The 353,740-nt window shown below is 71.9% G+C and carries 282 protein-coding genes, 2 tRNA genes and 16 pseudogenes (1 of these 300 running past the window's edge); 139 read left to right on the top strand and 161 right to left on the bottom strand.

Annotated elements, in window-relative coordinates; all coding sequences use genetic code 11:
• The 16 genes from ACH4F2_RS06670 to ACH4F2_RS06595 all read right to left on the bottom strand — a co-directional run.
• On the bottom strand, positions 1-302 hold a 302-nt coding region (locus ACH4F2_RS06670), incomplete at its 3' end, for a flavodoxin-dependent (E)-4-hydroxy-3-methylbut-2-enyl-diphosphate synthase (protein ID WP_398131576.1).
• A 4-nt stretch (positions 303-306) separates the two neighbouring features.
• Entirely contained in the window at positions 307-1,329 is a 1,023-nt protein-coding gene (hpnH, locus tag ACH4F2_RS06665; RefSeq protein WP_398131575.1) for an adenosyl-hopene transferase HpnH, read from the bottom strand.
• Positions 1,330-1,334: 5 nt separating this feature from the next.
• Positions 1,335-1,976, bottom strand: coding sequence for a 1-hydroxy-2-methyl-2-butenyl 4-diphosphate reductase (locus ACH4F2_RS06660; RefSeq protein WP_398131574.1), 642 nt, complete (start codon positions 1,974-1,976; stop codon positions 1,335-1,337).
• On the bottom strand, positions 1,976-4,039 hold the full coding sequence (shc, locus tag ACH4F2_RS06655) for a squalene--hopene cyclase (protein ID WP_398131573.1): 2,064 nt from the start codon (positions 4,037-4,039) through the stop codon (positions 1,976-1,978). Before shc ends, ACH4F2_RS06660 begins: the two co-directional genes overlap by 1 nt.
• A 118-nt stretch (positions 4,040-4,157) precedes the next feature.
• Positions 4,158-5,222: a polyprenyl synthetase family protein gene (locus ACH4F2_RS06650; RefSeq protein ID WP_398131597.1), complete on the bottom strand. Its 1,065-nt coding sequence runs from the start codon at positions 5,220-5,222 to the stop codon at positions 4,158-4,160.
• A gap of 68 nt (positions 5,223-5,290) precedes the next feature.
• Positions 5,291-6,727 carry a hydroxysqualene dehydroxylase HpnE gene (hpnE, locus tag ACH4F2_RS06645; RefSeq protein WP_398131572.1) on the bottom strand — a complete coding sequence of 479 codons (1,437 nt, stop codon included), beginning with the start codon at positions 6,725-6,727 and terminating at the stop codon, positions 5,291-5,293.
• The gene (locus ACH4F2_RS06640) at positions 6,724-6,882 is read right to left on the bottom strand and encodes a DUF6380 family protein (protein WP_351395450.1); all 159 of its coding nucleotides are present in this window, start codon (positions 6,880-6,882) and stop codon (positions 6,724-6,726) included. Before ACH4F2_RS06640 ends, hpnE begins: the two co-directional genes overlap by 4 nt.
• Positions 6,882-7,832, bottom strand: coding sequence for a presqualene diphosphate synthase HpnD (hpnD, locus tag ACH4F2_RS06635; protein ID WP_398131571.1), 951 nt, complete (start codon positions 7,830-7,832; stop codon positions 6,882-6,884). The genes ACH4F2_RS06640 and hpnD overlap by 1 nt, the downstream gene beginning before the upstream one ends.
• Complete coding sequence (gene hpnC, locus ACH4F2_RS06630) at positions 7,829-8,731, bottom strand: squalene synthase HpnC (protein ID WP_398131570.1); 903 nt, start codon at positions 8,729-8,731, stop codon at positions 7,829-7,831. The genes hpnD and hpnC overlap by 4 nt, the downstream gene beginning before the upstream one ends.
• A 359-nt stretch (positions 8,732-9,090) precedes the next feature.
• Positions 9,091-9,870: an ABC transporter ATP-binding protein gene (locus ACH4F2_RS06625; RefSeq protein ID WP_398131569.1), complete on the bottom strand. Its 780-nt coding sequence runs from the start codon at positions 9,868-9,870 to the stop codon at positions 9,091-9,093.
• Positions 9,863-10,792 carry an ABC transporter permease gene (locus tag ACH4F2_RS06620; protein WP_398131568.1) on the bottom strand — a complete coding sequence of 310 codons (930 nt, stop codon included), beginning with the start codon at positions 10,790-10,792 and terminating at the stop codon, positions 9,863-9,865. Before ACH4F2_RS06620 ends, ACH4F2_RS06625 begins: the two co-directional genes overlap by 8 nt.
• A gap of 97 nt (positions 10,793-10,889) precedes the next feature.
• Complete coding sequence (locus ACH4F2_RS06615; protein WP_398131567.1) at positions 10,890-11,762, bottom strand: glycosyltransferase family 2 protein; 873 nt, start codon at positions 11,760-11,762, stop codon at positions 10,890-10,892.
• 8 nt (positions 11,763-11,770) lie between these two features.
• Positions 11,771-12,550, bottom strand: a complete 780-nt coding sequence (locus ACH4F2_RS06610) for a CDP-alcohol phosphatidyltransferase family protein (protein WP_398131566.1) — start codon at positions 12,548-12,550, stop codon at positions 11,771-11,773.
• Positions 12,528-13,589, bottom strand: coding sequence for an iron-containing alcohol dehydrogenase family protein (locus tag ACH4F2_RS06605; protein WP_398131565.1), 1,062 nt, complete (start codon positions 13,587-13,589; stop codon positions 12,528-12,530). The genes ACH4F2_RS06610 and ACH4F2_RS06605 overlap by 23 nt, the downstream gene beginning before the upstream one ends.
• Positions 13,577-14,329 (bottom strand): sugar phosphate nucleotidyltransferase, encoded by a 753-nt coding sequence (locus tag ACH4F2_RS06600; RefSeq protein WP_398131564.1) that lies wholly within the window; start codon positions 14,327-14,329, stop codon positions 13,577-13,579. Before ACH4F2_RS06600 ends, ACH4F2_RS06605 begins: the two co-directional genes overlap by 13 nt.
• Positions 14,326-16,191, bottom strand: a complete 1,866-nt coding sequence (locus tag ACH4F2_RS06595) for a DUF5941 domain-containing protein (RefSeq protein WP_398131563.1) — start codon at positions 16,189-16,191, stop codon at positions 14,326-14,328. Before ACH4F2_RS06595 ends, ACH4F2_RS06600 begins: the two co-directional genes overlap by 4 nt.
• A gap of 466 nt (positions 16,192-16,657) precedes the next feature.
• Here ACH4F2_RS06595 and ACH4F2_RS06590 point away from each other — a divergent pair, with 466 nt between their 5' ends.
• The gene (locus tag ACH4F2_RS06590; protein ID WP_398131562.1) at positions 16,658-17,596 is read left to right on the top strand and encodes a cation diffusion facilitator family transporter; all 939 of its coding nucleotides are present in this window, start codon (positions 16,658-16,660) and stop codon (positions 17,594-17,596) included.
• A 301-nt stretch (positions 17,597-17,897) separates the two neighbouring features.
• Positions 17,898-18,491 carry an isopentenyl-diphosphate Delta-isomerase gene (idi, locus tag ACH4F2_RS06585; RefSeq protein WP_398131561.1) on the top strand — a complete coding sequence of 198 codons (594 nt, stop codon included), beginning with the start codon at positions 17,898-17,900 and terminating at the stop codon, positions 18,489-18,491.
• 31 nt (positions 18,492-18,522) lie between these two features.
• Here the strand turns inward: idi and ACH4F2_RS06580 are convergent, their stop codons facing one another.
• A complete protein-coding gene (locus ACH4F2_RS06580; protein ID WP_398131596.1) occupies positions 18,523-18,975 on the bottom strand; it encodes an ATP-binding protein in 453 nt (150 codons plus the stop codon).
• Positions 18,976-19,179: 204 nt separating this feature from the next.
• Here ACH4F2_RS06580 and ACH4F2_RS06575 point away from each other — a divergent pair, with 204 nt between their 5' ends.
• Positions 19,180-19,947 (top strand): enoyl-CoA hydratase/isomerase family protein, encoded by a 768-nt coding sequence (locus ACH4F2_RS06575; RefSeq protein ID WP_398131560.1) that lies wholly within the window; start codon positions 19,180-19,182, stop codon positions 19,945-19,947.
• Here ACH4F2_RS06575 and ACH4F2_RS06570 read toward each other — a convergent pair.
• The gene (locus ACH4F2_RS06570; protein WP_398131559.1) at positions 19,934-20,569 is read right to left on the bottom strand and encodes a DJ-1/PfpI family protein; all 636 of its coding nucleotides are present in this window, start codon (positions 20,567-20,569) and stop codon (positions 19,934-19,936) included. The two genes, ACH4F2_RS06575 and ACH4F2_RS06570, sit on opposite strands and share 14 nt — an antisense overlap.
• Positions 20,570-20,608: 39 nt before the next feature.
• Complete coding sequence (locus ACH4F2_RS06565; RefSeq protein WP_398131558.1) at positions 20,609-21,568, bottom strand: GlxA family transcriptional regulator; 960 nt, start codon at positions 21,566-21,568, stop codon at positions 20,609-20,611.
• Positions 21,569-21,717: 149 nt separating this feature from the next.
• Between ACH4F2_RS06565 and ACH4F2_RS06560 the strand changes: the two genes are divergently transcribed.
• The 3 genes from ACH4F2_RS06560 to ACH4F2_RS06550 all read left to right on the top strand — a co-directional run bounded on the left by ACH4F2_RS06560 (position 21,718) and on the right by ACH4F2_RS06550 (position 25,323).
• Complete coding sequence (locus tag ACH4F2_RS06560; RefSeq protein WP_398131557.1) at positions 21,718-22,587, top strand: hypothetical protein; 870 nt, start codon at positions 21,718-21,720, stop codon at positions 22,585-22,587.
• 95 nt (positions 22,588-22,682) lie between these two features.
• Positions 22,683-22,814, top strand: a complete 132-nt coding sequence (locus tag ACH4F2_RS06555) for an LPFR motif small protein (RefSeq protein WP_398131556.1) — start codon at positions 22,683-22,685, stop codon at positions 22,812-22,814.
• Positions 22,815-22,929: 115 nt separating this feature from the next.
• A complete protein-coding gene (locus ACH4F2_RS06550; RefSeq protein ID WP_398131555.1) occupies positions 22,930-25,323 on the top strand; it encodes a Tex family protein in 2,394 nt (797 codons plus the stop codon).
• 194 nt (positions 25,324-25,517) lie between these two features.
• Here the strand turns inward: ACH4F2_RS06550 and ACH4F2_RS06545 are convergent, their stop codons facing one another.
• Together ACH4F2_RS06545 and ACH4F2_RS06540 are read right to left on the bottom strand one after the other, a co-directional pair.
• Positions 25,518-27,164 (bottom strand): ABC-F family ATP-binding cassette domain-containing protein, encoded by a 1,647-nt coding sequence (locus ACH4F2_RS06545; RefSeq protein ID WP_398131554.1) that lies wholly within the window; start codon positions 27,162-27,164, stop codon positions 25,518-25,520.
• Between the two features lie 35 nt (positions 27,165-27,199).
• The gene (locus ACH4F2_RS06540; protein WP_398131553.1) at positions 27,200-28,231 is read right to left on the bottom strand and encodes an oxidoreductase; all 1,032 of its coding nucleotides are present in this window, start codon (positions 28,229-28,231) and stop codon (positions 27,200-27,202) included.
• A 65-nt stretch (positions 28,232-28,296) separates the two neighbouring features.
• On the opposite strand from ACH4F2_RS06540, the gene ACH4F2_RS06535 reads away from it, so the two are divergent.
• The gene (locus ACH4F2_RS06535; protein WP_398131552.1) at positions 28,297-29,250 is read left to right on the top strand and encodes an FAD-dependent oxidoreductase; all 954 of its coding nucleotides are present in this window, start codon (positions 28,297-28,299) and stop codon (positions 29,248-29,250) included.
• 96 nt (positions 29,251-29,346) lie between these two features.
• On the opposite strand, the gene ACH4F2_RS06530 is transcribed toward ACH4F2_RS06535, so the two are convergent.
• The 3 genes from ACH4F2_RS06530 to ACH4F2_RS06520 all read right to left on the bottom strand — a co-directional run bounded on the left by ACH4F2_RS06530 (position 29,347) and on the right by ACH4F2_RS06520 (position 34,396).
• The gene (locus ACH4F2_RS06530; RefSeq protein WP_398131551.1) at positions 29,347-31,077 is read right to left on the bottom strand and encodes a BCCT family transporter; all 1,731 of its coding nucleotides are present in this window, start codon (positions 31,075-31,077) and stop codon (positions 29,347-29,349) included.
• A gap of 80 nt (positions 31,078-31,157) precedes the next feature.
• Complete coding sequence (locus ACH4F2_RS06525) at positions 31,158-32,441, bottom strand: M14 family metallocarboxypeptidase (protein WP_398131550.1); 1,284 nt, start codon at positions 32,439-32,441, stop codon at positions 31,158-31,160.
• Positions 32,438-34,396 (bottom strand): Xaa-Pro dipeptidyl-peptidase, encoded by a 1,959-nt coding sequence (locus ACH4F2_RS06520; RefSeq protein ID WP_398131549.1) that lies wholly within the window; start codon positions 34,394-34,396, stop codon positions 32,438-32,440. Before ACH4F2_RS06520 ends, ACH4F2_RS06525 begins: the two co-directional genes overlap by 4 nt.
• Positions 34,397-34,575: 179 nt before the next feature.
• Here ACH4F2_RS06520 and ACH4F2_RS06515 point away from each other — a divergent pair, with 179 nt between their 5' ends.
• Complete coding sequence (locus ACH4F2_RS06515) at positions 34,576-36,075, top strand: M1 family metallopeptidase (protein ID WP_398131548.1); 1,500 nt, start codon at positions 34,576-34,578, stop codon at positions 36,073-36,075.
• Positions 36,076-36,134: 59 nt separating this feature from the next.
• Here the strand turns inward: ACH4F2_RS06515 and ACH4F2_RS06510 are convergent, their stop codons facing one another.
• Both ACH4F2_RS06510 and ACH4F2_RS06505 read right to left on the bottom strand, forming a co-directional pair.
• Entirely contained in the window at positions 36,135-36,620 is a 486-nt protein-coding gene (locus ACH4F2_RS06510) for a macro domain-containing protein (RefSeq protein WP_398131547.1), read from the bottom strand.
• Between the two features lie 53 nt (positions 36,621-36,673).
• Positions 36,674-38,143: an amino acid permease gene (locus ACH4F2_RS06505; RefSeq protein WP_398131546.1), complete on the bottom strand. Its 1,470-nt coding sequence runs from the start codon at positions 38,141-38,143 to the stop codon at positions 36,674-36,676.
• Positions 38,144-38,378: 235 nt separating this feature from the next.
• Here ACH4F2_RS06505 and ACH4F2_RS06500 point away from each other — a divergent pair, with 235 nt between their 5' ends.
• A complete protein-coding gene (locus tag ACH4F2_RS06500) occupies positions 38,379-39,122 on the top strand; it encodes a MerR family transcriptional regulator (protein WP_398131545.1) in 744 nt (247 codons plus the stop codon).
• A 9-nt stretch (positions 39,123-39,131) separates the two neighbouring features.
• Here ACH4F2_RS06500 and ACH4F2_RS06495 read toward each other — a convergent pair whose 3' ends face one another.
• From ACH4F2_RS06495 to ACH4F2_RS06485, 3 genes are read right to left on the bottom strand one after another with little or no spacing between them, the layout of a single operon-like run.
• Entirely contained in the window at positions 39,132-41,312 is a 2,181-nt protein-coding gene (locus ACH4F2_RS06495; RefSeq protein ID WP_398131544.1) for a 3-hydroxyacyl-CoA dehydrogenase NAD-binding domain-containing protein, read from the bottom strand.
• Positions 41,313-41,365: 53 nt separating this feature from the next.
• Positions 41,366-42,580, bottom strand: a complete 1,215-nt coding sequence (locus ACH4F2_RS06490; RefSeq protein WP_398131543.1) for an acetyl-CoA C-acetyltransferase — start codon at positions 42,578-42,580, stop codon at positions 41,366-41,368.
• A gap of 11 nt (positions 42,581-42,591) precedes the next feature.
• Entirely contained in the window at positions 42,592-43,770 is a 1,179-nt protein-coding gene (locus tag ACH4F2_RS06485) for a CaiB/BaiF CoA transferase family protein (protein WP_398131542.1), read from the bottom strand.
• 206 nt (positions 43,771-43,976) lie between these two features.
• On the opposite strand from ACH4F2_RS06485, the gene ACH4F2_RS06480 reads away from it, so the two are divergent.
• Positions 43,977-45,155 carry a saccharopine dehydrogenase family protein gene (locus ACH4F2_RS06480; protein ID WP_398131541.1) on the top strand — a complete coding sequence of 393 codons (1,179 nt, stop codon included), beginning with the start codon at positions 43,977-43,979 and terminating at the stop codon, positions 45,153-45,155.
• A 196-nt stretch (positions 45,156-45,351) separates the two neighbouring features.
• Here the strand turns inward: ACH4F2_RS06480 and mmpA are convergent, their stop codons facing one another.
• A complete protein-coding gene (gene mmpA / locus ACH4F2_RS06475; protein ID WP_398131540.1) occupies positions 45,352-45,501 on the bottom strand; it encodes a morphogenic membrane protein MmpA in 150 nt (49 codons plus the stop codon).
• 181 nt (positions 45,502-45,682) lie between these two features.
• Here mmpA and ACH4F2_RS06470 point away from each other — a divergent pair, with 181 nt between their 5' ends.
• Positions 45,683-45,877 (top strand): hypothetical protein, encoded by a 195-nt coding sequence (locus ACH4F2_RS06470; RefSeq protein ID WP_398131539.1) that lies wholly within the window; start codon positions 45,683-45,685, stop codon positions 45,875-45,877.
• Here ACH4F2_RS06470 and ACH4F2_RS06465 read toward each other — a convergent pair.
• Positions 45,874-46,569 carry an endonuclease V gene (locus ACH4F2_RS06465; RefSeq protein WP_398131538.1) on the bottom strand — a complete coding sequence of 232 codons (696 nt, stop codon included), beginning with the start codon at positions 46,567-46,569 and terminating at the stop codon, positions 45,874-45,876. The genes ACH4F2_RS06470 and ACH4F2_RS06465 overlap by 4 nt on opposite strands.
• 43 nt (positions 46,570-46,612) lie before the next feature.
• On the opposite strand from ACH4F2_RS06465, the gene ACH4F2_RS06460 reads away from it, so the two are divergent.
• Positions 46,613-46,909, top strand: a complete 297-nt coding sequence (locus ACH4F2_RS06460) for a YciI family protein (RefSeq protein WP_398131537.1) — start codon at positions 46,613-46,615, stop codon at positions 46,907-46,909.
• 12 nt (positions 46,910-46,921) lie between these two features.
• Here the strand turns inward: ACH4F2_RS06460 and ACH4F2_RS06455 are convergent, their stop codons facing one another.
• Complete coding sequence (locus ACH4F2_RS06455; protein WP_398131536.1) at positions 46,922-47,251, bottom strand: plasmid stabilization protein; 330 nt, start codon at positions 47,249-47,251, stop codon at positions 46,922-46,924.
• A gap of 72 nt (positions 47,252-47,323) precedes the next feature.
• Positions 47,324-48,161: pseudogene (locus ACH4F2_RS06450) on the bottom strand (WD40/YVTN/BNR-like repeat-containing protein); the annotation flags it as partial.
• Between the two features lie 229 nt (positions 48,162-48,390).
• Between ACH4F2_RS06450 and ACH4F2_RS06445 the strand changes: the two are divergent.
• Positions 48,391-48,807, top strand: a complete 417-nt coding sequence (locus ACH4F2_RS06445; RefSeq protein WP_398131535.1) for an SsgA family sporulation/cell division regulator — start codon at positions 48,391-48,393, stop codon at positions 48,805-48,807.
• A 144-nt stretch (positions 48,808-48,951) separates the two neighbouring features.
• Here the strand turns inward: ACH4F2_RS06445 and ACH4F2_RS06440 are convergent, their stop codons facing one another.
• Positions 48,952-49,638, bottom strand: coding sequence for a GPP34 family phosphoprotein (locus ACH4F2_RS06440; protein WP_398131534.1), 687 nt, complete (start codon positions 49,636-49,638; stop codon positions 48,952-48,954).
• Between the two features lie 327 nt (positions 49,639-49,965).
• Between ACH4F2_RS06440 and ACH4F2_RS06435 the strand changes: the two genes are divergently transcribed.
• The 4 genes and pseudogenes from ACH4F2_RS06435 to ACH4F2_RS06420 all read left to right on the top strand — a co-directional run bounded on the left by ACH4F2_RS06435 (position 49,966) and on the right by ACH4F2_RS06420 (position 55,546).
• Positions 49,966-51,591, top strand: coding sequence for an ABC-F family ATP-binding cassette domain-containing protein (locus tag ACH4F2_RS06435; protein ID WP_398131533.1), 1,626 nt, complete (start codon positions 49,966-49,968; stop codon positions 51,589-51,591).
• Between the two features lie 10 nt (positions 51,592-51,601).
• Positions 51,602-53,860, top strand: a complete 2,259-nt coding sequence (locus ACH4F2_RS06430) for an ATP-binding cassette domain-containing protein (RefSeq protein WP_398131532.1) — start codon at positions 51,602-51,604, stop codon at positions 53,858-53,860.
• A gap of 197 nt (positions 53,861-54,057) precedes the next feature.
• A pseudogene (locus tag ACH4F2_RS06425) lies at positions 54,058-54,351 on the top strand (N(G),N(G)-dimethylarginine dimethylaminohydrolase); the annotation flags it as partial.
• Positions 54,352-54,571: 220 nt separating this feature from the next.
• Positions 54,572-55,546, top strand: coding sequence for an acyl-ACP desaturase (locus tag ACH4F2_RS06420; RefSeq protein WP_398131531.1), 975 nt, complete (start codon positions 54,572-54,574; stop codon positions 55,544-55,546).
• A gap of 89 nt (positions 55,547-55,635) precedes the next feature.
• Here ACH4F2_RS06420 and ACH4F2_RS06415 read toward each other — a convergent pair whose 3' ends face one another.
• Entirely contained in the window at positions 55,636-58,995 is a 3,360-nt protein-coding gene (locus ACH4F2_RS06415) for a hypothetical protein (protein ID WP_398131530.1), read from the bottom strand.
• Positions 58,996-59,079: 84 nt separating this feature from the next.
• Positions 59,080-59,325 (bottom strand): WhiB family transcriptional regulator, encoded by a 246-nt coding sequence (locus ACH4F2_RS06410; protein WP_398131529.1) that lies wholly within the window; start codon positions 59,323-59,325, stop codon positions 59,080-59,082.
• Positions 59,326-59,515: 190 nt separating this feature from the next.
• Here ACH4F2_RS06410 and ACH4F2_RS06405 point away from each other — a divergent pair, with 190 nt between their 5' ends.
• Positions 59,516-60,304, top strand: coding sequence for a VOC family protein (locus ACH4F2_RS06405; protein WP_398131595.1), 789 nt, complete (start codon positions 59,516-59,518; stop codon positions 60,302-60,304).
• 37 nt (positions 60,305-60,341) lie between these two features.
• Here ACH4F2_RS06405 and ACH4F2_RS06400 read toward each other — a convergent pair whose 3' ends face one another.
• Positions 60,342-61,382: a LacI family DNA-binding transcriptional regulator gene (locus ACH4F2_RS06400; RefSeq protein WP_398131528.1), complete on the bottom strand. Its 1,041-nt coding sequence runs from the start codon at positions 61,380-61,382 to the stop codon at positions 60,342-60,344.
• Positions 61,383-61,794: 412 nt separating this feature from the next.
• Complete coding sequence (locus ACH4F2_RS06395; RefSeq protein WP_398131527.1) at positions 61,795-62,796, bottom strand: multicopper oxidase domain-containing protein; 1,002 nt, start codon at positions 62,794-62,796, stop codon at positions 61,795-61,797.
• A 206-nt stretch (positions 62,797-63,002) separates the two neighbouring features.
• Between ACH4F2_RS06395 and ACH4F2_RS06390 the strand changes: the two genes are divergently transcribed.
• Positions 63,003-65,480, top strand: coding sequence for a ThuA domain-containing protein (locus ACH4F2_RS06390; protein WP_398131526.1), 2,478 nt, complete (start codon positions 63,003-63,005; stop codon positions 65,478-65,480).
• Positions 65,481-65,494: 14 nt separating this feature from the next.
• Entirely contained in the window at positions 65,495-67,681 is a 2,187-nt protein-coding gene (locus ACH4F2_RS06385) for an OmpL47-type beta-barrel domain-containing protein (RefSeq protein ID WP_398131594.1), read from the top strand.
• A gap of 1 nt (position 67,682) precedes the next feature.
• On the opposite strand, the gene ligD (ACH4F2_RS06380) is transcribed toward ACH4F2_RS06385, so the two are convergent.
• Positions 67,683-68,708 carry a non-homologous end-joining DNA ligase gene (ligD, locus tag ACH4F2_RS06380; RefSeq protein WP_398131525.1) on the bottom strand — a complete coding sequence of 342 codons (1,026 nt, stop codon included), beginning with the start codon at positions 68,706-68,708 and terminating at the stop codon, positions 67,683-67,685.
• A gap of 177 nt (positions 68,709-68,885) precedes the next feature.
• Positions 68,886-70,586 carry a TlrC/CarA/OleB/SrmB family ABC-F type ribosomal protection protein gene (locus ACH4F2_RS06375; protein WP_398131524.1) on the bottom strand — a complete coding sequence of 567 codons (1,701 nt, stop codon included), beginning with the start codon at positions 70,584-70,586 and terminating at the stop codon, positions 68,886-68,888.
• A 260-nt stretch (positions 70,587-70,846) separates the two neighbouring features.
• Between ACH4F2_RS06375 and ACH4F2_RS06370 the strand changes: the two genes are divergently transcribed.
• Positions 70,847-71,914, top strand: a complete 1,068-nt coding sequence (locus tag ACH4F2_RS06370) for an ATP-dependent DNA ligase (protein ID WP_398131523.1) — start codon at positions 70,847-70,849, stop codon at positions 71,912-71,914.
• A gap of 15 nt (positions 71,915-71,929) precedes the next feature.
• On the opposite strand, the gene ACH4F2_RS06365 is transcribed toward ACH4F2_RS06370, so the two are convergent.
• Complete coding sequence (locus tag ACH4F2_RS06365; RefSeq protein ID WP_398131522.1) at positions 71,930-73,120, bottom strand: zinc-dependent alcohol dehydrogenase; 1,191 nt, start codon at positions 73,118-73,120, stop codon at positions 71,930-71,932.
• A gap of 209 nt (positions 73,121-73,329) precedes the next feature.
• Here ACH4F2_RS06365 and ACH4F2_RS06360 point away from each other — a divergent pair, with 209 nt between their 5' ends.
• Complete coding sequence (locus tag ACH4F2_RS06360; protein ID WP_398131521.1) at positions 73,330-74,334, top strand: DUF3048 domain-containing protein; 1,005 nt, start codon at positions 73,330-73,332, stop codon at positions 74,332-74,334.
• Here ACH4F2_RS06360 and ACH4F2_RS06355 read toward each other — a convergent pair whose 3' ends face one another.
• Positions 74,335-74,802, bottom strand: coding sequence for a MarR family winged helix-turn-helix transcriptional regulator (locus ACH4F2_RS06355; protein ID WP_398131520.1), 468 nt, complete (start codon positions 74,800-74,802; stop codon positions 74,335-74,337).
• A 224-nt stretch (positions 74,803-75,026) separates the two neighbouring features.
• Between ACH4F2_RS06355 and ACH4F2_RS06350 the strand changes: the two genes are divergently transcribed.
• From ACH4F2_RS06350 to pcaD, 7 genes are read left to right on the top strand one after another with little or no spacing between them, the layout of a single operon-like run.
• Positions 75,027-75,782, top strand: a complete 756-nt coding sequence (locus ACH4F2_RS06350; RefSeq protein WP_398131519.1) for a CoA transferase subunit A — start codon at positions 75,027-75,029, stop codon at positions 75,780-75,782.
• Positions 75,782-76,426, top strand: a complete 645-nt coding sequence (locus tag ACH4F2_RS06345; protein WP_398131518.1) for a CoA transferase subunit B — start codon at positions 75,782-75,784, stop codon at positions 76,424-76,426. Before ACH4F2_RS06350 ends, ACH4F2_RS06345 begins: the two co-directional genes overlap by 1 nt.
• Complete coding sequence (locus tag ACH4F2_RS06340; RefSeq protein ID WP_398131517.1) at positions 76,423-77,628, top strand: thiolase family protein; 1,206 nt, start codon at positions 76,423-76,425, stop codon at positions 77,626-77,628. The genes ACH4F2_RS06345 and ACH4F2_RS06340 overlap by 4 nt, the downstream gene beginning before the upstream one ends.
• 23 nt (positions 77,629-77,651) lie before the next feature.
• Positions 77,652-78,425 (top strand): protocatechuate 3,4-dioxygenase subunit beta, encoded by a 774-nt coding sequence (pcaH, locus tag ACH4F2_RS06335; protein ID WP_398131516.1) that lies wholly within the window; start codon positions 77,652-77,654, stop codon positions 78,423-78,425.
• A 6-nt stretch (positions 78,426-78,431) separates the two neighbouring features.
• The gene (gene pcaG / locus ACH4F2_RS06330) at positions 78,432-79,037 is read left to right on the top strand and encodes a protocatechuate 3,4-dioxygenase subunit alpha (RefSeq protein ID WP_398131515.1); all 606 of its coding nucleotides are present in this window, start codon (positions 78,432-78,434) and stop codon (positions 79,035-79,037) included.
• Positions 79,034-80,362 carry a 3-carboxy-cis,cis-muconate cycloisomerase gene (gene pcaB / locus ACH4F2_RS06325; protein ID WP_398131514.1) on the top strand — a complete coding sequence of 443 codons (1,329 nt, stop codon included), beginning with the start codon at positions 79,034-79,036 and terminating at the stop codon, positions 80,360-80,362. Before pcaG ends, pcaB begins: the two co-directional genes overlap by 4 nt.
• A 2-nt stretch (positions 80,363-80,364) precedes the next feature.
• On the top strand, positions 80,365-81,480 hold the full coding sequence (pcaD, locus tag ACH4F2_RS06320) for a 3-oxoadipate enol-lactonase (protein ID WP_398131593.1): 1,116 nt from the start codon (positions 80,365-80,367) through the stop codon (positions 81,478-81,480).
• 35 nt (positions 81,481-81,515) lie between these two features.
• On the opposite strand, the pseudogene ACH4F2_RS06315 reads toward pcaD, so the two are convergent.
• Positions 81,516-84,193, bottom strand: a pseudogene (locus ACH4F2_RS06315) (ATP-binding protein).
• 278 nt (positions 84,194-84,471) lie between these two features.
• On the opposite strand from ACH4F2_RS06315, the gene ACH4F2_RS06310 reads away from it, so the two are divergent.
• Positions 84,472-85,500, top strand: coding sequence for a DUF2510 domain-containing protein (locus ACH4F2_RS06310; protein WP_398131513.1), 1,029 nt, complete (start codon positions 84,472-84,474; stop codon positions 85,498-85,500).
• Between the two features lie 196 nt (positions 85,501-85,696).
• Here the strand turns inward: ACH4F2_RS06310 and ACH4F2_RS06305 are convergent, their stop codons facing one another.
• Complete coding sequence (locus ACH4F2_RS06305; RefSeq protein WP_398131512.1) at positions 85,697-86,311, bottom strand: TetR/AcrR family transcriptional regulator; 615 nt, start codon at positions 86,309-86,311, stop codon at positions 85,697-85,699.
• 212 nt (positions 86,312-86,523) lie between these two features.
• On the opposite strand from ACH4F2_RS06305, the gene ACH4F2_RS06300 reads away from it, so the two are divergent.
• The 3 genes from ACH4F2_RS06300 to ACH4F2_RS06290 all read left to right on the top strand — a co-directional run bounded on the left by ACH4F2_RS06300 (position 86,524) and on the right by ACH4F2_RS06290 (position 88,639).
• The gene (locus ACH4F2_RS06300; RefSeq protein WP_398131511.1) at positions 86,524-87,330 is read left to right on the top strand and encodes a phosphatase PAP2 family protein; all 807 of its coding nucleotides are present in this window, start codon (positions 86,524-86,526) and stop codon (positions 87,328-87,330) included.
• The gene (locus ACH4F2_RS06295; RefSeq protein WP_398131510.1) at positions 87,327-88,379 is read left to right on the top strand and encodes a hypothetical protein; all 1,053 of its coding nucleotides are present in this window, start codon (positions 87,327-87,329) and stop codon (positions 88,377-88,379) included. Before ACH4F2_RS06300 ends, ACH4F2_RS06295 begins: the two co-directional genes overlap by 4 nt.
• 141 nt (positions 88,380-88,520) lie before the next feature.
• Positions 88,521-88,639, top strand: a tRNA-Arg gene (locus ACH4F2_RS06290).
• Positions 88,640-88,865: 226 nt separating this feature from the next.
• Here the strand turns inward: ACH4F2_RS06290 and ACH4F2_RS06285 are convergent.
• Positions 88,866-93,902 carry a DNA-binding protein gene (locus tag ACH4F2_RS06285; protein ID WP_398131509.1) on the bottom strand — a complete coding sequence of 1,679 codons (5,037 nt, stop codon included), beginning with the start codon at positions 93,900-93,902 and terminating at the stop codon, positions 88,866-88,868.
• Between the two features lie 38 nt (positions 93,903-93,940).
• Positions 93,941-94,822, bottom strand: coding sequence for a DUF4132 domain-containing protein (locus ACH4F2_RS06280; protein WP_398131508.1), 882 nt, complete (start codon positions 94,820-94,822; stop codon positions 93,941-93,943).
• Between the two features lie 210 nt (positions 94,823-95,032).
• Between ACH4F2_RS06280 and ACH4F2_RS06275 the strand changes: the two genes are divergently transcribed.
• The 3 genes from ACH4F2_RS06275 to ACH4F2_RS06265 are packed head-to-tail and all read left to right on the top strand — an operon-like array spanning position 95,033 to position 97,241.
• On the top strand, positions 95,033-96,106 hold the full coding sequence (locus tag ACH4F2_RS06275; protein WP_398131507.1) for a Rieske 2Fe-2S domain-containing protein: 1,074 nt from the start codon (positions 95,033-95,035) through the stop codon (positions 96,104-96,106).
• Positions 96,103-96,306 (top strand): hypothetical protein, encoded by a 204-nt coding sequence (locus tag ACH4F2_RS06270; protein ID WP_398131506.1) that lies wholly within the window; start codon positions 96,103-96,105, stop codon positions 96,304-96,306. Before ACH4F2_RS06275 ends, ACH4F2_RS06270 begins: the two co-directional genes overlap by 4 nt.
• Positions 96,303-97,241, top strand: coding sequence for a PDR/VanB family oxidoreductase (locus tag ACH4F2_RS06265; RefSeq protein ID WP_398131505.1), 939 nt, complete (start codon positions 96,303-96,305; stop codon positions 97,239-97,241). The genes ACH4F2_RS06270 and ACH4F2_RS06265 overlap by 4 nt, the downstream gene beginning before the upstream one ends.
• On the opposite strand, the pseudogene ACH4F2_RS06260 reads toward ACH4F2_RS06265, so the two are convergent.
• A pseudogene (locus ACH4F2_RS06260) lies at positions 97,192-98,021 on the bottom strand (IclR family transcriptional regulator C-terminal domain-containing protein). The gene ACH4F2_RS06265 and the pseudogene ACH4F2_RS06260 overlap by 50 nt on opposite strands.
• Before the next feature lie 265 nt (positions 98,022-98,286).
• Here ACH4F2_RS06260 and ACH4F2_RS06255 point away from each other — a divergent pair.
• Genes ACH4F2_RS06255 through ACH4F2_RS06240 form a run of 4 tightly spaced genes read left to right on the top strand, consistent with a single transcriptional unit; the run spans position 98,287 to position 101,628 of the window.
• A complete protein-coding gene (locus ACH4F2_RS06255) occupies positions 98,287-99,255 on the top strand; it encodes an ABC transporter substrate-binding protein (protein ID WP_398131504.1) in 969 nt (322 codons plus the stop codon).
• Positions 99,252-100,025 carry an ABC transporter permease gene (locus tag ACH4F2_RS06250; protein ID WP_398131503.1) on the top strand — a complete coding sequence of 258 codons (774 nt, stop codon included), beginning with the start codon at positions 99,252-99,254 and terminating at the stop codon, positions 100,023-100,025. The genes ACH4F2_RS06255 and ACH4F2_RS06250 overlap by 4 nt, the downstream gene beginning before the upstream one ends.
• Positions 100,022-100,810, top strand: a complete 789-nt coding sequence (locus ACH4F2_RS06245; protein ID WP_398131502.1) for an ABC transporter permease — start codon at positions 100,022-100,024, stop codon at positions 100,808-100,810. Before ACH4F2_RS06250 ends, ACH4F2_RS06245 begins: the two co-directional genes overlap by 4 nt.
• A gap of 11 nt (positions 100,811-100,821) precedes the next feature.
• A complete protein-coding gene (locus ACH4F2_RS06240; protein WP_398131501.1) occupies positions 100,822-101,628 on the top strand; it encodes an ABC transporter ATP-binding protein in 807 nt (268 codons plus the stop codon).
• An 85-nt stretch (positions 101,629-101,713) separates the two neighbouring features.
• Here the strand turns inward: ACH4F2_RS06240 and ACH4F2_RS06235 are convergent, their stop codons facing one another.
• Entirely contained in the window at positions 101,714-102,373 is a 660-nt protein-coding gene (locus ACH4F2_RS06235) for a hypothetical protein (protein WP_398131500.1), read from the bottom strand.
• Between the two features lie 230 nt (positions 102,374-102,603).
• Here ACH4F2_RS06235 and ACH4F2_RS06230 point away from each other — a divergent pair, with 230 nt between their 5' ends.
• The 3 genes from ACH4F2_RS06230 to ACH4F2_RS06220 all read left to right on the top strand — a co-directional run bounded on the left by ACH4F2_RS06230 (position 102,604) and on the right by ACH4F2_RS06220 (position 104,214).
• Positions 102,604-103,260, top strand: a complete 657-nt coding sequence (locus ACH4F2_RS06230; protein ID WP_398131592.1) for a helix-turn-helix domain-containing protein — start codon at positions 102,604-102,606, stop codon at positions 103,258-103,260.
• Between the two features lie 32 nt (positions 103,261-103,292).
• The gene (locus tag ACH4F2_RS06225) at positions 103,293-103,832 is read left to right on the top strand and encodes a toxin-antitoxin system, toxin component (RefSeq protein ID WP_398131591.1); all 540 of its coding nucleotides are present in this window, start codon (positions 103,293-103,295) and stop codon (positions 103,830-103,832) included.
• Positions 103,833-103,968: 136 nt separating this feature from the next.
• On the top strand, positions 103,969-104,214 hold the full coding sequence (locus ACH4F2_RS06220) for a hypothetical protein (RefSeq protein ID WP_398131499.1): 246 nt from the start codon (positions 103,969-103,971) through the stop codon (positions 104,212-104,214).
• A gap of 145 nt (positions 104,215-104,359) precedes the next feature.
• Here the strand turns inward: ACH4F2_RS06220 and ACH4F2_RS06215 are convergent, their stop codons facing one another.
• From ACH4F2_RS06215 to ACH4F2_RS06205, 3 genes are all read right to left on the bottom strand, one after another.
• On the bottom strand, positions 104,360-105,040 hold the full coding sequence (locus tag ACH4F2_RS06215) for a 4'-phosphopantetheinyl transferase (RefSeq protein ID WP_398131498.1): 681 nt from the start codon (positions 105,038-105,040) through the stop codon (positions 104,360-104,362).
• Positions 105,037-105,906, bottom strand: coding sequence for a metallophosphoesterase family protein (locus ACH4F2_RS06210; RefSeq protein WP_398131497.1), 870 nt, complete (start codon positions 105,904-105,906; stop codon positions 105,037-105,039). The genes ACH4F2_RS06215 and ACH4F2_RS06210 overlap by 4 nt, the downstream gene beginning before the upstream one ends.
• Positions 105,907-106,189: 283 nt before the next feature.
• The gene (locus ACH4F2_RS06205; protein ID WP_398131496.1) at positions 106,190-107,527 is read right to left on the bottom strand and encodes a 6-phospho-beta-glucosidase; all 1,338 of its coding nucleotides are present in this window, start codon (positions 107,525-107,527) and stop codon (positions 106,190-106,192) included.
• A 306-nt stretch (positions 107,528-107,833) separates the two neighbouring features.
• Between ACH4F2_RS06205 and ACH4F2_RS06200 the strand changes: the two genes are divergently transcribed.
• Positions 107,834-108,739: an IclR family transcriptional regulator C-terminal domain-containing protein gene (locus ACH4F2_RS06200; RefSeq protein WP_398131495.1), complete on the top strand. Its 906-nt coding sequence runs from the start codon at positions 107,834-107,836 to the stop codon at positions 108,737-108,739.
• Positions 108,736-109,092: a carbohydrate-binding protein gene (locus ACH4F2_RS06195; RefSeq protein WP_398131494.1), complete on the top strand. Its 357-nt coding sequence runs from the start codon at positions 108,736-108,738 to the stop codon at positions 109,090-109,092. Before ACH4F2_RS06200 ends, ACH4F2_RS06195 begins: the two co-directional genes overlap by 4 nt.
• Positions 109,093-109,103: 11 nt before the next feature.
• Here ACH4F2_RS06195 and ACH4F2_RS06190 read toward each other — a convergent pair whose 3' ends face one another.
• Positions 109,104-112,160, bottom strand: a complete 3,057-nt coding sequence (locus tag ACH4F2_RS06190) for an NACHT domain-containing protein (protein ID WP_398131493.1) — start codon at positions 112,158-112,160, stop codon at positions 109,104-109,106.
• A 53-nt stretch (positions 112,161-112,213) separates the two neighbouring features.
• A complete protein-coding gene (locus ACH4F2_RS06185) occupies positions 112,214-113,152 on the bottom strand; it encodes an AraC family transcriptional regulator (protein WP_398131492.1) in 939 nt (312 codons plus the stop codon).
• 157 nt (positions 113,153-113,309) lie between these two features.
• Here ACH4F2_RS06185 and tkt point away from each other — a divergent pair, with 157 nt between their 5' ends.
• From tkt to ACH4F2_RS06150, 7 genes are read left to right on the top strand one after another with little or no spacing between them, the layout of a single operon-like run.
• Complete coding sequence (gene tkt, locus ACH4F2_RS06180; protein ID WP_398131491.1) at positions 113,310-115,394, top strand: transketolase; 2,085 nt, start codon at positions 113,310-113,312, stop codon at positions 115,392-115,394.
• A gap of 46 nt (positions 115,395-115,440) precedes the next feature.
• Positions 115,441-116,610 (top strand): transaldolase, encoded by a 1,170-nt coding sequence (gene tal / locus ACH4F2_RS06175; RefSeq protein ID WP_398131490.1) that lies wholly within the window; start codon positions 115,441-115,443, stop codon positions 116,608-116,610.
• Positions 116,607-118,385, top strand: a complete 1,779-nt coding sequence (gene zwf, locus ACH4F2_RS06170; RefSeq protein WP_398131489.1) for a glucose-6-phosphate dehydrogenase — start codon at positions 116,607-116,609, stop codon at positions 118,383-118,385. Before tal ends, zwf begins: the two co-directional genes overlap by 4 nt.
• Positions 118,382-119,317, top strand: a complete 936-nt coding sequence (opcA, locus tag ACH4F2_RS06165) for a glucose-6-phosphate dehydrogenase assembly protein OpcA (protein ID WP_398131488.1) — start codon at positions 118,382-118,384, stop codon at positions 119,315-119,317. The genes zwf and opcA overlap by 4 nt, the downstream gene beginning before the upstream one ends.
• Entirely contained in the window at positions 119,310-120,998 is a 1,689-nt protein-coding gene (gene pgi / locus ACH4F2_RS06160) for a glucose-6-phosphate isomerase (protein ID WP_398131487.1), read from the top strand. Before opcA ends, pgi begins: the two co-directional genes overlap by 8 nt.
• Position 120,999: 1 nt before the next feature.
• Entirely contained in the window at positions 121,000-121,881 is an 882-nt protein-coding gene (gnd, locus tag ACH4F2_RS06155) for a phosphogluconate dehydrogenase (NAD(+)-dependent, decarboxylating) (RefSeq protein ID WP_398131486.1), read from the top strand.
• A gap of 56 nt (positions 121,882-121,937) precedes the next feature.
• A complete protein-coding gene (locus tag ACH4F2_RS06150; RefSeq protein ID WP_398131485.1) occupies positions 121,938-123,398 on the top strand; it encodes a membrane-associated oxidoreductase in 1,461 nt (486 codons plus the stop codon).
• A 39-nt stretch (positions 123,399-123,437) separates the two neighbouring features.
• Here the strand turns inward: ACH4F2_RS06150 and ACH4F2_RS06145 are convergent, their stop codons facing one another.
• Positions 123,438-125,228 carry a bifunctional sugar phosphate isomerase/epimerase/4-hydroxyphenylpyruvate dioxygenase family protein gene (locus ACH4F2_RS06145; protein ID WP_398131484.1) on the bottom strand — a complete coding sequence of 597 codons (1,791 nt, stop codon included), beginning with the start codon at positions 125,226-125,228 and terminating at the stop codon, positions 123,438-123,440.
• A gap of 5 nt (positions 125,229-125,233) precedes the next feature.
• Positions 125,234-126,124: a shikimate dehydrogenase gene (locus ACH4F2_RS06140; RefSeq protein ID WP_398131483.1), complete on the bottom strand. Its 891-nt coding sequence runs from the start codon at positions 126,122-126,124 to the stop codon at positions 125,234-125,236.
• Positions 126,125-126,288: 164 nt separating this feature from the next.
• On the opposite strand from ACH4F2_RS06140, the gene ACH4F2_RS06135 reads away from it, so the two are divergent.
• From ACH4F2_RS06135 to ACH4F2_RS06125, 3 genes are all read left to right on the top strand, one after another.
• Positions 126,289-126,954 (top strand): TetR/AcrR family transcriptional regulator, encoded by a 666-nt coding sequence (locus ACH4F2_RS06135; protein WP_398131482.1) that lies wholly within the window; start codon positions 126,289-126,291, stop codon positions 126,952-126,954.
• A gap of 159 nt (positions 126,955-127,113) precedes the next feature.
• Positions 127,114-128,484, top strand: coding sequence for an MFS transporter (locus ACH4F2_RS06130; protein WP_398131481.1), 1,371 nt, complete (start codon positions 127,114-127,116; stop codon positions 128,482-128,484).
• 133 nt (positions 128,485-128,617) lie between these two features.
• Entirely contained in the window at positions 128,618-129,847 is a 1,230-nt protein-coding gene (locus ACH4F2_RS06125; protein ID WP_398131590.1) for a serine hydrolase domain-containing protein, read from the top strand.
• A gap of 25 nt (positions 129,848-129,872) precedes the next feature.
• Here the strand turns inward: ACH4F2_RS06125 and ribA are convergent, their stop codons facing one another.
• Positions 129,873-130,535, bottom strand: a complete 663-nt coding sequence (gene ribA, locus ACH4F2_RS06120; RefSeq protein ID WP_398131480.1) for a GTP cyclohydrolase II — start codon at positions 130,533-130,535, stop codon at positions 129,873-129,875.
• A gap of 113 nt (positions 130,536-130,648) precedes the next feature.
• On the opposite strand from ribA, the gene ACH4F2_RS06115 reads away from it, so the two are divergent.
• Positions 130,649-131,407, top strand: a complete 759-nt coding sequence (locus tag ACH4F2_RS06115) for a creatininase family protein (RefSeq protein WP_398131479.1) — start codon at positions 130,649-130,651, stop codon at positions 131,405-131,407.
• 134 nt (positions 131,408-131,541) lie between these two features.
• On the opposite strand, the pseudogene ACH4F2_RS06110 reads toward ACH4F2_RS06115, so the two are convergent.
• The 5 genes and pseudogenes from ACH4F2_RS06110 to ACH4F2_RS06090 form a co-directional block, all read right to left on the bottom strand.
• Positions 131,542-132,315, bottom strand: a pseudogene (locus tag ACH4F2_RS06110) (YbhN family protein); the annotation flags it as partial.
• A 143-nt stretch (positions 132,316-132,458) separates the two neighbouring features.
• Positions 132,459-133,478: an SAM-dependent methyltransferase gene (locus ACH4F2_RS06105; protein WP_398131478.1), complete on the bottom strand. Its 1,020-nt coding sequence runs from the start codon at positions 133,476-133,478 to the stop codon at positions 132,459-132,461.
• Positions 133,475-134,638 carry a glycosyltransferase family 4 protein gene (locus tag ACH4F2_RS06100; RefSeq protein WP_398131589.1) on the bottom strand — a complete coding sequence of 388 codons (1,164 nt, stop codon included), beginning with the start codon at positions 134,636-134,638 and terminating at the stop codon, positions 133,475-133,477. The genes ACH4F2_RS06105 and ACH4F2_RS06100 overlap by 4 nt, the downstream gene beginning before the upstream one ends.
• A gap of 110 nt (positions 134,639-134,748) precedes the next feature.
• The gene (locus tag ACH4F2_RS06095) at positions 134,749-135,147 is read right to left on the bottom strand and encodes a 6-pyruvoyl trahydropterin synthase family protein (protein ID WP_398131477.1); all 399 of its coding nucleotides are present in this window, start codon (positions 135,145-135,147) and stop codon (positions 134,749-134,751) included.
• A 150-nt stretch (positions 135,148-135,297) separates the two neighbouring features.
• On the bottom strand, positions 135,298-136,290 hold the full coding sequence (locus ACH4F2_RS06090; protein WP_398131476.1) for a zinc-binding alcohol dehydrogenase: 993 nt from the start codon (positions 136,288-136,290) through the stop codon (positions 135,298-135,300).
• 109 nt (positions 136,291-136,399) lie between these two features.
• Here ACH4F2_RS06090 and ACH4F2_RS06085 point away from each other — a divergent pair, with 109 nt between their 5' ends.
• Positions 136,400-137,164: a CDP-alcohol phosphatidyltransferase family protein gene (locus ACH4F2_RS06085; RefSeq protein ID WP_398131475.1), complete on the top strand. Its 765-nt coding sequence runs from the start codon at positions 136,400-136,402 to the stop codon at positions 137,162-137,164.
• Between the two features lie 213 nt (positions 137,165-137,377).
• Here the strand turns inward: ACH4F2_RS06085 and ACH4F2_RS06080 are convergent, their stop codons facing one another.
• The 8 genes from ACH4F2_RS06080 to ACH4F2_RS06045 all read right to left on the bottom strand — a co-directional run bounded on the left by ACH4F2_RS06080 (position 137,378) and on the right by ACH4F2_RS06045 (position 152,537).
• Positions 137,378-138,610, bottom strand: coding sequence for an MDR family MFS transporter (locus ACH4F2_RS06080; protein WP_398131474.1), 1,233 nt, complete (start codon positions 138,608-138,610; stop codon positions 137,378-137,380).
• On the bottom strand, positions 138,607-140,394 hold the full coding sequence (locus ACH4F2_RS06075) for an ABC transporter permease subunit (RefSeq protein ID WP_398131473.1): 1,788 nt from the start codon (positions 140,392-140,394) through the stop codon (positions 138,607-138,609). Before ACH4F2_RS06075 ends, ACH4F2_RS06080 begins: the two co-directional genes overlap by 4 nt.
• 3 nt (positions 140,395-140,397) lie before the next feature.
• Complete coding sequence (locus ACH4F2_RS06070; RefSeq protein ID WP_398131588.1) at positions 140,398-141,906, bottom strand: ABC transporter substrate-binding protein; 1,509 nt, start codon at positions 141,904-141,906, stop codon at positions 140,398-140,400.
• A 90-nt stretch (positions 141,907-141,996) separates the two neighbouring features.
• Positions 141,997-142,563, bottom strand: coding sequence for a GNAT family N-acetyltransferase (locus tag ACH4F2_RS06065; protein WP_398131472.1), 567 nt, complete (start codon positions 142,561-142,563; stop codon positions 141,997-141,999).
• A 68-nt stretch (positions 142,564-142,631) separates the two neighbouring features.
• On the bottom strand, positions 142,632-143,717 hold the full coding sequence (locus ACH4F2_RS06060; RefSeq protein WP_398131471.1) for a DNA helicase: 1,086 nt from the start codon (positions 143,715-143,717) through the stop codon (positions 142,632-142,634).
• Complete coding sequence (gene drmB / locus ACH4F2_RS06055; protein WP_398131470.1) at positions 143,714-145,576, bottom strand: DrmB family protein; 1,863 nt, start codon at positions 145,574-145,576, stop codon at positions 143,714-143,716. Before drmB ends, ACH4F2_RS06060 begins: the two co-directional genes overlap by 4 nt.
• Positions 145,573-148,737, bottom strand: a complete 3,165-nt coding sequence (locus tag ACH4F2_RS06050; RefSeq protein WP_398131587.1) for a helicase-related protein — start codon at positions 148,735-148,737, stop codon at positions 145,573-145,575. The genes drmB and ACH4F2_RS06050 overlap by 4 nt, the downstream gene beginning before the upstream one ends.
• 65 nt (positions 148,738-148,802) lie before the next feature.
• Positions 148,803-152,537 (bottom strand): sigma-70 family RNA polymerase sigma factor, encoded by a 3,735-nt coding sequence (locus ACH4F2_RS06045; protein WP_398131469.1) that lies wholly within the window; start codon positions 152,535-152,537, stop codon positions 148,803-148,805.
• A gap of 222 nt (positions 152,538-152,759) precedes the next feature.
• Here ACH4F2_RS06045 and ACH4F2_RS06040 point away from each other — a divergent pair.
• The 3 genes and pseudogenes from ACH4F2_RS06040 to ACH4F2_RS06030 form a co-directional block, all read left to right on the top strand.
• Positions 152,760-154,391, top strand: a pseudogene (locus tag ACH4F2_RS06040) (protein kinase); the annotation flags it as partial.
• Between the two features lie 8 nt (positions 154,392-154,399).
• Positions 154,400-154,591, top strand: a pseudogene (locus ACH4F2_RS06035) (hypothetical protein); the annotation flags it as partial.
• Positions 154,592-154,730: 139 nt separating this feature from the next.
• Positions 154,731-155,981, top strand: coding sequence for a hypothetical protein (locus tag ACH4F2_RS06030; protein ID WP_398131468.1), 1,251 nt, complete (start codon positions 154,731-154,733; stop codon positions 155,979-155,981).
• A gap of 66 nt (positions 155,982-156,047) precedes the next feature.
• Here ACH4F2_RS06030 and ACH4F2_RS06025 read toward each other — a convergent pair whose 3' ends face one another.
• The 3 genes and pseudogenes from ACH4F2_RS06025 to ACH4F2_RS06015 form a co-directional block, all read right to left on the bottom strand.
• Complete coding sequence (locus ACH4F2_RS06025; protein ID WP_398131467.1) at positions 156,048-156,236, bottom strand: DUF397 domain-containing protein; 189 nt, start codon at positions 156,234-156,236, stop codon at positions 156,048-156,050.
• Positions 156,233-157,092 (bottom strand): annotated as a pseudogene (locus ACH4F2_RS06020) (helix-turn-helix domain-containing protein). The gene ACH4F2_RS06025 and the pseudogene ACH4F2_RS06020 overlap by 4 nt, the downstream one beginning before the upstream one ends.
• A gap of 147 nt (positions 157,093-157,239) precedes the next feature.
• A complete protein-coding gene (locus ACH4F2_RS06015; protein ID WP_398131466.1) occupies positions 157,240-157,500 on the bottom strand; it encodes a hypothetical protein in 261 nt (86 codons plus the stop codon).
• 191 nt (positions 157,501-157,691) lie between these two features.
• On the opposite strand from ACH4F2_RS06015, the pseudogene ACH4F2_RS06010 reads away from it, so the two are divergent.
• From ACH4F2_RS06010 to ACH4F2_RS05960, 11 genes and pseudogenes are all read left to right on the top strand, one after another.
• A pseudogene (locus tag ACH4F2_RS06010) lies at positions 157,692-157,934 on the top strand (UvrD-helicase domain-containing protein); the annotation flags it as partial.
• Positions 157,935-158,640: 706 nt separating this feature from the next.
• Positions 158,641-159,006, top strand: coding sequence for a hypothetical protein (locus ACH4F2_RS06005; RefSeq protein ID WP_398131598.1), 366 nt, complete (start codon positions 158,641-158,643; stop codon positions 159,004-159,006).
• A 207-nt stretch (positions 159,007-159,213) separates the two neighbouring features.
• On the top strand, positions 159,214-160,302 hold the full coding sequence (locus tag ACH4F2_RS06000) for a PASTA domain-containing protein (protein WP_398131465.1): 1,089 nt from the start codon (positions 159,214-159,216) through the stop codon (positions 160,300-160,302).
• Between the two features lie 262 nt (positions 160,303-160,564).
• Positions 160,565-161,284 carry a DUF4839 domain-containing protein gene (locus ACH4F2_RS05995; protein WP_398131464.1) on the top strand — a complete coding sequence of 240 codons (720 nt, stop codon included), beginning with the start codon at positions 160,565-160,567 and terminating at the stop codon, positions 161,282-161,284.
• Between the two features lie 467 nt (positions 161,285-161,751).
• Positions 161,752-162,366 carry a hypothetical protein gene (locus ACH4F2_RS05990; protein WP_398131463.1) on the top strand — a complete coding sequence of 205 codons (615 nt, stop codon included), beginning with the start codon at positions 161,752-161,754 and terminating at the stop codon, positions 162,364-162,366.
• A gap of 409 nt (positions 162,367-162,775) precedes the next feature.
• A complete protein-coding gene (locus tag ACH4F2_RS05985) occupies positions 162,776-163,201 on the top strand; it encodes a hypothetical protein (protein WP_398131462.1) in 426 nt (141 codons plus the stop codon).
• Position 163,202: 1 nt separating this feature from the next.
• Positions 163,203-163,634 (top strand): hypothetical protein, encoded by a 432-nt coding sequence (locus ACH4F2_RS05980; protein ID WP_398131461.1) that lies wholly within the window; start codon positions 163,203-163,205, stop codon positions 163,632-163,634.
• A 513-nt stretch (positions 163,635-164,147) separates the two neighbouring features.
• Positions 164,148-164,357, top strand: a complete 210-nt coding sequence (locus tag ACH4F2_RS05975; protein WP_398131460.1) for a hypothetical protein — start codon at positions 164,148-164,150, stop codon at positions 164,355-164,357.
• A gap of 695 nt (positions 164,358-165,052) precedes the next feature.
• Positions 165,053-165,964: a PrsW family glutamic-type intramembrane protease gene (locus ACH4F2_RS05970; RefSeq protein ID WP_398131459.1), complete on the top strand. Its 912-nt coding sequence runs from the start codon at positions 165,053-165,055 to the stop codon at positions 165,962-165,964.
• A gap of 45 nt (positions 165,965-166,009) precedes the next feature.
• Positions 166,010-166,675 carry a contact-dependent growth inhibition system immunity protein gene (locus tag ACH4F2_RS05965; protein WP_398131458.1) on the top strand — a complete coding sequence of 222 codons (666 nt, stop codon included), beginning with the start codon at positions 166,010-166,012 and terminating at the stop codon, positions 166,673-166,675.
• Positions 166,676-166,783: 108 nt separating this feature from the next.
• Positions 166,784-167,286: pseudogene (locus ACH4F2_RS05960) on the top strand (ATP-binding protein).
• Positions 167,287-167,455: 169 nt separating this feature from the next.
• Here ACH4F2_RS05960 and ACH4F2_RS05955 read toward each other — a convergent pair.
• Positions 167,456-167,854, bottom strand: a complete 399-nt coding sequence (locus ACH4F2_RS05955) for a hypothetical protein (RefSeq protein ID WP_398131457.1) — start codon at positions 167,852-167,854, stop codon at positions 167,456-167,458.
• Between the two features lie 558 nt (positions 167,855-168,412).
• On the opposite strand from ACH4F2_RS05955, the gene ACH4F2_RS05950 reads away from it, so the two are divergent.
• The 4 genes from ACH4F2_RS05950 to ACH4F2_RS05935 all read left to right on the top strand — a co-directional run bounded on the left by ACH4F2_RS05950 (position 168,413) and on the right by ACH4F2_RS05935 (position 175,406).
• Positions 168,413-170,050, top strand: coding sequence for a hypothetical protein (locus ACH4F2_RS05950; protein WP_398131456.1), 1,638 nt, complete (start codon positions 168,413-168,415; stop codon positions 170,048-170,050).
• A gap of 80 nt (positions 170,051-170,130) precedes the next feature.
• Positions 170,131-171,927: a DUF4357 domain-containing protein gene (locus ACH4F2_RS05945; protein WP_398131455.1), complete on the top strand. Its 1,797-nt coding sequence runs from the start codon at positions 170,131-170,133 to the stop codon at positions 171,925-171,927.
• Entirely contained in the window at positions 171,924-173,189 is a 1,266-nt protein-coding gene (locus ACH4F2_RS05940) for an McrC family protein (RefSeq protein WP_398131454.1), read from the top strand. Before ACH4F2_RS05945 ends, ACH4F2_RS05940 begins: the two co-directional genes overlap by 4 nt.
• 81 nt (positions 173,190-173,270) lie before the next feature.
• Positions 173,271-175,406, top strand: a complete 2,136-nt coding sequence (locus ACH4F2_RS05935; RefSeq protein ID WP_398131453.1) for a UvrD-helicase domain-containing protein — start codon at positions 173,271-173,273, stop codon at positions 175,404-175,406.
• 16 nt (positions 175,407-175,422) lie between these two features.
• On the opposite strand, the gene ACH4F2_RS05930 is transcribed toward ACH4F2_RS05935, so the two are convergent.
• Positions 175,423-177,084 (bottom strand): N-6 DNA methylase, encoded by a 1,662-nt coding sequence (locus ACH4F2_RS05930; RefSeq protein ID WP_398131452.1) that lies wholly within the window; start codon positions 177,082-177,084, stop codon positions 175,423-175,425.
• 182 nt (positions 177,085-177,266) lie between these two features.
• Here ACH4F2_RS05930 and ACH4F2_RS05925 point away from each other — a divergent pair, with 182 nt between their 5' ends.
• From ACH4F2_RS05925 to ACH4F2_RS05905, 5 genes and pseudogenes are all read left to right on the top strand, one after another.
• A complete protein-coding gene (locus ACH4F2_RS05925; protein ID WP_398131451.1) occupies positions 177,267-178,049 on the top strand; it encodes a transposase family protein in 783 nt (260 codons plus the stop codon).
• Positions 178,050-178,056: 7 nt separating this feature from the next.
• Positions 178,057-178,813: pseudogene (locus ACH4F2_RS05920) on the top strand (IS5 family transposase).
• Positions 178,814-178,885: 72 nt separating this feature from the next.
• Positions 178,886-179,100: pseudogene (locus tag ACH4F2_RS05915) on the top strand (hypothetical protein); the annotation flags it as partial.
• 397 nt (positions 179,101-179,497) lie between these two features.
• Positions 179,498-180,538, top strand: coding sequence for a hypothetical protein (locus tag ACH4F2_RS05910; protein ID WP_398131450.1), 1,041 nt, complete (start codon positions 179,498-179,500; stop codon positions 180,536-180,538).
• 620 nt (positions 180,539-181,158) lie between these two features.
• Entirely contained in the window at positions 181,159-183,930 is a 2,772-nt protein-coding gene (locus ACH4F2_RS05905) for a glycosyl hydrolase (protein ID WP_398131449.1), read from the top strand.
• A 198-nt stretch (positions 183,931-184,128) separates the two neighbouring features.
• On the opposite strand, the gene ACH4F2_RS05900 is transcribed toward ACH4F2_RS05905, so the two are convergent.
• From ACH4F2_RS05900 to ACH4F2_RS05885, 4 genes are all read right to left on the bottom strand, one after another.
• Positions 184,129-184,629, bottom strand: coding sequence for a hypothetical protein (locus ACH4F2_RS05900; RefSeq protein WP_398131448.1), 501 nt, complete (start codon positions 184,627-184,629; stop codon positions 184,129-184,131).
• Positions 184,630-184,727: 98 nt separating this feature from the next.
• Positions 184,728-185,153: a VOC family protein gene (locus ACH4F2_RS05895; RefSeq protein ID WP_398131447.1), complete on the bottom strand. Its 426-nt coding sequence runs from the start codon at positions 185,151-185,153 to the stop codon at positions 184,728-184,730.
• Between the two features lie 73 nt (positions 185,154-185,226).
• Positions 185,227-185,799, bottom strand: a complete 573-nt coding sequence (locus ACH4F2_RS05890) for a dihydrofolate reductase family protein (protein ID WP_398131446.1) — start codon at positions 185,797-185,799, stop codon at positions 185,227-185,229.
• Between the two features lie 211 nt (positions 185,800-186,010).
• Complete coding sequence (locus ACH4F2_RS05885) at positions 186,011-186,751, bottom strand: metallophosphoesterase (protein ID WP_398131445.1); 741 nt, start codon at positions 186,749-186,751, stop codon at positions 186,011-186,013.
• 172 nt (positions 186,752-186,923) lie between these two features.
• On the opposite strand from ACH4F2_RS05885, the gene ACH4F2_RS05880 reads away from it, so the two are divergent.
• On the top strand, positions 186,924-187,538 hold the full coding sequence (locus ACH4F2_RS05880) for a CGNR zinc finger domain-containing protein (RefSeq protein ID WP_398131444.1): 615 nt from the start codon (positions 186,924-186,926) through the stop codon (positions 187,536-187,538).
• 24 nt (positions 187,539-187,562) lie between these two features.
• On the opposite strand, the gene ACH4F2_RS05875 is transcribed toward ACH4F2_RS05880, so the two are convergent.
• The 4 genes from ACH4F2_RS05875 to fusA all read right to left on the bottom strand — a co-directional run bounded on the left by ACH4F2_RS05875 (position 187,563) and on the right by fusA (position 193,727).
• Entirely contained in the window at positions 187,563-188,585 is a 1,023-nt protein-coding gene (locus ACH4F2_RS05875; RefSeq protein ID WP_398131443.1) for an alpha/beta hydrolase, read from the bottom strand.
• Positions 188,586-188,652: 67 nt separating this feature from the next.
• Entirely contained in the window at positions 188,653-190,275 is a 1,623-nt protein-coding gene (locus ACH4F2_RS05870; protein ID WP_398131442.1) for a phosphodiester glycosidase family protein, read from the bottom strand.
• A gap of 785 nt (positions 190,276-191,060) precedes the next feature.
• Complete coding sequence (locus ACH4F2_RS05865) at positions 191,061-191,225, bottom strand: hypothetical protein (RefSeq protein WP_398131441.1); 165 nt, start codon at positions 191,223-191,225, stop codon at positions 191,061-191,063.
• 432 nt (positions 191,226-191,657) lie between these two features.
• Entirely contained in the window at positions 191,658-193,727 is a 2,070-nt protein-coding gene (gene fusA, locus ACH4F2_RS05860; RefSeq protein WP_398131440.1) for an elongation factor G, read from the bottom strand.
• 477 nt (positions 193,728-194,204) lie between these two features.
• On the opposite strand from fusA, the gene ACH4F2_RS05855 reads away from it, so the two are divergent.
• The 3 genes from ACH4F2_RS05855 to fxsT all read left to right on the top strand — a co-directional run bounded on the left by ACH4F2_RS05855 (position 194,205) and on the right by fxsT (position 200,200).
• Positions 194,205-194,513, top strand: a complete 309-nt coding sequence (locus ACH4F2_RS05855) for a trypco2 family protein (RefSeq protein WP_398131439.1) — start codon at positions 194,205-194,207, stop codon at positions 194,511-194,513.
• A gap of 141 nt (positions 194,514-194,654) precedes the next feature.
• Positions 194,655-196,103 carry a hypothetical protein gene (locus ACH4F2_RS05850; RefSeq protein WP_398131438.1) on the top strand — a complete coding sequence of 483 codons (1,449 nt, stop codon included), beginning with the start codon at positions 194,655-194,657 and terminating at the stop codon, positions 196,101-196,103.
• Between the two features lie 200 nt (positions 196,104-196,303).
• The gene (gene fxsT / locus ACH4F2_RS05845; RefSeq protein WP_398131586.1) at positions 196,304-200,200 is read left to right on the top strand and encodes an FxSxx-COOH system tetratricopeptide repeat protein; all 3,897 of its coding nucleotides are present in this window, start codon (positions 196,304-196,306) and stop codon (positions 200,198-200,200) included.
• A gap of 82 nt (positions 200,201-200,282) precedes the next feature.
• Here the strand turns inward: fxsT and ACH4F2_RS05840 are convergent, their stop codons facing one another.
• From ACH4F2_RS05840 to ACH4F2_RS05825, 4 genes are all read right to left on the bottom strand, one after another.
• Positions 200,283-202,157: an HEXXH motif domain-containing protein gene (locus ACH4F2_RS05840; RefSeq protein ID WP_398131437.1), complete on the bottom strand. Its 1,875-nt coding sequence runs from the start codon at positions 202,155-202,157 to the stop codon at positions 200,283-200,285.
• 21 nt (positions 202,158-202,178) lie between these two features.
• The gene (locus tag ACH4F2_RS05835; RefSeq protein ID WP_398131436.1) at positions 202,179-202,385 is read right to left on the bottom strand and encodes a hypothetical protein; all 207 of its coding nucleotides are present in this window, start codon (positions 202,383-202,385) and stop codon (positions 202,179-202,181) included.
• A 102-nt stretch (positions 202,386-202,487) separates the two neighbouring features.
• Positions 202,488-203,588 (bottom strand): trypsin-like peptidase domain-containing protein, encoded by a 1,101-nt coding sequence (locus ACH4F2_RS05830; RefSeq protein ID WP_398131435.1) that lies wholly within the window; start codon positions 203,586-203,588, stop codon positions 202,488-202,490.
• A gap of 249 nt (positions 203,589-203,837) precedes the next feature.
• A tRNA-Leu gene (locus ACH4F2_RS05825) sits at positions 203,838-203,922 on the bottom strand.
• A gap of 152 nt (positions 203,923-204,074) precedes the next feature.
• Between ACH4F2_RS05825 and ACH4F2_RS05820 the strand changes: the two genes are divergently transcribed.
• The gene (locus ACH4F2_RS05820; RefSeq protein WP_398131434.1) at positions 204,075-205,406 is read left to right on the top strand and encodes a DUF2254 domain-containing protein; all 1,332 of its coding nucleotides are present in this window, start codon (positions 204,075-204,077) and stop codon (positions 205,404-205,406) included.
• A 46-nt stretch (positions 205,407-205,452) separates the two neighbouring features.
• On the opposite strand, the gene ACH4F2_RS05815 is transcribed toward ACH4F2_RS05820, so the two are convergent.
• From ACH4F2_RS05815 to sucC, 3 genes are read right to left on the bottom strand one after another with little or no spacing between them, the layout of a single operon-like run.
• Positions 205,453-207,012, bottom strand: coding sequence for an aldehyde dehydrogenase family protein (locus ACH4F2_RS05815; RefSeq protein ID WP_398131433.1), 1,560 nt, complete (start codon positions 207,010-207,012; stop codon positions 205,453-205,455).
• Complete coding sequence (gene sucD, locus ACH4F2_RS05810; RefSeq protein WP_398131432.1) at positions 207,009-207,911, bottom strand: succinate--CoA ligase subunit alpha; 903 nt, start codon at positions 207,909-207,911, stop codon at positions 207,009-207,011. The genes ACH4F2_RS05815 and sucD overlap by 4 nt, the downstream gene beginning before the upstream one ends.
• 14 nt (positions 207,912-207,925) lie before the next feature.
• Positions 207,926-209,056, bottom strand: a complete 1,131-nt coding sequence (gene sucC / locus ACH4F2_RS05805; protein WP_398131431.1) for an ADP-forming succinate--CoA ligase subunit beta — start codon at positions 209,054-209,056, stop codon at positions 207,926-207,928.
• Positions 209,057-209,199: 143 nt separating this feature from the next.
• On the opposite strand from sucC, the gene ACH4F2_RS05800 reads away from it, so the two are divergent.
• The 4 genes from ACH4F2_RS05800 (at position 209,200) to ACH4F2_RS05785 (ending at position 215,831) form a co-directional block, all read left to right on the top strand.
• Complete coding sequence (locus ACH4F2_RS05800; RefSeq protein WP_398131430.1) at positions 209,200-210,882, top strand: thiamine pyrophosphate-binding protein; 1,683 nt, start codon at positions 209,200-209,202, stop codon at positions 210,880-210,882.
• A gap of 11 nt (positions 210,883-210,893) precedes the next feature.
• A complete protein-coding gene (frc, locus tag ACH4F2_RS05795; protein WP_398131429.1) occupies positions 210,894-212,126 on the top strand; it encodes a formyl-CoA transferase in 1,233 nt (410 codons plus the stop codon).
• Positions 212,127-212,130: 4 nt separating this feature from the next.
• The gene (locus ACH4F2_RS05790; RefSeq protein ID WP_398131428.1) at positions 212,131-214,329 is read left to right on the top strand and encodes an acetate--CoA ligase family protein; all 2,199 of its coding nucleotides are present in this window, start codon (positions 212,131-212,133) and stop codon (positions 214,327-214,329) included.
• A 122-nt stretch (positions 214,330-214,451) separates the two neighbouring features.
• A complete protein-coding gene (locus ACH4F2_RS05785) occupies positions 214,452-215,831 on the top strand; it encodes an OFA family MFS transporter (RefSeq protein ID WP_398131427.1) in 1,380 nt (459 codons plus the stop codon).
• Between the two features lie 78 nt (positions 215,832-215,909).
• Here the strand turns inward: ACH4F2_RS05785 and ACH4F2_RS05780 are convergent, their stop codons facing one another.
• From ACH4F2_RS05780 to ACH4F2_RS05690, 19 genes are all read right to left on the bottom strand, one after another.
• Positions 215,910-217,127 (bottom strand): sugar phosphate isomerase/epimerase family protein, encoded by a 1,218-nt coding sequence (locus ACH4F2_RS05780; protein WP_398131426.1) that lies wholly within the window; start codon positions 217,125-217,127, stop codon positions 215,910-215,912.
• Positions 217,128-217,242: 115 nt separating this feature from the next.
• On the bottom strand, positions 217,243-218,694 hold the full coding sequence (locus ACH4F2_RS05775; protein WP_398131425.1) for a nucleotide pyrophosphatase/phosphodiesterase family protein: 1,452 nt from the start codon (positions 218,692-218,694) through the stop codon (positions 217,243-217,245).
• Positions 218,691-219,881, bottom strand: coding sequence for a metabolite traffic protein EboE (gene eboE / locus ACH4F2_RS05770; RefSeq protein ID WP_398131424.1), 1,191 nt, complete (start codon positions 219,879-219,881; stop codon positions 218,691-218,693). The genes ACH4F2_RS05775 and eboE overlap by 4 nt, the downstream gene beginning before the upstream one ends.
• A gap of 3 nt (positions 219,882-219,884) precedes the next feature.
• Positions 219,885-220,733, bottom strand: a complete 849-nt coding sequence (locus tag ACH4F2_RS05765; RefSeq protein ID WP_398131423.1) for a TatD family hydrolase — start codon at positions 220,731-220,733, stop codon at positions 219,885-219,887.
• Positions 220,733-221,464 carry an EboA domain-containing protein gene (locus ACH4F2_RS05760; protein ID WP_398131422.1) on the bottom strand — a complete coding sequence of 244 codons (732 nt, stop codon included), beginning with the start codon at positions 221,462-221,464 and terminating at the stop codon, positions 220,733-220,735. Before ACH4F2_RS05760 ends, ACH4F2_RS05765 begins: the two co-directional genes overlap by 1 nt.
• Positions 221,465-221,478: 14 nt before the next feature.
• Positions 221,479-222,393, bottom strand: a complete 915-nt coding sequence (locus tag ACH4F2_RS05755) for a sugar phosphate isomerase/epimerase family protein (RefSeq protein WP_398131421.1) — start codon at positions 222,391-222,393, stop codon at positions 221,479-221,481.
• Positions 222,390-223,448, bottom strand: coding sequence for an SCO3242 family prenyltransferase (locus ACH4F2_RS05750; protein WP_398131585.1), 1,059 nt, complete (start codon positions 223,446-223,448; stop codon positions 222,390-222,392). Before ACH4F2_RS05750 ends, ACH4F2_RS05755 begins: the two co-directional genes overlap by 4 nt.
• 5 nt (positions 223,449-223,453) lie before the next feature.
• On the bottom strand, positions 223,454-224,656 hold the full coding sequence (locus ACH4F2_RS05745; RefSeq protein ID WP_398131420.1) for an inositol-3-phosphate synthase: 1,203 nt from the start codon (positions 224,654-224,656) through the stop codon (positions 223,454-223,456).
• 130 nt (positions 224,657-224,786) lie between these two features.
• Positions 224,787-228,491, bottom strand: coding sequence for a ThuA domain-containing protein (locus tag ACH4F2_RS05740; protein WP_398131419.1), 3,705 nt, complete (start codon positions 228,489-228,491; stop codon positions 224,787-224,789).
• A gap of 263 nt (positions 228,492-228,754) precedes the next feature.
• Entirely contained in the window at positions 228,755-229,753 is a 999-nt protein-coding gene (locus ACH4F2_RS05735; RefSeq protein WP_398131418.1) for a sugar phosphate isomerase/epimerase family protein, read from the bottom strand.
• A gap of 16 nt (positions 229,754-229,769) precedes the next feature.
• Positions 229,770-231,041, bottom strand: a complete 1,272-nt coding sequence (locus tag ACH4F2_RS05730) for a Gfo/Idh/MocA family protein (RefSeq protein WP_398131417.1) — start codon at positions 231,039-231,041, stop codon at positions 229,770-229,772.
• Between the two features lie 88 nt (positions 231,042-231,129).
• The gene (locus ACH4F2_RS05725; RefSeq protein WP_398131416.1) at positions 231,130-232,176 is read right to left on the bottom strand and encodes a substrate-binding domain-containing protein; all 1,047 of its coding nucleotides are present in this window, start codon (positions 232,174-232,176) and stop codon (positions 231,130-231,132) included.
• A gap of 17 nt (positions 232,177-232,193) precedes the next feature.
• Positions 232,194-233,213: an ABC transporter permease gene (locus ACH4F2_RS05720; RefSeq protein ID WP_398131415.1), complete on the bottom strand. Its 1,020-nt coding sequence runs from the start codon at positions 233,211-233,213 to the stop codon at positions 232,194-232,196.
• Complete coding sequence (locus ACH4F2_RS05715; RefSeq protein ID WP_398131414.1) at positions 233,210-234,727, bottom strand: sugar ABC transporter ATP-binding protein; 1,518 nt, start codon at positions 234,725-234,727, stop codon at positions 233,210-233,212. Before ACH4F2_RS05715 ends, ACH4F2_RS05720 begins: the two co-directional genes overlap by 4 nt.
• Before the next feature lie 145 nt (positions 234,728-234,872).
• Positions 234,873-236,054: an ROK family protein gene (locus ACH4F2_RS05710; protein ID WP_398131413.1), complete on the bottom strand. Its 1,182-nt coding sequence runs from the start codon at positions 236,052-236,054 to the stop codon at positions 234,873-234,875.
• 285 nt (positions 236,055-236,339) lie between these two features.
• Positions 236,340-237,017 carry a GntR family transcriptional regulator gene (locus ACH4F2_RS05705; RefSeq protein WP_398131412.1) on the bottom strand — a complete coding sequence of 226 codons (678 nt, stop codon included), beginning with the start codon at positions 237,015-237,017 and terminating at the stop codon, positions 236,340-236,342.
• Positions 237,018-237,146: 129 nt separating this feature from the next.
• A complete protein-coding gene (locus tag ACH4F2_RS05700) occupies positions 237,147-238,094 on the bottom strand; it encodes a beta-ketoacyl-ACP synthase III (RefSeq protein WP_398131411.1) in 948 nt (315 codons plus the stop codon).
• Positions 238,095-238,253: 159 nt separating this feature from the next.
• A complete protein-coding gene (locus ACH4F2_RS05695; protein ID WP_398131410.1) occupies positions 238,254-238,397 on the bottom strand; it encodes a hypothetical protein in 144 nt (47 codons plus the stop codon).
• Positions 238,366-239,706: an OFA family MFS transporter gene (locus ACH4F2_RS05690; protein ID WP_398131409.1), complete on the bottom strand. Its 1,341-nt coding sequence runs from the start codon at positions 239,704-239,706 to the stop codon at positions 238,366-238,368. Before ACH4F2_RS05690 ends, ACH4F2_RS05695 begins: the two co-directional genes overlap by 32 nt.
• Positions 239,707-239,909: 203 nt before the next feature.
• Between ACH4F2_RS05690 and ACH4F2_RS05685 the strand changes: the two genes are divergently transcribed.
• From ACH4F2_RS05685 to ACH4F2_RS05660, 6 genes are all read left to right on the top strand, one after another.
• A complete protein-coding gene (locus ACH4F2_RS05685; RefSeq protein WP_398131408.1) occupies positions 239,910-240,881 on the top strand; it encodes a 2-dehydropantoate 2-reductase in 972 nt (323 codons plus the stop codon).
• Positions 240,878-242,851 carry a molybdopterin oxidoreductase family protein gene (locus tag ACH4F2_RS05680; RefSeq protein ID WP_398131407.1) on the top strand — a complete coding sequence of 658 codons (1,974 nt, stop codon included), beginning with the start codon at positions 240,878-240,880 and terminating at the stop codon, positions 242,849-242,851. The genes ACH4F2_RS05685 and ACH4F2_RS05680 overlap by 4 nt, the downstream gene beginning before the upstream one ends.
• On the top strand, positions 242,832-244,766 hold the full coding sequence (locus tag ACH4F2_RS05675) for an NAD(P)H-dependent oxidoreductase subunit E (RefSeq protein WP_398131406.1): 1,935 nt from the start codon (positions 242,832-242,834) through the stop codon (positions 244,764-244,766). Before ACH4F2_RS05680 ends, ACH4F2_RS05675 begins: the two co-directional genes overlap by 20 nt.
• Positions 244,763-245,623 carry a 2Fe-2S iron-sulfur cluster-binding protein gene (locus tag ACH4F2_RS05670; protein WP_398131405.1) on the top strand — a complete coding sequence of 287 codons (861 nt, stop codon included), beginning with the start codon at positions 244,763-244,765 and terminating at the stop codon, positions 245,621-245,623. The genes ACH4F2_RS05675 and ACH4F2_RS05670 overlap by 4 nt, the downstream gene beginning before the upstream one ends.
• A 42-nt stretch (positions 245,624-245,665) precedes the next feature.
• Positions 245,666-246,514 (top strand): formate dehydrogenase accessory sulfurtransferase FdhD, encoded by an 849-nt coding sequence (gene fdhD, locus ACH4F2_RS05665; protein ID WP_398131404.1) that lies wholly within the window; start codon positions 245,666-245,668, stop codon positions 246,512-246,514.
• Between the two features lie 255 nt (positions 246,515-246,769).
• Complete coding sequence (locus tag ACH4F2_RS05660) at positions 246,770-248,644, top strand: exo-alpha-sialidase (protein ID WP_398131403.1); 1,875 nt, start codon at positions 246,770-246,772, stop codon at positions 248,642-248,644.
• A gap of 20 nt (positions 248,645-248,664) precedes the next feature.
• Here ACH4F2_RS05660 and ACH4F2_RS05655 read toward each other — a convergent pair whose 3' ends face one another.
• On the bottom strand, positions 248,665-249,747 hold the full coding sequence (locus ACH4F2_RS05655) for a bile acid:sodium symporter family protein (RefSeq protein WP_398131402.1): 1,083 nt from the start codon (positions 249,745-249,747) through the stop codon (positions 248,665-248,667).
• 182 nt (positions 249,748-249,929) lie between these two features.
• On the opposite strand from ACH4F2_RS05655, the gene ACH4F2_RS05650 reads away from it, so the two are divergent.
• The 3 genes from ACH4F2_RS05650 (at position 249,930) to ACH4F2_RS05640 (ending at position 253,805) form a co-directional block, all read left to right on the top strand.
• A complete protein-coding gene (locus ACH4F2_RS05650) occupies positions 249,930-250,811 on the top strand; it encodes a LysR substrate-binding domain-containing protein (RefSeq protein WP_398131401.1) in 882 nt (293 codons plus the stop codon).
• Between the two features lie 247 nt (positions 250,812-251,058).
• The gene (locus ACH4F2_RS05645; protein ID WP_398131400.1) at positions 251,059-252,885 is read left to right on the top strand and encodes an AMP-dependent synthetase/ligase; all 1,827 of its coding nucleotides are present in this window, start codon (positions 251,059-251,061) and stop codon (positions 252,883-252,885) included.
• Between the two features lie 83 nt (positions 252,886-252,968).
• Entirely contained in the window at positions 252,969-253,805 is an 837-nt protein-coding gene (locus tag ACH4F2_RS05640) for an aldo/keto reductase (protein ID WP_398131399.1), read from the top strand.
• 156 nt (positions 253,806-253,961) lie between these two features.
• Here ACH4F2_RS05640 and ACH4F2_RS05635 read toward each other — a convergent pair whose 3' ends face one another.
• Entirely contained in the window at positions 253,962-254,879 is a 918-nt protein-coding gene (locus tag ACH4F2_RS05635; protein ID WP_398131398.1) for a class I SAM-dependent methyltransferase, read from the bottom strand.
• A 147-nt stretch (positions 254,880-255,026) separates the two neighbouring features.
• On the bottom strand, positions 255,027-256,754 hold the full coding sequence (locus ACH4F2_RS05630) for a glycoside hydrolase family 6 protein (protein WP_398131397.1): 1,728 nt from the start codon (positions 256,752-256,754) through the stop codon (positions 255,027-255,029).
• A gap of 513 nt (positions 256,755-257,267) precedes the next feature.
• On the opposite strand from ACH4F2_RS05630, the gene ACH4F2_RS05625 reads away from it, so the two are divergent.
• The 3 genes from ACH4F2_RS05625 to ACH4F2_RS05615 all read left to right on the top strand — a co-directional run bounded on the left by ACH4F2_RS05625 (position 257,268) and on the right by ACH4F2_RS05615 (position 263,495).
• Positions 257,268-260,189, top strand: coding sequence for a glycoside hydrolase family 48 protein (locus tag ACH4F2_RS05625; protein WP_398131396.1), 2,922 nt, complete (start codon positions 257,268-257,270; stop codon positions 260,187-260,189).
• Positions 260,190-260,460: 271 nt separating this feature from the next.
• Positions 260,461-263,112 carry a cellulose binding domain-containing protein gene (locus tag ACH4F2_RS05620; RefSeq protein WP_398131395.1) on the top strand — a complete coding sequence of 884 codons (2,652 nt, stop codon included), beginning with the start codon at positions 260,461-260,463 and terminating at the stop codon, positions 263,110-263,112.
• A 137-nt stretch (positions 263,113-263,249) separates the two neighbouring features.
• Positions 263,250-263,495 carry a hypothetical protein gene (locus tag ACH4F2_RS05615; protein WP_398131394.1) on the top strand — a complete coding sequence of 82 codons (246 nt, stop codon included), beginning with the start codon at positions 263,250-263,252 and terminating at the stop codon, positions 263,493-263,495.
• Positions 263,496-263,510: 15 nt separating this feature from the next.
• Here the strand turns inward: ACH4F2_RS05615 and ACH4F2_RS05610 are convergent, their stop codons facing one another.
• The 3 genes from ACH4F2_RS05610 to ACH4F2_RS05600 all read right to left on the bottom strand — a co-directional run bounded on the left by ACH4F2_RS05610 (position 263,511) and on the right by ACH4F2_RS05600 (position 266,513).
• A complete protein-coding gene (locus tag ACH4F2_RS05610; RefSeq protein WP_398131393.1) occupies positions 263,511-265,385 on the bottom strand; it encodes a rhamnogalacturonan lyase in 1,875 nt (624 codons plus the stop codon).
• Positions 265,386-265,461: 76 nt separating this feature from the next.
• A complete protein-coding gene (locus ACH4F2_RS05605; protein WP_398131392.1) occupies positions 265,462-266,202 on the bottom strand; it encodes a class I SAM-dependent methyltransferase in 741 nt (246 codons plus the stop codon).
• Between the two features lie 5 nt (positions 266,203-266,207).
• Positions 266,208-266,513 (bottom strand): 4a-hydroxytetrahydrobiopterin dehydratase, encoded by a 306-nt coding sequence (locus ACH4F2_RS05600; protein ID WP_398131391.1) that lies wholly within the window; start codon positions 266,511-266,513, stop codon positions 266,208-266,210.
• Between the two features lie 132 nt (positions 266,514-266,645).
• Here ACH4F2_RS05600 and ACH4F2_RS05595 point away from each other — a divergent pair, with 132 nt between their 5' ends.
• Positions 266,646-267,461, top strand: a complete 816-nt coding sequence (locus ACH4F2_RS05595) for a helix-turn-helix domain-containing protein (RefSeq protein WP_398131390.1) — start codon at positions 266,646-266,648, stop codon at positions 267,459-267,461.
• Here the strand turns inward: ACH4F2_RS05595 and ACH4F2_RS05590 are convergent.
• A complete protein-coding gene (locus ACH4F2_RS05590; RefSeq protein WP_398131389.1) occupies positions 267,443-267,868 on the bottom strand; it encodes a hypothetical protein in 426 nt (141 codons plus the stop codon). The two genes, ACH4F2_RS05595 and ACH4F2_RS05590, sit on opposite strands and share 19 nt — an antisense overlap.
• A gap of 216 nt (positions 267,869-268,084) precedes the next feature.
• Between ACH4F2_RS05590 and ACH4F2_RS05585 the strand changes: the two genes are divergently transcribed.
• The 6 genes from ACH4F2_RS05585 (at position 268,085) to narI (ending at position 276,486) form a co-directional block, all read left to right on the top strand.
• Positions 268,085-268,948 (top strand): helix-turn-helix domain-containing protein, encoded by an 864-nt coding sequence (locus ACH4F2_RS05585; protein WP_398131388.1) that lies wholly within the window; start codon positions 268,085-268,087, stop codon positions 268,946-268,948.
• A gap of 103 nt (positions 268,949-269,051) precedes the next feature.
• Positions 269,052-269,867 (top strand): SAM-dependent methyltransferase, encoded by an 816-nt coding sequence (locus ACH4F2_RS05580; RefSeq protein ID WP_398131387.1) that lies wholly within the window; start codon positions 269,052-269,054, stop codon positions 269,865-269,867.
• A gap of 110 nt (positions 269,868-269,977) precedes the next feature.
• Positions 269,978-273,673, top strand: a complete 3,696-nt coding sequence (locus tag ACH4F2_RS05575) for a nitrate reductase subunit alpha (RefSeq protein ID WP_398131386.1) — start codon at positions 269,978-269,980, stop codon at positions 273,671-273,673.
• A complete protein-coding gene (gene narH / locus ACH4F2_RS05570) occupies positions 273,673-275,268 on the top strand; it encodes a nitrate reductase subunit beta (protein ID WP_398131385.1) in 1,596 nt (531 codons plus the stop codon). The genes ACH4F2_RS05575 and narH overlap by 1 nt, the downstream gene beginning before the upstream one ends.
• Before the next feature lie 4 nt (positions 275,269-275,272).
• Positions 275,273-275,767, top strand: coding sequence for a nitrate reductase molybdenum cofactor assembly chaperone (gene narJ, locus ACH4F2_RS05565; RefSeq protein WP_398131384.1), 495 nt, complete (start codon positions 275,273-275,275; stop codon positions 275,765-275,767).
• Positions 275,764-276,486 (top strand): respiratory nitrate reductase subunit gamma, encoded by a 723-nt coding sequence (gene narI, locus ACH4F2_RS05560; RefSeq protein WP_398131383.1) that lies wholly within the window; start codon positions 275,764-275,766, stop codon positions 276,484-276,486. Before narJ ends, narI begins: the two co-directional genes overlap by 4 nt.
• Positions 276,487-276,492: 6 nt before the next feature.
• Here narI and ACH4F2_RS05555 read toward each other — a convergent pair whose 3' ends face one another.
• The 5 genes and pseudogenes from ACH4F2_RS05555 to ACH4F2_RS05535 all read right to left on the bottom strand — a co-directional run bounded on the left by ACH4F2_RS05555 (position 276,493) and on the right by ACH4F2_RS05535 (position 281,545).
• Positions 276,493-276,918, bottom strand: a complete 426-nt coding sequence (locus tag ACH4F2_RS05555) for an OsmC family protein (RefSeq protein WP_043377849.1) — start codon at positions 276,916-276,918, stop codon at positions 276,493-276,495.
• A gap of 87 nt (positions 276,919-277,005) precedes the next feature.
• A pseudogene (locus ACH4F2_RS05550) lies at positions 277,006-277,295 on the bottom strand (hypothetical protein); the annotation flags it as partial.
• 101 nt (positions 277,296-277,396) lie between these two features.
• On the bottom strand, positions 277,397-278,809 hold the full coding sequence (locus ACH4F2_RS05545) for an amino acid permease (RefSeq protein ID WP_398131382.1): 1,413 nt from the start codon (positions 278,807-278,809) through the stop codon (positions 277,397-277,399).
• 84 nt (positions 278,810-278,893) lie between these two features.
• Complete coding sequence (locus ACH4F2_RS05540) at positions 278,894-281,038, bottom strand: phage holin family protein (RefSeq protein ID WP_398131381.1); 2,145 nt, start codon at positions 281,036-281,038, stop codon at positions 278,894-278,896.
• Positions 281,039-281,143: 105 nt separating this feature from the next.
• Positions 281,144-281,545 carry a hypothetical protein gene (locus ACH4F2_RS05535; RefSeq protein WP_398131380.1) on the bottom strand — a complete coding sequence of 134 codons (402 nt, stop codon included), beginning with the start codon at positions 281,543-281,545 and terminating at the stop codon, positions 281,144-281,146.
• A gap of 83 nt (positions 281,546-281,628) precedes the next feature.
• Between ACH4F2_RS05535 and ACH4F2_RS05530 the strand changes: the two genes are divergently transcribed.
• Positions 281,629-282,402 carry an MBL fold metallo-hydrolase gene (locus tag ACH4F2_RS05530; protein WP_398131379.1) on the top strand — a complete coding sequence of 258 codons (774 nt, stop codon included), beginning with the start codon at positions 281,629-281,631 and terminating at the stop codon, positions 282,400-282,402.
• Positions 282,399-283,025: a DedA family protein gene (locus ACH4F2_RS05525; RefSeq protein WP_398131378.1), complete on the top strand. Its 627-nt coding sequence runs from the start codon at positions 282,399-282,401 to the stop codon at positions 283,023-283,025. The genes ACH4F2_RS05530 and ACH4F2_RS05525 overlap by 4 nt, the downstream gene beginning before the upstream one ends.
• 256 nt (positions 283,026-283,281) lie before the next feature.
• Here the strand turns inward: ACH4F2_RS05525 and ACH4F2_RS05520 are convergent, their stop codons facing one another.
• The 8 genes from ACH4F2_RS05520 to ACH4F2_RS05485 form a co-directional block, all read right to left on the bottom strand.
• The gene (locus ACH4F2_RS05520) at positions 283,282-284,379 is read right to left on the bottom strand and encodes an MBL fold metallo-hydrolase (protein ID WP_398131377.1); all 1,098 of its coding nucleotides are present in this window, start codon (positions 284,377-284,379) and stop codon (positions 283,282-283,284) included.
• Positions 284,376-285,692 (bottom strand): aminotransferase class I/II-fold pyridoxal phosphate-dependent enzyme, encoded by a 1,317-nt coding sequence (locus ACH4F2_RS05515; RefSeq protein WP_398131376.1) that lies wholly within the window; start codon positions 285,690-285,692, stop codon positions 284,376-284,378. Before ACH4F2_RS05515 ends, ACH4F2_RS05520 begins: the two co-directional genes overlap by 4 nt.
• 142 nt (positions 285,693-285,834) lie before the next feature.
• Entirely contained in the window at positions 285,835-286,626 is a 792-nt protein-coding gene (locus tag ACH4F2_RS05510; protein ID WP_398131375.1) for a hypothetical protein, read from the bottom strand.
• Positions 286,627-286,822: 196 nt separating this feature from the next.
• On the bottom strand, positions 286,823-287,617 hold the full coding sequence (locus ACH4F2_RS05505; RefSeq protein ID WP_398131374.1) for an RNA polymerase sigma factor SigF: 795 nt from the start codon (positions 287,615-287,617) through the stop codon (positions 286,823-286,825).
• A 463-nt stretch (positions 287,618-288,080) separates the two neighbouring features.
• Positions 288,081-288,497, bottom strand: a complete 417-nt coding sequence (locus ACH4F2_RS05500) for a VOC family protein (RefSeq protein WP_398131373.1) — start codon at positions 288,495-288,497, stop codon at positions 288,081-288,083.
• A 5-nt stretch (positions 288,498-288,502) separates the two neighbouring features.
• Positions 288,503-288,931, bottom strand: coding sequence for a helix-turn-helix domain-containing protein (locus ACH4F2_RS05495; protein WP_398131372.1), 429 nt, complete (start codon positions 288,929-288,931; stop codon positions 288,503-288,505).
• 60 nt (positions 288,932-288,991) lie between these two features.
• On the bottom strand, positions 288,992-291,385 hold the full coding sequence (locus ACH4F2_RS05490; protein WP_398131371.1) for an ATP-binding cassette domain-containing protein: 2,394 nt from the start codon (positions 291,383-291,385) through the stop codon (positions 288,992-288,994).
• Between the two features lie 69 nt (positions 291,386-291,454).
• On the bottom strand, positions 291,455-291,619 hold the full coding sequence (locus ACH4F2_RS05485; protein WP_398131370.1) for a hypothetical protein: 165 nt from the start codon (positions 291,617-291,619) through the stop codon (positions 291,455-291,457).
• A gap of 201 nt (positions 291,620-291,820) precedes the next feature.
• Between ACH4F2_RS05485 and ACH4F2_RS05480 the strand changes: the two genes are divergently transcribed.
• The 3 genes from ACH4F2_RS05480 (at position 291,821) to ACH4F2_RS05470 (ending at position 293,322) form a co-directional block, all read left to right on the top strand.
• Positions 291,821-292,228, top strand: a complete 408-nt coding sequence (locus ACH4F2_RS05480; RefSeq protein WP_398131369.1) for a DUF2795 domain-containing protein — start codon at positions 291,821-291,823, stop codon at positions 292,226-292,228.
• A 20-nt stretch (positions 292,229-292,248) separates the two neighbouring features.
• Positions 292,249-292,692, top strand: a complete 444-nt coding sequence (locus ACH4F2_RS05475; protein WP_398131368.1) for a CBS domain-containing protein — start codon at positions 292,249-292,251, stop codon at positions 292,690-292,692.
• Positions 292,693-292,779: 87 nt separating this feature from the next.
• Positions 292,780-293,322: a type 1 glutamine amidotransferase domain-containing protein gene (locus ACH4F2_RS05470; protein ID WP_398131367.1), complete on the top strand. Its 543-nt coding sequence runs from the start codon at positions 292,780-292,782 to the stop codon at positions 293,320-293,322.
• Positions 293,323-293,466: 144 nt separating this feature from the next.
• Here ACH4F2_RS05470 and ACH4F2_RS05465 read toward each other — a convergent pair whose 3' ends face one another.
• On the bottom strand, positions 293,467-293,745 hold the full coding sequence (locus ACH4F2_RS05465; RefSeq protein WP_398131366.1) for a DUF6158 family protein: 279 nt from the start codon (positions 293,743-293,745) through the stop codon (positions 293,467-293,469).
• 60 nt (positions 293,746-293,805) lie between these two features.
• On the opposite strand from ACH4F2_RS05465, the gene ACH4F2_RS05460 reads away from it, so the two are divergent.
• Positions 293,806-294,927 (top strand): Vms1/Ankzf1 family peptidyl-tRNA hydrolase, encoded by a 1,122-nt coding sequence (locus ACH4F2_RS05460; protein ID WP_398131365.1) that lies wholly within the window; start codon positions 293,806-293,808, stop codon positions 294,925-294,927.
• An 18-nt stretch (positions 294,928-294,945) separates the two neighbouring features.
• On the opposite strand, the gene ACH4F2_RS05455 is transcribed toward ACH4F2_RS05460, so the two are convergent.
• Positions 294,946-296,565, bottom strand: coding sequence for an ATP-binding cassette domain-containing protein (locus ACH4F2_RS05455; protein ID WP_398131364.1), 1,620 nt, complete (start codon positions 296,563-296,565; stop codon positions 294,946-294,948).
• A 124-nt stretch (positions 296,566-296,689) separates the two neighbouring features.
• On the opposite strand from ACH4F2_RS05455, the gene ACH4F2_RS05450 reads away from it, so the two are divergent.
• The 3 genes from ACH4F2_RS05450 to ACH4F2_RS05440 all read left to right on the top strand — a co-directional run bounded on the left by ACH4F2_RS05450 (position 296,690) and on the right by ACH4F2_RS05440 (position 299,363).
• On the top strand, positions 296,690-298,204 hold the full coding sequence (locus ACH4F2_RS05450) for a bifunctional phosphatase PAP2/diacylglycerol kinase family protein (RefSeq protein ID WP_398131363.1): 1,515 nt from the start codon (positions 296,690-296,692) through the stop codon (positions 298,202-298,204).
• 112 nt (positions 298,205-298,316) lie between these two features.
• Positions 298,317-299,138: a class I SAM-dependent methyltransferase gene (locus ACH4F2_RS05445; RefSeq protein WP_398131362.1), complete on the top strand. Its 822-nt coding sequence runs from the start codon at positions 298,317-298,319 to the stop codon at positions 299,136-299,138.
• Positions 299,139-299,192: 54 nt separating this feature from the next.
• Positions 299,193-299,363, top strand: a complete 171-nt coding sequence (locus ACH4F2_RS05440) for a hydrophobic protein (RefSeq protein ID WP_398131361.1) — start codon at positions 299,193-299,195, stop codon at positions 299,361-299,363.
• Positions 299,364-299,424: 61 nt separating this feature from the next.
• Here the strand turns inward: ACH4F2_RS05440 and ACH4F2_RS05435 are convergent, their stop codons facing one another.
• From ACH4F2_RS05435 to ACH4F2_RS05375, 13 genes are all read right to left on the bottom strand, one after another.
• Positions 299,425-299,745: a gas vesicle protein K gene (locus ACH4F2_RS05435; RefSeq protein ID WP_398131360.1), complete on the bottom strand. Its 321-nt coding sequence runs from the start codon at positions 299,743-299,745 to the stop codon at positions 299,425-299,427.
• Positions 299,720-299,902 carry a gas vesicle protein gene (locus ACH4F2_RS05430; protein WP_003972471.1) on the bottom strand — a complete coding sequence of 61 codons (183 nt, stop codon included), beginning with the start codon at positions 299,900-299,902 and terminating at the stop codon, positions 299,720-299,722. The genes ACH4F2_RS05435 and ACH4F2_RS05430 overlap by 26 nt, the downstream gene beginning before the upstream one ends.
• A complete protein-coding gene (locus ACH4F2_RS05425) occupies positions 299,899-300,696 on the bottom strand; it encodes a GvpL/GvpF family gas vesicle protein (RefSeq protein WP_398131359.1) in 798 nt (265 codons plus the stop codon). Before ACH4F2_RS05425 ends, ACH4F2_RS05430 begins: the two co-directional genes overlap by 4 nt.
• Complete coding sequence (locus tag ACH4F2_RS05420) at positions 300,693-301,019, bottom strand: gas vesicle protein (protein WP_398131358.1); 327 nt, start codon at positions 301,017-301,019, stop codon at positions 300,693-300,695. Before ACH4F2_RS05420 ends, ACH4F2_RS05425 begins: the two co-directional genes overlap by 4 nt.
• Positions 301,016-302,191: an SRPBCC family protein gene (locus ACH4F2_RS05415; protein WP_398131357.1), complete on the bottom strand. Its 1,176-nt coding sequence runs from the start codon at positions 302,189-302,191 to the stop codon at positions 301,016-301,018. Before ACH4F2_RS05415 ends, ACH4F2_RS05420 begins: the two co-directional genes overlap by 4 nt.
• Positions 302,188-302,886 (bottom strand): DNA primase, encoded by a 699-nt coding sequence (locus ACH4F2_RS05410; protein ID WP_398131356.1) that lies wholly within the window; start codon positions 302,884-302,886, stop codon positions 302,188-302,190. The genes ACH4F2_RS05415 and ACH4F2_RS05410 overlap by 4 nt, the downstream gene beginning before the upstream one ends.
• Positions 302,883-303,146: a gas vesicle protein GvpG gene (locus tag ACH4F2_RS05405; protein WP_398131355.1), complete on the bottom strand. Its 264-nt coding sequence runs from the start codon at positions 303,144-303,146 to the stop codon at positions 302,883-302,885. The genes ACH4F2_RS05410 and ACH4F2_RS05405 overlap by 4 nt, the downstream gene beginning before the upstream one ends.
• 4 nt (positions 303,147-303,150) lie before the next feature.
• Positions 303,151-303,924: a GvpL/GvpF family gas vesicle protein gene (locus ACH4F2_RS05400; protein ID WP_398131354.1), complete on the bottom strand. Its 774-nt coding sequence runs from the start codon at positions 303,922-303,924 to the stop codon at positions 303,151-303,153.
• The gene (locus ACH4F2_RS05395; protein WP_398131353.1) at positions 303,921-304,358 is read right to left on the bottom strand and encodes a gas vesicle structural protein GvpA; all 438 of its coding nucleotides are present in this window, start codon (positions 304,356-304,358) and stop codon (positions 303,921-303,923) included. The genes ACH4F2_RS05400 and ACH4F2_RS05395 overlap by 4 nt, the downstream gene beginning before the upstream one ends.
• Before the next feature lie 121 nt (positions 304,359-304,479).
• The gene (locus tag ACH4F2_RS05390) at positions 304,480-304,854 is read right to left on the bottom strand and encodes a gas vesicle protein (protein ID WP_398131352.1); all 375 of its coding nucleotides are present in this window, start codon (positions 304,852-304,854) and stop codon (positions 304,480-304,482) included.
• Between the two features lie 100 nt (positions 304,855-304,954).
• Positions 304,955-305,896: a non-homologous end-joining DNA ligase gene (gene ligD / locus ACH4F2_RS05385; protein WP_398131351.1), complete on the bottom strand. Its 942-nt coding sequence runs from the start codon at positions 305,894-305,896 to the stop codon at positions 304,955-304,957.
• The gene (locus ACH4F2_RS05380) at positions 305,893-307,740 is read right to left on the bottom strand and encodes a transketolase (RefSeq protein WP_398131350.1); all 1,848 of its coding nucleotides are present in this window, start codon (positions 307,738-307,740) and stop codon (positions 305,893-305,895) included. Before ACH4F2_RS05380 ends, ligD (ACH4F2_RS05385) begins: the two co-directional genes overlap by 4 nt.
• A complete protein-coding gene (locus tag ACH4F2_RS05375; protein WP_398131349.1) occupies positions 307,737-309,608 on the bottom strand; it encodes an FAD-dependent oxidoreductase in 1,872 nt (623 codons plus the stop codon). The genes ACH4F2_RS05380 and ACH4F2_RS05375 overlap by 4 nt, the downstream gene beginning before the upstream one ends.
• 236 nt (positions 309,609-309,844) lie before the next feature.
• Here ACH4F2_RS05375 and ACH4F2_RS05370 point away from each other — a divergent pair, with 236 nt between their 5' ends.
• Positions 309,845-310,807, top strand: a complete 963-nt coding sequence (locus ACH4F2_RS05370; protein WP_398131348.1) for an LLM class F420-dependent oxidoreductase — start codon at positions 309,845-309,847, stop codon at positions 310,805-310,807.
• 71 nt (positions 310,808-310,878) lie between these two features.
• On the opposite strand, the gene ACH4F2_RS05365 is transcribed toward ACH4F2_RS05370, so the two are convergent.
• A complete protein-coding gene (locus tag ACH4F2_RS05365; protein ID WP_398131347.1) occupies positions 310,879-311,397 on the bottom strand; it encodes a phage holin family protein in 519 nt (172 codons plus the stop codon).
• 80 nt (positions 311,398-311,477) lie between these two features.
• Between ACH4F2_RS05365 and ACH4F2_RS05360 the strand changes: the two genes are divergently transcribed.
• Complete coding sequence (locus tag ACH4F2_RS05360; RefSeq protein WP_398131346.1) at positions 311,478-311,825, top strand: VOC family protein; 348 nt, start codon at positions 311,478-311,480, stop codon at positions 311,823-311,825.
• A 17-nt stretch (positions 311,826-311,842) separates the two neighbouring features.
• Here the strand turns inward: ACH4F2_RS05360 and ACH4F2_RS05355 are convergent, their stop codons facing one another.
• Positions 311,843-313,822 carry a DUF5107 domain-containing protein gene (locus ACH4F2_RS05355; protein ID WP_398131345.1) on the bottom strand — a complete coding sequence of 660 codons (1,980 nt, stop codon included), beginning with the start codon at positions 313,820-313,822 and terminating at the stop codon, positions 311,843-311,845.
• Between the two features lie 475 nt (positions 313,823-314,297).
• A complete protein-coding gene (locus tag ACH4F2_RS05350; protein ID WP_398131344.1) occupies positions 314,298-314,780 on the bottom strand; it encodes a YjfA family protein in 483 nt (160 codons plus the stop codon).
• A gap of 71 nt (positions 314,781-314,851) precedes the next feature.
• Between ACH4F2_RS05350 and ACH4F2_RS05345 the strand changes: the two genes are divergently transcribed.
• The 4 genes and pseudogenes from ACH4F2_RS05345 to ACH4F2_RS05330 form a co-directional block, all read left to right on the top strand.
• Positions 314,852-315,019, top strand: coding sequence for a hypothetical protein (locus ACH4F2_RS05345; protein ID WP_398131343.1), 168 nt, complete (start codon positions 314,852-314,854; stop codon positions 315,017-315,019).
• A complete protein-coding gene (locus ACH4F2_RS05340) occupies positions 315,013-315,216 on the top strand; it encodes a hypothetical protein (protein WP_398131342.1) in 204 nt (67 codons plus the stop codon). The genes ACH4F2_RS05345 and ACH4F2_RS05340 overlap by 7 nt, the downstream gene beginning before the upstream one ends.
• A 113-nt stretch (positions 315,217-315,329) precedes the next feature.
• Positions 315,330-316,082, top strand: coding sequence for a hypothetical protein (locus ACH4F2_RS05335; protein WP_398131341.1), 753 nt, complete (start codon positions 315,330-315,332; stop codon positions 316,080-316,082).
• A 147-nt stretch (positions 316,083-316,229) separates the two neighbouring features.
• Positions 316,230-316,349 (top strand): annotated as a pseudogene (locus ACH4F2_RS05330) (DUF6204 family protein); the annotation flags it as partial.
• On the opposite strand, the gene ACH4F2_RS05325 reads toward ACH4F2_RS05330, so the two are convergent.
• The 8 genes and pseudogenes from ACH4F2_RS05325 to ACH4F2_RS05290 all read right to left on the bottom strand — a co-directional run bounded on the left by ACH4F2_RS05325 (position 316,321) and on the right by ACH4F2_RS05290 (position 325,656).
• On the bottom strand, positions 316,321-316,932 hold the full coding sequence (locus ACH4F2_RS05325) for a GNAT family N-acetyltransferase (RefSeq protein ID WP_398131340.1): 612 nt from the start codon (positions 316,930-316,932) through the stop codon (positions 316,321-316,323). The pseudogene ACH4F2_RS05330 and the gene ACH4F2_RS05325 sit on opposite strands and share 29 nt — an antisense overlap.
• Before the next feature lie 47 nt (positions 316,933-316,979).
• Positions 316,980-317,906 (bottom strand): LD-carboxypeptidase, encoded by a 927-nt coding sequence (locus tag ACH4F2_RS05320; RefSeq protein WP_398131584.1) that lies wholly within the window; start codon positions 317,904-317,906, stop codon positions 316,980-316,982.
• Between the two features lie 11 nt (positions 317,907-317,917).
• Complete coding sequence (locus tag ACH4F2_RS05315; RefSeq protein WP_398131339.1) at positions 317,918-319,885, bottom strand: prolyl oligopeptidase family serine peptidase; 1,968 nt, start codon at positions 319,883-319,885, stop codon at positions 317,918-317,920.
• Between the two features lie 47 nt (positions 319,886-319,932).
• Entirely contained in the window at positions 319,933-321,255 is a 1,323-nt protein-coding gene (locus ACH4F2_RS05310; protein WP_398131338.1) for a M20/M25/M40 family metallo-hydrolase, read from the bottom strand.
• Positions 321,248-322,081 carry a M55 family metallopeptidase gene (locus tag ACH4F2_RS05305; RefSeq protein ID WP_398131337.1) on the bottom strand — a complete coding sequence of 278 codons (834 nt, stop codon included), beginning with the start codon at positions 322,079-322,081 and terminating at the stop codon, positions 321,248-321,250. Before ACH4F2_RS05305 ends, ACH4F2_RS05310 begins: the two co-directional genes overlap by 8 nt.
• Before the next feature lie 106 nt (positions 322,082-322,187).
• Positions 322,188-322,379: pseudogene (locus ACH4F2_RS05300) on the bottom strand (SAM-dependent methyltransferase); the annotation flags it as partial.
• A gap of 273 nt (positions 322,380-322,652) precedes the next feature.
• On the bottom strand, positions 322,653-325,052 hold the full coding sequence (locus ACH4F2_RS05295; RefSeq protein WP_398131336.1) for an MFS transporter: 2,400 nt from the start codon (positions 325,050-325,052) through the stop codon (positions 322,653-322,655).
• 160 nt (positions 325,053-325,212) lie between these two features.
• Positions 325,213-325,656, bottom strand: a complete 444-nt coding sequence (locus ACH4F2_RS05290; protein WP_398131335.1) for an SRPBCC family protein — start codon at positions 325,654-325,656, stop codon at positions 325,213-325,215.
• A 160-nt stretch (positions 325,657-325,816) separates the two neighbouring features.
• On the opposite strand from ACH4F2_RS05290, the gene ACH4F2_RS05285 reads away from it, so the two are divergent.
• From ACH4F2_RS05285 to ACH4F2_RS05270, 4 genes and pseudogenes are all read left to right on the top strand, one after another.
• Positions 325,817-326,863, top strand: coding sequence for an Rv2578c family radical SAM protein (locus ACH4F2_RS05285; protein ID WP_398131334.1), 1,047 nt, complete (start codon positions 325,817-325,819; stop codon positions 326,861-326,863).
• 195 nt (positions 326,864-327,058) lie between these two features.
• Positions 327,059-328,642 (top strand): alpha/beta hydrolase, encoded by a 1,584-nt coding sequence (locus ACH4F2_RS05280; RefSeq protein WP_398131333.1) that lies wholly within the window; start codon positions 327,059-327,061, stop codon positions 328,640-328,642.
• A gap of 84 nt (positions 328,643-328,726) precedes the next feature.
• The gene (locus ACH4F2_RS05275) at positions 328,727-329,125 is read left to right on the top strand and encodes a RidA family protein (RefSeq protein WP_398131332.1); all 399 of its coding nucleotides are present in this window, start codon (positions 328,727-328,729) and stop codon (positions 329,123-329,125) included.
• Positions 329,126-329,157: 32 nt separating this feature from the next.
• Positions 329,158-329,660, top strand: a pseudogene (locus ACH4F2_RS05270) (GNAT family N-acetyltransferase).
• Between the two features lie 5 nt (positions 329,661-329,665).
• Here the strand turns inward: ACH4F2_RS05270 and ACH4F2_RS05265 are convergent.
• Positions 329,666-330,253, bottom strand: a complete 588-nt coding sequence (locus tag ACH4F2_RS05265) for an adenylosuccinate lyase (RefSeq protein ID WP_398131331.1) — start codon at positions 330,251-330,253, stop codon at positions 329,666-329,668.
• A gap of 383 nt (positions 330,254-330,636) precedes the next feature.
• Here ACH4F2_RS05265 and ACH4F2_RS05260 point away from each other — a divergent pair, with 383 nt between their 5' ends.
• From ACH4F2_RS05260 to pssA, 9 genes are all read left to right on the top strand, one after another.
• Positions 330,637-332,442 carry a 3-hydroxyacyl-CoA dehydrogenase family protein gene (locus ACH4F2_RS05260; protein WP_398131330.1) on the top strand — a complete coding sequence of 602 codons (1,806 nt, stop codon included), beginning with the start codon at positions 330,637-330,639 and terminating at the stop codon, positions 332,440-332,442.
• A gap of 163 nt (positions 332,443-332,605) precedes the next feature.
• Entirely contained in the window at positions 332,606-333,421 is an 816-nt protein-coding gene (locus ACH4F2_RS05255) for a TetR/AcrR family transcriptional regulator (RefSeq protein ID WP_398131329.1), read from the top strand.
• Between the two features lie 326 nt (positions 333,422-333,747).
• On the top strand, positions 333,748-335,091 hold the full coding sequence (ccrA, locus tag ACH4F2_RS05250; RefSeq protein ID WP_398131328.1) for a crotonyl-CoA carboxylase/reductase: 1,344 nt from the start codon (positions 333,748-333,750) through the stop codon (positions 335,089-335,091).
• Between the two features lie 10 nt (positions 335,092-335,101).
• A complete protein-coding gene (locus tag ACH4F2_RS05245; RefSeq protein WP_398131327.1) occupies positions 335,102-337,129 on the top strand; it encodes a protein meaA in 2,028 nt (675 codons plus the stop codon).
• Positions 337,126-338,142, top strand: a complete 1,017-nt coding sequence (locus ACH4F2_RS05240) for an HpcH/HpaI aldolase/citrate lyase family protein (RefSeq protein ID WP_398131326.1) — start codon at positions 337,126-337,128, stop codon at positions 338,140-338,142. Before ACH4F2_RS05245 ends, ACH4F2_RS05240 begins: the two co-directional genes overlap by 4 nt.
• Positions 338,143-338,147: 5 nt before the next feature.
• Entirely contained in the window at positions 338,148-338,693 is a 546-nt protein-coding gene (locus ACH4F2_RS05235) for a MaoC family dehydratase (RefSeq protein WP_398131325.1), read from the top strand.
• Positions 338,694-339,899 carry an acyl-CoA dehydrogenase family protein gene (locus ACH4F2_RS05230; RefSeq protein WP_398131324.1) on the top strand — a complete coding sequence of 402 codons (1,206 nt, stop codon included), beginning with the start codon at positions 338,694-338,696 and terminating at the stop codon, positions 339,897-339,899.
• A 170-nt stretch (positions 339,900-340,069) separates the two neighbouring features.
• Positions 340,070-340,726 (top strand): phosphatidylserine decarboxylase, encoded by a 657-nt coding sequence (locus ACH4F2_RS05225; RefSeq protein ID WP_398131583.1) that lies wholly within the window; start codon positions 340,070-340,072, stop codon positions 340,724-340,726.
• Positions 340,727-340,748: 22 nt separating this feature from the next.
• Positions 340,749-341,567: a CDP-diacylglycerol--serine O-phosphatidyltransferase gene (gene pssA / locus ACH4F2_RS05220; protein WP_398131582.1), complete on the top strand. Its 819-nt coding sequence runs from the start codon at positions 340,749-340,751 to the stop codon at positions 341,565-341,567.
• A 312-nt stretch (positions 341,568-341,879) separates the two neighbouring features.
• On the opposite strand, the gene ACH4F2_RS05215 is transcribed toward pssA, so the two are convergent.
• On the bottom strand, positions 341,880-343,022 hold the full coding sequence (locus tag ACH4F2_RS05215; protein WP_398131581.1) for a glycerate kinase: 1,143 nt from the start codon (positions 343,020-343,022) through the stop codon (positions 341,880-341,882).
• A gap of 165 nt (positions 343,023-343,187) precedes the next feature.
• On the opposite strand from ACH4F2_RS05215, the gene ACH4F2_RS05210 reads away from it, so the two are divergent.
• Positions 343,188-343,682, top strand: coding sequence for an NUDIX domain-containing protein (locus tag ACH4F2_RS05210; protein WP_398131323.1), 495 nt, complete (start codon positions 343,188-343,190; stop codon positions 343,680-343,682).
• A 40-nt stretch (positions 343,683-343,722) separates the two neighbouring features.
• Positions 343,723-344,448 carry an SIR2 family NAD-dependent protein deacylase gene (locus tag ACH4F2_RS05205; protein WP_398131322.1) on the top strand — a complete coding sequence of 242 codons (726 nt, stop codon included), beginning with the start codon at positions 343,723-343,725 and terminating at the stop codon, positions 344,446-344,448.
• A gap of 103 nt (positions 344,449-344,551) precedes the next feature.
• Here the strand turns inward: ACH4F2_RS05205 and ACH4F2_RS05200 are convergent, their stop codons facing one another.
• The 3 genes from ACH4F2_RS05200 to ACH4F2_RS05190 form a co-directional block, all read right to left on the bottom strand.
• Positions 344,552-345,058 (bottom strand): methylated-DNA--[protein]-cysteine S-methyltransferase, encoded by a 507-nt coding sequence (locus ACH4F2_RS05200; RefSeq protein ID WP_398131580.1) that lies wholly within the window; start codon positions 345,056-345,058, stop codon positions 344,552-344,554.
• A 19-nt stretch (positions 345,059-345,077) separates the two neighbouring features.
• On the bottom strand, positions 345,078-346,550 hold the full coding sequence (locus ACH4F2_RS05195) for an AlkA N-terminal domain-containing protein (protein ID WP_398131579.1): 1,473 nt from the start codon (positions 346,548-346,550) through the stop codon (positions 345,078-345,080).
• A gap of 118 nt (positions 346,551-346,668) precedes the next feature.
• The gene (locus ACH4F2_RS05190) at positions 346,669-348,579 is read right to left on the bottom strand and encodes a heavy metal translocating P-type ATPase (protein ID WP_398131321.1); all 1,911 of its coding nucleotides are present in this window, start codon (positions 348,577-348,579) and stop codon (positions 346,669-346,671) included.
• A gap of 56 nt (positions 348,580-348,635) precedes the next feature.
• Between ACH4F2_RS05190 and ACH4F2_RS05185 the strand changes: the two genes are divergently transcribed.
• Positions 348,636-348,998 carry an ArsR/SmtB family transcription factor gene (locus tag ACH4F2_RS05185; RefSeq protein WP_398131320.1) on the top strand — a complete coding sequence of 121 codons (363 nt, stop codon included), beginning with the start codon at positions 348,636-348,638 and terminating at the stop codon, positions 348,996-348,998.
• 51 nt (positions 348,999-349,049) lie between these two features.
• Here the strand turns inward: ACH4F2_RS05185 and ACH4F2_RS05180 are convergent, their stop codons facing one another.
• Together ACH4F2_RS05180 and ACH4F2_RS05175 are read right to left on the bottom strand one after the other, a co-directional pair.
• On the bottom strand, positions 349,050-352,967 hold the full coding sequence (locus ACH4F2_RS05180) for a glycoside hydrolase family 2 TIM barrel-domain containing protein (RefSeq protein ID WP_398131319.1): 3,918 nt from the start codon (positions 352,965-352,967) through the stop codon (positions 349,050-349,052).
• A 258-nt stretch (positions 352,968-353,225) separates the two neighbouring features.
• Positions 353,226-353,740: the 3' portion of an alkaline phosphatase D family protein gene (locus tag ACH4F2_RS05175; protein WP_398131318.1), read on the bottom strand. Its footprint extends 1,078 nt past the window's final position; the window shows 515 of its 1,593 coding nt (coding positions 1,079-1,593); the start codon falls outside the window, past its right edge — the gene reads right to left on this strand; its stop codon occupies positions 353,226-353,228.

Here is a 353,740-nt window from a genome sequence, read left to right as displayed (position 1 = left end):
GGCTGGAAGTGGATGTCGGCGATCACCGGGATCTGCGACTTCTTCGCGATCACGGCCAGCGCGTCCGCGTCGTCCTGCGTGGGACAGGCCACCCGCACGATCTGGCAGCCCGAGGCCGTCAGCTCGGCGATCTGCTGGAGCGTCGCGCCGACGTCCGACGTACGGGTCGTCGTCATCGACTGCACCGACACCGGGGCCCCGCCCCCGACGGCCACCGGCCCGACCTGGATCCGCCGCGACACGCGCCGCTCGGCGATGGGCCGGACCGGTACCTCGGGGACGCCCAGGGAGATGGCGGTCATGCCGTCAGTCCCGGTTCCCGGAGACCGTCTCCCGCATGGCACGCAGGGACTCCTTCAGCGAGCCCATGGTGGCCAGGACGGCGGTGGGCTCGTAGCCGCAGTGCGCCATGCAGTTGGCGCAACGCGGGTCCTTGCCACGGCCGTACTTGTCCCAGTCGGTGTCCTCGATGAGCTCCCGGTACGTCGGGACGTATCCGTCGCTCATCAGGTAGCAGGGGCGCTGCCAGCCGAAGAGGGAGTAGTTCGGGATCGCCCACGCGGTGCACGGGAAGTCGACCTTGCCCTCGAGGAAGTCGAGGAACAGCGGGGAGTGGTTGAGCCGCCAGCGGGCCCGGTTGCCGCCCGAGAAGGCCTTCTTGAACAGCTCGCGGGTCTGCTCCACGCCCAGGAAGTGCTCCTGGTCGGGTGCCTTCTCGTAGGCGTAGGCGGGCGAGATCATCATCTCGTCGACCTTGAGGTCGTCGTTGAGGAAGTTGAGGACCTCGACGATGGTCTGCGGGGTGTCGGTGTTGAAGAAGGTGGAGTTGGTGGTCACTCGGAAGCCGCGCCGCTTGGCCTCCTTGATGGCCTCCACGGCCTCGTCGAACACGCCCTCCTTCGCCACGGACTCGTCGTGCCGCTCGCGCAGTCCGTCGATGTGCACGGCGAACGCGAAGTACGGCGAGGGTGTGAACTTGTCCATCTTCTTGCGCATGAGCAGCGCGTTGGTGCACAGGAAGACGTACTTCCGCTTGGCCACCAGCTGCCGGGCGATCTCGTCGATCTGCGGATGCATCAGCGGCTCGCCGCCGGCGATGGAGACCATCGGCGCCCCCGATTCGAGCACCGCCCCCACCGCCTGCGCGACCGGCATGCGCTGCTTGAGCACCCCGGCCGGGTGCTGGATCTTGCCGCACCCCTCGCACTTCAGGTTGCAGGCGAAGAGCGGCTCCAGCTCCACGATGAGCGGGAACTTGTCCCGCCGGCGGATCTTCTGTTCGGCCAGGTATGTAGCGACCTTGATGGACTGGCGCAGCGGCATGGCCATCTGGCTCACCTCCGGGGGAGCAGCAAGGAACGGTGCCATTCGAAGAATGCGGGAAGAATGGATCGAAGGACGCGGAAAGCCGATATTCCACCGCGCACCGTGCCGATCCGGACGAGCTCGTGCTCTGGAGCGTCCACGACCACCCGCACGGCCGCAACCGGGCGCGCGCCCGTCAGGACGGCGCTCAGGAGCGTGGCCGCGGACTCCATGTCGACGGCGATCGCGCCGGTCGCGAGCAGGGAGGCGCGTTCGGGACCGCGGACGACGTGGTCCGAGCCGGTCAGCGGCCCGGTGTGGACGGTGCGCCCGGGCACGGCGCGCGCGAGTTCCTTGACCAGCCGGTCCGTGCCGACGCCGGCGACGGTCCCGCGCGGGTCGCGGGTCTCCTCGGCGACGACCAGGTCACCGGGGTGCATGCCGGGGGCGAGCCCGGCGCAGAAGCCCGTGGCCAGCACTGCGGCCTCGCCGAGCGCCGGGTCGGCCAGGACCCGGGTGACCGAGCGCTCGGCCGCCTTCGGGCCCATGCCCGTGCGCAGGACGGTGACCGGCCCGCCCGCGCCGCCGCGGTCACCGGTGCGCAGGGCGAGGTGTTCGATGCCGAGCGCGCAGGCGATCAGCAGCGGGGACGGGCCGGGCTGTCGGTTCATCAGCTGCCCTTCGCCTCGGCGGCGGACGTCTCGGTGGAGGGCTGCTCGACGAGGGCGGGGGCCTGTGCCGCGCGCGGCCTCTTGGCGAAGGGATCCCCGTGTACGTACCGGCCGAGGGCGGTGAGCGGGAACACCTGACGGTAGAGGTGGTAGTTGATGGAGAAGTCCCAGGGGAAGCCGGTGCCGGTGAAGTACGGCTCGTCCCAGGAGCCGTCCTCCCGCTGGGTGGCGGCGAGCCACTCGATGCCACGTTCGACGGCCTTGGACTCCCGCTCCCCCGCCGCCAGCAGGGCCATCAGCGCCCAGGCCGTCTGCGAGGCGGTCGAGGCACCCCGGCCGCTCCACTCCCTGACGTGACGGTAGGAGCGCAGGTCCTCTCCCCAGCCGCCGTCGTCGTTCTGGACGGACTCCAGCCAGGTCACCGCGCGGCGGATCGCGGGGTGCGAGGCGGGGAGTCCGGCGGCGGTCAGGGCGGGGACGACGGAGCCGGTGCCGTAGACGTAGTTGACGCCCCAGCGGCCGAACCACGAGCCGTTCGCCTCCTGTTCGGCGAGCAGCCATTGGATGCCGCGCCGGGTGCGGGGGTCGTGGGTGAGTCCCTCGACGGCGAGCATCTCGACGACGTGCGCGGTGACGTCCGCCGACGGCGGGTCGATGACCTCGCCGAAGTCGCAGAACGGCAGCCGGTTGGGGAAGGGGCTGGTGTTGTCGACGTCGAACGCGCCCCAGGCCCCGTTCCTCGACTGCATGCCGAGGTTCCAGCGCACGCCGCGGCCGACGGCCTTCTCGACCCGCTCCGGGTCGTGGTGGCTGACCCGGCGCAGGGCGAGGACCACCTCGGCGGTGTCGTCGATGTCGGGGTAGTTGTCGTTGTGGAACTCGAACGCCCAGCCGCCCGGAGGGAGTCCGGGCCTCTTCACCGACCAGTCGCCGGGGCGCACGACCTGCTCACCGAGCATCCAGTCCGCGGCCTTCACCAGTTGCGGGTGGTCGGCGGGCACCCCGGCGTCGGCCAGCGCGATGGTGGCCAGGCAGGTGTCCCACACCGGGGACTGGCAGGCCTCGATCATCCGGGCGCCGTCCTCGCGCCACACGGCGAACCGGTCCAGCGACTCCAGTCCCGCGCGCATCACGGGGTGTTCGAGGTCGTAGCCGAGCAGGTACAGCGCGATGACCGAGTACACGGCGGGCGGCTGGATGCCGCCCCAGCAGCCGTCGTTCTCCTGCCGCTCGATGATCCAGCGGGCGGCGGTGTTCATCGCGGCCCGGCGAAGCCGGCGCGGGGCGACCTTGCGGTAGACGTGCAGTGCCTTGTCCAGGCGCTGGAAGACACCGTCCCAGCTGGTCGCCGGAGCCGGGGGTCTCGGCGGGTCGGGGAGGGCGGCGTCGGTGTGCAGTTCGTCGAGCGGGAAGGGCGCGGGACGCACCGGCCGTTTCGCGGATACGATGGTCAGCGGCACGATGGTCTGCCGGGCCCAGCAGCCGAAGTCGTAGATGTTGAGCGGTACCCAGGTGGGGAAATAGATGAGCTCCGGCGGGAGTTCGGGCAGGTCGTCCCACTTCCACCAGCCGAACAGGGCGAGCCAGATCCGGGTGAAGACACGGGAGGCCGCGATGCCGCCCCGGCCCCTGATCCATTCCGACGCCCTGGCCATGTGCGGGGCGTCGGGCGCGTCGCCGGCCAGGCGGAGGGCGACGTAGGCCTCGATGGTGGCGGACAGGTCGCCGGGGCCGCCGTAGAACGTGGCCCAGGTGCCGTCCTCGCGCTGCTCGCCGCGGATGAACAGGGCGGCCGCTCGTGTGGTCTCGTCGTCGCCGATGCCCAGGAACTGACGGAGGAGCAGGTCCTCGGCATCCATCGTGACGTTCGTCTCGAGGTCGCCCTTCCACCACCCTTCGGCGTCCTGCCGGGAGAGCAGGAAGTCCGTGGCGCGCCGGGTGGCGCGGGCGGCGGCTTCTGGTACCCCGGCCGCCGCGGCGGGGATCGTGATGTCGGTGTCGCTGGCCGCGGCTGCGAGGGGCTTCAGGGTGGCCCCGGTGCTTCCGTCGGTCGTCGCTGTCATGGCTTCCCCTTCGTGCAGTGTGCAAGTGGTGCTTCTGCTGTGGGTCCGCCGTCGGCCGGTGCTCGTCTTCCCGCGACACCGGCCGGCGACTACGCGAGGGCTATTCGACCGATAGTGATCATCTCTTTCGTACGACGACGAAGTCCGCGAGCGCCGTGAAACGGTCCCGCACCCGGTCGGGCATGTCGACGGCGTCGAGGGCTTCGATGGCGATGGTGTGCTGACGGCGCGCCTCGTCGGCGGTCCATTCCCGGCCGCCCGCCTCCTCGATGAGGGCGGCACGGGCCGCGAACTCCTCCTCGGAGAAGTTCGCGAAGTCGCTGGTCTTGGCATCGGCGGCGAGGATCTCGCCGAGCCGCTCGGAGGCGGGACCACCCGCCGCGAGGGCGGCCACGACCGGGAGGGACTTCTTGCGCTGGCGCAGGTCGCTCCAGGTCTGCTTGCCGGTGGAGTCCGGGTCGCCCCAGATGCCGAGGAGGTCGTCGACGGCCTGGAAGGCCAGCCCGAGGTGGTAGCCGTACTTCTCCAGGGTGTCGGCGGTGTACTCGTCGGCGCCGCCGAGCACCGCGCCGATGGAGCTGGCGGTGGCGATCAGGGCGCCGGTCTTGTTGCCCTCCATCTCCAGGCACTCCTCGACGCTGACCCGGTCGCGGTGCTCGTAGGAGATGTCCTGTGCCTGACCGTCGATCAGCGACCGGCTGGCCCTGGTCAGCCGACGGGTGGCGCGGCCGGCCTCGACGGTGCCGAGCTCCAGCAGCACTTCGTTGGCCAGGGCGAACAGGGCGTCGCCGACCAGGATGGCCTGGGCGGGACCGTGCACCTTCCAGACGGTGTCGCGGTGGCGGCGCTGTTCGTCGCCGTCCATCAGGTCGTCGTGCAGGAGGGAGAAGTTGTGGACCAGTTCCACGGCCACCGCGCCGGGTACGCCGACCTCGGGCGCGGCACCGGTGACCTCGGCGGAGAGCACCGCGAGCGCGGGACGGACGGCCTTGCCGCCGTCACCGTCCGCGGGGTTGCCCAGGGCGTCGATCCAGCCGAAGTGGTAGGCGGCGACGGTGTCCATGGGAGGTGCCAGGCGGTCGACGGACGCCCGCAGGACCGGCGTGGCCAGGGTCCGGCCGCGCTCCAGAAGCGCGGTCACGTCCACCGTGGTCCTCGGAGCGGCCTTCGGGGCCGGGGGCACAGTGGGCACAGTCATTCCTCCAGTTGCGGTGCCGGGAGTGCGGGCGTCGGTCCCGCGCGGACCGGTCTTCATGCCGCCTCCTCCAGGAAGTCCGGGAGGAGGCCGCGGGACCGGCCCAGGGTGCCGAGGGCGGCGCCCGCCGCTGAGACACCGCTGCGAACCGCACTCTCCATGGTCGCGGGCCACCCGGTGGCGGTCCACGCTCCGGCCAGATAGAGGCCGGGTGCCTTGGTGCGGGCGCCGGGCCGGAGCCGTCCGACGCCGGGGGCGGGAGCGAACGTCGCGGTGCGCTCCCTGGTCACGAAGAAGTCCTTCACCTCGGCGCCCCGGGCGCGGGGCAGCAGCCGTTCCAGTTCGGGCAGGTACCGCTCGCGCAACGCGGCCACGGGCTCGTCGATCTCGTTCTGCGCGGTCGACTGGGACAGCGCCAGGTACTGGCCCTTCTCCAGCCCGGAGGCCTCGGTACGGTCGAACACCCACTGCACCGGAGTGCCGAGAGCCGTCAGGAACGGCGTGGCGAGCACCTTGCGGTCGTAGATCACGTGCACGTTGAGGATCGGCGCGGTGCCGATCTCCAGGAGGTTTCCGGGGGCGTCGAGGGCTCCCGCGGGCAGCAGGTCGTGCGCCTCGCGCTGCGGTACGGCGAGGACGACCGCGTCCGCCTGCAGCGTCTCGTCGGGCACCTGAACGCTCCAGCCGCCGTTCTCGTTCGCACGGACGGAGGTGACGCGTGTACGGACCTCGGTACGGACGCCCGCGGAGTCGAGCTCCTTGCGGGCCAGCCGGTCGTGCAGTTCGCCCAGCGGGACGCGGGCCCAGCCGATGTCGGCCGCGCCCGGGTCGGACAGCAGCCCGGTCTTGAACACCATCGCGGCGAGCCCCAGGGAGGCGTCGCCCGCGACCGCGTTGAGGGTGGCGACCCCGACCAGGTCCCACAGGGCCTCGACGGCGCGCGCCGACTGACCGTGCGCGGTCAGCCAGCTGCCGAAGTCCTGGGCGTCCAGGGCCGGATCGGCGAGGTCGAGCCCCTTGAGCGCGAGCGCGGCACGTCCGACCCTGGCCCGCTCGGCGAGCGACAGGTGCGGGTACGTCGCCAGGCTGCGCCCCAGGTGCAGGGGTACGGGCAGCGCGTCGCGCCGCAGTCTGCCGAGCCGCCGCCCCTCGGGCCGGGCCAGGTCGAGCACGGGCACGTCGAGGCGGTCCTGCACGGGAGCGAGCGCGGTCCCGCCGATACGGTCGAGGAACCAGCGGTAGGCGGTGCAGCAGCGCAGGTACACGTGCTGGCCGTTGTCGACGGTGAGGTCGCCGCGCTGGAAGGAGAAGGCGAGTCCGCCCAGGCGCGGCCGCCCTTCGAGCAGGGTGACGCGCACCCCGGCGTCGGCGAGCGCGAGGGCGGCGGTGACACCGGCGAGGCCGCCGCCGACCACGACGGCGTGTCCGCCGGGGCGGAGAGCGGAGACGTCCGCGAGCTGCCCGCCGTCACGCGTGCCGTTGCCGTCCGTCATGGTGCGCCTTTCCCTGTCCGGTCGCCGCGGTGCTTGAACGGCGTACGGCCGACCGTCTCAGTCAGGGACGCCGACCGCCACCGGAGGGTTGCCCGCCGTTCGTGGCCACAGGCCTCGCCTGGTGCCGGAGTGTCGAGTGTGCCGGGTGTGTCCATCAGGCGCGCCTCCTGACGGCCCGCCGGGTGACGTGCCGGGCGTCCAGCCCGGACAGGCCGCGCACGGCGACGTACGCCTTCTCGCGTCCGGGGAGCGAGACGCGGCCACGCAGCACGGCCTCGGGATCGCGCTCGATACGGTCCAGCAGGCGGCGGTAGATGCCGGCCATGGCGGCCACGCAGGCGCCACTGCGCCGGTCGAGCATGGGCAGCAGCCGGTAGCCCTCGGCGAAGAGGGCGCGGGCCCGTCGTACCTCGAAGTGAACGAGGCCCACGAAGTCGGAGCCCTCGGGCGGCCTCGGCCCGCTGAACCCGGCCGAGCAGCCGAACTTGGCGAGGTCGTCGGCGGGCAGGTAGGTCCGACCGCCCTCGGCGTCCTCGCGGACGTCCCGCAGGATGTTGGTGAGCTGGAGCGCGAGCCCGAGCGTGTCGGCGTACTCGGGCGCGCGCTCGGCGCCGCGCGCCCTCGGTTCCGTGCCGAAGACGCCGAGCGAGAGACGTCCGATGGCGCCCGCCACGCAGCGGCAGTAGACCTTGAGGTCGTCCCAGGTCTCGTAGGTCGCGCCGCGCAGGTCCATCTGGACGCCGTCGATCAGTTCGTCGAGGCCGCCGAGCGGGATCGGGAACTGCCGGGCTGCGTGGGCGAGGGCGACGGCGACCGGGTCGGTGTCGTCCTCGTCGACCTCGCCCTCGTGGATGCGGGCGAGCACGGCCCGGGTCTCCTCGAGCCGGGTGACCTTGACGTCGTCCGCCAGCGCCCCGTCGCCGATGTCGTCGACGCGGCGTGAGAACGCGTACAGCGCCGACATCGCCCGGCGCTTGGGCGCCGGCAGAAGCCGGATGCCGTAGGCGAAGTTGCGGGCCTGCTGTCCGGTGACGGCCTCGCAGTAACTGTAGGCGGCGAGCACCGGTGCCGACGCGTGCTCTGACGACTCCACGGCCTGGATCACCCCTCTCCTCGCAGGGTCACGCCCACCTCGCGCAGCAACTGGACCTTGCCGGGCTTGGGCGGGCCGGGAAGTACGTCGTGACCGGCGGCGGCGATCGCCCGGACGGCCGCCCGCCCACCCGCCACGAACCCCGCGAGCAGCAGACGCAGCCTGCCTTGGACGCTACCCACCAAGGGGGCACCCTCATTCAGCAGGTCGCGGGCGCGCTGGGCCTCGTAGGCGACCAGGGCGCGCACCGAAGCGCTCGCGGTGGGCGCTGCGAGATCCGACTCCTGGACGTGGAAACGTTTCATGTCCTCGGCGGGCAGGTAGATGCGGTCCCGGCTCAGGTCCTCGGCGACGTCCTGGAGGTGCTCGACGATCTGCAGGGCGGTGCAGATCGCGTCGGAGCGGCGGATCCGCTCGGGCGTCGAGGTGCCCGTGACGGCGAGGACGAGGTGACCGACCGGGTTGGCGGACAGCTCGCAGTATGCGAGGAGGTCGTCGTAGGTCTCGTACCGCGCGACCAGCTGGTCCTGGCGGTTGGCGGCGATCAGGCCGAGGAAGGGCCCGGGGGTCAGCGAGCGGCGGCGCACGGTCGGCTGGAGGCGGCGCAGCAGCGGATGGCGGGGAGTGCCGTCGAAGACCCTGCGCAGGTCTTCCTCGAAGGCGTCCAGCATCAGCAGCCGGTCGTCGGCGCGGCCCTCGGGTACGCCGAGGAGGCGGGCGTCGGCGCCGCCGGGGGCCAGATCGCCGTCGCCGATGTCGTCGACGAGGCGGGCGAAGCCGTACACGGCCATCAGGTCGGCGCGCCAGTCGCGGGGCAGGAAGAAGGGCGCCACGGGGAAGTTCTCGTGCGCGGCCTTGGCGAGGGTGCCACGCTCCGGGTCGACGGCCTGTGCCGTGCCGGTCACCGTCATCGCGGGCTGCCCTGGGCGGGGACGGCACACGCTTCGCGGAGGTGGGGAGTTTCCCTAGCCATTGCCGTCACATCTCCCGTTCTACACTGCTGACCCAACACGCACTATTTCGGACACGCCGCCCGACCGCCCTCACGGCAGGCCCGCCTGAGGGTGTCGGGCATTATCGCCCCATGTGCCGCGTTTCGGGACCGGTCCAGCTTACGTTGTACAACTCATGGAGGTTCGCCGGGGTCCTCCGCACATCACAACAACACACCGATTGACCACAAGATTCCTGAGAATCCCCGGAGTTGACGCTTCCTTTGCGGACGCGAGGCCGCACCGGAACGGTTCCGGCACGGCCCCGGCGTGTCGGGCTACTTGGCCGTGAACTTCTCGTACTCCTTGAGCACCTCGTCGGTCGGGCCGTCCATGCGCAGCTCGCCCCGTTCCAGCCACAGCACGCGGTTGCAGGTGTCGCGGATGGACTTGTTGTTGTGGCTGACCAGGAAGACGGTGCCGGCCTCCTTGCGGAGCTCCCGGATGCGCTCCTCGGAGCGTGTCTGGAACTTGCGGTCACCGGTCGCCAGGGCCTCGTCGATCATCAGGACGTCGTGGTCCTTCGCGGCGGCGATGGAGAACCGCAGGCGGGCGGCCATGCCGGAGGAGTAGGTGCGCATCGGCAGGGTGATGAAGTCGCCCTTCTCGTTGATCCCGGAGAAGTCGACGATGTCCTGGTAGCGCGCCTTGATCTGTTCGCGGGACATGCCCATGGCCAGCCCGCCCAGGATGATGTTCCGCTCGCCGGTCAGGTCGTTCATCAGGGCCGCGTTCACTCCGAGCAGGGACGGCTGGCCGTCGGTGTAGACCTTGCCCCGCTCGGCGGGCAGCAGGCCGGCGATGGCCCGCAGCAGGGTCGACTTGCCGGACCCGTTGGAACCGATCAGGCCGATGGCCTCGCCCCGGTAGGCGGTGAAGGAGACGCCGCGCACGGCGTGCACCTTGCGCACGCCCCGCTCCTCACCCCGCTTGATCATCCGGCTCAGGGCCGCGGTCGCGCTGCCCTTGCCGGTCCTGGCGCCGTTGACGCGGTAGACGATGTGCAGTTCGTCCGCGATGACCGTCGGCACCCGCTCGCCCTGCTGCTGCTCAGCCACGGCCGTACCTCTCCTCCGCCTTCCAGAAGTACACGAAACCGCCCACGGCGAGGAGCACGGACCAGCCGAGCGCGACCGCCCACACATGCGGCGGCAGGTTCTCGGAGCCGTAGCCGTCGATCAGCGCGAAGCGGATCAGGTCCATGTAGACGGCGGCCGGGTTCCACTGGAGCACGTCGGCGAGCCAGGCCGGCTTGTCCTCCAGCATGATCGGGATGGAGAACATGACGCCCGACGCGTACATCCAGGTCCGCATGATGAACGGCATCAGCTGGGCCAGGTCCGGTGTCTTCGCCCCCATCCGCGCCACGATGAGCGCCAGGCCCATGTTGAAGAGGAACTGCAGGGCCAGCGCCGGGACGACCAGCAGCCAGGAGAGGGAGGGGTAGCTGCCGAAGCCCACCACCACCGCGAACAGGACGATCATCGAGGCCAGCAGCTGCTGGAGCTGCTGCAGCGCGAACGAGATCGGCAGCGAGGCGCGCGGGAAGTGCAGCGCCCGCACCAGGCCGAGGTTGCCGGCGATGGCGCGCACGCCCGCCATCGCCGAGGACTGGGTGAAGGTGAAGACGAAGACACCCGTCACCAGGAACGGAATGTAGACGTCCTTCTCCATCCCGCGGCCCGCGTTGAGGATCAGGCCGAAGATCAGGAAGTAGACGAGCGCGTTCAGCAGCGGTGTGGCCACCTGCCACAGCTGGCCCAGCTTGGCCTGGCTGTACTGGGCGGTCAGCTTCGCCTGGGAGAAGGCGAGGATGAAGTGCCGTCGCCCCCAGAGCTGACGGACGTACTCCATGAGGGACGGCCGGGCACCGCTCACGGACAGCCCGTACTTGGCGGCGAGCCGGGCCGGTGTGAGGCCCTCGTCGGGCGACACGGGCTTGGTCATGGCGACCGTGCCGTCGTGCGTTGTCTCACTCACTGGTGGGAAACTTTCGTCTTCGGAATGCTCGGCCGCACGGGCCTGGCATGGACCTGTTGACCCGGGACGGGCCGGGACGCTCTCGGACACGAGCTTGTCAGATCACGGGAGGCCGGCCCAGCCGGGTCAGCCGCCACACCGTACGCCACCTCATGGGCCGGCGAGGACCACAGGGGGTGGCCCAGCCCTCGCGGAAGCCGCCGAACCAGGCCTTCAGGGCCGACCGCGAGGGGCGGCGCAGCAGTGTGAGCAGCATCCACACCCCGAGATAGACCGGGACGAGGAGCGCGGGGAGGTTGCGGCGGGCCAGCCAGACCCGGTTGCGCGCGACCATGCGGTGGTAGACCGCGTGCCGCGAGGGCGCGGTCGTGGGGTGGTTCAGCACCATGTCGGACCGGTAGTCGATCATCCAGCCGGCGTCCAGGGCCCGCCAGGCCAGGTCGGTTTCCTCGTGGGCGTAGAAGAACGCGTCCGGCAGGCCGCCGACCTGTGCGAGGACACGGGTACGGACGGCGTTGGCGCCGCCGAGGAAGGTGGTCACCCGGGAGGAGCGCATCGGGTCCGAGGCGCGCAGCCGCGGGACGTGCCGGCGCTGGGTCTCGCCGGTGTCCGGGTCGGCGATGCGGAAGCTGATGATGCCGAGATCGTCGTCGGCCTCGAACGCCCGGCGGCACAGCTCGGCGGTGTCCGTGCGGGCGAGCAGGCCGTCGTCGTCGAGGAAGAGCAGGATGTCGACGTCGCTGCCGCCCGGGCCGAAGGCCTCGATGCCGACGTTGCGGCCGCCGGGGATGCCCAGGTTCTCGGGCAGCTCGACGGTGCGGACGCCGTCGGGCACCTCCGGGACCGGCGAGCCGTTGCCGACCACGACCACCTCGACCGGGTCGCCGTCCTGCTTGGCCACCGAGTCGAGCAGGGCGCGCAGTTCCTCGGGGCGGTTGCCCATCGTGATGACGACGGCGCCGACCTTCATGGCGCCACTCACTTGAGCCTGCTGGAGGCGAGGATGGACACCAGGTGGAGCAGGGTCTGCAGCAGCGCGATGCCCGCGAGTACGGCGGTGCCGAGGCGGGTGAAGAACAGGTCTCCCCGGCTCGCGTCGACGATCGCGAGGACGAGGATGAGCAGGGACGCCTCGATGCCGAGGATCAGCCGGTGGAACTTGAGCGCCCCGGCGGCCCGGCGGGCCAGCGCCATGCCGGAGGAGCGCGGCTCGGACGCGGACTCCTTGACCGGCTCCTTCCCGGTCTGGTGCCGGGCGACGCCCACCAGGTCGGTCTCGGCCTTGATCAGGATGGCACCGAGCGCGGCCAGGGTGCCGAGGAAGGCCCACAGCCAGTCGATGCGTCCGGTGCCCCAGATGTCGGCGGCCCGCAGGCCGAGGCCGACCAGGACCGCGGCGTCGGTCAGGTAGGCACCGACCCGGTCCAGGTAGACACCGCCGAGCGAGTACTGCTTCTTCCAGCGCGCGACCTCGCCGTCGACGCAGTCCAGCAGCAGGTACAGCTGGACCGCCACGACGCCGAGCACGGCGCCCGTGATCCCCGGCACCAGCAGGGCAGGGGCCGCGAGCACGCCGCAGACGGTCATCAGGTACGTGAGCTGGTTGGGCGTGACCCTGGTGTTCACCAGGTAGCGGTCGATCCGCAGCGAGACCTCACGCATGTAGAGGCGTCCCGCCCAGTGCTCACCGCTGCGCCGGTCCTTGACCCCTGCGGGATGGACGACCGGACGTAGTTCAGCTACCGATGGCCTTGACATAGTCGGCGTACATGTCCTTGATCTGGTCGGTTTCGAGGTCGAGGTGTTCGAGGATCGTGTAGCGGCCGGGCCGGGTCTGCGGCGCGAACTCCACGGCCCGGACGAACTCGTCCGGGGTGAAGCCGATCTCCTCCGGCAGCACGGGCAGCCCGTGCCGGCGCAGTACTCCGGCCATGTGGGCGGATTCCTCATGGGCCCCGCGCAGATGCATCGCGAAGGCCGCACCCAGGCCGCACTGCTCGCCGTGGGCGGCGGCGCGGGTGGGGAAGAGCAGGTCGAGCGCGTGGTTGATCTCGTGGCAGGCACCTGAGGCGGGCCGCGAGTCGCCGGAGACCGACATGGCGATGCCGGTCAGGACCAGGCCTTCGGCGAGTACCTGGAGGAAGTCGTTGTCACCGACGCCGCCCGGGTGCCGGAGCACGGCCTCGCCCGCCTGGCGGGCCATCGCGGCGGCCAGGCCGTCGATCCGCTCGCCCTTGACCCGGTTGGCCAGCTCCCAGTCCGCGATCGCGGAGACGTTGGAGACGGCGTCGCCGATGCCGGCGCGCACGTACCGCACCGGGGCCTCGCGGATGACGTCCAGGTCGATGACGACGGCGATGGGGTTCGGGACTCCGTAGGAGCCGCGGCCCGCGTCGTTGTCGAGGGTGGCGACCGGTGAGCAGAGCCCGTCGTGCGCGAGGTTCGTGGGTACGGCGACCAGCGGGAGGCCGATGCGTGCCGCGGCAAACTTGGCACAGTCGATGATCTTGCCGCCGCCGAGGCCGACGACCGCGTCGTAGTGGCCGCCCTTCATGGCGCCGGCCAGCTTGATCGCGTCGTCCAGGGTGCCGCCGCCGACCTCGAACCAGTCGGCGCCGGGCAGGGACGGGGCGACGCGCTCGCGCAGCCGGGCGCCCGAGCCGCCGCTGACGGCGACGGCGAGCTTGCCCGAGTGGGAGATGCGCTCGTCGGCGAGCACACACCCCAGGTCGTCGAGGGCACCCGCGCGGATGTCCACGACGACCGGCGACGGGATGAGCCGCGTCAGTACTGGCACGCGATCTCCCTGCCCTTGGCGAGGTCGTCGTGGTTGTCGATCTCGACCCACTTGACGTCGCCGATCGGCGCCACGTCGACCTTGAAGCCGCGGTCGACCAGCTCCTGGTAGCCGTCCTCGTAGTACAGCTGCGGGTCGCGCTCGAAGGTGGTCTTCAGCGCGTCGGCCAGCTCCACGGCGGCCTCGCCCTCGATGAGGGTGACGCCGATGTACTCGCCGGTCGCCTCGGCCGGGTCCATCAGCTTGGTGATGCGCTGGACGCCCTTGTCGGGGTCGACGACGACCTTCATCTCCTCGTCGGCGAGGTTCTTCACCGTGTCGAGGGCGAGGATGATCTTCTTTCCGTCGCCGCGGGCGGCGAGCAGGGTCTTCTCGACGGAGACCGGGTGCACGGTGTCGCCGTTGGCGAGGATCACGCCGTCCTTGAGGGCGTCACGGCCGCACCACAGGGAGTAGGCGTTGTTCCACTCCTCGGCCTTGTCGTTGTCGATGAGGGTGAGCTTGACGCCGTACTTCCGCTCCAGCTCCTCCTTGCGGTCGTACACGGCTTCCTTGCGGTAGCCGACGATGATCCCGACCTCGGTCAGGCCGACCTCGGCGAAGTTGGCCAGCGTCAGGTCCAGCACCGTGATGCTGTCCTCCGCACCCTCCGGGCCGACCGGGACCAGTGCCTTGGGCAGGGTGTCGGTGTAGGGGCGCAGACGGCGTCCGGCGCCGGCCGCCAGCACGAGGCCGATCATGCGGGTTCTCCTTCGTCGTGTACGGCGGGTGCGCCGCCCTTGTGGGCGGCGACCCAGAAGCGGATGCTCTCCACGAGCACCACGAGAGCCACGGCCACGGCGAGGACCGTGAGCGCGAGCTTGAACTGTGTGGCGGTGAGCAGCACGGCCAGCACGGTGATCACCAGCGTGCGGCCCTCGTGCCCACCGATCGTCCGCACCAGCCACTGCGGCGGCGCGCCCGCACCGCCGCGGATGCGGTAGACCGTGTCGTAGTGATGGTAGGCGACCGCGGCCACCAGCCCGAAAGCCGCCGGAAGCGCCCCGTTCACGTCCGCTTTCGCCGCCAGTACCAGGACGGTGCCGTACTCGGCGGCGCGCAGGAGCGGCGGGACCAGCCAGTCGAGGGCGCCCTTGAGGGGGCGGGCGACGGCGAGGGCGGACGTCAGTACGTAGACGATCGCGGCGACGGCCGCCCAGGGGCCGCCGAAGCCGGTGAGCGCGGCCGTCAGGGCGACGGCGAGGCCGCCGAGGAGGGCGACGGCGGGGGCGGTGAAGCCGGGCAGCCGGCGGGCGGTCCGCCCGAGCCCCTTGGCGGCGGCCTCGGCGAGCGGGCCAAAGTCCGCGAGGTCGGCCAGCGCCTTCGCCGCCCGGTCGGTCCGCGCGGCCTTGCGGGTCAGCGAGCGCAGGACGCGGCCCGCGGTGGTGTACGTCGCGGAGAACGCGCAGCCGATCAGCAGCGCGTAGAAGGTGATCCGGGGCGTGGTGACGGCGGTCAGGACGGCGATCATGGCCCAGCGTTCGCCGATGGGCAGGACGATCATGCGTCGGACCCAGACCGTCCAGCCGACGCTGTCGAGCCTGTCGGAGAGGGCGGCGGTGGGGCTGGCCAGCGACGATTTACCGAGCGCGGCGGCGTCGTGGTTGGCCTCGTTGAAGGAGAAGTCCACCACGTGCCGGCAGGTCTGGAGGACCATCGCGCCGAGGGCCAGGGCCCATACGTCGTCGCCGCCGCGGGCGGCTCCGAGGGCGAGGCCCGCGTAGTAGGCGTACTCCTTGGCGCGGTCGAAGGTGGCGTCCAGCCAGGCGCCGAGCGTGGAGTACTGCAGGGAGTAGCGGGCGAGCTGCCCGTCGGTGCAGTCGAGGACGAAGGAGGCGATGAGCAGGACGCCGGCGGCGACGAAGCCGCCGCGGGTGCCGGTGGCCGCGCAGCCCGCCGCTATGAGCGCGGTGATGAGCGAGGCGGTGGTGACCTGGTTGGGGGTCAGTCCGCGTCGCGCGCACCAGCGGGCGATGTAGCGGGAGTAGGGGCTGATGAAGAAGGTGGTGACGAAGCCGTCGCGGGCCTTGACCGCCGACTTCAGGCGTACGGCCTCGTCGTCGACACCGGCGACGGCCTGCCGTGCCTCGTTGCGGGCCTGCGGGTCGGCGGGGACGGCGGCGACCAGACTGCCGAGCTCCGGCCGGTGCACGTCGGCGCCGTCGGCGTCGAGGGCGGCGGTCATCCGGTCGGCGAGGCTGTCGGCCTCCCCCACGCCCGGCTCCGCCCGCGCGGGGCAGCTCCCGTCCGCGCCGCCGCCCGCGGAGTTCTCGCGGGCCATCGCGCGGGTCAGGGCCTGGCGGGCTTCCGGCTGCGCGGTCACGGCACCCGGGATCGCGGCGAGCGGAAAGCGGGGGTCGGTGAGGCCGAGGCGCAGGGCGTGCAGGTGACCGACGAAGCGGGCGTCGACCACGGCGACCCGCTCACCGCCTGGCACCCGGGCCAGCAGCGTCTCGGTGTCGGCGGCGCCGGAGGCGAGACGCACGTCGAAACCGAGGGACCGCAGTTCGCTCTCGATCGACGAACCGGGGACCGGCTGACCGGTGAGGATGGCGGTCGACAACCGAACTCACTCCCTGGGTGCGACGCCTGGGCGCCGGGCCTGTGCATGGTGGGGCGCCCGTGCCTGCGGCACCCGGGCGGCATGTCGGCAGAGGCTATCGGATGCCTGGAACGCCGTGTTCACCGCCCGTTTCACGGTCGGTCGGCGCCGCGTGCACCCGCCTTTGCCGCGATCATCATCGTGGATTCGGGGCCCGCCCCACAAACCGCGCCCCCAGACCGGGCATCGCGGACATCGCACAGTGTCGGCGGGCGTTCGCGGACGGTCAGGGCCGTTCTCCTTCCGGCCGTTCGCCGTCCTTGCCGGAGCCGGCCGCCCCGGGCCCTCGCGGCGCTCTGACCTGCGTAACGTTTTCGCAGGTCAGGGCACATGACAACGGTGTTCAGTGCCGCGTTGCCGGATACCCCCTACCCGTAGTTCACTGTGTTCCGAACGCGGACGCCGACGCACAGAGAGGCTGCTTCCCATGGGGGCTGGGCACGATCACGGGCATGCGCACGGGGCGCACGCCGGCGGGACGGCGACGGCCGCGTACCGCGGCAGGCTGCGGGTCGCGCTGGCGATCACGCTCATCGTCATGGTCGTGGAGATCATCGGCGGCGTGCTCGCCGACTCGCTGGCGCTGATCGCCGACGCCGCGCACATGGCGACGGACGCCCTGGGGCTCGGCATGGCGCTGCTGGCCGTTCACTTCGCGAGCCGGCCGCCGAGCGACCGGCGCACGTTCGGATTCGCCCGCGCCGAGATCCTCGCCGCCCTCGCCAACTGTCTGCTGCTGCTCGGGGTCGGCGGTTACGTCCTGTACGAGGCGATCGAGCGGTTCGTCACACCCGCCGGCACCGCGGGCGGACTGACCGTCGTCTTCGGCGCGATCGGCCTGGTGGCGAACATGGTGTCGCTGACGCTGTTGATGCGGGGCCAGAAGGAGAGCCTGAACGTACGGGGCGCCTTCCTGGAGGTGGCGGCGGACGCCCTGGGCTCCCTGGCGGTGATCGTCTCGGCGCTGGTGATCCTGGCCACCGGCTGGCAGCCGGCCGACCCCATCGCGTCACTGGTCATCGGTCTGATGATCGTGCCGCGCACCTGGCGGCTGCTGCGCGAGACCCTGGACGTACTGCTGGAGGCGGCGCCCAAGGGCGTGGACATCGCCGAGGTGCGCGCCCACATCCTCGCTCTGGACGGGGTCGAGGACGTCCACGACCTGCACGCCTGGACGATCACCTCGGGTATGCCGGTGCTGTCGGCGCACGTGGTGGTGAGCGGCGAGGCGCTGAGCACGATCGGCCACGAGAAGATGCTGCACGAGCTGCAGGGCTGCCTCGGCGACCACTTCGACGTGGAGCACTGCACCTTCCAGCTGGAGCCCGGCGGCCACGCGGAGCACGAGGCGCGGTTGTGCCACTGAGGCGCGGTGTCACCGGAGAGTCCCGGCACAGGCGCGTACGTAGCGGGAGCGCGCCGCGGAGTGCGAGCCGTCCGCCGCGCGACCGCATCCGTCCCCCGCGGCACTTCTTCCGGTCACGCCGCGGACGGTTCCCGGTCCTCGGCGCCGGGCACGATGATCATTTGGACCCCTCCTCGGCGTCCGACCGGTGACGACCGCCGTCCCCGCCCGCGTGCGGGACATGCGCGCGCGCCGGGGAGTGCCGAGAGTGCCTGATTCGTACGGCACACTTGGGGCGCGAGGACCGATGCGAAGGATGGGTATGCCGATCACTCCTGCCACCGCGACGCACAGTTCGTCGAACGGCGCCGCAGACGCGATTTTGCTGGAACTGGTCGACGAGAACGGCGTGACGCTCGGCACCGCGGAGAAGCTCGCCGCGCACCAGCCTCCGGGGCAGCTGCACCGCGCCTTCTCCGTGTTCCTCTTCGACGAGCGGGGCCGGCTGCTGCTCCAGCAGCGGGCGCTGGGCAAGTACCACTCCCCCGGCGTGTGGTCCAACACCTGCTGCGGTCACCCCTACCCGGGCGAGGCCCCCTTCGCGGCCGCGGCCCGGCGGACGTACGAGGAGCTGGGCGTCTCCCCGTCGCTGCTCGCCGAGGCGGGCACGGTGCGCTACAACCACCCGGACCCGGCCTCCGGGCTGGTCGAGCAGGAGTACAACCACCTGTTCGTCGGCCTGGTGCAGGCAGCGCCGCGGCCCGACCCGGAGGAAGTGGCCGAGACGGCCTTCGTGTCCCCGGCCGAGCTGACCGAACGGCACGGCAAGGACACCTTCTCGGCGTGGTTCATGACGGTGCTGGACGCGGCCCGGCCCGCCGTCCGCGAGTTGACCGGCCCGTCCGCCGGATGGTGAGCGGTCCTGCCGCAGGGCGTGCTCGTACGTCCTACCGCGAGGCGTGCTTGAGCGGCAGGGCGACCCAGATCACCTTGCCGCCGCTCGCCGTGTGAGCCACGTCGCAGGACCCGCCCGCCTCCCGGGTGATCTCCCGGACCAGGAGCAGCCCGCGCCCGCCCGTCCGTCCGTGGTCCGCCTCCAGGGCGGTCGGGCGGTAGGGGTGGCTGTCCTCCACGGAGACCCGCACCCACTCGGGCCCGACGGCGACCTCCACGGCGAGCACCGGCGACAGCACCGCCGCGTGCCGGACGGCGTTCGTGACCAGCTCCGAAACGATCAGGAGCAGGCCCTCGGTCACGTCGTCGGAGACCGGCACGCCCTGGCGCACCAGCAGGTCCCGCACGGCGTGCCGCGCCTGCGGGACCGACGCGTCCACGGCGGGGGCGGTGAACCGCCAGACGCCCTCGTACGGAAGCGGCTGCGCGGGCCCGGTCTCGTCCATCGTCCGGTCGCCACCCTCGGGCTCGATTGTCACCACACCCTGAGTGTTGGTAACGCGTCGCTCCACCTTGGAGAACTGAACACAAGTCGGCAGATATCGAACGGTTCTGATCGTTGGCGTATGACGCGGTCAGTTGTGGGACCGTTCCTGTCCCCCCGGCGCCGTCCGCGCGAACCCGATGGGTCGGTGGATAACATCCGGCGCATGGAGCCGCAACTGCTGCACCGGGTCGCCGACTCGGTCGCCACCGTCGTCGTCCACCACCCGGCCAAGCGCAACGCCATGACGACCGCGATGTGGCGGGCGCTGCCCGAGCTGCTCGACGCCCTGGCGGCGGATCCGACGGTGCGGGCGCTGGTGCTCACCGGTGAGGGAGCCACGTTCTGCGCCGGGGCCGACATCTCGACCCTGCGAGGGTCGGCTCAGGAGGCGCAGGAACTCGCCGTACGCGCCGAGGAGGCGCTCGCGGCCTTCCCCAAGCCGACGCTGGCGGCGATCCGCGGTCACTGCGTCGGCGGCGGGGCTCAGTTGGCGGCTGCCTGCGACCTGCGGTTCGCCGAGGAGTCGGCACTGTTCGGGGTGACCCCGGCCAAGCTGGGGGTCGTGTATCCGGCGTCCTCGACCCGGCGGCTGGTGGCGCTGACGGGACCCGCCACGGCGAAGTACCTGCTGTTCAGCGGGGAGTTGATCGACGCCGAACGGGCGCTGCGCACCGGCCTGGTCGACGAGGTGCTGCCCGGGGGCGGACTCGGCGAGCGGGTAGCGGAGTTCACCCGGGTACTGGCCTCCCGCTCGCAGCTGACGCAGGCCGCGGCGAAGGAGTTCGCGAACGGGCACGCGGACCGGGACGCGTACTGGACCGCGCAGGCACGCGGCAGCGGCGACACCGCGGAGGGGGTCGCCGCCTTCCTGGAGCGCAGGCAGCCGCGTTTCGGCTGGAGCGTGCCGGGGAGCGCGCCTACCTCGGGATGAACCGGTTCCTGTCGCGGAACTCCTGGACCAGATGTGCGGGTGCCTTCTGCGGGGAACCGGCGTCGTAGGGCGGCTGCGGGTCGTACTCCAGCAGCAGCTGGACCGCCTGGGCGTGCTCGTCGCCGGCGATCCGGCCGACCAGGGTGAGGCCCATGTCGAGGCCGGAGGAGACGCCGGCCGCGGTGACGTACTTGCCGTCGGTCACCACCCGCTGACCGGTCGGCTCGACGCCGAACCGCTTCAGAAGTTCCAGGGCCAGCCAGTGCGAGGTCGCACGGCGGCCGTCCAGCAGCCCCGCGGCGGCGAGCAGCAGGGAGCCGGAGCAGACCGACGTGGTCCAGGTGCTGGTCGCGTCGGCGGCGCGCAGCCAGTCCAGCAGCTTCTCGTTGTCCATCTGGGCGTCCTGGCCGGGCCCGCCCGGCACGACGACGACATCCGGGCTCGGTACGTCCGCCAGGGTCCGGTCGGCGGTCAGCGCCAGGCTCCCCGTGTCGTTGCGGACAGGGCCGGTCCGCTCGGCGACGAAAACGGTCTCCGCGTCCGGGATGCGGCTCAGGGTCTCGTACGGGCCCACTGCGTCCAGGGAGGTGAAGCGGTCGAAGAGGACGATGGCTGTCTGCACGTTCTTCCTTTCGGGGTGCTCGGCGAGCGGGGACGCGCCTCAGTGGACGGGCGCGGGACGGAAACGGCGGCGGTACTCGGCCGGTGAGGTTCCGAGGGCCTTGGCGAAGGCGCGGCGCATGGCCTCCGGGGTGCCGTAGCCGCTGGCGCGGGAGACCTCCTCGACGCCGTCGCCGGTCTCCTCCAGCAGCCGGCGGGCGTGTTCCAGACGCACCCGGTCGACATATCGGCCCGGTGTCGTGCCGGTCTCGGCCTGGAAGGCCCGGGCGAAGTGGCGCGGCGAGAAGCCGACGCGGGCGGCCAGGGACTCGACACTCAGATCGGCGCCCGGGTGCTCGGTGACCCACTGCTGGAGCTCACGCAGTGGCTCCCGCCGTGCGGTCTGGGCGGCGAGCTGGACGCTGAACTGTGCCTGGTTCCCGGGCCGGCGCAGGAACACCACCAGGTTGCGGGCGACGGTCAGGGCGGCGTCCCGGTCCAGGTCCTCCTCCACCAGGGCGAGGGCGAGATCGATGCCGGAGGTGACGCCGGCGGACGTGGCGACGTGGCCGTCGCGGATGTAGATCGGGTCGGGATCGACGTCGACGGCCGGGTGGTCGCGGGCGAGCCGGTCGCAGTAGGCCCAGTGGGTAGTGGCGCGGCGGCCGTCCAGCAGTCCCGCCCTGGCGAGCAGGATCGCCCCCGTGCAGACGGACACCAGGCGCCGGGCACGCGGCCCGTGCCCGCGCAGCCACTCGACGAGGCGCGGGTCGGGATTCCGGGTGCCCGTCCCGCCGGGCACGATCAGGGTGTCCGGGCCGGACACGTCGGTGAGCGCCTGGTCCGGTACGACGGTCAGACCGCTGGACGTGCGCACGGGTGCTCCGTCCAGCGAGGCCGTACGGACGCGGTACGTCCCCGGCGTGTGCTTCTCGGCGCCCGTGAAGACCTCCACGGGACCGGTGACATCGAGGCTCTGAACGTCGTCGAAGAGGACGACGAGGACGGTTCGCTGGGCCATGCCCTCGATTCTTCGCCCCACCCCCGATGGCCGCAATGACACGTTCCCCACCTTTCCTGCCACGCACCGTGTGCGCCCGCCCGGCGGCCGCCGGAAGGAGGTCCGGTGACATCTGGAGGACGTACTGAGCGGTTGGTAACGTGCGGGGCATGACCACTGCCGCCATCGACGCCCGCGCCGGCCGCCGCTGCCACAACGCGCTCAACTCGCTGCACTCGACGCACTACTTCTCGCCCGACCTGGGCCGGGAACTGGGCCGCCTCGGGGTCACCGACCCCCGGGCCGTCAACTTCGCGGTGCGCGCCGCCGCGCTGGGACCGGTCGGTGCCGGCGCCGTCACGGCGACGTTCTACAACTACAAGCACGACCTGGTCGCCCGGCACGTGCCCGCGGTGTGGGAGACCGCCGCTCCGGAACAGGTCCTGGCGGCACGCGCGCGTGCCGTCGACGCGACGCTGCGCCGCCTGCTCGGCGAGCAGACCCTGACGTCCGCGGAGATGTCGGAGGCGGCCGGGCTGGCGCTGCGCGCCGCCGAGGGCTGTTCCCGCGGCGCCCGCCCGCTGTACTCCGCCCACGCGGACCTGCCCGTGCCCGACGCCCCGCACATGGCGTTCTGGCACGCGGCGACCCTGCTGCGCGAGCACCGGGGGGACGGCCACCTCACCGCCCTGACGGCCGCGGGCCTCGACGGTCTTCAGGCACTGGTCACGCACACCGCGACCGGCAAGGGCATGACCCCGAAGTGGATCTTCACCACGCGGGGCTGGAACCGGGAGGAGTGGGACGCCGCGTCGTGCCGGCTGCGCGACCGTGGGCTGATCGACGACGCCGGAGAGCTGACCGAGCGGGGCGTGGCGCTGCGCGACGGGATCGAACGGGAGACGGACCGGCTGGACGCGGCCCCCTACGCGCACCTGGGGCCGGACGGCGTGGCCCGTCTGACGGAACTCGCAACGGCCTTCGCACGCACGGCACTCGGCGCGGGGGCCTTCCCCGCGGACCTTCTCGGCAAGCGCTGAGCGGGTTTTGGCCCGCCGGCGAGGCATGTCCGGCCGATCCGGAGGTACCCGTAGGTCTCCCGGCCGCAGCGGCCGGGAGAGGAAAGGGGCTCTTCGTGTTCCGTGCCATCGCAGACGTACTGCGCCAGATCGGTGGCGCCATCGCCACCGTGGTGACGCTTCCCTTCCGGGCACTGGCCCGGCTCTTCGGCGGTGCCTCGTCCTCCGCCCGCGGCCGCAGGGTCTGAGCCCGGCTCCGGTACCGGCCGGTCCCGACGGGCCCGGGTGGCGCCCTGATCCCCGATTGTCGGCGCCACCTGCCACAATTGCCGCGCAACCTCTGTGAGAAGGCGGTACCGGATCGTGACGACACCCGGGTCCAGCGCGTCCATCGACGTGAGGTCCATCGAAGGCAGGATCGCCGAGGAACTCGGCGTACGGGAGCGGCAGGTGAAGGCCGCGGTGGAGCTGCTCGACGGCGGCTCGACGGTGCCCTTCATCGCCCGCTACCGCAAGGAAGCGACCGAGATGCTCGACGACGCGCAGCTGCGCACGCTCGAGGAGCGGCTGCGCTATCTGCGGGAGCTGGAGGAGCGGCGTACGGCGATCCTCGAATCGGTCCGCGAGCAGGGCAAGCTCACCGAGGAGCTCGAGGCGCGCATCCGCGCGGCCGGGACCAAGGCGCGCCTGGAGGACATCTACCTGCCGTTCAAGCCCAAGCGGCGTACGAAGGCGCAGATCGCACGGGAGGCCGGCCTCGAACCGCTGGCCGACGGGCTGCTCGCCGACGCGTCCGTGGAGCCGCTCGCCGCGGCCGCCGCGTTCGTCGACGCGGGCAAGGGCGTGGCGGACCCCCAGGCCGCCCTCGACGGGGCGCGGTCGATCCTCACGGAGAAGTTCTCGGAGGACGCCGACCTGATCGGCGAGCTGCGCGAGCGGATGTGGGGACGCGGGCGGCTCGCCGCCAAGGTGAAGGACGGCAAGGAGGAGGCCGGGGCCAAGTTCGCCGACTACTTCGACTTCGCCGAGCCGTTCACCGACCTGCCCTCGCACCGGATTCTCGCGATGCTGCGCGGCGAGAAGGAGGATGTCCTCGACCTCGTCCTGGAGCCCGAGGAGGCCACCGACGGGCCGTCGTCGTACGAGGGGATCGTCGCGAGCCGCTTCGGGATCGCCGACCGCGGCCGGCCTGCGGACAAGTGGCTGACGGACACGGTCCGCTGGGCCTGGCGCACCCGCATCCTGGTGCACCTCGGCATCGACATGAGGCTGCGGCTGCGCACGGCCGCCGAGGACGAGGCGGTGAACGTCTTCGCCGCCAACCTGCGCGACCTGCTGCTGGCCGCCCCCGCGGGCACGCGGGCGACGCTCGGTCTGGACCCGGGCTTCCGTACGGGCGTGAAGGTCGCCGTGGTCGACGCGACCGGCAAGGTCGTGGCCACGGACGTGATCCACCCGCACGTCCCGGCCAACCGGTGGGACGAGGCGATCGCCAAGCTGGCGCGGCTGGCCAAGGAGCACGCGGTCGAACTGATCGCCATCGGCAACGGCACGGCGTCCCGCGAGACCGACAGACTCGCCGGGGATCTCATCACCCGGCACCCGGAGCTGAACCTCACCAAGGTGATGGTGTCCGAGGCGGGTGCCTCCGTGTACTCGGCCTCCGCCTTCGCCTCCCAGGAACTGCCGGACATGGACGTCTCGCTGCGCGGCGCGGTGTCGATCGCACGGCGGTTGCAGGACCCGCTGGCCGAGCTGGTGAAGATCGACCCCAAGTCGATCGGTGTCGGCCAGTACCAGCACGACCTGTCCGAGGTGAAGCTGTCGCGCTCGCTGGACGCGGTGGTCGAAGACTGTGTCAACGGCGTGGGCGTGGACGTCAACACGGCGTCCGCGCCGCTGCTCGCCCGCGTGTCCGGCATCACCTCCGGGCTCGCCGAGAACATCGTCGCCCACCGGGACTCGAACGGGCCGTTCACCTCGCGGACCGAGCTGAAGAAGGTGTCACGGCTCGGGCCCAAGGCGTACGAGCAGTGCGCGGGCTTCCTGCGGATCCGCGGCGGCACCGACCCGCTGGACGCGTCCAGCGTGCACCCCGAGGCGTACCCGGTGGTGCGCCGGATGGTGAAGGCCGTCGGGCAGGAGGTGGCCGGCCTCATCGGCAACACCTCCGTGCTGCGGTCGCTGCGGCCGGCGGAGTTCGTGAACGAGACGTTCGGTCTGCCGACGGTCACCGACATCCTGAGGGAGCTCGAGAAGCCCGGTCGCGACCCGCGGCCCGCGTTCAGGACGGCCACCTTCAAGGAGGGCGTCGAGAAGATCTCCGACCTGTCCTCCGGGATGGTGCTGGAGGGTGTCGTGACGAATGTCGCGGCCTTCGGGGCGTTCGTGGACGTCGGTGTGCACCAGGACGGGCTGGTGCATGTGTCGGCCATGTCCAAGACGTTCGTGAAGGATCCGCGGGACGTGGTGAAGCCCGGGGACATCGTGAAGGTGAAGGTGATGGAAGTCGACATTCCGCGGAAGCGGATCTCGTTGACGTTGCGGCTGGACGACGAGGCCGCTCCGCAGGGTACGCAGGGGGAGCAGAAGCGAGAGCGTGGAGGGAAGCCGCCGAGGCAGCGGCAGCAGCGGCAGGCCTCCGGCGGTGGTGCCGGTGGCGGTGGCGGTGGCGGTGGCGGCAAGGGGCGGTCGTCGGCGCCTGCTCCGTCCAACGGGGCGATGGCCGACGCGTTGCGGCGGGCCGGGCTGGCGTAGCCGCCCGGCGGAGGCGGAGGGGGGCGGGTGCGCGGACCGGCTGGTGCCGGATGCCTCACCCCCCACTCTCGGCTTCGCTCGAACGGGAGGCGCCCCCACCGCCCACCCGTGCCGCCCAGGGGGTACCCCCCAGGCCGTTCAGGCATGGGGGAGGCACGACTCCCGCAGCTGTGGGGGCACGCAGCTGTCCGCGGCTAAGCCGTCGTTTCCGTCACCTTGCCGTCCGTTACCTCCAGGCGGCGGGTCACGTGCACCGCGTCCAGCATTCGCCTGTCGTGGGTGATCAGCAGGAGTGTGCCCTCGTAGGAGTCCAGAGCCGATTCCAGTTGTTCGATGGCCGGCAGGTCGAGGTGGTTGGTCGGCTCGTCCAGGACCAGGAGGTTGACGCCCGATCCCTGGAGGAGGGCCAGGGCCGCCCTCGTTCGTTCGCCCGGGGAGAGGGTCGACGCCGGGCGCACCACGTGCTCCGCCTTGAGTCCGAACTTGGCCAGGAGGGTGCGGACATCGGCCGGTTCGGTGTCGGGGGTCGCCGTACGGAAGGCGTCGAGCAGGGACTCGGGGCCGTAGAACAGCTTGCGGGCCTGGTCGACCTCGCCGAGCAGGACGCCGGAGCCGAGCGCCGCGTGTCCGGCGTCGAGCGGGACACGGCCCAGGAGCGCGGCGAGCAGCGTGGACTTGCCCGCGCCGTTCGCTCCCGTCACCGCCACCCGGTCCGCCCAGTCGATCTGCAGGGAGACCGGGCCGAGGACGAAGTCGCCGCGTCGGACCTCGGCGTCGCGCAGGGTGGCGACCACCGCGCCGGAACGGGGCGCCGAGGCGATCTCCATGCGCAGGTCCCACTCCTTGCGGGGTTCCTCGACGACGTCCAGGCGTTCGATCATGCGCTGGGTCTGGCGGGCCTTGGCGGCCTGCTTCTCGCTGGCCTCGCTGCGGAACTTGCGGCCGACCTTGTCGTTGTCGTTGCCCGCCTTGCGCCGGGCGTTCTTGACGCCCTTGTCCATCCAGGAGCGCTGCATCTGGGCCCGGTCCTGGAGGGATGCCCGCTTGTCGGCGTACTCCTCGTACTCGTCGCGGGCGTGCCGGCGGGCCACCTCACGTTCTTCCAGGTAGGCCTCGTAGCCGCCGCCGTAGAGGTTGATCTGCCGCTGGGCGAGGTCGAGTTCGAGGACCTTGGTGACGGTGCGGGTGAGGAACTCGCGGTCGTGGCTGACGACGACGGTGCCGGCGCGCAGGCCGGTGACGAAGCGTTCGAGGCGTTCCAGGCCGTCCAGGTCCAGGTCGTTGGTCGGCTCGTCGAGCAGGAAGACGTCGTAGCGGGAGAGGAGGAAGGAGGCGAGGCCGGCCCGTGCGGCCTGGCCGCCGGACAGGGACGTCATCGGCTGGTCGAGGTCGACGGTCAGGCCGAGCGCGTCGGCGGTCTCCGCCGCGCGGTCGTCGAGGTCGGCGCCGCCGAGGGCCAGCCAGCGCTCCAGGCTGGTCGCGTAGGCGTCGTCGGCGCCAGGGGTGCCGTCGACCAGTGCCTGGGTGGCGTCGTCCATGGCCCGCTGGGCCTCGGTGACGCCGGTGCGGCGGGCCAGGAACGCCCTGACGGTCTCGCCGGGGCGGCGCTCCGGCTCCTGCGGGAGGTGGCCGACGGCGGCGGTGGGCGGGGACAGGCGCAGTTCGCCCTGTTCCGGGGTGGTCAGTCCGGCGAGCAGCCGCAGGAGGGTGGACTTGCCCGCGCCGTTGGCTCCGACGAGTCCGATCACGTCGCCGGGCGCGACGACGAGGTCGAGCCCGGTGAACAGGGAGCGGTCGCCGTGGCCGGCGGCGAGGTTCTTGGCGACGAGGGTGGCAGTCATCAGACCGTCGATCCTAACGGCGGCCGGCGGCCCGCTCAGCCGGGTTTCCCGTGCGCCACCGCGGCCACCAGCACGCTTTGGGGGGTCCGCGCCACCACGAAGGACTCCCCCTTCACCGCCCTGGCGTCCAGGTCGACGCGGTGGGCGCCCGGTCCGAGTACGCCGTCGAAGACCTCATGGGTGTGGGTGCGGTGCAGGCGGTCCAGGCGGTAGACGGTGAGCCGTACCCGGCAGGGTGAGGTGACCTCGACGTCCGCGGCGGCGCCGGTCGCCGTCAGACGGGTCAGCCGGCGCCGCTCGGCCGGGCCGCGGTCCAGGGCGTGCTCGATCTGGGCGACGAGCAGCGGGACGATCGGGGCGAGGCCGTCGACTTGGGCCACGTCCACCCCGGCGTCCGCGAAGGCACGGCGTGCGGCCGTCCGCGCCTCCTCGGGGACCGCGCGGCCGAAGGCGACGGCGCCGTAGGCCCGCAGTTCGGCGGCCGGCACGTCACCGGCGTCATGGGTGATGTCGGCGCCGATCCCGATGGTGCGCAGCGCGGCGGCGAGCTTGGCCAGCAGGGCGACACGGGCGCCGATCAGCAGGACCCGGCGGCGGATGTGCGCGGAGCCGTCGAGGAGGGCGGCGAGGGCCGCGCGGTACTCGGCGCCGGGGAAGCGGTACGGGCCGATGCCGTGGTAGCCGTTGAACTCGAGGTCGGCGTGGTCGCCGGTCTGCCAGGCGAAATCCCGCCAGACGAAGTCGTCACCGTCCCGCAGGATCACGGCGGTCACCGCGCCGCAGGCCAGGTCCTCGCACTCGGGGCAGCCGTAGATGACGTACCGGCCGCCGGGCAGGGGCGCGTCGCTCTCCAGGAGCAGGCTGCGGACCTGCGCGGTGAAGATCGCGGGCGGCACGTCGGAGGCGAGCGGGGAGACGGCGTCCAGATCGGAGAGACGGAACAGCAGGGGACGTCCGTCGACGATGAAGTCCACGAAGTCGCGGTGGACCTGGTAGTCACCGTCGGCGAGGACACCCCCGGCGCGCATCGCCGGGGCCAGACCGAAGGTCGCGTACTCGGCAGCCATGGGGGGAGTATTCCCGGGGCGGGACGCTTCGAGCACGGCATGGGGCATTCCGCTAACGTCCCGGTGTGGAAACCGAACTGGATGACGAAGTCGTCGTGGTCGGCGGCGGGGTGGTCGGGCTGACGACGGCCGTCGTTCTCGCCGAGCGGGGCAGGCGGGTGCGGCTGTGGACGCGGGAGCCCGTCGAACGGACCACCTCGGCGGTCGCGGGTGCGCTGTGGTGGCCGTACCGCATCGAGCCGGTCGCGCTGGTGCGTGCGTGGGCGCTGCGCTCCCTGGACGTGTACGAGGAACTGGCGGCGCGGCCCGGGGAGAACGGCGTACGCATGGCCGAAGGGGTGCTGGGCGAGACCGGTCTGGACGAGGTGGACACGTGGGCGGCCGCCCGGCTGCCGGGGCTGCGTACGGCGACCGCGGAGGAGTACGGCGGGTCGGGACTGTGGGCACGGCTGCCGCTCATCGACATGTCGACCCATCTGCCCTGGCTGCGGGAGCGGCTGGTGGCCGCGGGCGGCGTGGTGGAGACGCGCGCGGTGGCCACTCTGGCCGAGGCCGATGCGCCGGTCGTGGTCAACTGCACCGGGCTGGGCGCCCGGCAGCTGGTCCCGGACACGTCCGTGCGTCCGGTGCGCGGGCAACTGGTCGTCGTGGAGAACCCCGGCATCCGGACCTGGATGGTCTCCACCGATCCCGGCTCCGGGGAGATGGCGTACTTCTTCCCGCAGCCCGGCCGGCTGGTCCTGGGCGGCACGGCCGAGGACGACGCCTGGTCGGCCGAGCCGGACCCGGCGGTCGCGGAGGCGATAGTACGGCGGTGCGCGGCGCTGCGGCCCGAGATCGCCGGGGCGAGGGTGCTCGGGCACCTGGTGGGCCTGCGGCCGGCCCGGCACGCGGTACGGCTGGAGCGCGAACCGCTGCCGGACGGGCGGCTGCTGGTGCACAACTACGGCCACGGCGGCGCGGGCGTCACCGTGGCCTGGGGCTGCGCTCGGGAGGCTGCCGACCTCGCCTCCCGCTGACCACGGCCCGCGCGGACCCGCGAAGGGGGAGGGGCCGGCCCGCGGGTGCGTGCCGGCCCCTTCCGCTCCCCCGCCCACCGGCATGCCCGGTTTCGGTCAGTGGTGCTTGCCGATCGGATCGCCCTCGACGTCCGTGCCGGGGCCGGGGCCGATGCGGATCTCGAAGTCGCCCTCGTACTGCTTGTGGCCTTCGATGACGGCCATCTCGACGGCTTCGGCGGCCATCTCACCGCGCACCATGAGGGGGTCGCGTCGCAGGTCGCGCATGAGGGCGACGCACATGAAGATCATCACGATGACGAAGGGCGCCGCCGCGAGGATCGTCAGGTTCTGCAGACCCGTGAGCGCGTCTCCCTCGCCGCTGCCGACGAGGAGCATGATGGCGGCGACCGCTCCGGTCACCACACCCCAGAAGATCACCACCCAGCGGCTGGGTTCGAGCGCGCCCCTCTGCGAGAGGGTGCCCATCACGATGGAGGCCGCGTCGGCCCCCGAGACGAAGAAGATACCGACGAGGATCATCACGAGAAGGCTGGTGACGGTGGCGATCGGGAACTCCTGGAGCACGGCGAAGAGCCGCCCCTCGGGAGTCGTCTCGTCACCGAGCCGGTTCTGCTCCTGGAGCCTCATCGCCGAGCCGCCGAAGATCGCGAACCAGATCAGGCTGACCGTGCTGGGGACGAGGATGACGCCGCCGATGAACTGGCGGATGGTCCGGCCCCGGCTGATGCGGGCGATGAACATACCGACGAAGGGCGTCCAGGAGATCCACCACGCCCAGTAGAAGACGGTCCAGCTGCCCAGCCAGTCAGCGACGCCCTCGCCGCCGCTGATCTCGGTGCGGCCGGCCATCTGGGGCAGGTCGCCGAGGTAGGTGAAGAGCGAGGTCGGCAGCAGGTCGAGAACGAGGATGGTCGGGCCCGCGACGAACACGAACACGACGAGGAGCAGGGCCAGCACCATGTTGGTGTTGGACAGCCACTGGATGCCCTTCTCGACGCCGGAGATGGCGGAGGCCACGAACGCCACGGTCAGCACCGCGATGATGCCGACCAGCAGTCCGGTGCTGACCTTGTCCATCCAGTCGAGCTTCTCGACTCCGGAGCCGATCTGCAGGGCGCCGAGGCCGAGCGAGGCCGCGGAGCCGAAGACCGTCGCGATGATGGCCAGGATGTCGATGACCCGGCCGCTGACACCGTTGGCGTGCTTCTCGCCGATGAGGGGGGTGAACACGGCGCTGATGGTCTGACGGCGGCGCCTGCGGAAGGTGCTGTAGGCGATGCCGAGACCGACCACCGCGTAGATCGCCCACGGATGGAGCGTCCAGTGGAACAGGGTGGTGGCCATGGCCGTCGCCATGCGGTCGCCGGTGTCGGCGGGGCTGGTGCCCGGCGGGGCGGTGTCGAAGTGCGCCAGGGGCTCGCTCACGCCCCAGAACATCAGACCGATGCCCATGCCCGCGCTGAACATCATGGCGACCCAGGACACCGTGCGGAACTCGGGCTTCTCGCCCTCGGCGCCGAGGTGGATGCGGCCGTAGCGGCTGGCCGCGAGCCAGAGGGCGAAGACGACGAACCCGGAGGCGGCCAGCACGAACGCCCAGCCGCCGTTGTGCATCAGGCCGCTGAGCATGGTGCCGGAGGCGTCCTCCAGCGAGTCGGTGCCGGCGGCGCCCCAGATGACGAAGGCCAGGGTCAGGGCGGCCGTGACGCCGAAGACGACGCGGTCGGTCCGGGGTGTGTGCTCCTGCCCCGGCAGGCCCGCTTCCGAACCGGGCAGCGTGCCTCTTTCGTGGTGTTCCTTGTCGCTTGGTCGGTCCTGCGTCACAGGCGGCACCTTTCAAGTCGGTGAGGCTGAAAACAATCCTCCGTTACGCCCTTACCACGTGCGACGCAGAACTCACCTCATCAGCAGCGGGTGTCGGGTTCACCCACCGTCAAGTGGTACGTCGCCCGCTCGTCCAGGAGCAGTGGCACGAGGGCGCGCAGCGGCTGGCGCAGCGGAACGTAGGCGCCCTTCTCCCCGTCCGGACGCGCGTGTACACCGTGCAGGGCCAGTTCGTCCTTCAGGTCCGTGTACTGGGCGGGGGTGAGCCGGTAGCCGCAGGGCGGGTCCCCGATCACCTCGGTGGGCTCGGCCGGGTCGTTGTCCGCACCGCCGAGGTAGACGGGCCCGGAGTCGGCCAGGCCGGACCGGCGGGCGGCCGCGGTGGCCGCCTCGACGCGTCCGCGCCGCTGGTCGGCGTAGCGGAACATGCCGTCCAGAGCCGCGAGCTGGGAGTCCACCCGGCGCCGGTTGTTGAGGGCCTCGTCCTCGCGCTCGGCGTCGGTGAGCGCGTCGACGCGGCTCTCGATGAGCAGGCCGACCGAGTGTTTCACGCCGGACATGTTCCGCAGGATGCGTTCCTGGCCGTCGCCCGCGGTCTGCTTGACCGGGTCGCCGGTGACCGGGTCGGTCCAGATGCCGTAGGTGCCGGCCGAGTAGCCGGCCTGCCCGGCGGCGGGGCGGACGTACGCGCCGGACAGGGCGCGGGCCTCGTCGTGGACCCCGGCGTGGGTGTTGAGGTTGCGGGGCCAGAGGTCGAAGAGGTCCTTGTCGTAGTACGGGGGTGTCGCGCCGTACTCGTGCAGGTCGTAGAGGACGTCGGGGCGCTGGTCCCGGACGACGGCGGCCAGGGCGCGGGCCTCGGCCGTCTTCAGGGCGAGGTGGTCGCGGTTGACGTCCACTCCGTCGCTGTTGCCGCGGGTGTCGGCGGCCCGGCCGTCGGGGTTGGCGGTGGGCACGACCAGCACGGTGGTGCGTTCCAGGAACCGCCGGGTCCCCCGGTCCGTGGCGTACGCCAGGTCGCGGACGGTGGACAGGCAGGCCTCGCGGCCGGAGGGCTCGTCGCCGTGCTGGCTGCACACGAGGAGCACCTTGTTCGGGGCGGAGGGCCTGCCGATCGTCACGAGCTGGAGCGGGCGGTTCTGCTTCGTGGTGCCGACGCGGTCGACGGTGACGCGGGCGCTCGCCCGGTCGGCGGCGGCCAGAAGAGCCAGCTCCTCCGGCTGGGTGGTCCAGCGGGCACCGTTCGTCTTCTCGAAGCCGGTGCGGGGCGGTGGGTGTGCGGTGTCGGCGGCGTGGGCCGGCGCGGTGAGGAGACAGGCGGCGAGGGCCACGGTGGTCACGGTGAGGGTGCGCGGGCGGTTCATCGGCCTCCCTCCGGGACGCGGTGGGTCGTGTGCGGCGCGGTCACGCCGTCGAGGGTCGTGGGCACGGGAGCGGCGGTCGCCGTACCGGCGGTGGCCTCGGCGAACGCGGCGGTGCCGCCGACGAACGGTACGCGTGCCGACGTGCGGGAGAGGTCCACGGTGAGTGTCGGCGTGTCGGCGGGTGGGTCGATGAGGTCCTTGTCGGTGCCGGCGACGATCAGCGCGAGGCGGTGGCCGGCCGGGACGACGTGGTCGGTGGCCGCGAGGTCCAGGGTGATGGTGTACGCCTTGCCCGAAGTGAGCGGGCGGCCCCGCCACTTGGACGCGTGGTTGCCGAGGTCGGCCCAGCCGCGGCTGACGACCGTGTAGTCCACGTCGGTGGTCTTCGCCGTCGTCTCCCGGTAGCAGGAGCTGTCGCCCGGGGTGCTCGGGCCCCAGCAGGTGCGGTCGGTGAGGGTGGTGATGCCCTCGCCGCCGTCGGCGTAGTCGCGGATGGTGTCGGGGCCGAGGTCGACGAGGACGGCGGAGAGGTGGGCCGTCGGGGCGCTGGACCGCGCGGTGACGGTGACCTCGGAGGCACCGGACAGGCGCAGGTCGCGGGTGAGCGGTCCGGTGACGAACCCGGCCTTGCCCGGGGTGGGCTCGTCGATGTGCGCGGCCCAGTCCGTCTCGTTCAGGGCGGGGTCGTCGGTGAAGGTCTCGGTGCCGTAATCCCGGCGCAGGCCGAGCGTGCCGACGCCCGGTCGCGCGCCGTCGGCGGGGCGCAGGGTCGTGGTGGCCGTGGAGCGCGGCGGCCAGGTCCGCGACGTCTCCCACTGGTCGGGCCGGCGTTCGATGTCGGCCATGGGCTCGCGGTCGATGCCGTTGTCGTAGCCGAGGAGTTCGTGGTCGAACCAGCGGTGCAGGGTGTCGACCCACTCGGCGCGGCGGAAGTCGAAGGGGTCCACATGGCCGGTCTGGGAGAGCCAGATCTTGCGGTCGACGCCGTTCTTCGCGAGGGCGTTCCACCACGGGCCGACGTGCTGCATGCGGACGTTGAGGTCCTGCATGCCGTGGACGAGGAAGACGCTCGCCTTCACCTTGCTCGCGGCCTTCACGTAGTCGCGCTCGGTCCACAGCTTCGTCCAGTCACCGGTGCGCGGGGCACCGTCGACCAGCTTTTGCTGGACGGCGTCGCACTTGGCGCGCGCGTCGGGGCTGTTGACGTAGTCGGAGAGCCATTCCGGGCCGGAGCCGTACAGCGGGGCGCCCTGGCTGAAGTAGTAGTCGTACCAGGAGGAGATGGCGGCGATCGGGACGATTGTCTCCAGGCCCTCGACACCGGTGGCGGCCACGCCGCCCGCGACGGTGCCGTCCCAGCTCTTGCCGATCATGCCCGTTTTGCCGTTGGTCCAGCTCGCCTCGGCACGCTCGCCGCCGGTGCGGGTGGTGTACGCCTTCGCGCGGCCGTTCAGCCAGTCGACGACGGCCTTCGCGGACTGGACGTCGGAGCGCCCGCCGACGTCGACACAGCCGTCGGAGCGGTTGGTGCCGGCCAGGTCGACGCCGACGAAGGCGTAGCCGCGCGGCACGAAGTAGTTGTCGTAGTACAGCGGCATCCCGACGACGTTCCCGTCGGCGTCGTACGTCTTCTTCTGGCTCTCGTTGCCGCGCCCGCAGCAGGAGTAGTACGGGCTGGCGTCCATGATGACGGGGACCTTGCGGCCCTGTGCGGCGGGTTCTCGGGGGCGGACGATGTCGACGGCGACGCGGTCGTCCTCGCCGTCGCCGTCCCCGTCGTGGCCGGTGTCCACCCAGACGGCCTCGCGGATGGCGTCGTCGTAGGAGTGGACGGGTTGGCTCTGGCGCGGTGCCGGGTGCGCCGTCGCGGCGGGTGTGAGGAAGGTTGCCATGAGAGCGGCCGTGGCCGCCGTCGCGAGCGGTCTCCAGATCGTGAAGCGCGTGCGTATCGGCATGCGCGGACGGTACATCGGTCGACTTCCGCGCAGAAGAGGGCGTCGGGTGTCTCCTGACGCCGGGTGTCGCATGACAGCCGAATGGCAAACGTGTGACAGGGCGGCCGTGCACACGACCGCGCGCACAAGGGACGAATAGGCTCCGAACAGTCCTCGTGCCCCAACGACTTGGAGCTTTCGTGCACCGCAGAATCCTCGTGCCGGGCGCGCTGGGCGCCGCTTCCCTCATGCTGGTGTTCCCGGCGTCGGCGGCAGCCCCCTCCCCCGGCGCTCCGGGCGCCGGCGACCCCTACTACCCGGCGTACGGCAACGGCGGATACGACGTCTCGCACTACGACCTGCGCCTGAGGTACCGGCCCGCCACGGACCGGCTGGAGGGGACGGCGACGATCCTGGCCCGCACCACCCAGGACCTGTCGCGGTTCAATCTGGACTTCCTGCTCGACGTCGGCGAGGTGCGCGTGAACGACGCCGAGGCGTCCTTCGCGACCTCGGGGGAGCACGAGCTGGAGATCACCCCGAAGAGCCCGCTGCCCAAGGGCACACCCGTCACCGTCGTCGTCCGCTACAGCGGCGTGCCGTCGTCCGAGGAGGCCTACGGCTTCACCGGCTGGCACCGCACCCCGGACGGTGGCGTCGGCGCGAGCGAGCCCGAGGCGGCGTGGTGGTGGTTCCCCAGCAACGACCACCCGCTCGACAAGGCCACCTTCGACGTGTCGGTGCAGGTGCCGGACGGCACCCAGGCCATCTCCAACGGCACGCTCCGGTCGACGAGCTCACGGCTGGGCTGGACCCGGTTCAACTGGCGTTCCGACAAACCGCAGGCCACGTACCTGGCCACACTGGCGGTCGGCCGGTTCGACCTCACCACCGGGACCACCGAGAGCGGCATCCCCGTCGTCAACGCCTACAGCAAGGACCTGGGCGCGAACGACGGCGCGGCACGGGCGAGTGTGGAGCGGACCGGGGAGGTCGCCGACTGGCTGACCGGGTACTTCGGGCCCTACCCGTTCAACGCGCTCGGCGGATACGTGCCGAACACGGACACCGGGTACGCGCTGGAGACGCAGACCCGGCCGTTCTACAGCCCCCGGCAGTTCGCGATCGGGTCGAACGTGTCCGTCGTCGTGCACGAGCTGGCCCATCAGTGGTACGGCGACCTGGTCTCCGTGCGCGGATGGAAGGACATCTGGGTCAACGAGGGCTTCGCGCGGTACGCCCAGTGGCTGTGGTCCGAGCACGAGGGCGAGGGCACGGCGCAGGAGCTGGCCGACTACACGTACGCCTCCCGCCCGGCCGACGACCCGTTCTGGACGGTGAGGCCCGGTGATCCGGGGCCGGACGACCAGTTCGACCTCGCGGTCTACGACCGGGGCGCGCTGGCCGTGCACGCGCTGCGCAACGAGGTCGGGGACGAGGACTTCTTCGCGATCCTCAAGGGCTGGCCGGCGAGGTACGCCCACGGCAACGCGTCCGTCGCCGACTTCCAGCGGTATGCCGAGGAGGTCTCCGGCAAGCCGCTGGCCGCGCTGTTCGACACCTGGCTGTTCCAGCCGTCGAAGCCCGACGCGCCGGCGGCGCGCGCGGCGTCCCTCGCGATGACGTCACAGGCGCCCGTGCGCCCCCGGTCGTGGCAGAAGATCGCCGCGACGAACGACGTGCACGAGCACGAGCACTGAGCACTGAGCACCGGCTACTGAGCGCCGGGCACTGAGGCCGGGCACTGAGCCGGCAGGTCTCAGGCGGCGTCCCCGTGGTCGTAGACCGTCACGGGGACGCCTCGCCGGGCGAGGCGCTCGGTGACGAGCGGTTCGACGCGGGACCACTTGCCGCCGGCCAGGCCGCAGCCTATGCGGGGCATGTGCACCGACGCGTCCAGCTCGGCCGCCTTGTCGGCGACGCGGCCGAGGGCCGTGTCGATCGCCTCGTAGCGCACGGGAACGCCCTTGCTGCCGGTCCTCGTGCCGCGCTGGCCGATCATGTTGGCCACCCACACGTACGGCCCGACCTGGACGAACTGGACCGCGCCCAGCCCGAAGTCGTTGGAGGCGCGGTCGCGGTGCCAGGCGCGGTAGGCCGCCTCCGGCTCCGGCCAGCGGCGCGACAGGGCCAGAACGAAGCCCTTGCCCCAGCCCCCGAGGTCGTTGCAGACATGGGCGATCACCTTGACGCCCTTGACCGACGGAACGGTGGCGTCACCCCGGACATACCTGATCTGCGACATGACGCCACGGTAGAGGCCACCACTGACAGTGGTCTCGGCCCCGGACCTCGGTGCTACTTGGTGAGGCTGCCCAGCTCCTGGTCGGCGTTCCGCGCCACCCGGCGGCGGACGCCGAACCAGCCGGCGACCAGCATGACGGCGAGCACGGGGATGAGCAGCAGGGTCTTGCGGCCGACCTCGTGGTCGTTCCACATCATGCCGAGGCAGGCCAGCAGGAAGACGATCGTGGCGATCTCCGTGACCGGACTGCCGGGCAGACGGAAGTGCGGCCGGGCGACCAGGCCCGCGCGCGCCCGGCGCACGAAGACGAGGTGGCAGACCATGATGATCACCCAGGTGCTGATGATGCCCAGGGAGGCGACGTTCAGCACGATCTCGAAGGCCTTGCTCGGCACCAGGTAGTTCAGGCCGACGCCGAGGACGCAGATGCCGCAGGTCAGCAGGATGCCGCCGTAGGGAACCTGGCTGCGGCTCATCACGCTGGTGAACTTGGGTGCCGAGCCCGCCATCGCCATGGAACGCAGGATGCGGCCGGTGGAGTACAGGCCGGAGTTCAGGGACGACATCGCGGCCGTGAGGACCACGAGGTTCATCACGTCACCGGCCGCCGGGACACCGATCTTCGACAGGACGGTGACGAAGGGGCTCTCGTCGCCGGAGTAGAGCGAGCCGGGCAGCAGCAGGGCCAGCAGGACGACCGAGCCGACGTAGAACAGGGCGACGCGCCACATGATCGAGTTCACCGCGCGCGGCACGACCTTCTCCGGCTCGGCGGTCTCGCCCGCGGCGACACCCACCAGCTCCAGGGCCGCGTACGCGAAGATCACGCCCTGCATCACCAGGACGACGGGCATCACGCCGTGCGGGAAGACGCCGCCGTTGTCCGTGATGACGCTGACGCCCGGGGTCTGGCCGCCCACGTCGTGCTGGGTGGCCAGCAGGAAGATGCCGATCAGCATGAAGCCGACGAGGGTGGCGACCTTGATGATCGCGAACCAGAACTCCATCTCGCCGAAGATCTTCACCGAGATGAGGTTGACGGCCAGGACCACCGCGAGGGCGATCAGGGCGAGCACCCATTGCGGGATGCTCGTGAACATACTCCAGTAGTGCGTGTACAGCGCGATCGCGGTGATGTCGGCGATACCGGTCGTCGACCAGTTCAGGAAGTACATCCAGCCGGCGACGTAGGCGCCCTTCTCGCCGAGGAACTCGCGCGCGTACGACACGAAGGATCCGGAGGAGGGCCGGTAGAGCACGAGCTCACCGAGCGCCCTGACGACGAAGAAGGCGAAGACGCCGCAGACGAGGTAGGCGATCGCGAGCGCCGGGCCCGCGTCGCGCAGGCGCCCGCCCGCGCCGAGGAAGAGGCCGGTGCCGATGGCGCCGCCGATGGCGATCATGTTGACGTGGCGGGCCTTGAGGTCCTTGCTGTAACCGGCGTCGCCCGCGTCCGCGGGGATGGTCCCGGCCGCCTGGGGGTGGGCGGCGGCCTGTGCCGTGTCGACGGCGTCCTTGCTCACGGGTGGTTCCACTTTCTGGGTGCCTCGGGCGGGGTGCGCCCGAGTCGTCCGTACCTGTGTCTCGGGCCCGCACCACCCATTGACGGCACAGACCAAGACAGCACCTTCCCACGACTCTGCGTGGGCATGCGGTGGCTCATGTCACACAGCGTGACTTGTCACAGGATCCGTCAGCCGCCTCCACATGGTGCACAAGAGGTGTCACAGCACTGGTGGGACAGCGATACTGCTGCACATGACGACGACCGACACCGAGGACCCGACCCTCACGATCGACGAACTGGCTGCGCGGGCCGGCGTCACGGTGCGCACGGTCCGCTTCTACGGCACCAAGGGGCTGCTGCCCCCGCCGGCGATCGGCCCGCGCCGGGTGGGGCACTACGGCGGGGAGCACCTGGCCCGGCTGGCGCTGATCGAGGAGCTGCAGCACCAGGGCATGACGCTGGCCGCGATCGAGCGGTATCTGAAGCAGCTGCCGCCGGACCTGAGCGCCCACGACCTCGCGCTGCACCGCGCGGTGGTGGCCTCCTGGGCGCCGGAGACGGTGGAGAGCGTCACGCGTGAGGAGCTGGGCCGGCGGGCGGGCCGGCCGCTGACGGACGACGAGGTGGACCGGCTCACCGCGATGGACATCGTCGTGCGGGACGGTGACGCCTACCGGCTCGACGCCGGGCTGCTCCGGCTCGGCGTCGAACTGCTCGACGTCCCCTTCTCCCCCGAGACGGTCCTCGCCGCCCGTACGGCCCTCCTCGCACACTCCCGCGCCGCCGCGCGCGACCTGTCGCGGCTGCTGCGCGACGCGGTCGCCGAACGCGACGCGCGGGACGTGCGGTCCCTGTCCGCCCACATGCACCCGCTCGTCGTGCAGGCGCTGCTGACCACGTTCCAGAGGTCGCTGCGGGCACAGCTGCGGGAGTGGCTCGACAAGGACACCGGCGACGGCGCCGACGCTGACGCGGGCGAAGACGCCGGCGGGTGACGCGGCGGCTCAGCGGCCGTCGGTGAAGACCTCCCCCTTGTCCGCCTTCTCCACCAGCAGCGCGGGCGGCGTGAAGCGCTCGCCGTAGCGCTCGGCGAGCTCACGGGCGCGTGCCACGAAGCCGGGCAGGCCGCCCTCGTATCCGTTGATGTACTGGAGGACGCCGCCGGTCCAGCCGGGGAAGCCGATACCGAAGACCGAGCCGATGTTGGCGTCGGCCACGGAGGTCAGCACGCCCTCTTCCAGGAGCTTGACCGTGTCGAGCGCCTCCGAGAAGAGCATGCGCTCCCGCATGTCCTCGAAAGGGATCTCGTACCCGGGCTTCGTGAAGTGCTCCCGCAGGCCCGGCCAAAGACCGACTCGTTTGCCGTCGTCCCCGTACTCGTAGAAGCCGGCGCCGCCGCTGCGACCGGGACGCTCGAACTCGTCCACCATGCGGTCGATGACGGCCTCGGCGGGGTGCGCGGTCCAGGTGCCGCCCGCCTCCTCCACGGCCCGCCTGGTCTCCGCGCGGATCTTCCGGGGCAGCGTGAGCGTCAGTTCGTCCATCAGGTTGAGCACCTTGGCCGGGCAGCCCGCCTGGGCCGCGGCCTGCTCGACGGAGGCGGGCTCGATGCCCTCGCCGACCATCGCCACGCCCTCGTCGATGAAGCGGCCGATGACCCGGGAGGTGAAGAAGCCACGCGAGTCGTTGACCACGATCGGCGTCTTCTTGATCTGCCGCACGAGGTCGAACGCCCGGGCCAGCGCCTCGTCGCCCGTCCGCTCGCCCTTGATGATCTCCACCAGCGGCATCTTGTCGACGGGCGAGAAGAAGTGCAGCCCGATGAAGTCGGCCTGGCGCTCGACGCCCTCGGCCAGCGCCGTGACGGGCAGCGTGGAGGTGTTGGAACACAGCAGCGCGTCGGGGGCGACGACGTCCTGGATCTCCTGGAACACCTTGTGCTTGAGCGAGGTGTCCTCGAAGACGGCCTCGATGACCGCGTCACAGCCCGCGAGGTCGGCCGCCTCGGCGGTCGGAATGATGCGGGCCAGCAGCGCGTCGGCCTTCTCCCGGGTCGTACGGCCCTTGGCCACCGCCTTGGCGCACAGCTTCTCGGAGTAGCCCTTGCCCTTGAGGGCCGACTCCAGGGCGACGTCCTTCAACACCACCTCGATACCCGCGCGGGCGCACGAGTAGGCGATGCCGGCACCCATCATCCCCGCGCCGAGGACGGCGACCCTGCGGACCTGGCGCGGCTCGACGCCCTTGGGGCGGTTGGCGCCCGAGTTGACGGCCTGGAGGTCGAAGAAGAACGCCTGGATCATGTTCTTCGAGGTCTGACCGGCGGCCAGCTCGACGAAGTAGCGGGCCTCGATGACCTGGGCGGTCTCGAAGTCGACCTGGGAGCCCTCGACGGCGGCGGCCATGATGTTGCGCGGCGCCGGGTAGGGGGCGCCGTTCGTCTGCTTGCGCAGGTTGGCGGGGAAGGCCGGCAGGTTGGCCGCGAACTTGGGGTGGGACGGGGTCCCGCCGGGGATGCGGTAGCCGGGCCTGTCCCAGGGCTGGGCGGACTCCGGGTTGGCGTCGATGAAGGCGCGGGCCTTGGCGAGCATGTCCTCGCGACTGTCGGCGACCTCGTCGACCAGGCCGTTCTCCCGGGCGCGGCTCGGGCTGTACTGGGTGCCCTGGAGGAGCACCTTCAGCAGCGCGTCGGTGATGCCGAGCATCCGGACGGTCCGGACGATGCCGCCGCCTCCGGGGAGCAGGCCGAGGGTGACCTCGGGGCAGCCGATCTTGGAGCCGGGGGCGTCGAGGGCGACGCGGTGGTGGCAGGCGAGGGCGATCTCGTAGCCGCCGCCGAGCGCGGCGCCGTTCATGGCGGCGACGACGGGCTTGCCGAGGGTCTCGATGCGTCGCAGGTTCCGTTTGATGGCCATGCCGCCGTCGAAGAGGTCCTGGGCGGTCTCGGGAGTGACGCGGATCAGGTCGCGCAGGTCGCCGCCGGCGAAGAAGGTCTTCTTGGCGGAGGTGACGATGACGCCGCGGATCGAGTCCTTCTCGGCCTCCAGGCGGTCGGTGATCACGGCCAGGGACTCGCGGAACGCCTGGTTCATGGTGTTCGCGGACTGGTCGGGGTCGTCGAGGACGAGGGTGACGACGCCGGTGTCGTCCTGTTCCCAGCGGATGGTGGTGCTCTCGGTCGTCATGACAAGGGTCTCCAGTGGGGTCTTTTGTGGCCGCGGTGCCGCTTCCGCAGGGATCAGATGCGCTCGACGATCGTGGCGATGCCCATGCCGCCGCCCACGCACAGGGTGGCGAGGCCGTAGCGCTTGTCCTGGCGCTCCAGTTCGTCGACGAGCGTGCCGAGGATCATCGCGCCGGTGGCGCCGAGGGGGTGGCCGAGCGCGATGGCTCCGCCGTTGACGTTGACCTTGTCCAGGGACAGGCCCATGTCCTTGACGAAGCGCAGGACGACCGCGGCGAACGCCTCGTTGATCTCGACGAGGTCGATGTCGTCGATGGTCAGCCCGGCCTTGCCGAGCGCCTTGCGGGTGGCGGGGGCGGGGCCGGTCAGCATGATGGTGGGCTCGGAGCCCGAGACGGCGGCGGAGACGATCCGCGCGCGCGGGGTGAGCCCGTAGCGCTCGCCGACCTCCTTGGAGCCGATGGCGACCAGGGAGGCGCCGTCGACGATGCCGGAGGAGTTGCCCGCGTGGTGGACGTGGTCGATCCTCTCGACCCAGTGGTACTTCTGCAGCGCCACCGCGTCGAAGCCGCCGAGTTCGCCGATGTCGGCGAAGGACGGCTTGAGCTTCGCGAGGGAGTCGGCGGTCGTGCCGGGGCGCAGGTGCTCGTCGTGGTCGAGGACGGTGAGGCCGGCGCGGTCCTTCACCGGCACCACGGACCGCTCGAAGCGGTTCTCCTTCCAGGCGGTTGCCGCGCGCTCCTGGGAGAGGGCCGCGTACTCGTCGACGTCACGGCGTGTGAAGCCCTCGATGGTGGCGATCAGGTCGGCGCCGATGCCCTGCGGGACGAAGTTGGTGGCGAGGTTGGTCATCGGGTCGTTGAACCAGGCGCCGCCGTCCGAGGCCATCGGCACCCGGGACATCGACTCGACGCCGCCCGCGAGGACCAGGTCCTCCCAGCCGGAGCGGACCTTGGCGGCGGCCAGGTTGACGGCCTCCAGACCCGAGGCACAGAAGCGGTTCTCCTGGACGCCCGCCACGGTGTCCGGCAGTCCGGCAGCGATGGCGGCGATGCGGGCGATGTCGGAGCCCTGGTCGCCGACCGGGCCGACGACGCCGAGCACGATGTCGTCGACGGCTGCCGGGTCCAGGTCCGGGAAGCGGGCGCGGATCTCGTGGATGAGGCCGACGACCAGGTCGACGGGCTTCGTGCCGTGCAGGGCGCCGTTCGCCTTGCCGCGTCCGCGCGGGGTGCGGATCGCGTCGTACACGTACGCTTCGGTGGTCACTGGCAGGCCTTTCACTGAGGGTTTCGGGCTGGGGTCCGAGGGTTTCGGGATGAGGTCGCAGGCCGGGGGACGTCCCAGTCGCGGGCCACGGCATCGGTGTCGGCGCCCGGGCGGGCGGGTCCGGTGCGGACGGCGGTGGGGGTCGCGGAGAAGCGGGGCGCGGGGGCGGGCTGGGTGATGCCGCCGTGGTCGGTGAAGGTGGAGCGGGCGGCCAGGTGCGGGTGGTGCGGGGCCTCGCGGAGCGACAGTACGGGGGCCACGCAGGCGTCGGAGTCCCCGAAGACGGCCGTCCACTCGTCCCGGGTACGGGTCCTGAACCGGGCGGCGATGGCTTCGCGCAGCTCGGCCCAGCGGGCCATGTCGTCGCGGGCGGGCGCCAGGTCGGGGATGCCGAGGAGCTCCATGAACTCGGCGTAGAACCGCTGTTCCAGGGCGCCGACCGCCATGTACCGGCCGTCGGCGGTCTCGTAGGTGCCGTAGAACGGGCCGCCGCCGTCGAGGAGGTTGGCGCCGCGCCGGTCCTGCCAGCCGCCGGCGGCGAGCATGCCGTGGATCATCGAGGAGAGGTGGGCGGTGCCGTCGACGATGGCGGCGTCGACGACCTGTCCGGTGCCGGTCGCCCGCGCGTGGTGCAGCGCGGCGAGGATGCCGACCACCAGGTAGAGGGAGCCGCCCGCGTAGTCGCCGAGGAGGTTGGCGGGGACGGCCGGAGGCGCGTCGGGGGCGCCGATCATGCCGAGGGCGCCGGTGAGCGCGATGTACCCGATGTCGTGACCGGCGCGCTGCGCGAGGGGGCCGTCCTGGCCCCAGCCGGTCATGCGGCCGTAGACGAGGCGGGGGTTGCGGGCGTGGCAGTGTCCGGGGCCGACGCCGAGCCGTTCGGCGACGCCGGGGCGGTAGCCCTCGATCAGCACGTCGGCGCGTTCGGCGAGGTCGAGGACCCGGGCCGGGCCGTCCGGTGACTTCAGGTCGACGATCACCGAACGCTTGTTGCGGTTGGTGATGTCGTGGGCGGGGTCGATCGCGAGGCCGGGCCCGCCGGGACGGTCGACGCGGACGACGTCGGCGCCCAGGTCGGCCAGGAGCATGGCGGCGAAGGGCCCGGGGCCGATACCTGCCAGCTCGACCACACGCACGCCCGTGAGCGGGCCGTCCGGCGGCGTCCGTGCCGCCGTTCGCGCTTCCGACATCGAGCCCCCAGCTCCGTGACACAACTGATGTAACACCAGTGATGCTAGAAACGTGTTCCACCGGGCACAAGACCCGGGCGAGCAAGCGCTTAGCCAATTATGGGGCAGGCTTCTCTCCGGTCCCGCAGTCCACACGCTAGCCTCAGCCACCGGCAACGGCGCGTGCTGCGGAACCAGGGGTTACCGGCGGGTGACGAAGGGATGTCATGAGCAGGCTGAAGAGGGCCGACCGGCCGTACGACATCGTGCTCTTCGGAGCGACCGGCTTCGTCGGCGAGCTCACCGCGGAGTATCTCGCCGCGCACGCGCCCGACGGGCTGCGCTGGGCGATCGCCGGCCGCGGTGAGGAGAAGCTGCGGCGGCTGCGGGAGCGGCTGCCCGGCTCGGCGGACGTGGGCGTGCTGCGCGCGGACGTCTCCGATCCGGCCTCGCTGCGTGAACTCGCCGAGCAGGCGCGCGTGGTGGCCACGACGGTGGGCCCGTACGTCCGGTACGGCGACGCGCTGGTCGCCGCCTGCGCGGAGAGCGGGGCCGACTACCTCGACCTCACCGGTGAGCCCGAGTTCGTGGACCTGACGTACGTCCGCCACGACGCACGCGCGCGGGAGACCGGCGCGCGGCTGGTGCACGCCTGCGGCTTCGACTCCGTCCCGCACGACCTCGGCGTGTACTTCACGGTGCGGCAGCTGCCCGAGGGCGTGCCGCTGGCCGTGGACGGCTTCGTGACCGCCGACGCCACCTTCTCGGGCGGTACGTTCGCCTCCGCGCTGGGTCAGTTCTCGCGCGGCCGGCAGCTTCGGGACGCCGCGCGCGAACGCCGGCGGCACGAGCCCCGGCTGGTGGGGCGCCGGGCGGTGACGCCGGCGGGCGCGCCGCGGTTCGCCGGGGAGGTGGGCGCCTGGGCGCTGCCCCTGCCGACCATCGACGCGCAGATCGTGCGGCGCTCCGCGAAGGCGCTGGACCGGTACGGCCCCGACTTCCGCTACCGCCACTACGCGGCCGTCCGGCGTCTGCCCGTCGCGGTGGGCGGAGTGGCGGCCGTGAGCGCGCTGGTGGCGGCGGCTCAGGTACCGCCCGCGCGGCGCTGGCTGTCCGGCCGGCTCAAGCCCGGTGACGGGCCGAGCGCCGAGAAGCGGGCGAAAAGCTGGTTCACGGTCCGCTTCGTGGGCGAGGGCGGCGGCCGGAAGGTGTTCACCGAGGTCGCGGGCGGTGACCCCGGGTACGACGAGACGGCGAAGATGTTCGCCGAGGCGGCGCTCGCCCTCGCCCTCGACGACCTGCCGCCGACGGCCGGGCAGGTCACGACGGCCGTGGCGATGGGGGACGCGCTGATCGAGCGGCTGCGGGCGGCGGACATCCGCTTCCGGGTGGCCGCGACCCGCTGACGGTCCGCCCCAGTGCCTGCCCGGTGGACGAGCCACGCCGAGGGCCCGCGCGATGGACGGCACATTCCAGGGGCTGCCCCGGGCTGCCCGATCGGACGGCCCGCCCCAGGAGCCTGTCGGGCGGGGCTCCGGCGGACGGCACACCCCGAAGGCCCGCCCCACAGTCGCCCCCCAGGGGCTGTACGGCGGACAGTCCTTACCCCGACCACCCGGCGAGCGTGTAGATCATCCCGCCGATCCAGGCCAGCCCCGCCGCCCCGGCGAGCACCAGCCCCGCGACCACGGTCCGTTCGACGGGCCGGCCGGGCCGGTGGGCGGACCGCTCGGGTGCTCGGTGCGTCGTCATGCGGTCCAGCCTGCCGCGGCCGCCGGCGTGGGCACATCCGTACGGATACTCAGCCGGTGATGAGCACCGGCGCATGCCGGCGGTCACCGTGATTTGAGCCTTCCCTCCCCCATGAGCCGTCCCCGCCTGCGACCCAGCGCGGCAAAGTACCAACAAGGAGTTCAATGAAACCCTTGAAGGTATGAAGTTCCTTCTCGAAATCACCATGGACGAGGGCGCGCTCGCCGAGGACCCCACGGGCGAGTTGCAGCGGATCCTGCGGTACTGGGGCGGCAACCTGCATCACTACGCGCTGCGGCCCGGCGACGGGTCGGTGGTCTACGACTCCGCGTACCAGGAGGTGGGCCGCTGGAGCGTCGAGGGTCAGGCCGACTAGGCGGTGGCCGCCCGCAGGGCCGCCCGGCACAGGGCGTCCGCCCTGCGGGTGGTCTCGGGCAAACGGTAGGCGGGGGCCAGTGCCAGGGTGTGCGCGCAGGCGTTGTCGAGGCTCACACGGTGCCCGACGGAGACGAAGACCGGCTTGACGCCGGCGCGGGTACGGACGGCCCGCCCGACCTCCTCGGCGCCGGCGAGCAGCGGGGACGTACCGCCGCGGGACGCGTCCGGGTCGTCGTACGTGAAGGTGAACGGGTTCTTGGCCACGCCGATCGTGGGCAGTCCGGTGAGCACACCGAGGTGGCTGGCGAGGCCGAAGCGGCGCGGGTGTGCCAGGCCGTAGCCGTCGCAGACGACCAGCCCGGGCGGGCCGGGCAGCGCGTCCAGCGCGGCGAGGACGGTCGGGATCTCGCGGAACGCGAGCAGGCCCGGCACGTAGGGGAAGGAGATCCGGCCGACGGCCGTGGCCTCGGCGACAACGGCGAGGGTCGCGGCGTCCAGCACGACGGCCGCCGCCGCGACGACGTCCCGTTCGTCGTCGTAGGCGACGTCCACTCCGGTCACCCGGCCGGTGCCGGGCGGCGGGCCCGGCTCGTCGCGCACCACGCGGGCCCGCAGTTCGTCCTGCACCGCGCGGGCCCGCTCTTCGGTCGCGGGCCAGTCGGCGGGTATCTGCACGGTCACGGTCGTCATGGTGGCCGCAAGCCTACGGGACCTGCCCAGTAGGCTCACGCTCATGTTCGTACTGGAACTGTCCTACACCGCCCCGCTCGACGCCGTCGACGCCGTGCTGGAGGACCATGTGGCATGGCTCGACGAGCTGTACGGGCAGGGCGTGGTCCTGGCGTCCGGGCGCAAGGAGCCCCGCGACGGCGGAGTGATCATCGCCGTCGCGGAGGACCGTGCGCGGATCGAGGAGATCACCGCGGGCGATCCCTTCGTCAGGGCCGGCGTGTGCGCGTACCGCGTCACCGAGTTCGTCGCCACCAAGACGGCGCCGGCACTGGAGCGGTACCGACAGACCCTCGGCTAGGGGCCGTACGGCTCACTTGCCCAGGGCACGCTGCAGCTCACCCTTGTTCATGTTCGAACGACCGCTGATGTCGCGGCGCTTGGCCTCCTGGTACAGCTGGTCGTAGGTGGCCCCCTGCGGGCCCTGCCGGTTCCCGGACCGCCGGCCGCCGCGCTCACTGGGCGACTTGTCCCGCGTGGACGTGCGGCTGGCCGTCTTCGACTCGCCGGACTGGGCGCGCTCCTTGTTCACCGTCCGGGCGGCGATCTCCTTGGCGCGGCCGGTGCTCTCGCCACGATCCTCGGCACTGTCCTTGATGTGCTCGTACTGCCGCTCCCGTTTGGAGCTCGAACCGCGTGGCATGTCCGCTCACTTCCTCTCACGTTCAGCGAACGGTTACCCACGTTACGGACAAACACCCGGCACCGCGCGGCGTCAGCGCTCCAGCCGGGCGACCCGTCCCTGCTCGCCGGCGGCCCAACAGCCCAGGTCGGCAGTGCAGTCCACGGTGTCGTAGGAGCCGGTGTCGACCGTGCGCCAGGTGCGGCCGCCGTCCGTGGTGAGGTCCGTGCCGGTGGGACCGACCGCGAGGGCGGCCGTGCGGCTGTGCGGGGGCCAGGCGACGCCCGATCGGTAGGCCGGTGCCGGCCGGTCGGCGGGCCGCCAGGTACGGCCGCCGTCGCCGGTACGCGCCGCTGCCCTCGCAGAGGCCTGGCCGGGGCGGAAGTCACCGCCGGCCGCGAGGCCGTGGGCGCGGTCGCGGAAGGCGAGGGCGAAGACGTCCCGGGCCGGGTCGCCCGCCGGGGCCGGGGCGTCGGAGGCCGTCCAGGTGAGCCCTCGGTCGGCGGAGTGCGGCACGCGCGCGTGCCGCGCCGCCGGTGGCCGGCCACACGTCCTTCGGTCCGGACGCGACCAGGCACTGGCCACTGGCCGCGAACCCGGCCTCGCCCTCCTGCGCGGCCGGCATGCCCTTGCTCGGCAGCACCTTCCGCGAGCGCCCGCCGTCGCTGGTCGACAGGATCCGGAACTTCCCGTCCACCGGGTCGCTCATGGCGAGGCCGTGGCGGCGGTCGAAGAAGGTGCGGCAGTCGTAGAAGGCCCGCGCGTCGGTGTTGCGGAAGGGCTCGGTCCAGGTCTCCCCGCCGTCGTCGGTGCGGTATGTGCGGGACGCCCCGCCCTCGCCGATGGCCAGGACCACGGCCCGTCGGGCGTCGAATGCCTCGACGTCCCGGAACTGCAGGTCGCCGGCGTCCGGCGGGGAGACGTTCCGCCCACCGGCCCGCCGCCGTCCAGAGGACCGTGTGCGGCACGCCGGTGCGGGCACGAGTGCCACAAGTGCCTTACGGGGCACGGGAGGAGCGGCGTGTCACTCCCGCGCATGAACGCGGTGACAGAGGTCACTCGGTCATCGTGTGCACGGATTGGCTGATTCCGTCGTCTCTTCCAGTGCCCGGCCCGTACCACCCCGGAAGCCCGTCCAGCCGTCACGAGGGAGCAAGGCGTTGTCCACCGTCATCGAGCAGCCCGTCGAGGCGCGTCTTGTCGCCGCCGCGCCGCGTATGCCGAGCTTTCCCGCCACGCTGCACTACGACCGCAGCGACCCGTTCGCCGTCCGTATGACCTTTCCGGCTCCGGCCACTCTCGAAGGCGTGGAGGTCTGCTGGACCTTCTCCCGCGAGCTGCTCATCTCGGGGATGCGGGAGCCGGACGGCCACGGTGACGTGCGGGTCCGCCCGTACGGATACGACCGCACGGTCCTGGAGTTCCACGCGCCCGAGGGCACCGCCGTGATCCACGTGCGCTCGGGTGAGCTGCGCCGGTTCCTGCAGGCCACCGGCGAGCTGGTGCCGGTCGGCCTGGAACACCTCCAGCTGGACCTGGACCACGACCTGGCAGAGCTGATGCGCGGGACCTGCTGACGCAGCTCCGACACAGCCCTGACGCAGCTCCGACCCGGCGCGCACGCCGGCCGCGGGGCCCGCTGACGCCACCCTGACGCCCCTGACACCGCCGCGCGCCGGCCGCGGGGCCCGCTGACGCCCGACGCCGCCGCGCGCGCCGGGTCAGCCGCCCGCCGACGCCGCGGCCCGCGCAGTCTCCGCGCTCACCGCTCCCCACACCTCGTCCACGATCTTCCGCAGCCCGGGGGCCGCCGCGCCGCCGCGCCCGGTCAGCTCGGCGATGCGGTCGTCCCGGCGCGCGCCGGGCCCGGCGGATGCGAACGCGCTGAACCCGAGGGTGCGCAGTTCCGCGGCGGCCGCCAGCGCGGCCACGGCCGCGTCCCGTTCCGGGACCTGCCCGGCCGGGACCGGCCCCTGAAGGACGTACCGCGTCTCCTCGCGGAGCGCCCGCGCCGCCGCGACCCGCGCCAGGGCGTACTCCACGGACGGGAACACGCCGAGGACGCGCTTCTTCTCGGCGCGCAGATGCCCCTCGGCCACCAACTGCTCCCGGACCGCGTCGAAGGTGACCCGCGCGTGCAGCCTCACCCACGTCCGCCACCGGTGCGGCATCGACTCGCGAACGAGGTCCAGCAGCCCGTCGAGGACGGCGTCCCCGGTGCGGGAGTCCAGGTCGACTGGGGTGGCGATGCCCTCGTCGTCGGTGAGCAGACCGCGCTGGGCCAGTTCGGTGAGCGCGCCGGCGCGCACCAGATGGTGGAGCCGGGCGGTGTCGGCGGCGCTGGACCGCTCCGGGTCCCAGGCCAGCAGGCAGAGCCGGGCCGGCAGTGAGAGCGAGCCGTTGGGCACAGGGGCCTCCTTGGGGCCGTGGAATCGATCCGCGGTAAGGCGTTGACAGCCCACCCGGTCTCTCGTACGGTGTACAGCGCTTCTGTTGCCGCCGATTGGAGAAGGACGTTGCTCGTCTGAGGTCCTGAGACACCGCGTCACACATGCCGTGCATGTGTGTATGCCGCGTGCGACCTCGGCGCTCGAGCCGTTCTTGCGGAGCAGGGCATTTTTCATGCCCGGACACTCCCCTGGGCTCCTCCTTCCCTCGCCCGACGGCGTCGCCGCCTCCCGGTGTCTCGATACGCGTTTGCCCCTGACCGCTTCGAGCAACCGCGGAGACCCCGTATGTCTGCTTCCATCACCTGTACGTCCCTCTCCTTCGCCTGGCCCGACGGCACGCCCGTGTTCGAGGGACTGGACACCTCCTTCGGCCCCGGCAGGACCGGGCTCGTCGGTGTCAACGGGTCGGGCAAGTCCACCCTGTTGAAGCTGGTCGCCGGGGAGCTCGCCCCGGCCGACGGCACGGCCCGGGTGGCCGGCGAGGTCGGTTACCTGCCGCAGAACGTCACGCTCGACACCGCGCTGCGGGTCGACGAGGTGCTCGGCATCGCCGCGCGGCGGGCCGCGCTGCACGCCATCGAGGCGGGCGACGTGGCCGAGGAGCACTTCGAGACCGTCGGCGACGACTGGGACGTCGAGGAGCGCGCCCTCGCCACGCTCGGCGAACTCGGTCTCGGGCACGTCGGGCTCGACCGCACGGTCGGCGAGGTCTCGGGCGGCGAGTCGGTGCTGCTGCGCCTGGCCTCGCTGCTGCTGCGCCGGCCCGACGTCCTGCTCCTGGACGAACCCACCAACAACCTCGACCTGTACGCACGGGGGCGGCTGTACACGGCCGTCGCCTCCTGGCCGGGGGTCATGGTCGTGGTCAGCCACGACCGCGAGCTGCTGGACCTCGTGGACCAGATCGCCGACCTGCGCTCTGGGGAGATCACCTGGTACGGCGGCAACTTCTCGGCGTACGAGGAGGCACTGGCCGTGGAGCAGGAGGCGGCCGAGCGGATGGTGCGCGTCGCCGAGTCGGACCTGCGCAAGCAGAAGCGCGAACTGGCCGACGCCCAGGTCAAGCTGGCCCGCCGCAAGCGGTACGGCCAGAAGATGTTCGAACAGAAGCGTGAGCCGAAGATCGTCATGGGCGCCCGCAAGCGCGCGGCGCAGGAGTCCGCGGGCAAGCACCGGATCATGCACGAGGAGAAACTCGCCGAGGCCAGGGAGCGGCTCGACGACGCGGTGGAGGCGGTGCGGGACGACGACGAGATCCGTGTCGACCTGCCGTACACCGCCGTGCCACCGGGGCGCTCGGTACTGACGCTCCGGGACCTGCGGCTGGTCCACGGCGCGCGCGTGGAGGGCGGTCTCGACCTGCACGGCCCGGAGCGGATCGCACTGATCGGCCGCAACGGCGCGGGCAAGACCACGCTGCTGCGCACGGTCGCCGGGGAGCTGGAGCCGGTGGCGGGCGAGGCGACGGCGTACGTCCCGATGCGGTTCCTGCCACAGCGCCTGGACGTCCTCGACGGCGAGCTGAGCGTCGCCGAGAACGTGGCCCGGTTCGCGCCGGGCGCCACCAACAACCGGATCCGCGCGCAGCTGGCCCGCTTCCTGTTCCGGGGCGCCCGCGCCGACCAGAAGGCGGCGACGCTGTCCGGCGGCGAACGCTTTAGGGCAGCCCTGGCCGCGCTGATGCTGGCCGAGCCCGCACCGCAGCTGCTGATGCTGGACGAGCCGACGAACAACCTGGACATGGCGAGCGTGCGGCAGCTCACCACCGCGCTGGAGTCGTACGAGGGGGCGCTGATCGTTGCCAGCCACGACATGCCGTTCCTGGAGTCGGTCGGCATCACCCGATGGCTGCTGATGGAGGAGGGAGAACTGAAGGAAACCACGCCAGAAGCTGTCGGGTATCCCGCCTAGCGTCGCTCGCATGAGCGAGTTCATCTGCATCACCGGAGCCAGGGAGAACAACCTCCAGGACGTCACGCTCCGCATCCCGAAGGGCCGGCTGACCGTGTTCACCGGCGTTTCGGGATCGGGGAAGTCGTCGGTCGTGTTCGACACGATCGCCGTCGAGTCACAGCGCCAGCTGAACGAGACGTTCACCTGGTTCGTACGCAACCGGCTGCCCAAGTACGAGCGGCCGCACGCGGACACCCTGGAGGACCTCTCCCCCGCCATCGTCGTCGACCAGCGTCCGGTCGGCGGCCACTCCCGTTCCACGGTCGGCACGATGACCGACATCCACTCGGTGCTGAGGGTGCTGTTCTCCCGGCACGGCACCCCCAGCGCCGGGGCGGCGACGGCGTACTCGTTCAACGACCCGTCGGGCATGTGCCCCGGCTGCGACGGCCTGGGCCGCAAGGTGCGGCCCGACTGGGACCGCGTCCTCGACCCGGCCAGGTCCCTGGCCGGCGGGGCGGTCCGCTTCCCGCCCTTCGCGGCGGGGACCTGGCAGGGGCAGGCGTACACCAACACCGGCGAACTGGACCCGGACAAGCCGGTCGGCGACTTCACGGACGCCGAGCGCGCGTTCCTGATGCGCGGGCGGCCCGGCAGCAAGGTCACCGTCAACGGCACGGGCGGCACCTGGACCACGGAGTACGAGGGCCTCGCCGACCGCTTCGAGCGGCTGTACCTGAAGCGGGACCTGTCGGCGATGAGCGCGAAGACCCGGGACCTGGTGCGGCGGTTCCTGGTCGAGGACCGCTGCCCCGACTGCGGCGGCGCCCGGCTGAACGCGGCGGCGCTCGCGACCCGGATCGACGGGCACTCCATCGCCGACTGGTCCGGTATGCAGGTCACCGACCTGATCGCCGTACTGAGAAGGATCGGCGACCCGGTGGCGCGGCCGATCGCCGGTGCCGCGATCGCCGCGCTGGAGCGCATCGCGGCGATCGGGCTGGGCTATCTCAGCCTCGACCGGGAGACCTCCACCCTGTCCGGTGGCGAGGGGCAGCGGCTGAAGACCGTGCGGCACCTCGGGTCCAGCCTGACCGGAATGACGTACATCTTCGACGAACCCAGCGTCGGGCTGCACCCGCGCGACGTCGGACGCCTCGGCGACCTGCTGCTGCGGCTGCGCGACAAGGGCAACACCGTGCTGGTCGTCGAGCACGACCCGGACGTCATCGCGCTCGCGGACCACGTCGTCGACATGGGTCCGCGGGCCGGCGCGGGCGGCGGCCGGGTGGTCTTCGAGGGGACGCCGGGTCAGCTGGCCGCGGCGGACACGCTCACCGGACGGTTCCTCGGACGCCGTACGGCGGTGAAGGACGAGCCGCGGACGCCGGCCGGGGAGCTGTGGGTGAAGGGCGCCGGCCGGCACAACCTGCGGGACGTGACGGTGGCCTTCCCCACCGGGGTGCTGACCGCGGTCACCGGCGTCGCCGGGTCGGGCAAGAGCACACTGGTCGCGGAGCTGATCGCCGCCCACGCGGACGCGGTGGCCGTCGACCAGTCCGCGATCGGCGTCTCGGCACGGTCGACCCCGGCCACGTACCTCGGGATCATGGACACGGTACGGAAGGTCTTCGCGCGGGAGACGGGCGCCGAGCCGGGGCTCTTCAGCTTCAACTCGGCGGGGGCGTGCGGCACCTGCGAGGGACGCGGAGTCATCCACACCGACCTCGCCTTCATGGACCCGGTGACGACCGCCTGCCACGACTGCGAGGGGCGGCGCTTCCGGGAGGAGGTGCTGCGGCTGACGATCGACGGCAGCTCCATCGCCGACGTGCTGGCGATGACCGCCGACCAGGCACTGGACTTCTTCGCCGACACGGGCGTACGGCGGCGGCTGCGCGCCCTGCGGGACGTCGGCCTCACGTACCTCACACTCGGGCAGCCGCTGTCCACGCTCTCCGGCGGTGAGCGGCAGCGCATCAAGCTGGCCACCCGGCTGCACCGCACCGGCGCCGTGTACGTCCTGGACGAACCGACCACCGGACTGCACATGTCGGACGTCGAGGGGCTGCTCGGCCTGCTGGACCGGCTGGTCGGCACCGGCAACACGGTCGTGGTCGTCGAGCACAACCTGGACGTGGTGGCGCACGCCGACTGGGTGATCGACCTCGGCCCGGACGGCGGCCGGGACGGTGGCCGGGTGCTCTTCGAGGGCACCCCGCGCGAACTGCTCACGGCCCGCGGGTCCAGCACGGCGGAGCATCTCAGGAGGGCCACGGGACACTGACGGGGGACACGTCGGCGCGGGCCGGCGCCGCATGACGGCCAACCGGCGCCGCGACACGGGCGCCGGAAGCCGGCGCCGGTACGGAGACCCTCGTCCCGGCGCGAAGGCCCTCGCCCGCCGCCCCGGCCCCCGACTCGCGGGACGACACGATCCCGCGTCGGACGCGGCCGGGGTACCTCCCACGCCCTTCAGTCAGTGGGAGGAGCACCGACGCGGCCGGCGTCCAGCGGCTGCGGGCGGCCTTCGAGCCGCTGGGCGCCCGGGTCGTCGCCGTGCCCGTGAGCGAGGTGCCGTACCTGAAGTCGGCGGTCACCGCGCTGCCGGACGGGACGGTGATCGGACACCTCCCGAGTGTGGACGTGCCGTCGCTGTTCCCCCGTGCCGAAGACCGCGGTCCCGCTCGCCGGCCTCGGCCGCGAGCCGGTGGTCGTGGACGTCGGCGAGTCCGAGAAGCTCGAGGGCTTGTGACGTGCCTCTCGGTACATCTGCGGAGCTGTACGCCTGAGCACCGCGGATCTCACCCGTTCGGCCTTGGACCTGCGTGTCCCGGGATTTTCCCGTACCCCGGTGGACTGCGGGTGATCAGGGACCTTTACAGTGCGTTTAACCTACGGTCTCGTAACCTACGGTTTCGTAGCCTACGATCCCGTAGGTTCCCGGCACCGCTCGCCGGCCGCATTCCGCTCTGTCGCACGTCCCCTGGAGTTCTCCGTGACGATCGTCTCCCCGCACCTCGGCAATTCCGCCGAATGGACCGACGCCCGGCTGCTGTACGCGCTGGAGGAAGTGGTCGAGACCGAACTCAACCGGCATCTGACGGTCGCCAAGGACTGGATGCCGCACGAGTACGTGCCGTGGAGTGACGGCCGGAACTTCCCGGGGATCTTCGAGGACGGCGAGGCCTGGGAGAAGGGCCAGTCCAAGGTCACCGAGATCGGGCGGATCGCCCTGGTGGTGAACCTGCTGACGGAGGACAACCTCCCCAGCTACCACCACGAGATCGCGAGCCTCTTCGGCCGGGACGGCGCCTGGGGCACCTGGGTGCACCGCTGGACCGCGGAGGAGGGCCGGCACGGCATCGTGATGCGCGACTACCTGCTCGCCTCGCGCGCGGTCGACCCGGACAAGCTGGAGCAGTTCCGCATGGCCCACATGAGTGAGGGCTTCGAGTCGGACAACCGGCACTCGATGCTGCACTCGGTGGCCTACGTCGCCTTCCAGGAGCTGGCCACCCGCATCTCGCACCGCAACACGGGCCACCAGTCCGGCGACCCGGTCTGCGACCGGATGCTGGCCCGCATCGCGACCGACGAGAACCTGCACATGGTCTTCTACCGCAACCTGCTCAAGGCGGCCTTCGAGCTCGCGCCCGACCTGACGATGCAGGCGGTGCGGGACGTGGTCGTGAACTTCCGGATGCCCGGTCACGGCATGCCCGGCTTCGAGCGGGCCGCCGCGCAGATGGCGATCGGCGAGGTCTACAACCTCCGCATCCACCACGACGACGTGATCCAGCCCGTGCTGCGCTTCCTGAAGATCATGGAGATCGACGGCCTCGGCCCCGACGGGCAGGCGGCCCAGGAGGAGCTGGGGCTGTACATGGGCGGACTGGACGCCGAGGCCGCCAAGTTCGACGAGAAGCTGGCGGCGCGCAAGGCGCGGATGGCTGCCCGGGCGGCGGGCTGACCGCACCCGCCCCGACCGCCTCGGCCGCACCCGGCCGCCGTCACCCGTAGGCCGCACCCGTAGGCCGTGGTCACACTTGCGGGCCGCCGTCACTCGTGGGCCGTGGTCTCCTCCAGCGCCGCGTCGCGCACGTCGGGGACCGGGTGGCGGCGCAGCGCCCGCAGCAGCTCGCGCCAGGGTGCGGGCCACTGCTCGCGGCTGCCGAGCGCGGCGGTCACGGCGACGGCCAGCAGCCCCTCGGCGTGGCCGCCGTGCTCGGCCAGCGCGACGGCCTCGACGCGCAGCGCCTCGGGGTCGCCCGGCTGCTCCCAGCGCTCCAGGCGCCCGCGCACTTCCCCGGCGACGCGCGCGGCGAGTGCCGGACGGTCGGCTCCGGCCAGGGCGGTCACCCGGTCCAGGCACGGCGGTACGGCGGTCAGGTCGAGGTGGGTCGCCGCCAGGACGGCGGCCTGCGCCGCGTAGGCCTCGTACTCCGCCAGCAGCTCTGCGGCGGCGAGGCCGGCCGGACGGACGGCCGCCTCGGAACGGGAGGAAGCCGCCCCGAGTCGGGCGACGAGGAACTCGACGCGCCGGCGCGCCGGCCGGTCGCGGCGCGCCTCGGCGTCGCTGTCGTCGTCGGACGCCGTGCCGGCGAGCGTGCGCAGCGCGTCCAGGAGCCCGGCCAGGCCGTGCGGAGTGCCCGGCGCCGCGCTGATCAGGGCGTTGGCCGCGGAATGCCAGGTCCCCCTGTTCGCCAGGTCGGTGACGGCACCGGCCAGCACCGCGGGCGCCTCGGCCGACCAGGGTGTCCAGCGGGCCAGCGCGTCGAAGGCGAGGGCCGCCGTGGCGGGGTCGTCGGTGACGGCGGTCTCGCGTACCAGGCGGGCGTACCGCGCGCGGTACGCCTCGGGCAGGTCCAGCGGCGCGGCCCGCAGCACCGCGGCCCGCAGCACCGGCGCGCCGCCGGCGGCGTCGCGCAGGAGTTCCCAGATCTCGTCGCGCGCGAGCAGGCCGCCGGCGAACGCGGCACAGGCGGCGCGTACGTCGGGGTGCGTGCCCGGCCGGGTGTAGACCTCGGTGACCAGGGACGCCGCGTCCGGGACGGGAAGCCGGGCCGCGGCGAGCCGGACCGCCTCCTTGCGGCTGGTCACCTTGGCGTCCGGCGCCCGCAGTACGTCCCTCAGATGGGCGGCGAGGCGCGACGGGCGTACCTGCCGTGATGCCCGGGTGACCGCGTACACGGCGACGCGGGCCCGGTCCCCGCCGGCGTGCGCCAGCAGCTCGGGCAGCGCCTCGGCGGCCCGGTCGGTGCGGGCCAGGGCGGCGAGCGCGGCCTCGGCCATCTCGACCTCCGGTGACGCCGACCAGCGGCGCGCGAGGTCGGCGCCGCCGTCGGGCACGGCCGCGGCCTCGGTGACGGCTTCGGCGCGCTCGTGCTGCGAAAGCGCCGAATCGGCGGCCCGTGCCGACAGCCGTCGCAACAGCTCCGCCCGCTGTCGCGGCACCCAGCGGCGCGCGTCCCGGGCCTCCACCCACACGGACAGCTGCCTTCCCTCGGGCCGGAAGCGGCCGTGCGGCGGCTCGTCGGTGAGCACCAGGTCGAGGAGGTCGGTGCGGCGCCGGACCAGCTGCGACCAGACCACGGGCAGGTCGACCGCCGACGGGTCGTGGGTGAGGAGGCGGGCCACCCGTTCGTCGCGCGTACCGGCCGGCTCCAGCCAGAGGAGCAGCGCTCCGCTCGCGGCCGTGACATCCCCGTCCCGGAACACCAGCCACAGCAGGTCCTGCAGACCCGTCATCCCGGCGGCGCGCCGGCCCGCGGACCGGGCGAGGGCGAGAACCAGCCGGTGATCGCCCTTTTCGGCAGCCGCCTCCATCTGCGGCCGCAGTGCCTCGTACACCTGGTGCTCCTGGCCGCGCCGGAGGATGCGGTCGAGGCGACCGAGGTCGACGGTGCCCGTGCTGCCCGATATCCGTACCAGGGTGCGCAGCGCCCAGTCCGCCAACGCGCGCGGTCCGCCCTCCGGGTGCTCGCGCAGCAGGGCGAGGGCGAGGGCGACGAGCACCCGCCGGGTGCCGGGCGAGGAGTCGCGGGCCTCGACGGCGTCGATGGCGATGCGCTCCAGGTGCTCGGCGGCGTCCTCGGCGAACAGGGCGGGCCGGATCGCGCACGTCGCCCGCAGCGCGGCGGACCGCACGGGGTCCTGTTCGTTGCGCAGCCGCGCCATGTCCCTGAGGACGGCGGTGACGGCGGCCGGGTCGCCGGAGCGGTCGGCGTTGCGGATCAGCAGGGGCCAGGCCAGGGCGCGGTCGTCGGCGTCCGGGCGCCCGGTGGCGGCCAGCAGCCGGTCGCGGACCTCGGCGACGGGCAGGAAGGACTCGGCGCTGAGGACCTTGTTCTCGGTGGCACCGGCCGCACGCGCGCGGGCGGCCGTCTTGCGGGCCTCCTGCTCGGCGTGGCGGCGCGTCAGCACCTTCAGCAGCGCTTCGTCGACGCCGGCCGCGCCGGGGCCCCGTCCCTCGCGGACGGCCGCGTACAAGGCGTGGCGCCGGGCGGGCGGGAGCGCCTTGAGCAGCCGCGGGAGACCGCCGTAGGGCAGCAGGGTGCGGCCGTAGGCGACGAGTTCGGGCGAGTCGGTCCGGGTCAGCCGGTGCAGGACCGTGCGTCCGAGCCGGTGCACGTTCACGAGGGGTGCCCAGGCTGGCGTGGGCAGGAGTCTCAGCACCCGCCGCGGGTCCACGGCGGCGAAGGCGGAGAGGTGGCCGCGCAGTTCGTGCGGCAGGCGGCTCGGCCCCCGCCGGTCCAGCAGTGCCAGCACGCGCGCGGGCTCGGCGGGCGCGAGGGTCGCCATCGCGTGTGCGTACCGGTTCCACCAGCTGTCGCGCATCGCCTCGGGCAGCGCGGTCAGGTCCTCCTCCAACACGTCGAGCAGTGCGGCGGGGTGCCGCTTGGCGAGGGGCGTCCACGCGCGGACGGCGTGGAGCAGACCGGGCAGCAGCCGGGTGACCGTCGGCGCGGTGCAGCCCGGCAGCAGACGGGCCGCCTCGGCGTCGCCCCAGTCGCGTCGCAGCCCGTCGACGAGCCGGTCGGCGAGGGCGGAGCGCCCGCCGGCCACGACGGCGCGCAGCAGGTCGCGGCGTGCCGCCTCGGGCGCGTCGGCGAGCGCCGCCTCGAACGCGGCGTCCGGCACGCCCAGGCTGCCGGCGACACGCAGGGCATGACCGCGCACATACGGGTCGGCGTCGGCGATCCGGTCCGCGATCCACTCGGTGTCGCCCGCGGCGGACGCGGCGACGACGGCGAGCCCGCGCCCGTAGGCACCGTGCCGTTCGAGTTCGGCCAGTACGGGCCGCGGTGCGGCCGACTCCCTCGCGCGCACGACGAGTTCCCGCATCCGCTGTGGGTGGGCGAGCGGATCGATGGCGTGCAGCAGGCTCTCGGCCTCGTGCTGTGCGGCGGTTGGCGACATGCGGGGATTCTGCCTGCCGGGGCGCGCGCGGCCCAGCGAATTACCGGCGCGGACGGTGCGCCGCGCGATGTGCCGGGGCCTGGCTCAGCGCGGGACGCGCCGCAGTGACATCCGCTCCTTCTCCGACAGTCCGCCCCAGACGCCGAAGCGCTCGTCGTTGCTCAGCGCGTACTCCAGGCAGGCCGAACGGATCGGGCACAGGGCGCAGATCCGCTTGGCGTCCCGTACGGAACTGCCCGGCTCGGGGAAGAAGAAGTCTCCCCCTGTCTGTGCGCACAACGCCTCCTCCTGCCAGGCGAGGTCGGGCGTCGCGGTCGTCTCGATGTGCATGCTCCAGAGCGTGCACGGCCGGGAAAAACGTTCGATCAACGTCGGATCAACGCCCGGCGGCCGGGGCTCGGGCCGACCCGATGGTCCCCCGCCCCGCGGGAGGGCGCACGGCGGCGCGCGGAAGCGATTGTCAGTGGTGGGTGCAAGACTCGGCAGTGCAGGCAACGGGACCCTTTTGAGGAGGGCGATGATGCTCACCACCCGTTTCGTCACCGGCGCCCCGAACTGGATCGACGTCGGCGCGCCCGACATCGACGGCGCCACTTCCTTCTACGGCGGCCTCCTCGGCTGGCGGTTCCGGTCGGCGGGGCCAAAGGCCGGGGGCTACGGATTCTTCGAGCTGGACGGCCGGATCGTGGCGGGCGGTATGCGGACCGCGCCGGAGCAGGGCCCGCCGTCCTGGACGGTGTACTTCCAGGCCCCGGACGCCCAGGCCGCGGCCAAGGCCTCCGAGCAGGCCCGGGGCGGTGTGCTCATGCGGCCGACGGACGTGCTGGGCCAGGGCACCGTGGCGATCCTCACCGACCGGGCCGGGGTGCCGTTCGGCGTCCGGCAGCCCGAGCGGCTGGGCGGCCTGACCGTGGCCGGCGAGACCGGTGCGCTGTGCTGGGTCGAGCTGTACACGGCGGACATCGCGGCCGCCGCCGCGTACTACGACGCGGTGCTGGGGCTGGAGACCTCCGCCGTCCCCTTCCCCGGGGCCGGGACGTACACGTGTGTGAACCCGTCCGGGGAGGGCGAGGAGAGCATGTTCGGCGGTGTCGTCCCGCTCGCCGACGACCCGGTGGAGACGGACGCCCACTGGCTGCCGTACTTCGCGGTCGACGACACCGACGCCGTGGTCGCCCGGGCCTCGGAGCTGGGCGGCACGGTGCGGATGCCCGCGACGGACGTCGAGGGCGTCGGGCGCCTCGCCCGTCTCGCCGACCCGTACGGCGCCCGGTTCGCGGTGCTCAGGCCGATGCCCCGGGAGGCGTAGGGCGGGTCCGGCCGGCCGTGGTCTCCCGTGCTCCGTCTCAGGCGGTCGCGCGGCGGACCAGGGTCGTCGGCAGGACGACGCCGGCCGGCGCGGCAGGCGCGGGGTCCTCCGCTCCGGCGCCGCCGTCCAGGCCGCGCAGCAGCAGGCGGGCCATGAGCCGGCCCATCTCCTCGATGTCCTGGCGGATCGTGGTCAGCGGCGGGTCGGTCTGCTCGGCGACGGACAGCATGTCGTCGAAGCCGACCACGGCCACGTCGTCCGGCACCCGCCGTCCGCGCTCGCGCAGCACGCGCAGGGCGCCCGCCGCGGTGAGGTCGTTGGCCGCGAACACGGCGTCCAGGTCCGGGCACCGGTCGAGCAGTTCCCGCATCGCCCGCTCTCCGCCACCCGAGGTGAAGTCGCCGCGCTCGATCAGCCCCGGGTCGGCGTCGGTCCGGACGTCGCAGAAGCCGGCGAGCCGGTCGGCCGCGGACGTCTGGTCGAGCGGGCCGGAGATGTGCGCGATGCGGGTCCGGCCGAGGCCGGCCAGGTGGAGCACCGCCTCACGGGCGCCGCCGCGGTTGTCGCTGTCCACGTAGACCACGTCGTCCCGGCCGTCGTCCCAGCCGGGGCGCCCGCCGAACACGGTCGGCACACCGGCGCTGCGGACCAGGCCGGGCAGCGGGTCGTCGAGGTGCAGGGAGAAGACGAGCGCCCCGTCGACGTGGCCGCCGGCCAGGTAGCGGCCGACGCGGGCATGGTCCTCGCGGCCCTCGGTGAGCAGCAGCACGAGCTGGTTGTCGCGGGCCGTCAGTTCCTTGCTGATGCCGCGGAGTTGCTGGGCGAAGTAGGGGTCGGCGAAGACCCGGGCCTCCGGTTCGGCGGCGACGACGGCGACGGCGTCGTGGCGTCTGGTCACCAGGCTGCGGGCGGCCCGGTTGGGCACGTACCCGAGCTCCTCCACCGCGCGCCGGACCCGCTCGGCCAGCGCGTCCCGCACCCCGTGCGCCCCGTTCACCACCCGGGACACGGTGGCCCGCGAGACCCCGGCGCGCTCGGCCACGGCCTCCAGCGTGGGGCGCGGCGCTGTCTCGCTCACTTCAGGGCTCCTCGTCGGCGGCTGCGGTCAGGATAGCGGCAGCCGCCGAACCGGAGAGAGCGCTCTCGGCGTCCGTGAACCCCTGCCCCGGGGGGCCGCGCGCCGTGATGATCAGGGCATGTACACGAGAAAGGCTCATGACGCCTGACCGACTCGTTCCTGTACGCCCGGCTCCCCCCGCGCGCGAAGAACCGGGCCGGACGGGGCCGTACGAAGCCCCGGTCGTCACGGTGCCCGTGGGCCGCGCTGCGTGTGCGGGTCTTCGACCCGCCTCTCATCGAGCCCGTCACCGACGGCCGCCCCGTCCGCTCCGAAGGCGGGGAACCTGGCCGAGGACGTCGCAGCCGCCTTGGCGTACTGGTGGAACCCGGTACCGAGTGGCGCCTGTTCGGCATCGGCCGACCGCGTCGCCTCAGTGCTCGTGCGCCGGGGCCTCCCCGGTCCTGGTCTCCTGCCCGTGCGCGTGCGGGTCGTACCCGGGAATCGTGCCGTCCGGCTTCTTCACCAGGAACAGGCCCACCATCCCCATGTCGGAGTGGCTCTGTACGTGGCAGTGGTACATCCACGCCCCGGCGCCCACCCCCTCCCCCGCGATGATCTGGAAGCCGAAGGAGTCCGCCGGCCCGGTGATCTTGTTGTCGACGACCCGGCTCGGGTCGTCGGGGCCGGTGAGCATGCCGGTGCGGTTGTCCGCCCAGCGGTGACCGTGCATGTGGAAGGTGTGGTAGTACTCGCCGTGCGTGATCATGACGATCTCGACGCGATCGCCCACCGTGGCCTCGAAGTCGGGCCCGGTGTGGGGCGCCCGGTTGTTGATGAGCATGTCGTTGAAGACGATCGTGTGCGTGGCGCCCGGCAGCACGTCGCCCTTGCGGCGCACGATCACCGGGCCGTACAGGCCCTTGCGGATGCCGCCGGTGCCGTGTTCCGTGCCGACGACGTGGTCGTGGTAGTGCCAGTAGCCCGCGCTGCCCGCCCGCCAGGTGCCGTCCTCCCGACGGCCGGGCTTGTGGGTGCGCCAGGTGTAGGTGCGGGTGCCGCCGGGCTCGACGTCGCTCCTGTTCATTTTCGTGCCGTCGCTGGAGATCTCGTAGTCCAGGCCGTGGACGTGCAGACTCGCCCGCACGTCCATCGTGTTCTCGAACTCGATGTGCAGCGTGTCGCCCTCGTTGAGCTCGATCAGCGGGCCGGGGACGGACGCCTTCCCCTTCTCGAAGCCGTAGCCCATCCGGCCGTCGGGCAGCTTCTCGGCGTACATCCTGATGTGTCTCACCTCGCCACCGGCCGGTGCCGTCTTCGCCGGCGTCGCCTTCGCCGGGTCCGCCGCGCCCGCGACCTCCGGAGCGATGGACAACGATGTCGCGACGGCCGCGCCGCCCAGCAGCACCCGCCGGTTGAAGCCGCGTCTGTCCATGCCGAACTCCCCACACTGGGATGGAATTTGCGGAGACGTAGCCATGACTGTCCGTGATGAGTGATGGACCTGTGGGACGGTATCGGCTGCGACCGCGTTTATCCACACTCAGGACAAAGTTCGTTCCATCCCGGTCATACCTATTGGCGGACCACGCAAAGAGGTCTAACTTCCTTGGCGCTGCTGCCGTGACCGAGGAGGTGCCCATGCACTTACGAGGGTTGAGCGCGAGAAGAAGGGGCTGGGCGGCGTTCGCGACCGCCGGTTTCGTCGCCGCGGGACTGCTGGCGGGTCCCACCGCCAGCGCGCGCCCGGCGCCGGACCCGTCCCTGACAACGATGTCGATCAAGTCGCCGCCTGGCGGCGTGAACGTACGGGTGCTGATCTTCTACGGATCCGCCGCGGCCGGGGACGAGTCACCGGTCGTGAACGCCGGGATCGCGGCCATCGAGCGGATCGGACTGTCCGGCCCGGCGAAGGAGCGCTTCACGGTCGAGGCCACGGACAACGCCTCGGTCTTCACCAACGAGAAGCGGCTCGGCCGCTTCAACGCCGTCGTGTTCCTCACCGGCGGCGGTGACGTCCTCGATCCGGCGCAGGAGGCGGGCCTGGAGGCCTACATGGAGGCCGGCGGCGGTTTCGTCGGCATCCACGACGCGGCCCGCGCGGAGCCGTACTCGGACTGGTTCACCGGTCTGGTCGGGGCCCGCCCGGCCGCGTCCAGCCCCACCGCGGTCCAGCGGGCCACCGTCGAGGTCGGTGACCGGCGCCATCCGGCCACCAAGGACCTGCCGGCGCAGTGGAAGCGGCCCGACGAGTGGATGAACTGGGTGGAGAACCCGTCCGGCGACGTGCACACCGTGGCCCGGGTGCGCGAGTCGACGTACCAGCCCGGGGCGAGCGCCAACGGCTGGGACCACCCGGTCAGCTGGTGCCGGGACTACGACGGCGGCCGGTCCTTCTACACCGGCATGGGCGGCACGGTGTCGTCCTACGACGAGACCGACTTCCGCGCCCATCTGCGCGGCGCCCTCATGTGGACGACGCGCCTGGCGCGTGCCGACTGCAAGGCGACCATCGACGGCAACTACACGGCCGAGCGGCTCACCGCGCCCAACCAGCCCGGCCACAACGACCAGATCGGGGAGCCGCACGGCCTGGTCACCGCGCCCGACGGCCGCGTGTTCTACATCGGCCGCGGCGGCACGGACTCGTCCCGGCCCGTGATCACCGACTGGAACGACCCGGACGTCGGCAAGGGCACCGGCCAGATCCACGTCTACGACCCGCGGACGAAGCGGGTCACGCTCGCCGGTGAACTGACCGTCTTCGGCAACAAGGGCGGTGGCGGCGAGCTGTCCAAGGTCGAGGAGGGCCTGCTCGGCATCGAGCTGGACCCGGGGTTCGCGGAGAACGGCTGGGTGTATCTGCACTACACGCCGCACTCCGGGATCAACCGCGACACGCACATGGCCGAGCGGCGGGTCTCCCGCTTCACGCTCGACCGGGCGACCGACAAGCTGGACCCGGGCAGCGAGAAGGTACTGCTGAAGTGGCCGGTGCAGATCCACAGCTGCTGCCACGCGGGCGGCGGGATGGCCTGGGACTCCAAGGGCAACCTCTACATCGCCACCGGTGACAACAACTCCAGCGGCTTCAGCGGCGGTTACTCGGGCAACAACCCGGAGCCCAACTTCAAGGGCGTGTCCTTCGCCGACGCGCGCCGCACCTCCGGCAACACCAACAACCTCAACGGCAAGATCCTGCGCATCCACCCCGAGCCGGACGGGACCTACACGCTCCCCGAGGGCAATCTCTTCACCGGGAAGGAGACCGCCGAGGGCGGCGGCAAGACGCGCGGCGAGATCTACGTGATGGGTGTGCGCAACCCGGCGCGCATCTCCGTCGACAAGGCGACCGACACGCTCTATGCGGGCTGGGTCGGCCCGGACGCCGGCGCCCCGTCGCCGACGTGGGGTCCGGCCAAGTACGACACGTTCGCCGCGATCACCGAGGCGGGCAACCGGGGCTGGCCGTACTGCATGGGCAACAAGCAGCCGTACCGGGACCGGAACCTGCCGGACCCGTCGAAGCCGCTGGGCTGGTACGACTGCGACGCCCCGAAGAACGAGTCGCCGAACAACGACGGCCTGGTCAACCTGCCGCCGGTGACCGGGAACAACATCTGGTACTCGCCGCAGGGCGGCGGCCCCGACTTTCCGCGCGACGGGAACGGCATCCCGTCGTACGAGGAGGGCGAGGCCACCTACAGGCTGCCCTGGCTCGACGGCGGCAGCCAGGCCGCGATGAACGGCCCGGTCTACCGCTACGACGCCGGCAGCACCAGCGAGACCAAGTGGCCCGCGTACTGGGACGGCAAGTGGTTCGTCGGTGACTTCTACGACGGCGCCCAGCCGCGCAACGCGGTGCTGATGGACCCGAAGACGCAGGGCGAGGGCGGTCTGCCGGTGCATGCGGAGTCGCTGAAGAGGATCGTGCCGGCCGGCGACGACGGCATCCGGAACCTGATGGACTGGAAGTTCGGTCCGGACGGCGCGCTGTACCTCCTGGAGTACGGCCGCGGCTTCTTCACCTCGGACTCCAGGTCGGCCCTGTGGCGGGTCACCTACAAGGGCGGTGGGCCGACGCCGGCCGCCTCAGAGCTGGCGAGGGGGACCGAGTGATGCGCGGACGAAGAATGTGGGCCGCTGTCCTGGCCGGCCTGTTGATGCTGCTCGGTCTGCAGGCGGCGCCGGCTTCCGGGCGGCCCCGGGCGGAGACCGGGGCCGCCGCGGACCAGGTCCTCACCTGGACGGCCGGCGACGACATCACCAAGTACACGTCCGCTCCGCAGACGGCGGTGGCCGGTCCCGCCACGATCGTCTTCGAGAACAGCGAGGCGACCGGCAACACCACCGGTATGCCGCACACGCTGACGTTCATGACCAGCGACCCGGAGTACAACAGCGACGTCCAGCTGAACATCCTGGCCAACCCGGGCGACGACCAGGGCGGCAAGCACACCGCCGAGGTCACCCTCGCCCCCGGCCGCTACCTCTACTACTGCACGCTCCCCGGCCATTTGGAGATGAGGGGCGTGCTCGTGGTGACCGAGGGCGGCGGGGGCGAGGACACGACGGCTCCCGCCACGTCGGCGGACGTGGGCGGCACGCAGAACGCCGACGGCCACTACGTCGGTGCCGCGAGCGTGACGATCGGCGCCAGTGACGAGGGCGGCTCCGGCGTCGAGCGGATCGAGTACGCGATCGGCGCCGACGGTGCCTGGCAGCCGTACACCACGCCGGTCGTCGTCGACCAGGTCGGCGACCACACGGTCCGCTACCGCGCCTTCGACAAGGCGGGCAACGCCGCCGCCGAGAAGAGCGTCACGTTCACCGTGGCCCCCGCGCCGACGGACGACAAGACCGCCCCGGAGACCTCGGCGACGGTCAGCGGCGAGCGGAACGCGGACGGCGCGTACGTCGACATGGCGACGGTGACCGTCACCGCCTCCGACACCGGTTCCGGGGTCAACACCATCGAGTACGCGGTCGGTGACGGCGCCTGGCAGGCGTACACCGCCCCCGTGATGGTGCACGAGGTCGGCGAGCACACCGTGCGCTACCGCGCCACCGACAAGGCGGGCAACAGCGCGGCGGTCAAGAGCGTCGCCTTCACCGTCGTCGCCGCTCCCCCGCGGGACACCACCCCGCCGGTGACCGGCGCGACCGTGGAGGGGACGAAGAACTCCGACGGCGCGTACGTCGGCAGCGCGAAGGTGACCGTGGGCGCCACGGACGAGGGCGGCTCCGGCGTGGCCGGTGTGGAGTACTCGCTCGACGCCGGGCCCTACCTGGCGTACGCGGCGCCCGTGGCCGTCGACCGTGTGGGCCGGCACACCGTGGCGTACCGGGCGAGCGACAAGGCGGGCAACACCTCCGAGCCGCTGACCGTGAGCTTCACGGTGGTGTCGGGCCAGGTGCCGCCGCCGCCCTGCCCGGAGTACGACGAACGCGAGACGGTGATCGTCGGCACCGTCGACACGGGTGTGCCGAACCGGGTCACGAACAACCGGTGCCGGATCAACGAGCTGATCGAGGACGAGAAGGAGTGGACGTCCCAGGCGCTGTTCCTGAAGCATGTACGGGAGGTCATGGACGCCCTCCTGGACGAGGGGGTCGTCGATCGTCGGGAGTACCGGGCGGTCAACAAGGCCGCCCGGCAGTCGGGGATCGCCACGCCCGGCCAGACCGAGGGCTACCGCACGATCCTCGACGGGACCCAGGAGTCCTTCGCGAAGTGGGAGCAGGTGGGCGGTGGTTCGTTCGGGCTGAACCCGGACGGGACCATCACCTCCGGCACCACGAAGCCCGGCCTCGGCATGCTGTGGTTCCCGGAGCGCACGTACGGCGACTTCTCGCTGAAGCTCCAGTGGCGTGACGACGCCCCGGGCACCGGAAACGCCAACTCCGGTGTGTTCGTGCGCTTCCCGCAGGTCCACGACCACCCGGAGGAGTCACGGCCGGAGTGGGTCGCCATCAAGTACGGGCACGAGATCCAGGAGTTCGACAGCCCCAGTGGCGACATGTACAAGACCGGCTCGGTCTACGGCTTCGACCGGGTGGGTCTCGCCGGGGCCGGCGTGACGGAGAAGGGCACCTGGAACGACTACGAGATCCGCGTGGTCGACCAGCACTACTCCGTCTACCGCAACGGCGTACTGATCAACGAGTTCGACAACATCGGCGGCCAGGACTTCCACCCCGCGCGCTCGGACGACCCGGGCACGGACGGGCGGCGGTTCGCCTCCGGCTACATCGGACTCCAGGTGCACGGCACGACGGACGTGGTCTCGTACCGGGACGTCCGGATCAAGGAGCTGTAGCTCAGCTCTCCTGAGGGCGCGGCTTCTTCGCGCGGCTCGGCTGTACCCGGCTGGGTTCCCCCGGCATCTTCGGATACTCGGGCGGGTACGGCAGATCACCGAGCCCGTGGTCGTGCTCGTCCTTCGTCGCCAGTTCCAGCAGGGCGTCGAGGGAGTAGGCGTGATCGTCCATGTCCGCGTGCACGTCGCCGAGTTCGGCGAAGCGCGCGGGCATGGTCGTGATGTCGAAGTCCTGCGGGTGCGCGACGCCCACCTCCTCCCAGCGCAGCGGCGCGGAGACGGGGGCGTGCGGGCGGGGGCGTACGGAGTAGGCGGAGGCGATGGTGCGGTCCCGCGCGGTCTGGTTGTAGTCGATGAAGATGCGCTCGCCGCGTTCCTCCTTCCACCACTTGATGGTGACCTGCTCGGGCATCCGCCGTTCCATCTCGCGGCCGACGGCGATGGCCGCGCGCCTGACCTGGGTGAAGGTCCAGCGCGGCTCGATCGGCACGAAGACGTGGAGGCCCCGTCCGCCGGAGGTCTTGGGCCAGCCGCGCAGTGAGCCGAACTCCTCCAGAACGGCGCGCAGTTCGTGGGCGGCGCGGGCGGCGTCGTCGTAGTCGGTGCCGGGCTGCGGGTCGAGGTCGATGCGCAGTTCGTCGGGGTGGTCGACGTCGTCGCGGCGCACCGGCCAGGGGTGGAAGGTGAGGGTGCCGTACTGGGCGGCCCACAGGACCGCCGCCTCCTCGGTGGGGCACATCTCGTCGGCGCTGCGTCCGCTCGGGAAGGTGATGTGCGCGGTCGGGATCCAGTCGGGCATGCCCTTGGGTGCGCGCTTCTGGTAGAACCACTCGCCGGTGACGCCGTCCGGGTAGCGCTGGAGTGTGGTCGGCCTCTCGCGCAGGGCGCGCAGGATGCCGGGCGCGACCGCCTGGTAGTACCGGGCCACGTCGAGCTTGGTGTAGCCGTGCTCCGGGAAGAAGACCTTGCCCGGGCTGGACAGCCGCACGGTCCGTCCGCCCGCTTCCAGTTCCACCGCTTCCGCCATGCGAGCCACGGTAGGCGCACCACGGGGACCTCGCACATCAGACGACGGCCCCCACCCGGGCCCGGGGTGCGGGGCGGCAGGCCCCGCACCCCGGGCCCGCCGTCGCCGCCGCCCCGCGGGGATCCTCGGGACGAGCACTCCCCCGCTCCTGCTCACGGCTCCGTCACGCGGTCCTCTCTACTCGGCCAGGCTCCCGTTGCTCATCCGGACCCGGCGGCCGGTGAACCGCCGGGCGACCATGCGGTCGTGCGAGACCACCACCAGTGCGCCGCGGTAGTGGTGCAGGGCCTCCTCGAAGTCCTCCACCAGCGCGGGCGAGAGGTGGTTCGTCGGCTCGTCCAGCAGCAGCAGGTCCACCGGGTCGCGCAGCAGACGGGCCAGCGCCAGTCGGCGCAGCTGCCCCGTGGACAGGTCACCGACCGCCGTCGTCAGGTCGGACGGCCGGAACAGACCGAAGCCGAGGAGGGAGCCGTGATGTTCCTCGGGGTCGCCGGGCAGTCCGGCGGCGAACGCGGCCAGCAGGGTGCGCCGCGGATCCGTGATCGCGGTCTCCTGGGGCAGCCAGCCGACGCGGTCGGGGCGCGCGCACGTGCCTCGGTCGGGGGTCAGGTCGCCGGCGAGGACCCGCAGCAGCGTGCTCTTGCCGGCGCCGTTCGCCCCGGTGACCAGGACGCGTTCGCCCGGTTCGACGGTGAAGCCGTGGACGTCGAGCCGGTCGCCCACGGCGACCCGGTGGAGATCGGCGACCGCCCCCTTGTGGCCGGCATCGCCGCCCGCGACCCGGGCACCGAAGCGCAGGGGCGCCGGCGGCCGCGGCACCGGGTTCTCCTCCAGTCGCCGCACCCGCTCCTTCGCCTGCCGGACGCGCGCGGAGATCTGCTTCTCCACGCTGCGCTGGTGACGCTGGTTGTCGCGGTCGGCGTTGGTCCTGCGCCGGGGCCCGGCGGTCATGGTGTCGGCGGCGCGGCGGGCCAGGGCGCGCTGCTCCGCCAACTCCTGTTGCCAGTCGGCGTACTCCTGCTCCCAGCGGCGCCGGGCGCCCGCCTTGGCCCGGAGGTATCCCGCGTAGCCGCCGCCGTGCCGGTGGACGGTGCGGCGTTCGCCGTCCACCTCCCACAGGGCGGTGGCGACGCGTTCCAGGAAGACACGGTCGTGGGAGACCGCCAGCACGCTGCCGCGGTGGGAGCGCAGGTACTCCTCCAGCCACTGAACGGCCGGGACGTCGAGGTGGTTGGTGGGCTCGTCGAGCAGCAGCAGCTGCGGTGCGGCCGCCAGCAGACAGGCCAGGTTGAGACGGGCCTGCTCGCCGCCGGAAAGGCTGCCCAGCCGCCGGTCGGGCGTGATGCGCTGGAGGCCCAGTCCGTGCATGGCGGCTTCGACGCGGGCGTCGGCCGCGTAGCCGTCCCGCGCCTCGAACGCCTCCAGCAGTTCCCCGTACGAGGCGAGCAGGGCGTCGAGTTCGTCGGGTCCGGATTTCGCGAGCGCCTGCTCGGCCCGGCGCAGCGCGTGCTCCAGGGCGCGCAGGTCGGCCAGGGCGTGGTCGACGGCGTCCTGGACGGTGTCTTCCGGGGGGAGGTCGGGGGTCTGCGGCAGGTATCCGGCGCCGCCCGGAGCGTGGACGCGGATCCGGCCCGCGTCCGGGCGGTCGAGGCCGGCCAGCAGGCGCAGCAGGGTCGACTTGCCGGTGCCGTTCTCGCCGATGACGCCGATGCGCTCGCCGAACGCCACGGACTGGTGCACGCCGTCCAGCAAGGGCCGGCCTCCGGGCGCGCGGACGACGTCGTCCAGGACGACCTGGAACGCACCGGAGCCGGATTCCGAGCCGGTACCGGACGGGGTGGATGGGCAGGTGGAGGTGCCGGAAATGGGCTGAGACATGCGTGGTCCGCCATATCGGAAGGCGTGGACAGGTGACCGATACGGAGGGAGGGGTCATCGGCGCGCGACGGAGCGGCGTGAGTGAAGGCCGCGCAACAGCCGAACCCGGGGACCCTGACGGGCGGCCGGAATCACACCGCGTACGCGCGGTGGCATCGGCGCCCGGTCTCCCGGGGCGGTATCAGATGTACGGGTAGAAGAGCCTGATCACCCCACAAGCCTAACAGGCGAGGACCACGGACCGCTCATACAGTCGGACCATGGATCTGCCCGTCATGCCGCCCGTGAAGCCGATGCTCGCCAAGTCCGTGGCGAAGATCCCGCCGGGCATGCACTACGAGGCGAAGTGGGACGGGTTCCGGTCGATCGTGTTCCGCGACGGCGCCGAGGTCGAGCTCGGCAGCCGTACGGGTAAGCCGTTGACCAGGTACTTTCCGGAGCTGGTGGAGGCGGTGCGGGAGCGGTTGCCCGAGCGGTGCGTGGTGGACGGGGAGATCGTGATCGCCCGGGAGGGGCATCTGGACTTCGACGCGCTCACCGAGCGGATCCATCCGGCGGACTCCCGGGTGCGCACGCTGGCCGAGCGGACACCGGCCTCGCTGGTGGCCTTCGACCTGCTGGCACTGGACGACGAGTCCCTGCTCGACGTGCCCCTGACCGACCGGCGGGCACTGCTGGTCCGGACGCTGTCCGGGGTGACACCGCCCGTACACGTGGCACCGGCGACGGACGACATCGAGGTGGCGCGGAGGTGGTTCGAGCAGTACGAGGGGGCGGGGCTCGACGGCGTCGTCGCCAAGCCGCTCGACCTCCGCTACCGCCAGGACGAGCGGGCGATGTTCAAGATCAAGCACGAGCGCACGGCGGACGTCGTGGTCGCCGGTTACCGCCTCCACAAGAGCGGCCCCGTCGTCGGCTCGCTCCTGCTCGGCCTCTACGACGACCGGGGCGTCCTCCAGCACGTGGGCGTGAGCGCGGCCTTCACCATGAAGCGGCGCGCGGAGCTGGTGGAGGAGCTGGAACCGCTGCGCATGGACGACGTCCGGGGCCATCCGTGGGCCGCCTGGGCCGAGGAATCGGCGCACGAGTCGGCCCGGCTGCCGGGCGCCCCCAGCCGCTGGTCGGGCAAGAAGGACCTGTCGTGGGTGCCGCTGCGGCCGGAGCTGGTCGTCGAGGTGGCGTACGACCACATGGAGAACGGGGCGCGCTTCAGGCACACGGCCCGCTTCCGCAGATGGCGCCCGGACCGGACGCCGGAGAGCTGCACCTACGCCCAGCTGGAGGAGCCGGTCCGCTACGACCTGGCGGAGATCCTCGGCGCCAGCTGAGGGCGCCCCGGGGCCTTACGGCTTCAACAGCACCTTGACCGCGCCGTCCTGCTTCTTCTGGAACATCTCGTACGCGTGCGGCGCCTCCGTCAGCGGCACGCGGTGGGTGGCGAAGTCGTCGACACCGAGCGGGTCCTCGTCCGTCAGATAGGGGATGATCTCGTCGCTCCAGCGGCGTACGTTGGCCTGCCCCATCCGCAGCTGGATCTGCTTGTCGAACAGGGTGAGCATCGGCATCGGGTCGGCCATGCCGCCGTACACGCCGGACAGCGAGATCGTGCCGCCGCGGCGCACCAGTTCGATGGCGGTGTACAGGGCGGCGAGCCGGTCGACGCTGAAGCGCTCCGCCAGCGGGCCGCCCACGGCCCGGGGCATCACCGCGGCGGTCGACTGGACCAGCTTGGCGACGACGCCGCCGTGCGCCTCGGTGCCGACGGCGTCGATCACGGCGTCGGGACCGCGGCCTCCGGTCTCGTCCTGGATCGCCGCGACCAGTTCCTTCTCGCTGTCGAAGGAGCGCAGGTCGTACGTCTCCACGCCCCGTTCGCGGGCTCGCCGCAGCCGCTCCGGCACGAGGTCGACGCCGAACACCCGCCCGACTCCCTCGGCCCGGGCGATCCGGCAGGCCATGTCGCCGATCGGGCCGAGGCCGAGCACGGCGACGCTGCCGCCCTGCGGTACGGCGGCGTACCGGACCGCCTGCCAGGCGGTGGGGAGGACGTCCGAGAGGTAGACGAAGCGGTCGTCGGCCGGACCCTGGGGAACCTTGATCGGGCCGTACTGGGCCTGCGGCACCCGCAGGTACTCGGCCTGGCCGCCGGGGACGGCACCGTACAGGCGGGTGTAGCCGAACAGCGGGGCGCCCATGCCCTCGCCGGTGACCTGGGTGGTCTCGCACTGGGTCGGCAGTCCGGTGCCGCACATGAAGCAGTGCCCGCACGCGATCTGGAACGGCACCACGACCCGGTCGCCGGGCCGCAGTCCGGTCACCTCGGGGCCGACCTCCTCCACGATGCCCATGGGCTCGTGGCCCAGGATGTCGCCCGGAGTCATGAACGGCGTCAGCACCTCGTACAAGTGCAGGTCGGAGCCGCACAGCCCGGAGGACGTGACGCGGATGACCGCGTCCGTCGGCTCCTGGATCTTCGGGTCGGGCACGTCCTCCACCCGCACGTCCCTCTTGCCCTGCCACGTCACTGCCTTCATCGCCTCGCGCTCCCTCCGTCGCCGTGCGCTTCGGTTCTGCGTGGCGGCCGGGTACCCGAGGCGCCCTCCACCGAACCGTCGCCGGTTTCGTCCGAACAGCGGATTATGTGCCGCGTTCCGCATGCCGTATCAGATCCGGTCAGGTATGGAGCTAAATGCTTCAAAAACTGCACAATAAGTGACACAGAATGGGTGGACAGGTGGTCGGGATGCGACGAAGGACGCGCGGGCGGCGCGGCGGGGCCCTGCTGACCGCGGCGGTGGCGGTCTCGCTGGCGGCGGGCTGCGAGGCCGGGCCGGGGGCCGCCGAGGAGGACGGACAGGCACCGCGTCCGAGGCGCCCGCACAGCTCGGCGAGCAGCCCGGCCGGCCCGGTCGGCCCGGTGCTCGCAGTGAAGGTCGACAACGTACCGGCGGCCCGTCCGCAGAGGGGCCTGGACGCCGCGGACGTGGTCTATGCGGAACCGGTGGAGGGCGGACTGAGCCGCCTGATGGCGATCTACGCGACCGAGCTGCCCGAGTCGGTCGGACCGGTGCGCAGCGCCCGCGAATCCGACCTGGAACTGCTGCGCCAGTTCGACCGGCCGACGCTGGCGTTCTCCGGTGCGCAGCGCAAGCTGCTGCCGCTCATCGACAAGGCGCCGGTGCGCGCGGAGCCGCCGAGGCCGGGCGAGGAGTCGGACGCCTACGTCCGCGACGACGGCCGGCCGGCCCCGCACAATCTCTATCTGCGGCCCGGCCGGCTGCAGCCGTCACCCGCGGGCGCCGACGCCCTGACCACGGGTTTCCACTACGGAGCGGCCCCCGAGGGTGGCGAAGCCGAGTCCTCGCGCACGGTGCGCTACCCGTCGGCGTCCTTCACCTTCTCCTGGTCCGACCGGCGTGACCGCTGGCTGGTCTCCATGGACGGCGCCCCGGCCAGGTCGGCGGACGGCGGGCGTCTGTCGCCGGCGACGGTCGTCGTGCAGCACGTGAACGTACGTGAGTCGGACTTCCACGACTTCCGGGGCAGCGTCTCGCCGTACGTCGAGTCGGTGGGCTCCGGACAGGCGGAGGTGCTGCGCGACGGTCGCGCGTACCGGGCGGCCTGGAAACGCGAGGCGGCCGCGGACGGAACATCCTTCACCGCCGAGGACGGCTCCCCGCTGAACTTCGCCGAAGGCCAGGTGTGGGTGGTGTTCGCCGATACGGCGCATACGACGAAGCGGTCGTGATCAGCCCGGGACCGCCGCGGGCTCGGCCGGGTTGCGGAGCCCTTCGGCGGCGTCCGCGACCCGCCGGATGAGGTCGAAGAACACGGCCTGCTCGTCGGCGGAGAGCGGGGCTAGGAAGACCTGGTTCATCCGGGCCGTACGCACCGCCAGCTTGCGGTGGACGCGCAGGCCGTCGTCGGTCAGGCGCAGCAGGAAGCGGCGGCCGTCCTGCGGGTCGCGGACCTTGTCCAGCAGTCCGCGGCGGCCGAGCCGGCTGATCACCTCGGCGATGGTGGACCTGTCCAGGCCCACCCTTTCCCCCACGGTTCGCTGGTCCAGACGGTTCGGCTCGCTGACGAGCGCGTTGAGGACCGCGAACTGCGGCGAGGTGATCTCCTCCGAGACCATCGTGTTCCACAGCAGGTAGTGCGCCTGCTGCAGCCGCCGGGCCAGGTGCCCGGGATGGGTGGTCAGGTCGACCGCGGCCATGTGCGCTCCTGTGGTCATTTTCGTCGGTGCACTGACGATACCTCGGAACGAGTGAGAACAGCCCGATGCCACACCGGGCGATCCACCACGTGTTTTGCGAGGTCTTGACGCCTCGGCCGTCCGGTGGCAGCGTGTGGGGAACCTCGCTGAAATACTCAGTGCCCTGACTAATTCGCACGATCAGTCCGCGATCCGGGGTGCTTGGAAGAGATGGGGCTTCTCGGATGGACAAGGTGGTGGCCACAGCCGCCGAGGCAGTGGCCGACGTGCCGGAGGGCGCATCGCTCGCGGTGGGCGGCTTCGGGCTGAGCGGTGTGCCGAACGTGCTGATCCAGGCGCTGTACGAGCGTGGGACCGGCGGGTTGTCGGTGGTATCCAACAACTGCGGGGCGATGGACTCGGGGCTGGCGGTGCTGCTGGCCGCGGGGCGGATCGCCCGGGTGACCGGGTCCTACATCGGGGCGAACAAGGAGTTCGCGCGGCAGTACCTGGGCGGGGAGCTGGAGGTGGAGCTGATCCCGCAGGGCACGCTGGCCGAGCGGCTGCGGGCCGGCGGAGCCGGGATTCCCGCCTTCTACACCCCGGCGGGGGTGGGCACTCAGGTCGCTGACGGCGGGCTGCCGTGGCGCTACGACGGCTCCGGCGGGGTCGCGCTGGCCTCGCCGCCGAAGGAGGTCCGCGAGTTCGACGGGACGGAGTACGTGCTGGAGCGCGGGATCCGCACCGACTTCGCGCTGGTACGGGCGGCGAAGGGCGACCGGCACGGAAACCTGGTGTTCGCCAAGTCGTCCCGGAACTTCAACCCGCTGGCGGCGACGGCCGGGCGGGTGACGGTCGCCGAGGTGGAGCAGCTGGTCGAGCCCGGTGAGATCGACCCGGACGCGGTGCATCTGCCGGGGATCTTCGTACAGCGGGTGGTGGCGCTCACGGCCGAACAGGCCGCGGACAAGAGGATCGAGCGGCGGACGGTGAGTTCCTGATGGCCTGGACGCGTGAACAGATGGCCGCGCGAGCGGCCCGGGAACTGCGGGACGGACAGTACGTCAACCTCGGCATCGGCCTGCCGACGCTGATCCCGAACTACCTCCCGGAAGGTGTGGAGGTGACCCTGGAGTCCGAGAACGGCATCCTGGGCACCGGCCGGTATCCGACCGAGGCGGAGGTGGACCCGGACCTGATCAACGCGGGCAAGGAGACGGTGACGGTCCTGCCGGGCGCCTCCTTCTTCGACTCGGCGCTGTCCTTCGGCATGATCCGGGGCGGGCACATCGACGTCGCCGTACTGGGGGCCATGCAGGTCTCGGCCGCCGGCGATCTGGCGAACTGGGCCGTTCCGGGCAAGATGGTCACTGGGATCGGCGGCGCGATGGACCTCGTCCACGGTGCCCGCACGGTGATCGTGGTGATGACCCACACCGCCAAGGACGGCTCGCCCAAGATCATGCAGGAGTGCGCGCTGCCGCTCACGGGCAAAGCGTGTGTGAACCGGGTCATCACCGACCTCGGCGTCCTCGACGTCACGGGGGACGGCCTGCTCCTGGTCGAGACCGCACCGGGCGTGGGCGTCGACGAGGTCGTCGCCAAGACCGACGCCGAGCTCGTCATCGCGGAGGACCTGAAGTGAAGGACGTCTACATCGTCGACGCGGTGCGCACACCGTTCGGCAAGTACAACGGTTCTCTGGCGGGCGTGCGCCCGGACGACCTGGCCGCGCACGCCATCCGTGAACTCCTCGCCCGCACCCCGGACCTGGACCCCTCCCGGATCGAGGACGTGTACCTCGGCAACGCCAACGGCGCCGGCGAGGAGAACCGCAACGTCGCCCGCATGGCGGGACTGCTGGCCGGCCTGCCCACCACCGTCCCCGGCGTGACCGTGAACCGGCTGTGCGCCTCCGGCCTCGAAGCGGTGATCCAGGCCGCCCGTGCCGTCGCCGTCGGCGACGCCCACATCGCCCTGGCGGGCGGTGTGGAGTCGATGACCCGGGCGCCGTACGTGCTGCCCAAGTCGGACCGGCCCTTTCCCGCCGGGCACACCGAGCTGTACTCCACCACCCTGGGCTGGCGCATGGTCAACCCGAGGATGGACCCGCAGTGGACCATCCCCCTCGGGGAGTCCGCGGAGCTGATCGCCGACAAGCACGGGATCTCCCGCGAGCAGCAGGACGAGTACGCCCTCGCCTCCCACCACAAGGCCGCTCGCGCCCAGGCCGACGGCCTCTTCGACGGCGAGCTCGCGCCGGTTCCGGTGCCGCGGCGCAAGGGCGACCCGGTGGACTTCGCCGCCGACGAGTGCGTACGCCCGACCGCTTCGCTGGAGGCGATGGCGAAGCTCAAGCCGTCGTTCCGGAAGACCGCCGACGGCACGGTCACCGCCGGGAACGCCTCGCCGCTCAACGACGGCGCGGCGGCCCTCCTCCTCGTCGACGAGGAGGGCCTCAAAGCCACCGGCCGCGAGCCGCTCGCCCGCGTCCGGGCCACCGGTGTCTCGGCGACCGACCCGCACTACTTCGGCCTCGCCCCCGTCGAGGCCGTGGGCCGGGCTCTCGCCAAGGCCGGCCGGACCTTCGCCGACCTGGACGTCCTCGAACTCAACGAGGCCTTCGCCGCCCAGGTGCTGGGCTGTGTCGCCGAGTGGCCCGAGTTCGACCACGCGATCCTCAATCCCCAGGGCGGTGCCATCGCGCTGGGCCACCCGCTGGGCGCCTCCGGTGCCCGCCTCGCCGGCACCGTCGCCCACCAGCTCGCCCGCAAGGGCTCCGGCACCGGCGTCGCCACCCTCTGCATCGGCGTCGGCCAGGGCCTCGCCCTCGTCCTCGACCGCTAGCCACGTCACCCACGGGAAACCCCATGACTCTCACCCAGCACGACATCGACGCGGAGATCGCGGCCGAGCACGCCGCGTACGAGAAGCGGGTCGCCGACGGCGGGCCCGTCGAGCACCACCCGCGCCGCGACTACGCCCCGTACCGCTCCTCGGTGCTGCGCCACCCGAAGCAGCCGCCGATCGCGATCGACGTCACCAAGGACCCCGAGCTGGTGGAGCTGGCCTCCCCCGCCTTCGGAGAGCGCGACATCACCGGGATCGACAACGACCTGACCCGGCAGCACTCCGGGGAGCCGGTCGGCGAGCGCATCACCGTCTCCGGACGCCTCCTCGACCGGAACGGCAGGCCCGTGCGCGGCCAGCTCGTCGAGATTTGGCAGGCGAACTCGGCCGGCCGCTACGCCCACCAGCGCGAGCAGCACGACGCCCCGCTGGACCCGAACTTCACCGGCGTCGGCCGCACCCTCTCCGACGACGACGGCTTCTACCGCTTCACCACCGTCCAGCCGGGCCCGTACCCGTGGCGCAACCACGTCAACGCCTGGCGCCCCGCCCACATCCACTTCTCGGTGTTCGGCTCGGCGTTCACGCAGCGGCTCGTGACGCAGATGTACTTCCCGAACGACCCGCTCTTCCCGTACGACCCGATCCTGCAGTCCGTGACGGACGACGCCGCCCGGCAGCGGCTGATAGCGACGTACGACCACAGCCTGTCCGTGCCCGAGTTCTCGCTCGGCTACCACTGGGACATCGTGCTCGACGGCCCGAACGCCACCTGGATCGAAGAAGGACGCTGACCCGCCATGACGAAGATCGACACCAGCAGCCCGGAGAACGCGCTGCCCACGCCGTCGCACACGGTGGGCCCGTTCTACGGGTACGCGCTGCCCTTCCGCGGCGGCGAGGACATCGCGCCCGCCGGGCACCCGGACACGGTCACCGTCCACGGATACGTGTACGACGGCGCGGGCGACCCGCTGCCGGACGCGCTCCTGGAGGTGTGGGGTCCGGACCCGGACGGCAACCTGCCGACGGCCGACGGCTCGATGCGGCGCGACCCCGCCTCCGGCGGGTTCCTCGGCCGCAACGGCGTGGAGTTCACCGGCTTCGGGCGCATCCAGACCGACGCGAACGGCCACTGGTACGCGCGCACGCTGCGGCCCGGGGCGCGCGGGCGGAACGCGCCGTACGTCGGCGTGTGCGTGTTCGCGCGCGGGCTGCTCGTGCACCTTTTCACCCGGATCTACCTGCCGGGCGACGAGGCGGCACTCGCCGCGGACCCGCTGCTGTCCCGGGTGGACTCCGAGCGCCGCGACACGCTGATCGCCGCGGACGAGGGCAACGGGACGTACCGTTTCGACATCCGCCTTCAGGGCGAAGGCGAGACGGTCTTCCTGGAGTTCCAGTGACATCAGCTCCCGACACGGGCCTGCTCGCCCCCGGGTGGGCGGGCTCACCGGCCGCCGACGCCACCGACGACCACGCCTGGCTGCGCGCGCTGCTCGACGCGGAGACGGCGCTGACCCGTGCTCAGGCCGGGCTGGGCCTCGCCCCCGCCGAGGCGGCGACCGCGGTGGCCGACGCGGCCGACCCGGCCCGTTACGACCTGCGCTCCCTGGCCGGGCGCGCCCGCGGCGGCGGGAACCCGGTGATCCCGCTGGTGGCCGACCTGACGGAGGCGGTCGGCGAGGAGTACGGCCCGTACGTGCACCGGGGTGCGACCAGCCAGGACATCCTGGACACGGCGACGATGCTGGTCGCCGCCCGCACCCTGGACCTGCTCCTGGCCGACCTCGCCCGTACGGAGCGGGCGCTGGCCCGGCTGGCCGCCGAGCACCGGGACACGGCGATGCCCGGCCGGACGCTCACCCAGCACGCCGTGCCGACGACCTTCGGACTGAAGGCGGCCGGCTGGCGCACGCTGGTGCTCGACGCGCGGGACCGGGTCGGTGCCGTACGTGACGCGCTGCCCGCCCAACTCGGCGGCGCGGCGGGCACCCTGGCCGCCTTCGGAGCGTACGGCGCGCCGGACCCGACCGCGCTGCCGGCAGCGTACGCGCGTGAACTCGGGCTCCGGGCCCCTCTGTTGCCCTGGCACACCCTGCGCACCCCGGTCGCCGACCTGGCCGGTTGCCTGGCCTTCGCCGCCGGGGCGCTCGGGAAGATCGCCGCGGACGTGCTCGCCCTCTCCCGTACCGAGACGTCCGAGGTCGCCGAGGGCAGCGGCGGCGGCTCGTCGGCGATGCCGCACAAGGCCAATCCCGTACGGTCCACGCTGATCGCTGCGGCGGCCCGGCGCGCGCCACAGCTCGCGGCCACGCTGTACGGCTCACTGTCCGCCGAGGACGAGCGGCCGGCCGGAGCCTGGCACGCCGAGTGGGAGCCGCTGCGTGACCTGCTGCGGCTGACCGGCGGCGCGGCCCGTGACGCCGCGGAGCTGGCCGAGGGGCTCCAGGTCCGCCCGGACGCGATGCGTGCGCACCTCGGCCTCACCCACGGGCTGATCGTGTCGGAGCGGCTCTCCGCCGAACTGGCGCCGGTGCTCGGACGGGCCCGCGCCAAGGCGCTGCTCACCGAGCTGGCCCGGCGGACGTACACCGATGACCGCGATCTGGGCGAACTGCTGGCCGACGTCCCGGAGTTGTCCGGCCTCGATCTCGAAACCCTGTCCGACCCCGCCCGTTACACCGGCTCCGCCGGAGCCCTGACCGACCGTGCTCTGGAGCGACGTTGACCATGCTCAACCACCTGTCCGAAGGCCCGCTCTCCGCTCCCCCGCTGCTGCTCGGGCCCTCGCTGGGCACCTCGTACGCGCTGTGGGACAAGGTGGCGCCCGAGCTGTCCATCGGGCACCGGGTGATCCGCTGGGACCTGCCGGGGCACGGGGGTTCGGCGGCGGAGCTCATCGGGCCGGGCGCCAGCGTCGGTGACCTCGCCGGCCTGGTGCTCGCGCTCGCCGACTCGCTCGAGGTCGAGCGGTTCGCCTACGCCGGGGTGTCGCTGGGCGGCGCGGTGGGTCTGCATCTGGCCGTGCATCATCCGGAGCGGGTGTCGTCGCTGGCCGTGGTCTGCTCGTCGGCGCACTTCAACGGCGCGAAGGCGTGGGAGGAGCGGGCCGCGACGGTGCGCGCGGAAGGGCTGGCGAAGCTCGCGCAGAGCGCGGACGACCGGTGGTTCACGCCGGGGTTCACCGTGCCGGCGCTGGTGCGGGACCACCGGGACGCCGATCCGGGGGCGTACGCCGCCTGCTGCGACGCGCTGGCCGCGTTCGACCTGCGGGACCGGCTCGGCGAGATCACCGCGCCGACGCTGCTGATCGCGGGCCGCCAGGACCCGGCGACGCCGCCCGCGCATCTGCGGGAGATCGCCGACGCGGTGCCGGACGCGACGCTGACCGAGCTGCCGGGGGCCTCGCACCTGGCGCCGGCGGAGCGCCCCGAGGCGGTGCTGACCGCGCTGCGGGCGCACTTCGACGGCGGCGCCGGGCGGGGCATGGCGGTGCGGCGCGAGGTGCTCGGCGACGCGCACGTGGACCGGGCGCAGGGGCGGCAGACCCCGTTCACCGCCCGGTTCCAGGACTTCATCTCGCGCTACGCCTGGGGCGAGATCTGGACCGACGAGACCCTCTCGCGCCGCGAGCGCAGCATGGTCACGATGACGGCGCTGGTCGCGCACGGCCACTACGAGGAGCTGGCCATGCACGTACGGGCGGCGCGGCGCAACGGGCTGACGCCGGACGAGATCGGCGCGGTGCTGCTGCAGACGGCGGTGTACTGCGGGGTGCCCGCCGCGAACTCGGCGTTCGCGGCGGCCCAGCGGGTGCTGGCCGAGGAGGAGGGCGCCGGCGGCTGAGCAGCCGGGCTTCACCTCGTGGTCCGACTCCGCCCTCAGCTCACGGGGCCCGCCGCCAGTGCCTCGCGGGCTCTCGCCACCACCCCGTCCGCCCGCACGAGTCCGCCAGCGCCAGGCCGCGGTGCAGCTCGGCCGCCGAGCGGGCGGCGATGCCGTACTCCACGCGGGCGGCGGCGTGCTCGTACTGGCAGGGCGAGGCCTCGAGATAGGTGACGGCCTGGGCGGCGAGCCGGACCGCGCGCTGGCCGGTCTCCAGCGCGGCGGCGCAGCGCAGGGCCTCGCCTATGGCGGTGTCCGTGCCGAAGCGCTCGGCCTGGCGGCGGGCGTCGGAGGCCAGTCGGGCTGCGCGGGCGGGGTCCTCCGTGGCGAGGGCCCGGGCGAGCTCGGTCGCCCAGGGGGACACCACCGGGTTGTGCCGGCCCCGAGCGGTCGCCGCCTTCTCGGCGGCCTCCAGTTCGTTGATGCCTTCCTTGGTGCGGCCCGTGGCGAGCAGCAGCCGCCCGCGTACGGAACGGGGCTCGGGCAGCACGATCGTGGACGGGTACGGCGGGTCGAAGCCGTACGTGTCGGCGACGGACCGGGCCTGTTCGACATGGCCGCGGGCGAGCAGTGTGTCGATCAGGTTGCAGACCGCGGACCAGTACAGCGGCAGGCCACGGCCGACGCGCTCCGCGATGCGAAGTGATTCGCGCAGCGTCGCCTCGGCTTCCCTGAGACGGCCCCGCCTGCGATGGCCGAGCCCGACGTAGGTGTACGCGAGGGCGAGGTGGCCGCCGCTCCAGCCGGCGGTCTCGTAGGCGCGCAGGGCCTCGGTGAACAGTGCCTCGGCGCGGTCGAGCCGGTCGGTGTAGGCGTAGCAGTTGGCCAGCATCATCGGCAGTTCCAGGCCCCACTCGTTGTCGATCCAGCCCAGCCCGGGAGCGAGGCGGCCGTTGACGAGGGTGCGGTCGCACAGCTCGACGACCTCCTCGGCGTTCTCGCCGTGGGTCATCGCGTCGAATCCGCGCAGGATGAGCAGGGCGCGCTCGGTGTCGTCGCGGCCGGTGCAGGTCCGGGCGAGTTCGGCGAGGTGCGCGGAACGGCCGGGTGAGGATGTCTCGCCGGGGTGGATGCCCTCCCACATGTACTGGACGGCCCGCATCCGCAGCCGGGCGGACGGGTCCGGGTTCCGGGCGGCCTCCGCCTCGACGGTGCGGACGGCCTCCTCCAGCTGGTTGTTGTGGAGCAGGGCCTCGGAGAGCCGGAACACGGCGTTGACGCGTTGGTCGCCGTCGAGGCCGGGCATGGCGAGGGCGGTGCGCAGGTGGCCGATGGTGGTGGCGGGCGCGGTGAGGAGGGTGGCGCAGCCCAGTTCGTAGAGCACGCGGGCGTGGATGTCGGGCAACGGCGGTTCCAGCAGCGCGCGTTCGAGGCAGTGGCGGGCTGCGTCGGGCGCGCCGACTGCGAGGTGCTCGCGGGCGGCGTCACGCAACTGGGCGACGACTTCCGGGTCGTCGTCGGGATGCACCCGGAGCAGGTGGCGGGAGGCGGCCGCGGCCCCGAGCCGGGAGTCGGTGACCAGTTGGGCCGCTATGCCGTGCATCGCCGTGCGCAGCGCGTCGGGGATGGAGTTGTAGACGGCGGTGGCGATCAGCGGGTGGACGAACTCCAGGTCTCCCGCGTCCGGTTGCCCGGCGGCGGGGTCGGCTCCGGCGAGGATGCGCGCGCCGCGCAGCAGTTCGGCGCAGCGGGCGGCCTCGTCGCGGTCGAGGGTGGCGAGCCGCGCCACCATGTCGACGGTGATGCCGCTGCCGAGGATGGCGGCGGCCCAGGCGAACCGGGTCGAGTCGACGCCGAGTTGCTCCAGGCGGGCGACGAGACCGCCACCCCGGGCGGAGCGGTTCAGGGCGCGCAGTTCGGCGGCCTCCGCCTCGACCGGTTCGAGTTCGCTGTCCTGGACCTTGGCGAGGAGCTCCACGGTCTCGTAGGGGTTGCCTCCGGTGACGGCCCACACCTCGCGGCAGAACGCGGCGTCGGCGTGGTCGCCCAGCGTGGAGCGGGTGAGGCCGGCCGTCGCGTCGGGGGTGAGGGCGTTCAGCGGGGCGAGGGGGCGGCCGGCGGCGGCGGCCGCGTCCAGGTGGCGGGCGCTGTCGCCGCTGACGTCGCCGGGGCGGCGGGCGATCACGACCAGCACGGAGATCTCGTCGAGCCGTTCGGCGAACGCGGCGAGCCAGCGCAGGGTCTCCTGATCGGCCCAGTGGGCGTCGTCGATCAACAGGACCAGCGGCCACTCCCGGCGGGCGAGCCGGCGTACGGCGGCGACCAGGCCGTCGCACACGCCCTGCGGGTCGGCCTGCCGCTCGCCGGGGTCCGCGATGCCGAGGGCGGGGCCCGCGAGGTCGTACCACTCGCCGAGGTACTCGCGGGCCTCCTCCGGGAGCATGGAAACGAGCGCGGGCTGGAGCAGTTGGCGTACGACGTTGAAGGGGACGGACCTGAGGGTCTCGCCGGCGCGCGCCGACCAGACGGTGCAGCCCCGGGCCTCCGCGATCCGGCGGGTCTCGGCGAGCAGCGCGGTCTTGCCGAGTCCGGCCTCGCCCCGGGCCTCCAGGAGGCTGCCGGGGGACGAGCGGTCCGCGCACAGTATGTCGACCGCCCGTGTGAGGGTGGCGACTTCCTCGTCGCGCTCCCAAAGGGAGGCCGAGGCGGCGGCCCTCCGCCGTACCTCCGTCATCCCGCTACCTCCCCGAGTCGCCCGAATGACGTACAGACATTGAGCCTAGCCGTCCGATCGCGCGAGTGGTGGGGTGTCGGGACGGTAGTTGCCGTGACGGGTGACATGCGGTAAAGCGCGGACGACGCGCCGAGGCCGCCATCAGCGGCGGTACCGGGCGACGTGCGTCAACTCGCCGTGCGCGGCGCCGGAGGGGCGGTCGGTTCCGGCGCGCTGTTCCGGTGGACCGGCGCGGGGTCTCTCATCCCGCTTTCACCGACGCCTCATACGGTGGGCACATGACGCAGGTGACTCCTCCCGGGTGGTACCCGGACCCCGGACAGAAGAATGACGGTCCCGCCACCGAGCGCTGGTGGGACGGCAAGGCGTGGACGGACCAGGTCCGCCCCGCGGGGCCGGCCGTCGCGTGGGAACCTCCTGCGCAGCCGCCCGCACAGCCTCCGGCGCACGGTGCCGTGCCCTCGCACCATGCCGTGCCCGCGCCCTACCCCGTGCACCCGGGCTATCCGGGCCTGCCCGTTCAGCCGCCGTCCGCGCGGCGGCGCCGGCTGCGTACCGGCATAGCCGTCGCCGCCGCCGTGGCCGTGCTGGCCGGGATCGGTGTCGGCGTGTACGTCCTGACCGACGACGGTTCGGGCGGCGACAGCGTGTCCTCGCAGGCGGACCGGCGCGGCCCCGGCGGCCAGAACGGCCCCTTCGGCGACTCGGGCGGCGGCGAGGGCGGCGAGTCGCCCGCGCCCGGCTCCCCCGACGGGTCCGAACCGCCCACCATCGACAGCGGATCGGTGACGGACCCGGTCAGCGGGATCAGCCTGCCCATTCCGGACGGCTGGTCCGGCCAGCAGCTGTCGGTCGGCGCGACGGTGACGTCCGAGGACAGCTACAAGTGCCCGGGCGACACATCCGCCACCTGTACCAAGGGAGGCGCCTACTCGGCTCCCGCGGTGGTGCTGGGCACGAAGGGCGGCACCGCCGAGGAGGTCGCGAAGGCCGACATCGAGGCGAACGCCGAGGAGTCCTACGGCGGTGAGTCCTACGGCGGGATCACCTCGCACGAGGAACTGGCCTCCAAGGCGGTCACGGTCGCCGGGCAGAAGGGCTATCTGGTCCGCTGGAAGGCGGTCACCGGCAAGGGCGCCGACGGCTACGTCGAATCGCTCGCCTTCCCGGCGCCCGCCGACCCCGAGCGCATCGTCGTCGTCCGGTTCGGCGTCGACGTCGGGGAGAACCAGTCGGTCATCGACGAGATCACCAAGGGCATCGAGGTCGACTCCTCCGGAGGCGGCGGCAACGGGCAGGACGTCTGACCGGCCGCCGGACAGCAGTCGGGCGGGGGGGGGGGGCCGGCGGGCCCCAGGGGGCCCCCCCCCCCCGGGGGGGGGGGCCCCCCCCCCCCCCCCCCCCCCCCCCCCCCCCCCCCCCGGGGGTGCGCGCCGCCCCCGTCCCCACGGTGCGGCGCGGGCAGGCCACCGTCCAGTCATCCCATGGACGGCGGCCTGAGTCTCAGGGCAGGCCGAGGGCAGGCAGCACGACGGCCTCCACGAACCGGACGAGGTACTCCGCATCGGCCTCCTCGCCCTCGACCAGGGGCCGCATCCGCAGCATGCCGAACATCTGCGCGGGCACGTACTCCAGTGCCGGATGGCCGGCCGGGACCTCTCCCCGCGCGACGCCGCGGTCGAGGATCCCCCTCAGCGCCGCGATCTCCGGCTCGACGAGCGCCTCGCGCAGCGCGCACTGGAGTTCCGGGTCCTGCATGACCGCGTGGCCGAGCGCCTGGAGCAGCCCGGTGTCCCTGCCCGCTCCCCCGCCGGCGGCGCGGGCCGCCTGGCGCAGGTCCTCGGCGAGCGACCCGGTGTCGATGCCGACGAAGCGCACCCGGCGGTGGGAGCGCAGCGCCGCGGCCACGAACTGCGGCTTCCCCTTCCACTGCCGGTAGAGCGTGGACTTGCTGCACCGGGTGCTGGCGGCGATGCCGTCCATGGTGACGGCGTCGTAGCCGCAGGACCGGATCTGTTCGAGCACGGCGTCGAAGAACTCCTGCTCACGCTCCGGCGTGATCTTGGAGCGGCGCGAGGCGCCGGCCGTGTCCGGTCGGTCCGCGGCCTGCGACGTCATCGGCCCTGCTCCTCACTCGGTTCCAGCGGCGGTACAGCGGCGCTCGAGCGGCCTGTACTCCAGTGTGTCGTACGTCTATCGATACGTCAGTGTACCGGTACACCAGCGTATCGGTACACTGGCGTATCGGAACGAGGTCGTATCGATGAGAACCGTCACACGCCCCCGCGCCTGTGAGTCACACGCACCACCGTCAGCGAAGGGGCCGGGGGATGAACGCCCGCAGCGAGCCTGCAGAAACGGCACCGGACGCACACCCGCGCCCGCCGATCGTCCGTGAGGTCCTGCTCGTGGCCGGTCTCTTCCTCGTGTACAAGTTCGGCCGGCAGCTGGCGACCGGCCACACCGCCGAGGCCTTCCGCAACGCCCACCACGTGCGGGACTGGGAACGCGCGCTCCGGCTGCCCGACGAGGGCACGGTGCAGTCCCTGCTCCTGCACGGCGACGCCCTGATACACGCGGCGAACACCTACTACGCCACCGTCCACTTCCCTGCCACCGCGGCCTTCCTGATCTGGCTGTACCTGCGGCGGCCCGCCCACTACGTGTGGGCCCGCCGGGTGCTGGCCGCGCTGACCGGCGCCGCGCTGGTGCTGCACCTCCTCTTTCCGCTCGCCCCGCCGCGCATGCTCGGCGCCGCCGATCTGATCGACACGGCCCGGGTGTTCGGGCCCTCGGTGTACGGCCCGCCGAGCACCGACCAGTTGTCGAACCAGTTCGCGGCGATGCCCTCGCTGCACTTCGGCTGGGCCCTGATGCTGGCGGTCGGTCTGATCGTCGCGACGCGGTCGCGCCTGCGGTGGCTGTGGCTGCTGCATCCACTGGTGACTCTGCTGGTGATCGTGGGCACCGCGAACCACTACTGGCTCGACGTGCTCGTGGCCGCGGCCCTGCTCGGCCTCGCGCTCGCGGGGATCCGCCTGCGGCACCGGCCGCGGTGCACCGTGCCGCACCGCCGGCCGGAGTTCCGGCCCCGGACGACGGCGGAACGGCACGACCTCGTGGGGGCGGGCCGATGAGCGCCGCCACGATCGCCGTCCTGCTGTCCCTGGTCTCCGCCTGCGCCTACGCCGCCGCGGCCGTCGCCCAGGAACGACTGGCCTCCCGCAGCGCCAACGCGGGCGCGCTGCGGATGCTGGCCACCGGCGCCTGGTGGTGGTCGGTCGCGCTCAACGCGTCGGCCGCGCTGCTGCACGTCGTCGCCCTCAAGTACGGGCCCCTCACCGTGGTCCAGCCGCTCGGTGCGCTCACCCTGGTCGCGGCGGTGCCCCTGGGGGCGCGGCTGGCGGGCCGGCGAGTGAGCGCGGTCGAGTGGAGGGGCACCGGGCTGACGCTGCTGGGGCTGGGCGCGCTGCTGCTCACCGCGTCCGGGCCCGCGCCCGACGACGTGCTGAGCGTGCCCGAGGCGCTGGTGCTCTCCGGCGCGACGGCGGCGCTGATCGGCATGCTGTCGTGGCCCGGCACCCGGCCGGGGCTGCGGCACGCGACGGCGTCCGGCATCGCCTCCGGAGTCGCCTCGGCGCTCACCCAGACCGTCACGGTCGCCGTCACGGACCGCTCGGGCACGCTGCTCAGCGCACAGGTGATCGGGGTGGCCCTGCTGGTGGCGGCCTTCGCGGCGGGCGGGCTGCTGCTGTCGCAGACGGCGTACCGGGGTGGGCTCGGCGCCCCGCTGGCGGTGGTGACGCTCGCCAACCCGGTGGCCGCCGCGGTGATCGGGCTTTCCCTGCTCGGTGAGCGGCTGCGGGGCGGCGCGGGCGGTGTGCTGCTCGCGCTGACCGGTGCGGCGCTGGCCGCCTGGGGCGTGGTCCAGCTGAGCCGGGCGACGCCCGGGCGGCCCGATGACGCCGGACCGATGGCTGCCCTACCCGCTCTGGAGCCGGATCCGGCGAGGCAGGAACGTGCTGGACGACGGGCGGCTACGGGACCGGCAGCGGCGGAGAAGGAGCCGGCGGGCATGGCAGCGCTGGAACAGACGGCGCTGCAACAGGCGACAGTGGGGCCGAGTCAGGTGGGGCCGGTGCTGGTGCCCCGGCAGGCGGAGCCCGGGCACCTGACTCGGCTGTAGGGCCGGCCCGGCGGAACGTGCCACGGACGCGGGGCCCGCGGTACGCGGGGGTGACCCGCGGGCGGAGAGAAAACACCTCGCCCGGACGGGACGGCGTCCCTACGCTGACCGGAGCGGGAGCGCGCGGTGCCCGCAGGCTGCGGGGCCGTGGCAGAGCGGCCCATCGCGATCGACGTGGGCGAGGCCCCGCACACGTCGACTGACGGGAACCGGGCGGGCCCTGCCCCTCCTGTCCGCGGGTTCGAATCCCGCCGGCCCCGCCGCCGACTCGTCCGCTCATCCGCGCCGGCTCCCGTCGCGCAGGGCCGCCTCGGCTCCTGCCAGGTAGACGGCGGCTGTGGCGCCGTACGCCGATCAGGTACGGCCGGGTGCGGGCCGCCGGCGCGGCCACCTGGGCGGCCGCCTCTTCTCCTGCGTCATGGGTCCACGTGAGTGGTTCGGCGGGGGGACGGCCGCGCGCGGCGACCGTCCCTCCGGTGGCGGAACTCAGCGGCGGCGCTTGCGCGGTCGCGGTACCTCCAGTTCCTCCAGTCGCGGCCCGTCCCCGTCCTGGACCCGCTGCCAGGCCTCGCGGTACAGACCGGCGACGGGCCGGGTGGGCACGACGACGCCCAGTACCGGGCTTTCGGCGTCGAGCAGGTCGTACATCGGCAGCTTCCACCGCTCCAGCGGCAGGTGCGGATTGCCGGGCTGGGTCCAGCCGCCGGGCAGGAACAGCGAACGTCCGGCCTTGGAGCGGTTGCCCTCGAGTACGAGGTCGGTGGCCGCGAGTTCGGCGCGGGCGGCGCGGAGCCGGGCCGTTCCCCCTCGTTGCCTGCCCCAGCCGGTCCAGCGCGCGGTGTTGCGGTCGGTGGGGTCCGGCATGGCGAGCAGCATCAGGTAGAGGACGGCGGCGTCCTCGCCGATGCCGTGCAGCCTGGCGACCTCGCCGACCAGGTCGGGCACGGACCGGGCGGGGTCCTGCGGCCACCACAGCCCGTCCGCGTCGCGCTCGCCCGCCACCGGGTTGCCGGGGTCGGCGAGCAGTTCGGCGAAGCGCCGGTCGTGGACCATGCTCAGCGCGGTCTCCTGGGCGTTCGGTCGTTCACCCGTGAACAGCGCCGTCAGGTGGGGGTCGTTGCCGGCCGCGTCCAGCAGCGCGGGCCGGATGGCGGGGACGGGTTCGGGCCCCCCGGTGCCCAGTACGACAGCGCCGTAGCGCACGAAGTCCTCGCCGGTCTCCGTGGGATCTCCGGCGGCCCGTTGGAACGCCTCCCAGTCGATCTTCCGGTCCAGGGCGATCAGCAGGCCGGGGTGGGCCAGCCGGTCGCGCAGCGCGCTCAGTACGCCGGGCAGGGTGGCACGGACCGGGTCGCCGGACGGGAGCCGGTGGGCGAGCCACGCGGCGAGGGCCACCGAACCCTTGAGGACGTTGTTGTCGAAGCCGGGCGTCTTCTCGGTGGATTTGAGGTAGTAGGGACCGAACTGCCAGGTCAGGTCCCGCGTCAGGCGGGGCTCGGTGGTCATGTCGACGAAGCCGTGCAGGGCTGCGGGCGGTGCCCATCCCGGGGACACCACGGTACGGGCCGCGTCGTGCAGCACCTCCTCGCAGACGGGGGTGCGCCGGCCCAGCCGCTCGTTCCAGACCTCGGCCGCGCGGGCGGCGTCGGGGCCGTCCGTCCACAGCCGCGTCGGCTCGGTGGGCAGGAGCGCCGCCACGACGGCCTGCCGGGCGCCCGCGCCCAGGGAGCGCAGCTCGTCCTTGGCCACGCGCGCGTCGGCCGACTTCACTCCGATCGCCTTCAGCGTCGCGGAGGGCACCGCCTCGCGCTTGTCGTCGATCATGGGCATGCCCGCCACCACGAGCCGTGCCATGGTCGGGGTGACGCCGGTGAGTCGCGCGAACTCGTCGGCAGCCGCCGGGAACCAGGGTGCCGAGCCGTGCTCGGCGAGCTCGGCGCGGAACGCCGCCGCCCAGCCGGGAGCTCGCGTCTGCTCCGGCACGAACGGCCCCGCGGCGACCAGCGTGTACGGCGCGGGTACCTCGAAACGGCCGGACGGATCGTGGAAGACCGCTCCGTAGCGATGGCCCGTGGTGTCGTCCTCGGAGTCCCATTCGCCGAGGAAGTCGAACGCGCGGTAGGGAAAGAGCAGGAACGCACCGCCGCCGAGGTCCAGCACGGTCTCGTCCGTGTTGCCCTGCACCGCGTGGGGCCCCTCGAACAGGCTCCTGTCCAGCCGCAGCCGGACGCGGCGCCAGTGGCCCGGGTCCAGGTCCGTGAGTTCCTGCGCGTCGAATTCCGCGAGGTACGCGTCCAGTGCCTGCCGGTGCTCCTCCACGGTGGGCGCCGAACCGGCTCGCAGGGCGAGTATCGCGGGCAGCTCGGGCAGAGCCAAGGCGTCGATCTTCTCCAGCGACTTCTGCCCGGCCAGCTGCCGGTGGATCCGGCCCGGAGGCGCCGGCTCGGCCGGGCCCCGCATGGACCTGCCCAGCAGGTGCGGCAGGTCGTAGAGATGGTGTTCGCTGGCCCAGTAATGAGGGCGCCAGCCCCGGCCGGTCAGGCCGACGCCGTTGACCGCCGCCTCGAGCAGCTCGTCTCCCACCTTGGGCCGCGGCTCCTGCGGGACGACTCCGGCGATCGCGGAGTCGAGCCGGGCCAGCGCCGCGTCCAGGGTGCGCTGCTGCTCGGCGGCGAACCGCACCACCCCGGTGACGCCCGCGCGCAGCGCCTCGTGGCCGACCTCCGGCAGGAGCGTGCGGACCAGGCCGGACACCACGTCCGGGCCGTCCGTCTCCGCCTGTTCCTTCCCCCGTTCGTCGTCCTTCTCAGCGCCCAGCGCGGCCACGGCCCCTGTCAGAAGCGCCGCCGCGGTGTCCTCGCCGACCTGGCGGAGCGCAGCGGACCCCTGCGGGTCGCGGGGCTGGAGGTGGTGCCAGTAGCGCAGGTGCGGGAGCAGGGCCGTACCCGCGTGGAAGGGGCCGGCCCTGTAGCCGTACCCGCTCTCGGCGACCAGCGTGCCGTCGGTGTCGAGCAGTTGGACCGTGCGGGACTTGTGGATCACGGTCAAGGGCCGGTCGGCGCCGGGGAAGACCAGCGCGTGTTCCGGGTCCGCGCCCGCTGCGGGCGGCACGACGACCGAGCGGCCGGCCAGGTCCTCGCCCCGCCGCGAACCGTCGGGGAGGGTCACCACACGCCAGCCGAGCACGCCGTCCACCGGGGCGCACACCGGGCCCGGTACGGCGGAGGGGGCGGGCAGCAGCCAGGCGTTCGAGAGGGCGCTTCCCTCCGGAGCGGTGTGCAGTGCCCCGTCGATCCACTCCGGTGCTCCGGGTTCGCCCACCGTGTCGCCGACCGGGTCGTACGCGCGCCAGGTGTACTTCTCCTTCTCCCCGTCCTCCCGGGCCCACACCCAGTACGACGTGCCGTCACTGATCACCCGCCGCGTCTGCGGTATGAAGGCGTCCCCTCGGCGCAGCACCCCGCGACCGGTGACCCGGCCGCCCTCGGGGAGGGGCGGCGTCGCGGGGGCCATGCCCTCGTTGACTCCGCCGCTCCCGTCCACCTCGCAGGGCCACCAGGTGTGGGGGTCGCCCCCGACCGTCACGTGCGGCGAGTTGGTGGTGTCGTGCCAGTATCCCTGCCAGGTGTAGTCGGTACGCTCACACCACCAGACGAACAGCCCGCCGTCGACGTACTGGCAGGTGAACGACCAGGGCCGGCCCGGACCGTCCGGGAGGTTCGGCTCGTATGCGAGAACCGTGCCCTCCGCCCCGATCACCCGGACCTCTTCGCCGGACATGACGATGAGGTACGGCCAGCCGTCGATGACGTTGATCCCCTGGTTCTTCTCCCGCGAGGCGGCGGATCGCAGGGCTTCCTCCCAGGCGGGCCAGCCCAACTCGTCGAGGACGCCGGTGCGCAGGGTGCGGGCCAGCGCGGGTGCGACGCCGGTGCCCAGGGCTTCCCGCACCTCGTCGGCAGCGACGGCCAGCACCTCTCCCGGCAGCCAGGACAGCGTGCGCAGCGGGCTGAAGTAGCCGAGAAACTCGGCCAGTTCGCTGGTGAGGTACTTGCGGGCGGCCTCCGCCACCCATGGGGCGAGCATCGGTCGCCCGCCGGGGGACGCGGCCAGGTTGACGACGGTCTCCTCGTAGTTGCCCCACTGCCCGTCGGGACAGCCTCGCCGGAACGCCGGATGGAAACGGGCGTCGGCTGCCAGCGCCAGGAGATCCCGCCGGTACTCGGACGCCGCCCAGGTATGCAGCGCGAGCCTGTGGCCGTCGCCTGGATCCGCCACCGGTATGTCCAGGGACAGAAGCTGGTCGAGCAGGTTCACATCGCCGACCGGAGGCTCGAAGGTGTCTCCCTGGTCCCGGAGTTCGGCGCGCAGCGCACCCGCCATGCGGTCGACGAGCGGATACAGCTCCGGCGGCGCGGCCTGATGGCCGTCTGCACCGCACAGTGCGACGACCCTGCGCATCCATCCGACCGCGCCGTCGGGGGAACGGACTTCGGCGGGCAGCGTGGTGTCGCACAGCCCGGCGGTGGCCCCGGAGTCCTCCAGAAGGTCCAGCCACTGGGGCAGCTCGTCCCGCTCCCACTCGGTCGGCAGCAACCCGAGCAGTGTGCCGCGGACGGCGGGCTCCCGCCGGGCCAGTTCCAGCAGGGCGGCCCGGTGGGCCTTCCACCAGCCGGGGGGCGCCTTGACCGTGCCGGGCAGCGGCAGTATCTCGCGGAGGTAGGCCATCTCCTCGGCGAGCGCGTTCCTGCCCGCGACCGCCTTGGCCAGTCTGCGCAGGTCGGCCGCGCCCGGACTCGACGGCGGCACGCCGTGCGCGGCGAGCCGGACGAAGAGCCCGCGCAGGTGCCGGAAGGCCGTCGCGGCCGGTACGCGGGACGTCAGCCCCTTGGCGTAGCTGGAGAGGATCTTCGTCGGCACGGCGTCGGCCAAGGCGAACTCGAGGAACACCGCGTCCATGCGCGCCTCGTCGAACGGCAGCGCGTGCGCCGTCTCGGCCTTGCGTGCGTTGACGAACATCTGGGACGCGTAGGCCGTCTGGTCGGCCCCCAGGAACACCCGGCCGGCCTGCTCGTAGAAGGTCGGCAGGAAGTGCGGTACGGAACCCGCGAGCCGTTCACCGATCGACTCGTAGGTGGCGCGGGCCTTCTTCGCCCGGGATCTCACCGTCCGCGCGACCTTGTCCATCTCCTCGACCAGGGACATCGCCAGGTGGCCGTCCGAGGGGTGACGGACCAGCACCCACTCGGGGAAGCCCATGGCCCGGTGCTGCCCGACACCGACCTCCACCGGTTCGCCCTCGGGCTCGAGTCCGAGGAAGCCCGTGTCCGGGTCCCCGGTGCCGTCCTCGGTGATCAGGCGTACCACGGTCCGGCCGTCCAGACCCGGATGCCGGTAGGCCCGGGCGAACACGGGCACGGCCCGGTCGCCTCCTCCGGTGGTGCCCGGCGGCAGTACCGCGCCGGCGCGCAGCAGCTCCTCAACCTCTGCCGTCGCCCCGTCCCGTGACGTACCGTCGCTCATGCTCACGTGCCTTTCGTGGATGTACGTACCGCTGCCGTTCACTCGGCGCCGTCCGTGGTCACGGTGCGGCCGGCGTGCAGCGCCGCGGCCATGCGCATGCCCTCGGACCAGGCCACGGGGCCGACCTCGGTCAGCGGGAGGCGCCGGTGCCCGTCCGCGTCGCTCCAGGTCAGGCTGCCGGTCCAGGCCTTCTCCTCGGTGTAGGGATCGCTCATGCCGACCGTGGCGGTGAAGACGCGTCCGGCGTCCCGGATCCTGTCGACGATGGCGCTGCCGGAGATCTTGTAGCCGAGGGACGTGGCACGGGAGGAGAGGTGGAACCACGAGCGGTACTCGGCGTCGGCGAACTCGGTGATCCGGTCGGCCCCGCCGTGGGTCCCGGTGGGTTTGCTCCAGGTGGCGCGGTGGATCTGTTCGACGCCCTGGGTCATCCCCGACTCCGCCGCGAAGGCGCGGAGTTCCTCGAGGCCGGGGAGGAGGACCGGATGGGGCATGGTCACCGTCGGAGCCGCCAGGCGGACGGTCTCGCCGTCCAGGTTCACCACCCGCAGTTCGCCCGAGTCGTCCGCGTCGCGCAGGAAGCCGACCTCTTGGGGGGTGGCACCGACGATAACGATGTCGCGGAGCGCCGCCCGCCATGCCTCGTCGGGCCAGACCCGGGCCAGCAGGCCGGTCGGCACCGGCAGGGAGGACACCATCCAGTCGGTGACCTGTGCCGCGCACTCGGCCGCGTGCCGGTCCAGCCACTCGGCGAAGCGCTGGAGTTCGACGACTTCGGGGCGGTCCCGGATCTCCGCCGGCAGACTTCGCTGCTGCTCGCCCTCCTGCCCGGCCGGCGTCGTTCCCGACGCGAGCCGGGCCGCCACCCGTCCCTCCACGAGCGCGACTTCGTAGGTGCCGCCCGCTGCCAGCCAACCCATAGGTTCTTCGCCTCTCCCACCACTCGGAACACGACACAGCGCCCGAGGCGGCCCCAATCGGCCCGCCCCGCTGTGACGTTGGCGAAAGACTAGGGGCACCCACCGACAGTCCCCCGGTGGAGCCCCCTTCCGTGAGGCGGAAGAAGCGTTGCCCGCCCGCGACGTCCTCCCCGACGATGCCACCACCCACGACGGACGGGAGCCGCAACGATGCCGCACATGACCGCCTTCGCCAGGAACCAGTGGTACGTCGCCGCCTACAGCCACGAGGTCGGCCGTGAGCTGCTGGGACGCACGATCCTCGGTGAGCCGCTCGTCCTCTACCGCACCGAAGGGGACGGGACGCCGGTCGTCCTGCACGACCGCTGCGTGCACCGCCGCTACCCGCTGTCCGAGGCGCCGACCCGGCTGGACGGCGACCGGATCGTGTGCGGATACCACGGGTTCACGTACGACACGACCGGCACCTGCGTGTACGTGCCGGGCCAGAAACGCGTCCCGCGCACCGCCCGCGTCGCCTCCTACCCGGTGGTGGAGCGGGACTCCCTGGTGTGGGTGTGGATCGGCGACCCGGCACCGGCCGACGCCGGGGCCGTGCCCCGGGCCCGGCACCTGGACTCCCCCGGCTGGGTCACGGTCCGGGGCATGGAGCCGATCGACGCCGACTACGGGCTGCTGGTCGACAACCTCCTCGACCTCTCCCACGAGACGTATCTGCACGGCGGTCACATCGGCACGCCCGAGGTCGCCGAGACTCCGATCACCACGGAGGTCGACGAGGGCGCCGGCATCGTCCGGGTGAGCCGGCGCATGGGCGACGCCGAGTGCCCGCCGTTCTACGCCGAGTCCACCGGCATCAGGGGGCGCATCGACCGGTGGCAGGACATCGAGTACCACGCGCCCTGTCTGTACGTCCTGCACAGCCGCATCGCCCCGACCGGTGTGGCGCCCGAGGCGGACGGCAGCGATCCGAACGGCTTCCACACCGAGATCACGTACGCCATCACACCGTCCGGCGACGGCAGGGTGTACGACTTCTGGGCGGTCTCGCGGGACTGGGCGACGGACAACGCCGAGATCACCGAGTTCCTGCGGGAGAACAACCGCACGGTCGTCATGCAGGACGTCGACGCGCTCAACCTGCTCCAGCGCACGCTCGGCACCGAGCGCACCGGTTACCAGGAGCTGAGCATCAACATCGACACCGGCGGCCTGGCCGCCCGCCGCATCCTCGCCCGGCTGGCCGAGGAGGGCGACAAGCCCGTGGAACGGACGGCTCGATGAACGGGCGCACCGGCGAGGTCTACCGCATCGACTGGCTTCCGGGCACCGACGTCCTGCACGGCACCTGCCATTGCGGCGCCGAGCACACCGCCGATGACCCCGTGGCAATGTGGGACTGGATGCTCGCCCACCCGCAAGGACACCCGCAAGGAACCCCACAGGGACATCCGCAGGGAAAGCACCGGGGAAACGACTCATGACCCTGTACGAAGCCGAACTCGTCGTCGACCGCCGGGACACCGCGGCCGACGGCGTGCTCACCCTCGTCCTGCGCCACCCGCTGGGCGAACCGCTGCCCGCCTGGGAGCCGGGCGCCCACATCGACGTCGTCCTCGCGCCGGGCCTGGAGCGGCAGTACTCCCTGTGCGGCGACCCGGCCGACCGCGCGGTGTGGCGGATCGCCGTGCTCCGCGAGGCGGCGGGGCGGGGAGGATCGGCGTACGTCCATGGCGGGCTGAGGACCGGCGACAAGGTCCGCGTACGAGGACCGCGCAACCACTTCCGGCTGGAGACGGCTCCCCTGTACCGCTTCGTCGCGGGCGGCATCGGCATCACCCCGATCCTGCCCATGCTGGCCGCCGCCGAGGAGGCGGACGCCGAGTGGAGCCTGCTGTACGGCGGGCGGACGCGGAACTCCATGGCGTTCACCGGGGAGTTGGAGCGGTACGGCGACCGGGTCACGATCGTCCCCGAGGACGAGTCGGGACTGCTGGACCTCGCCTCCCTGCTCGACGAGGTACCCGAGGGCACCCTCGTCTACTGCTGTGGGCCCGCGCCGCTGCTGGACGCCGTCGAGGCGCGCTGCCCGGCCGGGATCCTGCGCCTGGAGCGGTTCCGCCCGAAGGAGGCGGGGGCGAGGAGCCCGGACACGGAGTTCGAGGTCGTCCTCGCGCGCGGCGGGCGCACGGTCGTCGTCCCGCCCGGCGTCTCCGTCCTGGACGCCGTCCGCTCAGCAGGCGTCGAGGTGCTCCACTCCTGCGCGGAGGGCACCTGCGGCACCTGCGAGACCGACGTCGTCGAGGGCGAGCCGGACCACCGGGACTCGGTGCTCACCGACGAGGAACGGGCCGCCGGACAGACCATGCTCATCTGCGTGTCCCGCTGTCGTGGCCGGCGGCTCGTGCTGGACCTGTGATGCCCAGACCGGTGATCCTGAGGCCCGCGTCGATCCGGGTGACGGTGGCGAGGAGGTGCGGCAGCAGGTCCCGGCGCACGGACTCCAGGTCGTTGCGGCCGGCATGCACCGCGATGTTCAGGGCCGGCGACCACCTCGCCGTCACGGTCCCGCACCGGCGCGGCGACGGATCGGAGGCCGTCCTCCAGTTCCAGGTCGACGAGCGCGTAGCCCTGGCGCCGCACCCGGCGCAGTTCCGCGCGCAGGGCGTCCGCCGAGGTGAGTGTGCGGGCGGTGTGCGGGCACAGGTCGGCCCGGGCGAGCCGGGACTCGATCTCGGCGTCCGGCAGGCCGGCGAGGATGACCCGGCCCACGGAGGTGAGGTGCGCCGGGAAGCGGGTGCCGACGGTGATCGACGCGGATGATGCGACTGGTCGGGACGCGGGCGACGTACACGACGTCCTCGCCGTCCAGGACGCACAGCGAGGACGACTCCCTCACCTGCGCCACGAGTTGTTCCAGATGCGGTTCGGCGATCTGCGGCAGCGTGAAGCCGGCCAGGTAGGAGTAGCCGAGTTCCAGCACGCGCGGGGTGAGGCGGAAGAGCCGGCCGTCGGTGTGGACGTAGCCGAGGTCGGCCAGGGTGAGCAGGAAGCGGCGGGCCGCGGCGCGGGTCAGCTCGCAGGCGCGGGCGACCTCGCCCAGGGTCAGCGCCGGGTGGTCGGCGTCGAAGGCCCGGATGACGGCGAGGCCCCGTTCGAAGGACCTCACGAAGTGCGGTGCGCGGGCTGCATCGGGCATCTGGCCTCCGGCAAAGGCCTCACGGCAGGACGTGCGGCACGAACGACCGTACGCGGTGCGGGCGCTACGAGTGCGTGTCCCGCACTGTCAACGACTCCGGGCCGGAGCCTCAACGACCCGTATTCGCACGGGCATTGACCCGGCATCGGCGCGGGCTCTACGTTCCCGTGAGCACGTTCCCGCTGAACACGTTCCCGCTGAACACACTCGTACTGTCTGCGCACAGCCTGTCGGAGTACCTGGTCCGGTCCCACAGGGGGAGTTCATGCGTCGTCTGTTCGTCGGCCTCACGGCCGTGTCCGTTCTGGCCGCCGCGACGGCGTGCGGCTCGTCCGATTCCGGGGGGCCGGACGATGCCGGTTCGTCCGGCGGCACCACCGCGGTCAAGGTGGGCCTCATCCCCATCGTCGACGTCGCCCCCCTGTATCTGGGGCAGAAGAAGGGCTTCTTCGACGAGCGCGGACTGAAACTGTCCTTCTCCGGCGCGCAGGGCGGCGCGGCGATCGTGCCCGGAGTGGTCAGCGGCCAGTTCGAGTTCGGTTTCAGCAACATGACCTCCCTCATGATCGCCCAGTCCAGCAAGGTGCCCGTCAAGGCGGTGGCCAACGGCATCGCCTCGACCGGCGTACGCGGCAAGGACTTCGAGGCCCTCACCGTCAAGGGCGACAGCCCGATCAAGTCGGCGAAGGAGCTGGAGGGCAAGAAGGTCGCCATCAACACACTGAAGAACATCAACGAGACGGCGGTACGGGCCTCCGTCGGCGCCGCGGGCGGCGACCCCGACAAGGTGGACTTCGTCGAGCTGGCCTTCGACCAGATGCCGGCCGCGCTCGACGGCGGGCGGATCGACGCGGCCATGGTGGTGGAACCGGCACTGGCCACGGTCAAGAACCAGGGCGGCCGGGAGATCGCCTCCCCCATGGTCGACATCCATCCGAATCTGACGGTCGCCATGTACTTCACCTCCACGCGGTACGCGCAGGAGAACCCGGATGTGGTGAAGAAGTTCCAGGAGGCCACCGCCGAGTCTCTCGCGTACGCCGACACCCACCCCGACGAGGTCCGCGAGATCATCACCACGTACACCAAGATCCCGGCTGACGTGCTGGCGAAGGTGACCCTGCCGAAGTGGCCGGCCGAACCGGACCGCTCCTCCCTCCACGCGCTGGGCAAACTCGGTTACGCGGACGGCCTGTTCAAGCGGTTCCCCGACCTGGACGCCCTGCTGCCGTGAAGGGGGAGAACGCCGCGCTGGGCGCGGCCGGGCTCGCGGCCTTCCTCGCCCTGGGCGAGGCGGTGCCGCGCCTCGGGCTGGTCAAGGAGGAGTACTTCCCGCCGGCCAGCCGCATCGCCGACGCGCTCGGCACGGAGGCCGCGGACGGCGCCTTCTGGACCGCGCTCGGCGACACCCTCACCGGCTGGGCGCTGGGCCTGGCGCTCGCGGTCGTCGCGGGCATCGCCGTAGGCGTGCTCCTCGCGGTGGTGCCGTACCTGCGCGAGGCGACGGCGTCCACGATCGAGTTCCTGCGCCCGATCCCGTCGGTCGCGCTGATCCCGCTGGCCGTGCTGCTGTACGGCACCGAGCTGCGGTCGGTACTGCTCCTGGTCGTGTACGCCTCCTTCTGGCAGGTGCTGATCCAGGTCCTGTACGGCGTCCAGGACGTCGACCCGGTCGCCGAGGAGACGGCGCGGTCGTACGGTCTGGGCACCTGGGCGCGCATCCGGCACGTGCTGTGGCCGACCGCGCTGCCGTACGTCATGACCGGGGTGCGCCTCGCGGCGGCCGTCGCGCTGATCCTCGCCATCACCGCCGAACTCGTCATCGGGGCGCCGGGGCTGGGTGCTCGGATCGCCGTCGCGCAGACCTCGCAGGCCGTGCCCGAGATGTACGCGCTGATCGTCGTCGCCGGTCTGCTGGGGCTGCTGATCAACGTCGGAGCGCGTTCGGTGGAGCGGCGGGCACTGGCCTGGCACCAGTCGGTGCGCGGGGAGGTGGCGGTGTGAGGCGCGTACTGCTTCGGCCGGCGTTCGCGTTCGCGCTGCCCGCCGTGCTGGTGGCCGTCTGGTGGGCGGCGTCGGCGGACAGCAAGGACGTGTACTGGCCGCCGCTGCGCACGATCCTGCAGAGCTTCCCGGACGTGTGGACCGGCGAACGGTGGCGCGGTGACGTGCTGCCCAGCGTGCTCAGACTCGCGGCGGGCTACGCGCTCGCGGCCGTGGCCGGCGTCGCGCTCGGCACGCTCATCGGCTCCTACCGGCGGGTGCGGGCGGTGTGCGAGCCGGTACTGGAGTTCCTGCGGGCGGTGCCGCCGCCGGTGCTCGTGCCGGTGATCATGCTCTTCGCGGGCATCGGCGACACGATGAGGATCGTCGTCATCGCCACCGGCTGTATGTGGCCGGTACTGCTCAACACGGTCGAGGGGGTGCGGGCGGTCGACGCGGTGACGGCCGAGACGGCCCGCTCCTACGGCATCACGGGTGTCGCGCGGCTGCGGCACGTGGTGCTGCGCTCGGCGAGCCCGCAGATCTTCGCGGGTCTGCGCCAGGCGCTGTCGATCGGCATCATCCTGATGGTGATCAGCGAGATGTTCGCCGCCGGCAACGGGCTCGGTTTCACCATCGTGCAGTTCCAGCGCTCCTTCGCCATCCCCGACATGTGGACCGGCATCCTCCTGCTCGGTCTGCTCGGCTTCGTGCTCTCGGTCCTCTTCCAGCTGGTCGAGCGCCGGGCGCTCGCCTGGTACCACGGCCTGCGCGCCGCCGCCCGGCGGCCCGGTCGAAGCTCCTGAAAGGGCGGTCCATGCTCGAGGTACGCGGCCTGAAGAAGGTGTACGAGGGATCGGGGCGACGCGTCGAGGCGGTGCGCGACCTGACCTTCACCGTGGCGGCCGGGGAACTGGTCTGCCTGGTCGGCCCGTCCGGCTGCGGCAAGACGACGCTGCTGAGGTGCGTGGGCGGACTCCTCGCCCCGACGGCCGGCGAGGTGTTCCTGGCCGGCCGGAAGGTGCACGGCCCGCCGCCCGGGACGGCGTTCGTCTTCCAGGAGTACGGGCGGAGCCTGTTCCCCTGGATGCGGGTCGGCGAGAACGTCGGACTGCCCCTGAGACGCAAGGACCTGAGCAAGGCGCGGCGACGGGGGCTGGTCGCCGATGCCCTCGCCTCGGTCGGCCTGGCGGACGTCGCCGGGGCGTACCCGTGGCAGCTGTCCGGCGGCATGCAGCAGCGGGTGGCGATCGCGCGGGCGCTGGCGTACGAGCCCGAAGTGCTGTTGATGGACGAGCCGTTCGCGGCGGTCGACGCGCAGACCCGTGCCGACCTGGAGGACCTGGTACGGCGGCTGTGGCGGGAGCGCGGGATCACCGTCCTGTTCGTCACCCATGACATCGACGAGGCCGTCTACCTCGGCGAACGCGTGGTCGTGCTGTCCGCTTCCCCCACCGTCGTACGGGAGCAGCTCGAGGTCGACCTGCCGGCCGAACGGGACCAGGTGCACACGCGGGTGGCCCCGCGCTTCGCCGAGCTGCGCACCCGTGTGTACGAGCAGATCCAGGCGGCGAAACGCCGGGTGCCCCAGCCGGTCAAGACGGACGTGCCGCCACCTCACTGACCGGCGACCACGTCGCGTACGCCGACGACGCCCGCCCCGCGCCTCCACCGGGGCGGGTACACGGGCCGTGGGAGGCCGGGCGTCGTCACTCGGGGGCGGGGACCACTCTCAGGTGGGCGGCCGTGCGGCGGGGGCGCACGGGGCGTGGCGGGGTGCGGCGCGGCTCGCGCAGGACCAGCGTCAGCCGGGTGTAGCCCAGCTCCTCCAGCGCCCGGGTGGTTTCGACCACGACCCGGCACTCGGTGTCGCCCCAGCGCGGGTCGGGGTGGTGCAGCGGCCGCACGGCGCCGTCGTGTTCGACGGCCTCCGCGCCGACGGCCCGGACCCAGTGCGGCAGGCCCTGGCGGTAGGCGGCCTCCATGATCGGGTCCTGGGCGATGTCACGCCGGACGGCCTGCAGGCCGGGGTCGTGGCCGTGCCGCTCCAGGGCGGCGGCGAAGTGCGCCAGCATCGGCAGGCACCAGCTCGACTCGTGCTCCCCGAGGACCGCGGACGCCTCCGGGTGGAAGAGGACGAACCTGAGGAAGTTGTCCCCCGGCATGGCCGTCGGATGCTGCCCGGCCCCCCGGAAGAGTGTCCGGAAGGCGCCGTTGGTGATCACCACGTCCCAGCGGTGGTCGACGACCAGGGACGGAAAGGGGACGCCCTCCAGGAGCGCGGTGTAGTCCTGGAGATACGCCTGGGCCCCGGGGGTCGCGGGGGCGGGCCGCGGCGCCGGCCGCTGCCCTCCTGCCTGAAATGCCATCGGGAGGTCACCCCTCTTGCCTATGCGGCCTTCTCGCGGCGTCCCGATCCTGATGCCCCGACGGAGGCGTGTCAACTATCGTGGCATTTCGTGCCTGTTGACGGCTGAAATTGGCCACAGTTGTGGCGAGACCTGGATGTGAGTTCGAGTGGCAGGCTACTCTCCCGGAGTTCACGGCAACCGCTTGTGAGAAGCCTGTGAGGCCTGTGAAAGACGTAGAAGAGCTGTCGGTGGCGGGTGGCTTCGAGGGTCCGGGCGCCGTGCCGACAACCGCGCTGCCCTCCGTCGTCGCCCGCGTCACCGCACTCGCGGACCGGCTCGGCGTGCCGCACGCCGAGGTCTTCGAAGTCGGCCGCCTGTCCGCCGCCTCCGGTGTCCCCGGGCCCGTGGTGGGCGCCCTGCTGGCCGGCCGCCCGGCGGGTGAACCCGATGTGCAGGCCCGGTTCGTGCAGCGTCTGGACCTGCTGCGCCGCACCCGGGTGAAGCCGAACGGCCGCAAGTACACCCAGCAGGAGATCGCCGACGGCGCCGGCATGTCCCGGCAGCAGGCGGGCGCCCTCATCAACGGCGACCGGCGGCCCACCATGGAGCACTGCGACGCCATCCAGCGTTTCTTCCGGGTGCACGCCGGGTTCCTCACCGCCGAGGACCCCGAGGCGCTCGCGGGCGCCCTGCGCCACACCGAGCAGGAGCTGTTGCAGCAGCTCGCCGACCGGGAGCGGAAGGCGGCGGCCGCCGACGGTGACCCGCTGGAGCGGCTGCTGCAGGACCACGGCGTGCGCGGCATCGCCTGGCGGGCCGCTCAACTGCCCACCGACCAGCACCGTGACAAGGTCGCCGAGTGGCTGGACATGCTCCTGGAGAACGTCAAGCGGCCCGAGTCGTGAGCCTGGGGAGAGACGTGGGCATCGGTAAGGAGATGCGCCGCCTGTGCGGCGAGTTGGTCGAGGAGCTGACGCTTTCCGCCCCGGCGCGGCCCACCGAGCTGTACGCCGCGCTGTGCGAGGGGATGAGCAGACGGAGGGGCCGTCCGGTGCTGTTCCGCATGGCTGCCTTTCCCCCCGGGACCGCCAGCGGCCTGTGGCTGGACATGACCGACCAGGACCTGGTCGTCGTCGAGGAACGCACCGCGCCCGATCACCAGTTGGTGATCCTGGGTCACGAGCTGTGGCACATGAAGGCCGGGCACTGCGGCCACCACGTCGAGGGCGCCGCGGTCGCGGCCCGGCTCCTCGACGGGGACGGCCCGGACCGGGACGAGGAGGCTCTGCGCGCGACCGTGCGCACCGTAGCCGCGCGTTCCCGCTTCGACCTCGCCGACGAGAAGGAGGCGGAGGCCTTCGGGCTGCTGCTGGCCAGTAAGTGCCGGACCTGGCTGGCCGGTTCGTCACTGCGCGGACCGGTGCAGCGGGATCACCTGGCCGGGCGGATCGGGGCGTCGCTGGGCTACCTGGGCTGATGGCTCGATCGGCTCATGCCGGGCGGCGGGCGGGCGCGGCTCGGTGGGATTGTCAGTGGCGGGCGGCAAGCTGGGAGTGTGCCGCCGCCGTGCGGGGGCGCGTGACCACTGACGTCGTTGTGGGGAGAGCCGACCGATGACCACCGCCGTACTGACCGACCACGAGCGCACCGCTGTTCAGGCCTACCTGCGGCTTCTGCACACCGTGCGGGCGGGTCTCGACGGTCTCGACACCGCGCCGGGGCCGGCCGACGCCGCTCGTCCGCCCGTCGTCCCGCCCTCCGTCCTGGCCGAGGCGGAACAGGCGCTCGATGCCGCGGGGCTGGCGGGGAACGAGGAGGAGTTCTTCCGGCTGCTGCGGAGCTGGTGCCCCCGGCCGTGACGCGGTGCCCGGCGGACGGTCCACGCGCCGCACGCGGGCCGGGCAGGCAGGGAGGGAGGGAGGGCGGAGGGGCCGCAGGGCGCGCGGGGGAGCTCGGTCGTGCGGTCCCGTCCGCCGGACGAGGCGGGCCGCGGCGCCCGACGGCTCAGGTGTGCGGGACCGTGACCGCCGTGGCGACCAGGCCCTGCCGGGCGGTCCAACGACCGTGGAAGTGGGTCAGGCGCCGGCCGCCCACGGTCGGTCCCGGCACCAGGAGGGCGGCGCTCAGGGTGCCGCGGCGCGGGTCGACGGGGTCCACGGAGATCTCGATGTCGGCCTCCATGAAGTCCAGCCACTGCCCGGTGAGGGGGAACCACGCCTTGTAGACGGACTCCTTGGCGCTGAACAGCAACCGGTCCCAGTGGACGCCCGGACACTCCTCGGCCAGTCGGCGCAGTCGCTGTGCCTCCACGGGCAGGGACACGGTGGGCAGGACGCCGTCCGGGAGCGGCCCGTCGGGTTCGGCGTCGATGCCGAGGGAGGCCAGGTCGGTGACGCGGACCAGGGCGGCGGCGCAGTAGCCGTCGCAGTGGGTCATGCTGCCGGTCAAGCCGTCCGGCCAGCACGGCGCCCCGCGTTCGCCGGTCAGTACGGGCTGCGCGGGCACACCGAGCTTCTCCATGGCCCGGCGGGCACAGGACCGGACGACGGTGAACTCCCGGCGGCGCTTGGCGACCGCCCGCGCCACGATCGCCTCCTCCTCGGGGTAGAGGGGCAGGTGTCCGGTGTCGTCGTGGCCGTGGGCCTCCACGGTGACGACCGTGTCGGGCAGCAGCTCCTCGATCACCGGGCCACCTCCTCACGCGACGCCGACGGCAGGATGCGGCGCAGCCGTCCCGGCGGCCCCGTCCGCTTGCGCCATTCGCGGGGGTAGCCCACCGACACCTCCTCGAAGCGGACGCCCTCGTGCCAGGTGGTCCGCGGGATGTGCAGATGCCCGTAGACCATGGTGTCGACCCGGAATCTGCGGTGCCAGTCGGCGGTCAGGCGGGTGCCGCACCACATGGCGAACTCGGGGTGCCACAGGACGTCCATGGGGTGCCGGTCCAGCGGGTAGTGGTTGACGAGGACCGTCGGCAGCCCGGCGGGGAGCTCGGCGAGCCTGCGTTCGGTCTCGGCGACCCGCGCCCGGCACCATGCCTCGCGGCTGGGATACGGGTCGGGGTGCAGCAGGAACTCGTCGCTGCACACGATGCCGGTGCCGTGGGCGTACGCCAGTCCCTCGGCCTTGGTCGCACATCCGGCGGGCAGGAACGAGTAGTCGTAGAGCAGGAACAGCGGTGCGACGACCGCCGGACCGCCGACCCCCTCCCACACGGGGTACGGGTCCTCGGGTGTCGTCACGCCCAGTTCGCGGCACATCTCGACGAGGTGCTCGTAGCGGGCGACCCCTCGGAGGGTGACGGGGTCGCCCGGGTGGGTCCACAGTTCGTGGTTGCCGGGGGCCCAGACGACCCGGCGGAAGCGGGCCGCGAGGGTACCGAGGGCCCAGCGGATGTCGGCGACCGTCTCCGCCACGTCGCCGGCCACCAGGAGCCAGTCGTCGTCGGAGCCGGGACGCATCTCCTCGACCAGGGCGCGGTTCTCCGCGTAGCCGATGTGCAAGTCGCTGATGGCCCACAGCTGCCCCGGGCCGCCGACCGTCGACGTCATCCCGCACCCCTTCCAGACACGCGTTCGCCGCCACGAGATCACATCCCGGCCCCCGGTCACAAGGGCGGCTCGCCCCGCCGGACCAGGTCCTCCCCGCAGCACCTCACGGGGCCGCGCTCCGAACGCGCGGGGACGCACAGCCGCAACGGCGTCGCTCGGACCGCAGGACGCCCGGCCGGATGGATCGGCGCACGTGGCCCTGTGACGCCCGCCCGGTTCCCGGCGCGGCCCCGCGCGGGGCCGCGCCGGCCGCCCGCGACCGACGGCTCCCTTCCCGCCGGCCCTACCTCAGGTACCCCAGGCCGGCGTGGGCCGCCGTGTAGCCGTCGACCAGGCGGTGGGCGACGTTGACCGAGTCGACGAGGGGGTGCAGGGCGAAGGCGCGTACCGCTGCCGTACGGGAGCCCGAGTCGGCCGCCGACAGGACCTCGCGCTCGACCGCCTTGACCGCGCAGACCAGGCCGGTGGCGTGGCCCGGCAGTGGATCCACGGCCACGGGGTGGGCGCCGTTCGCGTCGACCAGGCACGGCACCTCGATCACGGCGTCGGGGTCGAGGGCCGACAGCGTGCCGCGGTTGCGGACGTTGAGGATCAGGGTGGTGCGCTCGTCGCGGGCGACGGCCCTCATCAGTGCCAGGGCCACCTTCTCGTAGCCGCCGGACAGGTCGTCGGCCTCGCGTTCGCCCGCGCCCGCCGTCTCCCGGTTCTCGGCCATGTAGGTGGCCTCGCGTTCGGCACGGGTGCGGTCCCAGGTGGCCAGCGCCGGGGCGTCGGGGTGCCGCATCCGGTCGTAGAAGCGGGCCTGCTGGTCGCGCAGGAAGGCGCCGCGGGTGCGGTCCGCCTCCTGGTAGGCGCGGACGGTTTCCCGGTTGAAGTAGTAGTAGTGCAGGTATTCGTTGGGGATCGCGCCCAGGGAGCGCAGCCATTCGGGGCCGAAGAGCCGGCCCTCCTCGAAGGAGCCCAGCAGCGCCGGGTCGGCGAGCAGCCGCGGGAGTTCGTCGCGGCCGGCGACACGCAGGCCGCGGACCCAGCCGAGGTGGTTGAGACCGACGTAGTCGATCCAGGCCCGGTCCGGGTCGGCGCCCAGCACGCGGGCGATGCGCCGGCCGAGGCCGACCGGAGAGTCGCAGATGCCGATGACCCGGTCGCCGAGGTGCCGGGACATGGCCTCGGTGACCAGACCGGCCGGGTTGGTGAAGTTGATGACCCAGGCGTCCGGCGCCAGCCGGGCCACGCGGCGCGCGATGTCGACGGCGACCGGAACGGTCCGCAGTCCGTACGCGATGCCGCCCGCGCCGACCGTCTCCTGCCCGAGGACGCCCTCGGCGAGCGCCACCCGTTCGTCGTCGGCCCTGCCTTCCAGGCCGCCGACGCGGATCGCGGAGAACACGAAGTCGGCGCCCCGCAGGGCCTCGTCCAGGTCGGTGGTGGCGGTCACCTCCGGCGCGTCGGGCATCCCGGCGGCCTGCTCGGCCAGTACCCGGGTGACCGCGGACAGCCGGGCCGCCTCCAGGTCGTGCAGCACGACATGTGTCACGCGTCCCTCGCCCCGGTCCGCGAGGAGCGCCCCGTACACGAGCGGCACCCGGAATCCGCCGCCGCCCAGAATCGTCAGCCTCACGCCCGCACCCTTCCGTCACCCGGCCCGTCTTCCGTCTGGCGCCGATCATGGCACGCTCCGGAGGCCGCATCGCCGCCTCCGGCAACGGACCGGTCGGCCACAGGGGCAGGGGCCGCACCGCGATCACCGCCCTCGGGACACGCTCCCGGGCGGTCCGGGCCGCCCGCCGGACCTCTGTGCCGGGCCCGGCGGGCGCCGTACGCTCGGCCCGACGACCCCCGCCTCGGCCCGACGATCCCCGCCCCGCCTCGCCCCGCCCCGCCTCGCCTCGCCTCGCCTCGCCTCGCCATGAGGAGGATGCCTGCCATGACCGCCCTCCCCCACTCTCGGCTCCGCCCGCGCGGGGGTGCCCCCACCGCCCCCGACCGGCTGCTGTCCGTGCTCGCCGTGTTCGACCACGCGCACCCGGCGCTGTGCCTGACGGACATCAGCCGCCGGGCCGGGCTGAGCCTGACCACCGCGCACCGGCTGGTGGGCGCACTCACCGAGTGGGGCGCGCTGGAGCGGGACGAGTCGGGGGTCTACCACGTCGGACTGCGGCTGTGGGAGGTCGCCGCGCTCGCCCCGCGCGGTCTCGCGCTGCGTCAGGTCGCGCTGCCGTACCTGGAGGACCTGTACGAGGCGACGCACGAGAACGTGCAGCTGGCGGTGCGCGACGGTGGCGAGGTCGTCTACACCGAGTGGCTGGCAGGGCGGTCGTCGGTCGGCGTGCACATCCGCGTCGGCGCCCGCTGGCCGCTGCACGCCACCGGTGTCGGCCTCGCCCTGCTCGCGCACGGCGAACCGGAGTTCCAGGAGGCGTACCGCGCGGGCCCGCTCGACGCCTTCACCCCGTACACGATCACCGACCCGGGACGGCTGCGCCGCGTCCTGGCCGAGGTGCGGCGCACCGGTGCGGCGGTGAGCGACCGTCAGGTCACGGACGACGCCCTGTCGGTGGCCGCTGCGGTGCGGGGTCCCGACGGCACGGTGACCGCCGCCGTGTCGGTCGTCGTACCGCACGCGGACGCACAGGTGCCCGCCCTGGTCCCCCGGACGCCTTCGGCGGCGGCCCGGACGCCGGCACCCAGCCCGGCCACTCCATGCTCGTGGACTACGTCCAGGTGCTGTCGGCCGATGGGAGCGGTACCACGCCTCCGCCGACCGGCGGCGACCGCGACGCGTACGCCGCCGTCGAGGCCGAGTCGTACGACACCCAGTCCGGCACGATGACCGAGGGCACCTCGGACTCGGGCGGTGGCCGCAGCCTCGGCGCGCTCGCGAACGGCGACTGGGCGCAGTACAAGGGCGTGAACTTCGGTTCGAGCCCGGCGACGCAGTTCAGGGCCCGGGTGGCGAGCGGTGCGCCGGCCGGGGTCAGCGGTCTGGTGGAGGTGCGCCTGGACAGCCGCACCAGTACGCCGATCGGCAGCTTCGCGGTGGGCAACACCGGCGGCTGGCAGTCCTGGCGGACGATCCCGGCGAACATCGGCGCGGTGACGGGCACGCACGACGTGTACCTGACCTTCACCAGCGGCCAGCCCGCCGACTTCGTGAACGTGAACTGGTTCGGCTTCGGCCGCTGACCGCTCGCCGCTCACACCCACAAGCGCCGCAGCAAGCCGGTCCGGGGCCGTCTGTCGGCCCCGGGCCGGCCCTCGTGGCGCACGACCACCCGGTCGGTCGGCAACGCCTCCAGACCGTGCACCTTGTCGGCGTCCACGAGGGTGACGTCGATCTTTCCCCTCGGCACGTTGCGCAGCGGGGACAGGTCGACGGCGGCCTGATAGCTCTGGCAGGTCAGTCGCAGGGTCAGCGAGGTGAGCGCGGGGTGCACCGCTGCGAACTCCGGTACTCCCGCGTCCGTCAGGACCCCGTCGACGGTGAGGCTGGTGACCTGGGGCAGCGGCACCGTGGGGAGCGGGACGCCGTGCGTCGAGGACAGGGTGAGGGATCTCAGTTGTCCGGCTCCGGTCAGGAAACCCAGGTCCACCCCGCTCGGCAGCCGGTGCAGGGTGAGCTCCTCCGCCGGACTCTCGGCCAGGACGGTCAGCTCCGCGACGACGTCGCAGGACTCGACGACGAGCCGGCGCAGTCCGTCGAGTGGTGCCAGGGAGGGCAGGGCGAACGACACGGCGCTGGACAGCGCCACCGACAGGGAGTGGACCCGCAGGGGGACCAGGGACTCGACGAGGTCGGAGGTCAGCAACTGGCCCCGCACGGACAGGTGGGGCACCCGGTCGAGCACCTCGAGGCAGGCGACCTGCTCCGGGACGGTCAGAGGCAGCGTCAGGTCGTCCATCGGCAGGCCCGCCAGCACGTCCTCGGCGAAGGACCGTGCGTCGAAGTACGGCCAGGAGTCCGCCACCTCCTGGCGAACGATGCGGTCGGGCACGCTCCGGAACCGGGCCATCTGATCCAGCGCCACCTCACCGCCGATCCGGGCGATGGTCATCACCGTGGCCCGCGCCTGCTCCGGTCGCAGGCCCTCGGGGCGCGGCAGCAGGTCGAGGACGATGTCACCGGCGGTGGCGAGCTGTTCGGCGTCCGCCGCAGAGCCGGGGGGAATCAGCTCACCGGCCCGCAGGAGCACTGCGGCGCGGACGGCCGGGTCGAGGGTGGTGGCGTGCTCGAGGCATGCGGCGGCGAGCAGGTGATAGCGGCGGCGCAGCTTCGGGTCGGCGCTCTGGTCTCCCAGCGCGACCAGCTTGCGCAGCAGGTAGGCGCGTTCGCCGTCACGGGCGTGGCCGACGGCGAGCCGGACGACGTCGTCCCACTGGTCGTCACGGCCGGACTCCGCGAGGAGGTCGAGATCCTCGGCCTCGACGGCGGCCTTGGCCCCGAGGTAGTCCTGGAACGTGCGGTGGATGAAGTCGACCATGCCCGCCGAGGGTTCGCGCAGCAGTCCGCTGCGCAGCAGCAGGTAGCGGAAGACGTCCTGGGCCCGGTCGGGTGTCGCCAGGTGCGGCATGGCGGGCAGCTTCTCCCGGATGATGCGGACGGCGGTGGCCTGGGCCGCCTCGGAACGCCCGTTGCGGATCAGCCAGTAGGCGACCCGCTGGAGCAGCTGGACCTGTGCCTCCTCCGTGGGCGCCAGGCCGCGGGGCGCCGGGATCTCACGCTCCTTGTCGCGGCGCACCAGCAGCATGGTGAGCGCGGCGGCGTACAACTCCATGCGACGCTCGGGGAGGTGGGTCAGCCGGTCGCGGTGCAGAGCGCAGATGAGCGCGCACATCAGGGGATTGGTGGCCAGCCGGTACAGGTCGTACTTCTGCCGCAGGCTGGCCCGCAGGGCTTCGCGGCAGCGTTCGACCGCCTGCCGTTCCTCGGGTTCGCCGACGGTGGTGAGGACGGCGTCGTGCCAGCGGTGGACGAACCGGTCGACGTCCTGGCGGGTCATCGGGAGCAGGTTGAACTCGGCGAAGTCGACCTCTTCCAGCCAGTGGGTGTCCACGGCGGAGGGACGGGAGGTGACGAGGAAGAAGTTCCTGGGGTAGAGCTCGATGAGGTCGAGCAGCCACCGGCGCACGACGGGGCGTTCACTCTCGGAGACCTCGTCCACGCCGTCGACGAGCACCATGCCGCGACCGCTGTGCAGGACCCGGTCGGCCCAGTGTTCGGGCTGGAGTCCGTGCAGCATGTTGCCCACAGCGCGGAGGAACCGCTCGGGGCCCGGCATCCGTGGAGCCTGGGCCAGCGCGCGAAGCGGCAGCACGAACGGCACCCGGCCGCGCAACTCCGCCAGTTCGTCGGGGAAGGAGTCCCGCGCCGCCGAGACGGCCAGCCACTGCAGCAGCGTGGTCTTGCCCGATCCGGCCATGCCCCGCAGCATCGCCCGGTTGCAGCCGGTGAACGCCTCTTCGACTCGTCGGCGGTTGGCCGACGGCGAACCGCCGTCACGCTGCGAAGCCAGTTCCAGGTTGAGGTAGGCGGTGTCCAGGGGCCAGTTGGCCTGACCCGGATCGCTCAGGTCGAGGCCGAAGATGTTGAGCTTGCCGTACTTGCGTTCCAGGTGAGCGAGATAGCGTGTTTCGAACTCCTGGTCCGCGCTGCCGGGGCGGGGGATGCGGTCCACCAGCGCGTCCAGCAGGCGCAGCGTCTCGTCGAGCATGCGGGTCTGGGCCACCTGGGCATGGGCCACGAAGGTCGAGCGCTGGGTGAAGAAGTGCAGGATGTGCAGACAGCTCAGGTCGAGCAGGCTGTCGTACAGAGCGGTGGCGTCGGCGGACAGGTTCCGGGTGGCGTCTTTGCGGGCGGCCGTCAGACGTCGCGCCAGCTCCGCCCGGCCGAGCCGGACCGCCTGTACGTCGTCCATCTCCAGCTCGCCGAGGGCACTGAGGGTCGCGGCGAGGGCGTCGGCGAGGGCTTCGCGTTCGTCGGACTTCACCGGGGGCTCGTGCGGGTTGGCGTCGATGGCCGCTTTCACCAGCTCCCGCGCGATCTTCCACATGTCCAGGTTGCTCAGTCCGCGCTTCTCCCCGCCCCACCCGATGAGCCGCGAAACGCGTACCGGCTTGTCCACGAGGCCCGCGCCCGGCCCCTCCTGGACGAAGAGTCTGGCGATGATCGGCCGCGCCACCGCCGAGGCGATGCGCGCGGTCGTACCGATGCTGGCCGGATCCATCAGACCCCCGAACCGACGTCCCAGTGACAAGCGCTCCTCGATCATAGGGAGTCGGGAGGGCCGACGGCAGGTGTCCGAGGATCTCAGCGCAGCTCCGCCCGGAACGCCGCCGGTGTCTGTTCCGTGTGCTGCTGGAAGAACTTGGAGAAGTTCGCCGCGTCCTGGAAGCCGACCGCCGCACCGACCCGGCCGATCGGCATGTCGGTGTGGGCGAGGAGGCGCTTGGCCTCCAGTACGACGCGTTTGTCGATGAACCCCTTGGGCGTCTCGCCGGTGGCGGCGCGCACCGCGCGGACGAGGGTGCGGCGGGAGTAGCCGAGCGCGTCGGCGTAGGCGCTCACGCTGTGGTTGGTGGCGAAGCCCCGTTCGACCGCGTCCCGGAAGAGGGTGAAGGTGGTGTCCCCCGGCGTGTCCGCCCGCCCCTGGCGCGCCGCCTCGGCGGAGCTGACCGCGAGATGCGCCAGGCGCAGCAGGAACGCCGACAGCGTGTGGCGCAGGACGGCGGTGTGCAGGCTCAGGGGCAGGGTGGTGGCGTCCTCGTACTCGCGCCGGAGCTGGTCGAGGGAGGCCGTCAGCCCGGCGAGCCGCGCCTCGTCGGGACGGAGCAGGGGCGGCAGGTCGTAGCGGTAGAGGCCGGTGGCCTCCACGGTGGAGCGGGGCAGGAAGCCGGGCTGCATGGTCAGCACCGTTCCGCGGTACTCGCTGTCCGGCGAGAAGCGGTGGACCTGTCCGGGCCGGATCCACAGCAGATCGCCGGCCGTCGCCTCGTACTCGGCGAAGTCGATCATGTGGCGGACCGGGCCGCCGGTGAAGAGCATGACGACGTGGAAGTCGATGCGGTGCACGCGGTGCAGCGGGGCCTGCGCGTGCCAGGTGCGGCCGGCACCCATGGGGCCGACCTGCATACCGACGCCGAGGAGGCTGAGATCGACCGGGAAGGGAAAGGTTCTGATCCCGTCGCCGAGCCGGCCGCCGTCGCCACCGACGCCTTCGCCGACGTTTCGATTGTTTTCGTCCGCCATGTCCTTCTCGTGCCGTTCCGCCCGTACGCCCCGGCGCCGGGGCGTGTCCCAGTTTCACCACAGGCTGGCACACCACGACCTTCACTCTCAAAAGTCAGACTTTTAAGTTTGAACACGTCAGACCGGCTTCTACGCTCCGATCGAGGATTTCTTGAAGATGAGCACGCACACAGTGGACAGCGCGGACCGCTTCGAATGGACCGAACTCGACCGGCGTGCCGTCGACACCGCCCGGGTTCTCGCGGCCGATGCCGTGCAGCGGGTCGGCAACGGCCACCCCGGCACGGCGATGGCCCTCGCCCCGGCGGCCTACACGATCTTTCAGAAGCTGATGCGGCACGACCCCGCCGATCCGGAGTGGACCGGCCGTGACCGCTTCGTCCTCTCCCCCGGTCACACCTCGCTGACCCTCTACACCCAGCTCTACCTCGCCGGGTACGAGCTGGAGCTGGACGACCTGAAGGCCTTCCGCACACACGGCTCCAAGACGCCCGGCCACCCCGAGTACGGGCACACCGCCGGCGTGGAGACCACCACCGGCCCGCTCGGCCAGGGCGTCGCCAACGCGGTCGGCATGGCGATGGCGGCCCGCTACGAGCGCGGCCTGTTCGACCCTCAGGCGCCGGCGGGCGAGTCCCCCTTCGACCACACCGTCTGGGCGATCGTCTCCGACGGCGACCTCCAGGAGGGTGTCTCCGCCGAGGCGTCGTCGATGGCCGGCCACCAGAAGCTCGGCAACCTCGTCCTCCTCTACGACGACAACCACATCTCCATCGAGGGCGACACCGCGACCGCGTTCTCCGAGGACGTACTGAAGCGCTACGAGGCCTACGGCTGGCACGTGCAGCGTGTCGAGCCCGCCGAGAACGGCGACGTCGACGTGCACGCGCTGTACGCGGCCCTGACGGCGGCGAAGGCCGAGCCCGGCCGCCCCTCCATCATCGCCATGCGCACGATCATCGCCTGGCCCGCGCCGAACGCCCGGAACACCGAGGCCTCCCACGGCTCCGCCCTCGGCGAGGACGAGGTCGCCGCCACCAAGCGCGTCCTCGGCTTCGACCCCGAACGGTCCTTCGAGGTCGCGGACGAGGTCCTCGCCCACACCCGCGAGGCACTGGACCGGGGTGCCGAGGCGCACGCCGCGTGGGCCAAGCGGATAGCCACGTGGCGCGGCGACCAGCCGGAGCGCGCCGGGCTGTACGACCGCGTGGTCGCCGGCCGGCTGCCCGAGGGCTGGGAGGACACCCTGCCGGTGTTCGAGACCGGCAAGGCCGTCGCCACCCGAGCCGCCTCCGGGAAGGTCCTCCAGGCCCTCGGCCCCGTGCTGCCCGAGCTGTGGGGCGGCTCCGCCGACCTGGCCGGCTCGAACAACACGACCATCGACAAGACGTCCTCCTTCCTCCCGGCGGGCAACCCGCTGCCGGAGGCCGACCCGTACGGCCGCACCGTGCACTTCGGCATCCGCGAGTTCTCGATGGCCGCGGAGATGAACGGCATCGCCCTGCACGGCAACACCCGCATCTACGGCGGCACGTTCCTCGTCTTCTCCGACTACATGCGCAACGCGGTGCGCATGTCGGCGCTGATGCAGCTGCCGGTGACGTACGTGTGGACCCACGACTCCATCGGCCTCGGTGAGGACGGTCCGACCCACCAGCCCGTCGAGCACCTCGCCGCCCTGCGCGCCGTCCCCGGCCTCAACGTCGTCCGCCCGGCCGACGCCAACGAGACCGCCACCGCCTGGGCCGAGATCCTCAGGCGCCACTCGACCAGCCCGGCCCCGCACGGCCTCGTCCTCACCCGTCAGGGCGTACCGACCTACGAGCCGAACCCGGACGCGGCACGCGGCGGCTACGTCCTCGCCGACGCCTCCACCGGCGCACCGGACGTCGTCCTGATCGCCACCGGCTCCGAGGTGCAGCTCGCCGTGGCCGCGCGGGAGGCGCTGGAGGCGGAGGGCACGCCCACGCGCGTGGTGTCGATGCCGTCCGTGGAGTGGTTCGAGGAGCAGCCGCGCGAGTACCGCGAGAGCGTGCTGCCGCCGTCCGTGCGGGCCCGGGTGGCCGTGGAGGCCGGCATCGGCCTGACCTGGCACCGGTTCACCGGGGATGCGGGCCGCATCGTCTCCCTGGAGCACTTCGGCGCCTCCGCCGACGCCAAGACCCTGTTCACCGAGTTCGGCTTCACCGCCGAGCACGTCGCCGCCGCCGCCAGGGAATCCCTGGCCGCCGTCCGCGGCTGATCCGACCGGATCTGCCGCGGACGGAACCGACCGCAGGAAAGAGAAGATGATCACTGTGACCGAAGCAACCGCGACCGCGGGAGCACTGCGACGCCTGTCCGAGGCGGGCGTCTCCATCTGGCTGGACGACCTGTCGCGGCGGCGGATCGAGTCCGGCAACCTCGCCGAACTGATCGAGACGAAGAACGTCGTCGGCGTCACCACCAACCCGTCGATCTTCCAGGCCGCCATCGGCTCCGGCGAGGGGTACGAGGAGCAGCTCGCGGACCTGGCGACCCGGGGCGTCACCGTCGACGAGGCGGTCCGCATGATGACCACCGCCGACGTCCGCGCCGCCGCCGACGTGCTGCGCCCCGTGTACGACGCCACCGGCGGCCGGGACGGCCGGGTCTCCATCGAGGTCGACCCGCGGCTCGCCCACGACACGCGGGCCACGATCGCCGAGGCACGTCAGCTGGCCTGGCTGGTCGACCGCCCCAACGTGATGATCAAGATTCCGGCGACGAAGGCCGGACTCCCGGCGATCACCGAGGTCGTCGGCGCCGGCATCAGCGTCAACGTCACGCTGATCTTCTCCCTGGAGCGCTACCGCGAGGTCATGGACGCCTACCTCGCCGGCCTGGAGACGGCGCGGGCGGCCGGGTTCGACCTGGCGGGCATCCACTCCGTCGCCTCCTTCTTCGTCTCCCGCGTCGACAGCGAGATCGACAAGCGCCTGACGCTGCTGGGCACGGACGAGGCTCTCGCCCTGAAGGGGAAGGCGGCGCTGGCCAACGCGCGACTGGCCTACGAGGCGTACGAAGGCGTGTTCGGCTCGGCCGGCGGTTCGACGCGGCCGGGTGACCGGTTCACCGCCCTGGCAGGCGCCCGCGCCAACGCCCAGCGTCCCCTGTGGGCATCCACCGGGGTGAAGGACCCGGCATTCCGGGACACCCTGTACGTGGAGGAGCTGGTCGCTCCCGGCACCGTGAACACGATGCCGGAGGCCACCCTGGACGCCGCCGCCGATCACGGCGACGTACGGGGCGACACGGTCACCGGTGGTTACGCCCAGGCCCGGGCCGACCTCGCGGCCGTGGAGCGGCTCGGCATCTCGTACGACGAGGTGGTGCAGCAGCTGGAGCAGGAAGGCGTGGCCAAGTTCGAGGTGGCCTGGCAGGACCTGCTCGACGCCGTGACGAAGTCCCTCGACAGCAAGGGAGTTGACGGGGAATGAGCGAGGACCTTCCCGCTACGACGGTCCACGAGACCAAGGCGACGAAGGAGGCCAAGGAGGCGCTGACGGCCCAGGAGGCCGCGGGACCGCCGCGCGCCGAGGAGGCCGGGGAGTCCCGTACCGCCGGGACGCCGAAGGCGCCGAAGGGGGCCGGGGCCGCCCGGACCGCCAGGAAGCCCCGCGCGGCCGGCGCCGCCAAGACTGCGAAGGGGGCGGACGCGGACGGGAAGGCCGTCGCGCCCGTCGCGCCGCTCGACTGGAGCAACCCCCTGCGCGATCCCCAGGACCGCCGCCTCCCCCGCATCGCGGGCCCGTCCGGACTGGTCATCTTCGGTGTGACCGGTGACCTGTCCCGCCGCAAGCTGATGCCGGCCGTCTACGACCTGGCCAACCGCGGCCTGCTCCCGCCGGGCTTCTCCCTGGTCGGCTTCGCCCGCCGGGACTGGGAGAACCAGGACTTCGCCGAGGTCGTGCACGACGCCGTCAAGGAGCACGCGCGCACGCCGTTCCGCGAGGAAGTGTGGCAGCAGCTCGCGGAGGGCATGCGCTTCATCCCCGGCGACTTCGACGACGACGACGCGTTCGACCAGCTGCGCATGGCCGTCGAGGAGCTGGACGCCTCCCGCGGGACCAGCGGCAACTACGCCTTCTACCTCTCGGTGCCGCCGAAGTTCTTCCCGAAGGTCGTGCAGCAGCTGAAGAAGCACGGGCTGACCGACGCCCCGGACGGCTCCTGGCGCCGCGCGGTGATCGAGAAGCCGTTCGGACACGACCTGGGCAGCGCCCGCGACCTGAACGCGCTGGTGCACGAGGTCTTCGACCCGGAGCAGGTCTTCCGCATCGACCACTACCTGGGCAAGGAGACCGTCCAGAACATCCTGGCCCTGCGCTTCGCCAACCAGATGTACGAGCCGATCTGGAACCGTTCCTACGTCGACCACGTGCAGATCACCATGGCCGAGGACATCGGCATCGGCGGCCGGGCCGGCTACTACGACGGCATCGGTGCCGCCCGTGACGTCATCCAGAACCACCTGCTCCAGCTGATGGCCCTCACCGCCATGGAGGAGCCCGCCTCCTTCGACGCCGCGTCGCTGCTCACCGAGAAGCTCAAGGTGCTGCGGGCGGTGCGGCTGCCGGACGAACTCGGCGAGCACACCGTGCGCGGACAGTACGCGGGCGGCTGGCAGGGCGGCGCGCAGGTCCCCGGCTACCTGGAGGAGGAGGGCATCGACCCGGCCTCCACGACCGACACCTACGCGGCGATCAAGCTGGGCATCGACAACCGCCGCTGGGCGGGCGTCCCCTTCTACCTGCGCACCGGCAAGCGCCTGGGCCGCCGGGTCACCGAGATCGCGGTCGTCTTCCAGCGGGCCCCGCACTCCCCGTTCGACTCCACCGCGACGGAGGAGCTGGGCGAGAACGCCATCGTCATCCGCGTCCAGCCCGACGAGGGCATGACGGTGCGGTTCGGCTCCAAGGTGCCGGGCACGTCGATGGAGATCCGGGACGTGTCCATGGACTTCGCGTACGGCGAGTCCTTCACGGAGTCCAGCCCGGAGGCGTACGAACGGCTGATCCTGGACGTCCTGCTGGGCGACGCCAACCTGTTCCCCCGCCACCAGGAAGTGGAGGAGTCCTGGCGGATCCTCGACCCGATCGAGGAGTACTGGGCCACGCACGAGCGGCCCGCGCAGTACGCCTCGGGCAGCTGGGGACCGCGGGAAGCCGAAGAGATGCTCGCACGAGACGGACGGAGCTGGCGCAGGCCATGAGGATCGACCTGACCGACACCACGGCAAGCAAGATCAACAAGGCGCTGGTGCAGGGCCGCCGGGCCATCGGCACCCCGGCCGTGGGCATGGTCCTGACGATGGTGATCGTCACGGACGAGGAGAACGCCTACGACGCGATCAAGGCCGCCGAGGAGGCCTCGCACGAGCACCCCTCGCGCACCCTGGTCGTCATCAAGCGGCACGCCCGCAACCTGCGCGACCGCACCCGCTCGCACCTCGACGCCGAGGTACGGGTGGGCTCCGAGGCCGGCACCGGCGAGACGGTCGTCCTGCGCATGTACGGCGAGGTGTCCGAGCACGCCGACTCGGTCGTGCTGCCGCTGCTGCTGCCGGACGCCCCGGTCGTGGTCTGGTGGCCGGTGGAGGCGCCCGACAACCCGGCGCGGGACCCGCTGGGCATGCTGGCGCAGCGCCGCATCACCGACCTGTACGCGGTCGAGCGGCCCATGGAGGTCCTGGAGCGGCGGGTCCGCTCCTACGCGCCCGGCGACACCGACCTCGCCTGGACCCGTCTGACCCTGTGGCGCTCCATGCTGGCCGCCGCGCTCGACCAGGCCCGGGTGCCGGTGACCTCGGCGACCGTCGAGGCCGAGGCCGACAACCCGGCCGCCGAACTGCTGGCCCGCTGGCTGGAGGCCCGGCTGCACGTCCGGGTCGACCGGGTGATCACCGACGGGCCGGTCGTCACGGCCGTGCGCCTGGGCACCGCGAACGGCGAGATCGTCATCGACCGGCCGGAGGGCCCGCTCGCCACGATGACCCTGCCCGACCAGCCCCCGCGCTCCCTCGCACTGAAGGTGCGCCCCACCTCCGAACTCATCGCCGAGGAGCTCAGGCGCCTCGACGCGGACGAGATGTACGCCGTCGCCCTGCGCGGCGAGGCCGGCAAGGAGACCCCTGCCCATGTCTGACACCCCGAAGCTCGACCGGCGGCCGGAGTGGACCGCGCTGGCGGACCACCGCAAGGACGCGCTGCCGCGACCGGACCTGCGCGAACTGTTCGCCGCGGACCCCGGGCGGGCCGAGCGGTACGTCGTGCGCGTCGGCGACCTGCGCATCGACTACTCCAAGAACCTGGTCACCGACGACACGCTGGCCCTGCTGCGGGACCTGGCCTCGGCCACCGGCGTGTCCGACCTGCGCGACGCCATGTTCCGCGGCGAGCGGATCAACATCACCGAGGACCGGGCGGTGCTGCACACCGCGCTGCGCGCCCCGCGGGACGCGGTGATCGAGGTCGACGGCGAGAACGTCGTGCCGAAGGTGCACGCCGTGCTCGACAAGATGACCGCCTTCGCGGACCGGGTCCGTTCCGGCGAGTGGACCGGGTACACCGGCAAGCGCATCCGCAACGTCGTCAACATCGGCATCGGCGGCTCGGACCTCGGTCCGGCGATGGCGTACGAGGCGCTGCGCGCCTTCACCGACCGCTCGCTCACCTTCCGGTTCGTGTCGAACGTGGACGGCGCCGACCTGCACGAGGCGGTCCGGGACCTGGACCCCGCCGAGACGCTGTTCATCGTGGCGTCCAAGACGTTCACCACGATCGAGACGATCACGAACGCCACGTCGGCACGCTCCTGGCTGCTGGCGGGGCTGGACGATGGGGGCCCCACCCGCTCGAGCGAAGCCGAGAGCGGGGGAGAGAAGGCGGTCGCCCGGCACTTCGTCGCGCTGTCGACGAACGCCGAGAAGGTCGCCGGCTTCGGCATCGACACGGCCAACATGTTCGAGTTCTGGGACTGGGTCGGCGGCCGGTACTCGTTCGACTCGGCGATCGGCCTCTCCCTGATGATCGCCATCGGCCCGGACCGCTTCCGGGAGATGCTCGACGGCTTCCGCATCGTCGACGAGCACTTCCAGAACGCCGAGGCCCCGGCCAACGCCCCGCTGATCCTGGGCCTGCTGGGCGTCTGGTACGGCAACTTCTTCGGCGCCCAGTCGCACGCGGTCCTGCCGTACAGCCACTACCTGTCGAAGTTCACGGCGTACCTCCAGCAGCTCGACATGGAGTCCAACGGCAAGTCCGTCGACCGCGACGGGCATCCGGTGGAGTGGGAGACCGGCCCGGTGGTCTGGGGCACGCCCGGCACCAACGGGCAGCACGCCTACTACCAGCTGATCCACCAGGGCACCAAGCTGATCCCGGCCGACCTGATCGGCTTCGCCCGGCCCGTCGCCGAGCTGAGCGACGAGCTGAAGGCCCAGCACGACCTGCTGATGGCCAACCTGTTCGCCCAGGGACAGGCGCTGGCCTTCGGCAAGAGCGCCGACGAGGTCCGGGCGGAGGGCGTGCCCGAGGAGCAGGTGCCGCACCGCACCTTCCGGGGCAACCACCCGACGACCACCGTCCTGGCGGGTGAGCTGACTCCCTCCGTCCTCGGCCAGCTGATCGCGCTGTACGAGCACAAGGTGTTCGTACAGGGCGCGGTCTGGAACATCGACTCCTTCGACCAGTGGGGCGTCGAGCTCGGCAAGGTGCTGGCCAAGCGTGTCGAACCCGCCCTCACCGAGGGCGCTGACGTGCCCGGTCTCGATCCGTCCACGGCCGCGCTGGTGGCCGCCTACCGTGAACTGAAGGAAGTGCACTGACATGCAGATCGGTCTCGTTGGTCTCGGCAAGATGGGCGGCAACATGCGCGAGCGTCTGCGCAACGCCGGCCACACCGTCGTCGGATACGACACCAATCCGGAGAAGGCCGACGTCAACAGCCTCGTCGACCTCGTCGACCAGCTGGAGCGGCCGCGCGCGGTCTGGGTGATGGTCCCGGCCGGCGACGCCACCCAGCACGTCATCGACCAGCTGGCGACGCTGCTCAAGCCCGGCGACACCGTCATCGACGGCGGCAACTCCCGCTGGACGGACGACGAGAAGCACGCGGAGGAGCTCGGCAAGCGCGGCATCAACTTCGTCGACGCGGGCGTCTCCGGCGGGGTGTGGGGCCTGAAGAACGGCTACGCCCTGATGGTCGGCGGCGAGAAGGAACACGTCGACGACCTCAAGCCGATCTTCGACGCGCTGAAGCCCGAGGGCCCCTACGGCTACGTCCACGCCGGCAAGGTCGGTGCCGGGCACTTCTCCAAGATGGTCCACAACGGCATCGAGTACGCCATGATGCAGGCGTACGCCGAGGGCTGGGAGCTGCTGGAGAAGGTCGACTCCGTGGACAACGTCCGCGAGGTCTTCCGTTCCTGGCAGGAGGGCACCGTCATCCGCTCCTGGCTCCTCGACCTGGCCGTCAACGCCCTCGACGAAGACCACCACCTGGACAATCTGCGCGGTTACGCGGAGGACTCCGGCGAGGGCCGCTGGACCGTCGAGGCGGCCATCGACAACGCCGTGCCGCTGCCCGCGATCACGGCTTCCCTCTTCGCGCGGTTCGCGTCCCGGCAGGACGACTCGCCGCAGATGAAGATGATCGCCGCGCTGCGCAACCAGTTCGGCGGCCACGCCGTGGAGTCCGTCAAGAAGTAGGCTGCGGTGACAGCCCGTTGACGTGATCGGCCGGTTCGGGTCAGAGTCCCTCACTGATGGAGATCAACGACCTGACACCGGCCGAGGCGCGCGTCTGGCGGGCCTTCGCCACGGGAACCGCCGTGGACTTCCGCGCCGCGGACGACGAGGACCCGGCCGACGGCGGCACCTGGGGTCCCGAACGGAGCGTACGGGGGAGCGTGCTGAGGGCGCTGCTCCTGGACGGCCCTCGGGAGGACGGCGAGGTGGCCGCGCTCAGTCTGGCGGGGGCGCGCGTCACCGGCCCGCTGGAGTTGCAGTACGCGACGGTGGACCACCCCGTGCGGCTGCGGCACTGCCACTTCGACGAGGTGCCGAGGCTGTACGCGGGGCGGCTGCGCGAGGTGAACCTGAGCGAGTCCGTGCTGCCCGGGCTGATCGCGCACGCGGTCCGGGTGGAGGGCGTGCTGCGGCTGACCCGCGCGCGGTTCGGCGGGATGGTGCGGCTCGGCGGGGCGGAGGTCACCGGGAGCCTCTACCTGGAGAGCACGCAGATCCACGCTCCGGACACCGAGGGGCCGGTGCTCCAGCTGAACCAGGCGGTCCTCGGTGCCGACCTGTGGGCGCCGGGGCTGCGCGCCCGGGGCGAGGTGCGGCTCACCGGCGCACGGGTGGCCGGGGCGGTCAACCTCACCGACTCGGTGCTGGACCGTCCCGGCGGCACCGCCCTGCAGGCCGAGACGCTCGCGGCCGAGGCCGACGTGGTGATGCGGCACGCCGAGGTGCGGGGCCGTCTGGAGCTGCGCGGCGCGCGCATACCCGGCCGGCTCGACCTCTCGCACGCGCGCCTGGCCAACCCCGAGGGGACCGCGTTGCGCGCGAGCAGCTCCGTGATCGGTGAACTGTGGCTGCGCCAGGGACCGAGGGTGGAGGGCGCCCTGAACCTGCGCCGCGCCCAGGTGGACGTGCTGTTCGTCGAACCGGAGGCGGTGCCGGAACGGGTCCAGCTGAACGACCTCACCTACACGTCGCTCGTCCCGCACGAGCCCGCCGCAAGACGGCTGCCGATGCTGGAGAAGGGCGACAGCTACCTGCCCTTCACCTACGAGCAGCTGACCGCCGCCTACCGCCGGATCGGCGACGACGACGCGGCCCGGCTGGTCCAGCTCGCCAAGCAGCGGCGGCGCCGGCGCACTCTTCCCTGGTACGGCCGGCTGTGGGGGCATCTCCAGGACGTCACGGTCGGGTACGGCTTCCGGCCGCTGCGCGCGGGCGGCTGGCTGCTGTCGCTGCTCGCGGTCGGCTCGGTCGCGTACGGGCTGGACCACCCGCCGCCGCTCAAGCCCGCCGAGTCCCCCGACTTCAACCCGGTCTTCTACACGCTGGACCTGCTGCTGCCGGTGATCTCCTTCGGCCAGGAGAGCGCCTTCGGCCCCGAGGGCTGGTACCAGACGTTCTCCTACGTACTGATCATCACGGGCTGGATCCTGGCCACCACGGTGATCACCGGCTTGACCCGCACCGTCAGCCGCCATTGAATCCTCCCCGGCGTGAACGCCGGAGCGTCCTCGCAAGAATCAGGTGAACTCCCGCACCGCGTGCTGCGCGGCCAGCCGGACCGGGGCGTTGGCCGCGCCGTAGCCGCGGTAGCCGCCGTCGCGCTGGACGAGTTCGAAGAAGACCCGGCCGACGGTGTGCGTGTAGCAGTGCCGGAAGGTGCCGTGCGCGTCGCGGTCGTACAGGATGCCTAGCTCCCGGTACGTCTCCAGCTCGCCGTCGGCGAACTCGAAGCGGGCGGCGAGGTCGTCGTAGTAGTTGCCGGGGATCGGCAGCAGCTGGCCGCCCGCGGTTCGGTAGCGGCGGGCGGCGGCGACCACGTCGTCGGTGGCGAGGGCGATGTGCTGGGCGTGCGCGGTGTCGTCGGTGGGTGCCGCGCCGACGGTCAGGGCGATGCGGACCCCGCCGTCCTCGGTGCTGACGACGCGGCTGCGCAGCAGGCCGTAGGGGTCGGCGACGTCCACGCTCTCCTGCGGGCGCAGCCCGAGCACCCCGCGGTGGAAGAGCGCCGCCTCGTCGAACTGGTGCCAGGGCTGGGTGAGGGAGAGGTGGTCGACGCGCCAGCCCGGGCCGGGCTCGGCCGCGGTCCCGGTGTCCGCGAAGTCCGCCCGCCAGTCGGGCAGTCCGGGGCGGCGGGTGGCGCAGAAGAACAGCTCCGTGCCGTCGGGCGCGGCGACCGCCTCCAGCGGGGCGTCCCCGGGGGCGCGGCGGCGCGGCAGCACCGGTGCCAGCAGCGCCTCGGCGCGGCGGGCCGCCCCGGCGGGGTCGGGCGACTCCAGGCCGACGGCCGCCAGCCGGGTGCCGTCGCGGCGTTCGGCCGGTCCGGTGTTGACCAGGACGCGGGCGTCGCCCCGCTGCCACAGCTCCACGGGTTTCCCCCGGTGCCGTGCGGTCCGGGCGAAGCCCAGCGCGCCGAGCACGGCGGAGACGGGTGCGGCGTCGGGCGTGACCAGCTCGGCGAAGGCGACGCCGGTGGGCGGGACGGGGGCGGGCGGCGCGGCCAGGCCGACCGTCTCCTGGAGCATCAGCAGGGAACGCTGGGCGTCCACCGCCGTGGGGCCGGCCTCGGACTGCCGGAAGACGTCGTTGAAGACCTCGAGGGACAGCGGGCCGTCGTACCCGGCGCGCAGGACGTGCCGCAGCAGCCCCGCGACGTCGAAGCCGCCCTGGCCGGGGAAGCAGCGGTAGTGGCGGCTCCACTGGAGGACGTCCATCGCGAGCAGCGGGGCGTCGGCGAGCTGGAGGAAGAAGATCTTCTCGCCGGGGATGGCCTCGATGCCCTGGGGATCGCTGCCGCGCGAGAGGATGTGGAAGCTGTCCAGGCAGGTGCCGAGCGCGGGGTGCCCGGCGCTCTCGACGACGCGCCAGGCGTGGTCGTAGGTGTTGACGTGCCGGCCCCAGGCGAGCGCCTCGTAGGCGACGCGGACGCCGTGGTCTTGGGCCAGGTCGGCGAGCCGGCTCAGCTGCTCGGCGGCGAGGTCGTCGTCGTCCACGGCGTACGGGGAGACGCTGGAGCAGACCAGGACGGTGTCCGCGCCGAGCCTGCCCATCAGCTCGAACTTGTGCCGGGCGCGGCGCAGCGCGCGGGCGAACTCCTCCTCGGGCAGCGCCTCCATGTCCCGCATGGGCTGGTAGAGGTCGATGCCGAGTCCCAGGTCGGCGCAGCGGGCGCGGATCTCCTCGGGGGCCAGGGGGCCGGCCAGCAGGTCGTTCTCGAAGATCTCCACGCCGTCGAAGCCGGCCGAGGAGGCGGCCGACAGCTTCTCGGTGAGCGATCCGCTGAGGGAGACGGTGGCGATGGACGTACGCACGTGGGTTACCTCTTTCCTGCCGCGGGGCTCCGGGAGGCGCCCGCCAGGTCGGTGATGTCGGCGAGCATCGCCGCGGCGTCGGGTTCCCGCCCGGTGAACAGCCGGAACGCGTCCACGGCCTGGAAGACGGCCATGCCGCCGCCGTCGAGGGTGGCGCAGCCCAGCGTGCGGGCGGCGCGCAGCAGCTCGGTCTCCAGCGGGCGGTAGACGACTTCGGCGACCCACAGCCCGGGGTGGAGCAGCTCGGCGGGCAGCGGCAGCCCGGGGTGGGCGGCCATGCCGGTGGGAGTGGCGTGCACGATGCCGTCGGCCGTGGTCAGCAGCCCGGGCAGCCGGTCCGAAGTGGCGTGGACGGCGCGGCCGTCACCGAAGTGCCGGTTCAGCTGGGCGGCGAGGGCGGCGGCCCGCTCGGGCAGCGCGTCGACGACGGTGATCCGTCCGGCGCCCAGGGTGAGCGTGGCATGAGCGACGGCCGCGCCCGCGCCTCCGGCGCCGAGCTGCACGATCCGCTCCAGCGGCGCGTCGGGCAGTCCGCGGGCGAAGGAGGCCGCGAATCCGGTGACGTCGGTGTTGTGTCCGGTGGCCCGGCCGGCCGTGTCGAAGACGACGGTGTTGACCGCGCCGAGCGCCTCCGCCTGCGGGGCGAGGGCGTCCAGGTGCTCGATGACGAGCTGCTTGCACGGGTGTGTGATGTTCAGCCCGTCGAAGCCCAGGTCCCGGGCCGCGCGCAGCAGGTCGCCCACCGCCTCGGGCGGGACATGGAGGGTGTCGATGTCGATCAGCCGGTACAGGTAGCGCAGACCCTGACGGCCGGCCTCCCGCTCGTGCAGTGCCGGGCTGAGCGACGGGCCGATGCCGGAACCGATCAGTCCGACGAGATACGAGTCCTTGGCCACCGGGGACGACCTCCTGAGCGGCTCGGGCTTTCCCACCCGAGCGACCAATGTACGAACCAGTACGTTAGTCATAGCAGCAGGGCGGGGGATGTGGGAAGGCGGAGGCTTCTAGAATCACCGGCACGCCCCATCCCGCAGCACCGCCCCGCAGCCGAAGGAACCCGATGACCAGCGTCGACGAACCGGCACGATCCGGCACGCGCACCCGCGACGCCGCCCGCACCCGGGCGGAGATCCTCGACGTGGCGACGCGGGAGTTCGCCCGGGCCGGCTACGACGGGGCCCGCGTCGACGAGATCGCCGCGCGCACCCGCACCACGAAGCGGATGATCTATTACTACTTCGGCGGCAAGGAACAGCTGTTCACGGCCGTCCTGGAGCGGGCGTACGGCGTGATCCGGGAGGCCGAGCAGCAGCTCGACGTCGAGCACCTGGACCCGGTGGCGGCCATCAGGCGCCTCGCGGAGGTGACCTTCGACCACCACGAGCGGCACCCCGACTTCATCCGCCTGGTCAGCATCGAGAACATCCACGACGCCGAGCACATCGCGTCCTCCGAGATGCTGGCCAGCATCGGCTCCCCGGCGCTCGACGTGATCCGCCGGATCCTGGAGGACGGGCAGCGGTCCGGCCTGTTCACGGCCGGCGTCGACGCCGTCGACCTGCACGCGATGATCAGCTCCTTCTGCTTCTTCCGGGTCGCCAACCGGCACACCTTCGGCGCCCTGTTCGGCCGCGACCTGGTCGCCCCCGACCAGCGCGAGCACTACCGGACCATGCTCGGCGACATGGTGATCGCCTACCTGACGGCGGAGCGCGCGGCGGACTGACCACGACGGCGGGGTCGCCGGGACCTCTTGACACACGGGAAACGTGCGCGCAACATCCCTTCCCAACCGCGACTAACTACCCAGTGGGTTAATTAGCCGATCGGCACTTCTCCCCGCCGCTCACTCCGCCTACCGTGGAGCCCCCCGAAGGAGCACGCCGTGTCCGTCCCCGCACCCGCGTCCCGTGAAGCCGCCCCGCCCGGCCAGCCGAAGAAGGCCGCGACCGCCGCCTGGATCGGCAGCGCTCTGGAGTACTACGACTTCTTCATCTACGGCAGCGCCGCCGCGCTGATCTTCCCCGATGTCTTCTTCGACGAGTCCGACCCGGCCACCGCGACCCTGCTGTCGCTGGCCACGTTCGGTGTCGCGTACGCCGCCCGCCCGGTCGGCGCGTTCTTCCTCGGCCACATCGGCGACCGCATGGGCCGCAAGAAGATCATGGTCTTCACGCTGATGCTCATGGGCGTGTCGACGTTCCTCATCGGCTGTCTGCCCACGCGCGACCAGGTCGGTACCCTCGCCCCCGTCCTGCTGGTCCTCTGCCGCGTCCTGCAGGGCATATCGGCGGCCGGCGAACAGGCCAGCGCCAACTCCATGACGCTGGAACACGCGCCGGCCCACAAACGCGGCTTCTTCACCAGTTTCACCCTCAGCGGCACCCAGGGCGGGCAGCTGCTCGCCACCCTGGTCTTCCTCCCCATCGCCGCGCTGCCCGAGGAACACCTGCTGTCCTGGGGCTGGCGCGTGCCGTTCTGGCTGAGCGTCGTGGTCGCCGTCGTCGGCTACGTCATCCGCCGCAAGCTGGACGAGACGCCGGCCTTCACGCAGCAGACCGCCACGGAGGGCGTCGTGAAGATGCCGCTGGCCGTGCTGGCGCGCGACCACTGGGCGGACGTACTGCGGGTGGTCGCGGGCGCGCTCATCGCCTCGGTCAGCACGATCTTCACGGTCTGGGCGCTGTCGTACGCCACCAGCGACTCGGTCGGCATGTCCCGTACCGCCATGCTGTGGGTGGGCGCCCTCGCCAACGTCGTCGCGCTCGCCGCGATCCCGCTGTGGGCGACGCTGTCCGACCGCATCGGCCGGCGTCCGGTGTTCCTGGTCGGCGCGGTGGGCAGCGCGGTCACGATGTTCCTGTACCTGTGGGCGATCTCGGCCGGCTCCTACCCGTTGACGTTCCTCACGGGCATCGTCGCCTTCGGCGTCGTCTACAGCGCCGCGAACGGCGTGTGGCCCGCCTTCTACGGCGAGATGTTCTCCACCCGGGTCCGGCTGTCCGGGGTGGCGATCGGTACCCAGATCGGCTTCGCGGTGGCCGGGTTCGCGGTGACCTTCGCCGCGCAGATCGCCGGCCCGGACGGCGACGACTGGTCGGCGGTGGCGCTGTTCACGGCGGCGCTGTGCGTCCCGCCGGTGATCGCCGCGCTCTCGGCCCGCGAGACCCACCGGGTCCCGACGGAGGAACTCGGCGAGCGGACCCGACGGGAGGCGGCACAGCCCGAGACGGAGACGGTGCGCACCGGTGCGTAGTACCGGCGCGCACGGCGGTCATGACGCCTGAAACCGGGTACGCGGGGAAGGCCGGACACACCTCGACGGACGACCAGGGCGGCCACGGACGACCACGGGCCGCCAGGACGGACGACCAAGGAGGGCGATGGGGATGGCACCGCTGCGGCAGGAGGCCGACGCGGGTGCGGCCGGGCTGGATCCGCGGGCGCTGGACCGGCTCGACCTGCACTTCGCCCAGCAGGTCGACGAGGGGCGGCTGCCCGGGTTCCTGGTGGCCGTCGCCCGTGAGGGGCGCGTCGCTCATCTGACCGTGCGCGGCCGGCGGGACGTCGCGGCCGGGCTGCCCGTGGCGGCGGACACGCTGTGGCGCATCTACTCCATGACCAAGCCGGTCACGTCCGTGGCCGTGCTGATGCTGGCGGAGGAGGGACGGCTGTCGCTCGACGCCCCGGTGGACCGGTACCTCCCGGTCTTCGCCGAACCGCGGGTGTACGTCGAAGGGTTCGCCGACGACGTCATCACCCGGCCGGCCTCCGAACCGGTTCTCGTCCGGCAGCTGATGACCCACACCGCCGGGCTGACGTTCGGCTTCTACCACGCCCACCCCGTCGACGAGCTGTACCGCGCGGCCGGTCTGCAGTCGTCGGTGCGGCCGGGGGCAGGTCTGGCCGAGACCGTCGACCTCTACGCGAGCCTGCCGTTGCAGTTCGAGCCGGGCACGCAGTGGAACTACTCGGTGGCCAGCAACGTTCTGGGGCGGCTCGTGGAGGTGGTGTCCGGGCAGCCGCTCGACGTGTTCTGTGCGGAGCGGATCTTCGGCCCGCTCGGCATGACGGACACCGGATTCCACGTCACCGACGATCAGGCCGGCCGGCTGGCCGAGCTGTACGGCGAGACGGAGCAGGGTGGCATCGAACCGGTCCCCGGGCTGCCGCTGCGCGGCCGGCCGCGGTTCCTGTCGGGCAGTGGCGGTCTGGTCTCCTCCGCGTACGACGTGCACCGGTTCGCGGAACTGCTGCGGCGCCGGGGTGAACTGGACGGCGTCCGCCTGCTCCGCCCCGCGACGGTGGACCTCATGACCCGCAACCACCTGCCCGGCGGCGCCGACCTGCGTTCCTTCGGCAGCCGCCCGGCACACGACGAGCCCGGCAACGACGGGGTCGGCTTCGGCCTCGGGGTCTCCGTGGTGACCGACCCGAGCCGCACCCAGGCGCCATCGGGGCTCGGCACGTACGGCTGGAGCGGGGCGGCGACGACCACCTTCTGGGTCGATCCGGGCCGCGACCTGACGGTGCAGTTCATGACCCAGGTGCGGCCGAAGTCGTCGCACACGGTCCACCGGGACCTCAAGCGACTCGTGCACGAGGCCGTGACGGACTGACCCGGCCCCTCCCGGACCCATGGAGTCAGGACGACACGTGCGCCACCGCGTCCAGGTGGGGAAGGTGGTGGTCGAGCCGCTCCCGCTTGGTCCGCAGATAGGTGATGTTGCTCTCGCACGGCGGTATCAGCAGCGGCACCTGCTCGGCAACCTGGATGCCGTGCCGCACCAACGCCTCCCGCTTGCGCGGGTTGTTGGACATCAGCCGCACGGACCGCACCCCGAGGTCCTCCAGGATGCGGGCGGCGACCCCGTAGTCCCGGGCGTCCACCGGCAGGCCCAGGGCGAGGTTCGCCTCCACCGTGTCCAGGCCCTCCGCCTGCAGCGCCATCGCGCGCAGCTTGCCGAGCAGCCCGATGCCGCGCCCCTCGTGGCCGCGCAGGTACACGACGACGCCGCTGCCCGCGACGGCCACCGCCCGCAGCGCGGAGGCCAGTTGGTCGCCGCACTCGCAGTGCCGGGAACCGAAGGCGTCGCCCGTGAGGCACTCCGAGTGCAGCCGGGTGAGCACACCGTCGGTGCCGAGGTCGCCGTGGACGAGCGCCATCTGCTCGTCACCGCGCTCGTGGTCGGCATAGCCGAACGCACGGAATGTGCCGTACACGGTGGGCAGGGGCGTCACCACGACGCGTTCCACGTCCGTACGCCGCGATGCTTTCTTGCCGAATACACCGACTTTTTCTGTCATGATTCTCGCGTTCCTCAAGATTGCTCCAACAGATCTCTCGACGGAGATCTCTCAACGGATTGCTCAACAGATCGCTCAACTGATCGCCGACAGAGACGAAAGGCCGGGCGGACATGGATGTTTCACTTGTGCCGACGGACACCACGGAGGACGTGCGCGAGCGGGGCTCCGGGGTTGCACGGCAGGTGGCGGTGGTGCCGGTGGGGAGTTTCGAGCAGCACGGCCCGTATCTGCCGCTGGCGACCGACACGCTGGTCGCCTGCGCCATCGCGCGGGAGATCGCCGCCGCGTACCCGGTCCACCTGCTCCCGCCGGTGACGATCGGCTGCTCGCACGAGCACGCGGACTGGCCGGGGACCGTCAGCATCTCCTCGGTGACGCTCCACGCGGTGATACGGGACATAGCGGGCTCGCTGCGCCGCTCGGGCGTCGACGCCCTGGTGGTGGTCAACGGGCACGGCGGAAACTACGTACTGGGCAACGTCGTTCAGGAAGCCTCCGCCCGCGGCGAGCGGATGGCGCTGTTCCCCGCCGCGGAGGACTGGGAGGCGGCGCGGGAGCGTGCGGGCGTGTCCACTTCGCTGCTCACCGACATGCACGCCGGAGAAATCGAGACCTCCATTCTTCTGCACACGCACCCCGAATACGTCCGGCCCGGTTACGAGGCCGCCGATTTCGTCGCGGACGACCGGCGTCATCTGCTCTCCCTCGGTATGTCCGGCTATACCGAATCCGGTGTCATCGGGCGCCCTTCACTGGGCTCGGCGGAAAAGGGGAAGGAACTGCTGGCCGGCCTCGCGGATTCCTTCGGGATGTGTTTCGCACTGTTGACGGCGGTGACGGTCACGGTGCCGGACCAAGAGCGCGGGTAGTGCCCGCCGGGCACGTCGAGCGGCTCGGCGCGGGCCCGCGTCCCCCCGTACCAGCGGACGACGAGCACGACGGCGCCGGGCAGGCTCGCCACCAGGCCGAGCACTCCGTAGACCACGGCCACGCCCAGCCCGGTGCCCGCGCCCAGCCCGGCCGCGCCGAACGCCCAGGCGGTGACGCCCTCCCGGGGCCCCCAGCCGCCGACGTTCAACGGCAGCGCCATGGCGAGCAGCGCCAGCACGGCCAGCGGCGTCAGTACGGCGACGGAGGCACCGCTGCCTGCCACCCGGGCGGCCAGGACGAACATCGCGAGGTGCCCGGCCAGTACGACGACGGACGACACGGCGACCCCCGGCAGGTTGCGCCGGGACAGCAGCCCCTCGCGCGCCTCGTGGAGCGTCCTCCGCAGGGCCCCGGCCCCGCGGACCGGGTCTGGGCGTGCGGACGTCCGGTTCATGCGCAGGGCGAGGACGACGGCGAGCGCGCCGAGTACGGCCGTCCCGGCGAGCGGCGCGATGTGCCGGGCCTCGGCCAGCACGGGAGACGGCATCGTGAGCAGCACCGCGACCGCGACGCAGCCCAACGCCAGCTGCCCGGCAGCGCGTTCGAGGACGACGGCCCGCACGCCGCGTCCCGGGTCGCCGGCGCGCTGTCCGTGCCGTACCGCGCGGTGCACGTCGCCGAGGACACCGCCGGGGAGGGCGGCGTTGAGGAACAGGGCGCGGTAGTAGTCGGCGACGGCCGGTCCGAGGGGCAGCCGGAGGCGCAGTCCCCGGGCCACCAGGGCCCAGCGCCAGGCACTGAACACCGTGGTGGCCAGCCCGATCCCGAGCGCGGCCAGCAGCGCGGGGCCGTCGATCCGGCGCAGCCCGTCCAGGAGGGCACCGGTCCCCGTCCGCCACAGGAGCACGGCGAGGATGGCGGCGCCGGCGAGGCTGCCCAGGCGAGCGCGCAGAGCGCGGCGGCGGGGAGGGCCGGCGGGGCGTTCGCCGCCGGCTGGGATGCCCTGGCGTGGGGCTTCCGGCAAGGCCCTCGCCGGTACCGTCGGTGCGCTCACGGGACCCCGCCCGTCGGCCGGCACAGCGCCAGCAGGTCGGTGTGGTGGACGACGACGCGCAACTCCCCCGCGGCGTGGTCCGCGAGTCGCTCGTCCAGGTAGCGGCCGGCCCGTTCGCGCAGCTCCGGGCGTTGTTCGACGGCCGCGCCGACCCACCCCCGCAGCCACTGGGCGGTGAGCGCGGCCTCGCCGGGGCCCAGCCGCCAGGGGCTGGGATGCGCCCGTACCGTGGCGCCGTGCTCGGCGAAGACCTCCGCCGCCACGGTGACCGCGTCCGGACCGAGCATGCCGGTACGCCGCTGGTGGTCGTTGAACGCCTCGGTGATCTCGGCGTCCAGGGGGTGAGCGGGGGTGAGGTCGACGCGCCCGGCGACGGAGAGGGTGAGCAGGGCCGGACAGCCGGCCGAGGCACAGGCGGCGGCGAGCGTGCCGACCTCGTCGGCGGTGAGGACGTCGAGCAGCGCGGACGCCGTCACCAGCGCGGCGCCGGCCAGCGCGTCCGGAGTGATGCGGGCGATGTCGCCGCGCCGCGTCTCGACGGTGACACGGCTGCCGTCGGCGGCCGAGCGCGGGGCGGCGACGGCGGCGAGGTGCAGGAGGTACGGGTCGCGGTCGTGCAGCACCCAGTGCTGGGCGCCGTCGAGCAGCGGCGCGAGCCAGCGTCCCATCGAACCGGTGCCGCAGCCCACGTCGTGCACGACCAGCCCGTCCGCCCGCCCCCGCAGGTCGGCGAGGCGGATCCGCAGCGGGCCGAGCAGGTCGTGCGCCCGCGCGTCGGCATCGGCGGGCTCACGGAGCCGCAGCCACTGGGGCGCGTAGCGCGGAGGTTCGTCGGGGTCTTCCGGGGCATCGCGGAGGCGGAGGGTGGCGCGCTCCGCGGAGGGCTGCCCGGCGCGGTCGGTGAGCGGCTCGGCCGGACCCGCCCCGGGGATCACGCCGTTCGCCGGCTCGGGGGCGTCCTGCGGGCCCGGCCGGGCCGGGACCACTCCCCGGGCCGGTGCCGTGGTCTTCCTCATGCCGCCCTCCGGGGCTCGCCCGGCAGCCGGTGCAGTACTCCGGCCAGGCTCCGGGCCGTGGCCGCCCAGCCGTTCAGGGCGGCGCGGCGACCGCGTGCCGCGGCCTTCAGCCGGCGCCGTACGTCCGCTTCCCCGAACCAGCCGCGCAGTTCGGCGGCGAGGGCGGCGGAGTCCTCCGGCGGGACGAGGATGCCGGGTACCCCACCGTCGGGAGCGCGCCCGACCGCCTCCGGAAGGCCGCCGACGTCCGTGGCCAGCACGGGGATGCCGCGCGCGAGGGCCTCCGTCACCACCATGCCGTACGTCTCGGCGTACGAGGTGAGGACCATCAGGTCGGCGGTGGAGTAGGTGGCGTCCAGTTCGACGCCGGCCCGCGGCCCCGCCAGTACCAGCCGGTCCTTGAGCCCGTGCCGCGCGATCAGCTCCCGCAGCCGGCCGACGTACTCCGGGTCATGGCCGAGCCCGCCGACGCACACGCAGCTCCACGGCAGGTCGGTGACCGTCGCGAGGGCCTCGACCAGCCGGTGCTGGCCCTTGCGGGGCGTCACGGCGGCGACGCACAGCAGCCGGGAGACGCCGTCGGTGCCGGGCGCGAGGGGCGCGATGTCGGCGCCGGGGGCGGCGACGTGGACACGGCCCGGGTCGAGTCCGTGGTGGGAGACGAGGCGACGGACCGCCCAGTCGCTGGTGGCGACGACAGCCGGGACGGCGCGCAGTACCGCGCGTTCACGGGCGTCCAGTCCGGCGGCGACGGCGGGGTCGAGGCCGGTCTCGTCGCCGAGCGGGAGGTGGACGAGGACGGCCATGCGCAACCTCCCCGCCTCCGGAACGACCACGTCCGGGACCCCGCAGGCGACCAGCCCGTCGAGGAGGACGACGGCGCCGTCCGGCAACCGGCGCAGCACGCGGGCGAGTTCCGCGCGGGCGACGCCGTCCGGCCGGGGCCAGTCGCCGGCCACGGGCAGTCCCCGCACCCGCCAGCCGAAGCCGGGCAGGTCGAGCCGCACACGCCGGTCGTAGGCGTTGCCACCGCTCGGCGCGGCCGGGTCGTCGACTCCGCCCGGCATGACGAAGTACGCGGAGCGCAGGGACATGGGGACGATCCCCTCGTTCCTCGGGGGCGAAGTCTGTGCGAAAGTCTGAGCGAATGCCTGCGCGATCGTCGGCGTATACGCCTGCGCGTATGCCTGATCGGCCGCCGGGACGGACGTCTGCGCGGGGACGTGGGCGGGCCGGGGCCGTCCGGCCGCCGTCTCGACGAAGGTGCCGGTCACAGCGCACGCTCGTAACTCGCCCAGGCGACGTGCGACTCGTGCAGGGTGACGGTGAGGCCGGCCAGACCCCTGGCCGCTTCCCCGAGCCCGCCCTTGTGCACGCGTTCGGCGAGCCGGTCGGCGACGACCTTCGCCAGGAACTCGGTGGAGGTGTTGACGCCGGCGAAGTCGGGTTCGTTGTCGAGGTTGCGGTAGTTCAACTCGCTGACGACGGAGCCCAGTTCCCGGGCGGCCAGGCCGATGTCGACCACGATGTCGTCCTCGTCCAGCTGCTCGCGCCGGAAGGTGGCGTCCACCAGGAACGTCGCTCCGTGCAGGCGCTGCGCGGGCCCGAAGACGTCGCCGCGGAAGCTGTGGGCGATCATGATGTGATCGCGGACGGTGATGCTGAACAACGGACGACCCTCCAGGTGTGGCACGTCTGGTCCCCCGCCGGTCGCTGCGCGGGGTGCCGTCTATTACGGCTCGGTGCCTTCCCTCGTTCAGCGGCCCGTACGTCTTTTCGCAAGGTCAGGCACCGCTGTCGTCCGGGGTCGGGCGAACGGTCAGTCGCCGTGGTCCTCGTCGGCGTACCGGATCCGGTGGCACAGGGCGGGGATCTCACCGGAGGCCAGCCCCGGCAGCACGTCCGGCAGTTCGGTGAACGCGGACTCGCCGGTGACGAGCGCGTCGAGCGCCGGGTCGGCGAGCAGGTCGAGGGCGAGGGCGAGCCGGTCGGCGTACGTGCGGGTGCCGCCGCGCGCCGGGGAGACGGTGCCGACCTGGCTGCTGCGCAGGGTCAGGCGCCGCGAGTGGAAGGCCTCACCGAGCGGGAGGGCGACGCGCCGGTCGCCGTACCAGCTCAGTTCGATGACGGTGCCCTCGGGTCGCAGGAGCTCCAGTGACCGGGCGAGGCCCGCCTCCGTCGCACTGGCGTGGATGACGAGGTCGAGGTCACCGGCGGCGTCGGCGGGGGACGCGAAGCCGACGCCGAGTGCCTCGGCGACCTTGCGCCGGGCCGGGTCGGCGTCGACCAGCTGGACGCGGACGCCGGGGAAGCGGGCCAGGAGGGCGGCCACCGAGCAGCCGACCATGCCGCCGCCGACCACGGCGATCCGGTCGCCGACCAGGGGCGCCGCGTCCCACAGGGCGTTGACGGCGGTCTCGACGGTGCCGGCGAGCACGGCCCGCTCGGCGGGGACGCGTGCGGGCACGGGCGTGACGGCGGCGGCCGGGACGACGTACCGGGTCTGGTGCGGATAGAGGCAGAAGACGGTACGTCCGACGAGGTCCCTGGGCCCCTCCTCCACCACTCCGACATTGAGGTAGCCGTACTTCACCGGCCCCGGGAAGTCACCCTCCTGGAACGGCGCGCGCATGGCCGCGTACTGGTTCTCGGGCACCCCGCCGCGGAAGACGAGCGTCTCCGTGCCCCGGCTCACGCCGCTGCAGAGCGTACGCACGAGCACTTCGTCCGCCCCCGGCTCGGGCAGCCGCACCTCGCGGATCACGCCCCGGCCGGGCGAGTCGAGCCAGAACGCGCGTGCGGTGCCTGTCATCGGATGTCCTCCTGAACGATCGGATGGCCGCCCACGTACCGAGGGATGCACGAGCCGCGCACAAGGTAGCGGCGTTGATCGACTCTGTCACTCGGCCGGAGGGTGTTCGGTGGCCCTGAACAACACGTACGACGCGAGGCCCGTTCAGCAGGAGACCGCGGTGGGGGCGGGCGCGCAGGTCCTGCTGCTGTCGCTGCTCGCTTCGGCGATCGGCATGGGCACGGCGGGCCGGCTGACCGGCCTGGCGTTCGCGTTCGCGACCTGGGCGATGCTCTCCCGCGCCCTGCGCCGCTCCCGGCTGCCGTCGTTCGGCCCGGCCAACCGGGTCACCCTCGGCCGGGCCACCCTGGTCGGCGGGGTCACTGCCCTGGTCGCGGACTCCTTCCGCAGCGCGCCGCCCGTCTCCCTCCTCGTCGGTCTGACGGCCGTGGCCCTGATCCTGGACGGCGTGGACGGCAGGGTCGCCCGCCTCACGGGCACGTCGTCGCCGCTGGGCGCCCGCTTCGACATGGAGGTCGACGCGTTCCTGATCCTGGTGCTCAGCGTGTACGTCGCGTCGGACCTGGGCCCGTGGGTGCTGCTGATCGGCGGCATGCGCTACGTGTTCGTCGCCGCCGCCCGGGTGTGGCCGTGGCTGACCGCTCCGCTGCCGCCGAGCACGGCCCGCAAGACGGTGGCCGCGCTGCAGGGCGTGCTGCTGCTGCTGGCGGGCGCGGACCTGCTGACCCGGACGGCGAACGCCGGGGTGGTGCTGCTGGCGCTGGTGCTGCTGGTGTGGTCGTTCGGGCGGGATGTCCGGTGGCTGTGGCGGCGGACGTCGCGGGTGGGGGAAGCCCCGGCAGCGGTGGCGCGGCGCCTCGTCCCTCAGCGGTGAAGTCGGGCAGTCGGCGCCGGCGCCCGCGGACCGACGCCGCACGTCCGGTCGCACACGTGGCCCGTCGAAGCGGCACCACCACGGCCGCCCGTCGACGCGGCACCACCACGGCCGCCCGTCGACGCGGCACCACCACAGGGCGGCTGCGCGTCGCCGTCTGCGGGCCGCGTCGGCACGGCGCGGCCCGCCAGAGCCGGGCGAACAGCGAAGGCCTCAGTGCCGCCGGGGCAGCAACCCCACCGCCGCCAGCGGTACGGCGGCCAGGACCAGCCACGGCACGGCGGCCGGCAGCCCGCTGTCCAGCAGCAGGCCGGTCGCGGAACTGCCGGCCAGCACGATGAGCCCGGAGACCGAGGACAGGGCCCCCGTGTACAGCCCGAGCCGCCCCTCCTCGGCGAGGTCCGGCACCCAGGCCCGGGCGACGGGCGCGACGAGCATCTGCCCGAGGGTGAGCAGCACGACGAACCCGGCGGCGGGCACCAGCCCGCCCGTCCCCGTCCATCCGGCGGGCCGGGCGAGCGCGACGCCGGCGAAGCCGGCCGCGATCAGCGCCAGCCCGGCCACCATCGACCGGCGCGGCTCCAGCCGCTCCCCCGCCCACCGGGTCACCGGCAGCTGCGCGGTCACCACCAGCAGCGAGGACAGCGCGAACATCCAGGCCAGCGGCGCCTGTGAACCGGCGGCCCGCTCCACCTCGGCGGGAAGCGCCAGGTAGAGCTGGTTGTAGGCGAGCAGGTAGGCACCGTACGCGCAGCACAGCGCGAGGAACCGCCGGTTGCGCAGCAGCAGCCGCACCCCGCCTCTGACCCGTACCTGGGCAGGCCCTGGTATGCGCTGCGGCAGCAGCCACGCGTGCCCGGCGAGGACGAGCACGAAGACACCGGCCCCGGCGAGGCACGCGGTACGGAAGTCGACGGCCAGCAGCAGCGCGCCGAGCAGCGGCCCGACGAACGCCCCCGCCTGCCCGGCGACGGTGAACAGCGCGAGCACCCTGGTCCGGTCCCCGCCGCCCTCCTCCTCCCGGAGGACGGCCTGCCGGGCGACCTCGGACTCGACGGCCGGGGAGAAGAGCGCGGCGGCGAACCCGATCAGCAGCACCGCCCCGACGACCGCCCAGGTCCGCTCGGCGAACCCGAGCCACGCGAACCCGGCGATCCGCAGCACGCACCCGGCGAGCACGACGGGCCGGATGCCGTACCGGTCGGCCAGCGCCCCGCCGACCACGAACAGGCCCTGCTGGCTGAAGGTCCGCAGCCCGAGCACGAACCCGACCAGCCACCCCGCCATCCCGATGGCCCCGCCCAGGTGCTCGGAGAGGAAGGGCAGGACCGCGAAGAAGCCGATGTTGAAGGCGAGCTGGGTGAGGATGAGCAGCCGGAGCAGCGGGGAGAGCGGGGCGCCGCGGCCGGACCTCTTCACCAGCCGGCCGGGGGACAGCGAGGTCATCGGGCTCCGACCGGTTCCTTCTCTTCGACGGCCTTTTGACTGACGACCCGCGGCGTACGGCGCGAGCGCCGCGGCCGGCGCACTCCGCCCGCCGCGGTGACGGCCAGCGCGCCGAGCAGGGCGAGGACGGCGGCGGGAGCGAGGACGGCCCAGGGGGCGCGCTCGGCGTAGGGCTGGTTCTCGGCGAGGAGCAGACCCCACTCGGGGGACGGCGGCTGGGCGCCCAGGCCGAGAAAGCCGAGCGAGGCGAGCGCGAGGGCGATACCGGGCAGCCGCAGCAGGGCGTGGCGCAGGACGGGCGGCAGCACGGCCGGCAGCAGTTCGCGGCGCAGCAGGTACCACCGGCCCGCGCCCAGGCCCCGGGTGGCCGTGATGTGCAGGGTGGCGCGTTCCTGGCGCAGCAGCGCCGACGTGTGGGCGGCGAGCGGCGCCCACGCCACGGCACCCACGGCGAGCGCGGGCGTCGCCGCCCCGCCGCCCGCGACGGCGGTGACGAGGAGGGCCGCGAGTACGGGCGGTACGGCGTTGACGGTGTCGACGAGCGGCGCGGACACCCGGGGCACGAGCCCCAGCAGTACGCCCGCGAGCAGCGCGGCGGCACTGATGGCCAAGGCGAGGAGCAGCGTGTCCAGAGCCCCGTGACCGACCCGGGCCAGCAGGTCGCGTCCGAGGGCGTCGGTGCCGAAGGGATGGTCGAGGGAGGGCGCCCGCAGCCGCTCCCCCGTGTCGAGGGCGAGCGGATCACGGGTCAGCCCGAGCCCGACGACGGCGAGCAGGACGGCCCCGTAGAGGAGGGGCAGCGGCCCGCCGGCGGGCGGGGCGGGCCGGTGCAGGGAGGACAGGGCGCCGTCGCGCAGTGCGGGTCCGGTGAGCAGGTGGGCGGCGACACGGGTCGCACCGGTCGCGAGAGCGGCGAGCAGGACGAGGGCGAGGACGCCGGCCTGGAGGACGGGCAGGTCCTGGGCGAGGGCGGCCTGGAGGGTGGTGCGGCCCAGGCCGGGGATGTCGAAGACCTGCTCGACCGCGACGGCACCGCCGGTGAGGCCCACGACGAACAGCCCGAGGTTGGGCAGCAGCGCGGGCACGCACCGCCGCAGCGCCTGCCGTGCGACGCGCCGCCCGGTCAGCCCCCGGGCGGCGGCGGCCAGGGCCCAGGGTTCACCGAACGCGCCGGGCAGCAGGTCGTCGAGCAGCCGCCCCAGCACGGCCCCGGCGGGCAGGCCGAGGGCGAGCGCGGGCAGGATCGTCCACTGGAGCCCGTACCACCCCAGCGCGGGCAGCCACCCCAGCTGCACCCCGACGACGGTGGCGAGTACAGAGGCGACGAGGAACTCGGGCAGCGAGGCGATCACGGCGGACGCGGTACCGCCACGCCGCCGCCCGCCGAGCCGCCGCCGGGCGCCCAGCCGCAGTGTGCGGGCGCAGATGAGCCCGGCGGTGACGGCGGCGACGACGAGCGCGGCGGTCATGAGCAGCAGGGAGGCCCCGAGCGCCTGGAGCACGTCGGGCAGGACGTCGCCCCCGGAGATCCACGACTGCCCGGCGTCACCGCGCACGAGCCCGCCGAGCCACCGCGTGAGCACGTGCAGCGGGCCCCCGTCGAGTCCCAGCTGCTCCCGGATGTCCGCGAGCACCTCGGGCGTGGGCGCTCGCTCGGCCGACCGCGCCTTGAGGACGGTGTACGCCGGATCGGTCCGCGTGAGCCACGGCAGCAGCCCGATCCCGCACACGAGCCCCGCCGCGAGAGCGACCCGCCACACCGCGGTGGCCACCTGCTGCCGCACGGCTCAGCGCCGCGTGCCGGTGCCGACGAGGGTGCGCTCGTACGGGTCGAGGATCACGCCCTGTACGGAGTCGGCGGCGCCGGTGATGACCCGCTGGTGCACGAGCGGCACGACGGCGTCGCTGCCGAGGATGCGTGCCTCGGCGGCCATGGCGGCGTCCTGCCGCTTCGCGGTGTCGGCGATCTTCTCCGCCTCGGCGACGGCGCGGTCGACGTCCTTGTCGCACAGCTGGGCGATGTTGAAGCCGCCGTCGCAGGTGTAGTCGCCGGCGAGGACGGCGACGGGGTCACCGGTGTCGAGGAGGGTGTTGCGGGCGAGTACGAAGGCGTCGAACTTCCCCTCCAGCGCGTCGCTCTCCAGCCGCGAGTACTCGCGGACGGTGAGCTTCACCTTGAACCCGGCCTTCTCCAGCTGCTGCTTGACCACCTGGGCGACCTCGGGCAGCTCGGGCCGGTTGTCGTAGGTGGCGAGGTTGATGGTGGCACCGCCGGGCTTCGCGGCCGGCGCGCGTCCGACGGGCGCGGTCCGCTTCCCCTCCGCCCAGGTCACGGCGGGCCCGTAGATGCCGGCGCCGGGGTCGGCGTACCCCTCGTACACGTCCTTGGCGAACACGGAGGTGTCGACGGCGCCGCGGGCGGCGGCCCGCAGCCCGGCGTCCTGGAAGGGCCCGGACGAGGCGTTGAACAGCAGGCTGGTCGTGCGCGTGGTGGCGGTGTCGCGCCGGGTGTCCTCGTCGAGGGTCGCCGCCTGGGAGACGGGGACGGCCTCGGCGATGTCGAGCTCGCCGGTCCGCAGGGCGTTGGCGCGGGCGGTGCCGTCGGCGATGAAGCGGGCGTCGACGCCGGAGGCCTGGGCGCGGCCGCCCCAGTAGTCGTCGAACCGGTCGAGGGAGGCGGAGGTGGCGCCGTTGACCTTGGTCAGCTCGAAGGGGCCGGTGGCGGTGCCGACGGGGTCGACCCGGTCCTTGTCGTCGTAGGCCTTGGCGGACAGCACGGCGAGGCTGGGGCTGGAGAGCCGCAGGGGCAGTACGGGATCGGGTTCGGAGGTCGTGATCCGCACCGCCCGCTCCCCTTCGGCCTCGGCGGTGAGGGTGACGCCGGCCAGGGCGGCGGGGGCGGGCCTGGCGCCGGTGGCGTGGGTGAGGGAGTCGGCGACGGCGGCCGGGGTGACGTCGGTGCCGTCCTGGAAGGTGGCGTCGCGGAGGGTGAACTCCCAGGCCTTCTCGCCGTCCCGCCGCCAGGACTCGGCGAGTGCGGGGGCGGCGGAGCCGTTGGCGTCCAGCGCGGTGAGGCCTTCGGTGACGCCGAGGCGGCTGAGGAGGGTGGCGTCGGCGCCGTACGGGGAGAGGTTCTCGGCGGGCGGGAAGGCGAGGGCCACGCGCAGGCGGGAGCCGTCGGCGTTGTCGTCGGAGCCGGAGCCGGAGTCGTCGCTGCCGCCCGAGGCAAAGCAACTGGATATCAGCGGTATGAGCAGGAGCGGGGCGAGCAGCCGGGAGCGGCGGTGGGAGCGCATGGTCCTCGGATCGATCGGGTGTGTGCGAGCGGGCGGGGCGGGCAGGGCGAAGGCGGCAGCGAGCAGGAGCCTACCTGGCAACCGTTTCCATTACCCTGCCGCCCCGAGTTCCGTCGCCCCTCGCTCCATCGGCACGTCGAAGTGCACGATGCCCTGCCCGCCGCCCGCGTCCTCCCGCTCGTCGTGGACGACCTTGGCGAGCGACCGCCAGAACGGCTCGGCACCGGTGACGGCCGGGTCGGTGTGCAGGTACACGGCCCGGTATCCGCCGTCCGCGGCGGCGAACGCGAGCAGCTCGTCGACGAGCCGCCGCGCCAGCCCGCGCCGCCGGTGCTCGGGCCGCACGTACACGCGGCGCAGCTGCGCGGTCACGCCGGAGGGGTAGCGCTCGGCGACGTGGCGCGGGTTCGGCGGGTGCGCGGGACCGCGGGAGTCGAGAGCACCGGTGGCGACGACCTCACCGGTCCCGTCGACCGCGACGAGGAGGGTGTGCCGGTCCGGGGTCAGGTACGCGCCGGCCGGGTCGACGATGTCACCGTGCCAGCGCGGGACGTACCCGGTGCCGAAGTCGCGGTAGACGGTGTCGAGCATGACGGAGCGGGCACCGTCGAGGTCGGCGGGGGTTGCTGTCCTGAGGCTGTAGTCACTGTCGCGCACTTGCACATCGTACGCATTAACCGGAATCCGGCGATCGACATACCCCTTGCCGGCACCCACCGCCCCGGTCAGCCCCGCATCAGGTCGCCTTTCCCCACCTGGGCCAGCAGCGGGGGTTCCGATTCGCCTTCGTAGCCGAGGTGGAGTTCGCGCCGGGCACGGGTCGCGAGGACGTAGTAGGTCATGCGCAGGGCCGCCGAGGTGGGGTCGATGGCCGCGTCCGTGTGGGTGTCCGGAACGACCACCGTGTCGAAGCCGAGCCCCTTGGCGCTGGCCCGGTGGACGATGACGACGCCGGGGCGGCGGAGGTCGAGGTTGCGGTACCGGCCTCCTTTGGCGTCCGAGGTGTACAGCTGGGGCTTCAGCCGTGGTGCCCGGTGCGACAGACTGCCCAGCACGGAGAACTGGGTGTGCCTGGAGTTGACGATCACGCCGATGGTCTCGCCGGGGTGCCGCTCCGCGAGCACCGTCACCAGGTCGGCGGCGCCCCGCTCGGGGAAGCGGTGGAGCCGTGGCGGTGGGCCCTGCCGTTCGGGCAGGACCGGCGTGCCGGGCCCCGTGCGGAAGTGGGCGGCGAAGGACGCGATCTGTTCGGTGTTGCGGTGGTTCCCGTCGAGTTCGTGACGGGCGCAGCGGCCGAGGTTCCTGGGGATCTCGGCGAGGGTGGAGTGCGTGTCGGTGAGCCGCTGGCACTCGTCGGCGAAGACCGTCGTCCGGGCCCCGAGCAGGCGGCACAGCAGGTAGAACTCGGGCGGCAGGTCCTGGCCCTCGTCGACGACCAGGGTGAGGCCCGGGACCGGGCCGGTGTCGGCTGCCCGGTCGAACAGCGCGTGCCAGTCGTACCAGCCGTCCGCGCCGCTCGGAGCCGTGCCGCCGTACCACTGGGCGAGCCAGGCGTGTGCGGTCGAGACGCGCACGCCGCGGTCGGCGGGGGCCAGGGGGTGGACCGTCGCGGCCAGCGACTGCCGCAGCAGGTTGGAGCGGGTGAGCAGGGCGACCGGGGTGCCGGTGAGGGCGAGCATGACGGCACGCTGGGCCGCCAGGAGGCTCTTGCCGCTGCCCGGCGGGCCGCTGACCAGGTGGTTGCCGTCGAAGGGGAGGTCGTCGAGGCTGGTCCGCTGCTCGGGGGTGAGGTCGAGGTAGGTGAGGGTCATGACGCCTCCAGAGCGTCGGCGGCGGCGGCCCGTGCGGCGGTGACGATCGACTCCAGGTAGCCGGGTACGTGCTCGCCGCCGACGACGAGGGCCCGGTCCAGGAGGGTGTTCCCCGTCTCGCAGCTGGTCTCGGGCAGCAGCGCGCAGGCGTGACAGGCGGCACGGTTGAGGTTGCCGAAGCCCTGGCCCGTGTGTTCGGCGCAGAGCGGGTCGGCCGAGCACCAGGCGGCGGCTTCCGTCATCCGCAGCAGTGTCTCCGCGAGCCGCGGGGGCTCGCCCTGCCGGACGAGTCCGCCGAGGGTGCCCTCGGCGTCTCCTGCGGCGGTGTAGACGAGGACGCCGTACTGGTCCTGCTCGGGGCGGGCGTAGACACGCTCGCGCAGGCTCGCGGTGGTGTATCCGGACTCGAATGAGAGCTGGCGGATCAGCAGGTGCGCGAGCGTGTGGAGGAGGACGAAGCGGGGGGCGAGTTCCGGACCGGTGAGGGCCTTGAGGCGGTCCCTCTGGAAGGAGCGGTCCAGATCGGCCCGCATACCGTTGACGCGCTCGCGTACGTCGCCGTCCGCCTCCCAGCTCGCGAGTTCGGCCCGATCCAGGGTGAGGAAGACGCCCTCGCCGAACACCTCCACGGCCGGCAGCCACTTGAGACGGCGTGCGGTGTCGGCCGGTACGACGGTGGCGTCCGGGGAGACCCGGGTGAAGCCGGACAGGGCGCGGACCTCGCGAAGCCGGTCGGCCAGGACGACCCTGCCGAAACGGCGGCCGAGCCCGGCCCACGGGTCGGCGCTCTCCCCGGCCAGGCCGAGGGTGGTCTCCCGCAACGCGAAGTCCCGGGTGGCGGGCGCAGTGGGCGCGGTGAAGGCGGCCCACTCCTCACGGCTGAGGTCCGGGCGGGCGGGCCCCGCCTGCGCGTCGGGCGCCGGTGTACCCGGGGAGGGGTGGTCCTGCCCGGTCTCCTCGGCGATCAGCGCGTCTAGGAGGGCGTCGTCCGCACCGGTGTCCTCCTGGATCATTGTCCGGAACACCGTGGCGCGCGGGGTGGCGGCCACCCGGCACAGGGACACCCACAGGTCGTGTTCGCGCACCTGGGCGGCAAGCGCCTCGTCTTCGTGGGCGGCCGGTGCGTCGGTCTCGGGGATGTCGAGTGCCGAGTGGACGATCGGGTAGTACAGGTTGCCGGCCGTGCGCTGCACGATCTGCACGGGCCGGGGGCACTCCACCCGCTCGTTCGCCCGCTGCCACGGGTTGCGTCCCGAACAGCGCATGCCGTGGGTGCCGAGGATGTCGAGCAGGTTCCGGGACGCGCCACAGCCCTTGGCAGTGCAGGCGACGGAGAGCGCCTCGAGGCCGGAGGCCCGCTCGGAGACCAGGAAGCGCAGCCTGTCGCGGTCCTCGCAGCGCCGTCGTTCACCGGCGTCGCGCCGCGAGTGCGCCCAGAACCACCAGTCGACGTCGCTGAGGTGCCCGGCGTGGCAGATCTGCACGAACCGCATCGGCGCCAGGGTCCGCGCCGGTGAACACGACGGACAGCGCGGCGGCTGCCCGGGTTTCTCGTCGGCGATCCGCCAGCGCTTCATCCGGCGGCAGGAACCGCAGAACAGCCAGGACGGGAAGCGGATGTACGGCGCTCCGGGCGCGTCGGGGACGTCGAAGCGGTCGTTCGCGGTCGCCGGGGCGGCGTAGAAGCCGGTGACGTCGAGCCGGGAGGCGAGACGGGCGGACTCGACCCGCTGCCTGCCCCTGGCCGGCCAGTCTCCGACGCCCGTGGCGACGAAGGACTCGCCCTGGATGTCGAAGACGGCTCCTACGCCGAACGGCAGCACCGTCTGCGACTGGCGTACCCGCAGTGTGCGGCTCACAGGTCGGCTCCCTTCACCGTCACCTGGCATTCCCGGTCCACGTTGCGCATGGAGTTCGGTGTCTCCCACAGGCCGTACTTCTGCTCGAAGCTCTTGATCAGGTTGGACTGGCCCTTGCCCTGGCTGCGGTAGTACAGCTCGCGGCCGTCCTTGCGGGCCTCGCGCGCCGCGTCCTCCCAGTCGGCGATCAGTCCCGCGATCTCCTTGCGGACCTCGTCGCCGACGCCGGGTTCGGCGGTCTCGGCACGCGCGGCCAGTGCCTCGGCGACCGCCTCCACCTCGGGGAGGCGGTCCAGCACGTGCCCGGCCTGATTCTCGGCGGCGAGAGCGAGCCGGTGCCGTACGAGGACGACGAGCGCGGCGTGCAGGGCGCGCCGCCGGGACGGCACGGACCAGGGGGTGACGCTGGTGGGTTCGACGTGCCGGTACAGGGACCGGTGGTACACGTCGAAGGTCTCGTAGTGCGAACGGTCCCTGGGACGCGTGGCGTTGAAGAAGGTCACGACGAGACCGGGGACGGTGTGCCGGCCGACCCGGCTGGTGGCCTGGATGTACTCGGCGGTCGTCTTGGGCTGCCCCTGCATCAGCATCAGCGCGAGCCGCTTGACGTCGACCCCCACGGACAGCATGTTCGTGCAGGGCAGGAAGGACACCGACTGCGGGTCGGCCCAGCCCTTCTCCAACCGGTCGAGCAGTACGGGCTGTTCGGCACGCGGCAGGTTGCTGGTCAGTTCCTGCACCTGGTGGTCCGCCAGGGTCCGTACGCCGCTGCCCGCGTCGAGCCCGGCGAGCTGGGCGGGGATGTCGTCGGCCGCGGCCGTGACCGTACGGCCGAGCTCGCGCAGGCTGTGGTGGTAGCCGACCAGCGTCCAGTAGGCGTCCCGGTGTTCCTCGGGCAGTTCCCACGCTCCCTGGAGCAGGGCGGCGGCAGTGGCAACGGCAGCGCGGCCCGCCGTATGGCCCTGGGCCATGACTCCGAGGTAGCGGCGGCCGGGCTTGGAGGTGTCGGGTTCCGCGAAGTAGGAGTGGCGGGCGTCGAGTCCGGCCGGCGGGAAGAGCTGGACGCCTCCGCCGTACAGCGCGCGGACCTGCTCCCCGGAGCGGCGGATGGTCGCCGTGGACGCCACCACCTTCGGTCCGGTGCCGTCGGGGCCGGCGCACAGGCCGAGGACGGCGGACTCGTACAGGCCGACGGTGGTGCCGAGCGGGCCGGTGAGCAGGTGCAGCTCGTCCTGGATGACGAGCGACGGCGGCCGGTTGCCCGCGCCGCCGACGGCCTCCGCCCCGCCCGCGCCTGCCGCGCTCCCCGCGCCGAACAGGCGGCCCGCGCGCGGCTCCCAGGCGAGCCGGGCGAACTTGTCCGCGGTCCCGAGGACGAACGTCGGCGGCCGGTCGTAGAGGTGTTCGTCCACGACGGCGACGGGCAGTTCGTCGTGGAAGACGCACTCCTGCCCGGGGCAGAAGAAGGCGAAGGAGTCGGCCGTGGCACGCACGCCGTAGTCACCGATGTCGGGGGACTTGTGGGCGGGCAGGATGCGCGTGCCGCACCAGGGGCAGCGGTCGAGGATGAAGACGTCCTCGGGCTGGGCGGCCTGGCGGGCGTTCTCGAAGGCCGTGCGGGCCTTGTCGTACGTGTTCGGGGTGGTGGTCTCGCCGACCCACAGGCCGATGGAGAACGGCTCGGTGCCGTACACCGCCGGGTCGGCGCGGCGCAGCGCCTCCAGGGCGCAGACGGTGGTGGCGGCGCGCTGGAACTGCTGGGTGGTGAGCAGGCTGAGGGTGTACCGGCTCAGTACGGCCGTGCCGCCGCCGTCCGGTTCCCGCCGCCGCAGCACCATGGCGAAGGCGGCCAGCAGCAGATACGCCTCGGTCTTGCCACCGCCGGTCGGGAACCAGATCAGGTCCGTCACTTCCCGGTCCGCGTGCCGCGGGTCGGCCGTACCGTCCACGGCGAGCAGGAAGAACGCCAGCTGGAAGGGGCGCCAGGTGGCTCCCGGGTACGGCTCCGGATCGAGCGGTGCGGCCTCCCCGCGGGAACGCCGGGTGCCGGCCAGGTCGGGCGCGGAGTGGCGCATCTGCAGGGCCATCGCACGGTTGGCGGCGCGGAAGGCGTGCAGCAGCTCGGGTCGGTCCGGGTCGCAGAGCGTGCGTACACCGCACTCGATGCGGGTGACGGCGGTGCCGATGCGGCCGAGGACGCGTTCGGCGGCTTCGCGCCCCCATGCGGGAACCACCTGGTTCAGCTGCCCGACGTACCACGCCCGGTAGTCCGCGGCGAACTCCGCCAGCTCTTCCCGCAGTTGCTCGACCGATACGTCCGGGTCGGCAAGGTGGAGGAGGTTGAGTACCGGTGAGCCACTGAGCCCCGCGGCCCGTACGCCGGTGACCTCGGCCTCCGGCATGACGGCGGCGCTCAGCTCGGTCACCTGTTCACCGGCGTCGTCGTACCGTTCCGCGACGGCGCATCCGTGGCCGACGGCGTGTGTGCGGATGTGCCGGTACTGAAGGCGGAGTTCCTGCTCCTCAGGGTCGCGGCTGGCCAGGCGGACGCTCGGGTACTGGAGCACCCTGCCGTCCACGGGCCGGGCGCGCAGCTCCACCTGGAACAGCATCCGGTCCCAGTGGGCGGTCCGGCCGAGTTCGGGCTCGTGGCGGGCGGCGTTGACCAGAGCGACGGTGACGAGCCGTCCGGTGCCGAAGACGCGTCGGCGGACGCGGAGTTCGGCACGGCCATCGAGGACCGTGACCTGATCGCGCTCCGGATCGAGCCGGTGTGTCTCGGCGGGCAGGGGAATCCGCTGCCAGCTCCGGCCTCTCTCACTCGTGCCGGCGCGGGTTTCGTAGCGGGCGGCGGAGCAGCCGATCTCCACGGTGTCCGCGTCGGTGTAGAAGCTGAACCCGAGGGAGGAGGGCAGCCAGGAGTTGGACTCGGGAACCGGGTCGGTGGCGGGCGCGGTGTCCTCGGCACGCCCCTCGGTGCCGGCGCCCTCCAGCTCCTCGGCGGCCGCGTCCAACTGGCGCTGGAGGTCGGCCTCCTGCGGGTACAGGGTGCCCATGAGGTACTGCCGGTCGGGCGGGGCGTCGAGCGTTTCGTGTTCGCCTTCGACCGGGCCGACGAGCTGCCGTCGGAGGTAGGCGACGAGTTCCTGCCGGGGATCCATGGTGTTCCTGGTGGTCGGGGCCGTGACGTGCTCGGACGGACTGGCGGGTTCGGCGGACGCGTGACTCATGAGCGGCGCCAGCGGTCCCGGAGCGAGGTGCGGCTCTGTGCGGCTGCCGCTTCCTGCGCGGCGGCCAGTTCCGCCTGGACGGCGCTGAGCCGCGTCTGCAGATCGGTGATGCGTAGCCAGGCGTCGTGCTCGCTCTGCGCGATGCGCTGTGCCGCCTGCTGCTCGGTCTCCTCGGCGCTTCGGCGGGCCGCCTCGACGAACAGGTCCCGCTGGGCGACGGCGGCCTCGGTCTCCCGCAGCCGTGCCTCCATCTCGGCGACCCGCACCCGCACACCCTGGCGGTGTTCCTCCCGGGCCGACGCCGCGGCCCGCTCCCGCTCGGCGGCGGCTTCCTCCGCCGTGCGCAACCTGGCCTCCAGCTCGGCGACGCGCTCATCGGCGGCACTTTCGCGGTCGGCGGCAGCCGCCTGAGCCGCCCTCAGCCGTGACTCGAGCTCTCGGATGCGGGCCTCGGAGCCCTCACGGTACTCGTGCAGCCTCTGCTCCAGCTCGTGTGCCCGCTCCTCGGCGCCGGTCGTCTGCCGGCCGGCCTCCTCGGCGTGTTCGGCCCTGCGCAGCAAGGCCGCGTACGCCTCGCGGTGCTGTTCCTTCAGGTGCGCGAGGTGCTCCTCGGCCTGGTGCCGGACATGCCTCTCGCGCCGGTCCAGGGCCCGGTCCGTACGGTGCAGCAGCTCCGCTTCGAGCGCGTCGAGCCGGCGCTCGGCCTCCGCCCGGACGGCCGCGACCCGCTCGTCGGCGGCGCCGCGCACCTCGGACAGCCGACGCTCGTGTTCTCTTTCCCGCAGGGCGAGTTCGGCTTCGTGTCGAGCCCGTGCCGCGGCGAGCAGTTCCTCGGCGTCGGCCGGCGGCTGCTCGACCGGAGCGGTTTCCACGATGGCCGGCGCGGAGCGCTCGTCCCCCGCGACGGCAGCCGGCTCCCCGGCCGTGCTCGTCCCGTCCCCACCGTTCCCGGAAGCGGGCACCGCTCGCGCCGGGCGTGCCGCTACGAACTCCCGCAAGGCGTCACGGACGGCGAGTCGCGACGCGGCACCCACCAGCGGCCTCGTTGCCAGGTACGCCCGGGGGGTCGCCCCGGTCAGCGCCCCGGCGGGCCTTTCGAAGAAGTGCTCGGGCCGCAGCCCCGCGGCCCTGACGGCGTCGAGAACCCTCTTGAGGACTTCGAGTGCCTCGACCACGGGCCGGTCCAGCATCCCTCGCTGCCGTGCCGCCCGCACCACCGCGTCCGTGACGGACGATCCGAGCAGCACCGACAGTTGCGGGTGCCCCAGGGCCAGCAGCGCGTACTCGGCGAGCCAGGCCACTCCTCCGCCCATCGGCGGCTGCGTCAGCGCCCGGGCCCTGTCCCAGTCGGCGGTGGTCTGCGGTGTTCCGTCCGACGCTTCCGACTCCCGCTCCACTGTCCGGTCCTCGGCCCGCCCCTCGGCCTGCTGCTCCGCCTCCCGGTCTTCCGACAAGGGCTCAGGCTCCGCACCCGCAGTCGCGGCGGCGAGGAACTCCCGCAACGCATCGCGCACGGCCAGTCGCGACTCGCCGTTCACCAAAGGGCTGTCCCCGAGGTACGCGCGGGGTGTCGCCCCACGCAGTGCCTCGGCGGGGCGGTCCAAGAAGTCCTCCGGCCGCTGCTCGACCACCGCTACGGTGTCGAAGACGCGACGCAGCACCTCCAGTGCCGTCAGCACCGGCCGCGGAAGGAGCGCGCCGTCCCCGGCGTACCGCGCCACCGCATCCGCAGCCGGCTGCCCCAGCAGCGCGGCAAGAGCGGTGTCCCCGACTGCTGTCCGTATGTATCGCGCGAGCCACGAGACCTGGTCAACGGGCGCTCGCGCCAGCCGACAGGCGTGCTCCCAGTCGGCGGCGACCACGCTCGAAGCCCCGGTGCCGACAGCCTCGCCGACGTCCGCGACCGCCTCGTCCGGGGCGCTCTCCCCAGAGACGTCCACCCTCGCGGGCTCCGGCTCCGGCTCCGGAGCCGGAGCCGGAGCCGCCACGGCGTCGGCGATCGGCGCGTGGCCGTCCTCCTCCCTCTCCCCCGCCACTGGGTTCCGCACCGATGCCGCAGCCACCTGCCCGTTCTCCTGCTCCTGCTCCTGCTCCCGGGTGGCCCGGGCGAGGCGCTCGGCCCTGGCCTTGCGGAGTGCGAGTCGGGCCCGGGCGGTCCGGGCCGCGTGGGTGGCGCGGGCGAACCGCTCCGCCCTCTTGGCCTCGGCCGCCTGCTCCGCCGCACGCTCGGCCTTCTCGCACGCGGCGTCCAGACCGACGAGGCCCGCCGTGCGCACCCGCTCCCGCAACGCGGGCCGCACCTTGCCCTCGATCTGCCGGATGCGCTCCCGCGTGACGCCGAACTCGCGTCCGAGATCGTCCAGCGTCGAGGGCGGGTCACCGTCCAGCCCGAGCCGCCGCACGAGGATCCGCGCCTCCCGCTCGGTGAACGTGTCCACCACGGCCAGGACTTCCGCGATGTGCAGGGCACCGATCACCTGCGTGTCGACCGACGGCAGCAGATGTGTCTCGGCCACGAAGTCCGCCAGGGTCGCACCGTCACCGATGACACGGTCCAGGGAGTCGGTACGGCGGGTGAGACGCCGGACCTCCTCCACCTTTCCCAGGGTCATGTCGCACGCCACCGCCACGTCGGCAGCGCTCGCCGGACGGCCCTGACTCATCAGGGTCCGTTCCGCCCTGGCCACCTTGCGCATCTGCTCGTGCATGTGGACCGGGATCCGGATCAGGGCGCCCTCGTCGGCGATGGCCCGGGTGATGGACTGCCGGATCCACCAGGTGGCGTAGGTGGAGAACTTGAACCCCTTGGTGGGGTCGAACTTCCGGGCGGCCCTCAGCAGACCGAGCAAGCCGTGCTGGAGCAGGTCGTCGTAGTCGAGGCCCTGTTCCAGGTACGGCCGGACCAAAGAGTGCACCAGCCGCTGATTGTGCACGACAAGGCAGTCACGGGCTCGGATCCTGAGGTCGTCCGGTGGCAACACCTTCAGTTCTTCATCGTCCGGTTCGCGCGCGATCGCCTCCGCCCCGCCCCGCACCATGACGGCCAGCCCCACCTCGGCCTGCGCACTCAGCAGTCGGCTGCCCGGGCGTCGCTCGCGCCGGTCGACCTCGAGTACGGCGTGGGCGGCGGCCAGCGCTTCGGCGAGGTCGGCGGGCGCCGCGTCCACAGCAAGGCCGTCTCCCGACTCCTGCGGGTCCTGCGGGCCCAGCTCGCCCGGATCGCCGGAAGCGGCCGCGTCCGGCGGCGTGCCGGACGGTACGGACTCTCCCGGTTCGTCCTCGCTGGACGGCGCCCCCTCCGGGCCCCGCACCAGCACCCCTTCGCGCAGCTGCGCGGCCTCGCGCGCGTCGAGCCCGGCAAGCCGGGCCACACCGTCCAGGGCACGGGAGGTGACATGACCGTCGGCGTCCGCGTACCGGGCAAGCAGGTTCCGCACCGGGCGCAGCCGAGGCATCACATTCTCTCCACGATTCCGTGCAACCTTTTCACGGTCACGGCTGTCGCCTTCTGTGTGCACGTGCAAGTCCCGCACGGGCAGCCCCAGCCGGGCCAGCTCGTGACGCAACCGCTCCCGCTCGCCGTCCCCCAGCGCGAGCGTCCGTACGTTCTCGTCGAAGACGAGCTCCGGGACGACTCCGTCCACCGCCGCGTGCCGGAGCCGCACGAGCAGCTCCGCGACGGCCGCGCGCAGGCCGGACGACCCGTTTCCGGCGGCAACCGGCTGAGTCATTGCGTACACCCCCCAACCTTTCACAGGGAACGCTAGACTCAATGCGTTGATGATGTCAACAGAGGAACTCCTGTCGCACGCGGGGCAGTTCGTGTACGGTGGGCACTGGCGCACTCGGCTCTCTGCCACAGTGAACGGGGGCGTCGCCAGATATTGGGGCGTTCCAGTGGATCCGCGCGATCATGCGGCGCGGGAACGCGGGCGAGGGGCGAAGGAGCGGCAGTGACCCACGGGCTGGTCGACGGCAGATTCCGCGTCGGACGCGTCATCGGCAGAGGCAACATGGGGGAGGTCCACCAGGCGGAGGACCTGCACGCCCCGGAGGGGTCGTCGGAGCGCACAGTCGCCGTCAAGACGATCCTGCGACGCCGCACCGGCACGCAGATCGACACCGGCGGCGACGCGAAGGCCGTGCAGCGGTTCAACCGCGAGGTCCGGATCATGCGCCGGCTGCTGCATCCCAACCTCACCCGGCTCGTGGCCGGTGGCATCGACGAGGACCCCGGCACCTCCGGGAGCCTGCCCTACCTGGCCATGGAGTTCCTGGACGGCGAGACCCTGCGCGACCTCGTCGAGGAGGAGGCGCAGTTGCCGGTCTCCTGGGCCGCGGCCATCGGCGCCCAGGTCGCCGCCGGGCTCGCCACCGCGCACGCCGCGGGCATCGTGCACCGCGACTTGAAGCCCGCCAACGTGATGCTCACGCAGGGCGGCACGGTCAAGGTCCTGGACTTCGGCATGGGCATCATCGTCGACGACCCGGACCAGACCCGGCTGACCAGCACCGGCGTCAGCGTGGGCACCGCCCGCTACATGGCGCCGGAGCAGTGCCTGGCCAAGCAGGTGACGCAGGCCGCCGACCTCTACGCCCTGGGCTGCGTGCTGTACGAGATGCTGGTCGGTGTTCCGCCGTTCGCCAACGAATCCGCGTACGAGCTGGCCGACCGGCACGTCAACCAGCAGCCCGCTCCCGTCCGGGTGATCCGCGCCGAGATCCCCGTGGAACTCGCCCGGCTCGTGGAGCGCCTCCTGGCCAAGGACCCCGCCGACCGCCCCGCCGACGCGGTGACCGTGCGGGACGCCCTGCTGCCCCTCGCCGTGTCCGAAGCCGAGGGCCTGCTGCCGCACTGGGGCGCGCTCGACCCGACGGCGCCCCTGCGCGAGGCCGCGCCGGCCCCGGCGTCCGTGGCCCCGGCCGACCCGGAGGAGGCCACCGCGCAGCCGGCGTCCCCCGGCGCGGTCATGGACGTCTTCGGCGTCCACAAGGCACTCATCAAGGACTACCGCTCCTTCACCGAGGGCGGCACCGTCATCCGTGACGACCGCATCGCCGGTTTCGTGGAGAAGGACCTCGACGGCAAGTCGCAGTGGCCCGACCCCTGGCTGTCGCTCAACCCGTTCTTCCAGGGCGGCGGCACCGTGGTCGAACTCGCCCAGGAGAAGGTGCTGCACGCCGAGTGCGCCCGCATCTTCCAGGCGAAGAAGACCGAGGGAGGCACCGTCTGCGACGGACGCCCCCTCACCCTCCACCGCCACCAGCGCGACGCCATCGACGCGGCCGCCTCGGGAGCCTCGTACGTCCTGACGACCGGCACCGGCTCGGGCAAGTCGCTCTCCTACATCGTCCCGATCGTCGACAAGGTGCTGCGCGAGCTGGAGAAGTACCTGCGCGACGGGTACGGCGCCGGCAGGGAGCCGGTCACCTTCGCCCGCTACACGGGCCAGGAGGACGACGAGAAGCGCCGGGAGATCCGCGACAACCCGCCGGACATCCTGCTCACCAACTACGTGATGTTGGAGCTGATGCTCACCCGCCCCGCCGACCGGGCGAGCCTGATCCGGATGGCACGGGGCCTTCCAGTCGGAGTCGGGCGGGCGGCCTGAAGAACAACGAGATCGCCAAGTACGGCGAGTACCGCACCAAGCGGTTTGTCCTCACCGAGTACAACCGCATGGCACGGGTCGGCCTCACCCTTGAGAACCCCCTCGTCGACGGCGAGACCTACACATCCCCTCTCACCCCGCACCCGGGCCACGGCCCTCGCCATTTCACCTGACCGGACCCCTCTCCCGGGGCGCCGATGCCGCATCTTCATAAGACACTCACAAGGCCCAGACGGCGGTCACCAGACGGCCTGATGACCGCCGCGCGCCCCGACTACTTCTAACTGCGATAAGCCACTCCAGGAGCATGCGATGGACAACGAGATCCAGCTGATCAGCGATGGTGATGGACTGGCAGTCATCGGGAATGCGGCGGATGTCGACCGTTTCCTCGTCTCGGAGGGACTGCCGTCGAGGGACCTCGGGCTGCAACGGCTCAAGTCCGTCTTCTGTACCGGCGCCGGGGTCGCGCAGGCGGGTTCGGATATTGCCGCCAACTCCGGCCGCTGGCTGAAGCTGACCCAGGAGTCCGCGGAGCGCGTCAAGAAGTTCGGGCTGATGGAAGGCAAGACGCCAGGCGTCACCCACGCGATGCTGGGGAAGCCTGGCTCAATCAAGTCATGGCTGCAGGTCGATAAGGGAGCTGGCTCGTTCCTGACCAACCCTGCACGTCTGTCTGGTGCAGCGGGGATCATGGCACAGCTGGCAATGCAGCAGTCCATGGAGGAGATCACTGACTATCTCGCCGCGATCGACGAGAAGGTCGACGACATCCTGCGCGCGCAGAAGGACGCTGTGTACGCCCGCATGATCGGGGTGGGCTTCGTCATCGAGGAATCCATGACGATTCGAGAAAGCAGGGGCAGGGTCGACGAGGTCACGTGGTCGAAGGTGCAGAACACACCGACGACGGTCGGAGAGACCCAGGCTTACGCGCTGCGTCAACTGGAGGACCTCGCCGAGAAGATGGAACGCAAGTCCAAGATCGGCGATCTCACCATGGTGATCAGGGAGACTGAACCCAAGGTTCGGGAGTGGCTCGCGGTCCTGGCTCGCTGCTTCCAACTGCAGGACGCGATCGCTGTACTCGAACTCGACCGGGTGCTGGACTCTTCTCCGGAGGAGCTGGACGGGCATCGTCTCGGGCTGAAGGCTGCCAGGCAGGACCGGCTGAGCCACATCTCCCGGTGCACCGAACGTCTGTTGGCCCGGATGAACGCGGCCGCGGATACGGCCAACGAGAAGGTGCTGCTGCACCCCTCCAAGTCACCGGCTCTGGTCCAGTCGAGTAACCACGTCACAACCAGCGTTCACGACTTCCACAGGCGGCTCGGGATGGAGCCCGGAGGCCAGTCGTCGGAGGCGAGGCGATGGGTGGAGGCGGCTACGGAAGCGAAGGACAAGGCTCTCGAGACCGGAGCGAAGGGCGTCGGCGCCGCCAGAAACCTCCGCAATGAGACCCTCAACCGGGCCGGCTCCGTCAAGGAGAAGCTCTCCAGCGGGATCGCCGAGCGAGCGCGCCGCTTGCGCGGGGATGAGAAGGAACGCAACGAGACAGGCTGAGTGAAGCCCCGGCCTGCCGCACTGCGGGGGCGGGCCGTCGACCGCCCGCCCCACGCCGGACCTCCGTCAGCCCCGCGCCGCCACGAAGACCACGAAGTACGCCCAGCTCTCACGCGTCATGGTGAATGGCGGGCGCGACACATCCTTGGAGTCCCGCACGTGGATGGTCTGCTCGGTGATGGCCACCTCGATGCAGCTGTCACCCTGTGCACTGCTGTAGCTGGATTTGTACCAGTCGAGTTCAGACGTGCTCATAGCGCTCCTCGCATCCGCTCCAGCAGGCCCCTGGAGTCCTTCGGGGTGAGGGCCTGCGAGCGCAGTCTCGCATAGCGCATGTGGAGCTTGCTGACCTGTTTCGGGTCGGCGATCAGGCGGCCGTTCTCCTGGCCTTCCGCATAGGCGCGCCAGATAGCATCCGGGGTTTCCAACAGTTGGATCGGCCCAGCCATGCAAGCGTGATACTCACTGTCCACCGGCATGACCTGTAGCGTGACGTTCCTGGGCGCAACGAGCTCCAGCACGTAGTCGATCAGCTCACGCGTCACCTCGATACCGCCAAAACGCCGCAGGAACACGGACTCTTCCACGATGAAATCGAACGTCGTGTTGGGCCGTTCCTTGAGTAGGTGTTGGCGTTCCAAGCGCGCTTGGACCGTGGCCTCCAAGTCATCGTCGGCCATGGGCGGGATGTCGTTCTCGCAAAGAGCCCGCATGTAGCCCTCCGACTGCAACAGCCCGGGAACCAACCGGCACTCATACGTGCACAAGCTCACCGCCAGCCGCTCCAGCTTCGCCCACTGCCGGAACCAAGCCGCCAACCCCGCCTTCTCCGCGTAAGAAACCGCGCAGAGTGCCGCAGCGCCCCCGTGTTGCCCAGCGCCTCCTCCGCCCGCTCCACGAAGGACGCGTCCGGCATCCGCCGCTCCAACTCCACCGACTCCACGGTGTGCTTGGAGTACCGGACCAGCTCCCCGAACTGCACCCGGCTCAGCCCCGCATGCTCCCGCAAGGCCTGCACGACGGCCCCGAACGTCCGCAGACTGTCTGACGGATCCGGCTCCCGCTCGCACTCCCCGCCCGGCACCGCCGATTCCACATGGTCGGTCGTCATTCGCGGCCCACCTCCAGGTGCTCACACGCCAGGTCCCTCTCCCGGTGAACGCCAGCGTGGCCAGAACGAATTCGCACAGTCCACCGAGCGTGTCCGTACGCTGACTCAGCGTATGGACCGAGCGGGTCCGGTCCCGGGAGGGCCTTCTCAGCTCGGTAGCCGCCAGCAGGGGCCGTCCGGATCGCCCAGCCAGACGACCTGATCCCACTCGGTGACGGTCATGCCGAACACGGTCTGGCCGGGCGAGCCCGCCTCCTGCCACGTGTCGAGCGCGTCCTCGACCTGGTCCCACAGACGCAGGGGCCCGTCCTGGTGCACCGTCCAGCCCTCGCCGTCGGGCTCGGTCCAGTCCTGCGAGCCGGTCGCCGCGTCGACGAGGGCGAGACCGGTCTCCGGAAGAGCTGGCACCGTCTGGAGTCCTGGGGCGATCACCCCAGGGGCCGTCGCGAGGGCGTGACCCTGGACGACTTCCGTTTCGCGTACGCGGACCGGTACGGGGCACGCGTCACAGGCCCCGAGCTCAGACCCGGCAGACTGCCGCGCAGGCTTCACCGGACCAGGAAGCGGTCGGGCGTCTGACCGCCTGGGCGGGCCGCACCATGAGGGAGCTGTGGGAGGCCGGGTATCTCTCCGGTGACCAGCTGCGGGACATGGCGCTGTCCCTGCTGACCAGGAGTGAACGTGGCGAACGCATCGCCAGGGTCCTGAGCACGCGGTTCGCGGAGATCGTCATCGACGAGGCGCAGGACTGCTCCTCGGAGGACCTCCGGCTCGTGGACCTGATCCGCGAGGCGGGCGTTCCCTTGCTGCTGGTCGGAGATCCCGATCAGAGCATCTACGGGTTTCGCGACAGCCGCCGGCTCGACAGCCGTGATCGTCCTTCGACGCCCTTCGACGGCGCGCCGGCCCATCGTCTGCGTCACAACTGGCGCAGTACGCAGGTCATCTGCGACCTGTCCCACACCCTGCGCACCTCCGACGCGGCCCCGGACACCGCCACGGGCCCCTGCCGTGCCGAGACCACTCCGGTCCTGCTCATTCCCACCGCTCACCGCAGGGAGGCCGCGTGGATCGGTGAGTTCGGCCGGGAGGCGGAGCGTCTCGGCATCCCCGCGCGGAACCGGATGGTCCTGGCCCACGCCAACTCCGTACTGCCGAAGAAGATGACCGGAACCAGGACCGTACCGACGGCCAAGCTCGACCGGCTCGTCTGGGCGACAGCCGTGCTGCGGTCGCCGGGCGCGTCCATACGACAGCAGGAACTCGCGGGAAGGTGGCTGCGCGAGACGGTCCTTGACCACTGGCACGGGGCACCGCCCGATGAGCCGGAACCGGTCGGGCTCGCCCGGCACAACCTCACCGACCTCGAACTGCAGATCGTCCAGCGATCCCTGGTCAGGAAGTTCCCGCCGCTGAGTGTTCCGCCCCGCGACTGGAGCCGCTCAGCGTGCGAGCTGATACGGGAGGAGGCCGCCCTGCTCGGCATCGCACCGAAGACCACCCGCGTCTTCCCGTGCGGGCGGTTCCAAAGAGGCGGCTTGGCAGCTCGTGGGATTCGGCGACCCCGAGTCCCCACAGGTCGCCCTCGGCCGGGCCGGCACGATCCACGGGGTGAAGGGGCAGGAGGACGACGCCGTCCTGATCGTCGTCCCGCCTCTTGGCAAGGACAAGGAGGACGACCGCTCGGACCGCCTGATCGAGGCGTGGACGACAGGTGCCACGGCAGGGTGCGCCCCTGGAACACCAGAGGCACTGCGCGTCCTCTACGTCGGCGTCACGCGAGCCCGGCGACTCGTTGCGCTCGCGCTGAGCGACGGACATCTGGCCGCGGTGAAGTCCCTTCTCACAGCACGTGGAATCCCCCACCGCATCCCGCAGGAGGCCGGGGGCGAACAGATCACGCTGCCACTGTGAAACACCGTCATCCGGCGGCTGGAGCGTACGGCCGTGCGGCCCCGCCGAGACGGGCCAGGTGGCACATCACTGCCACCCCTCTGCCAGGACCGTAAGCGCATCGCTTCGGCTCGCGTAACGGCGGCGAAGCAGCGGCTGTTGAACGTCTTGCCCACTTCACACGAGGTCCGGGACCAGCCCGACCCACACAGAGAACAAGAGCAGCCCGTGAACCCGTACAACATCACTCCGCCCCCGTCCCGGCCCTGGTGGAGGACCACCCCCGCTCTGCTCGGCCTCCTGGCCCTGGTCGCCCTGCTCAGTGCGCTCAGCCTCGGGCTCGGCTTTCTCGTGATGGTCGCCGCCATGGTGGCGGTGTGGGTCCTGCCCGCATGGCGCTGGTACGCCAGGCTCGGCGCCACGGTCGGCGCCTTCTTCCTCATGCTGATCAGCGCGGGCATGAGCGGCCAACTCGACGAGACCGGTGCGGACAAACCCGAGGCACAGCACGCGAACGGCGCCGACGCTGAACAGTCACCGTCCCCTGCCGCCGCCAAAGCTCCCGAGATCGCCGACTACACGGGCATGCCACTGGACAAGGCCGAGAAGGAGGCACGTTCGGCGGGACTCACCCCCGGTCGTCATGACGCCGCCGAGGAGGACCGTACGATCATCATGCGGTCCGGATGGACGGTGTGCTTCCAGAAGGCCGACACCGCGGCGAAGACCGTCGACCTCGCCGCGGTCAAGACCGGCGAGCCCTGCCCGGAGAAGGACGGCGGCCCACTCCCGTGGCCGGTGATGCCGGACCTCGTCGGCGATACCTACAACACCGCGGTCGAGGAGCTGGACCAGGCCGGCATCGGCCTCGACCGCGTCACCCTCGACGACGTGTACCTCGACACCGACACCCCCACGGCCGAAGAGGCCGCCGAGGAAGGCGACGAGTGGCGGGTGTGCTTCCAGACCCCCGACGAAGACACCAAGGTCACCTCCTCGGCCACCGTCCGCCTCGACCTGGGCCAGTGGACCGACGCCGACCTCGTCCAGAAGTGCCCGCCGGCGAAGGGCACGACGTACAGGATTCCCGCCAACGACCCCGCCCACGACGACAGTGCCGACAACGGCACCACCGGGGTCGGCGGCTCGGCGGACGACAACTCCTCGTCGTCCGACGGCTCCACCGGCGGCAGCGATGCCGGCGTCGTGCACCCGGGCTCGTACTGCTCCCCGCCCGGGGCGACCGGAGTCACCAAGAAGGGAACGCCCATGGTCTGCGGCCCCGGCTCGGACGGCCGCGACCGCTGGCACTCCTGACCACTTCCCCAGCCGTGCGCCGGCCGGCCCCCAGCTCCTGCCGGGCGCACACCCCATGGCCGCGTGGTGATACCCGCGCGTCGATCTCCGGCTGGCTCAGCGTTCCACCTGGCGAGCCGACTCGCCTCCGGCCGAGTGCTCTTCGGTCCGAATCGCGAGCTCGGGGCCGCGGGTGACATCGGTGATGCCGAGTTCCTGGCGGAGTCCCATATGCTCGCGCGACAGTTGAAATGAACATTCTATTGAGGGGGCTCGGAGCCTCATGGCCGACGAGATCAAGTACGAGTACAAGACGGTGCAGACGGTTCGCGGCACCGACGGCTTGGTGATCTCGAAGATGCAGAAGAATGGCTGGGAGCTCGTGGAACGGGCCCAGGGCGCGCTTCGCTCCACCCTCGACTTCCGCCGGCCGAAGAAGCCGCAGCCCTGGCTTCTGATCGGCTCGGCAGCCGCCGTCCTCGTGATCCTGGCCATCGTCATCGGCGTCGGCTCTGCGCTCGGCGACGGAGGTGAGGAGAAGGACGAGTCGGGCAGGCCGATGGCCGCTGCGAGCGACAAGCCTTCCGCTACGCCGACTCCGACCGCGGTCGAGTCGACTGCCGCTGAAGTGATCACGCGTGAGAACAACCCGGAGTTCGCGGCGCTGCTGCTCACAGAGGACACGTGCGACGAAGCGAACCTGGCCTTCGCGACCAGGTATCAGGGTCGGACGGTCGCGTTCAACGGCTCGATCCGGCACATGGCGCGCTACTCCACCGGCTACGGCATCCTCCTGGGCACAGGCGACGAGGGACCGCAGACGACGGTCGGCCCCGCCTTCAAGTTCGACGACGTCAACATCTCCGACCTGAATCTGACCGGTAAGGAGATCCCCGCCACCGTCGGCGAAGGCGACAAGTTCCGCTTCGTCGCCGAGGTCGGCGCATTCAACGCGAAGCAGTGCCTCTTCTTCCTCACCCCCGTCTCGACGGAGATCCGGTAGTCATGACGCGCAGCCGCGTCATCCATCGGCACCACACGGCGTGCCGAAGAAGGGCCGTACCGTCCGCGGATTCCCCTCGTACGCTGACGCTGCGTACGCGGCGTGCTCCCGCAACTCGGCCACGTCCGCCCGTCACCGTGGACCCGTGAACGCGACCACGCCCCAGCTCCGGCCGACGTACGGATGTTCACCCATCAGTTCTCGTCCACCCGCCGGGGCGCTCGCCCCGCTCGACTCCTCGCGTACGGGCAGCTGCACACCTGGCGGACGCCACTTGACGTCACCGACCGCACGGAGCGGATCGTCACGGAGCTCGCCAGCAACGCCGCGCTGCACGGCCGTGTCCAGAGCCGCGGCTTCCGGCTGGGATCGCGGCGCGGCACTCCGGCGAACCGTTCCGGCTACAGCCCCGCGCATGAACCCGGTGAGCCATCGACGAAGGGACGACGGGCCCTCATCATGTGGTCGTGACCATCGAAGAAAACGTCGCCAAGCTCGCGGCCCATGTGGAAGCCGCCCTCGGGAACGGTCCCTTCCTGCCCGCCGGTGGTTGGCACCATATGGGTGCGGTGATCTGTGACGCGATCCTCCAGCAGGCCAGGCACTACGAACGATGGGGACGGCCGCGCGTCGAAGAGCTACGGAAGAGCTGGCCCGACGCGGACACGGTGACCCGGTTCCGTGCGCGCGTGACCGAAGGTGAGCTCGGTGCAGTCCTTCGGACAACCCACCAGAGGAAGCTTGCCGCCATTGCTGCAATCGCTGATCTCCTCGCCGCGAGCAGGGTGGAGACGCGCCAAGACCTGAGGTTCTGGCTGAAGGAGGATGCCCATCGCTCCCTGCTTCTCGCCATCCACGGCGTGGGGCCCAAGACGGTCGACTATCTGGGCGCCCTGGTCGGAGGATCCCATGTGGCGGTGGACGTGCATCTGCGCGCCTTCGCCCAGCAGGCCGGCGTGGGGACAACCACCTATCAAGGGCTTCGCCGGGTGTACGAGGAGACCGCCGACCGTCTGGGCCACGATCGCGGAGGGTTGGAGCACGCGGTGTGGAAATACATGTCCAGTGGCCCGAAACCTTGAGTCCACGGGCACGGGGATCCACGGGGAGGCATCGGCGTATCCCGGTTGCGGTCCAGTGAAGTGGTGTACGGGCTCACCCTGGTCCGGGGGGGGTCCGCTCCGGCAGCAAGATGGTGCCCGCGCGGATGAACGGCCACCGGCTGATCTTCGGGACGCCCTCGGCGGAGGAGAGCACATCTGGGAAAGGAGGGTGTCCGCATGCGGGCCCGGCCCGACGAGTTCGTCCGGCACGCACGGAGACCCGAATGCTCGACATTCGGGAACTCGTTGACAGGATTAACAGAGCGCGGTCATGCTTGAAGTGCCAACATGACGTAGCAGCATGCGTGGCCCCTTCCGTCGCACCCGGCAGAGGGACGCGGCCCTTGCCTTCCTAGGAGGTGGGGCGCTCGCGTCGGGCGGTGGCGGGATGGCCCTGGGAGCCACGGCGCTCAACTTCGTCACCATCGGTCCCGCGCTGCTCGTCGGTGGACTCGTCGTCAAGGGCCGAGGCCAGAAGGCGATCACCCAGGCAAGGGAGTTCGAGGCGAAGGTCGCCGTGGCCGTCGCTGAACTCGACGAGACGGACACCCGCCTGAAGGGCGTCGACGCGCGCGTTGAGGAGCTGCACGAGTTGCTCGCTGACCTCACCTTCCGAGGACTCGAGGCGCTGGACTCCCTGGAGTCCGAGCCGTTCGACCCGTTGAGTCACGCCGAACGCTTTCAGCGGGCCATGACACTGGTCATGGCGGTCCGTGACGTGGCGACGGCTCGGATCGTCGACGCCGAAGGAGAGTTGGACGAGCGCAGCTCCAACCTCACCATCAAGTACAGACCTTTGACAGAGGAGAATTGACGTGCCGGACCAGACCAAGGTGCATGTCGGCAAGGTCTTCAAGGCGGCCAAGGGATCCGTCCAGGCGGTGGACGGCTTCGCTGCGCTGAACCAGATTGTCGAAGCCGCCCGTGAGTGCGTCCACATCCATGAGGTCGAGAGCACCAAGAGAGCCCGGCTGGAGGCCTACGAGGCCACAGAGGTTGCTCGGATCCGGGCCGCTGAAGCCATCCTCAAGGACTACTTCACACAGGCGTTCGCGGAACGGCGCAACCTCTTCGAGGAAATGTTCGCCAGGCTGGACAGAGCGCTCGACGAGGGCAACGGCGAAGTGCTTCACAGTGTCGTCCGAGGCATCGTCGACATCGCCAAAAGCTCGCCGCTCGCGGACATCGGAGACCTTTCCCAGGTCCGGGCGGCACTGGACGACCCGGACCAAGTGTGGGAACTCTGACCGCACCGCGTCGGGAGATGGCCCCGCCGACGAGTCGCTCACCTCAGGACGAGATGCCGCCCGGGAGGAGAATGCGTAGGAGCGGTGTCGGGGCCGGTTGCCGACTGCCCGTGATTCAGCCCCCGTTTCGCCCTCCCACCGGAAGCCCGGAAGGAGTTCCTGGCATACGCTTCCGCGCTCGGGTCCGCTGCCAGAAGGTGCTCAGGGCGCGGGCCGTCTCGGTAGGGCGTTCCACGTTGGGGATGAAGCCGGGCACGAGCAGCACGGTGCCAACGTGTGGGACGTCAGGGGGAGTGCCCCGTCCTGACCGCCCGTCACCCTAGGGTCATTTCCAAGTGCACACGGGCCAACTCCCCCACCGGGAGCCCAGATGGCCCACTCTGATTCGTACGGTCCTCCGACCGGGGAGGACTCCTGGGCGCGCATCGATGCCTGGCTCTCGGAACACGCCCCGCTGAGCCGGGGCAGGGCTGCGGCCGCCCGCTTGCCGAAGACAGCACAACGGACCTGCGGTTGCGCAGGATCGCGGCCGAAGCCGAAGCCGCAGCGGCCCGGCCGGCACTGGAACCGTCCTGGCGGCGAGAGCGTGAGGCGCCCAAACTTCCTGTCGCCCGGGAGGACTTCCAGGCCTGGCAGCTACTCGTCGCCGCAGCGACCATCCTGCACCACAGGCTCATCGAGAACTGGCGCAGCGAACTGACCGGGGATCTGGCGGCGCAGTGACCTCTTGAACGGAGTGATCGCCGCAGCCGCTCCGTGGTGGGGTGCGTCGGCGGACGAGCGCGCGGTCCGCCATCGAAACGTGACGCACGCACCACACACGGAACGGCCCACCCTTACACGCCACGTCCCGCCGCCACTGATGCGCACCCGAGGTGACATCCGACCCGCATACGATGCACGCAGAGTGCCCGTACCCTGACTGTCGTACGGACCGATCTCCTGGAAGGTGGCACTGCGCGCGCCCATCACCCTGGTCCCATGAGCACAATCATGCCCCAGCCTTCCCTCGCCGTGCGGACGTTCACACAGCTTGTCCAGGCGTCGCGGCGCCCGGCTCACCCGCCTGCTCACCCGTGAGCAGTTGCATACCTGGCAGACGTCATCCGACGTAACCGACCGCGCCGAACAGAATCGTCGTGGCACTCGCCACCAACGCGGTGCCGCATGGCCATACCCAGGGCCCCCACTTCTGCGTCGGCCTCATCCGTACCTCGACCGCCGACATGCTCCGCATCGCGGTCACGGACGTCCGTGGCGACCGGCTCCCCGCCCCCTGGCGGGCTTCCGCCACTCGTTTCCTAATAGGAACTGAGCTCCGCATCAGGTTCCTAAAGCATCTTGCTTTAAGGCATGTTGACTACCTAGCGTGTCTTTGCTCCACGAAATAGTGTGGCAGCAGGGGAGGCGGCGGGGGCATGGTGCTGGTGATGGCGGCTGCGGCCGTCTGGGGTGTGCTGCAGTTGTTCGCCGTGTCGTGGCCGACGCGTTCGGTCCGCCTGTCGACCGTACTGCTGGCGATCGCGGTGGGTGCATACGGATGCGGTGTGGCTACGGCCGTGCTGCAGCTGACCTACACGCGTCTTTACGCGGACCACTCCGGCTTGTCGCTGGTGGAGGTGGTCAACAGCACCAGCTATACGGTGGCTCCCTGGGTCGAGGAACTGGTCAAGATCTCGCCTCTGCTGCTGGCGGGGCTGAGCCTCAAGGTCCGAAGTCAGTGGGGACTGACTGACTTCGTGGTGCTGGGCGCCGCGTTGGGCGGGGGTTTCGGGCTACTGGAAGCAGTGCTGCGCTTCGGCCTGGACGCGGACCGGGCGATCACGCGGAACGGCGGCTGGGTCATCCCGGACAGCATCTTCCCGCCCTACGTACCCGGACCGGGTCAAGTGATCACTTCTTGGCTCCCGGCCCCCTTCGGGCAGACGGCTTCGAGCGGCCCGTTGGGGACTGAGACGTTCACGCATCTGGTGGGGACGGCCGTCGCGGGTCTGGGAGTCGGTCTGCTGTGGCAGACTCGGGGCTGGAGGCGTCTGTTCGCGGCACTTCCTCTTCTGATGGCTTCCGCACATCACATGCTCAACAATTACGTTGCCCAGGAGCATGGTGAGCAAGCCCGGGAGTGGCTCGAGACGCTGGACGCGAAGGCGTGGGCAGCGCCTCTGGTATGTCTCGGTGTGGCCATGGCAGTCGACGCGCGCCGACTGCACCACGGCAAGCGCACCGTGCCGGGCGTACTGCTGGCCTCCGAGCGCCACGACGGTGACACCCTGGGCTCCCTGCTGCGCTACGCCGCCTGGTGCTTGCCCCCTCAGGCTTTCGGATCCTGACCTCGTACCCCGCTCCTTGAGTCATGACCACGATGGAGCAGCCGCATGACACTCTCCCCCGGCCCCGGATTCCGGTTCTACGAGGTCCAGGAGCTGCTGGAGGCGTACGCAGCGCACGACTACACGTTCACTGACACTCCCGAGGCTCCTGGGCCCGCGCTGTCCGCGTACCTGAGGATCGTCTCCACGGACCCGCAGAGGGCGATCACCGCGGTACATCAACTCGATGGCATTCTCCGGGCCGGCCTGTTCTCCCCTGAGATCGCGGACGACATCGAACTGTTCCCAAAGATCGAGCCGCCGTCGGGGCATGGGGTCGAAGATTGTCTGCGCATTATCCGCGAACATCTGGTCCGCCACCTCGGAAGCCCCGCACCGCAGTCCCGGACCTTGCCGCAGAACAAATGGGAGTGCAGGGAACGCTTCCCCGAATTGAACCAGTTCCTTGGTGCGCACTTCCATCAGGACTTCTCCGATGAGTACACGTCTCACGCTGAGGCTATCGACGACTACTTGTCGGGGGCGTCGGGCACAGACCTGGACCAGCTTGGGCGAGACATCTCGGGACTGCTCGCCATGGCTGCCACGGACAAGGACCTGAAGCGGGCCGTCTCACTGCTGGGCATGGACGTGTCACCCCCCTCGGGGCTCGGTGTCCGACGGTGGCTCGAGGAAGTGGCCGGGACTGTCGCCGACCGCCTCCAGCGGTAGGCCTCTCGACTGAGGTTGGGACGCCCGCCGCCACATCTACGCTCCACCTGCGGATGGTACGGACCCGTCCCCTGGAGCGCGCCATCACGCGCCCGTCACCGTGGTCCCATGAGTACGACCACGCCCCAGTCTCCCGCCGCCGTGCGAACGTTCACACAGCAGTTCTCGTCCACGCGTCGCGGCGCCCGCCTTGCGCGGCTGCTCGCCTACGAGCAGCCGCGCACCTGGCAGGCCCCTGCCGACGTCACCGTTCGCACGGAGCAGATCGTGGCGGAGCTGCGGCCAACGCGGCGCTGCACGGCCGTGTTCAGGGACGCGACTTATGTCTCCTCCTCACACACGACCCGGCCGCCGACGTCCTCCGGATCGCCGTGACAGAGTCCCGCGAGGACCGCCTCCCATCCCCTCTGACGGGCTTCCCGACGCCGCTGCACAGCGAGTCGGGTCGCGGCCTGCTGATCGTCACCGCGCTCGCCGACCGCCGGGGCACTGAACCCTATCCGTCAGGCGGCAAGACCGTATGGGTCGAACGGTCACACCAGTCGGCGAGCACCGTGCCGTCTGTCGTAACCGATCACGACGACTCGGCCATGAGGACGGCCGTCTCATAGCCGGAGACCAGCCGTCCGCGTCGGCCTTGAAGACCGTCAGGGCACTTACAGGATTGCTCGAGCGCAGCAGGGTTGGGGGTGTGTAGCCACCGCCTCGGGCGACACCTCCAACACATTCCGCAGCTCGAGACGGCAAGCCGTGCGCTGTCGCAGTGCCGGCGCTACGTACTCACAGTCCCGCCCGTGCCAGCAGCAGTGGCAGCGCATCCGGCTTCACCTTCTGCACCGATCTCACCTGGCCGAGGCGCAGGTCCTCCCGCAGCACCGGATTGCCGAACAGCGCCTGCGTCGGCTTGGACAGCAGAGTCACGTCGACGCGGTAGCCGAACTCCGGGCCTTCGGGGTCCTCATAGGGAACGTCGTCAACACCGGCCACGGCGGCGACCGCCGACACGGGGTGAGTGAAGAAGAACCACAGGCGGTCGCCCTTGTTCATGCGGTTGCGCCGACTCAGCCAGAGGTCGAGCTCGGGTTCCTCCCGGGCGAGGCGGCGAATGGTCTCGCTGGTGGAAGGCTCCCCGTCCAGGGTGTCCTTGTGCGGGTTGAGGATATAGATCCAGTCCTCCACCGTTCCCCCTCCTCAGCCACGGCGTCCGACAGCCTGAGCACGCATACGGGGTGCCATCGTGCCAGTCAGGAGAGCCGTGCGCACCAAGGTTCACGAGCCGGTACCCAGAAGCAGACACTCGAGTTTCGTTCACAAACTCGAATAGCAGGAACTCACGCAGCACGTTGACGTCGCTAACAGGTTCCAGGCATGCTCGTAGCGCCAACATGACATCTATCTGTCGATGCTGGTTGACGCAGCCATGCCCCAAGGAAGCAGAACGTGCCCGAGCAGCCGCACACTTCGCCCGATCCCGGCTTCACGTCAGCGACCGAGGCCTCCCACTCGCTGCGCAGCCTCCTGCTCACACGCCACGCCGGCGCCGGGCCATCTGGGCGGCGCTCAGTGCCACACGCCACCACCGCGCCTACGACCTGCACCTGCCTCCGAGCCCGGCGGAAATCCACGCCCGGCTGCACGAGGTCGACGCCCTCCTGGTGGCCCTGCGCCCGCAGGGCAGCTGAGCCCAGACACCAATGAGCGCACACACCCGAACGGCCCCGGAACGGAGAATTCGCATTGGACAACCGCCGCTACCGCATGGTCGTCGCCAGCGGTCTGGACTACGTCAACACGGGCGCGAAGGTCGACGGCCAGCTGCGCCTGTGGCTCAAGGAGCCCCCGAAGGCCTACGACGTCGCGGCGTTCGCCGAGGGTCGCAACGAGATAGCCCGCGGCGTCACCCTCGACCACGACTCCGCCACCGGCACCTCCGGGGCGTACGGGCGATGGCGACTGCGCGAGACGCTGCCCGGCGGAACCTGGCAGACCACTGTGCTGATCCGTCAGGAGGGCGGCGGTCCCACCCGGGTCCAGCTGGATGTCGAACACCTTCCGGACGATCCCGAGGTGGTGCCCGTACCGGCCAAAACTCCCCGGCTCGCACGCAGTCTTCTCGGTGTCATCCGTGCGCGCGACGGCATCGCCGACGTCACGGCCCAACCCCAGGTGGTCGAGGCGGAGGACGTGGACGCCGTCATCGATGAGCTGTGCGACGAGACCCGGCGGATGCCGATCGTCGTGGCGAGCACGCCGTACGGTGTCGACTTCGACACCTGGCTGGAAGACACGGTAGACCCCTTGGTCCGGCCCCTGGCCGGTCTCGCCATCCTCTACCTTCTGTCCCCGGAAGCGGAACTCCGTTTCAACCGCGCTCTGGAGTACCACCAGGTGTACGGCGGCGGAGTACGCACCTACCTTCCCTGGGTCGATCCGGCCTGGCCCGCGGACGGGCAGCGGCACCGGGTGATGTCCCGTCGGCTGATAACCGAGCGGCCCTCCCAAGCCCGCAGGATCATCGCCCAACTGCCCCAGCGGCTGGCCGCCCGAGCGCCGCTGCCCGCCGAACTCGACTCGGTGCCGGTCATGCGGACCCGCACGCTGGGCGACTCCGCCGCACCCGAGCTGGAACGACTGCGTGTGGAGAACGAGGTCCTGCACGAGATTCTGGAGGAGGCGGGGCGGGAACAGCGCGTGCGGGCCGACGAGATCCGCGATCTCAAACACGAGCTGCGCAAGGCCGAGGACAACGAGACCCTGCTGATCGCCGAGTACGACGAGCAGTACCGGGAACTGCACACCGCCCGAGCGCGGCTGCAGGTTCTGCGGAAGCAGATGGTGGACTTGGGCGCCGGCGCCGCCGCCTACGCCTACTTCTCCGCGCCGGACGACGAACCGCAGTCCTTCGAGGAGCTCCTTGGCCGCATCGCCGACCTGCCCGGGCTGCATTTCACCGGCTCCCGCAAGGTGACTCTCGAACTCGACGCACAGGCGCACGGGTCGTCATGGGTTCGCATGACCTGGGACGCGCTGCTGGCCCTGCGGGACTTCGCCGAAGCGGCCGCCTCCGGTCGTGCCGGTCGCGACTTCAAGCAGTGGTGCGCCGACGCTCCCGGCGGTGCCCGCACGATCTCCCCGCGGAAGATAGTGCGTGACGAGTCCAAGTCCGTGAAGGCCAACTCGAGCTGGCGTCGTCAGCGCACGTTCCCGGTGCCGGAACACATCGACTCCATACGGAAAGTGTTCATGGGCGCACACGTCCGCGTCGGCGGCGGCAACACGATCGCACCGCGCCTGCACTACTTCGACGGGGCCTGCGTCGAACACGGCATTTACGTGGGATACATCGGGCCTCACCTGTCCAACACACTGACATGACCGACCAGAGGCGGGCGGAACCCGCTGTCGGTGACTGCCAGTACGCTGCCAGAAGGATCAGACCAGCAGGTGGGGGGCTCATGGCCGACGAATACCCGGAGTTCCGGCTGCGGCTGCCGAACGGTGGACCGTACGCGCGCGGGCGGGTGCTGCCCTCGAAGGGGATGAACGGCAGCCCGCAGTTCCTGGTGCTGGCCGGTTCGCCGGTGCGGCGGGAAACCCTGCCGGGTGCGGGTCCGTACGCGGCGGCGCAGCGGGAGGCGTTGATCGAGGAGGGCGCCCTCCGGGAGTCGGAGCAGTGGCCCGGCTACTTGGAGGCAGCTCGGGACGTCGAATGCAACTCGCCGTCGGCCGCCGCCTCGATCGTGTCCGGGCGCGGTTCGGACGCCCTGACCGAGTGGCGTACGGAGAAGAACTTCCCACTGGTGGACTATCTCGGCCGCTCCTGGCGCGCGCCTCGCAAGGCCTGGCTGGTCCGCGGGTCGAACGTGGCGGGTCGCGACCTGGTGCGGCGGCTGTGGCTGCCCGACGGGCTGGTCACGCTCGCGGCGACGCACCTGCCACCGGTCGAAGCGGACGACCCCACCAAGAGTGCCCTGCGCCGGTATGTCCAGGACGGCTACGACGCCAGCGCCTCCTACAGCCAGAAGCGGGTGATAGTCGACGAACTGCACTGCTTCCTCACGCAGATGCGCACCGGCGACACCGTCTGCACCATCTCCGGCGGACGCCTCCACGTCGGACTCGTCGACAGCGCGGCTGAGCAGGTCGAATCCGAGGACGGGCTCACCAACCTGCGCCGGAAGGTGGCCTGGCAGCGGGACGTGCCCTACGACGAGTTGCCGGAGGCACTGCAGCAGAAGCTGTCCGTGCAGCACGACGTCGTGGATCTCACCTCCGTACTCCCGCTCGTCGATGGGCTCGGGCGAAGCGACGAGGAACTGGCCGAGGAGGCCGAGGCGGAGGACCGGGACCCCACCACCGAGGTGCCGGCGATCGTCGCCCGCCGCGACCCCGAGTTGCCCGAGCCCACGGCCGAGCTGGCCGGCGAGCTGCTCGTGCACGACGCGGCGTGGCTGCGCGAGGTGCGTGACCTGCTGGCCGACGACCGGCAGCTGGTCCTCTACGGTCCTCCCGGCACCGGCAAGACCTTCCTGGCGCTGAAGCTCGCCGAGTTCCTGGGCGGCGGTCCTGAGCAGGTCAAGCTGGTGCAGTTCCATCCGTCGTACGCCTACGAGGACTTCTTCGAGGGGTTCCGGCCGCAGGAGGACGCGGAGACCCGACAGGTGGCCTTCCGGCTCACCGCCGGCCCGCTGCGCGAACTCGCCGACCTCGCCTCTCGTGAGGGCAACCGGCACATCCCGCACTTCCTGATCATCGACGAGATCAACCGGGCAAACCTGGCCAAGGTCTTCGGCGAGCTGTACTTCCTGCTGGAGTACCGCAACAAGTCGGTACGCCTGACGTACTCCGGTGACGACTTCGCGCTGCCGCCCAACCTGTTCATCATCGGCACGATGAACACCGCGGACCGGTCGATCGCCCTCGTCGACGCGGCCATGCGGCGGCGGTTCGCGTTCGTGGAGCTGTCGCCGCGTACCGAGCCGACGAGCGGGCTGCTGCGCAGGTGGCTGGAACGGGAGAGCAGGGAGCGCGAGCCCGCCGACCTGCTCGACGCGCTCAACTCCCGTATCGACGATCCGGACTTCCGTATCGGGCCGTCGTATCTGATGAAGAAGGGCGTCTTCCGGGAGGGCGGCCTGGAGCGGACCTGGCGGACGAAGATCCTGCCGCTGCTGGAGGAGCACCACTACGGCGAGGGTGTGGACATCGAGGCGCGGTACGGGCTGGCCGCGCTGCGCGAGTCACTGGGATGACGTCCGCCGGAGACGGTGCCGACCCGGGGCCCGCGACAGCGGAGGTGGCGGCGGCGACGGTCCTGACCGGCATCGAACTGGCCGAGTACGCGGCCGCCACCGGCCTCGCCCTGCCCGCCGGCGTGGGGCGTGCGCTGGCCGCCACAGACGTCGTCGACGCGGCACCCGACCCGTACACGCCCGGCCGCTGGACGGTGCGGGCCGGCAGCAAGGTCGGGGCGATGAGCATCGCCGTACCGGGCGTGCGGGAACCGTTCACCGTACGGGTGAGCCCCAAGGTGCCCATCGCCCGGCTCTTCTTCCTGCTCGGCTACAGCCTCGACCCCAAGGGCGGCTGGCGGGACAGGGAGGTGGACGTGGCCGGACACCGGAACGTGGTGCCCGCCCTCGCCCATGCCGTGGAGCGGCAGATCGACCGCGCGCTGCGCCACGGGCTGCTGCAGGGCTACCGAGCGGCGGAGGAGAGCTCCCTGGTCATCCGCGGCCGGATCACGGAGGCCGAGCAGATCCGGCGGCGGTTCGGCGCGATGCTGCCGGTGGAGGTGGTGTACGACGAGTTCACCATCGACATCGCCGAGAACCGGGTCCTGCGCACGGCCGTCGAGCGTCTGCTGCGGCTGCCCGGCGTACCGCGCGACGTCCGGCGGGGACTGCTGCACCAGCGTGCCCGGCTCGCCGACGTCACGCCCGTCGTACGGGGACAGCGGATGCCCCGCTGGCAGCCGACCCGTCTCAACGCCCGGTACCAGAGCGCCCTGCGGCTCGCCGAGGTCCTCCTCGGCGGTGGCTCGGTCGAGCACGCTCCCGGCGGGCTCCGCATCGACGGGTTCCTGTTCGACATGAACCAGCTCTTCGAGGACTTCGTGACCGTCGCCCTGCGCGAGGCCCTGAACGGTTCGGGCCTGGTGGCCCGGCTCCAGGACAGTCATCACCTCGATGAGGCTTCGGCGATCCGCATGCGTCCGGACTTCGTGCTGTACGGACCGGACGGCGCCCCGTGCGCGGTGGCGGACGCCAAGTACAAGGCGGAGAAGCGGGGCGGCTATCCGGACGCCGACCTGTACCAGATGCTCGCGTACTGCACCGCCCTCGGCCTGCCGGAAGGGCACCTGGTCTACGCGAAGGGCAACGGCTCGCACACCGCCCACCGGGTCCGTCACGCCGGCATCCTGATCCATCAGCACGCGCTCGACCTGGACCAGGGGCCGGCGGGTCTGCTCGCCGACGTCGCTCAGGTCGCGCGGCGGATGGGGCGCGGCTGACGCGACGGCGCCGGGTCGGCGCCGGTACCGCGCCCGTATGATCGGCCGGGCAGTGACAGTCCGGGGTGGGGAGTACGCGTCGTGCCGCAGCTTGCGTTTGCCAACAGCTTCTGGGAGAGCTACGACGCTCTCGAGAAGCCGGTCAGGAACGGCGTTCGCAAGGCGATGCAGAAGTTCCAGCAACTCACCGTGCCGGAGCTGCAGCAGGACAAGGGGCTGCATCTGGAATCGGTCGAGAAGGCCGCCGACCGCCGCATGCGTACCATCCGCATCAACGACTTCTGGCGGGGCGTCGTACTCGCACCGGACGACGGCAGTGATGTGTTCCTGCTGGTCAACGTGGTGGCGCATGACGACGCCTACACCTGGGCCGCCAAGCGGCTGTACACCACGAACTCCGCGACGCGCGCCCTGGAGGTCCGCAACGTACGGGCGATCGAGCAGCTGACCCCGCAGCTGGAGAAGGCGGCCGCCGCGGCCGAATCGCTGCTGTTCACCTCGTACTCGAACACCGTGCTCCGTGAGCTGGGCATCGACGACCAGGTACTGCGCGCGGTGCGGACGATCATCGACAAGGCTCAGCTCGAGGCCTTCGGGACGCTGTTGCCGGAGGACCAGTTCGAGGCGTTGCAGTACCTCGCCGAGGGGTTCCCGCCCGAGGATGTGTACCGGGACGTGGTCGCCGTACGCCGTCCCGTCGACGCCGGTCCCGACCCGGACGAGACCCTCGCCACCGCCATCGCCAACACCACCAGCCGGATCACGCTCGTCAGCGGGCCGGACGAACTCGCCGACATCCTGGAGAAGCCGTTCTCGGCCTGGCGGGTCTTCCTGCACCCCTCGCAGCGCCGGGTCGCCTACCGGGTGTCGTACGGCGGTCCGGTGCAGGTCACCGGCGGCCCCGGGACCGGCAAGACGGTCGCCGCCCTGCACCGGGTCAAGCACCTGCTGACCCGGTCGCCTGAAGCGCGGGTCCTCCTCACCACGTACACGAACGCGCTGGCCGCCTCGCTGCGCGAGAGCCTCGGCCTCCTCCTGGACGGTGACGCGGCGCTGCTCGACCGGGTCGAGGTGACCACCGTCAACGCGTACGCGCACGGTGTCGTGACCCGTATCGACGGCAAGGTGCCCTCCCTCATCGGCGACCGGGAGGAGCGGCAGGTGTGGCAGCGGGTCGTCAAGAAGCTCGGGCTGCCGTGGACGGAGCAGTTCCTGGCGCAGGAGTATCGGCACGTCGTCCTCGCCCAGGACCTGCGCACCCTGGACGCGTACCGTGCCGCGTCCCGGCGCGGGCGTGGCAGCGCGCTGTCACCGGCCCGGCGGGAGCTACTGTGGCCCGCCGTCGAGCTGTTCGAGTCGATGCTGCGCGAGCAGCGGTCGACCACGCATCTGAAGGTGTGCGCTCGGGCCGCCGAGCTCCTGGCCGCGTCTGCGCCGACGCACGACCATGTCGTGGTCGACGAGGCGCAGGACCTACATCCCGCCCAGTGGCGGGTACTGCGCGGCGCGGTGGCGCCCGGCAGTGACGACCTGTTCCTCACGGGGGATCCGCACCAGCGGATCTACGACTCGAAGGTCTCGCTCGGCTCCCTCGGTATCGCGGTGGCCGGACGCACCCACCGGCTGCGTATCAACTACCGCAGCACGGAGGAGATCCTCGCCTGGTCGACGGGCATCCTCAGCCCGGTGTCCGTCGACGACCTGGGTGGTGAGGGCAGCGACACCCTCGCCGGGTACCGTTCGCTGCTGCACGGGCGCAGGCCGCAGGTGGAGGGGCACGGTTCGGAGCACGCGGAGGTCGCCGCGCTCGTCGAGCGGGTCCAGGGGTGGATCGCGCAGGGCATCAGCCCTTCCGAGGTCGGCGTGTGCGCCCGGTTCAACGTGCTGCTGGACAAGGCGTACGACAGGCTGAGCGGGGCCGGGGTGCCGGTGGCGCGGGTCAGGGACAATCCGGGGCCCGGTGTAGACGGTGTGCGTCTGGCCACGATGCACGCCATGAAGGGGCTGGAGTTCCGCTGCGTCGCCGTGCTCGGAGTGACGGCCGGGGCGGTGCCGTTCACCCGCGAGGTGACTCCGGCTGCCGTGGACGCGTTGCAGCACGACTCCGACCTGTTGCGGGAACGCTGCCTCTTGTTCGTCGCCTGCACCAGGGCGCGCGAGGCTCTGGCCGTTTCCTGGAGCGGGGCGGGCAGTCAATTCATACCGGATGCCGCGTGACGGTCGTGGTGGTGAGTCATTCCCGCGGCCGTAGCGCCCCGTTTCCGATGCCGTCGCGGGCCAGCTCGGTCGCCTGCCTGGTCAGCTCGGCGATCCGGCGCGCACGTTCCTCGAACTCCCGCAGCCTGCGGTAAGCGGTGCCATAGCGGCGCTGCTCGGCGATGTCCATCTGCGGGATGCGGGCTCCCTTGCCATCCAGCCGGAAGGTGCCGCTGGCGCTCGTGGAGCGACGGGTGTTGGACGCGCTGCGCAGGAAGCCCCGCAGGAAGTCCGTGTCGAGCTGGTCACTGGTCGAGACGGGTTCCGTGTCCGCGTACTCGACCAGCCCGGCGCGTGCGAGGTCGGCCACGCTCACCGACGAACCGTCCAGGGCACCGGGGCCCTCGCCCGCGACCAGTTCCGGCAGCAACTCGGCCAGCCTGCCCACCTGTTCAACCAGCTCCTTGCGAATGGCCCGGTACTCGGTCGCATAGTCGCGGTGCGACTCCTCGACGTGACGACCGGGCGTGAGGTCGACCGTGTCGTCGAGGAGGTCGATGAGGGGGACGTCCGCGATCTGCTCGGGTGCGGGCCGCAGCTCTCCGTCCGGGTCGTTCGCCGTCAGGTCGATCATGCGGACGCTCGTCGCGGCGTCGCCCACGGAAGACGGGCGGCGCAGGTGCCATAGGTGCACGGGAAGGGCGTGCGAGGCGGCACTGCCGGCCGGCAGGGCGATGACCTGGGTGAGGATGCCGCGCCGTACCAGCTCGGCGCGGATGCGCCGGCCGGCCTTGCGGTAGGCGACCGAGGCCGACATGACCATGACGACCCGGCCGCCGGGGAGGGTGTGCGCGTAGGCGTGCTGGAGCCAGGCGAGCTCTCCTTCGGCGCGCGAGGGTGTGCCCAGTTCCCAGCGGGAGTCGAGAAGCAGCTCCTCCCGTCCCCAGTCCGCGTCTCCCACCGGGGGGTCGCAGACCACGAGGTCCGCCTTGAGGCTCGGCCACTTGTCCTCCCGCAGGGAGTCTGCGGCGACAATCTCCACACCGGCGCGCCCCGTCAGGTCCGCGCGCAGTTGGGCGAACCGGGCGCTGCGGATATCGGTCTCCTGACCGCGCCGTCTCGGCCCGCGGTCCGGGCCGAGGGCGAGCAGCAGGGTGCCGATGCCGCATGCCGGATCGAAGACCGTGGCTTCGGGCGTCACCGGGCCCGCGAAGTACCGCAATGCGCGGACGATGCGGGGCGAGGTGACCTGGTCCGATCCCGCCCTGCGCACGGAATCCGTGAACCTCTCCGCAAGGGCCTCCACCACCTCTCCGGCCGATCCGCTCTCGGCGAGTACACGCGCCAGGCGGACGGCCTCTTCCGGCATCGCGTGATCGTCCGGCACACCGTCGTCGGCGGCGAGGGCCTGCGCGACCGCCGCGAGCCCCCGGACCATGTCATCGCCGTACACGCCCCGCAACGCCTGCCAGAGCTGCACCTCCTGCGAGAGGTCCTGGCCCTTCCGCTGCTTGTTCAACCACGCCTGTACGTCGGCCAGAGCGAAGAGAGGGCTGTTCACACTGCCACCGACGGGCGCGGGAAAGTCGTCATACCGTCGTCTCCAGTTGGAGACAGCGGCTCGCGTGACGCCCGCCAGCCGGGCAATCTCGGAGCCGGTGACCATGGTGCCGGCCGGGGTCGCGGGAGTCTCTGCCATAGTACTCAACCGTACACAGCACCTGCCGGCGGTTCAACGATTGCCTTGTTGACCGCGCTAACGGCAGACTGGTCCGATACCCAGGTAAACCAAATGTCAGGCGTGTGCTCTGTTCGAGCCGACCAGGGCCGTACGCCGCTAAAGGGTGTTGCAGAAGGCCGTGAGCAGAGCATCTCCCTTGTATGGCTGGGGTGTTGAGGGCAGAGCGGGTGTGGGTTGAGACGTTCACGGGGCTGCGGGCGGACCAGTTCGGTCGGCTGCTGAGGGCGGTGCGGGAACGTGGTGGCGGGGGCTGTGGCTGGGGGCGCCCGTGGCGGCTTCCGTTGGCTGAGCGGGTGCTGCTGGTGGCTGTGTACTACCGCACGAACCTCACCATGCGGCAGCTCGCCCCGCTGTTCGCTGTCTCACCGACGACGGTGTGCCGGGTGATCCAAAGGCTCGGTCCGCTGCTCGCGCTCGAGCCGGCCCGGGCCCCCGCCGATGCCACCGACCGGTTGTGGATCGTCGACGGCGCCCTCGTCCCGGTCCGCGACCGCAAGGTCGGAGCGTTCTCCCGTAACTATCGGTTCTCGGCGAATGTGCAGGTCATTGTGGACGCCGAGTCCCGCCTGGTGGTGGCCGCGGCCCGGCCGGTGCCCGGCAACACGGCGGACGCGAAAGCCTGGCGGGACTCCGGCCTGGCTGGGCACTGCCAGGGCGTGACGGTCCTCGGCGACGGCGCCTACATCAACACGGGCCTGATCGTCCCGCACCGCAAACGCCCCGGACGGCCACTGTTGAAGGGCGAGGAAGAGGACAACGCGCAGCATCGCAAGGTCCGTGCCCGCGTCGAGCACACCTTCTCCCGCATGAAGAACTACAAGATCCTCCGCGACTGCCGACAGCGCGGCGACGGCCTCCACCACGCCGTCCAGGTAGGCCGTGTTTTGAAAGTGGGTTCCGTTCCTCGTTTCGCACCTGGCTGATCTAGGTGTGGGGCGAGGGGATCTTTCAGACGAGCAGTGGGCGGTCCTGGATCCGTTGTTGCCGGTGGTGGTGCTGGGCAGACCTTCGGTGGGCCGGCGGAAGCTGATCGACGGGATCCGCTGGCGAGTGCGGACCGGTGCTCCGTGGCGGGATCTGCCCCGGGAGTACGGGCCGTGGCAGACGGTCTACGGGCTTTCCGCCGCTGGCAGCGTGACGGCACCTGGCCCGCGCCGCTGCCCCGGCTACAAGCCCGCGCGGATGTGGCAGGGCTGATCACGTGGGAGGTCAACGTCGACTCCACGATCTGCCGGGCCCATCAGCACGCCGCAGGCACCGTCGCGACGGACAGGCCCAGAAGGAACCGCCGGGCGGAACCCGCACCGCGCCGGAAGGCCACGGTCTTGGCCGGTCCCGCGGCGGCGTCACCACCAAGATCCATCTGGCCTGCGAACAAGGTCAGCTCGCGCCGACTTTCGCTTCCCATTAGGCGTACTTCCCCCGCGCCAACCGGGCCTACCTCCGGCAGCGGGGAATCCGCTGCACCGTCCCAGAGCCAGCTGACCAGGCCGCCAACCGCAAAGGGCGCGGGAAGGCCGGCGGGCGGCCTCCGGCCTTCGACCGCGAGGACTACAAGGTCCGGCACGCGGTCGAGTGCGGGATCAACCGGCTCAAGCGCAACCGGGCGGTGGCCACCCGCTTCGACAAACTCGCCCTCCGCTTCGACGCCACCGTCCTGATCGCCGCGATCGGCGAATGGCTGTGACGGGCCCGGGCCGCCGGTTCCACATGCCATGCTGACCGCGGCCAGGGCGAACAAGGCGAGGGGGAAACGACGATGGCCGCTCAGTACTACGGCGCCGACAGCGAGAACGGCGACCGCATCGACCACCCCTCCGAGGACACGCGCTGATCATGATTGTCAGCGACCTCAACGGCTCCGACAACACCTTCGTCGTTGTCCAGCCCGACGAGGACGACCCCCTGTGGTTCGCCTCAGTGGCCGTCCTGGACGAAGGCGGCTACGAGATCATCCGCCGCGACACCACCCGCACCGGGGGACGAGCGCCCGCCCTCCCCGGATACCGCACCCGCCTGCATGGACGCCCCCGCGTGGACTTCCTCGGCCGTGAGATCAGGAGTCTGCCGTGGGCAGTTCGGTGCCCTCCGGGCCGTCGAGGGGCGGGCCGCAGTCCGTACCGCGAGGTCTGCCCGTTCGGACCGATTCCCTGACCTTGCGCACCTGGCGGCAGCCGATCGCCCGAGCTATCAAAAAGTTGCCGTACCGCGAACCCGCCCAGGAAGGGCTTGCATGCACGCCCACGACGACGCAAGTACCAAAGGGCGTCGGGCCCCCCGCACACCGGTCAGGGCGGATCGCGGCACGGCATCGTCCGGCTCTGTCCCCGCGGCACTCGACCCACGCTCCAGGGGGGCGGTGAGCCCGGGCATGGTGGCCGCGATCCAGCGCACAGCGGGGAACACGGTGGCCACGCGGATGATCCAGCGGGCGTCGGCCGAGGACGGGCAGCACAGCGCGACGCAGTCGCACCAAACGTACGAGCAGACCGTGGCCGAGTACACGGAGAGCGGCGGCCCGGCCAAGCTGTACCGGGCGATCCGGATCTCCTCGCAGATCAAGCGCAACGAGAACGGCTCCGACGTCGTGGCCAAGGCCGACGGCGACCTGGGCGCGGGGCTCTCGTCCTCAGCGGAGGTGACGAAGCTCTATCAGACCCTCAAGCAGTGGCCCGAGGCGAAGAACATCGAGCCCGTCAACGCCAACGCGACGTTCACCGTGGCCCACCATGTGGGCGGGGACAACTACGGCACGCAGTACATCTCGTTCAGCCCTGACCAGGCCCGGACCGTCAACTACGCCAGGTACGACTTCAAGAGCGGCCCTGCCGAGAACCTGGACCACGCCCCGAAGCCATTCAACGTGAAGCGCTGGGCGCCGGTGATCGAGATCGACGTGACCAAACTCGGTTCCAGTGTCCGGTTGGTGAACCTCGCCAACCCCGCCGTCTTCGGTCAGACGAACCTACCGGAACATCCGGACATCGGCTCCATGGCCAAGAACGACAGCGAGGTGCTCATCAAGGGGACGATCCCGGCGGGCGCGGTCACGAAGGTGTTCGGCGTCGAGGACGCCATCAAGGAGATGGACCTCGCGGCACGCAAGGACCTCATCGAGAAGGAGTTCCAGCACGGCCCGCGGCCGCAGTACGGGGAGGAGCAGCAGGATTGGGACCGCAGATTCAAGCGCACCGTCCCCGAGCACCTCCAGCAGCACTTCGGGCACCTCATCGAGGAGCCCGAAGAGGCCGAGTACGTACCGTTCGCGTCCGCCTCCGGAGGCAAAAAGCGCCGGGCCGCGGGACACACCCCGCCCGAACCGGAGTCCTCCGAGCCGGTCGTGAAGAGGCCGGCCAAGAAGAGAAAGAAGCCGAGCGCCGCTCTACTGAGCTTCGCCATGGACGAGGACTAGGGCCTTGCCTGGCGGGCCGGGCCTCGGTCGGGGGCGGCCCGGGGGTCAGGCCCCGCCCGGATCCGACGCTTCGCCCTGGACCGTCCCGCGCCAGGCGGCTGCGGCCGGAGGCGAGACCGTCGCGGACCCACTCGGCCATTCCCGCTCCCTCCCTCTCGCCGGCGGACGCCACCGCATTCGCCATGCCCTTCAGTTCCGCCCCGCGATGCGCCCGTCCGGCCCGGCTGTTCGTATCGCACTGTCTGGGCTCCTGGGGCCACCCCTACGACAGCGACGTCAACGAGACGCTGCCCCTGCCCTGGCCGACGACCAGGGCGTCGCCGACCGCCGTCACGGCTCGGGCAGGACGGTGTGGGCGCTGGTGACCACCGCGGCGAGCGGCCGCCCCGGCGCCCTTCGTCAGGCGCCGACCGGGCCGTGCACACGACGGCGCTCTCGAACCTCTGCTCGATGGAAGTCCCGTACCCTCGCGCCGCCAGAGCGCGTGAAGACGAACGGGTTTCAGGCCCGGCCACCATCCGCCGCGTTCAATGCATTGACACGTGCATTACAGAACCTTTACGTTCCGGCCATCTGAGAGCGCTCTCAGACTCTCCTCCTGTCACGACTTGAGGTGCCGCATGCCAACCCCCCGCACCAGACCGGCAGTAGTTCTGCTGCTGGCCTCAGCCCTCGCCGTCGTCGGCCTGGGTCCGGCCGCCGCTCCGGCGTCCGCCGCCACCGTCCCCGTAGGCTCCGGCAGTTACTCCGACACCCGGCCGCCCGGAACCTCGGGCCCCACGACCAACACGGGAACGCCGGTCACCCCCAAGGTGACCGCAGCCGCCCGGAACCGGCCCGTGCCCACCAACGACTGGTGGTCCTCCCTCGCCTTCCAGCGCTACGGCGACAACCCGTACTCGACCCCCATGTACGGACACCCCCTCACCTACCAGGCCACGGCCGGCGGGCTCGACGTCGGCTACCCGACGACCCCCGCGGTCGTCGGCGACGGACGCCAGTACGAGTACGCACACAAACGCGACCTCACCATCGGACTGACCGGCCTCAACTCCCCCGACACCAAGGCCGACGACTGGTCCGACTGGACGGTCACCCCCTACTGGTCCGACGGCGCCCGCACCCTGCGCACCACCATCGGCCACGGCTCCCCGTTCGTGTACGCCAAGGGCTCCGGCGGCAACGCCCAGATCACCACCGCCGGCGCGCCCACCGTCTTCGCCGACCAGGGCAACGTCCTCGGCATCACCGTCGCCGGGCATCACTACGCCCTCTTCGCGCCGACGGGCAGCGACTGGAACGTCGCCGGGTCCACCGTCACCGCGGGTCTCGGTTCCAAGGACTACTTCTCCGTCGCCGTGCTGCCCTCCACTGGTGCACTGGCCACGTTCAAGAAGTACGCCTACAGCTTCGTCACCGGCTCCAAGGTGACGTGGAGCTACACCGGGGGCAGCGTCGGAGCCACTTACACGCTCGCCACCGAGGCGAAGGAGGGCACCGAGCGGGGCACGCTCCAGGCCCTCTACCGTCACCAGTGGCTGCACACCACGGACCCCCTCACCTCCTACACCTACGTCTCACCGCGCGGCACCATGAAGGTCCGCGAGTCGGCCTCCTTCACGACGAGCCAGAAGGCCTCGGCGGTGTTGCCGACACTGCCCCGGTCGAACGGGGTGGACGCCGCCAGACTGCGCGGTTACCTGAACGAGGTCGTGAACGCCGCCGACCCCTTCTCCGGAGCCTTGGACACCTACTGGACCGGCAAGGCCCTCGGCCGCCTCGCCCAACTCGTCCCGCTGGCCGACCAGATCGGTGAGACCGCCGTCCGTGACCGGCTGCTCGGCCTGATGAAGGGCAAGCTCCAGGACTGGTTCACGGCGGGAGGCACGAACGAGTTCAGCTACGACCGGGACTGGAAGACCCTCACCGGCTACCCCGCCTCCTACGGCAGCGACACCGAGCTGAACGACCACCACTTCCACTACAGCTACTACGTCTACGCGGCGGCGATCGTCGCCCAGTACGACCAGGGATGGGCCGCCGACTCCGCCTGGGGCGGCATGGTCGAGACACTCGTACGGGACGCCGCCAACCCCAGCCGCACCGACACCGCCTTCCCCTTCCTGCGCGGCTTCGACGTCTACGCCGGCCACAGCTGGGCCTCCGGCCACCAGGGCTTCGCGGCCGGCAACAACCAGGAGTCCTCCTCCGAGTCCACCAACCTCAGCGCCGCCCTCGTCCTGTGGGGCTCCGCCACCGGAGACACCGCGCTGCGCGACCTCGGCACGTACCTGCTGACCACCGAGTCGGAGTCGATCGCCCAGTACTGGTTCGACGCCGACGAGCAGGTCTTCCCGTCCTCGTTCGGTCACGACACGGCCGGCATGGTGTGGGGCAGTGGCGCCGCCTACGCCACCTGGTGGACCGCCAATCCCGAGGAGATCCACGGCATCAACGTCCTGCCCGTGACCGGCGGATCGCTCCACCTCGGCGGCGAGAAGGCCGCGATCCGACGCAACATCGCCGAGATGGAAAGGGAGAACGGCGGTCCGGCCGTCGAATGGCGCGACATTCTCTGGGAGTTCCAGTCCTTCGCCGACCCGGGTACAGCCAAAGCGAAATGGAACGCGGGCCACGCCGACTACACCCCGGAGCAGGGGGAGTCGAAGGCGCACACCTACCACTGGGTCAACACCCTCGACACCCTCGGCGCCCCGGACGCCACCGTGACCGGTGACATCCCCACCTCCGCCGTCTTCACCAAGGGCACGACCCGGACCTACGCGGCCCACAACCACGGGCCCACGGCCCGCACCGTCACCTTCTCCGACGGCAAGACCCTCTCCGTGCCGGCCCGTTCCACCGCGAGCGGCACCGGAACCGGTTCAGGAGACCCCGACCCGGAACCACCGACCGGCAACACCTTCCAGCTGCGCAGCGGTGGCGCCCTGAGCACGGCGACCGGCGGCACGGCGGGCAGCGACACGATCGCCTCTGGCGGCGGCGCCAATCACGACGGCACCCCGTACCAGCCCCTCGTCTACGAGGTACGCGGCGTCGACGGCAAGCTCACCCCGGGTGCGCAGACCGCCTTCCGGCTCCAGGTGGACGCGGGCAGCACGGTCGGGCTGGGCCAGCAGGCCCGGATCAGCTACGACCTCACCGGCGACGGCAGCTTCGACCGGACCGAGACGTACCACTACTTCGCGACCGACCCGGTCACCGGATGGGAGGAGTACACGCAGGCACGCGGTCTCAAGGCGTCCACGGGCGCACGGGGTGACCTGGACGGCGGCACCATACGTCTCGAGGTGTGGAGTGCCATCGGCAACGGCACCTCGAAGCTCCAGACCGGCACCGACAAGTCCGTGCTGGTGATCCCTTACGGCTGAGCTGAGCCATGATGCCCCGCTCGCGGTCGATACGTGTCGACCGCGAGCGGCAGCCGCCCTTCGCACCTATCCGACAGGTTCCCCATGCCCGGCCGTCCCTGGAACTCGTCATGCGGCGGCTGCGCGAGGCCGCCGAGCGGACGTCGTCGTGTGCGACCGCGACGAGGACGGCGCGTCGCGGCCCTGTCGCCGGTCGTGTCAGTCGTCCTCCACATGAATCAACAAGACGAAGCGGTCACCGTCGCTGCCTGTGACGAGCGTGTCCATGGTGGCCCCGGTGACACCGCTCACGCCGAAGTCGTCCCGGTTGGACCACCAGCACGCATCGGGGCCGAGGGCGGTCACCACACGCCGGGCGACCGCATCAGCCTCGCCACGGTCCATGTACGCGTACGACGGCCACAGCAGACTCACCGAGGCGAGTTCTCCCATCAGCCCGGCGGCGTCCGGGGCGTCCCACGGCACGAGTGACGCCTCGACCTGCTCGACAGGCACCGGGTCCGAGCCGTACCGCTGCCAGTCCTCCTCGTGCAGCCGGCGCGCGAGGGCGTACACCTCGACGGCGACGGCGGAGACGAGAGGCCGTGGCTCGTCCGGAGCGGGGCCGGCGGCGGGAAGCCGCCCAGCACTCACGTACACGCTCATCTGACGCGCGAGCCGCCCCATGAGCTCTGCCGTCTCGTCCCTGCCATGTGTCACTGGTTTCGTCCCCCTGGCTTGTTGTCGCTTCCCCGGGGTCACGGCCGCTGGATGGCGTCGTATGCGGGGTCCGCGCGGGCTCGGCGGACATCCCGTACTCAGTCGAGGCAGAACTCGTTGCCCTCGACGTCCTGCATCACGATGCAGGAATCGTGGTCGTCAGCCAGTAGTCGCACGCGTACTGCGCCGAGCGGGAGCAGCCGGGCGCATTCGGCCTCGAGCGCGGCCAGGCGCTCCTCACCGACGAGCCCGGTGCCCACCCGCACGTCGAGATGCACCCGGTTCTTGACGACCTTGCCTTCGGGAACGCGCTGGAAGAACAGGCGCGGGCCCGCGCCTGAGGGATCGCTGCACGCGAACCACGAACCCTGGTCCTCAGGCGGTCGCGAGCGGTCGAAATCGTCCCAAGTAGCGAATCCCTTCGGCGGCGATACGACATACCCCAGCACCTCGCACCAGAAACGAGCGACTCGCTCGGGTTCCGCGCAGTCGAAGGTGACTTGGAACTCTCTGATCGATGACATCGGCGCACCATAGCAGGGGCCCTGTTGTCACCTCCCGACAAGAACTCAGCGAGGAATGAGGCAGGGGGCCTTGTCAGCGGACCACGTCGAAGACGTTCTTCTGCAGGCCGTTGGCGTAGGCCTCGTGCTCGACGAGCTTCAGCTTCTGCGTGTCCTTGTCGGTGACGCTGAAGAGACGCTTGCCCGCACCGAGCAGCAGCGGGAAGACGATCAGGTGGTAACGGTCGATCAGGCCGGCGTCCGAGAGTGCCTGGTTCAGGGAGGCGCTGCCGTGGACGATGATCGGGCCGCCCTCGGTCTCCTTCAGCGCGGCGACGTCGTCGAGCGAGCGCAGGATCGTCGTCTCGCCCCAGTTCGACACCAGGTCGTCGTCGGTGAGGGTGGTGGAGACGACGTACTTCGGCATCACCTTGTAGTCGGCGAAGTCCTCCATGTCGGGCCACACCGGGCTGAACGCCTCGTAGCTGGTCCGGCCCATGAGCACGGCGGTGGCGGTCTTCTGCTCCTCGCCCTTGATGGCGAACGCCTCGGGGAGGAACTCGACGTCTTTGAAGGTCCACCCCGAGTTCCGGTAACCCGGCTCGCCGCCAGGCGCCTCCACGACGCCGTCGAGCGAGATGAAGGCAGTGCTGATCAGGGTACGCATGTGAAGGTCCTCGATGTCTGGTGTTCGGTTCTCAGCGGGTTCGGTCGGTGCACGCTTCGTCCGCGCTCGCGGCCTCGGCGCACCAACCACGATCCATGACCGCGGATCAGGGAGAAACTCATCGGTCGTCGCCCATCTTCTTCCAGCGGCCTCGAACCCTGCGGCGGCGGAGGGGCGGACCGCTGAGCCTGCGGACCGTGCGGGCGGAGGGTCAGAGCACGACGCGGTAGTGGGTGGTCAGGCGCCGGTCGTCGTCCAGGATGTGGAAGGCGAGGCCGGGCGGCTGGTCGCGGTCTGCGGCCTGATCGCCCTCCCAGGGCATGCGCAGGGTCCAGGTGATGGCCGGTCCGACGATGAGCGGACGCGCGGCGAAGGTCGAGGCGGCCGCGGTGTGGGCGTGGCCGGTGAGGACGGCGGCGACCTGAGGGTGCGCGTCGAGCAGGCCGGCCAGTCGTCCGGGCTCTTCGAGCGAGCAGGAGTCCGGGAGCGGATGGTGGAGTTCGACCGGCGGCTGGTGGAAGGCGATCAGTGCCGGGGTGTCCTGGGGCAGCGCCGTGAGGGTGGTGTCGATCCACGCGAGTGTCTGTGTGTCGAGGCGTCCCTCGTCGCGGCCCGGGATGGTGGAGTCGCACATCAGGATGGCGGTGCCGGTGATGTGGTGGACCTGGTTGACGGGGCCAGGGTCCGGCGCCTGCGAGAGCAGGGCCTTGCGGTAGGCCGGTCGCGAGTCGTGGTTCCCGGGGCAGGTGAGCACGGGGAAGGGGGCGGTCAGGATCTGAGCCGCTTCCTCGTACTCGGCCTCCTCGCCGTGGTCGGCGATGTCCCCGGTGACCAGGAGCGCGTCGACCGGGTGGGGCAGGGCTCGCAAGTAGTCCATGACGCGGGTGGCGCGTCGGGTCGCCCTCTCGCTGCCGTCCAGGTGCAGGTCGCTGATGTGCGCGAGCAGCGTCATTCCGCAGTTTCCCCCAATGGCCGGCCAAGCCGCCGTGCTGTGCCGGGGCAGGTGCTTCCACCCACTCCGGTCCCTAACGGAAGTTTTTTGTTTTCCGTTAGGGACTCTAGGGTGTGCGCAGCGATCTGATCAAGAGGTCGACGACGGGCACCGAGAGGGAAAGGGATGCCTTGTGGAGCGCTGGCCGGCCTTGGAACTCGCGAGCACGATTCGCCACGACGGAGACGGCGGTGTCACCGATGACCTCGCCACGGTCCAGGGAACGGCGCACTGGATCCAGGAGCAGGGGATTTTGCCGACCGGCCTCCCAGCCGGAGAACTCGCGGCGGACGAGAACCTCAGGCTCGGGATCATCGAGCTCCGGCAGGCGGTCCGGGCCCTGTTCGCCCGCGCGGTCAGTCCCGCTCCGCCCAGCCCGGCGGACGCCCATCGTCTGATGACCGCCGACCAGGCACTGGCCCACCTCAACAGGGCTGCCGCGCGGGAACCGGTCGTCCCGCAGATGGACTGGCCCGTCGAAGGAGTCCCTACCGCCCGGCTGCTGTCGGCGGAGATCGATCCGCACGTCCGGCTCGTCGCGGCCCTGGCCCGGGCCGCCATCGACTTCCTCAGCGGCCCGCAGCGCACGCGGTTGCGGTCCTGCACCGCGCCCCGCTGCGTGCGCTACTTCGTCCAGAGCCACGGGCGGCAGGAGTGGTGCAAGCCGTCATGCGGAAACCGCGCCCGAGCAGCTCGCCACTACAGGCGTCAGCGCACGGCGGCCGACGACGGCTCCGCCCCGTCCTGATCATCGAAGGGCGACCCCCTCGGTTCAGGCAGCGCCCTCGCCCTTCAGCGCCCCCAGCAGCATCGGCAGCGACGCGTGCAGCTCGCGCTCCCAGTACGCCCAGCCGTGGGTCCCCGGTCCGTAGAAGTTGGTGGTCAGGTGCCGGGCGCCCACGCGTCGCAGCTCCGCGGCCAGCGCGTGGTTCTGTCGGTTGAAGTCGGCTTCCAGGGCGCTCGTGCCGCCGGGCGGGTCGAGGGGGCCGGTGGTGCCGTCGCCGCAGGACAGGTAGACCGGGATCGCCCTGAGTCGCTTCGCGAGGTGGAAGGGGTCGTGGGACCGCCAGATCCGGCGCTGGGCGACCGGGTCGCCCCAGACGCGGAGCGGGTCGTTGTCCTGGCCGGCGAAGAAGCCCATGATGCGGTCGACCGACTCGTCGTTCAGGAGGGGGTGGGCGGAGCCGGAGTAGGCAGCCGTCGCCTTGAACATGCCGGGACGGCGGGCGGCGTACAGCAGGGCGCCCTGGCCTCCCATCGACAGGCCGGCGACTACGCGGTCCCTGCCGGCGCCCCAGTCACGCTCCAGGAGGCGACGCAGTTCCACGGTGTGGAAGGTCTCCCAGGCGGGGTCACCGCCCTGGCCGTGGTTCCACCAGTCGCTGTACCAGCCGTTCCAGCCTGCCTCGGGCATGACGACGAGGACGTCGCGCAGGCTCTCGGTCTCCGCGACGTCGGTCATCGCGGTCCACGAGGTGTAGTCGCCGCAGCAGCCGTGCAGCAGCCAGAGGGTGGGCCAGTGCTGCCGGCGCCGGTCGTCCGGGTTCCAGCCGTCCGGGGTGAGGAGGCGGACGTTGACCGTCCGGCCGCCCAGGGCGGGCGACCGTACCGTCAGGTCGACCTGCCGGTCGGCGACCTGGGTCACGGCGACGACTTCGGCGCCGGGCGGTGGAGCGCCCGCTCTCCCCGCGGCCAGCGCCGGGGCGGTCGGTGTGAGGGTGGCCAGCAGTACGGCCAGGACCAGGAGGACCCTGGCTCTGAGGGCTATCGGAACGGTGGACACGTTCGCGAACACGGCGGCTCCCTGAGGTGGGTTGCTGGTCGTCGCGCTGTGGTGCGGCTCTTCGTGCGGAACCCGAGGATCAGTTTCCGTGCCTGCGGGGCAGGATCAGCAGGGCGTCGCCGACGGGGCGTTCGCCTGCGGCGTCCGACGGGGCGTTGATCACGTCGCCGTTCGTCACCATCGTCGTCGAGCCACCGCCGTCGAGGTTGACCGCGTCGCGCAGGCCGAGTGACCTGGCCACCTCGGCGCTCTCGGTGATGCTGAGTCCGAGGGAGCCTGCGCTGCGTCCGTCGGCGGTGACGAGGACGGTGCGGCCGGCGGCGTCCACTCCGGCCAGCGTGCGTGGATTGCGCTTGTGGACCCAGCCGTAGTACCAACTCGGGTCGCCGGGGCGCACCATGCCGTCGGTGGCGGGCGTGACGTGGAGCCGTCCGTCGCGGACGAGTTCGGGGCCGGCGTTCAGGATGTCGGTCCGCGGCGAGGGTGTCACCCGGTGGCCGCGCTCGTCGAGCAGGGTCGTGCTGACGCGGAGACGGTGGCCGACGTGGGCGAGGGCGGTCAGGCCGGCGACGCGGCCGCCGGTCGCCTGGAGGGAGCTTCCGCCCGGCGGGAGTGCTCCGCCTCGTGGTGAGCGCAGCTCCACGACCCGGTCGTGGGCGTCCAGTACGGCCTCCAGTCCCTCGCCACCAGGCGTGTGCCGACCGTAGTCCGGTGTGAAGGCGACCAGTTCGTCGGGGTTGGTGCACGTGACGTCGTGGAGGGGCAGTGCGGTGGGGGCGTCTCCCTCGGTACCGCCGCAGTTCCGGATCAGGCCCGGGACGCGGTTGACGCCGGTCAGGCGGAGAGTGGACTGACGGCCGGTGACGTGGCCTCGCCAGGTGAGACGGGTGACCTCCGTGCGCCGGCCGTTGTCGTGGACCACCAGACCGGGGCGGCCGGCCACCGGTTCGCTCAGCAGGCGTCCGTCGTACACGCCCACACCTGCCGGGTCGCCCGGAGCGCCCGCCTCGGGGTCGAGGACGAAGAAGCCGGCGTTGACCGCGGCGGTCGCGTCGGCCGACACCGACAGGTCGCTGGTGGTCTCGCGGTTCTCCAGGTCCGGGCCGTACGACGCGTCGAGACTGCCGCGGAACGTACGCGGGTCGATGGTGAGCACGTCGACGTGCCACGGGCCGCGGTCCGTGGCGTCACCGTCCCAGCCGGTGTACACGGCGGATCCCGGGTAACCGGCCGTCCTCAGGCGTGCGCGTTCGGCCGTGGCGGCGGACTGTGAGCCGTACGCTCCGACGCGGACCCGCCAGCCGAGGGTGCCGCCCGCGTAGTCGGCCGTCCTCGGTGTCGCCACCTGCTCCGCCCGGGCCTGGAAGCCGTCCCGCTTCAGCTCGGCGGTCAGTTCGTCGGCGCTCGCCCTGTCCTTCAGGGCGGTCGGCGGCGCGTCGGGGTCCGGGGAGGTGTCGCCGCCGGGTATGGAGACCTCGACCGTCCAGTGCAGCGACGGGTCGGCGGCACCGCGCACGATGCGGGTGAGGGTGACGCCCGGCTGGAGGGCCGTGGTGGTACGGGTCTCGGTCAGGTCCGAGGGGCCCAGGGCCAGGGTGTGCGGCTTCGGTCGTGGCGCCGGGGACGACGCCTGCGCCGGCAATGTCCCCACCGTGGCCAGGACGCCGAGGACGGCACCCGCACCGCACAGTCTCTTCTTCATCTGCACCGCCTGGATCGAAGACCGGGGACGAACATGCGCCATCCTCTCCGTTCACTGCTGACACAGACATGGACAGCCGCCCAACGTCCACTGCACAAGTAGCGACCGGTTCCAGCGCGACGTCAAGGTCCAGATCAACCTCCCTCCGCTCACCGCGCTGGGGAACGGGGATCACCTCGGCCACCGACTCGACGAACTCATCCACCGGCAGAACGGCGCAGCTCACCGTCCCCTCCTGAGCGATCAGCGCATCGGGCACGTCGGACTCGTGGAAGCGGACGTGCCCGATCGCACCCCGGCTCGCCGTGCGCTCACCGAGCCACCGCACCATCCTGCGGAGGTCGTCGAACTCGTCGGGATGTACCTCCTGCCGCACGGTCAGGGCCCAGCCCCTGTCGTCCGAGCGCAGTTCTCGGACCAGAACACCCCCGGTCCGCCGCGCCGGACCGCGGGCGTCCCAGAGGGGGTACTCGTACTCGTCGCGGCCTGCCGACCGTCTTCCCGCCCGAAGTGCCGGCGCAGCAGGCCCGTATCGCGGGGTGGGAGGGAGTCCGGCAGGTCGAGCGTGAGCTGGACTTCGTGGATGTCGGCCACGCGCGGAGGCTACGGGGCGGGTTGTCAGTGCCCGCCGATGGAGTCGGGCTCGTTCCGCCGGGATGGCGCAGCCAAAGCCTCGCGCGCCTCGCTCTGCCGCCGGGCTGCGACCGGACCCGCTGGAGCCCGTGGTCGCCCAGTCGGATCCGGACGACCCAGTCCCGGGCAGGATGGCGGCCGGGACCGAACTCTCAGCCGTAGCAGGCCGGGAAGGGCTCAAGGCCCTCCGGCACCCCGTACTCGAAGACCGCTGTGTACGCCTCCGCGATGTCGCAGCCCTTGTCGAACCACGGGTAGGCGAACACACTCCAGACCAGAAGGACGACCACCAGCGCCCAGCGCATCCCCTTTGACATGTATGCGATTATTCCGCCGGGTCCGGCGGAATATGCCGTACCAGGGCGGGTCGCCTCGAGACGGACGGCTGATCGACCTCGGCGGTACCCGGATGCGTGTCCGTGGTGGCGCAACACCTGGACTGCGCCCCTCGGTTAACAGGTCGTTCGCGGCGAACACACCGCCCAGGCCGGGGCGCCCGGCGAGAAGCGCCGTCGACCGTGGCGCACTCCTCCGATCCGAGGGCCGGTACGAGGGCCGGTACGAGGGCCGGTACGAGGGCCGATCCGAGGGCCGATCCGAGGGCCGGTACGAGGGCCGGTACGAGGGCCGGTACGAGGGCCGGTACGAGGGCCGGTACGAGGGCCGGTACGAGGGCCGGTACGAGGGCTGCCCCCTCCCGCGGGAGGGGGCAGCCCGGCACGCTACCCCTTGCAGGGCGGCCCGGATTGCTACCGCGCCGGTGTCGCGGCGGTCGCCGTCGCCGGCGTTGGTGCGTAGCCGGTGGGCCGGGCGGTGAAGGTGCCACGGCCCCGGGTGCGGCTGCGCAGCCGCGTCGCGTAACCGAACAGTTCGGCCAGCGGCACGGTGGCCGTGACGACCGCCGCGCCGCCTCGCGTGTCGGAGCCGGTGACCCGGCCGCGGCGGGCGGCCAGGTCGCCCAGCACGCCGCCGACCGCGTCCTCGGGCACGGTGACCGTGACCTCGACGACCGGCTCCAGCAGGACCATCACCGAGGCACGCAGGGCATCGCGGAGACCGAGCCGGCCGGCGGTGCGGAAGGCCGTGTCCGAGGAGTCCTTGACATGGGTCTGGCCGTCGGTGAGCGTGACCCTCAGGCCGGTCACCGGGTGACCGCCGAGCGGGCCCTCGGCCAGGGCGTCCCGGCACCCGGCCTCGACGGCACGGACGAACTCCTGCGGCACCCGCCCGCCGACGACGGCCGAGCCGAACACGAAACCACCCTCCTCCGCGTTCCCCTCCCACGGGTCCACGTCGAAGACGATGTGCGCGAACTGCCCGGCGCCCCCGTCCTGTTTGACATGCCGGTAGACGAAACCGGACACACCTTCACCGACCGTCTCCCGGTACGCCACGCCGGGGCGGCCGACGGTGACCTCGATGCCGTGCTCGCTCCGGACGCGTTCCACCGCGACCTCCAGGTGCAGTTCGCCCATGCCCGACAGCACGGTCTGACCGGTCTCCGGGTCCGTCCGCACGGCCAGTGAGGGGTCTTCCTCGGTCAGCCGGGCCAGCGCCGAGGCCAGCCGGTCGGTGTCGGTGGAACGCCGGGCCTCCACCGACACGTGCACGACCGGCTCGGCCACGCCCGCAGGCTCCAGGACGAGCGGGGCGGCCGGCGCGCACAGGGTCGAGCCGGCGCGGGCGGACTTCAGCCCGACCACGGCGACGATGTCCCCGGCGACCGCCCGCTCCAGCGGGTCGTGGCGGTCGGCCCGCACCCGCAGGATGCGGCCGATCCGCTCGGTGCGCCGCGTGCCCGCGTCCCACACGGTGTCTCCCTTCTCGATCGTTCCCGAGTACACCCGCAGGTAGGTCAGCCGTCCCGTCGAGGTGGCGTTCACCTTGAAGGCCAGTGCCGCCATCGGTGCCGCCGGGTCGGCGGGCCGTTCCCGCTCCGCGCCGTCGTGGGTGCCGCGTACCGGGGGTACGTCCAGCGGGGACGGCAGGTAGGACACGACGGCGTCCAGCAGCGGTTCGACTCCGCGGTTGCGGTAGGCCGAACCGCACAGCACCACCACGCCGTCGCCGTCGCGCGTCAGGTCGCGCAGCGCCGTGGCGAGGGTGGCCGCGGTGAGCGTCTCCCGGTCGCAGAACTCCTCCAGCGCGGCCGGATGGCGTTCCGCCACCGCCTCCTCCAGCAGTCGCCGCCTGCGTGCCGCCTCCTCGCGCAGGGCGTCGGGCACCGGCCCCTCCTCGGCCGTGTCCGCGCCGTCGGCCCACACCAGGGCCCGCAGGCGCAGCAGGTCGACGACGCCGGTGAACCCGTCCTCCGTGCCGATGGGCAGTTGCACGACCAGTGGTACGGGGTGCAGTCGCTCGCGGATCGACGCGACTGCCGTGTCGAGGTCGGCACCCGCCCGGTCCATCTTGTTGACGAAGGCGAGTCTCGGCACGCCGTGCCGGTCGGCCTGCCGCCACACGGACTCGCTCTGCGGCTCCACTCCCGCGACCGCGTCGAACACGGCGACCGCGCCGTCCAGCACGCGCAGCGAGCGTTCGACCTCGTCGGCGAAGTCGACGTGCCCGGGAGTGTCGATGAGGTTGATCCGGTGACCGTCCCAGGAACAGCTGACCGCCGCGGCGAAGATGGTGATGCCGCGATCGCGCTCCTGCGGGTCGAAGTCGGTGACGGTCGTGCCGTCGTGGACCTCGCCGCGCTTGTAGGTGGTGCCGGTGGTGTAGAGGATCCGCTCGGTGACGGTGGTCTTGCCGGCGTCGACGTGGGCCAGGATGCCCAGGTTGCGGATGGTGGTGAGGGGGTTGGTGTGCGTGCGCATGGCCCGTGGCCTTTCGGATGGTCCGGAGAAGGGCAGCGCGATTTCCCTGACGCACGACGGCGCATGCCCCAGATGCACAGGGGCGCGAGGATCAAACGTGCGTCACGGGCACCGGTACCGGCCGCGCAGCGGGCACCGGGCGGCCGGAGACACGAGGATCACCTCGAAGCGGGAGCCGCAGCGGGGGACGACGAATGCGGTGCGCTCACACACGGCCCGGCCCCCCTCGCTCATCGGCATGGTGCACCGCGTCGCCATGGCCGGCGCGCGGTCGCGAGCCGAGTGTAGGGAGCACGGTAGGCGTGGAGCACGGCATTTTCCGGTGAGCGCGGGCGGTGCCGACGGCGTTCCCGCGGGCGGCTCGCTCCTCGCCGCCCCGGGACCCGTTCATCCCTACGGAGCTTTCTCGGCAAGAGTGGCACGGCCCACCCACGTCGGTCGGTAAGATCGCCCCGCACGGTCACTGCGGGAGGATTCATGATCGAACTGGCGGACATGGTGCGGGAGTTGAGAGACCAGCTCAACTGCGCCCTGGCCGGGGCGGGCACCGGCCCGATCCGTTTCGAGCTGGGGCCCGTGGAGATCGAGGCGACCGTCGCGATCGACCGAGCCGGAGGTGCCGCCGGCAAGGTCAACTTCTGGGTGGTCGAGGCGAACAGCGACGTGTCCGTCGCCTCCAACCGCACGCATCGCGTCACACTCACGCTGCAGCCCACGCTGGTGACACCCGACGGCACTCATCGCCACGTGCTGATCTCGGGCGACGAGGCGGACGGGGAGCGTTGAGGATTCCGCCTTGTTCGCGCCGCTGACGCAGTGGGAAGGCTAGTCGTACGCTGTCCGGACCGGGCGCGGACGAACTCGATGACGGCCGGGGGAGGTCACGAGGTGGAGGGGCGCAGCGCCGCACGCGTTCGAAACGAACTCATGGCCGAGATGGCGGGCGTTCTCGCGGCAACGGAGACCGTACGACGACAGACCGGCGCGGACATGCTGGTCCAGGACCTGTCCGCGGAGTTCCGGTCGGCCGTGGACCCCCGCCAGGACCAGTCGCTCATCCTGTGGTCGCGGCAACTGGTCAAGAAGTGCGCCGAGATCGACGAAGGACTCCAGACGCTGGCCCGCTGCCTGGGGTACGCCGAACAGGGTTCGGTGAGCATGCTCGCCCTGTGGCGTCTGGTGGACGAGTGGGAAGCCACCTCCTTCTTCAAGGAGACCGACCTGCGCCCACTGCGTCCCCTGCTGCACGAGCTGCGGTCCCCTTCCCTCCTCACCACCCTCGCCCGCCGGGCCAGCCACTCCCGCACCCAGGAACTCGAGGAGTGGTGCGAGACGGGCTGGGACGTCTTCCTGCGCCTGGCGGGGGACAACACAGCTGCGGACGAGCTGCCCCCCTCCATGGCGTTCCTCTCGCTCGCCGCCGAACACCTGGTGAAGGAAGGACGCGTCGACGAAGCGGAGCACCTACGCCGCTGGAACCGCAAGCAGGCCCAACTCCGCGGGCTGGCGGAGGAGATGGCCGACTGGCAGCAGGGCGACTTCGCTCCGGCCGGGGAGCCCTCGCTCCACCCCGCCTACCTGCTGATCCAGTTCGAACCGGACGGCGTGGACCCCGACAACTTCTGGGTGTCGCACTGGCGTCAGTCCGACTCCGACGGCTGGCACCCCATCCCCGGCGAGACGGTCAAACTGCACCGGGACGATCTTCCGGCCACCGCGGACCATCTGATCGAACAGGCGGAGGAACGCTGGTCCGATCTGCGTCAGCCGATAGTGATCGAGTTCATCCTGCCGTGGGAACTGCTGGCAGAGCCCGTGGAGTGGTGGCACAAGGAGGCTGACGCGGCCGTGCCCACGCCTCTCGTCCTGGACTACACCGTCGTGGTGCGCAGCTTCGAACGCCTGCGCAAGGCCGCCTGGCACCGGCCCTGGAACAACCGCTGGCGGCAGCTCAAGGACAGGCCTGCCGAGAGCCGGTCGCACTGGAGCCCGCCGGACCAGTCCGCGTTCCATCTCGAACGGGAACTCAAGGACGACCAGCAGATCGTCTGCCTCGTCCTCAGCTCACCACCCGGCACCGAGTCGCCGGTCGCACGCCAGGAGTTCGTAGCGGCACTGCGGGCCGGCATCCCGGCCGTCCTCTGGGACCGGGGCGCCTCCGGGACCGCCTTCCGGGAGGCGGCGGCCGACATCCTGCAGGAGCGCGGCCTGGCGGGGATATTGGAACGCACCCGGCGATGGCGCGATCAGGCGCTGGCGCTGGGCCCCGAAGGCTGGCACGGGCATGTGGGCCGTCATCTGGCCCTGCTGCTGGACGACCCGGAACGCATGCCCGGCCCATCAGCTCCGGGCGGCGGTCCCGACCGTGCCGGATGAGACATTGAACGCGGACGGGGGACAGAAGGGAGCGCACTCCGTGATGTCAAGTGCGTCGACCGGGATGCACGGCCACCCGCCCGGCCCGCGGGCAGACGGCCGGCCCTCGCACAGGGCCGCCGAAGCGACTGGAACCAGAGGCGAAACGGGAGGCTTCCTGTCCCCCTCACCGCACCGGCAGCGACGCCGTGGGCGTGACCATGAACAGTGACAGCGTTCGGCACGAGCGGTTACGGCCCGCCGACGTGGCCCGCCTGTGGGGTGACTGGCATCCCGAGGGCGACGCGACACCGAGAGAAGCGACCCTCGTGGTCGACTCGCATGTGACGATGCGTGTCTGGGACCAGGTGATCGACAGCCTGTCCGGCGCCCTGACCGAGAGCTTCGCCACCGTCCGAGTCGTGTCCCTGCTCGGCACGGACGAAGCGCTCCCGACCCGTGTCCGCACCGAGCATCCGTTCGTCACACCACCGGCCGGTACGCGGCACGTGATTCTGGTGGTCACGGACGGTCTGGCGGCCGGCTGGCATCTCGGCGCGGTGCAGCCCCACCTCTGGCACTGGGCACGGTCCTGGCCCGTGGCCGTGATCGACCCGCTGCCGCCCCACGTCTGGTTCCGTACCGGCCTCGACGTACTGAACGTCCAGGTCACGGCACCCCACCCCTGGGCGGCCAACACCGAGTGGGACTGGCACGAACGGGAGCTCCCCGTCCCACTGAGGGGCGAGGCGACCACCTCGGCACGCCCGGGCCACACGGACGACGACGAGTCCCGGGTCGCGGTACCCGTCCTGTCACTGACGCACCATGGGGCGCGCGCCCTCTCCGACCTGCTCGCCGGGGCGGAGTCGCAAGCGCTGGACCTGCCCGTGACACCCGCCCACACCTGGAAGGGCCGGCCGGACGCGGCACGGGCCTTTCCGTGGGCGGCCGAATTCTCCGCCGCCCAGAGTCCACCGTCCGCCTCCGACCGGGTGTTCGATTTTCGCGCCGCGGCGTCCCCCACCGCCTTCCACCTGGGCACCCGACTCGCGGCGGCGCCGCTCAGCCTGCCGGTCATCCGCCGGCTGATCCGGTCGACGCCCGGGGCCGGACCGGTGCACGCCTCCGAGTTCTTCATGAGCGGCCTGGTCCGCCCCACCGGCGTGCACGAGGACGCCCCGGGGGCGGTGGTCTACGACTTCCTCCCCGGCGTCCGCGAGGAACTGCTCGCGCAGGGGCGGCGCAGCGCGACCGTCCGAACCCTGCGTGACGTCCGCGAGGTACTGGCCACGACCCCGGCCACCGCGTCGCTGCTCCCGCCCTCCGGCGAAGCGTCGGACAAGTCGCCGACACCGCATGTCACGGTGAAGAACGCGCCGTTCCTCCGCGTCGAGCTCGTAGCGCTGGACGCCTTGTCCGGCTCACACCTTCAGCGCGCCAAATTGTTGCGGCATGCCCTGAAATGGCACGATCAGCGGTATGCAGTACCGCTCGCCAAGGTCCCGCCCCCCACAGCCCCCCTGACACCGCCCCCCGCGCCCGGAGCCACCGAAGGAGCCACCCCGATGTCCACCACGCCCCAGCGCACCTTGGAGGGAGAGCGCGCCGTTCAGCCACGCGTCTGGGGGAACCTGCCGCCGCGCAACCAGCACTTCACGGGCCGCAGCGAGCTGCTGGACCTCCTCGGCCAGCGGCTGCAGGAGGGCACGACCACAGTCCTGCCCGAGGCGATCCACGGCATGGGCGGTGTCGGAAAGACCCAACTGGCGATCGAGTACGCCTATCGGCACCAGTCGGAGTACGACATCGTGTGGTGGATCCCCTCGGAGCGGCCGGGTCAGGTAGGCCAGTCCCTGGTGGAGCTGGCCAAGCGGCTGGGCCTGGTGACCACCTCGGAAGCCAACATCGCCGGTCCGGCCGTACGGGAGGCGCTGCGGGAGGGACGTCCGTACTCCAGGTGGCTGTTGATCTTCGACAACGCTGACAGCCCCGAGCAGGTACGACCCTACTTCCCGACCGGCGGCACCGGAACCATCCTGGTCACCTCCCGCAACCGCCGCTGGGGACTCGTGGGTGGATCCCTCGAGGTGGACGTCTTCACCCGCGAGGAGAGCAAGAGTCTGCTCCGCGGCTCGGGGCCGGAACTCGCCGACGAGGAGGCCGAGGCCCTGGCCGAGGCGCTGGGCGACCTGCCCCTGGCCCTGGTGCAGGCGGCCGCCTGGCGGGCGGAGACCGGCATGCCGGCATCCGAGTACCTGCGGCTCTTCGAGAGCAAGCGGAGCGAACTGCTCGAGACCGCACCGCCGCCGGACTACCAACTGCCCGTCGCGGCGGCCTGGAACGTCTCGCTCGACCATCTGGAGACCCGCAGCCCGGCCGCCCTGCGGCTGCTGCAGCTCTGCTCGTACTTCGCTCCCGACCCCATCTCCAGGCAAATCCTGTCCGGCCCGGGATACACCACCATCTTCCCGGAACTGGACGCGGCTCTGAACGATCCGATGAAGCTCGCACGCGCGATACGGGAGATCAACCGCTACTCGCTCGCCCGAATCGACCACCGTACGAACTCCATCGAGATGCACCGGTTGGTCCAGCACGTGTTGATCAACCGTATGAGCCCAGAGGAGCAGAACCGCATGCGCGAAGGCGCCCACGCCCTGATGGCGGCCGCGGATCCCAGGACGCCAACCGACCCGGCGAGCTGGCCTCGCTATGCGGAGCTTTACACGCACGTCATCGCCTCAGGCGCGGTCACCTCCGAGCAGCCCTGGATGCGCCAGCTGGTGATGAACATCGCCAAGTACCTCTATTACTGGGGCGATCACGACGTCTCTCTGGACTTCTCCGAGACCGCCTGGAACGCCTGGGTGGACCGATTCGGCGAGGAGGACGCACAGGCCCTCCTCATGGGTCGCTGGCTGGTCTTCGTCTATCTGATGGTCGGCCGGTACACCGACGCCTCCGCTCTGGTGGAGCGCATCAGGCGCATCTACGAACGCGTCTCGGCGCCCGACAGCGAGGAGGCCCTGGAAGCAACCCAGATGGAGGCCGCCGTGCGGCGCGCGCAGGGACGCTTCCTGGAGGGCGCCGAACTGGACCGGCTCGTCCACGACCGGGCCCACCGGACCTTCGGCGACGACGACCCGGCCAGCCTGAACATGGCCCACAACCTGGGCGTGAGTCTGCGTCTGACCGGAGAGTTCCAGGAGGCGCTGCAACTCGACCGGAAGACCTGGAACCTGAAACTGCGCCTGTTCGGGCGCGACGACCAGCGCAGCCTCGTCACAGAGAACTCGATCGCCATCGATGTGCGCGAGTCGGGCGACTACATCGGGGCGCTCCGGCTCCAGGAAGCCGCACTGGAGGCGTTCCGGGACGTCTTCGGCAACAACAACCCGGCCACCATCAGCACCGAGCGCGAACTGGGTATCGCCAGCCGCAAGGCCGGCAACCACTCCCGCGCGCTGGAACTCGCCATCAAGTCCCACGAGACGTTCACCCGGAGGTACGGAGACACCCACCCGCAGTCCCTGGCCACCGCTCTGCCGCTCGCCACCGCCCTGCGTCAGAACGGCGACCTCGAAGCGGCACGGGCGCGCGGGGCACAGGCCTGCTCCGGCTACCGCAAGGTCTTCCACCCGCAACATCCCTACACCCTGGCCGCGGACGTGGGCCTGGCCGTGTCGGAGCGACTGCTCGGACAGCCCGGGGAGGCCCGCAGACTGGACGAGGGGGCGCTTTCCGCACTGTCCGAGACACTCGGCGCCGGGCACCCCTTCACCTTGGTGGCCGCGGTGAACCTGGCCAGCGACCTGTCCGCGCTCGGGGAACTCGACGAGGCGGTCCGCAAAGGACGTGACACCCTGGCACAGTGCCGGCAGGTCTTCGGCCCCGACCACCCGACGACGCTGGCCTGCGCCGCGAACCTCTCGCTCGATCTGGTGGCCGTGGGCCAGGAGGCCGAAGGGGAGAGCGTACGGTCCGACACGCTCGAGCGCATGGGCCGGGTGCTCAGCACTCACCACGGCGACGAGGAGCCGTCACCGCACCCGGCGGCCGTCTCCTTCCTCAACGGCGAGCGGGCGAACTGCGACATCGACCCCATGCCGCTGTAGATGCCGGTGCCCGGCCCCGGCGGGGAAGCGAAGCACGGCCGAGAGGGCTACGCGTGCGCCGCCGGCAGCCGCTCAGTCCTCCTCAGCCCGTCGGGCGGGGCTCCTCCAGGGTCCGGCCCAGCCATGCGGCCAGGTCCACCGGATCGGGTCGCTCCCCGTACTCGGCGACCAGGGTGTCCCGCACCGCGCGCGCCCACTGCGGTGACCGGAGCAGGAGTCGGGAGGCCAACCGCTGTTCCGGGTCGTCCGCCAAGGCCCTCCCCAGCGCGGCCCAGGCCCCCGCTGACGGGTCCGCCTTCAGCAGCCGGTCCGTCAGTTCCCGCCGTGCGGCGGCGCGGCGCCCGGTCGTCAGCAGGACATCGACGGGCCCAGCCCCTCGCACGGCGCCGGCCCCGGGATCACGCCAGGGGCCGACCGGGTCCGTCAGGCGATGCCGGGCCAGGATGGCCGCCGTGTCGAGGAAGCAGGCATCGGTATCCGGCCGCAACGACGACGGTGTCACCCGAACGGACAGTGGGCAGGTCTGTCCACGTCGCCAGGCACGTACCGCCAGGTCCACCGTGTCGGACGGCGGCCGGAGGTGGTGTTCACGCCATCGGGCACGGTGACTCGCCGCCGCTTCGCGTGCGAGCCTCAACTCCTCGCCCGGAACGGGTTCCGCGAGCCACCCGGCACAGGTCCGGGCCAGGGACTCCAGAAGCCGGTGCCCCAGGGGGGTCAGCCGTGGGTGTCCCCGGACAGCATCGAGCGCCGACCACACCGCGTCCCGCCACAGGGCGAACTCGAAGTGCGCCAGCGAGGCGTGCGCCGCGTCGGCGGCACCGCGGTGGGCGCGCCAGAATCGGGTCACCCCGAAGAAGGCGTAGATCCCCTGGAGCAGGCCTTCCAGCGGCCGCGGATCGTCCCGCCACGGCGCGTGGAACAACTCCGGCCCGTCGTCGGCGTCGTCGGCTCGCCGCAGCAGGGGTTCGACATGCATGAGCGCGCCGAGTTTGACGTGCTGGAACTCGTGCACCAGGGTGGCGGCGAGCTCCGGGCCGTCGTCGGGCAGCGAGGCGTTGATCCCTCCGAACGCCTCCGCGGAGCTACTGCTGTATGGCCGAAACCTTTCTCCTCGGGGTACGGGGGTAATGGACTTCAAACCGTGCCGCATCGCGTCCGTCTCGGCCGGTTCGTCACGCAGCAGCACCTTCCACGCCTCGCCGAGGGCACGCTGCCAGGCCTCGGCCTCCTGCTCGGACAAGGTGCTCGGCGCACTGGATCCGGAGTAGGAACGGAACGGGTCGTGCTCTTCGAGTGTCAGGGTCCCCGCCGTACCGCCTCGCCCCAGCAACAACCGCCGGGTGGGCCACCAGTCCGGTGTACGACGCTTCCACCCGGGTCCCACGACCACGTCGCCGCCGGCTCCGGTGATCCGCAGGCGCGATCCGTCCCCGGTGACACGTACGGCAGCCCACGTCTGCTCGGTGGGAAGGAGCGCGCACCCCAGACCGGGCAGGGACACGGCCCCTTCTCGTGCCGGAACCCACAAGGTGAAGGCGATACCGGCCGCGGCCGCCGCCGCGGCGGCCAGCGACGACAAATGTCCCAGGGTCACCCAGAGGGGCACCTCGCCGCGTGGAGCTCCCCTCAACTGCCGCAGGGACGACGACACCCAGGTCCCGGTCCCCGGCGCCATCAGGACGCCGTCGACCGCCTCAGGGGCCTTGGCCTGCGTCCGTTCGAGGAGCTCCCAGGCGTCACGCACGGACAGGGGTGGTCTCTCGTGACCTCGGGAACGGGCTGCCCCCCGGTCCACGAGGGCCTTCAGCAGCAGCAGTCGACGACTGCGCTCCGCGCTCAGCAGCTCGTCGATGACGGCGCCGTGGCCGCCGCCTTGCACGAGACCACGCAGGCCGGCCTCCGAGATGCTGTGAAAGGCGGATCGATCAACGGGCGTGCTGTCCGCGGGACGCACTGGCACTCTCCTCGCACACGGCTACGGTTGCTGGGTACCCAGCCCTGTGCGCGGCGGGTTGACGCCGGCCACCGTGATCGCATGAGGATCGTCGACTTCGGCCAGCAGCCGTTCGAGAGACGCGGACATGACTGGGCCGTCAAGAGAACGCAACGCCTCGAGTGATACCCCCGAGAGGTCCATGAGTCCGGACTCAAAGGCCGGCGTCGCCCGCTCCACGGCTGCCAAGTCCCCTCCCCGTATGGTCCCGTCGCGCCGTCGTTCCTCCTTCATCATGACCCAGGGGGAGGTGGGCCGAAACCCTGTGCACCGACCAGCTGCCACATCAAGTCAGTTGTGTCGCATGGCCAGTTCGGCCGCGACCCGGTCCACCTTGCGCAGTTCTTCCGAGTCCTCCTCCCATGTCCGCAGCTCCGCCATGAACCTGTCGAGAGTGCCGGGGTAGCGCAGGCAGGTGCGAAGCACGCCGTACACCTCGAACCTCAGCCGGTCGTCGCGCGGCCTGTGCGCGGCCACCCGGGGGTCGATTCCCTCCAGAACGGAGTCGAGTCCGTTCGGCCTGCGCAACGTGGGGAGTGCCGTCAACGCGTCGACGAGGTCCCGGAGTTCGGAGAGGGTCAGCGTGTGCGGCAACGCGTCGAGGGACGGCTGGTTCGGGGGCTGCTGATGTGGGGCCCCAGGCCCGGGGAGGGCGGCCGGTCCGGGTGCGGCCGGAAGACCCGCGCGAGTACCGAGCAGTTCCAGTTCGGCCGGGGCGAGCAGCTCGTACCAGCGCTGCACCCGCATCGCCGCAAGCCGTCCGAGACCGTCGGAACGGTGGTGGGTGGTGATGAGGCCGATGATCGCGCCATCGGACCAGAGGGGGGCGCCGGACATCCCCTCCCACGGGGACCGGTCGGGTTCGACGTCTTCGGCCGGAGGCGGAACGGCGACCTCCAGGCTTCCTGCTCGGCGGTTGGAGAGCGCGGACACCGTTCCGTCGACGTGGCAGGAGTCGCGGTACCGGCCGCGTGGGCCCTCTGCGCGGCGGTCGTCCGGTCCGCTGTCCTCGCGGAGTTTGAATCGGGGGAAGCCGACAGCGGTGACGGGGAGAGTGACGGCGGTTTCGGGTATGACGGCGTAGCGCGGCGCATGGTGGACCGGCGGGGCCTCGGGGGGCGTGCCGGTGAGTTCCAGGAGAGCCAGGTCGGCAGGCCCGGAGCGCAGGACGACCTGGGCCCCGGTGGTCCACTCGGAGGAGCGGTCGGCGTCGAAGCGGACCCGGAGCGTGGTCAGCGGGGGCTCGACCAGATGTGCGGCGGTGAGAACGTACCGGTCGGTGACACGGTAACCGGAGCCCCTACGGCCCGGAACGCCACCGCCCCGGCCGACGATCACCTCCGCGATCCGGGCGATCTCCGGCCCGCCCGCTCCCCCTGTCCGTTCGCTCACGCGGGGCCTCTACCCCGTCGAGCGGCCTCCCAAAGGCAGGAGCCCGGGAAGAGCGGAGGGGACCACAGCCGTGTGGGCAGGTCCTCCGCTCGAAGAGGCGGGCGGCGAGCGCGTCGCCGCCCACGGCGGGGGCGTGCCACGGCTCCGGATCCTCGCTCCGCGAAGCCCTGGGTAACGCCGGGAGTGGCCGAAACGCCGCAAGGGCCACGGCATGCAGCCGAGACCCTTGCGTACGTACAGTAAGTGAAGTGTCCGAGGGGGGACTTGAACCCCCACGCCCGATAAAGGGCACTAGCACCTCAAGCTAGCGCGTCTGCCATTCCGCCACCCGGACCAGGTGTCTGTCGCTGAGCGGGCTTGTTGCCCGCGGCGACATGGACAACCATACCAAGGTTTCGCAGCGCCTTTCACCTGCGTTTCCTTCCCCTGCTCTCCCCCTGAGCGGCGGTACGGGACCGGCGGCTCCGCCGCGCCTAGGGTCGCACCATGAGTGACTGGATGGTTACCCAGGGCCTGCCTCCTCGTCGCCGGCCGCGGGCGTTGTCGCCGCTCAGGGAGCATCTGCGGGACACGTTCTGGTTCGCTCCCACCGCGGCCATGGTGGGTGTCTTCGTGGTCTGGATGGTGGCCCAGGAGCTTGACGCCGCCCTCGTCCGCTCGCTGCGGGACGAGGGCGACTACGAGGCGCTGGCCGAACTGCTGCGGTTCGCGGACGACGCGAAGGCGGTGGTGTCCGCGGTCGGCTCGGCGATGATGACCTTCATCGGTGTGGTGTTCAGCATCTCGCTGGTCGCCGTGCAGATGGCGAGCGGACAGTTCACCCCGCGGGTGGTGCGGCTCTTCGTCCGCAGCCGGATCACGAAGGCGACCTTCGCGGTCTTCCTCGCCACGTTCGCCCTGACGCTGCTCGTCCTGACCAGCTACGACAGCAATCCCGATCCCCGTGCCGCCACCTCCGTCCCCTTGGTGCAGTCGGTGCTCACCCTCGTCATGGTCGCGCTGAGCCTGCTGCTCTTCGTGATGTACGTGAACACCACGCTGCGGCTGATGCGGATCAGCCATGTGATCGCCCGTATCGCCGCCGAGTCGTTCCGGGTGGCGGCGCTGATGCCCGCGCCGGCGGGCGGCGGCGAGATGCCCGGCCTCGGGCCCGTGACGGCGTGGGTCGCCCACGCCGGGCGGGCCGGTGTGCTGCGGGACGTGCACATCGCACGGCTGGTGCGGGTGGCCCGGCGGCACGGGGTGGTGCTGCGGCTGGTCCCGCGGATCGGTGACTTCCTGGTGCCGGGCACACCTGTCCTGGCGGTGCACGGCGGGGCGGCTCCGCCGCGTCGGGCGCTGCGGTACGCGCTGTCCGTGGGGGTGGAGCGCACCTTCCACCAGGACCTGGCGTTCGGGCTGCGCCAGCTGTCCGACATCGGGCTGCGCGCACTGTCCCCCGCGGTGAACGATCCGACGACCGCCGTGCAGGCGCTGGACCGGGTCGTGCAGATCCTGGCCGCCCTGTCCCGGCGTCCGCTGGATGCCGTGGCGCACCGGGACCGGCGCGGTACGGTACGGCTGGTGCGGCCCGTGCCCGGCTGGACGGAGTTGGTGGACCTGGGGTTCGCCGAGGTCCGTGTGTGCGCCGTCGGGTCGCCGCAGGTCACGCGGCGCCTGCTGGCCGGCCTCGACGACCTGCTGCTGCTCGCCCCGTCGGACCGGCGCGAACCGCTGCTGCGCCACCGCGAGCTGCTGCGGCAGGCCGTCGAGCGGACCGCGCCGACCCCGGCGGACCGGGCCTTCGCCCTGCTGCCGGACCGGCAGGGCATCGGCTGATCCGCGTGACCCGCCGCCGACGCCTCGTCTGCCCGGGATCGCGGCGTTACGGCATGAGGTGGTGGTCCGGGAAGTTCCCGGGCAGCCGCTCCCCCGCCGGGCCGCGGGTGACGGCGCGCACCAGCAGCTCGCCGCCGACGAAGGCCCCGCGCCAGGACGCGCCGTGCCCGCCGAACAGCTCGTCGCGGTCGCCGCGGGAGCGCGGGACGCCGTGGCCGACCTTGAAGGCGCGGATCTGCGGCGCCAGCCTGCCGTAGGTCGCCGGGTCGTCCGTGGACAGGGTGGCGACCAGTGCGCCGTTCGAGGCGTTCATCGCGGCGAGCAGTTCGGCCTCGGTGTCGACGAGAACGATGGTGTCGACCGGCCCGAACGGTTCCGCGTGGTGCAAAGGCGAGGAGCCGGGCGGGTTCAGGAGCGTGACCGGCTGAACGTAGGCCGAGGTGTCCTGGCCGGGCAGGAACCGGGCGTCGGCCGGGCTGCCGCGGTGCAGGGGTACGGCGCCGCGGTCGACGGCCTCGGCGACCTGGTCCCGCAGTTCCTTCGCCTTGGCCGCGTTGATCACCGGCCCGAAGTCGAGCTCGGGGTACGGGTCGTCCGGTGCTCCCACGGCGAGCGGGTGGCCGACGCGCAGCGTGCGGACCGCCGGGAGGTAGGCCGCGAGGAACGCGTCGAACAGCTGCCGCTGGACGACGAAGCGCGGGTAGGCTGTGCAGCGCTGCTTGCCGTAGTCGAAGAGCCTCGGGATCACCGCCGTGAGCGCCTCCCAGCCCGTGAAGTTCCAGATGCCCCAGGTGTTGAGTCCTTCCTGTTCGAGGATGTGCCGCTTGCCGAGGTCGGCGACGGCCGTGGCGACGGCGGCGCCGGTGTCGCGGCCCCCGACGAAGGAGACGCAGCCGATCTCGGACGCCCGCACCAGCGCGTGGGACAGCTCGCCCCCACTGCCGCTGACGAGGGTGACGGGAATTCCCTCGCGGGCAGCGAGTGCGCAGGCCAGGGTCAGACAGGTGACGCCGCCGTCGGTCGGGGTCTTGGCGATGACCGCGTTGCCCGCCAGGGCCTGTACCAGTAATGCGTGAACGAGCACGCTCATCGGGTAGTTCCAGCTCGCGATGTTGGACACCGGGCCGTCCAGCGGGGCCCGGCCCGTGATCATTTCGTCGATGCCGTCGACGTACCAGCGGACGCCGTCGACGGCGCGGTCGACGTCGGCCTGGGCGAGCCGCCAGGGCTTGCCGATCTCCCGGACGAGCAGCAGGGCGAGCAGTTCGCGGTGCTGGGCGAGGGCGTCGAGGGTTGCCGCGACGCGGGCGCGGCGTTCGGGCAGGGCGACGTGACGCCATGCGCGGTGCTGGTCGAGCGAGGCGCGTACGGCTCGCTGGGCGGTCGCCCGGTCCAACCGGGGCGGGCCGGCGATCGGGGTGCCGTCGACGGGGCTGGTGGCGGGCAGGACACGGCCGTCCGCCCGCCAGGTGGCGCCCCACAGGTTGAGGACGCGGTCTTCCCGGAACGCCTCGGGGGCGACGGCGAGACAGCGCTGCCAGGCGTCGGCCCAGGAGGTGCCGGACTTGAGGGTGAGAGCGGCCCTGCCCTCGACGCCGGCCGTCATTCCGGGGCTCCGTCGCGTGCCGCGCCGCCGAGCAGGGCGACGACGTGCCGTGCCGTTTCGGTCGGTGTGCCGCCGACCCGTACTCCGGCCGCCTCCAGGGCCTCCTTCTTCGCCCGCGCCGTGCCCGAGGAGCCGGAGACGATCGCGCCGGCGTGTCCCATGGTCCGGCCCTCGGGCGCCGTGAAGCCGGCGACGTAGCCGACGACCGGCTTGGTGACGTGGTCGCGGATATGGGCCGCCGCGCGTTCCTCGGCGTCGCCGCCGATCTCGCCGATGAGGACGATCAGTTCGGTGTCGGGGTCGTCCTGGAACGCGGTGAGGCAGTCGATGTGACTCGTGCCGACGACCGGGTCGCCGCCGATGCCGACGCAGGTCGAGAAGCCGATGTCGCGGAGTTCGTGCATGAGCTGGTAGGTGAGCGTGCCCGACTTGGAGACCAGGCCGATGCGGCCGGGCCTGGTGATGTCGGGCGGGATGATGCCCGCGTTGGACTGGCCGGGGGTGATCAGGCCGGGGCAGTTGGGGCCGATGACGCGGGTGCCCCTGGCCTTGGCGTACGACGTGAAGGCGACGGAGTCGTGGACGGGGATGCCCTCGGTGACGACGACGGCGAGGGTGATGCCGGCGTCGGCGGCCTCGATGACCGCGGCTTTGGCGAACGCGGGCGGCACGAACACGACGGTGACGTCGGCGCCGGTGCGTTCGACGCCTTCGCGCACCGAGCCGAAGACCGGCACGGCACGCTCGTCGAAGTGCGCGGTGCGGCCCGCCTTGCGCGGGTTGACGCCGCCCACCACGTTCGTGCCGGCGGCCAGCATGCGGCGGGTGTGCTTCATGCCCTCGGCGCCGGTCATCCCCTGGACGAGGATCTTGCTCTCCTTGGTGAGGTAGATCGCCATGTCGTCCTGTCTCCTTATGCCGCGGTGGCGAGTCGGGCGGCACGGCGGGCGGCGCCGTCCATGGTGGTGGCCTGTTCGACGAGCGGGTGCGCGCGGGCGTCGAGGACGGCCCGGCCCCGGGCGGCGTTGTTGCCGTCGAGGCGTACGACGAGCGGCTTGGTCAGCCGGACCTCGTCCAGGGCCCGGACGATGCCGTCGGCGACCGCGTCGCAGGCGGTGATGCCGCCGAAGACGTTGACGAGGACGGACTTCACGGCGGGGTCGGCGAGGATGACGGAGAGTCCGTCGGCCATGACCCGGGCGGAGGCGCCGCCGCCGATGTCCAGGAAGTCGGCGGGCCGGGCGCCGCAGCCGGCGACCATGTCGAGGGTCGACATGACCAGTCCGGCGCCGTTGCCGATGACTCCGACCTCGCCGTCGAGTTTGACGTAGTTCAGGCCCTTGGCCGCGGCCCGCGCCTCCAGCGGGTCCGCGGATGTCGCCCGCTCGCCTCCCCAACGGGACTGGCGGAAGCGAGCGTTGTCGTCGAGGGTGACTTTGCCGTCGAGGGCCACGATCCTGCCCTGCGCCGTCCTGACCAGCGGATTGACTTCGGCGAGCAGGGCGTCTTCGCGGACCAGGACCTTCCACAGCCGTACGAGCACGTCGACGGTCTGCGGAGGTAGGCCGGCGGCGTCCGCGATGCGTACCGCCGTGGCCGTGTGCACGCCCACGGCCGGGTCGACGGGGATGCGTGCCACGGCCTCGGGACGCTCGGCCGCGACCTCCTCGATCTCCACGCCGCCCTGAGCCGAGGCGATCGCGACGAACCCGCCGGCCGCGCGGTCGAGGACGTAGGAGACGTAGAACTCCCGCTCGACGTCGACCGGTTCTGCGAGCATCACCGTGCCGACCCTGTGGCCCCTGATGTCCGTGCCGAGGATCTGCCGCGCGGCTTCTTCCGCGGCGGCCGGGTCGGCGGCGAACCGCACTCCGCCCGCCTTGCCGCGCCCACCGGTCTTCACCTGCGCCTTCACGACGGCGCGTCCGCCGAGCGCGCGGGCGATCTCCCGGGCCCGCTCGGGCGAGTCGGTGACCTCTGCCCTCGGCACCACGATGCCGTGTTCTTCGAAGAGTTCCCTTGCCTGGTGTTCGTACAGGTCCATCTCGGCTCCTGACTGAAAGTGCCGCACGCCCCCTGGACACCACCCACCGGATGCGGGATAACAAGCTTCATACAGTATTCGTCGACTGTATGCAATGTACCGCGAGAGCGCCCCAACCCCGCGTGAAGGGACAGGACTTCGCCATGCCCGACGACACCCAGGACGTCATATCCGGCGGTCACCTCGTCGCCAAGGCACTCAAGGCCGAGGGGGTCGACCGCATCTACACGCTGTGCGGCGGCCACATCATCGACATCTACGACGGTTGCGTCGACGAGGGCATCGAGGTCGTCGACGTACGCCACGAGCAGGTCGCCGCGCACGCCGCCGACGGCTACGCCCGCGTCACCGGCAAACCCGGCTGCGCGGTGGTCACCGCGGGGCCGGGAACGACCGACGCCGTCACCGGTGTCGCCAACGCCTTCCGCGCCGAGTCCCCGATGCTGCTGATCGGCGGCCAGGGGGCGCACACCCAGCACAAGATGGGGTCCCTCCAGGACCTGCCGCACGTCGACATGATGACCCCGATCACCAAGTTCGCGGCGACCGTGCCGGACACGGCCCGCGCCGCCGACATGGTGTCGATGGCGTTCCGCGAGTGCTACCACGGTGCGCCCGGACCCTCCTTCCTGGAGATACCGCGCGACGTACTCGACGCCAAGGTGCCCTCGGAGAAGGCGCGCGTCCCCAAGGCCGGGGCCTACCGCGCCTCGACCCGCTCGGCCGGCGACCCGGAGGCCGTCGAGGCCCTCGCCGACCTGCTGGTCCACGCGGAGAAGCCGGCCATCCTGCTCGGCAGCCAGGTGTGGACGACCCGCGCGACCGAATCGGCTGTCGAACTGGTCCGCACGCTGAACATCCCGGCGTACATGAACGGCGCCGGACGCGGCACCCTGCCGCCCGGCGACCCGCACCACTTCCAGCTGTCGCGCCGCTACGCCTTCTCCAACGCCGACGTCATCGTGATCGTCGGCACCCCCTTCGACTTCCGCATGGGCTACGGCAAGCGGCTCTCCCCGAACGCGACCGTCGTGCAGATCGACCTCGACTACCGCACCGTCGGCAAGAACCGCGACATCGGCCTCGGGATCGTCGGCGACGCGGGACTCGTCCTGAAGTCGGTGACCGAGGCGGCGTCAGGCCGGGTCAACGGGGGCGCGTCCCGGCGCAAGGAGTGGCTCGACGAGTTGCGCGCGGCCGAGCGGACAGCCCTGGACAAGCGGCTGCCGCAGCTCAGGTCGGACGCCTCCCCCATCCACCCGTACCGGTTGGTCAGCGAGATCAACGACTTCCTCACCGAGGACTCGGTCTACATCGGCGACGGCGGCGACATCGTCACCTTCTCCGGGCAGGTCGTGCAGCCCAAGTCGCCGGGCCACTGGATGGACCCGGGCCCGCTGGGCACGCTCGGCGTCGGTGTCCCCTTCGTGCTCGCGGCCAAGCAGGCGCGGCCCGACAAGGAGGTCGTCGCCCTCTTCGGCGACGGCGCCTTCTCGCTCACCGGCTGGGACTTCGAGACCCTCGTCCGCTACGACCTCCCCTTCGTCGGCGTCATCGGCAACAACTCCTCCATGAACCAGATCCGCTACGGCCAGGCCGCGAAGTACGGCAAGGAGCGCGAGCGGGTCGGCAACACCCTCGGTGACGTCCCCTACGACCAGTTCGCGCGCATGCTCGGCGGACACGGCGAGGAGGTCCGCGACCCCGCCGACATCGGCCCCGCCCTGCGCCGGGCCCGGGAGTCCGGCAAGCCGTCCCTCGTCAACGTCTGGGTCGACCCGGACGCGTACGCCCCCGGAACCATGAACCAGACGATGTACAAGTGAGGTGAACACTCATGACAGCGAAGGCCCTTGACGGCATCCGCGTCCTGGACATGACGCACGTCCAGTCCGGACCCTCGGCGACCCAGCTGCTCGCCTGGCTCGGCGCGGACGTCGTCAAGCTGGAGGCGCCGAGCGGTGACATCACGCGGGGGCAGTTGCGCGATCTGCCGGACGTCGACTCCCTCTACTTCACGATGCTCAACTGCAACAAGCGGAGCATCACCCTCAACACCAAGACCGAGCGCGGCAAGGACATCCTCACCGAGCTGATCCGACGCTCCGATGTCATGGTCGAGAACTTCGGGCCGGGCGCGGTCGACCGGATGGGGTTCACCTGGGACCGCATCAAGGAGATCAATCCACGGATCGTCTATGCCTCCGTCAAGGGGTTCGGCGAGGGCCCGTACACCGACTTCAAGGCGTACGAGGTCGTCGCGCAGGCCATGGGCGGATCGATGTCCACCACCGGTTTCGAGGACGGGCCGCCGCTGGCGACGGGGGCCCAGATCGGGGACTCGGGCACGGGCGTCCACGTCGTGGCGGGCATCCTCGCCGCCCTGTACCAGCGGGAGCGCACCGGACGCGGTCAGCGGGTGAACGTGGCCATGCAGCACGCGGTGCTCAACCTCTGCCGGGTGAAGCTGCGCGACCAGCAGCGCCTGACCCATGGTCCACTCGCCGAATATCCCAACGAGGACTTCGGCGACGAGGTTCCCAGGTCCGGGAACGCGTCCGGTGGCGGGCAGCCGGGCTGGGCGGTCAAGTGCGCGCCGGGCGGCCCGAACGACTACGTGTACGTCATCGTCCAGCCGGTCGGCTGGCAGCCGCTGAGCGAACTCATCGGCCGGCCGGAGCTCGCCGATGACCCCGAGTGGGCGACGCCCCGGGCCCGGCTGCCGAAGCTGAACAAGATGTTCCAGCTGATCGAGGAGTGGTCGTCCACCCTGCCCAAGTGGGAGGTACTGGAGCGGCTCAACGCCCACAACATCCCGTGCGGACCGATCCTGTCCACCAAGGAGATCATCGAGGACCCGTCCCTGGTCGCCAACGAGATGATCGTCACCGTCCCCCACCCCGAGCGGGGCGAGTTCGTGACCGTCGGCAGTCCGCTCAAGCTCTCCGACTCCCCGGTGAAGGTGACCGCTTCGCCACTGCTCGGCGAGCACAACGAGGAGGTCTACGTCGGTGAGCTGGGCCTCGGCGACGAGGAGCTCCGCCTGCTCAAGTCGAACGGGGTGATCTGACGTGATGGCCGAGGACCGGGTGGCGCGCGTGCGCCGGCTCCTGGACTCCGTACGGTCCGCGGGCCGCACCGCGCTGACCGCCCCCGAGGGCAAGGTGCTCGCCGACGCCTACGGGATCGCCGTACCGGGTGAGGAGCTGGCGCGGGACGTCGACGAGGCGGTGGCGTGCGCGGCGCGGTTCGGCGGGCCGGTCGTGATGAAGATCGTCTCGCCGGACATCCTGCACAAGACCGACGCCGGCGGTGTGGTCGTCGGGGTGGAGGGCGCGGCGGACGTACGGGCGGCGTTCTGCCGGATCGTCGACAACGCGCGCGCTTACGAAGCGTCGGCGCGCATCGAGGGCGTGCAGATCCAGGAACTGCTGCCGAAGGGCCAGGAGGTCATCGTCGGCGCGGTGACGGACCCGACGTTCGGGAAGGTGGTGGCGTTCGGGCTCGGCGGGGTGCTCGTCGAGGTGCTGAAGGACGTGACGTTCCGGCTCGCGCCCGTGGCCGCCGACGAAGCGCTGTCCATGCTGGACTCGATCCGGGCGGCGGAGGTGCTGCGCGGGGTGCGCGGGCAGGCCGGCGTGGACCGGTGGGCGGTGGCCGAGCAGATCCGCCGGGTCTCCGAACTCGTCGCGGACTTCCCGGAGATCGCCGAGGTGGACCTCAACCCGGTGATCGCCTCCCCCGAGGGCGCGGTCGCCGCCGACATCCGGGTGATCCTCGCTACGGGGACGCCCAAGGAGCGCCGCCGGTACACGCGCGAGGAGATCCTCATCTCGATGCGCCGCCTGATGCAGCCCACGTCGGTCGCCGTGATCGGCGCGTCCGGTGAGCCGGGGAAGATCGGCAACTCGGTGATGCGCAACCTCGTCGACGGCGGCTTCGCGGGCGAGATCCATCCGGTGAACCCCAAAGCCGACGACATCCTGGGCCGCAAGGCGTACAAGAGTGTCACCGACGTTCCCGGTGAGGTGGACGTGGCGGTCTTCGCGATCCCCGCGAGGTTCGTGGCCGCGGCCCTGGAGGAGGTGGGTCGCAAGAGGATCCCCAACGCCGTGCTGATTCCGTCCGGGTTCGCGGAGACCGGTGAGCAGGCGCTCCAGGACGAGGTCGTGGCGGTCGCCGAACGGTACGGCGTCCGGCTTCTGGGCCCGAACATCTACGGCTACTACTCGACGTGGCAGGACCTGTGCGCCACGTTCTGCACGCCGTACGACGTGAAGGGCGGGGTCGCGCTGACCTCGCAGTCGGGCGGCATCGGGATGGCCATCCTTGGCTTCGCGCGGACGACGAAGACCGGGGTGTCGGCGATCGTCGGCCTGGGCAACAAGTCGGACCTGGACGAGGACGACCTGCTCACCTGGTTCGGCGAGGACCCGCACACCCAGTGCATCGCGATGCACCTGGAGGACCTCAAGGACGGACGCGCGTTCGTCGAGGCCGCGCGGGCGACCGTGCCGAGGAAGCCGGTCGTGGTGCTCAAGGCGGGGCGTACGGCGGCGGGCGCGAAGGCCGCCGGCTCGCACACCGGGGCTCTCGCGGGGGACGACGCCGTGTACGACGACATCCTGCGGCAGGCCGGGGTCATCAGGGCACCCGGCCTGGGCGAGATGCTGGAGTACGCGCGCGCGTTGCCGGTGCTTCCCGTACCCACCGGCGACAACGTGGTGATCATCACCGGGGCCGGCGGGAGCGGAGTGCTGCTCTCCGACGCGGTGACGGACAACGGGCTGTCGCTGATGGAGATACCGCCGGACCTGGACACGGCGTTCCGCGCGTTCATTCCGCCGTTCGGGGCGGCGGGCAACCCGGTGGACATCACCGGGGGCGAGCCGCCGTCGACGTACGAGGCGACGATCCGGCTCGGGATGGAGGATCCGCGCATCCACGCGCTGGTCCTCGGCTACTGGCACACCATCGTCACGCCTCCCATGGTGTTCGCCGAGCTCACCGCACGCGTGGTGGCCGAGTTCCGCGAACGCGGGATCGAGAAGCCCGTGGTGGCCTCCCTCGCGGGCGACGTGGAGGTGGAGGAGGCGAGCCAGTACCTCTTCGAGCGCGGGGTCGTGGCGTACCCGTACACGACCGAGAAGCCGGTGGCCGTGCTGGGCGCCAAGTACCGGTGGGCGCGGGCCTCGGGAAGGCTCGGGGCCGAAGGCTCCTCCGTCAAGGGTGGTGGCGGGGGACGGGCGGGCTTGTCGGGAGGCGGCTCATGAGGTGAGCGGCGAGGGGCCGGCCGGCGGGTGCGCGTCGGCCGGCCCCGGGGACCCGCGCGCGCACGGAAGGCATTGGACAGGGGGCGCTGGCCAGAACTTTCGACGCAAGGGGTGCGAACGACATGACAACCACCGAGATCCCCCGGGCAGCCGTCTACCGGGAGGTGACCGACAGGAACGGACGCGTCTACCGCGTGGGCGAGTCCGACATCGACATCATGGGGCGCAAGCGCAAGTGGATGGTGATACTGCCCTGGGTCGGCATGATGGGCATCTCCTCCGCTGAGTACGCGTTCGCGTCCGCCGAGGACACGCTCCATGAAGCCCATCACTGGTCCAGCGGCAACATCTACTGGATGATGACCGCCTGGATCTTCTGCCAGGCCGCGGTCGCCTTCCCGGCCGGGCGGCTGCGTGAGAACGGCAGACTGCCGGCGCGCTGGGCGATGATGCTGGGTTCGGCCGGCACGCTGCTCGGCTACCTGTCACTGGCGTTCGCGCCGCACGTCTCGCTCGCCTTCATCGGGTTCGGCGTGTTCAGCGGTATGGGTGCGGGCATGGTGTACGCGACCTGCGTCAACATGGTCGGCAAGTGGTACCCGGAGCGCAGGGGCGGCAAGACCGGCTTCGTCAACGGCGGTTTCGCCTACGGGTCGGTGCCGTTCGTCTTCATCTTCCACGGCTTCATGGACACCTCCAACTTCCGCTGGGTACTGGTCTCGGCCGGTGTGTTCCTCGCGGCCATCGTGGCTTTCGCCGGCTTCTACTTCCGGGATCCGCCGAAGAACTGGTGGCCGGCCTCGATCGACCCGCTCAACCCGCCGGACGACCCGCGAGCCCGGCGGTCGTTGGAGAAGAACCCCCCGGCCACCAAGCAGTACTCCCCGCTGGAGGCCTGGAGGACAGGCCGGGTGGCGCTGATGTGGTTCTGTCTCGCCTGCACCTCCGGCGTGAACATCTTCGGTATCGCCTTCCAGGTCGACATCGGTGAGGACGCGGGCTTCGCGGCCGGCATCGTGGCCACCGCGATGTCGCTGAAGGCGATCGTCAACGGCACCGGGCGCGGCGTCATCGGCTGGCTCTCCGACCTCTACGGCCGCAAGCAGTGCCTGCTCTACGTGTGCGCGATCCTGGGCCTCGCCCAGTTCGGCATCATCTGGTCGGCCGAGATCAAGAACCTGCCACTGTTCCTGGTCTTCTCCGCGATCTCCGGTTTCGGCGGCGGTGCGATCTTCCCGATGTTCGCGGCGCTGACGGCGGACTACTTCGGCGAGAACAACAACGCCACGAACTACGGAATGGTCTACAGCTCCAAGCTCGTCTCCGGTCTGGGCGCGGGCATGGGATCCGTGGTCGTCGGCGCCTGGGGGTACAACGGCGCCTTCACCCTGGCGGGCTGCATCTCGATCTTCGCCGGGTTCATGGCGCTGTTCCTGCATCCGCCGGGACGCGCGAAGAACAAGAGCATCACACCCAACCCCCGGCCCCTTGGTGAGGGATGACCTGACGAGGCTCCCTCGCACGGACCGGGCGGCCCTTGCCTCAGCACTCCGCGAGGGCCGCCCGGTCCGTGTGCCGGGTCAGCGGCGCCGCTTGCGCAGGGCCGCCAGGTTGTCGTAGCTGATCTTGGCCTCCCGAAGCGACTGCGCGGGGTCGGTGGCGCTCGGGGAGTTGTCGTCCTCGATCATCGGGTTGTGGTAGTCGCGCTGTCCGACACGCGAGAAGAACGTCGTGTAGTCGATGACGCCGGTCCCGAAGGGCACCATGTCGTAGCCCATGCCGTTGGTCGTGCTGACGACGCCGTCCTTGGCGTGGAACAGCGGGTAGCGCTTGTTGTTGCGGGCGACCAGGCCGGCCGGGTCGAAGACGTTCTCCCGGGTGGAGCCGTCGTGGGCGGTGTAGGTGTGGAACTTGTACTGGGCGACGTGAGCCCAGAAGATGTCCATCTCCAGCCAGACGGCCCTCGGGTCGGTGACCTTCAGGAAGTACTCGAGCTTCCGGACGCCCGAACTGCGGGTCGGCCGGCCCTGGTCGTCCAGCGGGCCGCCGTCGAGCAGGAAGCCGTAGGCGCTGTCGTGGTTGTGGGTGTAGAGCTTGATGCCCTCCCGGCGGGCTATCGCGCCGAGGGCGTTCCACTTGTCGGCGGCCACGTCCCAGTCGGCGCGGTACGAGCTGCCGGTGGGGTCGCCACCGGTGCCCATGTGGTCCAGGCCGAGGATGTTGGCGATCTCCAGTTGCTGCTTGAAGGTGTCCTTGTCCGCCGTGGTCAGCGGCCAGGAGGACGGGATGAAGCCGTGGTTTCCCTGGGCACGCAGACCGTACTCGTCGAGCCAGCGGCGCAGCAGCCGGGCGCCCTCGACGGTTCCCAGGTCGGCGCCGCCGGGCGCGTTGGCGTGCTGGCGGTAGCCCGCGAACTCGACCTGGCGGTAGCCGTGACGGGCCAGTTGCTTGAACACCTCGCGGAAGCCGGAGGGCAGGTCGGTGGCGAGGGGGTCGCGGCCGGTGGCGTCACGGACGGTGTAGAGGATGATGCCGCGCTTGTCCGCCGGGACGAGGACGTGCCGGCCGTGACCGTGCCCGTGCCCGTGGTCCTCGTGGTCTCTGCCCCGGTCGTGGGCGAGGGCGGGGGCGGCGCCGAAGACGGGGGCCGCGACGGCTCCGGCCGCCACGGCGGTGCATGTGCTGAGGAAGCGGCGCCGGTCCACGCCGAGGGTGCGGCGCAGCGTCTCGCCCGGGCCGCCGGCGGCGGCCGGGTCCGTGGTGGAGCCGGTGCGGGAGGGGTCGGAGAACAAGCTCACGGGTGCCTGCCTTCTGGGTCGTGGCCTGCCCCGATGCGGCTGGGACGGGCCGTTGTCAGTGCCGTGTGTTTCACTCTCGGTAGCTGGATCTCGGCAGGCCGCGCCTGGTGGTGCGTCAGCCGAGTCCGGCGAGCCGGAGCAGGAGTTGTTTCACATCGGTGGCCGCGACACGGTCTCCGACAGCGCGGGGGGTGGAGCAGATGAGGAGCGGACCGTCGTCGTCGCTCGCGGGGAGGCGGCCGTGGCTGCCCCGAATAGGTGAGGGGTCCAGGGGCACGACCGCCATGCGGTAGCGCATGCCGAGTTTCTTGCGGGCCAGGGCGGTGGCCGCCCTGACCTTGACGTACGGATCGAGGGGGTCCATGAACAGCTCGACCGGGTCGTAGCCGGGTTTGCGGTGGATTTCGACGAGCTGCGCGAAGTCGGGCGCGCGGTCGTCGTCGAGCCAGTAGTAGTACGTGAACCAGGCGTCCGGCTCCGCCACGGCGACGAGTTCGCCGGCGCGCGGATGGTCGAGGTGGTGAGCCTTCTTGCCCTCGTCGTCGAGGAGTCGCTCGATGCCGGGCAGTCCGTCGAGGGCGGCACGGGTGGCGTCGAGGTCCTCGGGGCGGCGGACGTAGACATGGGCGATCTGATGGTCGGCGACCGCGAAGGCACGGGAAGCCATTGGGTCGAGGTACTCCATGCCGTCCTGGGTGTGCACCTCCAGCAGTCCGGCGCGGCGCAGGGCACGGTTGACGTCGACGGGCCGTGTCACGGGGGTGATGCCGTACTCGGACAGCGCGACGACGGTGCGGCCCTCGACGCGGGCGTCCTCCAGGAGCGGTGCCAGCGCCGCGTCCAGGTCGGCCGCCGCCTTCAGGGAGCGGGGGTCGTCGGGGCCGAAGCGCTGCAGGTCGTAGTCGAGGTGAGGGAGGTAGCAGAGCGTCAGGTCCGGGTGGCGGGTGCCCATGATGTGCCGGGTGGCGTCGATGATCCACTGGCTGGAGACCAGGTCCGCACCGGGTCCCCAGAAGTGGAAGAGCGGGAAGGTGCCGAGTTTCTCGGTCAGTTCGTCGTGCAGGGCCGGGGGCCTGGTGTAGCAGTCGGGTTCCTTGCGGCCGTCGGCGTAGTAGACGGGACGGGGGGTGACGGTGATGTCGGTGTCGGCGCCCATGGCGTACCACCAGCAGATGTTGGCGACGGTGTAGCCGGGGTGGACGCGACGGGCGGCGTCCCAGACCTTGTCGCCGGCGACGAGCCCGTTGTGCTGGCGCCACAGCAGGACGTCGCCGAGCTCGCGGAAGTACCAGCCGTTGCCGACGATGCCGTGCTCGGACGGGTGGGTGCCGGTGAGGAAGGTGGACTGGGCGGCGCAGGTGACGGCGGGCAGGACGGTGCCGAGAGGCACACGGGAGCCGGACTGGCCGAGCTTCTTGAGGTGGGGCATGTGGTCGAGAAGACGAGGGGTGAGGCCTACGACATCCAGCACGAGGAGGGGAGTCGGGCCACCGGAGGGGAGCGGACCGCCGGAGGGGACACGACCGTCGGACGGGACCGGCGCGTCGGAGGGGATCGGTCGGGTCATGGCAGTTCTTTCAGGCCGAGGTCCGTCAACAGGTCGCGGGCGAGGGTCAGCTCGGCGGCGATGCCGTCGGTGAGCTGGGCTCGGGCGCGGGGCCGCAACTCGGGCGGAAGGGCCTGCCAGGTGTAGGTCTCGACCTCCAGGTGGCGGGTGAGGGGGTGCGGGCCGCCGACCAGCCGGGTCAGCGCGGCCTTGAGCACGGGAAGCGTGGAGGTGAGGGGCGCGGCGGGGGCCGCGTGCAGCGGGACGTGGAAGTGTGCGCGCCAGGGCGTGGTGCCGGGCAGGGAGCCGCCCTCCGCCAGGGCCTCGTCGAGGTCGTCGGTGCCGTGCAGGGTGACGGTGCCGGAGGCGTCGGCGGTGCCGGTGGTGCGGGTCTGGTGCAGGAAGCGGGGCTCGGCGAAGGAGGCGAGGGCCTCACGGACCTCGGGTAGGTGGGGGTGTTCGGCGTGCAGGGCGGCCGACAGCTGGGACTTGACGACGGGCACACCGGCCGCGGTGAGGGCGGCCAGGGCGGTGTGCGGGTCTTCGAAGGAGGTGGCGAGGTGACAGGTGTCGACACAGATGCCGATGCGGTCGTGGGCGATCGCGGTCAGCGGGGCGATGGCGTCGTGGGTCGTCTCCACGACGCAGCCGGGCTCGGGTTCCAGGCCGATACGGATGGAGCGGCCGGTCAGCTCCTGAAGGGCGTCGAGGCGTTCACCGAGGACGACCAGCGCGGTGCGGGCCTTGTCGGCGCGGGTCTCGTCGTAGGCGGTGCGCCAGGCCAACGGCAGGGTGGAGATGGTGCCCTCGATGACGTCGTCGGGCAGGAGGCCGGCCAGGAGCCGGGCCAGGGAGGTGGTGTGTTCGAGGCGTTCGGGGTCCGCCCAGTCCGGCTTGTAGACGCGGTACTTGACCTTTTCTGCACCGAATCCCTCATAAGGGAAACCGTTGAGGGTGACGACCTCCAGGCCGCGCCGGTCGAGTTCGGTGCGCAGGCCGCGCAGCGCGGAGGGATCGGTACCCAGGGCGTGTGCGGCGTCCCGGGCGAGCCACAGCCCGATGCCCAGGCGGTCGCGGCCGAGCCGGCGCCGGACCGGCTCGCAGTGGTCGCGGAGCTGGGCGAGGACGCCGTCGAGCGTCTCGGCGGGGTGGACGTTGGTGCAGTAGGCGAGGTGGACGGTGGAGCCGTCGGGGTGCCGGAAGCGCATGGCTCACTCCCCGCCGCGCAGGATGGAGTTGCCCTCGTGCGTGGAGTCGGACGAGGTAGCGTCGAGGAGCAGGCGCCCGCTGAGTCCGTAGAAGGCGACGGGGTTGCGCCACAGCACCCGGTCCACGTCGTCCTCGGTGAAGCCCTCGGCGAGCATCCGGTCGCCGACCCGGCGGGTCTTGAGCGGGTCGCTCTTGCCCCAGTCGGCGGCGGAGTTCACCAGGACCCGTTCCGGGCCGTACTCGCGCAGCAGGGCGACCATGCGGGCCTCGTCCATCTTGGTGTCCGGATAGACGGAGAAGCCGAGCCAGGCGCCACTGTCCTTGGCCTCCTCGACGGTGGTCTCGTTGAGATGGTCGACCAGCACCCGGTCCGTGGGCAGCGCGGACTCCCGGACCACGTCCAGGGTGCGGCGCAGCCCGGCGAGCTTGTCTCGGTGCGGGGTGTGCACGAGGGCCGGCAGGCCGTGGTCGGCGGCGAGCTGGAGCTGGGTGGCCAGGGCGGTGTCCTCGGCGGGCGTCATCGAGTCGTACCCGATCTCACCCACCGCCACGACCCGGTCCTTGACGAGATAGCGGGGCAGTTCGTCCAGGACCGGGAGGCACCGGGGGTCGTTCGCCTCCTTGGGGTTGAGCGCGATCGTGCAGTGGTGGGCGATGCCGTACTGGGCGGCGCGGAAGGGCTCCCAGCCGAGCAGGGCGTCGAAGTAGTCACGGAAGGAGGCGGGAGAGGTACGGGGCTGGCCGAGCCAGAAGGAGGGCTCGACGACGGCGCGGACACCGGCGGCGTGCATCGCCTCGTAGTCGTCGGTGGTCCGGGAGGTCATGTGGATGTGGGGGTCGAAGATGCGCATCAGGACTCCTTGCCGTGGGGGTCGGCCGTGCCGCGCGAGGGGCGGTGGGCCTGGGTCAGGGCCAGGACGCGGTGCAGGTCTTCGGGGACCGGGCGGCCGGCGGCGGTGCGTTCGGCGGCGTAGTCGGCGAGCATGCGGGCGAGTTCCCCGTCGTCGCGGGCCCGCCGGCCGAGGTCCGCCACGCAGTCGACGGGGACACCGGTGAACAGGCACTTCAGTACGGCGTGCCGCCATTGGTGCGGGTCCAGGTGCCCGGCGGCGTACGGGCCGAGGGCGGCGGCGACCAGACGGGTGTCGTTGGTGCGCAGGGCGTCCTCGACGAGGGGGAGGGCATCGGGGCCGGGCACCAGGTGGGGCAGCGCGTGCAGGACGGCGCGGCGTTCGTCGGCGGTGCCCTGGGAGTAGACCCGGGTCAGGGCCTCGGTGCCGGGGCCGGCCGCGTGCAGGATGAGGACGCGGGCGGCGTCGGCGTGGGCGGGACCGCAGCGGCGGCCGGCCTCGGCGAGGCGCAGCTCCCACACGGAGATGGGGCCGTGGGCGTCGGGGTGGGCGGCGGCCTCGTCCAGGGCCTGGTCCAGCCAGGCGCGGGCGGCTTGGCCGAGTGCGGCGGTGAGGGCGGCGCGCAGTTCGGCGGGCGGGGTGTGGGCGGGGTTGGTGCCCTGGGGATCGTCCTGCCCGGCGGGGGTGCCGTCCGCGTCGGGGGTGGTGTGGGCGGCGTGCGGCTGCGTCATGGGGGTGGCTCCCTTCAGTGGGTGGCGGAGGGCTCGCCCGAGCGGTTCGTGCGGGGGGCCGCCGCCGCGGCCCGGCGGAGGAACGGGAGGGAGCGTTCGGCGAAGTGGGGGCCCGCGTGGGAGTGGCGGGGCAGTTCGACGACGGTCAGGCCCTGGTAGCCGGTGGCGGCGAGGGCCTCGAGGACGGGCGGGAAGTCGATCTCGCCGTCACCGAAGGGGAGGTGTTCGTGGACGCCGCGGCGCATGTCCTCGACCTGTACGTGGCGCAGCCAGGGAGCGGCGGCACGCACGCAGTCGGCGGGAGGGAGCGGTTCGAGGCACTGGCAGTGGCCGATGTCCAGGGTGAGGCCGAGGTTCTCGGGGTCGCCGAGGGTGCGGCGCAGCCGGTGGAAGTCGGCGAGGGTGGCGAGGAGGTGGCCCGGTTCGGGTTCGACGGCCAGGGGGACGCCCGCCGTGGTGGCGGCGTCCAGAACCGGGGCGAGGGACTCGGCCAGCCGCTTCCACGCCGTGTCCTCGTCCGTGCCGGCCGGGATGATGCCGCTGAAGCAGTGCACGGCGTGGGCGCCCAGGTCGGCGGCGACGCGGACGGCGCTGACGAGGAGGCCGGCGCGGCGGGCGCGGTCGTCCGGGTCCGGGTCGAGGAGGGAGGGGCCGTGTTTGCGGCGCGGGTCGAGCACATAGCGGGCACCCGTCTCCACCGTGACGCCCAGGCCGAGCGTGTCCAGCCGGTGCGCGACCCTGCGGGTGCGGGCGGCCAGGCCGGGAGCGAGCGGGTCGAGGTGCATGTGGTCGAGGGTCAGTCCGACGCCGTCGTAGCCGAGGTCGGCGAGGAGGGCGAGGGCGTCGTCGAGACGGAGGTCGGCGAGGCCGTTGGTGCCGTAGCCGAAACGGAGAAGGCTGTGGACCGAGGCGGATGTCTCGGGGGTCACGTGATGCTCACCTTCCTCGCGAACTTGCGGCCCAGCGGGGCGAGCGCCGCGATCAGCAACGCGGTGGCGGGTCCGCCGGCGCGGGCGGTCAGCGCGGCCTGGAGGGGGATCGTGGCGCGGATACCGCCGCCGACGGCGCGTTGGGTGAGCTGGGGTGAGGGGTTGAGGGCGGCGTGGAAGTAGGGGCGGGCGGCTGTGGCGGCGTAGCCGGCGGTGAGCGCCGCGGTGGCCCGGGCGGCGGACAGGCCGGACACATCCCTGCGGCGGGCGGTCGGGCCCGGCAGGCCGGGGGTGGCTGCTCCCCGTCGGTCTGCCGGGAGTCGGGTGGGGCGGTGGGCCACCAGCCGGGCCAGGAGGCCGGTCGCGGCGAGGGCCGCCAGGGGTGCCAGGGAGGAGCCGCCCCGGGTCTCCTCGCGGGAGACCGCCGTGACCGCGAGGGTGTGGGTGCCGAGCAACGCGGCGGAGGGCACGGCCGCGCGGACGTCGCCGCCGGTCGCCGCGGCACCCAGCAGCAGGTCGAGGCCTCGGGCGGCGGCCATGGCCAGGGGTCCGGCGGGCGTGTGCTTCAGGGTGAGGTCGTACGCCCATACCGTCGCCGCCAACGGGACGGCCACCGCCACGGCGGGGCGCCCGGCGCGGGCGGCGAGGGCCAGGCCGGTCGCGGTCAGCCCGCAGGCCGCGGTGAGGGCGGCGGCCGGGTGGACGCGGCCGGACGGGATGGGGCGGTGCGGGCGTTCGGCGGCGTCCTCCGCACGGTCCGCCCAGTCGTTGAGGGCCATACCTGCCTCGTACAGACAGAGGGAGGTGCCGATGGCGAGCAGCGTGCGGGGACCGGCCCGGACCCCGGTGGCCGCGGCACCGGCGAGTACGTCGCCGGGGACGGTGAACAGCGCGGGCAGACGGAGGAGTTCGGCCCAGGCGGCGACGCGGGCAGCCGGAGGGCGTCCGTCCGCGCCCGGGCCGCCCCGGTCCGGGTCCTCGACGTCTGTGGACGCCGCCGTGGGGGCCGCGGCCGGGGGCCCAGCCGGACGGGCCACAGGTGCCGTCTCCGCCACGCGGCTCACCGCTGCTCCCCGGCCCCGCGGGTGTCGGCGTCCGCCGGTGCCCCGGGGCCCTCGCTCCGCAGGCCCGCCGCGAACCGCGTCAGCTCGGCGTACTGTTCCGCGAGCCCCGGCGGGCCGTCGCCCACCGGGTCCTTGAAGTAGAAGCCCAGCTCGCCCAGCGGGCCGGACAGGCCCCTCTCCCGGGCGCGGGCGACGAGACGGACCAGGTCGAGGACGAGAGGGGCGGCGAGCGCCGAGTCGCAGCCCTGCCAGATGGTCTGCAGGATCATGCGGGAGCCGAGGAAGCCGTCGAAGGCGATGTGGTCCCAGGCAGTCTTCCAGTCGCCGAGGGCGGGCACGTCGTCGATGTGGACCTCGCCCTGGGGTGCGGCACCCAGGGTGTCGGCGAGGACGCGCTCCTTGCCGGCGTTCTTGGCTGCGGCGGCCGCGGGGTCGGCCAGGGCGGCACCGTCGCCGCCGCCCAGGAGGTTGGTGCCGGACCAGGCGCGCACGGCGAGGGCGCGCTGCAGGAACATCGGGCCGAGCACGGAGCGCAGCAGGGTCTGCCCGGTCTTGCCGTCACGGCCCGCGTAGGGCAGCCCCGAGGACTCGGCGAGCGGGGCCAGCGCCGGGTGGTGCAGGCCCGTGGAGGGGGTGAAGTTGACGTAGGGGCAGCCGGCGCGCAGGGCGGCCGCCGCGTAGAGGGAGCTGGGGGGCAGCGTGCCGTCGGTGGGGGCGGGTTCGGTGGAGGCGACGTTCACCACGACGGCGCCCGCGAGGTCCTGGCGTCGCACGAAGTCACGGATGTCTGCCGCGAACACGTCGATCCATTCGTCCTGCGTGCGGCCCGTGTCCGTGTCCCTGTCCGTGGGCAGGGGGCCGCCTGGCCTTATCTCCCGGTCGGCGGCGGAGAGTTCCGCGTGCACGGCGGACGGCAGGCCGTGCGGCAGGACTCCGCCGGCGGCGAGGTGTTCGGCACGTTTGGGCAGCGGGCAGTCGACGGTGTCGTGGCCGCCGAAGACGAAGGACGACAGCGCCGGCAGACCGCACGCGGTGAAGGGAGGAGTCTCGGTGACCATGCCGGTCGGCGGGTGGAGCCCGGCGGCGACGGCGGCGCAGCCCGCGATCGCGGTCGTGGCAACGGATCCGCGTGCCCCGATGAACCAGACGCCGAGGCGCGGGGCCGAGGAGGGGACGGGCAGGGACGGTTCGGCGGACATGGGCAGCCTCCTTGTCGTACGCGAACCGGGTGTGAACGCCGGAAGGGGACGAGCGGGGTGCCGGACGTGAGGTCCGGCGGGACGGCGGGCGGAGGTCCGGCGTCCCCCGCCCGCCGCCGTTCCGGTAGCCCTAGGAGGGCAGTTCCTTCAACTCGATGTTGCGGAAGGAGACCTGGTCGTCGGATCCGTGGTTCTGGAGGCCGATGTGACCGTCGGTCAGGCTCCGCTCGGGGTCCTTGTTGGTGAAGTCGTTGATCTTGACTCCGTTGAGGAACACCTGGAGACGTTCGCCCTGGACCTTGAGCTCGTAGGTGTTCCACTGGCCGGGCGGCCGCAGGACCTGGTCACGGGCCTTGATGTTCGCCGACTTGAACGAGTAGACGGAGCCCGTGGTGCGGTCGGCCGCGTCCGTGGCGTCGATCTGGATCTCGTAGCCCTTGTTCACCGCGGACCAGGGGTCGTCGGAGGCGGGGAAGCCGACGAAGATCCCGGAGTTGTCGTCACCCTGCATCTTCCAGTCGAGCTTGAGGGAGTACGACTTCAGCTCCTTGGCCTGGTACCAGAGCAGGCCCATGCCGCCGTTGGACTGCAGGGTGCCGTCCTTGACGTCGAAGGTGCCGGGGCCGGCCTGCTTCCAGCCGTCCAGGGTCTGGCCGTTGAAGATGCTCCGGTAGCCCTTGTCCGGCTTGCAGTCCGCCTTGACCTGGCCGGTGGCGTACTGCATGCCGCCGAGCAGGTGGGTGCGGAAGGCCTCGTCGGCGTAGGACTCCTTGGTGTGGCCGCCACCGGTGTAGAAGGAGCGGCCGCCGCCGTAGTTCTGGCACCAGGCGATCGGGTGGTCGCCCTTCATGTTCCCGCCGTCGTAGGTGGTCTCGTCGAGGGTGGCGAGGACCTTGGCCTGCTCACGCGGGTTGGTGCGGTAGTTGTACCACTCGTCGGTGCGCTCCCAGGTGTCGTCGAGGTGCGCGGTGGACGGGTGGTCGTGGTCGTGGACGCGCACGGTGGCCTTCTGGATGGCCGGGTGCGAGTCGAAGTGGGCGCCGACGAGACCGCCGTAGAACTCCCAGTCGTACTCGGTGTCGGCGGCGGCGTGGATGCCCATGTAGCCACCGCCGTTCTTGACGTAGTTCTCGAACGCCTTCTGCTGGTCGGCGCCCAGGACGTCACCGGTGGTGGACAGGAAGGCCACCGCGTCGTACTTGGCGAGGTTGGCGGTGGTGAACTGTCCTGCCTCCTCGGTCGCGGTGACGGAGATGCCGGCGGGGGCGCCCAGCTCCTTCAGCGCGGCGACACCCTCCGGGATGGAGTCGTGGCGGAAGCCGGCCGTCTTGGAGAAGACCAGGACCTTCTTGCCGGCCTTGAACGGCTCCTTGGAGAACTCGAAGTCGTCCACGTCGAACAGCGCGCCGTCGCCGCCCCGGAAGACCAGGTAGATCTCGGTGGTGCGCTTCGGCAGCGAGCGCAGCGGCACGTCGACGTTCTGGAACGTCTCCCAGCCACCGGTCGGCGGGATGTACGCCGAGCCGTGCAGCTTGCCGGTGGGCGAGCCGGTGCGCAGTTCGACGAAGCCGCCGGCGCCGCCGGAGGAGGCCCGGACGATCAGCTTCTTCTGCCCGTCGAACCGGTACGGGCTGAAGGAGATCCAGTCGCCGTCGTTGATGTCGCCGACGGTCTTGCCGCCGTTGGCGCCGGTCTTGTCGATGACCGCGACACCCTGCTGCGTGGCGAAGTGCTCGGCCTGGCGGTGCGGCGGCTGGATCACGGTGCGCGCGGTGCCGGTCAGCGCCTCCTGACCGTTCGCCCCGCCGTCGGTGTAGCTGGCTCCGACGACGCCGTAGATGTTGGCGTTGGGGTCGTGACCGCCGTCGCCCGGGGGCGGGTTCAGGGTGCCCTCACAGCCCATCTCGCTGGTCAGCTCGTGGGCGTGGGAGTCGTGGCCGAGGCTGTAGGCGACCTTGACCTTGGAGCAGTCGATGGTCTCCTCGGGATCGGTGACCTTCACCTTGAAGGGGATGGGCTCCCCCATGGGGAGAAGGCTGCCGTTGCCCGGGACCTCGATCTTCACCGTGGGCTCGGTGTTGCCGACCACGATCCGGGCGCTCGCGGTGCCGGTGTTGCCCTCGGCGTCCTTCGCGGTGAAGGTCGCGGTGTAGGTGCCGACCTTCTTGTACTTGTGGGTGGGGGTGAGGCCCTCGCCCTTGGTGCCGTCGCCGAAGTCCCAGCTGTAGGTGAGGTCCGGGGAGTCGGCGTCCTTGGCGGTGGCGGTGAACTTGACCTTCAGGCCGGCCGCACCCGACGTCTTGTCCGCGCTCACCTCGGCAATCGGGGAGAAGCCGTCGTCGGCGTTCTCGATCCGGTACAGCGCGGAGTCCTTGTCACCCTGGAACCACGAGAGGCCGTAGTCCAGGACGTAGAGCGCGCCGTCGGGGCCGAACTCCATGTCCATGATCTGGGTGCCGGTCCACGGGAAGTCGTTGATCTTCGCGACGGTGCCGTCGGCGTTCTGCTCGATCCGCTTGATCCAGCGGCGGCCGAACTCGCCGGCGAAGAAGTCGCCGTCGTACTCCTCGGGGAACTTCACGGAGGAGTCGAGGTCCGGGTCGTAGCGGTAGACCGGGCCGCCCATGGGGGATTCGGAGCCGCTGCCGAGTTCGGGCACGGAACCGCCGTCGTACGGGATCCAGGCGGCCTGGGCGGGCGGCAGGTCGACGAGGCCCGTGTTGTGCGGCGAGGTGTTCTTCGGGGCAGCGCAGTCGAACTTCTCGCCGGAGGTCTTGGTGGCGAAGTCGTAGTCGACGTAGGCGTCGTTGTCGCCGGTGCAGAAGGGCCAGCCGAAGTTGGCGGGCTTGGTGACCTTGGCGAACTCGACCTGGCCCGCCGGTCCCCGGTTCGGGTCGGCGGCGCCGGCGTCGGGACCGTAGTCGCCGACGTAGATGGTGCCGGTCTTCTCGTCGATGTTGATCCGGAAGGGGTTGCGGAAGCCCATCGCGTAGATCTCGGGGCGGGTCTTCTCGGTGCCGGGAGCGAAGAGGTTGCCCTCCGGGACGGTGTACGAGCCGTCCTCGGCGACCTTGATCCGGAGGATCTTGCCTCGCAGGTCGTTGGTGTTGCCGGAGCTGCGTCGGGCGTCGAAGGCCGGGTTGCGGTCGGGGCGCTCGTCGATCGGCGTGTAGCCGTCGGAGGCGAAGGGGTTGGTGTCGTCGCCGGTGGACAGGTAGAGGTTGCCCTCGGCGTCGAAGTCGATGTCGCCGCCGACGTGGCAGCAGGTGCCGCGGGAGGCCGCGACGTCCAGGACCTTCTTCTCGCTGGCCAGGTCCAGCGTGCCGTTGGGGTTGAGGACGAACCGGGAGAGACGGTTGACGCCGTCGAACTTCTTGAAGTCCTCGGCGGTGCCGTTCTCCGGGGCGTCGCCCGCGGGGGTGTCGAGCGGCGGGGCGTAGTAGAGGTAGATCGCCCGGTTGTTCTCGAAGTCCGGGTCGATGCCGACGCCCTGCAGGCCTTCCTCGTCGTGACTGTAGACGTCGAGCTTGCCGGCGACCTTGGTGACGCCGCCCTGGTCGGTCAGGCGCAGCGTGCCGTCGCGCGCGGTGTGCAGGACGCTGCGGTCCGGGAGCACGGCGAGCGACATCGGCTCGCCCATCTCCGGCTCGCCCTTGGCGAGCGGCACCTGCTGGAACTGTCCTTCTGCGGCCGCCGGTTCGGCCTCTGCCGGGAAGGCGCCGGCGACGGTCGCCGGGGTGCCCACCGCCAGCATCAGGCCGGTGAACAGGGCGAGGGGGGTGCGAAGCCTGGGACGCCTCGTGGTCCTGGTGCTTCTGAGTCTGCTTCTGTGCACGAAATCCCTCCGGGAACGGGGTGGGCCGTACGGGTGGGTGCGAAAACGTGCGGTGCGGGACGCCGGAGTGCGCCGTCACCCCGGGGGTTGGATGTCCTGAACACATCAGGGACGGTAACCGCGTTCTTCCGGGGCCAACACCCCTTGGATCAAAACCGGTTGAACTTTTCCCCATTGCAGGACAAAGCAGGATTCGGGCAGGCCGGACCGGGGGCCGGCGGACTTCCGGCCCCCGTCCCGACGTGCCGTCTCGGGTGCGCGCCTCAGCTGTTGAACGCGGCGTCGAAGGACGCGCTGGGCGGCTCGAAGTCGAACGTCTTGAGGCGGGTGAGGGCTTCGGGTGCGCCCTGGAGCCGGTCCATGCCGGCGTCCTCCCACTCGACGGAGACCGGGCCCCGGTAGTCGATGGAGCGCAGCATGCGGAAGACGTCCTCCCAGGGGACGTCGCCGTGGCCGGCCGACACGAAGTCCCAGCCGCGGCGCGGGTCGCCCCACGGCAGGTGGGAGCCGAGCCGCCCGTTGCGGCCGTCGAGGCGCTTGCGGGCCTCCTTGCAGTCGACGTGGTAGATCCGGTCCCGGAAGTCCCACAGGAAGCCGACGGGGTCGAGGTCCTGCCACACGAAGTGGGAGGGGTCGAAGTTGAGGCCGAAGGCGGGCCGGTGGCCGACCGCCTCCAGGGCGCGCTGGGTGGTCCAGTAGTCGTAGGCGATCTCGCTGGGGTGGACCTCGTGGGCGAACCGCACGCCCTCGGCGTCGAAGACGTCGAGGATCGGGTTCCAGCGGTCGGCGAAGTCCTGGTAGCCGCGCTCGATCATCGACTCGGGGGCGGGCGGGAACATGGCGACCAGGTGCCAGATCGCCGACCCGGTGAAGCCGATGACGGTGTCGACGCCGAGGCGGGCGGCGGCCCGTGCGGTGTCCTTGATCTCGGCGGCGGCCCGCTGCCGGACGCCCTCCGCGTCGCCGTCGCCCCAGATGCGGGCGGGCAGGATCGCCTGGTGGCGTTCGTCGATGATGGCGTCGCACACGGCCTGGCCGACCAGGTGGTTGGAGACCGCCCAGCACTTGAGGCCGTACTTGTCGAGCAGTTGGTGGCGGGAGTCCACGTAGGAGGGGTCGGCGAGGGCCTTGTCGACCTCGAAGTGGTCGCCCCAGCAGGCGAGTTCCAGGCCGTCGTAGCCGAAGTCGCGGGCCAGGCGGCAGACCTCCTCCAGGGGCAGGTCCGCCCACTGACCGGTGAAGAGAGTGAAATTGCGCGGCATGTCGCTGCCAGCCTCCTCAGGGGGCGATCGGGGTGTAGACGGAGTTCTTCTCGGCGCTCTCCTCCACCGCTGCCAGGACGCGCTGCACCTGCAGCCCGTCGGCGAAGGAGGGTTCGGGCCGGCGGCCCTCGGCCACGGCGTGGACGAGGTCGCGCACCTGGTGGACGAAGGTGTGCTCGTAGCCGAGCCCGTGGCCCGGCGGCCACCAGGCGTCCAGGTAGGGGTGCTCGGGCTCGGTGACGAGGATGCGGCGAAAACCGGCGCGCTCCCCCGGCTCCGTACCGTCGTGGTAGGACAGCTCGTTGAGCCGTTCCAGGTCGAAGGCGAGGGAGCCGCGCTCGCCGTTGAGTTCGATGCGCAGGGCGTTCTTGCGGCCGGTGGCGTACCGGGTGGCCTCGAAGGAGACCAGGGCCCCGGAGGTGAGGCGGCCGGTGAACACGGCTGCGTCGTCCACGGTGACCTGTCCGGTGGCACCGTCCGCCGATCCCGCCGACAGGCCCCGGGGGGCGCCTTCGGGCAGCGGGCGCTGCCGTACGAAGGTCTCGGTGAGGGCGGAGACGCCCGCGATCCTCTCCCCCGTCAGGTACTGGGCGAGGTCGACGATGTGCGCCCCCAGGTCACCGAGGGCGCCCGACCCGGCCTGCTCCTTGCGCAGCCGCCAGGTCAGCGGCGCCTCGGGGTCGACGAGCCAGTCCTGGAGGTACGTCACCCGCACGTGCCGCAGCCGGCCGACGCGGCCCTCGTCCACCATCCGCCGGGCCAGCGCGGTCGCCGGCACCCGGCGGTAGTTGAACCCGACCATCGCCAGCTGTCCCCGTGCGCCCGCCTCGTCGGCGGCCCGGGTCATCGCCTCCGCCTCCTCGACGGTGTTGGCCAGCGGCTTCTCGCACAGGACGTGCTTGCCGGCGGCGAGCGCGGCCAGCGCGATCCCGGCGTGGCTGTCACCGGGGGTGCAGATGTCGACGAGGTCGATGTCGTCCCGTTCGACCAGGGCCCGCCAGTCGGTCTCGGTGCTCGCCCAGCCGTGCCGGTCGGCCGCCGTGCGGACGGCGTCGGCGTCCCGGCCGCAGACCGCGGCCAGTACGGGGTTCAGCGGCAGGTCGAAGACGCGGCCGGCGGTGCGCCAGCCCTGGGAGTGTGCGGCACCCATGAAGGCGTAGCCGACCATGCCGACACGCAGCGGCGGTCTGGTCGCGGACGCCCCCGTCGGCCTGGTCCCGGACCCGCTTTCGGTCCCGGTGGCTGATGGCTCCGCTCCGGCCCCCTCGGGCTGCTGCGGCTGTCCCATGCGGATGTCCTCCTCGTCGTGGTGGCGCGGTGGGGGGTGGGCCCCGCCCGACGGCCGGCTGGTCAGGCCGGCCGTGGGGCGGCGGCCCTCACTTGAAGCCCGTGGACATGTACTGGTCGACGTTCTCCTTGTCGACGACGGCCGAGTAGCAGGTGACGGTCGAGGGGATCTCGAACTCGGCGAGGCCGCTGATTCCCTTGCCCTGGCCGAGGGCACGGGCCAGGTCGATCGCGGAGGCGGCCATGGTCGGCGGGTAGAGCACGGTCGCCTTCAGTACGCCGCTGTCCGCCTTGATGGCCTGGAAGGCGGAGAGCGCGCCCGCGCCGCCGACCATCAGGAAGTCGTCGCGTCCGGCCTGCTCGATGGCGCGCAGCGCGCCCACGCCCTGGTCGTCGTCGTGGTTCCACATGGCGTCGAAGTCCGACTGGGCCTGGAGCAGCTGGGCCATCTTGGCCTGGCCGGACTCGACCGTGAAGTCGGCGGCCTGACGGGCCACCTTCTGGATGTTCGGGTAGTTCTTCAGGCCGTCGTCGAAGCCCTGGGTGCGCTGCTTGGTCAGTTCCAGGTTGTCCAGGCCGGCCAGCTCGATGACCTTGGCGTCCGGCTTGTCCTTGAGCTTCTCGCCGATGTAGTGGGCGGCGTTGAGGCCCATGCCGTAGTTGTCGCCGCCCACCCAGCAGCGGTAGGCCTGGGGGCTGTTGAAGATGCGGTCGAGGTTCACGACCGGGATGCCGGCGCGCATGGCCTGCAGCCCGATCTGGGTGAGCGCCTTGCCGTCGGCGGGCAGCACCACCAGGACGTCGACCTTCTTGTTGATGAGGGTCTCGATCTGGCCGATCTGCTGGGCGGTGTCGTTGGAGCCCTCGGTGATCTCGAGGGTGACGTCCGAGTACTTCTCCGCGCGCTTCTTCGCGTTGTCGTTGACGGCGTTGAGCCAGCCGTGGTCGGCCTGCGGGCCGGCGTAGCCGATGGTGACGGCCTTGCCCGGCTTGTCGTCGGCGGCCGGCTGCGTGTCCGCGGAGGCCTTGTCGCCGCCGTCGTCGGGGTCGTTGCTGGTGCACCCGGTGAGGACGGCACCTGCGGACACGGCGGCGGCTCCGAAGAGCAGTCCTCTGCGACTCGTGAGCTTCGTCATGACGGTGAACCCTTTCCTCAGTGCGTGCTTGCGGTACGGCGCTGGACCAGCACGGCGGCGACGATGATCGCGCCCTTGGCGATCTGCTGGACGTCGCTCTGCAGGTTGTTCAGGGCGAAGATGTTGGTGATCGTGGTGAAGATCAGGACGCCGAGCACGGAGCCGAGGATGTGGCCGCGCCCGCCGGTCAGGAGCGTTCCGCCGATGATCGCGGCGGCGATGGCGTCGAGTTCGTAGAGGTTGCCGTTGGTGTTCTGACCGGAGCCGGCCAGGACGATCAGCAGGAAGGCGGCGATGCCGCAGCACAGCCCGGACAGCAGGTAGAGGTAGAGCCGCTGGCGGCGGACGTCGATGCCGGCGAGCCGGGCGGCCTCCGCGTTGCCGCCGACGGCGACCGTGCGGCGGCCGAAGGTGGTCCGGTTGAGTACCAGCCAGCCGATGACGGTGACGGCGGCGAACACCAGCACCAGGGGCGGGATGCCGAGGATGTAGGCGTCGCGCTCGCCGAGGTCCAGGACGCTGGGGACCGTGACGACCTGGGTCCGGCCGTCGGTGATCTGCTCCGCGAGGCCGCGCGCCGAGGCCAGCATGGCCAGGGTGGCGATGAACGGCACCATCTGACCGAACGCGATGAGTACCCCGTTGACCAGTCCGCAGCCCACGCCGACCACGACCGCCGTGAAGAGGATGCCGGCGAACCCGTATTCCTGGGTGGCGACCGTGGTCGCCCACACCGAGGCCAGGGCCACGATGGCGCCGACGGACAGGTCGATGCCGCCGGAGACGATGACGAAGGTCATGCCGACGGTGACGACGCCGATCACGGACGCCTGGGTGAGCACCAGCTGGAGGTTGCGGGTGTCGAGGAACGCGTCGGGTTGGGTGATGCCGCCGATCAGGACCAGTGCGGCGAGCACGCCGAGCAGAGTGAGGGTGCGGACGTCGGCGCGGCCCAACTGGGCCCGCCAGGCGGGCGGACCGTCCACCGTTGCCGCCTTGCCGGTGCCGCCCCGTGGCGGGGACACGTGCTGCGTCATGACGCCGGGCTTCCTTCCATCACGAGGTCGAGTACGCGGTGTTCGTCGAGGTCGCGGGCGGGGGCCTCGTGCACGACACGGCCCTCGCGCAGCACCAGCACGCGGTCGGCGAGGCCCAGTACCTCGGGCACCTCGCTGGAGACCAGCAGGACGGCGAGGCCCTCGTCGGCGAGGCGGCGGATGACCGCGTAGAGCTCGGCGCGGGCGCCGACGTCGACGCCGCGGGTGGGTTCGTCGAGCAGCAGGACCCGGCAGCCGCGCAGCAGCCAGCGGGCGAGGACCGCCTTCTGCTGGTTGCCGCCGGACAGGGTGCGCACGGGCACGGAGGGGTTGTCGGGCCGCAGGGACAGCTCGCGGGTCGCCGCGCGGGCCGCGCCGAGTTCGGCGCCCCGGTCGATCCAGCCGCCGCGCGAGAAGCGGGACATGGCGGAGACCGACACGTTGCGGGTGACGGACTCCAGCATCAGCAGGGCCTGCGCCTTGCGTTCCTCAGGGGCGAGTCCGAGTCCGGCGCGCACCGCGGCGCGCACGCTGCCGGGGCGCAGCGGACGCCCGTCGACGATGACCTGGCCCGTGCTCGCCTTCCGGGCCCCGTAGACCGTCTCCAGGATCTCGGAGCGGCCGGAGCCGACGAGGCCGGCCAGGCCGACGATCTCCCCGGGGCGGATCTCCAGGTCGAGGGGGGCGAACTCGCCCTCCCGGGACAGTCCCCGCACGCTCAGCACGGGCTCGGCGGAAGGCGGTGCGGTGGGCCGGTCCGGGAAGACGTACTCGACGTTGCGTCCGGTCATCAGCGCCACGACTTCGCTGGTCGGCGTCGCCTTGGCGGGCAGCCCGCCTGCGACGGCCCGGCCGTCCTTGAGGACGGTGACCCGGTCGCCGATGCGGCGGATCTCCTCCAGTCGGTGCGAGATGTAGACGACGGCGACACCGTCGGCGGTGAGGTCGGCGACGATGCGGAAGAGGTTGTCGACCTCGTCCGGGTCGAGCGCGGCGGACGGCTCGTCCATCACGATCAGCCGTACGTCGTGCGAGAGTGCCCGCGCCATGGAGACGATCTGCTGCTGCGCCGCCGACAGCTCCCCGACCAGCCGTCCCGGATCGACCTCCGGGTGCCCGAGTCGCTTGAGGAGCTGGGCTGTCGAAGCCTTGGCGGCCTTCCCCCTCACGACGAAGCCGGCGGCGGTCGGCTCGTGGCCGAGGTGGACGTTCTCGGCGACCGACAGATGCTCCACCAGGTCGAGTTCCTGGTAGATGGTGGCGATGCCGAGGCGCATGGCCGCGATGGGTGAGCGCAGGGTGACGTCCTCGCCGCGCCAGCGGATGGTGCCGGTGTCGGGCTGGTGGGCGCCGGCCAGCACCTTGATGAGGGTGGACTTCCCGGCGCCGTTCTGGCCGAGCAGGCAGTGCACCTCGCCGGCCTGGACGTCGAGGTCGACGCCGTCCAGGGCCCGGACTCCGGGGAACGACTTGGTGATGCCGGACATGCTGAGCAGCGGTGGTTCTGGTGCCATGTGAGGTCCCCTCGGCGGGCGTGCGGGCCGGTGTCAGGGCAGAGCAGAGCTGAGCAGGGCAGGGTGGAACAGGGCGGGGCAGGGCAGGGCGCTGTGCTGGTGGAGCTCAGGAGCCGGTGGTGCCTACGCGGGTGACAGGTGGTGCCTACGCGGGTGAGAACAGATGGTCGCTGATCAGCCGGCCCGCGCCGATGACTCCGGCGGTGGGGCCCAGCTCCCCCAGTACGATGGGCAGGTTGCCGGTGGCCAGCGGCAGCGACTGGCGGTAGACCTGGGTGCGGATCGCGGCGAGCAGGTTGTGGCCGAGGCCGGTCACCCCTCCGCCGATCACCACCAGGCCCGGGTTGAAGAAGCTGACCAGGCCGGCGATGACCTGGCCGGTGCTCCGGCCGCCCTCCCGGATCAGGTCGAGTGCGGTGGCGTCCCCCGCGGCGGCCGCGGCGGCGACGTCGGCGGCGCTGAGGCCCCCGTTCGCCTCCAGCCGGTTCGCGAGTTCGGCCGACAGGCCCTGCTGGGCGGCCTCCGTGGCGTCGCGGGCCAGTGCCGCGCCGCTGAAGTGGGCCTCCAGACAACCCCGGTTGCCGCAGGCGCACGGGCGTCCGTCGGGCACGGCCTGGATGTGCCCGATGTCGCCCGCGCTGCCCGTCGTCCCCCGGTAGACGTCGCCGCCGACGACGATGCCGCAGCCGATGCCGGTACCGATCTTGACGACGAGGAAGTCGTGCACGGTGCGGGCGACGCCCGCGTGCTGCTCCCCCAGCGCCATCAGGTTCACGTCGTTGTCGACCATGACCGGGCAGCCGAGTTCCTGGCTGAGCGCCTCCCGTACGGGGAAGCCGTCCCAGCCCGGCATGATCGGCGGAGCCACCGGCACTCCCTCGGGGAAGCGGACCGGCCCCGGGACGCCGATGCCGGCGCCGTCGAAGCCCTCCGCGAGCCCCGAGGCCCGCAACTTCGCCGCCATGGACAGCACTTGCTCGAAGACCGCGACGGGTCCCTCGCGGACGTCCATGGGCTGGTTGATGTGCCCGAGGATCTCCAGCTCCGCGTTGGTGACGGCGACGTCGACCGAGGTCGCGCCGATGTCGACGCCGAGGAAACGCAGTTCGGGGTTGAGGCGGATGTTGTGGCTGCGGCGCCCGCCGCGCGAGGCGGCGAGTCCGTCGGCCACGACCAGCTCCGTCTCCAGCAGCCGGTCCACCTCCACGGCGAGCTTCGACCGCGAGAGATCGACCTGATCACCGAGCTGCGCACGGGAGTTGGGCCCTCCGTCACGCAACAGCTGGAGCAGTCGCGCCTGGTGGGCGTTGGCGGGTCGTGCCGTCATGCGTCTCACGAGCCCCTCCCCGCCTCAATCGGCCTTGAGTGTGTGCCGGATTCCGGCCACGTCCGTGGCTTGCTTTCGGAGGGAACGTAGCAGTGGGCGCCGGGTGTGGGAAGAAGTCACGCACGAATTGCTGCGAACTTTCTCCACTGAGTGGACAAAGAAGCGCGGAGCGCTCAGCGGCACGGGACACGACGAGACCGCCCGGCCATCACGCCGGGCGGCCTCCTCGAGGTCCTCAAAAAGTCTCCGAAAGGTCCCTGAAAGCCCTCCGTAAGGCCTCTGACCTCAGGTTTCTTCTCGCGCATGGTACGAGCGCCGGGTGTGCTCGGTGTGCTCGCGCATCAGTCGCGTCGCCGTCTGCTCGTCCCGGTCGGTGATGGCGGCGATGAGCGCGCGGTGCTCGATCCAGGACTGCCGGCCGCGCTGCCGGGCGATGGGCGTGTAGTACCAGCGGACCCGGCGGTCGACCTGTGCGGCGAGTTCGGCGAGGACGGCGTTGCCGGCCAGCTCCATGATCTTCGCGTGGAAGCGGGCGTTGAGGACGACGGCGGCGTCCACGTCGCCGGCGGCGACCGCCCGCTCCCCCTCCTCGCACAGCTCCGCCAGAGCGGCCACGCCCGCGCTGCCCGCGTTGGCCGCGGCGAGCCGGGCTGCCTCCGCCTCCAGGAGCGTCCGGACCGTCAGGAGCTGGTCGGCCTCCTCCTCCGTCGGCTCGTGCACGAACGCGCCCTGCGCGGGACGCAGATCGACCCAGCCCTCGGTGTTGAGCCGCTGCAGGGCTTCACGCACGGGCTGTCTCGACACCCCGAGATGACCGGCGAGTTCGCTCTCGACCAGGTGCTGGCCGGGCTGGAGGGCTCGGGTGGTGATGAGTTCGAGCAGCGCCTCGTAGACGCGGTCACGGAGCGGGCCGGGCCGTTCGAGCCTGGGCACCGCGCCCTGCGGCAGTCCTGCGGACAACATCGGTCCCCCTCGGCAGCCGACACACAACCAGTACGCAAGTATTGATTGTCTTTCGTCTACAGTCTACGGCGCACAGAGGGCAGGGGCCGGGTGCCGGCCACGTCACACAGCGGGGGCGGGCCCGGTCGTTCAGGGACAGCGGACGACCTGCCCGGCGTAGGAGAGGTTTCCGCCGAAGCCGAAGAGCAGCACCGGGTCGCCGGTGGTGATCTCGCCCCGCTCCACCAGCTTGGAGAGCGCGAGGGGGATGCTCGCGGCCGAGGTGTTGCCGGACTCGACGACGTCGCGGGCGACGACGGCGTTGACGGCGCCGATCTTCGCGGCGAGGGGTTCGATGATGCGCAGGTTCGCCTGGTGCAGCACGACCGCGGCGAGGTCGGCCGGTTCCAGCCCCGAACGCTCGCAGGCCCGGCGCGCGATGGCGGGCAGCCGCGTGGTCGCCCAGCGGTAGACGCTCTGCCCCTCCTGCGCGAAGCGGGGCGGCGTGCCCTCGATGCGGACCGCGTTCCCCATCTCGGGCACGGACCCCCACAGCACGGGGCCGATCCCCGCCTCCTCGCCCGGTGCGCAGGCCTCCACGACGGCGGCCCCCGCCCCGTCGCCGACGAGCACGCAGGTGGTGCGGTCGGTCCAGTCGGCGACCTCGGACATCTTGTCCGCGCCGATGACCAGTGCGCGGCTCGAGGAGCCGGCCCGCACGGCGTGGTCGACGGTGGCCAGGGCGTGCGGGAAGCCCGCGCACACCACGTTGACGTCCAGCGCGGCGGGTTCCGGGATGCCGAGGCGGGCCGCGACGCGCGCGGCGGTGTTCGGGGAACGGTCGATCGCGGTGGAGGTGGCGACCACGACCATGTCCACGTCGGCGGGGGTCAGTCCGGCCGCCGCGAGCGCCTTGGCCGCGGCGTGGCCGGCCAGCTCGTCGACCGGCTCGTCGGGTCCGGCGATGCGGCGGGAGTGAATGCCCACCCGGCTCCTGATCCACTCGTCGCTGGTGTCGACCATGCCTGCCAGGTCCTCGTTGGTGAGGACCTTGGCGGGCTGGTAATGACCGACGGCGGTGATGCGGGAGCCGTGCATGGATGGAGTCCTCGCTGCCTCGGGGTACGGGATCCACCAGTGTGATGAGTGACCGACGGGTACGACGGCAGGTGATACGACAGGAAACGGGCGTCCGGCTTGTCGGCTTCGGTCAGCATCCCCGGCGCCCTTCCCCGCGTCCCCGCCCCCGGCCCGCGCTCATCCGGTGAACAACTGGGTCGCCTTCCGGACGAGTTCGTACAGCCCGTAGGCGAGCGGTGCGCCCACCCAGAGCCAGGTGAAGGTGATCAGCGGCCGCCGGCCGGGAAGGTCAGGCGGACTCTGGCTGCTGTCGTCGGACATCGGCGGCCTCCTTCGGTGCCGGGGTGGCGGATACGTGGTGGCGGGGGTGGACCGGGCGGACGAGTTCGTTGGCGACCAGGCCGACGACCAGCAGCCCGATCATGATGACGAACGACATCCCGTACAGGGACGCGCCGTGCCGCCCGGCCTCCTCCTGCCGGTCGGCGATCCAGTTCACGATCAGTGGCCCGAGGACACCGGCCGTGGACCAGGCGGTGAGCAGCCGTCCGTGGATCGCGCCGACCTGGTAGGTGCCGAAGAGGTCCTTGAGGTAGGCGGGTGCCGTGGCGAAGCCGCCGCCGTAGAAGGACAGGACGACGAGGGCGCACAGGACGAACAGCGGCTTGGAGGAGTCGCCGAACAGGGCGATCAGCGTGTACATCAGCGCGCCGACGCCGAGGTAGACGCGGTAGATGTTCTTGCGTCCGATCAGGTCGGAGGTCGAGGACCAGCCGATCCGGCCCGCCATGTTGGCCGCCGAGAGCAGGGCCACGAACCCCGCGGCGGCGGTGACCGAGACCGGCGTGGAGGTGTCGGCGAAGAAGTCGGTGATCATCGGCGCGGCCTTCTCCAGGATGCCGATGCCGGCCGTGACGTTCATGCAGAGCACGATCCACAGCAGCCAGAACTGGGGGGTGCGCACGGCATCGCGTGCCGAGACCTGGACGCCGTCGAGCACGGCCGGTGAGCCGTCCGCCCGTTCCCTGGGGCGCGGCACCCGCACCAGCACCACGCCCAGCAGCATGAAGACGGCGTACGTCAGTCCGTGCACCAGGAAGGCGAGCGCGATCCCGTCGTTGTCGGCGCCGAAGGACTTCAGCATCTGCGCCGACCAGGGCGAGGCGATGAGCGCGCCGCCGCCGAAGCCCATGATGGCGATGCCGGTGGCCATGCCGGGCCGGTCCGGGAACCACTTGATCAGCGTGGAGACGGGTGAGATGTAGCCGATGCCGAGGCCGATCCCGCCGACGAACCCGTAGCCGAACACGATCAGCCAGTACTGCTCCACCGCCGCGCCGAGCGCGGAGAGCAGGAAGCCGGAGGAGAAGCAGACCAGGGCGACGGTCATCGCCCAGCGCGGTCCGTGGCGCTCGACGAGCGTGCCGCCGAACGCGGCGGACAGCCCGAGCATCACGATGCCGAGCTGGAAGGGCAGCGCGCTCTGCGTGCCGCTGAGACCGAGGGCGGACTCCAGGGGCGGTTTGAACACGGACCAGGCGTAGGCCTGGCCGATGGAGAGGTGGACCGAGAGGGCGGCGGGAGGAACGAGCCAGCGGCTCCAGCCCGGGGGTGCGACGGGGGGACTCATGGGTCCCCAACCGTAGGCAGCGGGAAAGCGGTTGAGAAGACGGTTGAGCAGACAACCACCGTCCTTGCACAAAGCCTTGCTGGACCAACCTCCATACTGTAGACAATATTTCGTCGACAGAAGCGACAGGGCCGGCAGAGCGTCGGGATCGGGTTCGGTCGGCAGTTCCTCGGTATCCCTCGACCGAACGGAGCTCCCTCGCCATGAAAGTCGCAGTCCTCGGCGCCGGGGCGATCGGCGCCTACGTCGGCGCCGCGCTCCACCGTGCGGGCGCCGACGTGCATCTCATCGCCCGTGGACCGCATCTGGCGGCCATGAGGCAGTACGGAGTACGGGTGCGCAGCCCGCGCGGCGACTTCACCGCGCATCCCCGCGCCACCGACGACCCGGCCGAGGTCGGCCCGGCCGACTACGTGTTCCTGGGGCTCAAGGCGAACTCGTACGCGGCGTGCGGGCCGCTGATCGAGCCGCTGCTGCACGACACCACGGCGGTCGTGGCCGCCCAGAACGGCATCCCCTGGTGGTACTTCCACCGGCACGGCGGCCCGTACGACGGGCGCCGTCTGGAGAGTGTGGACCCGGCCGGCGCGGTCAGCGCGGTGCTCGCGCCCGAACGGGCCGTCGGCTGCGTCGTCTACGCGGCCACCGAACTCGAACAGCCCGGCGTGGTGCGGCATGTGGAAGGCACCCGGTTCTCGATCGGCGAGCCCGGCCGCGGTGTCTCGGCACGGTGCCTGGCGCTCAGCGAGGCGATGCGGTCGGGCGGCCTGAAGTGCCCGGTCGAGCCGGACCTGCGAGGCGACATCTGGCTGAAGCTGCTGGGCAACATCTCCTTCAACCCGATCAGTGCCCTGACCCGCGCCACGATGCGGCAGATGTGTCTGCACAGAGGCACCCGCCAGGTCATCGAGACCATGATGACCGAGACGCTGGTGGTCGCCGCGGCCCTCGGCTGCGAGGTCGGCGTCTCCATCGAGCGCCGGCTCGCGGGCGCCGAGCGGGTCGGCGACCACCGCACCTCCACGCTCCAGGACCTGGAGCGCGGCAAGCCGCTCGAACTCGACGTGCTCCTCGCGGCCGTCGTCGAACTGGCGGAGATCACCGGGGTCCCGGTGCCCACCCTGCGCACCGTGCACGCCCTGTCGGACCTGCTCGCACGGAGGAGCGCCGCATGAGCGAACACGACCGGAACCGACGCGACGGGAAACGACGCGGCGGAAACCGACGCGACCGGAGCCCGAAGACCTACACCCGCCTCACCCACCCCCTGGTGCGGGACTCGCGCGACGCGCCCTTCCGCCGGGCGACCTGGGAGGAGGCCCTGGACCGGACCGCCCGGGGCCTCGCGGCGGCGCGCGGCGCGTTCGGGATGTTCTCCTGCGCCCGGGCGACCAACGAGATGAACTACGTGGCGCAGAAGTTCGCCCGGGTCGTCATGGGCACCCACAACGTCGACTCCTGCAACCGCACCTGCCACGCCCCGAGCGTCGCGGGCCTGTCGGCCGCCTTCGGCTCGGGCGGCGGGACCTCGTCGTACGAGGAGGTCGAGCACACCGACGTGATCGTGATGTGGGGCTCCAACGCCCGCCTCGCGCACCCGATCTTCTTCCAGCACGTACTGAAGGGCGTCCGGGGCGGCGCCCGCCTGTACGCCGTCGACCCGCGCCGCACCTCCACCGCCGAGTGGGCGGAGAGCTGGCTGGGCCCGAACGTCGGCACGGACATCCCGATGGCACACGCGGTCGGCCGGGAGATCATCCACGCCGGGCTCGTCAACGAGGCGTTCGTCGAGCGGGCGACCAGCGGCTACGAGGAGTACAGGGCCCTCGTCGAACCGTGGACGCTGTCCCTCGCCCAGAAGGTGACGGGCGTACCGGCCGCCGCCATCCGCGACCTGGCGCACTCCTACGCACGCGCCGAGCGCGCGCAGCTGTGCTGGACCCTCGGCATCACCGAGCACCACAACGGCACGGACAACGTCCGCGCGCTGATCAACCTCTCCCTGCTCACCGGCCACGTCGGCCGTTACGGCTCCGGGCTGCAGCCCCTGCGCGGCCAGAACAACGTGCAGGGCGGCGGCGACATGGGGGCGATCCCCAACCGGCTGCCCGGCTTCCAGGACGTCCTCGACGACGGCGTCCGGCGGAAGTTCGAGACGGCCTGGGACACCGTCATCCAGCCGCGCCACGGCCTCACCCTCACCGAGATGTTCGAGGCCATGGAGGACGGGACCCTGCGGGCCGTCTACTGCATCGGCGAGAACCCCGCGCAGTCGGAGGCCGACAGCGAACAGGCGCTACGCCGCCTGCGGGCGCTGGACTTCCTCGTCGTGCAGGACATCTTCCTGACGAAGACCGCCGAACTGGCCGACGTGGTCCTCCCGGCGACCGCCGGCTGGGCGGAGACCGAGGGCACCACCACCAACAGCGAGCGGCGCGTCCAGCGTGTCCGCAAGGCGGTGACCCCACCCGGCCAGGCCCGGGAGGACATCGACATCCTCTGCGACCTGGCGGCCCGCCTCGGCCACGACTGGAAGTACCCCGACGCCGAGGCCGTCTGGAACGAGCTGAGGTCCCTGTCGCCGGACCACCACGGCATGACGTACGCCCGCCTGGAGGAGCACCAGGGCATCCAGTGGCCGTGCCCGAGCACCGAGAAGCTGGAACCGACCTACCTGCACGGCAGGCTGTGGGAGACGGACCCGGCCCGGCGTGGCCCGCGCGCGCCCTTCGGCATCGTCCGGCACGACCCGCCCGTGGACCTCACCGACGAGGCGTACCCGATCCGGCTGACCACGGGCCGACGGCTCGATTCCTACAACACGGGCGTACAGAGCGGTGGTTACGCGTCCCCGTTGCGTCGCGGGGAGTCCGTCGAGTTGTGCCCGGAGGACGCCGAACGCTACGGGGTGACGGTCGGCGAGGAGGTACGGGTGACCTCCCGGCGCGGGTCGGTGCTCGCGCCCGTGTGGGTCGACACCGCCCTGCGTCCCGGGCTCGCCTTCATGAGCTTCCACTTTCCCGACGAGGTGGACACCAACCAGCTGACCATCGAGGCCAACTGCCCGATCGCGGGGACGGCGGAGTTCAAGGCCTCGGCGATCCGGATCGAGAAGGTGAGCACCAGTGGACCTGCGCTTCGGTGACAGCAAGCCGACGGACGAGGAGCGCGCGGCAGTCGACGCCCTGCTCGGCCCGCCCGAGTCGTCCTGGGAGGGCGCCGACCGCTCCGACACCGACCTGCGGTGGGCCCGCGGCGGACGGGAGGCCCGGGACCGCCGCGACCTGCTGCTGCCGGGGCTGCACGCCCTCAACGACCGGGTCGGCTGGATCAGCGAGGGCGCCCTGGACTACCTGTGCAGGCGACTGACGGTGCCGCCCGCGGAGGCCTACGGGGTCGCCACCTTCTACGCCATGTTCTCGGTCCGCCCCCGCCCGGCCACGGTGCTCCACGTCTGCACCGACCTGGCGTGCACGGCGGCCGGGGCGACGGAACTGTGCGCGGGGGTGGAGGAGCGGCTGGGGCCGGAGAGCGCGGTACGGGTCGAGCGCAGCCCGTGCCTGGGCCTGTGCGAGCGGGCACCGGCGGCTCTGGCGATACGCGCGGGGACGCCCCCGGCCGAAAAGGGGTCCGAGGGCACAGTCCCCGGTCTCGGTGGGTGCCCCTCCCGCTCGAGCGAAGCCGAGAGCGGGGGAGGGGAGGGACGGCGGGGGCGAAACACCCCCCACGCCACCGCCGTGTGCGCCCCCGCCACCCCCACCACCGCCGTCCACGCGGCGACGGCTCCCGAATCCGCCCCCACCGAACCCCCACCCGCCGCAGCGGTCCCCCAGGCAGGCGACCGGGCCCTCACCCTCCTCGAACGCGTCGGCACCGTCGACCCCGCCTCCCTCGACGACTACCGCGCCCACGGCGGCTACACGGCCCTGCGCCGCGCCTTCGCCCTCGGCCCCGCCGGCGTCATCCGCGAGGTCACCGACTCCGGCCTGGCCGGCCGCGGCGGCGCCGCCTTCCCCACCGGCCGCAAGTGGCAGGCGACGGCCGCCCAGCCCGACCACCCGCACTACCTCGTCTGCAACGCCGACGAGTCCGAGCCCGGCACCTTCAAGGACCGCGTACTCATGGAGGGCGACCCGTACGCACTCGTCGAGGCGATGACGATCGCCGCGTACGCCACCGGCGCGCACAAGGGCTACCTGTACCTCCGCGGCGAATACCCGCGCGCCCTCGCCCGCCTCACCCACGCCATCGCGCAGGCCCGCACCCGCGGCCTGCTCGGCGACGACGTCCTCGGCCAGGGCTACTCCTTCGACATCGAGATCCGGCGGGGCGCGGGCGCGTACATCTGCGGTGAGGAGACGGCCCTGTTCAACTCCATCGAGGGCTACCGGGGCGAGCCGCGCTCCAAGCCGCCGTTCCCCGTGGAGAAGGGCCTGTTCGGCAAGCCGACGGTGGAGAACAACGTCGAGACGCTGGTCAACGTGCTGCCGATCCTGACCATGGGCGCCCCGGCCTACGCGGCGATCGGCACGGAGACCTCCACCGGCCCCAAGCTGTACTGCGTGTCGGGAAGCGTGGACCGCCCCGGCGTCTACGAGTTGCCGTTCGGCGCCACGCTCGGCGAGCTGCTCACGCTCGCCGGAGTGCGAAAAGGGCTGCGGGCCGTACTGCTCGGCGGCGCGGCGGGCGGCTTCGTCCGCCCCGACGAACTCGGCATCCCCCTCACCTTCGAGGGGACCCGCGAGGCGGGCACGACCCTCGGCTCCGGAGTCGTCATGGCCTTCGACGACACCGTGCCGCTCCCCGGGCTGCTGCTGCGCATCGCCGGGTTCTTCCGCGACGAGTCGTGCGGGCAGTGCGTGCCGTGCCGGGTGGGGACCGTGCGCCAGGAGGAGGCGCTGCGCCGGATCGCGGACCGCACGGGCGCCGCCGCGGCCGACGACATCGCCCTGCTGCGCGAGGTCGGCCGCGCGATGCGCGACGCCTCGATCTGCGGCCTCGGGCAGACCGCGTGGAACGCCGTGGAATCCGCCATCGACCGTCTGGGGGCGTACGAATGACCGCGATACCGCTCGGAGTGCCGCGCCGGCTGGTGGAGTTCACCCTCGACGGGCAGGACGCCCGCGTCCCCGAGGGGTCGACGATCCTCGACGCCTGCCGGGCCGCCGGGAAGGACGTGCCGACCCTGTGCGAGGGCGACACGCTCGCCCCGAAGAACGCCTGCCGGGTCTGCGTGGTGGAGGTCGAGGGCGCCCGGACCCTGGCCCCCGCCTGCTCGCGCCGGGCGGAGCCGGGCATGGTGGTGCGCACGGACACCGAACGCGCCCGGCACAGCCGCAAGGTCGTCCTCGAACTGCTCGCGTCCTCGGTCGACCTGTCCACGACGCCCTCGGCGGCTCAGTGGATCAGGGAGTACGGGGCGGAGCCGGACCGCTTCGGCCCGGACGCCGCCCGCGTCGACGAGGAACCCAGGATCGACAACGACCTCTACGTCCGCGACTACGGCAAGTGCATCCTCTGCTACAAGTGCGTGGACGCCTGCGGCGACCAGTGGCAGAACAGCTTCGCGATCTCTGTCTCCGGCCGTGGCTTCGACGCCCGGATCTCGGTCGAGCAGGACGCCCCGCTGACCGACTCGGCGTGCGTCTACTGCGGCAACTGCATCGAGGTCTGCCCCACCGGGGCCCTGTCCTTCAAGTCGGAGTTCGACATGCGCGCGGCCGGCACGTGGGACGAGGAGCGGCAGAGCGAGACGACCACGGTGTGCGCGTACTGCGGAGTGGGCTGCAATCTCACTCTCCACGTGCAGGACAATGAGATCGTGAAGGTCACCTCGCCGCACGACAATCCGGTGACCCACGGCAACCTGTGCATCAAGGGCCGCTTCGGCTACCAGCACGTACAGAACCGGGACTGACCGGGACACGGCACACGCCACACGGGAATCGGGACACGCGACATGGGACGAGTCACGGAACGACGCAAGGTGATCCGCGTACGGGACGGGGCGGTCTCCACCCGCCCGGACACCCTCGTCGCCGAGGAACCGCTGGAGATCCGGCTGAACGGCAAGCCCCTCGCGATCACGATGCGCACTCCGGGCGACGATTTCGCGCTCGCCGCCGGTTTCCTGGTCAGCGAGGGCGTGCTCGCCGAGCAGGGCGACCTGCAGAACATCGTCTACTGCGCGGGCGCGACGGCCGAGGGTTCCAACACGTACAACGTCGTCGACGTGCGGACGACCCCCAACGTGCCGGTCCCCGACATCACGCTGGAGCGGAACGTCTACACGACCTCGTCCTGCGGGCTGTGCGGCAAGGCCAGCCTGGACGCGGTGCGTACGACGGCCCGCTGGCCCATCGCCGACACTCCCCCGGTCCGCGTCACCCCCGAGCTGCTGGCGGGCCTGCCCGACCGGCTGCGCGCCGCCCAGCGGGTCTTCGACCGGACCGGCGGCCTGCACGCGGCTGCCCTGTTCGACGAGGACGGTGAGCTGGTGGACGTACGGGAGGACGTGGGCCGGCACAACGCGGTCGACAAGCTGGTCGGCCGCGCCCTGCAGAACGGGGACCTGCCGCTGTCCCGGTCGGTCCTGCTGGTGTCGGGCCGGGCCTCCTTCGAGCTGGCGCAGAAGGCCGTGATGGCGGGCATCCCGGTGCTGGCCGCGGTGTCGGCGCCGTCCTCGCTCGCGGTGGACCTGGCCGCCGAGACGGGGCTGACGCTGGTGGGCTTCCTGCGCGGCAGCTCCATGAACGTGTACGCGGGTGAGGACCGCGTCGCCCTGCGGGCCGCGGCCGCTCAGGGCTGACCAGGCCCCCGCGGCACGGCGGCGGGGCCCCGACCGGCGGGGAGCGCCCCCTGCGCCGCAGGGGCCCCGTCTCGATCCGGAGGCCCCGTCTCGATCCCGAGGCCCCTCGAGCCAGAGCTTTCGCTCGCCCCCTCGGCTCCGTCGGGCGACACGCGCGCAACCACAGGGGACGTATCGGACACGGTGCGTCCTGATGTAGTGATGTCCTGATGATCGGCTCCCTCCCGACCAGCCGCCCGAAGGGCAGACCGTTCCATGGCGTCACCTCCCCGCACGTGTCCGCGCTCCCCCCTGCTCGCCCTCGCCTCCCTGTTCGCCCTGACCGCCTCCGCGCTTCCCGCCCACGCCGAACCCAGGCCCAGGGCAGCGGAGTTCGAACAACAGGTCCTCTTCAGGGCGGACCGGGACCCCGGTGGCTACGCCTGCTTCCGCATCCCGGCGATCGTGCGGACGACGGACGACACCCTGCTGGCTTTCGCCGAGGGCCGCGTCCTGAACTGCGGTGACGCCGGTGACATCGACATCGTCGTCAAGCGCTCCACCGACGGCGGGCGCACCTGGGGGCCGCTCCAGGTCGTCAACGACGGCGGTGGCGACACCCACGGCAACCCGGCCCCGGTCGTGGACCGCGCCACCGGCCGGGTCCTGCTGCTCGAGACGTACAACGCCGGCCGTACGGACGCGGCGGGCTGCGCGGTGCCCTGCGCCCGTACCCCCCACCTCCAGTACAGCGATGACGACGGCCGCACCTGGTCCGCGCCCCGCGACTTGAGCGCGGAGATCCTGCCGCCCGACTGGAACTCCTGGTACGCGACCGGCCCCGTGCACGGCGTCCAGCTCACCGGCGGCAGCCACGCCGGGCGGCTCGTGGCCGGCGTCAACGCCGAGACCTGGGACGGCGAGCAGGTCACCGCCAACCACACGGCGCTCGTGGTCAGCGACGACGGCGGCGAGCACTGGAAGGTCGGAGCCACCGACACCCGGCCCGTCGCCGCCGACGGCACCTTCCGGCAGAAGCCGTCCGAGGTCACCCTCACCGAACGCGCCGACGGCACGCTCCTGGCCAGCGGCCGGGAGGAGAACGGCACCGACCTCGGCCACCGCACCCAGGCCGTCAGCCGCGACGGAGGCGACAGCTTCACCGGCCCCTTCCGGGCGCTCCCGGACCTGTACACCCCGCAGGTGCAGGGCGCCGTACTCCGCCTCGGCGACCGGGTGCTGCTGTCCGCCCCCGCCGACCCCGACCGCCGCCGGACGATGACGGTCCGCTCCTCCTACGACGGCGGCGCGACCTGGGACAGCGTGGACCGCGGCACGGTCGTCACCCGGGACTGGTCCGGCTACTCCGACATGGTGGCCGTCGACGAGTCGGCGGTGGGCCTGCTGTACGAGGCCGGGGCGGTGGACGCCCGCGACGAGATCCGTTTCGCCCGCTTCACCGAGCACTGGCTCCAGCCGCGCCGGGGCGCCGACCCCACCACCCCGGACCTCGCCGCGGGTGCCGCGCCCGCGGCCGTGCTCGGCGGCGCCGCGACGACGGACGGCGCGGTGGGCGGCGCGCTCTCCTTCGACGGCGCCGACGACGCCGTACGGCTGCCGTACGCCGAGCGGCTTCCGCTCGGCGCGGGGGACTTCACGGTGTCGCTGCGGTTCCGGTACTCGGCGGCCGACGGGGAGCAGCCGCTGCTGTGGATGGGCGGGGTCGGCACCACGCAGCCCCAGGTGTGGCTGCGCGCCGAGCCCGGCAACGGCCGGATCCAGGGGCTGATCACCGCACGCGACGCGGGGGCGGCGCCGCGCTCGGCGTGGGTGCGCACCGACCGTGCCCACAACGACGGCCGCTGGCACCATCTGGCGCTGCGGCGCGGCGGGGGCCGGCTCACGCTGTACATCGACGGTACGACGGCGGGCGCGGCGGACGTGCCCGGCTCGGTCAGCCGGAACTCGCCCTTCGGTGTGCACATCGGGGAGCGCGTGGACGGCCGGGCCCGCCTGACCGGCGCGATCGACGAGGTGCACGTCTGGAACCGGGCGCTGACCGACGAGGAGATCACCGCCGGCAACCCGCCGTCGGCCGTCGGCAACACCGTCCTGCGCCTGCCCATGGACACGGTGGAGGCGGGCGGCTGAGGACCCGCGCACTCACCGGGTCAGCGCCCGGTGCCGACCCTGGTACGCGCCGGAGCGGCGGGCTCCCCGGACACCCCGGACACCTCACAGACCCCAGGCACCCCGGATATCTCGGATTCCTCGGTCTCCTCGCACTTGTCGGACCTCTCGGAGGCGACCGCCTCCGGATCGTGCGACCGGCGCTTGGCGATGACCGCGCACACCATCAGCTGCATCTGGTGGAAGAGCATCAGCGGCAGCACGGCCAGCGAGGCCTGGGCGCCGAACAGGACGCTCGCCATCGGCAGCCCGGCGGCGAGGGACTTCTTCGACCCTGCGAACTGGATCGCGATCCGGTCCTGGCGCCCGAAGCGCAGTGTCTTCGCCCCGTACCAGGTCAGCAGCAGCATCACGGCCAGCAGCACGGCCTCCACGGCCAGCAGACCGGCCAGCCGGACCGGGCTGACCTGGTGCCAGATGCCCTGCACCATGCCCTGGCTGAACGCCGTGTAGACGACGAGGAGGATCGAACCGCGGTCCACGAGGCCGAGAACCTTCTTGTGCCGGGCGACGAATCCCCCGACCCAGCGGCGCAGTACCTGCCCGGCGACGAACGGCACCAGCAGTTGCAGCACGATCTTGACCACCGAGTCGGCCGAGAACCCGCCCCCGCCGCCGCCGAGCAGGGCGGCGGCCAGCAGCGGCGTCACGACGATGCCCACGAGCGAGGAGAAGGACCCGGCGCAGATCGCGGCGGGCACGTTGCCGCGCGCGATGGAGGTGAAGGCGATCGAGGACTGGATGGTCGACGGGACCAGGGTGAGGAAGAGCAGACCCTGGTAGAGGGGGTCGGTCAGGAAGACGGGGACGAGCCCGCGGGACGCGAGGCCGAGCAGCGGGAAGACGACGAAGGTGCAGGCCAGCACGGTGACGTGCAGCCGCCAGTGGCGCAGTCCGTCCATCGCCTCACGGGTGGAGAGCCGGGCGCCGTAGAGGAAGAAGAGGAACGCGATCGCGGCGGTGGAGGCGCCGGAGGCGACGTCCGCGCCCGTGCCGCGGGCCGGCAGCAGCGCCGCGAGGCCCACCGTCCCGAGCAGCAGCAGGATGTACGGGTCGATCGGCATCCAACGCGGCCATCGCAGGCGATTCACGGTGCTCCACTTGCTCGTTCACTGTCGTCCGGGGGCTCGTACGGGGACACGTTTCCCGGTTCACGGGTCCCCGCTCCATCGTGCTCCCTCACTCGGCGATCGGGAATCCGGCATACCACTCTGACTGTCATCACGTCCCGCGATAGGCTGAAGGGGTGTACGACCCCTCCCACCTGCGCACCTTCCTGTCGGTGGCCCAGACGCTGAGCTTCACGCAGGCCGCCCGGCGGCTCGGGCTGCGCCAGTCGACCGTGAGCCAGCACGTGCGGCGCCTGGAGAACGCCACCGGCCGGCAGCTGTTCAGCCGCGACACGCACTCCGTGGAGCTGACGGAGGACGGGGAGGCGATGCTCGGGTTCGCGCGCCGGATCCTGGAGGTGCACGAGCAGGCGACGGCCTTCTTCACCGGCACCCGGCTGCGCGGCCGGCTGCGGTTCGGGGCGTCCGAGGACTTCGTGCTGACCCGGCTGCCGGAGATCCTGGAGGCGTTCCGGCACGACCACCCCGAGGTCGACCTGGAGCTGACGGTGGAACTGTCGGGCACGCTGCACGAGCAGCTGGCCGCCGGGAAACTCGACCTGGTGCTGGCCAAGCGGCGGCGCGGGGACCCGCAGGGCGAGCCGGTCCGGCGCGACCGGCTGGTGTGGATCGGCGCGGAGCGGCTGCGCCTCGACCCGGACCGTCCGGTGCCGCTCATCGTCTATCCGCCGCCGGGCATCACCCGCGCGCTCGCCCTGGACGCCCTGCAGCGTCAGGGCCGCGAGTGGCGCGTCGCGTGCACCAGCGGCAGCCTCAACGGCCTGATCGCGGCCGCCCGCGCGGGCCTCGGGGTGATGGCGCACTCGCGGGGCCTCGTCCCGCCCGGCCTGGTGCGGGTGCCGGAGCGGGCCGGGCTGCCCGAGCTGGGCCGGGTCGACTTCGTGCTGGTGCACGGCCGGCACCGCCCCTCGGCGCAGGGCGCGGCGGACGCCCTCGCGTCGGCGATCCTGGCGGGCGGCGACCGGCTGCACCGGCCTCAGCGCACGGACCTCGGATAGCCGACGGAGGGGACGACGGTCCCGTACCGGCGGTAAGTGAGCCGTACAGATTCGGTGGAGATTACGGCACCGAAACTTACTCAACGGTCAGGAATGTGTCCGACCCTTCCCCATGTGAGCCCATTTTCTCTCGCTGACCAGCACGAACATGAGCACTGTTCGATTTTCGCAACCCTCCCGCCCCCGCCCCGCGTGGGGTAGCTTTCACCGCGCTGTGCGGGGGGTCATCAGAAGCGGGGAGCGGGGTTTGCGCGAGTTCACCAGTCCTCCGTCGACGTCGGCACCACCGGTGGGCGGTCTGGCCGACGCCGTCTTCCGGTACGGCCAGGAGGATCCGCGGCACATCGCGCTCGGCCGCAAGGACGACACCGGGCAGTGGCGGGACGTGACCGCCGGCGCGTTCCGCGACGAGGTGCTGGCCCTCGCCAAGGGACTCCTCTCCCAGGGCATCCGCTTCGGCGACCGGGTCGCCATCATGTCCCGCACCCGCTACGAGTGGACCCTCTTCGACTTCGCCCTGTGGACGATCGGCGCCCAGGTGGTGCCCGTCTACCCGACCTCGTCGGCCGAGCAGTGCATGTGGATGCTGTACGACGCCGAGGTGACCGCGGCCGTCGTCGAGCACGAGGACCACGCGATGACGATCGCCACCGTCATCGACCGGCTGCCGCACCTGCGCGGCCTGTGGCAGCTCGACTCCGGCGCCGTCCAGGAGCTGTACGACGCGGGCGCCCACCTGGACGACGAGGTGGTGCACCGGCACCGGAAGGCGGTCACGCCCGACACGCCCGCCACCGTCATCTACACCTCGGGCACCACCGGCCGCCCCAAGGGCTGCGTCGTCTCGCACGGCAACTTCATGTACGAGGCGGACACCGTCATCGAGCGCTGGGAGCCGGTGTTCCACTCCAGGAAGGGCGACGAGGCCGCGACCCTGCTGTTCCTGCCGCTCGCCCACGTCTTCGGCCGGATGGTGGAGGTCGCAGCGATCCGCGGCCGGGTCCGCTTCGGCCACCAGCCGCAGCTGAACGCCGCCGCGCTGCTGCCCGACCTGGCGGCCTTCCGGCCCACGTTCATCCTGGCCGTGCCGTACATCTTCGAGAAGGTGTTCAACGCGGCCCGGCGCAAGGCCGAGAAGGAGGGGAAGGCCGGTCCCTTCGAGAAGGCCGTCGAGGTGGCCGTGAAGTACGCGGAGGCGGTGGAGGCGAAGGCCTGGGGCACCGGCCCCGGCCCCTCGGCGGGGCTGCGCGTGCAGCACCAGCTCTTCGACAGGCTCGTCTACACCAAAGTGCGGGCGGCGATGGGCGGACGCATCCGCAACGCCATGTCGGGCGGCTCGGCGATGGACCGGCGGCTCGGCCTGTTCTTCGCGGGCGCGGGCGTGCAGATCTACGAGGGATACGGCCTGACCGAGTCCACGGCGGCGGCCACCGCCAACCCGCCCGAGCGCACCCGCTTCGGCACCGTCGGGGTGCCCGTGCCCGGCGTCACCGTGCGCATCGCGGACGACGGCGAGATCTGGCTGAACGGCGACAACGTCTTCCAGGGCTACCTCAACAACCCGAAGGCCACCGACGAGACCCTCCGGGACGGCTGGCTGGCAACCGGCGACCTGGGCTCACTGGACGAGGACGGCTACCTCACCATCACCGGCCGCAAGAAGGAGATCCTGGTGACCTCCGGCGGCAAGAGCGTCTCGCCGGGGCTGCTGGAGGAGCGCGTACGGGACCATCCGCTGGTCAACCAGTGCATCGTCGTCGGAAACGACCGGCCCTACATCGCCGCCCTCATCACCCTCGACCAGGAGGCCGTCGACCACTGGCTGACGATGCGCCGGAAGCCCCGGCTGTCCCCGGCCGAGCTCGTGCACGACGCCGACCTGGAGACCGAGGTACGGCGCGCGGTCGTCGCCGCCAACACGCTGGTGTCGCAGGCCGAGTCGGTCCGCACGTTCCGCATCCTCGCACAGCCGTTCTCCGAGGAGCAGGGGCTGCTGACACCCTCGCTGAAGCTGAAGCGCAAGGCCATCGAGAAGGTCTACGGCAGTGAGGTCGAGGCACTGTACACGGCATGAGTTCACCGGTCAGGAATGCGGCGGGCGCCGTGATCGTTGACGATGTGAGTACCACCGGACCACAACCGAAGGATCAAGAGCTCGTGAGCAGCAAGGTCCCCCCGATCATCCTGAACAACGGCGTCGAGATGCCCCAGCTGGGTTTCGGCGTCTGGCAGGTGCCGGACGACGAGGCCGAGACGGCCGTCGCCCAGGCGCTGGAGGCCGGGTACCGCAGCATCGACACAGCGGCGATCTACGGCAATGAAGAGGGCACCGGCAAGGCGATCGCCGCCTCCGGCGTCGCCCGCGAGGACCTCTTCGTCACCACCAAGCTCTGGAACAAGGACCAGGGGTACGACTCCACCCTCCGGGCCTTCGACACGTCCCTGGCGAAGCTGGGCCTGGAGTACGTGGACCTGTACCTGATCCACTGGCCCATGCCGGCCAAGGAGCGGTACGTCGACACGTACAAGGCGTTCGAGAAGCTGCACGCCGACGGCCGTGTCCGGGCCATCGGCGTCTCGAACTTCCTGCCGGAGCACCTGGAACGGCTGATCGGCGAGACGTCCGTCATCCCGGCCGTCAACCAGATCGAGCTGCACCCGCACCTCCAGCAGCACGCCGCCCGCGAGTACCACGCGGAGCAGGGCATCGCCACCGAGGCCTGGTCCCCGCTCGGCTCCGGCAAGGGCATCCTGGAGATCCCGGCGATCGTGGCGATCGCCCAGAAGCACGGCCGCACCCCGGCGCAGGTCGTGCTGCGCTGGCACCTCCAGACCGGCAACGTGGTGATCCCGAAGTCCGTGACGCCGTCCCGGATCAAGGAGAACATCGACGTGTTCGGCTTCACCCTGGACACCGAGGACCTCGCGGCGATCAGCGCGCTCAACGAGGACCGGCGGCTGGGTCCCGACCCGGCGGAGTTCAACGGGGAGTGAGATGTCGCCCGCGCGAAGGGGCCCGGCCGGTGCGGCCGGGCCCCTTCGCGGTCTCGGCCGGGCTGCCGCAGCGGCCGTACGACGACGGTGTCGACGCCGGCTCCGACGGGCTGGATCACGGCCCGCTCGGCGCGCTCTCGACGTCAGGTACCCGGGTCAGGACGGCCGCTGGGCCGTGTAGACCGTGTGCGCCGCCAGCACGAACACGTCCCGGCGCCGGTGCACGCTCGCCTCGTCACCGGGGTCGAGCAGCCGGTCGAGCGTGGCCCGGTCGACGGCGTCGAGGCCGTCCCCGACCCGGTCGCGCAGCCGGGACAGCCAGGTGATGACGTACGCTCGGGCCTCGTCCGTGACGGGCGCCGGCAGGTCCAGCAGGAAGCTGCGGGTACCGGTGTGCTTCAGACCCGCCGCGGTCAGCATGGCGGGCCAGTCCTCGGCGTCGGCCACGGAGCCGGGCAGACTCGCACGCATCTCCGCGAACCGGTCCTCCTCCACGGCGTGCATCCTGGCCTGCAGTCCGGGACGTCCGATCCCGAGGTCGCGGGGCAGGAACCGGGCGGGCAGTCCGCCCTCGAGGACCGCCAGCGTGCCGCCGGGCGCGAGATGCCCGGCGAGCGCGGCGAGGGCCGCGCGCTGGTCGCCGAGATGGTGCAGGCTCTGGCTGGCCCACATCAGGTCGGCGGGATAGTCGAGTTCGCCCAGTACGCCGGGCAGGTCGCCGGTGAGAGTGCCGAAGCGGTCGCCGGCACCGATCCGGGCGGCCCGTTCGCGGGCCCGCTCCAGCAGCGGTCCGGCGCCGTCGGCGGCGACGACGCGCGCGCCGGGGAAGGTGCCGGCGAACAGGCAGGAGACGACGCCGGGTCCGCTGCCGACGTCGACGACCAGACCGGGCTCGGTCACCTCCCCCGCCAGCCAGGTCATGGCCTGCCGGTACAGCGGCGTGTACAGCTCCGCCTGCGCCTCCAGCAGCGGGGCCATCTCGGCCCAGTCGAGATGGCCGTGGTCATGACCGTGTTCGTGTACGGGGCGGTCACGCCGGTGCTGGTTCTGGTGATGTCCGTGGTCGTGCGCCATGGTGGTCAGCCTCCCGTTCGCGATGCCGCCAGAGTGCGACGACTCACCGCGTCGGGGCAAGTACTGTTGCCGTAACCGCAAAAACGAACCACCGGGGCCCGGTCCTGAGGACCGGACCCCGACGGCGTCACCTACTCGGAATCCCGCTTACGGCAGCGGCGGGTAGGCGTTCTTCATCAGCTCCTGGAACTGCGCGGAGAACCAGTGCCCGGAGATCGGGGCGTCGGGCAGCGCACCGGGCGGGTTGTTGCCGTTGCGCGCGTTCCCCTCGTACGTGGGGTCGCACATCCGGTCGAAGCCCTTGCCCTCGGGGTTCGGGATCTCCTTGCTGGCGCCGTCGGACTCGCCCGGGGGCTTCATCCACACGTACGCGTCGATCCCGGCGGCGGGAGATGCCTGCGGGCGCTCGCCGAGGCCGGCTCCCGACTGGTTGCACCAGTTGCCGAGGTGGATGCGGCGGTCGTAGCGGCCACCGTCCACGTAGGCGTTGACGCTGGACTGCGGGCCGGGGCCGGCGGGCCGGGCCGTGCCGCCCCAGCCGTTGCGGGAGGTGTCGATCAGCATGCCGAGGTTCTGGTCGAAGCCGATCGAGACCAGCTTGTCGCGCATGGCCTGGGCGTAGGACAGCTCGTCGGTGTACTGGTTCCAGTCGACCCAGTCGGACTGGCGCACGGGGGTTCCGTTCACCGAGTCCGTGATCTTGAAGTTCTCCTCCTTCAGGGCGCTGTAGTTGGCGGTGTTGACGATGAAGCCGTGCACGTCGCCGACGGTCGCCCCCTCGGTGGTGGCGGCGGTCTTGAACATGTCCGCGGAGGGGCCGAAGTTGCTGTCCCAGCCGAGCCAGCCGTGGTGGCCGGCGTCGACGTAGTTGTAGACGTTGTCGACGTCGCCGAGCTTGTTCAGGGCGTAGCCGACGCCCTTCTGGTAGTTGCCGTTGGTCTTCATGATGTCGCAGTTCGCCGTGGCGGTCGGCCGACCGGAGACGTTGGTGACCAGGTTGGGCAGCGAGTCGATCTCGACCGTGGTGACGATCCTGAGGCCCGCGTACTTCGGGTCGGCGAGGATCGCGGCGATCGGGTCGATGTACTCGGTCTTGTACCGGCCGATCTCCGTCGGACCCAGCTCTCCGTTGGAGGCGAGCGCCGCGCAGTCACGGCCGGGCAGGTTGTAGATGACGAGCTGGATGGCGAGTTCGCCGGAGCCCTTCTGCGTCAGCGCCTCGTCGAGGTGGTCGCGCAGGCCCATGCCGCCGTTCACACCCTCGATGGCGGCGATCCGGTCGAGCCACACACCGGTGGGCTGGCCGGCGATGCGGTCGCCGCCGGGCTCGGCGGCGGCCTTCTCGGACCACTCGGGGTTCACGTAGACCTTGGCGCCGTCGTAGGGGTTGTTCACCCGGTCGGAGGGACCACCGGGGTCCGGCGGGTCGGTCGGGTCCGGGTCGGTCGATCCGCCGTCGTCGACGTTGCAGGTGACGCCGTTGAGGGTGAAGGTGGCCGGGATCGCGTTGCTGCCGCTGTAGGTGCCCTGGAAGCCGAAGCTCGCCGAACCGCCCGTGGAGAGGGTTCCGTTGTACGACTCGTTGGCCACGGTGACGGCGGCACCGCTCTGACTTACCTTCGCGTTCCAGCTGTTGGTGACCTTCTGGCTGCCGGCGTACGTCCAGCCCAGCGACCAGCTGGAGGTCGCGGCGCCGTTGTTGGTGACGGTCACGGCGGCGGTGAAGCCGCTGCCCCAGTCGTTCTGCACCTTGTAGTCGACGGCGCAGGGGACGGCCGCCGCGCCGGCGTTCGCGGACTGGGCGGCGAAGGCCGTGCCGGTTGCCCCGGCGACCAGCGTCAGGGCAGCGAGCATCGCGGTTCTGCTACGGGTCATGAGTGCGCGTTCCTTCTTTCGTGGGGGTGTGCGGGTGCTGTCGTCCGGGGCCGGCGCCGACTGGGCGCGGCCAGCTGCCGAACGGCATGGGGGTGCCGTGTTCGGAGGGTCAGGAACGACCCGCGGGCACGATGGGACCGCCCGGGGGGTGTACGAGCCGGCGCGCCGGCCGATGAAGCGTGGGACCTGCCTCGACTGCGGCTAAAAGTCCTGAACGCGGAGGGTGGAGCGGGGGGTGTCGCATGAGCGACTCCTTGCAGTTCGGGCGCGCCGTGACGAACGCGTCGACTGATGGAACCGCTCCCACTGGTGCCAGTGAAGGTAGCGCCAAGTGACGGTAAAGAACAGAGGAGTCACCGACTTTCTCCCGACACCACCCGTCGAATCTTTTCGACTCTTCACACATCTTGACCGCCCTGCCCCCTCTCCTCACTATGGGAGCGCTCCCACTGGTTCAAGGCTTGTTGCTCCTCCCCCACTCCTCTCCCCGAGCCGCAAGGAGGAACCAGCACCATGCATCTCGAACGCAGACGCAGACGCCGCACCGCGCGGCGGCTGTGGACCACCGCGCTGGCCGCCCTGGCACTACCCCTCACGATGCTGAGCAGCGGTTCGACTCCCGCTCAGGCGGCGGCACTTCAGTGCAGCGTGGACTACAGGACCAACGACTGGGGCGCCGGCTTCACCGCGGAGCTGACGCTCACCAACCGCGGCACCGACGCCATCGACGGCTGGACGCTGACGTACGACTACGCGGGCAACCAGAAGCTGACCAACGGCTGGAACGGCACCTGGTCCCAGGCGGGGCAGACGGTCACCGTGAAGAACGCCTCGTACAACGCGCGGATCGCCGCGGGCGCCGCCGTCTCCACCGGTGGGCAGTTCACCTACAGCGGCGCCAACGCCGCGCCGACCGGTTTCGCGGTCAACGGCACCTCCTGCGCCGGCGCGCACCAGCCACCCATCGCCGTGCTGACCAGCCCGGAGGCGGGCGCGGTGTACTCGCAGGGCGCGGCGGTCCCGCTGGCGGCCACGGCGGCCGCCGCCGACGGCGCCACGATCAGCAAGGTGGAGTTCTACGACGACACCACACTGCTGGGCACCGACACCAGCTCCCCCTACACGCACTCCGCCTCTGGCTTGACCGTGGGCAGTCATTCTCTGGTGGCGAAGGCCTACGACAGCATGGGCGCCTCCGCGAGCTCGACGCCGGTCGGCATCACCGTCGCCTCGGGCCCGACCGTGGTGGCCACCCCTGCTCAACTGGGCGTCCAACAGGGCGAGTCGGGGACGTACGAGGTGAAGCTGTCGAAGCAGCCGGCCGCGAACGTCGCCGTGTCGACGACCCGCGCGAGCGGCAACACCGGCCTGACCGTCTCGGGCGGGGCGGCCCTCACCTTCACCCCCGCCAACTGGGACACCGCCCAGCGGGTGACCATCGCGGCCGACGCCTCCGGCACCGGATCGGCGGTCTTCGAGTCGACGGCCCCCGGCCACGGCAAGGCCACCGTCACCGTGACCCAGCTGGCCGCCGCGAAGGACTACGACGCCCGCTTCCTCGAGCTGTACGGAAAGATCACGGACCCGGCGAACGGCTACTTCTCGCCCGAGGGCGTCCCGTACCACTCGGTGGAGACCCTGATCGTCGAGGCCCCCGACCACGGGCACGAGACCACGTCCGAGGCCTACAGCTACCTGCTGTGGCTCCAGGCCATGTACGGCAAGGTCACCGGCGACTGGACCCGGTTCAACAACGCCTGGGAGATCATGGAGACGTACATGATCCCCACGCACGCCGACCAGCCGACCAACTCGGCCTACAACGCCTCGAAGCCGGCGACGTACGCGCCCGAGCTGGACACGCCGCAGGAGTACCCGGCGAAGCTGGACGGCACGGTCTCCGTCGGCCCGGACCCGATCGCCGCCGAGCTGAAGTCGGCGTACGGCACGGACGACGTGTACGGCATGCACTGGCTCCAGGACGTCGACAACACCTACGGCTACGGCAACTCGCCCGGCAAGTGCGAGGCGGGCCCGTCGGACACCGGCCCCTCCTACATCAACACCTTCCAGCGCGGCGCGCAGGAGTCGGTGTGGGAGACGGTGCCGCAGCCGACCTGCGACGCGTTCAAGTACGGCGGCCCCAACGGCTACCTGGACCTGTTCACCGGTGACGCGTCCTACGCGAAGCAGTGGAAGTTCACCAACGCCCCGGACGCCGACGCGCGGGCCGTGCAGGCCGCGTACTGGGCGGACAAGTGGGCCGAGGAGCAGGGCAAGGGCGACGAGATCGCCGGGACCCTCGACAAGGCCGCCAAGATGGGCGACTACCTGCGCTACGCCATGTTCGACAAGTACTTCAAGAAGGTCGGCGACTGCGTGGGTCCGACCAGCTGCCCGGCCGGCACGGGCAAGGACTCCTCGCACTACCTGCTGTCCTGGTACTACGCCTGGGGCGGCGCCGTGGACACCTCGGCGGGCTGGGCCTGGCGCATCGGCTCCAGCCACACGCACGGCGGCTACCAGAACCCGCTGGCCGCGTACGCGCTGAGCACCTACGACGACCTGAAGCCGAAGTCGGCGACGGGCGCGTCCGACTGGGCCAAGTCCCTCGACCGGCAGGTGGAGTTCTACCGCTGGCTGCAGTCCGACGAGGGCGCCATCGCGGGCGGCGCCACCAACAGCTGGGCGGGCCGGTACGCGACGCCGCCGGCCGGTACGCCGACCTTCTACGGCATGTACTACGACGAGAAGCCCGTGTACCACGACCCGCCGTCCAACCAGTGGTTCGGTTTCCAGGCGTGGTCCATGGAGCGGGTCGCCGAGTACTACCAGCAGAGCGGTGACGCGGCGGCCAAGGAGGTCCTGGACAAGTGGGTCGACTGGGCGCTGTCGGAGACGACGGTCAACCCGGACGGCACCTTCCGGATCCCCTCGACGATGCAGTGGTCGGGGCAGCCCGACACCTGGAACGCCTCCTCCCCGGGTGACAACAGCGACCTGCACGTCACCGTCTCGGACTACACCAACGACGTCGGTGTGGCGGCGGCGTACGCCAAGACCCTGACGTACTACGCCGACCGCTCGGGCGACACGGAGGCGGCCGCGACCGCCAAGGCGCTGCTCGACGGCATGTGGGAGAACAACCAGACCGCGCTCGGCATCGCCGTCCCGGAGACCCGCGCCGACTACAACCGCTTCGACGACCCGGTCCACGTCCCGAGCGGCTGGAGCGGGACCATGCCCAACGGCGACACGATCGACGCGTCGTCGACCTTCTCCTCGATCCGTTCCTTCTACCAGGACGACCCTGCCTGGTCGAAGATCGAGAGCTATCTCGCGGGCGGTGCCGCGCCCACGTTCACGTACCACCGGTTCTGGGCGCAGGCTGACATCGCCCTCGCCATGGGTTCGTACGCGGAGCTTCTCGAATAGCCCCCGCGGAGCGCTCCGGGGACGGGCGGTGGGTCGGCTGCGGGATGTGTGTGGCTGGTCGCGCTCGCGCGGCGGTAGCCGCAAGTCGATACAGCCCCGCGCCCCTGACGGGGGCGCGGTGGTACCGCCTCTTCCCCGTAGCGCTCGACGGCTCCGCGTGCACGGTCCCGCCACCGGACGGCGGGACCACCTACCGGGCGGCCCTCGTCCACACCGAGGCCGCCCGGTCCTCGCATGTGTTCTGCTCCTGACGGAAGGACGGTTCCCCACCGTGCGAAGAACCCGGATCCTCACCGTTCTCCTGGCCCTCGCGGCCGGACTCCTGGCGGGCGGCCCGCCCACCGCCCTGGCCGCCGAGGCACCGAAGACGGCCCTCGCCGCCGACACCTACACCTGGAAGAACGCCCGCATCGACGGCGGCGGCTTCGTCCCCGGCATCGTCTTCAACCGCACCGAGAAGGACCTGGCCTACGCCCGTACCGACATCGGCGGCGCCTACCGCTGGGAGGAGGGGACGAAGACCTGGACGCCCCTGCTCGACCACGTCGGCTGGGACGACTGGGGGCACACGGGCGTGGTCAGCGTCGCCTCCGACTCCGTCGACCCCGACCGGGTGTACGCGGCGGTCGGCACGTACACCAACGACTGGGACCCGGGCAACGGCGCGGTCCTGCGCTCCGCCGACCGGGGCGCCACCTGGGAGAAGACCGACCTCCCCTTCAAGCTGGGCGGCAACATGCCGGGCCGCGGCATGGGCGAGCGCCTCGCGGTCGACCCGCACGACAACGACGTGCTGTACCTGGGGGCGCCCAGCGGCAACGGCCTGTGGCGGTCGACCGACGCGGGCGTGACCTGGGCCGAGGTGACCGCCTTCCCCAACCCCGGCGACTACGCCCAGGATCCGAGCGACACGAGCGGCTACGCCTCCGACAACCAGGGCATCGTCTGGGTGACGTTCGACGAGTCGACGGGCACCGCGGGCGCGGCCACCAAGACCGTCTACGTCGGGGTCGCCGACAAGGAGAACGCCGTCTACCGCTCGACCGACGCGGGCGCCACCTGGCAGCCGGTCGCCGGACAGCCCACCGGCTACCTGGCCCACAAGGGCGTCCTGGACGCGGAGAACGGCCACCTCTACCTCGCCTACAGCGACACGGGCGGCCCGTACGACGGCGGCAAGGGCCGGCTGTACCGGTACGCGACGGGGACGGGTACCTGGACGGACGTCAGCCCGGTCGCCGAGGCGGACACCTACTACGGCTTCAGCGGCCTGACCGTCGACCGGCAGAACCCCGGGACGGTGATGGCGACGGCGTACAGCTCGTGGTGGCCGGACACGCAGATCTTCCGCTCGACGGACAGCGGCGCGACGTGGACGCAGGCGTGGAACTACACGTCGTACCCGACCCGCGAGAACCGCTACACGATGGACGTCTCGTCGTCCCCGTGGCTGACCTGGGGCGCGAACCCGTCACCGCCCGAACAGACGCCGAAACTGGGCTGGATGACGGAGGCGCTGGAGATCGACCCGTTCGACTCGGACCGGATGATGTACGGCACCGGAGCGACGATCTACGGCACGGAGAACCTCACGAACTGGGACGACGAAGGCGGCAGGTTCGCCATCGAGCCCATGGTCCGCGGGCTGGAGGAGACGGCGGTCAACGACCTGGCCGCTCCCCCGTCGGGCGCCCCGCTGCTCAGTGCGCTGGGTGACATCGGCGGCTTCCGGCACACCAGCCTGACCGAGGTGCCGTCGATGATGTTCACCTCCCCGAACTTCACCTCGACCACGAGCCTGGACTTCGCGGAGGCGAACCCGGACGTCGTCGTGCGGGCCGGCAACCTGGACGCGGGTCCGCACGTCGCGTTCTCCACGGACAACGGCGCCAACTGGTTCGGCGGCACCGACCCCTCGGGGGTGAGCGGCGGCGGGACGGTCGCGGCGGGCGCGGACGGCAGTCGTTTCGTGTGGAGTCCGCAGGGCACCGGCGTCCACTTCACGAACGGCTTCGGCACCTCCTGGCAGGCCTCGGCCGGCATCCCGGCCGGGGCGGTCGTCGAGTCCGACCGGGTGGACCCGAAGACCTTCTACGGCTTCAAGTCCGGCACGTTCTACGTCAGCACGGACGGCGGCGCGACCTTCACCCCGTCGGCGGCGACCGGCCTGCCCGCCGGAGACAGCGTCCGCTTCAAGGCACTGCCGGGCGGGAAGGGCGACATCTGGCTGGCCGGCGGGGCGACGGACGGCCCGTACGGCCTGTGGCACTCGACGGACGGCGGCGCGACCTTCACCAAGCTCCCGAACGTCGAGGCCGCGGACACCATCGGCTTCGGCAAGGCGGCACCGGACGCGACCTACCAGACCCTCTTCACCAGCGCGAAGATCGCCGGGGTCCGCGGCATCTTCCGCTCCACCGACCGGGGCGCCACCTGGACCCGGGTCAACGACGACGCCCACCAGTGGGGCTGGACCGGTGCGGCCATCACCGGCGACCCGCGCGTGTACGGGCGGGTGTACGTGGCGACGAACGGACGGGGCGTCGTCTACGGCGACACGGCCGGCACCGACCCCGGTCCGGGGCCCGGCCCGACACCCACGGGAGCCTGCACGGTGACGTACACGGTCACCAACCAGTGGGCGGGCGGCTTCCAGGCCGACGTACGGCTCACCAACACGGGCACCTCCGCCTGGAACGGCTGGAGTCTCGGCTGGTCGTTCACCGGCGGTCAGCAGGTGACGCAGATGTGGAACGCGGGACACACCCAGTCGGGCACCGCGGTGACGGCGAAGAACGTCGGCTGGAACGCCAACGTACCCCCGGGGGCGTCGGTGGGCTTCGGCTTCACGGGGAGCTGGTCGGGGGCGAACGCGACTCCGACGTCGTTCAAGTTGGGTGATCAGGCCTGCAAACAGGCGTGACCGTCCGGGAGGGCGCGTGCCGGCGGCGCGCCCTCCCACCCGCGTGACCAGTGCGCCCGTTTCGCGCCCTTGTGGCACCGCCGCCCTTCTTCGACCGTTGTGTCAGTGGGAGTGGTAGCGAGGACAAGGGGAGCCGCATGGCGCGGAAGTGGGAGGGCGCGGCAGGACTGCTGCTGCTCGGACTGGCGGTGCTGCTGCACCGGACGGTCACGGACGATGCGGCGAAGAGACGACTCGAGCACTGGCGGAACGCCGCCCTGCGCGCCGCGTACCGGCGGGGTGTACCGGTGGAGGTGCTCGCCTCGCGGACGCGGCTGACGCAGGGGTGGGTCAAGAAGGTGGTCACCGGCGGGGACCCCCCGCCGGTGGACAAGGCCGCCTGAAGGGGCGGACGTGGATCAGGGCGTGTACACCGTCGGCCTGGGCGGTGTCGCCATGCCGCCGCCTACGAAGAAGCTCGGGTGCGGGGGCTGGTTGTAGGCGGTGTTCTGCCAGGCCAGGGCCGTGCGGTACTGGGTGTCGTGGAGGAGGGTCGTGATGCGGGTGTCGGTGTCGTGGGGCGTGGAGTAGATACGCAGGACCGTGTTGTCGGTGCTGCGCCAGACGACCTCCTCGCGCCAGTCGCCGAGGATGTCGCCGGCGAGGACCGGCGTGGCCTTCGTGCCGTTGTTGGACGCGACGCCGGAGCCGGTCAGCAGGCGGGTGTCGCCTGAGGTGCCGTACTTGTCGACGCGGGTGCCGTCGAGGAGTTCGCGGACCGGGTCACCGTCCCACCAGGACAGGAAGTTGGCGCTGGAGGGCTTGCGGCTGCCCACCACGGTGCCCTTCGGGTTGCGGATGCCGCTCTCGGCGGACGACCAGGACTCGGCGCCCGCGCTGCCGGACCAGATGTCGGCGGAGACGCCCCGGCCGTTGTCGCCGCTCGCGCCGGTGGCCCAGATGATCTGGCCCGTGCGCGCGTCCGCCATCCACGACGAGGGCTTCGAGCTGTCCTCGTCGACCTTGAACTCCTCCAGGCCCGCGCGGGACGGGTCGAGGTCGCCGACGTGCATGGCGTCGCCGTGGCCGTTCTTCGTGGTCCACAGGGCGTGGCCGTTGTCGTCGACGGCCATCGCGCCGTAGACGATCTCGTCCTTGCCGTCGCCGTCGACGTCCGCGACGGACAGCTGGTGGTTGCCCTGGCCGTCGTAGCCCTTGCCGGCGTTGGTGGAGGAGTTGGTGTCGAAGGTCCAACGGCGGGTGAACCGACCGTCGCGCCAGTCCCAGGCGGCGATCACGGAGCGCGTGTAGTAGCCGCGCGCCATGATCAGCGAGGGGCGGGAGCCGTCGAGGTACGCCGTGCCCGCCAGGAAGCGGTCGACGCGGTTGCCGTAGGAGTCGCCCCAGGCGGAGACGTTGCCCCGGGCGGGCACGTAGTCGACGGTGCCCATGGCCTTGCCGGTCTGCCCGTTGAACATGGTCAGGTACTCGGGGCCGGACAGGATGTAGCCGGACGCGTTGCGGTGGTCGGCCGAGGAGCTGCCGATGACCGCGCCGGTGCCGTCCTTCGTGCCGTCGGCGGTCTTCATGGCGACCTCGGCCTTGCCGTCGCCGTCGTAGTCGTACACCTGGAACTGCGTGTAGTGGGCGCCGGAGCGGATGTTGCGGCCCAGGTCGATCCGCCACAGCCGGGTGCCGTCGAGCTTGACGCCGTCGACGATCGTGTTGCCGGTGTAGCCGGACTGGGAGTTGTCCTTGGCGTTGGTCGGCTGCCACTTGAGGACGATGTCCAGTGCGCCGTCACCGTCGAGGTCGCCGACGGAGGCGTCGTTGGCCTCGTAGGTGTAGGAGACGCCGTCGGGTGTCGTGCCGCCGGACGGAGGGCTGATGGGGACGTCCTTGTAGCCGGCCCGGAACTGGATCGCGTGGACCGAGTCGCCCTGCTCCGTGCCGTTCACGACCGCGCGGACGGTGTAGTCGGCGTGGGACGGCGCGCTGGAGTGGAAGTAGGTGGTGGAGCCGGTGACCGGGGCGGAGTTGACCTTCGTGCCGGCCCGGTAGACGTTGAACGAGACGTTGTCCGGGTCGGTGCCCAGCCAGCGCCAGCTGACCAGGTTGCCGTCGCCGGTGTGGACGCTGACGACGCCCCGGTCGAGGGCCTCGGCCTGCCGGGCCGTGGCGGCCTCGGCGGTGTCGGGGGTGAGGGTCGTCAGACCGGTGCCGACAAGGCCTGCGGCGGTGAGGGCCGCTGCCAGGACGAACGGACGTCTGCGGTGCTTGCGGGGGTGCCTCACGGGACGGACCTCCTTGAGGACGGATGGGTTCCGCCTCTCAGTCGCCGCCCGGAGCGGCCGGGTTGCCGCCCTGGGTCTACGGATTCGCGAACGCCCGCAAGGTGAAGACCGGGTCGGGGCGCGGCCGGTCCTGGTCGGGGAGGGACGCGAGCCGGGTGGCGAAGTGCTCGGCGCGCGGGTCGCCCGGCGGGAGTGTGACGAACCAGCCGCGCCGGAGGTCGGCGATCGTCCGGCGCGGGCTGCGGCCCTGGCCGTGGCCGGTGAAGCGGGCCTGCCCCGCCGGGACCAGGCCGTGTGCGCGGGCGTACGACTCGACGAGTCCGGCGGCGTCGTGGGCGGTGCTGGGCGGGCGGGAGGCGAGCACGGCGTCGATGTCGCTGCCCACGTTGTGCGAGGCGCCCTTGTCGACCGTCGTCACGTAGACCCCGCCGGGCCGCAGGACGCGCGCGCACTCGCCGACGATCGCCCGCACGTTCTCGGCGCTCCCGGCGAGGTGCAGCAGCCACACACTGCTGACGGCGTCGAACTCCCCGTCCCGGAAGGGCAGCCGGCGGCTGTCGGCCAGCACGACGGCGCCGGGCAGCCGGGCGGCGGCGTAGCGGGCCATGGTGGGGGCGAGGTCGGCGCCGGTCACCCGCATGCCGTCCCGCCCGGCGGCGAACCGGCGGGTGACGATGCCGGTGCCGCAGGCGATGTCGAGCAGGCTGCGCGCCTGCGGCGGTACGAGGCTCAGTACGGCCTGCGCGGCGGCCTCGGCGCGGGGCTCGCCGCCGCGGGAGGCGTCGTACCGTTCCGCTTCGTCGTCGTAGTCGAGCACACCCGTCAGTGTGCCGCATGGCCGGCGGCCAGGTCCTCCACTCTGCGGGCGAGCTGCACGTCCTTCTCGGTGACGGCGCCGCCCGCGCTGTGGGTGTGGACGGCCAGGAAGACCGTGTCGTACCCGAGGGTCAGGTCGGAGTGGTGGTCGAGTTCCTCCTGCACCTGCGCGATGTGGACGACCATCGCGGTGGCCGCGAAGTGCGAGCCGAGCCGGTAGGAACGGGTGAGGCGGCCGTCGTCGAGGGACCAGCCCGGCAGCTCGGCCAGCCGCTCCTCGATCTCCTTCTGCGACAGCGGTTCGACGGGCATGGGCTGCGCTCCCTTCCTGAACGGGGTCACTCCCCTGGTACCCCTTCAGCCTGCCACAGCACGGCCGTCCGAGCCCTGGTCGGGAGCGTCGGCCGGTGCCGGTGCGGACCGCCGTCGGCTACCGTTCGGCGCATGACCGCACTCATGTCCGGTACCGCCCCCACCGCCCAGGGCGTGGGCCCCCTGCTGCGGGCCTGGCGGGTGCGGCGGCGGGTCAGCCAGCTGGAGCTGGCCCTGCGCGCCGACTCCTCCGCCCGGCACATCAGCTTCGTCGAGACGGGCCGCTCCCGGCCGAGTGAGGAGATGGTGCTGCGGCTCGCCGAGCACCTCGACGTCCCCGTGCGGGAGCGCAACGCGCTGCTGCTCGCGGCCGGTTACGCCCCGCACTATCCGGAGACCCCGCTGGACGACCCGGCGATGGACGCCCTGCGCGAGGGCATGGAGCGGCTGATCCGGGGCTACGAGCCCTATCCCGCGCTGGTCGTCGACGCGACGTACCGGGTACTGGCCGCCAACCGGGGCATCCTGATGCTGATGGACGGTGTGCCGGAGCATCTCCTCGAACCACCGCTGAACGCGATGCGGCTGACCCTGCACCCGGAGGGCCTGGCGCCGCGCATCCGCAACCTGCGCGAGTGGCGCGGGCATCTGCTGGAGCAGATGGAGCGCCAGATCGCCCTGCACCGCTCGGAGCCGCTGCGGGCGCTGTACGAGGAGGTGGCGGCGTATCCGGTGCCGGACACCGCGGCGGGCGAGGAGCCGGCCGAGCCGGTGCCGTACTTCGCGCTGCCCATGCAGCTGGAACACGAGGGCCACACCCTGTCGTTCATCTCGTCCATCTCCACCTTCAACACACCGATGGACGTGACCGTCGCCGAGCTGGCCATCGAGACGCTGCTCCCGGCCGACCCGGCGACGGTCAAGTACCTTCACACACTGTTGTCCTGACGCTGCCTCAGCGCCACGTACTGCAGCAGCGCGAAACCGGCGACGGTGAGCGCCTGGAGCACCGTCCACACCGCACCGGCCGTGGTGGGCGTCAGCCACAGGGCGAGGGCGGCGAAGCTGACCGCCGCCCAGGCGAGGTTGGCCTCGACGATCACCCGTACGGCGAGCGCCGGGGGCCGGCGGCGCGAGGCGGCCAGGGCGACACCGACCGCGTACACGGCGAGGAACGCGCCGAGGCCGAGCAGCAGCCCGGAACCGGCACCGAGGAACCGGCCCAGCGGTCCGGCGAACGCGAGGTAGGCGAGCGCGTTGGCACCGGTCACCACCGCGTCGAGGGCGAGGAAGCGGCGCAGCATCAGCTGCGGCTCGGCGGTGCGGGCGAGTGCGGCCAGCTGGTTCGTGGACATGACTAGTCACCCTCCGTGGGGGTCGGACACGCTGCGGGAACCGGGTTCCGGACCGGAGTGCGCCGGACCGGAACCCGATGACCCCACGATCCCGTCCGGACCGCTCCCGGTCGATTACCCGCCGGGTAATGATGTCGGTCCCCGCCACCCCTTGTGAGACTGACGGGGGAACATGACAGACTGCGGGCAGACTTGGGCGCGTTGGGGAGGCGTGGCGTGAGTGAGCGGCGGGCCGCACCCACCGTGGGCCAGGTGGTCCTCGGCAGGCGGCTGCAGGAACTTCGGGAGGCGGCGGGTCTCAAGCGCGAGGAGGCCGCCAAGGTGCTCCGGGTGGCCCCGGCGACCGTGCGGCGCATGGAAACGGCCGAGGTCGCGCTGAAGATACCGTATGTCCAGATCCTGCTGACGGCGTACGGCGTACCCGAGGCCGAGGTGTCGGCGTTCGTCACGCTGGCCGAGGAGGCGAACCGGCCGGGCTGGTGGCAGCGGTACCACGACGTGCTGCCGGACTGGTTCAGCATGTACGTGAGCCTGGAGGGTGCCGCGCGTATCGTCCGTTCCTACGAGCCGCACTTCGTACCGGGGCTGCTGCAGACCGAGGACTACGCGCGCTCGGTGCTGGAGGCCGGCACGATCGGCAACGCGGGCCGGGACGCGGTCGAGCGGCACGTGTCCCTGCGCATGGAGCGGCAGCGGCTGCTGGAGGGCGCGGACGCGCCCCACCTGTGGGTGGTGATGGACGAGACGGTGCTGCGACGGCCGGTGAGCATCGACGGCCGGGTGATGCGCGACCAGTTGGACAAGCTGCTGGAGTTCTCGGTCCGGGACCGGGTGACGCTCCAGGTCGCCGAGTTCGAGGACGGGCCGCACCCCGGGACGTACGCGCCGTTCACTCTCTTCCGGTTCGCGGAGCCGGAGCTGCCCGACATGGTCTTCACCGAGTATCTGACCGGTGCCCTGTACCTGGACTCCCGCGCGGAGGTCTCGGCGCACCTGGAGGTCCTGGACCACATGACGGCGCGTGCCGCCTCGACCCAGCGCACCGAGAAGGTGCTGCTCGAGTACCGCGAGACCTTCTGACCCGGCGACCCCGGCACCCCAGACCCCGACCCACCAGGCTCCGACCCACCGAGCTCCGACCCACCGAGCCCCGACACACCAGGCCCCGAGGAGACGACAGCGCATGACCGGTTCCGACGCCACCGCCGCCCCCATCGACACCAGCCGGCCGCATCCGGCCCGCGTCTACGACTGGTGGCTGGGCGGCAAGGACAACTACCCGGTGGACGAGGAGCTGGCCCGCAAGATCCTCGCGGCGGACGACACGGCGGTCCGCGGGGCGCGGGCCAACCGCCGGTTCATGCACCGGGCCGTCCGTACGCTCGCCGAGGCCGGGATCCGCCAGTTCCTGGACATCGGCACCGGCATCCCCACCGAGCCGAACCTGCACCAGGTGGCCCAGGCGGTGGCGCCCGAGGCGCGGGTCGTCTACGCCGACAACGACCCGATCGTCCTGCGGCACGCCGAGGCACTGCTGCACGGCTCGGCGCAGGGGTCCACCGAGTACGTCCACGCGGACGTCCGGGACCCGGACAGGATCCTGCGGCTGGCGGGCGAGTCCCTGGACTTCGGCAGGCCGGTCGCCCTGTCGCTGGTGGCCCTGACGCACTACCTCGGCGACGCGGCCGACGGCGACGACGTCCACGGTCTGCTGGGGCGGTACGTCGACGCGCTCGCCCCGGGCAGCTACCTGGTCCTCTCCCAGGTCACGCCCGATCTGAACCCCGAGGCGGTGGGCAGGGCGGCCGGTCTGTTCGCCCGCAGCGGCACGCCGTTCTACCCGCGCTCCCTCACCGAGTTCTCGCGGTTCTTCGACGGCCTGGAGCTGCTGGGTCCCGGCACCATCCCGGTGACCGGGTGGCGGCCGGACCCGGAGGACGTGGCGACGCAGGCGGAGGGCATCGTGCCGGTGTACGCGGGGGTGGCGCGCAAGGCCTGACCCGGTCACCCGGACCGCCCGCCTGACCCGTACGGTCCCCGCGGACAGGTGCGCTCCCGCGCCCGCCCCTAGGTTCGAAAGCCAGGGCCCGGTCGAGCAAGGGAGCGCACGTGACCGACACGCGGACACCGCCCACCGAGCCGGGCGCGGCGCTGCTGCGGGCGGGACGGTACTTCCGGCCGGGCACGGCCGCGCCCGACCTGCACAGCATCGGGCTGGTGGGCGGCCGGGAGTCGGACGCCTTCTACCGGGACCGCTGGAGCCACGACAAGGTCGTGACGTCCACGCACGGCGTGAACTGCACCGGCTCGTGCCGCTGGAACGTGTTCGTCAAGGACGGCATCATCACCTGGGAGACCCAGGCGACGGACTATCCGTCGGTCGGCCCGGACCGTCCCGAGTACGAGCCGCGCGGCTGTCCCCGGGGCGCGGCGTTCTCCTGGTACACGTACTCGCCGACCCGCGTGCGCTACCCGTACGTGCGCGGGGTGCTCCTCGAGATGTACCGGGAGGCGAAGGCGCGGCTGTCGGACCCGGTGCTGGCCTGGGCCGACATCCAGGGCGACCCGGAGCGGCGGCGGCGCTACCAGCGGGCGCGCGGCAAGGGCGGCCTGGTCCGGGCGACCTGGGACGAGGCCGTCGAGATGGTCGCGGCGGCCCACGTCCACACCATCCGCACCCAGGGCCCCGACCGCATCGCGGGTTTCTCCCCCATCCCGGCGATGTCCATGGTGTCGCACGCGGCGGGCGCCCGCTTCCACTCCCTCATCGGCGCCCCGATGCTGTCGTTCTACGACTGGTACGCCGACCTGCCCGTGGCGTCGCCGCAGGTCTTCGGCGACCAGACGGACGTGCCGGAGTCGGGCGACTGGTGGGACGCGGCGTATCTGATCATGTGGGGTTCGAACGTCCCGGTGACCCGCACACCGGACGCGCACTGGATGGCGGAGGCCCGCTACCGGGGCCAGAAGGTCGTGGTCGTCTCCCCCGACTACGCCGACAACACCAAGTTCGCCGACCAGTGGCTGCACCCGCACCCCGGGACGGACGCCGCGCTGGCCCTGGCGATGGGGCACGTGGTGCTCAAGGAGTTCTTCGTCGACCGCGTCACCTCCTTCTTCGACGACTACGTGCGGCGCTTCACCGACCTGCCGTTCCTCGTGACCCTGACCGAGCGGGACGGGGCCCACGTACCGGCGAAGTTCCTGCGCGCCGCCGACCTGGAGCAGAAGGGCGAGGATGCGCGCTGGAAGACGGTCGTGCTGGACGAGGCGACGGGCCGCGCGGTCGTCCCGAACGGCTCGCTGGGCTTCCGCTGGAACGAGGCGGACCAGGGCCGGTGGAACCTCGACCTCGGTGACGTGCGGCCCCGGCTGAGCCTGCACGGCCACGAGATGGCGTCGGGCGTCGAAGTACTGCTCCCCCGCTTCGACACGGAGGGCGGCGCGCACGCGCAGGGCCGCGGGGACGTCGTCCGGCGGGGCGTACCGGCGACGCGGCTCGGCGGGGCGGGCGGGCCGCTGGTGACGACGGTGTTCGACCTGCTGCTGGCGCAGTACGGCGTGGCGCGTGACGGGGTGCCGGGTGACTGGCCGGCGTCGTACGAGGACGCGGCCGCGCCCGGCACCCCGGCCTGGCAGGAGACGCACACCTCGGTACCGGCCGCGGCCTGCGTGCGGATCGCCCGGGAGTTCGCGCGCACCGCCGAGCGTTCCAAGGGCCGCTGCATGATCCTGATGGGCGCGGGCACGAACCACTGGTTCCACTCGGAGACGATCTACCGGACCTTCCTCGCCCTGCTCCAGCTGACCGGCTGCCAGGGCCGCAACGGCGGCGGCTGGGCGCACTACGTGGGTCAGGAGAAGTGCCGGCCGGTGACCGGCTGGGCGTCGCTGGCCGCCGCGTCGGACTGGTCGCGCCCGCCGCGCCAGATGATCGGCACCGCGTACTGGTTCCTGAACACCGACCAGTGGCGCTACGACCGGTTCGGCGCGGACGTGCTGGCCTCGCCGCTGGGCGAGGGACGGCTGACGGGGATGACGGGCGCGGACTGCCTGGCGCTGTCGGCACGGACGGGGTGGATGCCGTCGTACCCGACCTTCGACCGCAACCCGCTGGAGCTGGGCGAGACGTTCGGCGACCCGGTGGCGAACGCGGTGGCCGAACTGCGGGCGGGCACGCTCAGGTTCGCCTGCGAGGATCCGGACGCGCCGGAGAACTGGCCGCGGATCCTGACCCTGTGGCGGGCCAATCTGCTCGGCTCGTCGGCGAAGGGCGCCGAGTACTTCACCAAGCACCTCCTCGGCACGCACTCCTCGCTGCGTGCCCAGGAGGCCGCGCCTCACGAACGCCCACGGGACGTGGTGTGGCACGACGAGGCGCCCGAGGGGAAACTCGACCTGCTGCTGTCGCTGGACTTCCGGCACACCTCGTCCACGCTCCTGTCCGACGTGGTGCTGCCCGCCGCGACCTGGTACGAGAAGCACGACCTGTCCAGCACGGACATGCACCCCTACGTGCACGCCTTCTCCCCGGCCGTGGACCCGCCGTGGCAGACGCGGACCGACTTCGACACCTTCAAGGTGCTGGCGGAGAAGCTGAGCGAGCTCGCCGCCGGGCATCTCGGCGTGCGCAAGGACCTGGTGGCGGCGCCCCTCCAGCACGACACCCCGGGCGAGATCGCCCAGCCGGGCGGGGTCGTACGGGACTGGCGGCGCGGGGAGTGCGGTCCGGAGCCGGGAAAGACCCTGCCGAACCTCACGGTCGTGGAGCGGGACTACACGGCGGTCGGCGCGAAGTTCGCGGCGCTGGGCCCGCTGGTGGAGGCCAAGGGCCTGCCCGCCAAGGGCATCACCCTGAAGCCGGACGAGGAGGTGGAGCGGCTGCGGCACATGAACGGCGCGGTGCGCGGCGGCCCGGCCGACGGGCGTCCGGCACTGGACACGGCGGTGAAGGCCGCCAACACCATCCTGGCCCTCTCCGGCACGACCAACGGGCGCCTGGCCGTCCAGGGCTTCCACACGCTGGAGGCGAAGACCGGGCAGGCCATGGCCCACCTGGCCGCCGAGCACGAGGGCAAACGGGTCACGTACGCGGACACCCAGGCGGCGCCCGTGCCGGTGATCACCTCGCCGGAGTGGTCGGGCAGCGAGGCCGGCGGGCGCCGGTACACGGCGTTCACGCTGAACACCGAGCACCTCAAGCCCTGGCACACCCTCACCGGCCGCCAGCACTTCTTCCTCGACCACGACTGGATGCACGAGCTGGGCGAGGCGCTCCCGGTGTACCGGCCGCCCCTGGACATGAGCCGGCTGTTCGGCGAGCCGCGGCTCGGCCCGGACGGCCACCGGGAGGTGACGGTCCGCTACCTCACCCCGCACAACAAGTGGTCCATCCACTCCGAGTACCAGGACAACCTGTTCATGCTGGCGCTGTCCCGGGGAGGCCAGACCATCTGGATGTCGACGCAGGACGCGGAGGCGATCGGCGTGTCCGACGACGACTGGATCGAGGCGGTCAACCGCAACGGCGTGGTCGTGGCCCGCGCGATCGTCTCGCACCGCATGCCGCCCGGCACGGTCTACATGCACCACGCGCAGGAACGCACGGTCAACGTCCCGCTCGCGGAGACCACCGGCAAACGCGGCGGCATCCACAACTCGCTCACCCGCCTCATCCTGAAACCGACCCATCTCATCGGCGGCTACGCCCAGCTGTCCTGGGCGTTCAACTACCTCGGCCCGACGGGCAACCAGCGTGACGAGGTCACCGTGATCCGCCGCCGCGGCCAGGAGGTCGAGTACTGATGCGCCCGATGGCCCAGATCGCGATGGTCATGAACCTCGACAAGTGCATCGGCTGCCACACCTGCTCGGTCACCTGCAAGCAGGCGTGGACCAACCGGCGCGGCATGGAGTACGTCTGGTTCAACAACGTCGAGACCCGCCCCGGCCAGGGCTACCCCCGCCGCTACGAGGACCAGGAGAAGTGGCAGGGCGGCTGGGAACTGAACCGGCGGGGCGCGCTGAAGCTGAAGGCGGGAGGCCGGTTCAAGAAGCTCGCCGGGATCTTCTCCAACCCGAGACTGCCGGAGATCAAGGACTACTACGAACCCTGGACGTACGACTACAAGAACCTCACCGACGCCCCGCTCGGCGACGACTACCCGGTGGCGCGGCCCGTCTCGCAGCTCGACGGCAAGCCGATGAAGATCGGCTGGTCCTCGAACTGGGACGACAACCTGGGCGGCGCCCCCGCCTACGGCGACCTCGACCCGATGGTGGAGCGCACGCGGCAGCAGGCCTCGGAGAAGGTGCGGTTCGCGTACGAAGAGACCTTCATGTTCTACCTGCCGCGCATCTGCGAGCACTGCCTCAATCCGTCGTGCGTGGCGTCCTGTCCGTCCGGGGCGATGTACAAGCGGTCCGAGGACGGCATCGTCCTGGTCGACCAGGACCGCTGCCGGGGCTGGCGGATGTGCGTGACGGGATGCCCGTACAAGAAGGTGTACTTCAACCACCGCACCGGCAAGGCCGAGAAGTGCACCTTCTGCTATCCGCGCATCGAGGTGGGCCAGCCGACGGTCTGCTCGGAGACCTGTGTGGGACGGCTCAGGTACCTGGGGGTGGTGCTGTACGACGCCGACAAGGTGACCGAGGCGGCCTCCACAGCGAGTGAACAGGACCTGTACGAGGCCCAGCTGGGGGTGTTCCTCGACCCGGAGGACCCGGCGGTGCGGCGGGCGGCACAGGAGGCGGGGATCCCGTTCGACTGGCTGGAGGCGGCCCGGCGCTCCCCCGTGCACGCGCTGGTGAGCAGGTACCGGGTGGCGCTGCCGCTGCATCCGGAGTACCGCACCATGCCGATGGTCTGGTACATCCCTCCGCTGTCACCGGTGGTGGACGCGCTGACGGAGACCGGGCACGACGGCGAGGACGCGGACAACCTGTTCGGCGCGATCGACACGCTGCGGATCCCCCTGGAGTACCTGGCCGAACTGTTCACGGCGGGCGACGTCGGACCGGTGCGGGCCTCGCTGGAGAAGCTGGCGGCGATGCGCGCCCACATGCGGTCGGTCAACCTCGGCGAGCCCCCTGACCCGGCCATCAGCGCGGGCGTCGGCATGCGTCCCGAGGAGGTCGAGGACATGTACCGGCTGCTGGCGATCGCCAAGTACGAGGAGCGGTACGTGATCCCGACGGCGGCCGTCGGGGACGCGCACCGGCTGGAGGCGTCGGCGCTGCCGGACACGTGCAGCCTGGACACCGACGGCGGTCCGGGGATGGGCGGCGACGGGCCGTTCGGCCAGGACTCGGGACGCCGGAGGCTGCCGCTGGTGCCGGTGGAGAACTTCCACATCCTGCGCAGGCGGCAGACCGCGGACGACGAGAGGGAGGTCTGATCCGATGCCCGGGTTCGAGGTGCTGTACCAGGCGGCGGCGCTCTGTCTGACGTATCCCGACGACGACTTCCGTGCCCGGCTGCCGCTGCTGCGCGAGGCCGCGCCGCAACTGCGCGCCTTCACCGACCACGCGGCCGTGACGCCGCAGGGCGAACTCCAGGCGCACTACGTGGAGGTCTTCGACTTCAAGAACCGGCACAGCCTGTACCTGAGCTGGTGGACCGACGGCGACACCCGCAACCGCGGGATGTCACTGGTCCGCTTCAAGGAGCTGTACCGCGCCCACGGCCTGGAGTTCACGGGCGAGGAGCTGCCGGACTTCCTGCCCGCGGTACTGGAGTTCGTCTCCCGCACCGGGGACATCGGCATGCTCACCGAGCACCGCGACGCCCTTGACCGGCTCCGCTCCCGGCTCACCGCCTTCGGCACGCCCTACGCGTGCGTCCTGGACGCCGTGTACGCCACCCTGCCGCCCGCACCCACCGGAGCCCGCCCGTGACCGTCTTCCTCTGGGGCGTCCTGCCCTACGCCGCGTTCGCCCTGCTGATCGCCGGCCTGATCTGGCGGCACCGCTACGACCGCTTCGGCTGGACGACGCGGTCCTCGCAGGTCTACGAGTCGAAGCTGCTGAACATCGCCTCGCCGGTGTTCCACTACGGCATCCTGTTCGTGCTGGTCGGCCACCTCGTCGGGCTGTTCGTCCCGGAGTCGTGGACGGACGCGCTGGGCGTGAGCGAGCACGCGTACCACCTGCTGTCCCTGTACGGCGGCACGGCGGCCGGGGTACTGGCGGTGGCCGGGATCCTGATCCTCATCTACCGGCGGCGCACCAACGCGCCCGTCTTCCGGGCGACGACCGCCAACGACAAGGCCATGTACGTCTTCCTGCTCGGCGCGATCGTCCTGGGCATGGTGGCCAAGCTCGCGCACTCCTCCGGCACCGGCTACGACTACCGGCACACCATCGCGCCCTGGTCGCGCAGCCTGTTCACCCTCCAGCCGAAGACGGAGCTGATGGTGGGGGTGCCGGTGCTGTACCAGGTGCACGCGGTGATCGGGATGGTGCTGATCGCCCTGGTGCCCTACACCCGGCTCGTGCACATGTTCAGCGCGCCGGTGCAGTACCTGGTCCGGCCTTACGTGGTCTACCGGTCGCGCGACCCCAGGCAGCTGGGGCCGCGCCCGGACCGGCGGGGCTGGGAGCGCGCCGGCTCCTAGCCGTTGCTAGGCCAGCTTCGCCGTGAGGGTGATGGTCGTGCCGGTCAGGGCCTGGCTGACCGGGCAGTTCTTCTTGGCGTCCTCGGCCGCGGCGACGAACGCGTCGTTGTCGAGGCCGGGGACGGTGCCCTCCACGGTGAGGTGGATGCCCTTGATGCCCTCGCCGGGCTGGAAGGTGACGTCGGCGGAGGTGGTGAGCTTGGTGGGCGGGGTGCCGGCGCCGGCCAGGCCGTGCGACAGCGCCATGGAGAAGCAGCTGGAGTGGGCGGCGGCGATCAGCTCTTCCGGGCTGGTCTTGCCGTTCGCCTGCTCGGCGCGCGACGGCCACGACACCGGCTGCTCGCCGATGCCGGACGAGTCGAAGGTGACGACACCGTTGCCCTCGAGCAGGTTGCCTTCCCAGACGGTGTGTGCGGAGCGCGTGGTTGCCACGGCGGGTCCTCTCGAATTCGCTTGCTGTACTGGGGCGGTGGGAGCCCGTCTCCGGGTTCCTCACCCCCCATCCGATCACACTCCGGCTCAGCTCACGCGGAAGACCGGTCCTCGGACGGTGAACGGCAGCCGCGCGCCCTGCGGGATCAGGCAGGCGTGCTCGCGCCGTACCCGAAGTACGGCGCACCAGCCGTCGGTGATGACGAGCACCGCGCGAAGTCGTCGGCGCGCAGCAGCGCGTCGACGCCGGGCTGGAGGGCGGTGCCGGCGCGGCCGTGCCCCCGCACCCGGCCGGCGATGTCCGTCGCGGGCGGGTACCCGGCGTCGTGCGGTTCCGCGTCGCGGCACACGACCCGGGCGGCGGGTACGCCGCGGGCCTGTGACGGCTGCCTGCACGCAGCAGCTCCTCGGGCTGCTGTGCGAAGCGGACCCGCACCGGTGTGGGCGGGACGGGGGACGGGGCCCGTAGGCAGCCGAATCACCGCGCGGCGGGACCGTCCTGCCGCCGCCTGCGGGCGGCCATGACCGCGTACACCAGCACGCCCGCGAAGAGGAAGAGCACGCCCTGGTAGACCGCCGCGTAGCCGGCGCCCGCGACCAGCCAGAGGGAGAACCCGGCCGCGACCGCCGCGATCACGCCGTCCCGCACCAGCCGCGCCCGGTCGACCTTTTCGCCCTGCCCGGAGACCAGGTGGAAGATCTGCGCGGCGGTGGCCAGCAGGTACGGCACGGTCGCGGTGAAGGTGGTGACGAGCACGAGCACCTCGAAGACCTTCGCCGAGCCGGACGTGTAGTTGTACACGGTGAGCAGGGAGGCCAGGACGACGGTGACACCGACGCCCACCGTCGGCACGCCGCGCCGCCTGCGGGCGAACGCGGCCGGGAAGAGGCCGTCCTTCGCCGCCGCGTACGGGGTCTGGGCGCTCAGCAGCGTCCAGCCGTTGAGGCAGCCGGTCATCGACACCAGGGCGGCGAGCGCGACGGCCCAGCCGCCCCAGGCGCCGCCGAACATGGTGTTCACGGCGTCGGAGAAGGGCGCGGTGGAGGTCACCAGTCGGTCGTGGGAGACGGTGCCGAAGACGGAGAGCGTGCCCAGCAGGTAGACGAGGGCGGCGCCCGCGGTGCCGATGATCGTGGCCCGGCCGACCGTGCGGCGGGGGTCCTTGACCTCGCCGGCGCTGACGGCGGCGGACTCCACGCCGAGGTAGGAGAAGAGCAGGATCGCGGCGGCGGCGGAGACCGCGCCGATGCCGCTGCCGCCGCTCGCGTTGAACGGGCCCAGGTTGTCCGGGTCGAAGAAGAACAGCCCGCCGACCGCGACGAGCAGCAGCGGCGCGAACTTCAGCACGGTGGAGACGAGCTGCACGGCGCCGACATAGCGGGTGCCCGCGAAGTTGGCGAGCGCCGGCAGCCACTGGATGACGAGCGCGGCCAGGCATGCGGTCCAGCGGTGGTCGTTCACCGGGATCAGGACGTCGAGGTAGCCGACGGCTGCGACGGCGAGCGCCGCGTTGGACACCCAGGTGGTGATCCAGTACGCCCAGGCGGCGAGGAAGCCGGCGAAGTCGCCGAACGCCTCGCGTGCGTACACGTAGGGGCCGCCGGTGCGCGGGTCGCGGGCGGCGAGGCGGCCGAAGACCAGGGCGAGCGCGATGGCACCGACGGTCAGGACACCGAAGGCGAGCAGGCTGATGGTGCCGAAGGGGGCGACGGAGGCCGGGAGCAGGAAGATGCCGCCGCCGATGATGTTGCCCATGACCAGGGCGGTGGCGACGGGGAGCCCGAAGCGGCGGGCGTGCCTGCCGCTGCCGGGGGCCGGAGCGGAGTCGGAGGCCGCGGGGGGTTCCTGCGGGTCCGGAGCCGGTGGGGGGACGGTCCCGGTGACGTGCATGGGGTGGGGCGCCTTCCTTGGAACTGGTGCCCGGGATCGCCGGGACGGCGCCCATGGTCGGGCACGGTCCGGCGTGGCTCCAAATCAGGCGCTTTTGTCCTGCACGACCCCGTCCGGGACGGGAAAAGGTCCGCCCTCGACGGCCCTGTACCGGGGATCCTCCACGGGCACCTGCGGGCCGTTCGACTCGCGCAGCCAGCGGCGCAGGATCCGGTGGACGTGCTCGGCCCCGACGATCTCCGCGCCCTCGGCGACCGGCGCGGACAGCACGACCGGCGACAGGAGGAAGGCGCGGGACTGGGCGCCGCCGAGTCCGCCGTGCGAGCCGATCTGCTCCTCGAAGGCGAGGACCTCGCCGTCGGCCGGGTCGTGGAAGGAGTTGACCATGATGTCGGCGGTGTGCGGGAAGGAGTGTGTGCGGCGCACGGCGTCGGCGGCGCCGGGTCCGAAGGGCGCGAGCGGGCCGGGTTGTTCGTCGAGCCGGTCCAGGGGGATCTCCGCGCCGCGCGCGCCGAGCACCACACCGCCGTGCCTCTCGCTGCGCACCAGCAGGAAGCCGATGCCGGGGTGGTTGGCGAGGGTGGGCAGCAGGGCGGGGTGGCGGGCGTCGATCTCCTCCCGGGTCATCCGGTGCGGCACGTCCGGGAAGGAGACCAGGCCCAGGTTGCCGGAGGCCAGCACGATCGGCTCCGAGCGGCGGCCCGTGGGCGTGTCGGCGGGGCGCTGCTGCTCGGCGCCCTCCTCGACGGGCCGGTGCAGGGCGGCCCGCACGGTGTTGCGGGCCTCGGCGCCGCTGCGGGTGCGCTGGGCGCGGCGCGGTACGGGCAGTCCGCAGCCGGCCCGCACCAGGTCGCCGAGGGTGAGGCCGTAGCGGGCGCGGAAGGTCTCGCCGGGGCTCTGGCCGTGGTCGGACAGGACGACGATCCGGTACTTGCGGGGGGCGTGCTCGGCGACCTTCTCGATCAGCGCGAGCGCGCGGTCGAGCCGCTGGAGGACCTTCGAGGCGTCCCGGCCGGCCGGGCCGGAGTGGTGCGCCACCTCGTCGTAGGCCACCAGGTCGGCGTAGACGGCGGTGCGTCCGGCGAGCATGTCGCCCATCACCGCGGCGACGACGACGTCCCGTTCGACGACGGTCGCGAAGGCACGGACGAAGGGGTAGAGGCCGCCGCGGGAGACCCGCGGGCGGACCTTGCGCACGCGGGCGCGGGTGGACTGGCCGATCTCCCGGCACACCTCGGCCACGAAGGACATGGCGGTGCGGACGGCGTTGGCCGGGTCGGAGAAGTAGGCGAAGTACCCGGAGCGGGACCGCGTCCGGGGGCTGCGGCGGCGGGTGGCGATGGAGAGCACGAGGGCCTGTTCGTCGGCGCCGCCGCCGAACAGGTTGCCGCGGCTGGCGCCGTCGAAGGTGAGCAGTCCGCCGTCGCCGGTGTGTCTGACGGCGCGGTGCTGGAGTTCGGCGGCGCTGGTCGGGCGGTTGCAGACGACGACCTCGCCGCTGTCCTTCTCGTACCAGCGGAAGGCGGGGACGTCGTGGTTGCTGCCGTGCAGTATGCCGAGCTGGCTGGCGCCGGTCTGACTGGACCAGTCGGTGCGCCACCGGGCGAGCCGGTGGGTCGCCGACGTGCCGTCCCGGCCGAGCCAGCGGGCGACGGTGGGCATGACGCCGTCGCCGACGGCGTCCAGCAGGACGTCGTGGCCGACGCCGTCCAGTTGCAGGAAGACGGTGCCGGGATCGGACGGGCAGGGCGGGCCGGATCTGCGGCGGCGGTCGGCGAGGCGGTAGAGCCGTCGCCGGTAGGCGTCGTCGTCCCGCACGGCCAGGGCGCCGCCCGTGGCGGAGGCGACGGCGGACATGACGGCGGCCACCACGACCGCCGTCTCGGGGGCGACGCCGCCGCGCCCCGCCGGGTTCACGTCGATGGCGAGGAGCAGCAGCCCGCCGTTGAGGAAGAAGACGAGGAGCCCGAGGACCAGTGCCGGCACCAGGAGCAGCAGCCGGACCAGCAGCGGCCACACCAGGGCGGACAGCAGGCCGAAGGCGCCGGCGCCGATCGCGGCGGTCATGGCGATGTCGGTCGCGCTGTCGCCGTCGGGCGACTGGAGCCGGAAGTCCGGCAGGATCCCGGCCAGCACGAGCACGGTGAGGGTGGATACCGCCCACACCGCGACACTCCGCCCGACCTGACTGGCGACCCGGCGCCAACGGCCTCCACCCACGCTCCGCACACCTCACGTCCCGGCCCGTCGTCCGCGCGGGCCTTCCCCACCCTGTCACAACGGTCCGGAGCACCCGTTTGTCCCCCCGGGTCCGGTTCACACCCCGCGGTCGTGTCAGCGGCCGTCGTATCCCGCCGTCGGCATCGACAGTCTGCGGTGCACGCACGCCTTCATCCGGGCGTCGTAGGACGGTTCCGCGTGGCCGGCCGTCTCGACGCGGACCCCGCGTCGCGCGCACTCCGCGGTGAACTCCTCCACGGACGACAGCGCGCTCTCCAGCACCCGGAGACTGGGCGCCACGAACAGGTCGTGCCCGGGGCGGACACCGTCCCACAGAGCGTCGTGGTCGGGCCGCAGGCCGCGTACCAGCAGCTCCCTGGCGACGACGTATCCGTGCTCCGCGGCCCAGCGGGCGCACATGGCGTGCTGGCTGCGCGAGTCGACCAGGAAGGGATCGTCGTCCAGCTGTTCCAGCGGCGTCAGACTCGCGATCGCCGTCACCCTCACCGGCCCCATGGTGTCCCCCTCACCTCCCGTTTTCGCCGCCGACCCTACTCCTGGACGTAGGCTGCGGGGAGTCGCGCGAAGGAGGCAAAGAGGTGCCGGTGGAGCTCACCTGGTGGGGTCACGCCACCTGCACGGTCGAGGACTCGGACATCCGTGTGCTCACCGACCCGCTGTTCGCCCGCAGGCTCGCCCATCTGCGTCGCAGGCGGGGCGCGGTGCCGCCGCCGGACGCCTGGCGCGCGGACGTGGCGCTCGTCTCCCACCTGCACGCCGACCACCTGCACGTGCCGTCGCTCGCGCGGCTCGCGCCGGGCACGCGCCTGCTCGTGCCCCGGGGCGCGCGCCGGGCGGTGCCAGGGCTGCGCCGGCTCGGGCACCTGGAGGTGGGCGAGGTGGCTCCGGGCGACGAGGCAACGGTCGGTGACCTGCGGATACGGGCGGTGCCGGCACGGCACGACGGCCGGCGGCTGCCGGTCGGACGGCACCGCTCCCCCGCGCTCGGCTATGTCGTCGAGGGTGAGGCACGGACGTACTTCGCCGGGGACACCGGCCTGTTCGACGGCATGGAGAAGGAGGTCGGGCCGGTCGACGCGGCCCTGTTGCCGGTGGGCGGCTGGGGGCCGTACCTGGGCGAGGAGCATCTGGACGCGGGGCGCGCGGCCGAGGCGCTGGCCCGGCTGGCGCCGCGCACGGCGGTGCCGGTGCACTACGGCACGTACTGGCCGATCGGTATGGACGCCGTGCGCCCCCACGAGTTCCACACGCCGGGCGACGAGTTCGTGCGCCTGTCGGCGCTGCGCGCGCCGGGGGTGTCGGTGCACCGGCTGGGGCACGGCGAGCGGGTCCGGGTGGAGGTCGCACGGTGAGCTGGCTGGCCGCCGCCACGACGGGCATACCGACCGATCCTGCGCAGCAGGCGTTCGGTTATCCGTCGCTGTTCCTGCTGGTGCTGATCGGGGCGCTGGTGCCGGTGGTGCCGACGGGCGCGCTGGTGAGTTCGGCGGCCGTGGTGGCGATGCACCAGACGGTGCCGTTCTCCATGCTGATGGTGTTCGTGACGGCGTCGCTGGCCGCGTTCTGCGGGGACATGGCGCTGTACTGGCTGGGGCGGCGCGGCGTCGGCTCGAAGAACGGGTCACGCTGGCTGGAGGCGATCCGGTCGCGGGCGCCCGAGGACCGGCTGGAGCAGGCGCAGAAGAAGCTCGCCGAGCACGATGTCGCTGTACTCGTGCTGTCCCGGCTGGTGCCGGCGGGGCGCATACCGGTGATGCTGGCCTGTCTGCTGGCCAAGTGGCCGCTGCGCCGGTTCGCCCGCGGCAACCTGCCGGCCTGCCTGGCCTGGGCGGTGACGTACCAGCTGATCGGCGTCCTGAGCGGCGCGCTGTTCAGCAAGCCCTGGGAGGGTGTGGCCGCGGCGATCGCGCTGACCGTACTGGTCGGCGGGGCGCCGAGCGTGTGGCGGCGCTGGCGGGGACCGGCGAAGGCGTAGGCCTCCGGCGGCAGGGCCCTGGGGAGGCGTGAGCCCGCAGGATGAGCGGGCGGCCCGGGATCGCCCCGCCGGAATCACGCCGTGCGGCGGGGCAGCCCTGGGCGGCACGGGTCGACCGGCGTGTCCGGTGCCAACGTCCTTGTGAACGGACCGCGCGCGCGACCGCGCGGCCGGACGCGCCGTCGGCCGTTTCGCGGCCCTCGGTGACGCCCCTGCCCGGCAGGCGACGGCGTCGGCCCGGACAGGCGGCCGGGGGTCACTCCAGCACGCGGGAGCCGCCGATCGGGAGGTCCCACAGGTGCTCCCGGGGCAGACCCGCCCGCTGCCAGGCGGCGCGTACGCGGGTGAGCGGTTCCAGTACGGGTTCCGCGGAGAGGACGAAAGTGCCCCAGTGCATCGGCGCCATCCGGCGGGCACCGACGTCCTGGGCGGCCCGCACCGCTTCCTCCGGGTCGCAGTGCACGTCGCTCAGCCACCAGCGGGGGTCGTAGGCGCCGATCGGGAGCATGGCGAGGTCGATTCCGGGGTAGCGGCGGCCGATGCGCGTGAACCAGTGGCCGTACCCGGTGTCGCCGGCGAAGTACACGCGCCGGCCGTCGGGGTCGGTGAGGACCCAGCCGCCCCACAGCGTGCGGCAGGTGTCGGTGAGGGTGCGCTTGGACCAGTGGTGGGCCGGCACGAAGTCGAAGCGGACACCGTCCAGCTCGGCCGCCTCCCACCAGTCCAGCTCGGTGACGCGGGTGAAGCGGCGGCGGTGGAACCAGCGGCCGAGCCCGGCCGGCGCGAAGACGGGCGTGTCGCGCGGCAGCCGGCGCAGGGTGGGGGCGTCCAGGTGGTCGTAGTGGTTGTGGCTGACGACGACCGCGTCGACGCGCGGCAGGGCGCTCCAAGGGACGCCGACGGGGGTGACACGGGCCGGGGTGCCGAGGATGCGGCGGGACCATACCGGGTCGGTGAGCACGGTGAGCCCGCCGACGCGCACCACCCAGCTGGCGTGTCCCGCCCAGGTGACGGCGACGGTGCGGGCGTCCACGCGGGGCAGCGGGCCGGGAGCGTACGGCAGTCGGGGGATCTCGGCGAGGCCCTCGGGGCGGGGTCTGACCGCGCCCTCGCGGGCGAATCTGGCCAAGGCCTTCAGACCGGGCAGCGGCGCGGTGAGCCGGTCGTGGAAGGTCCTCGGCCACACCCGGTGTTCGGCCAACGGCCGGGGATCGGCGAGCGGCGGGGACGGGGAGGCCGAGGAGTACGTGCCCGGCGGAGCTTCGGTGTCCTCGGCGGACGTGGCCGTGGACGCGGGGGTGCTCGTGGACGTGCCCGTGGTCGTGGTCGTGGTGGACGGGGGCTGCTGGGTCATCGAGGAGACTCCCATCGCTGAGCGTCACGGAGATCGTCGAAGACCGACTTCAGGCCGGTCAACGCGCGTTGCACGTGTGCCAGTCCCACCGGGTCGGGGGACGTGAGGCACTCCGCGCGCCGCTCGTCGGTGCCGCCGAGCAGGGGGCCGGTGGCGAGCCGGACGCGCAGGGCCGGGAGGTCGTCGCCGAAGCGGTGGCCGCCGGGGGCGGGCATACCGAGCCGGGCGGTGAGGAAGTCCTCCAGTTCCTGGGCGTCGCCGACACCCTGGGCACCGAGCGCGTCGCGCAGCGGGCCGAGATCGGCGTACAGGTGGCGGCCGGCCTGCGGAGGCCTGGCGGTGGCCCCCGCGGCGACGACGGCGGAGTGCACGGCGGCGGCCACGCGCGCGTGCAGGCGTACGGCGGCCGACCGGCGGGCGGTGACCGGCTCGGGTTCGGCGAGCGCGTACCCGGCCGCGGCTGCGACGGGCGCGGCGACGCGGGCGCCGAGCGCGGTGAGTACGTCGAGCACGCGCGCGTGCAGGCCGTCCCCGGCGGCGGACGCGGGGAAGCGGGCGACGGCGGCCGGCCAGCCCGGCGGCAGCAGCGCCCCGGCCAGGTCGGTGACGACGGTGACCCGTTCGGGCAGCATCTCCGCGGGGCTGAGCACGACGGTGGCGTGCGGGTCGTGCAGGGTGTCGCGCCAGGTCTCGTCGCTGACCAGGTGCAGTCCCTCGCCGGCGGCGGCCTCGACGGCCTCGTGCAGCAGGTCGGGCGGCGCGACGGTGCCCGTGGGGTCGTCGGCGACGGACAGGACGAGCAGCCGTGGATCGCCGCCCTCCGTGCGGACCCGGCGGACGGTTTCCAGGAGGGCGTACGGGTCGGGGACGCCGCCGGACTCGGCCGGGGTCGGCACGTGGAAGACGGGTCTGCCCAGCAGCCGCGCGTACGGCGCCCACCAGGCGGCGCAGGGGCGGGGCACCAGGACGTCGCCGCCGAGCGCGGCCGTCAGGGCGAGCAGCAGGGCGTTGGCGCCGGGCGCGGCGGCCACGTGGCCGGGCTCGGTGGGCAGGCCGCGCCGGTCCCAGTAGCCGCAGGCGGCGTCCAGGAGCGCGGGGGCGCCGCCGGCCGGTTCGTCCTGGCCCCGGCCGGCCGCGGCGGCGAGGTGGGCGGACAGTTCGGGCAGCACGGGCAGTCCGTCGTCGGGAAAGTGCGGACCGTAGCGGACGGGGCCGTGCCCCACGGCGTCATGACCAGCGGCATGAACTGCACGGTCGCCGCCTGCACGGTCGTCACCCCCGAAGTCGTGGCCTTCGCGGTCCGTCCGCCGCATACGTGCCTCCGCGCAGTCCGTGGTGCCGTGTCCTGTCGCCGTCCGGCCGGGTGCTCTTCCGTTGCTCCCAGTACCCACCGTGGCCGCCTGGCATGGCTGTGGCCCGGGGCGAGCGGACGCACCCGGTCCACCGCCGTGCGGGTCAGCGGTGCTCGGCGTCTTCGCGCAGGCGGAGCCGCAGCCGGTGCGCGGCCGCGCCGAACGCGCCCGCGATCAGGGCGCCGCCGGCGACCAGTGCCGGCATCGAGTCGGTGAAGGCCCCGCCGGTACCGGCCCGCACCCCGTGCTGCGCGGTCGCGCCGCCGCAGGGCTTTCCCTTCGCGGAGGTCTCGCCGTGCCGGGCCTCCGGGTCGGGACAGGCCGGCTCGGTGGCGCCGCACGGCTCGCCCGGCGCGGCGGGCTCGGGGCACGGGGGTTTGGCGCCAACCCCGTTCGCCCCGGCCCCGTTCGCCCCGGGCACGGTCATCGTCGCGCTCCACGGAGCGCCCTCGCCGCCGGATGCCTCCGGGCAGGCACCGTCGACGGTCCACGCGTCCTCGGAGCCCGCGGCGTCCGGGGCGGTCTCGAACTCCTCGGCGGGGACTATGCGAGCGGTGCCCCGGTAGGCGGGCCCGGACGTCGTCCCGTCACCTCCCCCCACCTTGCGCAGCTCGACGGTGCCCTCGTCGAAGGCCGCTGAGGTGGCGTCGAGGGTCGCGGGCGCGACCCCGCCGGTCGGCGCGCAGGAGACGGAGACGGTGACGGTGCCGCCCGGTGTCACGTCGGCCGGGCTGACCTCGGCGGCGGGTTCCCCGACGCCGGCCGACGGCGGGGGGACGCCCGGCTCGGCGGACGGCGGGGGGACGCCCGGCTCGGCCGGGGCGGGGGCCGCGCCGAAGCCGAGGGCGGCACTGGCCAGGACGGCGGTGGACAGGGCACGGGCGGTGCGGCGCATGGGGCGGGCTCCTTCGAGCGACGGCTGCGGGGCACGGCACACTCGCGCCCCCTCGGCCATCACAGCCCGCCCGGTACGGACGCGCGCGCCACCGTGCGCCGTTCGCGGGAACGGGACGCCCGAGCGGGTGAGCACCGGGTTTCGGCACACCGCCGCCGCTTCGGCCCGGATCGCCCGCCGCTTCGGCCCCGCCGGCTCAGGCGGCCTGGTCGCGCAGTACCTGCTCCCGCACCCGGTTGCAGCAGCGGCTGATCAGGCGGGAGACGTGCATCTGGGAGATGCCGAGCTGTTCGGCGATGCGGCTCTGGGTCATGTCGTCGAAGAAGCGCATGTAGAGGATGGCGCGTTCCCGCTCGGGCAGGGCGGCGAGGCGGTCCTTGACGGCCTCGCGGTCGACGACGGTGTCGAGGGCCGGGTCCAGGGCGCCGAGGGCGTCGCCGAGTGAGTAGCCGTCCTCGCTGCCGGGGAGCTCCGCGTCCAGGGACAGGGCCGTGAAGCTCTCCAGGGCCTCCAGGCCCACCCGGACGTCCTCCTCGCTCAGATCGGCGTGCTCGGCGATCTCTGCGACGGTGGGCCTGCGGCCGGAGATGGTCTGGGACAGGTCCTGACCGGCGAAGCGCACGCGGTTGCGCAGGTCCTGGACCCGGCGCGGCACGTGCAGGGTCCACATGTGGTCGCGGAAGTGCCGCTTGATCTCTCCGGTGACCGTCGGCACGGCATAGCTCTCGAAGGCGTTGCCGCGCTCGGGGTCGTACCGGTCGACGGCCTTGACCAGGCCGAGGGCAGCGACCTGGCGCAGGTCCTCGTAGCTCTCGCCGCGGCTGCGGAACCGTCCCGCGAGCCGTTCGGCCATGGGGAGCCAGGCCTCGACGATCCGGTCGCGGACCGCGTCGCGTTCCGGACCGTCGGGAAGGGTGGTGAGTCGGCGGAAGGCGTCGGCGGTGTCGGGGGCGTCGTCGTGCGGGTGCTTCACGCTGGCGTGGATCGGCATGGTGCGTCGCAACTCCCTCGGAGCGCGGGGTCCTGTCGTCGCGGCCGGGCGACGGCCCGGTCGGCACGGCCGGTGCGGACGGCACCGGAACTCGTGGACCTCCGGTGCGCGGGACGGGCGTCACCGGTGCGACGACACGGCCCTTGGGTTCGGGCGGTCACCGTGGGAGGGCGTCCGGCCCGGACGGACGCATCCGTGACGGCGTCGCGCCGCTCCCACGGACGTGCCTCCTGTCCGAAGCACTGAACTTGCGCCTGCCCCCTGGGCCACACGGCAAACACCCGGAGGTCTTCCGTGCGGGCCCGGGGCCACCCGTACCGCTGCCGCCGGCATCACCCGTCGACCCGGCAGGGACCCGTCGCATGTTCGGGCGGGCTCGACGGCCGGCCGCTACGCCCGGCCCCTGCCCCCGCGGCCCGGCGCGCGGTCCGGCACGAGGGGCCGCGGGATGCCCGTACGACGGTCACCTCCCGCGCGGCTGGTTGAAGCGCAGCATGGTGCCGGAGGGGTCGCGGAAGGCGCAGTCGCGGGCGCCGTAGGGCTGGTCGACCGGCTCCTGGAGGACCTCGGCGCCGGCGGCGCGGATGCGTTCGAAGGTGGCGTCGACGTCGTCGGTGGTGAAGATGACGCCGCGCAGCAGGCCCTTCGCCAGCAGCTCGGCCATGGCCTCCTTGTCGGCGGTCGAGGCGTTCGGGTCGGTGAGCGGGGGTTCGAGGACGATGTCCACGCCGGGCTGGGCCGGGGAGCCGACGGTCACCCAGCGCATGCCCTCGAACGCGACGTCGGCCCGCACCTCCAGTCCGAGCACGTCCCGGTAGAAGGCGAGCGCCTTGTCGTGGTCGTCGACGGCTATGAAGCACTGCGAGAGGCTGATGTCCATGCGCGTCACGCTACGGGCGGGGTCGCGGGCCTCGCTTCTCCGTTCCTGACCGGTCGCGTGTAGATCTTGGCGACGCAGGCGGGGATGTCGGCGCCGTCGGCATGGTCGCGGGCCCGGTACGCGCTCGGGCTCTCGCCGACCAGTTCGGTGAAGCGCGAGCTGAACGACCCCAGTGAGGTACAGCCGACCTCGAAGCAGACCTCCGTGACGGACAGGTCGCCGCGCCGCAGCAGGGCCTTGGCCCGTTCGATCCGGCGCGTCATCAGGTAGCTGTACGGCGTCTCCCCGTACGCGGCGCGGAAGCTGCGGGAGAAGTGGCCCGCCGACATGAGGGCGACGCGCGCGAGCGCCGGGACGTCGAGCGGCTCGGCGTATCTGCGGTCCATCAGGTCGCGGGCCCGGCGCAGCCGTGCCAGATCCTCCAACGTCGTCACCCCACCACGATCCCACAGCGCCGGGCGCGGACGGTACCGGCGCTGTGGGATCGTTCGCGGTCAGGCGCCGACGTACGCCGCGAGGTGCTCGCCGGTGAGGGTGGAGCGGTCCGCGACGAGGTCGGCGGGGGTGCCCTCGAAGACGATGCGGCCGCCGTCGTGGCCGGCACCGGGGCCGAGGTCGATGATCCAGTCGGCGTGCGCCATGACCGCCTGGTGGTGCTCGATGACGATGACCGACTTGCCTGCGTCGACGAGCCGGTCGAGGAGGCCGAGCAGTTGCTCGACGTCGGCGAGGTGCAGGCCGGTGGTGGGCTCGTCGAGGACGTAGACGCCGCCCTTGTCGCCCATGTGGGTGGCCAGCTTGAGCCGCTGGCGCTCGCCTCCGGACAGCGTGGTGAGCGGCTGGCCGAGGGTGAGGTAGCCGAGCCCGACGTCGGCGAGCCGGTCGAGGATCTTGTGCGCGGCCGGGGTGCGGGCCTCGCCGGTGGCGAAGAACTCCTCCGCCTGCGCCACCGACATCGCGAGCACCTCGCTGATGTCCCGGCCGCCGAGACGGTACTCCAGGACCGAGGCCTGGAACCGTTTCCCCTCGCAGTCCTCGCAGGGCGTGGCGACGCCCGCCATCATCGCCAGGTCGGTGTAGATGACACCGGCCCCGTTGCAGGTGGGGCAGGCGCCCTCGGAGTTGGCGCTGAAGAGGGCGGGCTTGACGCCGTTGGCCTTGGCGAAGGCCTTGCGGATCGGGTCGAGCAGCCCCGTGTACGTCGCCGGGTTGCTCCGCCGGGAGCCCTTGATGGGGCTCTGGTCGACCGATACGACGTCGGCGCCCGCGCCGGCCGGCACCGAGCCGTGGATCAGCGAGCTCTTGCCGGAGCCCGCCACGCCGGTGACCACGCAGAGCACGCCGAGCGGGACGTCGACGTCGACGCCCTGCAGGTTGTGTGTCGTGGCGTCGCGGATCTCCAGCGTCCCGGTGGGCTCGCGGACCGTCTCCTTGAGGGACGACCGGTCGTCGAGGTGGCGGCCGGTGACGGTGTCGCCGGCCCGCAGCCCCTCCACGGTGCCCTCGAAGCAGACGGTGCCGCCCGCCGTGCCGGCGCCGGGACCGAGGTCGACGACGTGGTCGGCGATCGCGATCGTCTCCGGCTTGTGCTCGACGACGAGCACCGTGTTGCCCTTGTCCCGCAGCCGCAGCAGCAGGTCGTTCATGCGCTGGATGTCGTGGGGGTGCAGGCCGACGGTGGGCTCGTCGAAGACGTACGTGGTGTCGGTGAGGGACGAGCCGAGGTGGCGGATCATCTTGACGCGCTGCGCCTCGCCGCCCGACAGGGTGCCCGCCGGCCGGTCGAGCGAGAGGTAGCCGAGGCCGATCTCGACGAACGAGTCGAGGGTGTCCCGCAGCGCCGTGAGCAACGGCGCCACCGACGGGTCGTCGAGAGCGCGGACCCACTCGGCCAGGTCGCGGATCTCCATCGCGCAGGCGTCGGCGATGCTGAGCTTCCCGATCCTCGACGACCGGGCGCCCTCGCTGAGCCGGGTGCCGTCGCACTCGGGACAGGTGGTGAAGGTGACCGCCCGCTCCACGAACGCCCGGATGTGCGGCTGCATCGCCTCCTTGTCCTTGGACAGGAACGACTTCTGGATCTTCGGGATCAGTCCTTCGTAGGTGAGGTTGACGCCGCTGACCTTCACCTTGACGGGCTCGCCGTAGAGGAAGTCCCGCAGTTCCTTCTCGGTGTAGTCGCGGATCGGCTTGTCCGGGTCCACGAAACCGGACTGGGCGTAGACCTGCACGGTCCACTGGCTGTCCGACTTCCAGCCGGGGATGGTGAACGCGCCCTCGGACAGCGACTTGGAGTCGTCGTAGAGCTGGGAGAGGTCGATGTCGGAGACCTTGCCCCGGCCCTCGCAGTGGGTGCACATGCCGCCGGTGCGCTCGTACGTCGCCTTGACGGCCTTCTTGTTGCCGCGCTCGACGGTGATCGCGCCGCTCGCCCGGACGGAGGCGGTGTTGAAGGAGTACGCACTGGGCGGTCCGATGTGCGGGTCCCCGAGCCGGCTGAAGAGGATGCGCAGCATCGCGTTGACGTCGGTGGCGGTGCCGACCGTGGAACGGGGGTCGGCTCCCATCCGCTGCTGGTCCACGATGATCGCGGTGGTCAGGCCGTCGAGGACGTCGACCTCGGGGCGGGCGAGCGTCGGCATGAAGCCCTGGACGAAGGCGCTGTAGGTCTCGTTGATCAGCCGCTGCGACTCGGCGGCGATCGTGTTGAACACCAGAGAGCTCTTGCCCGAGCCGGAGACGCCGGTGAACACCGTCAGCCGGCGCTTGGGAATCTCGATGCTGACGTCCTTGAGATTGTTCTCGCGGGCGCCGTGCACACGGATCAGGTCGTGGCTGTCGGCGACGTGCGGCACGGCCGGCCGGTCCGTTCTCCTGGCGCTGCTCATCGTGTCTCCATCTGTCGGGCGGGTCAGCAGGGACACGCTAGACGGAGCACGACGGGCACCGCTTCTCGATTACTGATCCGCTTGCCCGGCCGCCGCCTCGGCTGCCTCGGCCGTGCCGGGATCGTCGGCGGCGCTCGGCGCGGTGCCCGGCAGTACCAAGTCCTCGTAGAGCCCCAGGGCCAGCACCACGCCGAGCATGAGGACGGGGATGAACACAGCGAGCAGCACCGCCATGATCCGTCCTTCCCGACAAGGGGTGGGCGTGGGGGGTGGTGGCTTGGGCCGGGTTCCCCGTGTCCGCCGGGCAAACCGGCGGTGCACGCGGGCACACGCAGCGTGCCGGGGGAAATCGGACCGGACCCGTCCGGATGAATCCGTGTCGGCCCGCGGTGCCCGGGTACGCGGTCGGCACCCCTGAAGGATGTGGAGGGAGACATGCAGCGAGGCAGTGACCGGATGAGCGTCCACCGTGACGACGAGATGAAGCACGAACTGCAGGGCCTGCTCAGGTCCGGGCACCCCACCCGCAGCGAGGAGTGGAACGACCCGGAACCGGCCGCGGAGGACGACCCCGAGGTCACCTACGGACCGGTGACGCCGGGCCGCGGACCGACGTACCTGGAGGCACTCCGGCTCGAACTGGCCCGGAACCTGACCCGGGGCACCTTCCCCGCGAACCCGCGGGAACTGACCCGCGCGCTGCGCCGCGGCAACGCGCCCGACGCCCTCGTCGAGGGTCTGGAAAGGCTGCCGCACAAGGCTCGCTACGGCAACGTCCAGGAACTGGCGGTGGCCCTGACCGAGAACGGCGGATCCGGAGCGGCCGGGCCGCGGAGCGCGTAGGCGCCGGAAAGGACGGGCCCATGACCGGCAACGCGGCCGAGTACGTGCGGGATGTCATGACCCCGGGTGTGGCCGCCGTCCGCCCGGACTCCTCCCTCGTCGAGGCGGCGCGGCTGATGCGCACGCAGGACATCGGTGATGTGGTGGTCGCGGACGGGCAGAACGTCGTGGGTCTGCTCACCGACCGGGACATCACGGTGCGGGCGGTGGCGGAAGGCCTCGACCCGATGGCGGTGGGCGTCCGGGCGGTCTGCACCCGCGACCCGCTGACGGTCTCCCCGCACGAGCCGGTCGCGGACGCGGTGGCGCTGATGCGCGAGCACGCCGTGCGACGGCTGCCGGTCGTGGAGGACGGGCTGCCGGTCGGGATGGTGAGCCTCGGCGACCTGGCCGAGGCCCGGGATCCCGCCTCGGCGCTCGCCGGCATCAGCCGCGCTGAACCGGACGCCACGGACAGCGAGTAGGACGGGCCGAACGCCCCAGACACACACGCGCCGGGCGGCGACGCCGGCCGACGCGCCAGGAAAGCGCCAGGAAAGGAATCCGACCACATGCGCATCGCATTTCTGACCGCGCCCGAGGGCGTGGAGCAGGTCGAGCTGACCGAGCCGTGGCGGGCGGCGAAGGAGGCGGGGCACGAGCCCGTGCTCGTCTCCACGCAGTCCGGTGAGATCCAGGGCTTCAACCACCTCGACAAGGCGGACACGTTCCCGGTGGACGAGGTGGTGGGCGACACGTCGGCCGACTCGTTCGGCGGGCTGGTCCTGCCCGGCGGCGTGGCCAACCCGGACTTCCTGCGGACCGACGACAAGGCCGTGGGGTTCGTCAAGGACTTCTTCGAGCAGGGCCGACCGGTGGCCGCCATCTGCCACGCCCCGTGGACGCTCGTCGAGGCGGACGTCGTACGCGGCCGGGTCATGACCTCGTGGCCCAGTCTGCGGACCGACCTCCGCAACGCGGGCGCCACCTGGGTCGACGAACAGGTCAAGGTCTGCGACCACGGCGACAACGTCCTGATCACCAGCCGCAAGCCGGACGACCTCGAGGCGTTCTGCGAGACCTTCCTCGCCGAGTTCGCCAAGGCGGGCGGCTGAGACGGAGGCGGGCGGCCGGGAACCGGGGCGAGAGAGCCCTCACGTGAGGCCCGGCCCGCCGGTGCGCCCCGATCGCGCCGGCGGGCCGGGCCTCATGCCTGCCCTGCCCGCACAGTGAGTACGGCCGGTGCGGGCAGGGCGTACTCAACCGCCGGGGGTGGTGGCGTCCGCGCCGCCCCGTTCCCGGGCGCCCTCGCGGGTACGGCCCGCGGCGACCGGGCGCCGGGGGTTGCGGCGCAGCCACTCGCCCTCCAGCTGCGCCATGCGGTCGTTGTGGGCCCGCAGCGCGTCGTTCGATCCGTACAACAGGGCGTCGTGGCGTGTGCGGTGGATGGTCTCCAGCTCCTTCATGAGCTGTTGGTCGTCCAGCCGGCCCGGGTCCACTCCGGTCATGGTGTCGTCCCGCGTGTCGTGTTCGTTCATGCGGTCCGGGTACCCGCCCCGGAAGCACTACCACCCCCGAGCGGCACCCGGGAGGGAGCCATGGATCTCGCGTTTCTGCACCCCCTCTACGAACATCAGGGGCCCTGGGCCTCCGTGTACGTCGATCTCTCCCGTCACACGGAGGACACCCCCCACGAACGTGAGCTGACGGCCGCCGCGGTGGCCCGGGAGCTGGCGGAGCAGGGCGCGGACGACGCGACCTGCCGGGCCGTGAGGGAGGCGGTGGAGGGACTGCGCCACGCCGCCGACCCGCACGGGCGGGCGCTGTTCGCGTGTGCCGGGCGGGTGGTCCTCGATCCGCCGCTGGCCCGGCCCCCGTACGGCGGGACCACCGCCGACTGGGCGCCGCTGCCGCACGTGTCACCGCTGCTGGACCTGGCCGGTGAGGACCCGGTGTGCGTGGTGGCGTACATCGACCGCAAGGGCGCCGACTTCGAGCTGCGCAGCGCGCTGGGCAGCTCCGACGCGGGCGGTGTGACCGGCCGGCAGTGGCCGGTGCACCGTACGAGCAGCGTCGACTGGTCGGAGCGCCACTTCCAGCTGCGGGTGGAGAACACCTGGGAGCACAACGCCGCGGAGATCGCGGACGCGCTCGCCGTGTGCCAGGAGGAGACGGGCGCCGACCTGCTGATCCTGGTGGGTGACGACCGGGAGCGGCGGTCCGTGCACGAGCGGCTGCCGAGGCGGCTGCAGGACCGGATCGCCGAGGCTTCGCGCGGCGCCGGCAGCAGGCTGCTGGACGACGAGGTGGAGCGGCTGCGCGACGACCACGTGCGCTCGCGCGCCCAGGAGGACCTGGACCGGTTCCTGGCCGCCCGGACGCCGGACGGCCAGGGCCGGGCCGGCGCCGCGGAGGGCGTGCCCGCGCTGGTCGAGGCCGCCCGGGAGCACCGCATCGACGAGCTGCTGGTCATCCCGGACGCCCCCGACACCCACCGCGAGGTGTGGATCGGCGAGGACGCCGACCAGCTGGCGGTGCGCCGTACGGAGCTGAAGACGCTCGGCGAGCAGAACTCCTGGTCGGCCCGCGCGGACGACGCCCTGCTGCGCTCGGCGGTGATGACCGGCGCCCCCGCGATCTCCGTGACGCCGGCCCTGCCGTCCGAGGCGGCGGACAAGGCACCGGTGGGCGGCCTGGGAGCGCTGCTGCGCTGGAAGTGACCGCGGCGGCCGGCCGCTTCAGCGGGCCCGCTCCACCCGCCGTTCGTCCCAGACCGGCTCCGGCGTCTCACGGACGCGTCCGTCGCTGCCGAAGACGAGGTACCGGTCGAAGGAGCGGGCGAACCAGCGGTCGTGGGTGACCGCGAGGACCGTGCCCTCGAAGCCCTCCAGGCCCTCCTGGAGGGCTTCGGCCGATTCCAGGTCGAGGTTGTCGGTGGGTTCGTCGAGCAGGAGGGCGGTGGCGCCCTGGAGCTCCAGCAGGAGGATCTGGAAGCGGGCCTGCTGGCCTCCGGAGAGGCGGTCGAAGGTCTGCTCGGCCTGCTGGGTCAGCTCGTAGCGGCGCAGTCTCGACATGGCGGCGCCCCGGTCCTGGGAGTGTTCGGTCCACAGGATGTCCAGGAGGGTGCGGCCCAGCAGTTCCGGGTGCGCGTGGGTCTGCGCGAAGTGTCCGGGCACCACGCGCGCCCCGAGCTTCCAGTTTCCGCCGTGGGCCACGTCGTCGCCGGCGAGCAGACGCAAGAAGTGCGACTTGCCGGATCCGTTGGAGCCGAGGACGGCGACCCGTTCGCCGTAGAAGACCTCCAGGTCGAAGGGTTTCATCAGGCCGGTGAGTTCCAGTTGCTCGCAGGTGACGGCGCGGACGCCGGTGCGGCCGCCCTTCAGGCGCATCCTGATGTCCTGCTCGCGCGGCGGCTCGGGCGGCGGGCCGGCCTCCTCGAACTTGCGCAGCCGGGTCTGGGCGGCGGCGTAGCGGGACGCCATGTCGTGGCTGACCGCAGCGGCCTGACGCAGCGTCAGTACCAGCTTCTTCAGCTGCGCGTGCTTCTCGTCCCAGCGGCGGCGCAGTTCCTCGAAGCGGGCGAAGCGCTCGCGCCGGGCGTCGTGGAAGGTGGCGAAGCCGCCGCCGTGCACCCAGGCGTCGGCGCCCGCGGGGCCGGGCTCCAGGGAGACGATCTTCTGCGCGGCGCGGGCCAGCAGTTCCCGGTCGTGGGAGACGAAGAGCACCGTCTTACGGGTCTCCTTCAGCCGCTCCTCCAGCCAGCGCTTGCCGGGCACGTCGAGGTAGTTGTCCGGCTCGTCGAGCAGCAGCACCTCGTCGGTGCCGCGCAGCAGCGCCTCCAGCACGAGGCGCTTCTGCTCGCCGCCGGACAGCGTGCTCGCCTGTCGCCACTGGGCCTTGTCGTACGGCACCCCCAGCGCGGCCGTGGTGCAGATGTCCCACAGGGTCTCGGCCTCGTACCCCTGCGCCTCGGCCCAGTCGGCGAGCGCCTGCGCATAGCGCATCTGGGCGGCCTCGTCGTCCACGGTCAGGATCCCGTGCTCGGCGGCGTCGACTGCGCGTGCGGCCTCGCGGATGCGGGGCGACGCCACGGACACCAGCAGGTCGCGTACGGTCGTCTCGTCCCGCACGGAGCCCACGAACTGCCGCATCACTCCGAGGCCGCCGCCGACGGTGACGGTGCCGCCGTGCGGTTTGAGCTCCCCGGACAGCAGGCGGAGCAGGGTGGTCTTGCCCGCTCCGTTGGGTCCGACGAGGGCCACGACGGCCCCCTCCCCCACCCGGAAGGAGGCGTCGCCGAGCAGCGCCCTCCCGTCGGGGAGGTAGTACTCCAGGTGCGCGGCTTCGAGATGACCCATGGGACCGGATTCTGCGGCTCCCGGCCCGTCCCGGGCAAACCCATTTCCCCCGCCGCGGCCCAGGAAGCCGGTACGTGGGGCGCGCCACCGGCAGGAAACGCCGTCCGCAGGGTAGGCGGGAGCCATGAGCCCCGACGTAGACCTCACCGCCCCGACGCCCGGTCCGCACCCGGTCCGCGACAGCCTCCTGCGGCTGGACCAGCGCGTGTTCGAGGCCGTCGCCGCCCGTACCTGGCCCGGCGCCGACCCCCTGCTGCCCCGCCTGAGCCGCAGCGCCAACCACGGCGTGCTGTGGTTCGCGGCGGGCGCCGCACTGGCCGCGACCCGCACCCCGAGGGCCCGCCGCGCCGCCGCACGGGGCCTCGCCTCGCTGAGCCTGGCGTCGCTGGCGATCAACACCCTCGGCAAGCGCTCGGTCCGCCGCCCCCGTCCCGTACTGGACCCGGTACCGCTGGTGCGGCAGCTGAAGCGGCAGCCGATCACGACGTCCTTCCCCTCCGGGCACGCCGCGTCGGCCGCCGCGTTCGCGACCGGCGTCGCGCTGGAGTCCCCGGCGTGGGGCGCCGCCCTCGCCCCGGTGGCCGCGGCGGTCGCCCTCTCCCGCGTCTACACCGGCGTCCACTTCCCCAGTGACGTACTGGCGGGCGCCGCACTCGGGGCGGGGGCTGCGTTCGCCGTACGGGGCATGGTCCCGACGCGTGCCCAGCTCACCCCGCCGGCCCGGCCGCGCGCCGACGTGCCGGCACTGCCGGGCGGCGACGGTCTCGTCATGGTGGCCAACGTCGGCTCCGGCACCTCGGACCGGGTGCGGGCGCTGTGCGACGCGCTGCCCGACGCGGAGGTGGTGGAGTGCGAACCGGGCGATGTGCGTGCCGAGCTGGAGAAGGCGGCGGACCACGCCCGGGTGCTCGGCGTGTGCGGCGGCGACGGCACCGTGAACGCCGCCGCCGAGACCGCTCTGCGCCACGGGCTGCCTCTGGCCGTGCTGCCCGGCGGCACGCTCAACCACTTCGCCTACGACCTGGGTGTGGAGGACGTGCGGGATCTGTGCCGGGCCCTGGAGCGGGGCGAGGGTGTGCGCGTGGACGTCGGCCGGTTCGCCTCCGGCGGGCAGCGCGGGATCTTCCTGAACACCTTCAGCCTCGGTGTGTACCCGGAGCTGGTCGCCGAACGGGAACACTGGTCCCCCCGGATCGGCGGCTGGCCGGCCGGGGTGCTCGCGGCCGTACGGGTACTGCGTGCCGACCGGCACCCCCTGGAGGCGGAGGTACGGGGCCGCCGGCGCCCGCTGTGGATGCTGTTCGCCGGCAACGGCACGTACCACCGTCGGGGCCTGGCCTCGGGCCGCCGCCTCGACCTGGCGGACGGGCAGCTCGACGTGCGGGTGGTGCACGGCGGCCGCCGGCCCGCCCTGCGGCTGCTGTCCGCCGCACTCGCCGGCCCGCTGACCCGCTCCCCCGCCCACGCGGCGGTGCAGGTGGGCCGGCTGCGCCTGTCCGGGGTCGCGCCGGGGACGCTGATGGCGTACGACGGCGAGCTGACGGAGACGGAGGGCGAGCTGACGCTGGAGAAGCTGCCGGAGGCGCTCACGGTGTACCGCCCGCTGCCCGGCGCCGGACTGCTCTCTGGACCTTCCTGATGATGCGATGTGGTCCGACCTGACACCCCGTCGGTCCATATTCCGAAACGCGGGTCTCATCATTCGGCCGGTGCGCGTACGGTGACCGCATCGTCGGGAGAGGGGACCCACCATGCCGGAACCGCAGGAGACCGCCGTCTACACGCACGGGCACCACGAGTCCGTGCTGCGCTCGCACACCTGGCGCACCGCCGCCAACTCAGCCGCCTACCTGCTCGGCTCGCTGAAACCCCACATGCGGGTCCTGGACATCGGCTGCGGTCCGGGCACCATCACCGCGGACCTGGCGGAACTCGTCCCGGACGGACACGTGACGGGGGTGGACCGGGCGCCGGAGATCGTCGAGCGGGCCCGGGCCACGGCGGCCGAACGCGGACTCGCCAACACCGACTTCGCGGTGGCGGACGTGCACGCGCTGGACTACCCGGACGACACGTTCTGCGTGGTCCACGCCCACCAGGTCCTCCAGCACGTGGGCGACCCGGTGCGGGCCCTTCGCGAGATGAGGCGGGTCACGAGGCCCAACGGGATCATCGCCGTCCGTGACTCGGACTACGGCGCCATGACCTGGTACCCCGCGTCCCCGGGCATGGACGACTGGCTGGACCTGTACCACCGGGTGGCCCGGGCCAACGGCGGGGAACCGGACGCCGGACGCCGGCTGAAGGCCTGGGCGCTCGAGGCGGGGTTCACGGACGTCACGGCGACCTCCGCCACCTGGACCTTCGCCACGGGGCAGGAGCGGGAGTGGTGGAGCGGCCTGTGGGCGGATCGCACCGTGGCCTCGGCGTTCGCCGGGCTCGCCACCGAGGGCGGTCATGCGACCACCGAGCAGCTGCGGGCCGTCGCCGCGGCCTGGCGGGAGTGGGGGGAGCGGCCGGAGAGCTGGTTCAGCGTCCTGCACGGAGAGATTCTGTGCCGAAAGGAAGCCTGACCCACGCCTGATCGGTGAACTCCGGGAAACCAGTACGGCAGGAGGTTCGAAAATATGGTTCCGCTTCTGCTCGTACTGCTTCTCGCGATTGTTCTTTTCGGCGCGGGATTCGCCGTGAAGATTCTCTGGTGGATTGCCTTGGCAGTCCTGGTCCTGTGGCTGCTGGGATTCCTGGCCCGCGGGACGTCAGCCGGCGGCGGCAGGGGCCGCTGGTACAGGTGGTGAACCACGGACGGTGAACCGCAAGCGGTGAACCACAGGCGATGAGGCTGCTGCCCCGGGAGGCTCACTCCCGGGGCAGCAGCGGTCCCAGCGGCCCGAGGTCCAGGTTCAGGTCCTCGGGCCGCAGACCGTACCGGTCGCGGAGTTCGGTCATGCGGTCGTCGAGAAGCATCAGGGTGAGCCCGATCCGCTCCTCCTGCTCCTCGCTCAGGTCGCCCTCGTCCACGCGGCGCAGCGCCTGGCGTTCCATGAGCTGGCGGAGCAGCTCGACGACCGTCAGTACCAGCTTGATCAGGTCGCGCTCGACCGTGTCGGGCTCGAGGTCGAGGCGCTTGCGGGGCTCGGAGTGTTCACTCACGTCAATCCCCGAACGGCGACGGAACATTGCGGTTGACCGAGCTGATCAACGCGTTCAGGTCGATGCGGACCAGGTCCACGTCCGCGATGCGCAGCGTGACGTCGCCGGTGATGACGACTCCGCCCGCCAGGAGCCGGTCGAGCAGGTCGACGAGGGCGATCTCACGGCGTTCGACGACGGTCATGATCCCTCCCCCGTCCCTGCGCCGTCGGCGGCCCCTTCTTCACCGGCGAATGAATACGCCGCCCACGGTCCGGTCAGTTCCACGCGAATTCCGGGAGCCTCGTCCTTTGTCCGGTCCACCATTTCCACGAATTCCTCGGACACGTCGCGCCGCACCAGATAGGCGGCGTTGAGAACGTTGCGTCCGGCGGCGCCGGAAAGGCCGGGATTCTGCGGCGCGTGCAACCGCGCGCCGTCGGCCCCCGAGGACAGCGTTTCGTGCAGGCGCGTCGCGAACTCCTCGGCCCTGGTCCACAGTGCGTCGTTCGCCCGCGTACGCATGCGCCGCTGCCGCAGGTAGTCCCGGCCCGAGGCGGGCTTGGCGGCGGGCCGGGCGGGCGTGGCCGCCTGTTCGGGCTCTGCCTCGACGTACACCTTCACGCCCCATTCGACGCGTCCGTCCAGCCGGTCGAGCGTGCGCCGGAAGGCGTCCTCCCGCTCCTCCATCATCACGCGCACGCCGCTGTCGTCCCGGAAGACGGTGGCCAGCCGGAGCGGCAGCGGTGTGGTGACGGCGGTGAGCGCGTCGATGACCTGCTGGTGGGCGCGGGCGGTCCCGGCCAGCCAGTCCAGATCCTCCAGGTGGGCGCGCAGCGCCTCCTCGGAGAAGTCCGCCTCCGGCACGTGGCTGACCACGGCGACCAGGTCGCGGTGGGCCAGCAGCCGGGGCGGGTCGCCCGCCACCCCCGCCAGCTGGGCCTGCAGGGCCGCGCCGAAGGGGCGGCAGACGGCGTAGACGTACCGCAGTCCGGTCACGGTGCCTCCCTCGGTATGCGGCTCGGGTCCAGTTCGCGCAGTCGTTCACGCAACTCGGCGTTCTCCCTGGTGAGTTCGTCGTGCCGGGCGCGCGAGGAGAGTGCGGGGTCGCTCTCCCACCAGTCGATGCCCATTTCCTTGGCCTTGTCGACGGAGGCGACGACGAGCCGCAGCTTGATGGTGAGCAGCTCTATGTCGAGCAGGTTGATCCGGATGTCGCCCGCGATGACGACTCCCTTGTCGAGCACCCGCTCCAGGATGTCGGCGAGATTGGCGCTCTGTCCCTGGCCATAGGGATCGGGCAGCCGGCTGGGTGTGGTCATCGACGGCTCCCGCGGTCGGCGACCTCGTCATCGTCGTATGCGTCACTGGACGCGTACTCGTCCTCGCCGGCTTCCTTGTCCTCCTCGTACTCGCCCTCCGGCTCCGGATCCTCCTCGGACTCCTCCTCGTACTCGCCCTCCTCCTCGTAGTCGCCCTCGGGCTCCTCCTCGTCCTCACCCTCGTACCCGTCCTCAGGCTCCTCCTCGTACCCGTCCTCGGGCTCCTCCTCGTACCGGGCGTCCTCCTCCGCCTCGGGCGGCTCCCCGCCCTTCTGCTCCTGCTCCTGCTCCTGCTCCTGCTCGAGAGCGTCCTCGTGGCTGCGGACGACCTCACCGTCGCGGATCTCGCCGCGCCAGCCGTCGTCCGCCTCGCCCTTGAAGGTGATGTGGCGGACGTAGTTCTTCAGGTCGAGGCGGGCCCGGCGGCCCTGGGCGCGCCAGATGTTGCCGGTCTTCTCGAACAGACCGCTGGGGTAGTACTCGATGACCAGGATGACGCGAGTCAGGTTGTCGGCGAGCTTGTGGAAGCTGACGACGCCCTTGGTGGTGCCCTTGGCGCCCTCCGACGTCCAGGAGATCCGGTCGTCGGGCACCTGCTCGGTGGTCTTCGCCTTCCAGCTGCGGTTGGACCAGAAGACCTTCAGCTGCCAGTCGGAGGAGGTGTCGTCCGCGCGGCTCGCGCTCTTGACGCCCTTGGCGAAGGTGCTGAAATCCTGGTACTGGGTCCACTGGTCATAGGCCGTGCGCAGCGGGACGCCGACGTCGACGTACTCGATGATGACGGTCGGCTTCTGGCCGCCGCCCTTCTTCTTGCCCTTGCCGCCGCCGCCGAGGTTCTTGAAGGCGCCGACCACGTTGTCCTTCACCTTGCCGGCGCCGACCTCGAACGCGGCCCGCATCGGGCTCTTGCCCTCGGCGAGCTTGCGTCCGCCGTCGAGGGCGAGCTTGGCGAATCCGGGGCTGTTGCCCTCGGCGATGTCGTTCAGCTTGCCGGTGGTCTCTCCGAGCTTGGTGCCGACGCCGGTCAGCAGCCGGGTCACCTGGGCGGCGAGGTAGTCCTGCACCTCCGCCTTCAGCCGGTCGGCCGCCTCGCTCTGCGCCACGTCGGCGATCGGGTTCTTCTTCGCGGCCTTGCCCGCGGTGGAGGCCGCGGAACCGAGGGTGTCGGTCATCGCTCACCACCGCCCTTCGACTGGCGGGGACCGGCGCCGCGGGCGGCGCTCCTGGCCCCGGCCGCCTTCTTGCCGGCCGCCTTCTTGGCGGGCTGCGCCCGTTTCGACACGGCCTTCTTCGCGGGCGCCTTCGCCGCGGCCTTCTTCGCGGGCGCGGGCGCCTTCCCGGCCGCCTTCCGCGCCTCGGACGGTGCCTTCTTCGCGGCCCGCTCGCGCCGCGGCTCGCGTCGCTCCGGACGCCGCTCGTCCTCGTACTCCGCGTGCTCCTCGACGTCCCCGTCGTCCTCGGAGTCCTCCGAGTCCCCCGAGGCCCCGGAGTCGCGGGAGTCGCGGGAGTCGCGGGAGTCGTCGGATCCGACGACCGGCGCCTGGGACGCCACGCCGGAGAGCTGGTCGCGCACCTGGGCGGTGCGCCCGTGCAGGCGGTCGGCGAGCGCGTCGATCTGCCGCTCGACCATGGCACCCGACGCCGCCTTGCCCACACCCCGCAGGTCCGTGCGCAGCTGGTCCCCGATCTCCTTGAACTGGGGATTGTTCTGCAACTGCGTGGAGACCAGTTCCGCGATGCCCTTCGGAGTCAGGTTCAGTTTCTTGCCGGCCACCATGGTGCCCACGGCGACCGCGAGTTTCAGCTTCTTCGTACGTCCCAGCAGATAGCCGGCCCCTACCGCGAGGCCCAGTCCCGCTCGATTCATGGTGCCGTCCCGTTGCCCAATCCCGCGCTCGTGCGCGTAGCGATCTCCAGCCGGTCCAGAAGCCCGTCCTCCTGTCGGTCGAACTCCTCCTCGGTGATCTCGCCGGCCTCCAGCTGCTCCTCCAGACGGGCTAGCTCGGCCCGGACCGTGGCGGGGTCGTAATAGATCCGCTCGGCCTCGTTCATCACCTGTCTGATGGCCCACGCACTGCCGCGCGCCGGGGCGAACGGCAGCAGCAGGACCTCTGAGATCAGTCCCATGTCCTCATCCCGTTCCGGCGTCCATCCCGCCGGCCGCCGTGCCCGCGGGCTCGGCGGGGCCGGGCTCGACGAAGCTGTACGGCGGCAGCGGACCGTTCACACGCACTTCCAGGTGCGGCATCCGGCCGCGGGCCCGCTCGACGGCGGCCAGGAACTCCTCGGCCGACTCCCGGTTCACCAGGAACGACACGTTCGCCAGCCAGCCGGTGGACTCGGGACCCACGCTCACGGCGTCGGCAGCCGGCTCCAGGGCGCGCTCCAGCGTGGTGGCGTCCTCGGCCTCCTTGCCCTTGACCGCGGCCGCGACCATCTCGCCGAGCTGGATCTTGCTCTCGTAACTTCCTCCGCCCGACTGCCGGTTGGACTCCGCGAGGGCGCGGATCTCCGGGTTCTCCGCCATGACGTGGTGCAGGACGGCCTCTTCGACGTGGTTGGCCTTGATGTTGTACTCGACCCGGCCGTCCAGCGCCTCCAGGCGCTCCCTGTAGTGTTCGGCCCGCTCGGCGAGCACCCCGGTGACCGCCTTGTCGTCCGGGGCGACGCTGCCGAAGCGCATGGGCAGCACACACCCGTCCGCGCCGACCTCGCTCAGTACGTTCTGGTGGGCGAGCAGTTCCCTGCGCTTGGGGCGCAGCCCCTCGGGCGCGTCGCTGACGACGGCCGCCAGCTCGCCCTCCTTCAGGATCCGCACCTCGCGCGGCGGGTCGCCGACGCCACTGATGCCCTCGGGGAGCGAGGGGTGCGAGCCGGCGGTGATGCCGTAGACGTACGTGCTCACTCCTGCTCCTCCTTACGGCGCGAGGGCGCGGCCTTGCGGGCGCGCGGACGCGATGCGGTCTCGCGCTCGGAGCCGCCTTCGTCCCGGGCCTGCTTGAACGCGTCGGAGATGGTTTCGGCGGCGCCGGACAGCGCCCCCTTGGACTTGCCGCGGGCGCCGGACTCGGTCATCTCACCGACCAGGTCGGGCAGGCCCGGGTTCTTGCGCGGCCCGGCCTCCAGGTCGAGCCGGTTGCATGCCTCGGCGAAGCGCAGATAGGTGTCCACGCTGGCGACGACGACGCGTACGTCGATCTTCAGGATCTCGATGCCGACCAGGGAGACGCGCACGAATGCGTCGATGACGAGCCCCCTGTCCAGAACAAGCTCAAGCACGTCGTAGAGGCCGCTGCTGCCGCCTCCGCCTCCGGTCTGTTGTGCCGGTACGACAGTCATGCCTGCTGTTCCTCCATCTTGTCTGTGGGTGCGGTGTTCTGTGGGGTGCGCCGGCTGTGGGTGCGCCGGCTGTGGGTGGTGTCTGCGGGTGTGGCGCGTTCGGTCGGTGCGGCCGGGCGGCCTAGCGGCCGCCGCGCGCGTCGGCCCGGCCGCGCTCGTAGCGCCTGACGCGCCGGTAGCCCGTGAGCTGCCCCTCTGCGTCGAGCTCCACCTGGTAGCTCGCCATCAGGCTCATCGTTTCGGGCACCCGCTCGAGCTCGAGAACCTCCACCTCGAGCGACCAGCCCTCCTCCGTCTGCTCGAAGGACGACACGGACTCCGCGGTCATGCCGGTGAGCTCCGCGAGCTGGGCTCGCGCCTCGCGCAGAACTTCCATCGGCCGCGGCCGTCGCGACTCCTGTGACTGCTGGGCCTTCTGTGTTTTCTGTGACTGCTGTGAACTTTGTTGCGATCCTTGTGATCCTTGCGATTCGGACGTGTTGTTCGTGTTCGACATGGCCACCTCCCCCTCCGTGTGGCCGCAAGTGTGTTCGCCAAACCTTTACGGGCGTATGCATGTGCCACCCGCCCACGCCCCCGCGCCTGCCCGGGCAGGATCAGCCGCGCAGGGCGTTCAACCGCCGGCGGGCGGGGCCCAGGGCCCGGGGGCGGCTCATGATCCCGGCCCAGGGCCGGGTGCGCGCCTGGTCGACGGCGTCCGCGATGGTCCAGCGGCGGGCGTGCAGGGCGGGGTCGTCCAGCTGGTCCCAGGAGATGGGGACGGCCACGGGTGCGCCGGGCCGGGCGCGGACGGTGAAGGGGGCCACAGCGGTCTGCGCGTAGGCGTTGCGCTGGATGTCGAGGTAGAGCCGGTCGCCCCGGTCCTTCTTGCGGGCGGCGGTGGTGAGCCGGTCGGGGTGAGACGCCGCCAGGACATCGGCGACGGTCCGGGCGAACTCCCGTACGTCTTCGAAGTCCTGATGGTCGGTCAGCGGTACGACCACGTGCAGTCCCCGGGACCCGGTGGTCATGAGCGCCGAGGGCAGTTTCAGCTCGTCGAGCAGCTCGCCCAGCAGCCGGGCCGCCTCCCGTGCCGCCTCGAAGTCGTCACCGGCCGGGTCGAGGTCGAAGACCATCCGGTCCGGCCGGTCGACCTGCCCCTCCCGGGACAGCCAGCGGTGCAGGGTGAGGGCGGCCTGGTCGGCGAGGTAGAGGAGGGTCGCGCCGTCGTCGCAGACGGTGTGGCGGACGGTGCCGCCCTCCTTGGCCACCTCGACGCGGCTGATCCAGTCCGGATAGTGCGCCGGGGTGTTCTTCTGCATGAACCGCGGTCCGTCGACGCCGTCCGGGTGCCGCTCCAGCATCAGCGGGCGGCCCCGCAGGTGGGGCAGCATGAAAGGGGCGACGGCACGGTAGTAGTCGACGAGGTCGCCCTTGGTGTACTCCTCCTTCGCGCCGCCGTCGCCCCTGGGGTCCTCGGGGAACAGCACTTTGTCCGGCCGATGGACCTCCACCGTGCGCCGGCCGGCCCGGACGGTCCGTACGGCGTCACCGCTCACGGGATGATCGCCTGCTCCACCAGCATCCGTACGGCCGCCTCGACGGACTCGGCGTCGATCCCCGCGGCGCGCAGCTCCTCGGCCGGGGTCGCGGAGCCCGGCATCGTCCCGACGGCGAGCCGGACCAGACGGGGCACGGGCCGGCCGTCGCAGAACGCGTCGAGGACGGCGTCGCCGATACCGCCCTCCTGACGGTGGTCCTCCACGGTCAGCAGGCATTCGGTGTCCTCGGCGGCCTCGCGCAGGGCGGCCCGGTCTACGGGCTTGACCGAGTACAGGTCGATCACCCGGACCGGGATGCCGTCCTGGCCGAGGGCGTCGGCCGCGGCGAGCGCCTCGTGCACGGTGACGCCGGCCGCGACGACGGTCAGCCGGTCACGGTCGGAGGAGCGCAGCACCTTGCTGCCGCCGACGGGGAACTCCTCGTCGGGACCGTAGATCACCTTGCTCTCGCCGCGCGAGGTGCGCAGGTAGCGGATGCCCTCCAGGCCGGCCATCTCGGCGACGAGGCGGGCGGTCTGGTTGGCGTCGCACGGGTACAGCACGGTCGAGCCGTGGATGGCCCGCATCATCGCCAGGTCCTCCAGGCCCATCTGGCTGGGCCCGTCCTGGCCGATGGCGACGCCCGCGTGGGAGCCGACGAGGTTGATGCCGGAGCCGCTGATCGAGGCCATGCGCACGAAGTCGTGGGCGCGGGTCAGGAAGGCGGCGAACGTGGTGGCGAACGGCACCCAGCCGCGCGCCGCCATCCCCACCGCGGTGGCGACCATCTGCTGCTCGGCGATGTAGCACTCGAAGTAGCGCTCGGGGTGTTCCTTGGCGAAGAACTCGGCGCGCGTGGAGTCGCCGACCTCGCCGTCGAGGGCGACGACGTCGCCGCGGGCGGTGCCGAGTGCGGCGAGTGCCTCTCCGAAGGCGTTGCGGGTGGCGACCTCGTCGCCCTCGCCGTAGCGGGGCAGCTCGGTCTGTCCGGTGCCGGCCGAGTGCAGTGCCCGTGCGGACGGCGGTTCCTGCACCCGGACCCGGAGGTCGCGCGGGCCGCCGAGTTCGGCGATGGCCTCCTCGGCCTCCGGCAGCGGCTTGCCGTGCTGACCCTCGCGGTCCTCCACCGCCTTCACCCCCTTGCCCTTGAGGGTGCGGGCGATGATCGCGGTGGGCTGGCCCCGGGTCGACAGGGCCTCGCCGTAGGCGCGGTCGATGGCGTCCACGTCGTGGCCGTCGATCTCGACGGTGTGCCAGTCGAAGGCCCGGAAGCGGCGCGCGTAAGCGTCGAGGTCGTGGCCGTGCCGGGTCTGGCCGCGCTGGCCGAGCCGGTTGACGTCGACGATCACGGTCAGGTTGTCGAGGTGCTCGTACCCGGCGTGCTCGGCGGCCTCCCACACCGACCCCTCGGCCATCTCACTGTCACCGCACAGCACCCACACGCGGTAGTCGGCGTGGTCCAGCCGCTTGCCGGACAGCGCTATGCCGACGCCCACGGGGAGTCCCTGGCCGAGCGAACCGGTGGCCGTCTCGACCCACGGCAGCCGCTGCGGGGTGGGGTGTCCCTCCAAGCGGCTGCCCAGCTTGCGGAAGGTGAGCAGTTCCTCGTCGTCGATGGCGCCGGCCGCCTTGTAGGCGGAGTAGAGCAGGGGTGAGGCGTGTCCCTTGGAGAGGACGAAGCGGTCGTTGCCGGGGTGGGCGGGGCGCTCGAAGTCGTAGCGGAGGTGGTTGGCGAGGAGTACGGCCATCAGGTCCGCCGCGGACATCGAGGACGTCGGGTGTCCGGAGCCCGCGGCGGCGGACGTCCGTACGCTGTCGACGCGCAGTTGCTGTCCGAGGTCGACGAGTTCACCGGTGTTCATGAGTCTCCTTCCACGGCACGGCCGTCGGTTCGCCTGACGGGGCCGGGGGCGATGTCGGGTCCGGGGGGCGGCTGGTCCGCCGGGGGTTCGGGGCCGGGGTCGGCGGGGGCGCCGGCGGAACGGGCGGGGGTGGGCGCCGCACCGGCGCCGTGCCGGGGTCTGCCGGGCGCCGCGCCCGGCCGACGCGGTTCGGCGGGCGCATTGGCGGACGGCGGCTCGGCGGGTGCCGCGGTGGACGGCGGCTTGGCGGGCGCACCGGCGGGGCGGGACCTGCCGGGGGTCCCGGAGCTGCCGGGTTCAGCGGTCCGGCCCTTCGCCGGGCCACCGCCCGCGCGGCCCTTCGCGGACGCACCACCGGGCTGGTTCTTGGCGGGCGCATCGCCCGGCCCGCCCTTCGCCGGCTCGCCACCCGGCTGGTTCTTGGCGGGCTCGCCACCCGGCTGGTTCTTGGCGGGTTCGACGCCGGGGCTACCGTGGCCGTCCGCAGGCCGGGGGCCGTCTCCGCGCCCCGGCCCGTGTCCGTCACCGGGCGCCGCCCCCTCCTTCTTCCGCGTCCCCGCCTTCCCCGGCACCCGCGCCACCTCCGGCGACGCCGACTCCAGGGGAACGGACCAGGACCGGACGAGACCCAACTGGACGGCCTGGCGGGGCAGTACCGCGTCGAGCAGCCAGTCCGCGGCGACCCGCACGCGGTTGCCCGGCATCGCCGCGAGGTGGTAACCGCGGGTGACCGCGCCCGCCGCCGGGCCGGACATCGGCAGGCCGAGCGGGTTGGCGGCGGCCTTGGCGCCGCCCAGGTCCACGACGAACCCCATGTCACGGTGGCGGTAGACCCGCCGCTCACCGCCGATGCCGAGCGACGCCGCGACGTTCTGGGCGCAGACCCTGCCGTGCCGCCAGGCGTGCTGCGCGGTCATCGGCGTGTACTTGCCGGGCTGGTTCAGGTCGGGCACCGCGGCCACGTCACCGCACGCGAACAGTTCGGGCCGCCCCGGCACCTGGAGGTGCGGGTCGACGAGGAGCCGGCCGCGTTCCATGGGCAGCCCGAGGGACTCCACCAGGGGGTCGGGCCGCACGCCCACGCACCACACCAGGGTGCGCGTGCCGACACTCGTGCCGTCGGTCAGCAGGACCCCGTCGTGCGTGGCCTCCTTCACGGAGGTCCCCATCCGCACGTCGACGCCCCGCTGCCGCAGTACCCGGTCGGCGGTGCGGGAGAGCCGTTCGTCCATCTCGGGCAGTACCCGGGGCGCCACGTCCAGCAGCATCCAGCGGGGCCGCATGCGGGTGCGCATCGGGTGCTTGCGGACCTGCGCGTCGGTGTACATCTGGCCGTGCGCGGCGACCTCCGTACCGGTGTATCCCGCCCCGACCACGACGAAGGTGCACCGTGCGGCGCACTCCGCGCGGTCGTCGGTCGCGGCGGCCAGTTCCACCTGCCGGGTCACGTGGTCGCGCAGATAGAGCGCCTCCGGCAGGCCGCGGAAGCCGTGGGCGTGCTCGGCGACGCCGGGGATGGGCAGCAGCTTGTTGACGCTGCCCGCGGCGAGCACCAGCCGGTCGAAGGACAGGGTGCCCTCGTCGCCCTCCGGGCCGGTGTAGTGCACGGTGTGTCCGTCGAGGTCGATGCCATCGGCTTCGCCGAGCACCAGCCGGACGCGCGGCAGGGTGCCCGAGAGGGACACGCTGACCCGGCGCGGTTCCAGGATTCCGGCGGCGACCTGGGGCAGCAGCGGCAGGTAGAGGAAGTAGTCGGTCGGGTTGAGCAGGGTGATGTCGGCCTGGTGCCGGGTGAGCCGGGACAGGGTGCGGGCCGTCCGGTACCCGGCGAAGCCGGCACCGACGATCACGATGCGGGGTCGGCTCACGGTTCGCCTCCGGGCTGTCGCGTACCTCGTGAGCCTTCCGCGTCCCCCTGGCCAGGCCACCCAAACGTCCGCCGGGCCCGTACGGGACCCCGGTACAGCGCCGTACCGGACCGCTGTGGAGCGCGCCGTACCGGACCCCGGTAGAGCGCCGTAACGCGGCCGTACCGCTGGTTTCCGGCCGCACGCCCGGGTACCCGGGCCGGGACCCACCCGCTCCATGTCCCGGAGGCGCACCCATGCCCGAGTACGGCTATTTCCTCTCCTGCGAGCAGTACGGTCCCGCGGAGCTGATCGAACAGGCGCGGATGGCCGAGCAGGCCGGCTTCCAGGCACTGTGGATCTCGGACCACTACCACCCCTGGAACGGCGAGCAGGGCCAGAGCCCGTTCGTGTGGTCGGTGATCGGCGCGCTGTCCGACGCGGTGTCCCTGCCCGTCGAGACGGCCGTGACCTGCCCGACCATGCGTATCCACCCGGCGGTCGTGGCGCAGGCCGCGGCGACCAGCGCGGTGATGACGCAGGGCCGCTTCCGGCTCGGCGTCGGCACCGGCGAGGCGCTCAACGAGCACATCCTCGGCGATGCCTGGCCGGCCGCGCACGTACGCCTGGAGATGCTGGAGGAGGCCATCCTGATCATGCGCCGGCTGTTCACCGGCGAGGAGGTCAACCACCACGGCACGCACTACACGGTGGAGAACGCACGCCTCTACACGGTCCCCGACGAGCCCGTCCCGATCGACATCTCCGGCTTCGGCCCGGCGGCGACCAAGCTGGCCTCCCGCGTGGGCGACGGCTACATCACGATGATGCCGGACACCTCGATGGTGGAGCAGTACCGCAAGGGCGGGGGCGGCGGCAAACCGGTCAGCGGAGGCACGAAGGTCTGCTACGACACCGACCGGGACGAGGCGGTACGGACCGTGCACCGGCTGTGGGCCAACGAGCAGTTGCCGGGCGAGCTGGGCCAGGTGCTGCCCTCGCCCAAGCACTTCGAGCAGGCGCAGACCCTGGTCACCGAGGACATGGTCCGGGACAACCGGGTGTGCGGCGACGACGTGGACGAACACGTCGCGGAGCTGAAGCAGTTCGCCGACGCCGGCTTCGACCGCGTCTACGTCAACCAGATCGGCCCCGACCTGCGCGGCTTCTTCGACTTCTATCGCACCAAGGTGCTTCCGCGGCTCCAGCAGGGCGCCTGACGCACGCGACCCGCCCCGCGGCCGCGCCCCCCGGACACGCGTCCGGGGGGCGCGGCTCTGGCCGCGGCCGGTCAGCCGCGACCGTGCGGGGCCTCGGGGTCGATGTCGTCCTGGCGCGGCGCCGCCGGTCCGGTGCCGCCCGGTGCGGGCGTGCCCGCACCCGGGGCGCCGGTCGCACCGCCCATGCCGCCGGGCGCGACCGGCGGCATGGGCGGGTACGGCATGCCGAGTCCGCTCGGCGGCACACCCGGCGCGTCACCGCCGATGGTGTGCTGGTGGGCGGCCCCCGGCCGGGACGCGTGCGGCCGGGCCGCACCGCGCAACAGGTACGCCACCACGCCCAGGAGGACGGCCGTGATCAGCGCGGCGGCCCAGTCCGGCAGGCCGATGGCGAGGGCCAGGCCCACGGTGAGCGCGAGGGCGGCGCCCGCGTACAGGGCGGCGGCACCGGACGCGGCGTACAGCGTGGCCTTGCGGCGCTGCTTCCGCGTCTGCTCACGCAGCTCGTCGCGCACGGTCTCGCGTGCCACCTGCGCCAGTTCGTCGACCAGGTGCTTGTCCAGGTGTTCCAAGTGATCCATGCGGTCCATGGGTTGCGGGTACCCGCAGCCGGGCCTTCCATGGCCGGACCGTGGCCGCGACCCGACCGCCGCCAACTAGGCTCCTCCGTATGGACATTCTGGGAGCCACATTGCGCATCTACGTCGACGACCTGGACAAGGCGATCCCCTTCTACGAAGGTCTGGCGGGCGGTCGGGCCCACCGCTTCGAACGCGGCGGTGTCGAAGCCGCCGCGGTCGGCTGCTTCCTGCTGATGAGCGGGCCCGAGTCCCAGCTCGAGGTGTTGCGCAAGATCACCGCGACGGTCGCCGTGACCGACGTCGAGGAGACCCACCGTGTCCTGACCTCGCTGGGCGCGGACGTCATCGCCGGACCGGTCCCGACGCCCGCCGGCCGCAACCTGATCGCCCGGCACCCGGACGGGACGATCTACGAGTACGTGGACCGGCAGGCGTAGGGGCGGGCCGGGCGGGCTCACCCCCCGTCCGGCCGCATCCGGAAGTCGTACCGGGCCGGGAGCGGTTCACCGCCGAGCCGGGCCCAGAGCCGGCCGATGTCCTCCGCGCCCTCCCGCAGATCGGCCACCTCGAGGCCCTCGGCGAAGACGGCCCGCGCCTCCTCGGGCCGGCCCTCGGCCGCCAGCAGCTCCGCCTCGGTGAGCCGGAACCGGCCACGGGCGCGTGTCTCGGGGCTCAGCCGCTCCCACACGGCACGGGCGTCCGCCGTCCTCCCGACGGCGAGCAGCGCCTCGATCGCCTCGCGGCCGAGCGCCGCCGCGACGGCCGTCCACTCCTCGTCGCCGTCGCGGACGCCCGTCTCCGCCCGCTCCCCCGCCCGTTGCCCGCACAGGTCGTCGAAGGCGTCGGCGTACCGGTCGGCGGCCCGCTCGTGGTGGCCGTCCTCCCGGTCGGCGACGGCGAGGCAGCGCAGCAGCGGCCAGCCGGCGGCGGCGGTCTTCAGGCCGCGTTCCCAACTGCGCACCGCCTGCGCCCGGTCGTCGCCGTGCCACTGTGCGATGCCGAGGTGGTACTCGGCGGTCGGCGTGGCGGCCGTGGTCTCCAGCATGTCCCGCCAGGGCCGGGCGACCAGCGTGCCCCCGGGCGGCTCGTGGCGTCCGGGATCGGGCAGGGACCCGGCGCGCAGCAGGTGCAGCCAGGGCCGCTGCTCGACGCCGAGGGTGTGCTCCTCGAAGGGCGTGCCGGGCAGCTTCCAGCCCGCGCGCAGCACTTCGAGCGCGCCCCAGCCCGACCCGGTGGCGAGGCGTTCCCCGGGCTCGGCGTCGGCGTACGGCCGCCATGCCGCGTATGCCGCGTCGACGTCGGCACGCGGCAGGACCGTCTCCAGTCGCTCCTCGGCCCCGCGCAGTACGGTGTGCCACTCGCCCCCGGGTGTCGCGTCGAGCGGCCCGTACGCCTCCAGCCAGGACACCTCGCTCTCCGCCTCCAGCTTGACGTGTTCCAGCTGTGTGCGGGCGAGCCCGGCCTGGATCTCGCAGTAGCCGCCGGTGCCGGGCTCCGTGAGCCACTCCTGCCAGCGCCGCCCGCCGGGACCCGTGCCCCACACGAACAGCTTGCGGCCGCGCAGCACGTCGGTCGACGTCTGCACGAGCCCGTGCCCGTGTTCGTCGAGTGCGGCGATCCAGCGGCGCCGGTCGTCGGGCACCTCGTAGAAGTAGTCGGCGGCGTACGTGCTGTTCAGCGGGTACGTCCGGTCAATCCCGTCGTACGACGGGACGGGCACGCGGCGCAGCCGCCGCTCGTAGCCGAAGAGCCAGGCCTCGTCGGCCGGGGCGAGGACGCGTCGCTCCTGGGGCACGGCGATGTTGGACCACCAGTAGGTCGGCACCGGGCGCTCGTGCGGGTTGCGGATCCGGACGCCGACGTGGAGGAAGTCCGAGCCCTCCGGCAGCCACAGGTCGACCTGGAAGGGCAGGTCGCGCAGCCGCTCCCACTCCCACAGACGCAGCATCTCCCCGCCGTCGGGGGCGGGCACGCGGGCGGCGTGCACGGGCGAACAGGACAGGGTGGTGTGGCCGGTGGCGCCGATGTTCCATTCGACGCCGCCGGAGAACCAGGCGCCGTTGAGGGCGAAGTCGGCGGTCTGGAACACGGGGTTGACGTAGAGGAGTTCGCGGTCCGTCGGCTTGTGGTGGAGCGAGGCGATACGGCCGCCGAGGCCGGGCAGGACGGTGGCCCGCAGCCGGTCGTTCTCGATGACGAGGGCGTCGAACTCCCGTGTCTCGCGGGACCGTCCGTAGCCGTCCCTGACCCGTACGGGCAGCAGGCTGCGCAGTGGCTCGTAGCCGACCTGGCGGGCCATGTCGCGCGGCAGGCCGGCCAAGTCCCGTTCGTCGATACGGTGGGCCTCGTCCAGGGGGCGCAGCGGCGGCAGGGGGTTGTCCGGTCCCAGCGGCGCGGCGGGCAGGGTCAGTACCTCACGTCGGATCGTCGTCATGGTTCCCCATGGAAGCCGCTCGCCGGTGCCGTGAACAGGGGCGCCGTCGGACACGTTGGCGCGACGTCCCTCACGTTTGATTCCCTGGGCGCAGGGTCGGGCGGCGGCACAGGGTGTCGGACGACCGGCACAGAGCCGGGGAGCCGGCACAGGGCCGGGGGGCCGACGCGGATACGAGGGAGTGGCACGTGAGCGAGCAGCACACCTACCGGGTGATCGTCCGGGGTACCTGGGCAGGGGCCGTTGCATGATCGCGTTCCGTCCGGAGCGACGTTCCGGCACCTCCGTGCGTGCCGGAGGAACCTATGGGGTCCAGGCTCATGGATTCGGGGTTCAGGAGTCGACGTCGCGGCTCTTCGCTCGCGGTCCTCGCACCCGCGTCACAACTCTGTGCCCGGCCTCAGGAGGCCGAGGCGGTGATGGCGCCGACGGCGTGCGTTGATCTGCTCACGTCTCCTGATTCCAGCATTCGGCGTCAGTAGTAGAACGTGCACGCGGTGTTGGAGTCGGGAGGCAGTTCCGCGCACGCGTGGGCCCTGAGGTCCTTGTCGTTCACCATCAGCGTGTACACGCTGTTCTCGTCCCCCGGCCTGACCGTGATGATCCGTTTGGCGACGGTGTTGCCGTCGTCGTCCTCGGCCCGCACCCACGCCTTGTCGCCCGGCTTCCCGAACCAGAGCTGTGCCCAGGCGGCCCTGCACTCCGCGCTGTACCGCAGGCGGATGATGCGACCGTCGACCGTGGCGTCGTCGATCGTCACGGCGTCGTCGACGCAATGGGTCGCGAGGGGATCGAGGCCGTCACACGTGGTGGCGAAGCACGTCACCGGCGCTCGCGCCGGAGGCTTCGACGTCGCCTCCGGCGGCGCGGAATGCGCGGGGGTGGAGAGGACCGAGGTGGCCGCCGCTGTGATCAGTACAGCGGCGAGTGCTCCCGCCGGACGGCGTGTGCTCATCATGAGGAGGTCCTACCTTTCACGTGGGTCTGATCTGGTGGTTAGAAAGATCGGAGGGCCCAGGGGCTCTGGGTATGGCTGTCATGAGTGAGACCGCTCGATGGCTCAAGGAACTTGGCCGCTCGGAGCCCCGCGACGACTCGACCGCCAATCGGGAGATGCGACTCCGGTCGCTGCTGCAGGACAACGTCGGCGAGGTCGTCTGCGGGATCGAAGCAGGACGCATCACCACGCGGTGGTGATCAATGCGGAGGGCAAGCGCCTGCTGTCCCGCCGGGTCGCGAACGACGAGTGCGAACTGCTCGCCCTGATCAGCGATGTCCTGGAGATGTCCCAGGACGTGCTTTGGGAAGTTCCTTCCGGTGCGGGGCTTCGGGTACGGGCTGTCGACTCCCGCGATTCCAGAACACACCTGCGGACATGGGCCTGCAACCGGTAGGCATGGCGACGGTAGTTGAACAGGCACACGCTGCTCGGGAGTCGCGCTGCGGCTCGCAGGGCGGTGTGCATACCATGGAATGGCCCCATTGGGAAGCGAGCGGGAGCGCTGTCATGGACCTGCTGCCGATCGAGATCAAGGTCAATGTCGAAGGCGACGTCGCAGCGGCGTTCTCGGCCCTCCGCGGGACGGGCGGTGCGCTGATGACGCGCCGGATCTGGTTCGCCGAGGACCGGGCCGGTGTCGCCGAGGGCCGGGTGCCCCTGCTGGACGGGGGTGTGATCACACGGTTCAGGATCGGCAGCGGTCCGGACGACTTGACCGTGAAGTTGCGGCCGTCCACCCGGGAGCAGTTGATCGGCCGCTTCGAGGACCCCTTCGACGCCACACCGTTCACGTACCGGATAGAGGAGGACTGGTCGGCGGACCGCCGGGTGCTGGCCGCCTCGCTGGTCCACGACCATCCCCAGGGCGCGCTGTTGGGCGCGGTCCAGCCCGGAGGCGATCCCGCAGCGCGGATCGACGCGGTGCAGGACCAGTTCCTGGATGTCTGCGCACCCGACATCCGGCTCGACGGGCTGGTCGCGCTCGGTCCGATCCTCTCCACGAAGGCCGACGACGTCGAGCTCGACGACCTGAAGGTCGATCTGGAGGCATGGAGGGTCGCCGGCCTGGAGTTCCTGGAGGTCTCGCTCAGGGTGAATCCCAAGGAGGGAGAGAGCGCCGAGGAGTTGAAGGCGCGGGCCGAGCGCAAGCAGCGGAGGCTGGAGGAGACGGTGAAGGAGCGCGGGGTCGTCATCGCGGACCTCCCGGAGAGCAAGACGCGCAGGGTCCTCACGGTCCTGGCGGAGGCCGGGCGGCCCTGACACGAGGGCAAGCCCCCCCAGGCCCCCGTGCGGCGGGCCCTGGAGCGCGATGAGGAGGCCATCGATGTGCGGAAGACGGAGGTGTGGCCACAGGGTAAAAGAACCGCGGCCCACCTGGGCGCCCACATCTGCTTCGAGGACGAGACCGCCGAGGACCGGGCGGAGACGACGCTGCGCGGGCTCGGCTACGGGTTCCGTGAGCTGCGGTCGACGGTGACGGACCTGGACACGATGAAGATCAACCGGAAGTCACGGTCTCGGCGGTGATCGCCCAGCGCTGGTGGTCGCGCCAGGCCCCGTCGATGTAGAGCATCCTCGGCGAGAAGCCCTCCAGGTGGAAGCCGCAGGCGCGGGCCAGCGCGATCGAGGCGGCGTTGCCCGGCTGCACGTTGATCTCCAGCCGGTGCAGGCGCATCGGACCGAAGGCGTACCGCACGACGAGGCCCAGCCCCTCGCGCATCAGCCCGCGGCCTGCCGCGTGCGCGAAGGCGCCGTAGCCGAGCGCGCCGCTGCGGAAGCCACCCTCGACGATGTTGTTGATGTTGACGAACCCGGCGATGGAACCACCGCCCGCCCCGTCGCCGCCCGCACCGCCCCAGCCCGCTCCGCCGCCGTCCGTCCCTCCCGCGTCCTTCTCGCACACCAGGAAACCGGCCTTGGCCGGGTCCTCGATCAGCCGCGCCACGTAGGCGTCGTACGCCCGGGCGCTGTCCGGCGGGAAGAGCCACGGGTGGTGCAGGTCCTTGCTCTGACGGGCCCGGGCGGTGAACTCCGCGCCGTCCTCGTAGGTGAAGTGCCGTACGACCACACGGGGGCCCTCGGCGAGGAGGCGGGACGGTGTAGGCGGCATTCCGTCAGCCTACGACGCCGGGGCGCCGCGCGCGGAGCGGGGCCCGGTCAGCGCAGCGCCGGCCCGTCCAGCGTCAAGGTGCCCGCCTCCGCGTCGAGTTCCGCCATTACACCGAACGGGACGGTCAGCGCCCCCTCGCCGTGTCCGAAGCCGAAGTCCTCGACGACCGGCACACCGAGGCCGCCGAGCCGGTCGGCCAGCATCGGCCGCAGCCGCTCGTAGGGCTCGCACTCGTGCCACGAGCCGAGCAGCACGCCGCCGACCCCGTCGAGCAGGCCTGCGCGCAGCAGCTGGGTGAGGTAGCGGTCCAGCCGGTACGTCTCCTCGCCCACGTCCTCCAGGCACAGCAGCCCGCCGCGCGCGGAGGGACGGGCGTGCGGGGTGCCCAGTTCGGCGGCGAGCAGGGCGAGGCAACCGCCGAGGGTGACTCCGCGCGCCCGGCCGGGGACCATCGGCGTGCTGCCGCCGGAGGCGATCACGCGTACCGTCTCGGGGGCGAACAGGGTGGCCTTCAGGTGCTCCTGCGCCCGCGTGTTCTTGAGGAAATCGATCCCCGCGGCCATCGGCCCGTGCAGCGTGACCAGGCCCAGCCTGGTGGCGAATGCCTCGTGCAGCGCGGTGATGTCGCTGAAGCCGACGAGCACCTTCGGCCCGGCCGCGCGCATCGCCTCCCAGTCGAGCAGGTCGGTCATGCGCTGGGCGCCGTACCCGCCGCGGGCGCACAGCACCGCGTCCACGGACGGGTCGCACCACGCGGCCTGCAGGTCGGCGGCCCGGTCGGTGTCCGTGCCCGCGAGGTAGTCGAAGACCTGGTGGCGGTCCAGGACGTGCGGTGCCACGACGGGGTCGAGGTCCCAGCCCCGCAGCACGTCCAGGCCCGCCTGCAGCCGCTCCTCGGGCACGGGGCCGCTGGGCGCGACGACGGCCACCCGGGCGCCGGGGGCGAGCCGGGCGGGCCGGGTCAGCTCGCTCAGCTTCCCCTCCCTCACCTGCTCAGCTCCAGGGTCGGGATGCCGCGCGGAGTGAGGCCGAAGACCTGGGCGTAGAGGGAGAGTTCGGCCTCCAGGGCACGCACCATTGTCTCCGCCCGGCGGAATCCGTGCCCCTCGCCCTCGAAGGTGAGGTACGCGTGCGGCACCCCCCGGCCGTCCGTGCGGGCGAGGAACCGCTCACACTGCACGGGCGGGCAGATCACGTCGTCCAGGCCCTGGAGCAGCAGGAACGGTGCGGTGACCCGGTCGGCGTGCTCGGCGGGCGACCGCTCGACGTACCGGGCGGGCACCTCGGCGTAGGGGCCGATGAGGCTCTCCAGGTACTGCGACTCGAAGTCGTGGGTCTCCCCCGTACCCCAGCCCGTCAGGTCGAGGATCGGATAGATGACCGTCCCGCAGGCGTAGACGTCGGTCGTGGTCAGTGAGGCGGCGGCCGTCCAGCCACCGGCACTGCCGCCGCGGACGGCGAGCCGCTCCCGGTCGGCGGTGCCCTCGTCCGCCAGGGCGAGTGCGACGGCCGCGCAGTCCTCGACGTCGACGATGCCCCACTGCTCGCGCAGCCGGTTGCGGTACTCCCGGCCGTGCCCGGTCGAGCCGCCGTAGTTGACCTCCGCGACGCCGATGCCGCGCGAGGTGAAGTAGGCGATCTCCAGGTCGAGGACGAGCGGTGACCGGCTGGTGGGCCCCCCGTGCGCCCAGACGACGTACGGCGGCAGCTCGCCGTCCGGTGCGGGGCAGCCGGGGTTGTGCGGCGGATAGATGTGGGCGTGGATCTCCCGCCCGGCGGGTCCGGTGAAGGTGCGGATCCGCGGTTCGGGGTAGTACGCCGGGTCCACGGCGTCTTCGTGCGGTGCGCCGACGACTCTGGCCCGGCCGGTACGGACGTCCAGCTCGACCACCTCGTAGGCGCTGCGCGGGCTCGCGCCGACGCCCACGACCCGCTCGCCGTGGGCGGCGAGAGTGGCCGCGAACTCGGTCCAGGGGCCCGCCGCGTCGACGACCTCGCCGGTCTCCGGGTCGAGTATGCCGAGGGCGGCGGCGCCACGGCCGTGCACGACGGCGATCAGCCCGCTGTCCAGCGGCGCGAACCAGCGCTGGCCGAGCTTCCACAGCGGCCCGCCGAACTCCTCCTCCCGGGCGCACAGCGGCTGCCCGTCGCGGTAGAGGTTCCACCAGCCGGTACGGTCGGAGGCGTACAGCAGGGCGCCGTCGGGGGCCCAGTCCGCCTGGGCGATCGACTCCTCGGGGCCGCCGGCGACCGTCCGCGCGTCACGGAACGTGCCCTCGGGGCCGACCTCGGCGACGATCAGCTCGGTGCCGTCCCAGGGCATGCGCGGGTGGTCCCAGGCGAGCCAGGCCGCGCGCCGCCCGTCGGGCGAGAGACGAGGGCCGGTGACGAAGCGGTGCCGGTCGTCGGTGAGTTCACGGACCGCGTCCCGGTCGCCGGCCGCCGAGCCGTCCAGCGGCACCGCCGCCAGGACCCGGCGCACGTCGCCGGGCCCGTCGCCGGTGAACTCCTCCAGGACGCACCACACCTCGCCACGCTCGGCACGCACGTCCGGCTCGGCCCAGCGCAAGCCGCCGCCCTTCGGCGAGACGGGCGTCAGCGGACGCGGTTCACCGCCGCCCGGCTCGTAGGCGTACAGCCGCTGATCGGCGAAGTTCGCGAAGACCACCAGCGGCCCGGACTCGGTCATGTGCGCCGCCCAGGGCCGGCCGCCGTACTCGATGACGCGGCTGCGGACGTTCCACGGCGCGGGCAGCACCTGCTCCTCGGTGCCGTCGGGAAGTCGCCGCACCAGGGTGCGCCGCCCGCCCTCGGCGGGCCGGGGCACGGTCCACCACACCTCGTCACCGACGAGGCCCACGTCGTCGGGCCGTCCGTCGTGCGCGGCGGCGAGGGCCGCGTCGATGGGCGAGGGCCACGATCCGTACGCCAGGGTCGGCACTGACTTCCCCACTTCTCCTCCAGATCCTCTTCGAGCGGGCCCCGGGGTGTCGCTGTCCGCTACGCCGTGCGCAGGAACCGGTCGAGGACGCGGACGCCGAAGCGCAGCGCCTCGACGGGGACGCGTTCGTCGACACCGTGGAAGAGGGCCTGGTAGTCGAAGCCCTCGGGCAGCTTGAGCGGCGCGAATCCGTAGCCGGTGATGCCGAGGCGCGAGAACTGCTTGGCGTCCGTGCCGCCGGACATGCAGTACGGCACCACGTGCCCCTCCGGGGCGAACTCCTCGACGGCGGCGCGCATCCGGGCGTACGTCGGCGAGTCCACCGGCGCCTGGAGGGCTACCTCGCGGTGGGCGAACTCCCAGGCGACGTCCGGCCCGGTGAGCCGGTCGAGGGTGGAGCGGAACTCGTCCTCGCAGCCGTGCAGGAAGCGCCCGTCGACGTAGGCGACGGCCTCCCCGGGGATGACGTTGACCTTGTAACCGGCGTCCAGCATGGTCGGGTTGCTGCTGTTGCGGACGGTGGACTCGACCAGCCCCGCGGCAGGCCCCAGCTTGTCGAGCAGCGCGTCGACGTCGCGCAGGTCGGTCTCGATGCCGTACACGGCGGCGAGTTCACTCAGGGCCGCGCGCACGGTCGGGGTCAGGCGCAGCGGCCATTCGTGGTCACCGATGCGGGTGATCGCCGCTGCGAGCCGGGTGACCGCGTTCTCCCGGTTCACCTTGGAGCCGTGGCCGGCCCGCCCCCGCGCGGTGAGCTTGAGCCAGCCCGTGCCGCGCTCTCCGGCGGCGATCGGGTAGAACTGGCGGCCGGAGCCGTCGTGGAAGGTGAACGCCCCGGACTCGCTGACGCCCTCGGTGCAGCCCTCGAACAGGGCGGCGTGCCGGTCGGCGAGGAAGCCGGAGCCGTCCTCGGCGCTGGCCTCCTCGTCCGCGGTGAACGCGATGACGATGTCGCGCCGGGGTCGTACCCCCTGCCGGGACCAGTCGCGCACGACGGCCAGGATCATCGCGTCCATGTTCTTCATGTCGACGGCGCCGCGCCCCCAGACGACCCCGTCGCGGATCTCCCCGGAGAACGGGTGCACGCTCCAGTCGGCGGCCTCGGCGGGCACCACGTCGAGATGGCCGTGCACGAGCAGCGCACCGGCCGACGGGTCGGTGCCCTCGATCCGGGCGACGACGTTGGTGCGTCCCTCGGTCCGCTCCAGCAGCGTGGGTTCGATCCCGGCCTCCGCGAGCCGCGCGGCGGCGTACTCGGCGGCGGGGCGCTCCCGGCAGTCGCCGCCGCCCCGGTTCGTCGTGTCGATCCGGATCAGCTCGGAGGTGAACCGCACGACCTCGTCCAGCGCCCGCGCGTCCACGCCCCCGGGACACTCAGCCATACTGCTCCTCCACCGCGGCCGAGGCGATCGTGGTGACCGCCTTGAAGGTACGGATCGCCTCGAACATGGTGTCGTGGGTGTACGCCACCTTCCGCTCCCCGACGCGGGCCACGCCCGGCACGACGGTCGAGGCCGCCGCCAGGTGCTCGGCGTCGAACTCCACCGCGACGGTGAACGGCCCGCCGCTCACCGGCTCGTGCCGCACCGCGAGCGCCGCCGCCTCCTTGGCCGCCGCCCGGATGTCGGCAGCGGTCCTGGCCGGCGTGCGGCACACGGCTGCGTACCGCGACACATGGTCCTTGACCGCGACCTTCAGCGCCTCGGGCGCGTACCCGAGGGCGTCCTCGCACGCCACGTCGTCCCCGGTGACCAGCACCACCGGCACCCCGTACTCGGCGACGACGTGCGCGTTGAGCAGCCCCTCACTCGCCCGTACGTCGTTCAGCCACACGCCGGTGATCTGGTTGGCGAGGTAGGTGTGCGCGAGGACGCCCTCCATGCCGGCGCCCGCGTGGTACCCGATGAACGCGATGCCGTCCACGTCCCCGTGCTGGACGCCCTCCACCATGGACAGCGCCTTGTGCCGGCCGGTGAGCATCTGCGTCCGCTCGTCGAGCTGCTCCAGGAGCAGGTTGCGCATGGTCCAGTGCGCCTCGTTGACGAGCACCTCGTCGGCACCGCCGTCGAGGAAACCCAGCACGGCGGCGTTCACGTCCGAGGTGAACATCGACCGGCACCGCTCCCACTGCGGCGTCCCCGGCAGCACGTCGGCCGGCCAGGTGACACCGGTGGCGCCTTCCATGTCGGCGCTGATGAGGATCTTCATGCTGCGCCACGTTACGCGGTCGTGCCGAACCGCAGCCAGGCCTGTGGAAAACTCTCACCGGCCCAGACCAATGGCTGGTCACCGCCTCGTGCACCCGGCACTCGTGCCGCCCCGCCACCACCCACTTCGACGGCAGTTCGATCCGTGTGCCGTCCGGTGTGCACTCCGTGCTGATCAGCGGGAGTTCGCCGCTCGCCAGGGCGGGGAGGCCGGCCGCGCGGAGGTACTCGGGTACCGCCTCGTCGGGGACCGCGCCGGGAGTCAGGCCGTGGCGGAGGACGGGCGCGAGCTCGGCCGGTCCGTCGCGGTCGACCACGACGACGGCCGGCTGGACACGGCCGGCGACGGGATCCGCGGGCACGGCGCCGGGTCCGGCCCGGCGGCCGGGAGGTGTGTGCCGCTCGGTGCCATGGTCCATGGCGCCAGGCCCTCCCTCCCCACGGCTCCGCAGGATCTGTGTCACCGGCCACCGCCGTACGGCGGTGGCCGGTGACCATGTGCGGCAACGGGGGAATCCTGGCGCGCGAACACACCGGCGCGCGCCCGCGCGCCCGCGCGCCGGTGCCCGGTCTCAGTCCTCGTGCCCGAGCTGGAGGTCGCGTTCCGTGCGGCCGCCGCCGGCCATCTGGAGCACGGTCGCGACGGGCGGGTAGCCGGCGGCGATGACGGTGTACTCGCCGGACGACAGATCGACGAACCGGAAGGTTCCGTCGGGCCCGGTGGTCAGCGTGTCGACCACGTTGCCCGCCGCGTCGAGCAGTGTCACGCGCGCGTCCTCCACGGCCCGTCCCCCACTGGCGCGCACGGTGCCGCGCAGCACGGCGCCGCCGGCCAGCTCGACGTCCTGGCGGGTCTCCCGGGCGGCCTGGACGCTGACGGGCAGCGCGGCCGGGCGGAAGGCGGGGGCGCTGCCGGCGAGGGTGTACTCGCCGGCCACCAGCTCGGTGATGACGTAGCCGCCCTCCCGGCCGCTGCGGGTGGTGGCGACGACCTCGCCGTGGACGTTGGTGAGCGTGACGGTCGCGTCGCGTACGGGGCTGCCGTCCGCGGTGAGCACGCTGCCGGCGAGGCGGCCGGCGCCGCCCAGGACCACGTCCAGTTCCACCGGGCGTTCGCCTACGGTCACGGAGACGGCCTGCGGCTGGTGGCCGCCTGCCGCGGCGATCAGGACGTACGACCCCGAGCCGGGCGTGGCCAGCGCGTACCGTCCGTCGTCGCCGCTGGCGCCCCGGCCGATCTGCTGCCCGCCGACGTCGATGAGGGTGAGCGCCGCGCGGGGCACGACGGTGCCGTCGGGATGCTGCACCGTGCCGCAGACGGGGATGCCGGCGGCGTACGGCGATCGGGCCTGTGGGACGGGGGCGACGTACTGTGCGGTCTCCGGCTCGGTGACGGGGGCGTTGTGGGACACCAGGGGTTTCTCCTTGAGGAAGAAGGCGATGAGCAGCCCGAGGACGAGCACCGGCACCAGGTAGAGGAAGATCCGCGGCATGGCGTCGGCGTACGCCCCGATGTAGGCGTCGCGCAGCGCCGGGGGCAGGGAATGGACGAGTTCCGGGGTGATGGCCTCGGCGTCGGGCAGTCCGGCGCCCGCCTCGGCGGGGAGCCGGTCGGCCAGGGCGTCGGTGAGCCGGTCGGCGAAGAGGGTGCCGAAGATGGCCGCGCCGACGCTGCCGCCGATCTGCCGGAAGTAGTTGTTGGCACTGGTGGCGGTGCCGAGGTCGGTGGGGCGCACGGAGTTCTGCACGGCGAGGACCAGGACCGGCATCACCATGCCGATGCCGGCGCCGAGGACGGCCATCCAGATGCTGTAGTGCAGGCGGGGCGTGTCGGCGTCGAGCCGGGACAGCAGCCACATGCCGACGACGGACAGGGCGCTGCCGAGGATCGGGTGGGAGCGGTAGTGCCCGGTGCGAGTGATGAGCTGTCCGGAGATGATCGAGGCGCCGACGATGCCGCCCATCATCGGCAGCATCAGCAGACCGGACTCGGTGGCGGTGGCGCCGTCGACCATCTGCAGGAAGGTCGGCAGGTAGCTGGCGGCGCCGAACAGGGCGATGCCGATGACGAGGCCGACCAGGCCGGTGACGTTGAAGACGGAGTCCCGGAACAGCCGCAGCGGGATCAGCGGTTCGGGCGCGAAGCGCTCGGCGACCAGGAAGAGGACGGTGGCCCCGGCCGCTCCGGCGGCGAGTCCGAGGATGACCGGCGAGCCCCACTCGTACTCGGTGCCGCCCCAGCTGGTCAGCAGCACCAGGCAGGTGGAGGCGGCGGCGAGCAGCAGCGCGCCGAGGATGTCGAGACGGGGCTTGACCCGCGGCCTGGGGAGCTTCAGGACGACGGCGACGACGGCCATGGTGACCAGGCCGAAGGGCACGTTGATGTAGAAGCACCAGCGCCAGGACAGGTGGTCGGTGAAGTAGCCGCCCAGCAGGGGGCCGGCGACCGAGGCGAGTCCGAAGGCGGCACCGATCAGGCCCATGAACCGGCCGCGCTCGCGGGGCGGCACGATGTCCGCCATGATCGCCTGCACACCGATCATCAGGCCGCCCGCACCGACGCCCTGCACGGCGCGGAAGGCGATCAGCTGGTCCATGCTCTGTGCCCGGCCGGCGAGTGCCGAGCCGACGACGAACACCAGGATGGCGAACTGGAAGACGCCCTTGCGTCCGAAGAGGTCGCCGAGCTTGCCGTAGATCGGCAGGCCCACGGTGGAGGTGAGCAGGTAGGCGGTGATGGCCCAGGACATCTTGTCCAGGCCGTGCAGCTCGCCGACGATCTTCGGAAGCGCCGTGGCGACGATCATCTGCTCCAGTGCCGCGAGCAGCAGCGCCAGCATCAGACCGACGAAGACCAGCCGGACCCGACGCGGACTCAGCCCGGCGTCCCACTCCGGCCCGGGAGCGGGGGGCTCGGGAGGCGTCGGGGGTGCGGCGGCCGGTTCGTCCTGCACCAGAGTGATCCCGCCCACGTCCCGCTCCCCTCGTCACACCTGCTCACAATTGCCACCTGATGCGACAACTGCGAACAAGTGCGAAGAGTTACGGCATACGGCGGTATCTCACGGGGATCACTCGAACCGGTGAGGCGGCCGGCGACCGCTCAACGGCCGCACGGAGCCTGCCCTTTGACTACTTCTCGACCTCGGCGGCGAGCTTGGCGAGCATCGCGTCGTAGATCCGGGCGAGCCCCTTGGGCGCGAAGGTCTTCTCGAAGAAGCCGCCGACGCCGCCGGCGCCCTGCCAGGTGGTGGTGACGACCACGCGGGACTTGCCCTCCCCGGCCGGGGTGACCCGCCAGGTGGTGACCATGGAGGAGTTGCGGTCCTTCTCGACGAGTTCACCGTCGGTCGGCTCGGTGACCTCCATCAGGCAGTCACGGACGCGCTTGCTGGTGGCTTGGAGCTTCCAGTGCACGAGGGTGCCCTCGCCGTCGCCGCCCTCGCGGACCTCGTACTCGCTGAAGTGCTCTGGCAGCAGCTTCGCGCGGGTGCCGCTGTAGTCGGCGAGGGTGTCGAACACCGTCTCCGCGTCCGCTGCGACGATCCGCTCCGTCTCCGCCTCGACCTGCGCCATCGGGTTCCTCCAGGGCCTGGTTCTCGGGGTCGGGGCAAGCCAACCACCCCACCGCCCGGCCACCAAATCGGGGGGCGCGAAGCGGCCCCGCGCGACTCGTCGACACGATCAAGGGAACAAATGTTCTATTGTGTGGGCGCAGCACTACCGAGGAGGCGCCATGCGCTGGGAGAACCTCACGGACTCCGACCACGCCCGGGCCGCCGACCCCGCGCTTTTCGGCGCGGACGCGGTCACCACCCGCACGTTCGACACGCCCGAGTTCCGCGGCATCACCTTCCACGAGGTGCGGGCCCGTTCGATCCTCAACCGGGTGCCGGGCGCCTCGCGCATGCCGTTCGAATGGACGGTGAATCCCTACCGGGGCTGCACGCACGCGTGCGTGTACTGCTTCGCGCGCAAGACGCACGGCTACCTGGACCTCGACACGGGGCTCGGCTTCGACTCCCAGATCGTCGTCAAGGTGAACGCACCCGAGCTGCTGCGACGCCAGCTGGCGTCGCGCCGCTGGCAGGGCGAGCACGTCGCGATGGGCACCAACGTCGACTGCTACCAGCGCGCCGAGGGCCGCTACCGGCTGATGCCGGGCATCATCGCCGCCCTCACCGAGCGGGCGAACCCGTTCTCCGTCCTGACCAAGGGCACTCTGATCCTGCGCGACCTGGACCTGCTGACGCGGGCGGCACGGGTGACGGACGTGGGGATCTCGGTCTCGGTCGGCTTCACCGACACCGAGCTGTGGCGCACCGTGGAGCCGGGGACACCCGCGCCGGAGCGCCGCCTGGAGGTCGTACGGACCCTGGGTGAGCACGGCATCGGCTGCGGGGTGCTGATGGCACCGGTCATCCCGTTCCTGAGCGACGAACCGGCCCGACTGCGCGCCACCGTACGCGCCATCGCCGCCGCGGGTGCCACCTCGGTGACCCCCCTGGTGCTGCATCTGCGGCCGGGCGCCCGGGAGTGGTTCATGGCCTGGCTCGGGCAGCACCACCCGCACCTGGTGCGCCGGTACGAACGGCTGTACGCGGAGGGCGCCTACGCCCCGAAGTGGTACCAGCGCCGCATCACGCGCCAGGTGCACGACCTGGCACGGGAGTACGGCATCGGGCCCGCGCGCGCGGGGACGCCGCGACGGATCGAGGAGCCTGGACAACCGCGGCCCGCCGGGCCCGCGGCGACCGAGCCGGTACAGCTTTCACTCCTCTGACGCCGGCCGGGAGCGCACGGGGATGTCCGGCTTGTCCGGGGACATCTGGACAGATTTGGGAGCATTCGAGGGCATCTGCCGACCCAATTGGGTCAAGTGTGAACAGGACGCGTTCTTCTGGAGACACTCTCCGGGACGATGCCGCGAGGACCGCGACCCGCGCGGACCGCAGCCTCTCCGTCCCGGAAGGACGTCATGAGACAACGCGCAGCCGTGCTGTGCGGCGCCGCAGTCATCGCCGCCGGGACCGTCACTGCCACCTCCGCCGAGGCGGGCGGACCGCACCCCGCCGGCACCTCGCACACCGCGGAGCCCAGTTGGCAAGAGTGCGGCACGGACGACTACCCGACGCTTCAGTGCGCGTCCCTCACGGTGCCGCTCGATCACGCGCGTCCGGACGGGAAGCAGATCGCGCTGGCGCTGTCCCGCGTCCCGCACACCGCCGGGAAGTACCAGGGGCCGTTGCTGGTCAACCCGGGCGGCCCGGGCGGCAGCGGGCTGACGCTCGCCGGGTTCGTGGCGTCCTCGCTGCCCGCCGAGGTGGCCGCGCAGTACGACGTCATCGGCTTCGACCCGCGCGGCGTGGGGCAGAGCGAGCCCGCTCTGAACTGCCGGCCGGGCCACTTCGACCCGGTGCGCCCGGACTCCGTCCCCGCGACCCCGGCCACCGAGAAGGCCAACCTCACACGCGTGAAGTCCTTCGCCGACGCGTGTGGCGAGAAGTACGCGGACGTGCTGCCGTACATCGACACGGTCAGCACCGCACGGGACATGGACGCGATCCGCACGGCACTCGGCTCACAGAAGATCAACTACTTCGGTTACTCGTACGGCACCTACCTGGGCGCCGTGTACGCGAAGCTCCATCCGGACCGGGTGCGGCGCCTGGTTCTGGACTCCGTCGTCGACCCGACCGGCGTCTGGTACGAGGCCAATCTGGGCCAGGACCTCGCCTTCGACGACCGCCACCGGGACTTCCTGGCCTGGATCGCCGAGCACGACGCGGTGTACGGGCTGGGCACCGCCCCGGAGCGGATCGAGGCCACCTGGTACGCGACGCGGGCGGCGCTGGCGAAGAAGCCGGCGGCCGGGAGGGTCGGCGCCTCGGAGCTGGAGGACACCTTCCTGCCCGGCGCCTACTACAACGGCTACTGGCCCTACCTGGCGGAGGCGTTCGCCGCGTACGTGAACGACGGGGACACCGGCCCTCTCGTCGAGGCGTACGAGGACTTCGGGGCGGTGGACGCCCCCGGCGACAACGGTTACAGCGTCTACACGGCAGTGGAGTGCCGTGACGCCGTCTGGCCGCGCGACTGGAACGAGTGGCGCGACGACAGCTGGAACCTGCACGAGAAGGCGCCCTTCATGGTGTGGAACAACGCCTGGTACAACGCGCCGTGCGCGTTCTGGCCCACGGCCTCGCGTCAGCCGGTGGACGTCGCCAACCGCGAGCTGCCGCCGGCGCTGCTCTTCCAGGCGACCGATGACGCGGCCACCCCGTACGAGGGCGGGGTCACCGTACACGGGCTGCTGCGCGGCTCCAGCCTGGTGGTGGAGGAGGACGGCGGGAACCACGGCATCACGCTGAGCGGGAACACCTGCCTGGACGAGCACCTGGCCGCGTACCTGGCCGACGGCACCGTGCCGCGGGGCAGCGGCGGCGAGGCGGACGCGGTGTGCCCGGCACTGCCCGGCCCCGAGCCGCTGGAGGAGTCCGGGGCGGGGCCCACGTCCTCACTCGGGTCGACGCTGCACGGGCTGCTCGGCTTCCGGGGTTAGCCGGTCCCCTGCTGAACGGCCCGGCCGGCAGCCGCCCGACGGCCCGTCGGAGGCGTTGTCAGTGCCGTGGTCCACCATGGACGTATGAGTGAGCTGACCAGGATCCCCGCCCCCGACGGCGTCGCACCCGCCGCCCAGTACGCCCATGTCGTCCTCGGTACCGGGCGCTTCGTGGCCGTCTCCGGCCAGCTCGCCCTGGACGAGGACGGCGAGCTTGTCGGACAAGGCGATCCGGCGGTCCAGGCCCGTCAGGTCTTCGAGAACCTGCGCCGGTGCCTGGCGGCGGCCGGCGCGACCTTCGACGACGTGGTGAAGCTGACCTTCTTCGTGACGGACATGGCGCACATGTCCGCGATCCGCGCCGCCCGCGCCGAGCACATACCCGACGACCGGCTGCCGGCCGCCTCGGCGGTACAGGTCGCGGGGTTGGTCCGACCGGAGTTCCTGATGGAGATCGAGGCGTTCGCGGTCGTGGCCGGGTGAGCGGGCCCGGGGCACGGGTGCGGGTGCGGGAGATGACGCTCGACGACTGCGACCGTGTCTCCGCGATCCGGGTCCGGGGCCGGCAGACGGCGTGCCGGGGTCTCGTGCCTCAGTCGTACCTGGACGGGCTCGACGTGAGCGAGGACGCCGAGCGGCGCCGTGACCTCTTCCCCCGCACCCCGGACGACGTGGTGAACCTGGTCGCCGAGGACGACGGCGGCGAGGTCGTCGGCTGGTCCTGTCACGGCCCTTCCGGGACGGCGAACTGCTCACCGCCGACGCCGAGTCGTACGCGCTCTACGTCGACGCCGGGCGTCTCGGCACCGGTGTGGGGCACGCCCTGCTCCGGGAGTCGGCGCGCCGGTGCGCGGCCGCCGAGCACGCGCGCATGCTCCTGTGGGTACTCGAGGGCAACGCCCGCGCCCGGCACTTCTACGGACGGGCGGGCTTCCGCGCCGACGGGGCCGAGAAGCCGTTCGAGGTGGAGGGGGCCGCCGTGCCCGAGGTGCGCTACGCCAGGTGCCTGACCGGCTGAACGGCTCACCGCGACCCCGGAATCCGCGCCAGCGCCCGTACCGCCTCCTTGGCCAGGGCCGGGTGGGCGAGGGCCTCGTTCAGGACGGGGCCGGCGCGGTCGTCGCCGAGCGTGCCGAGGCCCTCGACGCAGGCGAGCGCCACACGCCGGTACGGGTCGTGCGGGCGCAGCCGCCGCTCCAGCGTGGTGATGAGGGCGGGCACCGCCTCGGGGGCCCGCAGTTCGACGAGCAGCCGCACCGGATGCAGGGCGTAGGCGACCCGCAGTTCGTTGGTGGCGAGGGCCGCTGCGGCGCGGGCGGTGCGGGGGTCTCCGAGCCGGGCGAGGGCGTGGGCGGCGGAGGCGCAGCGCGGTGGGTCGCGGTGGTTCAGCAGCAGCACGAGCGATTCGAAGGCCCGCCGGTCCCCTGCCACGCCCAGCCGGAACGCGGCCAGTTCCCGGGCCCAGAGCGGGTGCCCCGGCTCACCGAGCACCGCGGCCAGCTCGTCCAGGTCCCCGGTCGCCACAAGACGGTCGTACGCCGCCGAGGCGCCCGGCCCGTCACCCGACTCGACCCGTAAGCGTTCCGTGAGCGCTCGCAACTCTTCGTCCATGACACCGAGGTTAGGGGCGTCACAGGGCGTGTGGGACGTACATCACGAACACCGAGGGCTGGCGCGCTCGTTACCCGCGAGTTAATCTCAGACGAGCGAGTTACCCACTCGCCGCAACTCCTCCCGGTGGCTTGGTGACGCAGCCGCCGCGAGAGCAGTCGGTTCGGTACCCACGCAATCGGGTACCGCAGTACGACTCGGCCTCGGGACAGGGCCGGTCGGAAATCACCGCCGGTCGGCGTGGGCACGCCCTCCGACGCGGCACCGGGCGTGTGCGCCAGTCAGCCCGGCAACACCCGCACCCCCTCTTCACGCACCCGGTGCGCCCCTCGGCGCTTCCGGGCGTGTTCCCGTCGTCACCCTCAATTTCCTGGAGTCCCGCGATGGCCACTCCCCTGTCCGACACCCCTCTGTCCCCGCTCCGGACCATCGCCGTCGTCGGCCTCGGCACCATGGGCACCGGCATCGCCGAGGTCCTGGCCCGGGCCGGCCGTGACGTCGTCGGCATCGACATCAGTGAGGCGCAGGCCGTCGCGGCCGTCGCCGCGCTGGAGTCCTCCACCGCCCGTGCCGTAGAGCGCGGACGCCTTACCGGACGGGAGCGCGCCGACGCCCTCGCCCGCGTCCGCACCTCCACCGACCTGCGGGCGGCGGCCGACGCCGACCTGGTGATCGAGGTGACCCCGGAGTCGTACGAGGTCAAGCAGCAGGTGTTCCGGGAGCTGGACGGGATCGTGCGTCCCGGGACGATCCTGGCGACCGGCACCAACGCGCTGTCCGTGACACGGCTGGCCGCCGACTCGGCCCGCCCGGAGCGGGTGCTGGGCCTGCACTTCTTCAACCCGGCCCCGGCGATGAAGCTGGTGGAGGTCGTCTCCTCCGTGCTGACCGCGCCGGGCGCCGTCACGGCCGTCACCGACCTCGCCCTCGACCTCGGCAAGGAGCCCGTCGCGGTCGGCGACCGGCCCGGATTCGTCGCCGACGGCCTGCTGTTCGGCTACCTCAACCAGGCCGCGGCGATGTACGAGGCGAACTACGCCTCCCGCGAGGACATCGACGCCGCGATGCGGCTCGGCTGCGGCCTGCCGATGGGGCCGCTGGCCCTGCTGGACCTGATCGGCGTGGACACCGCGCGCACGGTCCTGGAGGCCATGTACGCCGCCTCCCACGACCGCCTGCACGCCCCGGCGCCGATCCTGAAACAGCTCAGCGAGGCGGGCCTGACGGGCCGCAAGGCAGGGCGTGGCTTCTACACCTACGAGGCGCCGGGCGGCGCGGTCGTCGTACCGGACTCCCTGACCCCGCGCACGAGCGACAACCCGGTGGCCGGCCGTCCCGTCCGCGCGGTGGGTGTCGCGGGCTCGGGCACCATGGCGTCCGGCATCGCCGAGGTGTTCGCCAAAGCCGGGTACGAGGTCGTGCTCGCCGCCCGCAGCACGGAGAAGGCACAGACGGCCAAGGCCCGGGTCGGCAAGTCCCTGGCCCGCGGCGTCGACAAGGGCAGGCTGACCGCCGAGGCCGCCGCTCAGGCGCTGGAGCGGATCACCCCGACGGGCACGTACGACGACTTCGCCGACGTCGATCTGGCGGTGGAGGCGATCGCCGAGGACCTGGAGGTCAAGCGGCAGCTGTTCGCCACACTGGACAAGGTCTGCAAGCCGGGCGCCGTGCTGGCCACCACCACCTCCTCGCTGCCCGTCGTCGCCTGCGCCCGCGCCACCTCGCGCCCGCAGGACGTGATCGGCATGCACTTCTTCAACCCGGCGCCGGCCATGAAGCTGGTCGAGGTGGTCCGCACCGTGCTGACGGCCGACGACGTGCACGCCACCGTCCGCGAGGTCTGCGCGAAGATCCGCAAGCACGCCGTGGACTGCGGCGACCGGGCCGGGTTCATCGTGAACGCGCTGCTGTTCCCGTACCTCAACAACGCCGTGAAGATGGTCCAGGAGCACTACGCGACGCTCGACGACATCGACGCGGCGATGAAGCTGGGCGGCGGCTACCCGATGGGCCCCTTCGAGCTGCTCGACGTGGTCGGGCTGGACGTCTCGCTCGCCATCGAAAAGGTCCTGCACCGCGAGTTCCGCGACCCCGGCCTGGCACCGGCGCCGCTGCTGGAGCACCTGGTGGCCGCGGGCTGCCTCGGCCGCAAGACGGGCCGCGGCTTCCGCGAACATGCCCGCCGCTGACTCCGGTCCCGGCGGCCGGTCCCGGCCCGCGGAGGACTGGGGCGGACTGCTCGGTCCGGGCGGGCCTCCCCCGCCCTCCCCCGGCGGGCCTCCCCCGTCCTCCCCGGGCGGGGGAAACCCCGGTCACGCGCATGATCGCGCGCACATGCAGTACGTTCGGGTCATGTCCCAGCCCGTCAAGTCCTCACGTACACCTGCTACGCCCGACGCGCCGGAGAGCGCGGCCGGCAGCCGGGCCGCCGCCCAGCGGCTCAAAATGCGCCGGGAGCTGGCGGCTGCGGCGATGGAGCTGTTCGCGGCCAAGGGGTACGAGGCGACCACCGTCGACGAGATCGCGGCCCGCGCCGGCGTCGCCCGCCGCACCTTCTTCCGTCACTTCCGCTCCAAGGAAGAGGCGATCTTCCCGGACCACGACGACACCCTGGTGCGCGCCGAGGCGGTGCTCAACGCGGCGCCCGCGCACGAGCATCCGCTCGACACGGTGTGCCGGGGCATCAAGGAAGTCATGAAGATGTACGCGGCCCGGCCGGAGATCTCGGTCGCCCGCTACAAGCTGACGCGTGAGGTGCCCACCCTGCGCGAGGCGGAGATCGCGTCGGTGGCCCGCTACGAGCGCCTGTTCACCCGCTATCTGCTCGGCCACTTCGACGAGCACGCGCACGACGACGACGCCAACGACGACCCGCTGCTGGCCGAGGTCGCCGCGTCCGCCGTGGTCACCGCCCACAACCACGTACTGCGGCGCTGGCTGCGGGCGGGCGGGCAGGGTGATGTGGAGACCCAGCTCGACCACGCTTTCGCGATCGTACGGAAGACGTTCGGTACGGGCATCGGCGCCGGGCGCGGTACGGCCTCCGCCGCACGGCCGACCGCCTCCTCGGCCTCCGTGCAGGGCGAGGTACTGGTGACGGTCGCACGTACCGACGCACCGCTGCACGAGGTGATGCGCACCATCGAGCAGGCACTCAAGGAGCGCTGAACCCCGCTTCGCCCACTGTGACAACGGCCACCCGTCGGGTGGCCGTTTTTGCATGTCAGTGCCCCTTTTCAGGGGCTCCTCGGTCCCCGTTCGATCGATCATCGCTCATCTGTCGCGTAAAGATTTCATCTGAGAGCAATTTCTGGCACTCAGTGCCTTGCGGGGTGACACGGGGTGTCATACGTTGAAGGTGTCCGGGCTGTCCCCGCATCTCATCCCCTGCGCGCCCGAACGCCTGCGTCACAGGCACCCTCACCCACCCTCATCAGCACCGACGTAACCCTCAGCGCCCCTTCCCCGGGGCGCTCACCGCCGGAGGCAACACCGTGACCGTGAAGGACATCCTGGACGCGATCCAGTCGACCGACTCCACGCCGGCCGACATCGCCGCCCTGCCGCTCCCCGAGTCGTACCGCGCGATCACCGTGCACAAGGACGAGACCGAGATGTTCGCGGGCCTCGAGACCCGCGACAAGGACCCGCGCAAGTCGATCCACCTGGACGAGGTGCCGGTGCCCGAGCTGGGCCCCGGTGAGGCTCTGGTGGCCGTCATGGCCTCCTCGGTCAACTACAACTCGGTGTGGACCTCGATCTTCGAGCCGCTTTCGACGTTCGGCTTCCTGGAGCGCTACGGCCGCACCAACGAGCTGGCCAAGCGCCACGACCTGCCGTACCACATCATCGGCTCCGACCTGGCCGGCGTCGTGCTGCGCACCGGCCCCGGCGTCAACGCCTGGCAGTCCGGCGACGAGGTCGTCGCGCACTGCCTCTCCGTCGAGCTGGAGTCGTCCGACGGCCACAACGACACCATGCTCGACCCGGAGCAGCGCATCTGGGGCTTCGAGACCAACTTCGGCGGCCTCGCCGAGATCGCGCTGGTGAAGTCCAACCAGCTGATGCCGAAGCCGGACCACCTCAGCTGGGAGGAGGCCGCGGCCCCCGGCCTGGTCAACTCCACCGCCTACCGCCAGCTGGTCTCCCGCAACGGCGCCGGCATGAAGCAGGGCGACAACGTGCTCATCTGGGGCGCGAGCGGCGGCCTCGGCTCCTACGCCACCCAGTTCGCCCTGGCCGGCGGCGCCAACCCGATCTGCGTCGTCTCCAGCGAGCAGAAGGCGGACATCTGCCGGGCGATGGGCGCCGAGGCGATCATCGACCGCAGCGCCGAGGGCTACAAGTTCTGGAAGGACGAGACCACCCAGGACCCGAAGGAGTGGAAGCGCTTCGGCAAGCGCATCCGCGAACTGACCGACGGTGAGGACATCGACATCGTCTTCGAGCACCCCGGCCGCGAAACCTTCGGCGCCTCCGTCTTCGTCACCCGCAAGGGCGGCACCATCACCACCTGCGCCTCCACCTCGGGCTACATGCACGAGTACGACAACCGCTACCTGTGGATGTCCCTGAAGCGCATCATCGGCTCCCACTTCGCCAACTACCGCGAGGCCTGGGAGGCCAACCGGCTCATCGCCAAGGGCAGGATCCACCCGACGCTGTCGAAGGTGTACTCCTTGGAGGACACCGGCCAGGCGGCGTACGACGTCCACCGCAACCTCCACCAGGGCAAGGTCGGCGTGCTGTGCCTGGCGCCCGAGGAGGGCCTGGGCGTGCGCGACGAGGAGAAGCGCGCCCGGCACGTCGACGCCATCAACCGCTTCCGGAACATCTGAGGAGCGCCGCATGACCGATCGCCAGAAGGACCGGCCGTGGCTGATGCGGACCTACGCCGGCCACTCCACGGCCGAGGCGTCCAACGAGCTGTACCGGCGCAACCTCGCCAAGGGCCAGACGGGTCTGTCGGTCGCGTTCGACCTGCCGACCCAGACCGGCTACGACTCCGACCACATCCTCGCCCGCGGCGAGGTGGGCCGGGTCGGGGTGCCGGTGGCGCACCTCGGTGACATGCGCCGGCTGTTCCAGGACATCCCCCTGGAGCAGATGAACACGTCGATGACCATCAACGCCACGGCCATGTGGCTGCTGGCGCTCTACCAGGTCGTCGCCGAGGAGCAGGGTGCGGACATCATCCGGCTCCAGGGCACGACCCAGAACGACATCGTCAAGGAGTACCTGTCCCGGGGGACGCACGTCTTCCCGCCGGGGCCGTCGCTCCGGCTGACGACGGACATGATCGCGTACACGGTCTCCCACATGCCGAAGTGGAACCCGATCAACATCTGCAGCTACCACCTGCAGGAGGCGGGCGCCACGCCGGTACAGGAGATCGCGTACGCCATGTCCACCGCGATCGCCGTGCTGGACGCCGTGCGCGACGGCGGCCAGGTGCCCGAGGAACGCATGGGCGACGTCGTCGGCCGCATCTCCTTCTTCGTGAACGCGGGCGTCCGCTTCGTCGAGGAGATGTGCAAGATGAGGGCCTTCGGGCGGATCTGGGACCGCGTCACGCGTGAGCGCTACGGCATCGAGAACCCCAAGCACCGCCGCTTCCGCTACGGCGTCCAGGTCAACTCCCTCGGCCTGACCGAGGCCCAGCCGGAGAACAACGTCCAGCGGATCGTCCTGGAGATGCTGGCCGTCACCCTCTCCAAGGACGCACGCGCGCGCGCCGTGCAGCTGCCGGCCTGGAACGAGGCGCTGGGCCTGCCCCGGCCCTGGGACCAGCAGTGGTCGCTGCGCATCCAGCAGGTGCTGGCCTACGAGAGCGACCTGCTGGAGTACGGCGACCTCTTCGAGGGCTCGAAGGTGGTCGAGGCGAAGGTGGACGAGCTGGTCGAGGAGTCGCTCGCCGAGATCGAGCGCATCCAGGAGATGGGCGGCGCGATGGCCGCCGTCGAGTCCGGCTACCTCAAGTCGCAGCTGGTCGCCTCGCACGCCGAGCGCCGGGCCCGGATCGAGTCGGGCGAGGAGAGGATCATCGGGGTCAACGCCTTCGAGGGCACCGAGCCGAACCCGCTGACCGCCGACCTGGACACCGCGGTCCAGACGGTCGACCCGGCGGTGGAGGCCCGTGTCGTCGCCTCGCTCCAGCACTGGCGGGACACCCGGTACCAGCCCCCCTTCAACCACCCGCGCCCCTGCAAGGCCCTGGAGAAGCTGAAGGAGGCCGCCAAGGGCACCGGCAACCTCATGGAGGCCACCCTGGAGTGCGCCCGCGCCGGCGTCACGACCGGCGAGTGGGCCGGGGCACTGCGCGAGGTGTTCGGCGAGTTCCGCGCCCCGACCGGTGTCTCCTCCGCCCCGGTGGCGGTCGCCGCCGAGGAGGGCTCGGCCCTGGCCGAGGTGCGCCGCAAGGTGGATCTGACGGCCAAGGACCTGGGCGTCGGCAAGCTGCGCTTCCTGGTCGGCAAGCCCGGCCTGGACGGCCACTCCAACGGCGCCGAGCAGATCGCCGTGCGGGCCCGCGACGCCGGGTTCGAGGTGGTCTACCAGGGCATCCGGCTCACCCCGGAGCAGATCGTGGACGCCGCCCTCGCCGAGGACGTGCACGCGGTGGGCCTGTCCATCCTGTCCGGCTCGCACGCCCAGCTGGTGCCGGACGTCCTCGAACGGCTCCGTGTGGCCGGTGCCACAGACATACCGGTGATCGCCGGTGGCATCATCCCGAACGGTGACGCCGAAGAACTGCGGGCCGCGGGAGTGGCCGCGGTCTTCACCCCGAAGGACTTCGACATCACCGGCATCATCGGCCGGATCGTCGACGAGATCCGGAACGCGAACAAGCTCGACCCCCTGGAGGTCCCCGCATGACGACCGCCCACCCGTCGCCCGCCACCACCCTTCCGACGAGCGGCTCCGCCGCACACCTCCCGAACCGTCTTCGCCCCCGGCGTTCCTGCCTGGCCGTACCGGGCTCGAACCCCCGCTTCCTGGAGAAGGCGCAGGGACTGCCGGCGGACCAGGTCTTCCTCGACCTGGAGGACGCCTGCGCGCCGCTCGCCAAGCCGGAGGCACGGCACACGATCGTCAAGTTCCTCAACGAGGGCGACTGGACCGGCAAGACCCGCGTCGTGCGCGTCAACGACTGGACGACGGAGTGGACGTACCGCGACGTCGTGACGGTGGTGGAGGGCGCCGGCCCGAACCTCGACTGCATCATGCTGCCGAAGGTCCAGGACGCCCAGCAGGTGGTGGCGCTCGACCTCCTCCTCACCCAGATCGAGAAGACGATGGGCTTCGAGGTCGGCCGCATCGGCATCGAGGCGCAGATCGAGAACGCGCAGGGCCTGAACAACGTCAACGAGATCGCGCAGGCCTCCCCGCGGACCGAGACCATCATCTTCGGCCCCGCCGACTTCATGGCGTCCATCAACATGAAGTCCCTGGTCGTGGGCGAGCAGCCGCCCGGCTACCCGGCGGACGCCTACCACTACATCCTGATGAAGATCCTGATGGCCGCCCGCGCCAACAACCTCCAGGCGATCGACGGCCCCTACCTCCAGATCCGCAACGTCGACGGCTTCCGCGAGGTCGCCGGCCGCGCCGCCGCGCTCGGCTTCGACGGCAAGTGGGTGCTCCACCCCGGCCAGGTCGACGCGGCCAACGAGGTCTTCTCGCCCTCGCAGGAGGACTACGACCACGCCGAGCTGATCCTGGACGCGTACGAGTACTGCACGTCCGAGGCGGGCGGCAAGAAGGGCTCCGCGATGCTCGGTGACGAGATGATCGACGAGGCCAGCCGCAAGATGGCCCTGGTCGTCGCGGGCAAGGGCCGCGCCGCCGGTATGCGGCGCACGTCGAAGTTCGAGATCCCGGAGGGCTGAGCGCGATGCAGTTCGGACGCACCTACGAGGAGTTCGAGGTCGGGGCGACGTACAAGCACTGGCCCGGGAAGACGGTCACGGAGTACGACGACCACCTCTTCTGTCTCCTCACCATGAACCACCACCCGCTCCACATGGACGCGAACTACGCCGAGAAGACGACGGACTTCGGCAAGAACGTGGTGGTCGGCAACTACATCTACTCGCTTCTGCTCGGCATGTCGGTCCCGGACGTCTCCGGCAAGGCGATCGCCAACCTGGAGATCGAGTCCCTCAAGCACGTGGCGCCGACCTTCCACGGCGACACGCTCTACGGCCAGACCACCGTCCTGGACAAGTGGCCGTCGAAGTCGAAGAACGACCGCGGCATCGTGTACGTGGAGACCAAGGGCTACAAGCAGGACGGCACGCTGGTCTGCGTCTTCCGCCGCAAGGTGATGGTGCCCACCGAGACGTACATCAAGGAGCGCGGCTGGGGGCCCCTCCCAGGCCATTCAGGCCCCGGGGGAGAGCAGCCCGGCCGGCCCGAGCTGAAGGAAGAGGGGAAGTAGATGAGCCGCCTCGCCCAGACCCACGGCCTCACGGACGTCCAGCGGGAGATCCTCTCCACCGTCCGGGACTTCGTGGACAAGGAGATCATCCCGGTCGCCACCGAGCTGGAGCACCGGGACGAGTACCCGCAGGACATCGTGGACGGGCTCAAGGAGCTGGGCCTGTTCGGCCTGATGATCCCGGAGGAGTACGGCGGCCTGGGCGAGTCGCTCCTGACGTACGCCCTGTGCGTGGAGGAGATCGCCCGGGGCTGGATGTCGGTGTCCGGCATCATCAACACGCACTTCATCGTGGCGTACATGCTCAAGCAGCACGGCACGCGGGAGCAGAAGGACCACTTCCTGCCCCGTATGGCCGCCGGGGACATCCGGGGCGCGTTCTCGATGTCCGAGCCGGCGCTCGGCTCCGACGTCTCGGCGATCTCCTCGAAGGCGGTGAAGGACGGCGAGGAGTACGTCCTGAACGGCCAGAAGATGTGGCTGACGAACGGCGGCACGTCGTCGTTGGTGGCCGTTCTGGTGAAGAGTGACGAGGGTCACCCCGAGGGCACGGCGCCGCACAGGTCGATGACGACCTTCCTGGTGGAGAAGGAGCCCGGCTTCGGCGAGGTCCGCCCCGGACTGACCATCCCGGGCAAGATCGACAAGATGGGCTACAAGGGCGTCGACACCACCGAGCTCATCATGGACGGCCTGCGCATTCCGGCCAATCGCGTACTCGGCGGCGTCACAGGCCGAGGTTTTTACCAAATGATGGACGGTGTCGAGGTCGGCCGCGTCAACGTGGCGGCACGTGGCTGCGGCGTCGCTCAGCGTGCCTTCGAGCTCGGCGTCCGGTACGCCCAGCAGCGTCACACTTTCGGCAAGCAGATCGCCCAGCACCAGGCCATTCAGTTCAAGCTGGCGGAGATGGCTACCAAGGTGGAGGCGGCGCATGCGATGATGGTGAACGCTGCACGCAAAAAGGACTCGGGCGAACGAAACGACCTGGAAGCGGGTATGGCCAAGTACCTCGCCTCCGAATACTGCAAAGAGGTCGTGGAGGACGCCTTCCGAATCCACGGCGGGTACGGCTTCTCCAAGGAGTACGAGATCGAGCGCCTCTACCGAGAGGCCCCGATGCTGCTCATCGGTGAAGGCACCGCCGAGATCCAGAAAATGATCATCGGCCGCCGACTGCTCGAAGAGTATCGATTCCAGGGTTAGATGTCCGGATACGGGGTGTTTTCTTGGAGAAGAAGGTCACACCCCGTAGGCACTGTTCGGCCGCCGACTCGGCTTCCTGGCTTACCCAGTTGCGGCAGGAAGCCGCTACGATCGCCGGAAAGCCGCCGTCCCCCGTCGAAGCGCGGCATCATCCGCTACGAAGGTCATCCATGCCCCACAGCAAAACCTCTGCATCTCGCGACAGCCTGGCCGGCGTACGCCTCGCGCGTGGAGCGTCGCCGTGGCTTCTGCCGACCGTCGCCACCGCAGCCGTCAGCCTTCTCCGTGCCCGCCGTTCCGGCGCCGCCAAGGCCGTCGCCGTCCCCGCCACCGCGCTCGCGGCGGGGATGCTGTGGTTCTTCCGCGACCCCGAGCGCGAGATCACCCAGGGCCGGGTCATCTCGCCCGCCGACGGTGTGGTGCAGAGCATCATGCCGTGGAAGGACGGCCGTACCCGCGTCGCGATCTTCATGAGCCCGCTCAACGTCCACGTGAACCGGGCCCCGCTGGCCGGCGAGGTCACGTCGGTCGAGCACGTTCCCGGCGGCTTCGTTCCCGCCTTCAACAAGGAGAGCGAGAACAACGAGCGGGTGGTGTGGCACTTCGACACCGAGCTCGGCGACATCGAGATGATCCAGATCGCCGGGGCGGTGGCCCGCCGCATCGTCCCGTACCTGCCGCAGGGCACGAAGGTCGAGCAAGGCGACCGGATCGGTCTGATCCGCTTCGGCTCGCGCGTCGACCTGTACCTGCCGGAGGGTGTGGAGGTCGCGGTCGAGGTGGGTCAGAAGACGGTGGCTGGGGTGACTCGAATTGACCGTGATTGATCCACAGACCCAGGCCGGCTGGGTGCCCGAGGCCGACGAGGTGGACGAAGAGGAGGAGATGCCCCTCTCGCTCCGCCTGTCGATAGCGGACACCCTCACCCTCGGCAACGCCACGTGCGGCTTCATGGCGGTGTACTTCACCACCACCGGCATCCTCATCCCGCACCTCATGGGCAGCGACGAGTCGGGCATGGCCCGGCACAGCGCGGCCACCGCGGTCATCCTGATGCTGTGCGCGGCGATCTTCGACCTGTTCGACGGCCTGGTCGCGCGCAAGCTGCGCTCGTCTCCCATGGGCGCCGAGCTGGACAACCTGTCCGACCTGATCAGCTTCGGGCTGGCGCCGGCCTACTTCGTCCTCGTCTACGGCATGGTCGCGGACGACGCCTACCAGCGGGTGGCGGCGGTGGGGGCGATCGTGGTGCTGCTGGCGGTGGTGCTGCGGCTTGCCCGGTTCTCCTGCGTCACCGTCAAGGACGGCACCTTCCAGGGCATGCCGTCGCCGTTCGGGGCGCTGACGGTGGTGTCGATCGTCCTGCTGGAGCTGCCCTTCGTGGCGACACTGCTCGCGATCATCGGCACGGCCTGGCTGATGGTGAGCCGGGTCGAGTACCCGAAGCCGCGGGGGCGCCTCGCGGTGGCGATGCTCTCGTGGATCGTCCTGTCGATGGGGCTGCTGGCCGGCTGGGCCTTCGACGCGCCGAGCGGGCAGCTGCTGCTGCAGACCGGGTGCGCGCTGCAGCTGGTGATGGGCGCGGTGATTCCGCTGTTCGCCACGGCTCGGCGGGTGAACAACTTCCGTGACAACCGACGGGAGGCGCGCGCGGCGCAGTTGCCGTGACGGCGTCTTCGAGGGCCCCGGACCTGGTTGGGTTCGGGGCCCTTCGCTTTGTCCGTGCCCGGCGCTGGTGGCGGCCGTGCCGGGGGCATCCGGACCCCCTGGCCCTATGCCCGCCCACCGCCCGACTCGGCGGCTCGAGAACGGGCCGCAACCGGCACCTCGGCCCGTCCGGCGTTCGAGGACGAGGCCGTTCGGGCCGAAGCGGGGGCCTGGGCGCGGCGCCCCCGGGGTCGAGAAAGGGAAGGGGCGGCGGGGGTTTGGGCGCGGCGCCTCCGGGGTCGAGAAAGGGAAGGGGCCGCGAGGGCGGAAGCCCTACGCCAGGAAGTCCCGGGCGATCCGCTCCGCGACCCGCTCCAGGATCGGCCCCGCGTCCGCGATGCACTTCGCCACGTCCGGCTCGACATCCGTCAGCGGATACGCCCGCCGGATCCCGGCCCGCCCCAGCGCCTGGGCCGGCAACGCCAGCCGCCCGCACACCGCGACGACCTCCTTGCCCGCGGCCCGGGCCGCCGCGGCGACACCCGCCGGGGCCTTCCCGTGCAGGGTCTGCTCGTCCAGCGAACCCTCCCCCGTGATCACCAGGTCCGCCCGCTCCAGCGCCGGTGCGAAGCCGAGCACGTCCAGCATCACCTCGATGCCGGGCCGGAAGCGCGCCCCGAGCAGCATCGCACCGAACCCGATGCCGCCCGCCGCGCCGGCGCCCGGCGAGGCCGCGTACCCGGCGGCCCGCGCCCCCACGGTCTCCGTCCGCTCCAGCACCTCCGCGAAGTGTGCGAGGGCCGCGTCCAGGGCCTCCACGTCCTGTGGGGAGGCGCCCTTCTGCGGGCCGTAGACCGCCGGGGCACCCTTCGGTCCGGTCAGCGGGTTGTCGACGTCGCTCGCGAGCACCAGCTCGACGCCGGACAGCCGCGGGTCGAGGCCCGACAGGTCGGCCGAGGCCAGGTCGGCGAGGCCTCCCCCGCCCGGCGCGAGCGGACCACCGTCCCGGCCGAGGAACCGCGCGCCCAGCGCGGACAGCATCCCGGCGCCACCGTCGGTGGTCGCGCTGCCGCCGACCCCGAAGACGATCGTCCGCGCGCCCGCGTCCAGCGCGGCCCGCAGCAGCTCACCGGAGCCGTACGTGGACGCGGTCAGCGGTGCGAGGACGCCGGCCGGCAGCCGCTGCAGGCCACTGGCCTCGGCCATCTCCACGACCGCGGTGCCCTCGCGCAGCGCGTACGCCGCCGTCACCTCGTCGCCGAGGGGCCCGGCGACCCGTACCTCCCGGCGTTCGAACCCGGCCGCGACCGCGGCGGCGACGGTGCCGTCACCGCCGTCGGCGACGGGCAGGGCCTCGACGCCGAGGTCCGGCACGACGCGGCGCAGGCCGGCCGTCACCCGCTCGGCGACCTGCACGGCCGTCAGCGAACCCTTGAACTTGTCCGCGGCGACGAGTACCCGGCGGGTCCCGTCCACTGCAGCGTCAGCCACCTTGCTCTCCCCTTGCTCTCCGAGCCTTGCGCACGTCAAGGCAGTCGCGCCGCTGCGACCTTAACCGGAGGACGGCCGCGTCGTCATGCCCCTGCCCGCACCCTGGAACGGCGGGGGCACGGCAGGGCCCCGCCTCGTTACGCTTTCGGGATGAGCACTGCTGACTACGCCACCTACATCGCCGGCCTCCCCCGCGTCCTCGCCGGTGCCGCCGCGGTCTTCCGGGACGCCGAGGGGAGGGTGCTGCTCGTGGAGCCCAACTACCGCAAGGGGTGGGCCTTGCCCGGAGGGACGATCGAATCGGACGACGGGGAGACTCCGCGGCAGGGTGCGCGGCGGGAGACCGCGGAGGAGATCGGGCTGGACGTCCGACTCGGCCGGCTGCTGGCCGTTGACTGGGTGCGCGGGGCGGGCCGGCCGCCGATCGTGGCGTATCTGTACGACGGCGGTGTCCTGGCCGAGGACGACCTCAAGGCGATCCGGTTGCAGGAGGAGGAGTTGCTGTCCTGGCGGCTGGTGCCGCGCGAGGAACTGGGCGACCACCTGCTCGGCGCCCTGCACGGCCGGGTCCTCGCCGCGCTGGACGTGCTGGCGGACGGGTCGGGGACGGCCGAGCTGGAGAACGGCGTCCGGGTCGACCGATAACCGTTCGCCGGTCCCTCACCGGCGCCCTACCCTCGACCGCATGAGCAGCAAGCCCCTCGTCGCCATCCTGAGCGGCGCCGGCATCTCGACCGACTCCGGCATCCCGGACTACCGCGGGCCGAACGGACTGTGGCGGCGCGATCCGGAGGCCGAGAAGCTCGTCACGTACGAGCACTACATGGGCGATCCGGAGATCCGGCGCCGCTCCTGGCTGATGCGGCGCGACAACCGGACGCTGCGGGCCGAGCCGAACGGGGCGCACCGTGCGGTGGCCGAGCTGGAGCGGTCCGGGGTGCCGGTGCGGGTGATCACCCAGAACGTGGACGGCCTGCACCAGCTCGCCGGGCTCACCGCCCGCAAGGTCCTCGAACTGCACGGCACCGCGCGGAGCTACGTGTGCACCGGCTGCCACGCCCGGGGGCCGATGGAGGACGCCCTCGCCCGGGTCGAGGCCGGTGAGGACGACCCGCCGTGCCTGGAGTGCGGCGGCATCCTGAAGTCGGCGACCGTGATGTTCGGCGAGCGCCTCGACCCGGTGGTGCTCGGCGAGGCGGCCGCCATCAGCAAGGCGTGCCAGGTGTTCATCGCCGTCGGCACCAGCCTCCGGGTGCAGCCCGCCGCCGGACTGGCCGGGGTGGCCGCCGACCACGGCGCCCGCCTGGTCGTCGTCAACGCCGAACCGACCCCGTACGACGAGCTCGCCGACGAGGTCGTCCGGGAACCCATCGGCACCGCCCTGCCCGAGCTGCTGCGCGGGCTGGGCTGAGCCGCCTCCCAGGACCGGGAGCCCCAGGACGGCCGGACGGAGCGGGGCGGAGTGCGGCGCGCGTAGCGCGGACCACGTGCTCGCCGCGCGGGCGGGGACCGGCTCAGAACAGCGCCGGCGCCGATGCCTCCGCGCCCCGTTCGAAGTCCAGCAGGCGCCGCTTGCGTTCCAGGCCGCCGCCGTAGCCGGTGAGGCTGCCGCTCGCGCCGATGACGCGATGGCAGGGGACGATGATGCCGATCGGGTTGCGGCCGTTGGCGAGGCCGACGGCGCGGGAGGCGTTCGGGGTGCCGAGGGCGGCGGCGAGTTCGCCGTACGTGCGGGTCTCGCCGTACGGGATTTCGCGCAGCTGGTCCCAGACGGCGCGCTGGAACGGGGTCCCGTTCAGGGCCAGGCCCAGGGTGAAGTCCTTCAGTTCACCCTCGAAGTAGGCCTCCAGTTGTTCCTCCGCCTCGGCGAACGGGCTCGCGTCGGGGGACGAGGGCGCTCCGAAGGTCTCCTCCGGCGGGCGGTGGCGCTGCTCGGTCATGTAGAGGCCGCACAGGGCGCCGTTCTCGGCGACGAGGGTGAGCGCGCCGTAGGGGCTGTCGATCACGGTGTGCTGTTTCAGGGTTCCCACGGACTGTTCCTTACACGGGCAGGAAGTTGATCGGGTGGCTGTCGGTCGCCCACAGGTACTGGACGGCGTACGCCCGCCAGGGCCGCCAGGCCGCCGCGCGGGCGGTGAGCGCCGCCGGGGTCGAGGGCAGGCCCAGCTCCGCGGCGGCACGGCGGATACCGAGGTCGGTGGGGAGGAAGGCGTCGGGGTCGCCGAGGGCGCGCATCGCGATGACGTCGGCGGTCCAGGGGCCGAAGCCGGGGAGGGCGAGGAGCCGGGCGCGGGTCTCGGACCAGTCGCACTCGACGCCCAGGTTGAGCGAGCCGTCGGCCAGGTGGGACACGAGGGTGGTGAAGGTCGTGCGGCGGGTGCGGGGCATCGCCAGGGTCTGGGGGTCCACCTCCGCCAGCGCCGCCGCCGACGGGAAGAGGTGGGTGAGGCCGCCCTCGGGGTCGTCGACCGCGTCGCCGTGTGCCGTGACCAGCCGGGCGGCGTGGGTACGGGCGGCTGCGGTGGAGACCTGCTGGCCGAGCACCGCCCGTACGGCGAACTCCGCCTCGTCCACCGTGCGCGGGACACGCCGGCCGGGCGCCTTGTCGACCAGCGGCGCGAGCAGCTCGTCGGTGCGCAGCTGGTCGTCGATCGCGGCCGGGTCGGCGTCCAGGTCGAGGAGGCGCCGGCAGCGGCTGATGGCGACGGTCAGGTCGCGCAGGTCGCTCAGAGTGAGACGGCAGGCGATGTGGTCGGGGTTCGGGGTGAGGGCCACGGTGCCGTGACCGTACGGGAGGCGCAGGGTGCGCCGGTACGCGCCCTCCCGCCACTCCTCCACGCCCGGTACGGCGGTGGCGGCGAGGTGGCCGAAGAGGTTGTCGGGGTTGAGGGGGGCGCGGAAGGGGAGGCGCAGGGAGAGGGCGCCCGGGGTGGTGCCGGCGGCGCTGCTCTTCGGAGCGCGGGTGCGCAGCTCGCTCGGGGAGAGCGCGAAGACCTCGCGGACCGTGTCGTTGAAGGTCCGGACGGAGGAGAAGCCGGCCGCGAAGGCGATGTCCGCCATAGGCAGCGGGGTCGTCTCGACGAGCAGGCGGGCGGTCTGGGCGCGCTGTGCGCGGGCGAGCGCGAGCGGGCCCGCGCCCAGCTCGGCGAGGAGCTGGCGTTCGACCTGCCGGGTGCTGTAGCCGAGCCGGGCGGCGAGGCCGGGTACGCCCTCGCGGTCCACGACGCCGTCGGCGATCAGCCGCATGGCGCGGGCGGTGAGGTCGGCGCGCCGGTTCCACTCCGGGGAGCCGGGGCTGGTGTCCGGGCGGCAGCGTTTGCACGCCCGGAACCCGGCCTGCTGGCAGGCCGCCGCGCTCGGGTGGAAGGTCATGTTCTCGGGCTTGGGCGGCACCACCGGGCAGCTGGGCCGGCAGTAGATCCCGGTCGTCACGACCGCCGTGAAGAACCAGCCGTCGAAGCGCGCGTCCTTCGACCGGACGGCGCGCACGCAGCGCTCGGTGTCGGTGTGCATTCCCGTCTGCATGCGTCCAGGATGGACCACCGGCCGGGCCGGGGCTGGCGGAATTCCGACATCGACGTCACACTTCCTGGGCTTCGCCGGATCGCCCTGGTCACCAGGGTCTCCTCGGTCACTCGGAACGCCATGCCGACTCGCGCAGGAGCCGCAGTCCGTTGAGGCCGACCAGTACGGTCGAGCCCTCGTGGCCGGCGACGCCGAGCGGCAGCGGCAGGTGCCCGATCAGGTCCCACAGGACGAGGACGGTGATGAACGTACCGGCGATGACCAGGTTCTGCACCACCAGCCCGCGCGCCCGCCGGGACAGCCGGACGACGGCGGGTACGGCCGCCAGCTCGTCGCGCACCACGACCGCGTCCGCCGTCTCCAGGGCCAGGTCGGAGCCGGCGCGGCCCATGGCGACACCGGTGTGCGCGGCGGCGAGCGCGGGGGCGTCGTTGACGCCGTCGCCGACGAAGAGCACCTTGCGGCCGGCCCGTTCCAGCTCCCGTACGGCCTCGACCTTGCCCTCGGGCAGCAGGTCGGCGCGGACGTCGGTGATGCCGGTCGCGGCGGCCACTCGTGCGGCGGCGGCCGCGTTGTCGCCGGTGAGGAGGGCGGGGGCGGTGCCGGTGAGGGCGGTGAGCGCGGCGGCGGCCCCGGCGGCGTCGGCGCGCAGCCGGTCGGTGAGGGCGAGGGTGCCGACGGGGGCGCCGTCGCGGGTGACCTGGACGGTGGTTCCGGCGCCCTCGGGTGTCGGTGCGCGGCCGACCCGCACCTCGTGGCCGTCGACGACCGCGGTGACCCCGCGGCCCGGGGCGGCCGTGAAGTCCTGGGCGGACGCGATGCGCAGGCCGCGGGCGCGGGCGGCGGCCACGATCGCGCGGGCCAGCGGATGTTCGCTGGGGTGCTCGGCCGCGGCGGCGAGCGCGAGGAGTGCGTCCTCGTCGAGTCCGGTGCCGGGCAGCGGTCGTACGGCGGTCACCTCGGGGGTGCCCTCGGTGAGGGTGCCGGTCTTGTCGAGGGCGGCGGCGTCGATCTCGCCGAGGCGTTCCATGGCGACCGCGGACTTCACCAGGACGCCGTGCCGGCCGGCGTTGGCGATGGCGGAGAGCAGGGGCGGCATCGTCGCGAGGACGACCGCGCAGGGCGAGGCGACGATCATGAAGGTCATGGCGCGCAGCAGGGCGTCGGTGAGGTCGGCACCGAAGGCGAGCGGGATACCGAAGACGGCGAGGGTGGCGGCCACCACGGCGACCGCGTAGCGCTGTTCGATCTTCTCGATGAACAGCTGCGTCGGGGCCTTGGTGCGGGACGCCTCCTCGACGAGGGTGACGATGCGGGCGATGACCGAGTCGGCGGGGTCGCGGTCGACGCTCAGGCGAAGGGAACCGGTGCCGTTGAGGGTGCCGGCGAAGACGTCGTCGCCGGGGCGTTTGAGGACGGGGACGGATTCGCCGGTGATGTTCGCCTGGTCGACCTCTGAGGCGCCGTCGAGGACCGTGCCGTCGGCGCCGATCCGCTCCCCCGGCCGGACCAGGAGGACGTCACCCACGGCGAGGTCGGAGGTGGGGACGGTCTCCTCGCGGTCCCCGCTCACGCGGGTGGCGGTGGTGGGGGCGAGGTCGAGCAGGCCGCGTACGGAGTCGGCGGTGCGGGCGGTGGCCAGGGCCTCCAGGGCGCCGGAGGTGGCGAAGATGACGATCAGCAGGGCGCCGTCGAGGACCTGCCCGATGCACGCCGCGCCGAGCGCCGCGACGATCATCAGCAGGTCGACGTCCAGGGTCTTCTCGCGCAGCGCCCGCAGGCCCTCCAGGGCGGGCTCCCAGCCACCGGCGGCGTAGGCGACCGCGTAGAGCGGGCCGTACGTCCAGGCGGGGGCGCCGCCGAGGTCGAGGGGCAGTGCCGGCAGGAACGCGACGAGGGACACGAGCGCCCAGCGGGCCTCGGGCAGGGCGAGGACGCGGGTGCGGCGGCGGGGCGCCCGGCTGACGGGCGCGGGGGCGGAGGTCGGGGCAAGCGTGGTGGACACGCGGCACACCATACAGGAACAGATGAAGACTCATTCATGTGTTCATATGTGGTGAGTAGGATGAGCGCATGGGTCACGGAGCCGCCACCACCGCGCAGGACGCCGCCGCACGCGTGCGTCTGGACGCGGACAACGTCGCCAAGGTCGCCACCACGCTCCAGGCCCTGTCCACGCCCTCCCGGCTGCTGATCCTGGCCCGGCTGAGGGAAGGCCCGCTGCCCGCCACCGAGTTGGCGGCGGAGGTCGGCATGGAGCAGTCGGCCTGCTCCCACCAGCTGCGGCTGCTGCGCAACCTGGGCCTCGTCGTGGGAGAGCGCCAGGGCCGGTCGGTGGTGTACGCGCTGCACGACCACCATGTCGCCGAGCTGCTCGACCAGGCCGTGTACCACGTGGAGCATCTGCGGCTGGGGATCAGCGACGCGACGGAATGACCCGCCGCCGCACGGGAGCGGCGACGGGTCGGGTACGGGATACGGACGGTGCTATTCGGTCGCCGTGGGCCGCCGCGAGGCCGCCATCGCGTCCTTCACGTCCGTCAACGGGCGCAGCCGGTACGTGTACGAGTAGTCGCGGTCGGCGAAGAGCTTGAACTCGTCGTGCGTGTGCGCGCCCCAGCTGTTGTCACCGCCGACGCCCATCTGCCGGTGGTTCAGGCGCAGGACGACCTCGTCCCTCGGCGTCAGCTGGTAGTCGTGGCGCACGCCTGCCGACAGGTCCTCCGGTGTGAAGAAGGAGGCGTTCGCCTCCAGCAGGGGTTCGCCCGACGCGAGCAGGCCCTTCCCGTGCCGGTCGGTGAGGGCGATCCAACGGACGTCGGTCTTGTTGCCGTTCTCCTGCGGGCGGATGTACGGCGTCCACTGCTCGGCGACGGTCCCGGAGTACAGGCCGACGTCGGTGCCGGTGTTGCGGTCCCAGTGGTTCTCCTCGGGGCCGCGTCCGTAGTAGTGCAGGCGGTCCAGTCGGCGCGGCAGGAAGAGCAGGGTGCCGACCTCGGGGATGTAGGGCAGGTTCGCGGCGCCGGGATGCAGGGTGTTGTCGACCTTGATCTCACCGTTGCCGAACACCGTGTACGTGGTGGTGTACGCCGACTCCACCGTGGTGGGCAGCGTGCCGGCGACCTTGACCTCGACGGCCCGGTCGCCCAAGGCCCGCACGCTCACGTCCGTCACCTTCCGCCGGGCGCCGGCGTCGCGCCAGGTCTGGTTGCGGTTGTGCTGGCCGTTGCCCTTGTCGTTGTCGGTGGGCGCCCGCCAGAAGTTGGGCGCGGGACCGGAGGTGAGCAGCCGGGTGCCCTTCGCCTCGTAGGAGGTGATGGTGCCGGTGCGCTTGTCGACGGTGACCGAGAAGTCCCTGCCGCTGATCCTGACGTCCTCGTCGCGGTCCTCGTGGCGCAGGGTTGGGACGCTCTCCAGGCGTACGGGGGTCACGTCGGGGCTGCCGGCCTCGATGGGGAGCTGCTGCCGGGCCACCTCGAAGCCGGCCCTGGCCCACGGTGTGGACTCCCTGGTGGTGAAGGAGAGTTCCAGGAAGTACTCCGTGCCCGGTTCGGGGTCGTCCGGCAGCCGGACGGGGAGGGTGATGTCCTTGCCGGACTGCGGTGCCACGTCCAGCTGGCTGCGGGTCAGCCGTCCGCTCCGTACGGCCCTGCCGTCGGCGACGAGTTCCCAGCGGCCGTCGAACTCGCGCAGGTCGGTGAACAGGTACTCGTTGGTGAGGGTGACGGCGCCGGGGCCGCCGCCCGGGGTGCGGGTGGCGTTGACGGCCTGGTAGACGCGCTTGACCTCGGCGGCCTTGCCGGTGTGGCCGCGGTCGGCGGTGACGATGCCGTCCGCGACGAAGGCGCCGTCGTTGGGGTTGTCGCCCCAGTCACCGCCGTACGCGAGGAACGTCTTGTCCTTCGGCCGCTTCTCGGTGGCCTTGACGGTCGCGGCGTCGAACCAGAACCGCACGCCGTCGTCGCCGGGGCCGCGGCCGTCGGAGGCGAGCTCGGCTGCGCTCAGCGCGCGGGCGTGGACGCGGGCACGGCGGATCGTGCCGCTGAACTCCCGGGTCTGGGCGTCGGCGTCGGTGGCGAGCGCGAGGGGCGCGGTGTTGCTGGTGGGCCGCCGGTCGGTGGTGCGGGTGGCCCGCGCCGCACCGTCGACGTACAGGGTCAGGCTCCCGGCGTCCGCGTCGAAGACGCCCGCGATGTGGTGCTCCCGGCCCGTCCAGTCGTCCGGCACGGTCCAGCTCGCGGTGATCCACTGGCCGCCGGAGTGGATGAAGAACTCCAGTCGCCGGTCGGTCTGCTTCAGCGCGTACTGGGTGTCGCCCTTGGCGAGGATGGGCTGGTGGTAGCCCGTGACGTGCGGGGTGACCCAGGCCTCCAGGGTCAGGGAGTCCGTGAGGTCGAGGCTGTCGTCGCGCTCGAAGACCGTGATGCCGGTCAGGCCCTTGTCGCGGTCGAGGCCGCCGTGGGTGGCGAGGATCTCGCCGCGCAGGCCGGCCGGCCCGGACTCGGTCAGCAGGGTGCGGGCCGGGACGGGCGTGTACAGGGACTGGTCGACGAAGTCCCAGATCCAGCCGCCCTGGAGCACGTCGTGGCTGCGCACGATGTCCCAGTACTTCTTGAAGTTGCCGGTCGAGTTCCCCATCGAGTGGGCGTACTCGATCATGACGTACGGCCGGGTGTCGGAGGTGTCCTTCGCCCGCTGCTCGACGCGCTGCGGGCTGTCGTACATCTCGGAGCGGATGTCGCTGATGCCCGGGCGGTCGTCGCCCTCGTACTGGATGACGCGGGTGGGGTCGTAGGAGCGGATCCAGTCGTGCATGGCGGTGAAGGTGCTGCCGCCGCCGGCCTCGTTGCCGAGCGACCAGATGACGACCGAGGCGTGGTTCTTGTCGCGGTGCACCATGTTCTGGGCGCGGGCCACGCAGGCCTCGGTCCAGTCGGGGTGGTCGCCGGGGTACTCGTCGCGGATGCCGTGGGTCTCGAGGTTGGTCTCGTCGACGAGGTAGAGGCCGTACTCGTCGGCGAGTTCGTACCACAGCGGGTTGTTCGGGTAGTGCGAGGTGCGGACGCTGTTCATGTTCATCCGCTTGATGATCCTGATGTCCTCGACCATGTCCTCGCGGGTGAGGGCGGTGCCGCGGGCCGGGTGCATCTCGTGGCGGTTGGTGCCGCGGAAGGAGACGGGCCTGCCGTTGATCCGCATCAGCCCGTCCTTGAGGGCGAACTCGCGGAAGCCGACCCGGTGGGACAGGGTCTCGACCACCTTGCCCGCCGGGTTCCGCAGGCGCAGGACGGCCGTGTAGAGGTCGGGGTGCTCGGCCGACCACAGCCTGGGCTCGGGTACGGCCTTCGCCGCCCGTACGGTGACGTCCTGGCCGGCACCGGCCGTGCCGAGGTCCGCGGACTGCTCCAGCGGCCGCGACCAGACGGCGTGGCCGCGCGCGTCGTACAGCTGGGTCTCGACGGTGTACCGGCCGGTGTCGCCGTCTCCGTACGCCCGCACGCTCGCGGTGACCGCCAGCTCGGCGGCCGTGTACGTGCCGTTCAGCGGGGTGTCCAGCTTGAAGTCTCGCAGGTGCACGGACGGGGTGGAGTAGAGGTAGACCGAGCGGAAGATGCCGCTCAGCCGGATCATGTCCTGGTCCTCCAGCCAGTCGCCGTCGGAGTAGCGGTACACCTCCACGGCGATCTGGTTGGTGCCGGGCTTCAGGTGGTCGGTGATGTCGTACTCGGAGGGCGTGTAGGAGTCCTCGTCGTAGCCGACCAGTTCGCCGTTGATCCAGACGTAGTGGGCGGACTTGACGCCCTCGAAGTGGAGGAAGGTGCGGCGGCCCTTCCAGTCGCGCGGGACGGTGAAGGTGCGCCGGTACTGGCCGACCGGGTTGTAGCGGGTCGGGGCGGCGGGCGGCTGCGGGTCCTCGCCCAGGCCGTTGGGGCCCCAGTACGGGTAGGTGATGTTCAGGTAGATCGGGAAGTCGTGGCCGTGCAGCTGCCACACGGACGGGACCGGGATCGTCTCCCAGTCGCCGTCGTCGGTGTCGGTGCGGTGGAAGTCGGCGTCCCGGTCCTCGGGGCGGTCGGCGTAGGCGAACTTCCAGGCACCGTCGAGGCTGAGCCGGTACGGCGAGCGGGTGCGGTCGCCGGCGAGGGCCGCCCTCACGTCCGCGTAGGGCATGAGCGTGGTGTGCGGCGGTTCGGTGCCGACGCGGAACACGCCGAAGTCGTTCCACTCCGGCGGCTCGTCGGCCGCCGCCCGCCGGCCGGCCGGGTGCGCCACGACGGGCGACGCGGACGACAGGGTGAGCGCGCCGAGGACGGCGGCACCGCCCTCCAGGAGACGACGGCGGCTGACGACCGGGCGGACAGGGCGGGCCGGGGATCCGGCGGGTGACACGGGCGAGTGCGGCATGACCGTGGCCTTCCGTGGGCATCGGGGGCGGCTCAACACACGGTGCTGTGAGGGCAGTTGATGCAGAGACGAAGCGCAACTGCCGGTGGCGCAGCGACTACTGAGTCAGCCCACACCCTAGGACCCGAACACAACCGATTCAATTACCCCGTCGGACTTTGTTGGTTCCTGATGGGGGCGGCCGGCCCCGGACGCGGGGCCGGCGCCCGCCGCTCGGACGGCCTGCGCCCGGACGGCCTGGACTCGGACGGCCTGTGCTCAGACGGCCTGGACTCCCGGCACGCCCGCCTCGATCACGAACGACTTGTCGGTGCGGACCGGGGCGCCGGGCCGGGTGACGTAGTCGACCACGCGGTAGTCGGCCGTGTACTGCTCCTTGGACGCGGTGCAGCGGACGTAGCCCCGGCGGCTGCTGTAGTACTTGGTGTGCGGGTTCTCGTCCCAGTACACCTGGCCGGGATCGTGGGTGGCCGAGCCGTCGCCGCCCGAGGTGATCGACGTGGTGACGAACTCGCTGCCCAGCAGCCGCGTCTCGGGGCGCTCGAAGTCGCGGCGCAGGTCGTTGGTCCAGTTGTTGTGGACGTCGCCGGTGAGCACCACGAAGTTGTCGATGCCGCGCTCCTCGACGTAGCCGAGGACCCGGTCGCGGGAGACGCGGTAACCGTCCCAGCCGTCGTTGTAGCCGCCGTCGTCCGGGCCGGCGACGGCGTCCCAGTTGGCGAAGTAGATCTGCTGCGGCAGCACGTTCCAGGTGGAGCGCGAGCGCGACAGGC

Source organism: Streptomyces sp. NPDC017890, from assembly GCF_044328675.1.
Classification (GTDB): domain Bacteria; phylum Actinomycetota; class Actinomycetes; order Streptomycetales; family Streptomycetaceae; genus Streptomyces.
This window is presented reverse-complemented; position numbering and strand designations above follow the sequence as displayed.

Coding starts and splice junctions, on each gene's coding strand:
- ACH4F2_RS06050 (WP_398131587.1), bottom strand. CDS start 148,737: ATGGATCCCCGGCAGGAACTCGTCGCCTACCTCCGACGGCAGCTCGTC.
- ACH4F2_RS05365 (WP_398131347.1), bottom strand. CDS start 311,397: ATGGACCGCATGGATCACTTGGAACACCTGGACAAGCACCTGGTCGAC.
- ACH4F2_RS05410 (WP_398131356.1), bottom strand. CDS start 302,886: ATGAATCGAGCGGGACTGGGCCTCGCGGTAGGGGCCGGCTATCTGCTG.
- ACH4F2_RS06500 (WP_398131545.1), top strand. CDS start 38,379: ATGACGACGACCGACACCGAGGACCCGACCCTCACGATCGACGAACTG.
- ACH4F2_RS05870 (WP_398131442.1), bottom strand. CDS start 190,275: ATGAAGAAGAGACTGTGCGGTGCGGGTGCCGTCCTCGGCGTCCTGGCC.
- ACH4F2_RS05925 (WP_398131451.1), top strand. CDS start 177,267: ATGGCTGGGGTGTTGAGGGCAGAGCGGGTGTGGGTTGAGACGTTCACG.
- ACH4F2_RS05355 (WP_398131345.1), bottom strand. CDS start 313,822: ATGACGACGATCCGACGTGAGGTACTGACCCTGCCCGCCGCGCCGCTG.
- ACH4F2_RS06480 (WP_398131541.1), top strand. CDS start 43,977: ATGAGCAGGCTGAAGAGGGCCGACCGGCCGTACGACATCGTGCTCTTC.
- ligD (WP_398131525.1), bottom strand. CDS start 68,708: ATGGCGGAAGCGGTGGAACTGGAAGCGGGCGGACGGACCGTGCGGCTG.
- hpnE (WP_398131572.1), bottom strand. CDS start 6,727: ATGACGGACGGCAACGGCACGCGTGACGGCGGGCAGCTCGCGGACGTC.
- ACH4F2_RS05545 (WP_398131382.1), bottom strand. CDS start 278,809: ATGCACGTCACCGGGACCGTCCCCCCACCGGCTCCGGACCCGCAGGAA.
- ACH4F2_RS05290 (WP_398131335.1), bottom strand. CDS start 325,656: ATGGCGCAGGTCGAGGCGGAGACGGAGCGGATCGTCGCAGCGGACGCG.
- opcA (WP_398131488.1), top strand. CDS start 118,382: ATGAGGATCGACCTGACCGACACCACGGCAAGCAAGATCAACAAGGCG.
- fxsT (WP_398131586.1), top strand. CDS start 196,304: ATGAACAGTGACAGCGTTCGGCACGAGCGGTTACGGCCCGCCGACGTG.
- ACH4F2_RS05760 (WP_398131422.1), bottom strand. CDS start 221,464: ATGACGCAGCCGCACGCCGCCCACACCACCCCCGACGCGGACGGCACC.
- ACH4F2_RS05695 (WP_398131410.1), bottom strand. CDS start 238,397: ATGTCCGACGACAGCAGCCAGAGTCCGCCTGACCTTCCCGGCCGGCGG.
- pcaH (WP_398131516.1), top strand. CDS start 77,652: ATGACTCTCACCCAGCACGACATCGACGCGGAGATCGCGGCCGAGCAC.
- fusA (WP_398131440.1), bottom strand. CDS start 193,727: ATGCGCACGCACACCAACCCCCTCACCACCATCCGCAACCTGGGCATC.
- ACH4F2_RS05680 (WP_398131407.1), top strand. CDS start 240,878: ATGAGCGAACACGACCGGAACCGACGCGACGGGAAACGACGCGGCGGA.
- ACH4F2_RS05865 (WP_398131441.1), bottom strand. CDS start 191,225: ATGTCAAAGGGGATGCGCTGGGCGCTGGTGGTCGTCCTTCTGGTCTGG.
- ACH4F2_RS05895 (WP_398131447.1), bottom strand. CDS start 185,153: ATGTCATCGATCAGAGAGTTCCAAGTCACCTTCGACTGCGCGGAACCC.
- ACH4F2_RS06430 (WP_398131532.1), top strand. CDS start 51,602: ATGAGCGAGTTCATCTGCATCACCGGAGCCAGGGAGAACAACCTCCAG.
- pcaG (WP_398131515.1), top strand. CDS start 78,432: ATGACGAAGATCGACACCAGCAGCCCGGAGAACGCGCTGCCCACGCCG.
- ACH4F2_RS06080 (WP_398131474.1), bottom strand. CDS start 138,610: ATGACCTCGCTGTCCCCCGGCCGGCTGGTGAAGAGGTCCGGCCGCGGC.
- ACH4F2_RS05590 (WP_398131389.1), bottom strand. CDS start 267,868: ATGTCCACGAACCAGCTGGCCGCACTCGCCCGCACCGCCGAGCCGCAG.
- ACH4F2_RS05465 (WP_398131366.1), bottom strand. CDS start 293,745: ATGAACGAACACGACACGCGGGACGACACCATGACCGGAGTGGACCCG.
- ACH4F2_RS05350 (WP_398131344.1), bottom strand. CDS start 314,780: ATGATGAGCACACGCCGTCCGGCGGGAGCACTCGCCGCTGTACTGATC.
- ACH4F2_RS05850 (WP_398131438.1), top strand. CDS start 194,655: ATGGCCGAGATGGCGGGCGTTCTCGCGGCAACGGAGACCGTACGACGA.
- ACH4F2_RS06310 (WP_398131513.1), top strand. CDS start 84,472: ATGACGCAGGTGACTCCTCCCGGGTGGTACCCGGACCCCGGACAGAAG.
- ACH4F2_RS06485 (WP_398131542.1), bottom strand. CDS start 43,770: ATGTCGGAAGCGCGAACGGCGGCACGGACGCCGCCGGACGGCCCGCTC.
- ACH4F2_RS06275 (WP_398131507.1), top strand. CDS start 95,033: ATGCCGCACATGACCGCCTTCGCCAGGAACCAGTGGTACGTCGCCGCC.
- ACH4F2_RS05985 (WP_398131462.1), top strand. CDS start 162,776: ATGGCCCTGGGAGCCACGGCGCTCAACTTCGTCACCATCGGTCCCGCG.
- ACH4F2_RS05520 (WP_398131377.1), bottom strand. CDS start 284,379: ATGACCCAGCAGCCCCCGTCCACCACGACCACGACCACGGGCACGTCC.
- ACH4F2_RS05180 (WP_398131319.1), bottom strand. CDS start 352,967: ATGCCGCACTCGCCCGTGTCACCCGCCGGATCCCCGGCCCGCCCTGTC.
- narJ (WP_398131384.1), top strand. CDS start 275,273: ATGCCCGGGTTCGAGGTGCTGTACCAGGCGGCGGCGCTCTGTCTGACG.
- ACH4F2_RS05735 (WP_398131418.1), bottom strand. CDS start 229,753: ATGCCGCGCAATTTCACTCTCTTCACCGGTCAGTGGGCGGACCTGCCC.
- ACH4F2_RS05430 (WP_003972471.1), bottom strand. CDS start 299,902: ATGACCGTCGTCGAACGCCGTGAGATCGCCCTCGTCGACCTGCTCGAC.
- ACH4F2_RS06435 (WP_398131533.1), top strand. CDS start 49,966: ATGTCTGCTTCCATCACCTGTACGTCCCTCTCCTTCGCCTGGCCCGAC.
- ACH4F2_RS05185 (WP_398131320.1), top strand. CDS start 348,636: ATGGGTCACGGAGCCGCCACCACCGCGCAGGACGCCGCCGCACGCGTG.
- ACH4F2_RS05600 (WP_398131391.1), bottom strand. CDS start 266,513: ATGCCCGTCGAACCGCTGTCGCAGAAGGAGATCGAGGAGCGGCTGGCC.
- ACH4F2_RS06060 (WP_398131471.1), bottom strand. CDS start 143,717: ATGACCCTCACCTACCTCGACCTCACCCCCGAGCAGCGGACCAGCCTC.
- ACH4F2_RS05255 (WP_398131329.1), top strand. CDS start 332,606: ATGTCCCAGCCCGTCAAGTCCTCACGTACACCTGCTACGCCCGACGCG.
- ACH4F2_RS06195 (WP_398131494.1), top strand. CDS start 108,736: ATGACCGAGGGCACCTCGGACTCGGGCGGTGGCCGCAGCCTCGGCGCG.
- ACH4F2_RS05500 (WP_398131373.1), bottom strand. CDS start 288,497: ATGGACATCAGCCTCTCGCAGTGCTTCATAGCCGTCGACGACCACGAC.
- ACH4F2_RS06545 (WP_398131554.1), bottom strand. CDS start 27,164: ATGACTGCCACCCTCGTCGCCAAGAACCTCGCCGCCGGCCACGGCGAC.
- ACH4F2_RS06355 (WP_398131520.1), bottom strand. CDS start 74,802: ATGGCCGCGGTCGACCTGACCACCCATCCCGGGCACCTGGCCCGGCGG.
- gnd (WP_398131486.1), top strand. CDS start 121,000: ATGCAGATCGGTCTCGTTGGTCTCGGCAAGATGGGCGGCAACATGCGC.
- ACH4F2_RS05445 (WP_398131362.1), top strand. CDS start 298,317: ATGCCGGAACCGCAGGAGACCGCCGTCTACACGCACGGGCACCACGAG.
- ACH4F2_RS05370 (WP_398131348.1), top strand. CDS start 309,845: ATGCCCGAGTACGGCTATTTCCTCTCCTGCGAGCAGTACGGTCCCGCG.
- ACH4F2_RS05730 (WP_398131417.1), bottom strand. CDS start 231,041: ATGGGACAGCCGCAGCAGCCCGAGGGGGCCGGAGCGGAGCCATCAGCC.
- ACH4F2_RS05275 (WP_398131332.1), top strand. CDS start 328,727: ATGAGTGAGCTGACCAGGATCCCCGCCCCCGACGGCGTCGCACCCGCC.
- ACH4F2_RS05325 (WP_398131340.1), bottom strand. CDS start 316,932: ATGCCGCCTACACCGTCCCGCCTCCTCGCCGAGGGCCCCCGTGTGGTC.
- shc (WP_398131573.1), bottom strand. CDS start 4,039: ATGACAGCGACGACCGACGGAAGCACCGGGGCCACCCTGAAGCCCCTC.
- ACH4F2_RS06525 (WP_398131550.1), bottom strand. CDS start 32,441: ATGAACCGCCCGCGCACCCTCACCGTGACCACCGTGGCCCTCGCCGCC.
- ACH4F2_RS06295 (WP_398131510.1), top strand. CDS start 87,327: ATGAGCGCCGCCACGATCGCCGTCCTGCTGTCCCTGGTCTCCGCCTGC.
- ACH4F2_RS06580 (WP_398131596.1), bottom strand. CDS start 18,975: ATGGACGAGACCGGGCCCGCGCAGCCGCTTCCGTACGAGGGCGTCTGG.
- ACH4F2_RS06575 (WP_398131560.1), top strand. CDS start 19,180: ATGGAGCCGCAACTGCTGCACCGGGTCGCCGACTCGGTCGCCACCGTC.
- ACH4F2_RS06300 (WP_398131511.1), top strand. CDS start 86,524: ATGAACGCCCGCAGCGAGCCTGCAGAAACGGCACCGGACGCACACCCG.
- sucC (WP_398131431.1), bottom strand. CDS start 209,056: ATGGACCTGTACGAACACCAGGCAAGGGAACTCTTCGAAGAACACGGC.
- ACH4F2_RS05420 (WP_398131358.1), bottom strand. CDS start 301,019: ATGACCACACCCAGCCGGCTGCCCGATCCCTATGGCCAGGGACAGAGC.
- ACH4F2_RS05625 (WP_398131396.1), top strand. CDS start 257,268: ATGCATCTCGAACGCAGACGCAGACGCCGCACCGCGCGGCGGCTGTGG.
- mmpA (WP_398131540.1), bottom strand. CDS start 45,501: ATGACGACGCACCGAGCACCCGAGCGGTCCGCCCACCGGCCCGGCCGG.
- ACH4F2_RS05910 (WP_398131450.1), top strand. CDS start 179,498: ATGGTGGCCGCGATCCAGCGCACAGCGGGGAACACGGTGGCCACGCGG.
- ACH4F2_RS06405 (WP_398131595.1), top strand. CDS start 59,516: ATGCTCACCACCCGTTTCGTCACCGGCGCCCCGAACTGGATCGACGTC.
- ACH4F2_RS06030 (WP_398131468.1), top strand. CDS start 154,731: ATGGACAACGAGATCCAGCTGATCAGCGATGGTGATGGACTGGCAGTC.
- ACH4F2_RS05230 (WP_398131324.1), top strand. CDS start 338,694: ATGAGCCGCCTCGCCCAGACCCACGGCCTCACGGACGTCCAGCGGGAG.
- ACH4F2_RS05240 (WP_398131326.1), top strand. CDS start 337,126: ATGACGACCGCCCACCCGTCGCCCGCCACCACCCTTCCGACGAGCGGC.
- ACH4F2_RS06370 (WP_398131523.1), top strand. CDS start 70,847: ATGGATCTGCCCGTCATGCCGCCCGTGAAGCCGATGCTCGCCAAGTCC.
- ACH4F2_RS06640 (WP_351395450.1), bottom strand. CDS start 6,882: ATGGACACACCCGGCACACTCGACACTCCGGCACCAGGCGAGGCCTGT.
- ACH4F2_RS05245 (WP_398131327.1), top strand. CDS start 335,102: ATGACCGATCGCCAGAAGGACCGGCCGTGGCTGATGCGGACCTACGCC.
- ribA (WP_398131480.1), bottom strand. CDS start 130,535: ATGACAGAAAAAGTCGGTGTATTCGGCAAGAAAGCATCGCGGCGTACG.
- tkt (WP_398131491.1), top strand. CDS start 113,310: ATGAGCACGCACACAGTGGACAGCGCGGACCGCTTCGAATGGACCGAA.
- ACH4F2_RS05580 (WP_398131387.1), top strand. CDS start 269,052: ATGACCGGTTCCGACGCCACCGCCGCCCCCATCGACACCAGCCGGCCG.
- ACH4F2_RS05855 (WP_398131439.1), top strand. CDS start 194,205: ATGATCGAACTGGCGGACATGGTGCGGGAGTTGAGAGACCAGCTCAAC.
- ACH4F2_RS06375 (WP_398131524.1), bottom strand. CDS start 70,586: ATGTCTCAGCCCATTTCCGGCACCTCCACCTGCCCATCCACCCCGTCC.
- narH (WP_398131385.1), top strand. CDS start 273,673: ATGCGCCCGATGGCCCAGATCGCGATGGTCATGAACCTCGACAAGTGC.
- ACH4F2_RS06465 (WP_398131538.1), bottom strand. CDS start 46,569: ATGACGACCGTGACCGTGCAGATACCCGCCGACTGGCCCGCGACCGAA.
- ACH4F2_RS05205 (WP_398131322.1), top strand. CDS start 343,723: ATGAGCAGCAAGCCCCTCGTCGCCATCCTGAGCGGCGCCGGCATCTCG.
- ACH4F2_RS05345 (WP_398131343.1), top strand. CDS start 314,852: ATGGCTGTCATGAGTGAGACCGCTCGATGGCTCAAGGAACTTGGCCGC.
- ACH4F2_RS06345 (WP_398131518.1), top strand. CDS start 75,782: ATGGCCTGGACGCGTGAACAGATGGCCGCGCGAGCGGCCCGGGAACTG.
- ACH4F2_RS06660 (WP_398131574.1), bottom strand. CDS start 1,976: ATGAACCGACAGCCCGGCCCGTCCCCGCTGCTGATCGCCTGCGCGCTC.
- ACH4F2_RS05615 (WP_398131394.1), top strand. CDS start 263,250: ATGGCGCGGAAGTGGGAGGGCGCGGCAGGACTGCTGCTGCTCGGACTG.
- ACH4F2_RS05715 (WP_398131414.1), bottom strand. CDS start 234,727: ATGGCACCAGAACCACCGCTGCTCAGCATGTCCGGCATCACCAAGTCG.
- ACH4F2_RS06350 (WP_398131519.1), top strand. CDS start 75,027: ATGGACAAGGTGGTGGCCACAGCCGCCGAGGCAGTGGCCGACGTGCCG.
- ACH4F2_RS05225 (WP_398131583.1), top strand. CDS start 340,070: ATGCCCCACAGCAAAACCTCTGCATCTCGCGACAGCCTGGCCGGCGTA.
- tal (WP_398131490.1), top strand. CDS start 115,441: ATGATCACTGTGACCGAAGCAACCGCGACCGCGGGAGCACTGCGACGC.
- ACH4F2_RS05940 (WP_398131454.1), top strand. CDS start 171,924: ATGACGTCCGCCGGAGACGGTGCCGACCCGGGGCCCGCGACAGCGGAG.
- pgi (WP_398131487.1), top strand. CDS start 119,310: ATGTCTGACACCCCGAAGCTCGACCGGCGGCCGGAGTGGACCGCGCTG.
- zwf (WP_398131489.1), top strand. CDS start 116,607: ATGAGCGAGGACCTTCCCGCTACGACGGTCCACGAGACCAAGGCGACG.
- ACH4F2_RS05995 (WP_398131464.1), top strand. CDS start 160,565: ATGGCCGACGAGATCAAGTACGAGTACAAGACGGTGCAGACGGTTCGC.
- ACH4F2_RS05765 (WP_398131423.1), bottom strand. CDS start 220,733: ATGCGCATCTTCGACCCCCACATCCACATGACCTCCCGGACCACCGAC.
- sucD (WP_398131432.1), bottom strand. CDS start 207,911: ATGGCGATCTACCTCACCAAGGAGAGCAAGATCCTCGTCCAGGGGATG.
- ACH4F2_RS05820 (WP_398131434.1), top strand. CDS start 204,075: ATGAGTGACTGGATGGTTACCCAGGGCCTGCCTCCTCGTCGCCGGCCG.
- ACH4F2_RS05790 (WP_398131428.1), top strand. CDS start 212,131: ATGGCCGAGGACCGGGTGGCGCGCGTGCGCCGGCTCCTGGACTCCGTA.
- ACH4F2_RS06385 (WP_398131594.1), top strand. CDS start 65,495: ATGTGGGCCGCTGTCCTGGCCGGCCTGTTGATGCTGCTCGGTCTGCAG.
- ACH4F2_RS05380 (WP_398131350.1), bottom strand. CDS start 307,740: ATGAACACCGGTGAACTCGTCGACCTCGGACAGCAACTGCGCGTCGAC.
- ACH4F2_RS06540 (WP_398131553.1), bottom strand. CDS start 28,231: ATGGCTGCCGAGTACGCGACCTTCGGTCTGGCCCCGGCGATGCGCGCC.
- ACH4F2_RS05890 (WP_398131446.1), bottom strand. CDS start 185,799: ATGCGTACCCTGATCAGCACTGCCTTCATCTCGCTCGACGGCGTCGTG.
- ACH4F2_RS05905 (WP_398131449.1), top strand. CDS start 181,159: ATGCCAACCCCCCGCACCAGACCGGCAGTAGTTCTGCTGCTGGCCTCA.
- ACH4F2_RS06255 (WP_398131504.1), top strand. CDS start 98,287: ATGCGTCGTCTGTTCGTCGGCCTCACGGCCGTGTCCGTTCTGGCCGCC.
- ACH4F2_RS06210 (WP_398131497.1), bottom strand. CDS start 105,906: ATGACGTCGACGGTCGGCGGCCCGGGGCAGCTGTGGGCCATCAGCGAC.
- ACH4F2_RS05745 (WP_398131420.1), bottom strand. CDS start 224,656: ATGTCCGCCGAACCGTCCCTGCCCGTCCCCTCCTCGGCCCCGCGCCTC.
- ACH4F2_RS05775 (WP_398131425.1), bottom strand. CDS start 218,694: ATGACCCGACCGATCCCCTCCGACGCGCCGGTCCCGTCCGACGGTCGT.
- ACH4F2_RS05450 (WP_398131363.1), top strand. CDS start 296,690: ATGAGCCCCGACGTAGACCTCACCGCCCCGACGCCCGGTCCGCACCCG.
- ACH4F2_RS05490 (WP_398131371.1), bottom strand. CDS start 291,385: ATGAGCAGCGCCAGGAGAACGGACCGGCCGGCCGTGCCGCACGTCGCC.
- ACH4F2_RS06590 (WP_398131562.1), top strand. CDS start 16,658: ATGGGGGCTGGGCACGATCACGGGCATGCGCACGGGGCGCACGCCGGC.
- ACH4F2_RS06090 (WP_398131476.1), bottom strand. CDS start 136,290: ATGACAGGCACCGCACGCGCGTTCTGGCTCGACTCGCCCGGCCGGGGC.
- ACH4F2_RS06415 (WP_398131530.1), bottom strand. CDS start 58,995: ATGTCGCCAACCGCCGCACAGCACGAGGCCGAGAGCCTGCTGCACGCC.
- ACH4F2_RS05535 (WP_398131380.1), bottom strand. CDS start 281,545: ATGGGGCCGGTGAGGGTGACGGCGATCGCGAGTCTGACGCCGCTGGAA.
- ACH4F2_RS06600 (WP_398131564.1), bottom strand. CDS start 14,329: ATGATCGGCCTCGTGCTGGCGGCCGGCGCCGGACGCCGTCTGCGCCCC.
- ACH4F2_RS05505 (WP_398131374.1), bottom strand. CDS start 287,617: ATGCCGATCCACGCCAGCGTGAAGCACCCGCACGACGACGCCCCCGAC.
- ACH4F2_RS06305 (WP_398131512.1), bottom strand. CDS start 86,311: ATGACGTCGCAGGCCGCGGACCGACCGGACACGGCCGGCGCCTCGCGC.
- ACH4F2_RS05945 (WP_398131455.1), top strand. CDS start 170,131: ATGGCCGACGAATACCCGGAGTTCCGGCTGCGGCTGCCGAACGGTGGA.
- ACH4F2_RS06225 (WP_398131591.1), top strand. CDS start 103,293: ATGCGCCGCCTGTGCGGCGAGTTGGTCGAGGAGCTGACGCTTTCCGCC.
- ACH4F2_RS06395 (WP_398131527.1), bottom strand. CDS start 62,796: ATGGACAGACGCGGCTTCAACCGGCGGGTGCTGCTGGGCGGCGCGGCC.
- ACH4F2_RS05965 (WP_398131458.1), top strand. CDS start 166,010: ATGACACTCTCCCCCGGCCCCGGATTCCGGTTCTACGAGGTCCAGGAG.
- ACH4F2_RS05700 (WP_398131411.1), bottom strand. CDS start 238,094: ATGCACGGCTCCCGCATCACCGCCGTCGGTCATTACCAGCCCGCCAAG.
- ACH4F2_RS05195 (WP_398131579.1), bottom strand. CDS start 346,550: ATGCACACCGACACCGAGCGCTGCGTGCGCGCCGTCCGGTCGAAGGAC.
- ACH4F2_RS06520 (WP_398131549.1), bottom strand. CDS start 34,396: ATGCCGATACGCACGCGCTTCACGATCTGGAGACCGCTCGCGACGGCG.
- ACH4F2_RS06185 (WP_398131492.1), bottom strand. CDS start 113,152: ATGGCGGACGAAAACAATCGAAACGTCGGCGAAGGCGTCGGTGGCGAC.
- ACH4F2_RS05395 (WP_398131353.1), bottom strand. CDS start 304,358: ATGACTGTCGTACCGGCACAACAGACCGGAGGCGGAGGCGGCAGCAGC.
- ACH4F2_RS05460 (WP_398131365.1), top strand. CDS start 293,806: ATGGATCTCGCGTTTCTGCACCCCCTCTACGAACATCAGGGGCCCTGG.
- ACH4F2_RS06240 (WP_398131501.1), top strand. CDS start 100,822: ATGCTCGAGGTACGCGGCCTGAAGAAGGTGTACGAGGGATCGGGGCGA.
- ACH4F2_RS06410 (WP_398131529.1), bottom strand. CDS start 59,325: ATGCACATCGAGACGACCGCGACGCCCGACCTCGCCTGGCAGGAGGAG.
- ACH4F2_RS06220 (WP_398131499.1), top strand. CDS start 103,969: ATGACCACCGCCGTACTGACCGACCACGAGCGCACCGCTGTTCAGGCC.
- ACH4F2_RS06235 (WP_398131500.1), bottom strand. CDS start 102,373: ATGGCATTTCAGGCAGGAGGGCAGCGGCCGGCGCCGCGGCCCGCCCCC.
- ACH4F2_RS06285 (WP_398131509.1), bottom strand. CDS start 93,902: ATGAGCGACGGTACGTCACGGGACGGGGCGACGGCAGAGGTTGAGGAG.
- ACH4F2_RS06105 (WP_398131478.1), bottom strand. CDS start 133,478: ATGAGGAAGACCACGGCACCGGCCCGGGGAGTGGTCCCGGCCCGGCCG.
- pcaD (WP_398131593.1), top strand. CDS start 80,365: ATGCTCAACCACCTGTCCGAAGGCCCGCTCTCCGCTCCCCCGCTGCTG.
- ACH4F2_RS05475 (WP_398131368.1), top strand. CDS start 292,249: ATGACCGGCAACGCGGCCGAGTACGTGCGGGATGTCATGACCCCGGGT.
- ACH4F2_RS05335 (WP_398131341.1), top strand. CDS start 315,330: ATGGACCTGCTGCCGATCGAGATCAAGGTCAATGTCGAAGGCGACGTC.
- ACH4F2_RS06360 (WP_398131521.1), top strand. CDS start 73,330: ATGCGACGAAGGACGCGCGGGCGGCGCGGCGGGGCCCTGCTGACCGCG.
- eboE (WP_398131424.1), bottom strand. CDS start 219,881: ATGCGCTTCCGGCACCCCGACGGCTCCACCGTCCACCTCGCCTACTGC.
- ACH4F2_RS06610 (WP_398131566.1), bottom strand. CDS start 12,550: ATGTCAAGGCCATCGGTAGCTGAACTACGTCCGGTCGTCCATCCCGCA.
- ACH4F2_RS06365 (WP_398131522.1), bottom strand. CDS start 73,120: ATGAAGGCAGTGACGTGGCAGGGCAAGAGGGACGTGCGGGTGGAGGAC.
- ACH4F2_RS05690 (WP_398131409.1), bottom strand. CDS start 239,706: ATGAGTCCCCCCGTCGCACCCCCGGGCTGGAGCCGCTGGCTCGTTCCT.
- ACH4F2_RS05360 (WP_398131346.1), top strand. CDS start 311,478: ATGGACATTCTGGGAGCCACATTGCGCATCTACGTCGACGACCTGGAC.
- ACH4F2_RS05685 (WP_398131408.1), top strand. CDS start 239,910: ATGAAAGTCGCAGTCCTCGGCGCCGGGGCGATCGGCGCCTACGTCGGC.
- ACH4F2_RS06270 (WP_398131506.1), top strand. CDS start 96,103: ATGAACGGGCGCACCGGCGAGGTCTACCGCATCGACTGGCTTCCGGGC.
- ACH4F2_RS06125 (WP_398131590.1), top strand. CDS start 128,618: ATGGCACCGCTGCGGCAGGAGGCCGACGCGGGTGCGGCCGGGCTGGAT.
- ACH4F2_RS05930 (WP_398131452.1), bottom strand. CDS start 177,084: ATGGCAGAGACTCCCGCGACCCCGGCCGGCACCATGGTCACCGGCTCC.
- ACH4F2_RS05630 (WP_398131397.1), bottom strand. CDS start 256,754: ATGACCCGTAGCAGAACCGCGATGCTCGCTGCCCTGACGCTGGTCGCC.
- frc (WP_398131429.1), top strand. CDS start 210,894: ATGACAGCGAAGGCCCTTGACGGCATCCGCGTCCTGGACATGACGCAC.
- ACH4F2_RS06510 (WP_398131547.1), bottom strand. CDS start 36,620: ATGTCGCAGATCAGGTATGTCCGGGGTGACGCCACCGTTCCGTCGGTC.
- ACH4F2_RS05310 (WP_398131338.1), bottom strand. CDS start 321,255: ATGGCTGAGTGTCCCGGGGGCGTGGACGCGCGGGCGCTGGACGAGGTC.
- ACH4F2_RS05970 (WP_398131459.1), top strand. CDS start 165,053: ATGGTGCTGGTGATGGCGGCTGCGGCCGTCTGGGGTGTGCTGCAGTTG.
- ACH4F2_RS05660 (WP_398131403.1), top strand. CDS start 246,770: ATGGCGTCACCTCCCCGCACGTGTCCGCGCTCCCCCCTGCTCGCCCTC.
- ACH4F2_RS05265 (WP_398131331.1), bottom strand. CDS start 330,253: ATGGACGAAGAGTTGCGAGCGCTCACGGAACGCTTACGGGTCGAGTCG.
- ACH4F2_RS05405 (WP_398131355.1), bottom strand. CDS start 303,146: ATGGGACTGATCTCAGAGGTCCTGCTGCTGCCGTTCGCCCCGGCGCGC.
- ACH4F2_RS05815 (WP_398131433.1), bottom strand. CDS start 207,012: ATGACGGCCGGCGTCGAGGGCAGGGCCGCTCTCACCCTCAAGTCCGGC.
- ACH4F2_RS06280 (WP_398131508.1), bottom strand. CDS start 94,822: ATGGGTTGGCTGGCAGCGGGCGGCACCTACGAAGTCGCGCTCGTGGAG.
- ACH4F2_RS05210 (WP_398131323.1), top strand. CDS start 343,188: ATGAGCACTGCTGACTACGCCACCTACATCGCCGGCCTCCCCCGCGTC.
- ACH4F2_RS06150 (WP_398131485.1), top strand. CDS start 121,938: ATGGAGATCAACGACCTGACACCGGCCGAGGCGCGCGTCTGGCGGGCC.
- ACH4F2_RS05390 (WP_398131352.1), bottom strand. CDS start 304,854: ATGTCGAACACGAACAACACGTCCGAATCGCAAGGATCACAAGGATCG.
- ACH4F2_RS06460 (WP_398131537.1), top strand. CDS start 46,613: ATGTTCGTACTGGAACTGTCCTACACCGCCCCGCTCGACGCCGTCGAC.
- ACH4F2_RS05510 (WP_398131375.1), bottom strand. CDS start 286,626: ATGCGCCGCACCGCCCGTGCCCTGTCCACCGCCGTCCTGGCCAGTGCC.
- ACH4F2_RS05235 (WP_398131325.1), top strand. CDS start 338,148: ATGCAGTTCGGACGCACCTACGAGGAGTTCGAGGTCGGGGCGACGTAC.
- ACH4F2_RS06135 (WP_398131482.1), top strand. CDS start 126,289: ATGACCAGCGTCGACGAACCGGCACGATCCGGCACGCGCACCCGCGAC.
- ACH4F2_RS06070 (WP_398131588.1), bottom strand. CDS start 141,906: ATGCGCTCCCACCGCCGCTCCCGGCTGCTCGCCCCGCTCCTGCTCATA.
- ACH4F2_RS06615 (WP_398131567.1), bottom strand. CDS start 11,762: ATGAAGGTCGGCGCCGTCGTCATCACGATGGGCAACCGCCCCGAGGAA.
- ACH4F2_RS05470 (WP_398131367.1), top strand. CDS start 292,780: ATGCGCATCGCATTTCTGACCGCGCCCGAGGGCGTGGAGCAGGTCGAG.
- ACH4F2_RS05705 (WP_398131412.1), bottom strand. CDS start 237,017: ATGTTGTCCGCAGGACTGCCGCAGGGCGCGGTGCCCAGGCTCGAACGG.
- ACH4F2_RS05515 (WP_398131376.1), bottom strand. CDS start 285,692: ATGCGGCGGACGGACCGCGAAGGCCACGACTTCGGGGGTGACGACCGT.
- ACH4F2_RS06025 (WP_398131467.1), bottom strand. CDS start 156,236: ATGAGCACGTCTGAACTCGACTGGTACAAATCCAGCTACAGCAGTGCA.
- ACH4F2_RS06560 (WP_398131557.1), top strand. CDS start 21,718: ATGACCACTGCCGCCATCGACGCCCGCGCCGGCCGCCGCTGCCACAAC.
- ACH4F2_RS06455 (WP_398131536.1), bottom strand. CDS start 47,251: ATGCCACGCGGTTCGAGCTCCAAACGGGAGCGGCAGTACGAGCACATC.
- ACH4F2_RS05285 (WP_398131334.1), top strand. CDS start 325,817: ATGCGCTGGGAGAACCTCACGGACTCCGACCACGCCCGGGCCGCCGAC.
- ACH4F2_RS06045 (WP_398131469.1), bottom strand. CDS start 152,537: ATGACTCAGCCGGTTGCCGCCGGAAACGGGTCGTCCGGCCTGCGCGCG.
- ACH4F2_RS05435 (WP_398131360.1), bottom strand. CDS start 299,745: ATGTTCCGTCGCCGTTCGGGGATTGACGTGAGTGAACACTCCGAGCCC.
- ACH4F2_RS06390 (WP_398131526.1), top strand. CDS start 63,003: ATGCACTTACGAGGGTTGAGCGCGAGAAGAAGGGGCTGGGCGGCGTTC.
- hpnC (WP_398131570.1), bottom strand. CDS start 8,731: ATGACGGTGACCGGCACGGCACAGGCCGTCGACCCGGAGCGTGGCACC.
- ACH4F2_RS06565 (WP_398131558.1), bottom strand. CDS start 21,568: ATGGCCCAGCGAACCGTCCTCGTCGTCCTCTTCGACGACGTTCAGAGC.
- ACH4F2_RS05485 (WP_398131370.1), bottom strand. CDS start 291,619: ATGGCGGTGCTGCTCGCTGTGTTCATCCCCGTCCTCATGCTCGGCGTG.
- ACH4F2_RS05480 (WP_398131369.1), top strand. CDS start 291,821: ATGCAGCGAGGCAGTGACCGGATGAGCGTCCACCGTGACGACGAGATG.
- ACH4F2_RS05595 (WP_398131390.1), top strand. CDS start 266,646: ATGACCGCACTCATGTCCGGTACCGCCCCCACCGCCCAGGGCGTGGGC.
- ACH4F2_RS05190 (WP_398131321.1), bottom strand. CDS start 348,579: ATGGTGTGCCGCGTGTCCACCACGCTTGCCCCGACCTCCGCCCCCGCG.
- ACH4F2_RS05710 (WP_398131413.1), bottom strand. CDS start 236,054: ATGACGGCACGACCCGCCAACGCCCACCAGGCGCGACTGCTCCAGCTG.
- ACH4F2_RS05720 (WP_398131415.1), bottom strand. CDS start 233,213: ATGACGCAGCACGTGTCCCCGCCACGGGGCGGCACCGGCAAGGCGGCA.
- ACH4F2_RS05800 (WP_398131430.1), top strand. CDS start 209,200: ATGCCCGACGACACCCAGGACGTCATATCCGGCGGTCACCTCGTCGCC.
- ACH4F2_RS05260 (WP_398131330.1), top strand. CDS start 330,637: ATGGCCACTCCCCTGTCCGACACCCCTCTGTCCCCGCTCCGGACCATC.
- fdhD (WP_398131404.1), top strand. CDS start 245,666: ATGGGACGAGTCACGGAACGACGCAAGGTGATCCGCGTACGGGACGGG.
- ACH4F2_RS05440 (WP_398131361.1), top strand. CDS start 299,193: ATGGTTCCGCTTCTGCTCGTACTGCTTCTCGCGATTGTTCTTTTCGGC.
- ACH4F2_RS05455 (WP_398131364.1), bottom strand. CDS start 296,565: ATGGGTCATCTCGAAGCCGCGCACCTGGAGTACTACCTCCCCGACGGG.
- ACH4F2_RS05305 (WP_398131337.1), bottom strand. CDS start 322,081: ATGAAGATCCTCATCAGCGCCGACATGGAAGGCGCCACCGGTGTCACC.
- ACH4F2_RS05655 (WP_398131402.1), bottom strand. CDS start 249,747: ATGCCGATCGACCCGTACATCCTGCTGCTGCTCGGGACGGTGGGCCTC.
- ACH4F2_RS05885 (WP_398131445.1), bottom strand. CDS start 186,751: ATGACGCTGCTCGCGCACATCAGCGACCTGCACCTGGACGGCAGCGAG.
- ACH4F2_RS05785 (WP_398131427.1), top strand. CDS start 214,452: ATGACAACCACCGAGATCCCCCGGGCAGCCGTCTACCGGGAGGTGACC.
- ACH4F2_RS05280 (WP_398131333.1), top strand. CDS start 327,059: ATGAGACAACGCGCAGCCGTGCTGTGCGGCGCCGCAGTCATCGCCGCC.
- hpnH (WP_398131575.1), bottom strand. CDS start 1,329: ATGGCCATGCCGCTGCGCCAGTCCATCAAGGTCGCTACATACCTGGCC.
- ACH4F2_RS06495 (WP_398131544.1), bottom strand. CDS start 41,312: ATGACGACCGAGAGCACCACCATCCGCTGGGAACAGGACGACACCGGC.
- ACH4F2_RS05415 (WP_398131357.1), bottom strand. CDS start 302,191: ATGACCGACACCCTCGGTTCCGCGGCCTCCACCGCGGGCAAGGCCGCG.
- ACH4F2_RS05635 (WP_398131398.1), bottom strand. CDS start 254,879: ATGGCGCACGACCACGGACATCACCAGAACCAGCACCGGCGTGACCGC.
- ACH4F2_RS05725 (WP_398131416.1), bottom strand. CDS start 232,176: ATGACGAAGCTCACGAGTCGCAGAGGACTGCTCTTCGGAGCCGCCGCC.
- ACH4F2_RS05670 (WP_398131405.1), top strand. CDS start 244,763: ATGACCGCGATACCGCTCGGAGTGCCGCGCCGGCTGGTGGAGTTCACC.
- ACH4F2_RS06115 (WP_398131479.1), top strand. CDS start 130,649: ATGGATGTTTCACTTGTGCCGACGGACACCACGGAGGACGTGCGCGAG.
- idi (WP_398131561.1), top strand. CDS start 17,898: ATGCCGATCACTCCTGCCACCGCGACGCACAGTTCGTCGAACGGCGCC.
- ACH4F2_RS06200 (WP_398131495.1), top strand. CDS start 107,834: ATGACCGCCCTCCCCCACTCTCGGCTCCGCCCGCGCGGGGGTGCCCCC.
- ACH4F2_RS06265 (WP_398131505.1), top strand. CDS start 96,303: ATGACCCTGTACGAAGCCGAACTCGTCGTCGACCGCCGGGACACCGCG.
- ACH4F2_RS06470 (WP_398131539.1), top strand. CDS start 45,683: ATGAAGTTCCTTCTCGAAATCACCATGGACGAGGGCGCGCTCGCCGAG.